Source organism: Pseudomonas sp. JS3066 (assembly GCF_036328175.1).
In the GTDB taxonomy this organism is placed as follows: domain Bacteria; phylum Pseudomonadota; class Gammaproteobacteria; order Pseudomonadales; family Pseudomonadaceae; genus Metapseudomonas.
Genome location: NZ_CP143312.1, coordinates 2,271,091 through 2,728,896, shown reverse-complemented (window position 1 = coordinate 2,728,896; position 457,806 = coordinate 2,271,091). Strand labels below are relative to the sequence as shown.

General features: G+C 62.8%; 414 protein-coding genes, 4 tRNA genes and 10 pseudogenes (2 of these 428 cut by a window edge). 213 read left to right on the top strand and 215 right to left on the bottom strand.

Annotated elements, in window-relative coordinates:
* A protein-coding gene (locus SA496_RS12670; protein ID WP_280359470.1) for a potassium transporter Kup crosses the window boundary here: on the bottom strand, positions 1-1,801 show its 5' portion. Its footprint begins 98 nt before the window's first position; 1,801 of the gene's 1,899 nt are visible here — the first part of the coding sequence; it begins with the start codon at positions 1,799-1,801; its stop codon lies off the left edge, out of view.
* A gap of 235 nt (positions 1,802-2,036) precedes the next feature.
* On the opposite strand from SA496_RS12670, the gene SA496_RS12665 reads away from it, so the two are divergent.
* A complete protein-coding gene (locus tag SA496_RS12665) occupies positions 2,037-2,174 on the top strand; it encodes a hypothetical protein (protein ID WP_153921951.1) in 138 nt (45 codons plus the stop codon).
* Between the two features lie 286 nt (positions 2,175-2,460).
* Here the strand turns inward: SA496_RS12665 and SA496_RS12660 are convergent, their stop codons facing one another.
* From SA496_RS12660 to mltA, 3 genes are all read right to left on the bottom strand, one after another.
* Complete coding sequence (locus SA496_RS12660; protein ID WP_120650904.1) at positions 2,461-3,438, bottom strand: GGDEF domain-containing protein; 978 nt, start codon at positions 3,436-3,438, stop codon at positions 2,461-2,463.
* 75 nt (positions 3,439-3,513) lie between these two features.
* Complete coding sequence (locus SA496_RS12655; RefSeq protein ID WP_120650905.1) at positions 3,514-4,020, bottom strand: GNAT family N-acetyltransferase; 507 nt, start codon at positions 4,018-4,020, stop codon at positions 3,514-3,516.
* Positions 4,017-5,195 (bottom strand): murein transglycosylase A, encoded by a 1,179-nt coding sequence (gene mltA / locus SA496_RS12650; RefSeq protein ID WP_330115514.1) that lies wholly within the window; start codon positions 5,193-5,195, stop codon positions 4,017-4,019. The genes SA496_RS12655 and mltA overlap by 4 nt, the downstream gene beginning before the upstream one ends.
* Positions 5,196-5,351: 156 nt before the next feature.
* On the opposite strand from mltA, the gene SA496_RS12645 reads away from it, so the two are divergent.
* The 4 genes from SA496_RS12645 (at position 5,352) to SA496_RS12630 (ending at position 10,421) form a co-directional block, all read left to right on the top strand.
* Positions 5,352-5,546 (top strand): hypothetical protein, encoded by a 195-nt coding sequence (locus SA496_RS12645; RefSeq protein ID WP_120650907.1) that lies wholly within the window; start codon positions 5,352-5,354, stop codon positions 5,544-5,546.
* 235 nt (positions 5,547-5,781) lie between these two features.
* Positions 5,782-7,362 carry a threonine ammonia-lyase, biosynthetic gene (gene ilvA, locus SA496_RS12640; RefSeq protein ID WP_330115513.1) on the top strand — a complete coding sequence of 527 codons (1,581 nt, stop codon included), beginning with the start codon at positions 5,782-5,784 and terminating at the stop codon, positions 7,360-7,362.
* 239 nt (positions 7,363-7,601) lie between these two features.
* A complete protein-coding gene (locus SA496_RS12635) occupies positions 7,602-9,212 on the top strand; it encodes a 5-guanidino-2-oxopentanoate decarboxylase (RefSeq protein ID WP_120650909.1) in 1,611 nt (536 codons plus the stop codon).
* 183 nt (positions 9,213-9,395) lie between these two features.
* On the top strand, positions 9,396-10,421 hold the full coding sequence (locus SA496_RS12630; protein WP_330115512.1) for a LacI family DNA-binding transcriptional regulator: 1,026 nt from the start codon (positions 9,396-9,398) through the stop codon (positions 10,419-10,421).
* Here SA496_RS12630 and SA496_RS12625 read toward each other — a convergent pair.
* The 3 genes from SA496_RS12625 to SA496_RS12615 are packed head-to-tail and all read right to left on the bottom strand — an operon-like array spanning position 10,418 to position 13,205.
* On the bottom strand, positions 10,418-11,029 hold the full coding sequence (locus SA496_RS12625) for a LutC/YkgG family protein (protein ID WP_330115511.1): 612 nt from the start codon (positions 11,027-11,029) through the stop codon (positions 10,418-10,420). The genes SA496_RS12630 and SA496_RS12625 overlap by 4 nt on opposite strands.
* Positions 11,026-12,438: a lactate utilization protein B gene (locus SA496_RS12620; RefSeq protein WP_330115510.1), complete on the bottom strand. Its 1,413-nt coding sequence runs from the start codon at positions 12,436-12,438 to the stop codon at positions 11,026-11,028. The genes SA496_RS12625 and SA496_RS12620 overlap by 4 nt, the downstream gene beginning before the upstream one ends.
* Positions 12,438-13,205 carry a (Fe-S)-binding protein gene (locus SA496_RS12615; RefSeq protein ID WP_330115509.1) on the bottom strand — a complete coding sequence of 256 codons (768 nt, stop codon included), beginning with the start codon at positions 13,203-13,205 and terminating at the stop codon, positions 12,438-12,440. Before SA496_RS12615 ends, SA496_RS12620 begins: the two co-directional genes overlap by 1 nt.
* A 110-nt stretch (positions 13,206-13,315) precedes the next feature.
* On the opposite strand from SA496_RS12615, the gene SA496_RS12610 reads away from it, so the two are divergent.
* The 3 genes from SA496_RS12610 (at position 13,316) to SA496_RS12600 (ending at position 16,437) form a co-directional block, all read left to right on the top strand.
* The gene (locus tag SA496_RS12610; protein ID WP_120650914.1) at positions 13,316-14,155 is read left to right on the top strand and encodes a helix-turn-helix transcriptional regulator; all 840 of its coding nucleotides are present in this window, start codon (positions 13,316-13,318) and stop codon (positions 14,153-14,155) included.
* A gap of 109 nt (positions 14,156-14,264) precedes the next feature.
* Positions 14,265-15,512, top strand: coding sequence for a Zn-dependent hydrolase (locus SA496_RS12605; RefSeq protein ID WP_330115508.1), 1,248 nt, complete (start codon positions 14,265-14,267; stop codon positions 15,510-15,512).
* Between the two features lie 13 nt (positions 15,513-15,525).
* Positions 15,526-16,437 carry a dimethylarginine dimethylaminohydrolase family protein gene (locus SA496_RS12600; protein ID WP_330115507.1) on the top strand — a complete coding sequence of 304 codons (912 nt, stop codon included), beginning with the start codon at positions 15,526-15,528 and terminating at the stop codon, positions 16,435-16,437.
* A gap of 76 nt (positions 16,438-16,513) precedes the next feature.
* Here SA496_RS12600 and SA496_RS12595 read toward each other — a convergent pair whose 3' ends face one another.
* A complete protein-coding gene (locus SA496_RS12595; RefSeq protein WP_256660949.1) occupies positions 16,514-17,422 on the bottom strand; it encodes a LysR substrate-binding domain-containing protein in 909 nt (302 codons plus the stop codon).
* Positions 17,423-17,602: 180 nt separating this feature from the next.
* On the opposite strand from SA496_RS12595, the gene SA496_RS12590 reads away from it, so the two are divergent.
* The 4 genes from SA496_RS12590 (at position 17,603) to SA496_RS12575 (ending at position 22,652) form a co-directional block, all read left to right on the top strand.
* Positions 17,603-18,343: a class II aldolase/adducin family protein gene (locus tag SA496_RS12590; protein ID WP_120650917.1), complete on the top strand. Its 741-nt coding sequence runs from the start codon at positions 17,603-17,605 to the stop codon at positions 18,341-18,343.
* An 89-nt stretch (positions 18,344-18,432) separates the two neighbouring features.
* Complete coding sequence (locus SA496_RS12585; protein WP_120650918.1) at positions 18,433-19,824, top strand: YjiH family protein; 1,392 nt, start codon at positions 18,433-18,435, stop codon at positions 19,822-19,824.
* A gap of 73 nt (positions 19,825-19,897) precedes the next feature.
* Positions 19,898-21,634, top strand: a complete 1,737-nt coding sequence (locus SA496_RS12580; protein ID WP_330115506.1) for an amidohydrolase — start codon at positions 19,898-19,900, stop codon at positions 21,632-21,634.
* A gap of 46 nt (positions 21,635-21,680) precedes the next feature.
* Entirely contained in the window at positions 21,681-22,652 is a 972-nt protein-coding gene (locus SA496_RS12575) for a CobW family GTP-binding protein (RefSeq protein ID WP_120650920.1), read from the top strand.
* 407 nt (positions 22,653-23,059) lie between these two features.
* On the opposite strand, the gene SA496_RS12570 is transcribed toward SA496_RS12575, so the two are convergent.
* Positions 23,060-23,653 (bottom strand): hypothetical protein, encoded by a 594-nt coding sequence (locus SA496_RS12570; protein ID WP_153921985.1) that lies wholly within the window; start codon positions 23,651-23,653, stop codon positions 23,060-23,062.
* Between the two features lie 429 nt (positions 23,654-24,082).
* On the opposite strand from SA496_RS12570, the gene SA496_RS12565 reads away from it, so the two are divergent.
* From SA496_RS12565 to SA496_RS12495, 15 genes are all read left to right on the top strand, one after another.
* The gene (locus SA496_RS12565; protein ID WP_120650921.1) at positions 24,083-24,577 is read left to right on the top strand and encodes a hydroxyquinol 1,2-dioxygenase; all 495 of its coding nucleotides are present in this window, start codon (positions 24,083-24,085) and stop codon (positions 24,575-24,577) included.
* A gap of 37 nt (positions 24,578-24,614) precedes the next feature.
* Positions 24,615-25,634: a hydroxyquinol 1,2-dioxygenase gene (locus SA496_RS12560; RefSeq protein ID WP_120650922.1), complete on the top strand. Its 1,020-nt coding sequence runs from the start codon at positions 24,615-24,617 to the stop codon at positions 25,632-25,634.
* Positions 25,635-25,756: 122 nt separating this feature from the next.
* Entirely contained in the window at positions 25,757-27,220 is a 1,464-nt protein-coding gene (locus tag SA496_RS12555) for an aldehyde dehydrogenase family protein (protein WP_120650923.1), read from the top strand.
* An 8-nt stretch (positions 27,221-27,228) separates the two neighbouring features.
* Positions 27,229-28,296, top strand: a complete 1,068-nt coding sequence (locus tag SA496_RS12550) for a maleylacetate reductase (protein WP_120650924.1) — start codon at positions 27,229-27,231, stop codon at positions 28,294-28,296.
* A gap of 106 nt (positions 28,297-28,402) precedes the next feature.
* The gene (locus SA496_RS12545; protein ID WP_153921988.1) at positions 28,403-29,272 is read left to right on the top strand and encodes an intradiol ring-cleavage dioxygenase; all 870 of its coding nucleotides are present in this window, start codon (positions 28,403-28,405) and stop codon (positions 29,270-29,272) included.
* Positions 29,269-29,580: a YciI family protein gene (locus SA496_RS12540; RefSeq protein ID WP_120650926.1), complete on the top strand. Its 312-nt coding sequence runs from the start codon at positions 29,269-29,271 to the stop codon at positions 29,578-29,580. The genes SA496_RS12545 and SA496_RS12540 overlap by 4 nt, the downstream gene beginning before the upstream one ends.
* Complete coding sequence (locus SA496_RS12535; protein WP_280359461.1) at positions 29,577-29,903, top strand: Rieske (2Fe-2S) protein; 327 nt, start codon at positions 29,577-29,579, stop codon at positions 29,901-29,903. The genes SA496_RS12540 and SA496_RS12535 overlap by 4 nt, the downstream gene beginning before the upstream one ends.
* Before the next feature lie 255 nt (positions 29,904-30,158).
* Positions 30,159-31,049, top strand: coding sequence for a LysR family transcriptional regulator (locus SA496_RS12530; RefSeq protein WP_153921991.1), 891 nt, complete (start codon positions 30,159-30,161; stop codon positions 31,047-31,049).
* A 383-nt stretch (positions 31,050-31,432) separates the two neighbouring features.
* Positions 31,433-32,782, top strand: coding sequence for an outer membrane beta-barrel protein (locus tag SA496_RS12525; protein ID WP_330115505.1), 1,350 nt, complete (start codon positions 31,433-31,435; stop codon positions 32,780-32,782).
* Positions 32,783-32,862: 80 nt separating this feature from the next.
* Positions 32,863-34,173, top strand: a complete 1,311-nt coding sequence (locus SA496_RS12520) for an ABC transporter substrate-binding protein (RefSeq protein ID WP_120650929.1) — start codon at positions 32,863-32,865, stop codon at positions 34,171-34,173.
* Between the two features lie 89 nt (positions 34,174-34,262).
* The gene (locus tag SA496_RS12515) at positions 34,263-34,985 is read left to right on the top strand and encodes an ABC transporter ATP-binding protein (RefSeq protein ID WP_120650930.1); all 723 of its coding nucleotides are present in this window, start codon (positions 34,263-34,265) and stop codon (positions 34,983-34,985) included.
* Positions 34,986-34,989: 4 nt separating this feature from the next.
* The gene (locus SA496_RS12510; protein ID WP_120650931.1) at positions 34,990-35,691 is read left to right on the top strand and encodes an ABC transporter ATP-binding protein; all 702 of its coding nucleotides are present in this window, start codon (positions 34,990-34,992) and stop codon (positions 35,689-35,691) included.
* Between the two features lie 2 nt (positions 35,692-35,693).
* Positions 35,694-36,557: a branched-chain amino acid ABC transporter permease gene (locus SA496_RS12505; protein WP_280359459.1), complete on the top strand. Its 864-nt coding sequence runs from the start codon at positions 35,694-35,696 to the stop codon at positions 36,555-36,557.
* Complete coding sequence (locus tag SA496_RS12500) at positions 36,557-37,573, top strand: branched-chain amino acid ABC transporter permease (RefSeq protein WP_153921997.1); 1,017 nt, start codon at positions 36,557-36,559, stop codon at positions 37,571-37,573. Before SA496_RS12505 ends, SA496_RS12500 begins: the two co-directional genes overlap by 1 nt.
* Positions 37,574-37,722: 149 nt before the next feature.
* Complete coding sequence (locus SA496_RS12495; protein ID WP_120650934.1) at positions 37,723-38,652, top strand: LysR family transcriptional regulator; 930 nt, start codon at positions 37,723-37,725, stop codon at positions 38,650-38,652.
* 120 nt (positions 38,653-38,772) lie between these two features.
* Here SA496_RS12495 and SA496_RS12490 read toward each other — a convergent pair whose 3' ends face one another.
* From SA496_RS12490 to SA496_RS12445, 10 genes are all read right to left on the bottom strand, one after another.
* The gene (locus tag SA496_RS12490) at positions 38,773-39,120 is read right to left on the bottom strand and encodes a phage infection protein (RefSeq protein ID WP_330115504.1); all 348 of its coding nucleotides are present in this window, start codon (positions 39,118-39,120) and stop codon (positions 38,773-38,775) included.
* 373 nt (positions 39,121-39,493) lie between these two features.
* Positions 39,494-39,676: a hypothetical protein gene (locus SA496_RS12485; RefSeq protein ID WP_120650936.1), complete on the bottom strand. Its 183-nt coding sequence runs from the start codon at positions 39,674-39,676 to the stop codon at positions 39,494-39,496.
* A gap of 98 nt (positions 39,677-39,774) precedes the next feature.
* Positions 39,775-40,413 carry an SCO family protein gene (locus SA496_RS12480; RefSeq protein WP_153922000.1) on the bottom strand — a complete coding sequence of 213 codons (639 nt, stop codon included), beginning with the start codon at positions 40,411-40,413 and terminating at the stop codon, positions 39,775-39,777.
* Positions 40,414-40,433: 20 nt separating this feature from the next.
* Complete coding sequence (locus SA496_RS12475) at positions 40,434-42,212, bottom strand: multicopper oxidase family protein (protein ID WP_120650938.1); 1,779 nt, start codon at positions 42,210-42,212, stop codon at positions 40,434-40,436.
* A 358-nt stretch (positions 42,213-42,570) separates the two neighbouring features.
* Positions 42,571-43,125 (bottom strand): hypothetical protein, encoded by a 555-nt coding sequence (locus SA496_RS12470; RefSeq protein ID WP_120650939.1) that lies wholly within the window; start codon positions 43,123-43,125, stop codon positions 42,571-42,573.
* Positions 43,126-43,353: 228 nt separating this feature from the next.
* Positions 43,354-44,472, bottom strand: coding sequence for a glycine cleavage system aminomethyltransferase GcvT (gcvT, locus tag SA496_RS12465; protein ID WP_330114304.1), 1,119 nt, complete (start codon positions 44,470-44,472; stop codon positions 43,354-43,356).
* Positions 44,473-44,599: 127 nt separating this feature from the next.
* Positions 44,600-45,976, bottom strand: coding sequence for an L-serine ammonia-lyase (locus SA496_RS12460; protein WP_330115503.1), 1,377 nt, complete (start codon positions 45,974-45,976; stop codon positions 44,600-44,602).
* 185 nt (positions 45,977-46,161) lie between these two features.
* A complete protein-coding gene (gcvP, locus tag SA496_RS12455; RefSeq protein ID WP_330115502.1) occupies positions 46,162-49,026 on the bottom strand; it encodes an aminomethyl-transferring glycine dehydrogenase in 2,865 nt (954 codons plus the stop codon).
* 9 nt (positions 49,027-49,035) lie between these two features.
* On the bottom strand, positions 49,036-49,413 hold the full coding sequence (gene gcvH, locus SA496_RS12450; protein WP_120650943.1) for a glycine cleavage system protein GcvH: 378 nt from the start codon (positions 49,411-49,413) through the stop codon (positions 49,036-49,038).
* A 532-nt stretch (positions 49,414-49,945) separates the two neighbouring features.
* Positions 49,946-51,469 (bottom strand): sigma-54-dependent transcriptional regulator, encoded by a 1,524-nt coding sequence (locus tag SA496_RS12445; RefSeq protein WP_120650944.1) that lies wholly within the window; start codon positions 51,467-51,469, stop codon positions 49,946-49,948.
* Between the two features lie 148 nt (positions 51,470-51,617).
* On the opposite strand from SA496_RS12445, the gene gloA reads away from it, so the two are divergent.
* On the top strand, positions 51,618-52,130 hold the full coding sequence (gene gloA, locus SA496_RS12440) for a lactoylglutathione lyase (protein WP_330115501.1): 513 nt from the start codon (positions 51,618-51,620) through the stop codon (positions 52,128-52,130).
* Positions 52,131-52,222: 92 nt separating this feature from the next.
* Here gloA and SA496_RS12435 read toward each other — a convergent pair whose 3' ends face one another.
* Both SA496_RS12435 and SA496_RS12430 read right to left on the bottom strand, forming a co-directional pair.
* Positions 52,223-52,447, bottom strand: a complete 225-nt coding sequence (locus SA496_RS12435; RefSeq protein ID WP_120650946.1) for a hypothetical protein — start codon at positions 52,445-52,447, stop codon at positions 52,223-52,225.
* Between the two features lie 405 nt (positions 52,448-52,852).
* Positions 52,853-53,179 carry a hypothetical protein gene (locus SA496_RS12430; RefSeq protein ID WP_120650947.1) on the bottom strand — a complete coding sequence of 109 codons (327 nt, stop codon included), beginning with the start codon at positions 53,177-53,179 and terminating at the stop codon, positions 52,853-52,855.
* A 124-nt stretch (positions 53,180-53,303) separates the two neighbouring features.
* Here SA496_RS12430 and pqqF point away from each other — a divergent pair, with 124 nt between their 5' ends.
* The 4 genes from pqqF (at position 53,304) to nahK (ending at position 61,259) form a co-directional block, all read left to right on the top strand.
* On the top strand, positions 53,304-55,871 hold the full coding sequence (gene pqqF / locus SA496_RS12425; RefSeq protein ID WP_330115500.1) for a pyrroloquinoline quinone biosynthesis protein PqqF: 2,568 nt from the start codon (positions 53,304-53,306) through the stop codon (positions 55,869-55,871).
* 255 nt (positions 55,872-56,126) lie between these two features.
* Positions 56,127-57,305 (top strand): porin, encoded by a 1,179-nt coding sequence (locus SA496_RS12420; RefSeq protein ID WP_120650949.1) that lies wholly within the window; start codon positions 56,127-56,129, stop codon positions 57,303-57,305.
* Positions 57,306-57,535: 230 nt separating this feature from the next.
* The gene (gene nosP / locus SA496_RS12415; protein WP_120650950.1) at positions 57,536-58,702 is read left to right on the top strand and encodes a nitric oxide-sensing protein NosP; all 1,167 of its coding nucleotides are present in this window, start codon (positions 57,536-57,538) and stop codon (positions 58,700-58,702) included.
* Entirely contained in the window at positions 58,632-61,259 is a 2,628-nt protein-coding gene (nahK, locus tag SA496_RS12410; protein ID WP_178123497.1) for a hybrid sensor histidine kinase/response regulator NahK/ErcS', read from the top strand. The genes nosP and nahK overlap by 71 nt, the downstream gene beginning before the upstream one ends.
* Before the next feature lie 194 nt (positions 61,260-61,453).
* On the opposite strand, the gene SA496_RS12405 is transcribed toward nahK, so the two are convergent.
* From SA496_RS12405 to SA496_RS12375, 7 genes are all read right to left on the bottom strand, one after another.
* A complete protein-coding gene (locus tag SA496_RS12405) occupies positions 61,454-62,311 on the bottom strand; it encodes a DMT family transporter (RefSeq protein ID WP_330115499.1) in 858 nt (285 codons plus the stop codon).
* Positions 62,312-62,338: 27 nt separating this feature from the next.
* Positions 62,339-63,001, bottom strand: coding sequence for a response regulator transcription factor (locus tag SA496_RS12400; RefSeq protein WP_120650953.1), 663 nt, complete (start codon positions 62,999-63,001; stop codon positions 62,339-62,341).
* Positions 63,002-63,054: 53 nt separating this feature from the next.
* On the bottom strand, positions 63,055-63,600 hold the full coding sequence (locus SA496_RS12395) for a PQQ-dependent catabolism-associated CXXCW motif protein (protein WP_120650954.1): 546 nt from the start codon (positions 63,598-63,600) through the stop codon (positions 63,055-63,057).
* Positions 63,601-63,905: 305 nt separating this feature from the next.
* Positions 63,906-64,697 (bottom strand): ABC transporter permease, encoded by a 792-nt coding sequence (locus SA496_RS12390; protein WP_330115637.1) that lies wholly within the window; start codon positions 64,695-64,697, stop codon positions 63,906-63,908.
* Positions 64,698-64,833: 136 nt separating this feature from the next.
* Positions 64,834-65,550, bottom strand: a complete 717-nt coding sequence (locus SA496_RS12385) for an ABC transporter ATP-binding protein (RefSeq protein WP_120650955.1) — start codon at positions 65,548-65,550, stop codon at positions 64,834-64,836.
* Positions 65,547-66,515, bottom strand: a complete 969-nt coding sequence (locus tag SA496_RS12380) for a YVTN family beta-propeller repeat protein (protein WP_330115498.1) — start codon at positions 66,513-66,515, stop codon at positions 65,547-65,549. The genes SA496_RS12385 and SA496_RS12380 overlap by 4 nt, the downstream gene beginning before the upstream one ends.
* Before the next feature lie 23 nt (positions 66,516-66,538).
* Positions 66,539-67,732 (bottom strand): ABC transporter substrate-binding protein, encoded by a 1,194-nt coding sequence (locus tag SA496_RS12375; protein WP_330115497.1) that lies wholly within the window; start codon positions 67,730-67,732, stop codon positions 66,539-66,541.
* A 152-nt stretch (positions 67,733-67,884) separates the two neighbouring features.
* On the opposite strand from SA496_RS12375, the gene SA496_RS12370 reads away from it, so the two are divergent.
* Genes SA496_RS12370 through SA496_RS12360 form a run of 3 tightly spaced genes read left to right on the top strand, consistent with a single transcriptional unit; the run spans position 67,885 to position 69,917 of the window.
* Complete coding sequence (locus SA496_RS12370; protein WP_256660951.1) at positions 67,885-68,019, top strand: hypothetical protein; 135 nt, start codon at positions 67,885-67,887, stop codon at positions 68,017-68,019.
* A 6-nt stretch (positions 68,020-68,025) separates the two neighbouring features.
* Complete coding sequence (locus SA496_RS12365; protein WP_280358432.1) at positions 68,026-69,288, top strand: HAMP domain-containing sensor histidine kinase; 1,263 nt, start codon at positions 68,026-68,028, stop codon at positions 69,286-69,288.
* A complete protein-coding gene (locus SA496_RS12360; RefSeq protein WP_120650959.1) occupies positions 69,285-69,917 on the top strand; it encodes a response regulator transcription factor in 633 nt (210 codons plus the stop codon). Before SA496_RS12365 ends, SA496_RS12360 begins: the two co-directional genes overlap by 4 nt.
* Positions 69,918-70,015: 98 nt before the next feature.
* Here SA496_RS12360 and SA496_RS12355 read toward each other — a convergent pair whose 3' ends face one another.
* Complete coding sequence (locus SA496_RS12355; protein WP_330115496.1) at positions 70,016-70,663, bottom strand: pentapeptide repeat-containing protein; 648 nt, start codon at positions 70,661-70,663, stop codon at positions 70,016-70,018.
* A 58-nt stretch (positions 70,664-70,721) separates the two neighbouring features.
* Positions 70,722-72,590 carry a quinoprotein ethanol dehydrogenase gene (exaA, locus tag SA496_RS12350; protein WP_330115495.1) on the bottom strand — a complete coding sequence of 623 codons (1,869 nt, stop codon included), beginning with the start codon at positions 72,588-72,590 and terminating at the stop codon, positions 70,722-70,724.
* 713 nt (positions 72,591-73,303) lie between these two features.
* Here exaA and pedF point away from each other — a divergent pair.
* Genes pedF through SA496_RS12330 form a run of 4 tightly spaced genes read left to right on the top strand, consistent with a single transcriptional unit; the run spans position 73,304 to position 76,333 of the window.
* Entirely contained in the window at positions 73,304-73,741 is a 438-nt protein-coding gene (pedF, locus tag SA496_RS12345) for a cytochrome c-550 PedF (protein WP_120650962.1), read from the top strand.
* A 5-nt stretch (positions 73,742-73,746) separates the two neighbouring features.
* Positions 73,747-74,625, top strand: a complete 879-nt coding sequence (locus SA496_RS12340) for a substrate-binding periplasmic protein (RefSeq protein ID WP_153919695.1) — start codon at positions 73,747-73,749, stop codon at positions 74,623-74,625.
* Between the two features lie 13 nt (positions 74,626-74,638).
* On the top strand, positions 74,639-75,388 hold the full coding sequence (locus SA496_RS12335) for a quinoprotein dehydrogenase-associated SoxYZ-like carrier (protein WP_280358427.1): 750 nt from the start codon (positions 74,639-74,641) through the stop codon (positions 75,386-75,388).
* 9 nt (positions 75,389-75,397) lie between these two features.
* Positions 75,398-76,333, top strand: a complete 936-nt coding sequence (locus SA496_RS12330) for a quinoprotein relay system zinc metallohydrolase 1 (RefSeq protein ID WP_153919701.1) — start codon at positions 75,398-75,400, stop codon at positions 76,331-76,333.
* 74 nt (positions 76,334-76,407) lie between these two features.
* Here the strand turns inward: SA496_RS12330 and SA496_RS12325 are convergent, their stop codons facing one another.
* The gene (locus SA496_RS12325) at positions 76,408-77,421 is read right to left on the bottom strand and encodes an AI-2E family transporter (protein WP_120650966.1); all 1,014 of its coding nucleotides are present in this window, start codon (positions 77,419-77,421) and stop codon (positions 76,408-76,410) included.
* Positions 77,422-77,648: 227 nt separating this feature from the next.
* On the opposite strand from SA496_RS12325, the gene SA496_RS12320 reads away from it, so the two are divergent.
* The 12 genes from SA496_RS12320 to SA496_RS12265 all read left to right on the top strand — a co-directional run bounded on the left by SA496_RS12320 (position 77,649) and on the right by SA496_RS12265 (position 93,140).
* The gene (locus SA496_RS12320; protein ID WP_120650967.1) at positions 77,649-79,433 is read left to right on the top strand and encodes a methanol/ethanol family PQQ-dependent dehydrogenase; all 1,785 of its coding nucleotides are present in this window, start codon (positions 77,649-77,651) and stop codon (positions 79,431-79,433) included.
* Positions 79,434-79,643: 210 nt separating this feature from the next.
* Entirely contained in the window at positions 79,644-81,215 is a 1,572-nt protein-coding gene (locus SA496_RS12315; protein ID WP_330115494.1) for a methyl-accepting chemotaxis protein, read from the top strand.
* Between the two features lie 131 nt (positions 81,216-81,346).
* Positions 81,347-82,867 (top strand): acetaldehyde dehydrogenase ExaC, encoded by a 1,521-nt coding sequence (gene exaC / locus SA496_RS12310; protein WP_120650969.1) that lies wholly within the window; start codon positions 81,347-81,349, stop codon positions 82,865-82,867.
* Between the two features lie 310 nt (positions 82,868-83,177).
* Positions 83,178-83,249, top strand: coding sequence for a pyrroloquinoline quinone precursor peptide PqqA (pqqA, locus tag SA496_RS12305; protein ID WP_072432761.1), 72 nt, complete (start codon positions 83,178-83,180; stop codon positions 83,247-83,249).
* 46 nt (positions 83,250-83,295) lie between these two features.
* A complete protein-coding gene (gene pqqB, locus SA496_RS12300) occupies positions 83,296-84,210 on the top strand; it encodes a pyrroloquinoline quinone biosynthesis protein PqqB (RefSeq protein ID WP_330115493.1) in 915 nt (304 codons plus the stop codon).
* Between the two features lie 64 nt (positions 84,211-84,274).
* Positions 84,275-85,027 (top strand): pyrroloquinoline-quinone synthase PqqC, encoded by a 753-nt coding sequence (pqqC, locus tag SA496_RS12295; RefSeq protein ID WP_330115492.1) that lies wholly within the window; start codon positions 84,275-84,277, stop codon positions 85,025-85,027.
* Positions 85,024-85,305: a pyrroloquinoline quinone biosynthesis peptide chaperone PqqD gene (pqqD, locus tag SA496_RS12290; RefSeq protein WP_120650972.1), complete on the top strand. Its 282-nt coding sequence runs from the start codon at positions 85,024-85,026 to the stop codon at positions 85,303-85,305. The genes pqqC and pqqD overlap by 4 nt, the downstream gene beginning before the upstream one ends.
* Positions 85,274-86,425: a pyrroloquinoline quinone biosynthesis protein PqqE gene (pqqE, locus tag SA496_RS12285; RefSeq protein WP_120650973.1), complete on the top strand. Its 1,152-nt coding sequence runs from the start codon at positions 85,274-85,276 to the stop codon at positions 86,423-86,425. Before pqqD ends, pqqE begins: the two co-directional genes overlap by 32 nt.
* Complete coding sequence (locus SA496_RS12280; protein WP_120650974.1) at positions 86,391-88,238, top strand: S9 family peptidase; 1,848 nt, start codon at positions 86,391-86,393, stop codon at positions 88,236-88,238. Before pqqE ends, SA496_RS12280 begins: the two co-directional genes overlap by 35 nt.
* A gap of 227 nt (positions 88,239-88,465) precedes the next feature.
* Positions 88,466-89,629 (top strand): alcohol dehydrogenase-like regulatory protein ErcA, encoded by a 1,164-nt coding sequence (gene ercA / locus SA496_RS12275; protein ID WP_120650975.1) that lies wholly within the window; start codon positions 88,466-88,468, stop codon positions 89,627-89,629.
* Positions 89,613-90,950, top strand: coding sequence for an ATP-binding response regulator (locus SA496_RS12270; protein ID WP_120650976.1), 1,338 nt, complete (start codon positions 89,613-89,615; stop codon positions 90,948-90,950). The genes ercA and SA496_RS12270 overlap by 17 nt, the downstream gene beginning before the upstream one ends.
* A gap of 438 nt (positions 90,951-91,388) precedes the next feature.
* Positions 91,389-93,140: an ABC transporter ATP-binding protein/permease gene (locus SA496_RS12265; protein WP_330115491.1), complete on the top strand. Its 1,752-nt coding sequence runs from the start codon at positions 91,389-91,391 to the stop codon at positions 93,138-93,140.
* Here the strand turns inward: SA496_RS12265 and SA496_RS12260 are convergent.
* A complete protein-coding gene (locus SA496_RS12260) occupies positions 93,126-94,253 on the bottom strand; it encodes a glycoside hydrolase family 5 protein (protein ID WP_330115490.1) in 1,128 nt (375 codons plus the stop codon). The genes SA496_RS12265 and SA496_RS12260 overlap by 15 nt on opposite strands.
* A gap of 135 nt (positions 94,254-94,388) precedes the next feature.
* The gene (gene pobA / locus SA496_RS12255) at positions 94,389-95,573 is read right to left on the bottom strand and encodes a 4-hydroxybenzoate 3-monooxygenase (protein ID WP_330115489.1); all 1,185 of its coding nucleotides are present in this window, start codon (positions 95,571-95,573) and stop codon (positions 94,389-94,391) included.
* Between the two features lie 162 nt (positions 95,574-95,735).
* Here pobA and SA496_RS12250 point away from each other — a divergent pair, with 162 nt between their 5' ends.
* A complete protein-coding gene (locus SA496_RS12250; RefSeq protein WP_153920127.1) occupies positions 95,736-96,605 on the top strand; it encodes a helix-turn-helix domain-containing protein in 870 nt (289 codons plus the stop codon).
* Positions 96,606-96,699: 94 nt separating this feature from the next.
* Here the strand turns inward: SA496_RS12250 and SA496_RS12245 are convergent, their stop codons facing one another.
* The 6 genes from SA496_RS12245 to SA496_RS12220 form a co-directional block, all read right to left on the bottom strand.
* A complete protein-coding gene (locus tag SA496_RS12245; RefSeq protein WP_280358760.1) occupies positions 96,700-97,212 on the bottom strand; it encodes a DoxX family protein in 513 nt (170 codons plus the stop codon).
* Positions 97,209-97,985: an HvfC/BufC N-terminal domain-containing protein gene (locus tag SA496_RS12240; RefSeq protein ID WP_330115488.1), complete on the bottom strand. Its 777-nt coding sequence runs from the start codon at positions 97,983-97,985 to the stop codon at positions 97,209-97,211. Before SA496_RS12240 ends, SA496_RS12245 begins: the two co-directional genes overlap by 4 nt.
* The gene (gene bufB, locus SA496_RS12235) at positions 97,982-98,851 is read right to left on the bottom strand and encodes an MNIO family bufferin maturase (protein ID WP_280358765.1); all 870 of its coding nucleotides are present in this window, start codon (positions 98,849-98,851) and stop codon (positions 97,982-97,984) included. The genes SA496_RS12240 and bufB overlap by 4 nt, the downstream gene beginning before the upstream one ends.
* 24 nt (positions 98,852-98,875) lie before the next feature.
* Positions 98,876-99,187: a BufA1 family periplasmic bufferin-type metallophore gene (locus tag SA496_RS12230; protein WP_120650984.1), complete on the bottom strand. Its 312-nt coding sequence runs from the start codon at positions 99,185-99,187 to the stop codon at positions 98,876-98,878.
* Between the two features lie 185 nt (positions 99,188-99,372).
* Positions 99,373-100,008: an SCO family protein gene (locus tag SA496_RS12225; protein ID WP_120650985.1), complete on the bottom strand. Its 636-nt coding sequence runs from the start codon at positions 100,006-100,008 to the stop codon at positions 99,373-99,375.
* Complete coding sequence (locus SA496_RS12220; protein WP_280358768.1) at positions 100,005-101,855, bottom strand: multicopper oxidase family protein; 1,851 nt, start codon at positions 101,853-101,855, stop codon at positions 100,005-100,007. Before SA496_RS12220 ends, SA496_RS12225 begins: the two co-directional genes overlap by 4 nt.
* Before the next feature lie 363 nt (positions 101,856-102,218).
* Between SA496_RS12220 and SA496_RS12215 the strand changes: the two genes are divergently transcribed.
* Positions 102,219-102,668: a hypothetical protein gene (locus SA496_RS12215; RefSeq protein WP_120650987.1), complete on the top strand. Its 450-nt coding sequence runs from the start codon at positions 102,219-102,221 to the stop codon at positions 102,666-102,668.
* Positions 102,669-102,869: 201 nt separating this feature from the next.
* Complete coding sequence (locus SA496_RS12210) at positions 102,870-104,249, top strand: aldehyde dehydrogenase family protein (RefSeq protein WP_120650988.1); 1,380 nt, start codon at positions 102,870-102,872, stop codon at positions 104,247-104,249.
* Between the two features lie 189 nt (positions 104,250-104,438).
* Here SA496_RS12210 and pdxR read toward each other — a convergent pair whose 3' ends face one another.
* Positions 104,439-105,872, bottom strand: a complete 1,434-nt coding sequence (gene pdxR / locus SA496_RS12205) for a MocR-like pyridoxine biosynthesis transcription factor PdxR (protein ID WP_120650989.1) — start codon at positions 105,870-105,872, stop codon at positions 104,439-104,441.
* 115 nt (positions 105,873-105,987) lie between these two features.
* A complete protein-coding gene (locus SA496_RS12200) occupies positions 105,988-106,416 on the bottom strand; it encodes a carboxymuconolactone decarboxylase family protein (protein WP_120650990.1) in 429 nt (142 codons plus the stop codon).
* A 260-nt stretch (positions 106,417-106,676) separates the two neighbouring features.
* Here SA496_RS12200 and SA496_RS12195 point away from each other — a divergent pair, with 260 nt between their 5' ends.
* Positions 106,677-106,937 (top strand): hypothetical protein, encoded by a 261-nt coding sequence (locus tag SA496_RS12195; RefSeq protein ID WP_120650991.1) that lies wholly within the window; start codon positions 106,677-106,679, stop codon positions 106,935-106,937.
* Positions 106,938-106,987: 50 nt separating this feature from the next.
* Here the strand turns inward: SA496_RS12195 and SA496_RS12190 are convergent, their stop codons facing one another.
* A complete protein-coding gene (locus SA496_RS12190) occupies positions 106,988-107,551 on the bottom strand; it encodes a MarR family winged helix-turn-helix transcriptional regulator (RefSeq protein ID WP_120650992.1) in 564 nt (187 codons plus the stop codon).
* A 112-nt stretch (positions 107,552-107,663) separates the two neighbouring features.
* Between SA496_RS12190 and SA496_RS12185 the strand changes: the two genes are divergently transcribed.
* From SA496_RS12185 to SA496_RS12090, 20 genes are all read left to right on the top strand, one after another.
* Positions 107,664-107,894 carry a glutaredoxin domain-containing protein gene (locus SA496_RS12185; RefSeq protein ID WP_120650993.1) on the top strand — a complete coding sequence of 77 codons (231 nt, stop codon included), beginning with the start codon at positions 107,664-107,666 and terminating at the stop codon, positions 107,892-107,894.
* 13 nt (positions 107,895-107,907) lie between these two features.
* Positions 107,908-108,162 carry a DUF2024 family protein gene (locus tag SA496_RS12180; protein ID WP_120650994.1) on the top strand — a complete coding sequence of 85 codons (255 nt, stop codon included), beginning with the start codon at positions 107,908-107,910 and terminating at the stop codon, positions 108,160-108,162.
* A 10-nt stretch (positions 108,163-108,172) separates the two neighbouring features.
* A complete protein-coding gene (locus SA496_RS12175; RefSeq protein ID WP_120650995.1) occupies positions 108,173-108,445 on the top strand; it encodes a Rho-binding antiterminator in 273 nt (90 codons plus the stop codon).
* 130 nt (positions 108,446-108,575) lie between these two features.
* Positions 108,576-109,505: a pca operon transcription factor PcaQ gene (gene pcaQ / locus SA496_RS12170; protein ID WP_120650996.1), complete on the top strand. Its 930-nt coding sequence runs from the start codon at positions 108,576-108,578 to the stop codon at positions 109,503-109,505.
* A 129-nt stretch (positions 109,506-109,634) separates the two neighbouring features.
* Positions 109,635-110,354: a protocatechuate 3,4-dioxygenase subunit beta gene (pcaH, locus tag SA496_RS12165; protein ID WP_153920116.1), complete on the top strand. Its 720-nt coding sequence runs from the start codon at positions 109,635-109,637 to the stop codon at positions 110,352-110,354.
* 12 nt (positions 110,355-110,366) lie between these two features.
* Positions 110,367-110,972, top strand: a complete 606-nt coding sequence (gene pcaG / locus SA496_RS12160) for a protocatechuate 3,4-dioxygenase subunit alpha (RefSeq protein ID WP_120650998.1) — start codon at positions 110,367-110,369, stop codon at positions 110,970-110,972.
* Entirely contained in the window at positions 110,962-112,062 is a 1,101-nt protein-coding gene (gene zapE / locus SA496_RS12155; protein ID WP_330115487.1) for a cell division protein ZapE, read from the top strand. The genes pcaG and zapE overlap by 11 nt, the downstream gene beginning before the upstream one ends.
* 14 nt (positions 112,063-112,076) lie before the next feature.
* Positions 112,077-113,006 (top strand): AEC family transporter, encoded by a 930-nt coding sequence (locus tag SA496_RS12150; RefSeq protein ID WP_330115486.1) that lies wholly within the window; start codon positions 112,077-112,079, stop codon positions 113,004-113,006.
* Positions 113,007-113,121: 115 nt separating this feature from the next.
* A complete protein-coding gene (locus tag SA496_RS12145) occupies positions 113,122-113,754 on the top strand; it encodes a malonic semialdehyde reductase (protein WP_330115485.1) in 633 nt (210 codons plus the stop codon).
* 304 nt (positions 113,755-114,058) lie between these two features.
* Positions 114,059-114,901, top strand: a complete 843-nt coding sequence (locus SA496_RS12140) for an IclR family transcriptional regulator domain-containing protein (RefSeq protein WP_120651002.1) — start codon at positions 114,059-114,061, stop codon at positions 114,899-114,901.
* A gap of 375 nt (positions 114,902-115,276) precedes the next feature.
* Positions 115,277-116,626: an MFS transporter gene (locus tag SA496_RS12135; RefSeq protein WP_120651003.1), complete on the top strand. Its 1,350-nt coding sequence runs from the start codon at positions 115,277-115,279 to the stop codon at positions 116,624-116,626.
* 140 nt (positions 116,627-116,766) lie between these two features.
* Complete coding sequence (locus SA496_RS12130) at positions 116,767-117,729, top strand: AraC family transcriptional regulator (protein ID WP_120651004.1); 963 nt, start codon at positions 116,767-116,769, stop codon at positions 117,727-117,729.
* Positions 117,730-117,955: 226 nt separating this feature from the next.
* Complete coding sequence (gene benA, locus SA496_RS12125) at positions 117,956-119,314, top strand: benzoate 1,2-dioxygenase large subunit (protein ID WP_120651005.1); 1,359 nt, start codon at positions 117,956-117,958, stop codon at positions 119,312-119,314.
* Positions 119,311-119,799, top strand: coding sequence for a benzoate 1,2-dioxygenase small subunit (gene benB / locus SA496_RS12120; protein WP_120651006.1), 489 nt, complete (start codon positions 119,311-119,313; stop codon positions 119,797-119,799). Before benA ends, benB begins: the two co-directional genes overlap by 4 nt.
* A gap of 10 nt (positions 119,800-119,809) precedes the next feature.
* Positions 119,810-120,823, top strand: coding sequence for a benzoate 1,2-dioxygenase electron transfer component BenC (gene benC, locus SA496_RS12115; protein WP_153920106.1), 1,014 nt, complete (start codon positions 119,810-119,812; stop codon positions 120,821-120,823).
* Between the two features lie 157 nt (positions 120,824-120,980).
* Positions 120,981-121,757 (top strand): 1,6-dihydroxycyclohexa-2,4-diene-1-carboxylate dehydrogenase, encoded by a 777-nt coding sequence (locus SA496_RS12110; protein WP_153920104.1) that lies wholly within the window; start codon positions 120,981-120,983, stop codon positions 121,755-121,757.
* A gap of 135 nt (positions 121,758-121,892) precedes the next feature.
* Positions 121,893-123,224: an MFS transporter gene (locus SA496_RS12105; protein WP_120651009.1), complete on the top strand. Its 1,332-nt coding sequence runs from the start codon at positions 121,893-121,895 to the stop codon at positions 123,222-123,224.
* Between the two features lie 37 nt (positions 123,225-123,261).
* The gene (locus SA496_RS12100; protein WP_330115484.1) at positions 123,262-124,476 is read left to right on the top strand and encodes a benzoate/H(+) symporter BenE family transporter; all 1,215 of its coding nucleotides are present in this window, start codon (positions 123,262-123,264) and stop codon (positions 124,474-124,476) included.
* A gap of 159 nt (positions 124,477-124,635) precedes the next feature.
* Positions 124,636-125,865, top strand: coding sequence for an OprD family porin (locus SA496_RS12095; RefSeq protein WP_280358927.1), 1,230 nt, complete (start codon positions 124,636-124,638; stop codon positions 125,863-125,865).
* A 181-nt stretch (positions 125,866-126,046) separates the two neighbouring features.
* Positions 126,047-126,910: a methyl-accepting chemotaxis protein gene (locus SA496_RS12090; RefSeq protein ID WP_153920098.1), complete on the top strand. Its 864-nt coding sequence runs from the start codon at positions 126,047-126,049 to the stop codon at positions 126,908-126,910.
* 15 nt (positions 126,911-126,925) lie between these two features.
* Here the strand turns inward: SA496_RS12090 and acuI are convergent, their stop codons facing one another.
* The 3 genes from acuI to SA496_RS12075 form a co-directional block, all read right to left on the bottom strand.
* Entirely contained in the window at positions 126,926-127,909 is a 984-nt protein-coding gene (gene acuI / locus SA496_RS12085; protein WP_153920096.1) for an acrylyl-CoA reductase (NADPH), read from the bottom strand.
* 63 nt (positions 127,910-127,972) lie between these two features.
* Complete coding sequence (gene acuR, locus SA496_RS12080; RefSeq protein WP_330115483.1) at positions 127,973-128,605, bottom strand: acrylate utilization transcriptional regulator AcuR; 633 nt, start codon at positions 128,603-128,605, stop codon at positions 127,973-127,975.
* Between the two features lie 90 nt (positions 128,606-128,695).
* Positions 128,696-129,229, bottom strand: a complete 534-nt coding sequence (locus SA496_RS12075; RefSeq protein ID WP_120651015.1) for an RrF2 family transcriptional regulator — start codon at positions 129,227-129,229, stop codon at positions 128,696-128,698.
* A gap of 330 nt (positions 129,230-129,559) precedes the next feature.
* Here SA496_RS12075 and SA496_RS12070 point away from each other — a divergent pair, with 330 nt between their 5' ends.
* From SA496_RS12070 to SA496_RS12060, 3 genes are all read left to right on the top strand, one after another.
* Positions 129,560-130,762, top strand: a complete 1,203-nt coding sequence (locus tag SA496_RS12070; protein WP_120651016.1) for an NAD(P)/FAD-dependent oxidoreductase — start codon at positions 129,560-129,562, stop codon at positions 130,760-130,762.
* A gap of 85 nt (positions 130,763-130,847) precedes the next feature.
* Positions 130,848-131,120 carry a hypothetical protein gene (locus tag SA496_RS12065; protein ID WP_120651017.1) on the top strand — a complete coding sequence of 91 codons (273 nt, stop codon included), beginning with the start codon at positions 130,848-130,850 and terminating at the stop codon, positions 131,118-131,120.
* Between the two features lie 194 nt (positions 131,121-131,314).
* On the top strand, positions 131,315-132,844 hold the full coding sequence (locus SA496_RS12060) for a flavin-containing monooxygenase (RefSeq protein ID WP_330115482.1): 1,530 nt from the start codon (positions 131,315-131,317) through the stop codon (positions 132,842-132,844).
* Between the two features lie 51 nt (positions 132,845-132,895).
* Here the strand turns inward: SA496_RS12060 and SA496_RS12055 are convergent, their stop codons facing one another.
* Both SA496_RS12055 and SA496_RS12050 read right to left on the bottom strand, forming a co-directional pair.
* A complete protein-coding gene (locus SA496_RS12055) occupies positions 132,896-133,204 on the bottom strand; it encodes a putative quinol monooxygenase (RefSeq protein WP_153920090.1) in 309 nt (102 codons plus the stop codon).
* 163 nt (positions 133,205-133,367) lie between these two features.
* Entirely contained in the window at positions 133,368-134,270 is a 903-nt protein-coding gene (locus SA496_RS12050) for a LysR family transcriptional regulator (RefSeq protein ID WP_120651020.1), read from the bottom strand.
* Between the two features lie 97 nt (positions 134,271-134,367).
* Here SA496_RS12050 and SA496_RS12045 point away from each other — a divergent pair, with 97 nt between their 5' ends.
* The gene (locus tag SA496_RS12045; RefSeq protein ID WP_330115481.1) at positions 134,368-135,147 is read left to right on the top strand and encodes an SDR family NAD(P)-dependent oxidoreductase; all 780 of its coding nucleotides are present in this window, start codon (positions 134,368-134,370) and stop codon (positions 135,145-135,147) included.
* Positions 135,148-135,161: 14 nt separating this feature from the next.
* Positions 135,162-135,920, top strand: a complete 759-nt coding sequence (locus SA496_RS12040) for an SDR family NAD(P)-dependent oxidoreductase (RefSeq protein ID WP_280358794.1) — start codon at positions 135,162-135,164, stop codon at positions 135,918-135,920.
* A 495-nt stretch (positions 135,921-136,415) separates the two neighbouring features.
* Here SA496_RS12040 and SA496_RS12035 read toward each other — a convergent pair whose 3' ends face one another.
* From SA496_RS12035 to SA496_RS12015, 5 genes are read right to left on the bottom strand one after another with little or no spacing between them, the layout of a single operon-like run.
* The gene (locus tag SA496_RS12035; protein WP_330115636.1) at positions 136,416-138,512 is read right to left on the bottom strand and encodes an HlyD family efflux transporter periplasmic adaptor subunit; all 2,097 of its coding nucleotides are present in this window, start codon (positions 138,510-138,512) and stop codon (positions 136,416-136,418) included.
* Complete coding sequence (locus SA496_RS12030; protein WP_330115480.1) at positions 138,512-139,852, bottom strand: efflux RND transporter periplasmic adaptor subunit; 1,341 nt, start codon at positions 139,850-139,852, stop codon at positions 138,512-138,514. Before SA496_RS12030 ends, SA496_RS12035 begins: the two co-directional genes overlap by 1 nt.
* Positions 139,845-140,624 (bottom strand): efflux RND transporter periplasmic adaptor subunit, encoded by a 780-nt coding sequence (locus tag SA496_RS12025; protein WP_280358796.1) that lies wholly within the window; start codon positions 140,622-140,624, stop codon positions 139,845-139,847. Before SA496_RS12025 ends, SA496_RS12030 begins: the two co-directional genes overlap by 8 nt.
* A gap of 10 nt (positions 140,625-140,634) precedes the next feature.
* Positions 140,635-142,140: a TolC family protein gene (locus SA496_RS12020; RefSeq protein WP_120651024.1), complete on the bottom strand. Its 1,506-nt coding sequence runs from the start codon at positions 142,138-142,140 to the stop codon at positions 140,635-140,637.
* A 20-nt stretch (positions 142,141-142,160) separates the two neighbouring features.
* The gene (locus SA496_RS12015; protein WP_330115479.1) at positions 142,161-153,620 is read right to left on the bottom strand and encodes a VCBS domain-containing protein; all 11,460 of its coding nucleotides are present in this window, start codon (positions 153,618-153,620) and stop codon (positions 142,161-142,163) included.
* Positions 153,621-154,159: 539 nt separating this feature from the next.
* Between SA496_RS12015 and SA496_RS12010 the strand changes: the two genes are divergently transcribed.
* The 3 genes from SA496_RS12010 to SA496_RS12000 all read left to right on the top strand — a co-directional run bounded on the left by SA496_RS12010 (position 154,160) and on the right by SA496_RS12000 (position 158,861).
* The gene (locus tag SA496_RS12010; RefSeq protein ID WP_442965082.1) at positions 154,160-155,791 is read left to right on the top strand and encodes a mechanosensitive ion channel family protein; all 1,632 of its coding nucleotides are present in this window, start codon (positions 154,160-154,162) and stop codon (positions 155,789-155,791) included.
* Positions 155,792-155,869: 78 nt separating this feature from the next.
* Complete coding sequence (locus SA496_RS12005; RefSeq protein ID WP_442965081.1) at positions 155,870-158,194, top strand: cytochrome c3 family protein; 2,325 nt, start codon at positions 155,870-155,872, stop codon at positions 158,192-158,194.
* A gap of 160 nt (positions 158,195-158,354) precedes the next feature.
* On the top strand, positions 158,355-158,861 hold the full coding sequence (locus tag SA496_RS12000) for a DUF3015 domain-containing protein (protein WP_120651027.1): 507 nt from the start codon (positions 158,355-158,357) through the stop codon (positions 158,859-158,861).
* A 300-nt stretch (positions 158,862-159,161) separates the two neighbouring features.
* On the opposite strand, the gene SA496_RS11995 is transcribed toward SA496_RS12000, so the two are convergent.
* Entirely contained in the window at positions 159,162-160,463 is a 1,302-nt protein-coding gene (locus SA496_RS11995) for an OmpP1/FadL family transporter (RefSeq protein ID WP_330115478.1), read from the bottom strand.
* 318 nt (positions 160,464-160,781) lie between these two features.
* Between SA496_RS11995 and SA496_RS11990 the strand changes: the two genes are divergently transcribed.
* The 9 genes from SA496_RS11990 to SA496_RS11950 all read left to right on the top strand — a co-directional run bounded on the left by SA496_RS11990 (position 160,782) and on the right by SA496_RS11950 (position 172,466).
* Complete coding sequence (locus tag SA496_RS11990) at positions 160,782-161,756, top strand: AAA family ATPase (RefSeq protein WP_330115477.1); 975 nt, start codon at positions 160,782-160,784, stop codon at positions 161,754-161,756.
* A 14-nt stretch (positions 161,757-161,770) separates the two neighbouring features.
* Positions 161,771-162,721 carry a DUF58 domain-containing protein gene (locus tag SA496_RS11985; protein WP_330115476.1) on the top strand — a complete coding sequence of 317 codons (951 nt, stop codon included), beginning with the start codon at positions 161,771-161,773 and terminating at the stop codon, positions 162,719-162,721.
* Positions 162,718-163,224, top strand: a complete 507-nt coding sequence (locus SA496_RS11980) for a DUF4381 domain-containing protein (RefSeq protein WP_330115475.1) — start codon at positions 162,718-162,720, stop codon at positions 163,222-163,224. Before SA496_RS11985 ends, SA496_RS11980 begins: the two co-directional genes overlap by 4 nt.
* Complete coding sequence (locus SA496_RS11975; protein ID WP_120651032.1) at positions 163,211-164,212, top strand: vWA domain-containing protein; 1,002 nt, start codon at positions 163,211-163,213, stop codon at positions 164,210-164,212. The genes SA496_RS11980 and SA496_RS11975 overlap by 14 nt, the downstream gene beginning before the upstream one ends.
* Position 164,213: 1 nt before the next feature.
* Positions 164,214-165,815 (top strand): VWA domain-containing protein, encoded by a 1,602-nt coding sequence (locus SA496_RS11970; protein WP_153920064.1) that lies wholly within the window; start codon positions 164,214-164,216, stop codon positions 165,813-165,815.
* Positions 165,812-167,122, top strand: a complete 1,311-nt coding sequence (locus SA496_RS11965) for a hypothetical protein (protein ID WP_330115474.1) — start codon at positions 165,812-165,814, stop codon at positions 167,120-167,122. Before SA496_RS11970 ends, SA496_RS11965 begins: the two co-directional genes overlap by 4 nt.
* 42 nt (positions 167,123-167,164) lie before the next feature.
* Positions 167,165-168,166: an HAD family hydrolase gene (locus SA496_RS11960; protein WP_330115473.1), complete on the top strand. Its 1,002-nt coding sequence runs from the start codon at positions 167,165-167,167 to the stop codon at positions 168,164-168,166.
* Positions 168,167-168,275: 109 nt separating this feature from the next.
* Positions 168,276-169,844 carry an arylsulfatase gene (locus SA496_RS11955; RefSeq protein WP_120651036.1) on the top strand — a complete coding sequence of 523 codons (1,569 nt, stop codon included), beginning with the start codon at positions 168,276-168,278 and terminating at the stop codon, positions 169,842-169,844.
* Between the two features lie 81 nt (positions 169,845-169,925).
* Complete coding sequence (locus SA496_RS11950; RefSeq protein ID WP_330115472.1) at positions 169,926-172,466, top strand: fused MFS/spermidine synthase; 2,541 nt, start codon at positions 169,926-169,928, stop codon at positions 172,464-172,466.
* Positions 172,467-172,683: 217 nt separating this feature from the next.
* Here SA496_RS11950 and SA496_RS11945 read toward each other — a convergent pair.
* From SA496_RS11945 to SA496_RS11910, 8 genes and pseudogenes are all read right to left on the bottom strand, one after another.
* A pseudogene (locus SA496_RS11945) lies at positions 172,684-173,037 on the bottom strand (arsenate reductase ArsC); the annotation flags it as partial.
* 28 nt (positions 173,038-173,065) lie between these two features.
* Positions 173,066-174,349 (bottom strand): arsenic transporter, encoded by a 1,284-nt coding sequence (locus tag SA496_RS11940; RefSeq protein WP_120651038.1) that lies wholly within the window; start codon positions 174,347-174,349, stop codon positions 173,066-173,068.
* Between the two features lie 23 nt (positions 174,350-174,372).
* Positions 174,373-174,729 carry a metalloregulator ArsR/SmtB family transcription factor gene (locus SA496_RS11935; RefSeq protein WP_120651039.1) on the bottom strand — a complete coding sequence of 119 codons (357 nt, stop codon included), beginning with the start codon at positions 174,727-174,729 and terminating at the stop codon, positions 174,373-174,375.
* A 170-nt stretch (positions 174,730-174,899) separates the two neighbouring features.
* Positions 174,900-175,211 carry a copper-binding protein gene (locus tag SA496_RS11930; RefSeq protein WP_330115471.1) on the bottom strand — a complete coding sequence of 104 codons (312 nt, stop codon included), beginning with the start codon at positions 175,209-175,211 and terminating at the stop codon, positions 174,900-174,902.
* Complete coding sequence (locus tag SA496_RS11925; RefSeq protein WP_330115470.1) at positions 175,208-178,369, bottom strand: efflux RND transporter permease subunit; 3,162 nt, start codon at positions 178,367-178,369, stop codon at positions 175,208-175,210. Before SA496_RS11925 ends, SA496_RS11930 begins: the two co-directional genes overlap by 4 nt.
* Positions 178,366-179,853, bottom strand: a complete 1,488-nt coding sequence (locus SA496_RS11920; RefSeq protein WP_280358818.1) for an efflux RND transporter periplasmic adaptor subunit — start codon at positions 179,851-179,853, stop codon at positions 178,366-178,368. Before SA496_RS11920 ends, SA496_RS11925 begins: the two co-directional genes overlap by 4 nt.
* A complete protein-coding gene (locus SA496_RS11915; protein WP_330115469.1) occupies positions 179,850-181,106 on the bottom strand; it encodes a TolC family protein in 1,257 nt (418 codons plus the stop codon). The genes SA496_RS11920 and SA496_RS11915 overlap by 4 nt, the downstream gene beginning before the upstream one ends.
* An 89-nt stretch (positions 181,107-181,195) precedes the next feature.
* Entirely contained in the window at positions 181,196-181,540 is a 345-nt protein-coding gene (locus SA496_RS11910; protein WP_330115633.1) for a hypothetical protein, read from the bottom strand.
* 336 nt (positions 181,541-181,876) lie between these two features.
* Between SA496_RS11910 and SA496_RS11905 the strand changes: the two genes are divergently transcribed.
* Positions 181,877-182,911: a sensor domain-containing diguanylate cyclase gene (locus SA496_RS11905; RefSeq protein WP_120651044.1), complete on the top strand. Its 1,035-nt coding sequence runs from the start codon at positions 181,877-181,879 to the stop codon at positions 182,909-182,911.
* A gap of 476 nt (positions 182,912-183,387) precedes the next feature.
* Here the strand turns inward: SA496_RS11905 and dapF are convergent, their stop codons facing one another.
* The gene (dapF, locus tag SA496_RS11900; RefSeq protein ID WP_330115468.1) at positions 183,388-184,185 is read right to left on the bottom strand and encodes a diaminopimelate epimerase; all 798 of its coding nucleotides are present in this window, start codon (positions 184,183-184,185) and stop codon (positions 183,388-183,390) included.
* 584 nt (positions 184,186-184,769) lie between these two features.
* Between dapF and SA496_RS11895 the strand changes: the two genes are divergently transcribed.
* Together SA496_RS11895 and SA496_RS11890 are read left to right on the top strand one after the other, a co-directional pair.
* Positions 184,770-185,672: an acetoacetate decarboxylase (ADC) gene (locus SA496_RS11895; protein WP_377671524.1), complete on the top strand. Its 903-nt coding sequence runs from the start codon at positions 184,770-184,772 to the stop codon at positions 185,670-185,672.
* A 294-nt stretch (positions 185,673-185,966) separates the two neighbouring features.
* A complete protein-coding gene (locus SA496_RS11890; RefSeq protein WP_120651046.1) occupies positions 185,967-186,797 on the top strand; it encodes an alpha/beta fold hydrolase in 831 nt (276 codons plus the stop codon).
* Between the two features lie 261 nt (positions 186,798-187,058).
* On the opposite strand, the gene SA496_RS11885 is transcribed toward SA496_RS11890, so the two are convergent.
* Entirely contained in the window at positions 187,059-187,637 is a 579-nt protein-coding gene (locus SA496_RS11885) for a CGNR zinc finger domain-containing protein (protein WP_153920040.1), read from the bottom strand.
* 176 nt (positions 187,638-187,813) lie between these two features.
* Here SA496_RS11885 and SA496_RS11880 point away from each other — a divergent pair, with 176 nt between their 5' ends.
* From SA496_RS11880 to SA496_RS11870, 3 genes and pseudogenes are all read left to right on the top strand, one after another.
* Complete coding sequence (locus SA496_RS11880; RefSeq protein ID WP_120651048.1) at positions 187,814-188,701, top strand: alpha/beta fold hydrolase; 888 nt, start codon at positions 187,814-187,816, stop codon at positions 188,699-188,701.
* 100 nt (positions 188,702-188,801) lie between these two features.
* Positions 188,802-189,725: pseudogene (locus SA496_RS11875) on the top strand (pyridoxamine 5'-phosphate oxidase family protein); the annotation flags it as partial.
* A gap of 192 nt (positions 189,726-189,917) precedes the next feature.
* Positions 189,918-190,226: a hypothetical protein gene (locus SA496_RS11870; RefSeq protein WP_120651050.1), complete on the top strand. Its 309-nt coding sequence runs from the start codon at positions 189,918-189,920 to the stop codon at positions 190,224-190,226.
* Positions 190,227-190,370: 144 nt separating this feature from the next.
* Here the strand turns inward: SA496_RS11870 and SA496_RS11865 are convergent, their stop codons facing one another.
* From SA496_RS11865 to SA496_RS11805, 13 genes are all read right to left on the bottom strand, one after another.
* Positions 190,371-191,813 carry a mannose-1-phosphate guanylyltransferase/mannose-6-phosphate isomerase gene (locus SA496_RS11865; protein WP_120651051.1) on the bottom strand — a complete coding sequence of 481 codons (1,443 nt, stop codon included), beginning with the start codon at positions 191,811-191,813 and terminating at the stop codon, positions 190,371-190,373.
* A gap of 49 nt (positions 191,814-191,862) precedes the next feature.
* Positions 191,863-192,462 carry an alginate O-acetyltransferase AlgF gene (locus SA496_RS11860; RefSeq protein ID WP_256661021.1) on the bottom strand — a complete coding sequence of 200 codons (600 nt, stop codon included), beginning with the start codon at positions 192,460-192,462 and terminating at the stop codon, positions 191,863-191,865.
* A 38-nt stretch (positions 192,463-192,500) separates the two neighbouring features.
* Positions 192,501-193,676 (bottom strand): alginate O-acetyltransferase, encoded by a 1,176-nt coding sequence (locus SA496_RS11855; RefSeq protein ID WP_330115466.1) that lies wholly within the window; start codon positions 193,674-193,676, stop codon positions 192,501-192,503.
* A gap of 9 nt (positions 193,677-193,685) precedes the next feature.
* Positions 193,686-195,176, bottom strand: coding sequence for an MBOAT family O-acyltransferase (locus SA496_RS11850; RefSeq protein WP_120651054.1), 1,491 nt, complete (start codon positions 195,174-195,176; stop codon positions 193,686-193,688).
* 156 nt (positions 195,177-195,332) lie between these two features.
* The gene (locus tag SA496_RS11845) at positions 195,333-196,439 is read right to left on the bottom strand and encodes a mannuronate-specific alginate lyase (RefSeq protein ID WP_120655196.1); all 1,107 of its coding nucleotides are present in this window, start codon (positions 196,437-196,439) and stop codon (positions 195,333-195,335) included.
* Positions 196,440-196,449: 10 nt separating this feature from the next.
* The gene (locus SA496_RS11840; RefSeq protein ID WP_120651055.1) at positions 196,450-197,871 is read right to left on the bottom strand and encodes an alginate O-acetyltransferase; all 1,422 of its coding nucleotides are present in this window, start codon (positions 197,869-197,871) and stop codon (positions 196,450-196,452) included.
* A gap of 11 nt (positions 197,872-197,882) precedes the next feature.
* The gene (gene algG, locus SA496_RS11835) at positions 197,883-199,457 is read right to left on the bottom strand and encodes a mannuronan 5-epimerase AlgG (RefSeq protein ID WP_330115465.1); all 1,575 of its coding nucleotides are present in this window, start codon (positions 199,455-199,457) and stop codon (positions 197,883-197,885) included.
* Between the two features lie 14 nt (positions 199,458-199,471).
* Positions 199,472-200,917 (bottom strand): alginate export family protein, encoded by a 1,446-nt coding sequence (locus tag SA496_RS11830; protein ID WP_153920029.1) that lies wholly within the window; start codon positions 200,915-200,917, stop codon positions 199,472-199,474.
* 55 nt (positions 200,918-200,972) lie between these two features.
* A complete protein-coding gene (algK, locus tag SA496_RS11825) occupies positions 200,973-202,340 on the bottom strand; it encodes an alginate biosynthesis TPR repeat lipoprotein AlgK (RefSeq protein WP_280358836.1) in 1,368 nt (455 codons plus the stop codon).
* Positions 202,333-203,517: a PilZ domain-containing protein gene (locus SA496_RS11820; RefSeq protein WP_330115464.1), complete on the bottom strand. Its 1,185-nt coding sequence runs from the start codon at positions 203,515-203,517 to the stop codon at positions 202,333-202,335. Before SA496_RS11820 ends, algK begins: the two co-directional genes overlap by 8 nt.
* Before the next feature lie 27 nt (positions 203,518-203,544).
* Positions 203,545-205,026, bottom strand: a complete 1,482-nt coding sequence (locus tag SA496_RS11815; protein WP_120651060.1) for a glycosyltransferase family 2 protein — start codon at positions 205,024-205,026, stop codon at positions 203,545-203,547.
* Between the two features lie 209 nt (positions 205,027-205,235).
* Positions 205,236-206,546 carry a nucleotide sugar dehydrogenase gene (locus SA496_RS11810; protein ID WP_120651061.1) on the bottom strand — a complete coding sequence of 437 codons (1,311 nt, stop codon included), beginning with the start codon at positions 206,544-206,546 and terminating at the stop codon, positions 205,236-205,238.
* 628 nt (positions 206,547-207,174) lie between these two features.
* A complete protein-coding gene (locus SA496_RS11805; RefSeq protein ID WP_120651062.1) occupies positions 207,175-208,191 on the bottom strand; it encodes an AraC family transcriptional regulator in 1,017 nt (338 codons plus the stop codon).
* Between the two features lie 95 nt (positions 208,192-208,286).
* Between SA496_RS11805 and SA496_RS11800 the strand changes: the two genes are divergently transcribed.
* The 5 genes from SA496_RS11800 to SA496_RS11780 all read left to right on the top strand — a co-directional run bounded on the left by SA496_RS11800 (position 208,287) and on the right by SA496_RS11780 (position 213,497).
* Positions 208,287-209,870: a GMC family oxidoreductase gene (locus SA496_RS11800; RefSeq protein ID WP_330115463.1), complete on the top strand. Its 1,584-nt coding sequence runs from the start codon at positions 208,287-208,289 to the stop codon at positions 209,868-209,870.
* 23 nt (positions 209,871-209,893) lie between these two features.
* Positions 209,894-211,873 carry an alkyl/aryl-sulfatase gene (locus SA496_RS11795; protein WP_330115462.1) on the top strand — a complete coding sequence of 660 codons (1,980 nt, stop codon included), beginning with the start codon at positions 209,894-209,896 and terminating at the stop codon, positions 211,871-211,873.
* Positions 211,870-212,385 carry a hypothetical protein gene (locus SA496_RS11790; RefSeq protein ID WP_120651065.1) on the top strand — a complete coding sequence of 172 codons (516 nt, stop codon included), beginning with the start codon at positions 211,870-211,872 and terminating at the stop codon, positions 212,383-212,385. The genes SA496_RS11795 and SA496_RS11790 overlap by 4 nt, the downstream gene beginning before the upstream one ends.
* A gap of 299 nt (positions 212,386-212,684) precedes the next feature.
* Entirely contained in the window at positions 212,685-212,879 is a 195-nt protein-coding gene (locus SA496_RS11785; RefSeq protein WP_120651066.1) for a DUF2795 domain-containing protein, read from the top strand.
* A gap of 66 nt (positions 212,880-212,945) precedes the next feature.
* Positions 212,946-213,497 (top strand): ATP-dependent Clp protease proteolytic subunit, encoded by a 552-nt coding sequence (locus SA496_RS11780; protein ID WP_330115461.1) that lies wholly within the window; start codon positions 212,946-212,948, stop codon positions 213,495-213,497.
* A gap of 1 nt (position 213,498) precedes the next feature.
* Here the strand turns inward: SA496_RS11780 and ligD are convergent, their stop codons facing one another.
* From ligD to SA496_RS11760, 4 genes are all read right to left on the bottom strand, one after another.
* On the bottom strand, positions 213,499-216,048 hold the full coding sequence (gene ligD / locus SA496_RS11775) for a DNA ligase D (protein ID WP_330115460.1): 2,550 nt from the start codon (positions 216,046-216,048) through the stop codon (positions 213,499-213,501).
* Between the two features lie 70 nt (positions 216,049-216,118).
* Positions 216,119-217,450: a cation:proton antiporter domain-containing protein gene (locus SA496_RS11770; RefSeq protein ID WP_330115459.1), complete on the bottom strand. Its 1,332-nt coding sequence runs from the start codon at positions 217,448-217,450 to the stop codon at positions 216,119-216,121.
* A gap of 30 nt (positions 217,451-217,480) precedes the next feature.
* Positions 217,481-217,972 (bottom strand): DUF4142 domain-containing protein, encoded by a 492-nt coding sequence (locus SA496_RS11765; protein ID WP_120651069.1) that lies wholly within the window; start codon positions 217,970-217,972, stop codon positions 217,481-217,483.
* Between the two features lie 64 nt (positions 217,973-218,036).
* Positions 218,037-219,044: a YbdK family carboxylate-amine ligase gene (locus SA496_RS11760; protein ID WP_330115458.1), complete on the bottom strand. Its 1,008-nt coding sequence runs from the start codon at positions 219,042-219,044 to the stop codon at positions 218,037-218,039.
* Between SA496_RS11760 and SA496_RS11755 the strand changes: the two genes are divergently transcribed.
* On the top strand, positions 219,016-219,984 hold the full coding sequence (locus SA496_RS11755) for a class I SAM-dependent methyltransferase (RefSeq protein WP_330115457.1): 969 nt from the start codon (positions 219,016-219,018) through the stop codon (positions 219,982-219,984). The two genes, SA496_RS11760 and SA496_RS11755, sit on opposite strands and share 29 nt — an antisense overlap.
* Here SA496_RS11755 and SA496_RS11750 read toward each other — a convergent pair whose 3' ends face one another.
* Complete coding sequence (locus tag SA496_RS11750) at positions 219,985-220,872, bottom strand: formate/nitrite transporter family protein (protein ID WP_120655197.1); 888 nt, start codon at positions 220,870-220,872, stop codon at positions 219,985-219,987.
* 197 nt (positions 220,873-221,069) lie between these two features.
* Here SA496_RS11750 and SA496_RS11745 point away from each other — a divergent pair, with 197 nt between their 5' ends.
* From SA496_RS11745 to SA496_RS11735, 3 genes and pseudogenes are all read left to right on the top strand, one after another.
* Positions 221,070-221,534, top strand: coding sequence for a PA2169 family four-helix-bundle protein (locus tag SA496_RS11745; protein WP_120651073.1), 465 nt, complete (start codon positions 221,070-221,072; stop codon positions 221,532-221,534).
* A gap of 160 nt (positions 221,535-221,694) precedes the next feature.
* Positions 221,695-222,082 (top strand): annotated as a pseudogene (locus SA496_RS11740) (phosphotransferase system, HPr-related protein).
* A gap of 278 nt (positions 222,083-222,360) precedes the next feature.
* Positions 222,361-222,603, top strand: coding sequence for a metallothionein (locus SA496_RS11735; protein WP_120651075.1), 243 nt, complete (start codon positions 222,361-222,363; stop codon positions 222,601-222,603).
* 333 nt (positions 222,604-222,936) lie between these two features.
* Here SA496_RS11735 and SA496_RS11730 read toward each other — a convergent pair whose 3' ends face one another.
* Entirely contained in the window at positions 222,937-223,314 is a 378-nt protein-coding gene (locus SA496_RS11730; protein ID WP_153920006.1) for a Rho termination factor N-terminal domain-containing protein, read from the bottom strand.
* 178 nt (positions 223,315-223,492) lie between these two features.
* Between SA496_RS11730 and SA496_RS11725 the strand changes: the two genes are divergently transcribed.
* The 4 genes from SA496_RS11725 (at position 223,493) to glgB (ending at position 231,594) form a co-directional block, all read left to right on the top strand.
* Entirely contained in the window at positions 223,493-223,996 is a 504-nt protein-coding gene (locus SA496_RS11725) for an MgtC/SapB family protein (protein WP_120651077.1), read from the top strand.
* 131 nt (positions 223,997-224,127) lie between these two features.
* Positions 224,128-226,113 (top strand): alpha-1,4-glucan--maltose-1-phosphate maltosyltransferase, encoded by a 1,986-nt coding sequence (locus SA496_RS11720; protein ID WP_280358863.1) that lies wholly within the window; start codon positions 224,128-224,130, stop codon positions 226,111-226,113.
* A gap of 16 nt (positions 226,114-226,129) precedes the next feature.
* Positions 226,130-229,435 carry a maltose alpha-D-glucosyltransferase gene (gene treS, locus SA496_RS11715; RefSeq protein ID WP_330115456.1) on the top strand — a complete coding sequence of 1,102 codons (3,306 nt, stop codon included), beginning with the start codon at positions 226,130-226,132 and terminating at the stop codon, positions 229,433-229,435.
* Positions 229,432-231,594, top strand: a complete 2,163-nt coding sequence (gene glgB, locus SA496_RS11710; protein ID WP_330115455.1) for a 1,4-alpha-glucan branching protein GlgB — start codon at positions 229,432-229,434, stop codon at positions 231,592-231,594. Before treS ends, glgB begins: the two co-directional genes overlap by 4 nt.
* Before the next feature lie 31 nt (positions 231,595-231,625).
* Here glgB and SA496_RS11705 read toward each other — a convergent pair whose 3' ends face one another.
* Complete coding sequence (locus tag SA496_RS11705) at positions 231,626-232,039, bottom strand: CBS domain-containing protein (RefSeq protein ID WP_120651081.1); 414 nt, start codon at positions 232,037-232,039, stop codon at positions 231,626-231,628.
* Positions 232,040-232,234: 195 nt separating this feature from the next.
* Here SA496_RS11705 and SA496_RS11700 point away from each other — a divergent pair, with 195 nt between their 5' ends.
* Positions 232,235-232,684 carry a PA2169 family four-helix-bundle protein gene (locus SA496_RS11700; protein ID WP_120651082.1) on the top strand — a complete coding sequence of 150 codons (450 nt, stop codon included), beginning with the start codon at positions 232,235-232,237 and terminating at the stop codon, positions 232,682-232,684.
* Positions 232,685-232,816: 132 nt separating this feature from the next.
* On the opposite strand, the gene SA496_RS11695 is transcribed toward SA496_RS11700, so the two are convergent.
* The 3 genes from SA496_RS11695 to SA496_RS11685 are packed head-to-tail and all read right to left on the bottom strand — an operon-like array spanning position 232,817 to position 235,081.
* Positions 232,817-233,587, bottom strand: a complete 771-nt coding sequence (locus SA496_RS11695; RefSeq protein ID WP_120651083.1) for an alpha/beta hydrolase family protein — start codon at positions 233,585-233,587, stop codon at positions 232,817-232,819.
* Positions 233,574-234,653: a DUF3182 family protein gene (locus SA496_RS11690; RefSeq protein ID WP_330115454.1), complete on the bottom strand. Its 1,080-nt coding sequence runs from the start codon at positions 234,651-234,653 to the stop codon at positions 233,574-233,576. The genes SA496_RS11695 and SA496_RS11690 overlap by 14 nt, the downstream gene beginning before the upstream one ends.
* A complete protein-coding gene (locus SA496_RS11685; protein ID WP_120651085.1) occupies positions 234,653-235,081 on the bottom strand; it encodes a hypothetical protein in 429 nt (142 codons plus the stop codon). Before SA496_RS11685 ends, SA496_RS11690 begins: the two co-directional genes overlap by 1 nt.
* A gap of 165 nt (positions 235,082-235,246) precedes the next feature.
* Here SA496_RS11685 and SA496_RS11680 point away from each other — a divergent pair, with 165 nt between their 5' ends.
* Both SA496_RS11680 and SA496_RS11675 read left to right on the top strand, forming a co-directional pair.
* On the top strand, positions 235,247-235,576 hold the full coding sequence (locus SA496_RS11680) for a DUF2513 domain-containing protein (protein WP_162945813.1): 330 nt from the start codon (positions 235,247-235,249) through the stop codon (positions 235,574-235,576).
* Positions 235,577-235,604: 28 nt separating this feature from the next.
* A complete protein-coding gene (locus tag SA496_RS11675) occupies positions 235,605-238,073 on the top strand; it encodes a glycogen/starch/alpha-glucan phosphorylase (protein WP_120651086.1) in 2,469 nt (822 codons plus the stop codon).
* A gap of 6 nt (positions 238,074-238,079) precedes the next feature.
* On the opposite strand, the gene SA496_RS11670 is transcribed toward SA496_RS11675, so the two are convergent.
* Together SA496_RS11670 and SA496_RS11665 are read right to left on the bottom strand one after the other, a co-directional pair.
* Positions 238,080-238,715, bottom strand: a complete 636-nt coding sequence (locus tag SA496_RS11670) for an NAD(P)H-binding protein (protein WP_120651087.1) — start codon at positions 238,713-238,715, stop codon at positions 238,080-238,082.
* Positions 238,712-238,936, bottom strand: a complete 225-nt coding sequence (locus SA496_RS11665) for a hypothetical protein (protein WP_120651088.1) — start codon at positions 238,934-238,936, stop codon at positions 238,712-238,714. Before SA496_RS11665 ends, SA496_RS11670 begins: the two co-directional genes overlap by 4 nt.
* Before the next feature lie 171 nt (positions 238,937-239,107).
* On the opposite strand from SA496_RS11665, the gene SA496_RS11660 reads away from it, so the two are divergent.
* Positions 239,108-239,257 carry a PSPA7_2676 family Cys-rich small protein gene (locus SA496_RS11660; RefSeq protein ID WP_305955705.1) on the top strand — a complete coding sequence of 50 codons (150 nt, stop codon included), beginning with the start codon at positions 239,108-239,110 and terminating at the stop codon, positions 239,255-239,257.
* A 75-nt stretch (positions 239,258-239,332) separates the two neighbouring features.
* A complete protein-coding gene (ku, locus tag SA496_RS11655; RefSeq protein WP_120651089.1) occupies positions 239,333-240,190 on the top strand; it encodes a non-homologous end joining protein Ku in 858 nt (285 codons plus the stop codon).
* A 29-nt stretch (positions 240,191-240,219) separates the two neighbouring features.
* Here the strand turns inward: ku and SA496_RS11650 are convergent, their stop codons facing one another.
* The 11 genes and pseudogenes from SA496_RS11650 to glgA form a co-directional block, all read right to left on the bottom strand.
* Entirely contained in the window at positions 240,220-241,182 is a 963-nt protein-coding gene (locus SA496_RS11650) for a lysylphosphatidylglycerol synthase domain-containing protein (protein WP_372240523.1), read from the bottom strand.
* A gap of 26 nt (positions 241,183-241,208) precedes the next feature.
* Entirely contained in the window at positions 241,209-242,411 is a 1,203-nt protein-coding gene (gene clsB / locus SA496_RS11645) for a cardiolipin synthase ClsB (protein WP_330115453.1), read from the bottom strand.
* Positions 242,408-243,196, bottom strand: coding sequence for an endonuclease/exonuclease/phosphatase family protein (locus tag SA496_RS11640; RefSeq protein WP_120651091.1), 789 nt, complete (start codon positions 243,194-243,196; stop codon positions 242,408-242,410). Before SA496_RS11640 ends, clsB begins: the two co-directional genes overlap by 4 nt.
* Positions 243,193-244,110 carry a DUF72 domain-containing protein gene (locus tag SA496_RS11635; RefSeq protein ID WP_280358876.1) on the bottom strand — a complete coding sequence of 306 codons (918 nt, stop codon included), beginning with the start codon at positions 244,108-244,110 and terminating at the stop codon, positions 243,193-243,195. The genes SA496_RS11640 and SA496_RS11635 overlap by 4 nt, the downstream gene beginning before the upstream one ends.
* Positions 244,111-244,262: 152 nt before the next feature.
* Positions 244,263-245,528: pseudogene (locus SA496_RS11630) on the bottom strand (zinc-dependent alcohol dehydrogenase); the annotation flags it as partial.
* Positions 245,529-245,645: 117 nt separating this feature from the next.
* Positions 245,646-247,805, bottom strand: a complete 2,160-nt coding sequence (gene glgX, locus SA496_RS11625) for a glycogen debranching protein GlgX (RefSeq protein WP_330115452.1) — start codon at positions 247,803-247,805, stop codon at positions 245,646-245,648.
* 19 nt (positions 247,806-247,824) lie between these two features.
* On the bottom strand, positions 247,825-248,085 hold the full coding sequence (locus tag SA496_RS29205; RefSeq protein WP_120651095.1) for a DUF2934 domain-containing protein: 261 nt from the start codon (positions 248,083-248,085) through the stop codon (positions 247,825-247,827).
* Positions 248,082-250,880, bottom strand: coding sequence for a malto-oligosyltrehalose synthase (locus SA496_RS11615; protein ID WP_330115451.1), 2,799 nt, complete (start codon positions 250,878-250,880; stop codon positions 248,082-248,084). Before SA496_RS11615 ends, SA496_RS29205 begins: the two co-directional genes overlap by 4 nt.
* A complete protein-coding gene (malQ, locus tag SA496_RS11610) occupies positions 250,873-252,945 on the bottom strand; it encodes a 4-alpha-glucanotransferase (RefSeq protein ID WP_120651097.1) in 2,073 nt (690 codons plus the stop codon). Before malQ ends, SA496_RS11615 begins: the two co-directional genes overlap by 8 nt.
* Positions 252,945-254,705, bottom strand: a complete 1,761-nt coding sequence (gene treZ, locus SA496_RS11605; RefSeq protein ID WP_330115450.1) for a malto-oligosyltrehalose trehalohydrolase — start codon at positions 254,703-254,705, stop codon at positions 252,945-252,947. The genes malQ and treZ overlap by 1 nt, the downstream gene beginning before the upstream one ends.
* A complete protein-coding gene (gene glgA, locus SA496_RS11600; protein WP_153919979.1) occupies positions 254,699-256,240 on the bottom strand; it encodes a glycogen synthase GlgA in 1,542 nt (513 codons plus the stop codon). Before glgA ends, treZ begins: the two co-directional genes overlap by 7 nt.
* A 410-nt stretch (positions 256,241-256,650) precedes the next feature.
* Between glgA and SA496_RS11595 the strand changes: the two genes are divergently transcribed.
* Positions 256,651-256,983, top strand: a complete 333-nt coding sequence (locus tag SA496_RS11595; protein ID WP_120651100.1) for a four-helix bundle copper-binding protein — start codon at positions 256,651-256,653, stop codon at positions 256,981-256,983.
* A 176-nt stretch (positions 256,984-257,159) separates the two neighbouring features.
* Here the strand turns inward: SA496_RS11595 and SA496_RS11590 are convergent, their stop codons facing one another.
* Positions 257,160-257,432: a hypothetical protein gene (locus tag SA496_RS11590; RefSeq protein WP_178123513.1), complete on the bottom strand. Its 273-nt coding sequence runs from the start codon at positions 257,430-257,432 to the stop codon at positions 257,160-257,162.
* A 383-nt stretch (positions 257,433-257,815) separates the two neighbouring features.
* On the opposite strand from SA496_RS11590, the gene SA496_RS11585 reads away from it, so the two are divergent.
* Positions 257,816-258,166, top strand: coding sequence for a DUF3509 domain-containing protein (locus SA496_RS11585; protein ID WP_330115449.1), 351 nt, complete (start codon positions 257,816-257,818; stop codon positions 258,164-258,166).
* 64 nt (positions 258,167-258,230) lie between these two features.
* Here SA496_RS11585 and SA496_RS11580 read toward each other — a convergent pair whose 3' ends face one another.
* The 3 genes from SA496_RS11580 to SA496_RS11570 are packed head-to-tail and all read right to left on the bottom strand — an operon-like array spanning position 258,231 to position 259,344.
* Positions 258,231-258,410 (bottom strand): hypothetical protein, encoded by a 180-nt coding sequence (locus SA496_RS11580; protein WP_120651102.1) that lies wholly within the window; start codon positions 258,408-258,410, stop codon positions 258,231-258,233.
* Between the two features lie 18 nt (positions 258,411-258,428).
* A complete protein-coding gene (locus SA496_RS11575) occupies positions 258,429-258,785 on the bottom strand; it encodes a four-helix bundle copper-binding protein (protein ID WP_120651103.1) in 357 nt (118 codons plus the stop codon).
* 43 nt (positions 258,786-258,828) lie between these two features.
* Positions 258,829-259,344 (bottom strand): DUF4142 domain-containing protein, encoded by a 516-nt coding sequence (locus SA496_RS11570; RefSeq protein ID WP_153919977.1) that lies wholly within the window; start codon positions 259,342-259,344, stop codon positions 258,829-258,831.
* Positions 259,345-259,662: 318 nt separating this feature from the next.
* Between SA496_RS11570 and SA496_RS11565 the strand changes: the two are divergent.
* The 5 genes and pseudogenes from SA496_RS11565 to SA496_RS11545 form a co-directional block, all read left to right on the top strand.
* Positions 259,663-259,773: pseudogene (locus SA496_RS11565) on the top strand (NAD(P)-dependent oxidoreductase); the annotation flags it as partial.
* A gap of 353 nt (positions 259,774-260,126) precedes the next feature.
* Positions 260,127-260,306, top strand: a complete 180-nt coding sequence (locus SA496_RS11560; RefSeq protein WP_120651105.1) for a general stress protein — start codon at positions 260,127-260,129, stop codon at positions 260,304-260,306.
* A gap of 211 nt (positions 260,307-260,517) precedes the next feature.
* On the top strand, positions 260,518-260,985 hold the full coding sequence (locus tag SA496_RS11555; RefSeq protein ID WP_120651106.1) for a hemerythrin domain-containing protein: 468 nt from the start codon (positions 260,518-260,520) through the stop codon (positions 260,983-260,985).
* Between the two features lie 321 nt (positions 260,986-261,306).
* Positions 261,307-261,963: a DsbA family oxidoreductase gene (locus SA496_RS11550; RefSeq protein ID WP_153919975.1), complete on the top strand. Its 657-nt coding sequence runs from the start codon at positions 261,307-261,309 to the stop codon at positions 261,961-261,963.
* A gap of 41 nt (positions 261,964-262,004) precedes the next feature.
* Positions 262,005-262,715 (top strand): SDR family NAD(P)-dependent oxidoreductase, encoded by a 711-nt coding sequence (locus SA496_RS11545; RefSeq protein WP_120651108.1) that lies wholly within the window; start codon positions 262,005-262,007, stop codon positions 262,713-262,715.
* Positions 262,716-262,762: 47 nt separating this feature from the next.
* Here SA496_RS11545 and SA496_RS11540 read toward each other — a convergent pair whose 3' ends face one another.
* Both SA496_RS11540 and rsxC read right to left on the bottom strand, forming a co-directional pair.
* Positions 262,763-263,716 carry an RnfABCDGE type electron transport complex subunit D gene (locus SA496_RS11540; protein ID WP_330115448.1) on the bottom strand — a complete coding sequence of 318 codons (954 nt, stop codon included), beginning with the start codon at positions 263,714-263,716 and terminating at the stop codon, positions 262,763-262,765.
* Positions 263,713-265,113, bottom strand: a complete 1,401-nt coding sequence (gene rsxC, locus SA496_RS11535; RefSeq protein WP_330115447.1) for an electron transport complex subunit RsxC — start codon at positions 265,111-265,113, stop codon at positions 263,713-263,715. Before rsxC ends, SA496_RS11540 begins: the two co-directional genes overlap by 4 nt.
* 486 nt (positions 265,114-265,599) lie before the next feature.
* On the opposite strand from rsxC, the gene SA496_RS11530 reads away from it, so the two are divergent.
* Positions 265,600-266,610 carry an FAD:protein FMN transferase gene (locus SA496_RS11530; RefSeq protein ID WP_120651111.1) on the top strand — a complete coding sequence of 337 codons (1,011 nt, stop codon included), beginning with the start codon at positions 265,600-265,602 and terminating at the stop codon, positions 266,608-266,610.
* Positions 266,611-266,742: 132 nt separating this feature from the next.
* On the opposite strand, the gene SA496_RS11525 is transcribed toward SA496_RS11530, so the two are convergent.
* Together SA496_RS11525 and SA496_RS11520 are read right to left on the bottom strand one after the other, a co-directional pair.
* Positions 266,743-267,996 carry a sensor histidine kinase gene (locus SA496_RS11525; RefSeq protein WP_120651112.1) on the bottom strand — a complete coding sequence of 418 codons (1,254 nt, stop codon included), beginning with the start codon at positions 267,994-267,996 and terminating at the stop codon, positions 266,743-266,745.
* Between the two features lie 229 nt (positions 267,997-268,225).
* Complete coding sequence (locus tag SA496_RS11520; RefSeq protein ID WP_153919970.1) at positions 268,226-270,292, bottom strand: multicopper oxidase family protein; 2,067 nt, start codon at positions 270,290-270,292, stop codon at positions 268,226-268,228.
* A 582-nt stretch (positions 270,293-270,874) separates the two neighbouring features.
* Between SA496_RS11520 and SA496_RS11515 the strand changes: the two genes are divergently transcribed.
* The 3 genes from SA496_RS11515 to SA496_RS11510 all read left to right on the top strand — a co-directional run bounded on the left by SA496_RS11515 (position 270,875) and on the right by SA496_RS11510 (position 272,564).
* Positions 270,875-271,282 carry a hypothetical protein gene (locus tag SA496_RS11515; RefSeq protein ID WP_330115446.1) on the top strand — a complete coding sequence of 136 codons (408 nt, stop codon included), beginning with the start codon at positions 270,875-270,877 and terminating at the stop codon, positions 271,280-271,282.
* Between the two features lie 83 nt (positions 271,283-271,365).
* Complete coding sequence (locus SA496_RS29200) at positions 271,366-271,725, top strand: 4Fe-4S dicluster domain-containing protein (RefSeq protein ID WP_442965080.1); 360 nt, start codon at positions 271,366-271,368, stop codon at positions 271,723-271,725.
* Complete coding sequence (locus SA496_RS11510) at positions 271,722-272,564, top strand: iron-sulfur cluster-binding protein (RefSeq protein ID WP_330115445.1); 843 nt, start codon at positions 271,722-271,724, stop codon at positions 272,562-272,564. The genes SA496_RS29200 and SA496_RS11510 overlap by 4 nt, the downstream gene beginning before the upstream one ends.
* Before the next feature lie 242 nt (positions 272,565-272,806).
* Here the strand turns inward: SA496_RS11510 and fnr are convergent, their stop codons facing one another.
* Positions 272,807-273,559, bottom strand: coding sequence for a fumarate/nitrate reduction transcriptional regulator Fnr (gene fnr / locus SA496_RS11505; RefSeq protein ID WP_330115444.1), 753 nt, complete (start codon positions 273,557-273,559; stop codon positions 272,807-272,809).
* A 333-nt stretch (positions 273,560-273,892) separates the two neighbouring features.
* Here fnr and SA496_RS11500 point away from each other — a divergent pair, with 333 nt between their 5' ends.
* The 4 genes from SA496_RS11500 (at position 273,893) to SA496_RS11485 (ending at position 277,548) form a co-directional block, all read left to right on the top strand.
* Positions 273,893-274,810 carry a universal stress protein gene (locus SA496_RS11500; protein ID WP_330115443.1) on the top strand — a complete coding sequence of 306 codons (918 nt, stop codon included), beginning with the start codon at positions 273,893-273,895 and terminating at the stop codon, positions 274,808-274,810.
* 124 nt (positions 274,811-274,934) lie between these two features.
* The gene (locus tag SA496_RS11495; protein WP_162945814.1) at positions 274,935-275,141 is read left to right on the top strand and encodes a hypothetical protein; all 207 of its coding nucleotides are present in this window, start codon (positions 274,935-274,937) and stop codon (positions 275,139-275,141) included.
* Between the two features lie 34 nt (positions 275,142-275,175).
* Positions 275,176-275,904: a phosphoribosyltransferase gene (locus SA496_RS11490; RefSeq protein ID WP_330115442.1), complete on the top strand. Its 729-nt coding sequence runs from the start codon at positions 275,176-275,178 to the stop codon at positions 275,902-275,904.
* Between the two features lie 279 nt (positions 275,905-276,183).
* The gene (locus tag SA496_RS11485; protein ID WP_330115441.1) at positions 276,184-277,548 is read left to right on the top strand and encodes an MBL fold metallo-hydrolase; all 1,365 of its coding nucleotides are present in this window, start codon (positions 276,184-276,186) and stop codon (positions 277,546-277,548) included.
* Between the two features lie 333 nt (positions 277,549-277,881).
* On the opposite strand, the gene SA496_RS11480 is transcribed toward SA496_RS11485, so the two are convergent.
* The 3 genes from SA496_RS11480 to SA496_RS11470 all read right to left on the bottom strand — a co-directional run bounded on the left by SA496_RS11480 (position 277,882) and on the right by SA496_RS11470 (position 280,683).
* Complete coding sequence (locus tag SA496_RS11480) at positions 277,882-278,307, bottom strand: potassium channel family protein (protein WP_120651121.1); 426 nt, start codon at positions 278,305-278,307, stop codon at positions 277,882-277,884.
* Between the two features lie 514 nt (positions 278,308-278,821).
* Positions 278,822-279,751, bottom strand: coding sequence for a MurR/RpiR family transcriptional regulator (locus SA496_RS11475; protein ID WP_120651122.1), 930 nt, complete (start codon positions 279,749-279,751; stop codon positions 278,822-278,824).
* A 158-nt stretch (positions 279,752-279,909) separates the two neighbouring features.
* A complete protein-coding gene (locus SA496_RS11470; protein WP_120651123.1) occupies positions 279,910-280,683 on the bottom strand; it encodes an ABC transporter substrate-binding protein in 774 nt (257 codons plus the stop codon).
* 382 nt (positions 280,684-281,065) lie between these two features.
* Here SA496_RS11470 and SA496_RS11465 point away from each other — a divergent pair, with 382 nt between their 5' ends.
* The 7 genes from SA496_RS11465 to SA496_RS11435 all read left to right on the top strand — a co-directional run bounded on the left by SA496_RS11465 (position 281,066) and on the right by SA496_RS11435 (position 286,740).
* Complete coding sequence (locus SA496_RS11465) at positions 281,066-282,832, top strand: cyanophycinase (RefSeq protein WP_330115440.1); 1,767 nt, start codon at positions 281,066-281,068, stop codon at positions 282,830-282,832.
* A gap of 82 nt (positions 282,833-282,914) precedes the next feature.
* A complete protein-coding gene (locus tag SA496_RS11460) occupies positions 282,915-283,244 on the top strand; it encodes a hypothetical protein (RefSeq protein WP_162945815.1) in 330 nt (109 codons plus the stop codon).
* A 227-nt stretch (positions 283,245-283,471) separates the two neighbouring features.
* A complete protein-coding gene (locus SA496_RS11455; protein WP_174235601.1) occupies positions 283,472-284,029 on the top strand; it encodes a chalcone isomerase family protein in 558 nt (185 codons plus the stop codon).
* Positions 284,026-284,232, top strand: coding sequence for a DUF3833 family protein (locus tag SA496_RS11450; RefSeq protein WP_120651126.1), 207 nt, complete (start codon positions 284,026-284,028; stop codon positions 284,230-284,232). Before SA496_RS11455 ends, SA496_RS11450 begins: the two co-directional genes overlap by 4 nt.
* Before the next feature lie 3 nt (positions 284,233-284,235).
* Complete coding sequence (locus SA496_RS11445) at positions 284,236-284,937, top strand: SDR family oxidoreductase (protein ID WP_120651127.1); 702 nt, start codon at positions 284,236-284,238, stop codon at positions 284,935-284,937.
* An 85-nt stretch (positions 284,938-285,022) separates the two neighbouring features.
* The gene (locus SA496_RS11440) at positions 285,023-286,564 is read left to right on the top strand and encodes a cryptochrome/photolyase family protein (RefSeq protein WP_120651128.1); all 1,542 of its coding nucleotides are present in this window, start codon (positions 285,023-285,025) and stop codon (positions 286,562-286,564) included.
* A complete protein-coding gene (locus SA496_RS11435) occupies positions 286,561-286,740 on the top strand; it encodes a DUF2256 domain-containing protein (protein WP_120651129.1) in 180 nt (59 codons plus the stop codon). Before SA496_RS11440 ends, SA496_RS11435 begins: the two co-directional genes overlap by 4 nt.
* On the opposite strand, the gene SA496_RS11430 is transcribed toward SA496_RS11435, so the two are convergent.
* The 9 genes from SA496_RS11430 to SA496_RS11390 form a co-directional block, all read right to left on the bottom strand.
* Positions 286,681-287,169, bottom strand: coding sequence for a DUF2878 domain-containing protein (locus tag SA496_RS11430; RefSeq protein WP_280358920.1), 489 nt, complete (start codon positions 287,167-287,169; stop codon positions 286,681-286,683). The genes SA496_RS11435 and SA496_RS11430 overlap by 60 nt on opposite strands.
* Before the next feature lie 8 nt (positions 287,170-287,177).
* On the bottom strand, positions 287,178-288,440 hold the full coding sequence (locus SA496_RS11425) for a cyclopropane-fatty-acyl-phospholipid synthase family protein (protein ID WP_330115439.1): 1,263 nt from the start codon (positions 288,438-288,440) through the stop codon (positions 287,178-287,180).
* Positions 288,415-289,227, bottom strand: a complete 813-nt coding sequence (locus SA496_RS11420; RefSeq protein WP_330115438.1) for a DUF1365 domain-containing protein — start codon at positions 289,225-289,227, stop codon at positions 288,415-288,417. Before SA496_RS11420 ends, SA496_RS11425 begins: the two co-directional genes overlap by 26 nt.
* A complete protein-coding gene (locus SA496_RS11415; protein WP_330115437.1) occupies positions 289,224-290,471 on the bottom strand; it encodes an NAD(P)/FAD-dependent oxidoreductase in 1,248 nt (415 codons plus the stop codon). Before SA496_RS11415 ends, SA496_RS11420 begins: the two co-directional genes overlap by 4 nt.
* Before the next feature lie 3 nt (positions 290,472-290,474).
* Positions 290,475-291,230, bottom strand: a complete 756-nt coding sequence (locus SA496_RS11410; protein ID WP_330115436.1) for an SDR family NAD(P)-dependent oxidoreductase — start codon at positions 291,228-291,230, stop codon at positions 290,475-290,477.
* A complete protein-coding gene (locus tag SA496_RS11405; protein ID WP_153919956.1) occupies positions 291,227-291,649 on the bottom strand; it encodes a nuclear transport factor 2 family protein in 423 nt (140 codons plus the stop codon). The genes SA496_RS11410 and SA496_RS11405 overlap by 4 nt, the downstream gene beginning before the upstream one ends.
* A 738-nt stretch (positions 291,650-292,387) precedes the next feature.
* Positions 292,388-293,305 (bottom strand): alpha/beta hydrolase, encoded by a 918-nt coding sequence (locus tag SA496_RS11400; RefSeq protein ID WP_330115435.1) that lies wholly within the window; start codon positions 293,303-293,305, stop codon positions 292,388-292,390.
* Positions 293,306-293,442: 137 nt separating this feature from the next.
* Positions 293,443-294,162 carry an SDR family NAD(P)-dependent oxidoreductase gene (locus SA496_RS11395; RefSeq protein ID WP_330115434.1) on the bottom strand — a complete coding sequence of 240 codons (720 nt, stop codon included), beginning with the start codon at positions 294,160-294,162 and terminating at the stop codon, positions 293,443-293,445.
* 286 nt (positions 294,163-294,448) lie between these two features.
* Positions 294,449-295,348, bottom strand: a complete 900-nt coding sequence (locus SA496_RS11390) for a LysR substrate-binding domain-containing protein (RefSeq protein WP_330115433.1) — start codon at positions 295,346-295,348, stop codon at positions 294,449-294,451.
* A 163-nt stretch (positions 295,349-295,511) separates the two neighbouring features.
* On the opposite strand from SA496_RS11390, the gene SA496_RS11385 reads away from it, so the two are divergent.
* Complete coding sequence (locus SA496_RS11385; RefSeq protein ID WP_330115432.1) at positions 295,512-296,594, top strand: alkene reductase; 1,083 nt, start codon at positions 295,512-295,514, stop codon at positions 296,592-296,594.
* Positions 296,595-296,639: 45 nt separating this feature from the next.
* Here SA496_RS11385 and SA496_RS11380 read toward each other — a convergent pair whose 3' ends face one another.
* The 5 genes and pseudogenes from SA496_RS11380 to SA496_RS11360 all read right to left on the bottom strand — a co-directional run bounded on the left by SA496_RS11380 (position 296,640) and on the right by SA496_RS11360 (position 304,139).
* Complete coding sequence (locus tag SA496_RS11380; RefSeq protein ID WP_330115431.1) at positions 296,640-299,516, bottom strand: ATP-binding protein; 2,877 nt, start codon at positions 299,514-299,516, stop codon at positions 296,640-296,642.
* Between the two features lie 406 nt (positions 299,517-299,922).
* A complete protein-coding gene (locus SA496_RS11375; protein ID WP_330115430.1) occupies positions 299,923-300,759 on the bottom strand; it encodes an alpha/beta fold hydrolase in 837 nt (278 codons plus the stop codon).
* A gap of 83 nt (positions 300,760-300,842) precedes the next feature.
* A complete protein-coding gene (locus SA496_RS11370) occupies positions 300,843-302,231 on the bottom strand; it encodes an MFS transporter (protein WP_330115429.1) in 1,389 nt (462 codons plus the stop codon).
* 378 nt (positions 302,232-302,609) lie between these two features.
* Positions 302,610-303,515, bottom strand: a pseudogene (locus SA496_RS11365) (LysR substrate-binding domain-containing protein).
* An 87-nt stretch (positions 303,516-303,602) separates the two neighbouring features.
* A complete protein-coding gene (locus SA496_RS11360) occupies positions 303,603-304,139 on the bottom strand; it encodes a 2,4'-dihydroxyacetophenone dioxygenase family protein (protein ID WP_330115428.1) in 537 nt (178 codons plus the stop codon).
* A gap of 283 nt (positions 304,140-304,422) precedes the next feature.
* On the opposite strand from SA496_RS11360, the gene SA496_RS11355 reads away from it, so the two are divergent.
* The 6 genes and pseudogenes from SA496_RS11355 to SA496_RS11330 all read left to right on the top strand — a co-directional run bounded on the left by SA496_RS11355 (position 304,423) and on the right by SA496_RS11330 (position 310,089).
* Positions 304,423-305,274 (top strand): VOC family protein, encoded by an 852-nt coding sequence (locus SA496_RS11355; RefSeq protein WP_330115427.1) that lies wholly within the window; start codon positions 304,423-304,425, stop codon positions 305,272-305,274.
* Positions 305,275-305,319: 45 nt separating this feature from the next.
* The gene (locus SA496_RS11350) at positions 305,320-306,183 is read left to right on the top strand and encodes a glycine betaine ABC transporter substrate-binding protein (protein WP_330115426.1); all 864 of its coding nucleotides are present in this window, start codon (positions 305,320-305,322) and stop codon (positions 306,181-306,183) included.
* A 123-nt stretch (positions 306,184-306,306) separates the two neighbouring features.
* Complete coding sequence (locus SA496_RS11345) at positions 306,307-307,419, top strand: L-dopachrome tautomerase-related protein (RefSeq protein ID WP_330115425.1); 1,113 nt, start codon at positions 306,307-306,309, stop codon at positions 307,417-307,419.
* Positions 307,420-307,524: 105 nt separating this feature from the next.
* The gene (locus SA496_RS11340) at positions 307,525-308,613 is read left to right on the top strand and encodes an oxidoreductase (RefSeq protein WP_330115424.1); all 1,089 of its coding nucleotides are present in this window, start codon (positions 307,525-307,527) and stop codon (positions 308,611-308,613) included.
* A 169-nt stretch (positions 308,614-308,782) separates the two neighbouring features.
* Positions 308,783-308,959, top strand: a pseudogene (locus tag SA496_RS11335) (Tn3 family transposase); the annotation flags it as partial.
* 20 nt (positions 308,960-308,979) lie between these two features.
* Positions 308,980-310,089 (top strand): transposase, encoded by a 1,110-nt coding sequence (locus tag SA496_RS11330; protein ID WP_330115632.1) that lies wholly within the window; start codon positions 308,980-308,982, stop codon positions 310,087-310,089.
* A 457-nt stretch (positions 310,090-310,546) separates the two neighbouring features.
* Here the strand turns inward: SA496_RS11330 and SA496_RS11325 are convergent, their stop codons facing one another.
* Positions 310,547-310,693: a lmo0937 family membrane protein gene (locus tag SA496_RS11325; protein ID WP_330115423.1), complete on the bottom strand. Its 147-nt coding sequence runs from the start codon at positions 310,691-310,693 to the stop codon at positions 310,547-310,549.
* 200 nt (positions 310,694-310,893) lie between these two features.
* On the opposite strand from SA496_RS11325, the gene SA496_RS11320 reads away from it, so the two are divergent.
* On the top strand, positions 310,894-311,235 hold the full coding sequence (locus SA496_RS11320; RefSeq protein WP_120651137.1) for a hypothetical protein: 342 nt from the start codon (positions 310,894-310,896) through the stop codon (positions 311,233-311,235).
* A gap of 139 nt (positions 311,236-311,374) precedes the next feature.
* On the opposite strand, the gene SA496_RS11315 is transcribed toward SA496_RS11320, so the two are convergent.
* Positions 311,375-311,695, bottom strand: a complete 321-nt coding sequence (locus SA496_RS11315; RefSeq protein WP_280358130.1) for a BON domain-containing protein — start codon at positions 311,693-311,695, stop codon at positions 311,375-311,377.
* A 224-nt stretch (positions 311,696-311,919) separates the two neighbouring features.
* On the bottom strand, positions 311,920-312,039 hold the full coding sequence (locus SA496_RS11310; RefSeq protein WP_256660956.1) for a BON domain-containing protein: 120 nt from the start codon (positions 312,037-312,039) through the stop codon (positions 311,920-311,922).
* A gap of 24 nt (positions 312,040-312,063) precedes the next feature.
* Between SA496_RS11310 and SA496_RS11305 the strand changes: the two are divergent.
* A pseudogene (locus SA496_RS11305) lies at positions 312,064-312,390 on the top strand (alkyl sulfatase C-terminal domain-containing protein); the annotation flags it as partial.
* Between the two features lie 84 nt (positions 312,391-312,474).
* Here SA496_RS11305 and SA496_RS11300 read toward each other — a convergent pair.
* Both SA496_RS11300 and SA496_RS11295 read right to left on the bottom strand, forming a co-directional pair.
* Positions 312,475-313,149 (bottom strand): nitroreductase, encoded by a 675-nt coding sequence (locus tag SA496_RS11300; protein WP_153919811.1) that lies wholly within the window; start codon positions 313,147-313,149, stop codon positions 312,475-312,477.
* 50 nt (positions 313,150-313,199) lie between these two features.
* Complete coding sequence (locus SA496_RS11295) at positions 313,200-313,898, bottom strand: ArsR/SmtB family transcription factor (protein WP_120651141.1); 699 nt, start codon at positions 313,896-313,898, stop codon at positions 313,200-313,202.
* Between the two features lie 74 nt (positions 313,899-313,972).
* Between SA496_RS11295 and SA496_RS11290 the strand changes: the two genes are divergently transcribed.
* The 5 genes from SA496_RS11290 (at position 313,973) to SA496_RS11270 (ending at position 320,612) form a co-directional block, all read left to right on the top strand.
* On the top strand, positions 313,973-315,223 hold the full coding sequence (locus SA496_RS11290) for an MFS transporter (RefSeq protein ID WP_330115422.1): 1,251 nt from the start codon (positions 313,973-313,975) through the stop codon (positions 315,221-315,223).
* Positions 315,224-315,982: 759 nt separating this feature from the next.
* Positions 315,983-317,239, top strand: a complete 1,257-nt coding sequence (locus SA496_RS11285) for an OprD family porin (protein WP_330115421.1) — start codon at positions 315,983-315,985, stop codon at positions 317,237-317,239.
* Between the two features lie 225 nt (positions 317,240-317,464).
* The gene (locus tag SA496_RS11280) at positions 317,465-318,028 is read left to right on the top strand and encodes a GNAT family N-acetyltransferase (protein WP_153919808.1); all 564 of its coding nucleotides are present in this window, start codon (positions 317,465-317,467) and stop codon (positions 318,026-318,028) included.
* Positions 318,029-318,203: 175 nt separating this feature from the next.
* Positions 318,204-319,553, top strand: a complete 1,350-nt coding sequence (gene nhaA, locus SA496_RS11275; protein WP_174235575.1) for a Na+/H+ antiporter NhaA — start codon at positions 318,204-318,206, stop codon at positions 319,551-319,553.
* A gap of 213 nt (positions 319,554-319,766) precedes the next feature.
* Positions 319,767-320,612, top strand: a complete 846-nt coding sequence (locus tag SA496_RS11270; RefSeq protein ID WP_330115420.1) for an alpha/beta fold hydrolase — start codon at positions 319,767-319,769, stop codon at positions 320,610-320,612.
* A 19-nt stretch (positions 320,613-320,631) separates the two neighbouring features.
* Here SA496_RS11270 and SA496_RS11265 read toward each other — a convergent pair whose 3' ends face one another.
* Entirely contained in the window at positions 320,632-321,108 is a 477-nt protein-coding gene (locus SA496_RS11265) for an Lrp/AsnC family transcriptional regulator (RefSeq protein ID WP_153919806.1), read from the bottom strand.
* 142 nt (positions 321,109-321,250) lie between these two features.
* On the opposite strand from SA496_RS11265, the gene SA496_RS11260 reads away from it, so the two are divergent.
* Together SA496_RS11260 and SA496_RS11255 are read left to right on the top strand one after the other, a co-directional pair.
* Positions 321,251-322,498 carry a Zn-dependent hydrolase gene (locus SA496_RS11260; RefSeq protein WP_330115419.1) on the top strand — a complete coding sequence of 416 codons (1,248 nt, stop codon included), beginning with the start codon at positions 321,251-321,253 and terminating at the stop codon, positions 322,496-322,498.
* Positions 322,499-322,532: 34 nt separating this feature from the next.
* Positions 322,533-323,753, top strand: a complete 1,221-nt coding sequence (locus SA496_RS11255) for a diaminopropionate ammonia-lyase (RefSeq protein WP_153919802.1) — start codon at positions 322,533-322,535, stop codon at positions 323,751-323,753.
* A gap of 9 nt (positions 323,754-323,762) precedes the next feature.
* On the opposite strand, the gene SA496_RS11250 is transcribed toward SA496_RS11255, so the two are convergent.
* Positions 323,763-324,374: a TetR/AcrR family transcriptional regulator gene (locus SA496_RS11250; protein WP_153919800.1), complete on the bottom strand. Its 612-nt coding sequence runs from the start codon at positions 324,372-324,374 to the stop codon at positions 323,763-323,765.
* 108 nt (positions 324,375-324,482) lie between these two features.
* Here SA496_RS11250 and SA496_RS11245 point away from each other — a divergent pair, with 108 nt between their 5' ends.
* Positions 324,483-325,097, top strand: coding sequence for an NAD(P)H-dependent oxidoreductase (locus tag SA496_RS11245; protein ID WP_120651150.1), 615 nt, complete (start codon positions 324,483-324,485; stop codon positions 325,095-325,097).
* A gap of 13 nt (positions 325,098-325,110) precedes the next feature.
* Here SA496_RS11245 and SA496_RS11240 read toward each other — a convergent pair.
* Positions 325,111-325,891 (bottom strand): annotated as a pseudogene (locus SA496_RS11240) (CHAD domain-containing protein).
* Between the two features lie 152 nt (positions 325,892-326,043).
* On the opposite strand from SA496_RS11240, the gene SA496_RS11230 reads away from it, so the two are divergent.
* Positions 326,044-326,460 carry a PaaI family thioesterase gene (locus tag SA496_RS11230; protein ID WP_153919795.1) on the top strand — a complete coding sequence of 139 codons (417 nt, stop codon included), beginning with the start codon at positions 326,044-326,046 and terminating at the stop codon, positions 326,458-326,460.
* A 172-nt stretch (positions 326,461-326,632) separates the two neighbouring features.
* Complete coding sequence (locus SA496_RS11225) at positions 326,633-328,636, top strand: peptidase U32 family protein (RefSeq protein ID WP_120655202.1); 2,004 nt, start codon at positions 326,633-326,635, stop codon at positions 328,634-328,636.
* A gap of 165 nt (positions 328,637-328,801) precedes the next feature.
* Here the strand turns inward: SA496_RS11225 and SA496_RS11220 are convergent, their stop codons facing one another.
* The 6 genes from SA496_RS11220 to SA496_RS11195 form a co-directional block, all read right to left on the bottom strand.
* Positions 328,802-329,470 carry a TIGR04211 family SH3 domain-containing protein gene (locus SA496_RS11220; protein WP_153919792.1) on the bottom strand — a complete coding sequence of 223 codons (669 nt, stop codon included), beginning with the start codon at positions 329,468-329,470 and terminating at the stop codon, positions 328,802-328,804.
* Between the two features lie 9 nt (positions 329,471-329,479).
* Entirely contained in the window at positions 329,480-329,608 is a 129-nt protein-coding gene (locus SA496_RS11215; protein WP_256673031.1) for a hypothetical protein, read from the bottom strand.
* A 177-nt stretch (positions 329,609-329,785) separates the two neighbouring features.
* Positions 329,786-330,439, bottom strand: coding sequence for an oxygen-insensitive NAD(P)H nitroreductase (gene nfsB, locus SA496_RS11210; RefSeq protein WP_153919790.1), 654 nt, complete (start codon positions 330,437-330,439; stop codon positions 329,786-329,788).
* A gap of 165 nt (positions 330,440-330,604) precedes the next feature.
* Entirely contained in the window at positions 330,605-331,357 is a 753-nt protein-coding gene (locus SA496_RS11205) for a hypothetical protein (RefSeq protein WP_153919788.1), read from the bottom strand.
* Positions 331,358-331,495: 138 nt separating this feature from the next.
* Positions 331,496-332,977 (bottom strand): DUF5666 domain-containing protein, encoded by a 1,482-nt coding sequence (locus tag SA496_RS11200; RefSeq protein ID WP_330115416.1) that lies wholly within the window; start codon positions 332,975-332,977, stop codon positions 331,496-331,498.
* Positions 332,974-333,828, bottom strand: a complete 855-nt coding sequence (locus SA496_RS11195) for a DUF6502 family protein (protein WP_153919785.1) — start codon at positions 333,826-333,828, stop codon at positions 332,974-332,976. Before SA496_RS11195 ends, SA496_RS11200 begins: the two co-directional genes overlap by 4 nt.
* Before the next feature lie 230 nt (positions 333,829-334,058).
* On the opposite strand from SA496_RS11195, the gene SA496_RS29195 reads away from it, so the two are divergent.
* The 4 genes from SA496_RS29195 (at position 334,059) to SA496_RS11180 (ending at position 335,797) form a co-directional block, all read left to right on the top strand.
* Positions 334,059-334,319 carry a hypothetical protein gene (locus SA496_RS29195; RefSeq protein WP_120651157.1) on the top strand — a complete coding sequence of 87 codons (261 nt, stop codon included), beginning with the start codon at positions 334,059-334,061 and terminating at the stop codon, positions 334,317-334,319.
* A gap of 6 nt (positions 334,320-334,325) precedes the next feature.
* A complete protein-coding gene (locus SA496_RS29190; protein WP_442965079.1) occupies positions 334,326-334,604 on the top strand; it encodes a hypothetical protein in 279 nt (92 codons plus the stop codon).
* 485 nt (positions 334,605-335,089) lie between these two features.
* Positions 335,090-335,218, top strand: a complete 129-nt coding sequence (locus SA496_RS11185; protein ID WP_256660960.1) for a hypothetical protein — start codon at positions 335,090-335,092, stop codon at positions 335,216-335,218.
* 135 nt (positions 335,219-335,353) lie between these two features.
* Positions 335,354-335,797, top strand: coding sequence for a hypothetical protein (locus SA496_RS11180; RefSeq protein ID WP_330115414.1), 444 nt, complete (start codon positions 335,354-335,356; stop codon positions 335,795-335,797).
* 99 nt (positions 335,798-335,896) lie between these two features.
* On the opposite strand, the gene katG is transcribed toward SA496_RS11180, so the two are convergent.
* Both katG and SA496_RS11170 read right to left on the bottom strand, forming a co-directional pair.
* On the bottom strand, positions 335,897-338,098 hold the full coding sequence (gene katG, locus SA496_RS11175) for a catalase/peroxidase HPI (protein ID WP_120651159.1): 2,202 nt from the start codon (positions 338,096-338,098) through the stop codon (positions 335,897-335,899).
* A gap of 338 nt (positions 338,099-338,436) precedes the next feature.
* Positions 338,437-339,771: an acetamidase/formamidase family protein gene (locus SA496_RS11170; RefSeq protein ID WP_120651160.1), complete on the bottom strand. Its 1,335-nt coding sequence runs from the start codon at positions 339,769-339,771 to the stop codon at positions 338,437-338,439.
* A gap of 318 nt (positions 339,772-340,089) precedes the next feature.
* Between SA496_RS11170 and SA496_RS11165 the strand changes: the two genes are divergently transcribed.
* The gene (locus SA496_RS11165) at positions 340,090-340,506 is read left to right on the top strand and encodes an organic hydroperoxide resistance protein (RefSeq protein ID WP_120651161.1); all 417 of its coding nucleotides are present in this window, start codon (positions 340,090-340,092) and stop codon (positions 340,504-340,506) included.
* A 39-nt stretch (positions 340,507-340,545) separates the two neighbouring features.
* On the opposite strand, the gene SA496_RS11160 is transcribed toward SA496_RS11165, so the two are convergent.
* Entirely contained in the window at positions 340,546-341,466 is a 921-nt protein-coding gene (locus SA496_RS11160; RefSeq protein WP_120651162.1) for a LysR family transcriptional regulator, read from the bottom strand.
* A 175-nt stretch (positions 341,467-341,641) separates the two neighbouring features.
* Here SA496_RS11160 and SA496_RS11155 point away from each other — a divergent pair, with 175 nt between their 5' ends.
* Positions 341,642-341,848: a tautomerase family protein gene (locus SA496_RS11155; protein ID WP_077521251.1), complete on the top strand. Its 207-nt coding sequence runs from the start codon at positions 341,642-341,644 to the stop codon at positions 341,846-341,848.
* 94 nt (positions 341,849-341,942) lie between these two features.
* Positions 341,943-342,971, top strand: coding sequence for a D-cysteine desulfhydrase family protein (locus SA496_RS11150; RefSeq protein WP_330115413.1), 1,029 nt, complete (start codon positions 341,943-341,945; stop codon positions 342,969-342,971).
* 132 nt (positions 342,972-343,103) lie between these two features.
* Here the strand turns inward: SA496_RS11150 and SA496_RS11145 are convergent, their stop codons facing one another.
* Positions 343,104-343,316: a hypothetical protein gene (locus SA496_RS11145; protein WP_120651164.1), complete on the bottom strand. Its 213-nt coding sequence runs from the start codon at positions 343,314-343,316 to the stop codon at positions 343,104-343,106.
* A gap of 360 nt (positions 343,317-343,676) precedes the next feature.
* On the opposite strand from SA496_RS11145, the gene SA496_RS11140 reads away from it, so the two are divergent.
* Positions 343,677-344,408: an SDR family NAD(P)-dependent oxidoreductase gene (locus SA496_RS11140; RefSeq protein WP_120651165.1), complete on the top strand. Its 732-nt coding sequence runs from the start codon at positions 343,677-343,679 to the stop codon at positions 344,406-344,408.
* Positions 344,409-344,610: 202 nt separating this feature from the next.
* On the opposite strand, the gene ampC is transcribed toward SA496_RS11140, so the two are convergent.
* The 3 genes from ampC to SA496_RS11125 form a co-directional block, all read right to left on the bottom strand.
* Positions 344,611-345,780, bottom strand: coding sequence for a class C beta-lactamase (ampC, locus tag SA496_RS11135; RefSeq protein ID WP_442965078.1), 1,170 nt, complete (start codon positions 345,778-345,780; stop codon positions 344,611-344,613).
* A 121-nt stretch (positions 345,781-345,901) separates the two neighbouring features.
* Positions 345,902-347,125, bottom strand: a complete 1,224-nt coding sequence (locus tag SA496_RS11130) for a cytochrome c biogenesis protein DipZ (RefSeq protein WP_330115412.1) — start codon at positions 347,123-347,125, stop codon at positions 345,902-345,904.
* Between the two features lie 82 nt (positions 347,126-347,207).
* Positions 347,208-347,474 carry a DUF2790 domain-containing protein gene (locus tag SA496_RS11125; RefSeq protein WP_153919767.1) on the bottom strand — a complete coding sequence of 89 codons (267 nt, stop codon included), beginning with the start codon at positions 347,472-347,474 and terminating at the stop codon, positions 347,208-347,210.
* A gap of 277 nt (positions 347,475-347,751) precedes the next feature.
* Between SA496_RS11125 and SA496_RS11120 the strand changes: the two genes are divergently transcribed.
* The 3 genes from SA496_RS11120 (at position 347,752) to SA496_RS11110 (ending at position 350,427) form a co-directional block, all read left to right on the top strand.
* The gene (locus tag SA496_RS11120; RefSeq protein WP_120651170.1) at positions 347,752-348,492 is read left to right on the top strand and encodes a response regulator; all 741 of its coding nucleotides are present in this window, start codon (positions 347,752-347,754) and stop codon (positions 348,490-348,492) included.
* A complete protein-coding gene (locus SA496_RS11115; protein ID WP_280358253.1) occupies positions 348,492-349,799 on the top strand; it encodes a sensor histidine kinase in 1,308 nt (435 codons plus the stop codon). Before SA496_RS11120 ends, SA496_RS11115 begins: the two co-directional genes overlap by 1 nt.
* Before the next feature lie 127 nt (positions 349,800-349,926).
* The gene (locus SA496_RS11110; RefSeq protein WP_120651172.1) at positions 349,927-350,427 is read left to right on the top strand and encodes an HvfX family Cu-binding RiPP maturation protein; all 501 of its coding nucleotides are present in this window, start codon (positions 349,927-349,929) and stop codon (positions 350,425-350,427) included.
* 339 nt (positions 350,428-350,766) lie between these two features.
* Here the strand turns inward: SA496_RS11110 and SA496_RS11105 are convergent, their stop codons facing one another.
* The 5 genes from SA496_RS11105 to SA496_RS11085 form a co-directional block, all read right to left on the bottom strand.
* On the bottom strand, positions 350,767-351,189 hold the full coding sequence (locus tag SA496_RS11105; protein ID WP_120651173.1) for an organic hydroperoxide resistance protein: 423 nt from the start codon (positions 351,187-351,189) through the stop codon (positions 350,767-350,769).
* A 60-nt stretch (positions 351,190-351,249) separates the two neighbouring features.
* On the bottom strand, positions 351,250-351,996 hold the full coding sequence (locus tag SA496_RS11100) for an HvfC family RiPP maturation protein (RefSeq protein ID WP_280358170.1): 747 nt from the start codon (positions 351,994-351,996) through the stop codon (positions 351,250-351,252).
* Positions 351,989-352,837, bottom strand: coding sequence for an HvfB family MNIO-type RiPP peptide maturase (locus SA496_RS11095; RefSeq protein WP_120651175.1), 849 nt, complete (start codon positions 352,835-352,837; stop codon positions 351,989-351,991). Before SA496_RS11095 ends, SA496_RS11100 begins: the two co-directional genes overlap by 8 nt.
* A 68-nt stretch (positions 352,838-352,905) precedes the next feature.
* Entirely contained in the window at positions 352,906-353,427 is a 522-nt protein-coding gene (locus tag SA496_RS11090) for an HvfA family oxazolone/thioamide-modified RiPP metallophore (protein WP_120651176.1), read from the bottom strand.
* A 218-nt stretch (positions 353,428-353,645) separates the two neighbouring features.
* Complete coding sequence (locus SA496_RS11085) at positions 353,646-354,062, bottom strand: MerR family transcriptional regulator (protein ID WP_120651177.1); 417 nt, start codon at positions 354,060-354,062, stop codon at positions 353,646-353,648.
* Between the two features lie 75 nt (positions 354,063-354,137).
* Between SA496_RS11085 and SA496_RS11080 the strand changes: the two genes are divergently transcribed.
* Positions 354,138-355,367: an NADH:flavin oxidoreductase/NADH oxidase family protein gene (locus SA496_RS11080; RefSeq protein ID WP_120651178.1), complete on the top strand. Its 1,230-nt coding sequence runs from the start codon at positions 354,138-354,140 to the stop codon at positions 355,365-355,367.
* A 51-nt stretch (positions 355,368-355,418) separates the two neighbouring features.
* On the opposite strand, the gene SA496_RS11075 is transcribed toward SA496_RS11080, so the two are convergent.
* The 4 genes from SA496_RS11075 to SA496_RS11060 form a co-directional block, all read right to left on the bottom strand.
* Positions 355,419-355,847, bottom strand: a complete 429-nt coding sequence (locus tag SA496_RS11075; RefSeq protein WP_120651179.1) for a nuclear transport factor 2 family protein — start codon at positions 355,845-355,847, stop codon at positions 355,419-355,421.
* A gap of 161 nt (positions 355,848-356,008) precedes the next feature.
* Positions 356,009-356,509 carry a GNAT family N-acetyltransferase gene (locus SA496_RS11070; protein ID WP_120651180.1) on the bottom strand — a complete coding sequence of 167 codons (501 nt, stop codon included), beginning with the start codon at positions 356,507-356,509 and terminating at the stop codon, positions 356,009-356,011.
* A gap of 224 nt (positions 356,510-356,733) precedes the next feature.
* Positions 356,734-357,150, bottom strand: coding sequence for a cupin domain-containing protein (locus SA496_RS11065; protein WP_120651181.1), 417 nt, complete (start codon positions 357,148-357,150; stop codon positions 356,734-356,736).
* Between the two features lie 176 nt (positions 357,151-357,326).
* Positions 357,327-358,148, bottom strand: coding sequence for an AraC family transcriptional regulator (locus SA496_RS11060; protein ID WP_174235576.1), 822 nt, complete (start codon positions 358,146-358,148; stop codon positions 357,327-357,329).
* Between the two features lie 131 nt (positions 358,149-358,279).
* Between SA496_RS11060 and grxC the strand changes: the two genes are divergently transcribed.
* Entirely contained in the window at positions 358,280-358,531 is a 252-nt protein-coding gene (gene grxC / locus SA496_RS11055; RefSeq protein WP_120651183.1) for a glutaredoxin 3, read from the top strand.
* Between the two features lie 54 nt (positions 358,532-358,585).
* Here grxC and SA496_RS11050 read toward each other — a convergent pair whose 3' ends face one another.
* Positions 358,586-358,927: a hypothetical protein gene (locus SA496_RS11050; protein ID WP_120651184.1), complete on the bottom strand. Its 342-nt coding sequence runs from the start codon at positions 358,925-358,927 to the stop codon at positions 358,586-358,588.
* Positions 358,928-359,190: 263 nt separating this feature from the next.
* Between SA496_RS11050 and SA496_RS11045 the strand changes: the two genes are divergently transcribed.
* On the top strand, positions 359,191-359,745 hold the full coding sequence (locus SA496_RS11045) for a magnesium transporter (protein ID WP_120651185.1): 555 nt from the start codon (positions 359,191-359,193) through the stop codon (positions 359,743-359,745).
* 330 nt (positions 359,746-360,075) lie between these two features.
* Here SA496_RS11045 and SA496_RS11040 read toward each other — a convergent pair whose 3' ends face one another.
* The 5 genes from SA496_RS11040 to SA496_RS11020 are packed head-to-tail and all read right to left on the bottom strand — an operon-like array spanning position 360,076 to position 365,042.
* The gene (locus SA496_RS11040; protein ID WP_120651186.1) at positions 360,076-360,393 is read right to left on the bottom strand and encodes a cytochrome C oxidase subunit IV family protein; all 318 of its coding nucleotides are present in this window, start codon (positions 360,391-360,393) and stop codon (positions 360,076-360,078) included.
* A 17-nt stretch (positions 360,394-360,410) separates the two neighbouring features.
* Complete coding sequence (locus SA496_RS11035) at positions 360,411-361,088, bottom strand: heme-copper oxidase subunit III family protein (RefSeq protein ID WP_120651187.1); 678 nt, start codon at positions 361,086-361,088, stop codon at positions 360,411-360,413.
* A 4-nt stretch (positions 361,089-361,092) separates the two neighbouring features.
* The gene (locus SA496_RS11030; RefSeq protein WP_153919750.1) at positions 361,093-361,779 is read right to left on the bottom strand and encodes a cytochrome c oxidase subunit 3; all 687 of its coding nucleotides are present in this window, start codon (positions 361,777-361,779) and stop codon (positions 361,093-361,095) included.
* Positions 361,776-363,551 carry a cytochrome c oxidase subunit I gene (gene ctaD / locus SA496_RS11025; RefSeq protein WP_120651189.1) on the bottom strand — a complete coding sequence of 592 codons (1,776 nt, stop codon included), beginning with the start codon at positions 363,549-363,551 and terminating at the stop codon, positions 361,776-361,778. The genes SA496_RS11030 and ctaD overlap by 4 nt, the downstream gene beginning before the upstream one ends.
* Before the next feature lie 36 nt (positions 363,552-363,587).
* Entirely contained in the window at positions 363,588-365,042 is a 1,455-nt protein-coding gene (locus SA496_RS11020; protein ID WP_280358180.1) for a c-type cytochrome, read from the bottom strand.
* A gap of 322 nt (positions 365,043-365,364) precedes the next feature.
* Here SA496_RS11020 and SA496_RS11015 point away from each other — a divergent pair, with 322 nt between their 5' ends.
* The 3 genes from SA496_RS11015 (at position 365,365) to SA496_RS11005 (ending at position 367,601) form a co-directional block, all read left to right on the top strand.
* Complete coding sequence (locus tag SA496_RS11015) at positions 365,365-365,928, top strand: TetR/AcrR family transcriptional regulator (protein ID WP_153920141.1); 564 nt, start codon at positions 365,365-365,367, stop codon at positions 365,926-365,928.
* A gap of 58 nt (positions 365,929-365,986) precedes the next feature.
* Entirely contained in the window at positions 365,987-366,466 is a 480-nt protein-coding gene (locus SA496_RS11010) for a nuclear transport factor 2 family protein (RefSeq protein ID WP_120651191.1), read from the top strand.
* A gap of 235 nt (positions 366,467-366,701) precedes the next feature.
* Complete coding sequence (locus SA496_RS11005; protein ID WP_330115411.1) at positions 366,702-367,601, top strand: bestrophin family protein; 900 nt, start codon at positions 366,702-366,704, stop codon at positions 367,599-367,601.
* Between the two features lie 6 nt (positions 367,602-367,607).
* On the opposite strand, the gene SA496_RS11000 is transcribed toward SA496_RS11005, so the two are convergent.
* A complete protein-coding gene (locus SA496_RS11000; RefSeq protein ID WP_120651193.1) occupies positions 367,608-368,501 on the bottom strand; it encodes a hypothetical protein in 894 nt (297 codons plus the stop codon).
* A gap of 226 nt (positions 368,502-368,727) precedes the next feature.
* Here SA496_RS11000 and SA496_RS10995 point away from each other — a divergent pair, with 226 nt between their 5' ends.
* A complete protein-coding gene (locus SA496_RS10995) occupies positions 368,728-369,513 on the top strand; it encodes an SDR family oxidoreductase (RefSeq protein ID WP_120651194.1) in 786 nt (261 codons plus the stop codon).
* 78 nt (positions 369,514-369,591) lie between these two features.
* Here the strand turns inward: SA496_RS10995 and SA496_RS10990 are convergent, their stop codons facing one another.
* The 3 genes from SA496_RS10990 to SA496_RS10980 all read right to left on the bottom strand — a co-directional run bounded on the left by SA496_RS10990 (position 369,592) and on the right by SA496_RS10980 (position 372,620).
* A complete protein-coding gene (locus SA496_RS10990) occupies positions 369,592-370,002 on the bottom strand; it encodes an SRPBCC family protein (RefSeq protein ID WP_330115410.1) in 411 nt (136 codons plus the stop codon).
* A gap of 87 nt (positions 370,003-370,089) precedes the next feature.
* Entirely contained in the window at positions 370,090-371,100 is a 1,011-nt protein-coding gene (locus SA496_RS10985) for an aldo/keto reductase (RefSeq protein WP_330115409.1), read from the bottom strand.
* Positions 371,101-371,315: 215 nt separating this feature from the next.
* On the bottom strand, positions 371,316-372,620 hold the full coding sequence (locus SA496_RS10980; protein ID WP_120651197.1) for an MFS transporter: 1,305 nt from the start codon (positions 372,618-372,620) through the stop codon (positions 371,316-371,318).
* 480 nt (positions 372,621-373,100) lie between these two features.
* Between SA496_RS10980 and SA496_RS10975 the strand changes: the two genes are divergently transcribed.
* Both SA496_RS10975 and SA496_RS10970 read left to right on the top strand, forming a co-directional pair.
* Positions 373,101-374,264, top strand: a complete 1,164-nt coding sequence (locus SA496_RS10975) for an iron-containing alcohol dehydrogenase (RefSeq protein WP_330115408.1) — start codon at positions 373,101-373,103, stop codon at positions 374,262-374,264.
* 36 nt (positions 374,265-374,300) lie between these two features.
* Positions 374,301-374,615: an NIPSNAP family protein gene (locus SA496_RS10970; protein ID WP_120651199.1), complete on the top strand. Its 315-nt coding sequence runs from the start codon at positions 374,301-374,303 to the stop codon at positions 374,613-374,615.
* A 42-nt stretch (positions 374,616-374,657) separates the two neighbouring features.
* Here SA496_RS10970 and SA496_RS10965 read toward each other — a convergent pair whose 3' ends face one another.
* Positions 374,658-375,581, bottom strand: coding sequence for a LysR family transcriptional regulator (locus SA496_RS10965; RefSeq protein WP_120651200.1), 924 nt, complete (start codon positions 375,579-375,581; stop codon positions 374,658-374,660).
* A gap of 372 nt (positions 375,582-375,953) precedes the next feature.
* Positions 375,954-376,850 carry a LysR substrate-binding domain-containing protein gene (locus tag SA496_RS10960; RefSeq protein WP_120651201.1) on the bottom strand — a complete coding sequence of 299 codons (897 nt, stop codon included), beginning with the start codon at positions 376,848-376,850 and terminating at the stop codon, positions 375,954-375,956.
* 131 nt (positions 376,851-376,981) lie between these two features.
* Between SA496_RS10960 and SA496_RS10955 the strand changes: the two genes are divergently transcribed.
* Both SA496_RS10955 and SA496_RS10950 read left to right on the top strand, forming a co-directional pair.
* Entirely contained in the window at positions 376,982-377,773 is a 792-nt protein-coding gene (locus SA496_RS10955) for an SDR family NAD(P)-dependent oxidoreductase (protein ID WP_280358188.1), read from the top strand.
* Positions 377,774-377,849: 76 nt separating this feature from the next.
* The gene (locus SA496_RS10950; RefSeq protein WP_120651203.1) at positions 377,850-378,539 is read left to right on the top strand and encodes an alpha/beta hydrolase; all 690 of its coding nucleotides are present in this window, start codon (positions 377,850-377,852) and stop codon (positions 378,537-378,539) included.
* A gap of 7 nt (positions 378,540-378,546) precedes the next feature.
* Here the strand turns inward: SA496_RS10950 and SA496_RS10945 are convergent, their stop codons facing one another.
* On the bottom strand, positions 378,547-379,347 hold the full coding sequence (locus SA496_RS10945; protein ID WP_153919727.1) for a lipase family protein: 801 nt from the start codon (positions 379,345-379,347) through the stop codon (positions 378,547-378,549).
* A 167-nt stretch (positions 379,348-379,514) separates the two neighbouring features.
* Here SA496_RS10945 and SA496_RS10940 point away from each other — a divergent pair, with 167 nt between their 5' ends.
* The gene (locus tag SA496_RS10940) at positions 379,515-380,414 is read left to right on the top strand and encodes a LysR family transcriptional regulator (protein WP_330115407.1); all 900 of its coding nucleotides are present in this window, start codon (positions 379,515-379,517) and stop codon (positions 380,412-380,414) included.
* Between the two features lie 199 nt (positions 380,415-380,613).
* On the opposite strand, the gene SA496_RS10935 is transcribed toward SA496_RS10940, so the two are convergent.
* Positions 380,614-381,960, bottom strand: a complete 1,347-nt coding sequence (locus SA496_RS10935; protein WP_120651206.1) for an MFS transporter — start codon at positions 381,958-381,960, stop codon at positions 380,614-380,616.
* Between the two features lie 318 nt (positions 381,961-382,278).
* Between SA496_RS10935 and SA496_RS10930 the strand changes: the two genes are divergently transcribed.
* Positions 382,279-383,715, top strand: a complete 1,437-nt coding sequence (locus tag SA496_RS10930) for an aldehyde dehydrogenase family protein (protein WP_330115406.1) — start codon at positions 382,279-382,281, stop codon at positions 383,713-383,715.
* Positions 383,716-383,893: 178 nt separating this feature from the next.
* On the opposite strand, the gene SA496_RS10925 is transcribed toward SA496_RS10930, so the two are convergent.
* Entirely contained in the window at positions 383,894-385,174 is a 1,281-nt protein-coding gene (locus SA496_RS10925; RefSeq protein ID WP_330115405.1) for an OprD family porin, read from the bottom strand.
* A gap of 164 nt (positions 385,175-385,338) precedes the next feature.
* On the opposite strand from SA496_RS10925, the gene gcvA reads away from it, so the two are divergent.
* Both gcvA and SA496_RS10915 read left to right on the top strand, forming a co-directional pair.
* Positions 385,339-386,244, top strand: a complete 906-nt coding sequence (gcvA, locus tag SA496_RS10920) for a transcriptional regulator GcvA (RefSeq protein ID WP_120651209.1) — start codon at positions 385,339-385,341, stop codon at positions 386,242-386,244.
* 120 nt (positions 386,245-386,364) lie between these two features.
* Positions 386,365-387,270 (top strand): NAD(P)-dependent oxidoreductase, encoded by a 906-nt coding sequence (locus SA496_RS10915; protein ID WP_153919718.1) that lies wholly within the window; start codon positions 386,365-386,367, stop codon positions 387,268-387,270.
* A 630-nt stretch (positions 387,271-387,900) separates the two neighbouring features.
* Here the strand turns inward: SA496_RS10915 and SA496_RS10910 are convergent.
* The 8 genes from SA496_RS10910 to SA496_RS10875 form a co-directional block, all read right to left on the bottom strand.
* Positions 387,901-389,097, bottom strand: a complete 1,197-nt coding sequence (locus SA496_RS10910; RefSeq protein WP_120651211.1) for a CaiB/BaiF CoA transferase family protein — start codon at positions 389,095-389,097, stop codon at positions 387,901-387,903.
* Positions 389,087-389,482: a PaaI family thioesterase gene (locus SA496_RS10905; protein WP_120651212.1), complete on the bottom strand. Its 396-nt coding sequence runs from the start codon at positions 389,480-389,482 to the stop codon at positions 389,087-389,089. The genes SA496_RS10910 and SA496_RS10905 overlap by 11 nt, the downstream gene beginning before the upstream one ends.
* An 18-nt stretch (positions 389,483-389,500) precedes the next feature.
* Positions 389,501-390,307, bottom strand: coding sequence for an enoyl-CoA hydratase/isomerase family protein (locus SA496_RS10900; protein ID WP_120651213.1), 807 nt, complete (start codon positions 390,305-390,307; stop codon positions 389,501-389,503).
* Positions 390,308-390,317: 10 nt separating this feature from the next.
* Positions 390,318-391,082, bottom strand: a complete 765-nt coding sequence (locus SA496_RS10895) for an SDR family NAD(P)-dependent oxidoreductase (protein WP_330115404.1) — start codon at positions 391,080-391,082, stop codon at positions 390,318-390,320.
* 1 nt (position 391,083) lies between these two features.
* Positions 391,084-392,229: a thiolase family protein gene (locus SA496_RS10890; RefSeq protein ID WP_120651215.1), complete on the bottom strand. Its 1,146-nt coding sequence runs from the start codon at positions 392,227-392,229 to the stop codon at positions 391,084-391,086.
* A complete protein-coding gene (locus SA496_RS10885) occupies positions 392,226-392,582 on the bottom strand; it encodes a Zn-ribbon domain-containing OB-fold protein (RefSeq protein ID WP_120651216.1) in 357 nt (118 codons plus the stop codon). The genes SA496_RS10890 and SA496_RS10885 overlap by 4 nt, the downstream gene beginning before the upstream one ends.
* A gap of 245 nt (positions 392,583-392,827) precedes the next feature.
* Positions 392,828-394,987: a xanthine dehydrogenase family protein molybdopterin-binding subunit gene (locus SA496_RS10880; protein WP_330115403.1), complete on the bottom strand. Its 2,160-nt coding sequence runs from the start codon at positions 394,985-394,987 to the stop codon at positions 392,828-392,830.
* On the bottom strand, positions 394,984-395,466 hold the full coding sequence (locus SA496_RS10875) for a (2Fe-2S)-binding protein (protein ID WP_120651218.1): 483 nt from the start codon (positions 395,464-395,466) through the stop codon (positions 394,984-394,986). The genes SA496_RS10880 and SA496_RS10875 overlap by 4 nt, the downstream gene beginning before the upstream one ends.
* A 401-nt stretch (positions 395,467-395,867) precedes the next feature.
* On the opposite strand from SA496_RS10875, the gene SA496_RS10870 reads away from it, so the two are divergent.
* From SA496_RS10870 to SA496_RS10850, 5 genes are all read left to right on the top strand, one after another.
* Complete coding sequence (locus tag SA496_RS10870) at positions 395,868-397,811, top strand: alkaline phosphatase D family protein (protein WP_330115402.1); 1,944 nt, start codon at positions 395,868-395,870, stop codon at positions 397,809-397,811.
* Between the two features lie 32 nt (positions 397,812-397,843).
* Positions 397,844-398,263: a group II truncated hemoglobin gene (locus SA496_RS10865; protein ID WP_120651220.1), complete on the top strand. Its 420-nt coding sequence runs from the start codon at positions 397,844-397,846 to the stop codon at positions 398,261-398,263.
* Between the two features lie 196 nt (positions 398,264-398,459).
* Complete coding sequence (locus SA496_RS10860; protein WP_120651221.1) at positions 398,460-398,888, top strand: MarR family winged helix-turn-helix transcriptional regulator; 429 nt, start codon at positions 398,460-398,462, stop codon at positions 398,886-398,888.
* Positions 398,889-398,910: 22 nt separating this feature from the next.
* Positions 398,911-399,984 (top strand): HlyD family secretion protein, encoded by a 1,074-nt coding sequence (locus SA496_RS10855; RefSeq protein WP_330115401.1) that lies wholly within the window; start codon positions 398,911-398,913, stop codon positions 399,982-399,984.
* A 5-nt stretch (positions 399,985-399,989) separates the two neighbouring features.
* Positions 399,990-401,531, top strand: a complete 1,542-nt coding sequence (locus tag SA496_RS10850) for a DHA2 family efflux MFS transporter permease subunit (protein WP_330115400.1) — start codon at positions 399,990-399,992, stop codon at positions 401,529-401,531.
* Between the two features lie 4 nt (positions 401,532-401,535).
* On the opposite strand, the gene SA496_RS10845 is transcribed toward SA496_RS10850, so the two are convergent.
* Positions 401,536-402,507 (bottom strand): AraC family transcriptional regulator, encoded by a 972-nt coding sequence (locus SA496_RS10845; RefSeq protein ID WP_120651224.1) that lies wholly within the window; start codon positions 402,505-402,507, stop codon positions 401,536-401,538.
* Positions 402,508-402,731: 224 nt separating this feature from the next.
* Between SA496_RS10845 and SA496_RS10840 the strand changes: the two genes are divergently transcribed.
* Together SA496_RS10840 and SA496_RS10835 are read left to right on the top strand one after the other, a co-directional pair.
* Positions 402,732-403,004: a DUF4242 domain-containing protein gene (locus SA496_RS10840; RefSeq protein ID WP_120651225.1), complete on the top strand. Its 273-nt coding sequence runs from the start codon at positions 402,732-402,734 to the stop codon at positions 403,002-403,004.
* Positions 403,005-403,012: 8 nt separating this feature from the next.
* Positions 403,013-403,825 (top strand): class I SAM-dependent methyltransferase, encoded by an 813-nt coding sequence (locus tag SA496_RS10835; RefSeq protein WP_153922458.1) that lies wholly within the window; start codon positions 403,013-403,015, stop codon positions 403,823-403,825.
* Between the two features lie 374 nt (positions 403,826-404,199).
* Here the strand turns inward: SA496_RS10835 and SA496_RS10830 are convergent, their stop codons facing one another.
* Complete coding sequence (locus SA496_RS10830; RefSeq protein ID WP_330115399.1) at positions 404,200-405,000, bottom strand: aminoglycoside phosphotransferase family protein; 801 nt, start codon at positions 404,998-405,000, stop codon at positions 404,200-404,202.
* Between the two features lie 194 nt (positions 405,001-405,194).
* Between SA496_RS10830 and aroQ the strand changes: the two genes are divergently transcribed.
* Positions 405,195-405,638 carry a type II 3-dehydroquinate dehydratase gene (gene aroQ / locus SA496_RS10825; RefSeq protein ID WP_120651228.1) on the top strand — a complete coding sequence of 148 codons (444 nt, stop codon included), beginning with the start codon at positions 405,195-405,197 and terminating at the stop codon, positions 405,636-405,638.
* A gap of 5 nt (positions 405,639-405,643) precedes the next feature.
* Positions 405,644-406,501, top strand: a complete 858-nt coding sequence (locus SA496_RS10820) for a shikimate dehydrogenase (protein ID WP_120651229.1) — start codon at positions 405,644-405,646, stop codon at positions 406,499-406,501.
* A gap of 152 nt (positions 406,502-406,653) precedes the next feature.
* Here the strand turns inward: SA496_RS10820 and SA496_RS10815 are convergent, their stop codons facing one another.
* Entirely contained in the window at positions 406,654-407,424 is a 771-nt protein-coding gene (locus SA496_RS10815) for an IclR family transcriptional regulator domain-containing protein (protein ID WP_280358218.1), read from the bottom strand.
* Positions 407,425-407,665: 241 nt separating this feature from the next.
* Between SA496_RS10815 and SA496_RS10810 the strand changes: the two genes are divergently transcribed.
* The 4 genes from SA496_RS10810 to SA496_RS10795 are packed head-to-tail and all read left to right on the top strand — an operon-like array spanning position 407,666 to position 412,271.
* Positions 407,666-408,475 carry a shikimate dehydrogenase family protein gene (locus SA496_RS10810; protein ID WP_330115398.1) on the top strand — a complete coding sequence of 270 codons (810 nt, stop codon included), beginning with the start codon at positions 407,666-407,668 and terminating at the stop codon, positions 408,473-408,475.
* Positions 408,476-408,485: 10 nt separating this feature from the next.
* Positions 408,486-410,204 (top strand): FAD-binding protein, encoded by a 1,719-nt coding sequence (locus SA496_RS10805; protein WP_330115397.1) that lies wholly within the window; start codon positions 408,486-408,488, stop codon positions 410,202-410,204.
* Positions 410,205-410,214: 10 nt separating this feature from the next.
* Positions 410,215-410,535 (top strand): NIPSNAP family protein, encoded by a 321-nt coding sequence (locus SA496_RS10800; RefSeq protein ID WP_120651233.1) that lies wholly within the window; start codon positions 410,215-410,217, stop codon positions 410,533-410,535.
* A gap of 5 nt (positions 410,536-410,540) precedes the next feature.
* Positions 410,541-412,271: an FAD-dependent oxidoreductase gene (locus SA496_RS10795; RefSeq protein ID WP_442965077.1), complete on the top strand. Its 1,731-nt coding sequence runs from the start codon at positions 410,541-410,543 to the stop codon at positions 412,269-412,271.
* Here SA496_RS10795 and SA496_RS10790 read toward each other — a convergent pair.
* A complete protein-coding gene (locus SA496_RS10790) occupies positions 412,213-412,881 on the bottom strand; it encodes a TetR/AcrR family transcriptional regulator (RefSeq protein ID WP_120651235.1) in 669 nt (222 codons plus the stop codon). The genes SA496_RS10795 and SA496_RS10790 overlap by 59 nt on opposite strands.
* A gap of 96 nt (positions 412,882-412,977) precedes the next feature.
* The gene (quiC, locus tag SA496_RS10785; protein WP_120651236.1) at positions 412,978-414,888 is read right to left on the bottom strand and encodes a 3-dehydroshikimate dehydratase QuiC; all 1,911 of its coding nucleotides are present in this window, start codon (positions 414,886-414,888) and stop codon (positions 412,978-412,980) included.
* A 641-nt stretch (positions 414,889-415,529) separates the two neighbouring features.
* Here quiC and SA496_RS10780 point away from each other — a divergent pair.
* The 3 genes and pseudogenes from SA496_RS10780 to SA496_RS10770 all read left to right on the top strand — a co-directional run bounded on the left by SA496_RS10780 (position 415,530) and on the right by SA496_RS10770 (position 417,871).
* The gene (locus tag SA496_RS10780) at positions 415,530-416,906 is read left to right on the top strand and encodes an MFS transporter (RefSeq protein WP_120651237.1); all 1,377 of its coding nucleotides are present in this window, start codon (positions 415,530-415,532) and stop codon (positions 416,904-416,906) included.
* 93 nt (positions 416,907-416,999) lie between these two features.
* Positions 417,000-417,596 (top strand): annotated as a pseudogene (locus SA496_RS10775) (HAMP domain-containing protein); the annotation flags it as partial.
* Positions 417,597-417,676: 80 nt separating this feature from the next.
* Positions 417,677-417,871, top strand: coding sequence for a hypothetical protein (locus SA496_RS10770; protein ID WP_330115395.1), 195 nt, complete (start codon positions 417,677-417,679; stop codon positions 417,869-417,871).
* Between the two features lie 100 nt (positions 417,872-417,971).
* Here SA496_RS10770 and SA496_RS10765 read toward each other — a convergent pair whose 3' ends face one another.
* The 3 genes from SA496_RS10765 to SA496_RS10755 all read right to left on the bottom strand — a co-directional run bounded on the left by SA496_RS10765 (position 417,972) and on the right by SA496_RS10755 (position 420,735).
* Positions 417,972-418,850, bottom strand: a complete 879-nt coding sequence (locus SA496_RS10765) for a DMT family transporter (RefSeq protein WP_330115394.1) — start codon at positions 418,848-418,850, stop codon at positions 417,972-417,974.
* A 53-nt stretch (positions 418,851-418,903) separates the two neighbouring features.
* Entirely contained in the window at positions 418,904-419,719 is an 816-nt protein-coding gene (locus SA496_RS10760; RefSeq protein WP_153922470.1) for a sugar phosphate isomerase/epimerase family protein, read from the bottom strand.
* 239 nt (positions 419,720-419,958) lie between these two features.
* Positions 419,959-420,735 (bottom strand): IclR family transcriptional regulator, encoded by a 777-nt coding sequence (locus SA496_RS10755; RefSeq protein WP_330115393.1) that lies wholly within the window; start codon positions 420,733-420,735, stop codon positions 419,959-419,961.
* Between the two features lie 277 nt (positions 420,736-421,012).
* On the opposite strand from SA496_RS10755, the gene SA496_RS10750 reads away from it, so the two are divergent.
* The 4 genes from SA496_RS10750 to SA496_RS10735 all read left to right on the top strand — a co-directional run bounded on the left by SA496_RS10750 (position 421,013) and on the right by SA496_RS10735 (position 425,316).
* Positions 421,013-421,183, top strand: a complete 171-nt coding sequence (locus tag SA496_RS10750; protein ID WP_153922472.1) for a hypothetical protein — start codon at positions 421,013-421,015, stop codon at positions 421,181-421,183.
* Between the two features lie 96 nt (positions 421,184-421,279).
* Complete coding sequence (locus tag SA496_RS10745) at positions 421,280-422,548, top strand: OprD family porin (protein ID WP_442965076.1); 1,269 nt, start codon at positions 421,280-421,282, stop codon at positions 422,546-422,548.
* A 192-nt stretch (positions 422,549-422,740) separates the two neighbouring features.
* On the top strand, positions 422,741-424,459 hold the full coding sequence (locus tag SA496_RS10740) for an FAD-dependent oxidoreductase (protein ID WP_330115392.1): 1,719 nt from the start codon (positions 422,741-422,743) through the stop codon (positions 424,457-424,459).
* A gap of 32 nt (positions 424,460-424,491) precedes the next feature.
* Positions 424,492-425,316: an aldo/keto reductase gene (locus SA496_RS10735; RefSeq protein WP_330115391.1), complete on the top strand. Its 825-nt coding sequence runs from the start codon at positions 424,492-424,494 to the stop codon at positions 425,314-425,316.
* A 238-nt stretch (positions 425,317-425,554) separates the two neighbouring features.
* On the opposite strand, the gene pcaC is transcribed toward SA496_RS10735, so the two are convergent.
* From pcaC to SA496_RS10695, 8 genes are all read right to left on the bottom strand, one after another.
* Positions 425,555-425,950: a 4-carboxymuconolactone decarboxylase gene (gene pcaC / locus SA496_RS10730; RefSeq protein ID WP_120651244.1), complete on the bottom strand. Its 396-nt coding sequence runs from the start codon at positions 425,948-425,950 to the stop codon at positions 425,555-425,557.
* Positions 425,951-426,036: 86 nt separating this feature from the next.
* Complete coding sequence (gene pcaD, locus SA496_RS10725) at positions 426,037-426,825, bottom strand: 3-oxoadipate enol-lactonase (protein WP_330115390.1); 789 nt, start codon at positions 426,823-426,825, stop codon at positions 426,037-426,039.
* A 9-nt stretch (positions 426,826-426,834) separates the two neighbouring features.
* Positions 426,835-428,196 (bottom strand): 3-carboxy-cis,cis-muconate cycloisomerase, encoded by a 1,362-nt coding sequence (locus tag SA496_RS10720; RefSeq protein ID WP_153922476.1) that lies wholly within the window; start codon positions 428,194-428,196, stop codon positions 426,835-426,837.
* A gap of 223 nt (positions 428,197-428,419) precedes the next feature.
* Positions 428,420-429,625 carry a 3-oxoadipyl-CoA thiolase gene (gene pcaF, locus SA496_RS10715; protein WP_120651247.1) on the bottom strand — a complete coding sequence of 402 codons (1,206 nt, stop codon included), beginning with the start codon at positions 429,623-429,625 and terminating at the stop codon, positions 428,420-428,422.
* Positions 429,622-430,404, bottom strand: a complete 783-nt coding sequence (locus SA496_RS10710; protein ID WP_120651248.1) for a CoA-transferase subunit beta — start codon at positions 430,402-430,404, stop codon at positions 429,622-429,624. Before SA496_RS10710 ends, pcaF begins: the two co-directional genes overlap by 4 nt.
* Positions 430,404-431,252, bottom strand: a complete 849-nt coding sequence (locus tag SA496_RS10705; RefSeq protein WP_120651249.1) for a CoA transferase subunit A — start codon at positions 431,250-431,252, stop codon at positions 430,404-430,406. The genes SA496_RS10710 and SA496_RS10705 overlap by 1 nt, the downstream gene beginning before the upstream one ends.
* Before the next feature lie 155 nt (positions 431,253-431,407).
* Positions 431,408-431,908 (bottom strand): VOC family protein, encoded by a 501-nt coding sequence (locus SA496_RS10700; protein WP_120651250.1) that lies wholly within the window; start codon positions 431,906-431,908, stop codon positions 431,408-431,410.
* A 119-nt stretch (positions 431,909-432,027) separates the two neighbouring features.
* A complete protein-coding gene (locus SA496_RS10695; protein ID WP_120651251.1) occupies positions 432,028-433,077 on the bottom strand; it encodes an NAD(P)H-dependent flavin oxidoreductase in 1,050 nt (349 codons plus the stop codon).
* Positions 433,078-433,171: 94 nt separating this feature from the next.
* Here SA496_RS10695 and SA496_RS10690 point away from each other — a divergent pair, with 94 nt between their 5' ends.
* Positions 433,172-434,035, top strand: coding sequence for a LysR substrate-binding domain-containing protein (locus SA496_RS10690; protein WP_330115389.1), 864 nt, complete (start codon positions 433,172-433,174; stop codon positions 434,033-434,035).
* A gap of 24 nt (positions 434,036-434,059) precedes the next feature.
* Here SA496_RS10690 and SA496_RS10685 read toward each other — a convergent pair whose 3' ends face one another.
* The 6 genes from SA496_RS10685 to gorA all read right to left on the bottom strand — a co-directional run bounded on the left by SA496_RS10685 (position 434,060) and on the right by gorA (position 440,307).
* Positions 434,060-434,509, bottom strand: coding sequence for a GFA family protein (locus SA496_RS10685; protein ID WP_120651252.1), 450 nt, complete (start codon positions 434,507-434,509; stop codon positions 434,060-434,062).
* A 172-nt stretch (positions 434,510-434,681) separates the two neighbouring features.
* The gene (locus SA496_RS10680; protein ID WP_120651253.1) at positions 434,682-435,851 is read right to left on the bottom strand and encodes an iron-containing alcohol dehydrogenase; all 1,170 of its coding nucleotides are present in this window, start codon (positions 435,849-435,851) and stop codon (positions 434,682-434,684) included.
* An 8-nt stretch (positions 435,852-435,859) separates the two neighbouring features.
* Positions 435,860-437,251 (bottom strand): aldehyde dehydrogenase family protein, encoded by a 1,392-nt coding sequence (locus SA496_RS10675; protein ID WP_153922482.1) that lies wholly within the window; start codon positions 437,249-437,251, stop codon positions 435,860-435,862.
* A 45-nt stretch (positions 437,252-437,296) separates the two neighbouring features.
* A complete protein-coding gene (locus tag SA496_RS10670; protein ID WP_153922484.1) occupies positions 437,297-438,103 on the bottom strand; it encodes a dienelactone hydrolase family protein in 807 nt (268 codons plus the stop codon).
* A gap of 215 nt (positions 438,104-438,318) precedes the next feature.
* Positions 438,319-438,942 carry a trimeric intracellular cation channel family protein gene (locus SA496_RS10665; protein ID WP_120651256.1) on the bottom strand — a complete coding sequence of 208 codons (624 nt, stop codon included), beginning with the start codon at positions 438,940-438,942 and terminating at the stop codon, positions 438,319-438,321.
* Positions 438,943-438,948: 6 nt separating this feature from the next.
* Positions 438,949-440,307: a glutathione-disulfide reductase gene (gene gorA / locus SA496_RS10660; RefSeq protein WP_120651257.1), complete on the bottom strand. Its 1,359-nt coding sequence runs from the start codon at positions 440,305-440,307 to the stop codon at positions 438,949-438,951.
* Positions 440,308-440,401: 94 nt separating this feature from the next.
* Between gorA and SA496_RS10655 the strand changes: the two genes are divergently transcribed.
* On the top strand, positions 440,402-440,824 hold the full coding sequence (locus SA496_RS10655; protein WP_120651258.1) for a VOC family protein: 423 nt from the start codon (positions 440,402-440,404) through the stop codon (positions 440,822-440,824).
* A 209-nt stretch (positions 440,825-441,033) separates the two neighbouring features.
* Here SA496_RS10655 and galU read toward each other — a convergent pair whose 3' ends face one another.
* The 11 genes from galU to SA496_RS10600 form a co-directional block, all read right to left on the bottom strand.
* Positions 441,034-441,873: a UTP--glucose-1-phosphate uridylyltransferase GalU gene (gene galU, locus SA496_RS10650; RefSeq protein ID WP_028628025.1), complete on the bottom strand. Its 840-nt coding sequence runs from the start codon at positions 441,871-441,873 to the stop codon at positions 441,034-441,036.
* Between the two features lie 47 nt (positions 441,874-441,920).
* Positions 441,921-443,282 (bottom strand): UDP-glucose dehydrogenase family protein, encoded by a 1,362-nt coding sequence (locus tag SA496_RS10645; protein WP_330115388.1) that lies wholly within the window; start codon positions 443,280-443,282, stop codon positions 441,921-441,923.
* 104 nt (positions 443,283-443,386) lie between these two features.
* Positions 443,387-443,671 carry a hypothetical protein gene (locus tag SA496_RS10640; protein WP_120651260.1) on the bottom strand — a complete coding sequence of 95 codons (285 nt, stop codon included), beginning with the start codon at positions 443,669-443,671 and terminating at the stop codon, positions 443,387-443,389.
* Positions 443,672-444,275: 604 nt separating this feature from the next.
* A tRNA-Leu gene (locus SA496_RS10635) sits at positions 444,276-444,361 on the bottom strand.
* Positions 444,362-444,549: 188 nt separating this feature from the next.
* Positions 444,550-444,623 (bottom strand) — tRNA-Cys (locus SA496_RS10630).
* A gap of 41 nt (positions 444,624-444,664) precedes the next feature.
* A tRNA-Gly gene (locus SA496_RS10625) sits at positions 444,665-444,740 on the bottom strand.
* A 70-nt stretch (positions 444,741-444,810) separates the two neighbouring features.
* Positions 444,811-445,371, bottom strand: coding sequence for a CDP-diacylglycerol--glycerol-3-phosphate 3-phosphatidyltransferase (gene pgsA, locus SA496_RS10620; RefSeq protein ID WP_120651261.1), 561 nt, complete (start codon positions 445,369-445,371; stop codon positions 444,811-444,813).
* Positions 445,372-445,403: 32 nt separating this feature from the next.
* Entirely contained in the window at positions 445,404-447,227 is a 1,824-nt protein-coding gene (gene uvrC, locus SA496_RS10615) for an excinuclease ABC subunit UvrC (RefSeq protein ID WP_330115387.1), read from the bottom strand.
* A gap of 1 nt (position 447,228) precedes the next feature.
* Complete coding sequence (gacA, locus tag SA496_RS10610) at positions 447,229-447,873, bottom strand: response regulator transcription factor GacA (RefSeq protein ID WP_120651263.1); 645 nt, start codon at positions 447,871-447,873, stop codon at positions 447,229-447,231.
* Positions 447,874-448,163: 290 nt separating this feature from the next.
* Positions 448,164-448,790, bottom strand: a complete 627-nt coding sequence (locus SA496_RS10605) for an SCO family protein (RefSeq protein ID WP_120651264.1) — start codon at positions 448,788-448,790, stop codon at positions 448,164-448,166.
* A gap of 39 nt (positions 448,791-448,829) precedes the next feature.
* Complete coding sequence (locus tag SA496_RS10600; RefSeq protein WP_372240594.1) at positions 448,830-450,623, bottom strand: multicopper oxidase family protein; 1,794 nt, start codon at positions 450,621-450,623, stop codon at positions 448,830-448,832.
* A 480-nt stretch (positions 450,624-451,103) separates the two neighbouring features.
* Between SA496_RS10600 and SA496_RS10595 the strand changes: the two genes are divergently transcribed.
* Positions 451,104-451,304: a hypothetical protein gene (locus SA496_RS10595; protein WP_153922494.1), complete on the top strand. Its 201-nt coding sequence runs from the start codon at positions 451,104-451,106 to the stop codon at positions 451,302-451,304.
* 172 nt (positions 451,305-451,476) lie between these two features.
* Here SA496_RS10595 and SA496_RS10590 read toward each other — a convergent pair whose 3' ends face one another.
* The 3 genes from SA496_RS10590 to SA496_RS10580 form a co-directional block, all read right to left on the bottom strand.
* Positions 451,477-451,818, bottom strand: a complete 342-nt coding sequence (locus tag SA496_RS10590; protein WP_153922496.1) for a YciI family protein — start codon at positions 451,816-451,818, stop codon at positions 451,477-451,479.
* A 90-nt stretch (positions 451,819-451,908) separates the two neighbouring features.
* Positions 451,909-452,838: a malate dehydrogenase gene (locus SA496_RS10585; protein WP_330115386.1), complete on the bottom strand. Its 930-nt coding sequence runs from the start codon at positions 452,836-452,838 to the stop codon at positions 451,909-451,911.
* A 470-nt stretch (positions 452,839-453,308) separates the two neighbouring features.
* Positions 453,309-453,398, bottom strand: a tRNA-Ser gene (locus tag SA496_RS10580).
* Positions 453,399-453,524: 126 nt separating this feature from the next.
* On the opposite strand from SA496_RS10580, the gene SA496_RS10575 reads away from it, so the two are divergent.
* The 7 genes from SA496_RS10575 to SA496_RS10545 all read left to right on the top strand — a co-directional run bounded on the left by SA496_RS10575 (position 453,525) and on the right by SA496_RS10545 (position 457,771).
* Positions 453,525-454,193: a Bax inhibitor-1/YccA family protein gene (locus SA496_RS10575; protein WP_120651267.1), complete on the top strand. Its 669-nt coding sequence runs from the start codon at positions 453,525-453,527 to the stop codon at positions 454,191-454,193.
* 114 nt (positions 454,194-454,307) lie between these two features.
* On the top strand, positions 454,308-454,700 hold the full coding sequence (tusD, locus tag SA496_RS10570) for a sulfurtransferase complex subunit TusD (RefSeq protein WP_120651268.1): 393 nt from the start codon (positions 454,308-454,310) through the stop codon (positions 454,698-454,700).
* 1 nt (position 454,701) lies between these two features.
* Positions 454,702-455,058, top strand: a complete 357-nt coding sequence (tusC, locus tag SA496_RS10565) for a sulfurtransferase complex subunit TusC (protein WP_120651269.1) — start codon at positions 454,702-454,704, stop codon at positions 455,056-455,058.
* Positions 455,058-455,360, top strand: a complete 303-nt coding sequence (gene tusB / locus SA496_RS10560) for a sulfurtransferase complex subunit TusB (RefSeq protein ID WP_120651270.1) — start codon at positions 455,058-455,060, stop codon at positions 455,358-455,360. Before tusC ends, tusB begins: the two co-directional genes overlap by 1 nt.
* Positions 455,357-455,692, top strand: coding sequence for a TusE/DsrC/DsvC family sulfur relay protein (locus tag SA496_RS10555; protein ID WP_120651271.1), 336 nt, complete (start codon positions 455,357-455,359; stop codon positions 455,690-455,692). Before tusB ends, SA496_RS10555 begins: the two co-directional genes overlap by 4 nt.
* Positions 455,689-456,672 (top strand): glycosyl transferase family protein, encoded by a 984-nt coding sequence (locus SA496_RS10550; RefSeq protein WP_153922504.1) that lies wholly within the window; start codon positions 455,689-455,691, stop codon positions 456,670-456,672. The genes SA496_RS10555 and SA496_RS10550 overlap by 4 nt, the downstream gene beginning before the upstream one ends.
* An 85-nt stretch (positions 456,673-456,757) precedes the next feature.
* Positions 456,758-457,771, top strand: coding sequence for a glutathione S-transferase family protein (locus SA496_RS10545; RefSeq protein ID WP_330115385.1), 1,014 nt, complete (start codon positions 456,758-456,760; stop codon positions 457,769-457,771).
* Here the strand turns inward: SA496_RS10545 and cysG are convergent.
* A protein-coding gene (gene cysG, locus SA496_RS10540; protein WP_330115384.1) for a siroheme synthase CysG crosses the window boundary here: on the bottom strand, positions 457,756-457,806 show its end. 1,344 nt of this gene lie beyond the right edge of the window; the window shows 51 of its 1,395 coding nt (coding positions 1,345-1,395); its start codon lies off the right edge, out of view — the gene reads right to left on this strand; its stop codon occupies positions 457,756-457,758. The genes SA496_RS10545 and cysG overlap by 16 nt on opposite strands.

The following is a 457,806-nucleotide window of genomic DNA, read 5'->3' as shown; positions in this document are numbered from 1 at the left end:
ACCCTTCCCGCCAGAGCGACATGCCCAGGCCCTTGGTGGGAATCACCGTCTCGCGGCTGAGGAAGTAGGTCGTGCGCATGGGCGTGAAATCCAGGCCTTCCAGGCGACAGGTGCTCAGCGCTTCCGGGACGTTGGGCTCTTCCATGAAGCCGAAATGCAGCAGCACCCGGTAGAAGCCGCCGTCGTAGCGGGTGACTTCGAAGCGTTGACCATCCTCGATACGCGGCGTGTCGCGAGTCACGACGGTCAGCAGCACCACTTGCTGATGCAGGACCTGGTTATGCAGCAGGTTGTGCAGCAGTGCATGGGGCACGGCGTCGGGGCTGGCACTGAGGAACACTGCAGTACCTTCGACGCGGTGCGGCGGCTGCAGGCAGATGCTGTCGATGAAGCCACGCAGGGGCAGGGCGGTTTCGTCGAGGCGCTCGATGAGGATGCGCTTGCCGCTTTTCCAGGTGGTCATCAGGAGGAAGAGGATCACCCCGGCGATCACCGGGAAGGCGCCGCCCTGGAAGATCTTCGGCACGTTGGCGCTGAAGAACAGCGAGTCGACGATCAGGAAACCCAGTAGCAAAGGCACTGCCAGCCAGCGTGGCACGCGCCAGAGCAGCAGCATCACCGCCGAAACCAGCAGGGTGTCGATCAGCATGGTAGTGGTCACGGCCACGCCATAGGCTGCCGCGAGGGCGCCGGATGAGCCGAAGCCGATCACCAGCAACACCACGCAGGTCATCAGCGCCCAGTTCACCACGCCGATATAGATCTGTCCCTGCGCTGCGCTCGAGGTGTGCTGGATCTGCATGCGTGGGATGTAGCCGAGCTGGATGGCTTGCTGGCTCAGCGAGAAGGCGCCGGAGATCACGGCCTGAGAAGCGATGACGGTGGCCAGGGTGGCGAGGCCGATCATGGGCAGCAGCGCCCATTCGGGGGCCAGCAGGTAGAAGGGGTTGCGGGCGGCCGCCGGGTTGGCGAGCAACAGGGCGCCCTGGCCGAAGTAATTCAGCACCAGGCCGGGCAGCACCAGGCTGAACCAGGCGCGGGCAATCGGCTTGCGGCCGAAATGCCCCATGTCGGCGTACAGGGCTTCGGCGCCGGTCAGGGCCAGTACCACCGCACCGAGGATGGTCACGCCAATGCCGGGATGGGCCAGGAAGAAGTTCAAGGCCCACCAGGGATTCATCGCCTGGAGCACTTCGGGGTGTTGGACGATGCCGTAGACGCCCAGTACGCCCAGCACTACGAACCAGACCACCATTACCGGGCCGAAGAGAATGCCGATGCGGGCCGTACCGTGCTTCTGGATCAGGAACAGGCCAATCAGCAGTACAACGGTCACCGGCACCACCCAATGGCTCAGGCCCGGCAGGGCGACATCCAGACCTTCGACTGCGGATAACACGGAGATGGCCGGGGTGATCATGCTGTCGCCGTAGAACAGTGCCGTACCGAACAGGCCCAGCAGCACCAGCAATTTGCTCAGTCTCGGGTAGGCCGCCGTGGCGCGGCGGGCCAGTGCGGTCAGGGCCATCACGCCGCCTTCGCCGCCATTGTCGGCGCGCAACATGAACATCACGTACTTCAGCGACACCACCCAGAGCAGCGACCAGAGTACGAGGGACAGGATGCCGTACACCCCCTCGGGATTGACCTGTACGCCGTAATGGCCGGCGAATACTTCTTTCAGGGTGTACAGCGGGCTGGTGCCGATGTCGCCGTAGACCACACCGGCTGCGGCCACGAGCAGGCCGAACGAGGAATGAGGGCGAGCATGGGTGTGCTGCTCCAGGACGTTGGAACTCATGGAATCACTCCTGGGGGCTCGGTGCGGAGGGCGTCGGGGTCACGGCGTTGGTGCGGATCGGGTATGGCGGCGAACTGCCAAAAAGGGGCGGCAAGTATCCGTTGTGGGCGCAGCCGGCGGCGTAAAAAATGCGTAAAAAAGTCAGCGCCCGACCGGCTGGCGCCCGTCACTTGTGAGTGATCCCGGGGCTTATATGCTGAATGCTGTAGTCGGTCGAATGATGCGGAGGTGTGCGATGAGCGTTAATGCACTGGGTCTGATCGTCATCGGTTGCCTGTTCTTCGGCTGCATCGGCATGGTGCTGTGGGGCAACCGTCCTCTGGTCAAGGATTGGTTCGATCACCACCACTGGCACTGGCCACGGTTCCACTGATGCGGCGAATCAGCCCCTCTTTGGAGGGGCTGTGCTTTTGGGGGACGCGTCGCTCAGGGGAAGCTCAAAAAGGACCGCCACGGTGCCAAGGCGCAAACAGGCACTTCATCCCGTGACGGCCAAGCTCAAGAACGATGAGCAGCTTTAAAATGCATCGTTTTTGCATCTGGCGGTGTGCCATTAGCGCCGGCCATTTGACCGTACAGGCCGAAAGCAGCGCCCGGATTCCGATGGTCCGTGTTTGCCGGGCATACGGCGCACCCCAATGTGACGCTCCGGGCGAAGGTCAGTGACCTTCGCCCTGCTCGACGGGTACTGCCGCACTAATCCAGTGGGCTGACTCCAGGCGATTTCGGCCGCGTTGCTTTGCCTTGTAGAGCAACCGGTCGACGGCCTGGATGAAGGGCAGGGGCTGTTCATCGTGGCGGGGCACAACGGTGCCGACCCCCAGGCTGATGGTGAGCAGTGAGGCGATGCTGGATTTCTCGTGGGGTATGCACTGCTCGCGGATCAGCTTGCGGCAGCGCTCGGCCACTTGGCGAGCGGCGGGTTCATCGGTACCCGGGAGGATCAGCACGAACTCTTCTCCGCCGAAGCGGGCGACGAAGTCACGAGGGCGGATGGCGGCGTTCATCAGCGCACGGCCGACGCTCTTCAGGCAGTCATCGCCCTGGATATGGCCATAGTGGTCGTTGTACTGCTTGAAGTAGTCGATATCGAGGAGGATCAGCGACAACGGCTCGCCGGTGCGTTGGGCACTTGCCCACTCCACGTCGAGCATCGAATCGAACATGCGCCGGTTGGCCACGCCGGTAAGGCCATCCTTGTAGGAATACTCTTCGAGCTGCTTCTGCAGGTCGATCAGCTGTTGCTCTGCCTTCTTCCGCTCGCTGATGTCGAACATGAAGCCGATCAGTGCTTCCACTTCACCGTCGGCGTCGCGCATGACATGCACCACGTCGCGAATCCATACGTAGTCGCCAGTGGTCGTCAGCGCGCGGTAGTCCGCCTCGTGATCGGTTCCGGCCTGGGACTGTGAAACGCAGAAGGCGACGACCGCATCACGGTCGTCCGGGTGCATGCGTTCGGCCCAGTCATTGACCGAGACCCAACTCGACTGGCTCCAGCCCAACAGCGCTTCGATCTGCGGGCCGATGTAGGCGAAGGTCATGGTCTTCCAGTCGATCTTCCAGGGGATCGCCCGGGTGGACTCCAGCAAGGCCTTGTAGACCTCCTGGGTGGTGGATTCGATGTCGTCGCTCATGGCTGCCCCCGTACTGGCCGACTCGGTTGGCGCCTTCCCTTGCGCAAAGCCTTCTTATACCGAATCGGACGCCGGTCAGGCAGTGGCTTCGAAAGCCACGTGGTAGCTGACCTCACCTACTGGCCACTCACCACTGAAGGACAGTGCCTGGAAGTACTCCGCCGGCACGCCGGGCAGTACCAGCCCCGGCCGTACGACGAAGCCGAAGCGACCGTAATAGGCAGGGTCGCCCAGCAGCACGCAGCCTTGCGCTCCCAGTTCGCGCAAGGCCGCCAGGGCCGCGCCCATGAGTCGCGAACCAATGCCAGTGCCTTGGCGCGCCGGCGCCACGGAGATCGGGCCCAGGCCGTACCAGTTTGGCGCGCCGGAAGAAATGCCTACCGGCGACAGGGCTACGTGGCCAACGATCTCTCCAGCGTCTTCCGCAACCAGGGAAATCGACAACTGCCCGGCACGACGCAAGGCGTTGACGATGAACTGCTCAGTACCGCTGCTGTGAGGGGCTGTGGCGAAAGCAGCGGCAGTCAGGGCCTCTATGGCCGGGATGTCGGCGGGTACTTCCGCGCGGATGCCGAGGCTCATGATTTGCCTCCCTGGACTTGTGGTGCGGGTGAACCGGGCAGAGGAATGCCCTTGGGCCAGAGCAACCAGATCTGGCCTTGTTGTTTCATGTTACCGGCCAGCTCGCCGGCCTCCATGCCAGTGCCCCAGAACAGGTCTGCGCGCACTTCGCCAGCAATCGCGCCGCCGGTGTCCTGGGCGGCGACCGGACGGATCACCGGGCTGCCGTCGGGCCGGGTGGTGGAGAGCCAGAGCAGGCTGCCGAGCGGGATCACCTTACGGTCGATGGCCACGCTGTAGCCGGCGGTAAGCGGCACGTTGAGCGATCCGCGCGGGCCTTCGTTGCTGTCGGGGTTGAGGCCGAAGAACACGAAGCTCGGGTTACTCGCCAGCAGTTCCGGCACCCGCTGCGGGTTGGCTTTCGCCCAGTCGCGAATCCTGCCCATGCTGACTTCTTCCTGCTTCAACTGGCCTTGTTCCACCAGCCAGCGGCCCACCGGGCGATAGGGATGGCCATTCTGGTCGGCATAACCGATGCGCAGTTGGCGCCCGCTCTCCAGTTGGATGCGTCCGGAGCCCTGGATCTGCAGGAACTGCAGGTCCATCGGGTCGGTCAGCCAGGCCAGCACAGGCGCCTTGACGCCCTGGGTGCGGATGGTCGCGGCATCGTCATAGGGCTTGAGCACGCGGCCTTCCAGGCGGCCGCGCAGGCGCTTGCCCTTGAGTTCCGGGTAGAGGCTGTCGAGGGCGACCACGATCATGTCTTCGGGAATCCCGTAGACGGGAACGGGCGTCTGCTCGCTCTGCTCCAGGCTGCCGGCGTAGACCGGTTCGTAGTAGCCAGTGATCAGACCCTGCGGGCTGTTGCGCGAATTGCGCAGGCTGTAGACCTCCAGCTGCGTCTTCAGCCAGGCGCGAATAGCGGCTGGATCATCCGGCACCTGCGCGGCGCTGCTGCAGGTGGTGGACCAGACCGGGTCCTTGGCCAGACGTGCGCAGGCCGAACGCCAGGCGGTGAAACCGGCGATCACGTCGGCGTCGCTGCTGGCAGGGAGTTCTTCCCAACTGGCCTTGGTGTAGGTATCGACCTTGGGCGGTTCGGGCTTGGTGGGTTCCTTGTCGCAACCAGCGAGCAGGGAGAGCAGGGCGGCGACGCACAGCGCCAGCCGGCCCGGACGGTAGAGAGGGGCGATCACGTCGTGATGTTCCAGATGGGAGAATCGAGGCCGGTAGCTTGGTGAATGACGATGGCAACGTCAAATTGGCGGACCGAAGCATTGATCCAAGCCACTGAAATCAAAGAGAAATATTCATCTAATAGGGTGCATGCAGTTTTTCTGGAGCTCCTTGGCGTGACCCGTACCGTTAGAAACTTCCGCAAAACCCTGGACGCTGTGGCGATGAACAACGAGGACGCTGCCTTGGCCGTAATGCGCGCGGCCGATCGCATAGGTGACGCCGTGTTGAAAGAGCAGCTGTTCAATGTGATCCAGCGAATGAACCAGGACGCGGCGGAGCTGCGGATGGTTCGTGATCAAGTCTCCTGACTGTGCAGTTGTAGGAATCTTCCTTTTGCCCCGAGTGCATTTTCTGCTTGACCTGCAGGACCGCGGGCCTCTAGATTGCCCGCCATGACTCAATTCCCTTGGTTGTCCGGCCCCGCGATTATTACCGCCATTCCAGCAGTGGCGGGTTAGCCGACGACCAAACAAAAAACCCGCCCTCGAGGCGGGTTTTTTCCTTCTGTCTCCTGGGCGCCAAGATCGAAACCAGGAGCCCAGCATGACCACCTTCACCACCCAACCCGCCGAACGTCTCACCGAGCGTCCGCTGGATGCGCGCGAAAGCCTGCTCAAGCACTACGTGCGCAAGATCCTCGCCGCGCCGGTGTACGACGTGGCCATCGAAACGCCCCTGCAGCCCGCACGGCAACTGAGTGAGCGCCTCGGCAACCAGGTGCTGCTCAAGCGCGAAGACCTGCAGCCGGTGTATTCCTTCAAGATCCGTGGCGCCTACAACCGCGTGGTGCAGTTGAGCGATGAAGAGCGCGCGCGTGGTGTGATCGCAGCCTCGGCGGGCAACCATGCACAGGGCCTGGCCCTGGCGGCGCGGGAGCTGGGTGTGAAGGCGACCATTGTGATGCCGCGCACCACGCCCGAGCTGAAAGTGCAGGGTGTGCGCTCCCGTGGCGGCAAGGTCGTGCTGCATGGTGATGCCTTCCCCGACGCCCTTGCCCATGCGCTGAAGCTGGCGGAGGAGCAGGGTCTGACGTTCGTGCCGCCCTATGACGATCCGGACGTGATCGCCGGCCAGGGCACCGTCGCCATGGAAATCCTCCGCCAGCACGCCGGCCGCCTGGACGCCATCTTCGTGCCTGTCGGCGGCGGCAGTTTGATCGCCGGCATCGCCGCCTATGTGAAATACCTGCGACCCGAGGTGAAGGTGATTGGCGTCGAACCGGAGGATTCCAATTGCCTGCAGGCCGCCATGGCTGCCGGGGAGAGGGTCGTGCTCAACCAGGTGGGGCTGTTTGCCGATGGTGTGGCGGTGGCCCAGATCGGCGCGCATAACTTCGAGGTCTGCCGGCACTTCGTCGATGAGGTGCTGACGGTGAGCGCGGACGAGATCTGCGCGGCGATCAAGGACATCTACGATGACACCCGCTCCATCACCGAACCCGCTGGCGCGCTGGCCGTGGCCGGGATCAAGAAGTATGTGGAGCGCGAGGGCGCCAGCGGGCAGACCCTGGTGGCCATCGATTCGGGCGCCAACGTCAACTTCGACCGCCTGCGCCATGTGGCCGAACGCGCCGAGCTGGGGGAAAAGCGCGAAGCCATCATCGCCGTGACCCTGCCGGAGCGACCCGGTGCGTTCAAGGCGTTCTGCGAGGCACTGGGCAGGCGCCAGATCACCGAGTTCAACTATCGCTACAACTCGGGAGACGAGGCACACATCTTCGTCGGCGTGCAGACCCATCCGGTTTCCGATCCTCGCGCGGCACTCGTGGCGAGCCTGCAGGACCAGGGCTTCCCGGTACTCGACCTCACAGAGAACGAAGTGGCAAAGATGCATGTGCGCCACATGGTTGGCGGCCGCGCCGCATACATCGGCGAAGAGCGGCTGTTCCGCTTCGAGTTCCCCGAGCGTCCGGGCGCCCTGTTCAACTTCCTCAATAAGCTGGGCGGGCGCTGGAACATCACGCTGTTCCACTACCGCAACCACGGCGCCGCCGACGGTCGTGTGCTGGCCGGTCTGCAAGTGCCGGAGGATGAGAACCACCTGATCTTCGAGGCGTTGGACGAGATCGGTTATCCGTACTGGGAAGAGAGCGACAACCCGGCCTGCAAGCTGTTCCTGGGCTGAGACCGCGGCTGATCCTGGTGTCTTTGTGGGAGCGATTTCATTCGCGAATGCTGGTCTCAGGCCCGCTGCATAGCTGCACGGCAGCGTCGCTGACCGATCGCGATTGAAATCGCTCCCACATGCGAATCAAACCCTCCCGTTCAACCTCGTCGGACAATTCCGACAAAAGCGATGTTAACGCTAACAATCTGGTGTTAGAGTGCGCCCCATTCGTTGACCGATCCTTTGGAGGACTGCCCATGTTGACCTGCGGAGAACTGCTGGTTGAGCTGCTGGAAGGCTTTGGCGTGGATACCGTGTTCGGTATCCCTGGCGTACACACGGTAGAGCTGTATCGCGGCCTGCCCAATACCGCTATCCGTCACGTGACCCCGCGCCACGAGCAGGGCGCAGGCTTCATGGCCGACGGTTACGCCCGCGTGTCCGGCAAGCCGGGCGTGTGCTTCATCATCACTGGCCCGGGGATGACCAACATCACCACTGCCATGGGCCAGGCCTACGCCGACTCCATCCCGATGCTGGTGATTTCCAGCGTCAACAACACCGAGCAGCTGGGCATGGGCGGCGGCCGTCTGCACGAGCTGCCGTCCCAGCGCAACCTGGTTTCTGGCGTTGCCGCCTTCAGCCACACCCTGATGCGCCCCGACGAGCTGCCGGACGTACTGACTCGCGCCTTCGCCGTATTCAATGGTGCGCGTCCGCGCCCTGTGCACATCGAGATTCCGATCGACGTGATCACGGCCCCAGCCGACCACGTACGCCGCAAGCTGGGCGCTCTGCCGAGCCGCCCCGGTCCTTGCCTGGACGCCATCGCCCGCGCAGCCGAAATGCTCAAGGGCGCCAAGCGTCCGCTGGTACTGCTGGGTGGCGGTTGCGCCGACGCCGGCGCTGAAGCACAGCGCCTGGTCGAAGCACTGGATGCGCCTACCGCCTACACCATCAACGCCAAGGGCGTGCTGCCCAAGAGCCATCCGCTGGCGCTGGGCTGCAACCAGGCCTGGGTGCCGGTGCGCCAGATGGTGCTGGAGTCCGACGTGGTGCTGGCCATCGGCACCGAGCTTGGCGAGACCGACTATGACGTGGTGTTCGACGGTAACTTCCGGATCGAGAGCCAGCTGATTCGCATCGACATCGACGCCGAGCAACTGAACCGTAACTACCCGGCCGACATCGCCATCCTCAGTGACTCTCGCAAGGCAATGGCTGCCCTGGCCGATGCGCTGGGCGCGAAGGCTGCTTTCCATGCCGAGAGTGCCGGTTCGAAGCGTGCAGCTGCCGTGCGCGAGCAACTGGACGCGCAGTGGCCGGAAAGCTGGAACGGCCAGCGCAAGGTTCTGGAAACCCTGCAGCAGACCCTGCCGGACCTCATCGTGGCAGGCGACTCGACCCAGCCGGTCTACTCCGGCAACCACCTGTTCGAGGCGACCCGTCCGCGCAGCTGGTTCAACTCCGCCACTGGCTACGGCACGCTGGGCTACGGCCTGCCGGCGGCTGTCGGTGCCAAGCTGGCCGCTCCCGAGCGTCCGGTTATCGCGCTGATTGGCGACGGCGGCATCCAGTTCACCCTGCCGGAACTGGCCTCGGCCGTGGAGGCGGGCGCGCCGATCATCGTGCTGCTGTGGAACAACAGCGGCTACGGCGAGATCAAGCGCTACATGAAGAACCGCGACATTCCCACCATAGGCGTCGACATCTACACCCCGGACTTCCAGGGTCTGGCCCGTGCCTTCGGCTGCAATGCCGAGAAGGCCGAGAGCCTGGAGCATCTGGCCGAGCTGCTGAAGTCCGCCGCCAAGGCCGATCGCCCGACGGTGATCGAAGTGTGGGAGCACGCGGAGTTCCTGGCCTGATCCAGGACCGTTCCCGCTTTGTAGAGGGGCCGCGTTGTGGGAGCGAATTCATTCGCGAAAAAGGGCGACGTCGTCGCTCCGGATTTGTTGGGCAGGTCTTCGACCTGCTTCGCGATTGAAATCGCTCCCACACGGAATGTTCAGGGATAATGCGCCTCCCTGAACACGGCGCCAGAGGCCAGGATGTCGACCAAGAGCAAACCCACCCTGCACGACGTCGCCCAATTGGCCGGGGTATCCGGCATGACGGTGTCGCGGGCGCTGAGCAAGCCGGATATGGTTTCCGAGCGGACTCGGCAGAAGATCGAGCAGGCAGTACGCGAACTGGGTTACGTCCCCAACCTGGCTGCCAGCCAGTTGGTGACCCGACGCAGCGGCATTATCGGTGCGCTGATCACCACCATCACCAATCCCATCCTCGCTGCCACCATCGAGATCCTCCAGCAAGGGTTGGCACGGGCCGGTTACCACCTGCTGATCGGTGAAACCCGCTTCTCCCAGGAAGAAGAAGGCAAGCTGTTGCGCGCTTTCCTTGGGCGCCAGCTCGACGGGCTGATTCTCGCCTACGGCTACCACGCGCCGGAAACACTGGAGCTGCTCCAGTCCACCGATGTTCCGGTGATCGAACTCTGGGACCTGCCCGAGGGCGAAATGCCGCGCCAGCCCGTGGGCCAGGTGGTGGGCTTCTCCAACTGGGCCGCCGGCGCTGCGGCGGGGCGTCACCTGGTGGAGTGCGGTTACCGCAGGCCGGCCTTTTTCGGGTACGACGATGAGCGCGAAAACTTGCGCTTCGCCGGTTTTCGCCAGGCCGTTCTTGACGGATTGGGCATCGAACCGCAGCGTTTCAAGACTTCGCCTGTGCCGCTTATCGATGACGGCGTGGAGGTGATCCAGCGCGTCGCCCGCAGCGAGATCAACTGCGACAGCGCTTTCTTTACCAACGACATGCCGGCCATTGGTGCGCTCTTCACCTGCCAGCGCCTGGGCATCCGGGTTCCTGACGAACTCGCCATTTGCGGCTTCGGCGACCTGCCCATTGCGCGGGTGGCGATGCCCTCGCTGACGACCGTGCGAATCCCGGCCGAGCGCGTGGCCAACGCCACCGTGGAGTTGCTCTGCCAGCGCATTCGCGGCGAGCAATCCTGGGACGCTCTGGTGGATGTGGGCAGTGAACTGGTGGCGCGGGAATCGACGGCGCTAAGGCGTTAAGGCGTCAACAACACGTGCACCGCGCGCGGCCCATGGGCGCCGTAGAGCAACTGGCCGCCAATGTCCGCCGTGCTGGACGGGCCGGTCACCAGATGCACTGCCTGGGTGTCGTGCGCCTTCAGCAACGGCCAGAGTTGCTCCAGGCGAGCCAGAAGCCGGCTGCGTGACAGCACCACCAGGTGATGCTCCGGCAGGAAGTTGAGCCGAGGCGGGTTGTCGGCATTGGCGAGCATCACCAGGCTACCCGTTGCGGCGATGCCGGCGAAGGCCTCGCCCACGGCGACAGTGTGATGGGGCAGGGCGCTGCCGACGTCCACCGGAAGGTCGCGCCAATCCAGGCTGGCCAGGGATGGGGCGAGGGCGACCGGTCCTTCCAGCCGCCGCCGCGCCAGATAGCCGGCAAGGGCGTTGGGCAGCGCCTGCATGCCTGGCACGCATTCCATGGTCACGCCGGTGACGGCGAGCCGTTCGCGCAGGTGTTGTTCCAGGTCGCCGGCAGCGGCCAGGGCAATTGCGCTGGAGAATGGCCTGGACGCCGGGGCATCACCCGGCTGACGCCCGACTGCTAGACGAACCTTGTCGAGGATCGCTGCGCGTGAGTCGCTCATGGTGCATCCCTCTTCTGTTGCTTTTCCCAGAGTTGCTTGAAGGTCGCGCCCTGTGGCGCCGGCATGTCGCGTTCGGCTGTCCAGGCACCTGCAAGGGGCAGGCGACGCAAGCGTCCTCGGCTGCCAGCAACCCGGCGCAGGATTTGCGCGAGCATCGCGCTGGCGAACCGGTAAAGGGCAGGGCGACGCGCCAGGGCGCCCCACAGGCGCAGGCCCCAGCGACTGCCGGTTGGCGTCAGGTGCCGTTGCCACTGCTGATGACGCAGCTCGCGCAGCATGTCTGGCAGAGGAATCTGCATCGGGCAGACTTCTTTGCAGCGGCCATTCAGGGTGCAGGCGTTGGGCAGGTCGCGGGTATCGTCGAGGCCGGCGAGGTTGGGCGTCCAGACCGATCCCATCGGGCCGGGATAGATCCAGCCGTAGGCATGCCCGCCGACCCAGTTGTACACCGGGCAGTTGTCCATGCACGCGGCGCAACGGATGCAGCGCAGCATGGGACGGAATGCGCCGGCGAGCATCTCGCTGCGGCCATTGTCCAGCAACACCACATGGCATTCCTCCGGACCATCATCGGCTGGGCCGCCGTAAATCGAGGTGTAGCTGGTCAGCGGCTGGCCGGTGGCGCTGAGGGCCAGTAGTTGTAGGTGGGTGCCCGCGTCGGCCAGCGTCGGCAACACCTTCTCGATGCTCGCCAGGACGATGCGCACCCGTGGCAGCAGGCTGGTGAGGTCGCCGTTGCCCTCGTTGGTCACCAGCACGTGCGTGCCGTCCTCGGCTACGAGGAAGTTGGCGCCGGTGATGCCTACGTCCGCGTCGATGAACCGCTGGCGCAGCAGTCGACGGGCTTCCGCCAGCAGGTCAGCCGGGTCGAGCAGGTACTCGTCGCGGCCCAGCTCCTGGTGATGCTCATGGAACAGCGCCTGTACCTGCCTGAGCGTCTTGTGGATCGCCGGGCCGTTGATGTGGCTGGGCGGCTCGTCGGCCAACTGAAGGATGTACTCGCCCAGGTCGGTTTCGAAGCGCTGGATGCCGGCGCGGGCCAGGGCAGCGTTGATGCCCATTTCTTCGCCAATCATGGTCTTGCCTTTGATGACCTGACGCGCTCCGGCCTGCCGGCAGATGGCGAGGACTTGCGCTTGGGCCTCCTCCGGCGTGGCGGCCCAGTGGACCTGTACGCCGCGTTGGGCGGCAGCGGCTTCGTAGCGCTCCAGGTAATGGTCGAGGTGCGCCAGGGTGTGATCCTTGATGGCGCGTGCCTCGTCGCGCAGGGCCTGGAAACTGCCGGTGGCACCTACCTGGCGGCGAACGTGGGCGGCGAAATGGCGGTTGTCGGCCATCGCCTCTTGCAGCTCGGGGTCGAACAGCGCGACACGGGCCGCGGACTTGAAGCGCGCTGAACGCAATTCCATCAGTCGCTTCTCCCTTCGCTGATTGCGAGGCCGTCGGTCATGCCCGCCAGCACTTCGGCGGTGTGAAACACCCGTACTGGACTGCCCAGCCGGGTCAGGCGGCCGCTGATGTTGAGCAGGCAACCGAGGTCGCCGCCGAGCACGATGTCGGCGCCGCTGGCATGGATGTTCGCGACCTTCTGGCTGGCCATGCGGGCGGAGATATCGGGGTACTTCACGCAAAAGGTGCCGCCGAAGCCGCAGCAGGTTTCCGCTTCGTCCATTTCCACCTGTTCCAGCTCGTCGACCTCAGCCAACAGGCGCCGTGGTTGGTGCTTGATGCCCAGCTCACGCAGGCCGGAGCAGCTGTCGTGGTAGGTGGCGATGCCAGGCAGGCGTGCGGCGGGACGGAAGTTCATGACTTCGTCGAGGAAGCTCAACAGCTCATGGCTGCGGCCGGCCAGGTCGAGCGCACGTTGATGCCAGGCCGCGTCGTCTTCGAGCAGGTGCGGGTAGTGCAGCTTGAGAAGACTGACACAAGAGCCGGAGGGGCCCACTACGTAGTCGTAGTCGTCGAACGCCTCGATCAGCTTCTGCGCGAGTTCACGCGCGAGTGCTGTGGCACCGCTGTTGAAGGCCGGCTGGCCGCAGCAGGTCTGGTTCGCGGGCACTTCCACCTGGCAGCCGGCCTGCTCCAACAGGCGAACGGCAGCGAAGCCGACACTGGGGCGGTAGAGGTCCATCAGGCAGGTGTGAAAGAGCGCCACGCGAGGTTTCGAGTTGGACATCGGGCACCGGCTGAGTCGAAGTTGGGTGTGGCGGACTCTATGTTAGCGATAACATTCGTGTCAACGCGATACCGGGCAGGGGGTGACCTGCGGTCCGGCGCTGGTGGAGAATGCAGCATTTTCCATACCCGAGTCGCGATGCCTTGAGTTACTCCGTCTTCGACCTTGCCCAGTGGCTACGACGGGAAGCCAGCCTGATCGATGCCATCGGCCAGCCGGAGTTTCCCGCGCGCCTGTTGCAGGCACTCTTCGCTGCGGTGCCCATCGACACGGCCTTCATCGTCGCCCATGCCCCGGGCCAACCCCCGCTCATGCTGGAGGAAGGGCGAGTGTTGCCCGCGCGGCGCGAGGAGGTTCATCGCTATCTGGCCGGTCCCTACCTGCTGGACCCGGTGCATCTGGCGTGTGTCGAGGGGCGTCGCCAGGGGTTGGTGCGGCTGGCGGATATCGCCCCCGACCAGTTCCAGGAGTCTGAGTACTACCGCAATTTCTACTCCTCCCACGGTCTGGCGGATGAAGTGAACATTCTCATCCGCCTGGAGGGCGCGGGCGGTATTGCCCTGTCGATGGGGCGAATCGCTTCTCACGGCGCCTTCGCGCCCGAGGAACTTTCCGTACTGGCTTCCATCGAGCCCATGGTGGCCGCTGTTGCCCGCAGGCACTGGGCTTCGGAAGCGGTCAGCGGCGATGGCGCAGGGCAGGCCCTGCACGCGCAGTTGGAACGCGCCTTCAACCGCTTCGGTGGTGACTGCCTGACTGATCGGGAGGCTGAAGTCGCGCGGCTGATCCTACGGGGGCACTCGTCGAAATCGGTGGCGCATGAACTGGCTATCAGCGCAGATACGGTGCGGGTCCATCGCAAGAACATCCATGCAAAGCTCGGCATCAGCTCCCAGGGCGAACTGTTCTCGCTGTTCCTGGCCGCCATCGCCACGCCGGGCGCGGCATGACCGGGCACTTACCCTAATCTGGGTATGGTTCCGTCCGATGGCCTTACCTAGGCTGTCCCCCCATCGTCACCACCGGCCGCGCGCCGGTGGCCAACCGGGAGACAGCTGCATGGCCAACACACAAATCCATTCATTGCGTATCAGCGGCGAGCGCCTCTGGGGCCGCCTCATGGACATGGCGCGGATCGGTGCCACCGAGCAGGGCGGTTGCAACCGGCAGGCCCTGACCGACCTGGACAAGGCCGGTCGCGACCTTTTCGTGGGCTGGTGCCGCGAAGCGGGTTGTGAGATCAGCGTGGACCAGATGGGCAACGTCTTCGCCCGCCGCGCCGGCCTCGAAGACGACCTGCCGCCGGTGCTCACCGGCTCGCACCTGGATACCCAGCCTACCGGTGGCCGCTTCGACGGCGTCTATGGCGTGCTGGCGGGGCTGGAGGTGATCCAGACCCTGAATGACGCAGGCATTCGCACGCGTGCCCCGCTGGAGGTGGCGGTGTGGACCAACGAAGAGGGCGCGCGCTTCTCGCCGGCCATGATCGGCTCGGGTGTCTGGGCGGGCGCCTTCGACCTTGCCTATGGCCACGGCCGCACTGACAAGCAGGGCACGAGTATCGCCAGCGAACTGGCCCGCATCGGCTACCTGGGCGAGCGCCCCGCGCGGGCTCGCCCACTGGCGGCCTCCTTCGAAGTGCATATCGAGCAGGGGCCGATCCTCGAAACCGAGGGGCTGCAGGTGGGCGTGGTAACCGGGGTGCAAGGTATCCGTTGGTACGACCTGACCCTGGAAGGGCAGCCGGTGCATGCCGGCCCCACGCCGATGACGGTGCGTCGCGATCCATTCATGGGGCTTGGCGCCATCCTTCCGCGCCTTTACCAACTGGCCGAGGAGCATGGGCCCTGGGCTCGCGTGACCTTTGGCGACATCCGCGCCGAGCCCGGCTCGCGCAACACGGTGCCGGAGCGCCTGGTGCTGGCGGTTGACCTGCGACACCCCGACCAGGCTGTGCTGGCGCGGCTGGACGCTGACTTTCGCCGCATCGTTGCCGAGGAGGCCAGTCGTCATCGGTTGCAGGCTGACATTCGCGAGGAATGGCATTCCCCGGCGGTGACATTCAATGGCGACTGCGTGGCGGCCGTGCAAGGCGCGGTGGATGCGCTCGGCTATACGCATCTGCGGATGTGCAGCGGCGCCGGCCATGATTCGGTGTACCTGTCGCGGGTCGTCCCCACCAGCATGATCTTCGTCCCCTGCGAAGGGGGCATCAGCCACAACGAGGCGGAAAACGCCGCACCTGCCGACCTTGAAGCCGGCGCCAACGTCCTGCTGCACGCCATGCTGCGCATGGCTCAAATTTGACCTGGAGAACCTGATGAGCGCATTCACCCTGAAACACCGCCTCGACGGTGGCGACACCCCTCGCCTGGAAAACTGGGGGGCCGATTCCGAATACGGCGTCCTGCGTGACGTCCTGCTCGGGCCGGTGGATCACTACCACTGGCTGGAAACCAGCTCCATCTCGCGCAAGAGCCTGCGCCGTGGCTATCGCTTCGACGCATCCGTGGCGCGTGCCCAGCATGCGGAGATGGTGGACGCGTATCGGGAGGCGGGCGTGACGGTGCACATGCTGCCGACGGACCCGAGTCTGAAGTATCAGGTGTTCGCCCGAGACTCCAGTGTGATGACGCCCTTCGGCCCCATCGTTACCCAGATGGCCCAGTGGTGGCGTCGTGGCGAGTACGCGCCGGTGATCCAGTTCTACAAGGACAACGACATCCCGATCTACGACATGGTCACCGCCGGGTCTTTCGAAGGCGGCGACTTCATGATGCTGCAGCCGGGCGTGATTCTGTGTGGCTATACCGGCGAGCGCTCCCAGGAGCCGGCGGTGCAGCAGATGAAGGGCTGGTTGGAGGCCGAAGGCTGGGAAGTGAAGCTCTACGGCATGGACCCCTTCTTCGTGCACATGGATGCGCTTTGCGTCATGTTGGCCGAGCGTCTGGCCGCCGTGTGCGTGGACGCCGTGGAGCCGGAACTGGTTGACTGGCTGAAGGCCAAGGGCATCGAGATCGTCGATATCCCCTTCAAGGATGCGATGGAGCTGGGCTGCAATGTGGTGGCACTGGGCGAGGGCAGGGTGCTGTTGCCTTCCACCAGCAAGACGCTCAAGGAGAAATGCCTGGCGCTGGGCCTCAAGGTCTATGACCCGGACATCAGCATGATCGCCAAAGGCGGTGGCGGCGTGCATTGCATGTGCCAGCCACTGCGCCGCGATCCGGTCTGACGGCAGCCTTGTCGGGGGAGGGCCGCGGGGCGAACCTGCGGCTCACTCTGCCCTTTAAATCATCCTCCTTCAGGCGCTATCCGCCGCCTGGACCTTCCGCCCATTGCAGCAGCCAGTCGGCAAAGCGCCTGAGTTTCGGGTCGCGGCTCTGCTTCGGTATCACCACGTAGTATTTGCCTGCCACCAGCGGTTGCTGGCAGGCGATCACCAAGTGGCCATCCTTGACCTCGCGATCGACGAAGAAGCGCGGCAGCACGGTCGCCCCGAGGCCGTGCAGGGCTGCGTCGAGCACGAACTGGAAATGTTCCAGGCGCTGGCCGGGCAGGGCCTCTATTTCCTTGGCGGAAAGGCCGGCACTGTGCAGCCAGAGCTGGGTAGAGGACTTGGTCAGGCTGGTGAGTGAGCTGTGGTGGAGCAGGGGATAGCGCAGGATGTCGCGCCGTTCGACGATGGGGCCGAAGCGCTCCAGCAGGTCCGGCGTGCAGACGGCGACCATCTCACCCTCCATCAGCAATCGCGCATCGAACTCCGGCCAGTCGCCGTCGCCGTACAGAATGCCCACGTCATAACCTTCGTGCCGATCATAGAGGCGGCGCAGGTCGTTCATGATTTCCAGTTCGACTTCGGGATGCTCGCGGGCGTACTCCTTGAGCTTGGGCAGCAGCCAGCGGGTGGTGAATGAGGGCTCGGCGCCGACCCGCAGTCGCCCCGAGTGGCTGCTGCGTACGCGCATGGTGGCGGCTTCCAACTGGTCCAGCAGCAGGCTGACTTCTTGCACGTACTCGCGGCCCTGGTCGGTCAGCAGCAGGCGCTGGCGCACCTTCTCCACCAGCGGACAGCCGAGCATGTCTTCCAGATTCTTTATCTGCCGGCTGACGGCGCTCTGGGTGAGGTTCAGCTCCTCGGCGGCGCGGGTCACGCTCATGTGTCGGGCGAAAGCGGCGAAGCAGCTGAGGGAGATCATACTGGGGAGCTGGCGGCGCATCGGAGTTCATTACATTTTGGAATGATTGTCAGCAAGATATATCGATATTCGCACCTGGGCAAGCGCTCTAATCTCAGCCCCGAGGGACCATTGAAGGGTAGGCGCATCCCCCCGGTGCGTAGGCTCACGGACGCGCCGAGCTGCCCAGCGATGTCGATACTTGACCGGCTGGAATGCTCCATGACAACAAGCAGCAATGAACAGATGCTCCGTACCGACCTCGCTGCCGCTTACCGGCTGCTGGAGGTCAATGGTTGGAGCGACCAGGTCTTCACCCATATCTCGGTCAGGCTGCCGACGGATGAGCCTGCTTTCCTGATCAACCAGTATGGCTTGCGCCCGGACGAGGTCACCGCCTCCAACCTGGTGGCCATCGACGTCAACGGCCGCAAGCTCGACGACCGCGCCCCCGAAGTTAACCCCGCCGGTTTCACCATCCACAGCGCCATTCACTTGCACCGCCATGATGCCGTCTGCGTGATGCATACGCACACCCTGGCCGGCATGGCCTTGGCAGCCCTGGAAGAAGGGCTGTTGCCGCTGAACCAGACCAACATGGCCTTCTACGAGCGGGTTGCCTACTACGACTACGAAGGCATTCCGCTGGACCTGGGAGTGCGCCAGCGCATCGTCGCCGCCCTGGGCGACAAGAAGGCCGCCATCCTGCGCAACCATGGACTGCTGACCGTCGGCCGCAGCGTGGCCGAGGCCTACTTCCTGATGTTCTACCTGAACAAGGCCTGCGAGATTCAGCTGGAGGCCATGAAAACTGGCCGCCCGCTGCGCATTCCGTCCCATGAGGATTGTGATTTCACGGCCCGCCAGTTCGACAACGAACGCTACCACCTGGAAAGCGTCGACCTGGTCTGGCAGGCCGAATTGCGTCGACTGGACCGCCTGGACGCAACCTTCAGGGCCTGATGCCCGTTCCGAACGCTTGAATCTGCCGTGCGAGCCGGGGCCACCAGCGACCGGTGCAACATCCACTACAAATACAAAAAGGTGTGACCATGCAAGAACAACCCGATGCCGGATCGGTACTTCCCCAGTCCGGAGGTCCCTTGAGCCAGTACAGCACCGCACAGCTGCTGCGCTTCCTGATCCCGTCGCTGATCGGCGTGATGCTGTTCCTGGTGCCGTTCGAGATCAACGGCAAGAGCAACATCCTCATTGCCTACGTGATCGACTACATCAACGACGTGGTCAAGCCGATGATGGTGCCGGTTACCGTCGGCGTCGCCACCATCCCCAGCCTGCTCACCCTGCTGGTCACCTTCAGCGCGCTGAAGAAGAACCCCAACCGCTTCATCCAGCTGTTCAACCCGGGGCTGGGGTGGACCGCCGTGCGCGTCATCGGCGCCGTGCTGATGGTGATGACCTATTGGAAGATCGGGCCGGAGTGGATCTGGCACCGCAACACCGGCGGCGTGATGCTCTATGACGTCGGCCCGGTCGTTTTGGCCATCTATTTCCTCTCGGCCATCCTGCTGCCGCTGCTCACCGACTATGGCCTGATGGAGTTCGTCGGCAGCCTGGTCAGCCGCGGCTTCGAGAAGCTGTTCGGCCTGCCCGGCCGCGCCGCGGTGGACTGCATGGCCTCCTGGCTGGCGGCCTCCAGCGTGGGCATCATCCTCACCACCCAGCAGTATCGCCAGGGCTACTACACGAGCCGAGAGGCCTGTGTGATCGCCACCAACTTCTCCATTGTGTCGATCGCCTATTCCTACCTGCTGCTCAAACTGATCGGCATGGAGCACGTCTTCGTGCCCTGGTACATCGCAGTGGCCATCACCGGCCTGCTCTGTGCCCTGATCGTGCCCAAGTTGCCGCCGCTGCGTGGCAAGCCGAATGCCTATAACCCCGTCGTGGGCAAGCAACTGAAAACCGATCGTCGCGAAGGCGAAGGCCTGTTCGCCCTGGGCCTGCGCCGCGCCATCGAGCGTGCCGATACCGCGCCGTCGATCTTCGCCCAGGTGCGCCATGGCGTTCACGTGAGCATGGACATCGCCATCTCCGTCTACCCGGCGATGATGGTGATCGGCTGCCTGGGCCTGGCCCTGGTGGAGTTCACTCCGCTGTTCAAGTACATGGCGATCCCGCTGGTGCCCTACTTGGAGCTGCTGCAGTTGCCAGAAGCCGAGAAGGCCGCCCCCGCGCTGCTGGCCGGCATGGTCGACAGCATCATGCCGTCGATCCTGGGTGCCAGCATCCAGAGCGAGGTCACCCGCTTCGTGATGGTGGGCGTGGCGGTCAACCAGATCATCTTCTTCACCGAAGCGGCCATTCTGCTGATTCGTGCCGACATCGGCCTGAAGCTGCGTGACCTGCTGATGATCTACGTGCTGCGGGTTCTGGTTTCGCTGCCGATCCTGGCGCTGCTGGGCCACCTGATCGTTGGCTGACCGGCGCCCGGGGTGCCGCCAGGTACCCCGGCCCCAAGCCCATAACAAGATTCCCGATTCGGACTTCACTGCCATGGATAAACACACCGACTTCCGCTCGTCGAACCTGCCGGGGCCTTCCGGCGCCGCCGACCTCGTGCTGCTCAACGGCCGCATCTACACCGTGGACGAGTCCAACTCCTGGGCCGAAGCGGTGGCCATTCGCGGCGGGCGATTCGTCGCGGTCGGCTCCAGCGCCGAGATGGATGGCCTGATCGGCGCCCATACCCAGGTCCTCGACTTGAAAGGTCGCTTCGCCATGCCCGGCATCTACGACATGCATACCCATCCGGACCTGAAACTGGCGCCGGGCTACGCGGGGTATCTGGAAGTGGGTGTCGAGGACCCGACACCGGAGCAGGTCAAGCAGGCCATTCTCGACTACGCCGCTGCTCATCCTGGCGATGGCTGGGTCTACGGCCAGTATTTTGTCCGTTACACCTTCAAGCAGGCCGGCCTGGTGCCGGATCGCGAATGGCTGGACAGCGTCCTGCCGGATCGTCCGGTGGCCATCCTCGATCGTTCCTGGGGCTGCATGATGGTCAACTCCAGAGCATTGGAGCTGGCCGGTATCGACGCCAATACCCTGGACCCGCGTCATGGCTACATCGAGCGCGACAGCGTGACGGGTGAGCCCACCGGCATCCTGGTCGACGGCGCCTACGCACTGATTCATGCCGCCATGCCGCCGACTCCCCAGCACGCGCTCAAGCGTGCGTACCGCGAAGGCGTCTGGTTCCAGAGCGGTCATGGCGTGGTCGGCACGAAGTACGTGCACGTCTGCGAACACCGCCTCAATGCGCTGAAATCCATCGACCAGGTCGGCGAGCTTTCAGTCCGCGTGGAAGCCGCCATCAGTTGGCAGGACGATATCTTCCCGGTGAAGCGCCGTTGGGAGCTGCTGGCCGGCGAGCGGCACTTCTATAGAAGTGCGCGGCTCAATGCCAATGCGGTGAAGTTCCACTTCGACGGCACCCACGAGTCGCGCTCGTCCTACCTGTCCAGCGCCTGGCCGGGCGAAAGCAGCTGGCGCGGTCACCTCAATCTGACGCCGGAACACATCACTGACATGGTTGTGGACATGGATCGCAAGGGCATCCGCGTGATCGCCCATTGCACCGGCGACGGCGCCTCCGACCTGTTCCTCGATGCCGTAGCCGAAGCGCGTCGGCGTAACGGCGACACTGGCGTGCGCCATCAGTGCGCCCACAGCACCACGCTGCTGGATGCCAACCTGCCGCGCTTCGCCGAGCTGCAGGTAACGGCGGAGTTCTCGCCGGTGGGCTGGTTCCCGTCGTCCTTCGCCAACGCCCGTGCCGTGTTCGGCGAAGACCGCATGCAGCGCGCCTACAACTTCAAGGGTGTGCTGGAGCACGGCGGGGTGGCCGTGATGGGTACCGACTGGCCAGTCTCCAGCATTAATCCCTGGATCGGCTTCGAGGCCATGGTCACTCGCGAGAATCCCTACGGCGAGGAAGAGGGACAGTTCTATGGCAGCCCCATCAGCCTGGAGCAGGCCATTCGCGTGATGACACTCAATGGTGCCTGGTGCATGGGGATCGAAAACAAGGCCGGCTCCATCGAGGTGGGCAAGTCCGCCGACCTCATCGTACTCGATCGCAACCTGTTCGAGGTAACGCCCAAGGGCAACATCCACAACACCCAGGTGCAGCTGACTCTGCTGGAAGGCGAAGTGACCTGGGACCGACATGGCGAGTTCGACGAAACCAGCTACGCCGCCACCTGGCGTGGCGAGTTGCCGAATTTCTGATGTGCAAGGCCGGGAGAATCCCGGCCGACGGCCAAGAGGCAGGACGATGAGTAAACGCAATCCTATCCCCGTGACCATAGTTTCCGGCTTTCTCGGCGCCGGAAAGACCACCTTGCTGAACCGCATCCTCACCAGTGATCACGGTCTGCGCATGGCTGTGATGGTCAACGACTTCGGTGCCATCAATATCGATAGTCAACTGATCGTCAGTCAGACCCAGACCATGGTCAGCCTCGCCAACGGCTGTATCTGCTGCACCGTGGAAAGCGACTTGATCGAGCAGCTCGGGCGCCTGCTGGACGACCGCGCCAATCGGCCGGAGTACATCGTCATCGAGGCGAGCGGGGTATCCAATCCGAGCAAGATCGCCAATACGCTGCGTTACCCGCAGTTCCGCGAAGCGCTGGCCATCGACAGCATTCTGACGGTGGTCGATGCCGAGCAGTTCGGGCAGCTGGACGGCGCCATGGCCCAACTGGCAATGGAGCAGCTGGATGTGGCGGACATCATCGTGGTGAACAAGGTGGACCGGGTTGGTCGCGAGCAGATTGACGCGCTCAAAGCCCGCTGGTTTTACCCTAATGCCCGGGTGCTGGAGAGTCAGTACGGCGAAGTGCCGCTGGAACTGGTACTGGGGGTTGGGCGCTTCAAGGCAGGGTGGAGCTTCCGTCCAGCTGCCGTAGCTTCGGCCCCGGTGGTAGCGGCCGTGAAAGAAGAGGATCACTCGGTGATCTTCGAGACCTGGAGCTTCGCCAGCGAGCGGCCCATGTCGCTCAAAGCCTTGCGTCAGGCACTCTCGGCCCTGCCGGCGGATATCTACCGCGCCAAGGGGGTTTGTCAGATCGCCGAAGCGCCGGGCAAGCGTTGCATCCTGCATCTGGTGGGAAGCCGCAGCGAAATCCTGCCGGAATCGGGTTGGGAGGGCCGGGAGCCCTACACGCAACTGGTCTTCATCGGTAAGCGCGGGAGCATCGACACGGCGTCGATGCAAGCGGCGTTCGGGAAGTGTGTGGCCTGACTTCATCCGTCATTGGGATGACCGTATGTGGGGTGAATTCATTTGAACTTGCGAGACCACGTCCTGTGGAGGTGGTCATGAGTCGTCGGCTCTTCCTGTGACGATTCGAATCCGCGGACTAGAAGGATGATCCCAATCCGGTGGGGTGCTCCGTGCGCACCGTCGGTTTGACGTGGCGTCGAAGCTGATCCTGAAATCGGTGCGCTAAGCGCACCCTGCGGTCCAGACCGAGCTGAAGAGGTCAGCCTTGCGCGCGGGGTTGGATTCGACCCTACAAGGGCGGCGGCGCTTACCTGAAAACTAGCTTTCCGCCCCCCAGAAAGACTGAAGGCGCCACATGTGGCGCCTTCTGCCTTTCGAGGAACTGCATACATCGTGATTGCCTGCCTCTGAACTGTGCTCCGGGATCAGCTGATGCGGTTGGCACCAGTGCGGTCGGCACCGCCTTCGGCTACGTCGAAGCCTTTGGTGCGGTCGGAGCCGCCTTCGGCAACGTCGAAGCCTTTGGTGCGGTCAGAGCCACCTTCGGCTACGTCGAAGCCCTTGGTGCGGTCGGAGCCGCCTTCGGCTACGTCGAAACCTTTGGTGCGGTCGGAACCGCCTTCAGCTACGTCGAAGCCTTTGGTGCGGTCGGAGCCGCCTTCGGCAACGTCGAAGCCTTTGGTGCGGTCAGAGCCGCCTTCGGCTACGTCGAAGCCCTTGGTGCGGTCGGAGCCGCCTTCGGCAACGTCGAAGCCCTTGGTGCGGTCGGAGCCGCCTTCGGCAACGTCGAAGCCTTTGGTGCGATCAGAGCCACCTTCAGCAACTCGCAGGGACTGGGAACGATCAGAACCGTTCTCCGCGATGCGGTTGGCACCAGTGCGATCAGCACCGCCTTCGGCTACACGGTTGATGGTGGTGCGGTCGGAACCCCCTTCAGCGACAACGGCACCCTGCGGCAGGGCAAAAGCAGTGGCGGACAGGCTGGCGATGAACAGGCTGGCGAGGATTTGCTTTTTCATTTTGGGCACCTTGGTGAGGAGGGGTTGGAATTCGTCTACGGGGCCCATGTTACTGATGTGATTTCGATGAAGAAGTGATCCTGCGTGATGGTTGCCATCGATGCTAATGATAGTTATGTGAGTACCATTAAAAACAATAAGTTAGGTGTTAATTAGGAGCGCAGTTGCGCAAGATGGAAAGGCGTTTTCTATGGAATGGAATAATCGATTAAATCGATTTATCTGCCCGATAGAGTCGCTCCATTGCAACCTCGGTCACGCGTTCTGCCTGATGGATACAGTCGAAGCTACGGCTGAAAGTGCCGCATTAGAGCGCTCGGAGCACTGTTCGCGTTTTGCAAACACTGTTGTCGCCCGGTCTGGAATTGTTGCCTGCGGGTGCCGCTCGTAACGTTCACTCATCCACTACAACAACAAACGGTGAATGAGATGAGCACTGCCGCGTTCCGTACCGTCTTCGGCTCGCTCGACGACCATCGCATGGGGTCGATCGAGATCATCCAGGGCGAAGCCCGCCACTACGCGTTCTCCAACATCTTCGACGTTGCCAGCCGCTCCGCCCCCTATGAAAAGGTGGTGGTCGGCCTGAACCTCGGCTACGTGATCGAAACCCTGCGCGCCGAAGGTGTCTCGCCCTGGTACACCGCCGCCCACGACGAATTTGCCATTTCCGTGGACAGCGAGGTGCGCGTGGACTTCCTCAAGCTCGACGAGCCCCTGGCGGATGGCGAAGGCACGCGTCTGGCCGGTGAGCAGCCCAAGGGTCGCCCGATGGGTTACGTCCTGCTCAAGCGCGGTCACCAGGCCCTGCTGCCGGCGGGCTGCGCCTACCGCTTCGAAAGCGCGCGTCCTGGCGTACTGCTGCTGCAGACAATCAAGGGACCGCTGTCGGTGGAGAAGTGGGCAGACATCTGCCTGAAGTGACCGCCTGACCTACAACCAGAACAAGAGGACATCCACCATGGCCATGCTCGAATCCCTCGACACTTCCGCCAGCTTCGCCGCCGATGAGGTGGAAGCCAGCCTGCCCGATGCAGTTACCGGCTACCGCGCATTCAAACTGGGCGCCTTCACCCTGTCCCGCGACGAGTATTTCGTACGCATCCAATGGCCGGCCAAAGGCCAGGAGCGCTCGCACCTGATTCCTGCCGATGCCTTCCTGCGCGCCACCATGCGCGATGTCGCCTGGGGCTTCTTCTACGGCTGGGTGAACTTCGATGAAGTGATCGGCACCCGCAACCACTACGGCAAAGTCGACCTCTACGCCGGCACCTTCAACGGCGTCCTGCGCGAGGCAGGCGTCGACTACACCGAACAGTTCGAGACGCCGAAGATCATGGCCACCTTCAAGGCCATCCTGCGCGACTGGACCAACGCCGGCTTCGACCCCTTCGCCGCACCGGAAGAAACCGGTAGCGCCTTCGGTCGCAAGAACGGCGACAACATCGAAGCCATCGAGCGTTTCCGTGTCGCCACACGCCGCATGCCGGGCCTGCCGGACGATTCGCCGCTGCGCAATGACCTGCCGGTGAACCGCCAGTTCGTCGACGTACCCCAGGATGAGCCGGAAATCCATGCCGCCGAAGGCTTCGAAGGTGAACTGCATGCCTTCAACCTCTACAAGTACCTGTCCCGCTCCGACGTGACCTGGAACCCGTCGGTCAGTTCGGTGTGCAAGGCGAGTCTGTTCTGCCCGACCACCGAGGAATTCATTCTCCCGGTATTCCACGGCAACGATCGCGTGGAGTGGTTCCTGCAGCTCTCCGACGAGATCATCTGGGACGTGGCCGACAAGGACGATGGCGCTCCGCGTGCGCGCATCACCATGCGCCCTGGCGACATCTGCGCCATGCCCGCGGACATCCGCCATCAGGGCTACTCGACCAAGCGCTCCATGTTGCTGGTTTGGGAGAACGCCACGCCGAACCTGCCGCAGCGCTACGAAAGCGGCGAGCTGCCGCCGTACCCGGTTGAGTTCTGATCCATACAGCTCCCTCTCCCTCCGGGAGAGGGATGGGGTGAGGGTCGCCTCATCTCCTGAGCAAGCCCCGTAATTGTCCAATGCCGCCGCTGAATTCCCGCGGCGCCCGGAGAGCTTTACCCATGCAAAACCAACTCTTCATCGACGGCCGCTTCGTGCCGGCCCAGAAGGGCGGGACCATCGAAGTCCTGTCTCCCCACGACGGCTCGCTGATCACCCATATCGCCGCCGCTGAAGCCGAGGACGTGGACCTGGCGGTCGCAGCCGCCAAACGTGCCTTTCCAGCCTGGGCCGCGCTGTCCGGTGCGGAGCGTGGGCGTCTGCTGCTGAAGCTGGCGGACAAGATCGAGGAACACCACGAGGAGCTGGCGCAGCTGGAGTCCCTGGATACCGGCCACCCAATCCGCGACTCGCGCAGCCTGGATGTGCCCCGTACCGCGGCCTGCTTCCGCTATTTCGGTGGCATGGCGGACAAGATCGAAGGTGCGGTGATCCCGGTCGATACCGGCTTCCTCAACTATGTGCAGCGCAAGCCTGTCGGCGTGGTCGGTCAGATCGTGCCGTGGAACTTCCCGCTGATGTTCACCAGCTGGAAGATGGGCCCGGCGCTCGCCGCCGGCAACACGGTAGTCATCAAGCCGTCCGAGATCACTCCGCTGTCCACCCTGCGCATCGCCGAGCTGATGAAGGAAGTGGGCTTCCCTGATGGCGTGGTCAACGTAGTGCCGGGATACGGCCACACCGCCGGCCAGCGTCTGGCCGAGCACGAGGACGTGGGCAAGATCGCTTTCACCGGCTCCACCGCCACTGGCCGGCGCATAGTCGAAGCCTCCCAGGGCAATCTCAAACGGGTGCAGCTGGAGCTGGGCGGGAAGGGCGCCAATATCGTTTTCGAAGACGCCAACCTGGACGCTGCCGTGAACGGCGCTGCCTGGGCGATCTTCCACAACCAGGGCCAGGCCTGCATCGCCGGCTCGCGGCTGATCCTCCATGAACGCATCGCCGACGAGTTCCTCGAGCGCTTCATCGGCTTGGCGCGTTCCATCCGCCTGGGCAGCCCGCTGGACCCGAACACCGAGATGGGTCCGCTGACCTCTGCCCAGCATCGCGACCGCGTGCTGGACTATGTGGACATCGCCCGCGCCCAGGGCGGGCGCATTCTCACGGGTGGCAAGGTGCCCAGCGATCCGGCGCTCGCCGCCGGCTACTACATCGAGCCGACTGTCGTCGAAGCCCACCCGGACCACCGCGTGGCCCAGGAAGAGGTGTTCGGTCCCTTCGTCACGGTTCTGCGCTTCTCCACGGATGAAGAAGCCTTGGCAATTGCCAACGGCACCCAGTACGGCCTCGGCAGCGGCCTCTGGACCCGCGACCTGCAGCGCGCGCACCGCATGGCGGCGAACATCCATGCTGGCATGTGCTGGATCAACTGCTACAAGCGGGTCAGTCCCGGCAGCCCGTTCGGTGGCGTCGGCCAGTCCGGCTATGGCCGTGAGATGGGCTTCGAGGCCATCCACGACTACACCGAGGCCCGCTCCGTGTGGGTCAACGTGGACGCGAAGATTCCGCCCCATTTCAAGCGTTGAGGTCCTGCATGAATCCCTTCATCTATCAAGGCCTGGCCTCTCGTGTGGTATTCGGTTGGGGCAAGCTGGAAACCCTGGCCGAGGAACTGGACAAGCTCGGCGCCCGCCGCGCACTGATCCTCACCACACCAGAACAGCGGCACCTCGGCGAGCGGGTGGCAGAGATCCTCGGTGAGCGTTCGGCCGGGGTCTATCCGCAGGCGGTGATGCATGTGCCGGTGGAAGTGGCCCGTGCCGCCCGCGACGAGGCGACCCGGCTCGGCGCCGATTGCTGCGTCGCCATCGGCGGTGGTTCCACCATCGGCCTGGGCAAGGCCATTGCGTTGGAGTCCGGCCTGCCGATCCTGGCGGTGCCGACGACCTATGCGGGGTCCGAGATGACCCCCATCTATGGCCTCACCGAAAACCGCCTGAAGAAAACCGGGCGCGATTTTCGCGTGCTGCCCAAGACGGTGGTCTATGACCCGCAACTGACCCTGAGCCTGCCGTCGGCAATCTCTGCCTGCTCGGGCATGAACGCCATGGCCCATGCGGTGGAAGCGCTCTACGCCCAGGATGCCAACCCCATCATCGCCCTGATGGCGGAAGAGTCGATCCGTGCGCTGGCCGAATCCCTGCCGGGCGTGGTTGCCAACCCGGAAGATGCCGACGCCCGCAGCCGCGCGCTCTACGGTGCCTGGCTGGCTGGCATCTGCCTGGGCTCGGTGGGCATGGCCATTCACCACAAGCTCTGCCACACCCTGGGCGGCACCTTCAATCTGCCCCACGCACAGGCCCATGCGGTGGTGCTGCCCCATGCGGCGCACTACAACCGCGAGGCTGCCGCCGAACCCCTGCGCCGTGCCGCGTGTGCGCTAGGGGGCAAGGAGGCGGAGGAGGTGGGGCCGCTGCTGTTCGCCCTCAACCGGAAGCTGGGCATTCCCGCATCGCTGGCCGAGATCGGCCTGCCCGAGGAAGGGCCAGCGGAAGCCGCTGCGATCGCCTGTTCCAGTCCCTACTACAACCCGCGCCCGTTCGAGCAGGACGCCATCGAAACCATGCTGCTGCGCGCCTGGAAGGGCTTGCCGCCGGAATAACTGCTCCGCGTAGGGCGCGCCGTGCGCACCTGAGGCCTGCACAGGCGTCCTGGTGCGCCCGGCGCACCCTGCAGACGACGAGAATTGAGACCCACGGGAACACAAGATGAACAACATCCCGGCCAATGAAGCCCGAATCTCCGCGCAGGCCGTCGCCGCCTTCGCCAACACGCCCAACCCGCGCCTGCGCCAATTGGTGCAGGGCCTGGTGCGCCATCTCCATGCCTTCGCCAGTGAAGTGGAACTGACCGAAGACGAGTGGCTGGAAGGCATCCGCTTCCTCACTGACACGGGCAAGAAGTGCGATGGCACTGTGCGTCAGGAGTTCATCCTGCTCTCGGATGTGATTGGCCTGTCCATGCTGGTGGACGCCATTAACCATCGCGCCAGTGAAGCCGCCACTGAAACCACGGTGTTCGGTCCCTTCTACATCGCCGGCATGCCCGAGCGCGGCCATGGCGAAAACATGGCCTTCACTCCGGGTGAGCCGGCCCTGGTGCTGGGCCGGGTGCTGGATGCAGCCGGCGAGCCCATCGCCAATGCCGTGCTGGATGTCTGGCAGACGGCCGAGAACGGCATGTACTCCGGACAGGACCCGGACCAGCCGCTGGCCAACCTGCGGGGACGCTACCGCACGGACGCCGAAGGCCGCTTCGCGATCCGCACCATCGTCCCTGTGAGCTACCCGATTCCCACCGATGGCCCGGTAGGGCGTCTGCTCCAGGCCAGCGACCGCCACCCCTGGCGCCCGGCGCACCTGCATTTCATGGTCATGGCCGAGGGGCAACGGACCCTGGTCACCCATCTGTTCAATCATGACGATCCCTACCTGGAGTCCGATGTGGTGTTCGGCGTGAAGGATTCGCTCAAGGTGGTCTACCAGCCGTGCCAGGCAGGTCATCCGTTGGCGGCCGAGCATGGCATCGATGGTGCTTTCCGCCTGGCCGGCTACGACTTCGTGCTGGAGCGCGCATGAGCCAGTACTTTGCCGTCTTCGCTACAGACAAGCCTGACCAGTTGGCCCTGCGTAACCAGGTGCGTCCCGCCCATCGCGAACACCTGCGCAATCCCTATCCGCACCGGGTGGTGGTGCGCCTCGGCGGACCTACCCTGGACAGCGGCAACGGCCGCATGAACGGTACCCTGCTGGTGGTGGAAGCCATGAGCCTGGGCGAGGTCCAGGCATTCCTCGGGGACGACCCCTATGTCCGCGCTGGCCTGTTCGAGCACATCGAGATCCGCCCCTGGAACTGGGGCCTGGGCAACCCGGAGCTACGCGGGTGAGCGCACTTTGCACGCTGGACGCCATCATCGACGGCGGCGCCCTGGCCGTAGAGTGCATGCTCGAGGGCAGGGCCCATCCACTGGTGTTGGTCCGTCGTGGCGAAGAGGTGTGGGGGTACCGCAATCGCTGCCCGCATTTCTCAGTGCCGCTGGATTTCCGTCCGGGTGAGTTCAGCACCTATCGCGGCCAGGTCCTGATGTGTGCCCACCACAGCGCACTGTTCCGCTTTGAGGACGGCCACTGCATTGAAGGTCCCTGCGCAGGCAGCCGACTCGAAGCGGTGCCGGTGCGGGTGGTGCAGGGGGCTGTGGTGCTGCTGTAGGGGCGCCGCTCTTGTTGTAGGGGTGATTTCAATCGCCATGCGGACCGAAGGTTCGCCGTCACAGGTGCCAGTCCCGTGTTTTGGGCGTGTGGGCTTCGCTGCGCTCTGCGCCAACCTACGGGGCAGCTGCGCCGCCCTTGGCGAATGAATTCGCCCCTACAAGGATTCGCAAGACTTCCGCGTCTTAACAAATGCCAATGCCCAAATCCGCTAAACCTGTGATAACGGCCCCTCGTTCATCACAGGCGGCAAGCAATGAACCTGTTCGAAGACATGCGGGTATTCGTGGTAGTGGTCGAAACCGGCAGCTTTTCGGCGACTGCGCAGCGGCTGAACATCGTCAAGTCGGTGGTCAGCCGGCGCATGAGCGCGCTGGAGCGGCACTTGGAGTGCCGGTTGTTCAACCGCACCACCCGACGCCTCAGCCTGACCGAAACCGGCCTGGACTATTTCGAGCGCGCACAGCGCATCCTGCGTGACCTGGCCGAAGCCGAGGAGGCGACCCGCAGTCTGCAGAGCGAGCTGCGCGGGCGCTTGCGCCTTGCCGCACCGATGTCTTTCGGGCTGAAACACCTGTCGCCGGCACTCAACGAGTTCATGCGTGTCCACCCCGGCCTGGACGTGGAGCTGGACCTCAACGACCGCTACGTGGACCTCGTCAACGAAGGCTACGACCTCACCTTGCGCATTGGTCGCCTGCCGGATTCCACCCTGGTGGCCCGTGAGCTGGGGCCCTGTCCCCATGCAGTCTGTGCCAGTCCCGAGTACCTCGCGGCCCATGGCGCCCCGGAAGTGCCGGATGATCTGCGCGAACACCAGTGCCTGGGCTACAAGAACCGCGCGAACAGCAGCCAGTGGCAGTTCCTCATGGGGGGCGAGTGGCGTTCGGTGGTGGTGCGGCCGCGTCTGATCGCCAACAACGGCGAGGTGCTGGTGCAGGCGGCGGTGGATGGCCTGGGGCTGGTGTCGCTGCCGCGCTTCCTGCTGGAGGAAAGCCTAGCCAATGGCAGGTTGGTGGAAGTGCTGCGGGACTTCCCGCTGCCCAGTTCGCAGATCTACGCCGTCTGCCCGCCGGGGCGGCGCTTGCCGGCCAAGGTGCGGGCGCTGATCGACTTCCTGGTGCAGCGGTTCGCCACCAATCGGTAGGGTGCGCCATGCACGCCGGTCGGGTTTAGGAGTGGCCTGGTCGACTGGTCATCGTGGGAGCGATTTCAATCGCGAATGAATTCGCTCCCACAGCAGTAGCCTGGACCACGCCTCACGAGCCAATTCGAAGCTCCCGAATTCGAATGGATAGACGTGATTTCCGTCCGATAACCGCCCATCCCGCAATCCCCATTTCCGCGCCGGCCGCTCTAGCGCGGCGTGTGCGGCATTGTTCGTGAAGCACGAACACTCATATCGCGGAAACCGGAATTGTTGGCGGGGAGGGGCGCTTGTAGCTTGCGACCCAACCGAGCAACCAGACCCGCACTGCCAGCGGTGCACGTCTCGGCTTCAGGCTGACTAATAACAACAAGGTAGCTGCCATGATCCCTCGCAAGCCCCTTTCCGCGTCATCGCTGTGCGCTCCGGTCCTGGCGGCCGCCGCGCTGTTTCCCGCATTCACCCAGGCTGCCGAGCCGGGGCCGTCCGGTTCGCTGTTTCGCAGCGCATTCGGCGACGGCCTGGAAAAGGACTACGGCATCAAGGTCCATGGTTGGGCACAGGCCGGCTGGATCTACAACGACAACGGCAGCGACGACGTGAGCAAGCAGGCCTTCTTCAACAATGACGAAGGCTTCAATCTCAACCAGTTCGCCCTGGCTATCGAAAAAACACCCAAGGGCAATGTGGTCGGTCGCGTGGGCCCGTTCCCCGGACCGATGCCGCAGGAAGCCGACTGGGGCTTCAATGTCACCGCCCTTTACGGCAAGGACGCGCGCTTCTTCAAGACCTACGGCTTCGACGAAGACCTGGGCGTCAACCGCAGCGCGGACGCTAACGACGAAAACTTCAACATCGCCCAGGCCTACCTGGATTTCTACTTCCCTGTGCTCGGCGGCTCCAACCTGATGCTCGGTGTGTTTCACACGCCGCTGGAGAACGAGATCGGCTTTGCCCTGCCGAGCCCGGCGCCGACGGACTTCTACAGTCACACCTATTCCTTCATGCACGGCCCGGCCAAGCACACGGGGGCGCTGTACTCGTTCAAGCTGCCGCAGGAGGAGGGCGGCAGCATGCTCGGCTTCGAGCTGGGCGTGGTGCAAGGCTGGAACAACATGCAGGACCCCAATGGCGATCCGGACGTGATCGCCAACCTGCGCTGGCGCTCTGCGGACTTCCGTACCTGGGTCGACTGGGAAAACATCTACGGCAATGGCGCTGGCGACAGCTTCGCCGAATGCGCCTGCGGCTCGCCGCTTCCTGCCGGGACCGATGACCAGGACCTGACCCGCTACGCCTCGTACCTGACCGTGTCCCACGTGCTGGATGAGCGCAACCGGGTCGCCGTGGAGTTCAACTACGGCCAGCAGGAGGACGCAGCTTTCGCCGCCTTTGCCGACAAAGGCAATGCCCACTGGTACGGCACCGACGTCAACTGGTACCACCGCCTGGACGACAACCTGATGTGGAACAGCCGCGCCGAGTGGTTCTACACCGATGCCCCGGTGCATGTGGTGATGGCCAATATCGACCCGCAAACCGGCATCCCCGATCCGAGCTGGGGCAGCTTCTACGGCTTCACCACCAACCTGGCATGGACACCGGTGCCGAACGTCCGCCTGCGCCCCGAGTTGCGCTACGACATCCACAGCGGCAACGGCCGCGACGCGTTCGGCGGCGGTGGCGAAGACAGCCAGCTGATCGGCTCCTTCGACGTCACTGTCTTCTTCTGATCCGGCTCCAAACCACTGCCATCCCGGCCGGGCCCCAACGCGCTCGCGCCGGGTCTCATCCTCCAGTCGAGGTAAGCGTCATGGACAACAACAAGAAACTCCTCGGTGCCGGGCTTTCCCGGCGTGATTTCCTGCGGGCCAGCGGCGTCGTGGCTGGCGGCTCGCTGCTCGCAGGCTTTTCTTCAGGACCGTTGCTGGCGGCGGAGAAGGTCATCCGCATCGGCTATGTCAGCCCGCAGACCGGGCCGCTTGCACCGTTTGCCGCGGCGGATGGTTACATCATCGAAAGCCTCGCTTCGGTGCTGAAGAGCAGCATCACGGTGGGCGGCCAGCGCTGCCGCCTGGAGGTGATCGTCAAGGACAGCCAGTCCAACCCCAACCGCGCCGCCGAAGTGGCCAACGAACTGATCCTCGAAGATGGTATCGACCTGATGCTGGTGTCTTCGACCCCGGAAACCACCAACCCGGTCTCGGACCAGTGTGAGATCAACGAAATTCCCTGCATCTCCACCGTCGCGCCCTGGCAGCCCTGGTTCTTCACCCGTGGCGGCAAGCCGGACGAAGGCTTCCAGTGGACCTACCACTTCTTCTGGGGCCTGGAAGACGTGATCGCCGCCTACACCGCCATGTGGGGTGGCATGGGCAGCAACAAGGTGATCGGCGGACTGTTCCCCAACGACGGCGATGGAAATGCCTGGGGCGACGGCAAGCTGGGCTTCCCGCCGGTGCTCGCGCAGAAGGGCTTCCAACTGGTGGACCCAGGCCGCTTCCAGAGCCTCACCGACGATTTCTCCGCACAGATTTCCGCGTTCAAGAAAGCCGAGGCCGAGATCGTCACGGGGGTGGTCATTCCGCCGGACCTCACCACCTTCTGGACCCAGGCACGCCAGCAGGGCTTCCAGCCCAAGGCCATGTCGGTGGGCAAGGCGCTGCTGTTCCCGTCGGCGGTCGAGGCACTGGGCAAGGCTGGGCACAACCTTTCCACGGAAATCTGGTGGAGCCCGAGCCATCCCTTCAGTTCGTCGCTCAATGGCCTCAGTGCCGGACAGTTGGCCGCGCGCTACACCCAGGCGACCGGCAAGCAGTGGACCCAGCCGCTGGGCTTCGTGCATGCGCTGTTCGAGTTGGCGGTGGACATCCTCCAACGCACCGAAGAGGTGGGTAACCCCGAAGCTACGCGTGACGCGCTGCTGAAGACCGAGCTGAACACCGTAGTCGGTCCCGTGAGTTGGAAAAACGGCCCGGTCAAGAACGTCGCCAAGACCCCGCTGGTATCCGGCCAATGGCGTCTGGGCGGGCCTTTCACCTACGACCTGGTAATCACCAGCAATCAGACCGCGCCGCAGATTCCTCTGGGTGGGGAGATGCAGGCAATCACCTACGGCGGTTGAGTTCGGGCGCGGGCCGGGTTCCCTCACCCCACCCCTCTTCCTTAGGGAGAGGGGGTTCGTCCGTGCTCACTTCGAACAGGTAACGACATATGCAACAACTCCTCGTAGTGGAGCAGGTGCACAAGAGCTACGGCTCGGTGAAAGTGACCGACGATCTCAGTCTGGCGCTGGCTCCGGGCGAAGCGCTGGGCATCATCGGGCCCAACGGCGCCGGCAAGAGCACGCTGTTCAACCTCATTGCAGGTGGTGTGGCCGCAGACAGCGGGCGCATCCACTTCCAGGGTGAAGACGTCACCCGCGAACCGGTGTTCAAGCGGTGCCAGCGGGGCATCGGCCGCTCCCACCAGATTCCCCATCCCTTCGTGAAGATGACGGTGTTCGAGAATCTGCTGGTGGGCGCCACCTTCGGTGCCGGCCAGACGGAGAAGGACAGCCATGCCTGGTGCGCGCACGTCCTTGAACTGACTGGCCTGATCAAGAAGGCCAATGCTCTGGCCGGCTCACTGACCCTGTTGGAGCGCAAACGCCTGGAAATGGCGCGTGCCCTGGCCACCCGGCCGCAACTCCTGCTGCTCGACGAGATCGCCGGCGGCCTCACCGAGCCGGAGTGCCTGGAACTGGTGGGCACCATCCAGGGCATCCACCGCTCCGGTACCGCGATCATCTGGATCGAGCACATCGTCCACGCACTACTGGCTGTGGTCGGCCGCCTGGCGGTGATCAACTTCGGTCGCAAGCTGGACGAAGGCGAGCCCCATGCGGTGATGGCCAACCCGAAGGTGCAGGAAATCTATATGGGTATCGGGAGCTGAAGTCATGCTGACGATCCGCAAACTGCGCGCCGGCTACGGCGACTTCCAGGCGTTGTTCGGCATCGACCTGGATCTGGCCGAAGGGGAAACCCTGGCCATCATCGGCTCCAACGGAGCCGGAAAATCCACCTTCCTGCGTTCGCTGGCCGGGCTGATCCGCAACGATCCCGGTTCCATTCGCTTCAAGGATGAGTACATCGGCAGCCTGCCTGCCAACCAGGTACTGGAGCGGGGCATCGCCCTGGTGCCGGAAGGCCGCAAGCTGTTCCCGTCGCTCAGCGTCGAGGAGAACCTGCTGATTGGCGGCTACAGCAAGCGCCAGGGTGCCTGGAACCTGGAGCGCATCTACAGCCTGTTCCCGGTGCTGGCCGACCTGCGCAAGCGCCCCGGTACCGCGCTCTCCGGTGGCCAGCAGCAGATGGTTGCCATCGGCCGCGCGCTGATGTCGAGCCCGAGCCTGCTGCTCTGCGACGAGATCAGTCTCGGTCTCGCGCCGACCACCATCAAGGACATCTATGCCGCACTGCCGTCGATCAAGGCCGACGGCACGGCGGTAATCCTGGTCGAGCAGGACATCAACCAGGCGCTGGCGGTCGCTGACCGTTTCTACTGCTTCCAGGAAGGTCGGGTGTCTCTCTCCGGCAAGCCGGGCGAGGCGAGCAAGGATCAGATCAAGGCGGCCTATTTCGGCCTGGCGGAGGCATGACGATGGAATGGCTCGATACCCTGGCGCAGGGTGTGCTGCTCGGCGGCCTCTATGCACTGTTCGCGGTTGGCCTGTCGCTGATGTTCGGCATCATGCGTCTGGTCAACATCGCCCATGGCGATTTCATTGTGCTGGCGTCCTACCTGGCCCTGGTGGTGGTGGACATGCTGGGCATTTCACCCCTGGCCAGTCTGGTGCTGGTGGTGCCGGTGATGTTCGTGATCGGTTATGGCCTGCAGCGCCAAGTGCTCAATCGCACCCTCGGCAATGACATCCTGCCGCCGCTGCTGGTGACCTTCGGGATGTCGATCATCCTGCAAAACGTCCTGCTGGAATTCTTCAGCGCCGACAGCCGCAAGCTGTCCCAGGGCGATCTGGAAGTGGCCAGTGTCGCCGTCGGCGGGCTCAGCCTCGGCGTCATGCCGCTGATGGTGTTCGGCAGTGCTCTGCTGGTGATCGGCGGTTTGCAGCTGCTGTTCTACAAGACCAGCCTGGGGCGCGCCTTCCGCGCCACCTCGGATGACCAGCACACTGCCCAGCTGATGGGCATCGACAATCGCCACATCTTCGGCCTGGCCATGGCCCTGGCGATGGCGGTGGTGTCCATCGCCGGCGTGTTCCTCGCGGTGCGCACCAGCTTCGACCCCAGCGTTGGCCCAGCGCGCCTGCTCTACGGTTTCGAGGCCGTGATCATCGGGGGCCTCGGCAGCCTCTGGGGCACCCTGGCCGGCGGCGTGATCCTCGGCGTTGCCCAGGCGATCGGTGCGCGCATCGATCCGGGCTGGCAGATCCTTGCCGGCCACCTGGTGTTCCTGCTGATCCTGGTTTTCCGCCCCCGCGGCCTGTTCCCCCGGAGTGTCGACTGATGAATGCGATGAACAATGCCTACCTCGTCCAGCGCGCTACCCGCAGCAGTCAGGTGGGCCTGGCACTGCTGGGTGTGCTGGTGCTGGTTCTGGCGTCTCTGCCGTTCTGGGCCGATCGCGCGGTGCTGCGCCTGGTGGTGGAATTCTCCTACTACCTGGCCCTGGCACAGATGTGGAACCTGCTGGCGGGGTACGCCGGGATGGTTTCGGTGGGCCAACAGGCCTTCGTCGGCCTCGGCGGCTACCTGCTCTTCGTGCTGGCTTCGCAGCTGGGCGTGCCGCCGCTGGCAGCGGTGTTTCTCTCCGGGCTGGTGGTGGCGCTGCTGGCGGTGCCGACAGCTCTGGTGCTGTTCCGCCTGCGCGGCGCCTATTTCGCCATCGGTACCTGGGTGGTGGCCGAGGTGTTCCGCTTAGGGCTGGCGCAGGTCGGTAGCCTTGGCGGCGGTTCCGGACAGAGCCTGCCTGCCTCCATTGTGCGGCAGATTGGCAGCAGCCGTGACGGCCGCGAGATGCTGATGTACTTCAGTGCCCTGGCCATTGCCATCGGTGCGGTGCTGGTGGTTTACCTGCTGTTGCGCTCGCGACAGGGACTGGCGTTGACCGCCATCCGCGACTCCGAACCGGCGTCCGGAAGTCTGGGTATCAACGTGTTCCGCACGAAGTTGATGGTCTACGTGTTGGCCGCCGGATGTACCGGTGTGGTGGGGGCATTGATCTTCCTGCAGAAACTGCGAATCTCGCCGGATGCCGCCTTCAGCGTGCAGGACTGGACCGCGGCGGTGATCTTCATCGTCATCATCGGCGGCATCGGGACCCTGGAAGGTCCCCTGATCGGCACCCTGATCTACTTCATCCTGCGTAGCTGTTTCGCCGAGTTCGGTGCGCTGTACATGATCATCCTCGGCGGCGTGGCTGTGCTGATGATGCTCAAGGCGCCCCAGGGTGTATGGGGAGTGGTGAGCGAGCGTTTCGGCTGGCAGCTGTTCCCGATGCAGCGCAAGTTGATCGGTGGTTGAGGCATGGGGAGTTGCCCTTCTTGTAGGGGCGAATTCATTCGCCAAGGGCGGCGCAGCTGCCCCGCTCGAATGCGAAGGGAAGACCTTTGGCCTTCTTGGCGATTGAAATCGCCCCTACAGTTAGAGCATCGCTATAACCGGGTACACCTATGGATCGCCTTCTCAGCATCGAAGCCTTCGTTCGCGTCGCGGAAACCGGCAACTTCGCCAAGGCTGCCCAGCAACTGGGCGTGACCCGCTCGGTCATCAGCCACCGCATCCAGCAGTTGGAGGAATACATCAGTGCGCCGCTGTTCCACCGCAGTACGCGCCATGTTCGCCTCTCGGAAGTAGGGGAGACCTACTACAAGGAATGCGCCGACATGGTGGCCAGCTTCAACAGCCTAACGGAGCAGATGCGCGATCTGCGGGCCAAGCCCACCGGCAAGTTGCGCATCCAGATGCTGCCGGGCTTCGCCCTCGGCCACTTCGGCGGCCTGCTGGCTGAGTTCACTGATCTGTACCCGGACATCGAGGTGGATGTAATCGTCAACGACCGCGTGGTGGACCCCATCGAGGAGGGCTTTGACGTGGCCTTCCAGATGTTCCCGCCGCTTGCCGAGTCGCTGATCGAGCGCAAGCTGTTCTCGGTGCGGAGGCTGTTCTGCGCTTCTCCGGATTACCTGGAGCGGCATGGCGCGCCCACCGTCCCGGCGGACCTCCAGGCGCACAAGGTGGCGTTGTACGAGGGCTACCCGTCGCGCAACAAGTGGGTGTTCAACGGTGATGAGCAGGTGGAGCTCAACCTCACGGGTCAGGTGCGCTCCAATTCGGTCCATCTGCTACGGGACTACGCCGTCACCGGCACCTGCGTAGTGTGCCTGCCTACCCTGGTGGCCAGCGATGACTTGCTGGCCGGGCGTCTGGTGCCAGTACTTACCGACTACTCCCTGACGTCCTTCAACTTCTCTGCTGTCTATCCGGCGACCCAGCGCCGAGCACTGAAGGTGCGCACCTTGATCGACTTCCTCGTGGAGCGCATCAGCGATGCACCAGCCTGGGACCGACCGCTGCTGGAGCGTGGCTGGGTGCAGCCCTGATCAAGTGCTGTGCCGTGATCTTCGCCAGCCCCAAAAAGACTGAAGGCGCCACAAGTGGCGCCTTCTGCCTTTGGAGGAATTGCATACATCGTGATTGCCTGCCTCTGAACTGCTCCGGGATCAGCTGATGCGATTGGCACCAGTACGGTCGGCACCACCTTCGGCTACGCGGAAGGCATTGGTACGGTCGGAACCCCCTTCAGCAACATCAAAGGCCTTGGTGCGGTCGGAGCCACCTTCGGCAACACGCAGGGACTGGGAACGCTCGGAACCGTTTTCAGCGATGTCGAAGGCCTTGGTACGGTCGGAGCCACCTTCGGCAACGCGCAGGGATTGCGAACGCTCGGAGCCGCTTTCGGCAACACGGTGAACGTTGGTGCGATCAGCGCCACCCTCGGCAACCGAGAGGGCGAAAGCGGAAGCGGACAGGCTGGCGAAGAACAGGCTGGCAAGAATTTGCTTTTTCATTTTCGGGCACCTCGTGGAGGGTTGGAATTTGTCTACGGGGCCCATGTTACTGATGTGATTTCGATGAAGAAGTGATCCTGTGTAATGGTTACCATCGACGTTAATGATAGTTGTTGATATATCATTAAAAACAATGGCTTAAGAGATTTCTCTGGGAGTAGTTGCGCAAAGTGGAAAGGCTTTTTCCTGAAATTGGTATAATCGATTAATTAGATGTATTTGAGCGGGAAAAGAATCGTTGAGTGGCAACGCGACGATGGAAGTGCCGATTTAGAGCGCTGGATGCTCTAGTGGCATGTGTTCAGCGGGAACTGGCGGCGGATCGAGGAATGGCATCGAAGGCAATGCCCCCATTGCGGGGGCGGCGCCGGGATCAGCGTTTGCCCATGGAGCGGCGCGAGCCGCGCGGTGCGGGACCGGGACGCTGGCCGCGGTCGTGGCCCTTGAGGGTGAGGTAATAGGGGACGTTCTGCTTCTTCGGCTTGGCCGGAGCGGTTTCGGCGGTCGGGGTTTCCACCGGTTGAGTGTCGACCTGGTCGATGTCTTGGCTGGTCATGGTGTTCTGCTGCTATCAGGCTTTGGCCCGTGGCTGGGCTGGAGGCGCGCATCATACACCAGCCGGCCTCCGGGTGCTCCCGAAGGCCTCTGGACGGCTCAGGACGGTTGCTGCATCCCCCAACCGGTCAGTTCGACGCGATGGTCCACATGGTTGATGGCCGAGAGAATGTGCTCCGGGTCGGTCAGCGCCGGCGCCATGGTCCACCGGCCGATGGGCTCATTACCGATCCGCACCATGCCGGTATGGGTCAGCTGGTTGCCATCCACGATTGGATCTACGTCATAGAAGCCCAGGGCGTAGCGCAACTCGAGGATGTCTTGAGGATCGCCGGTGAGGTACTCCCAGCCCGGACCGATGTGGAACTTGTCTACGTATTCCTGCAGGTGGTGCGGTTGGTCCAGCTCGGGTTGCAGGGTGATCGAGTACATGAAAATGTCCCGTCCTACCCGATCGCCCAGCATCTGTTGCACCTTGCGCAGGTTGGCGGTGGCGGTGGGGCAGTTACGGCCACAGCTGGCGTACATCATGTTCAGCACAACCACCTTTCCGCGCAGCAGGTCCCGGTAGAACTCCACCTTCCGACCCTGGTGGGTGAACAGCGTTGGGTTGGGAAAGCGCCCATCGCCCTGACGAGGTTGCGGCTGGCGTTCCGCGGCGATACCCAGTGAGCCCAGGGCAGCCAGCCCCAGCACACCGGCGCCGAGGCCGCCGATCAGATTTCTGCGAGTGTTCATGGAAATTCCTCCCGCGGCCGTTATACGAGGTCGAAGCGCAGCATCATCGCGTGGTCTTCGTGGATCAGGTTGTGGCAATGCATCACGTACTTGCCGACGTAGTCACGGAAGCGGATGAACACGCGAATGGTCTCGTTCTTGTTGATCACGTAAACGTCCTTGCGCCCTAGTTCATGGGCCGGGATGGGTTGTGAAACGCCATTCCTGATGCGCGCGATGATGCGGCCTTCCTCCAGGTGGATGTGGATCGGGTGCGACCAGCCGTTGTCGATGTTGACCAGCTCCCAGATTTCCCCGCGCCCCCTGGGCACGTTGAAGCGTGGCGCGTTGACGTTGACGAACTGGCCATTGATCGCCCACATGTTGTTGGCGCGCTCGAAGACGAACCGGCGCACCGGAGCGGCGGCCACCTCGGCCGGATTCAGCGGCGGCAGTGGCCGCAGGTTGGCCGGTACCTGGCTGAGGTCCTGGGAGGTTGGCCAGCGGTCGACCACTATCTTCAGTACGCGTACCCCAGGCTCCTTGATGTCTTTCGGCCCACGGGTTTCTTCCTGGCGCATGCGGTTGACCAGATAGAGGGTAGTGCCCACCACGTACTTGGAAAAATCGACCACGATGTCGGCGCGCTCGGCCATGCCGAGAGTGACCGATTGCTGGTTGAACAGGGGCTTTGGCAGCAGGTTGCCGTCGTTGGCGATGTAGGTGAAGTTCTGCTTGACGTTGTTCGGGTTCACCAGCGAGAAGGCATAGAACAGGCTCGGGCCGGCATTCAGCAGGCGGAAACGATAACGTCGCGCGGCCACCTTGAGCACCGGCTCGATCATGCCGTTGACCAGCACCTTGTCGCCGAGCACGCCTTCGGGGTTGATCTCGTCGTAGTAGAGCTTGCCGGCGGCGTCGAAGCGGCGGTCGGCGAACTGCAGCGGGTAGTCATAGGCGCCGCTCGGCAGGCGCAGAGCCCCGGGCGTGGGGTCGGCTTCGTTGCCTGAATCCAGCGAGTCATAGAGTAGGTAGAAGCCCGAGAGTCCGCGGTAGAGATTGGGTGATGTGAAATCCAGGGTGTGGTCGTGATAGAAGAGCGTGCCCAAGGCCTCAGTGGGGTCGCCGACGTTGTCCTGGTGATCTTCGAAGCCGGCACAGCAGTTGGGGTAGAAGTGATCCTTGAATTTGCCTTTGGCGGTCAGGGTCGGGCCTGCCTTTGTTGCGCTGTAGTAGTCACCGGGGAATCCGTCACTCTCCGAACCGCAATGCAGATTGTGCAGGTGAGTGGAGATTTCCGGCGTACCGAAGCCAGTGTGATTGGCGGGCAGGTCGTTGTAGATGCGGCAGATCATCGGTGAACCGTAGCGCGAGGCTACGGTGGCGCTGAATTCCTTCGGCGGAGTATTGGCGGCGCGGTAATTCCAGACTTTCTGGATCGGATAGGCCGGGTTGAACTGCCAGTCGCGCTCGACCGCGCGAAGCTCATAGTAGTTAGCGTTGGGGCGGAACTTGTTCCAGAACTGATGTCGCGCCCGTCCGGCTTCGCCGCCGGCGGTGTTGGCCAGTTCGGTAGGACTCGGAGTCAAGTAGGGAACGGAGGCGGCGCGCACGATCTCGGTGGGCAACTCCATGACCCATGGAGTAGTCGGTGGGCTGGGCGGCAGTACCGGAGGGATGCTCGATGCTTCGCTGGCCGGGGCGCGCAGCAGCGCTGGCGCCGCTACCGCGGCGGCTGACAGCTTGAGGAAGTCGCGCCGGGTTTCGTCCACCAACCTGTCTTTTTTGTTTTTCGGTTGTCGCGGGTCTTTGCCTTTCATGGATGCACTCCACCTCCCCACCACGAATTCGCGCGAACGGCCTGCCATGGATGCAGTGCTCCAGGGCTCTTTTTCCCCATCCATTCCCACGAAGGTGCAGGCCGCAAAGGGTGAATCTGTTTGCACGGCCAATGCGCCAATAAGCCGACTAAAGACCTCTCATTTGCGGTGCGCAATCCGCGTTCCGGCAGTATTTTGTCGCTTTTGGTGGCCAGTGGCTTCTGGCTCTAGGTGTGGCGCAGATTGTTTCTAAATGTTTCTGGAAGACGGGCGGCGGGGATTGGAGGGCAGGCGGTAGAGCGGTTGGCGCGGGGTGAAGGCGACCGGAAAAGGAGCGATTCCGGTCGCGTGCGGCGGGTTATTTGTACTTATCGTGGAACAGTGCGATCTGCTTAACCGGCTTGGGCTCTTCCTTGGCCAGTACATAGACCACGCGCTGACCTTCAGGCCCGCCGCCGATGTCGACGTAGCTGAAGGTGGGTTCGCCGATGCGGTACATGTCCATCATGTCGCCGTAGCGGCTGAATACGTAAATGATGCCTTCCTCATCACGCATTTCGCCGTAGAAGGGCTGCGCTGGCGGCAGGCTGATGTCGAGGAAGCGCTTGGCGGAAAGGGTCTTTACGTCCTTGCCCTGATCGGCGGCTTTCAGTACCAGGATGATGTCGCGGCCGAACCCGTCCTGCTTGCCGGCGCTCTGCTTGATCGGAGCAGTGCCGCTCTTCACGAATTCGCGGTAGGTGGCGTAGTCGTCGAAGACGAACAGTTCCTTCTCGGTGCGGATCTGGTACCAGTCCTCGTTGTCCAGGGCTACCGGCTTGGCGGGGGCCGGGGCTTGTACGGCGCAGGCGCCAAGGGTGGCGGCCAGCAGCGCCGCAGCCAAGGGCTTGATCAGGTTCTTCTTGTGGTTCATCGGAGGTCCTCCCCAGGAAAGTTGAGCAGAGAATCTGCCTGCGCTGGATGACCGGTTGATGACGGCTTTGTGTCGCTGTGATGAAAAGGAGAAGGCTTTGTTTTTCAGCGGGTTGGATCGATTTCTTGAGAGCTGATCTGCGCTCGTAGTGTTGGCAAGAAAAAAGGGTGAAGGCCTGCGCCATCACCCTTCAAGGCCCCGCCGTGACGGGGCGTTGGGGACTCTGTATCAGCCGCGGTAGTAACGCTGCGGCACGAAGGGCGTCTTGGCCACTTTCATCGCCACGCGCTTGCCGCGCACCAGGGCCCAGACCTCGCTGTCCACGGCGGCATGGCTGGTGCTCACGTAGCCCATGGCGACCGGGGCGCCCAGGCTGGGGCCGAAGCCACCGCTGGAAACGCGGCCGATCACCGTGCCGTCGGCGTCGACGATCTCGGCGCCTTCGCGCACCGGCACACGTTCCTGCGGCAGCAGACCGACGCGCTTGCTCGGCACGCCATCGCGCTGCTGGGCGAAGACCCGACCGGCGCCAGGGAAATTGCCGGCGCGCAGGCCGTCGGCGCGGCGGGCCTTGGAGATGGCCCAGAGCAGGCTGGCTTCCACCGGGGTGGTGGCGGGGCTCATGTCATGGCCGTAGAGGCACAGGCCGGCTTCCAGGCGCAGCGAGTCGCGCGCGCCAAGGCCGATCGGCTGGACTTCCGGCTGGGCCAGCAGGGTGCGTGCCAGGGCTTCGGCCTGGGCCACGGGCACGGAAATCTCGTAGCCGTCCTCGCCGGTGTAGCCGGAGCGGCTGACGTAGCACTCGACGCCCTCCAGGCGCACGCTGCCGAACTGCATGAAGGTCATCTTCTGCACTTCCGGGGCGAGGCGGCCGAGTACCGCGGCGGCCGCCGGACCTTGCAGGGCGAGCAGGGCGCGGGAGTCGAACAGCGATTCGATTTCGCACTGCTCGGCGAGGTGTTGCTTGAGGTGCGCCAGGTCCTGTTCCTTGCAGGCGGCGTTGACCACCAGGAACAGGGTGTCGTCCGCCAGGCGGGCGACCATCAGGTCGTCGAGGATGCCGCCGTTCTCGTCGGTGAACATCGCGTAGCGCTGGGTGCCCACCGGCAGGTCGAGGATGTCCACCGGCACCAGGCTCTCCAGGGCGCGGGCGGCGTTGTCGCCACGCAGGATGACCTGGCCCATGTGCGAGACGTCGAACAGGCCGGCCTGCTCGCGGGTGTGCAGGTGTTCCTTGAGCACGCCGAGGGGGTATTGCACCGGCATGTCGTAGCCGGCGAAGGGCACCATGCGGGCGCCGAGTTCGAGGTGCAGGGCGTGCAGCGGGGTCTTGGCGAGGTCGGTCATGTAAGGCTCCAAAGCAAAAGTCGGTGCGGGTTGGGGCAGCCCTCTCCCCCGGCCCCTCTCCCTGAAGGGCGGGGGGAGACAAGCTCCCTCTCCCGCGTGCGGGAGAGGGCTGGGGAGAAGGTGCTCTTCAGCATTCGATGATGTTCACGGCGAGGCCGCCGCGGGCGGTTTCCTTGTACTTGCTCTTCATGTCGGCACCGGTCTGGCGCATGGTGCGGATCACCTTGTCGAGCGAAATGAAGTGCTGGCCGTCACCGCGCAAGGCCATGCGCGCGGCGTTGATGGCCTTCACCGAACCCATGGCGTTGCGTTCGATGCAGGGCACCTGGACCAGGCCGCCGACCGGGTCGCAGGTCAGCCCGAGGTTGTGCTCCATGCCGATCTCGGCGGCGTTCTCCACCTGCTGCGGGGTGCCGCCGAGGACTTCGCAGAGGGCGCCGGCGGCCATCGAGCAGGCCACGCCGACCTCGCCCTGGCAGCCGACTTCGGCACCGGAGATGGAGGCGTTCTCCTTGTAGAGGATGCCGATGGCGGCGGCGGTGAGCAGGAAGCGCTCGACGCCGTCGTCGTTGGCGCCGGGCACGAAGCGGCTGTAGTAGTGCAGCACCGCCGGGACGATGCCGGCCGCGCCGTTGGTGGGCGCGGTGACCACGCGGCCGCCGGTGGCGTTTTCCTCGTTCACCGCGAGGGCATAGAGGTTGACCCAGTCGAGCACCGAGAGGCTGTCCTTGAGGCTGGCCTCCGGGTGTTCGCTGAGCTGGCGGTAGAGCGCGGCGGCGCGGCGCTTGACCTTGAGTCCGCCGGGCATGATGCCTTCCTTGCGGCAGCCGGTGGTGACGCAGTCCTGCATCACCTGCCAGATCTTCATCAGCCCGGCGCTGGTTTCCTCGGGGGTGCGCCAGGCCTTCTCGTTCTCGCGCATCAGGCCACTGACGGCGAGCCCGCTGGCGCTGCACTGGGCGAGCATGTCGCGCCCGGTCTTGAACGGATAGGGCAGCGGCGTGCGGTCCTCGACGATGCGATCCAGGCCGGCGGCTTCCTCATCGACGACGAAGCCGCCGCCCACCGAGTAGTACTCGCGGGCGCGGATCTGGATGCCGGCGGCATCGAAGGCGCGGAAGATCATGCCGTTGGGGTGGTAGGGGAGCGGCTTGCGGATCAGCGCCAGGTGTTCCTTTTCCACGAAGTGGATGGGTTTCTCGCCCCCCAGACGCAGTTCGCCGCGCTGGCGGATGGCCGCGAGGCGCTCGTCCACTCGTTCGGTATCGACGGTGTCCGGCTGTTCGCCTTCCAGGCCGAGCAGCACGGCCTTGTCGCTGCCGTGGCCCTTGCCGGTGGCGCCGAGGGAGCCGTACAGCTCGACTTTCAGGCTGTGGGTGTCGACCAGCAGGTTCTCACGGCGCAGGCCATCGACGAATCGCGCGGCGGCGCGCATCGGGCCTACGGTGTGGGAGCTGGAGGGGCCAATGCCAATCTTGAACAGGTCGAAGACGCTGAGGGACATGTGGCACTCCTGAGCGATTGCTCGGCTTTTCTTATTAGTCAGCGTAGACAGCCCGGCGGATCGGACCCGAGGGCCCGACCGCCGTGCTCCTTGTCTTGTGTCCGGTCGCTGTAGGAGCGAGCTTGCTCGCGAATGGCTCCGGCAGAGCGCTTCGCCAGCAAGCTGGCTCCTGCAGAGGAGCGCGGTCAGGCGTCCTGGTAGGCCTCGATGGACGGGCAGGCGCAGACCAGGTTGCGGTCGCCGTAGACGTTGTCCACTCGGCCCACCGGCGGCCAGTACTTGCCGTCCACCAGGCTGGCGCTGGGGTACACGGCGAGTTCGCGGCTGTAGCGGTGGGTCCACTCGCCGACCAGTTCCTGGGCGGTGTGCGGGGCGTTCTTCAGCGGGTTGTCGTCCTTGTCCAGTTCGCCGTTCTCCACCGCGCGGATTTCCTCGCGGATGCGGATCATGGCGTCGCAGAAGCGGTCCAGCTCTTCCTTCGACTCGCTTTCGGTGGGCTCGATCATCAGCGTGCCGGGCACCGGGAAGGACATGGTCGGGGCGTGGAAGCCGTAGTCGATCAGGCGCTTGGCGACGTCGTCGACGCTGATGCCGCTGGTTTCCTTGAGCGGACGCAGGTCGAGGATGCACTCGTGGGCCACCAGGCCGTTGCTGCCGGTGTAGAGCACCGGGTAGTGCTCTTCCAGGCGGCGGGCGATGTAGTTGGCGTTGAGGATCGCCATCTGGGTGGCGCGGCGCAGGCCTTCGCCGCCCATCATGCGGATGTACATCCAGGTGATCGGCAGGATGCTGGCGCTGCCGAACGGCGCGGCGCTGACCGCGCCGTCCTTGCGTGCCATGTGCGCGTGGCCGGGCAGGAAGGGCGCCAGGTGGGCCTTCACGCCGATCGGGCCGACGCCGGGGCCGCCGCCGCCGTGGGGGATGCAGAAGGTCTTGTGCAGGTTCAGGTGCGAGACGTCGCCGCCGAACTGGCCCGGGGCGCAGAGGCCGACCATGGCGTTCATGTTGGCGCCGTCGATGTACACCTGGCCGCCGTTGGCGTGGATGATGTCGCAGATTTCGCGGATGCCTTCCTCGAACACGCCGTGGGTCGACGGGTAGGTGATCATCAGCGCGGCGAGGCGCTCCTGGTGCTCCTCGGCCTTGGCCTTGAGGTCGGCGATATCGACGTTGCCGCGGGCGTCGCAGGCGGTCACCACCACGCGCATGCCGACCATGCTGGCGGTGGCCGGGTTGGTGCCGTGGGCCGACTGCGGGATCAGGCAGATGTCGCGCTGGTCGTCGCCACGGCTGAGGTGGTAGGCGCGGATCGCCAGCAGGCCGGCGTACTCGCCCTGGGAGCCGGCGTTGGGCTGCAGGGACACGGCGTCATAGCCGGTGGCCTGGCAGAGCATGGCTTCCAGCTCGCGGGTCAGTTCCAGGTAGCCCTGGGACTGTTCGGCCGGGGCGAAGGGGTGCAGGGCGCCGAACTCGGCCCAGGTCACCGGGATCATTTCGCTGGCGGCGTTCAGCTTCATGGTGCAGGAGCCCAGCGGGATCATGCTGCGGTCCAGCGCCAGGTCCTTGTCGGCGAGCTTGCGCAGGTAGCGCATCAGCTCGGTTTCCGAGTGGTAGCGGTTGAATACCGGGTGGCTGAGGATCGCGCTCTGGCGCAGCAGGGCGGCCGGCAGGCGGCTGGCGACCGTGGCGGCCAGTTCGGCGAAGACCGGCAGGGCCTGGCCGTCGGCGAAGAGTGCCCAGAGCTGCTCGACGTCGGCCTGGGTGGTGGTCTCGTCAAGGGACAGGCCGAGGCGCACGGCATCCACTTCACGCAGGTTGAGGTGCTGGGCGCGGGCCTGGGCGTGCCGGTCGGCGGTCTTGGCGCCGGTGGCCAGGGTCAGGGTGTCGAAGAAGGCTTCCTGCTCGACGGCAACCCCCAGCTGGGTCAGGCCGGCGGCGAGGATGGCGGTCAGCTGGTGCACGCGCCGGGCGATGCGGGTCAGGCCCTGCGGACCGTGGTAGACGGCGTACATGCTGGCGATGTTGGCCAGCAGCACCTGCGCGGTGCAGATGTTGCTGGTGGCCTTCTCGCGGCGGATGTGCTGTTCGCGGGTCTGCATGGCCAGGCGCAGGGCCGGCTTACCGTGGCGGTCGATGGAGACGCCGACCAGGCGGCCCGGCATGTCGCGCTTGAAGTTGTCGCGGGTGGCGAAGTAGGCCGCGTGCGGGCCGCCGAAGCCCAGCGGCACGCCGAAGCGCTGGGCGCTGCCGAGGGCGACGTCGGCACCGAACTCGCCGGGCGGGGTGAGCAGGGTCAGGGCCAGCAGGTCGGCGGCGACGGCGACCAGGGCGCCGGCGGCGTGGAAGCGCGCCACCAGCTCGCGGTAGTCGAAGAGGTCGCCGTTGGCGGCGGGGTACTGCAGCAGGGCGCCGAAGTAGGCGCTGGCGTCGCTGAGCTCACGCTCGTCGCCGATCACCACTTCGATGCCCAGCGGCTCGGCGCGGGTGCGCAGCACGTCGAGGGTCTGCGGGTGGCAGTGCTGGGAGGCGAAGAAGGCGTTGCTGGCCTTGTTCTTCGCCAGGCGCTTGCAGAAGGTCATGGCTTCGGCGGCGGCGGTGCCTTCGTCGAGCAAGGAGGCGTTGGCCACCGGCAGGCCGGCGAGGTCGCTGACCAGGGTCTGGAAGTTCAGCAGGGCTTCCAGGCGGCCCTGGGAGATTTCCGGCTGGTAGGGGGTGTAGGCGGTGTACCAGGCGGGGTTTTCCAGCAGGTTGCGGAGGATCGGGCTGGGGGTGTGGCAAGGGTAGTAGCCCTGGCCGATGTAGCTCTTGAACAGCTGGTTCTTCGCGGCGATGGCCTTGATCGCGGCGAGCGCTTCGGCCTCGCCCTGGCCGGCTGGCAGGTCGAGCACGCTGGTGCCCTTGATGCTGTCGGGGATGACGCTTGCGGTCAGCCCTTCGATGTCTTCATAACCGAGCAGAGCCAGCATGGCCTTGGTATCGGCGTCGCGCGGGCCGATGTGGCGGGCGATGAATTCGTTGGTGGTGCCGAGGGCAGGGGTTTCGATGGTCATGGTCGCTCCTCAGCCGTTGGCTTTCAGCAGGTTTTCGTAGCCGGCCTGGTCGAGGAGGCCGTCGAGGATGCTGGCGTCGGCCAGCTGCATGCGGAAGAACCAGCCTTTACCGAGGGGTTCTTCGTTGACCAGTTCCGGGCTGTCGGCCAATTGCTGGTTCACTTCGATCACTTCACCGTCGAGAGGCATGACGATGTTGCTGGCGGCTTTCACCGATTCCAGTACGGCGACTTCTTCGCCTTGGGTGTAAGCCTGCAGTTCCGGGAGTTGAACGAAGACCACGTCGCCCAGCGCGTCTTGCGCGTACTCGGTAATGCCGACGGTAACGCTGCCGTCTTCTTCAAGGCGCAGCCATTCGTGGTCGGCGGTGAAACGCAAATCGCTCATTCTTGGTCCTCAACTCGTATGACGCGCCTGTTTCTGATGCCAGGCGCTTAGCCCCGCACGCGGTCATGGCCGCGCGCTGTTGCCCGGCCTTTAGCAAGGGCAATGCCAGAAGGTGTAAAGCCTTTAAAATCAATGCTTTGAATGGTTTTTATGAAGATTTACGCGAATCTGGCTGTAGCGAAATCGCTACGGTGAAGAAAGGGATTTTCATGAGGGCTGAGCCGAAGCCAGAGATGACGGGGGTTGTGATGTCTTGTTGCGGAATCGTTACGCTGTAGCGATATCGCTACAGGTGTGTTTTGATGTGTATGTAACGGCTTATAAATCAATAGGATAGATAGTTTTTATGATGCTTTGGATTAATTTTTTATTCTCTGTAGCAGCGAATTCATTCGCGAATGCCCTTGCAGCGCGCTCTGAGAGCTGCCGGTCAGGCTAATCGGCCTGCGTCGCGAATGAATTCGTCTCTGCATCTTCGCATGAAAAATTTATCTATTAATCAATAAGATAGATTGTCTATCTAGAAAATTTATTAAGATTTTCCGGGAATGCCGTACTTGCGCAGCCGGTGGGCAATGGCGGTGTGGGAGGTTTGTAGCCGGGCAGCCAGTTGGCGCGTAGAGGGGTAAGTGACGAAGAGCTTTTCCAGCAGCGCCCGTTCGAAGTTCTCCACGGCTTCTTCCAGGCTGTTCACCTCGCCATCGCTCGCCCGCGCCACGGCGGTGCCGGCAATATCCAGGTCGCCGATTTCCACCAGGCTGCTTTCGCAGATGGCTGCGGCTCGGAAGATCACGTTCTGCAGCTGGCGCACGTTGCCCGGCCAGCGGTTGCCGAGTAGTGCCTGGAACGTACCCGGTGCCAGGCGGCAAGCCGGGCGTTGGATCTGGGTGCAGGCCTGCTGCATGAAGAAGCGCGCCAGCAGCAGGATGTCCTGCCCGCGTTCCCGCAGCGGAGGCACTTCCAGGTTGAGCACATTGAGGCGGTAGAAGAGGTCTTCGCGGAATGTGCCTTCGCTGACCATCTTTTCCAGGTTCCGGTGAGTGGCGCTGAGAATGCGCACGTCCACCTTGATCTCGCGATCGCCGCCCACCCGGCGGAAGGTGCCGTCGCTGAGGAAGCGCAGCAGCTTGGCCTGCAGGTAAGGCGACATTTCGCCGATCTCGTCGAGGAACACCGTGCCCTGGTGGGCCAGCTCCAGCAGACCGGGCTTGCCGCCGCGCTGGGCGCCGGTGAAGGCGCCTGGGGCATAGCCGAACAGCTCGCTTTCCGCCAGGTTTTCCGGTAGCGCCGCGCAATTCAGTGCCAGGAAGGGTTGGTTTCGACGGGTGCTCGCGGCATGGCAGGCGCGGGCCACCAGTTCCTTGCCGGTACCGGTTTCACCATGGATCAGCAGCGGCGCGTCGAGCGATGCCACGCGCTGGGCGCGAGTCTTGAGGGTGGCCATGGGTGCCGAGTCGCCCAGCAGCGCATCGAAGCCTTCCGCGGCATGGTCGTGGTGCAGCGCCGAGAGGCGCTCGCCGATGCGATTGGGCTGGTAGAGCGTCAGTAGGGCGCCAGTCAGGTGGTCACCCTCGGTAATGGGGACTGCGTCCAGCAGCAGTGCCTGGCCCTTGAGCGTGATTTCCCGCAGGGGGAGCCGGAAGCTGTGCTCCAGCAGTGCACTGTGCAGGCTGTCGTCACCAAACAGCTGCGCCAGTGGCCGGCCCTCCGGTTCGTCACCATAAAGGGCGATCAGTGCCGGGTTGGCCAGTAGGATGCGGCCCGCGCCATCCACGGCAAGTACCGGGTCGGTCATCGCCGCCAGCAGTGCATCGAGCTGCAGGCGCCGGCGCTGACCGGGAAGGATGTCCACCACCGTCACTTCCTGCACACCTTGCACCGCATGCAGGGCCTCGCGCAGCTCGTCGAGCACTTCGGGGCTGAGGGTGGGGGCGTCGATGTAGACGTTGGGCGGAACCATCTCGACCGCATCCAGGTTGAGATTACGGCCGCCGAGCAGGGCCAGGACCTCCTGGGTGATGCCGACGCGGTCGATGAAGGTGACGTGAATTCGCATGGAAACGCTGGGCTGGCGATTTGAAGGGGCGAATTATGCCCGGTCTGTCGTCCTTAGGTAACAGGCCGTCGTGGTTGTAGTAGTCCGGTATTACCCGTCGCGTAGGTGGTTCTGGTCGAATGGCGCCTCGCATTCGAGGAGTAGCGCGATGACCTTCAACACCGAAGTCCAGCCCGGCGTTTGCCTGGAGCCGGACACCGTGACCCAGGACTACGTCTTCAACCACAGCATGCTCAGGGTGAAGGACCCTCAGCGCTCCCTGGACTTCTACACCCGTGTGCTGGGTATGCGCCTGTTGCGTCGACTGGACTTCGAGCAGGGGCGCTTCTCTCTTTATTTTCTGGCCATGACTCGGGGTGACGACGTGCCGGAAGACGTTGCGGATCGCCAGGCCTATGCCTTCAGCCGTTCAGGGGTTCTGGAGCTGACGCACAACTGGGGCACCGAGAGCGATGACAGCGCGTACCACAACGGCAATAGCGAGCCGCGCGGCTTTGGCCACATCTGCTTCGCTGTGCCCGACATCAAGGCCGCCTGTGCGCGCTTCGAGGCGCTGGGCGTGAGCTTCGTCAAGCCGCTGGACAGGGGCATGGCAAACATCGCCTTCATCGGCGACCCGGATGGTTATTGGATCGAGATCGTCCAGCCTGGGTTGGTCTGAGAGCGGCACAGGGGGCAACTACCCACGAAGAGGGCCCCGTTGCCCATGAAAAAGCCCCGCATTTGCGGGGCTTTTCATTTTTGGCTGTTTCATCAGCAGGTCAGGGCTCTCTGTGCCCGGTCGATCACGTTCTTCAAGTGATCGGCGTCGCCATAATGCTCCGGGTACAAACGTTCGCTGTGACGGGCAACACCAAACTCGTTGACGATGGTGAAGCTGAAATTGCCATTGCGAGCGGCAGTGATATGGCAAGTGAACGGCGCAAATGCGTGGGTCAGGGTGCTGATTGCAGCTTGTGCTTGATGATGGATAGTCATCGTGTTGCTTCCTTCGTTTTGCGGCCATGGGCCGCCAGACAATGGCTCCGAATCCGCCGAGCAACAGACTCTGGTCGGATGATCCTTATCGGAGCAAGGGTGCCGGCATGAAGTTCCCCGATCGGGATCAAGCTCTGGCAGCTGGTACTTGGGATGCCAGGTGCTGCGCCGGGCAAGGGTCTGGCTCGGCTGGCAGTCCTGGTCAATCTACCGTGCGTTCATGACAGCTTTGCTGCATCGCTTCAGGGCGGGAGCTGCTGTCTTACAGGCGGCGGGGGTGGCCATGTCCCTTTGGCAAGGCTCGTTCGGAATCGAATGAGCGAGGGATCGGAGGGCCGGATTGACTTACAACTTGGTACTAACGGCGGCGACCGTAATGGATCTCTTCGCAAAAATCAAGCCATTTTAGTGGCTCTGCGGCAATTGGCTGATGTTGATTTCGGTGACGAGGGACGTCCGTGCCGGTGGCGTGCGGGCGAGCAGGGGGCAGAAACGGTCCAGCGACTGGATCAGGTCCCACTGCAGTTCCAGGTCATGGCCAAGGCCGGTTACCTGGTCGAGCAGGCCCACGGAGGCTGCTTGCAGGTTGTTGTCGGTGGAGCCGGCCATGCTGGCGGTGACTTTGGCCAGCAGTGTGGTGATTGCCGTCATGTTACGTGTGGTGAGGGCCAGGATATTGGCCAGCAAGGCAATTTCGCTTTGCGGTATTTGTTGTTCGGGAATCTGGTCCATGAATGCTCCGCTAGGGCCATCAGTCCATATGGCGATGCGCCATTATCGATCTGAGATAGTTGTCACAACGATGGAGTCACGTTGACAACTGATGCTGGGAAATCTCTGAACAGCTTGTAGGAGAATGGCTATCTCTCTCGGGGATATGACGCAGACTCATCGGTCTAGTTCCAAAGCAGCATTGCCACGACTTTGGTCGGGTTCGAATCTAGGATCGTTCCCCTCTGGTATCCGGCCTGTCATGCCCCGTCATATTGAATCCACCGCGCAGCAGCGATCACAGGATGTGCACCTGGCAAACGGCCTTCAGGGGTGCCTGGTGTACCGGCCCGGTACAGCAATGTGTGCTGTTCTGGTGGATATAGAGGGCGGTAGCCACGACGAACCGGCCGAGTACCCCGGACTTGCACACTTTCTCGAACATCTCGTGTTTCTCGGCAGCCGCGATTTTCCGCCGGAGCAGAGCCTGATTCCCTTCGTCCAGCGCCTGGGCGGGCGGGTCAATGCCAGTACCCAGGCGCGCCAGACACGCTTCTTTTGCGAAGTACCGGCAACGCACCTTGACCAGGCACTGGCGCGGCTGATGGACATGCTCGCGCATCCCTTGTTGGCGACGGAGGCCATATGGCGCGAGCGTGACGTGCTGCAAGCCGAGTACAGCGCCCGTACGCAGGACCGACAGACCCTTTGCGAAGCGGCACTGGCATGGGCCCTGGCGCCCGGTCACCCGCTGGCGGACTTCCACGCGGGCCATGCTGCCAGCCTGGACCTGCAATCGCCTGCATTCTTGCCGACGCTCCGGCGATTCCACCGGGAACACTACCTGCCTGGTCACATGCGCCTGACATTAGTGGCGCCGCAGTCGTTGGAGCAGCAACTCGAGCTCGCTCGGCGCCATGGTGAATCGCTGCTGGCGGGAAAGCATCTGCCCGTACCGGGCGCGCCATCCCTGCTGCCCTTGCGTGAGAAACGGCTTCGCCTCGGGCTGCCAGGTGGCTCTGAAAATCTGCTTTTGGCCTTTGCGCTGGAACAGCAGGGGGCCGCTCTGGAAGCCGCCGTTGCCTTTCTCGACAGCCTGATTCAGGACGAGGCGCCTGGTGGATTGCAGGCAAGGCTCGGCTTTCTCGAACTGAGCGACGGCGTGAAGGTGCGCCTTTCTTACGCCCATCGCGGGCAGGGCCTGTTGCTGATGGACTTCGATCGGGTGCCGGGCGCGGATTGTGCTCGACTGGAGTCGGAAGTGCTGGGCTGGCTGGCCTTCCTGCGCGCCGCAGCGCCTTGGCCGGGGGTCTGGGAGGAGCGGCTGGAGATCCTGCAGCGCAGGATCGATCGCCTGGAGCCGCTGGAAGTCGCGATGGCACCAGGGCTTCCAGAGCCGGCGGATGTGCGTTCGCTGCTGGACGAGATGCGGGAAGAGCGTCTGATACGCCTTGAAACCAGTACGTCAATCGGTACGCCAAACGTGGAGTCAGCAGGTTTCCCCTTGCACCTGGAGCGTCTGGACGTCTGCTCTGGAGCGCACTCCATCAATCGATGGCAACTTCCGCCCGCCAATCCCTACCTGAGTCCGACAGCCCCCGCATCAGCGGCGGACCCGCTGCTGACTTTGCTGCCGGAACTACCGGACGCCCCAGGGCAAGGCGCACTGTTCCTGCACTGGAGCCCCGGTGGAGGAGGATTGCCTCATGGGCTAGCCCATGGCTTGCAGCGAGCGCTGCGGCCGCTCCTGAGTGCCGCAGCCCTGGCGGAAGTAGAAGGTGAGCTGCAGGTGGTCCGCGGCGGCTTGACGTTGGCTCTGCAGGGTGAGGCGCGAGCACTGCGCCAGGTTGCCGGCGACGCGCTGCCCATTTTGCAGGCTCCTCCGCTCTGGGCGCTGGCCCAGGGGCCGCGTTTGCAACTAAGCGAGCTGCGCCGCCAGGCTGGCGAGCTTCCCATCCGCCAGTTGCTGCAACGGCTGCCGGGCGTGCTCGACGATGCATCGACGGAAGCACCAGGCGTGCTCGATCCGGAATCACTGGCGCGCTTCTGGTGGCGATCGCGTTGGCAAGGGTTGGGCTTGGGAGATGTGGCCGTGGATGCCGACTTGCCGGGCTTGCCAGCGTTCCCCAGGAGGGCGGCGGGGGGGGGTAGACGCACCTGGCATCGACTGGATGTGGAAGGTGAAGCGGCGTTGCTGCTGTTCTATCCCCTTGAATCCCTCAGTGCGGAGTCCGAGGCCGCCGGACGCCTCCTTGCACGTATATTGGAACCCGCTTTTCACCAGCGCCTGCGCGGTGAACTGCAGCTGGGATATGCGCTGGCCTGTGGCTTCAGGCAGTTCGATGGCTATCGAGGCGTCTTGTTCGCCGTACAGTCGCCATGTGAGACCGTCGCCGGTCTCTACCAGCACATCCAGGAATTCCTTCTGCGACAGCACGAACGCCTGTCACGCCTGGATCAGGCGCAGCTGCACGAGCTGGTCCTGGCCCTTGACCAGCAGTTGGACCGACAAGGCGTGCACTTCGCTACCCATGCCCACCAGTGCTGGCTCGATTACCGGGCCGGCCTGCCGGCCGACCATTCCCAGCAGGTACGCCGCTCTCTGGCGGGACTGCAAACCGCGCGCCTGCTGCAACAGCAGGAGCACCTGATTAAAGGCTTGCGCTGCCAGGCCCTGGCCAACTCCGAAGTCCCTGCATCGAGCTGGTACTGACTCTTCTGATCCACTCCTTTTCCACTCCTGGAGGACGAGCCCGAATGGGCCTCGTCCTTTTGTGCTGTGCCTCGGTCCGTCGGTGTGCGACCTTCGGGGCGCCGGGTCTTAAGTCTTGCCGGTGCGGCTCGCACTACCCGGCCAAAGCAGCGCAGAACCCGTGCCATTGCAGCGTATGGCAGCCCTGATGGGGTTTCGATAATCGCCTCCGACACGACTGGCCTGCCCAGTCGTCAATCCACAGCGGAGAGCGTCATGCACAACAAGAAGATCGCCCAAGCCCGTATGTCCCGCCTCGCCCTCGCGGCAGCGGTAGCCCTGGCCACCCAGCAGGCAGCCGCCGAAATCGTCCTTTATGACCAGGACCAGACCACGTTCTCCACTGACGGCTACGTCAACGCCTTCTATGTGAACAGCGATGTGGACCGTGACGGTGAGCAGTTCGACCGTCGCCAGGCGCGGGTCAAGATGGGGTTCCTGCCCAACTGGATCGGTTTCAACATGGGCAAGCAGGTGGATGACCTCAAGCTCGGCGCCCGTTCATCCTTCTGGGTCACCATCAACGACAGCGAAACCAATGGCACCGCCACTGCCATCGATGTCCGTCAGTTCTACGGCACCGCAGGTGGTGACTGGGGCGAGGTACTGGTGGGCAAGGACTTCGGCCTGTTCGCGCGTTCCAACATCCTGCTCGACGAACTGCTCGCCGGTTACGGCCAGGTCAGCGACACCCTGGGCCTGGTGGATGGCGGCGGCGTGTCCTTCGGCAACATCGGCAGCGGATACCCCTATCCGTTCCCGACTTCACAGATCACCTATCGCAGCCCGAAAACCGACGGCCTGCGTGCCGCCGTGGGCATCATGGACCCGGTGGACACCAATGACGACAGTCCCACCGGCAAGGCCTACCAGGAGAATCCGCGTTTCGAGTCCGAGATCACCTACGAGTTCGACCTGGGTGGCGCGCAGATCTACTCCTGGGTCAACGGCGCCTACCAGACCTCGGAGAATACCGACCCCAACGTCGATAGCGTCACCTCCAAGGGCCTGGGCTATGGCGTACAGGCCAAGATGGGCGCCTTCACCCTGGTGGGTTCAGGTTTCCAGGCCAAGGGCATCAATCCATTCTTCACCAACAACGCCGGCGAACCGACCCTGCGCGAAGTGGACAGCGACGGCTACCTGATGCAGGGCTCCTACCGCTTTGGCAAGAACCGCCTGGCGCTGTCCTACGGCAAGACCAAGGACGATGGTAACGGCGTGGTCAATACCGGCGCCGACTACGAGACCCGTGGCATCGCGCTGTTCCATGACATCAATGACAACCTCAAGCTGGTGGCCGAGTACAACCAGTTCGAAATCGACGGTCATGAAGGTGATGCCCAGAACGAAGACACCGATACCGTCGCCGTGGGTGCCGTGCTGACCTGGTAAACCCTGCTCCAGATTGCTCCGGTTTTGGCGGGAGAGGCTGTGGTCCTCCCGCCTTTTTTATTGAGAGTGTCGGGCACTGACTGCTTTCTCTGGGAGAAGGCCCGGTGCGCACAGCTCTGACCCCCCCTACCTTCGAACTAGTCCGCCCGCTACCCAAGAAGGATGGGGCGCTTCGATGTCTGTCCGTAGAATTTTCCTATCCCGAACAAGCCTATTGAGTGAGACCGAGGATGCTCGAAGTACCGGCAGAGGGCGTCGTCACCGCCATGTCGCTGGCCAGCGAGGCGGAGGCTGTGGCGCAAGACCTGGCACGCCAGCTCATCCACCCGCACCTGGGGGTCGTGCTGTTCTTCTGTTCGGCCGAGTACGACCTGGAAGCCCTGGGCCACGCACTGGAGCAGTATTTCGGCGGCGTACGCCTGGTGGGATGCACCAGCGCGGGGGAAATCACGCCGCAGGGATATGGCCGCAACTGCGTCAGCGCTGTCGGGTTTGATCATCGTACCTTCTCGATCGCCAGCGCTCTGGTGGACGAGATGGATCGATTCGGGCTGATCGACGCCCAGCAACTGGTCGAGCGACTGGTGCAGGACTGCCGGGCCAATTCCCTGGCACCGATCAAGGGCCACAGCTTCGCCCTGACCCTGCTGGACGGCCTGTCCAGCCGCGAAGAGGTGGTGCTGGCGGCGCTCGGTGCCGCGTTCGGCAGCATCCCGCACTTCGGCGGTTCGGCCGCCGATGATCATCACCTCAAGCACACCCACGTCTATTACGAAGGGCGCTTCCATGCGGGCGCAGCGGTGGTGGTGCTAGTCAATACCGCGCTGGATTTCGAGGTGTTCAGCACTCATCACATCCTGCCGGGCACCGAGAAACTCGTGGTCACTCGCGCCGACAACGCCAGCCGCAGGGTTTTCGAGCTCAACGCCGAACCTGCGGCGGAAGTCTATGCGCGGATGACCGGTGTGCCGCTCGAGGCCCTGGACCTGAGAGTGTTTGCTGCGCATCCCCTGGCGGTACGCCTGGGGGATTCGTACTACGTCCGTTCCATACAGCGGGTCAATGCGGATCTCAGTCTGACCTTCTACTGCGCGGTGGAGAACGGCATCGTCCTGACCGCCATGCGCAGGGGGCCAATGCTGCCCAATCTGGAGGCGCTGTTCGAGCGTCTTGGCGAGCGGCTTGGCCCGCCCTTGCTGACCATCGGCTGCGACTGCTTCCTGCGTCGACTGGAAATCGAGAACGACGCAGATGCCGTGGCTCGCACCTCAGAAATCCTGCGTCGGCAGCGGGTCATCGGCTTCAACTCCTATGGAGAGCAGTTCAATGGCATGCACATCAACCAGACCTTCACCGGAGTCGCCATCGGCCGCCGGGGTGGCAATGGATGCCGCTGAGCAGCAGGCGCGCCTGTCTGAGCTCGAGGATGAGAACCGCAAGTTGCGGTGCATCAATGCCGCGTTGATCGAACGGGTGGAGTCCAGCGCTTCGCGCCACGACGACAGCTATGCCGCTTTCCAGCATTCAGTGGTACTGGCCGAGCAGGTGCGCGAGCGAACCGATGCGCTCAATCAGGCCATGGCTGAACTCAAGGCCAGCAACCGGCTGCTGAGCGACGCCCGGTTGCGCGCGGAAACCGCCCACCAGCACCTGATCGACGCCATAGAGAGCATTTCCGACGCCTTCGTGCTATTCGACCGCGATCAGCGCATCGTCCTCTTCAACAGCCGCTTCAAATCCTTCTGGGCCAAGACGCGCGCGCGGATCAGCGCCGGCACCCGGCTTTCGGAAATCCGTCGCCTGGCCGAAAGCACCGGACTCATAGTCGAAGAGCATCGCGGCAGCGATGACAACATCCTCTATCGCTTGCATAACGGCCGCTGGGTGCAGGTCAGCGAACGGCCCACCCGTGAAGGTGGGCTGGTAATCCTCTACACCGATATCACCGAGGTGAAGCAGAGCGAGACCGATCGCCGCGAGCAGGCCCTGGCACAGAAGTCGCGACTGTTGCAGCGCGCCGTGGACAACCTGTCCCAGGGCGTGGCCATGGTCAGCTCCGAGGGCATCCTGGAGCTCTGGAATCATCGCTTCCTTGAACTCTGCGGCCTGGCGCCGGTAGAAGCGCATCGCGCCTTCGCAGGGGTCATGGCCGACAGTGAGCTGCCGTTACTCACACCCGATACCCGCGACGCGAGCGGCCGCCCTGTCCGCGAGATGGAACAACGCTTGTATAACGGCCGGGTGCTGGAGGTCCGCACCCATCCGCTACCCACAGGCGGCTTCGTCAATACCTTCACCGACATCACCGAGCGTTATCGCCATGCTGAGACGCTTGCCGAGAGCGAACGCTGGATTCGCCTGATCACCGACCATGTCCCGGCGCTGATCGCCTACCTCAGCGCCGACCTGGTGTACGAGTTCACCAACAAGGTCTACGAGGAGTGGTACCGCTGGCCGCGCGGCGGGATGCTCGGCCAGACATTGCGCGATGTGCACAGCGATGAGCACTGGCGACGCCTGGAGCCTTATGTGGAGAGGGCGCTGAGTGGCGAAAGCCTGTCCTTCGAGGTCACCGAGACCAACCACAACGGCCAGGAACGTTGCATGCTGCGGTCCTACGTGCCCAATCGATTGGCCAATGGCGAAGTGGTCGGCATCTTTGTGCTGATCCGTGACATCACCGAGCGTCGCCGTACCGCCGAGGCCCTGCACCAGGCCTACCAGAACCTGGAACAGCGGGTCCGCGAGCGCACCACCGAGCTGACCGCGCTGAATAGCCAACTGCGCCGCGAGATCGACGAGCGCACACAGGTCGAGTTGCGCCTGCGGGAGGCGAAGTTCGAAGCCGAAAGGGCCAACCTGTCCAAGACCAAGTTCCTCGCAGCGGTCAGCCACGACCTGCTGCAGCCCCTGAACGCCGCACGGCTGTTCACCAGCGCACTGCTGGAACAGCGCAGCCAGACCTGCAATCTCGCTTTGGTACGCAACGTCAGCAACTCACTGGAGGATGTGGAGAACCTGCTGGGTACCCTGGTGGACATTTCCAAGCTGGATGCCGGGGTGATCAAGCCGGATATCGCGCCGTTCGCGGTGAGCGAGCTGCTCGACAACCTGGCCGTGGAGTATCGCCAGATCGCCGCCAGTGAAGGTTTGCGACTGGACTTCGTGGGCAGCTCAGCCCTGGTGCGAAGCGACCTGCAGCTGCTGGCGCGGATTCTGCGCAACCTGCTCAGCAACGCCATCCGCTACACCCCCTCGGGGCGCATCCTGCTGGGGTGTCGCCGCCGTCGGCAAAGCCTGTGGATCGAGGTGCGTGACACCGGGATCGGCATCGCCCAGGACAAGCTTGGCGAGATCTTCCAGGAGTTCAAGCGTGGTGAAGTGGTGCGCGAGAAGCAGGACCGCGGGCTCGGCCTGGGCCTGGCCATCGTCGAGAAGATCGCCCGCATGCTCGGCCACCGCATTCACGTGTCTTCGGAGCTGGGCAAGGGCTCGTTGTTCGCCGTGGAGGTGCCGCTGGCGCGTCGCGTGCCGCGTCAGAAGCTGCAGCACGACGAACCCCACGCGGTGCTGGAGCGGCTGCAAGGGGCACGGGTCTGGGTGCTGGATAACGACGCAGCCATCTGCGCCGGCATGCGCACACTCCTGGAAGGCTGGGGCTGCCAGGTGACTACCGCGCTGTCAGAGGAAGACCTGGCACGCCAGGTGGAAAACTTCCACGCCGAAGCCGATCTGCTGATCGCCGACTACCACCTGGACAACGACTGCAACGGAGTGGACGCCGTGGCCACCATCAACGCCCGCCGCAGCACGCCGCTTCCGGCCCTGATGATCACCGCCAACTACAGCAACGAACTCAAGCAGCAGATGCGCGAGCTCGGCCACACCCTGATGCACAAGCCGGTGCGGCCCATGAAACTGAAGACAGCCATGAGTCATTTGCTGGAGCGTTGAGGGGATGCGTGTCTATACGATTGCCTTGTATTGACGCGGTTGTGGGTTGTCGCGGGCGGAGTTCAACTTGAGCGAAGCGAAACTCAAAGCCACCGGTCAGGTTCGCTGTTGGGCTTCGCTTCGCTCAGCGCCAACCTACGGCAGGTCTGCGACCTGCTCAGCGAATGAATTCGCCCCCACAGGAACGGTGCACCTCAAGCTCGCTGTGGAACTGGCTGGAATTTCGCCCGCAGCACCAGGGCGATGCCGCCAAGCACGGCGACTGAAACCAGCGCCAAACGCAGGCTGATGTGTTCACCAAGCAGCACTGCGCCGCCCAGGGCGGCGAGGACGGGAACGCTGAGTTGCACGCTGGCGGCCTGAAGGGCGCCCAGGCCCGGGAGGGCGCTGTACCAGATGGCGTAGCCGATGCCGGACGTCAACGCGCCGGAAAGCAGGGCGTAGCTGAGCCCCGGCAGGTCCAGCTTCAGTTGGTCGATGAAGGGCAGCAGGAGTAATCCGGCAAAGGGCAGGGCGCGAATGAAATTGCCGGCCGTAGCGGCCAGGGGCAGGCCAGCCTGGCGGCCGAGCAGCGTGTAGGCGCCCCAGGCAAAGCCGGCGAGCAGCATCAGCAGGCCGCCCAAAAGCGGGGGCGCGCTGGCGCCGGGCAGCAGCAGGACCACCAACCCTCCCGTGGCCAGGGTGAAGCCCAGGGCCTGTTGCGGGTTCAGCCGCTCACCGCGCAGGAGGCCAAAGACCACCATGCACAGTTGCACGGCGCCGAACAACAACAGCGCGCCGGCACCGGCGTCCAGTTGCAAGTAGGCGTAAGAGAAGGCAGCGGCATAGACGAACAACGCCGCCGCTGCGCGCCAATTGCCGGTCGCCGCCAGGGGCTGGCGGCGCAGGCGCAGCAACAGCCAGAGCATCAGGGCACCGGCGGCGATACGGATGGCGGTGAAACTCACCGCATCGATGGCAGTGTGCTTGAGGGCGAGGCGGCAGAGCAGGGAATTTCCGGCAAAGGCCAGCATGGCCATTGCCGTGAGCAAAAGCGTGCGGGGAGCGGGCATGGCTGTCCTTAGGGAAGTACCCGGTGTTCAACGGCGCAGATAGGCAGTGAAATCGATATCGCTGGCCGAGAGAATGGCCTGTACCCGGTTGTGCACGTTGAGCTTGCGCAGGATCGCCGAAACGTGGGCTTTCACGGTGGTCTCGGCGATGTCCAGGTTGTAGGCGATCTGCTTGTTCGACTCGCCCTTGGTCATCCGCTCCAGCACCAGCAATTGCTTGCGAGTCAGGGCTTGCAGCAGTTCGGGCGGGATACTGGCTTCATCGTGGTGGCGGCGGGGAGACGTCTTCTGCGTGCGGATGATGTCCGAAGGCAGGTAGACGTTACCGTTGAGGATCTGCTCGATGGCGTCGGTCATCTGTGTGCGGGGCGAAGACTTTGTGATGAAACCCACCGCGCCATAGGTGATGGCCTGCAGCACCACCTGCTTGTCCTGCTCGGCGGAGACAATCACCACCGGCACGGTCGGTGCCTCGTTACGCAGGTTGATCAGCCCGTTCAGGCCGTGCATGCCCGGCATGTTCAGGTCGAGGAGAATCAGGTCCAGGTCGTCGTGCTCCTGGGTCAGCGCCAGCGCGCTGTCCAGGTCGGCGGTCTCCATCACTTCGCTTTCCGGAAAGCCGTCGCTGATGACGTTATGGATGGCTTCGCGGAAGAGCGGGTGGTCATCGGCAATCAGAATTTTGTACACGGCCTTTCACCTCATTTTTCTCATTATGGTGCGGCATGCCCAACCCTGCCGGGTCAGGGGAATGGAACGGGACGGGCGGGCTGCAGGGGGAGCCCGGCCTGTTCCCAGGCATCGATGCCATCACGGTACCAGTAGAGGTTGGTGTAGCCCAGCGCGGCAGCGCGTTTCACGGCGTTCCAGCTCAGCCAGCAGTCGGAACGGCAGTAGAAAACCAGAGGGTGGTTGCTGCGGCCATGGCTGGCCTGTCGCAGATGGCGGCTGAAATAGCCCAGCCATTCGGCACTGAGTTCGCCATCACCAGTGTTGGCCAGCCAGAGGCTGCCAGGCAGGTTGGCATGGGGTTCGTCTTCGATGAAGCGCCCTTGCAGCCACTGGCGGCGGTAAACGTCCACCAGCAGGGTATCGGGCTGTGCCTTCAACTGAGCCTCAAGCTGGGCGGTATCCAGGGTACGGGCGGATTCAACGTTGGCTGGTGTCGGGCTGCGGTAGCGGGTCAGGCGGTAACCGTCCGCGGAGAACAGCGGAGTGTCGGCGGCTTCACTGGCAAGCGCGGGTAGCGCAAGGGCAACGCAGGCAAGGCAGGTGAGTAGGCGCTTCATGGCGGACGCTCTGTTCTTTTTGTGTAGCCATTACAGGCCAGTGCTGCTGCTTTGGGAATTCGACGTTGAGAGGGGACAACCGGTACCAAAGTAGTAGATCGCCCCGGCCGGCGCCCAATCCGGCAGTGGCAGCCTGCTCACTGGAAGGTCGGTGTGGAAAGGTTGGCCTTCGTCGACAGCAGCGCTACCGGCGCATCTTGCGCTTTCTCAGTTTCTTTATGGCTAAGTGCGTGCATTTCAATCCGCCGGGACACAACGAAAACTCCAGTGTTTCCCGAGCGTTACAGTGCTCCCTGGCAGCGCAGCTAGCCGGCCTTGCGCAGGGCTGCATGCTGGGGGTTGAAGCTCAGCAGCGCGGCCACGGCGAAGACCAGCGTCAGGGTCAGGCAGATGGCGACCGCCAATGTGTTGAAGCGCTCGTAGAGGGCGAAACGCACCATCTCGACGGCGTGGCTGAAGGGGTTGAGTGCGCAGAGCCAGTACAGCCATTCGCTGGCCTCGCGCATCTTCCAAAGCGGATAGAGCGCCGAAGACAGGAAGAACAGCGGGAAGATCACGAAGTTCATCACGCCGGCGAAGTTCTCCAGCTGGCGAATGCCGTTGGAGAGCAGCAGCCCCAGCGCGCTGAGCAGCAACGCCGCCAGCAGCAGCGCCGGCAGCGCCGCGAGCAGACCGAAGGCCGGCGGTTGTACACCGTAGAGCCAGGCGATGGCGAGGAACGCGTAGACCTGCAGCAGCGAGACCAGCGAAGTGGCCAGCAAGCGTGACGCCAGGAGGAAGGGACGGGGCAGGGGGCTGGTGAGCAGCAGACGCATGCTGCCCATCTCGCGGTCGTAGACCATCGACAGCGAACCCTGCATGCCGTTGAACAGCAGGATCATGCAGGCCAGCCCCGGAACTATGTAGGTTTCATAGGTGATGTAGGTGTCGTAGGGATCGATGATGGCGATGCCCAGGGCGGCGCGAAAACCGGCAGCGAACACCAGGAGCCACAGCAGTGGGCGCACCAGGGCGCTGAGGAAACGGGTGCGCTGCAGCACGAAGCGCAGCCACTCGCGCAGCAGGATTCCGCGCAGGCAATTCCAGTAGGCGGTCAGCATGGGAAGGGCTCCGTAATGGTGGCGGGCTTCTGGCGTAGGGTGCGCTGCGCGCACCGAGGTTTCCGCGCGGGTTCTACGGCCAAGTGCTTCGCGTAGGGTACGCCGTGCGCACCGAGCAGGTCCGACAGGGGCCTCATGCCGTCAACCGCTCGTACGTCGCGGCCAGGCCGCCTTCGTGTCCGGCGCTCAGGCTGGCCGCGTTGTCATTGGCTACGATCCGCCCTTGATTGAGCAGGAGCAGACGATCATCGGGCTGGATTTCGTCCAGCAGATGGGTGGTCCAGAGCACGGCGACGCCTTGTTCCCGACAAAGCTGGCGAACATGCTTGTTGAGCCCGTCGCGGCTGGCCGGGTCGAGGCCGGCGCTGGCTTCGTCGAGAAGCAACAGGCGAGGCTCGTGGAGCAGCGCACGGGCGATCTCCACTCGCCGCCGGTGACCTCCATTGAGCAGGCGCACACTGTCGTGCCGACGCGGTCCCAACTGCTGGCGTTCCAGCTCCCGCTCGATACGCTCCGTGGCCAGCTTGCCGGGCAAGCCGTGCAGGGCGGCGTGGTAACGCAGGTTTTGTTCAACGCTGAGGTCCAAGTCCAGCGTGCTCTGCTGGAACACCACCCCGAGTCGTGCAAGGGCTTTGCGCGGCTCCTGCCGCAGCGAGTGGCCGCAGACGCGAATCTCACCCTGGCGCAGGTCGTAGAGTCGAGTGAGCAGTGCGATCAGGGTGGATTTGCCCGCGCCATTGGGACCGAGCAGGGCGGTGAAGCTGCCCGATTCCAGATGGAACCCGACACTGTCCAGGGCTCGGCGCGGGCCGTAGGCAAAGGACACGTCGACCAGATCAAGCGCGTTCACGGTGTCACCACCACGCCCCAGGGGTAACGGCCGACCTTGATCGACCTGGTCACCTTGAGGCTGTCGACATCGATCACCGAGACGTCGCCGCTGATGCCATTGGTGGCCAGCAGGCGCTTCTCGTCCGGAGTGAACGCCAGGTGCCAGACACGGCGCCCCACCAGCAGGTAGTCGAGGATTTCATAGGTGCTGGTATCGACCACTGCGATGTGGTTGGCCGGCCCCAGCGCAACGAAGGCGTACTTGCCGTCGCGGGTCAGCTTCATCCCTACCGGCTGCACCTTGTCCGGATGCACGCCCTTGATCTGGAACTTGAGCACCTTCTGCACCTTGCGGCTGGCGACGTCCACCACCGTGACCGTGCCGCCGATCTCGGCCGAGGCCCAGAGTTGCTTGCCGTCATGGCTGAATTCCACATGGCGCGGACGCTGGTCCACCAGGGTGTTGTCGATCAGCTTCTGGGTGGATGTGTCGATCCAGTGCAGCATATTGGTGGTTTCGCTGGTGTTGATCGCCCATTTGCCATCCGGGCTTACCGCCATGCCTTCGGGCTCTACGCCCACGTCGATCTGCGCCAGTACCTGGTCGCTCTGGGTGTCGACCACGGTGACCAGGGCGTCGTCTTCGTTGGAGATGTACAGCCAGCGGTCATTGGGGTGCAGGGCGAACTGCTCAGGGTCGGCGCCGGAGGGAAGCTCCTTGATGATCTGGCGGGTGGCCAGGTCCATCACCTGCACCGTGTCGGAATCGCTGGCGCAGATGTACAGCAGCTTGTTGTCGCCGGACAGCAGCAGCCCTCGGGGACGCTTGCCGACCGCCAGGCTCCCGGTGACCTCGAGGCTGTCCAGGTCGATCACGCTGATGTTGTTGTCCTTTTCGTTGGAAACGTAGGCGGTGGCGGCCAGGGCCTGGCCGGCGAGCAGCAGTAGTGCTGAGCCTATGGCAGCGGCAAGGGGAGCGGGCATGGCGAGTTTCCTTCTTGTTGTGGTCAGTGCGCTGCGGCGAACTGGCGGCAGGTGCTTTCGGGACGGTCGAAGCCGAGGCTGTCCAGCTCGCTTACCGGGTGCAGGAAACCCTCCTGGGGCGAGGTGCTGACCAGGGAGCGGGGATGCACCAGGGGAATGGGCTGGCGCAACTGGCCGTCCCAGTCGCGGTAGCTCAGCTTGCGGCCCTTGAAGCCGTCCAGCGGCAGGTCGGCGGACAGTGCCAGGGTGCGGATGCCTTGAGCGTCGGCGCTCTTCAGGCGGGTCACGGCGCTGGCGATGCTTCGCACGGCGATCCAGGCAGCGAAATCGCGGTCGTTCATCCAGCGCCCGGCCAGCGCTTCAAAACGCTTCTGCAACTGTGCGGCGCCGTAGGTTTCCACTGTCTTGTGCCAACCGGTGGGCGTCAGCCCCTGAGTGCCGGCCACCGGGCGCGGATACCAGGTGTTGTAGGGCAGGTACTCGCCGAAATCGCCGCGCTCGTCTGCCACCAGTACCACATCGTATTCGCTGGTCTGGGTGAAAAGCGGCATCTCCGCCTGGGCGCTGCGGCGCTGGTCGTTATCGAAGGTCCAGGGTTTCTCTTCGACTATTTTCGCGCCGAAACGCCCAGCGGCGCGGCGGATGGCGGCGGCGTAGGCGAGGTCGTCCGGTTCCTGGCCGGTCACCAGCAGCCAGCGCTGCCAGCGGCGGCTGGCGAGGAACTGGGCCAGGGCGTCGGCCAGCATCGCGCGGTTGGGCAGGCTGTGCAGCAGATTGGCGCGACACTGTTCGCCCCGCAGTTCGTCACTGGTGCTACCTGCGTTGAACAGCAGGCTATCGGGGAAGGCATCGGCCAGTTGCAGCAGCTGCTCCGCCGGGGCGTTGACCACGAACAGCCGCAGACCCTGCTCGTGCAGTTCGTGAGCCTTGGCCAACAACTCATTGGGGGTAGCCGTGCGCACAGTGCTCAGTGAGTAGCGCTGTTCGAGGAAGCGACCGGTGCTGTTGCTGTCGGTTATCGCCAGTTCGGCTCCGCGCAGCCCGGTGTCTTCCGGTTCGGGTATCACGTTGGACAGCAAGGGGCCGCGATCCGGTGTCCAGGCCAGGTAGCCGATGCGAACCTCCAGACCTTCGTCGGCGCGGACTTCGGTGGCGAGAAGGGCGGCGCTGGACAGTGCCAGCAAGTAGGTCAGGCCGTGGAGCAGGTACTGACGCATTTCATGGCTCCTTTGAACGTGGAGCCAGCATAGGAACGAGACGGAGCCTGGGAAATATGAAGAAAGTACCGGTCGTGCGGTACCAAGGTAGTAGAAATCGGCCGGCGATTAGGCCCTAGGATGGCCACACAAAAACCTGAAGGAAGCCGTCCATGCGCATCCTCAAGCACCTGCTGTTGCCGTTGCTGCTGATCCTCAGCCTGCTCGGTTTCGACCGCGAAGGGTCCTCCGATTTCCATTACCAGGGCGGCGCACCGGTGTTGCCGGTCATCTGGTTGGATGAGTGAGCCGCGATGTCCGCGCTCTGGCGCATCAACCTGCTGGTCACTCTGTTCTTCGTGCTGGTGGGGGGGGCCTGCCTGGCGCTGTTGCTGCGCCAGGCCGGGCAGGACGTACGCCGTGAACTGATGGCGGCCGAGGCCGTGGTGGAATACCTGCGTGACTCCGCCCGGCGCGATCCCGCCGCGCTCCAGCCGCACCTCACCGGCAATCTGCGCCACGTGCGCGTGCATCGCCTTGACCAGCCGTCCGCCGAACCCGCGCCCGGGCCACTGCAGCGCTGGCTGGCCCATTGGCTGTATCCGGCGGCTGAAGCCAGCGGCGATGTCCTGAGCCTGGTGGATGGCAGCCGCGTGCGGATCAGTGTCGACCCGCGTGACGAAGTGGACGAGATTCGCGACTCCCTGCAGCAACTGCTGGTGCTGTTCGCCATCGCGCTTTGCTTGAGCCTGTGGGCCATCCGCTGGGCGGTGCGACGTGGCCTGCGGGTGCTGGATGAGCTGCTTGGTGCCCTGCAGCAAGTATCCCGTGGGGACCTGCAAGCACGCCTTCCCGCGCATTCTTCAGCCGAATCCCAGCGGTTGGCCGGCCACTTCAACCAGATGGCAGCCTGCCTGGAACGGGTCAAGGTGGAGAACGCTGAACTCACCCAGGCGCTGCTGGCACTGCAGGAGCGCGAACGCCGCCAGCTCGCCCAGGCATTGCACGACGACCTCGGTCAGTACCTCGCGGGTATCCGTGCGCAGCTCTTCCTGCTGCGTAGCGTCACGGGGCAGTTGCCGGTGGTTAATCGCACCGCGCAGGCCCTGGAGAACAACTGCCAGCATCTGCAGGATGGCTTCCGCGCCCTGGTGCGCGATCTTTATCCCGTGGTGCTGGAGCGCCTGGAACTGGCCGAGGCGATTCGATTGCTTGGCCAGCAATGGCAAGAGGCCCACGGCATTTCCTGCCGCATGCAGCTGGCCGACGACCTGCCGGCACTCTCGGGTGAAGCCAAGGCCCATCTCTATCGCCTGTTGCAGGAGGCCCTGACCAACGTCGTGCGACATGCCGGTGCCAGCGAAGTGCGAATCCGCCTGCGTACCGGACAGCGGCGCCTGCGTCTGGTCGTGCGGGATGACGGTCGTGGTGCCGAGAGCCTCGGCGGCGGCGGTATCGGCTTGCGCTCGATGCGCGAGCGGGCTCGTTGCCTGGGCGGTGAACTCAGGCTATTGACGCGCCCCGGCGCCGGCCTGGTGCTGTGCCTCAACATTCCTCTGGAGGAGTCAGGACCATGAAAATCCTGCTGGTGGACGACCACGCGGTGGTGCGCCAGGGCTATGCGGCGTTGCTCTGCGCGTTATTGCCGGAAGTGAGCGTCAGCGAAGCGGGCAGCGGTGAAGACGCGTTGCAGAAAGTGCAGGAGGAAATTCCCAACCTGGTCATCATCGATGTCGGCCTGCCTGGTATCAGCGGCCTGGAGACCACCCGCCGCCTGCGTCAGCGCCTGCCGCAGTTGCGCGTGCTGTTCTTCAGCATGCATGACGAGCTGCCCCTGGTGCGTCAGGCGCTGGACACTGGCGCGGCGGGTTACATCACCAAGAGCTCGCCGCCGGAAGTGTTGCTGGAAGCCGTGCGCCGCATCGTCGCGGGGTATCCCTACATCGAGCAACCGCTGGCGACTCAACTGGCCTGCCAGCAAACCGACGACCCACGCCTGCGTGGCATCACCCAACGCGAATTCGAGATTTTCGTCATGCTCGCCCGTGGCGTCCCGGCCCGCGAGATCGCCGAGCGCCTGTGCATCAGTGGCAAGACTGTTTCCAACTACCTGACCCTGTTGAAGAGCAAGTTGCAGGTGGAGTCCCAGGCAGAGCTGGTGCACCTGGCGATCGACACCGGGGTGTTGCGGGTGGCGACGGTTTAGCGCAACAGCGCGTCCCATTCGGTATGTCGGAGTAGGGTGCTCATGGCACACCCGCGGCTCAACGCCGCCCTAGTAGGGTGGGCCATGCACACCGATGCTCAGTCCCAGCCGCTCGGGCAACCCTTGCAGCCTTCCATGCTGGTGGCCTGGAACGTCGCGTAGTGCCTGCGTGCACCGGTGAGATCTGCATTTTCCAGGTTGGCTTCGCCTATCTTGGCTTCCTGCAGGTTGGCGTCGCGCAGGTCGGCGCCCTTGAGATCGGCCTTGCTCAGCCAGGCCATTTCCAGGTCGGCGGCCTGGAGTCTCACCTGATGCATCTTCGCTCCGGAGAAACGGGCGAATTCCAGATAGGCGGCGGAAAGGTCGGCACCCCTGAATTCGGCGGCCTGGGCGAACATGCCCCAGCCCTGGACGGCCACCATGCGACTGCCCGAAAGGTCGGCCAGGCGCAGGTTGGTCTGTTGCAGGCTGGCGCGGGTCAGATTGGCGCCAGCCAGGTGGGCTTTTTCCAGGTTGGCCAGGTCCAGCCGGACGTGGCGCAGGTCGGCGCCCTCAAGGTTGGCGCCTGACAGGTCCATCTTGCTCATGTCCTGGTTGGACAGGTTGGCGCCGCGCAGGTCGGCCCCCGGGCAGCGGCTTTCCGGGACGATGCGGCAGCCGTTGATGACCAGGTCGTCGTCGTCGGCCAACGCGACGCTGCCGGCGACCAGCAGGGCAAGAGGGAGGAACAGGTGCAGGTTGTTCATGGCAGTTTTCCGTTCAGGTCGGGAAAGGAAACCGGGGCCCATGGCCCCGGTCCGTCACTCAGCGTTGTGCGGTCTTGTCCCAGCTCGGCAGCTTGAACACCCAGAAGGAGCCGCCCTGGGCCACGGGCTTGGTCAGGTCGGCCATGTCGCCACCCCAAAGCGGAACCGCACCGCCGTAGCCCACGGTCACACCGATGTACTGCTCGCCGTCCTGTTCCCAGGTGATGGGCGGGGAAACGATGCCGCTGCCGGTCTGGAACTTCCACAGCTCATTGCCGTTCTTGGCGTCGAAGGCCTTGAGGAAACCGTCGCCAGTGCCGGTGAACACCAGGTTGCCCTTGGTGGCCAGCACGCCGGCCCAGAGCGGCAAGCGCTCCTTGTGCTCCCACACGATCTTGCCGGTGGAGGGGTTCATCGCACGCAGGATGCCGACATGGTCGTCATACATGCGCTTGATGCGGAAACCCTGGCCGAGATACGCCGAGCCTTTCTTGTAGGCGACCTCTTCGGTCCAGTAGTCCTCCTTCCAGTGGTTGGCCGGTACGTAGAACAGGCCGGTGTCCTGGCTGTAGGCCATGGGGTTCCAGTTCTTGCCACCCAGGAAAGGGGGCGAGACTTCCACCGCCTTGCCGTGCTTCTGGCCGGGCTCCGGCAATGGCGGGCGCTGGCCGGGGTTCTCCACCGGACGGCCGGTTTTCAGGTCGATGTGGCTGGCCCAGGTGATGTTGTCGACGAAGGGGAAGGCGTTCTGCAGCTTGCCGTTGCTGCGGTCGACCACATAGAAGAAGCCATTGCGGTCGGCGTGGGCGGTGGCCTTGACGGTTTTACCGTCCTCGCCCTTGTAGTCGAACAGCACCAGTTCATTGTTGCCGGAGAAGTCCCAGGCATCGTTGGGCGTGTGCTGGTAGAACCATTTCACTTCGCCGGTGCTCGGGTCCACGCCGACCTGGCCGGAGGTGTAGAGGCTGTCGAAGTCCTTCGGGGCGCCGCCGTCGGCGGTGCGTGCCCAGCCGTTCCAGGGCGCCGGGTTGCCGGCACCAACGATGATGGTGTTGGTCTGCGGATCGAAGCTCGCGCTCTGCCAGGGAGCGCCGCCGCCATGGCTCCAGGCTTCCTTCTTGCCGGAGGGATGATTCTTGTCGTCCGGCCAGGACGGTGCCTTGATGTCACCGGTGGGGGTGCTGTCCTTGCCGTTCAAGCGCCCCATGTGGCCTTCGACGAAAGGACGCACCCACACCTCTTCGCCGCTGTCCGGATCGCGTGCGTAGAGTTGGCCGACCACGCCGAACTCGTCGCCTGAGCTGCCGTGGATCAGCAGCACGCGTCCGCTCTTCTGGTCTTTCACGATCGTCGGCGCACCGGTCATGGTGTAGCCGGCCCCGTGCTCGCCGAACTTCTTGTTCCAGACCACCTTGCCGGTCTTCTTGTCGAGTGCGACCACGCGGGCATCCAGGGTGCCGAAGAAGATCTTGTCGCTGTAGATGGCGGCGCCACGGTTGACCACGTCGCAGCAGGGACGAATGTCGTCGGGCAGGCGGTGGTTGTAGGTCCACAGGCGGTGGCCGGTCTTGGCGTCGAGGGCGAAGACGCGGGAATAGGAGGCCGTGACGTAGATCACCCCGTCACTGACGATCGCCTGGGATTCCTGGCCGCGTTGCTTCTCGTCGCCGAAGGAGAAGGACCAGGCGGGCGCCAGCTTGAACACGTTGTCTGCGTTCACCTGGGCCAGAGGGCTCCAGCGTTGGGCGTTGGTGCCCAGGCCGTACTGCAGCACGTCGCTGGTGGTCTGATGGTCGTTGGCGATGTCGTCCCAGGTGACGGCCTTGGCGAGGGCGCCGCCGGCAGCGGCCAGGCCTCCCACCAGCAAGAGGCAGCGGATGGCGGTCGAAAGCCGGCTGGCAGGTAAGGGTAGCGATCTTGTTGTCATGGTTGCGATTCCCATAGTCGATGGATACGGGGCCATCTGCTGGCCCGGCGTCTCGAATGGTGGGATTCGCGTCGTCACCTTGATACGGAAAAGCTCCCGCGCTTGCCGGGAAAACTTCCCGCTGCGGCCATGATTTGGCACTGCTGCCAAAGCCGCTGCCGATACCTGCCAAGGCATTGCGACAAAGGGGCAGGGCGCCTGCGACCACACAAGGTAGTGATCCGGCGCTACCAAGGTAGTAAGGCCGCGCGGGGCTCATGGCCCTAGTCTGACTCGCAGGGGAACCGGCAAGAGGATTCCGTCATGGCTGCTATCAAACATCTTCTTTTACCGCTCCTGGTCGTCTGCTGCCTGCTCGAATTCGAGCTGGCCAGGGCCGCAAGCGTCCCCTCCCGGCACACCCCTCATTCGCTGGACCTGACCCTCTCCATCTCGACCTCTTGCTCCCGGGCCAACTGAAAGGCCGACCTGCTTTCCAATCGCATAAGTACCAGCGAGCTGGCGAATCGCTTTTTGTGGTTCGCCAGCTCGCTGGCGCCTGCGTTATCGACCTTTGCGTGGAAATTTCTTCACCGGCCTCCGCTCGCACTACTACCAAGGGAGGAGTGCCAGGCCACCAAAGCAGGATGGGGAGCTTGCAAGGGGCTTCTTACCATTTCCTCACAGCGCTCCCACCGGGGCGCCGCCTTGCACAGCTAATGAGGATGTACGTGATGAACAAGAACAGCGCACTGCGCGGCCTCGCACTCCTGGCCGGCTTTACCCTCAGCGGAATCGTACTGGCCCATGGCGACGTGGTGCCCCAGGCAGTCAACACCCAAGGTCTGGAGGAACTGGGCAAGGAATGGCGCGAAGAAAACCCCTATCGCGCGCCTTATGCCAATCACGACCTGGCCGTTGAGATCGGTTCGTCTGCCTACAACCAGAACTGCGCCCGCTGCCACGGCCTGGAAGCCAAGTCCGGCGGCATCGCCCCCGACCTGCGCTACCTGGAAACCGACGCCAGCGGCGATGAGTGGTTCAAGGAGCGGGTGATCAACGGCGCCGTGCGCGACGGCGCGGTGTACATGCCGAAGATGGCCGACTTCCTCAGCCAGGAAGCCCTCTGGGCCATCCGCACCTACCTGGAAAGCGTGCACGTGGACGAGTAATCGCCATGCGCCTGCTGGTTCTGTTGTGCTGGCTGCTGTGCTTGCCCCTGGTGCAGGCACAGGTACGCCCCTATGACGACATTGTCGACTCGGGTGTGCTGCGGGTGGCCGTCTACGAGAACTTCGCGCCCTACAGCTTCAAGGATGGCGACCAGGCGCGCGGGGTTGATATCGACCTTGCCAATGCCCTTGCGGAGGGGCTTGGACTGAAGCTGGAACTGCTCTGGGTCACCCCGGGAGAAAGGCTCGACGATGACCTGCGCAATTTTGTCTGGAAGGGGCACTACATGCGTCCAGGTGTGCTCGCCGATGTGATGCTGCGAGTGCCCTACGACCGCGATTACTCGCAAAAGCGCAACGATGTGGGCGAGCTGGCCAACGAGCAGGTAGTAATGTTCGGCCCCTATCAGCGTGAGCGCTGGCAGGTTGCCTATGACAGTCGTCGACTGCCGGAAGTGCCAACTATCGGCGTGTTCCAGTTCCATCCCATCGGCGTCGAGTTGGAAAGCGTGCCGTCCTTCTATCTCACCTCGGTGTTCGCCGGGCGTCTGGCGCGCAACACCCATCACTTCCCGGGAACGGCTGCGGCCTTCGAAGGAATGCGCAAGGGCGAGGTGGATGCCGTGATGGCTCTGCGTGGGGAGCTGGACTGGCTGCAGCACGAGGCCCACGACCCGCAGATCCGCAATGCCGACAACACCTATCCCAACCTCGGCCAACCCGAATGGGACATCGGCATGGCGGTGCACGAAAGCAATCGCCAACTGGCCAATGCCCTGGAGGAAACCCTCGATGGCATGGTGCGCGACGGTCGCATGGACAAGCTCTATGCCTCATACGGCCTGCATTACGAGCTACCGGGGTTCTATCAGGACGTTCAATAGCCGGAGGTGCGGGATGCACAGGCGTTCGTTGCTGTTGTTGGGGTTGCTCGGGACCAGCGCGCCACTCTGGGGGGCTGGTCAGGATCCGGTGGAGTCGGTCATGTGGGACTACTTCCACCAGCGCCTCCTGGGTGGCCAACCATTCGTTCACGACCCGAAGGTGGTGCTTGAAGCGCCACCCTTCGCCGAGGACTCGCGCCAGGTACCGATCCAGGTCGACGCACGTGCCTTTGCCGGACAGGTGGTGAAAATCATGGCCTGGGCCGAACTCAATCCGATTCCGCAGATATTCGTATTCCAGCCCGGTGGGCGGGTGGAACCTGCGCTGGCCATTCGCATCCGCGTCCAGCAGGCCACGCCCATCCGCGCCGCCGTACTCACCCGTGACGGCCTCTGGCACATCGGCTCCACCCATGTCGACGCGGCGGGTGGCGGCTGCACGGCACCCAGCGTAGTGCGTGCCCAGGCCGGCTGGGAGGATCGGCTCGGCCAGGTCCACGCTGGCCGCTTCCTCCTTGGCGACAGCAGTCGCCTGCGCATGCGCATCGACCACCCGATGGACAACGGCCTGGTCGGCGGCATCCCCGAGTTCTTCATCAACCAGGTCGAATTGCGTGACGTCAGGGGCAAGGTGCTGGCCAACCTGGAACTGTTTCCGGCGGTCAGCGAGAACCCGACCATCAGCCTGGAAGTGCAGGAGGATGAGCAAGCACGGCTGTGGCTGCGGGACAACAATGGCAACGAGTTCGAGGCCAGCTTCTAGGGAGAGATCATGCGCTTGATCGTTTTTCTGCTGGCCTGCATCGTCTGCACCGCCCAGGCTGGCCAGGACTATGCCCTCAGTCCCAGGCAGATCGCCGAGGACACCTGGCTGCTGGAAGGCAGCACCGGCAACTTCGACAAGGCCAACGGCGGCAACATCGTCAACACCGGCTTCATCGTTACCGATGCGGGCGTCGTGGTGATCGACACCGGGCCATCGAGGGCCTATGGCGAGGCCATGCGCCGCGTGATCACACAGGTAACGGACCAGCCCGTGGCCCTGGTGCTCCTGACCCATCATCACCCGGATCATGTGCTGGGCAACCAGGCATTCACGGATGTCCCCATCGCCGCGCTGGCCGGTGCCCGCAAGCTGCTGGACGAGCAGGGCAACGCGATGGCGGAGAACATGTACCGCCTGGTCGGCGACTGGATGCGCGGCACTGAAGTTGTCCTGCCGACTGAAACGCTGGAACCCAGTGTGCGTGAAGTCGGCGGCCACAGGCTGAGATTGCTGGCCTTGCGTGGTCACACCGGCGCCGACCTCGCCGTGCTGGATGAACGCACCGGCGTGCTGTTCGCCGGCGACCTGGTGTTCTACCAGCGCGCCCTGACCACACCCAATAGTCCAGGGCTGGATGCCTGGCTTGCGGATATCGCCACACTGCAGTCGCTACCCTGGAAAACCTTGGTGCCCGGCCACGGGCCCGTCAGCCATGACAAGGCGCCATTCGAACAGATGCGTGACTATCTGGGCTGGCTGGATGGCTTGCTGAAGGAGGCGGCAGGGAAGGGGGAGAACATGAACGAAGTGATCCGCTCACCGATTCCCCAGCGTTTCGCCTCGGTGAACCTGAGCCGCTACGAGCTGATCCGCACGGTCAGCCATCTGTACCCGAAGTACGAACTGGCGCGGATGCCGAGGGTGGATAGCGCGACGGAATGAAGGAGGCCGGTGCGCATGGCGCACCAGAGGTCTTGCGCAAGGGGTTCCGTGCGCGCAGCGCAACTTGCGGAGGGTTAAACCAGCTCCGCGTGCTTCAGTTCGCTCTTCAGGTAGGCGTAGTAGATCGGCGCCGCCACCAGTCCCTGCAAGCCGAAGATCGCCTCGAACGCAAGCATCGCCAGCAGCAGTTCCCAAGCCTTGGCACTGATCTGCCCGCCGACGATGCGGGCGTTGAGGAAGTATTCAAGCTTGTGGATGGCGATCAGATAACCCAGCGCGCCGACTGCCACCCAGAGCGACACCGAGAACCCGGCGATGAAGATCAGGGTGTTGGACATCAGGTTGCCGATCACCGGCAGGAGTCCGAGCAGGAAGGTCAGCAGGATCAGGACCTTGGTCAGTGGCATATGGATGTCCATCAGCGGCAGCACCACCGCAAGGAAAATGCCAGTGAGGGTGGTGTTGACCAGGGAAATCTTGATCTGCGCGAAGACGATGTTGCGGAAGGCGGTGACCAGGAGGGCCATGCGCTCCAGCAGCACGCGGCTGAGCGGACGCAAGGTCTCGAAGTTGGGGATGGGCTGCAACGCAATGATGGCGCCGAGGATCATGCCGATCAGCATGGTCACGAAGGTGTGCGCCGCCCCCTTGCCCAGCAACTGCAGCTGCCCGACGTGGGCGCGCAGCCAATCCATCAGTTCGCGGCGCAGGTCATCGGCGCTGGCCGGCAGGTAGTTCTCGACGGACGCCGGCAGCTGTGCGCGTGCCTGTTCGGTGAGGGTGATGAATTTCTCCAGCAGCTGGCCGGGGTTGTGCACCTCCTGCATCACCACGCCGGCGATCCACACGAAGAACAGCGATAACAGACTCACCACCAGCGTGCCGAGCAATGCCACCGCCAGCCAACGGGCGCGGCGACCGCCGGGAATCACCGGTTGCAGGCGGGGCGCGAGGCTGATTACCAGTTCATAGACCAGCAGCCCGGACAGGAGGGACGGCAGGAGCCGGAAAGGCAGTACCAGTAGCAGGCCGAGGAGAACGATGGCCCAGCTGGCCAGGAGCAGTTGACGATCACTGAAGACTTGCATAGGTCCCGGGACGTTGGAGTGCGAAGCAGGGGCGGCAGTCTGCCAGTGGTAGGCGCCGCAGCACAATCGGCAGCTGAAGTATGCGGGGGATTGGCGGTATTGCTACCAACGGAGTAGGAAAATCAGCACTGCGTCCAATTGTTGGTCTGGCGCGGCAAACCAAGAATTTGCGGCAGACCGGGAAATTTTCCCGGATCACAACAACAAGCCCGCAGAGGTAGCCGTCAATGAAGCTCGCCACACTCAAACCGCCTTTTGCCCTGACGCTGCTCGGTGTCGCGCTGGTGCTGTCCAGCAGCCTGGCGTTGGCCGGTGTCACCGACAAGGACATCCTCGATGACGCCAAATCCACCGATCAGGTGGTGACCAACGGTCTGGGCCTGCAAGGTCAGCGCTACAGCACTCTGGAAGCTCTCAACAGCGAAAACGTGCAGCAACTGCGCCCGGTATGGGCACTGTCCTTCGGCGGTGAGAAGCAGCGTGGCCAACAGGCCCAGCCGCTGGTCAAGGATGGCGTGATGTACGTCACCGGTTCCTACTCGCGGGTCTTCGCCGTCGACGCCCGCACCGGCAAGAAACTCTGGCAATACGATGCCCGCCTGCCTGACGGCATCATGCCCTGCTGTGACGTCATCAACCGCGGCGTCGCCCTGTACGACGACCTGGTGATCTTCGGCACGCTCGACGCCAAGTTGGTGGCACTGAACAAGGACACTGGCAAGGTGGTCTGGCGCAAGACCGTGGCCGACTACAAGGCCGGCTACTCCATCTCTGCCGCACCGCTGGTGGTGAAAGGCAAGCTGATCACCGGCGTCGCCGGTGGCGAGTTCGGCGTGGTGGGCAAGATCGAGGCCTACAACCCGAAGAATGGTGAGCTGCTCTGGACCCGTCCGACCGTAGAAGGCCACATGGGTTATGTCTACAAGGATGGCAAGCAGGTGGAGAACGGTATCTCCGGTGGCCAGCCCGGCAAGACCTGGCCCGGCGACCTGTGGAAGACCGGCGGTGCCGCGCCCTGGCTGGGCGGCTACTACGACCCGGACACCGACACCCTGCTGATCGGTACCGGCAACCCCTCGCCCTGGAACTCCCACCTGCGTCCGGGGGACAACCTGTATTCCTCTTCGCGCCTCGCCCTGAATCCGGAAGACGGTTCCATCAAGTGGCACTTCCAGACCACGCCGCACGACGGCTGGGACTTCGACGGCGTCAACGAACTGGTGTCCTTCGACTACAAGGATGGCGGCACGACCGTGAAAGCGGCAGCCACCGCCGACCGCAACGGCTTCTTCTACGTTCTGGATCGCACCAACGGCAAGTTCATCCGTGGCTTCCCGTTCGTTGACACCGTCACCTGGGCCAAGGGCCTGGACAAGGAAGGCCGTCCGATCTACGACGACGCCAAACGCCCCGGCGCGCCGGGCGGTGACGGTAAGCACGGTAGTTCGGTGTTCGTCGCGCCGTCCTTCCTGGGGGGCAAGAACTGGATGCCCATGGCTTACAGCCAGGACACCGGCCTGTTCTACGTGCCGTCCAACGAGTGGGGCATGGACATGTGGAACGAGAACATCTCCTACAAGAAGGGCGCGGCCTACCTGGGCGCCGGTTTCACCATCAAGCCGCTGAACGAGGATTACATCGGCGTGCTGCGTGCCATCGATCCCAAATCCGGCAAGGAAGTCTGGCGCTACAAGAACTATGCGCCGCTCTGGGGCGGTGTGCTGGCGACCAAGGGCAACCTGGTGTTCACCGGCAACCCCGAGGGCTACCTGATGGCCTTCGACGCCAAGACCGGCAAGAAGCTCTATGAGTTCAACACCGGTTCCGGCGTGATCGGTTCGCCCATCACCTGGGAAATGGACGGTGAGCAGTACGTCTCCGTGCTGTCCGGCTGGGGTGGCGCGGTGCCGCTCTGGGGTGGCGAGGTGGCCAAACGCATCAAGGACCTGAACCAGGGCGGCATGCTCTGGACCTTCAAGCTGCCCAAGGCAGATGTCGTAGCCAAGCGCTGATGCGCAACAAGGCCCGCTCCGGCGGGCCTTTTCTTTCCGGGACGACATGAACGGTGCGCGCAGCGCACCCACCTGGACCTGGCCGTAGGGGGCACCATGGGCACCGCGATGCGGTTATGGCCGTTGTTCCCCTTGGTACTACGACCAAGGAACCATGTCGCCAGATAGCAATTCGCCGCTTAATACCCGGAAACAACAAAGGGACAAGCGATGCGCAACTGCCTGATCCACAGTTTCCTGATCCTCTCTATCGCTGGCGTCGTTACCCTGGCTGGCCTGCCGCCCTGGCTGGGCATTCTGGTTCTGGTGCCGCTTCCCTGGCTGTTCCGCCAAAGGCTCCAGGCGCCGACAAAGGTGGAGGAGGGGGCCGACCTTTCCCGGCTGACCCGCGACCTTTCCCGCAGCACCAGCCACAACGCGCTGTCCGCCGCCGGCGTGGCCTGGTCGGTGGATCGTCTGGCCGAACGCCTCAAGTCTCAATTGCAGGCTGCCGAACGTATCGTCGGCAGCGCCGAGGTGATGATCTCCACCGAGGCGGCTACGTCCGAACTCAGCCAGCAGGCGTTCGCTGCTGCCCACGATGTGCGCCAGAGCGGCGATGAGGGGCGCGAAGTGCTGCGGCAGGCGATCGAACTCATGCAGCAACTGAGTCTCAGGGCCGGCGCCAGCCGCGAGTTGATTGCCACGCTCAGCCAGCGCAGCGAGGAGATCCAGCAGGTGGCCCAGGTCATCCAGTCCATCGCCAGCCAGACCAACCTGCTGGCGCTGAACGCTGCCATCGAGGCGGCACGAGCTGGCGAGCATGGTCGTGGCTTCGCCGTGGTGGCAGACGAGGTACGTGGTCTGGCCGGGCGTACGGCCAGTGCTACCGGTGAAGTGGGGCAGATGGTGGCCGACATCCAGCGGCAGACCTCATTGGTGGTCGAGCAGATCCAGCAACTCTCCAGCGACCTGGAGGCCGGTGTCGGCCAGGTCGAGCTGACTGGCCGCCAGTTGGAGAAGATCGCCGGTCTGGCCGCAGCGGTGGAAGGGCAGGTGGACCAGATCGCCCATGGTGCCCGTACCAACCGTGACCAGCTCGCCGGGCTGTTCGAGGCAGTGGGGCAGATGCGCCGTGACCTCGGTGACAGTGATGAACAGACTCGCCGCCTGGCCGGGGCGGCCAGCCAGCTGGAGGGACAGGCCGAGACCATCAGCGAGCGACTGGCGGAAGTGGGACTGGATGACTATCACCAGCGCATCTACGACCTGGCCCGCGAAGGTGCCAGTGCCATCGCTGCGCGCTTCGAGCGGGACGTGCAGGAAGGGCGCATCAGCCTCGACGATCTCTTCGACCGCCGCTTCCAGGTGGTGCCCGGAACCTATCCGCAGAAGTACAGCTCGCGTTTCGACCGCTACACCGACCAGGTCCTGCCGGATATCCAGGAATCGCTGCTCACGCAACATGAGGGGCTGGTCTTCGCCATCGCCTGCACCCAGGAAGGCTACGTGCCGACCCACAACAAAGCCTTCAGCCAGGCACCTTGCGGCGATCCGGAGCAGGACATGGCGTGCAGTCGCAGTAAACGCATGTTCAACGACCGCACCGGCCTGCGCTGTGGGAGCCACCAACAGCCGCTGCTGCTGCAGACCTACACCCGCGATACCGGGGAACTGATGCACGATCTCTCGGTGCCGATCATCGTCCGGGAACGGCACTGGGGTGGGTTGCGCCTGGGGTATAGGCCGGAACAGGCGGCCGCAACTCCGACGGCGATAAGAGAGGCTCTGGCGCGGGCCTGAGCGCCCGCAATCTACTACCAAATGAGGAGGGTCTCTGTCCCATGTGCGCATACCGGGGGGTGGTGTCGGCTGACTAAGATCGGTCCACAACCTGCCCGGCCGGGCGGGTCCCGACCAGAGAGAGCATCGCCATGATCTATGCACAACCAGGCACTCCCGGCGCCGTCATCACCTTCAAGCCTCGCTATGGCAACTACATCGGCGGCGAGTTCGTCGCACCGGTGGGTGGTGAATACTTCACCAACACCTCGCCCGTGAACGGCGAGGTGATTGCCGAATTCCCCCGTTCCACTGCCGCCGACGTCGAGAAAGCACTGGACGCCGCCCATGCCGCCGCCGATGCCTGGGGCCGCACCTCGGTCCAGGATCGCGCCCTGATCCTGCTGAAAATCGCCGACCGTATCGAGCAGAACCTGGAAGTCCTGGCCGTCACCGAAACCTGGGACAATGGCAAGGCCGTGCGTGAAACCCTGAATGCCGACGTGCCGCTGGCCGCCGATCACTTCCGCTACTTCGCTGGCTGCATCCGCGCCCAGGAAGGATCCGCTGCCGAGATCAACGAACACACGGCCGCCTACCACTTCCACGAACCGCTGGGCGTGGTCGGCCAGATCATCCCGTGGAACTTCCCGCTGCTGATGGCCGCCTGGAAGCTGGCCCCGGCCCTGGCCGCCGGCAACTGCGTGGTACTGAAACCCGCCGAGCAGACCCCGCTGTCGATCATGGTGCTGATGGAACTCATCGGCGACCTGCTGCCGGCCGGTGTACTCAACGTGGTGCAAGGCTTCGGCAGGGAAGCGGGCGAAGCGCTGGCCACCAGCAAGCGCATCGCCAAGATCGCCTTCACCGGCTCCACCCCGGTGGGTTCGCACATCCTCAAGTGCGCCGCCGAGAACATCATCCCCTCCACCGTGGAGCTGGGTGGCAAGAGCCCGAACATCTACTTCGAAGACATCATGCAGGCCGAGCCGGCCTTCATCGAAAAGGCCGCCGAAGGCCTGGTCCTGGCCTTCTTCAACCAGGGTGAAGTCTGCACCTGCCCGTCCCGCGCCCTGGTGCAGGAATCCATCTACCCGACGTTCATGGCCGAGGTGATGAAGAAGGTCAAAGCCATCAAGCGTGGCAACCCGCTGGACACCGACACCATGGTCGGCGCCCAGGCTTCGCAACAGCAGTTCGAGAAGATCCTCTCCTACCTCGACATCGCCCAGCAGGAAGGTGCCGAGCTGTTGGCCGGTGGGGCTGCCGAGAAGCTCGAAGGCGGCCTCGCCAGCGGCTACTACATCCAGCCGACCTTGCTGAAAGGCCACAACAAGATGCGCGTGTTCCAGGAGGAAATCTTCGGCCCGGTGGTGGGCGTCACCACCTTCAAAGACGAAGCCGAAGCCCTGGCGATCGCCAACGACACCGAGTTCGGCCTGGGTGCCGGTCTCTGGACCCGCGACATCAACCGCGCCTATCGCATGGGCCGTGGCATCAAAGCGGGCCGCGTGTGGACCAACTGCTACCACCTGTACCCGGCACACGCCGCGTTCGGTGGCTACAAGAAGTCCGGCGTTGGCCGTGAAACCCACAAGATGATGCTCGACCACTACCAGCAGACCAAGAACCTGCTGGTGAGCTACGACATCAATCCGCTGGGCTTCTTCTGAGTCTGATGCACCCTTGTCGAACCCGTGGCGCGCCGGTTTGGGCGCCACAATCCCCTTAGGCGACGCCGTCCTGTCTGCGGGAAAGAGCGCCCCCACATCCAATGCCCGACAGGGCTTTGTCGCAACGCGGTTTCGGCCGCGTTTTCTTTTTTTCAAGGCACATTGGTTGGCGTGATCCTTTGTGGATGCCCAACCGGCCCCTACCAAATCACGAGTAAATCTCCTCCGAAAGTACCATTCGGGCCCCTCTGGGCCGGTGGTTAACTGGCCTTGCCGGAATCCTCCGGCGGCATAACAAGAGGATTACTCCATGTGGACTAAACCCGCCTTCACCGATCTGCGCATTGGTTTCGAAGTGACCCTGTACTTCGCCAACCGCTGATCCGCATCGCCCCGGCCCAGCCGGGGCCCCCGCCAGGGCTAATCCCATGCACATCCAGATTCTCGGCTCGGCCGCCGGTGGCGGTTTCCCCCAGTGGAACTGCAACTGCCACAACTGCGCCGGCGTACGCAGCGGCAAGGTCCGGGCGCAGCCGCGCAGCCAGTCCTCCATCGCCCTCAGCGCCAATGGCGTCGACTGGGTGCTGTGCAACGCCTCGCCGGATATCCGTGCCCAGCTAGAGGCCTTCCCGCCACTGCAACCGGCCCGCCGCGTGCGCGACACCGGCATCGCCGCGATCATCCTGATGGACAGCCAGATCGATCACGTCACTGGCCTGCTCAGCTTGCGCGAGGGCTGTCCGCACCCGGTCTGGTGCACTGAGATGGTCCACCAGGACCTGACCAGCGGCTTCCCGCTGTTCAACATGCTCCAGCACTGGAACGGCGGGCTGGCGTGGCACCCCATCGACCTGGCCAGTCCGGTGTTCGAGATTCCCACCTGCGCCGGCCTGAAGTTCACCGCCATCCCCCTGCGCAGCAGTGCGCCGCCGTACTCGCCGCATCGCGGCAACCCGCATCCGGGCGACAACATCGGCCTGTTCATCGAGGACCTGGCGAGCGGCGGCAGCCTGTTCTACGCCCCGGGCCTGGGCCAGGTGGATGAGACACTGCTCGGCTGGATGCGCCGCGCCGACTGCCTGCTGGTCGACGGCACGCTGTGGCGTGACGACGAAATGCGCCATTGCGAGGTCGGCGACAAGCTCGGCAGCGAGATGGGCCACCTGCCACAGAGCGGCCCGGGCGGGATGATCGAGGTGCTCGACGGCATTTCGGGCCCGCGCAAGGTGCTCATTCACATCAACAACACCAACCCGATCCTCGACGTCGATTCCCGCGAGCGCGCTGAACTGGGCCGCCACGGCATCGAAGTGGCCTGGGACGGCATGGGCATCGAGCTGTAGGGTGCGCCGTGCGCACCACGAACCAATTACGGTGCGCACGGCGCACCCTACGAGGACATCGAGCATGAGCCAGACCGCCATGACTCCCGCCGAATTCGAGCAGGCCCTGCGCGCCAAGGGTGACTGCTACCACATCCACCACCCGTACCACCGCGCCATGTATGAAGGCCGTGCGAGCCGCGAGCAGATCCAGGGCTGGGTGGCCAACCGCTTCTACTACCAGGTGTGCATCCCGCTGAAGGACGCCGCCATCCTGGCCAACTGCCCGGACCGCGATACCCGCCGCGAATGGATCCAGCGCATCCAGGACCACGATGGCGCGCCCGGCGAGGAAGGCGGCATCGAGGCCTGGCTGCGCCTGGCCGAGGCGGTGGGCCTCGACCGCGAGCAGGTGCTGTCCCAGGAGCTGGTGTTGCCGGGAGTGCGTTTCGCGGTGGATGCCTATGTGAATTTCGCCCGTCGCGCGAGCTGGCAGGAAGCGGCCAGCAGTTCGCTGACCGAGCTGTTCGCCCCGCAGATCCACCAGTCGCGGCTGGACAGCTGGCCGCAGCATTATCCGTGGATCGACGCCAGCGGCTACGACTACTTCCGCAAGCGCCTGAAGGAGGCGCGCCGCGACGTCGAGCACGGCCTGCGCATCACCCTCGAGCACTACCGCACCTGGGAGGCTCAGCAACGCATGCTGGAGATCCTGCAATTCAAGCTGGACGTGCTCTGGAGCATGCTCGATGCGATGAGCATGGCCTACGAACTGGACCGTCCGCCTTACCACACGGTGACCCGTGAGCGGGTCTGGCATCGGGGGATTGCCCTATGAGCGACTTCGACCTGAAGCAGGTGCCCAACCTGCGTCGTGGCTTCCGTCTGCAATGGGAGCCGACCCAGGGCTGCCATGTGTTGCTCTATCCCGAAGGGATGGTGCGACTGAATGAGAGCGCGGGGGAAATCCTGCGCCTGGTGGATGGTCAGCGATCGGTGGCGCAGATCATCTTTGATCTGCGTCGCCGTTTCCCTGATGTTCCCGGCCTGAACGAAGACATTCTGGCGTTCATCGAGGTGGCTCATGCCCAGTTCTGGTTGCAACTCGAAGCCTGAAACCCAGCCGGGGCCGCCGTTCTGGCTGCTGGCCGAGCTGACCTACCGCTGCCCCTTGCAGTGCCCGTACTGCTCCAATCCGCTGGACTTCGCCCAGCAGGGCGAAGAGCTGACGACGGCCCAGTGGATCGAGGTGTTCCGCCAGGGCCGTGAGCTGGGCGCGGCGCAACTCGGCTTCTCCGGCGGCGAGCCGCTGGTGCGCCAGGACCTGGAAGAGTTGATCCACGCCGCGCGGGAGCTGGGCTACTACACCAACCTGATCACCTCCGGCATCGGCCTCACTGAGGCGCGCATTGCCGCCTTCAAGGACGCCGGGCTGGACCATATCCAGGTCAGCTTCCAGGCCGCCGACGAGGAGGTGAACAACCTCTTGGCCGGCTCGCGCAAGGCCTTTACGCAGAAGCTGGCGATGGCCCGCGCGGTGAAGGCCCAGGGCTACCCGATGGTGCTGAACTTCGTCACCCACCGGCACAACATCGACAGCATCGAGCGGATCATCGAACTGTGCCTGGAGCTGGAGGCGGACTTCGTCGAACTCGCCACCTGCCAGTTCTACGGCTGGGCCGAGCTGAACCGCGCCGGGTTGCTGCCGACCCGCGCCCAGCTGGAACGGGCCGAGCGCATCACCAATGAGTACCGGGACAAGCTCGCCGCCGAGAAGCACCCGTGCAAGCTGATCTTCGTCACCCCGGACTACTACGAGGAACGCCCCAAGGCCTGCATGAACGGCTGGGGCAGCCTGTTCCTCGACATCACCCCGGACGGCACCGCGCTGCCGTGCCACAGCGCCCGCCAGTTGCCGGTGCAGTTCCCCAACGTGAAGGAGCACGATCTCAGGCATATCTGGTACGAGTCCTTCGGTTTCAACCGTTTCCGTGGCTATGACTGGATGCCCGAGCCGTGCCGCTCCTGCGACGAGAAGGAAAAGGACTTCGGCGGTTGCCGCTGCCAGGCCTTCCTGCTCACCGGCGACGCCAGCAACGCCGACCCGGTCTGCGCCAAGTCGGCACACCACGGCCAGATACTGGCGGCCCGGGAAGAAGCGGAGCATGCTCCTCGCACCCTGGAGCAACTGACCTATCGCAATGAGCGCACCTCCAAGATCATCTGCCGCGGCTGAGATTCGCCCCTTTGGTTTTTGGGACAGCGACTGGAGCGCTGAGAACGCGGTAGCGGCAAGCCGCGATTTCGCCGAACTGCGCTGTGGCGTGGCCGGCCTGTTCTGGAGCCTGTTCGACCCCGCCGATGGCCGCACTACCCTGTGGCGCTGGCAGGGTGGGACAGCACGTTGCCTGACGCCAGACGGCTTCTCCCTGCGTAGCCGGGTTTATGAGTACGGCGGCGGTGCGTTTTGCCTGTTCGACGAGGGCGTTGCATTCGTCAACGAATCCGACCAGCAGCTCTATTTCCAGTCATTGTCTGCTCTGCCGCGCGGCTTGACTGTCGATCCCCGGCGCCGCTACGGCGACCTCCAGCCATCAGGCCATTCAGTGCTGGCGGTGGAGGAAGAGCAGGGGACGCATCGCCTGGTGGAGATCAGCCTGGCAGGCTCGCGTCAGGTATTGGCCGAGGGCGCTGATTTTTACGCTGCCCCGCGCATCAGCCCGGACGGCCAGTCCCTCGCGTGGATCGAGTGGAGTCGCCCAGCGCAACCCTGGACGGAAACGCGGCTTTGCCTGCGCCGCCGCCAGGACAATGGTTGGGGCATGGTTGAAACGCTCGCTGGGGGGGAAGGCGGTGAGTCCCTGCAGCAGCCACGCTTCGATGACGAAGGCCGTCTCTACTGCCTGAGTGACCGTAATGGCTGGTGGCAGCCGTGGCGGCTCGACGCCCACGGCTTCCGGGCAATGCCCGCGGTGTTGGCGGACCATGCGCCGGCACCATGGCAGCTGGGCGCCTGCAGCTATTTGCCAGATGTTGGGTTGCGGAGCTGGCTGGTCGATGGGCAGGGTTATCTGGCCGCCGGCGATGGCCTGCCATTGGTGCCCGACTACAGCCGTTTCCGTCAGTTGGCGGCGGATGACAGGCACTACTACTGCATCGCCGCCGGGTCTCAGAGCGCCAGTGCCGTGTTGGCTATCGACCGCGCAAGTGGTTCGCGGCAGGTCCTGGCTGGCGGAGGTTCGGGATTGCCGGCCGCGGGTATTTCCCGCCCGCAGCCGCTGCGGTTTGCCGCAGCGGCGGGGGAGTGGGCCCATGCATTCTTCTATCCGCCGTGCAACGAGCACTTCCAACCTCCAGGAAGTCAGCTCCCGCCGTTGCTGGTGTTCTGCCACGGCGGGCCCACTTCCGCCTGCCAGCCGGTGCTCGATCCGCGCATCCAGTTCTGGACCCAGCGTGGTTTTGCCGTGGCAGACCTGGATTACCGCGGCAGCAGCGGCTATGGCCGCGCCTACCGGCAGCGCCTGGCAAATGGCTGGGGCGAGCTGGATGTCGATGACGCGAAGGCGCTGCTGGCCCATCTTTCCAGCCAGGGGCTGGTGGATCGCGACAGGGCTTTCATTCGGGGCTCCAGCGCTGGTGGCTTTACCACGCTGCTGGCATTGGTCGGGGAAACACCTTTCCGAGGCGGCGCCAGCTACTACGGTGTGAGCGACCCACTGGTATTGCGCCAGAAGACTCACAAGTTCGAGGCCGATTACCTGGATTGGCTGATCGGCGATCCTGAACAGGACGCTGAGCGCTACCGGCAGCGTACGCCGGTGTTACGGGCGGGCGAGATCGGTGCGCCAGTAATCTTCTTCCAGGGCGGACAGGACGCGGTGGTGGTTCCGGAGCAGACCGCCAGCATGGTCGCGGCGCTGCAAGCGGCCGGACGGCAGGTGGAGTGCCATGTCTATCCCGAAGAGCGTCACGGCTTTCGAAAGGCCGCCAACCTGTCCCACGCGCTGGAGGCGGAGCTGGCGTTCTATCTGCGGCTACTGAATGCTTGAGAGACGGCAACCTTGTGGGCGGGATTTCAATCGCCAAGCAGACCGCAGGTCTGCCCAACGAGCCTCCTGGGGGCACTTCATTGCCCTTGGTGAATGAATTCGCCTACACAACGGTAAGATCCCACCTCCGGCAGTATGGGGAAGCCATCCAAGGTCGGATTGAAATGCGCCGCGATTCCAGTACGCTGAATCCTACTCACCCGATAACTACAAGAAAGAGCCGTTTGATGCGTCACGATATCAGCTCGCTTCGCAAGTTCGTTTCTCCCGAGATCATTTTCGGCGCCGGTTGCCGGCACAATGTCGGCAATTACGCCAGTACCTTCGGCGCGCGCAAGGTGCTGGTGGTGTCCGACCCCGGCGTACAAGCCGCTGGCTGGGTCGCCGATGTGGAGGCCAGCCTCCAGGCGCAGGGCATCGATCATTGCCTCTACACCCAGGTATCGCCCAACCCCCGCGTGGAGGAGGTGATGGAAGGGGCCGACTACTACCGCACCATGGGTTGCAACGTGATTGTCGCCGTGGGCGGGGGCAGCCCCATGGATTGCGCCAAGGGCATTGGCATCGTGGTCGCCCATGGGCGCAGCATCCTCGAGTTCGAAGGGGTGGACACCCTGACCGTGCCCAGTCCCCCGCTTATCCTGATCCCGACCACCGCCGGCACCTCGGCCGACGTTTCGCAGTTCGTGATCATTTCCAACCAGCAGGAACGGATGAAGTTCTCCATCGTCAGCAAGGCGGTAGTGCCCGACGTGTCGCTGATCGACCCGGAAACGACCCTGAGCATGGACCCGTTCCTCTCTGCCTGTACCGGCATCGACGCCCTGGTTCATGCCATCGAGGCCTTCGTTTCCACGGGGCACGGCCCGCTCACCGACCCCCACGCGCTGGAAGCCATGCGCCTGATCAACGGCAACCTGGTGGCGATGATCGCCAATCCCCAGGACATCGCCCTGCGCGAGAAGATCATGCTCGGTAGCATGCAGGCCGGGCTGGCCTTCTCCAACGCGATCCTCGGCGCCGTGCATGCCATGTCCCACAGCCTGGGTGGCTTCCTCGACCTGCCACACGGCTTGTGCAACGCGGTGCTGGTCGAGCACGTGGTGGCCTTCAACTACAGTGCTGCGCCGGAACGCTTCAAGGTGATCGCCGAGACTTTCGGCATCGATTGCCGTGGCCTGACCCACAATCAGGTGCGCCAGCGCCTGGTGGAGCACCTGGTGACCCTGAAGCGCGCGGTGGGCTTCCATGAGACCCTCGGCCTGCAAGGTGTTGGCACTTCGGACATTCCGTTCCTTTCGCGCCACGCCATGCACGACCCTTGCATCCTCACCAACCCGCGCGAATCCAGCCAGCGGGATGTCGAGGTGGTGTATGCCGAGGCCCTCTGACGACCCACGCGAGGCGTTGACCGGGCTGCTAGGCCTGGGCAGTCACTCCGCGCGCAAGAGTCATTACCCAGAACTGCTGGCACGCCTGGAGGAGCTGGAAGCCGAGCGCAACCGCTACCAGACCCTCAATGACGAACTGGAGCAACGCGTGCTGGACCGCACCCGCGAACTCCAGGCGCTGAACGAGCAGTTGCGCGAGGCACGGGACGCGGCCGAGGCGGCCAACCTGAGCAAGGACAAGTACCTGGCCGCTGCCAGCCACGATCTGCTGCAACCGCTGAACGCTGCGCGCTTGCTGGTTTCCACCCTGCGCGAGCGCGACCTGCCGGCGTCCGAGCATCAGCTGGTGGAGCGCACCCACCAGGCGCTGGAAGGGGCTGAGGACCTGCTGACCGACCTGCTGGATATTTCCAAGCTGGACCAGGCCGCGATCAAGCCGGATGTGGATGTCTATCGACTGGACGAGGTGCTGGGCCCGTTGGCCTCGGAGTTCGAGAGCGTCGCCGAAGCCGCCGGGCTGGGGTTGCGCGTGCGCATTCCGCGCCTGTGCATCAGCACGGACTTTCGCCTGCTGACGCGTATCCTGCGCAACTTCCTCAGTAATGCCTGCCGCTACACAGTGCGCGGACGCGTCCTGATGGGCGCCCGTCGCCGTGGTGACCATTTGCGCCTGGAGGTCTGGGACAGTGGTCGCGGCATTCCGGAGGACAAACTGCAGGCGATCTTCCTGGAGTTCAATCAGCTGGACGTCGGTCGTGCAGCGGAACGCAAGGGCGTGGGCCTGGGCCTGGCGATAGTCGATCGGATTGCCAGCATGTTGGCGTATCGGGTTGAGGTGAAGTCGCACTTGGGGCGAGGCTCGGTGTTCAGTATTGAAGTGCCACTGGCCAGGTCGCAACCCGAGGCGAGAGCCCTCGGGGAGCCACGTTCCGTAACCGGCGATCCACTGCCCGGCCAGCGCCTGTTGGTGGTGGATAACGAACCCGACATTCTCGAAAGCATGTCGGCGCTGCTGGGGCAGTGGGGGTGCGAAGTGATGACCGCCACTGACCTGGCCACCGCCCAGCAAGTGCTGGAAGATCAGGCGCCGGACCTGATCCTGGTCGACTATCACCTCGATCACGGCATGGTCGGTTGCGATGTGATCCTGGCCCTTCGCCAGCGTTTCGAGCGGCAGGTCCCGGCGGTGATCATCACCGCTGACCGTAGCGACCAGTGCCGCCGCAAACTGCAGAAGCTCGGTGTGCCGCTGCTGAACAAACCGGTCAAGCCGGGCAAGCTGAGGGCGGTGATCAGCCAACTGATCGGCAATGCGGGCTGACGTGGTGGTGTATCCACCGAGTCCGTTGATCCACCTTTTTCGGCCAGAGGTGCTCGACGGTCTGTAAAAAAGCGGTGGATCAGATTCCGTGTGCTTGAATCAACCTTACCGGCGTAGCCACGCAACGAGTCCGATGAGACGCGATCATGATGATCGATCTTCGTCCGCTCCTGCGTTGAAGCCGCGCCCCGCGACAGCCCCTCGCCGAATGCCAACGATCGGCAGGGCAGACAACGCGCTCCCCGGAGTTCGCTGAGCAACCTGAGGCTACGGCCTCGAGCAGCAGGGGGTCAGATGATGCTTCTTATGCTGGACTGGGCGGCAACACAGGCTCGCCCGCGCTGGGGAAACTGCTGCGACGCCTGTGCGCAGCACAAGGTGGGCCCTGACTCTTCCAGGTTTCCCGCTCGTCCTTTCTCTGAATCGAGCGGCAGCTAGATGACCCGGCCGGCGGCAAGGTCGCGCTGGCAGTTCCTGAGTCTGGTGATGCCGTACTGGAACTCCAACGGGAAATGGAAGGCGCGCGGCTACACCCTGGCGTTGCTTGTGCTCACCCTGGCCCAGGTCGCATTGGTGATCTGCCTGAACTACTGGAACCGGGCGCTGTTCGACGCGCTGGAGGCCAGGTCGCTGAATCGCCTGATGGTCCAGATCGGTACCTTCGTGGTGATCCTGCTGCTGACCGTGGGCGTCACTGCGCTGCACATGCGGGTCAAGCGCTGGCTTCAGCTGGACTGGCGCAAATGGCTGACGGCCAGGGTTCTCGACAAGTGGATGGCGCACGGACATCACTACCAACTGCAATTGACCGAAGGGGAGCATGACAATCCAGACGGTCGCATCGCCGAAGACATTCACGTCTTTACCGAGAGCTCGATTTCCCTGACTCACTCGCTGGTTTACTCGCTGCTGATCTTCGGCAGCTTCGCCGACATCCTGCTGACGGTCACCGGCAGTGCCAACTTTCCCGGAACCGCGTTGATGGTGCCCGGCTACATGGTGATTCTGGCCGTCGCCTACGCCGGCGCCGGTACGATCTTCGGCATGCTCCTCGGCCGCCCGCTGATCAGGGCGACCAACAGGTTGCAGTCCGCGGAGGCTGATTTCCGCTTTGGCTTGGCTCACGCCCGGGAAAGCTCCGAGTCCATCGCGCTGATGCAAGGGGAAGCGGCCGAGCGCCAGCAATCTTCAGTGCATTTCGCCGAACTGGGTCAACGCTGGTATCGCCAGACCCGCGCCTATCTTGGAATCGTGTCGTTTTCCTCGGGCTACGGCGTGCTCTTGCCGGTATTCCCGATCCTGATCATGGCGCCCCAGTACGTCGCCGGAAGCATGACGTTGGGGGTGCTGATGCAGGCGGCGCAGGCATTCCAGCAGCTGACTTCGGCGCTGTCCTGGCCAATCGACAATCTTGCGGAACTGGCTCGATGCCAGGCATCGGCGGATCGCGTGATGAGCCTCTACAGCGACCTGGTGAGCCTGGAAGAGCAGGGCAACGAAGCGCAGGCGCACCGGATCAATCTGGCGCAGTCGCCGAAGACGGAAATGGTGCTGCGTGACCTGTGCATTTCCAACCCTGACGGACAGGTGCTGATCGAGGGGCTCAACGTCGTGATCCAGCGGGGAGAACGGGTGCTGATATCCGGCGATCCGACGATCACCATCGGCCTGTTCAAGGTCATGGCCGGCTTGTGGCCATGGGGGCATGGCGAGGTCTGGCTGCCGGCGGGGCCGGCCATGTGCTTCTTGCCGCAGCGCCCCTTCCTGCCCGTTGGAAGTCTGCGTGCGGCGCTCTGCTATCCGCATCCGGCCGAAACCTACGCCGTCAGCGCAATGCGCGCTGCCCTTGAATGCGCGGGGATCGCCTGGCTGGCAAAGCGCCTCGAAGACGTCGAGAACTGGCAGAGCGTGCTACCACTGCGCGCCCAGCAGCGATTGGGTATCGCCCGGCTGATCCTGCATCAGCCCGCCTGGGTGTTCATCGAGGAGGCCACCAGTGCCTTCGAGCCCCAGGGCGAGGAATACCTGATGGACATGCTGCATCGCGAATTGCCGGATACGACGTTGCTGGCCATCAGCTTCCAGGCCGGCCTGGAGCGCAACTACCAGCGCAAGTTGCTGCTCAATCACCTGCCGAACGACGCGGTGGTCGGCTATGGCACACCGCTGCGTGCACTACGAAAAAACTGACGGTAACCAACCGCGCTGGACGCATTCACGGAAGCACCAGGCCGGTGTGGTTTCCGTCTTGTAGCTCCAGAAGAACCAGCCTAGGTATTTTTCGAAGGTCAGTAGCTGGGCGGCGGCGTAGCCCCGATAGGCTACGTCCTGCTGGAAGCGGTCCATGTGCTCCAGCGCGTGGTTGAACGGCCCTTCGGCCCAGAGCGAAACCACTTTCAAGTCGAGCCCCAGGCTCCACTCGCCGCAGTACGCCGGAATGCCCAGCTGCTGGATGATCGCATCGGCTTCGGATTTCCACTGGCCGCTGGCCTTGTGCACATGGGTGTAGATGTCGCTGTCGATGTCGCCGCGCTCGAAACACTGGTAGCGGTGGATGTCGAAGACCACGTTGGCGAATTCCGGTGCCTGCATGAATCCCAGGTACTGCTCGAAGGGGCGGAAGCCGTCGTGGAAGACCACGCTGACCTTATCCGCGCTGCAATGCCGGCGAATACGCTGGTACGCGTCGACGTTGTAGCCCTTGAGGTAATCGGTCGGCACATCCCAGCGCGGTTCGTTGAGGACTTCGATGGCATGCAGGGCCGGATGGTCGTGATAACGCTCGGCCAGGCGCTCCAGCACGCTCAGCGAATGGGCGCGGTACTCGTCCTGGGTGTGCCATTCGCAGATGTCCTTGATACCGCCATTGTCGAAGCCGTTCTGGCAGCCAGGGGCGGCATGCAGGTCAAGCACGATTCGCAGGCCGAACTCATCAGCCCAGGCGAAGGCCCGGTCAAGCACCTCGATGCCGCCTAAGACGAAGGGGTGGCGGATTTCACCGTACTTGGAGTGGTAGGGGTAATCGGGCCCGAATATCCAGTGGCCGAGGGGGATTCGTACAGCATTGATGCCGTGCTCGTGCAGCCAGGCGAAGTCATCGCGGGTAACGAATGTTTCCCAGTGCCGCTTCAGTCTCTCCGGAGCTCGTGCGCCCATTTCGGCGCACCAGGTCGTTTCGTCGGTAGCCTCCAGCCCTTCGAACAGGCTGGGGGTCATCCATTTCTCCAGAACCAGCCAACCGCCCAGATTCACTCCGCGCAGTTTCTGGTGGGGATTGGCCTGAACGGAATTCTGCTGCGCCATGACTGCACTCCTTTGAACGGCAGGAACCGAGCTTCTGGAATTCTTGCGAATCGCCCTTGCAAGCCTAGGTCATGAGCGGGAGGCCGCCAGGCCCATTGGTGACGACAGCAAGGCGCACCCTGTCGGGAAGGCGCCTTAGCTGATCGTCTCGTAGGGCAGGCCGACGTAGTTTTCCGCGATGGTCTTGCGGCCCGCTTCGGAACCGACGTAGTAGTCCAGTTCGGTCTGCTGCATGCGGCGGCCGAAGGTGTCGGTTTCCGGGAAACGATGCAGCAGGGAAGTCATCCACCAGGAGAAACGCTCAGCCTTCCAGATGCGCCGCAGGCAGATGGCCGAATACTGCTCCAGCAGGTCAGTGCGGCCCTCGCCATAGACCTTCACCAGGATGCGGAACAGGGTGTTCACGTCGCTGGCCGCCAGGTTCAGGCCCTTGGCACCGGTGGGAGGAACGATGTGGGCGGCATCGCCGAGCAGGAACAGGTGGCCGTACTGCATGGGTTCCACCACGAAGCTGCGCAGCGGGGCGATGCTCTTCTCGATGGAAGGCCCGGTGACCAGTTTCGCCGCGGTCTGCTCGGGTAGACGGCTCTTCAACTCGTCCCAGAAGCGCTCGTCGCTCCAGTCTTCGACCTTTTCCTCGGCAGACACCTGCACGTAGTAGCGGGTGCGGGTGGGCGAACGCATGCTGCACAGGGCGAAGCCGCGTTCATGGTTGGCGTAGATCAGCTCGTCATGCACCGGCGGGGTATCGGCCAGCACACCCAGCCAACCGAAGGGATAGACGCGTTCGAACTCCTTGAGCACGCCAGCGGGAATGGATTTGCGCGATACGCCGTGGAAACCGTCGCACCCGGCGATGTAGTCGCAGTCGAGGCGTACGGTTTGGCCGTCCTGCTCGAAGGTGACGTAGGGTGCGGCGGACTTCAGGTCATGGGGCAGGACGTTGGCAGCATTGTAGAAACTGCGCGCACCGCAGGCTTGGCGGGCTTCCATCAGGTCACGGGTGACCTCGGTCTGGCCGTAGATCATCACGCTCTTGCCGCCGGTGAGGCTCTTGAGATCGATGTGTTCGCGACGACCGTCGAAGGCCAGCTCGAAGCCGTCATGCACCAGGCCATCACGGTCCATACGCTCATTGACACCCGCTTCGCGCAGCAGATCGACCATGCCCTGTTCCAGCACACCGGCGCGGATGCGGCCGAGGACATAGTCCGGGCTCTGGCGTTCGATAATGACGTTGTCGATACCGGCGTTGTGCAGCAACTGGCCGAGGAGAAGGCCGGAGGGGCCGGCGCCGATGATGGCGACCTGAGTCTTCATTGTTGTTGTCCTCTCGAAGGGTTCCGGGGGGCCGGCGCAACGCAGTCGCGGCTCACCTCGTGTTGTGGTTGGCCTGTATTTTTTGTGGATGAGCATCCGCTTTGAAGGCAATATCCAACGGCATTCATGGATTTTTCGTGGATTCATGTCGTTGGAGGTTCGATGATCGAACAGACCTATTCCCCCGTACCGGTCTTCAAGCTCTATGGCGAGACGTCCGCCTGGCCGACGCCGGACTTGATCCACTGGGAGTCGATCGAGTCGCGCAGCCGCCTGCACGAATGGGAGATCAAGCCGCACCAGCATGGCGACCTGGTGCAATTGCTCTATGTGCGTTCTGGCCGTGCGGAGTTGGAAGTGGAGGGGCAGGTGAACCGGGTCGACTGCGCTTCGCTGCAGGTGGTGCCGGCCCTCTGCGTACACGGTTTCCGCTTTTCCAATGACGTCGATGGCCACGTGCTGACCCTCGCGCTGCCACTGGTGGAGCAGGTGGCGGGGCTGCTCGACAGCAATGCGTTGCTGACTCCGGCCTGCTTCGCCGCCGGCGACAGCCAGCCCTACCTGGACACCTTGTTCGAAGCCATCAGCCGCGAATACGCCCAACACGCGCCGGGACGGGAGCTGATGCTGCAGTCGTTGATCAGTGTGCTGCTGGTGTGGATCGGCCGCTGCTCATTGGCCCGGTCCCAGTCAGAAGCTCAATATCAGGACCGGGGGCGGCTGCACCTGCAGGAGTTCACCCGGTTGTTGGAGAAACACTTCCGCGAGCATCTGCCCATTGAGCATTACGCGCAGCGCCTGGGGATCAGCGCTGCCCACCTGAATGCCCTGTGCCGGCGCCTGGCCGGACAGTCCGCGCTGCAGATGATCAATCAGCGGCTGTTGCTGGAGGCCAAGCGCTGCCTGGTGTACACGGCGATGACCATCATCCAGGTGTCGGACAGCCTGGGATTCTCCGAGCCGGCTTACTTCTCCCGATTCTTCAAGCGCGGAACGGGGCAGTCGCCGAAGGAATTCCGCATTTCCCGTTGAAGCTTTTTGTAGGAGCGAGCTTGCTCGCGAAAGGCTCTTCTCTGGGCTGTTCGCGAGCAAGCTCGCTCCTACGGATATGGGGCGCCGGGGCATTTCAACCCTGGTACCGCCGCGCTATCAGGTGATCGATGGACAACACCCCCGGCCCCTGGCTGACCAACAACAACAGGCTGGCTGCCCAGACGCCGTGGGTAGGGTAGGCGTCGGGATAGACGAAGGTCTGGATCACCAGGGTCATGCCCAGCAAGGCCAGGGCGGAAAAGCGCGTGGCCAGACCGAGCAAAATCAACAGAGGGAAAAAGTGCTCCGCGAATGCCGCCATATGAGCAGCCAGTTCAGGTGAGAAAAAGGGGAGGTGGTACTCGTCGGTGAACAGTGGCACTGCGGATGCGGAGAGATGCGGGATGCCCAGCTCGAAGGTGCCGTCCACCAGGTCGATAACCAGGCCCTCTATCTTGGTCTGCCCGGATTTCCAGAAGATCGCGGCAATGGAGAAGCGCGCGACGAAGGCCACCAGGCTGTAGGGAATTCGCTTGCACAGTTCGATGGCCTGGACTACCAGCTTGGCCGGCAGGTGGCTGTAGTGGATCTGGATGGTGGCGTTCATGGCATCTGACTCCCGCAGTGGAGGGTGAACCGCGTAATGGCTCCGCCTGCCAGCAGGCAGGCGAGGGTGGAACCGAGGTCGAAATCGGTGTCGACGGTCAGCGCGGCGCCCACGGCCGAACCGAGTGGGCTGCCCGCGCGCAGGGCCTGGATGAAGACCGTTGCACCGGAGCTGATACGGCTGACTTCCACCTCCAGGCCATTGCGCAGTACCAGGGCGCATTCGGGCTGAGCGGGATCGACTGCAGTCAGTTCGAGCAAGCCCTGGTGGGCGGCCCAGAGCGAGGCGATGGCGAAGTCGGAGCCGATTACCGCCACCGACGGGTGCAGCCAGAGTTGCATGCCGGGCAGGAGCTGCGGATCGGCCAGGACGGCGGCAAGGCCGGCGCTGTCCAGCGGTGGCAGGTCAGCGGCGTGGTAGGCATGCACCTGGGCCAATTCCAGCCGTGCCACGTCAGCGAGGTAAGGCAGCCCGGCAGCCGGTGGGAAAGTTGCGATGAAGGCGGGAAAATCCTCGCCGTAGAAAACCAGCAGGGGGGAGCGCGGTGGCGCAGCTTGTACATGCAGGCGCGCCATCCCGGTAAAGAACTCGTCCCCCACCAGTTGCTTCACCACCGGGAATGTGTCCGCCAGCGCGTTGATCAGCGAGGCCAGAACGTTGTTGCGATAAACCGCGAAACGCCTCATCGGATCGGAACCGTTCCATGTCGCAAGGCCGGGCGGACAGTCTGGATCAGGAGCGAGCAGCGCAGTGGCGAAGGCATCGACGTTCATGCCGTCTGCTCCTGTCTCAGCCGCTGCTCGGCACGATCGGCCTCGCGGACCAGAACGTCCAGGGCGGGAATGTCGTTATCCCGCTCGATCAGCGTCGGCAACGGGCCGAGACGTTCCAGGGTTTCGTCATAAAGGGCCCAGACTGCGTCATCTACCGCCGATCCATGATGGTCGATCAACAGGCGCGCACCGGTGGCATCGCAATCCTCGGCGAACCCCGCCAAGTGGATCTCGCCAACCGCATGCAAGGGCAGGGCATTCAGGTAGGTGCGCACATCGCGGTTGTGGTTGATGCACGACACGTAGGCATTGTTCAGGTCCAGCAGCAGGCCGCAGCCCGTGCGTTTCACGACCTCGCTGATGAACTCGGCTTCTTCCAGACTGGAGTCGCTGAACTCCAGGTAGGTAGCCGGGTTCTCCAGCAGCATCGGTCGTTGCAGATGGTCCTGGACCTGGTCGATGTGCGCGCAGACTCTTGCCAGGCTGTCTTGATCGTAGGTCAGTGGCAGCAAGTCGTTGAGAAAGTAGTCGCCATGGGTCGACCAGGCGAGGTGCTCGGAGAATGACGCTGGTTCATAGCGCCGGAGCAGCGTGGCCAGGCGATCGAGATGGGCCGTGTCGAGGGGCTGGCTGGCGCCGATGGACAGGCCGACACCGTGGATGGAGAGCGGGTAATCCTCTCGGATCAACCCCAGGTAATGGTGGAAAGGGCCGCCTTCCACCATGTAGTTCTCTGCGTGGATTTCAACGAAGCCGAGGGCCGGGCGGGCATCGAGCAAGTCCCGGTGGTGCTGGGACTTCAGCCCGATTCCGGCCCGCGCCGGCAATCGACCGGCAAGAGCCAGGAGCAGTGAGCACGGAGTCATGGCGCGAGCTCCTGCCGGTTATGGTCAGCTCTTTTTCTCTTCCTTGAAGGCTTGCAGCTGGCCATGTCCGGTGGGCGAAGTGGGGGACGCGGTCTTCTCGCAGGTGCCTGCCGGGACGTACTTCCAGGCGTTGCCCTGGTAGTCCATCTTCGCGGTACCTGCGCAGGAAGTGCCGGCGCCGGCAGCGCAGTCGTTCTTGCCTTTCATGGAGACGCCGAAGCACTTCTCGTTGTCGGCGGCCTGGGCACTCACAGGCGCCATGGCCAGGCCAAGAGCGGTGCTCAGGGCAAGGGCGAGGCCGGTTGCGGATACGACACTGGCAGTCGGGGTTTTCATGGTTGTTCTCTCCGTTTCTGATGGGTCGATCGGGGCGTAGTGCCCAAGGGGGGCGGGGCATTCCCGGTTGCCCGGGCGCTGGAAGCACCGCCTTCGAAACAGGAGACAGGGAGCGAGAATCGGCGTTACATCCCAGGATAGGTTTTTTCGTCAGTCGTTTCCCAGGCGGCGTAACGCACCCGTCGTCAGGCGGGTGCGGTTGCGCGCTGATAGGCCGTCGCCACCATCGCTGTATCGACATGGTTGATGGTAGCGATGATGCGCTCGGCGTCACATAGGGCCGGTGCCATGGTCCAGCGGTTGGTGCGGTCGTTGCCGATACGGAGCATGCCGATATGGCTGGTGAGATCGTCGTCCACCTCAGGCACGGGATCGTAGAAACCCAGGCCGTAGCGTAGGCGACGGATATCCGCTTCCTTGCCGGTGAGGAACAGCCAGCCGGGGCGTGCACCCTGGCGTTCGGCGTAGTCCTTGAGGACCTCGGTGGTGTCCAGCGCAGGCTGCAGGCTGATGGAGTAGAGGAATACGTCGCGGCCCAGGCGTTCGCCGAGCAGGGACTGGAGCCTGCGCAGGTTGGCGATCATCGCCGGGCAGCTGCCTTCGCATTGGACGTACATCATGTTGATCGCCACCACTTTGCCGCGCACCAGGTCGCTGTAGAAACGAAACTGGCGGCCGTCATGGGCTTGCACGGGAACATCAGGGAAGCGGCTTTCGGCCTGGCGCGTCGTTGATGGTGACTTCGGCGCAAGGCCGTAACCCAGGGTGCCGCCAACGGCGGCCAGACCCAGCCCGCCGATTACCATGCGTCGAGTGTTCATGCGCGGCCTCCCGGAAGCGGCGCTTGATTGCGCGCCATGCCGCTGTTGGGCGACGGCCCGCTGGTGTCCAGTTCGATATCCCAGCGAGCCATCATGGCGTGGTCTTCGTGGATCAGGTTGTGGCAATGAATGGGGTACTTGCCGAGGAAGTCACGAAAGCGCAGGAATACCCGTACCGTCATATCCTCACCAATCACGAAGACATCCTTGCGTCCCTGTTCGTGGAGCGGTACCGGCACGGCACGGCCGAGCACCGTCTTGCTGATGATGCGACCTTCCTCGAAGTGAATGTGGATGGGGTGGTCCCAACCATCCTCGGGGTTGACCAGCTCCCACACTTCGGCGCTGCCCTGGCGTATACGTGCGTTGACCTGGTTGGGGTCGAAGAAGCGCTCGTTGATGGACCACAAGCCCTTGTCGCGGTCGAACACCCAGCGTCGAATCGGTGCCGCGGCGATCTCTTCGGCAGTGAGTGGGCGCAGCTCGCGGAGCCGATCGGGCACCTGGCTGATATCGGCTTCGGGGGGCATGCGGTCGACGATGAGCTTGAGCACCCGCACACCGGGTTCGCGAACGTCCTTGGGCTGTCGGGTGTCTTCAGGCTTGTGCGTGAGGCGGTTGACCAGGTAGAGCTCGGTTCCCAGCGGGTAGACGGAGAAGTCCACCACGATGTCGCCGCGCTCCGCCACACCCAGGCGGACCCGCGTCTGGTTGCGCAGCGGTGCCGGAAGCAGGTTGCCGTCGTTGGCGATGTAGGTGAAGCGCTGGTCGCGGCCACGGCGATCCACCAGATAGAACTCGTAGAAGCGGCTCGGGCCACTGTTGAGCAGACGCAGGCGGTATTTGCGCGCGGCGACCCGGAGGACGGGTTCGATGATGCCGTTGACGGTGATCTTGTCGCCCAGCACGCCTTCCGGGCTGACCTGGTCCCAGAACAGGGTGCCGTCGGGCGCGAAGCGCTTGTCGCCAAAGTCCAGTGGATAGTCATACGGATGACTGGGAAGGCGCAGCGCCGATGGGTTGGGATCGTGCTCGTCGCCGGAATCGACGTCATCGAACAACAGGTAGAAACCGAGCAGGCCCTTGTAGACGTTTGGCGCTGTGAAATCCATGGTGTGGTCGTGATAGAAGAGCGTGCCCAGGGCCTCGCGCGGGTCGCCGATACCATTCTGGAACTCATCGAAGCCGGCGTAGATGTTGCCGTACAGGTGGTCGAGGAACTCCCCCGGAGCGGACAGCGTCGGACCTGCCTTTGTCGCGCTGTAGAAGTCACCGGGGAAACCGTCGCTTTCCGATCCGGTGTGGGCGTTGTGCAGGTGGGTGGCAATTTCCGGTGAACCGAATCCCTGGTGGTCGGGCGGCAAGCCATTGCGGATACGCACGACTATGGGCTCGCCGTAGCGCGCGAAGATCACCGGCCCTGGTGTCATCGGTTCCGCTTCGTTGCCCTGGAAGCCCCATATCGGCTGACGTGGGTAGGCGTCATTGAACAGCCATTCCGGGTTCTCCCGTGCCGACAGTTCGTAGGTGACCCTGAAGGCCAGTTCGGCCCAGCGCTGATGCGCCGCCCGGCCGGCCTCTCCAGCTGCGGCGTTGGCCCGCTCGGTGGGTGCGGGAGTCAGGAGCACGGGGGCCAGCGGGGTGATCCGTTCCGCCAGTTCGAGGGTCCAGGGAATGGTGGGCGGACTGGGCGGGATGACTGGAAGGACCTCTTCCTCTTCGTCGTCCTTGCCGAGGCTTCCCAGCGGGTGCCCGATGAGGGGGGCGGCCACTGCCGCTGAGGCTAACTTGAGGAAGGTTCTGCGGGAATCGGCGGACGTGAGTTGGATGGGGTAGGGCCTGTTCATGAGACGCCTCCTCCCCCAGGGGATTCTTGTTGCTCAGGGGCTGGAAATACCGATGTGCTTCGTGCCGTAAGGGAGTGTTGGGGGTTCCGTCATGCTTCTGGAATTCCAATGACGATATCACTATGAAATTGCTGTCAGTCAAAATAATGACAACTGGCTGGGCAGCCTTCGTGAACTGCGTTTCACTGCGCTTCGTCGCGTCTCTGGCCCTCCTGTCAAAGCCAGTATGGCGGCGTCTTGACTCCTGCCCCCCGGTTACGAAACTCAGGCGGCAGGGGCCGAAAAATATCGATACGCCAACAACCGCCCCTGAACCAGCAATCCTGGCAACGATGACAATTGCTTCGGCTAGGGGAGGCAGTCATGTGTCATTCAGTGGAAGTCAGTGGGCTCTTCACCGTCGAAGGATGTCGGCAACTCATCAATTACCCGGATGCCGATGCCGCATTGCCCATCCATGACCCACAACGTGGCGTGGTGTGGATTCCGTGGGGGCGTCGAAGCCAGGAATACGGAGAACTCCCGGCCACTGGCTGGCTACAGGGGGAGGGCTCGCTGCCGGAAGGCTGGGACCGCTTCAGCCCTGCCACGGTATTGGCGCGGGTGGCGCGCTTCATGGAGATGACCCACGACGGCGAACCCCGATGGTTCGATGTGGAAGACGGCAAATCGCTGCAGTGCTTGCTGCTGCGCCATGGTCACGAGCAGCGGGTGTACGTGGTCACCACTCAATCGCCGGATGAACTACACCGCAGTTGGCCGCTGACGCGTGGCTACAGGGGAAAAGCGCGAGTGGCGCTGCAATCGGCGTGACACCTTGGCCTCTGCTTGAGCTATCGCGAATCACCCGATCGTCATTGGCGCGATTTCAATGACGAAGTGGTCCACCACCCATTCTCTTTTTGTGAATACTTTCTTCTTGATTATTCGTTTTACGTGAATCGGTCGCTGCCTTAACGTCGCCGCATGATTGATCGCGAGCCCTGACCGGCTCTCACGTAGAACGAGGACAACATGACTCAGCCCGTCGCCATCTCCCGCAACCCTGCCACCGGCGAAGAAATTGCCCGTTATCCCTACCAGGATGCCGCCGCCCTGGAAGCCAGCCTGGCGTCTGCCCAGCGCGGGTTCGAGGTCTGGAGCCAGTCCAGCGTGGCAGAGCGCAGCGCGGCGCTGCTGCGCATGGCCAAGGCGCTGCGTGCCAACGCCGAAACCATGGCGCGGATGACCACCACTGAAATGGGCATGCCGATCAGCCAGTCCCGTGGCGAGATCGAGAAGTGCGCCAAGCTTTGCGAGTGGTACGCCGAGCATGGTCCCGCAATGGTGGCCGACGAGCCGACCCTGGTGGAGGACGACAAGGCTGTGGTCGCTTATCTGCCGTTGGGGCCGGTGCTGGCCGTGATGCCCTGGAACTTCCCCGTGTGGCAAGTGATGCGCGGCGCAGTGCCGATCATTTTCGGCGGCAACACGTATGTGCTCAAGCACGCACCCAACGTAATGGGCTGCGCTCGCCTGCTGGGCAACGCCTGGGCCGAGGCTGGCCTGCCGGAAGGTGTGTTCGAGGTGATCAATGTCGAGCCGCCGCTGGTCTCCGTGGCCATCGCCGACCCGCGCATTGCCATGGTGGCGGTGACAGGTAGCGTGGGCGCCGGTGCCGCCATCGCCTCCCAGGCCGGTGCGGCGCTGAAGAAGTGCGTGCTGGAGTTGGGCGGTTCCGATCCCTTCATCGTCCTGGCCGACGCCGACCTGGACCAGGCCGTGAAAGCCGCGGTCTCCAGCCGTTTCAACAATGCCGGGCAGGTGTGCATCGCGGCCAAGCGCATCATCCTCGAAGCGCCTATCGCCGAAGCCTTCACCGAGCGTTTCGTGGCGGCGGTCAAGGCGCTGCAGATCGGTGATCCGCAAGCCGATTCCACCTTCGTCGGCCCCATGGCCCGCTTCGACCTACGCGATGAACTCGATGGCCAGGTGCAGGCGACCCTGGCCGAGGGCGCGACCCTGCTGCTCGGTGGCCACAAGTTGGAAGGCGAAGGCAACTTCTACGCACCGACCATCCTGGCTGACGTGACCCCGGACATGACTGCATTCCGCAAGGAAATCTTCGGCCCTGTGGCGTCCCTGATCGTCGCCCGCGATGCCGAGCATGCGGTCGAGCTGGCCAACGACAGCGAGTTCGGCCTGGGTGGTGCGCTCTGGACTACCGATGCCGCAAAGGCGCAGAAGCTGGCCCGTCGTATCGTCAGCGGCGCCGTATTCATCAACGGCTTCACCGCCTCCGACCCGCGCGTGCCGATCGGTGGCGTGAAGAAAAGCGGTTACGGTCGCGAACTGTCCCACTTCGGCCTGCGCGAGTTCCTCAATGTGCAGACCATCTGGCGCGATCGTCGCTGACAGTTGGCGTTCAATGAGAAAGGGGCTGCCAAGTGCAGCCCCTTTCTCAATTTGTACGTGGGAAACTACATCCTTGGGTCGTGGTTTTCTGTAGGAGCGAGCTTGCTCGCGAAGGATCGTGCTCAAGCTGTTCGCAAGCAAGCTCGCTCCTGCCAGTCCTTAGTCCACAAAGGAGGTTATCCAACCTCCCTATGCAATCTGCTCCAGGATGTCCCGCACCCGATCCAGTGCCGGGTCGATGTCCAGGGTCTCGATGCCTCCGTAGCCGAGCATCAGGCCACTGCGCGGCGGCAGTTGGTAGGAGAAGGCGGCCAGTTGATAGAGGCCGACGTCCACCTTGCGGGCCAGTTCCACCAGCAGCGGCATGTCCACCGGCACCTTCGCCAGCACTGCGAGGTGGAACCCTGCCACCGAAGGCACCAGCTCGAACCAGCGCGCCAGGTCGCCCTTGAAACGCTCGTGGATGCGCTCGCGCCGGCTGGTGTAGAGGATGTGGCTGCGGCGGATATGCTTGAGCAGGCAGCCTTCATCGATGAACTTGGCCAGGGTCCACTGGGTCAAGGTGGAGCAGTGGCAGTCAGCGAGCTGCTTGGCGGCGGTAACGGCAGCGATCAGTGCCGGCGGCAGGATGCAGTAGCCCAGGCGAAGCTCGGGCTGCAAGGATTTGGAGAAGGTGCCGACGTAGGCCACCACGCCTTGGCTGTCCAGGCTCTGCAGGGTTTCTGTGGGGCGGCCTTCGTAGCGGAACTCGCAGTCGTAGTCATCCTCGATGATCACCGCGCCGATACGCAGGGCTTTCTCCAGCAGCGCTTCGCGCCGGGCCTGGCTCATGGGCATGCCGAGGGGGAACTGGTGCGACGGGGTCACGTAGATCAACCGCACATGCTCGGGGATGGCGTCGACGCAGATGCCTTCCGCATCCACCGGAATGCCAATTACCTCGGCGCCCTGGGCAGCGAACAACTGGCGTGCCGGCGGGTAGCCGGGGTCCTCCACGGCCACGCTGCACCCCGGCTCGATCAGCACACGGGCGAGCAGGTCCAACGCTTGCTGCGCGCCATTGCACACCACGACATCTTCGGCGTTGCAGCGCACGCCGCGGGAAAAGGCCACATGGCGCGCAATGGCATCGCGCAGGGCGGGCAAGCCGGCTGTTTCGCTGTAGAGGCCCCGAGATTTCGCCGTCTGGCGCAGGGCATGCTGGGTGCAGCGGCGCCAATCGTCCTGGGGGAACTGGTTGCGGGTGGTCGCGCCACCGATGAAGTCGTAGCGCAACATCGCGTCGGGGGATGGATGGCGCAGGCTGGTAGAGATATTGCGCCACCGGGAAATGATCGCCGCGCTGGCCAGCGATTCGTGCCCCTGCTTGCGTCCCTGTCCGGCGGACTGGGCATTGACGAAGGTGCCCGAGCCAACCTTGCCGGTGAGCAGGTTGTCGTAGGTAAGCAGGGCATAAGTATCGGACACCGTCTTGCGCGAGATGCCGAGCTGCTCGGCCAGCAAGCGGCTGGGTGGCAGCCGGGTTCCCGCCTTCAGGCGGCCGGACTCGATGGCTTCGCGTAACTGGCGATACAGCTGACCGGACAGGTCCTTGCTGCCCTGGATGACGATGTGGAGTTCCATGCATGGCTCCGGCGAGGGACTGTCAGAAAAAATACCGCATTGCCGGTCGTTGTGGATGGCTCGGAAATGCAATGGGCCGCACGCGGCGGCCCATTGGAAAGGTGCGGATATTGCCTCAGGGGACCAGCTCGAAGCCCACGCCGAAGCGGTTCCAGGCGTTGATGGTGGCGATGGCCAGCGTCAGGTTGACGATCTCGACTTCGCTGAAGTGTTCGCGCAGGGCATCGAACTGATGTTGCGGCGCGTGGCGTTCGGGCAGCAATGTCAGACTCTCGACCCAGTCCAGGGCAGCACGCTCTCGCTCGCTGAAAAAGCGGGTTTCCTTCCAGACGCTCAGGGTCTGCAGGCGAGCTTCGGTTTCACCCGCCTTGCGTGCGTCATTGGCATGCTGGTTGACGCAGTAGGCGCAACCGTTGATCTGCGACGCGCGCAGGCGGATCAGCTCAAGCAGGGAATTCTCCAGGCCGGATTTGGCGAGGGCCTGCTCCAGGCCCAGCATGGCCTTGAAGACTTCGGGCGCTTGCTGCTTCCACTCGATTCGCATCTTGCTCTCTCCAGTCGGGACCCGCAGGTTGCGGGGATGGACGTAAGTTATCGTGCGGTCCGGTGCCGTCGAATAGCCAATTTGCGGGAAACCCGGCAGGCCAATGGGATGACCCCCGGTCAGGTGAAACGTCCCGGATTGCTCCCTGTGCTATATCCGGAAGTGAGCAAGGCATGCGCCGACCTTCAGTTGAACTTCATTCACGCCCGCCGGGCTGGCCGACTCCATGGCTCCGGGCATTCAACAAAGAGGTAGACCCCATGAGCACCCTGCAATGCGTTCACCGCAACCACACCGTAGTCGCTGACGTCTTCGAGCATCCGGGCATTCCGACGCCCTGGGCAGCCGGCTGCCACATCATCGCGCCTGACGGCCAGACCACGCGCCGCATTGCGCTTCCGGTCCGCTATTCCTTCCTGGCGGAACTCGGCAAGGCCCAGCAGGCATCATTGGCCCACGGCAGGTGGCTGGTGGATCAGTACCTGGATCAGGGCCGCGAACTTTTCGACACCGCCGCCTGAATTCATGTGGGGCAGGGAGGCCCCAGCCTGCCCATCAGGTACTGGCGCGATCAGGCCGCGCTGTCGAGAGGTTCGTGCTCGCGGCAGATCAGCTCGATGGCGGGGCGGCTCAGGGGTTCCCGGGTCAGTCCGCAGAAGGGCTCGCCGTCCCGCTGCTGGTGGAAGCGGCAGGTCTTGCACAGGCCGAAACCGGGCACGTCGACCTGGCGCTGCACAGTACGCAGCAACTCTCCCAGTAGCCGCTCCAGTTGTGCCGCGTCCGCCCCCATTTCCGCCGCGGCGTCAGCCAGGAATGCCGGCGGCGTCACCGCAGCCAGCAACTCCCGCGCCGCAGGCGTCAACACCAGGTGCACGCTGCGCTTGTCGTTGAGGTCCTGACGCTTCTCGATCAGCCCCTTCGCTTCCAGTGCTTTCAGCGATTGCGACACGGTGCCCTTGGTCAGCCCGAGGTAGTCGGTCACCGCCAGCGGCGTATCCGAGTAGTGGTTGCAGCGCGCCAGGTACTCGAGCGCGCTGAGCTGCACCGGCTGCAGGTCGGCGAGCAGCGGGTGCTCGCGGTGCCAGATGCGCATCAGGCTGGTCAGTCTTTCGAACAGGTCGAATAGGGTGCTCATGTTCACCTCCGTCGATAGATAGTATCGAGTAAAAACTATATTGACAAAGGGGTGCCTCCGGGTAATCTGAATAACGTATCGATTCGATACCAAATCAACCAGGAGACTGAAGATGACTACCGCTCGTTACTACCACGCCGGCTGCCCGGTATGCGTTTCCGCTGAACAGACCCTGCTCAACCTGCTCGCCCCTGAGGTTAAGGTGGAAGTGGTGCACCTGGGCGAGGCCCCGGCCCGCGTCGCCGAAGCTGAAGCCGCCGGCGTGAAATCGGTTCCTGCCCTGGTGGTGGACGACCAGGTACTGCACATTAACTTTGGCGCCGCGATTGCGGACCTGAAGTAAGGAGGGCATCGAAATGCAGGTGAAAGTCTTCGATACCCATGTCCGTACCCGCGATGGCCGTTACCTGCACTTCGACGTGCTCACCGACGGCGGCGACAAGATCCAGGCTGGACGCTTCGCCGCCGAGTGGCTGGCCAGCCGGGGTGTGCAGGACGCCGACATCGCCGCCAGCGAATGCCTGTTCTGCCACAGCGAGATCGCCAGCCCGCAGGTGGCCGAAGCCATCGGCCAGTACGGCTACTCGATCATTCCACTGCAAGGTTGCTGAGGAGCTCGCGATGTATCAGCCCCTGGATTGCGACCTGCACGATTTCCTTGAAATCGCCTGTCTCTATCGCTACCTGGTGAAGGTGGAACTGGTGGACGGCGGCGGGTTCGAGGCCAGGGCGCTGACCACCCACACCAGCGCGGAGAAGGAAGAATTCTTCGTGCTGGAAGTGGAGGACGGACCCTGTTCAGTGCGCATGGACCGACTGCTGGCGATTACGCCGCTAGAGCCCGGAGCACGCTTCGGACGAATGGAACTGGCCGGGAAGGTGTGCGCGGCCTGACCGTCTGACTATTCCTGTGGGAGCGATTTCAATCGCGAATGAATTCGCTCCCACAAATGCCGCCAACGAATGGCTCCACAGCCCGTCCTTGCGCTAGCCTTCGCAGGCCAGCCGCAACAGGACCGCGACGTTGAACATCGATACCCGCATCAAATTCCGCCATCTGCTGTGCTTCCTAGAAGTGGCACGCCAGGGCAGCCTGGCTCGTGCTGCGGACCAGTTGGCGGTGAGTCAGCCGGCCATCTCCAAGACCCTGAAGGAGCTGGAAGAGGTCCTCGACGCCAGCCTGTTCGATCGCAGCAAGAGCGGCGTCAGCCTGACCGAGGCGGGCCTGGCCTTCATGCGCTATGCCGGCCCTTGCGTGCAGGCGCTGCGTGACGGGGTCAACAGCCTGCGCGAAGGCGAATATGCCGCCGGCACCGTGCGTCTTGGCGTGCTCTCCACGGTGGAAGGCCTGCTAGTGCCGGAAGTCGTGCGGCGTCTGCATCACAGTCATCCCTCGCTGGTGGTCAGTGTGCTGACCGGGCCGGGCGCTTACCTGCTGTCGCAGTTGCGGGTAGGCGAGCTGGATCTGGTGGTCGGACGCATGACCGACAACCCGGAAATTCATGGCCTGACCTTCGAACACCTGTACAGCGAATCCATGACCCTGGTTGTGCGCGCCGGCCACCCGTTGCTGGAAGAGGGCGCCGATCGCCGCTCGCTGGACGGATTCCCCCTGGTACTGCCTCTTGCCGGAACCACCATCCGCAAGCATGCCGACGGCTTCTTCGTGCAAAGCGGCATCAGCCCGCCGCGACAACGCCTGGAAACGCTTTCCCTGGCCCTGAGTCGACGCTATGTGTTGAACGGCGATGCGGTATGGATTGCTCCGCTGGATGCCGTGCGCCTGGACCTGGCGAGCGGTGAACTGGTGGAGCTGGACCTGGGGTTCAAGGAGCCCGGAGGCTCGGTCGGCATCTGCAGCAATGCGTCCTTGCCGCTTTCGCTGGCGGCACACTGGGCGGTGGAGACCCTGCGCGAGGTGGCGCTGGACTATCGCGAGGGGCGTCTTCCATAACCAAATGGTTATGGAAGGCCGGCAGGATTTCAATTTTCTGCCAGCCTCTGTTGGATGAGACTGCGCGTCACGGCCCACTGCCCTGTGTATCGATGGGCCGCCCGACAAATCCAATAAGAGGAAACCGTGATGTCCGATGCGGAAAATAGCCGCTTCGTCATTCGTGACCGAAACTGGCACCCGAAAGCCTTCACGCCCGACTACAAGACCTCCATCGCCCGGTCGCCGCGCCAGGCGCTGGTGAGCATTCCGCAGTCCGTTTCCGAGACCAGCGGCCCTGACTTCTCCCACTTGAAGATGGGTCAGCACGACAACGACCTGCTGCTCAACTTCAATAACGGCGGACTGCCAATCGGCGAGCGAATCATCGTTTCCGGACGGGTCGTGGACCAATACGGCAAGCCGGTTCCGCACACCCTGGTAGAAATGTGGCAGGCCAACGCCGGCGGCCGCTATCGCCACAAGAATGACCGCTACCTGGCGCCGCTCGATCCGAACTTCGGTGGTGTCGGCCGTGCGCTGACCGATCGCGACGGCTACTACCAGTTCCGCACCATCAAGCCGGGCCCGTATCCCTGGCGTAATGGCCCGAACGATTGGCGCCCCGCGCACATCCACTTCTCCATCAGCGGGCCGTCCATCTCTACCCGCCTGATTACCCAGCTGTATTTCGAGGGTGATCCGATGATCCCGATGTGCCCCATCGTCAAGAGCATCGCCAACCCCGACGCGGTAGAAACGCTGATCGCCAAGCTCGACATGAGCAACGCCATCCCGATGGATTGCCTGGCGTACCGCTTCGACATCGTCCTGCGCGGCCAGCGCAAGACCCACTTCGAAAACCGCTGAGGAGGCACGCGCATGCCTATCGAACTGCTGCCGGAAACCCCCTCGCAAACCGCCGGCCCCTACGTGCATATCGGCCTGGCCCTGGATGCGGCCGGCAACCCGACCCGCGACCAGGAAATCTGGAACCAGATGGCCAAGGCAGATGCTCCCGGCCAGCACATCCTGCTGCTCGGCAGTGTCTACGACGGCAACGGCCACCTGGTGCGCGACTCCTTCCTGGAGTTCTGGCAGGCCAACCATGAAGGGGTGTATGACACCGCCTTCGACCTGGAAAAGCCGTTTAACAGCTTCGGCCGCACCGCGACCACCTTTGACGCCGGCGAGTGGACCCTGCACACCATCAAGCCAGGCGTGGTGAAGAACGCCGCTGGCGTAGCCATGGCGCCGCACATCAACCTGTCGCTGTTCGCCCGTGGCATCAACATCCACTTGCAGACGCGCATCTACTTCGACGACGAAGCCAGCGCCAATGCCGTCGACCCGGTGCTGAACCTGATCGAGCAGCCACAACGCCGCGAAACCCTGGTGGCGCGTCGCTGCGAAGTGGACGGCAAACTGGCCTATCGCTTCGACATTCGTATCCAGGGAGAAGGGGAAACGGTCTTCTTTGACTTCTAGGGAGCGGGAACCCGCATTCGATGCGCCGGCCGAAGCCGTCGGCCAGCGCATCGGAAGGCATTTCGATGCACTGCTGGAAACCCGTGGTTATCGGGCCGACATGGCGCAACGCACAGCCATTGCCCATCTTGGGCAATGGCTGGAGTCGTTCATGGCCGGAAAAAGGGGCTGGCTGCGACGTCCCGTCGCCGGCCTGTACCTCTGGGGTGGAGTAGGGCGCGGCAAGAGCTTCGTGATGGACGCCTTCTTTGCCGCCGCGCCGCTTTCCGCCAAGCGTCGCGTGCACTTCCACGCCTTCCTCCAGGAGTTGCAGGAGCGCATGCGTGCCTTCGCCGGCCAGGCCGATCCGCTGGCGCTGGCGGCCAGGGCACTTGCCGTGGATACACGGCTGCTCTGCTTCGACGAATTCCACGTCCACGACATCGGCGATGCCGTGCTCCTTGGGCGCCTGCTCAAGGTGCTGGTAGAGGAGGGGGTGGGCATGGTCTGCACCTCCAACTACGACCCCGACGGGCTTTGCCCGAACCCGCTGTACCGTGAACGTTTCCAACCGGCCATTGCGTTGATCGAAAAACGCTTCGAGGTACTCAATCTGGACGGCGGCGAAGACTATCGGCTGCGGCGTGGGCAGCTCGAAGCCTGGGGCACATACTGCTGGCCGCTGTCAGCCACCGATGAGCCCTGGATCGAGCGCCAGCTGGGGTTGAGCTCCGCCGCCGAGCGGGATGCGGTCGTGGTGGTCAACCACCATCCGCTGAGGCTGCGCGCCATGGACGCCGAGCGTGCCTGGCTGGACTTCGACGAGCTGTGCCGGCGCCCCCATTCCAGCGCCGATTTCCTATGGCTGAGCAGGCGCTTCCAGCAGCTCGCCATCAGCGGCGTACCTCGCCTGGGTGAGGAAGCCATCGACGTGCAGCAACGCTTCGTCAATCTGATCGACATCGCCTACGACGCCGGTACCCGGCTCCTGCTGGCCAGCGAAGCCAGTCTGGACGACTTGTGTCGGGGCAAACCCCATATGGACTTTTCCCGTACCCGCAGCCGGTTGCAGCAACTGAAGCCGATCCAGCCCGCGGACGGGACCTGCTGACCGAAGAGCCCCGAATGTTCCAGATACTTGGTATTACCGCGCCCATCTTCATCCTCATCGGCATCGGCTACCTGTCAGCCCGCGGACGGCTGGTCAGCCCGGAGCAGGTGCTGGGCATGGGCAAGTTCGTCATTACCTTCGCCCTGCCGGCCCTGGTCATACGGGCGCTGCTGGAGAAACCCCTGGACGAGGTGTTCGACGCGACCTACCTGCTGGCCTACGGCATCGGGTCCCAGGTGGTGTTCTGGGGTGGCTTCCTGTTTTCCCGGCTAGTGCGCAAGGACAGCCTCAGCGGCAGCGCCCTGGCAGGCCTTGGCATGTCGGTGTCCAACAGTGGCTTCATCGGTTATCCCATCGTGGCCATGGTCCTCGGTTCGCCGGCAGCGGTAGCTCTAGCCCTGGGGATGCTGGTGGAGAACCTGCTGATGATCCCGTTGGCACTGGCCCTGGCTGAACTGGGGCGACAGAACGGCAGCGGCTTGCGCGCAGCGCTGCTGGATACCTTCCTGCGCCTGCTGCGCAATCCGGTGATCATCTCCATCAGCATCGGCCTGGGATTGGCCCTGCTCGGGGTACGCCTGCCAAGCGTGCCGGCGAAAGTGGTGGAGATGCTGGCGATGGCCTCGGCGCCGGTTGCGCTCTTCGTCATCGGCGCCAGCCTCAACGGCCTCCGGACCGGTGGCCTGATCAAGGATGTTGCCCAGCTCAGCATCGGCAAGCTGCTCCTTCACCCGCTGGTGGTCTTGCTCAGCTTTCAGTTGCTGCCACCGGTAGACCCTGTACTACGGATCGCGGGCGTACTTTTCGCGTGTTCGCCGATGATGAGCATTTACCCGATCCTCGGTCAGCGTTACGGGCTTGAAGGTCGCTGCGCCGCGGCATTGGTGGTCTGCACCATCCTCGCCTTTGTCAGCATCAGCAGCTTCATCGGTCTGTTGACTTGAGGTAACGGCTAAAGCCTGGGGGCTGCTTCGCCCCCACAAGTGGAGCTCGGCACTGACTATCCTCACTAGGTCATCCGCACGCGCGTGCGGCCAATCCTGACCAGAGGAGACAGCGATGAGCGAAAAATTGAGCGAGGAAGGCCTGGACCTGCTGTTCCGCAACGCACGAACCCATAGTGCCTGGCTGGAAAAGCCCGTGAGTGACGACACCCTGCGCCAGCTCTACGACCTGATGAAGTGGGGCCCGACCAGCGCCAATTGCTGTCCGGTGCGTATCCTCTTCCTGCGTACTCCCGAGGCCAAACATCGCCTGATGCCGGCCCTGGCACCAGGCAACGTGGACAAGACCATGGCGGCGCCGGTCACCGCCATCATTGCTTATGACCTGAAGTTCTACGAACAGCTGCCCAGGCTATTCCCGCACACCGATGCACGCGCCTGGTTCGCCAACACGCCAGAGCTCGCCGGCCTCACCGCGCGGCGCAACAGCTCTCTGCAAGGCGCCTATTTCATCATCGCGGCGCGGGCCCTGGGCCTGGACTGTGGCCCCATGTCGGGATTCGACAATGCGCTGGTAGACCACGAGTTCTTCCCCGCGGATGGTGCGGGGGATGCCTTCCAGCTGGAACACTTCGCGGACAGCCAGGTGAAGTCCAGTTTCCTGTGCAACCTGGGCTACGGCGATCCGTCGAAGCTGCATGCGCGCGGACCGCGCCTGGAATTCGACGAGGTGTGCAAGCTGTTGTAGGGATGGGACCACGGGAATTGTGGGGGTCGATTTCAATCGCCAGGCAGACCACAGGTCTGCCCTTGGCGAATGAAATCGACCCCACATGGCACGCCGGGGTGTTGACGTTTGCCGCGGTGGGGGAGTCCGGCTGCGCCTCATGAGCGAAGCCGATGCCGGGCGCCGAGGTACCTGATCAAACCGGGGCGCTGGTTGGCGGCGGCAAAAGTAAGAGCCGAAGGCATCAGGGTCAATTGCGATTATCGAACTTTGGTTCGATAATCGGCCGACTTGCCGCGACCGCGATCCACCAAGGACAACAAGAATGACCGAAGAACTGCGTGCCCCTCTGGCGCCCCTGGCCCCGCCGATCATCGCCTCGCCGGCCAAGCGCATCGAAGCCTTCACCGGCGATCCCAACTTCATGACCTCGCTGGCCCGGGGCCTGGCGGTGATCCATGCGTTCCAGGAACGTAAGCGTCACCTGACCATTGCCCAGATCAGTCACCGCACCGAGATTCCCCGCGCCGCCGTGCGCCGCTGCCTGCACACCCTGATGAAGCTGGGCTACGTCACGACCGACGGGCGCACCTACTCGCTACTGCCCAAGGTCCTGACCCTGGGCCATGCCTATCTGTCGTCGACCCCGCTGGCGGTAACCGCCCAGCCGATCCTCGACCGACTCAGCGATCAGCTCCACGAAGCCTGTTCCATGGCCACCCTGGAAGGCGACGAGATCCTCTATATCGCCCGCTCGGCCACGCCCAACCGGCTGATCTCGGTGGACCTGAGCGTTGGCAGCCGGCTGCCAGCCTATTGCACCTCCATGGGTCGTATTCTCCTGGCCGCGCTGGATGACGCCGCCCTGGACGACTACCTCGAGCACGCCGACCTGCAGATCAAGACCAGCCGCACCGTGCATACCGTCGACGGGCTACGCGCCAGCATCGCGGAAATTCGCCGCCAGGGCTGGGTGATCATCGATCAGGAACTGGAAATGGGCTTGCGGTCGGTGGCGGTGCCGGTGCGCGATTCCGCCGGCCAGGTGCTCGCCGCATTGAACGTCGGCACCCACGTCGGCCGCGTCAGCCGCCAGGAACTGGAAACCCGCTTCCTCCCGGCGCTGCTGGAAGCGAGCAAGGACCTGAGCACGCGGTTGTTCCATTGAGTGGTGCGGTGATTTCAACTGTAGGGGCGATTTCAATCGCCAAGGGCTGCGACGCAGCCCCATGTTTCGACGGCAGACCTTCGGCCTGTTTGGCGAATGAGTTCGCCCCTCACAAGGGATTCATCGCTCCAGCCAATCTTTGTTCGACTATCGAACGCTTTGCCGATTATCGAATTGAACCCTCAGTCGTCTATTCGTAAGGTCTGCACAGCCGCGCCACCAGCCAGCGCGGCCAATAACAACAATGAGAGTCTGTTTCGGTCGTAGCCTGTATTACCGGAAACGCCCTCATTCCTGTCCAGTCCGAGTCTTCCCCGTCAGAGGCCGCATAGAACGGCCCGCATGCGGAGGAAGGCCAATCGCAGGAATCCTTGCATGACCAGCCCAGCCCATCTGCCCGCCACGGGCACGCTCGACGTTCAATCCTTCATCAACGCCCAGCCGCTATCCGCCTATCAATGGCGTGTCGTGCTGCTGTGTTTTCTCATCGTTTTCCTCGACGGCCTGGATACCGCCGCCATGGGCTTCATCGCCCCGGCGCTGACCCAGGACTGGGGTATCGACCGCGCCAGCCTCGGCCCTGTGATGAGCGCAGCGCTCATCGGCATGGTCTTCGGGGCCCTCGGTTCCGGTCCCATGGCCGACCGCTTCGGCCGCAAGGTGGTATTGGTGACCGCGGTGTTCCTGTTCGGGCTGTTCAGCCTGATCTCCGCCTTCAGCGCCAACCTCGAGCAACTGCTGATTCTTCGCTTCCTTACCGGCCTCGGCCTTGGCGCCGCCATGCCCAACGCCACGACGCTGTTGTCCGAATACACCCCCGAGCGCCTGAAGTCGCTGCTGGTCACCAGCATGTTCTGCGGCTTCAACCTCGGCATGGCCTCCGGTGGCTTCGTATCCGCCTCGATGATCCCGGCCTTTGGCTGGCACAGCCTGCTGCTGCTCGGCGGCATCCTGCCGCTGGCGCTGGCCGTGGTGCTGCTGATCTGGCTTCCGGAATCGGCGCGCTTCCTGGTCGTGCGCAACAAGGGCACGGACAAGATACGCAAGACACTCGCCCCCATTGCGCCGGCTGAAGTGGCGACGGCCACCGGCTTCAGCGTGCCGGAACAGAAGACCGTGCAGAGCCGCAACGTCTTCAAGGTGATCTTCTCCGGCACCTACAGCGCGGGAACCCTGCTGCTCTGGCTGACCTATTTCATGGGCCTGGTGATCGTTTACCTGCTCACCAGCTGGCTGCCCACCCTGATGCGCGACAGCGGTGCCAGCATGGAGCAGGCCGCGTTCATCGGCGCGTTGTTCCAGTTCGGCGGCGTACTCAGCGCCGTCGGCGTAGGCTGGGCCATGGACCGTTTCAACCCACACAAGGTCATTGGCGTGTTCTACCTGATGGCCGGTGTCTTCGCTTATTTTGTCGGTCAGAGCCTGGGTGAAGTGACCCTGCTGGCCACTCTGGTGCTGCTGGCCGGCATGTGCGTCAACGGCGCGCAATCGGCCATGCCGTCCCTGGCGGCGCGCTTCTACCCGACCCAGGGTCGTGCCACAGGCGTGTCCTGGATGCTCGGCATCGGCCGCTTCGGTGCCATTCTCGGAGCCTGGATCGGCGCGACCCTGCTGGGCCTGGGCTGGAACTTCGAACAAGTGCTGACCGCGCTGGTGGTGCCTGCTGCCATCGCAACCACAGCCGTGGTGATAAAGGGGCTCGTGAGCCACGCCGACGCTACATGACGTCCGGCGATTGATTCGTAACCGTTTATCTCCATTGAGGGCGTGTAGGAAAAGGCTCACATAGAATCGCGTAATGATGATCGCGGGCGCTTGCCAACCGGCATGACGCCCGCGACTTACAACAACTAGAAAGAGTGCCTGTGATGGATAGTCGCCTGCTGAGTGAACGCAGTAAGGTGTTCGAGCGTGCGGACCCCTATGCCGTGTCCGGATATGTGAACCAGCATGTCGGCTCGCACTGCATTCGCCTGCCCGCCGCGGGCCATCCCGAGGCCAGCCTCAACCACCGCAAGTTCGCCAATCTCGATTTGTGCCGCATCAGCTACGGCGGTGCCGTGCGCGTCACCTCACCGGCGCTGGAAACCATCTACCACCTGCAGATACTGCTCAGCGGCCATTGCCTGTGGCGCGGTCACAAGCAGGAGCACTACCTGGCGCCGGGCGAGTTGCTATTGATCAATCCCGACGACCCGGTGGACCTGACCTACTCGGACGATTGCGAGAAGTTCATCCTGAAGATGCCCACCACACTGCTGGAAAGCATCTGCGATGAGCAGCGTTGGCACCGTCCCAGTCTTGGCGTGCGCTTCCTGCAGAACAACTACCGGCTCGAAGAGCTGGAAGGCTTCGTCAACCTGCTGGCGATGGTCTGCCAGGAGGCCGAAGCCAGCGACGCGCTGCCAAGGGTGCAGGAGCATTACGCGCAGATCGTCGCGAGCAAGATGCTCAGCCTGATGAAGACCAACGTCAGCCGCGAGAGCCTGGGCTGCCAGGAGGCTTCCTTCGATCGCATCCTGGCCTATATCGAGCACAACCTGAAACAGGACATCAGCAGCGAATTCCTCGCCCGCCAGGCCAGCATGAGCCTGCGCTCCCTCTACGCGCTGTTCGAGCGCCACCTGGGCACCACGCCCAAGCACTACATCCGCCAGAAGAAGCTGGAGCGCATTCGCGCCTGCCTGGCCGACCCCAGCTGCAACGTACGCAACGTCACCGAGCTGGCGCTGGACTACGGCTTCCTGCACCTGGGGCGCTTCTCCGAGAGCTACAAGAGCCTGTTCGGCGAACTGCCGTCGGATACGCTGAAGCGGCGCGGGCTCTGATCCCACCTGCTTTCCTCCTTGTGGGAGCGAATTCATTCGCGATCGGGCCCTCAGCGGCGACGACAACGGCAATGCTGCACGTTGCCTTCGCGAATGAATTCGCTCCTACAGGCGTTCACCACCGCTTTGCAAAAAACGGATAGCGATCTGCACAAAGCGGATATTGCCGTTTGCCCCGCATCCCTAACCTGACCTGGCCTGAACAATAACAACGGAGGCCCTGGCCATGTCCCTGGGATTCGATTTCCTGCACTCGCTGCTTGAGGATGACAAAGAGAAGGGCGTCTACCGCTGCAAGCGGGAGATGTTCACCGACCCGCGTCTGTTCGAACTGGAAATGAAACATATCTTCGAAGGTAACTGGATCTATCTCGCCCACGAGAGCCAGATTCCCGAGAAGAACGACTACCTCACCCTCAACATGGGGCGCCAGCCGATCTTCATCGCGCGCAACAAGGACGGGGTACTCAACGCTTTCCTCAACGCCTGCAGCCATCGCGGTGCACAGCTGTGCCGGCACAAGAGCGGCAACCGTTCCTCCTATACCTGCCCGTTTCATGGCTGGACGTTCAACAACTCCGGCAAGCTGCTGAAAGTGAAGGACCCGGCCGAAGCCGGCTATCCGTCCAGCTTCAACTGCGAGGGCTCCCACGACCTGACGAAAGTGGCTCGCTTCGAGTCTTATCGCGGCTTCCTCTTCGGCAGCCTGAATGCCGACGTGAAACCCCTGGTCGAGCATCTCGGCGAGTCCGCCAAGATCATCGATATGATCGTCGACCAGTCCCCCGAGGGCCTGGAAGTCCTGCGCGGATCAAGCAGCTACATCTACGAGGGCAACTGGAAGCTGACCGCCGAGAACGGCGCCGACGGCTACCACGTGAGCTCCGTGCACTGGAACTACGCCGCCACCCAGAACCAGCGCAAGCAGCGCGAAGCGGGCGAAGAAATCAAGACCATGAGTGCTGGCAGCTGGGCCAAGAACGGCGGCGGCTTCTACTCCTTCGACCACGGCCACCTGCTGCTCTGGACCCGCTGGGCCAACCCCGAAGATCGTCCGCTCTACGAGCGCCGCGATGAACTCGTCCAGGACTTCGGCAAGGCTCGTGCCGACTGGATGATCGAGAACTCCCGCAACCTCTGCCTGTACCCGAACGTGTACCTGATGGACCAGTTCAGCTCGCAGATCCGTATCGCCCGGCCGATTTCTGTCAACCAGACCGAGATCACCATCTACTGCATCGCGCCGAAAGGCGAGAGTCCGGACGCCCGCGCCAAGCGCATCCGCCAGTACGAAGACTTCTTCAACGTCAGCGGCATGGCCACCCCGGACGACCTCGAGGAATTCCGCTCCTGTCAGCTGGGCTATCAGGGCAGCCGTGGCTGGAACGACATGTCCCGTGGTGCCGAGCACTGGGTCGAAGGCGCCGATGCCGCCGCCCAGGAAATCGACCTGCACCCGTTGCTTTCCGGCGTACGCACCGAAGACGAAGGCCTGTTCGTGCTGCAGCACAAGTACTGGCAGGAGACCATGCTCAAGGCCGCCGCGGCCGAGCAGCAACTGATCCCCGTGGAGGCCGTGCAATGAGCATCTCTTACGACGCCGTGCGCGACTTCCTCTATCGCGAAGCGCGCTACCTGGACGACAAGGACTGGGACAACTGGCTGGAGCTGTACGCCAGCGACGCCAGTTTCTGGATGCCTTCCTGGGACGATCGCGACGAGCTGACCATCGATCCGCAGACTGAAATCTCGCTGATCTGGTACGGCAGCCGCGGCGGCCTGGAAGACCGCGTCTTCCGCATCAAGACCGACCGTTCCAGCGCGACCATGCCGGACACTCGCACCTCCCACAACATCAGCAACATCGAGATCCTCGAAGTGGCCGACGGGCAGTGCAAGGTGCGTTTCAACTGGCACACCCTGAGCTTCCGCTACAAGACCGTGGACAGCTACTTCGGCACCAGCTTCTACACCCTCGACGTGCGCGGCGAGAGCCCGCTGATCAAGGCGAAGAAGGTCGTTCTCAAGAATGACTACGTTCGCCAAGTGATCGACATCTACCACATCTGAGGGCACGGTCATGACTCACAAAATCGCACTGACTTTCGAAGACGGCGTCACCCGTTTCATCGACGCCACCCCGAGCGAAACCGTGGCCGATGCGGCCTATCGCCAGGGCATCAATATCCCGCTGGACTGCCGCGACGGCGCCTGCGGCACCTGCAAGTGCTTCGCTGAAGCCGGCCGCTACGACCTGGGCCAGGACTACATCGAGGACGCCCTTAGCGAGGACGAAGCCGCACAGGGCTACGTGCTCACCTGCCAGATGCGCGCCGAGAGCGACTGCGTGGTGCGCGTACCTGCGTCCTCCGACGTCTGCAAGACCCAGCAGGCCAGCTTCGAGGCCAGCATCAGTGCGGTCCGCCAGCTGTCCGACAGCACCATCGCGTTGTCCATCAAGGGCGAGTCCCTGAGCAAGCTGGCCTTCCTGCCGGGCCAGTACGTCAACCTGCAAGTGCCGGGCAGCGAACAGACCCGCGCCTACTCCTTCAGCTCCTTGCAGAAGGACGGTGAAGTCAGTTTCCTGATCCGCAATGTCCCCGGCGGCCTGATGAGCAGCTTCCTCACCGGCCTGGCCAAGGCTGGCGACAGCATGTCCCTGGCCGGCCCGCTTGGCAGCTTCTACCTGCGTGACATCCGTCGTCCTCTGCTGCTGCTTGCTGGCGGTACCGGCCTTGCGCCCTTCACCGCGATGCTGGAGAAAATTGCGGAAGAGGGCAGCGAGCACCCGCTGCACCTGATCTATGGCGTGACCCACGACCACGACCTGGTCGAGATGGACAAGCTGGAAGCCTTCGCCGCGCGCATCCCCAACTTCACCTTCAGCGCTTGCGTGGCCAGTCCGGACAGCAGCTATCCGCAGAAGGGCTACGTGACCCAGCACATCGCGCCCAAGCACCTCAACGACGGCGACGTGGATGTCTACCTGTGTGGCCCGCCGCCCATGGTCGAGGCGGTCAGCCAGTACATCCGCGAGCAGGGCATTTCGCCGGCGAACTTCTACTACGAGAAGTTCGCCGCCAGCGCGGCTTGAAGCGCCCCTCTCCCGCTTGCGGGAGAGGGGCCGGGGAGAGGGCCGTTCAGCTGACTCGGACGTCACCCTCTCCCCAACCCTCTCCCTGAAGGGAGAGGGGGCTGATCCGTATCCCGGATCCAATCCGCGATACCAGAACCCAATTGCAGGGGCTGCCATGTACAAGAGATTCCAAGACAAAGTCGCGGTCGTTACTGGCGCGGCGCAGGGCATCGGTCGTCGCGTTGTCGAGCGGCTGGTGGAAGAGGGCGCGCACGTCGTTGCCGTGGATCGCTCTGAACTGGTCTTCGAACTGCAGGGCGAACTGAGTGCCGCCGCCTCGATGCTGGCGCTCACCGCCGACCTGGAACAGTTCACCGAGTGCCACCGTGTAGCTGCCGCCGCGGTGGAGCGCTTCGGCCGCCTGGACATCCTGATCAACAACGTGGGCGGGACCATCTGGGCCAAGCCCTACGAGCATTACCAGCAGCACGAGATCGAGGCCGAAGTGCGTCGCTCGCTGTTCCCCACGCTCTGGTGCTGTCACGCCGCGCTGCCTTATATGCTGGAGCAGGGCGCGGGCGCCATCGTCAACGTGTCCTCCATCGCCACCCGTGGGGTGAATCGCGTCCCCTACGGCGCCGCCAAGGGCGGAGTGAACGCCCTGACTGCCTGCCTCGCCTTCGAGAACGCCGAGCGCGGTATCCGCGTCAACGCCACCGCGCCGGGTGGTACCGAAGCGCCGCCGCGTCGCATCCCGCGCAACACGGCCCAGCAGAGCGAACAGGAGAAGGTCTGGTACCAGCAGATCGTCGACCAGACGATCGACAGCAGTCTGATGAAGCGCTACGGCACCATCGACGAGCAGGCCGGCGCCATCCTCTTCCTGGCCTCCGACGACGCCTCCTACATCACCGGCGTGACCCTGCCGGTGGGCGGAGGTGACCTGGGATAACAGCCAGTGGGAGCGAATTCATTCGCGAATGAACTCGCTCCCACAAGAGGTCTCCTGCAGAGCAATACCGGACAGGCAACGTCACGCGCCCGTCCCTGCGGTTTCTACACAACAAAAACAAAAGAGACAGATGCCATGCGAAAACTCGACGTACACGAGATCATCGATAACGCGCGCTTCACGCCCTTCCACTGGATGGTGATGTGCTGGTGCGCACTCCTGCTCATCTTCGACGGCTATGACCTGTTCATCTACGGCGTGGTACTGCCGGTACTGATGAAGGAGTGGGGCCTGACCCCGCTGGAAGCCGGCGCCCTGGGCAGCTACGCGCTGTTCGGGATGATGTTCGGCGCGCTGTTCTTCGGCCCTCTGGCTGACAGGATCGGCCGCAAGAAGGGCATCGCCATCTGCTTCGTGCTTTTCTCCGGTTTCACAGTCCTCAATGGCTTCACCAGCTCCCCGACCGAGTTCGGCATCTGCCGCTTCATGGCGGGTCTGGGCATCGGTGGGCTTATGCCCAACGTGGTGGCGCTGATGAACGAGTATGCGCCGAAGAAACTGCGCAGCACCCTGGTCGCCATCATGTTCAGCGGCTATTCCCTGGGCGGCATGCTGTCCGCCGGCGTGGGCATCTACATGCTCCCGCGTTTCGGCTGGGAAGCCATGTTCTTCGCCGCCGCCGTTCCGCTGCTGATGCTGCCGCTGATCCTCTGGTACCTGCCCGAATCGGTCGGCTTCCTGCTGCGCCAGGGCCGTGTCGAGCAGGCGCGCGCCATCCTCAAGCGCGTCAACCCGCAGCTCGAACTGCGTGATGACGACCTCCTGGAACTCACCGAAGCGAAGAAACAAGGCGCTCCGGTGCTGGAGCTCTTCCGCGAAGGCCGTGCGCTGCGCACCCTGATGATCTGGGTAGCGTTCTTCTGCTGCCTGTTGATGGTCTACGCCCTGAGTTCCTGGCTGCCGAAGTTGATGGCCAACGCCGGCTACAGCCTGGGCTCCAGCCTGTCGTTCCTGCTCGCCCTGAACTTCGGCGGCATGTTCGGCGCCATTGCCGGCGGCTTCCTCGGTGACCGCTTCAACCTGCCGAAGGTGGTTGCCGCCTTCTTCATCGTCGCGGCCGTCTCCATCAGCCTGCTGGGCTTCAAGAGTCCGACTCCGGTGCTCTACCTGCTGATCGGGATCGCCGGTGCCACCACCATCGGCACGCAGATCCTGTTGTACGCCACCGCCGCGCAGTTTTACGGCCTGGCGATCCGTTCGACCGGTCTCGGTTGGGCCTCGGGTATCGGTCGCAACGGTGCCATCGTCGGCCCGCTGCTGGGCGGTGCGCTGCTGGGTATCAACCTGCCGCTGCAACTGAACTTCATGGCCTTCGCCATTCCCGGTGCCATTGCCGCCCTGGCCATGTGCTTCGTCCACCTGCAGCAAACCCGCGTTGCACCGCTGGCGACCGCTGCACAGGGCTGAGTCCAACCACGCGTCGCACCACTGGCCAGGAGGCAGCATGCGCACCTTGTTCAAGGACTGTTCATTGTCCGCTGTGGTGGCGGGTTTCATCGCCACCATGATTTCCTACGCCGGCCCCCTGGTCATCGTGTTCCAGGCGGCCGAGAGCGGCGGCATGCCGGCCGAACTGCTGTCCTCCTGGGTGTGGGCTATCTCCATCGGTAGCGGGGTGCTGGGGATCGTCCTCAGCCTGCGCTACCGGGTGCCGGTGATCATCGCCTGGTCGGCGCCGGGCTCGGCACTGCTGGTGTCGATGCTGCCGGGTATCAGCGCCGCTGAGGCGGTGGGCGCCTATGTGATGGCCAACGCTATCATCCTGCTGGTGGGCCTGTCAGGCGCCTTTGACCGCATCGTCGGCAAGCTGCCAGCGGCCATCTCCGCGGCGATGCTGGCGGGCATCCTGTTCAGCTTTGGCACCCGGCTATTCACCTCCCTCAAGGACGAACCGGCGATGGTGATGGCGATGTTCATCACCTACCTGGTGGTGCGGCGCCTGTCGTCGCGTTACGCGGTAATGGCCGTGCTGCTGGTGGGCTGCACCATCGCCGCTGGCAGTGGCCAGCTCAACACCTCGGCCCTGGTGATCGGCTTCGCCACCCCGGAATGGGTGACGCCGGCTTTCAGCTGGCACGGGTTGTTCAACATCGCGCTGCCGCTGGTAATGGTGGCCCTGACCGGGCAGTTCGTGCCTGGCGTGGCCGTGCTGCGCAATGCCGGTTACCCGACCCCGGCGAGCCCGATCATTTCCGCCAGCGGTCTGGGCAGTCTGTTGCTGGCGCCTTTCGGTTGCCACGGCCTGACCCTGGCGGCCATCACCGCGGCCATCTGCACTGGCCGCGAGGCCCATGAGGACCCAGCCCGGCGTTACGTCTCCGGCGTTGTGGGTGGGGTGTTCTACCTGTTGCTGGGGGTCTTCGGCGCAACCCTGGTATCGATCTTCACCGCGCTGCCCAAGGAGCTGATCGCCGCACTCGCGGGCCTGGCACTGTTCGGCGCCATCGCCGGTGCGCTGGCCGGGTCCATGGCTGTGCCCGAAGACCGCGAGTCCGCCCTGATCACCTTCCTGGTCACAGCGTCGGGGATGTCCTTCCTCGGTCTGTCGGCTGCGTTCTGGGGGCTGATCTTCGGCATCTTCGCCCACCTGCTGCTGACTGCCCGCCGCATACCCAAGGCTTCACCGGAACGGGAGGAGGTGCTCGAACCCAATCCCTGACCTGACCCGGTGATGGAACGACTGCGGGAGCTGTCCGCAGCCATCGCCACACCTTCCCCGACTTGCGTGCATGGCCCCGAAAGAGGGTCGGCGGGGAAGCTTTGTCCCAATAAAAACAAGAGCGACGAAATGACCAACACCACGAGCAAGCTTTCCGTAATGCTTTGCGCCAGCGTCAGCGCCGGCTTCGCCCAGGCCACCGAGTCCGGATTCATCGAGGACTCCACCGCGACCCTGCAGGCGCGCAACTACTACTTCAGCCGTGACTATTCCGACATCGTCGGCGCTAACAAGCAGTCCAAGGCCGAAGAATGGGCCCAGGGCTTCATCCTTAACTTCAAGTCCGGCTACACGCCTGGCGCGGTGGGTTTCGGCCTCGATGCCATCGGCACCCTCGGCATCAAGCTCGACAGCAGCCCTGACCGGGTCAATACCGGCCTGCTGCCGGTGAAGGAAGACGGCAGGGCAGCCGACGATTACAGCCGCCTGGGCGTGGCCGGCAAGATGCGTTTTTCCAAGACCGAGCTGAAAGTCGGCGAGTTGCAACCCAATCTGCCGGTGCTGGTGTTCAGCGATATCCGCCTGCTGCCGCCGAGCTACCAGGGCGCGAGCATCACCTCCAACGAAGTCGCCGGACTGACCTTGCAGGGCGGCCACCTCACCAGCACCAGCCTGCGCAACGAGGCGGGTGACGACAAGATGCAGGCCATGCTCGGACACGTGCCGCAGCGTCAGGTATCCAGCGACGCTTTCAACTACGCTGGCGCCGATTACGCCTTCAATTCCAATCGCACCACGCTCAGCGCCTGGTATGCGCAGCTGGAAGATATCTACGACCAGCGCTTCTTCGGCCTCAAGCACAGCGAGCCGGTGGGCAACTGGGTGCTGGGCGCCAACGTCGGCTACTTCGACTCCAGCGAAGACGGCAAGAAACTGATTGGCGACATCGACAACCAGGCCTTCTTCTCACTGCTGTCGGCCAAGCGTGGCGGCCATACCTTCTATGTCGGCTATCAGGCGATGTATGGCGACAGCTCATTCCCGCGCGTGTTCGCCAACGTCAGCCCGCTAGGTAACGAAGTGCCCACCTACGAGTTCGCCTTCGCCGACGAACGCTCCTGGCAGGTGCGCTATGACTATGACTTCGCCGCCCTCGGCATTCCCGGCCTGGTGGCCAGTACCCGCTACATCACCGGAGACAACGTGGATACCGGCCAGGGCTTCGAAGGCAAGGACCGGGAGCGCGACCTGGACATCAGCTACGCCTTCCAGAGCGGCGCCCTCAAGGGACTCGGCGTGCGTGTGCGCAACGTTATGGCGCGCTCCAACTACCGCACCGATATCGACGAGAACCGGCTGATCCTGTCCTACACCTGGACGCTGTTCTGAGTTCGAGCGCCGCTGCCCGGCATGGGCACGGACTGCTTTACCTGTAGGGGCGATTTCAATCGCCAAGCGGGACATAGGCCCGCCACGTTCAGGCCCAGATGGGGGCAGCCGCGCTGCCCTTGGCGAATGAATTCGCCCCTACAGGATCTTGTATCCCGCGATATGGAAGGAGTTCCTTTCAATGCCCCGCAAACCCCTCGCCGCACTGCTGCTTGGCAGTGGCGGCGTGCTCTCCCTGTTGGCCTTCCTGACGGCTAGCGGATGGCTGATGGCCGGTACTCTCGCCGCCCTCGTTGCCGCTGGCCTGCTGTATCACTTCCAGCCGCCGCTAGTGGTTGAAGTGCGCGTGGAGGTGCCGGTCGAGCGAGTCGCCCGAGTAGTCGCCGCTACCGAGCCGGAGCCGGTCCGCATCCCCTCGAATGCTCACCTGCAAGGTCCACTGGACGAGTTGCTCGATGCCATTCTCCATTGCGAGTCAGACATGCAGTACGCCAACGCCCTGGCTCGCGCCGCAGGCGAGAAGGTCCAGCTGGGCGCGGAAAGCATGCAGGCCACGGCCGGGGCTATCGGCGAGCTGGATGCCTACATGGCCCACATCGGCCAGGTGTTCAACGAGCTGGGCAGCCAGTCCATGCGCATCGGCGCCATCGTCGGCAGCATCCAGGACATCGCAAAGCAGACCAACCTGCTGGCGTTGAATGCCGCCATCGAAGCAGCGCGGGCCGGTTCCCATGGTCGCGGCTTCGCCGTGGTGGCGGATGAAGTGCGCAACCTGTCGCTGCGCGCCAATGAGTCCAGTGGGCAGATTCGCCTGATTGCCGAGGGCCTGCAAAAGGCGGCCGAGGAGGCGAGGGCGGGCATGGAGCATGTCAGCGGATCAACCCGCGCGGGACTGGAAAAGTCCGCCGCGGCCCTCCATGCAATGGGTGAGATGAGGGCCGGTGCGGCGGCACGGGTCGAGATCGTCGAACGGATCGTCCAGCGCCTCGCCGGGCAGCGAGGGCTGGCACAACGGATGGCGGGGTTGTTGGAACAGGGCGCCTGAGGACGCCCTGCGGCGTCAGGCGTTGACGTTAACCACCACCCGGCCGCGCACCTTGCCGGCCAGCAGGTCGTCTGCCACGGCGATGGCATCGCCCAGGCCGATCTCGCGGGTGATGGCGTCCAGCTGGGCGATATCCAGGTCCCGTGCCAGTCGGTCCCAGGCTTCGATGCGCTCGGCGCGTGGGCGGGTGACGCTATTGATGCCCAGCAGGCTCACGCCACGCAGGATGAACGGTGCCACGCTGGCGGGGAAATCCATGCCCTGGGCCAAGCCACAGGCGGCAACAGCACCGTCGGCACGGAGTCCGGCGCAGACGTTGGCGAGGGTATGGCTGCCCACCGAATCAATGGCGGCGACCCAGCGTTCCTTGGCCAGCGGGCGACCTGGTTCGGACAGCTCCGCGCGGTCGATGATTTCGGCAGCACCCAGGCCCTTCAGATAATCCACTTCACTGGTACGGCCGGTGGCCGCGACAACGCGGTAACCGAGGCGAGCAAGCAGTGCGATGGAAAAACTGCCCACGCCGCCGTTGGCGCCGGTGACCAACACATCACCCTGGCCGGGTTTCAGGCCGTGGCGCTCCAGTGCCAACAGGCAGAGCATGGCGGTGTAGCCGGCAGTGCCGATGGCCATGGCCTGGCGCGGGGTGAAGGCGCTGGGCAGTGGGATCAGCCAGTCACCTTTCAGGCGGGCCTTCTGCGCCAGTCCGCCCCAATGGGTTTCGCCCACGCCCCAGCCATTGAGCACGACCGCGTCGCCCACCTGGTAGTCCGGGTGGCTGCTGCTCTCTACCGTGCCGGCCAGGTCGATGCCCGGCACCATGGGGAACTGCCGTACCACCGGGCTCTTGCCGGTAATGGCCAACCCATCCTTGTAGTTCAGGGTGCTGTAGGCCACGCGAACCGTGACGTCGCCTTCCGGCAACTGCGCTTCATCCAGTTGGGTATTGCGGGCGCGGTAACCGGCCTCGTCTTTCTCGATCAGGATTGCGTCGAACATGCTTGCACCTCCAATTAGACCACTCGTCTATAAATAGCCCCGGAAAACCGCGCGCCCGTTGGGCTAGCGCGGCAGTCCGGCTAAAAAACCTTTGAAGAAAACATCCAGCGGAACGTTGTCCCGCGTCAGCCGGGCACGCAACACAGCACCTTCCCAGCCGATCCAGAAGAATGCCGCAAGCCCGTCGCAGTCCGCCTTCGCCGACAACTCACCAGCCGCACGGGCTTCGCGCAGGCATTGGGCCAGGCGGTCCTGCCAATTGCACAGGATGGCCTCCAGTTCCAGGCGGAAACCCTCCGGCAGGATAGCCACTTCCTGGCCAAGGTTGCCCACCAGGCAACCTCGGCAGAACTGGTGGCGGAGCATGCCGGCCTTGGCATCTTCGACGAAGTTGTCGAGGCGTTGCAGCGGGGGCACGTCCTCTTGCAGCAGGTAGCGATCGAGCTTGTGGGCGAAGTAGCCGGCATAGCTCTGCAGCACCGCCTGCCCGAAGGCTTCCTTGCTGTCGAAGTAGTGATAGAACGAGCCCTTCGGCACACCCACGCGTTTGAGCACCGCGTCGATACCAGTGGACATGAATCCCTGCTCGGTCAGGATCTCCATGCCGCAGCGAATCAGCGCGGCACGGGTATCGGCGAAGTCGCGGTCGACCTTGGGCGGCCGGCCGCGGCGGGGTTTGGGTGGAGTGTCGGTCATGGGGATGAGATTTTAGACTGATCGTCTAGAAGGTCAATCACTACGAATGTCTCACAGGGGCACCACAGGGATCATTGCCACTGGGCGTTATCAGAGCGGTCCGATTTCCACCTTGCCGTCGTGACGGTCGTTCATCCAGCGCAGTACCTGTTCGCCGAATTCGGGCGGAGCCTTGCGTGCGACGCGACGCACCAGGTCGAGCACGGTTTGCTGGGCGAGGGCTTCTTCCATGCGTTTCTGCGCCTGCTGCATCACGGCGTGGATGGAGCAGGGGTCGGCAACGGCCCAGTTCGGCGCCGGGCAGTCACTCCCGAAGATGGCGCAACGCTCGCGCACGCCCCGGCATTCGAAGATCTGCTTTTCGCCATCGATGGCGCGGACGATATCCAGCACGCTGATCTGGTCGGCAGGCCGTGCCAGGCGGAAACCGCCGCGCACGCCTTCGGTTGCTGCCACCAGGCCCGCTCGCGCCAGGCGGGTGAATACCTTGGCCAGCAATTCCGGTGGTACGCCCTGCAATTCGGCCAGGGTGCGCACGCTGGCTTCGCGACCGTCGCCTTTTTCGTCCGCCAGGTAGAGGAGGCAATGGATGCCGTACTCCACGCCTGCACTGTACAAAGCCATGGGTAACTCCGACTAATTGTGTCGCCATTGTTGCGACTGTTCTCTATTGCTCTTCCCGTGTTTCGAGCTTCCTTCAGGAAGCCTTCTATCACTTCATACGCCTTAATGCTAAAGGATTGAAGCCTTAACGCCCAGATTTGTCGCGGCGTGAAGCGAATGATGGCGACGAGCGGCACTCCCCGGCAAGAAAAAACGCTTGCCGAAATTAACTACGACTAATACAGTCGTAGTTAGCCGGTGTGGTTAGGGGCGATGACCTCACAGCCCGGCATGTAGATGTCGGGCGCATCCGCCCGGAATAACCTCGCTTTTCGCCTTGTGGAGAAAACTATGAAACAACGCATTCTGATTGTCGGCGCCGGTTTCGGTGGTATGTGGAGCGCCTTGAGCGCGACTCGCTTGCTGGACCAGCATGGCCGCCACGACGTCGAAGTGGTGGTACTTGCACCCCAGGCCGAGCTGCGCGTACGTCCGCGCTTCTACGAACCCGAGGTGCACAAGATGGTGGCACCGCTGGGTGAGCTGTTCGACGCAGTGGGCGTTACCTTTGTCAAAGGCTTCGCCGAACGTATCGATGTCGAGGGCAAGCGCGTCGGTTATCGTGGTGTCGACGGCCAGTTCGCTGAACTGAGCTACGACCGCTTGGTCCTGGCCACTGGAAGCCACGTAGTGCGCCCGGCAATGTCTGGCGTCGAACACGCTTTCGATGTCGACCAACTGGATGAGGCAATTCGACTGGATCGCCACATCCAGTCCCTGGCCGAGCGTCCCCAGTCCATCAGTCGCAACACCGTGGTTGTCGCCGGTGGCGGTTTCACCGGTATCGAGACCGCTGCCGAAATGCCGGCCCGCCTACGTGCAGTGCTTGGCGAGGGCGCTGATGTCCGAGTGATCGTCGTCGACCGTGGCAGCGAAATCGGTGCAGCACTGGGCGAGGGGCCGCGCAGGGCCATCGTCGAGGCGTCCACCGAACTGGGTATCGAGTGGCGCCTGAACAGCGGCGTGGCTTCGGTGGATGCCGCCGGGGTAACCCTCTTCAGTGGTGAGCGCATCGAAGCGGACACCGTGATCTGGACCGTTGGCGTGCGCGCCAGCTCGCTGACCGAGCAGGTTCCGGCGGAGCGTGACGGCCAGGGCCGTCTCCACGTAAACGCCAATCTGCAGGTGCATGGACATGACGACGTGTTCGCTACCGGCGACGTTGCCCGCGCGGCATGCGACGACCAGGGCAACCATGCACTGATGTCCTGCCAGCACGCGATCGCCCTGGGGCGTTCCGCCGGCAACAACGTCGCCGCCAGCCTGCTGGGCGTCGCGTCGATCCCCTACAGCCAGCCCAAGTACGTCACCTGCCTGGATCTCGGCGCCTGGGGGGCCGTGTTCACCGAAGGTTGGGACCGCCAGATCAAGTTCGAACGCCAGGAAGGCAAGTCCATCAAGCAGCAGATCAACTCCGTGTGGATCTATCCGCCGGCGGCTGATCGCGCCACCGCGCTGGCTGCCGCCGATCCGCTGATCCCGGTTGTTGCCTGATACCCGTAGTCGCTAACCAATCGTCTGGGTCGCCCGTCCTGTAACGGGCGATCCCAGGCCCCGATCTACATGCCCGGAGCCTGCCATGAGCCTGACGGTCATGATTCTCACCCGCCCCCTGGCTGCCGCAGCCATCGAACAGATCATCAGCCAGTGCCTGCCCGGCGTCGCCTGGACGCTCCAGTCGATATCGGCCGAAGGTTGCGCCTGGCGTCTGCACCTTTGCATCGATCCGTGCGCCGAGCCGGTGTGCGGCATGTTCTCCTCGATCGTGGCCAACGAATGGCTGACAGGCATTGAGTTCGTGTCACCAGCACCTACCGAGTGTTCGCTGTCGCAGGCAGCTACTTTCCAGTAACGGTCTCGAATGCACTGGCAATCGCATCGGCGACCACAGGCACCCGCGGGCATGGCACACATCCTTGGCGGACGGACCCGCGATTCCATGCTTTTGGATGGTGCCGACCGGTGCTTGTTGGAACCATAGTCCGGCTCTAGCCTCAAGCATGGCTTTGCCACGCGTGGTCCTGACAACAAGCACAAGGAACCGCCATGACCGCCCAATCGAACCCATCGTCCGATCTACTCGATGTGCTGATCGTCGGCGCCGGTCTATCCGGTATCGGCGCCGCCTGTTACCTGAAGCGGGACCAACCCTCCAAACGCTTCCAGGTACTCGAAGCGCGCAACGACCTGGGCGGTACCTGGGACCTGTTCCGCTATCCCGGCATCCGCTCGGATTCCGACCTCTATACCTTCGGCTTCGAGTTCAAGCCCTGGAAGGACGAGAAGGCGATCGCCGATGCCAGCGCGATCATGGGGTACCTGCGCGAAACCGTGGCGGAGCATTGCATCGAGCAGCACATTCGCTACGGCCAGAAGGTGGTGTCGGCGGACTGGCATAGCGAACGTGGCTGCTGGGAAGTGCTGGTGGAGGATGTCGCGACTGGCCAGCGCAGCATCGTACGCAGCCGCTGGCTGTTCTCGGCAGGTGGGTACTACCGCTATGACCAGGGTTTCGCCCCTGCTTTCGAGGGCGTCGAACGATTCCGAGGGCAGGTGATCCATCCGCAGCACTGGCCGGAGGCCCTGGATTACAGCGGCAAGCGCGTCGTGGTGATCGGCAGCGGCGCCACCGCCGTGACTTTGGTGCCGGCGATGGCCGAAAAGGCAGCCCACGTGACCATGCTGCAACGCACGCCGAGCTACGTGATTCCGCTGCCGGCGAAGGATCCGATCGCACTGCTGCTGCGCAAGTTGCTTCCGGAGCAAACCGCCTACGCCCTGGTTCGCTACAAGAACGCCAAGGTGGCGCTGGCCATGTGGCGCTTCTGCCAGCGCTTTCCCAATGCCGCGCGGCGCATCATCCGCTTCGTCAACCAGCGTGCGTTGCCCAGGGACTACCCGGTCGATCAGCACTTCAACCCGCCCTACAACCCTTGGGACCAGCGTCTGTGCGTCGTACCGGACAGCGACTTGTTCCGGGCGCTGGGCAGCGGCAAGGCGTCCATCGTCACCGATCACATCGAGACCTTTACCGAGCAGGGCGTACGCCTGAAGTCCGGCGCGGAACTGGAGGCGGACATCGTCATCACTGCGACGGGCCTCAACGTGCAGGTGTTCGGCGGTGTCCAGCTTTCCCGCGACGGCCAGCCCATCGCCTGGAACGAAACGGTCGCCTACAAGGGCATGATGCTGTCCGGCATTCCCAACTTCGCTTTCGCGGTGGGCTACACCAACGCATCCTGGACGCTCAAGGTGAGCCTGCTCTGCGAGCACTTCTGCCGATTGCTGGGCTACATGGATGACCACGACCACGCCGTATGCCAGCCCCTTGCTCCAGCGGGCATGGAGACCCGGCCGCTGCTGGATTTCGGTGCCGGCTACGTGCAGCGTGTCCTGGCCAACCTGCCGCGCCAGGGGCCGGGCATGCCCTGGGTGATGTCCATGGATTACTTCAAGGATGTGAAGCTGCTGCGCAAAGGCCCGGTCGCCGATGCCTGCCTGCAATTCTCCGCCGTACCGGCTGTTCATTCGCCTGCATCGCCTGAAGCGGCGATGGCGCTGGACGGCGCGTCCTGACGCTTGCCGTGCCGCGAGAGGGGATGCCCACTCGCGGCACGGCATTGCGGCTCAGGCGGCTGCGGTGTTCTTCAGACCCAGTACTTCGATGGGCTCGATGCTCGGCGGGTAGGCGAGCATTTCCGCTGCGTTAGCCATCAGTGCGGCGGCGATGGGACCGTTCAGGTGAGCCTGGCGGCCGGCTTCGTCGATGAAGGCATCGAATACACCGAAGGTCGTTGGCGACAAACGCAGGGCGAACCAGAGCGGCGTGGTGGCTTCCTGGTTGGCCAGGGCCAGTCCGGTCTCCAAAAAGGCGGCCACATCGGCCTCCTTACCGGGCTTGGCTTCCAGTCGGGCGAACAGTGCGAGCTTGATCATTGCGCTTTCTCCTAAAGGCGATCCCACATGGGAACGGCCCAAAGGTACGGCCACGACTGGATGTATCGATATTGGCGAGAATGACATCTTTGGTATCGATATTGCCGGAACCCTCAGCTCAGTAATTTCGGCAACGTCCCGCTGACGCTGTTATCGCATGGCGTCAGGGTCTTGCGGGCTCGCCCCTCAACTGTTCCCGCAAGAGTTCCAGGTAACGGGTGGCACCCAGCCCGCGCGGACGGGCCTTGATCCACACCACGTCTACCCAGAGCCGCAACTGGCTGGCCATGTTGTCGAAGACCACTTCGGTGAGCGTGCCCGATGCCAGCAAGGGCTGGATCAGCGGCTGCGGCAGGTATGCCCAGCCAAGGCCCGCCTGCACCAGGTCGAGGGTTGCCAGGTAGCTGTCGGTCAGCCAGACCCGGTGCGACAGCACGATCTGCGGATCGGACGCGGTGGGTTCGCCAGTGGCGACGATGATCTGGCGGGTGTCGGCCATCTGCGCTTCACCCAGGGGCAACTGCCCACCCGCAGCCGGGAAACCGGGCGCCGCCACGGCGACCAGCAACTGGCTGCCAGCCTCGAGAAAGGCCTCGCGCTCGTCGATTCCTGGTCGCTCGAATACCAGTGCCAGTTGCACGCTACCCTCATGCAGCATGCGCACAGCTTCGGATTGCGAAGCCGAGCGCACCTCGATCTCCAGTGTTGGAAACTCACGGGCCAGGATCGCCAGCGGGCGGCTCCAGGCGCCCGTTTGGAGCTCGGGCGCCATGGCCAGGACCAGGCGTCGCTCCAGGCCCTGATGCAATTGCAGCGCATGGGCGTCCAGCAGGTTGAGCTGGCTGGCGACCTGCCGCGCCTGGGGCTCCAATGCAAGGGCCGCCGCTGTTGGCAGCGCCTTGCGCGTGGCGCGATCGAACAGCGGCATGTCCAGTTCGGCCTCCAGCTGGGCGATGGCCATGCTGACGGCGGATGGCACGCGACCAAGGTTTCGCGCGGCCGCGGAGAAGGAACCGCCGTCCAGCACGGCAAGGAACACTTTCAGGGATTCGCTGGTAAAGGCCATGTTGTTTTCAGTTTTCCTGATGACAGTTGTCTTTTTCTATCAGGAGCGCGCACGTAATTTCTACTCCAGCGATGACAACGAGCATGAGGAGCTTGAAATGACCCAAACGAATTGTCAGGGCCAGGTGGCACTGGTCAGTGGTGCCGGCAGCGAACTGGGAATCGGCATGGCCATTGCCCGCAGGCTCGGGGCTGCCGGGGCGAAGCTGATCGTCACGGCGAGCAGCGCGCGTATTGCCGAACGGGTGGCCGAGCTGCGCGCGGAGGGCTTCGAGGCGGAAGGCCGGGCGGCGGACCTGACCGATGAAACCCAGGTTCGCGCGCTGGCTGACTGGGCCGAAGCACTCTGGGGCCGCATCGACATCCTGGTGAACAATGCCGGCATGGCCATGCAAGGCAGCCCCGAGCCTTTCGCTGAAGTCGCCAGCATGGACCTGGAAACCTGGAACCTCTCCATCTCGCGAAACCTGACCACCGCCTTCCTACTGACCCGCGCCGTGCTGCCGGGCATGCAGGTGAGGGGATATGGGCGTGTCGTGCAGATCAGCTCAACCACCGGCACCCGTGGCAGCAATCCGGGCGAAGCCGCCTACAGTGCTGCCAAGGCCGGCATGGTGGGCCTGAACATGGGATTGGCGCTGGAAGTCGCGCGCCAGGGCATCACTGTCAACTGCGTTGCGCCGGGCTGGATCGGCACTGGCTCCAGCACGGATGAAGAGCGTCATGCGGCCAGCTACGTTCCCGTGGGCCGGGCAGGGCGGCCCGAAGAGGTTGCGGCAGCGGTGGCGTTCCTCGCTTCGCCCGAAGCCAGCTACATCACCGGCGAAACGCTGGTGGTGGATGGTGGCAACTGCCTGATCGAGAACAAAGCGCCTTGAGGGAGGTGGTCACCATGAGCAATCCCGTTGTACTGGTCACGGGCGCGGCAGGCGGTGTTGGCCGGGCGTTGGTCAAACGCTTCATTCAGGGCGGCTGGCAGGTCTTCACCACCGACCTCTCGACCGAGGGGCTGGCACGACTGCAAGCGGAGCATCCTGCCTGCGGCATCTTCGCCGGCGATATCCGTCGGCCGTCGACCTGCACCGCAGTGGTCGCCGCGGCACTGGCGTCCTTCGGCCGGCTGGATGCGCTGGTCAACGCTGCCGGCGTGTGGCGCGAAGGTCCGGTGGAATCCTTCAGCGAAGAGGACTTCGATCTGGTGCTCGATGTGAACCTGAAGGCCACCTTCTTCATGTGCTCGGCCGCGATTCCACCGCTCAAGGCATCCGCTGGCGCCATCGTCAACATCTCCAGCGATGCCGGCCGCCAGGGCAACCGTAATGCGGCGGCCTACTGCGCCAGCAAGGGCGGGGTGACGTTGCTGACCAAGACCCTGGCTCTGGACCTGGCGCCATGCGGCGTGCGCTGCAACGCCGTGTCGCCCGGTGATATCGAGACGCCGATGCTGAAGTTCCAGGCCGAGCATTACGGCCAGGGCGACCCCGAAGGCTACTACCGCGAGCTGTTGGCAAAGTATCCGCAGGGCGACCGGGCCTGCTTCATCCAGCCCGAGGAGGTTGCCGAGCTGGCGTACTTCCTCTGCCAGCCAGGCGCGCGCTCGATCACCGGTGCGGACATGGCGATTGATAGGGGGGTGTCGGCGGGGAATTGAGCCATCATCGATCTGAAAAGCTCTCGTAGGCTGGACCACGCTTCACCGGTCCACCATTGGCGGTTGGCCTCGTCTGGTGGAAATAAAAAACGAGTTCCACCCTACGGGGTACCACGGAGCACTTGTAGGAGCGAGCTTGCTCGCGAACCTTCAGGGCCGGCGTTTCGCGAGCAAGCTCGCTCCTACACAAAGCCTTGGAATCCGATGTCGGCGGTTGGCCTCGTGTGGTGGAGATAGAAAACGATTTCCACCCTACGGGGTACCACGGAGCACTTGTAGGAGCGAGCTTGCTCGCGAACCTTCAGCGCCGGCGTTTCGCGAGCAAGCTCGCTCCTACACAAAGCCTTGGAATCCGATGTCGGCGGTTGGCCTCGTGTGGTGGAGATAGAAAACGAGTTCCACCCTACGGGGTGCCACGGCGCACTTGTAGGAGCGAGCTTGCTCGCGAACCTTCAGGGCAGGCGTTTCGCGAGCAAGCTTGCTCCTACACAAAGCTCAGAACCCGCTTTCCCTCAGCAATACCGCCGCTACATGGGTCAGGCCTTCGGCCAACAGGCTGCGGCGGTTGCCGTCGATCTGCAGATGGCCGCGGGTTTCGCGCAGGGTGTGCGGGGCGGCTTCAAGCTGCACCAGCACATGGAACAGCGGCGGCGTCGGCACCAGTTCCTTGCCCTGGCTGGCCACGGTCAGCGGGCCGCCGTAGCGGGAGGCGAGCATCGGGTGTTCGAGTTTGCTGACGCGGGTGCTGCCAATGGCCACCACCTTGCCGGGGATGGGCGTCGGCTGGCCTTCGGGATAGAAACTCACCGCGCTGCCTTGCACCAGACGCTGCACGTCATCCTGGTCGACGTAGGCATCCACCTGCCAGCGGCTCGGGTCCACCAGCATGCCGATGGGCTCGCGGCTGTGCACCCATTGGCCGGGGCGCCAGTCGGGGTCGAGGTCCAGCCAGCGCCCGGAGAAGGGGGCCTGGAGCTTGAGCCGGGCGATCTCCGAGCGTGCGGCACGGGCCTCCTCGAACTGCACGCGCAGGCGCTGGCGAGTGGCCAGGGCCTGGTCGGCGCCACCCGGGTCGGCGATCAGGCCGCCAAGGCGCGCCTCGTAGCTCTTCACGCTGGCTTCGCTACTGGACAGGCGCGACGAGATGTCCGGTTCCTCAAGGGTGACCAGGGTCGCGCCAGCCTCAACCTCACCGGCCGGGTGAATGGCCTGCAAGCGCGCGGGGTAGGGCGCGAAAACACGCAATTGCTGCTCCGCGCGAGCGACGCCAAGCGCATGGATCTCGCTGCGCCAGGGCACCGCCAGGAGTAGCAGGAGCGCGGCCAGCACGCCCCACCAGAAGTACCTGCGGCTATTGTGGATGGCGGCTCGATTGGCCCACCAGTGTTTCAATTCGCGCGCTATCGGCATGACGATGAACCAGGAGATTTCCACGGCGAACAGCAGTATCCCGAGCAGTTTGAAGAAGAGCAGGTAAACCGCCACGGCAATACCGAGGAACAGCACCAGGCGATAGACCCAGGTGACGATGGCGAACGCCACCAGGGCGCGGCGTTTACCGGGGCTGAAGGCTTCCGGCCAGTCTTCGTCAAGGCCTAGCAGCATGCGCCGCAGGGTGGTCCGGGCCAGGGCCGAAGAGCGCTCATGGAGGTTGGGGAAGTCAAGCAGGTCGGACAGGATGAAGTAGCCGTCAAAACGCATGAACGGACTGGCGTTCAGGGCCAGCGACAGGACCCAACTGGTCGTGGCGAGGTAGAGCAGGGCGTTGCGCAACGGGCCGGGGTCGGACAGGGCCCAACCGAGTGTGGCGAGGCCCGCCAGGGCCAGTTCGGTGAGGATGCCCGCCGAGGCGATGGCCAGGCGTTGCCGGGAGCTGCGCAGCTTCCAGCTCTCACCGGTATCGGTATAGAGCATTGGCCAGAGCACCACGAAGGCGATGCCCATGTGCCCGACGCGAAGGCCGAGGCGTGTCGCCACCAAAGCGTGGCCGAGTTCGTGAAGGGTCTTGGCCAGGGCCAGCGCCAAGGCGAAGCTGACCAGCCCGGACGCGGAGAAGGATTCCACCACCGCCGTGGTGAAGGCGTCCCATTGTTGCAATACCAGTAGCACGCCGATCACGCCCAAGGTCACCACCAGCACCCCGGTCAGTGGCCGGAACAACCAGTCCAGATAGCCCGCCAGGTGTTCCAGATGCCGTTGCGGGCGCAGCAACGGGATACGAAAGAACAGGTAGTGGTGCAGCCACCATTTCCAGTTGAGCCACGCATTGCCTTCACTGCGGGACGCCAAGCGGGCGGCGGCATCCGGCGTCGGGCGCAACAGCTGGTGCTGTTCGAGGAACTGGCGGAGCTCCAGTACCTGCTCCACATCCGGGCGCAGTGGCGTCTGTTGCTGGATGTCCTGGCAGATCCGTTGCGGCGTGTCTTCCCAGCGCAGCAGGCATTCGAACTCCAGCCAGCCAATGCGATAGAAGCGATTGATCACTGTGTCCTGGATCACCCACGCCGGCTCGCCGTCGCTGCCGGGCGCGGTCTCCAGCAGCCGCAGGTCTTCGCGCAAAGGCGGGAGCGGCATCTGCGCCGCGTCGACGATCACAGCCCGGTCCAGGCACGCAGCGCGGCGTATGGCCGGCGCAGCAGGTAGTAGCCCAGCACCACCCGCTCGCCGTAGAGCTTGGCGGTTCCGTGCAGGCCGAGGCGGGCATGTTCCGGCTGGCCTTCGATGCTGGCGAGCAGCCGGTAGGCCACTACACCCTCTTCATTGGCGCGGGCCTGGTAGCTGGTTTCCAGCACCTGGCCTTTTAGCGGCGAGAGTGGGTAGGCGGTGAGAAACAGGGTGACCTCGGCGCCGGGTTCCAGGGCGATGGCGTCGGCCACCGGCAGCTGGATCAGCATGGCTGGTTGCCCAGGGTCGGCCACCTGGAGGATGCGTTCCCCGGTTGCCACCGGTTTGCCCAGCCAATCGTTGGGGTCGCTGAACACCGCCACGCCAGCGCGCGGCGAGCGCACGCGGGTACGTTGCAACTGCGCCTGGACCGCCGCCAGTTCGGCTCGGCGCTGCTGGGCGCGGCCGTTGAGCAAGGTCAGCTCGCTCTTGCTCTGCGGGTTGTCGAATGCGCGCTGGCTGGCCGCCATCAGCTCGGCATCGGCTACCGCCACTTCCTTGCCGAGCACTTCGGCGCGGCTTTTCAGGGTGGTTTCGTCGAGGGTGAAGAGCAGGGTGCCTGCTTCCACGGGTTGATTCGGCCGCACCTGCATGCGCTCGATCACCCCATCGATGGGGGAGCTGATGACCTCCGCCTGGCGCGAGACGATCTCAGTCGGCGCCAGCGCCGTTTGCCGCACCGGCACCAGCATCAGCGCAGCGGCCACCGCCAGTGCGGCCAGGAGCTGGCGCTTGCTGGGGCGCCAGCCGAACAGACGGCGCCGGCCAGCGAAGGCGGCCCAGCAGTGGGCCCAGGTCTGCCAGAGCCCATCGGTCAGCGGCGCCAGGGATTCGGCCGGCGGCGCATCCAGCAGGAACAGCACCAGCCCCAGGCGCGTGCCTTCGCGGTCATGCAGGGGAATGCACCAGAGTCCGGACGGCCACCACTCGGCCCAGCCTTCGGCGATGTCCTCGGGGGGCTCCACGGCCTCGCGGGCCAGCCAGCGTGGCTGGGCGTCGGTCAATTGGGTGTTCAGCCAGCGGCTGGCGCGGCGCAACCAGACCAGGTAGGGCGAATCTTCGCTGGGCCGGGCAAGGCCGGATACGCAGAGCAGTTCCAGGTCCGCGCCGCGCTGCGCGAGCACCAATGCCTGGTGGTAACGCAGCAACGCATAGGGGTCATTGGCAATGGAGAAAGCCAGGGCATTGAGCGAGTCGGCGGCCAGGGCGCGGTCGCGCAGTGCGGCCAGGGCAAGCAGCAATTGCGGGTGCGGCAGGCGGTCATTCATGGGCTTGCGGGAATCGTGCAGTGCCGCTCATGCCGGCGATCAGTTCCGGGTGCTCGGCATCGAGCCGTGCTTCCAGTTCCACGGTCTGGGCCACGGCGTCGACCCGCGAGTTGATGGCGCTGATATGGGCGCCATAGGACTTGCCGGTTTCCAGGATGCTGACCTCCAACGGTATGCCGGGCTTGAGCTGTGGCAACAGGCTCGACGGCACGTTGAGGCGCACCTTGAGGGCGCCGTCGCTGACCAGGTCGAACAGCGGCGTTCCGGCCGCCACCGTCTGGTAGGGCTTCACGTGGACCTTGGCGACCCGTCCGGAGAAGGGCGCTTGTATCCGGCAGTAGCCACTCTGGGCCTGGGCCAGGGAGCGTGCGCCTTCGGCCTTCTGGACTTCGGTGTTGGCCATGGCCACTTCCAGGTCGCCTACCGCATCCAGCTTGCGCAGATTGCGTTTGGCATCGAGGTTCTGCCGGGCCATGGTCAGCTCGGCGGCGGCAACCTTGGCGCGAGCGTGGGCTTCCTCGCAATTGAGCTGGGCCAGCAGGGCGTCCTTTGCTACCGGCTGGCCGAGGGAGGCCTTGAGCTCGCCGAGGGTGCCGTTCATCTGGCTTGAGAGCGTGGTCTCCAGGTCTGCGCTGAGCAGTACGCGGATGGCGCCGGGGTCCTCGGCAGGGTTGGCCGGCGGCAGGTCATCGGCAAAGGCGCCGGGTAATGGAAAAGACAGGACAAGGGACGCAAACAGGGCGAGCAGACTGCGCTCAGCGTTGTACGGCATGCGGTGTTCCTTATTTGCTGACGAGAAGTTTGCTGTGTTCCTGTTCACCCAGGGTGCGCTGGATTTCCCGGGCGAGCGTCTGGATGTCGTGCTTTTCGATCTGCTCCGGGAGGGTATCCAGGCCAATGGAGTTGTACAGCCGACCCCAGGCCGCCTGGGCGTCGGAGTAGGCGGCCTCGCGCTGGTAGCGCGAAAGCAGGTAGCGGCCTTCGGCACGGATCAGCTCCAGTTCCGAACCATAGGAGGTCGTACGTGCGGCCTGGGCGTAGTCCAGCAGGCTCTGGTCCACCCGCAGGCTCTGGTCGGCGAATTCCACTTCCTGGCGCGCCAGCTGATAGCGCAGAGTGCCCACCCGTACCTGAGTGAGGATGGCCATGGACAGTGCGACACGGCGCATGTCGTCGGTCTGCTCCTGGGATTCGGCAGCCGCGTTCAGCGACGGCAGTTGCAGCAGGCGCAGCAGATTCAGCGACACCTGCAGGCCGGTCTCGGTCCAGTGACTGTTGTAGAGGAATTTGTTGGAGTCGTACTTGTAGCCGAAGTCCAGGCTGACGTTAGGCCAGAGCTGGGCCTTGGCGATCTTCAGGTCATTCTCGTTGACCCGCTTGCGGTACCACTCCTCCATGATTTCCGGACGGTTCTCCAGGGAGATCTGTTCCAGCCGGTTGATGTCCTGATTCAGTTCCGGCAGTGGCGGCTCGGCCTGGTCGGCGAGGATCAGCTTCGAGCCTGGCGGCAGCGACATCAGCGCGGACAGTTCGGCTTGAGCGAACTCCAGGTCCTGGCGGCGTACGGTGAGCAGGTAGATCGAGTCGAGCAGGGCGCGCTGGTAGGACAGCACTTCCTGGCGCGGCAGCAGGCCCTTGGTCTCGGCCTCGCGGGCGGAAAGCAGTGCCTGGTGAGTACGTACCAGAAGGCGGTCGACCTGGGGCATCAGGCGCTGGGCACCGACGGCGCGCCAGTAGGCGTTGCGCACGTCCTGCAGGACGTTCTGCGCTACCTTGCGGCGGCGTTCCTCGGCCATGAGGATCTGGTCGCTCTTCTGCTGGGTACGGTAGTAGGCGACGCCGAAGTCCAGCAGGCTCCAGGACAGACCCAGGCCGTAGAGTTCGCGGTAGCGCTCTTCGGAGGTGGAAGCCCGCAAGCTTTCTTCACGGTCCTCGATGCCGATGGAGGTGCCGCCGGAGTCGTTGTTACGCCCGGCATATCCGGCCGAGGCGACCAGGCGCGGCAGCATTTCGTGACTGGAGACGTCGCGCAGGTCACTGGCCAGGGCGCTTTCCATGAGCTTGAGGCGATAGTCCAGGTTGTATTTCAGGGCCCGGGCCGCGGCCTCGTAGAAGGTGATCGGGGCGGTCACCGGCTCCTGATTGGAATACATCTGTGACTGATCGCGAATGATGCGCTGCCGGCTTTCCTCATCCGTGTACTCGTGGGGTTTCATGGCCGAGCAGGCACCTAGCAGCAGGCTGGAGGCGATGGCGGCGCTGAGGAGCGTTTGGGGCGTTCTTGGCATGGTCGATCCTTGTTCCTTGCTTATTCGGTTGACCGGTTGCCCAGCGCGCGCAGGCGCTCGGCGGCCTCGCGCAACTGGGCACGGAAGCCGGGGGCGGTACGGGAGTCGGAAGGCGGCGGCAGCCGGGCATCGCCCTGGGTCAGGTTGTCCGGGGTGGTGGCGAACACCGAGGGGTCGGGCAGCAGGCCGTCGGCGCTCAGGCTGGTTCGGCCGTGGCGACCGAGAATCCAGGCCAGGTCCAGGTCGCTGCTGGCACTGCTATCGCGTACGGCGTGGGAGACGAACTGGCCCTTGACCTGGCCGAAGTGCGCGCTCAGGGTTTCGCTCTCGATTTCCGGCTCCAGCCCCAGCCGCAGATCGCTGCCGTCAGCGTCCCAGCCGGACAACATCAGCTGGCGATCATTCCGTTCCACCACCGGGCCGACGAAGACCACCGGGTCCACGCCGGGCAGAGGCAGACGCCGGAATGGATCGAGATCGCCACGGTCCTCGTGTGGGCCAATGGGGTCATGGTTGGGAGCGGGGATGAAGGGCGCGGCGATATCCAGGTCTATCACCAGTTGCGCCAGGTCGGTTGCACCGGCGCGGTCGCCGAGCGTGTAGGTGAAGACGTCCTGCAGGACGCGGCCGAGGCCGGCGGCCCTGAGCACTTCGGGGTTGGTCAGGTCGATGCTGTAGGTGTAGCTGCCGTCGGCATTGATCACCAGGGTGCCGTAGCGACCGGCGATGGGTTGGCCGACGAGCCCGGTCGTGCCGCTGCCATTCTCCGCACCGCTGCGGATGCCCACCACTTGCAACTGTTCGCCCCCGTCCACGTCCGAGTCATTGGGCAGCACATTGCCCGTAGCCTGGGGCGCCGGGGTCTGGTCGCTGGCGACGTTGCTGTCGTCCCGGGCGACCGGATTGTCGTTGGCACCCTGGATCAGGATGTTCAGGCGGGCTTCCGATTGTGCACCTGTCGTGTCGCGCATGACGTAGGTGAAGGACTCGCGCAGGGATTCACCGGCAGTGCGCAGGGCTTGCACCAGCGGGTTGGTGTTATCCAGCACATAGACATAGCTGCCATCGGCATTGAGGGTCAGCGTGCCGTAGCGACCCACCAGGGCCTGTCCCGCAAGAGCGCCGCTGCCCAGCTCGCTGGTGGCCGAAAGGACCTGCCGGGTCTCGCCATTGGCGACGCTGTCCACGTCCTGGTCGTTGGTCAGGACATTGCCGGTAGGGTCGCTGCCAGGGATGTCGTTGCCCACGCCGCCTGCCTCGACCGCCGTGGTGTCGTCATCCTGGGCGACCGGCGTGTCGTTGCGACCATCGATGGTGATGCGCAGCTCGGCGGTATCGGTGGCCAGATGCGTGTCGGCAAGCGTGTAGGTGAAGGTGTCCACCAGGGTCTGGCCACTGATGCGCAGCGCCTGGACTTCAGCCAGGCTGTTGTCGACCACGTAGGTCCAGCTGCCATCGGCATTCATCGTCAGATCGCCGTAGAGGCCGCGCAGCACCGTGCCGACGGTCCCGCTGGTGCCACTGCCGGCTTCGCTGCCGGTGCGAATGGCCAATACCGACAGCTGCTGCCCTTCGAGATCCGTGTCGTTGCTCAGCACATTGCCGCTGGGATTCACGCCCGGTACGTCGTTGTTCAAGCCGCCGGCCTCGATAGCGGTGGCCTCGTCGTCGAAGCCATCCGGCACGTCGTTGCGGCCGACGACGATGATCGACAGTTGCGCCAGGTCGGTGAGGCCGCCCAGGTCGGTGACCTCATAGGTGAAGTGATCCACCAGGGTGTCCAGCAGGTCGAGGGCGAGCACGTCCGGGTTGGAAATGTCGATGGTGTAGTGGTAGCTGCCGTCGGCATTGATCACCAGGGTGCCGTACTGGCCGACCAGCACGCTGCCGACCGAGCCGGCGGTGCCGCTGCCGTTCTCCGGCCCCGTACGGATACCGGTGACGGTGAGCTGGTCGCCCTGGTCGATATCGGTGTCATTGGGCAGGACGTTGCCGCTGGGGTTGAGCACCAGGCCGTCGCCATTGTCGGTGACGCCGACGTTCAGGTCGTCCTGCGCCACCGGGCTGTCCCACGCGCCTTGGATTGTGATGCTGAACTGAGCGATATCCTCGGCACCTGCGGTATCGCGCATGCGGTAGGAGAAGATTTCCTGCAGGCTGTCTCCCGGTTTGAGGGCCTGGACCGCAGCAAGGTTGTTGTTCACCACATAACTGTATTGGCCGCTGGCCGAGACTGTCAGGATTCCATAGAGACCCGCAATGACCTGGTTGCCGGCAACGTTGGTGAAGGTGCCGCCTTCAGCTTCGCTACCGGTACGAATGCCGTTGATGGCCTTGGTATCGCCAGCATCGACGTCACGGTCATTGTTGAGAAGGTTTCCATTTGGGTTCACTCCCAGCGTGGCGTTGTCGGTTCCGCCGGCTTCCACTGCAATGGCTCCATCGTTGACGGACAGTGGGTTATCGTTGACGCCACGGATGGTGATTGTCAGGTCCGCGATGCTGTTTGAGCCCGCTTCGTCGCGTGTGGCGTAAGTGAAGATTTCGACGAGGGTGTCGCCGTTGACACGCAGGGCCTGAACCTGCGGATCGTTGTTATCGACCACGTAGGTGTAGCTGCCGTCGTCATTGAGCGTCAGGGTGCCGTAGCGACCTGCGAATGGGACACCGATCGTACCCAGGGTGCCTCCCTGGCGGATACCGATGACGGTGACGGTCTCGCCGAACTGATCCACATCAATATCGTTGTCCAGCACATTGCCGCTGGGGTCGAAACCGGGGGTCCCATTGTTCAGCCCGCCGGCTTCGATCGCTGTCGCGAAGTCGTTATTGTCCTCGCGAGCGTCATTGGCGCCTTGGATGGTGATGCTCAGCCAAGCGATGTCGGTGGTGCCAGAGGCATCAATCAGGGTGTAGTTGAATCCGTCCAACAGGGTGTCCGCTGCAGTGCGAAGCGCCTCGACTTCCGGCATGTCATTGTCCAGGCGATAGCTGTAGCTGCCGTCGGCGTTCAGGGTCAGCCATCCATAGGTGCCGCGCAATTCGGTACCGAGGATGCCAGTCGTGCCTGCTCCTTCGACAACACCAGTGCGCACCGACGCCACCGCCCGGGTCTCGCCATAGTCGATGGGGTCGAGGGCGCTGCCGTCGACGTCCGTATCGTTGTCCAGGACATTGCCGGTTGGATCAACGCCGGGAATCTGGTTGTTCCGACCGCCGGCTTCCACTGCCGTAGCGGTGTCGTTGGTCGCCACCGGGTTGTCGTTGCGGCCAAGGATGAGGATCACCAGTTGCGCTGATTCAGGCGCTTCCTGGCCATCGGAAATGGCGTAGGTGAAGCGCTCGATGAGGAAATCCGAGAGCAGGCGCAGGGCCTCCACTTCGGGATTGGTGTTATCCAGGACGTAGCTGTAGGTGCCATCGGCGTTCAGGGTCAGGGTGCCGTACTGGCCCGCGAAGGCCTGGCCGATCACGCCGGTGGTTCCCAGTTCGTCGTTGCTGACGGAGACCACCGTGATCGGGTCGCCGTCAGGGTCGACATCGAACAGCAGAGCGTCGCCCGTGGGGTCGATGCCTGCCTGGCCGTTGGCGACGCCGCCGCGTTCGACGGCGATGTTGAAGTGATTCTGAGCCACCGGCGGGTCGTTTACGCCGCGGACAGTAATGACCAGTTGCGCCAGGTCGGTGAAACCGTTGGTGTCGATGATCTGGTAAGTGAAGGTCTCGGTCAGCGTCTGGCCGGCGAGCAGGGCCTGGACCGTGGGGTTGGCGCTGTCTACGTCATAGGTGAAGGAACCGTCAGCACCCATGCGCAGGAGGCCGAAGTTGCCCAGTAGCAAGGTGGCGCCGGTGGTGCTGGTGGAACCGGTCGCTACTCCAATCAGCACCCCGCCGGCGGTTTCCAGGCCCGAACGCACGCCATTGACCCGGAGCAGGGTATTGGGCCGGTCGGCCGCGTCGACGTCGTTGTCCACGCCGTTGCCACCGGGCTGGGTGACCGGGCCGGGGCGGCTGGGGAAGCGGATGACGTTGCCGCTGGGGTTGCTTTCACCGATGGCAGCGGGGCCGGAGCCGGCCTGGGCCACGGCCTGGTCATCGCTGGCCAGGGGGTTGTCGTAGTTGCCACGAATGGTGATGCGCAATTCCGCGAGGTCGTTCAAGCCAGCCGTATCAGTGACCTGGTAGCTGAAGAACTCGGTCAGCGTGTCGTTGGGCCCCAGCCGTTGCACGGCGGTGGCGTTCTCGTTCAGCACATAGGTGTACGTGCCATCGGACGCAATGGTCAGGGTGCCGTAAGTGCCGATGATGTTTACGCTGCCACCAGTGGGGACGATGGCCAGTACGCCCTGCGCGAGCTCACGCAGGGCGCGCGCGCCGGTGACTGTCTTGGTTTCGCCATAGTCGATCGGGTCCGCCGGGTTTTCGCCGCCGTCCACATCGAAGTCGTTGTCCAGCACATTACCGGTGGCGTTGGCACCGGGAGCGGGGAAGCCGGCCGGCGGGGTATCGCCGGGGTTACCGATATCGGTGTTGTTGACGCCACCTTTCTCGATGGCTGTGCCTACGTCATTGACACCCACCGGGGTGTCGTTGGCGCCCTGGATGACCACCGAGAAGTTGGCTGAGGATTGCAACGGTGGACCGCCCAGGCCGATGTCCGAGATCACGTAGGTGAAACTCTCGTTCAACTGGTCGCCCGCCTGGCGCAGCGCCTGCACCTCGGGATTGGCGTTGTCGACGATGTACTGGTAGGCGCCATTGGACTGCAGCACCAGCTTGCCGTAGCGCCCGAACACCTCCACCGATCCCAGCGCTGGAACCGGAACCACTACGCCGAGTGGGGAGGTGACCGATACGACGAATATCTGGTCGCCGTTGGTACCGATATCGATGTCGGTATCGTTGCTCAGCAGATTGCCGCGCGGATCGATGCCCGGGAGGCGGTTGGCGGTACCGCCAGCTTCCACCGCCGTGGCGTTGTCGTCCACGGCGTTCGGCGCGTCGTTCACCGGATCGAGGCGGATCACCAGGAAGTCGCTGTCGGTGCGGGCGTCCGCCAGTTCGCCGGGAATGCCATTGCCGTTGAAGTCGCCGTAGTTGCCCAGGTCGTTGGTCAGCACCTCGAGGAAATCGACGCCGTTGAAGTCGAGGTTGCCCAGATAGCTGACGCCGGCCAGGGCCGCGTTGATGTCGGCGATCCGGCCCAGCAGGACCAGGTTCGTCGTCCCGGCCCCGGTCACCGTTACGCCAGTGGTCGGACCGGTGAGTGTGAGCGTGCCGTGAAGAACGTTGAGGTTGACCTCGATGGCGCGGCTGGCGACGACCGGATCGCGCTCGGCATCGATGTCGCTGACGCTGATGCCGGAAATCGCCAGGGGCGTGTCTTCTCGTCCCTGCTGGAAGCCGGGCAGGGTATTGACCGGCGCATCGTTGAGCTCGACATAGCCGGAGTTGGCCTGCTGCGTGACACCTTCGCCAAGGGTCACCTGGACCTGGCCGAGGGTTCCGGCATCGGTGTCGATGCGAATCCGCAGTTCGCCGAACTGGGCAATGCTGTTCACAGTGGTCGGTGCATCGATGCGGAACAGGCCGCTGGGTAGCACGCCGAAGGAAAAACGGCCGTTGGCGTTGGTAGTGGTGGTGAAGGTCTTGTCGTCGCCACTACCGAACACGCCGTCGTTACCGGCCCAGATCAGGTTGATGGTCTGGTTGGCGATGGCCAGTTCGTACGCGGGGGTGCCGGGAACCGGGTCCGGATCCGGTGTGGCGTCGTTGGGGGCGGTGGCGGCCGTGCCCGTATCGTTCCACAGGGTGCCGCTGATGATCCCGAGGCCGGCGCCTTCGCGGAGCACGTAGTTGTTCAGGGCATTGGCACCGGGGCCATCTGCGCCGGTCCGCTCGCCCGTGGCCGTGCCGTCCGGGCCCACTGCCGTGCCGCCCCAACCGGTGAAGGATTCCGGCAGGCTGCTCCAGCTCAGCGTGGCATCGGTGCTGGCGATGGTCGCGTTGTTCGGCACCTGGACGCTGTAGACCACGCTGACGCTGGTGCCCGGATCGATGCGCGCGATATCCACGGTCACGCCGCCCGCACCGCTGAAGCTGACACCGGCCGGCAGGTTGCCCGGGCCGAAGGTGTTGCCGCCAATGGTGATGCTGAGCAGCGTGTAACTGCTGCCGGTTGGGAAACCATCGGTCAGGTGCACGTCATAGGCCGGCAGGCTGCCGTTGGCGGTGAAACCGATGGTGACGGTTGCGGTGCCGAGGGTGCCGCCGGGATTTGCGTTGAAGTCGGTGACAGTCTTGTCCAGGTTGGCGAAGCCGGGTTCTACGATGCGCTCGAACAGGGTATCGCTGGTGGTACGGATGATGCCGTTGACGCGATCATGCACCGTGACGCCGAGCAGGACGGCGGACTGGTTGCCCAGGCTGTTATCCACGCGGGCATTGAACTCGAACACAATCCCTTCCAGGTCGTCATCGTTACCATCGTTGCCCCCGGCGAATCCCTCGTTGGTGATGTTGCCCAGGTTGAGGGTCACCACCTGGTTGCCATTGCCGTCGGTGCCGAGCGTGACGTAGATGGGATTCAGCACCCCGGTTGGGGCCGGTCCGGACAGATTCGGGGTGATGAGCTGGGCTTGCGGGCTGTCTTCGTTGCCGATGATCTGCAGGGTGCCGCTGGTGATCAGGTCGCCGAGGCTGGTGACCAGCCCGCCGTCGGAAATGAACCCAATACGCATGGTGCTGAGGTCATCCACCGTCAGCCCGTCGTCGAGGGTGACAACCAGCTGGTAGTTGGGGTTGATGCCCTCGGGAATCAGGACGGCGGTGCGGTAGCGGATGATCTCGCCAACGGCCACGACCTCGATCGGTGCATTGGTGGGGTTGGGGGCGGCCGTATCGTTCAACCCCCCCACGCGGGACAGGCGTATGCCCTGGGCGATGGGAAAAATAAGAATGCTGTCGCGCTGGTAGTCGTTGAGCACGCCGGTGTTGAGCAGGCCGTCCTGGCCGGTGCGTTCGCCGGCCGGATCAGCGGCACCGTTGGTGTTGTTGCCGTTGAGGCTGGTCCAGCGCACATCGGCGAGGTTGTCGAAGCGGGCCACCGAGGCACCGGTGGCATTGACTACGCCACTGATGCGGATGGTGATGGTGCCGCCCTTGGCGATGTCGACGTTGCCGGTGTTGATCAGCGTACGGCCATTCGGGTCGAGGACGAAGCTGCCCCTGATATCCGTGCTGACCCCGCCTACGGTATAGGTCACGCTGACCAATGTGAGCTGGTCCAGTTCGGTGGGCAGCTGGCTCGAGAAGGCGATGTCGAAGGCGTCGTAATCGCTACCGGCGTTGCCATTGGCGATGGTGATGCTGAAGTCGACCGGGTCGCCTTCATCGAAGCCCAGGCCCGGGTTGGTGATCAAATGCTGGCTGAGCTGCAGGGTGGGTTCCTGAATGGTGATCGCGGGCTTGGTGCCGGTCAGGTTCACATCGCGATTCAGCGGCGCGCTGCCGTTCGGGGTGTTCCCATCGGGGTCGCTGTAGCTCAGGCGGGCGTCGTTCTGGCGCACGCCACCGGCCTGGTTGCCGAGCACGTTGCTGGCCACCAGCCGCACGCGGATGACGAAGCTGTTGTTGCCGATGTTGTTGTCGCCCGTGGCGCCGGAGGCGCTGAAAATGAAGCGCGCATCGGCGCCGTCGGCACCCAGGGTGCCGGTGGGGGCGGTGAGACTACCGATGGTGACCGTGCCGGCGAAGTTGGCGGTCAACGCGCCGCCAGCGGTGGTAATCAATTGGTAGCCCTGGTTGGCATTGAAGCTGGTGTCCAGGCGCAGGCCGGGCGGGATCAGGTCGTCGATGCGCAAACTCTGGGTAGTGCCTTCAGGCAGCGTGACGATGATGTCGTAGAGCATGCTTTCGCCGACTACCAGGTTCGCACCGGTGGTGTGAGCGGCACTGGAATCGCCATTGTCCAGGCTGCCGCCGGCGAAGTTCTTGCTGATCACCGGCGCTGCGACCTGCTGGCTGGCGAGGTCGGAGAGCGGCACCGGCACGAAGTTCTGCCCACCCTCGGCGCTGGCGTAGTGGGTCAGCTCGGCAGTGCTTTGCAGGGTGGCGCTGGCGCCGATGGCCGCCGCCACCTGCACGTCATAGGTAATGACCACGACGTTGGCGCCGCTGTTATCCGCCGCGGTCCCGGGGCGGCCGGCCAGCAGGGCGCCAGCTCCGGGTGAGTCGATGAAGGTGATGGTGTTGGTGGCGTTGTCCACGGTGAAGTGGGTGCCGGCTATCAGTCGGGTGCCGTCGCCGCGATAGATCAGCAGGTTTGAACTGGCCAGGTTGCCACCCACGAAGGACAGGCCCGGCGGCAGGCTGATGCGGGTGCTGACGTCATAGGCGTTGCCGCCCCCATGGTTCTCGATGGCGGTGGCCAGGCGCAGGCGGTCGCTGGCATCGATGCCGGTGACATTGCCATTGACCGCGAGGATATCGGTGATGCTGCCGCTGAAGGGAACGCCGGTGGTGCCCGGCGCGTTCCAGGCGCCGGTGGCGCCGGTCACAGTGCCATGGCTGGTGGAAACCACGCCGTGGCTCATGGTGAGCACCGGTTCGGCCACCGAGGCGATCAGGGTCACGTCATCGGTGGTGAGCAGGACGCTCTTGTCCAGGGTACGGGTCTGGCTGGATTCGCCCAGCACGTTGAAGGCGCGCTGGTCGGCGAACGGCTGGTCGCTGACGGTGAGGGTGAAGTCGATGGCGACGCGGCTACCGTTGATATCGGGGTTCACGTAGTCAGCGAAGGTGAATACCAGCGAATTGCCGGCGCCGATGGTGACCGAGATAGGGCTGTTGGGGTTGGTATTGCCCGTGGCCAGGCGCCAGATGGCATTGGGATCGACGCCACTCAGGTCGAACAGCGGCAGCGGCAGGTAGGCGGTGAGCTTGAAGTTCTCGTAATCGCCGGTGACCAGGTCGTAGGTCAGGCGGAAGGTGACGGTATCGCCTGGCCGCAATTCGGTGCCGGGCGCCGGCGCACCTCCACCGTTGAGGCCGGCCAGATCGATCTGCACCTGGCTGGTAGGAATGGTGCTGACGGTGTTGGAGGTGTCGCTTTCGTCGAAACCGCTGAGGTTGTTCGGGTCGAACAGTATGGTGGCGGTCACCGTGGCGTTATTGCCGACCGAGTCGCCTTCGTTGATTTCGCTGTGGGGCGCGCCGGCGGGCGGCGTGTAACTTTGGGCAACCCGAGCCTGATAACCGATTACCGCCAGGGTGGCACCTTGCAGCAGGTCATCGAAGGCCAGGTCACCGTTGAGCCAATCGCGGATACCGAATGCGTTGGCCAGCGACTGGGCAATGTCGAACTGCATCGAGGTGCTGCCGTCGGCATTGACCACGCTGCTGCTGACCAGGGCGATGGTCTGGGTCACTCCGTTCTGGGTGATCGTCAGGGTCGCGGTGCCGGCTATCAGGTTCTGCCCGTCGCCCAGCTGGTCCGATACCAGGAAGCTGCCGTTGCCGAGGAAGGTCTTGCCGAAGGCGAAGTAGTCCGACAGCGCGATGTTCAGCCTGTAGTCCAGGACATCCCCCGGACTGATGCCGGGGCTGCCGACATCGGTGCGTACGCTGACCTGCTTCTGCAGGGTGATGGACTTGGCGACGAAACTGACGTCGTTGCCGGTGCCGTCGAAGGCGATCTGGCCATTGGGAGCATCGCGCGGGTCGAGGGGTATCCAGTTCCCCGCGGCCTCGGGCCTGGCGAACGTGATGGTGACATCGTCGCCGGTGGCGGCGTTGAGCACCGGCACACCATCGGCGTCGTCGTCCGGAACGAAGAACTGTACGTTGGTGGTGGTCGGTGCGGTCAAGGTCGCATAGCTGACAGTGAACTCGCTGATGTACAGGTCGTTGCTGAGGTCACCGTCGCTGTTCTGCGCCAGGATGCGCTGAATGAACGTCGGGTCGGTGACTGTATTGCCGTTGTGAAGGGTGATCGAGGTGATGGTGCCGCCGCCACCGGGTGTGATGGCGGTCACGATGACGTTGTCCGGTACCGGCTGGGTCAGTACCACGTTGGTCAAGGTCTGGGAGTCGGCCGGATTGATGATGACGTCCAGTTCGCGGCCATAGTTCGGTCCGGTCGCGGTTTCGCCTTCGGGCGTGGTGATCACCTGGTCGAAGGTGATTACCGTCGGATGCACCACGAAGCTGTCGGCGTTGGTCGATGGCTCCAGAATGCTGGGGTCGGTGGCCGGGTTGTTCAGCGAGTCATTGCCGTACTGGAAGCCGCTGCGCGCACGGATGGTCAGGTCCGGCGTCGTCCCGGAGAAGGAGAAGTCGGTGTCAGCCAGGTCGCTCAGAGAAGCCGTCACTTGCACGGTGATGGGCGGCTGGCCCAGGGTGACACTGGCGAACGGCAGTTCTACCACCACCATCTGGTCGCCGGCACGCATGCCGAAGTCTGCGGCGTTGATGATCAGCGGCTTGCCGTCGGTTCCTACTGCCAGCGGGTGGCTGGCCTGGCCGTTGGCGTCGAAGGTCAGCACGTGGGCGGTGAGGTTCTGCCCGAGGTAGGTGGCGGAGACGAAGGTGACACCGTCGTCTATTTCCGCGCCAGCACCATCCTTGCCCGTAGCCGGGAAGAACAGGTCGATGAAGGGCGCGTAGCCCGTATCGGTGGTGATATTGGTAAACGTAACGTTGAAGCTGAAGGTTTCTCCCAGCAGCACATCCGCGCCACCGGTGAGGGTGGTGGTCGGTCCGGCCGCCAGCAGCCGGTCGTAGCCAGCGGTGGCCGCGACGGCCAGCGCGATGGGCTTGTCGATGTCGCCGCGGGCGACTTCCAGCTCCCAGTCGCCGCCCGCGCGGGCGCTGCCGGTGTCATCGCTGGAGGCTGCGACGTCGGCGCCGGTCCAGCGCGCCAGCTCGTTGACCAGGGTGCGCCCGGCGCTGCCTTCGCCGACCTTGCAACCATAAAGCTGGATATCGGCGCCTTCGCTGAGCGACTGGCTCCACTGGCTGAGGGGCTGGGCGAACTGGTCGATGTTGTCGGCGGTCAGGGTGGTCTTGCCGAGGGTGAACTCGCCTGAAGCACCGTGGGACAGGATCTGAATGGAATCCACCTGGCCAAGCTGGGTCAGTGCAGCAGAGATGGCGGCGAGGCCATCCTGGTTGGCTTCCACCACCAGTACTTCGACGTTGCCTGGGAGCTGCGCCGTCAGCTTCTCGCGACCGTCTATACGGCTGTCGAGCACCAGCAGGTGGCGGCTTGCGGAAGGTTGCTGGCCGGGCTCGCTGCGGGCGTCGCTGGGCGTGGCGTGATCGGCGACGGGTTTGCCGGCGTCGCCAGTGTCCTGGTGCTGCTGGTCCGCTGCGGTGGCGGCTGCACCGTCGAAGAGAATGCGGGGCTCCAGGGCCAGGGCACGGCGCTGGGGTCTGAATGCGGGCGGCACAAAGGTACCGGGCTTGGTATCAATATCCATATGTTCACCAAGAAACCTGTCACGTATGGGCAGGCCTGCAACGTTTGAGATTCAGTACATCGAGAGCACCTCGCGCCCCGGAGGGTGCAAGATGCGGGTTCAACCTGTACTGGGTACTGCGGCGCAGAAACCCGGCGTCGTCCGGGGCATGTCGATGACCCGTCAAAAGCCAAGGTGGGAAGTTTCGCCTGTCTGCGGCGGAGTCCAGTCCTGAAGTCCGGTTTGCTGAGCAGAAGTCCGTTTTCTGTCAGAAAATTCTCACGATGAGCCTACACAAGTTTTATTGAAACGCCAGCCCATCCGTCCGCCACAAGGCGTGGCAAATCCAGCTGACGCGCTACTTTCGAGGCGAAACCGTGACGGGGTCGGCCATCGCATGTAGAGATCGAGAGTGCGGATGAATCCCCAACTGGCGAGCCGGGGTGAATCAGGCGCGCAGGGAGGCAACCCCGGTTCAACGAACTGAACTAGGCTGCAACTGGCCGGGCCAGGAGTTGGGGGCGCCCGGCGAACAAAAAGAATTGGCTGGAGCGCGCTAAATGGACAAACGGATCAGTTGGTGGGGAGCCACGATCTTCTGGATTTTCTCGATGGTGCTTTCCGCTACCGCACATGGCGCCGATGAAGCGGCGAACGCCGCGGCGGAACCCTCCGAACTGAAAATCGCCAATCGCAGCATCTTCGTCTTCCGCGCCACGCTCCTGGGTGAATCACCCGCCGCTCGTGCTAGCCGCGCCCGCGCCGTGATCCGCGAGATGCTGGACGGCACTGAGGAGACCGACGTCAGGCTCGATAGCATCCAGGACAACTACATGGTGTTGCTGGGTGACCGGCGCGCCTTCATCGTCTCGCCGAACGATCTGGATGCCGGTGAAACCTCGGTGCGGCAGGATGCCGAAGACGCGGCCCAGCGGTTGCGCCTGGTGGTGGCGGAGTCTGCGCAAGCCCGTAGTCTGCGCTTCCTGCTGACCGCAGGCGGGTACTCGGTGGCGGCCACGCTGCTGTATATCGCATTGTTGAAATTGCTCGGCTGGGCGCATCGCAAGGCGTTGTCCTGGTTACCCAGGCACATGCGCAGGCACACCAGTGCGCTGAAGATCGGGGAAACCCAGCTGGTGGATACCAGCAACCTGTTTCCAGTGGTTCGGCGCCTGTTGGCGCTGGTGTTCTGGTCACTGGTGCTGCTGCTCACCTATGAATGGCTGAGCTTCGTACTACAGCGATTCCCCTATACCCGGCCCTGGGGCGAAAGCCTGAACCACTACCTGGTGGACCTGGTGCGTTACGTACTGGACGCCATGGTCAGCGCCATACCGGGACTGGTCATCGCGCTGCTGATCTTCTTCATCGCGCGCGGCATCAGCGCCTTCAGCAAACGTCTGCTGGAGCGCCTTTCCCGTCCTGGCACCATCACCTGGCTCAACGACGAAACACTGCAACCCACCACGCGTCTGACTTCACTGGCCATCTGGCTGTTCGCCCTGGCCATGGCCTATCCCTACCTGCCGGGCGCCGGGACCGAGGCGTTCAAAGGGTTGTCCGTGCTGATCGGTCTGATGATTTCCCTGGGCGCGTCCAGCGTGGTCGGGCAGGCAGCGGCAGGGCTGATTCTGACTTACACCCGCACCCTGAGGCCCGGCGAGTACGTCCGCATTGGCGACAACGAGGGCACAGTCACCGAGCTGGGCATGTTCACCACCAGCATCCGCACTGGCCTGGGTGAGGTGCTGACCATCCCCAACTCGATGATCACCGGCTCGGTGACGCGCAACTACTCCCGCGTCGTGCAGGGCCGGGGCTATGTGGTGGATACCACTGTGACCATCGGCTACGACACGCCCTGGCGCCAGGTCGAGGCCATGCTGCTGGAAGCGGCCCGACGCACCCCCGGCATCCTCCAGAATCCCCTGCCACAGGTGTTCCAGACGGCGCTGTCGGACTTCTACCCCGAGTACCGGCTGGTGGCACAGGCAGTGCCCAGCGAACCACGTCCACGGGCGGAGCTGCTGACGATGCTGCACGCCAGTATCCAGGACGTGTTCAACGAGTACGGCGTGCAGATCATGTCGCCGCACTATCTGGGCGATCCCCCGCAGGAGAAGTGGGTGCCAAAGGAGCGCTGGTACACGGCACCCGCCAGAGAAGTGGATCAGGAAGAAGGCGGGCGGTGATCGAATCCGTCCTGGACTCGCTGCAAACAGGAAATAAGCCCGACCAGGGGCAAGTCGAACTGACCACGGAGCAAGGGCATGAGGGGTCGAAATTCGGAGGGACGACTTTGCGCCGTTCTGCAGTCCGCAGTGTTGACGCTGGCGCTGATGACGGGGCAGGCAGCCTGGGCTGTCGGGGAAGCGCCAGGCAGGTTGCCGGGACCTGCCAGCGAGGTGGAAGGCTATGCCGCCAGCGACAGTTGCCTGGGATGTCACGCCACGGAGGCCGGGCAATGGAAAGACTCCGACCACGGTTGGGCCATGCGCAAGGCAGAGGCAGGCAATGTGCTGGGCGACTTCGATGCGGCCACTTTCGATGAGGCTGGTGTCAAGGCGCGTTTCTTCCGCAAGGGCGATGACTACTTCGTCAACACGGAAGGTGAAGACGGCAAGTCCACTGACTTCCAGATCCTCTACACCTTCGGCTTCTCCCCGTTGCAGCAGTACCTGGTGGCCCTGCCGCGTGGACGCCTGCAGGCTCTGACCATCGCCTGGGACAGTCGTCCCAAGGGGGAGGGTGGCCAACGCTGGTTCTCCCTCTATCCGGGGCAGCGTTTTGCGCCGAGCGACCCGCTGCACTGGACCGGCCGCTACCAGAACTGGAATGCCATGTGCGCCGACTGCCACTCGACGCGCCTGATGAAAAATTACGACGACAAGCAGGACAGCTTCGCCTCCACCTGGCACGAACAAACTGTCGGCTGCCAGGGTTGCCACGGTCCGGGCCAGGCTCACGTCGACTGGGCGAAGCAGGACAAGTCGGCCAACAAGACCTACGCTGCGGCCGCCGACCTGGGACTGAAGGTCGACTTCAAGGCGTTGGGCAGCCAGGGTCTGGTGGAGCAGTGCGCCTACTGCCATAGCCGCCGACAGGGGCTGGGCACGGGGCAGGAACCGGGGCAGCCGCAACTGGACCAGAGCCTGCCGGCCACGCTGCGCGCGGGCCTCTACCACGCTGACGGCCAGATTGACGGCGAAGTCTATGAGTTCGGTTCGTTCACCCAGAGCAAGATGTACGCGGCCGGCGTTGCCTGTACCGACTGCCACAACCCGCATACCACCCAAGTGAAGATCGAAGGCAACGGCCTCTGCCTGCAATGCCACAACAGCAATCCGCCGCTGGCGCGCTTCGCCAGCCTCCCGTCCAAGGACTACGACAGCAAGGCTCACCACCGCCATGAGCCAGGCACGCCTGGTGCGCAGTGCGTCAACTGCCACATGCCGAGCAAGACTTACATGGTCGTGGACCCGCGCCGCGATCACAGCCTGCGCATTCCGCGCCCGGACCTGGCCGACAAGGACGGAAGCCCGGATGCTTGCACCAGCTGCCATCAGGACCAGAAACCCGCATGGGCAGCCAAGGCCATTGAAGGCTGGTTCGGCAAGCCGCAACGGCCACCGCACTATGGCGAGGACCTTCATGCGGTGCGCAGCGGCCAGGGTATCTCGCTGAGCCTGCTCGGCTCGGTGTTGGCGGACAAGGGCAAGCCGGCCATCGTCCGCGCCACCGCCGCCGAGCAGATGGCCGACCTCGGCCCGCCGGCCATCTCCAATTTGCAGTGGGCGCTCAAGGACGACAGCGAGCTGGTGCGTGCCTATGCCGTTTCGGGCTTTACCAGCGTGCCACCGGCCGAGCGGCTGAAGCCGTTGCTGGCGTTGCTGGATGACCCGACGCGTGCAGTGCGGGATGAAACCGTCCGTGCCCTGGCGGATGTCCCGCCTGATCTGTTGCCGGTCGAGCGGCGAGCGCCGTTTCAGGCATTGCTGGCCGACTATGAACGGCGCCTGCGCGGCAATGCCGATCTACCCGGTGGCCGCCTCAACCTGGCAGTACTGTTGTCGCGTCAGGGGCGTGATGGCGAGGCGATGGAGGAGTATCGCCAGGCGCTCAGGCTCGACCCGTACTTCTCGCCGGCACGAGTGAACCTGGTCACCCTGGCCAGTGCGACGCAGCCCGACGAGGCCGAGCGGCTGCTGCGCGAAGGGCTGGCGCTGGAAAAGATGCCGGAAACCGACCACGGCAACCTGGCCTACATGCTGGCCTTGCTGCTCGTGGAACGGGGCAGGGCGGAGGAGGCGTTGAACTGGATGGAAAAGGCCGCAGTCGAACTGCCCGGCAATTCACGTATCCGCTACAACCAGGGGTTGCTGCTGTCACGCATGCACCGTCGCAATGACGCGCTGAGTGCGCTGCGTAGCGGCCTTGAGCAATCCCCGTCGGACCCGGACCTGCTCTATTCGCTGATCTATCTGCACGCTGTGGAGGGCGAGCGAAGCGAGGCGTTCGAATACGTCAAACGCATGCGTGAAGTGGCACCGGATGACCCTCGCCTGCACGCGATCGAGCCCTATTGGCGGCAGTGAGACGCGGCAGGCAGCGCAAACAGGCGAGCTTACTGGCGACATCGCATTTGAAAGTCGTGGTTCTCTCGCCTAAACCTTCAAAACGTTTACGTGTCGTTCAGTGTGGAAGTCGTACGTGCAGTCACGTGACTTGCTGTCTAACAACCAAGGAATGAAAAACATGACGAACAAACTGATTGGCAAGGCCATTATCTTCGGACTTCTCAGCACCGCCGGCGTTGCGGCGTACGCGGGGCAGGCCGGGGGCGGCGGCTGCGGCTGGGGGAACATGGTGTTCGAAGGTCAGCGCGGCCTGGTTCCGCACCTGCTGGCCACCACCACCAACGGCACCTCGGGCAACGCCACCTTTGGCTTGACTTCGGGTACCAACGGTTGCGACTCCAGCGTGAAGCTGGGCTACGGCGGCCGTTCGCTGTTCGCCATGAATGGCATGCTCGACAGCATCGCCGAGGACATGGCGCAGGGGCAGGGCGAAGCGCTGGATGCCTATGCCACCCTGCTGGGCATCGAACAGGCTGACCGCGCCCACTTCGCGAAGGTCACCCAGGCCAACTTCTCGAGCATCTTCGCAAGTCCTGACGCGACCGGCGAAGAGGTACTCGCCGCGACTCTCGACGTGATGAGCCGCGACCAGCAACTGGCTCGCTACGCCAAGCTGCCGAGCTGATACCACTCGCAAACGAAAATGCCCTCTTAGGAGGGCATTTTTGTGGGTGGTGGAATATCTGCAGGAGCGAATTCTGCCCGCGATCAGCTGCCCAGCTTCAGGCCGCTGGTGGATTCAGGATTGTTTGTGCCTCACCCTTTTGGGGAGCGGGTAGTTTCAGGCTGTGTTGTCCGGCATTTGGCGCCTCGAACGTTGGGCCTCGTTCCTCGGACCAACCTACGGCCGGTGAATTCGCCCGCTTCTCGTAGGTTGGCGCAGAGCGAAGCCCAACGGACGGGCTGTCTGCGGGGGCTGGGCCTTTCAAAACCGCCAGGTTGCGCCACCGCCGATAACGTGCAGCGCGGCATTGTCATAGCTGCCGGACAGGCTATTGCCCGAGCGCTGCTTGGTCTGCTCAACGTCCATGTCGCCCAGCCAGATCAGGGTATAGACCATGTGCAGGTCGAGCCCTTCGTCGACCTGATAGTTCACACCCGCAGCCAGGCGCCAGGATTCGGCCATGGGGTTGTCCACGGTGCGGTCTTCGTCGTCCACCGCCGAGCTGTCGTAGCCGACGCCCATGCTCCAGCGCAGTTGATGAGTGGCCTGGTACTGGGCGCCTACCGAGGCGTGCCAGGTGTCCTTGTACTGCCGGTCCACGGTCCGGCTGGTGCCGAAGTTGTCAGCGTCCACTTCGACACCGATGTTCCCGAACTCGCTCCAGTCCTGCCAGCCGAGGCTGGCCAGCAGCTTCCATCGCGGATCCAGGTCGTGGGCGATGCTCAGTACCGCGGTTTGCGGCACTTCCATGTCGATGTCCAGGTTGTCCACGTCCAAGCGCCGCAGCGCCAGGTTCAGCAGCGGGTTGCTGATATCGTCGACGCTGGGGCGGTCGGAGAACTCAAGGTCCACTTTGCTGGTGTAGGCGAGACCGACCTGGGTACGTTCATCGAGTCGGTACAGCAGGCCGATGTTGAAGCCCACGCCGAAGTCGGTGTCCTTGTATTCGAGCTGGCCATCCGGGCGGTCGGCCAGGCCGAGCAGGTTGTTGTTGACCGCCACTTCGGTCCGGTAGTAGGCGTACATCATGCGCGGCCCGAAGCCGATGGAGAGGTCGTCGTTGATCTTGTAGGCATAGGTCGGCTGCAGCGACACACCAATGATGGCGGACTCCTGGGTGAAGTATCGGCCGGCCCAGTCGTCGTCGTAGTCCAGCGCCAGGCCGAAATTCCCGTACATGCCGAAGCCGATGCTTGCCTGGTCGTTGATCTGGTGGCTGACGAACAGGCTGGTGCCCGGCAGGTACTGGAGCGCGTTGCCACCTTCGTTGCCGTCGAACTGGTTGCCGGCATCGCGGGAAAAGGTGATGTCGCCGAAGATCACCTGGCCGTTGGCGCTGATCTGGGTGCCGGGCAGTTCGGTGAGGCCTGCCGGGTTGTTCATCAACACGCTGGGGTCGGTGGCCAGTGCCGCCGCGCCGGCATTGGCCAGGCCGGCGCCTTCCTGTCCGGCCTCGTAGATCAGGATGCCGCCCGCCCAGCTTGCTCCCGGAAGCGTCCAGAGCGCAGTGGTCAGGGCGGAGAGTCTGATGACGCGTGGTGCTAGGGAGCGGGTACTGGACATGGTGCTTCCTCTGCCGGTCAGTCGAACCAGATGGCGCCGTACCCGCCTGACTGCGTGGGGCGTCGACGTTATCCAGCCTAGATGCTCGTCCTCTGCGTGCAACTCGACTTGGCGCCGCACTTCTCAGAGCGAATTCCCTGATCGTCCGGTCAGGTGCTAGCTGGCGCATGGAGCACTTGCGGCTAGAGTTACGAAAGCCGCAGTTCACGAATGCGTCTCGTGTGGTCGATCCAGGCCTGTGTAGTGGAAGCAGTTCGCCACGCTATGCAGGCGTCGATGGTCAACCTTCCGAACCACGTTCAGTCAGGGAATCGATAAGTGACTACACGCGAGCAGATTGCCGAGTTGGAGGCCAGTGTTTCGGAGTTGGTCCTGGGGCAGGCCGAAACCATTCGCCACGTCCTGCTGGGGCTGTTGGCCAATGGTCATGTACTCCTGGAAAGCCTGCCGGGCCTGGCCAAGACCCGTACCGTCAAGGCGCTCGCCACCCATCTGGAAGCGCAAATGCGCCGTATCCAGTTCACCCCTGACCTGTTGCCCTCGGACATCACCGGTGGCGAGATTCTCCAGCAAACCGCCGAGGGCAACCAGATCAAGTTCCAGCCGGGGCCGCTGTTCGGCAATGTGATCCTCGCCGACGAGATCAATCGCGCACCAGCCAAAGTCCAGGCCGCTCTGCTGGAAGCCATGGAAGAGCGGCAGATCACCGTTGCCGGCCATAGCTATGCGATGCCAGGCCTGTTCATGGTGCTGGCGACGCAGAATCCCATCGAGCAGGAAGGCACTTACCCGCTGCCGGAAGCGCAGATGGACCGTTTCCTGATGAAGCTGCAACTGGATTACCCGAAAGTGGAAGACGAGACGCAAGTCCTGCGACTGGTGCGTGGCGAGGAACAGGCCGCGCAGGGCGAGCAGCGGGAACCGGTACGCCTGCCCCAGGAAGTGCTCTTCGCGGCGCGACGTGAAATGGCCAGCGTGCATGTTTCGGAGGCCATCGATCGCTACTTGATCGACCTGATCAATGCGACACGCCACCCGGCCGACTACGACGCCGACCTTGCCCGCTGGATCAATATCGGTGCCAGCCCCCGGGGTGGCATCAGCCTGGATCGCGTTTCGCGGGCGCACGCCTGGCTGTCCGGCAACGAGTTCGTGTCACCCGACGATGTGCGTGCCGTGCTGCACCCGGTATTGCGCCACCGCCTGCAGCTTTCCTACGACGCCATTGCCGACGGCGTAAGTGCGGACCAGGTGCTGGACCGCCTGCTGGACAAGGTGGCGATTCCTGCCTGAGTGGACCCAAGGCCATGCAACTGACCCAATCGGCTCCCGACGGATTCGTTTACGCCACGCTCGCCCAACTGATGGCGCTGGAGCAGCGTGTCCGTGGCCTGAGTTTCCTTTCGCGGCAGCCGCTGTCGAGCATCCTCTCAGGTAGCCACGCTTCCCGCCTGCGAGGACGTGGGCTGAGCTTCGACGAACTGCGCCACTACATTCCCGGTGACGACCTGCGGCATCTCGACTGGCGTGCTTCGATGCGCTTCGGCAAGCCCTTCGTGCGCACCTATACCGAGGAGCGCGACCGGCCGACACTGGTGGTGGTGGATCAGCGCATGAACATGTATTTCGGCTCCCGGCGCAACTTCAAGTCGGTCACGGCGGCGGAGCTGGCAGCTTTGTCGGCCTGGGTGGCTTTCCACGCCGGCGACCGGGTGGGCGGTCTGGTGTTCAACGACCAGCGGCTGGAGCACATCCGCCCGCTGCGCAGCCGAAACCGGGTCCAGGCCCTGTGCGCGGCGGTGGTCCGGGCCAACCAAGGCCTGAACGCTACGATGCCGGACAGCGAGGACAACGACCAACTCAATAACGTGCTGCGCAGCTGTATCGGTGTGGCGGGGCATGACCACCTGATCTGCATCATCAGCGACTTCGCCGGCGTCACTTCGCAGACGGTGCAACTGCTGCGCCAGCTCAGCGCTCACAACGATGTGATCGCCATGCAGGTTTACGACCCGCTTGCGCTGAATGTTCCCGAGAAGGGGCGCGTCACTGTCACACAGGGAGAGCTGCAGGTCGAACTGGAGGTGGAGCGTCGCCAGGTTCATCGCCCCTTGGGTGAGTTCCTCTCCGGACGCCTGCGGGATGTAGCCGAGCTGCTGCGCCGCAGCCAGGTGCCGGTGATGATGATCAGTACCGGTGAGGACAGCCTCGATCAGGTGCGCCGCGAGCTGGGCCGGCTGTCGGGGATGCCGCGATGAGCGCCACGCCGGTGCCGGGTATCGACCAGCTCAAGGAACTGGCCCTGCCGGTGCCCCCCTACAATTATTTCCCGCAGACCTGGGGTTGGCTGGTGTTGCTGCTGGTGGTGTTGTCCATTGCCCTGGTGTGGGGTGCCCTGAAATGGCGACGCTGGCAGCGTGACCGCTACCGGCGGGAAGCCCTGGTACGTCTCGATACCCTGGTAGGGGCACTGGAAGACGCCGGGCAGCGTCTTGCGGCCCTGCGTGAACTGCCCGAGCTGCTCAAGCGGGTTGCCCTGTCCATGCCCGATGCGCCATCAGTGGCGCGCCTGGGGGGCCAGGCATGGCAGGCGTTCCTCGCCGAGCGCGCCCCTGCGCCCTTGCCAGAGGGTTTCGCCAAAGGCCTGTTCACTATCGCCTACGCACCGGATGCCCGAGTCCTGGCGATCCCGGATGCGGAGGTGCGCTCGCTCTTCATCACCAGCCGACACTGGATAGAGGCGCACCGTGTGGCAGTTTGACTACCCCTGGGTGCTCTTCCTGCTGCCGTTGCCGTGGCTGGCGTGGCGTTATCTGGACGAATACCGCGAAGCCCACAGCGCCTTGCGGGTGCCGTTCTTCTCGGCGATGAGCCGGGCCGTGGGTCAGGTACCGGGACACAACGGAAAGCGGGAAGGGCGCTGGCAGCTACTGCTCAATATGCTGGTCTGGGCCCTGCTGCTGGCTGCCTGCGCACGCCCGGTGTTCGTCGAGAAGGCCATCCAGCACGAACAACCGATCCGCGACCTGATGCTCGCCATCGATATTTCCCAGTCCATGGAAACCACCGACTACACCGACGCCAGCGGCAAACAGGTGGACCGCCTGACGGCAGTCAAAGGCGTGGTGCGTGACTTCATCGAGCGGCGCAAGGAGGACCGCATCGGCCTCATCGTGTTCGGCACCGGCGCGTACCCCCAGTCCCCGCTCACCCTCGACCACGCCAGCTTGCGAGTGCTGCTGGATGAGGTCGGCATCGGCATGGCCGGACCGAATACCGCCCTGGGCGATGCCATCGGGCTGACCATCAAGCTGCTGGAGACCGCCAAGGAGCAGGAAAAGGTGCTGATCCTGCTCACCGATGGCAACGATACCGGCAGTGCAATCACTCCGGCTCATGCCGCGAAGATGGCCCGGGAGCGCGGTATCATCGTGCACACCATCGGCATCGGCGACCCCGAGGCCACCGGCGATGCCAAGGTGGACCTGCAAACGCTCCGGGACATCGCCGCGACCACGGGTGGCCGCTTTTTCCGTGCCGATGATCGCGGCGCACTGCTGGACGTCTACGCCACCCTCGACCGGCTTACTCCGCACAAGGTGAAGACCTTCAGCCATCAGCCCAAGCGGGACCTGTTCTGGTGGCCGCTGGGCGCGGCACTCCTGCTCCTGGCGGGCTGTCATCTGCTTGCGGCATCGTTCGGCCGGCTTTCCAAAGGTCCGGCTGCTCGGACGGAAAGGGGACGCTGAGATGGAAATTGACTTCGGCGCCTTCCATTTCCTGCGACCCCTCTGGTTGTTGCTGATCCTTCCTGGCGTGCTGCTGCCGCTCCTCTGGATACGTCGCCATGACCTCAAGCACCAGCTCGAGGGTGTCATCGCGCCGCACCTGATGGAGCGACTGCTCATCACCCCCGAGGACCGCCAGCGCCTGCGCCCGGTGTATCTGCTCGGCGCTTTGCTGGTCCTTGGTGGGCTGGCCGCGGCCGGCCCTACCTGGGAACAGGACAAACCGGCCTTCCTCGATAACCGGGCGCCGCTGATCCTCGCTGTCGACCTTTCGCCGTCCATGGATGCCGACGACGTGCCGCCTACGCGGCTTGCCGCCACCAAGCACAAGCTGCATGACCTGATCCAGCGCCGCGCAGGGGCCCGCACTGCGCTGATCGCCTATGCCGGTGGGGCCCACCTGGTGCTTCCCGCCACCGAAGACCCGCTGCTGTTGGACACCTTCGTCCAGGCCATGGCCACCGATCTGATTGCGCAACCCGGCAAGGACGTGCTCGGTGTGATCGACGAAGCACGCAAGTTGCTGGATGCGGAGAAGGCACCCGGTACCCTGGTGCTGATTACCGACGGCGCCGACGCCAGCCAGTTCGAGTCGATCGGCAAGCGGCTGGCGGGTGGCGACCTGCAGATGCTCGTCCTCGCTGTGGGAAGTCGGGACGGCGGCCTGGTTCGGGATGCTCGCGGCCAGCCGCGCATCGCGGCGGATGGCCGGCCGGTAGCGGCGAGCTTCGACGAGGCTGGACTGAAGCGCCTCGCCGATGCCGCCGATGCCCCGCTGGGCAGCCTGACCCTCAACGACGATGACCTCGATTGGATCGAACTGCACGCCCAGCAGCACTTCCAGGCAGTGCAGGGCGATGGCCGGCAAGTGCACTGGAAAGACGCCGGCTACTGGCTGTGCTGGCCCCTGGCGCTGATTGCCTTGTGCTGCGTGCGGCGCGGTTGGCAGGTTCGCTGGCTGGGTGGGCTGATGCTTGCTGTGTCGCTACTTGGCACATCGGCGCCCACACGGGCCGGCGCCCTGGCGGATGCTTTCTTCACCCCTGACCAGCAGGGGCGCTGGGCCTTCGAACATCAGCATTACCCGGAGGCCGCCGCGCACTTTTCCGACCCTTACTGGAAAGGGCTGGCCGCTTACCAGGCCGCGGATTTCGACCTGGCGCTGGCCAGCTTTGCGCGGCTGGACAGCGCGGTTGCGTACTTCTACCTCGGCAACACCTACGTCCGGCTATTCAAATTCCCTGAAGCCATCGCCGCCTATAAGCAGGCCTTGCAGAAGCAGCCCGATTTTCCCGAGGCCACTGCCAACCTGGCCCTGGCCGAGGCGTTGCTGAAGGATTACGAGGACCAGCAGGAGGAGGGCACTCCCAACGAGAAGCCCGACAAGGTGGTGGAAGACCAGACGCCCTCGCAGGGCGGCAAGTCGGTGCAACAGGACAAGGCCCAGGCCGCTTCCGACCAGGTCTGGCTGAACAACCTGACTACCTCGCCGGCGATGTTCCTCAAGCGCAAGTTCTCGTTGCAGGAAGCCGCCCGCCAGAAAGCTCAGGAGGCAACCCGATGAAGCGCCTGGCATGCCTGCTGCTGCTCTGCCTGTCGTGGCTGGTACAGGCGACTGAGCCCGAGGTAAGGGTACAGCAGCGTCTGGTGCCAGCGGAAGGCGCGGTGGTGGGAGGCATCGTCAATCTGGAGGTGGATCTCCTGGTGGATACCTGGTTCACCGAAGCGCCCATCCTGCCGGGGCTGGACCTGCCCGGTGCGGTGGTTGACCCGCCCAGCGGCGAAGCGCAGCACCTGACCGAACAACTGGATGGCAAAACGTTCTTCGGCCTGCGCTTCACGTACCAGATCACCCCGCAGGCGGCCCAGCGTTTCGATATCCCCGCACTGGCATTCCAGGTCCAGCCGGGACAGGCCAGCGGCCCGGTGAAAATCAGTGGCCAGCCGCTGTCCTTCGTCGCTAGGCCCCTGGCCGGAGCGGGTGACGAGAACCGGCTGGTGGCGCGCAGCGTGAAACTCACCCAGGAGATCCAGCGCTCCCACGATCCGTTGCGCCAGGGAGACAGCATCACGCGCCGCCTGCGCGTAGAGGCCGAGGGCGCCCAGGCCATGCTCATTCCGCCACCGCTGTTCGCCGAGGTGAAAGGGCTCAAACGCTATGTGCAGACGCCCAAGGTGCAACCCCTCAGCGATGGGCGTGGCGGCACCAGCGGTGGCACCCGCGAGGACTCGGCCACGTACGTGATTGGCGATATCGGCACGTACAGTCTGCCGGCCGTCGAACTGAAGTGGTGGGATGCTGCTACCGGCGAGGCGAATAGTGTCTCGGTACCGGCGGTGCCGCTCGAGGCTGCCAAAGGTGCTTACCAGGCTCCGTTCTCCATCAACGAAGACCTGCGTGCCCTCGGGCGGAAGGCGCAGGTGAGGATATCCGGCCACTGGTTGCTATTGGCCGTGCTGCTGTCTTTGCTGGCCGGGCTCGCATACTTCGGTCGGCCCTGGGGGCATGCCACGCTGACTTGGCTGCGGCATTGGCGAGCGGCCCGCCAGCAGGCCTGGTTGGACTCGGCAGAGTATGCCCGGCGACTGGCACAGCAGCAGTTGAAAGCCCGTCCTGTTCAGTTGGGCGGTCTGTATCTTTGGGTTCGCCGCAGTAATGGCAGTAGGACACTGTCGGAATTTTCCCGTGCGTTGCCCGACCGAACTACAAATCATTTGCTAGCCTTCCTCAAAGTTCACTACGGGGCGGCACATGCTGAGAGTCAAGCAGCAACCGACGCGTCGCAGGCATTGCCGGATGTAGGGCGAGCGGTAGCCGCAATGAAGAAGACACCCCGTGCACGGCGCGGACTGAAACCGCTAAATCCCTGAGCCGGTCGTCTCAGGCAAACCGCTACTCAGCAAGGACGTCAAATGCGCCAGTCGCTCGCTTCGCGCAATCTGCGCTGGTTGTTCACGCTCCTCCTGATCCTGCCTCTGCTGGTGCGGGCGCAGGAACCGTTGCCTTCCTGGAAGGACGGCCCCTCGCGCCAGGCCATCGAGGCTTTCGTCAGCGCTGTGACGAAAGAGGGCGGCAAGGATTACGTTCCCCCCGCAGAACGTATCGCGGTGTTCGACAACGATGGCACCCTCTGGAGCGAGCAGCCGATGTACTTCGAAGTGCTGTTCGCCCTGGACGAAGTGAAGCGCCTTGCCCCGCAGCACCCGGAATGGAAGGAGCAGCAACCCTTCAAGGCGGTGCTGGAAGGTGACCAGAAAGCATTGGCCGAGAGCGGTACCGAAGGCTTGATGAAAATCATCGGCGCTACCCACTCGGGCATGAGCACCGAGCAATTCATCGAGCAGAGCCAGGGTTGGCTGGCGAAGGCGGTCCACCCCCGCAGCAAGAAGCCCTACACCGAAATGGTCTACCAGCCGATGCTGGAACTGCTGGCCTACCTGCGGGCCAACGGTTTCAGGACCTATATCGTTTCTGGCGGCGAAGTGGCGTTCATGCGTGCCTTTGCTGAAGAGGTCTACGGAATTCCCCCGGAACAGGTGATCGGCACCACTTTCGAATCCCAGTTCCAGGACAAGGACGGCCAGCTGTCGATCCAGCGCTTGCCGAAGCTGGCGCACAACGACGACGGGCCGGGCAAACCGGTCAGCATCGACACAATCATCGGCCGGCGGCCGATCTTCGCTTTCGGCAACTCCGACGGCGACCTGCAGATGCTCCAGTGGACCATGGCCGGCAATGGCAAGCGCTTCGCCGGTCTGGTCCACCACACCGACGCCACGCGCGAATGGGCCTATGACCGCGAAAGCAAGATCGGCCGGTTGGACAAGGCGCTGGACGCGGCGAAAGCCGGCAACTGGACAGTGGTGGACATGGCAGGGGAGTGGAGCCGTGTCTATCCCTTCGAGAACAACTGACCACCCCTAACGAGGAACCGCAGGAACACAGGGACTCCAGCCAGGCAGTCGGCATCTCTCGTGTACGTAGTCGTGGAGACGACAGCAACGTGAGACGGAGAAAGGCCATATGAAGCGCAGTGGAAGATGGATAACGACATTTGCCCTGGCCGCTACAGCGGCGTTGGGTATCTGTACGGTGAATGCCGCCGACAAGCCGAACATCCTGGTGATCTTCGGCGATGACATCGGACAAACCAACATCAGTGCCTATGGCAAGGGTGTGGTGGGCTACCAAACGCCCAACATCGATCGCATCGCCAAGGAAGGCATGATGTTCACCGACTACTATGCGGAGAACAGTTGCACTGCGGGTCGTTCGACCTTCATTACCGGGCAAGCGTCGTTGCGCACGGGCCTTTCCAAGGTCGGCATGCCGGGGGTGCCAGTTGGCCTGCAGGCGAGAGACGTCACCATCGCCCAGGCACTCAAGGCCCATGGCTATGCCACCGGTCAGTTCGGCAAGAACCACCTTGGCGACCGTGACGAATACCTGCCGACCAACCACGGTTTCGATGAGTTCTTCGGCAATCTCTACCACCTCAACGCTGAAGAGGAACCGGAGCGTCCCTACTGGCCGAAGGACGACCCGGCCTTCGTCAAGGCCGCCTCGCCGCGCGGGGTCATCAAGTCGAGCGCCGACGGCAAGGTCGAAGACACCGGTGCGCTGACCAGAAAGCGGATGGAGACCATCGATGACGAAACCACCCAGGCGGCCATCAATTTCATCGACAAGCAGGTCAAGGCCAACAAGCCCTTCTTCGTCTGGATGAACACCACCCGCATGCACGCCTTCACCCACATTCGCGATTCGATGAAGGGGCAGAGCGGGATGGCGGGCAACGATTACGCCGATGGCATGCTCGAGCACGATGGCGACGTAGGCAAGCTGCTCAAGACCCTCGACGACTTGAAGATCACCGACAACACCATCGTCGTCTACACCACCGACAACGGACCGAACCAGTGGTCCTGGCCGGATGCGGCGACCACGCCATTCCGCAACGAGAAAAACTCGAACTGGGAAGGCGCGTTCCGGGTGCCGGCGATCATCCGTTGGCCGGGCAAGGTCAAACCCGACACCATCTCCACCCAGATGTTCTCCGGTCTCGACTGGTTCCCAACCCTGCTTGCCGCAGTGGGTGACGCGGACATCAAGGAGCGCCTGCTGAAAGGCACCGACCTTGGCGGCAAGACCTTCAAGGTGCATCTGGACGGTTACAACCAACTGGATTACCTGACCGGGAAAACCGACAAGAGCGCACGAAACGAGTTCTACTACTTCAACGATGACGGTGAACTCGTATCGATGCGCTTCGAGAACTGGAAGATCGTCTGGTGCGAACAGCGTGCACCGGGCGGTCTGCAGGTCTGGAGCGAGCCCTTTACCTGCCTGCGGGTGCCCAAGCTGTTCAACCTGCGGATGGATCCCTACGAGCGGGCCGACATCGTCTCCGACCAGTACTACGACTGGCTGACCAAGAACGATTACCTGATCTTCCAGGGGACGCAAAAGGCTGCGGCATTCCTGCAGACCTTCGTCGATTACCCGCCGAGCCAGCGGCCGGCGAGCTTCAGCATCGACCAGATCCGCGAGAACGTGGACAAGAAAATCGAAGAGAAAATGAAACAGCAGTAGCAGGGCCCGGTGCCCGCCCGCTGGCGGGCACCTTCCTTTCAACTACCTTTTGCGGGTTGCCCAATCCGATAAGGCCAGTCGATGTCCTCAGCCGCGAGTTCGTCCCGTGCGCGTTCCCGAGCCACGGCGCGTGAAGATGCCCGCAAACGGCTCCCCTTGCAGATACTGATTCCCGCAGCGCTGCTGTTCATCTCTGGTGGAGCTGCCCTGGTCTACCAGGTGCTTTGGGTCAAGCAGCTTTCCCTGGTGGTGGGGGTGGAGGTCTACGCCGTCACCACCGGTATCAGTGCGTTCTTCGCCGGACTCGCCCTCGGAGGGCTGGTATTCGGTCGCTGGGCCGATCGCCTGCGCCGTCCCGTGCGGCTCTACGCGTTGCTGGAACTCGCCGTGGCCGTGCTTGGGGTCGGCGCCACGCTGGCCCTGGCCAACTCGGCCGGGCTGTTCGCGCGATTGGAAGACCGGATCGGCCTGCTGGCCTGGTTGTTACCCTTCCTGCTGGTCGGGCTGCCAGCCTTTCTCATGGGCGGCACGCTTCCAGTGCTGGTCCGCTCCCTGACGCCTGCGGACGGTCAAATGGGCGAAGCCGGTGGGCGGCTTTACGCGGCCAACACAGCTGGCGCGATTGCCGGAACCTTGCTGGCAGCCTTCGTCCTGTTGCCGCAACTGGGAGTTACCGGCAGCGCGTTCGCGGCAGCTTGCCTCAACCTGGCGGCGGCTGCCGGTGCCTGGCTTTTCCGGCGCAGTGACGATCTCCCGGCGCAGCCGCCCGTATCCGCGCGGATGCCGCGCTCACCAGCGGCGCGCCTCGCTATCGCTCTGTATTGTGTGGCTGGTGGCGTGGCGCTCGGCTACGAAGTGGTCTGGAGCCAGTCCATCGTTCAGTTCATGAGCACACGCACCTTCGCCTTCGCAATGGTGCTTGCTACCTACCTAACCGGTCTCGTGTTGGGTAGCGCCCTGTATGCCCGACGCGCCGACCGGATTCGCGATCCGTGGGGGCTGTTTGGCCTGCTGATCGCCGCTGCCGGCTTGATCGCCTTGCTGCAGGTCGCCGGTTTAGGTCGCTGGTTGGTAATCGCCCAGACCCAGATGGAAATGCTCGTGCTTCAGGTCACCGGCAATGAACTGGCCGGCATGTGCGCGCGCTTTGCCACGGCGGCGTTGAGCATGGTCTTCCTGCCCACCACCTTGCTGGGTGCCGCTTTCCCCTTGGCCCTGCGGCTGGCAGTGGACAGCGGGCACGTCGGTCGCGACGTGGGTGTGGTAGTCGCTCTCAATACACTGGGCGGCATCATCGGCGTCATGCTCACTGGCTTCCTGCTGGTACCCGGCGTGGGCCTGGTGCGTACCTTGGCAGTGCTCGCCGTGCTGGCCGCGCTGGTGGGTTGCATTGCCGCCTGGCGCGGGGCAGAAGTCGGTCCAAGCATGCGTGGGACGATCCTGGCCTTGGCCGTCACGACACTGGCTATCGCCGTGTTAACGCCGCCTCAGCGGCTGGCGGAGCTACTGCCCGGTGCACGCAACGGGCAGATCACGTTCTACGAGGAGGGCAGGGGTGGCACCGTCGCCGTCGTCACCCAGGGACGCCAGGGGCGCGAGTTCAGCCGCCTCTACATCCAGGGTGTGTCCAATACCGGCGACGCCATGCCGTCCTTGCGCTACATGCGTCTGCAAGCGCTGCTTCCACTGCTGATCCACCGTCAGGAACCGCAGTCGGCGTTGGTCATCGGTTTCGGCACTGGCATCACCGCAGGCGCCATGCTGCGTTACCCCGGCCTGCAACGACCGGTAGTAGCGGAGCTACTGCCCGAGGTGCTGGCGGCCGCGCCACTGTTCAAAGGCAATTTCGACGCCGTGAACGACCCACGTCTGGATATCCGCCTGCGCGATGGCCGCCGCGAACTGCTGCGCAGTGCCGAGCGCTACGACCTGGTCACCCTGGAACCGCCGCCACCCTCGGCAGCCGGGGTGGTCAACCTCTATTCGCGCGACTTCTACCAACTGGCGGCTTCGCGACTCCAGGTCGGCGGCCTTGTCGCACAATGGCTGCCGCTGCCGACCCAGAACGACGAGGACAGCCGCTCCCTGGTACGCAGCTTCCTCGATGTCTTCCCCCATGCGTCGCTGTGGACCACCGAGTTCCACGAGATGCTGCTGATCGGCTCGCTGGAGCCTCAGGAGCTGGATGTTGCGCGAATCCGCCAACGCTTCGAGCAACCCGAAGTCGCCGCGGCACTGGGAGCGGTTGGCGTGGATTCGGCAGCGGCCCTGTTGGCCACCTGGGTAACTGACCGTGACGGTCTGGAACGTTATGCCGGTGATGCGCTTGCGGTCACCGATGATCGTCCACGAATCGAATACGCATCCTGGGTACGCAGCAAGGAGATCACGCGTGTACTGCCGGAGCTGCTGGCCCTGCGCACAACGCCGCCACTGGTGAATGCCGACGCCGGTTTCCGGGGCGCGGTGGACGACCAGTGGCGCTCCCTGGCCCGCTTCTACGCCCTGACGCTGCACGCCTACAACGGCAACCGCCAGGCATGGGCCCGTGAAACCCGCGAGCTGGCCCGCAGCGATGGCAACAACCCCTATTACCGCTGGTTCATCGGTAACGGGCTGTAGGTTCGCGACGGTTTCAAGGGATACCGCCTTTCCCATCCACCAACCTGCGTTGCCCAGGCGCTGCAATGTTGGGTCTCGTTCCTCGGACCAACCTACGGCAGGACCGTGTCCTGCTTGGCGAATGAATTCGCCCCTGCAGGAAAAGCGCTGAGGTCGAACGTTGGCTGCGACTGCACCCTCTCCCTCCGGGAGAGGGTTGGGGTGAGGGGGGCCCGACAGCCGTATCCACCTCGCTTTCCTCTCCGCTGACTTGTAAGGGGTCTGCCAGCCTCCAGTGGGCTTTCAGCACCGGGTCGAAGTACACAGGGCAAGCTTCACCCGCAGCCTTGTCGCAGACGGTGATGACGATATCGGGCGGGTTGTCCTCGAAGGTGTCGTTGCCCTTGCTGCGCAAACCATCGATGGCGATTCCGGCCTGTTGCAGCGTGGTGAGACTGCGGGGCAAGACCGCGCCTCTGGGAAAGCTTCCGGCGCTCACGGGTTCGAATCCTTCTGGAGCCAGGTGGTTGAGCATGGCTTCGGAAAGAATGCTGCGGCCGCTGTTGGCTGTGCACATGAACAGGACGCGCATCTTTACCTCTGCCGCCTCCGGACGGACGTCAAAGGCTAAGGCGCAGTGCCAGCGCCGAAAGCGTGATCAAGAGCACCGGCAGGGTCAGCAGAATGCCGACCCTGAAGTAGTAACCCCAGGTGATGCGGATGCCCTTGCGTTCCAGCACATGCAGCCAGAGCAGGGTGGCGAGGCTGCCGATCGGGGTGATCTTGGGACCGAGGTCGCAGCCGATGACATTGGCGTAAACCATGGCATCCCGAACAACGTCCGAGGCGTCGGTCGCCTGAATCGACAAGGCGCCGACCAGCACGGTAGGCATGTTGTTCATCACCGACGACAGTAGTGCCGTCAGCAAGCCGGTACCCAGAGCCGCGCCCCAAACGCCATACCCGGCGAGGGCGTCGAGCGCGGCTGTCAGGTAGTTCGTCAGGCCTGCGTTCTTCAGGCCATAGACCACCAGGTACATGCCCAGGGAGAAGATCACGACCTGCCACGGGGCTTCACGCAGTACGCGTCGGGTGGCGATCACATGGCCGCGCGCGGCCACGGCGAACAACACGGTCGCGCACGCGGCCGCCACGATACTGATCGGAATGCCCAGGGGCTCCAGCGCGAACAGACCGAGCAGCAAGGCCGCCAGAACGCACCAGCCTACCCGGAACGTCGCACGATCACGGATGGCCAGTTGCGGGTCTTTAAGTTGCGCCAGGTCATAGGTAGACGGAATGTCGCGACGGAAGAACAGCAGCAGCGCACACAGTGTGGCGGCGACGCTGACCAGGTTGACCGGAACCATCACCGCGGCGTACTCGCTGAATCCCAGATCGAAGTAGTCGGCGGACACAATGTTCACCAGGTTCGACACCACCAGCGGCAGGCTGGCGGTGTCGGCAATGAAGCCCGCTGCCATGACGAATGCCAGGGTAGAGGCCGCTGAAAAGCGCAGCGCCATCAGCATTGAAATCACGATTGGCGTGAGAATGAGCGCCGCACCGTCGTTGGCGAACAGCGCCGAGACGGCGGCCCCCAGCAGCACGGTGAAGGCGAACAGACGCCGACCACTGCCTTTTGCCCAGCGCGCAACATGCAGGGCCGACCATTGGAAGAAACCGGCCTCATCCAGCAGCAGGCTGATGATGATGACGGCAATGAAGGTTGCAGTGGCATTCCAGACGATGTCCCACACGGTCGGTATATCGCCGACGGATACCACTCCGGTGACCAGGGCGAGAAGCGCGCCGAATGATGCGCTCCAACCGACGCCCAGCCCCTTGGGCTGCCAGATCACCAGTGTGATGGTGATGGCAAAGATGACAAACGCAGAAATCACGGAAACTCCTCGGAAACCCTATGTCAGCAGCAGGCTGCGCTGCGAACTGGGCGGTCGCCCATTTGCTGAAGGCGGAAACTGTCCTGCCGAAGCCATACAGCGTTGGCTTCCAGCGTGGTTTGCAGCACGCCATGTGCCCATTCCGGGAGGTCTGGATTGAGCTTGTAGTACACCCATTGCCCTTGGCGGCGATCCAGCAGCAGGCCACATCCGCGCAGTTGGGCGAGGTGACGGGAAATCTTCGGTTGGCCATCGCCCAATGCGCAGACCAACTCGCACACGCACAGCTCCCCCTCCTGAGCAATCAGGAGCGCCGCGCGGGCACGGGTTTCATCGGATAGGCATTTGAAGAGATCGGATGGGGTCAGGGCGCTGAACATCGTTGGGGACTGAATATACGAAAATTCGAATATACGGAGCGCCATATATAAAGATCAAGCCCTTGCCCGGGTTGGAGGCGCCGTCTCACAGCGATGCGTTCACGCTGAGAACCGGCCCCTCGTATGTCCGGGCCGTTACTCCGCCCCGGTGATGCTCAGGATGGAGGCATTCACGCCTTCACCTTGAACGCGAAGGTGACGTTCTCGCCCGCTTCAACACGTTTGAGTTGCTCCTGGCTGGCAGCGAATGCCATCGTCATCGGCGGCCATTTCAGGGTTGGCACGGCCCCATGGGAAATCGTGATTGTGCCCTTGGCTACATCGACTGGCTTGACCGTGCCATTGGCCTCGGCAGTTTGTGCCTGCGCCCGGGAGGGCTCGGTTGGCATGCTGTCCATGTTCATACCGGGCATATCGTCTGCGAGAGCGGGTAGGGCCGAAGCAAGGACGAGCGCCGCTGCAGCGCCGAGTGCAGTTCTCATGAAGCTTCTCCAAGGGTGGTTTGCGAAGTGGGGTGGGGTTGTGGGCGACGGCGCATCAGCCAATACGCTGCCGGGATGACGAACAGGGATAGCAGCGGGGCGGTGATCATGCCGCCGACCATGGGCACAGCGATGCGGCTCATCACTTCGCTGCCGGTTCCGCCGCTCCAGAGGATTGGCAGCAGGCCGGCGATGATGACGGCGACGGTCATCGCCTTGGGGCGCACGCGTTGTACTGCGCCTTCCCGAATGGCTCCGCGCAGCGCTTCATTCGTGGAATGTCCGGCCGCCTGTTTGTCAATCCAGGCGTTCTTCAGGTAGAGCACCATGATTACGCCGAACTCGGCAGCCACGCCGGCCAGGGCGATGAAGCCCACTCCTGTGGCAACCGACAGGTTGAAGCCCATCAGGTAGAGGAACCAGACGCCTCCGGTCAACGCGAACGGGAGCGTGGCCATGATCAGCAGGGCCTCATCGACGCGACCGAAGGTGAGGTAGAGCAGAACGAATATGATCGCCAACGTGGCCGGTACCACGAGCTTCAGACGGGCATTGGCCCGTTCCAGGAATTCGAACTGTCCGGAGTAGCTGAGGCTCATGCCGGGCATCAGTCTCACCGAGCCTTCGACCGCCTGGCGCAGGTCGGCCACGACCGAGGCCAGGTCTCGCCCGCGAACGTCGATGTACACCCAGCCCGAGGGACGAGCGTTTTCGCTCTTGAGCATGGGCGGCCCATCGGTGATCCGGATCCGCGCTACTGTCCCGAGCGTGATCTGACCACCCTGTGAGGTGTAGATGGGCAGTTGCTCCAGTGCACCGACCGTGTCCCGCCACTCACGCGGGTAGCGCAGGTTGATGGGATAGCGCGCCAGTCCTTCCACAGTCTCGCCGATGTTCTCGCCACCAATGGCGCCGGCGACGATCGCTTGCACGTCGGCGATGTTCATCCCGTAGCGAGCGGCAGCCTGTCGATCGATATCCACGTCTATGTAGCGACCGCCTGTAAGGCGTTCGGCGAGGGCCGAAGTTACGCCCGGCACCGTTCGGGCTGCACGCTCGACGGCTTGGGTCACCTGGTCGATCTCGGCGAGATTGGTCCCGGCGACCTTAACCCCGATAGGGCTCTTGATACCCGTCGCCAGCATGTCGATTCGATTGCGAATCGGTGGAATCCAGATATTGGTCAGGCCCGGTACCTTGACCACGCGATCAAGCTCTTCCACCAGTTTTTCGCTGGTCATTCCCGCACGCCACTGATCCTTGGGCTTGAAGCGCACCGTGGTCTCGAACATCTCCAACGGCGCAGGGTCGGTGGCCGACTCGGCGCGTCCAGCCTTGCCAGACACACCCTCTACCTCCGGGACGGTCTTGATCAGTCGATCAGTCTGCTGCAACAGCTCCGAGGCTTTCTGCACGGAAAGGCCGGGCAACGCCGAAGGCATGTAGAGCAGGTCACCCTCGTCCAGGGGCGGCAGGAACTCCCCGCCAAGTCGGGAAACTGGCCAAAGCGTCGTCAGGAATGTCAGCAAAGCGATCGCAAGGGTCGTTCTGGGATGCCGCAACACGGCATCCAGGACCGGCTGGTACAGCCGAATCAGCCCACGATTGAGCGGATTGCGCTGCTCGGCTGGTAGCTGCCCACGTATCCAGTAGCCCATCAGCACCGGGATCAGCGTCACCGACAAACCGGCAGCGGCCGCCATCGCGTAGGTCTTGGTAAAGGCCAGTGGGCCGAAGAGGCGACCCTCCTGCGCCTCCAGGCTGAACACTGGAATGAACGACAGGGTGATGATCATCAGGCTGAAGAACAACGCCGGGCCAACCTCGACCGCTGCATCGGTCATAACTCGCCAGTGCTGGTCTGCGCGCAAGGTTTCGTGGGGATGGCTGGCGTTCCAGGCTTCTATGCGCTTGTGGGCGTTCTCGATCATCACGACGGCGGCGTCGACCATGGCGCCTATCGCAATGGCGATTCCGCCCAGCGACATGATGTTGGCGTTGATGCCCTGGTAACGCATGACCGCGAACGCGATCAGCACGCCTACCGGTAGCGCGACGATGGCAACCATGGACGAGCGCAGGTGCCAGAGGAACGCGGCGCAGACCAATGCGACCACGATGAACTCTTCGATCAGTTTCTGGCTGAGATTGCGTACCGCCCGTTCGATCAGCTGGCTGCGGTCGTAGGTGATGACCACTTCGACTCCGTCGGGAAGGCTCTTTTCCAACTCGTCGAGCTTGGCCTTCACGGCGGCGATGGTGTCACGCGCGTTCTTCCCGCTGCGCAGGATCACTACGCCGCCGACAGTTTCCCCCTCGCCATCGAGCTCGGCGATGCCCCGGCGCATCTCCGGCCCGAGCTGGATCGTCGCCACATCGCCGAGGGTGACGGGGGTACCCTCGGGCGTCAGCTTCAGGGGTACGGCACGGAAGTCGGCGAGGGTCTTCAGGTAGCCCGAAGCCCTGACCATGAACTCGGCTTCGCCCAGTTCCAGCACGGCGCCACCGGTTTCCTGGTTGGCCTTGCCGATGGCTTCCGTCACCTCGCGCTGGGTGATACCCAGGCCGGCAAGGCGGATCGGGTCTACCTGGACCTGATACTGCCTCACCATGCCGCCCACCGAGGCGACTTCGGCCACATTGGGCAGGGTTTTCAGCTCGAACTTGAGAAACCAGTCCTGTAGCGCTCGAAGTTGTGCCAGATCATGGTTTCCGCTGCGGTCGACCAGCGCGTACTGGAAAATCCAGCCAACCCCCGTGGCGTCTGGGCCCAGTGCCGGTTTAGCGGCCGCCGGCAAGCGCCCTTGCACCTGGTTCAGGTATTCGAGCACTCGCGAGCGCGCCCAGTAAAGGTCGGTACCGTCCTCGAACAGCACGTATACGAAGCTGTCACCGAAGAAGGAGAAGCCCCTGACCGTTTTGGCTCCTGGTACCGATAGCATCGTTGTGGTCAGCGGGTAGGTGACCTGGTTCTCGACGATCTGCGGCGCCTGCCCTGGATAGGGCGTGCGGATGATGACCTGTACGTCAGAGAGGTCGGGCAAGGCGTCGATGGGGGTGCTGCGCAGCGACCAGACTCCCCAGACAACGGCAAACAGGGTGGCCAGCAGCACCAGGAATCGATTGGCGACCGACCAGCGAATCAGTTTCTCGATCATGGCGAGCCCTCCAGTTTCTCCAGTTGCTCGATCAGCAAGCCGGAATCGCTTTCGCGCACATGCAGCCTGATGCGATCACCCGTCTTCAGACCCTGTGCCAGTTCGGGTTTGGCCAGGGGAAAGGTCATGGTCATTCCTGGCATTGCCAAGGTCTTGAAGGGACCGTGGGAAACGGTCAGTTCCTGGGCGCCGACTTCGACGACGCTGCCCTCGGCCTCATGCAGGGTAGGGCGGTCCACGGGCATCGCTGGCTTGCCGAGCGACCTGGCCTCGATACCTCGCAGGCTGGCTTCGGAATCGATCAGGAACTGCCCGGACGCGACGACTCGCTGACCAGCTGCCAATCCGTCGAGCACCGCCACTTGATCTGCGCTCTCCTGACCCAACCGGATTTCAACCGGCCGGAAGCGGCCGCTTTCTTCCGCGAGCATCACCAGCGCGCGTTTGCCCGTGCGGATGACCGCTTCGCTGGGTAGCAGCAACAGGTCGGCCTGGCTTGGCTGGTTCAGCCGAACCTGCGCAGTCATGCCTGGCCGCAAGCGGCCATCGGGATTGGCCAGTTCGATGCGCACGCGCAACGTGCGGCTTTGCGCATCGCTTTCGGGCAACACGGTGGAGAGTGCCCCGTGGATCACCTCCTCGGGGAGGGCCGGCAGTCGCGCTTCGACCGCCTGCCCGATCTGCAATACGCCAGCCTGGGACTCCGGGATGGCGGCCTCCAGCCAGACGTGTTTCAGGCCGTTGATCCGGGCAAGGGTCTGTCCGGCTGCCAGGGTCATGCCAGGGCGCACATCGAGCTCGCGAATCACACCGCTGATGGGGCTGGTCAGCGTCATGACCGGCCTGGCTTTACCACCGCGCTCGACCTGCGCGATCAGTTCCGCGGGCATCCCGATCAGTCGCAGACGCTGGCGGGCCGCAGCTGAAAGGGCCTGGTCGCCGCTGTGGCGCAATGCCAGAAACTCTTCCTGGGCGGCCGCCCATTCCGGTATCAGCAGGTCGGCGAGGGGCGCGCCGGCTTCGATGAGGTCACCAGGCGCGCGGGCGTAGGTGCGTTCGACAAATCCGCCGGCCCGCGCCTGTACCAGTGCCACCTCTCGCGCATTGAAGGCGAGGACGCCGGATACTTGCAGGGTTCGCTCAAGTTTGCCCTTGGTGACCGTGGTCAACCGCACGCCGAGGTTCTGCTGGATGCCCGGTTCGATGCGTACGGACGAACTATCGCCTGCTTCGTCTGCATACTTGGGAACCAGCTGCATCTCCATGAAGGGCGACTTGCCGGGGCTGTCGAACTTCTGCTGCGGGAACATGGGGTCGTACCAGTAGAGCGGTTGGCGGTCGGCTTCGGGAGTGCCGCGATTGCCTTCGGTGACCGTGGATGCCTCCTGCATACGCCCTTGGACCGCATACCAGTAGCCACCTGCCGCGCCTGCGAGCAGGGCCAGGCTCATCATCGCCGGCAACTTCCAGGATGCACGACTCATGGCCGACCCTCCCCGTAGGTGAAGTGCAGGCGGGCAGCGGCCAATGCTTTCAAACCTTGCAGATCAAGCTCCTTGAGCCTGGCCTGGACAAGCTCACGGCGTGCCGCGATGACACTGGCCAACTCGGTGTTCCCGGCGCGGTAACCGGCCAGGGCGAGCGTTACCTTGTCGATGGCCAGGGGCACCAGCGTCGACTGACTGCGCGTCACTGCACGTTCCAGGCGCTGGTAATCCGCCAGATCCGTCTCCAGTTGTTGGGCGTGCTCACGCACCAGGGCTTCGCGCTCTGCCTCCAGCTGATCCATCCGGGCGCGTTGCGCGGCAATCTTTGGGTCTTGGCGAGTGCCGGGAAACAGTGGCAGGTCGAAGGTGAATTGCACCGTCATCATGTCGCCGAACTCGCGCCCACGGCGCTGGTAGTCCACCTCCCAGCTCCAGTCCGATTTTTTCTCCGCTTCGGCCTCCCGCACCTGGGCTTCGGCTTCTCGTGCCATCGGCTCGTAGGCCGCCAGTTCGGGGTGTCGATGGAGGGCGCGCAGATAGCTGGGGGCGTCGATGGGCCAGTGTGGAAAGTCGCCGGCAAGGGGTAGGGCGGCCTCGTGGCCAACCCAGCGCTTGAGTGCCGCACGCGCCTGGGCCGCCTGGAGTGTCAGGTCGTCCTGCTGCTCTGCCAACTGGGCTGCTTCCTGTCGGGGTTCAACTGCATCAAGCGGCTGGCCTCGACCTCCGGCCAGGCGGGCCCGAACGGTTTCCGCCAGCAGGCGATTCTCCCGGAAGAAGTCCTCGAATCGGGCGAGCTTTCGCTGCTCGGTGTAGGTCGCGATCCAGGCCAGGGCAGTTTCCCTGCGGACTTTCACGCGTTCGGCTTCCGCCTCGGCAGCAGCCCGATCCACCGAAGCTTGGGCCGTTTCGACTCGCGCCTTGCGCTTGTCGCGATTGGGCATTTCCTGCATCACGCCGACCATCTGCATGGTCATGAAATCGCGATCCAGGCTCCAACGGTCTTCACCCTCGACGGGGACGTTCTGCACGCCCAGAACGAGCTTCGGATCAGGTAGCTCACCGGCAGGTATCGCGGCATTCTTCGCCGCATCCAGCTTGGCCGCCTGAGCGGACAAGGACGGTGCATTGCGCTCGGCCAACCGCAACGCGTCGTCCAGCGACAGCGAAGCCCCCCGGCTCGGCAAGGTGAAGAGCATCATTGCCAGGGCAGCCACAACAGGCAGCCCGAAGCAAGGATTCAAGGCAGTCATTTGACGACTCCTCTGAATATTCAGCGCGTAAGCGCATGCCCTCCCGCAGTCGCAAGCGACGCAGGTGGGAGTTCAGTCAGGGAGGGGAATCAGGCGCAGGGAGGTCGCCAGAGGTCGGCAGGGGTGCGGTCGGGAGCAGCTTCAGGGTAGGGGGCAGGGACTGCGGGGCCGGCCAGGGAGACCGGTGGCTTGAGGATTGAAACCTGGAGCATGCTGCCGGTCTTGCATTCCTGCCCCGTCTTGCAGGCTTTCTTGCCATGCTCGGCCATCTTGCCGTGGTCTTGGCAGCAATCCATATCCATGTTCGTCATCTGGCTCATACCGGCCGCCTGCATGGGGCAGGGGTCGGTCGGCGCCTCGATGCCCGCCATCCCGTTCAACGGAAGCGCAAGGCTGATCAGAAAGATGAGAAGGAACCGGAGGTGGCGTTTCATCCAGCGGAGTTTAGTCGCCGGCCGAGCGGCCTGGCAATTTCGGGACTCCGGATTTCGCAGTTGCCAGTTAATCGCTCCATTTGAATCCACCCAACCCTCGCCGAACAGGTCCGTTGCAATGGCCCTGCTCGGTTCCATCATGCAATTGCACTTTCGGGGCAATTCGGCCCGGGGGCGATTGCTGGCTACAGTGCCGTCGCACGACTTGAGTACTTGCTAGTTCCGTTGGCATTTGGCTTTGACCCATCGTTGCGGGTTTTGGTGAAGACCACACCTGTTCAGTGAGCCGCCGATTGGCCGACAATCGGTTCTTTCCTTCGCTACCGAAGCACCCAGATGGATCAGATACTTTCTCTTCTTTCCGAAACCGTTCCCAAAGCCCGAACCCTGGAACAGCTCACACGGCCCTTGCTGACCCTGCTCAGCCAGGTAACCGGAATGGAGTCGACCTACCTGACCACTATCGATACCGATGTGGGTGTCCAGCGTGTCGAGTTCGCACGTAACGTCGGTGACATGGTGATTCCTGAAGGGCTGGTCGTGCCCTGGACAGATACTCTCTGCAAGCGTGCGCTGGACGAGAACCGCTTGTACTCGGACAACGTCGCCGAATGCTGGGGGGATTCGGAGGCCGCCGCGGCCCTGGGCATCAGGACCTACGTGAGCGCTCCAATCAGGTCCCAGGACGGGCGAGTGCTGGGTACATTCTGTGCAGCCAGCTCGGATAAGGTGGCGCGCTCTCCGGACGTTGAGCCTTTGCTGATGCTGCTATCAGGGTTGCTGAGCTATTCCCTTGAACGTGAACAGTTGGTGGAGCGACTCCAGATCGCCAACGCCGAGTTGGCAAGGCTGGCCCTTACCGATTCCCTGACCGGCCTGTCCAACCGGCGTGCCATCCTGAGTGATGCTGCGCGCCTGTTCGCCCTGGCCCAGCGTGAGAGCAAATACGTGCTGGTTGGGGTCATCGATCTGGATGGGTTCAAGCTCATCAACGATACCTATGGCCACCTGGCAGGAGATCAGTTTCTGCGCGGCATAGCCGTCCAGTTGCAGAATGGCCTTCGCGCCAGCGACATCATCGGACGTACTGGAGGGGATGAATTCATTGTGATCGCCCTGGGTACGCCGTCCGAACATGTGGACTTGGCAATGGACATGCAACATGCTGCCGCGCTGCTGCAGGACCGCCTGACCAAAGCGACAGTCGGGCAATATGCGTTGGGCCATGGCCTCGACGACATCCGCTATGCGGGTGCGAGTGTTGGGGTTGTGGCAGTGATGCCGGACAGCATGACTGCAGAGGAAGCTATCAAGCTGTCAGACCGCGAAATGTACAAGGTGAAGCAACAGCGAAAGGATAAGCAGCCATAGGGCAAGACGCTTGCCACTTAGTGTGCTCGCCGCGGACTCAACTGGACAACGTCATGGGTTGATCGGTGCGATCCGATGGACGCCCTGATGTCTTGGATGGGCCAGTTCCAGTCCAACCTTGAACCATTCGAATGCCGCTGCGGGCAACCCTTTCGTACATCGATGCATTCTCCGCTCGTGCTCGTTGTGGAGGCCGTCTCGCAGACTGCCACTTCGGTCCTTGCGCGTGCCAGCCGATTCCCAATCCCGACCTAGGCTCATCCCGAGCACCTGCTGATTGTTCGAGCCCCCAGTTCCTCGCTTGGTTCGGCGCATTTCACAGCCTGTGCGCCGATGGGAGCTTCATCGCCGCATTGACTGGCGCGCGCCGAAGCGGGGGAGAACGAAGGGCAGGCAACCGAGGTCGATGCGTGTGAAACGACAGATCGGGAACTTTTCAGCACAGTTCGATCAGCGGCCCTGCCAAGTTGCAAGGATCAGGTCAAACATTCCCTGTCCAGGCAGTATCGACCTACGCGGCACACCGGCCCTCGCATCAGGACTTCGAAGTTCTCATCCAGGACGATCTGGATCAGTCCCCCCGGCATTTGAACGTCCACCTGTGACTCTACCAGCCCCAATCGCCGACAGACCGCCGCCGCCGCGCAGCTGCTGGTGCCCGAGGAGAGGGTATAGCCAACGCCCCGCTCCCAGATGCGGACTTCAAGGTTGTGGCGGTCGATCACTTTCACGAACTGCACGTTGGTGCGATTGGGGAAGGGGGCGAGATGTTCGATGATCGGCCCCAGCGACCGTGCAGTTTGTTCATCGGGTTGATCAACGAAGATCACGCAATGCGGATTACCCATGGAGACCGGATGCAGCCGAAGCTCGCGTCCATCGATCCTCACGTCCATATCACCCGTGTCTGGAAACTGCGCTCGCCCCATGCGAATGGCGACGCTCCGGCCTCCGCAAAGGACCTCGCAGGACACCACGCCACCGGCAGTGTGCACCTGGAACTCGCCTGCTGATACGTAGCCATGATCCCAGAGATAGCGGCAGAAGATCCGCAGCCCGTTGCCGCTTTTCTCAGCCTCTGAGCCGTCGGTGTTGTAGATGATCACCTTGGGTATTTCGCCCTGTGCGAGGACAGGAACAAGAATTCCGTCGGCCCCAAGCCCTCTGTGTCGATCGCAAATCCTTGAGATTTCCTCCGGCGAAAGACCGAAAGGCGACTCGCCTGAATAAACCAGGTAATCGTTGCTGGCGGCGTGGTACTTGATGAAATCCATGATGACTGAGACTTCCATTCGCTAAGTGCAGCGAGGTTAGGCAAGGCAGCGGGTGCGAACAAGTTGCTCGGTCAGGAAGACCGCTTGGAATTGGCGAGGACTGACGCGCCAGAAACCTTCTTCGCAACACCGATATCAAGACTTCTCCGCTCAGTGTCCCGCCAGCAGTCCCCAAGCGCGATGACTTGCCTCGCGCAGCTTTGCCACTCCTTTGCATGAGGTTTCCTCCGCGTCTAGCCGACAGGCTCAAGCCAGCAGGGCAGGGGATTCGCAGGTTTGCGTGTAAGTGCTTGACCTTAAAGTTGAGTTAAACGTTAGGGTTCTGTTGGCGGGCTCCACAGGGCACGACCCAGGAGATGGATATTGGCCCTGGACTGGCTCGAGAAGCATGGCGGTCTAGTTCCGAGCTCCGGCCATAAAGACGGATTTCATTTGACACAAGACATCAGAATTCACGCACTTGGCGGAGGCATTAGCAAATGAAGAGAGGCAGTTTCGCGGTAATGACGGGAGTACTCATGAATGCCGTATCGGCTTTCGCATGGGCGGATAGCCCAGTCGAAACGAAGGAGGCGGAAAGCGTGATGATGACCATTGGCGGTCATGAAGTTCCCGTGGTCGCAGGTGGCCTGTACGACCGCTTCCGCTCCAATCCTCCGCTTTCCACCATAGAGTCCGAAGCCCCAGATGTTGACCTGAGTTGGTTCAGGGGACTCAAGAAAACGAAGGTCGACATGGGATTCGAATCCTACTCACCAAACTTCTATTACAAGAACAACAGGATTACCGCGGTCTTCACGGCGGATCTGGACACGCTGAGAGAGTTGATGCCCGCTGAAGTCCTGGCGAACGTCCAACCTCTTCAGGTCTGGCCGGGCAGGGGCCTGGTCGCCTTTACCGCTTACTCGTACGACTACTGCGATAACGACAGCTACAACGAGATTGCCCTGTCCATCGTTACTAGCAAGCCTGGAACGTCGAATCTGGGGCCTATTTCCCTGATGGGGCAGTCGATGTCGAAGGATTTCTGGGGGTACGTCCTGAAGCTTCCGGTCAATACCGAACTTGCGAGGGTAAGGGGCGTGGTCGGGTACAACCTGCCGAAGTGGTTGACCGGTATCAATCGCCGGGAAGATGGCAAGTCCGTGACCTTCGAGATCCTTGATAGCGAAACCGGAAAGGTCGACGTTGTCTTTGAAGGAGAAAAGCTGAGCGCGCCTTCGGATGAAGTCGAACTGGTGACCAGTAGCTTCACGAACACCGATAGAACTGGCGAGCTGACATACGGCTATGCTGTCTCGCGCCAACTGAGCCACGCCTCCAGCACGAATGAAGAGTCGGTCAACCTCACGCTGAATGAAGGCAGCCTTTCTACGTTCATGAAATCCCTGAAGCTGGGGAAAATGATGAAGTATGAGTACGTGCCCCATTTCCAAAGCGCGCTCTATGCCCCCCAACCCCTGAAATCGATCCTGGACAAGGAGTAGGCGTTTTCGGGAAAGCTAAATGCACCCGTATGCAGCGTCTGGATTCTCCGGGTAGGTCGATGAGGCTACCCGGAGCAAGCCAGTTCGCTACTTCTCGTGCTGCACCTCGGCAGAAAGCAAGACCTTAAAGTTCCCTTTAATCCTAGAGTGCAATAGCGGCAAACCGACTCAATTGCAAAGCCAGCCGCGTCCAGGTATCGCCCATCGAGAAAGGTGTAGTACCCACGTCATGAACGTTATCGATTGGCGAACATCTCCAATTGCAGACCTCCATATCACACAGGAGAAGCGAACATGGGATACGTCACAACGAAAGATGGAGTTGAAATCTTCTATAAAGACTGGGGGCCGCGGGACGCCCAGGTGATCTACTTCCATCACGGCTGGCCGCTCAGTTCGGACGACTGGGATGCGCAGATGCTTTTCTTCCTGGCTCAGGGTTTTCGCGTAGTCGCCCATGATCGCCGTGGCCATGGACGATCCAGCCAGGTCTGGGATGGTCACGACATGGATCATTACGCCGATGACACGGCTGCGGTGGTAAACCACCTCGGAGTCCAGGGAGCCGTCCATGCCGGCCACTCCACGGGCGGCGGCGAGGTCGTCCGCTACATCGCGCGGCATCGTGAAGACCCTGTTTCCAAGGCGGTCCTCATCAGCGCGGTACCGCCGTTGATGGTGAAGACCGCGAGCAATCCTGGCGGTCTCGCCAAGGATGTCTTCGACGATCTGCAAGCCCAGTTGGCCGCCAACCGTGCGCAGTTTTTCCAGGATATTCCGGCGGGACCTTTCTACGGCTATAACCGCCCAGGTGCGAAGCCGTCGGAGGGCATCATCCGGAACTGGTGGCGGCAGGGGATGATGGGCAGTGCCAAGGCTCACTACGACGGCATCGTCGCCTTCTCCCAGACCGATTTCAGCGAAGACCTCAAAAGCATCACGATTCCGGTCCTGGTGATGCATGGCGACGACGACCAGATCGTTCCCTATGAGAACGCTGGCGTGCTGTCGGCGAAGCTGCTCAAGAACAGCACGCTGAAGATCTACCCGGGGTTCTCGCACGGCATGCCTACCATCAACGCCGATACGATCAACGCCGACCTGCTTGCCTTCGTTCGAAGCTGAGTTTTGCGGGAGCCAGGGAGTTCGCTTCCTGGCTCCTCCCTCTACCTGTCGCTCAAGTGGCCAGCCTGCCCCTGACAAACAGAACCACCGAGGCGCGCAACTTGTTACCGCCTAACAGGCTCGTCCGCTGGAACTCCCCGTGGCTTAGTGGCAGATGCTGGCAATCGAGAGCCTGGCGCGGAGGTCTTTCGCTTTTTCAATTGAACGTTCACCCGCTGGTTGGCGGCAGAGCATTGCCCTGCCAGGCCGATAAGACCTGCATCATTGCTGCTTGCGTTTGCGGAACTCGGCCACCTTATGCCGGTTACCGCACAGCGCCATGCTGCACCAACGGCGGCGATGGGACTTGGTGCGGTCGTAGAACCAGAGCACGCAGTCCGGGTGCTCGCATTCGCGCACCAGATTGAAGTCGCCTTCCACCAGCAGCTTGGCGGCTGCTTCGGCCAGAGGCGCCAAATACTGTTCGGCGGTAGCGGTTGCCCACACGTTCTCCAGTCGCGGTTCTCCACTGGCCGGCCAGTCCAGCTGCTGGTAGCTGGGTGTCGCCAGGAAGCGATTGAGTACGTCCGGCGAACCCTGGCCGCCCGCCTTGCGCCGCTCCACAAGCCCACGCACCGTTTCGCGCAAGGTCAACGCCGCCTGCAGCAACTCGCCCTTGGCAAAGCGCACCTTGGGGACGGCCCAGCCGGTGCGGTCCAGCCAGGCCTGGACATCCTCATCGCTGCGCCAGAACTCCACGGGAGCACCGTCCATCGCGGCCAGGGTGTTGAGCATGTCCAGCACAGGGTGGTCGGCCAATACGAAGGGTTCGAGGGACGGCGAGGAGGCGGCGCTGGTCATGATGGCGTTCCAGAAGACGAATGGCGAAATGGTAACCCTGTAAAGCATCAGTGAATAGTTACGAAAGGCGATGCTTGTAACCACTATTAATCCTATTGACAGGTTACGTGATGGGTTCATACTCAGCGCCACAAGTAACCATTAACGGTGTTTATACAAGTTACGGAGTGACCACCATGATTTCGCCCATCGTGCATATCCCGGTTCGCCACCAGTTCGTCGAAGCCGACGGTGTCCGTGTTTTCTACCGGGAAGCCGGTAATCCGGCCGCGCCCACTTTGCTACTGGTGCACGGCTTTCCCAGCTCGTCCCACCAGTTCCGCGACCTGATCCCGCTACTGGCCGACAGGTTCCATATCGTTGCGCCGGACCTGCCGGGGTTCGGTTTCACCGAGGTACCCCCCGAGCGCGAATACCGCTACAGCTTCGATGCCCTGGCTGTAACCCTCGGCGCCTTCGCCGAGAAGCTGGGCCTGCAACGCTACGCCCTCTATGTGTTCGACTACGGCGCACCCACCGGCCTGCGCCTGGCCCTGGCCCATCCGGATCGCGTCACCGGGCTGATTTCGCAAAATGGCAATGCCTACCTGGAAGGCCTGGGTGATGCCTGGGAACCGATCCGCGCCTACTGGGCCGAACCGCACAATCACGAACGCCGCAAGGTGGTGCACGATGCCGTGCTGCACCTGGAAGGCACCCGCTGGCAGTACCTGCATGGCGTGAAGGACCTGGAGCTGGTGGCCCCCGAGTCGTACTACCTGGATGCGCTACTCCTGGAACGCCCGGGCAACAAGGACATCCAGCTCGACCTGTTCCTCGACTACGCCAACAACCTGAAGCTCTACCCGGCGTTCCAGGCCTTCTTCCGCGATACCCGGCTGCCGACCCTGGTGATCTGGGGCAAGCACGATCCCTTCTTCATCCCGCCGGGCGCCGAAGCCTTCAAGCGCGACAATCCCGCTGCGGTGGTGGAATTGCTGGATACCGGGCACTTCGCCCTGGAAACCCATGTCGACCATATCGCCCAGCGCATTCGAGAAGTATTGGGGGATCTTCGGGCCTGACGTCCTCCTCTGACCTCCGTGCGTGCCTGGCTTCGTGCCCTTGGAACGCACCGCAGCCCGCTGCCGGGTAATCCGGCAGCCTTCCCGCGAGGTATTCACGATGGACCATCTACCCGAGCGCCGTCTCTCCCCTTGGCACGCCGGTGAAAAGGTGATGCACGAACGCGTCGGCGTCTCCGAACACATGGAAGCCTACGGTCAGCGGGTGATCCGCGATTACATGCCCGACCAGCACCGCGACTTCTTTCACCAACTGCCATTCATCATCGTCGGCGCGGTGGATACCCAGGGCCGACCCTGGGCGACGCTGCTCGAAGGGCCGGAAGGCTTTGTCAGTTCTCCCGATCCCCAGCGCCTTGTGCTGGTCACTGAACCCGACCCGCAAGACCCGGCTGCCAGCGGATTTGACGCCGGCAGCGCCATCGGCCTGCTGGGCATCGAGCTGCACACGCGGCGGCGCAATCGCATGAACGGCATCCTCCAACGAGTCGAAGCGGGGCGCCTGGAAGTCGCCGTCGAGCAGTCCTTCGGCAACTGCCCGCAGTACATCCAGCAGCGTACCTACACACGCGAGGAGACACGTGGCGGGTGGCAGGGCGAGCGCCAGGACTTCACGGCGCTGAACGAGACCCTGACAGCGATGATCCGCAACGCCGACACCTTCTTCGTCGCCAGTTACGTCGAGCACGAGGATGGCCAACGCTCGGTGGATGTCTCCCATCGCGGCGGACGACCGGGCTTCATCATGGTCACGGGCAATCACTTGACCATTCCGGACTATGCCGGTAACCAGCACTTCAACACCCTGGGCAACTTCCAGCTCAACCCGGTTGCCGGACTGCTTTTCGTCGACTTCTTCAGCGGCAACGTGTTGCAACTGTCCGGAGCGATCGAGCTGGTGTTCGACAGTCCGATGATCGCCGCCTTCGAGGGTGCCCAACGCCTCTGGACCCTCGACGTACAGCAAGCCGTCCTTCGGCCGCGCGCGTTGTCGATCCGATGGGATTTCCAGGATCCTGTACCTCGTCGGTCAGGCCAGTGAGCCGCACTTCGGTATCGCCGAATACCCTGGTGCGGTTAGAAACCTTCATGAGCGACTCGGCGGTCATGTAAACGGTCGGTTCGCCTCGTCGCGCTACCCGGTGAGGCCTGTGGAGCTGGACTACCATCACCATTCCAGTCCCCACTCTCACCGACACCCCTGGAGGCCCCGCGCATGACTGATCGTTACTCCTGGACCCGTGAGATTGCAGACGACCGGGCCGTTGCCGGCGCCGCGTTGATCCCGGTCGAGCTGCGGGAAATGATCGACGGCCTGGATACTGGCGCGATCAAACCCTTCTACGCCGCCGTGGCCAATCTTGCCTTCTCGGCTGCCGACCAGTGCGAAGAGTACGACGGCTATTGCATTGGGCTGATCGATGCCGGCTACCAGCGCGGCGAGTTGGGCATCGTGGAGCGGGATGCACTGCGCAATTTCGTCATTTCCCTGTGCGCGGATCGCAAGGACAAACCGTCGGCGTAGAGAAACTTCTGTAGGAGCGAGCTTGCTCGCGAACAGTCCGAGCCTTCTTTATTCGCGAGCAAGCCCGCTCCTACACATTCGGCCACTCTGCCCCTCGACATATTTCACCCGCGATTGAAATCGCTCCCACAGGTAACCGATGAGTCAGCGATGGGGCGTGATCCCGAGCGTCTCGTGCTCCTCGCGACCATAGACGTCGTCCAGGCGGGTGATGTCATCCTCGCCGAGGTAGCTGCCGGTCTGCACCTCGATCAGCACCAGGGGAATCTTGCCCGGGTTGGAGAGGCGGTGGACCGACGTGATGGGGATGTCGGTGGACTGGTTCTCGGTGAGCAGGAACACCTTGTCGTCACAGGTCACTTCGGCAGTGCCAGATACCACTATCCAATGCTCAGCACGGTGGTGGTGCATCTGCAGCGATAGCCGACCGCCGGGTTTCACCGTGATGTGCTTCACCTGAAAGCGTCCGCCGGTGTCCACGGAGTCGTAGTATCCCCAAGGGCGATAGACCTGGCAGTGGTTCTCGACCTCGCTGCGGCCCTCGGCCTTGAGCTTCTCCACCAGCTGCTTGACCTTCTGCACGTGCTTCTTGCTGGCGACCATGATGGCGTCCTTGGTTTCCACCACCACCACGTCCTCCATGCCGATGATCGAGACCAGCTTGCCGTTGCCGTGCACCAGGCAGTTGTGGCTGTCCTGCACGACCACGTCACCCTTGATGACGTTGCCGTCGGCGTCCTTGTCATGCACGTCCCAGATCGATGCCCAGCAGCCGACATCGCTCCACCCTGCGTCCAGCGGTACCACGCAGGCGCGTCCGGTTTTCTCCATCACCGCGTAGTCGATGGAGTTGTCCGGGCAGCAGGCGAAGGTGGCCTCGTCGACATCGATATGGTCTTCGTGGCACTTGCTGCGTTCCAGAGCCAGCCGGCACGTGTCGTGGATATCGGATTCGTGCTTCTTGAGCTCTTCCAGGTAGCGACTGGCGCGGAACAGGAACATGCCGCTGTTCCAGAAGTAGTTACCGGACTCGACGAACTCCCGCGCGCGATCCGCATCGGGTTTCTCCACGAACTGGGCGACCCGGCTGATCCCCTCGGGCAACACCGGGTCCTGTTCGGAACGGATGTAGCCGTAGCCGGTTTCCGGCCGGGTCGCCGGTACGCCGAACAGCACCAGCTCGCCTAGCTCGGCAGCGCTGGTGGCGAGCACCAGGGCGTCGCGGAAGGCTTCGAGGTCTTCCAGCACATGGTCCGAGGGCAGTACCAGCAGTAGCTCGTCGCGCCCTTCGCTGATCAGTTGCATGGCGGCGATGGCCACTGCCGGTGCGGTATTGCGCCCGAAGGGTTCGAGCAGGACCGCATGGGGCGTGAGCTTCAGCGCGTCGAGTTGCTCCTGCACGATGAACCGGTGGTCCTTGTTGCAGACCAGGATGGGCGCCTGCATGCCGTCGAAAGTGAGGCGCTGGAGGGTCTGCTGAAACAGTGTGTACTCGCCGGTAAGGGCGAGGAACTGCTTGGGAAACTGTCGACGGGATAGCGGCCAGAGTCTCGAGCCGCTGCCACCGGAAAGCACAATGGGAATCATGGTTATCTCCTGCTGGTGAATTGCAAGTGCCTTACTGGGCTATGAGTTTTCAGTTGCTGGACAAGGGCCGCTTGACCCACACCGGAGCAAGCTTTCCGCTGCTACCGGTAACGTATAGGCACACCACTTCGCCGCGATTGAGCGCGACTGGTTTCAGGTCGCTGATCTTCTGGTCGCCGGCGAACAGGGCAAGGTTGACCTTGACCGGGTTGATCTCGCGGTCGCCGGAGCTTTGCGGTGCGACGTTCTCCACCACTGGGGTCTTGCCGTCGGCGGTTTTCACGCTGAGCGGCGTGTCGGAAAGGTTCTGCAGCCTGAGCAGGGCTTTCTGCTTGTTGCGGAACGGTTTTTCCTCCACCAGCCGGGGCTGCCCGTTGGGCAGATTGACCAGGGTGTAGTAGCGGTTCGCGCCAAGCTGGACCGACATGTTCTGGCTGCCGACCCGGGCGCTATAGGTGCCACCGGGAAGGAAGCTGAAGTCGGTGCTCGCCAGTGGACCGACATCTTCGAGGTTGGCCGTGCCGACCAGGGCGCTGACTTCCTGGTTGCTGGCGTTGTACAGGCGCACGAACGTCGAGCCTTTAGGGGCGGCGGGGCCGTAGAGGGCAGCGTCGTCAGCCTGGGCCTGCCAGCAGCACAGACTGGTCATTAGCACGGTGGCGATCAGGCGGGGATGGTGGAGCGGTTTCATGGTTGGTTTCTCCCAGGGAGTACGGAGTCGGCGGTTGCGGTCTGGTGGTACCCGGTCGAACCGGCGGATACCAGCTGGGAGATCCATTCCCTTTCGAACTGGCTCAGGTCGGGGGGCATCGGCAGGTAGCGTTCCGGAAACTCCCAGATCACCCACTGCGGTGGAGCGTTCTTGAGCGCGTCGTTCTGCAGGTACTCGAGCATTGGCGGCAACGGCCCCTGACCGCTCTCGGCGAAGTCGAGGATGTCGCTGCCAAGGGCCTGACGCAGGGCGCCGAGGAAGTTCCAGTCGGGGTTGGCGCTGTAGCTGGTCCCGACCAGGGCCACGGGAACCCGGACATCGGCGAACAGCGCCGCGGAGGCGTCATTCGGGTGCGCGTCGACTGCATGGGTGGAGCGCGACTGGAGCTGGTCGGGAGCCGGCAGCAGGGCGCTGAACAGAGGGTCCAGTGGCAGGAACCGCGCCAGGTCACCCAGGTAGGGCTTGCTCGCCGCCTGTTCGGTGGTGAAGAGCTGGCGATCTCCATCGAGCGGTGCACTGCGTTGCACGGCTCGCGCGACTTCCTGGGCGACCAGTTCGGCCCCGTGGGGCGTCCAGTGGGTATCGGTACGCAGGAACAACAGCCCCGTGTCCTTCGCCGGCAGCAGGCTGGCCAGCAGGTCGGGGGCCAGGATATCGGCGTGCTGGGCGGCCTCGTGGAGGCGGTGATACAGCCCGAGCTGCTGCTGGGCGGGCTGTTCTTCGTCCAGGTATTCCGGGTAGAGGCGGGCCTTGGCCGGCACGATCACCAGCAGCAGTTTCACTCCGCGCTCGCTGAGGCGCTGGTCGATGCCCCGGATCAGCTCCAGGTTGGCCTCAATCTGCTGCTCGCCACGGGGTACGGGATTGAACTCTTCATCGCTGAACAGCCAGTCGTGACGACCCAGTACCACCCCCGGACGACCTTCGCCGAACAGGCTGTAATCGAGCGCTGCCCACAGGTTGGTACCTAGGCGTTTCAGTGGGAATTGCGCCTCGTAGTGGTTCTCCACCGCCTTGGCCATCTTGCCGTCATGCAGGGAGGCGTCGGGGGGCAGACGCAGATCCAGCAGTCCACGCACCGACCAGACGCCCAGGACCAGCAACGGGGCAAGGAAGAGGGCGATGTAGGCATTGCGGGAGAAGCGAATCATGGCGCCGCCTCAGAACTGGAAGTAAAGGAAGGGGGAGTAGCTCTGCGCCGAGAGCTTGAGTACCGAGGCGCAGAACAGCAGGAGCAGGAGCGGGCGCTGTACCGCGCCAACCCAGGCGAGCGCGCGCTCACCCAGGGCGCGTGGCGGTACGAGAGGCACCTGGTCGGCGGCGGTTTGGGCCGCTACCTTCGGCGCGCCATGAGCCAGGGGGCGGGTGTAGAAGTCATGCAGGCCGAACAGCGCCAGGCTGGCGTAGGCGATTAGCAGGGTGACTAGCTGCAGGTCAGTGAAACCGACCCGTCCGAGCTCCGACAACTGCCATCCGCTGAAGCCGAACATCGCCTGGTACATGCGTCCGGCGACATGCAGGTTCTCTGCACGGAACAGAACCCAGCCGAGGATCACCAGGAGGAAAGTGAAGGACCATTTCAGCGGGTTGAAGCGCCGTGGCGCGGCGTCGACGCCCAGGGCTCGTTCGATGGCCAGCCAGGTGCCGTGCCACGCGCCCCAGAGCACGAAGGTGAAATTCGCGCCGTGCCAGAGACCACCCAGCAGCATGGTCAGGACCAGATTGCGATAAGTCTGGAAGGTGGTGCCGCGATTGCCGCCGAGACTGACGTACAGGTAGTCCCGCAGCCAGGTCGACAAACTGATGTGCCAGCGCCGCCAGAATTCGGTGATCGACTGGCTGATATACGGCTGCTTGAAGTTTTCCAGGAAGCGGAAGCCCATCATCAGGCCAAGGCCGATGGCCATGTCGCTGTAGCCGGAGAAGTCGAAGTACAGTTGCGCGGTATAGGCCAGTGCGCCGAGCCAGGCGTCGGCTGCGCTGGGGTTCTCCAGTGCAAAGCAGTGGCTGACCAGCGGCGCCAAGGTATCGGCGATGAACACCTTCTTGATGAAACCCTGCATGAAGCGTGTGCAGCCCTCGGCGAACTTGTCGACGCTGTGGGTGCGGTGATGGAACTGACCGGCCAGGTCGCGGAAGCGCAGCACCGGGCCGGCAATCAGGTGCGGGAAAATCGCCACGAAGGCCGCGAAGTCGATCAGCTTGTGGGTCGCCGGCGTGTCTCCCCGGTAGACGTCGATGATGTAGCTGATGGACTCGAAGATGTAGAAGGAGATACCGATCGGCAAGAGGATGTGGGTGAGCACGAAGGGTGCCATGCCGAGGCTGGTGATGATCACGTTGAGGCTGTCGACGCCGAAGTTGGCGTACTTGAAGTAGCCGAGGACGCACAGGTCCACCATCACGCCCAGGGTCAGCCAGTGCCGGGCGGGTCTGGTGCGCACCCCGGCGGAACCGATACGCAGTCCGATCCAGTAGTTGAATACCGTGACCACCGCGAACAGCGCCAGGAAGTCGACCCGCCACCAGGCGTAGAAGAGGTAGCTGGCGATCAGCAGCAGCAGGTTGTGAAAACGCGGCCCGCTCAGGTAGTACAAGCCGAGAAAGGTCGGCAGGAACAGGAACAGGAATACGTTGGATGAAAACACCATCCGCGTTTCCTCCATTGAAGAACTGTCAGGGCCAAGCGGCCCACCCGTTTCTCCCCTGGTTCAAGGTGTTGCGCCCGTCGCTCCTGTGTTGCGATCGGGTTACTGCTGCCTGTGCCACGTCCTTCGCCGCGCCCGCCGTGCGCAGCCCCGTGACGGTCAACCGTTTTTCGCTTTCTCCGCCGCCTGCGGATCGAACAGCCGCGTCAGGTCTCCGCCAAGGCGGAAGTTCATGAGCGGCTGCATGGAATGCTTCCACTTGAGGGTTTCGTCACTGCAGCGGTAGAGCGTGCAGTAGGGTTCCAACCAGGTGAATTTGCCGTTCTCCTTCAGCTCGCCTACCGATTGGCCTTTGCCGGTCTTGTCTGCGAAGACCTCGGGGTTTTCCACACCCTGCATGACCCGCTCGGCGAGCCGGCGCAACGCGCCGTTGTGGTCCTCGCGCAGATCGACGCCATTGGCCTTGGCGAACGCCGCGACCATTGTTAGCGGTGGCAGGCTGTAGTTGTGGTAGGCGAGGGCGCGCTTCTGCCGCCTGAGTTCGTTGGGCAGGAAGCCGTCGGGGTCGACCTGGCCCGCGGCGACCCGGAACTGCGCCACCGACCAGTCGAACAGGTCACGGCGGTCAGTCGCCACGGCGCTCGCCATGACCGACCAGGCGGCCCAGTAGGAGTGGTTGTTGATCTCCTTGAGTGGCAGGTCGCTCCAGTCCTTGACGGTCTGCTCGGCCAGCCTGGCGAACCAGGCTTCGATTTGCTGGCTCTGCAGGGCATAGGGCGCCAGCGGCCGCGAGCTGGAGAACTTCAGGCGCAGCCAGGCCGAGGCCATGCTGCCCAGGGCCCATTTGCGCATGGATTTGCCCGTGTGATTGAACTCGGTGGAAAGAAGGGCGCCGGCCTTGGACCAGTCGCCGAGCCACTGCAGGGTGCATTGCAGGCTTTCAGGCTTGCCGTCGCGCATGAATCGCATCACCTGCTTGTTGACCCCGCGTTCCAGATCGTTGATGGCACGGGTCTTCTCGCGAAAGTCCTTCTCGGCTTCGGGGTTCAGCGTCGCCCGGGCCTTGTTCGAGCCTTCGTACTTGCTACGGAACACCAGGGCTCCGGTATAGGGAGAGGGCGTTTCCTGGTCGCACTTTCCGGGTTCGCCCTTGCGCTCCTTCTCGATGGCCGCGTAGTAGCCGGGAGGCGGCACCAGTCCTGCTCCCAGAGTCGCACCCGAGGCCAGCAGGAGAGGGAGGAGAAGGAACAGGCCCGTTGCGCGCATCATGACGTCCTCAACGTTCCGCCTGGGCGGTGTGCTGGACCGGGCCGGCGTTGCGGTTTCGCTGACAGACCTTCACTTCCACTTCCTGCGGTGGGCTGCCGGCAGGGGGGCCTTGCAGCTCCAGGGAGAGCAGGATCATGTCGGCCCAGTCCGAGTCGGTGCGCAGCTCGAAGGCGAAGCGTCCATCGGTGTCGACCGTCTTGGGCTTGTCGAGCTTGAGGGTTTCGCGCCGGCCGTTGAGGTGCCAGAGGGTAGCCTGGAGGGTTTTCACCGTGGGATCGGCGTAACGCACGTCGATCTGGTACTGCCCATTGCGCACGTCCTTCAGACCGCCATCGCCATTGACCAGTACCTCGTTGGTGCCCGGCCGCAGTTTGGTCTTCGCTGACATGACCGCCGGTTTGCCAACGCAGCCGTTGTCGAGCATGGCGAACAGCTGCCGGTAGGTGCTTTCCTGGTCTAGGCGATAGAGCGGCGAGAATTCCCAGATGACGATCTTCGGTGGATTCTCGAGGAAGTCCTTGCTGCCCAGCATCTGCAGCATGGCTCCTTCCAGGCCACCGCCAGGAACTGCGGCGTTGTAGATATCGGCCTGCAGGTATTCGGAGAGGAAGCCGCTGAAGTTGTAGTTCTGTGCGCTCTGGCTGGTGCCGATCAGGAATATCTGGGGATGCCCGGCATCGCTGAACATTGCGTCGCCGTCGCTCGAGTCCTTCGGCTCGGTGGCGAACTGGTCCATGTATTCGATGGCATAGCTGCCGCCACAGAGCTGGCTGGCGACGTTGTGGAGGGTGCCTTTCTTGCCCATCCGGCCAACCACCTTGCTCTCGAACTCGCGCTTGGGTATGCCCTTGTAGGCAGGCATCTGCTTGATCGTCTCGGCCACCAGTCTGGCGGTACGTTGCGCACCATAGGGTGTCCAGTGCTGGTCGCCGCGGAAGAAGAAGGCGGGGGTCTGCTGCTCATCGGCCAGCACCGAGAGGTCGGGCACGTGGTAGCCCATGTCGCGGAAGCGACCGAGCATGGCCCGGTAGTTTGTCAGCGCGCGCTGATACTGGAAGCTGGCCAGCTCCGCCGGATTGAGCTTGTTGCGATTGACCAGACCACGGGTCGGTTGATAGACCACCACCAGTTCGATGCCCTTGCGCGCAAAGGCGTCGTGCAGTTGCTTCAGGCGCCGGTAGCCAGCGGATGTGGTCTGGAACTCCGTGCGCAAGTCCTCGCGCGTGCGGAACAGCCAGTCGCCCTGGGCTTCTACCAGGGTGACGAAGTTCTTCTGATAGTTGGTGGTGTAGCGACTGGCATCGTGCGCCGCCGGACAGAGACTGCAGCAGGGCGCGGCATGGTAGACGGGGCCCTGGGCTTGTACCGTGCCGGTCGCGGCAAGGAGCAAGAGAGCCAGCGGCAGGTGCATCGATTGGCTTGCGTTCATGGTGCTCAACCTCAGGGTTGAAGTTTGGTCCCACTGTCCACCAGGTCGATCCGGACGGCTTTGCGCTGGCGTACCAGCAGATCGAGGATTTCTTCCTGGCGTTCGCCGAGGATGCCGCTGAAGGTAATGCCCGAGGCCTTGTCCGGCATCGACATGTCCACCCGATACAGTTCGAGGGACAGCGGTGTATCGACCGCCAGCGGGCCACTGCCGTTGCCGGCAAGCTGGCCGCCGACCACGACCAGCGACACCTTGGTTTCGTAGGGGTCGAGCTTGAGGTCGCGGTGCTGGCCGGTGAGGTCCTTGATATGCCCGTACACGCCGCTCAGGCCATTGCCGAGGACGAGGTTCTCGTACAGGCGGATGTTCGCGCTGTTGCGGAGGCGAACGCCGTGGCGATCGTTGCCGACCACCTTGTTGCCCCACAGGAGATTGTTCGAACTTTCGTAGAGGGTGATGCCGTCGGCGTGGTTCTGGAACACCTCGTTGTAGGCCAGCACGTTGTTGGTGCTGTTGCGGTCGAGGACGATGCCGGAAATCTTGTTGTCGAAGATCTGGTTGTTGAAGATCCAGCTGTCGTTCACCTCGCGGGAGACGATCAGGCCGTGCTTCTTGCGGGTGCCGGAGATGGTGTTGTGGGCGATGATCAGGCGATGTGAACGGTCGTGGGGGTCGATGCCGTAGACCAGGTTGTCGCGGTAGGTGTTGCCCTTGATCACGACGTCGTCGGCCTCGAAGCAATAGAAGCCGAACCACATGTCGCTGAACTCCGAGTCCAGCAGCCAGGCGCTCGGCGCGGTGCGGCCCATGCGCTTGCGCATGGAAGGCGTGTACTGGGAAATGCTCAGCCCATAGGACTTCTCGCCGCTATAGCCAAGGCTGCTGAAGCGGCTCTTGACGATGTAGGTCTCTGTTCCGCCCCAGGACAGAAGGAAGGGGCGGAATTCCTTGTCCTTGCGAAATGCCGATGGGCCGTTGGCTTTTTCATTCCAGCCGATGAGGGTGCTATCAGTCACGAAGAGCTTGCCGTCGTTGACCAGGAACGAGCCGCGGTCCTGGGACAGGCGCAACGTCTTCCCATCGATGTGCAGGGTGGCGCCGCGGGCCACGACTATGGGCAGGCGAGCCAGGTAGGTGTCGTCTCCGATGGCGCGGAAATATTGCTTGGGGAGCTTCTTGGCCAGGGTCGCCAGATCGGCGTAGCCGCCTTCGATGAAGATCGCCTGGGGCATGCCGCCCTGGCGCCTGACCCATTCGGCCAGGCGGTTTTTGCCACCGACGAACTGCTTGAGGACGGGTTGCCGCAGCATACGGCGTACGCCGATGCGGCCGGGCTTGTCTCGCTGGATCTTGTCCTGGACGGCGTTGGCGGTATAGCCGGATAGGTCGGGCAGCGCAGGTGCGCTCAGGTTCAGCCGCTCCACGGGGGAACTGGTGACGGTGTACGTCTTGGCCGCCGGGGCGGCCTTGCCGGAATTTTTACTGGACGGGGAGCTCGGTGACGCGGCCAACACGAGGCTGGTCAGCAGCGAGCCGACCAGCAGGGGTAAGGCCAGGGAGCAGTAAACGCGCCACCGGCTGTTCATTCATTGCCCTCCCGTCAGAAGCGCCAGATCACATCCACGAAGGCCCGGTGCATGCTCGAGTCGACTCCGCTGCCATCGTAGGCATCGCCAGCGAAGAACAAGCCGCCACGGAAACGCACCAGTGCCGAAGGTTCGTCGATTGCCTGGCTCATGGATTCAGGCAACAGGCCTTCCTTGAAGTACTTGGTGAGCACCAGGTCGACCTCCTGGCCGATGTCCTTGTCGTCGGAGGTCAGCGCGGCATTGATGCCACTGTCACCCACCGGCTGGTCGCCATCGGCGCGCCAGAAGCGGTGGTACACCAGGCTCGCGTCGTACTCGTCGCGCAGCTGCCAGGAACCGAACAGGGTCGCGACCTGCAGGTTGCTCAGCTCGCCACGGAACGCCTCGCCGAAGCGGTGCACCCGCGAACGCGTGCCGGTGAAGCTGTTGCGGTTGCTTTCCAGACCGGTCTGCTGGAAGTTCTCGTCGCCATCATCACCGCCGCCACTGCCGCGTGCATAGGCAACGCCGGCCTGCCAGTTGGGATCGAGGCGGAAGCGCACGCCAAGGTCGGTGCCCCAGGCGCTGACGTCGGCACTTTGCTTGCCAGTGGCGATGGGCTGGCCGCCGGGGCCACTGGTGGTCAGCAATTGGTCGCGGTCGCCATCCAGCCAGATCACGCTGGCCCAATAGTTGAACGTCTGCTCGTTGCGCCAGTTGAAGGCATCGCTGTTGGCTTGCAGGCCAATCCAGGTCAGGTCACCCGTGGTGTCCTTGTCCAGCTCGTCGACCTCTTCGCCGGGGCTGCGCAGGTCGCCGTCGTCATGGCTGTAGTGGACGTTAAGGCCTACCCAATGACCGGGTGTCCATTGCGAGGCGATGTCGCCGTAAACGTGCAGCCGGTCCTCATCCTCCGGCGCCAGCTCGTCGATATCGGTGCGGTATTCGGAGAAGCGCTCGGCCAGGCCGAGGTGAGCGCGCAGCAGCGTGGTGTCGAAGGTCCAGTTCAGCGCTTCGATGTTGGTGTCGCGCCACAGGCTGTCGTCATTACGCAGGCGCTGACGGCCAAAGCGCATTTCCTCGCCAGGGTAGGCGGTAAGGCCGGAGTAACCGATCCAGAACTCGCGCATGGCCAGGTAGCTATCGTCGGCCTGGCGGTCATTGTTGCCGCCGCCGCTGTCCTCTTCGAGATCAGCAGTTTGAAGGGTGTCCGTTTCGATCGTGTCGGTGGCCGCGACGGCTTGCGCCATGGCGTAGGCGCTCCAGTCGCCGCGCTGGAAGAAGAGCCAGGGCCGCACGTCGATACCTATGCCACTCACATCACCGCCATTGCGGGTGCCAAGGTCCCGGTCGTCTTCCGACTGGGCAGTGACCTTCACATCGACTCCAAACGGTTTGTCGGGAGCTTCCGCCCACGCAGAAGCGCCGTGTATCAGCGGAAGTGCCAGGCCAACGCGAATCCATTGTTCTAGTTTCATGGTCTATTCCAATTGGGGACGAAGGTCGGTGGAGAGTCCGACGGCCGTCAGGCTGTCAGTAAATCTCCCCATCTGCAGCAGCACGTAGCATAGTGCCACCCCCTCGAAACTGCTGTTCTTCTTCGAGTTTCTTCTGTGCATCAGTTCTCTGGATTGGCGAAAGCTGCTGCTCCAGTTGCACGACCAGTTCTGGCGCCTCGGCCCTTCCGGCCTGCACCGCGAGCTTGCTGAAAACATAGGCGTTGACCAGGTCGGGCTGGACACCACGGCCCTGGCTGAACATCTGCGCCAGTGCGTAATCGGCGCCGGCATGGCCGCTGCGGGCGGCCCTCAGCAGGTGCTCTAGCGCTTTGTCCGGTTCGACCTGGCCCAGGAAGCCGCGTCGGTAGATCTGGCCCAGGTAGTAATCAGCGCTGGGCTCAGTGGCGGCGGCCTTGAGCAGGTGCTGCTCAGCCTTGGCCGGGTCTTGTGGCACCAGCTTGCCCTCGTAATAGAGCTTGCCGAGCAACAGTTCGGCGCGCGGCGATCCGGCCGCGCGGCCGCGCTCCAGGTAGTCCAGCATCTGCTCGACGTCTCCCGCTTCCGGGGACTCGTACATCAGTCGGGCAAGGCTCACCCAGGCCTCCGGGTAACCGGGGGCGATGGGTTCGAGCAGAGCCTTTGCAGATTCCATGTCAGGTGGCCCGAGCGTGGGGTCGGTCATTACGCGCGCAACCGCGTCGAGCCGCTGCGGTGGCACACGGCCACCGCGGTAGGCCTCCTGCAGTTTGGTGATCAGCGCATGCTGTTTTTCCGGCTGCCCGCGTTTCTGGTACACCGTGGCCAGCTCGACGTAGCAGGCATCCTCGACCGCAAGCTGGGCCTCGCAGATGCGTTCGATTTCGTCGAGATGCTGGTCGTAGGTTCCCTGGGCGCGGTACAGCAGTAGTTGCGCCAGCTCTGCCTGTGGCTGGCCGTCGGCGCGCCACTGACTGACCTGCTGCTGCACATTCACCTCGGGGAAGGTCTGCGGATGCTGGACGTAGAGCACCGTCAACGGCAGCACGGTATTGCGCTCGCCTGCGGCCATGGCGTCCTTGAGCAGGGTTTCGGCTTCGCGCTGTTCGGCCAGGGTGGCGCCGGGTTTGCTCGCCAGCAGGCGTCCCAGACGGGCGGCGGCACGAGGCGAGTTGGCGGCCGCCTGACGGTAGGTAGCCTCGGCGGCGCGTAGCTGTTCCGGGTCGCCGGATTGAAGCTGAATATCGGCGAGTCCCACTTGGGCGTCGGTGTAGCCGAGGTCGGCGAGCTGGCGATAGTTCTGCAGGGCGGTTCCAGTATCACCCCGCGCCAGGGCCTCCTGAGCCAGGCGCTGGTCTGGAAGCCCGCTGCAGCCTCCCAGGGCAAGCGCCCCGAGTAGCAGCAAGGTTGTCTGCGCGCTATTCACGACTGATATCTCCAACAAGCCTGGAGGAGCGAACTTCGTCCATCAGCCAGGCAAATGATGGGCCACGGCTGGCGCTGACCTCCACCGGCCTGCCGACGAGGCTGTTGTCCAGCGGCTCGTCGGGCTCGATTCGTACGCGGATATCGGCCGTCAGGTCATTGCTGCGGGTGGGGTTCAGGTTGCTGCTGGTCACGCGGCCGGTGCGTGGCTGACTTTCACCGGCCACCGTGAAGTTGATGCGGCTACCCGGTGCCACCGCATTCAGCTTGGAATAGGGGAAGAGCGCTTCGACGCTGGCGAGGCTGCCGCGTTGGGCCAACTCGAAGACCACATCACCCTTGCTCGCGTACTGTCCGTCGGCCACCAGTTGGCGCACGAGAGTGCAGTTGCAAGGGCTGGTCAGTGTTCCCTTCATTTGCTGGCGCAACAGCTCTTCGATGCGCGCCGGCTGGATGTTGTTGTTCAACTGGCCCTTGAGGAGCTCGAGCATCGAGGTGTTGAAGGTGGCGATGGGGGCACCCTTGGTCACCATTTGGCTCTCGCCGATCAGGCTCTGCACCACGCCTTCGCGCGGCATGGTCACCTGGACGCTGGGGACGCTGACCTTCGCGGACAGCGCATGGGTGATGAAGTAGAGCTCGTAGAGGGACTTGCCGATGAAACCGAACGCCGCGATGCCGATGGCCAGTACTGCCAGACTGAGGATCAGCGCCTTCATCCGACCGAGTACGCCCAGGCCCTTGCGTCCCTTGTCCCTGCGGGCCGGGCTGAAGTTATTGCGCTGCAGAGTGGTCAGCAGCTCGCCGACGCTGACCAGCTCCCCGGACAGGTGTGCCGTAATCAGGTGGCGCAAGGTGGCGATGTCGCGCGGATCGAGGTTGTGGAACTGGCAGCCGACCCGGCCGCTTTCGTCGGCAATCGAGCGAACCTGGAACTCAACTGGCATGGTCAACCCCAGGTTGTCGATGTTGAACACCAGCATGCCCTTCAAGTGATCACCGGTCGCCAGGGTCGGTTTGGTCGCCAGGAAGCTGAATCCGCCGGCTGAAAGCTCCAGCAGGACGTGCTCGACTGCTGGGTGATTCCTGGCAGCGAAGCGAATCCTGGCGGGTATCCGCACACGGGCATGCTGTCGCTGGATTTCCGATTCATGTACGACGTTGAGGGCGGTGTTCATTGAGGTCTTCCTATTCCATTGGATGGCTCATACCACCAGCAGCAGGGTGGCGACGAACAGGCTTGCGGCCGAAAAGGTCATGGAACGCGATGACCAGGTGTTGAACCAGTTCTGGAAGCGGCCCAGCTCGCGATTCAGCGTGGTTTGCTGGCGCGTCCAGGATTGGCGGTCGAGGTGGAAGAACACGTAGATCTTCACGACCGCACCGACCACCTGGTTGTAATAAAGAAGCAGGGGATAGGCGGGGCCGATGTGGTGTCCGGTGACCGAAAGCAGCAGGGTCAGGATGAGCCGTGTCATGCCGATCCACAGCAGGTAGATCAACAGGTAGACGATGCTGTACTTGAGGCTGGCGATGATTGCCACCGTCAGGCCGAGCAGGCAGGTCCACATGGAAATGCGCTGGTCGAGCAGCACGACACTTGCGAACCAGCCGAGTTTTCTCGGACCTAGCATCATCGCCCGTGAGTTCTGCCGCAGATTGTTGCCGTACCAGCGGAACATCAGTTTGCGGGTCGAGTTGAAGAAGCTTTTTTCCGGCGGGTGCTCGACCGTGTTGATCGCCGCATCCGGCACGTAGAAGGTCTCATAGCCCAGGCGCATGAGGCTGAACCAGCTGGACTTGTCGTCGCCGGTGAGGAAGCGGAAACGCCCAAGGCGCCAATGCTCGAGGTGATCGTTCTCCACATCGGCGATGAACTCCGGGTTGGTCACCACCGTGGCGCGAAATGCGGACATCCGCCCGGTCATGGTCAGCACGCGCCGTGAGAGTGCCATCGAGCACATATTGAGGTGGCGCTGGGCGAAGCGCAGCTTGTGCCATTCGCTCATGAGATAGCCGCCGCGGACTTCACAGAACTCGTTCGTGGTGAGCCCGCCGACTTTGGGGAACAACCGGAAGTACGGCACGGTCCTGGCGAATACACCGGGTTCGAGGACGCTGTCGCCGTCTACAACCATCACTACCGCCTCGTCATCCGGCAGGTGTCGCGAGATGGCACGAAAGCCATTGGCCAAGCCATCGCGCTTGCCGGTGCCGGCGATGCGCACGAAGTGCAGGGTGATGCAGCTCGGCGCGGCGTAGCGGGCCCACAGGCTCCTTATGAGCAGTTCATCCGACAACTCGACGATGGAACAGACCAGGGTCACCGGGTGGCCGTAGGCGATGGCTTCTTCGATTACCGAGCGGTAGACCTGGGCGGTGGTCAGGGCGTCGATGCGGAAACTGGTGACCAGGACGCACACGTGGGGCGGGGTGGACTTGGCCATGAGCCGGAGCGCCCGGCGCCGATAGCGGGGAAAGAAGACATAGAGGAAGAGAGTGCCTCGCACGAAATGCACGAAGCCCATGGAGTAACGCCAGATACCGACAGCCCCGAGCAGCAGGACGAAGTCCCTGGACAGGGGGTCGAACAGGGTCTGGGGAACGGCCAGGGCCAGACCCATGAGCAGGCTGAGATAGAACAGCCAGCCTGCGGTATTGATCAAACCCTGCGTGAGCCTCTCCATTGTCCATATCCATGAGCTGGTTCAGACAAGGCGAACTGTCGTGTCGCCTGTTGGTTCCTGGCCGTGCCGCAATGTTCAGCTGGAGGAAAAAAACCTGCAGGCCTGGCGCCGGGCGTTGCGGTCCACCTCGGGCAACCTGCAGATCCCAATGCTTCGACGGCGGCGGTGCACACGCATGGCCAGCTGCGCGCATCGCCAGCGTCGTGACTTCACCAACAGATGCCTTCGCTACAGTCGTTACTGGTGTGCTCCATGAAGCCAACCAGATCGATCACGCGCTTGCCCTCGGGCACCTGCCGGGCAAGCGAGCGGAAACGTTCGTCTCCGTTGCCGAGCACGATGACCTGCGCGTGGGCGATGACCCTGTCCAGATCGCTGTCGAGCAGGGAGGACACATGGGGAATCTTCGATTCGATGTAATCCTTGTTCGCCCCGTGGACCCTGGCGTACTCGACATTGGAGTCATAGATGCGCAGGTCGAAGCCCTTGCCGATGAGCATTTCGGCCAGCTCCACCAGTGGGCTTTCGCGCAGGTCATCGGTACCGGCCTTGAAACTCAGGCCCAGCAGGGCGACTTTGCGCTTGTCGTGGGCAGCGATCAGGTCGAAGGCATGCCGCACCTGAACGTCATTGCTATGCATCAGCGCGCTGATCAACGGCGATTCGACGTCGAGTTGCGCGGCACGGTAGGCAAGGGCGCGTACGTCCTTGGGCAAGCAGGACCCACCGAAGGCGAAGCCCGGACGCATGTAGTACCTGGACAGGTTGAGCCGTTGGTCCAGACAGATCACGTCCATGACTTCGCGGCCATCGACACCCACCGCCTTGGCGATGTTGCCGATCTCGTTGGCGAAGGCGACTTTCGTCGCGTGCCAGACGTTGCAGGTGTATTTGATCAGTTCCGCGACATCGATGCTCTTGCGCACGATGGGGGCGTCGAGCTCTTTATAGAGAGACTCCAGTATGTCGCCGGAGTGACGGTCCAGTTCGCCGATGACCGTCATCGGCGGCAGGTTGTAATCCTGGATCGCCGTGCTTTCACGGAGGAATTCGGGGTTGACCGCGACACCGAAATCGACGCCGGCCTGTTTGCCAGAGCAGTCCTCGATGATTGGAATCACCACGTTCCTGACTGTGCCAGGCAGCACGGTGCTGCGCACGACTATGGTGTGGTAATCGGCCTTGTCGCGCAGGGCGAAACCGATTTCACGGCAGACGGCTTCGATGTAGTTGAGGGAGAGATCGCCATTCTTTTTGCTGGGCGTGCCAACACAGATGAGGGATACGTCGCTTGACGAAATTGCTTCGAGTACGTCGACGGTGCCGCGCAGGTTGCCGCTATGGGTGCCCTGTTGCAGGAGCGCCTGCAGCCCCGGCTCGACGATCGGTGATTTGCCCTGGTTGATCAGTTCCACCTTGGTGGAAGAAACATCTACACCTATAACTTGATGACCCCGCGCCGCCAGGCAGCCTGCACAAACCGCCCCGACATAACCGAGTCCAAAAATGCTCAGTCGCATTTCCTATTCTCCTTGTTTTACTTATCGTGCCATTCAAGTGTCTCGCGCCGTACAAGGTTCAAACAAAAACGGAAAGCCTGCGCAGTTGTCGACAAGTCCGTGCGCACAATATGTTCCTGTTGCTTGGGGGAAGTAATAGGGGGCCGAAATGCGCTGCTGCGACATGACTGCGTGATATTGCACAGTCGACGCGACGCAATGCTTCATTTCATTTACTGAGCCATATTACTTGTTGGTCTTTGCTTCGATCTCTTGGTAAGGCGTAAGGCTATTCCCTCTAGTGGTTCTGTGGGTGGGGTCCAGTTATAGATATGTGAGTGAAGCAGGCGCCGCAAAGTTCAGGCCGTGTGTCGTTGTTCTTAAAACAAATCGCTATGGGGGATAGTACTGGAGGGCAGGGAAGATGGCCGACGTTTCTAGTGCTCGCATACATTCGAGAGTGATTTTAAAGGCTCTCTAAAGTACGTCATTTATTATTTGGCGCCATAATTAGGGCGCCATTTAGTTGCGCCGGTAAAATTCGCTATCGCATATGGCTAGAGCGAACTTGAGTGAAGGCTATAGTGCGGTATGTATCTTTTCTGAAACAACTTGCGGGTGCGAGTTCAATCACAGCAAGTGCCAACAACTAGCCGGTTGTGCGCCTTTGTGCGAGTAGTTCGCGCCGACGAGCACTGGGCGTCATGATGAACCAGCGACGGCAGGCGCGATTGAAGACGCTTTGTTCGCTGTAACCGAGCATGCCGGCAACCTGTGACAGGGGAATATCGCGCTCGGTCAGGTAGAAGTCCGCGCGTTCCCGGCGAATATCCTCCACCAGTTCCTCGAAGCGGCAATCCAGTTCGGCAAGCTGCCGTTGCAGGGTGCGTTCGTGCAGGCCAAGTTGCTCGGCCACCAGGGGCAAGCGGCACTGCTGCGTTGGCAGGAGGCGAAGTATCAGCCGGCGGACCTGTTCCAGCAGATCCGAGGAGCCCAGCAGATGAACCTGGCTGAGGTACTGCACGAGGGCGCGGTGCAGGGCAGGATCGTGCTTTTCGATGCGCTGGGTGAGTTGACGCTCGCTGATCAACAGCGCATTGCAGGGCTGGCCGACGTATGCCTCGCACCCGAAGTAGCGGCGGTAGCGCGACAGCGACAGCGAGCTGCTGCCCGAGAGCTGTACCGCGCGGGCGCTGAAGGTCGGTCCGCAAAGCAGCTTCATGGTGCTGTATGCCACGCCCATGGCCAGTTCCACCATCTGCCGCTGGGGTCCACGCATGCGCAGTTCGATGACCAGTTTCGGCGCGTCCGGTTCACTGCGGTCCAGATCGAGATGGACGCCAGAGCTGTGGTAACCGATGAAGCGAACGATCTCGGCCAGGGCATGGCCAACCGTGACTGCGTTGCGAGCAATCAATGCAATCGGGCCGAGCACTGCCAGGTTCTGGTACTCGGCCATGCGCAGACCGAAATCGGGGCAGTCCAGTTCCTCGGCTGCATATTCCAGCAGGTCGATGAGGGAGCGGAAGGGGACTCGCGCATCCTCGTCATCGAGCAGTTCCGGGCGGATGCGGAAGCGCGAAAGGAGGAGGGCTGGGTCCTGTCCAAGCTGACTGGCCAGCTCGCGGAATCCGCCGAAAGAGGTGGTTCTGATGAAAGGTTCCATGTCGCCAAAGATCAATTATCTGTCATGAAAGATCAATCTTTGCTTTGTCGAACCGTCAAAAAATCCCATGGCTACTCCCCACTTCGGAGCGACCCATGGAATTCGACTACATCATCGTCGGTGCCGGCTCGGCCGGCTGTGTGCTGGCCAATCGTCTGAGTACAGACCCCAGTGTTTCCGTGTGTCTGCTCGAAGCGGGGCCACGCGACTGGTCCCCCTTGATTCATGCGCCAGCCGGCGTCGCCGCCATCCTGCCCACCCGTCACGTCAATTGGGCGTTCGAAACCGTGCCGCAACCGGGCCTGGGCAATCGTCGCGGCTACCAGCCACGGGGCAAGGCGCTCGGTGGCAGCAGCTCGATCAACGGCATGATCTACATCCGTGGCCACCAGAGTGACTACGACGAATGGGCCGCACTGGGAAATACCGGCTGGTCGTTCGACGAAGTGCTGCCGTACTTCCGCAAGAGCCAGATGCATCATCGTGGAGCCAGTCAGTTCCATGGCGGAGAGGGCGAGCTCTATGTGGGACAGGTCGAAGCCCACGCCGCCACTCACGCCTTCATCGAAGCCGGGCAGAAGGCCGGCCACCGTTACAACGCCGATTTCAATGGTGCCGAGCAGGAAGGCATCGGCCAGTACGACGTGACCATTCGTGAAGGCCGTCGCTGGAGCACGGCGACTGCCTTCCTCACGCCCATCCGGGAATCCCGTGGCAACCTCACCGTCCTGACCGGCGCCCATGCCGAACGCATCCTGCTGGAAGGCAAGCGCGCCACCGGCGTGCAGGTGCGGATCAAGGGGCGCTCGCCGATCATCAAGGCGCGCCGGGAGGTGCTGCTCACCGCTGGTGCCTTCGGCAGCCCGCAATTGCTCATGCTCTCCGGTATCGGCCCCGAAGCCGAACTCAAGCCGCAGGGCATCCCGATTCAGCATGAAATGCCCGGCGTCGGCCAGAACCTGCAGGACCACCCCGACGTCGTCCTCGGCTACCAAAGCACCGATAACTCGCTGATGGGCTATTCCCTGGGTGGAAGCCTGAAGATGGGCGCTGCCCTGGCTCAGTACCTCGCGCGCAGACGCGGTCCGTTGGCAAGCAACTTCGCCGAGGGCGGTGGCTTCCTCAAGACGCGCGAGGATCTGATCCGCCCGGACATCCAGCTGCATTCGGTGGTGAGCCTGCTCGATGACCACAACCGCAAGTTGCACTGGGGCCACGGCTTCAGCTGCCACGTCTGCGTCCTGCGCCCGAAGAGTGTCGGTCGCGTCGGACTGCAGTCGGCCGACCCGAGCGTACCGCCGCGCATCGATCCCAACTTCCTCGGCCACGACGATGACGTGCAGACCCTGCTCAAGGGCTACCGCATGGCGCGCGAGATCGTCGCGCAGGCGCCCATGTCGCGGTTCGGCCTCAAGGACAAGTTCAGCGAAGGCCTGCACAGCGACGAGCAGCTGATCGAGTTGCTGCGACGCCGTACCGATTCGATCTATCACCCCGTGGGCACCTGCCGCATGGGCAACGACGAGTCCGCGGTGGTGGACAGCCAGCTGCGCGTGCGCGGCGTCCAGGGCCTGCGGGTCGTGGACGCTTCGATCATGCCGACCCTGGTCGGCGGCAACACCAACGCCCCCACCATCATGATCGCCGAGCGCGCGGCGGAATGGATCGCGCGTCCCTAATAACAACAAAGAGGAAGCATCACATGCACCGTCCCTTGAAACGTCTCACGGCCGCTGGCCTCTGCTTCACGCTGCTGGCCAGCGCAATCGCCCAGGCCGCTCCGGCGCCCGCCAAGCCGGCTACGGAAACGACCCGGACCGCGAATCAGGCCGTGCTGGAGAAACTGCCTTTCGCCAACCGCCAGGACTTCGCTGATGCCGAGCGTGGTTTCATCGCCAAGCCTGATACCCTGACCATCAAGGACGCCAGCGGCAAGGTGGTCTGGGACCTGGAGAGCTACAAGCAATTCATCGCGCTGGACAATCCGGCCCCCGACACCGTCAACCCCAGCCTCTGGCGCAACGCCCAGCTCAATCTGCAATACGGGCTGTTCAAAGTGACCGACCGCATTTACCAGGTGCGTGGCTACGACGTTTCCAACATCACTTTTATCCAGGGTGACACTGGCTGGATCGTCTTCGATCCACTGCTGAGCAAGGAAACCGCGAAGGCCGCCTACGACCTGGTCACTCAGCACCTGGGTAAGAAACCGGTGATCGGCGTGGTTTACAGCCATTCGCACATCGACCATTTCGGCGGCGTACGCGGCGTCGTCGACGAGGCCGACGTGAAGGCCGGCAAGGTACGAATCGTCGCGCCTGAAGAGTTTCCCGAGTACGCAGTCAGCGAGAACGTCATTGCCGGCAACGCCATGGCCCGCCGTGCGGTGTATATGTTCGGCGCGCTGCTGCCACGTAATGCTCAGGGCGGCGTCAGCGCCGGACTCGCACCAACCGTATCCGCTGGCACCACGACGCTGATCCAGCCCACCGAGTTCATTTCGAAAACCGGCCAGGAGGTGACCATCGACGGGGTCAAGATGGTGTTCCAGATGACGCCGGGCACTGAGGCTCCTGTGGAAATGCACACCTGGTTCCCGCAGTTCAAGGCGCTGTGGATGGCCGAGAACACGACCAACACCATGCACAACATCGTGACCCTGCGCGGCGCCCAGGTCCGCGATGCGCTGCAGTGGTCCAAGTACATCGGCGAAGCCATCGATCTCTATGGCGACAAGGCCCAAGTGAAGTTCCAGAGCCACCACTGGCCGGTCTGGGGCAACGCGCAGATCGATGAGTACCTGAAGAAGCAACGCGCCATCTACAAGTACATCCATGACCAGACCGTGCGCATGATGAACCAGGGGCTGACCAGCGAGGAGATTGCCGAGGCGATCAAGCTGCCGCCGGAACTGGAATCCTTCTGGCCGGGTCGTGGCTACTACGGCACCCTCAAGCACAACTCCAAGGCGGTCTATCAGCGCTACATGGGCTGGTACGACGGCAACCCCGTTAATCTCGACAAACTTCCGCCTCAGCCGGCGGCGAAGAAGTACGTGGAGTACATGGGCGGCTCGGCCGAGGTGCTGAAGAAGGCCAAAGCCGACTTCGCCAAGGGTGAGTATCGCTGGGTGGCCGAAGCGGCCAAGCAGGTCGTGTTCGCCGAACCGGACAACACCGAAGCGAAGAACCTGATGGCCGATGCGTTCGAGCAGATGGGCTATCAGGCCGAATCCGGCCCGTGGCGCTCGGTCTATCTACAGGGGGCCTTTGAACTGCGTAATGGCGTGCCGACCCTGGGCAACACCGTCACCGCCAGCCCGGACGTGATCCAGGCCATGACCCCGGAGATGCTCTTCGACTACCTCGCCGTACGCCTCAACGGCGAGCGCGCCGCAGGCAAGAAGCTGGTGCTCAACTTCAACTTCACCGACCTCGGCAAGAGCTACGCCCTGACCGTGGAGAACGGAGTGCTCACCTACGAGCCGAAGGCCAGCGACAAGTCTGACGTCGGCCTGACCATGCGCAAGGGCACCCTGGAAGACATCCAGCTGGGCAAAGCGACTCTGGAGCAGAAGGTGGCGTCCGGCGAGTTGAAGTTCGATGGTCGCCAGCAGGCCTTTGGCGAGTTCATGGGACTGCTCGACAAGTTCGACTTCTGGTTCAACATCGTCACGCCATGAGACTCACGACACTCGGTCTGGCGACGCTGCTTTGCAGCGTCGCTCCGGCCAGCCTGGCCTGCGGCTACGACGGCATGGCAATGGACCTGAGCCTGGCGCACCCGGCTTCACTGGATGTGGCCCTTGCCGTCAACCAGGCCTACCAGGACAAGCTGATTGCCAAACCGCTGCCGCTGCCCGGTGGCTTCGGCATGCGTCGCGCCCTCAAGGCACTGGAGCGCGTTGCCAGCACGCTTCCTCCCCGTGGCGAAGACTTCAGCCTGTTGCTGGTGGAGCCGGGACTATGGACGCGCTTCGAACTGCGCGATGGCCGCTGGCAGTTCACCCCGCACACGTCCGCACCAGCTGCTGGAGAGAATGCAGTGATAGTAGGGGAGGGCGCACTGCTGGCGATAATGGCTGGCAAGTTGGCAGCCCCGCAGGCATTGGAGCGCGGCCTGGTGCATGTGGAGGGTGAACGGCTGAAGGCGATGGATTGGCAGTCGGCTTTCGCAGACACGGGCGCGGACTGACGGCATCGCCCCGGGCGGTCGGTCCGCTGCGGGGCGACGTCAGCGGAAGGAAGAAGAGTAGCCCGGCACGTGTGGTCGGCTCGCCGCTGATTCCAGCCAGGAGGCAAAACACTGGTCACCGTTCGTCCATTACTGGAAAAAACATGAAACCACCAGCGGCGCTTCTCACTCAGTGAGAGTGTCAGTCTTGCGGACATCTTTCCCGATTTGCCAGGACGGGTAGTCAGTTTGGTCGGGCCATGTAAGCGGGCGAGCGCACGACGCGATTTTCGCTTCGCTCGCTACTTGTGGAGGTGCATATGTCCAGGAAGCCCCCGACCAACTTGGCCTCATTCCTCAAGGGAATGCACTTTCCCGCGGGCAGGACACAGATGATCGAGTACGCACGGCAACAGGGGGTTCCCCCGAAAGTGATGGAGGCGCTGGAAAGCCTGCCAGATCAGGAGTACCAGAGCATGGTGGACGTGATGCAGGGTTACTGCGCCGCGGAATAACCGACGTCGCGCCATCGCGCGGTGAGGCTGGGAAAGTCGCGGGAGCGCTCCGCCAAGGAGAGCGACGTGAGAACACATGTTGTGCATTTCACGGCACCGATCAACTCGCACACCTGTGGCCAGTTGATCGACAAATGTACCCAGGCCATCCAGCAGGGCGCCGACGAACTGGTGATCAAGATCGCAACCATGGGCGGCGAGTGCAGCTATGGGTTTTCCATATATAACTTCCTGATCGCACTGCCGGTGCCGGTCAAGACCCATAACCTGGGCACTGTGGAATCCATGGGGAACATCATCTTCCTCGCCGGTGAGCACCGGACTGCCTGTCATTACAGCAAGTTTCTCTTTCATCCCTTCCACTGGACCCTGAACGGTGCGGTAGACCACGCGCGAATGTCCGAGTATGCGATGAGCCTCGACTACGACCTGCAGCTGTACGTCAGCATCGTCGATGAGCGTACGCGTGGCGCCGCTTCGCCACTGAACGTCCTGGAATGCCTGACGGCGTCGCCGAAGATTCTCGATGCCCAGGACGCGCTGGATGCGGGACTGATCCACGCCGTGGGCGGTCTTGGAATGCCTGCGGAATCCGTGAGCTGGTGCGTGCATTCCTGAGTCACGCCAGTCCCAGACGCTTGCGCATGCTGCGGGTAATGGTCTGCCGTTGATTCTCGAAACCTGCCCACGGCGACTCGCCCGCTTCATCGAGACGCTTGCGCAGGTTGCGGATGGTCCAGTCATGGGCACCCTTGAGCGCCGCGATCTCTTCAAACAACACCGGTACGGAAACCGGTAGCCCCTCCCGTGCCCGAACGGAATAGGCGGTCACGGTTGTGGCGCCCAGGCCATTGCGCAGATAGTCGATGAAGATTTTCCCCACGCGGTTCTTCGGACCGGATTTGGCCGAGAAACGCTGCGGCAGGTGTTGGGCCATGTGGGTGGCGATGGCGTGACTGAAGTCCTTCACCTGGTCCCAGTCGTCTTTCGGCTTCAGTGGCACCACCAGGTGCATCCCCTTGCCGCCACTGGTCTTGAGAAATGCAGTCAGCCCCAGTTCGTCCAGCACGGTAAGCACCAGCTGGGTCGCCTCGACCATGGTTTTCCACGGCAGCGCGGGGTCCGGGTCGAGGTCAAGGACGAAACGGTCCGGGTGGTCTAGGTCTGCGCCTGTCGCGTTCCAGGTATGCAGTTCGAGGGTGCCCATCTGAACTGCGCCGATCAGCGCCTCGATACTATTGATGACCATCGCCGGCTGACCGGCGCGGGATTTCTCCAGTAATTCCATGGCGTCTATGCCCAGCTGCTCTCCGCTCTTCTGGAAGAAGAGTTCGCCGGCGATCCCATCGGGAGCCCGCAACAGTGCAAGCGGTCGGTCCCGCAGTTGAGGAAGCAGCCAGGGGGCGATATCCGCGTAGTACTCGACCAGATCGCGTTTGGTGGAACCAAGGCTGGCATCGATGATTCGGTCGGGATGAGTAATGCGAACCTTCCGCGCCGTTGCGCCTGCATACTCGTGCGCAGGCCTGGCATCAGCCCCTTGCTTCGCGCCAGCGGCATGCCTGGGTGTCTCGAAGGTTATGGCGCTGGCTGGCTTGTCGCTGCGCAGCCCATTGAACACGGCATGGCGCACAAGGCCCTCGCGGGTCATCTCGGCGAAGGCCACTTCAGCCAGCAATTCCGGCTTGAGCCAGTGCACGCCCGTGGCCTCGGTTCCGGTGGGTGGATTCGCCAGGGTCGGCTTTGCCACATCCAGCGGTTTCATTCGGGCCTGCACCCGGGTAAGGGTCGCCTGGTCGAAGCCGGTTCCTACCTTGCCGGCGTAGCGCAGTTCACCGCTGTCTTCGTCGTGCAGCGCCAGAAGCAGGGCACCGAAGTGGCTGCGGCTGCCCTTGGGTTCGGTGTAACCAACGATCACGAACTCCTGGCGCTGTTTGCATTTGAGCTTGATCCAGTCCGTACTGCGTCGGGATTGGTAGAGGCTACCCGCGCGCTTGCCGATCAGCCCCTCCAGCTTCATCCGGCAAGCGCTTCCCAACAGGGAATCAGGGTCTCCAATCAGATCGGCTGAGTAGCGCAACAGCGAATCGTCTGTGTCCTTCAGCAACTTTTCCAGCGTTGCGCGCCTTTGTTCGAGCGGTACGCCGCGCAAGTCGTTGCCGTCGAGATAGAGCAGGTCGAAGAGGTAGTAGAGGATGTCCTCGCTACGTCCCGTCTCGAACGCGTTCTGCAGGGCCTGGAAGTCCGGCGTGCCATCGTCGCCGGCGACTATCACTTCGCCATCCAGCCAGGCGCTTTCCAGCCCCAGTCCCGCCAGTGCATTGCGCTGGCCAGGCAACCTGGTGCTCCAGTCCTTGCCGTTGCGAGTGAAAAGCCACACCTCGCCATGCTCGATGCGGGCGAGGATGCGGTAGCCGTCGAACTTCACTTCGTAGCGCCAATCCCCGTCGGGTGTGTCGTCCACCAGCGTTGCCAACTGCGGCTTGATGAACGCTGGCAATGGCGCGGGAAGGCTCCCCTCCAGGCGTTTCCCCCTGGAGCGGCGGCTTACCGGGGTTCGCTGCTGCTCGGGAGTTTGCTTGCCCTTCGCCTTGGGCAGCAGGGTCCGCTCGCTGAGGACGCTGCCTGGAAGGGCTTCGGTGATGTCCAGTTCGCCTTCGGTGCGTGCCGCGTCGTCGCGATGCTTGATTAGGAACCATTGCTCCTGTTTGCCCGGCATGTTGGTTCGCACCAGGTTCCAGATACCGCTGAGCTTTTCGCCGCGAAGCTCGAACTTCAGCTTCCCCATCGCATAGCCGGCAACGGGGTCGAGCTGGGGAATCCAGATACCCCGGTCCCAGACGATGACGTCGCCGGCACCGTAGTGCCCCTCGGGAATGTGGCCCTCGAAGTCGGCGTAATCCAGCGGATGGTCTTCGACCTGGATGGCCAGGCGCTTGACCTGTGGGTCCAGGCTGGGCCCCTTGGGCACAGCCCAGCTCTTGAACGTGCCATCCAGTTCCAGGCGGAAGTCGTAGTGCAGTCGCGTGGCATCGTGTTTCTGGATGCAGAACTGCAACGCCCGCGCGGGCGCCTTGCGCCCACCATGGACACGAGCGGGCCGGCCCGCCGGCTCCGGGCTGGTATCGAAATCACGCTTGCGCTTGTAGTCGTCGAGAGAGTCACTCACGGCAGGGCCTCCTGCTTCAGGAGAGGCGACTGCCGCGATAAGGTTCAGGCTGATTCGCGAACGGCAATGGTCACTCATGGAAATACTTGAGCAGCGGCTGCACGGTGACCCCATGAATGAGGATGCTCATGGCCACCACGCTCAGCACCAGGTCGCTCAGCAGGTGCCGATCCAGTTCGACGGCACCTTGATTGAGGACAAAGCAGAGGTAGAAGAGGCTGCCGACCCCGCGTATGCCAAACCAGCCGATGAGCAGGCGTTGGGGCGTCGGAATCTGTGGCGCGTGGATGAGCAGCAGGACGGCGGCGGGGCGCACCACCAGGAACAGACCGAAGGCGACTATCACCGCCTCCCAGCGCCAGTGAGCGTAGAGCAGCGCGCCGAGCAGGGTGACCAGCAGGACCTCCAGGGCCCGTTCCAGGAGGTTACCGAAGGCCAGGATGTCCACCATCAGCGCGCTGGCGGCGATTTGCGGGTGGAGCTCCTTGTCGTTTCCGAACTCGATGATCGCCTGGCCGTGGCTAGGCTCACGGTCTTCGGCTCCAGGCGTACTGACCTCGGCGGGCACCTCACCACTGGCGCCTACCTCCGCATGACGCATCCCCAGCCCTGCGGCGAAGGTGCCGAGGAATCCCCAGGCGCCGATGCTTTCCGTTGCCGCGTAGGAGAGGGCGATGACCGCCAGGGCAAGGAAGGTATTGGGCGATACCGCCATGTCCGTGTGCCGTGCGCGCAGGTGGATTCCGAGCTGGCCGACGATGCGGCCAAACCAGAAGCCGAACAGAAGGCCCGCCGGAATGGCCCAGACTACGTAGCGCAGCAACCAGGTCGCTGCGTCCTCCAGCGGAACGCTGGACAAGTCGCCGAACCCCAGGAGCAGCAACCCCGCCATCACGAAGGGAAAGGCGATTCCATCGTTCAGCCCTGCCTCCCCGGTCAGGGCGAAGCGCATCGGATCCGTATCAGCGGCATCGTTCACCTGGATCAGATTGGCCAGCACTGGGTCGGTGGGCGAGAGAATCGCGGCCAGCAGCAGCGCCAGGCCGGGGCTGAGGCCTAGTGCGAAGTACAGGAACACTGCCAGGCCAATGATGGTGGCGATCAGCACCGGGCCCGCCAGCAACCAGGCCGGACGCCACTCTGGAGCCCGGAAGGGCAGGCGTAACCTCAGCCCGGAGAGGAACAGCGAGATGAGCACCGTCGCTTCCACCAGGTGTTCAAGCCACGGACCGACCGTCAGCACGTCCTGTTCCCACAGGCCGAAGCCAACGGGCCCTATGAGCAGGCCGAACAGCAGGTAGATGGCGGAGGTGGACAGGGGCAGGAGCCGGACATAGGCAGAGGCGAGCCCGAGTATGAGCAGGATGCTGCCCAGCACAAGCATCCACAGGAAGAAGGTCACGCTGGATGGGCCGCGCCGACCAGATCGCGGCTAGCGTAGCGGGTGGGCAGCGGCCAGAGCGTGGGCCTGCTCCAGACGGTGCACGAATACCGGCAGCGTGGTGCGTGCGAAGTCCTGCAACTCCAGGTCGTCGATGTCGGCGGCCGAGCGTTCAAGCAACGCCACAACCGCTTCGTTGGCGGCGACCTGTCCGGTAGCGAAGGCGGCATCGAAGTGTTCGGGCTCGATGCTTTGCAACTCATCCAGCTCCGCGCCCGCCCCAGAATCGCTTAGGAGCTGCGGGCATTTGCGTCCAGCCAGGGACTGCAACGCCCCATTGACCCGGCAGTGCTCTACCATGGTGATCATGGCAAAGGCGCGAACATCGGCGGAGGGGCTTTTCTGCAGGGCAATTTCGGCGGCCTGCATGCCGACTTCGCCAGTGGCGAGAGCCAGGGCACAAAAGGCTCCGGATTCGCGCTCGACTTCGGAAAAGCTTCGGGGGGAGGGTTCGCCAGTGTCCAGATCAGGTAGGGAAATCATGGTGTTTCACCCTTGAAAATTGAGGTCATCCGTACAATTGGGATGTCTCCGCGCGTTCTCGGGTTCAGGTTATTTTTCGCTCTGTCGGCCACCCTTCGGTGAACTCTGCCAGCAAACCATCGACCACTGTGATCAATGCTCGAGGCTTCGATGAGCCTTGCGCAAGGGCGTGCTGGTACGCGTCGAGCTGGCGGTCGGCGCTGCTGCCTGATTGCAGGATTTGGTGTGCCTGCGCGAACGCGCCTTCTTCACCCAGGGCCCTTGCCGTCGCGCCAAAACGCTCTTCGGCCAGGGTGAGCCAGGTCGAGGTGTCCATTGCGTGACAGCCGGTTTCGTCCAGGTAACGGCCGTGGATGCCTTGCAGGCGCGCCCGCCAGTAATTCTCCGTGACCACCTGCCGCTGGATGGCTGTAACGCTGGGGAGCTCGAGGTGCGCGAGGGCGTGAGTGACCATGCTGCGGAACAGCCCGGCGATGCACAGCGAATCCGCCAGTCGTGGACAGGCATCGGCGATACGCAGCTCCAGGGTGGGGAAGCGGGCGGAAGGGCGGATGAACCACCAGATGTCGTTGTCGTTGCGAATGGAAGCGCTGCTGAGTAACCACCTGACATGCTCCCGGTACTCTGCCTCGCTCGCGAAATCGTCAGGCAATTCCATCCTCGGCCACTGCCCGCAGATTACCCGGCGATAACTCATGCAACCGGTGGCATGGCCGAACCAGAACGGCGAAGACGCACTGAGGGCGAGCAGCAACGGCAGCCAATGCAACAGCTGGCGCACCAGGCGGACGCGGTCATGGCCGGCAGGGATACCCACATGCACGTGAAGACCGCAAAGCAGGCTGCTGCGGGCGATCATCCGGTAATCATCGAATAGGCATTCATAACGCGGCGAAGGATTGCTGCGTGTCGTCAGACCGTCGGCGAAGGGATGGCTACCGGCTGAAACCAGCCCCATGCCGAATCCGGCCACCGCTTGAGCGAGGCGCGCGCGCTGGTCCAGCAGGCAAGCCCTTGCCTCGGTGAAGTCGTGGAGTATCGGTGTGACCAGTTCCAGTTGGCACTCGAACATCTCCTCCGCCAGGCAAGTACCCAGTGCGCTGCTGCAACTGGGCGAGTCGCTGAAGCAAAGCGGCTATCGCTTCACCACCGTCACACCTGCCACCCACCAGCGCATCAACCGCCGTCCTGGAAACGCCATGGCGACGGACCTGGCCGGAGTATTTGGCTGGAGCCGTCCCTTCGTCCGTAATGTGGTTGGTGAATCCCTGTTCCGCCAGATGGAGGCAGCTGATGTGCTGTCCGCTGGGGTCGACGGTTTCCGCTCCGTGGTTCGCTGGTCCGACCTGGGCGATGAGCTCTACGTGCACTCCGCGTTCCCCACCGATGCTGCCGATGCGGTGTTTTTCGGCCCGGATACCTACCGGTTTGTACAAGCCATCGACGCTTTGCTCGACACCCGCGGCCATGAGGTGCGCAAGGCCGTGGACGTGGGCTGCGGTACTGGCGCGGCGGCCATCCGCATCGCCCAACGCTATCCGCGAGCGGATGTCCAGGCGCTGGATATCAATCTGCGGGCACTGGAATTCACCCGGGTCAACGCTCGCCTGGCGGCAACGCCGGGAGTACGCGCGGTTGCCAGCGACCTGTTGCGCGAGGCTGAAGGCACCTTCGACCTGATTGTTGCCAATCCGCCCTACATGCTGGACCCGGCTCAACGCAGCTACCGCCACGGGGGAGGGGAGATGGGCAGCGGGCTGTCCCTTGCCATCCTCGACAGCGGTGTGGCGCGCCTGGCACCTGGCGGCGCCTTGCTGCTCTATACCGGCGTGGCCATGGTGAACGGGCGGGACGGATTCTATGAACGCATTGCGGAATGCCTCGACGCTTGCGATTGCCAATGGCACTACCGGGAGCTGGACCCGGACGTGTTCGGCGAGGAGTTGGACGAGTCCGCCTACCAGCATGCCGAGCGCATCGCGGCCGTGCTGCTGACGGTCCAGCGCACCTAGTTAGTCGTCTTCCGGCTTTGCGACCAGCTCGCGGCGGCGCTCTCGTTCTGCTTGCTGGAGTTCGACGTCGCTGCGGATCTGGGCATGGCTGATCAGCGCGAAGATGAAACTGCCACCGACGATGTTGCCGGCCAGGGTTGGAGCGGCGAACACCAGCCAGAACTCCATCCACGCCAGTTCGCCGGCGAACACCAGGTAAGCGGCCTCCACCGAGCCGACCACGATATGGGTAAAGTCGCCCAGGCCCATCAGTGTGGTGACCATCACGATGATCCAGAACTTGGCGCTTTCCTGGGCCGGGATCATCCAGACCATGGTGGCGATCATCCAGCCGGAGATAACGCCACGGGCGAACATCTGGGTGCTGTCGTTTTCCATCAGCTTGCGACCGATTTCGAGGAAAGCCTCGTCGGTTTGCGTGTCGAAGATCGGTAACTGGAGCATCCCGTAGGCCACCAGAAACGTCCCCGCGAGATTGCCAGCCAGTACCACGCTCCAGAGCTTGCCCAGGCGGCTGAGGTTGCCCAGCGTAGGCTTGTTCATGAACGGCAGCACGGCCGTGAGGGTGTTCTCGGTGAAGAGTTGCTGGCGGGCGAGGATCACCGCGAGAAAGCCTGCCGAATAACCGATGCTGGAAATTGCCACGGCACTCTCGATGCCCTCCAGGCGCGCCCGCAGCAATCCCATGCCCATCATCGAAAGGCCCATGGACAGCCCTGCTGCAAGTGCCGACCACCACAGCGCGGCGACCGTGCGTTGCAGCTCCTGGTCACCCTGCAAACGGATGATCTCGTGCACCACGGCGGCGCGCGGTGGCTTGCTCTTGTGTACTTCGCGCTCTTCGCTGGCGGTGAGGGCCGGGGTCTTGTCGCTGTTGCTCTTGTCCATGGCAATGACCTTCGCAGGATGGCTACTCACATGTGACCGTGCGCCGATCATGTGGACTCCATGTCATCCATCGCGGCGCCAATGACCGCCGGGGAAAAATACCTGAACGATCACTGCGGGTAATACGTCGGAACCTGCGTAGGCCCGGCTCGGGTCACCCACCCACACATTGGCCGTCGAAGGCCAGGAGCTGACACATGGAACTCACAGAAGATCGCAAAGAGATCGTTCACACCCTCAACAACCTCATCGAAACCAGCAAGGACGGCGAAGCAGGCTTCAAGGTCTGTGCCGAGGACGTCAAACGGCCTGACCTTAAGCAAGTGTTCATGGAGCACTCACGGCAATGCGGTACGGCTGCAGCCGAACTGCAGCGAGCGGTGCTGGAACTCGGAGGCAAGCCCGAAGAGAGCACCAGCGTCAGTGGCGACCTGCATCGGCGCTGGGTCGACCTGAAATCCCTGGTGACCGGTAAGGATGAGGAAGTCATCCTCAACGAAGCCGAACGCGGCGAGGACGTGGCCAAGAAGCACTATGCCGAAGCGCTGCGAACGAACCTGCCAACGGACATTCGCGCCATCGTGCAGCGGCAGTATGAAGGGGTGATGCGCAACCATGATCAGATCAAGGCGCTGCGCAACGCAGAGCGTGCCAGGGGCTGATCAGTGGGGCGAGGCATCCGGGTGCTGGATGCGCCAGAAGGCCCGGACATGCTTCGGGCCTTTTCATGCCCGCCAGCTGCTCATCCGTCTGGCAAAAAGTCTGAATCATTGCTGCGGCCGGCCAGTCGACTGAAACAGGTAACCCAATCGGAGAGCCATCATGATCCGCGACAAACCCACCCCCAGGGAAGATACCGAGTACCGCATGAACTCACCTCGCGAGCTGGACTTCAATCAGGAGCGAGATACCCGTGAGGGCAGCATCGAAGACTTGCGCCCGACCGGCGAGGCCGAGCAGGAATATGCGTCGGAGTCTGTGGTGGAACACGGCGACCAGTCACCCTACGCCCCGTATGACCAGACTGGCGCCCGCTCGCCGGACGAACCTGGCGGTGGCCCAGCAGATACCGAACTGCGCACGGTGGGTGAATCCGAGATCGGCGGCGGCATCGGGTCTCGATGAAGGGGAGCTTGGGCGTTCCGCACCCCTCGACGGCAAGCCCTGGACCGACCGGGTGTCTCCGGTGGATGACGACGGAAACGAGTGATTGCTCGCGCCGCAGGCGCGGGGAGGTACTGCCATGAACGATTCCAGGATCAGTTGGGTCCCCGCCAATCGCTTCGGCGTAAAGGTCGTGGTGTCCCTGAGCAAAAAACGCCGGTCGCGTAAACAGCGAGGCAAGGCCACCAGCCAAGCGGCAGAAAGGGTCTGAATCATGCAGCTACCGCATAAGCACCGCTACCCGGAAAACCGCCAGCGGCCACTGATCAGCCATGTGCCCCAGCCCAACACAGCCCTGGGCTTCTTCCTCTGGAGGGTAAGACCATGAATGGTACGCGCTGCGCCTGCCCTGAATGCACTTGTGAGGTGGGCTCCGACGCCGTGATACGTGAAGGGCGCGCCTTTTGCTGCCCGGCGTGCGCCGAAGGCCATCCTACGGACGACGAGCAATGCCGCGATCCGGATTGCCGTTGTGGCGAGGCCAACGCGCGAGATCAGCCACGCGAAACCCAGGTCGATCACGCCCTGGAAGAGACCTTCCCGGCAAGCGATCCGATTTCACCGTGATGACCGATACCTTGCCCAGCCCTCTCCAGCCCCGGCTCTTGTAGCTCGTGGGGAGCTCTGCGGCATAGGCTGGGTGGCGCTACCCATGCGGTCCGGGCTGATGGCTATCGCAAGCTCGCTGGACGCCCTGGGAACTGGACGTAGCCGCAGGGTGGATAGCGCTCTTTTTATCCCCCCTCGGAGCCCCATGGAACATCGCCTGGCGCACCGAAAAAGCGCTGGCTGCTGCGTATGCCCCAAGGCGGATGAATTGGCCACCGGGAAATTCCCCGCCGCGTCCACAAACCAGAAGAACCGTCGCCATACTGCTGCGACGGCCAGGGGAAGAAGGGCTCAGGCGGGTTCGCGCAGCGCCTCGATCAGTTCATCCTTGCGCATCCTGGATCGGCCAGGAATGTTGCGCTTGCGTGCGTGCTCCATTAGTTCGCTCTTGCTCATGGCGTTCATTTTCTGGTCGGGGCGAGGTAGGCCTCTGCGGGTCGCCACTGCGCGACGGGCGGAGGATTTACGGGCTGCCTGCTTTTCCCCGGCGCTGGTGAGCTGACCGGACCCGCCGGCGCGTTCGCCGCCGCCGGACTGCTTGTTGACCGTCGCCCAGGCGCGCGCTTCGGCTTCTTCCTTTGGCACGCCCTTGGCCTCGTAGCTCTCTTCAATGTGCTCGGCCTTGCGCTTCTGTTTCTCGGTGTACTTGGCTTTGCTTCCGCGTGGCATTGAGTGGTTCCTCCTGAGGTCGCCTGCAACTGTTGCGCCGCATGGCCTTACTTCGAAAGAGGCGTCCGCGGGCCAGCGGTTCGCCCTGGCTGATGAACGGTGTCGCCGTTACTCCGATAGCGCGAACTGATTCCAGTGGTTGTTTTCAGAATGTCATGCAGCCCATTCGGAGCGCGCGATGGAACTGGGTGAACGCATCCTCGACACCCTGCTTGCGGATTTTGCCGATCTCGGCGACGTCGAGGGGTTGGTTCGAGCGCTGCTGCGTTTTCTGATGGCGATTCTCCTTGGGGGATTGCTTGGCTACGAACGGGAGGTCAAGGGTAAATCGGCCGGCATGCGCACCCACATGCTGGTCTGTCTCGGCGCGACGCTGTTCGTCATGGCCCTGGAACAGGACGGGGCAGGCCACGACGCTATTAGCCGGGTAATCCAGGGCATTACGGCGGGCATCGGCTTCCTCTGCGCCGGCACCATCCTCAAGGGGCGCAGTCCCGCCGACGTAAAGGGGCTGACCACCGCGGCCGGTATCTGGTCTGCCGCCGCCATTGGTGTTGCCGTCGGCTTGGGTCGGGAGGCCACGGCGGTGCTCGCAACCCTGTTGGCACTGATGGTGCTGCATGTGCTCCCGTTGCTGGTCGACCCTGCGGGGAACGGCAAGAACGATCAGGAGAAGGAGTAGGAAATCCACCTGAACTTTTCCTGACGTCGCACTCTCGGAATCCAGGAGCCCAGCGTGTCGATGCAGGATCGTGCTGGCCGGGCCGACTCAACCGATTGCATCGTCTGCGAGGCGTTCAAGGAGCCAGGAGCATGCTTCCGACGCAAGAAGGAGAATCCACGGCGATTCGCGCGGCACGGGAACCCCGCTTGGCCATCGAGGGAGTGGAACCGGTGGTCGACGGCGGGCGCTTTCCAGCCAAATGCATTTGCGGCCAGACCCTGGAAGTCCGGGCGGTCATCTTCGCCGACGGCCATGACCAGTTGGCGGCGGACCTGCTCTGGAAAATGGCGGGACACTCCGACTGGCGACGCGTGTCGATGGAGCCTCTCGGCAACGATCATTGGGCCGCCCTGTTGATGCCCGAGGCGGAAGGACGCCTGGAGTTCGCCATCGAAGCGTGGCAGGACGTTTATGCGAGCTTTCGTTACGAATTGACGAAGAAGTATGGGGCTGGCGTCCCGGTGTCGCTGGAACTGGCCGAAGGTGCAGCGCTGGTCCGACGGATTGCCGGCGAGGCTCCAGCGCACATGACAAGGGAACTCGGCCAACTCCTCTCACGACTCGATGGCTGCCGGGGAATCCAGGACCAGGTGGCACTGTTCATCGAAACTGAGATAGGCGCGCTGATGCGACGCGCCGAGCACCGTCCTCATCTCCTGCGCAGCCCCACGTACCCCGTGGAAGTGGAACGGCGCCTCGCCCTGTTCGGCAGCTGGTATGAGCTCTTTCCCCGCTCTGAAAGCAATGACCCAACGCGTCACGGTACCTTCGCTGATGTCTGTCGGCGCCTGCCGGACATCGCCGGGATGGGTTTCGACGTGCTCTATTTCCCACCCATCCATCCCATTGGCCGGACCCATCGCAAAGGCCCCAACAACAGCCTGCATGCCGGGCCGGACGATCCCGGCAGCCCCTACGCCATCGGTAGCGAAGAGGGCGGCCATGATGCCGTCCATCCCAAACTGGGCAGCCTCGTGGATTTCCGCATGCTGGTTGATACGGCTCATGCGCACGGCCTGGAGGTGGCCCTGGACTTCGCCATCCAGTGCTCCCCCGACCACCCGTGGCTCAGGCAGCATCCGGGCTGGTTCAGCTGGCGACCGGACGGCACCATTCGCCACGCGGAGAATCCGCCGAAGAAGTACGAGGACATCGTCAATGTCGACTTCTACGCCGAGCCGGCCATCCCCGGCCTGTGGCTGGCGTTGCGGGACGTCGTGCTCGGTTGGGTGGAGCAGGGCGTCAGCCTGTTTCGCGTCGATAACCCGCACACCAAGCCACTGCCATTCTGGGAATGGCTGATCGCCGAAGTGCGGCAGCGGCATCCGCAGGTGATCTTCCTCTCCGAAGCCTTTACCCGGCCGGCCATGATGGCGCGGCTGGGAAAACTCGGCTTCAGCCAGAGCTACACCTATTTCACCTGGCGCAATACCAAGGCCGAATTGCAGAAGTACTTCACTGAGCTGAACCAGCCGCCCTGGCGGGATTGTTACCGTCCCAACTTTTTCGTGAATACGCCGGACATCAACCCGTTCTTCCTGCAGCACGCAGGCCGCGCCGGCTTTCTCATCCGCGCCGCCCTGGCGACCATGGGCTCCGGGCTCTGGGGTATGTACGCGGGCTTCGAGCTGTGCGAATCGGCGCCCGTGCCCGGCAAGGAGGAATACCTGAACTCAGAGAAGTACCAGCTGCGCGCGCGGGACTACGACGCTCCCGGCAACATTCGCGCGGAGATCACGCAACTGAACATGATCCGCCGCGACAATCCCGCCCTGCAGACCCATCTGGGCTTCAAGGCCTACAACGCGTGGAACGACCAGATCCTCTACTTCGGCAAGCGCACCGATGACTTGTCGAACTTCATCCTGATTGCCATCAGCCTCGATCCGCAGCAGCCACAGGAAGCGCATTTCGAGCTCCCCTTGTGGGAGTTCGGACTACCGGACGACGCCGACTTGGAAGGCGAGGACCTCATGAGCGGCCACCGCTGGACATGGCACGGCAAGGTGCAATGGATGCGCATCGACCCCTCGCACCTGCCATTCGGTATCTGGCGTGTCCGTCCGGTCCGTTGAGAACAGGAGTATGCCCATGGCCAAGCGCAGTGGAAGGTTCGTTTTCCTGAATGACCCGCACTGGTACAAGGACGCGATCATCTACCAAGTCCATGTGAAGTCTTTTTACGACGCCAACAACGACGGTGTCGGTGATTTCGCCGGGCTGATCGAGAAGCTGGATTACATCGCCGAACTCGGCGTCAACACCATCTGGTTGCTGCCGTTCTACCCCTCGCCTAGGCGCGACGACGGCTACGACATCGCCATGTACCGGGGGGTGCACGCGGACTACGGCACCCTTGCCGATGCCCGGCGCTTCATCGACGAGGCCCATCGTCGGGGGCTGCGGGTGATTACCGAGCTGGTCATCAACCACACCTCGGACCAGCACCCTTGGTTCCAGCGGGCACGCCACGCCAGGAAGGGCTCCCGGGTACGGGACTATTACGTCTGGTCGGATACGGACGACAAGTACTCCGGCACCCGGATCATCTTCATCGACACCGAGAAATCGAACTGGAGCTGGGACCCGGTGGCCGGCCAATACTTCTGGCATCGTTTCTATTCCCACCAGCCCGATCTGAACTTCGACAATCCGCGCGTGCTGAGCGCGGTGCTGAAGGTCATGCGCTTCTGGCTGGACATGGGGGTGGACGGACTGCGCCTGGACGCGATCCCGTACCTGATCGAGCGCGACGGCACCAGCAGCGAGAACCTGCCGGAGACCCACGCCGTGCTCAAGCGCATCCGTGCCGAGCTGGATGCGCGCTACCAGGATCGGATGCTGCTGGCTGAAGCCAACCAGTGGCCGGAAGACACGCGTCCGTACTTCGGCGAGGACGACGAATGCCACATGGCCTTCCACTTTCCGCTGATGCCGCGCATGTACATGGCCATCGCCCAGGAGGACCGCTTCCCAATCACCGACATCCTGCGCCAGACGCCGGAGATTCCGCCGAACTGCCAGTGGGCGATATTCCTGCGTAATCACGATGAACTCACCCTGGAAATGGTCACCGATGACGAGCGCGACTACCTCTGGGACTACTACGCGGGAGACCGGCGGGCGCGACTTAACCTGGGTATCCGTCGTCGCCTGGCGCCACTGGTGGAGCGCGACCGTCGTCGCGTGGAATTGCTGAACAGTCTGCTGTTGTCCATGCCCGGGACACCGACGCTGTATTACGGCGACGAGATCGGAATGGGCGACAACATCTTCCTCGGAGACAGGGACGGCGTGCGCACGCCGATGCAGTGGTCGATCGACCGCAATGGCGGGTTCTCCCGTGCGAATCCCGCCAGCCTGGTCCTTCCGCCGATCATGGACCCGCTGTATGGCTACCAGACCATCAATGTCGAAGCGCAGGCCCATGATCCTCATTCGCTGCTCAACTGGATGCGCCGCATGCTCAATGTGCGCAAGCAGCAGAAGGCTTTCGGCCGGGGCAGCGTGAAAATGCTCTCGCCGAGCAACCGGCGCATCCTTGCCTACCTGCGCGAATATCGCGATGGCGACGGGCGCGACGAGAGCATCCTCTGCGTGGCCAACCTCTCCAGTGCCGCCCAGGCCGTCGAATTGGAGCTGGCCGACTATGACGGCCGCGTGCCGGTGGAAATGGTCGGCGGCGCCTCATTTCCACCCATCGGCCAGCTCACCTACCTCCTGACACTACCGCCCTACGGCTTCTACTGGTTCTACCTGGCCGATGCCTCGCAGATGCCCAGCTGGCACAAGAAGCCAGTCGAGCGGATGCCGGAACTGCAGACCCTGGTCCTGCTGCGGCAGATCGACGAAATCATCCAGATCAAGGCGCGCCAGACCCTGGAGTTCGAGGCACTTCCGCTTTACCTACCCAAGCGCCGCTGGTTCGGGGGAGGTAAAGTCGCGGCAGGCAGCGTGCACCTGCTCTATGCGATGCCGCTCGACGAGGGGCCGGACGCTCCGGTGATCGCGGAAATCGAGGTCCATGGCGCCCATGGTCCCGAGTGCTACCAGTTGCCGCTCGCCGTGGTACCTGAGCGCGCCAGCGGCAGCGACCTCCCGCAACAGCTCGCCCTGGCGCGGATACGTCGAGGACGCAAGGTCGAGCTGCTGACCGATGCATTCTCGCTGCCGGGCTTCAGCCTCGACATCCTGCGCCACCTGCGTGCTGGCTCGGTGCTGCGCGGTGCGGATGGCGAACTGCAGTTCCTCCCCGAAGACGCGTTGGCCGACTTCGATCCGGGCCCGCACCCCGAGGTGAAACTGATCACCGCGGAACAATCCAACAGTTCCGCGCTGATCGGTGGCCGGTTGTTGCTCAAGCTGCTGCGTCGTGGCTTCCCCGGTGTGCACCCGGAAGTCGAGATGGGACGCTTCCTCACCCATCACGGCTTCAACCACGTCGCGCCTTTCCTGGGCGAGGTGTTGCGCGTGGACGAGGATGGCCAGCCGCATACGCTGATGGTCTTGCAGCGCTATCTGGACAACCAGGGCGATGCCTGGACCTGGACGCTGAACAACCTTGATCGGGCCATACGCGATTGCATGGCTGGTGGGGAGGCGGACAGCGACCAGGGTGCCCTGGCGGAGCTTCGGGTATTCGCCGGTACCCTGGGCAAGCGCATCGGCGAAATGCACGCGGTGTTGGCGCGGCCCACCGAGGATCCCGATTTCGGATACCAGCCGAGCGACGAAGGCGACAGCTCCACGTGGGCCACCCGCATCAGCGCACAGCTGCGCGAGGCGTTGAGCGCCCTGGCCCATGTCGAGGAACGGCTGGGTTCGGACGATGTCGGCTCTTTGCGGTGGCTGCGCGCCGAGGAAGAGCGCCTGCTGATGGTCATCGGCCGCCTGGCGACCCTGGCTGCCGGAGGCATCCGGATTCGCGTGCATGGCGATCTGCACCTGGGTCAGGTGCTGGTGGTGCAGGGTGATGCCTACATCATCGACTTCGAGGGTGAGCCCAGCCGGCCCTTGGCTGAGCGACGCCAACGCCATAGCCCAATGAAGGATGTGGCCGGCATGCTCAGGTCGTTCGACTACGCGGCGGCAGTGGCCCGGCGCAAGGTCTGCGGTGCCGACAGCACCGTCGAAGCGCGGGATGCGTGCACCACGGTCATCGCCCGCTATCGGGCCAATGCGCGCACTGCCTTCCTCGATGCCTATCGGCTCGCTGCCCGGTGCTTGCCCCATGAATGGCACGGCCGGGAAGGCGAGGGCGCTGCCCTGGCGCTGTTCAGCCTGGAAAAGGTCGCCTATGAAATTCTCTACGAACGCGGTCACCGCCCGGACTGGATCGACGTGCCCCTGCACGGGCTGCTGGAACTGGCGCGCCACCTGCTGGGACACCGCACATGATCGATGAAGCGCTGCAACGCCTGCGCCGGGCGGAAGAAGGGGACCCCTTCAGCTATCTCGGCCCTCATATCGAGGCCGACGGCGTAGGGGTACGGGCATGGTTGCCGGGCGCAGAGTCGGTGGAGCTGCTGGATGCCGTCGACCAGAGCCCGCTCGGTACGATGGTCAGGGCCGACCCGGAGGGGCTGTTCGAGGGGTTGATGGCGGAGCCGCGCAAGTACCTGCTACGCATCCAGTGGCCCGATGCCGAGCAGATTACTGAAGACCCGTATGCGTTCGGCCCGCTGCTCGGAGACCTCGATCTCTACCTGTTTGCCCAGGGCAACCACCACGAACTCGGCAGTTGCCTTGGGGCGCAGGTCATGAAACAGGACGGGATACCCGGCGTGCGCTTCGCCGTGTGGGCGCCTAATGCGCGACGGGTTTCGGTGGTAGGTGATTTCAACGCCTGGGATGGTCGCCGGCACCCCATGCGCAGGCGCTATCCGGCCGGAATCTGGGAAATCTTCATTCCGCGCCTGGAGCCTGGTGAGCGCTACAAGTACGAAATCCTCGGTGCCGAAGGGCTTCTGCCCTTGAAGGCCGATCCGGTTGGGTTGGCCGGCGAGCCGCCGCCCGCGACCAGTTCCCGCGTGACTGGAGCGCTGGCATTCGAATGGCAGGACCAGGAATGGATGGACCGGCGCAAGGTCGCCCAGCAGCCAGGCCAGCCGTTGGCCATCTACGAACTGCATGCTGGTTCCTGGCAATGGATCGAAGAGCGTCCACCGAGCTGGGCGGAACTTGCCGATCGCCTGATTCCCTACATCCTGGAAGTGGGCTTCACCCATATCGAGTTGATGCCGATCATGGAGCACCCCTTCGGCGGCTCCTGGGGCTACCAGCCGCTCTCGCTATTCGCGCCCACCGCACGTCTGGGCAGCCCGGAGGATTTCGCCGCTTTCGTCGATGCCTGCCACCGTGCGGGAATAGGGGTGATCCTTGACTGGGTTCCGGCGCACTTTCCCGCCGATGAACATGGGCTGGCCCGGTTCGACGGGACGGCACTGTACGAATACCAGCACCCGTTCGAAGGCTTCCACCAGGATTGGGACACACTGATCTACAACCTCGGCCGCAGCGAGGTGCATGGCTTCATGCTGGCCTCGGCGCTGCACTGGCTACGGGTCTATCACGTCGACGGCCTGCGGGTGGACGCGGTAGCCTCGATGCTCTACCGGGACTACTCGCGCAAGGAAGGCGAGTGGATTCCCAACCGCCACGGAGGGCGTGAGAACCTCGAAGCCATCGAGTTCCTCCGTCATCTCAACGGGGTGGTGCGCAGCGAGGTGCCAGGCGCCCTGGTCATAGCCGAGGAGTCCACCGCCTGGCCGGGCGTCAGTCACCCCGCAGCGGAGGGCGGGCTGGGGTTCTCCTACAAATGGAACATGGGCTGGATGCACGACAGCCTGGCCTACATCCAGAAAGAGCCGGTCCACCGCAAGCACCATCACCATCAGGTGACGTTCGGCCTGCTCTACGCCTTCTCGGAGCACTTCATCCTGCCGATCTCCCACGACGAGGTGGTGCATGGCAAGGGATCGTTGCTGGGGCGGATGCCTGGGGACCGGTGGCAGCAGTTTGCCAACCTGCGCCTGTATCTCGCGTTCATGTGGACCCATCCAGGCAAGAAGTTGCTGTTCATGGGCTGCGAATTCGGCCAATGGCGGGAGTGGAACCATGACCAACAGTTGGACTGGTACCTGCTGCGTTACCCGGAGCATGCCGCCGTCCGCGACCTGGTGCAGACGCTCAACACCCTTTACCGGCAGGAGCCACCGCTCCATCAGCGCGACGGACGCGCCGACGGTTTCCAGTGGTTGATCGGCGACGACTCCCACAACAGCGTCTACGCCTGGTTGCGCCATGGCGAAAACGGTAAACCGCTGCTGGTGGTGCACAATTTCACCCCCGAGCCACGCAACGCCTACCGCGTCGGCGTACCCAGGGCCGGACTCTGGCAATTGCTATTGAACACCGATGAGGAACGCTTCAGCGGCTCGGGCGCGGGTACCTCGGGAGCCCTCGACAGTGAGCCGGTGATTGCCCATGGCGAGGCCCAGTCGCTGTTGCTGGACCTCCCGCCACTGGGTACGTTGATCTTCCGGCCTGCGCGCTGAAAAGAACCGTAGATCGGACTCGAGCGCCCCGTCAGTGAGCGCGAGCGACGCCTTGGAGTACCGTGGCGCTGGCGTGCTCACTGCGACTGGCGACGATATTGCCGAGTGATACCACACCCACAAGGCGCTTTTCGCGATTGAGCACGGGGAGCCGGCGCAGCTGGATCTGCGCCATGTTGGCGGCGACGTGCTGGACGTCTTCGTCTTCGAAGCAGTAGCGCACATCGCCGCTCATGATCTGACGCACCGGCGTTTCCCCGCCAAGCCCCGCTGCTACGCCGCGCAGGGCGATATCCCGATCGGTAACCATGCCGACCAGCCTATCGCCTTCGTGCACCAGGATCGCGCCGCTGTCGATGCTCTCCATGAGTGAAGCGACTTCCCGCAGGCTTCGCTCCGGCGTAGTGGTCTGAACGTTTCGCGTCATGACTTCGCTGATTTTCATCTCGGTTATTCCTATCAATGCGAAGGCCCCGGCTGGGGCCCCTGAAACAGTCGACTGGCCTGGCTCGTGGTCGTTCAGGTTGTTTTATCGGTACCGGCCATCAGTGAACTCGAACGCCGCTTGGAGAGTGCCTGTCACCTGTAAGTGCGACACGAAGCCACGAGCGAGCCGGGACGTCCGGCATGGGAGGCAGTCATGATCGATCGACACGAAACGGCCAAGGTCCTCAACGGACTCGTACAGACCTGCAAGGATGGAGAAGAGGGTTTTCGCACCTGCGCCAAGGCGGTCCTGAGCCCACCGTTGCAGGAACTCTTCGAGGCCCGCGCCGAAGAATGCGCGGCGTCGGCAGAGAAACTGCAGAGTCTGGTTATGGAGCTGGGTGACACGCCCGAGGATGACACCAGCATTGGCGGCGACATGCACCGCCACTGGATCGATTTCAAGGCGCTCGTCACCGGGCAGAACGAGAAGGCCATCCTCGATGAGTGCGAGCGGGGCGAGGACGCCGCGATGGAAGACTATCAGAAGGCCCTGGATCAACCCTTGCCACCCGCGATACGCGAGATCGTCCAGGTGCAGTACGCCGGCGTGATACGCAATCATGGACAGATCCGTGCGTTGCGCGAAAGTGGGCGAATCTGAGCTGATCATCTGGACTCGGGAAACCATGCGGAGCGATACCCATGCGGAGATGCGGATGGGTATCGAAAACTTCACCTATCCTGCGTTGCTGTGGCCAGTTCCGTGGCCTGACTCGACCCTATGCGTCCTGCGCTAGGAGTAGCGCGCCGAATGATGGGGATAGCTACCCACCCGCGCGCCGATGACCATCTCGCTGAACCAGTTGGTGAGGATTCCCGTGTAGGCCTGCTGGTCGCAGTCCTGGCTAAGGGCATGGTCCGCGCCATCCAGAATCCTGTGGGTCAGGGAGTGGGCTCGCTCGAACGCCGCGCGATAGCTCATCAGGGTGGTGTGCGGCACGAAGGTGTCGTGCTCGGACTCCACCAGCAGGACATCTCCGGTAAACCCCGCACAGGCCTTCAGCGCGAGGTTGTCCACCGGATTCCAGGGAATGTTGCGGTACCGCGCCAGACGCCCGGCGTCCAGCATATGCTTCGGTAAATCCCACTCATCGTCCCAGTACAGCGCGGGCACCCGCAGGGCCAACCATTTCACCGGCCGCAACGTGGAGAGAAAGGTCGCGAGGTAGCCGCCGTAGCTGCTGCCTATCACCGCGATGGCCTCGGCGTCGATCGCCGGATGGGTCGCCAGTCGGTCGTAGGCAGCCACGATGTCTTCGAGGTTGTGCCGCCGGGTGACGCTTTCCTTCGCGGCGATGGTCTTCTCGTGGCCGCGAAGGTCGAAGGTCAGGCATACGCAGCCCAGACCAGCAATGCCACGGGCGCGGGCCAGGTCCCGCTGTTGGCTGCCGCCCCAGCCATGCACGAAGAGAACGCCCGGGACTCTGGTCTCGGGCGCCAGGAGCGTTCCGGCTATGGCTTCGTTGTCCACAACGATTTCCACCTGTTCGCTATGTGCTGTCATGAGGTTCCACCTTGACGTACTTGGAGAGTTTGCCGAGGCCCGGCTCCATCCCCTGAAAGAGTGGAATCGAGCCGGAAGGAGCCGTTGCGTCGCCATAGATTTCATGCGTCGAGGCACAGATGCTCGTCAACGTCGGATCAGCGGCAAAAGCTTCCAGGGCGAACACTTCTGCCGCGCTCGCACCGCCTGCGCGCCAGGATTGCTCCAGGACGCCGGAGCGCTGTTGGCCGAGGGCGTCCAGCCCCCTTGCGATGTCGTAGTTGCGGCGTGAGGCGAACATCTCCGGATAGCTGTCGAAAGCAGCCTTCTCGTAGATGCGCGCCTGTTCGATGGCAAGGCGTGTCGTGGCCGGGATATCGAGTTTGATCAGGTCCGCGTAGTCGCCCCTCACCAACGTCAGCTGCGAGCCGCCGTACACGCTGTCACCATCGTTGTCGCGGGTCAGCTGCTGAGTGCCGAAGTAGCTGACGACCAGGCCGACACTGAAAGTCTCCGGCTGGTCCAGATCCTCTTCCAGCACCAGTCCCCAGGTTCCGATCTCTTCCAGGTCCTGTTCGTCCAGCGCTTGGCCGAGGTCGTGCTGGTTCCAGATCACTTGCTGGCCCCGACCGGCTTTGCCCCGTACCGGTTTCAGGCGCAGCGGGCCATGTTCCAGCATGGCTTCACCGGCACGCCGGGCGTCGGCCAGGTCGAATACCGTGTAGCCGTGCAGGACTGCCTTGGCCGCTTGCTCGGCAAAGCGTTCCGACCAGCCTGGCGGTACTCGCGCCGGCAGTTTGAACAGCGGATGGGTGATGGCCTTTGTGGCTGTGAAGGGGTGTGGCACAAGACCGCCGAAGAAATCCTCCGGCCCGTTTATGCCTAGTCCTTTGCCGCTGCCGATCAGGGTTTCATCGGGAATCAGGTAGTAACGTCCACGGTCATGGCGCAGTGGATCGTAACGGCCGAGAAACGGGCATCCCAGCAGTTCCCCAAGTTTCTCTCCAAGCACCCGGTGTACCGCCAGTTCGTGTTCCAGGAAGCGTTCGCCGACCTGCAGCAACAGTACTCCGTCGTGATTCTTCATCACTGCTCCCGCCACGTGCCGCCGCTGTTTTCACAGTCGGCACGGGCCTGACCCAGATTGGCGACGCTGTAAAAGTTGGTGACCACCTTGGCGTCATTGGGAATGGCCGGTCGTGCCTGGCTTTCGGTCTCCGCTGTGGACCGGTAGTTTGCCAGCGATTCCTGGGTGAGGGCCGCCACGCATTGGCCCTGGGTATCGTCGGCGCACCTTTCCACCTTGCGCTTCTGGCTGCTGAGCATTTCCTTGCTTTCATTGCTGCAGGACCAGTCGATCGCCGATTCGGGCATGCCGGTGAACTCGTAGCAGGTTTCCATCTCGACTTCTGGCACTGCGGCACTGGAAGAACGGGTCATGACATGGCAGGCATCGGCCAGGGCCGGACCGGCGCCGAGGAGGCAAAGCAGCGGTATCAGGGGGGCGATGCGCATGGTCGATCTCCGGGGAGCTGTTCACTGGTTCTGAACGGGCGGGCTTGCGGAGAGTTCAGGGCGATTGATCAACGGGCGCCATCGGGGCGAGAAAGTCTGAACTCGTCGGCGCTCCCGTGGACTCATCTTGAAGGGGCCATCACCGGCGACGAGGAGCAACCAGCCATGAAGCGGAACTGGGATCTGATCAGGGAGTTGCTGCTGGAAATCGAGGCCATGGAGCCGGGCCATCTCGCTTCTCTCCACTGCACCGATGGGTGCAGCTTGGAGGAAGCCGACTATCACCTTCATCTCCTCGAACAGGCAGGCCTGGTGGAGTGCAAGGAGCAACACCAATGGAACGGCGAATCCGGGCGCGTAGCCAGTTCGCTGACCCTGCAGGGGCATGACCTGCTCGACAGCATTCGCGACCAGGATACCTGGAACGCGAAGAAAACCATGCTGCTGCAACGACTTGGCGCTATCTCCTACGAATCGCTACGCAAGGTCTTCTGAAACCCATTGCATCTGACGAGAGGCGGTCATGGCCGAGCAGCCTAACTCCGCCGATGCAGTCCAGGCGTTCAAGGACAGCATCCTGGCGAAACTCAAGTACGCGGTTGGCAAGTCCCCGGAAAACGCTTTCGACCATGACTGGTTCGAGGCGCTGGCCCTGGCCACGCGTGACAACTTGATCGACCAGTGGGAAGAGGCCTCCAGCCAGGTCGACCGGCAGGATCAGAAGCGAATCTATTACCTGTCTCTGGAGTTCCTCATCGGCCGTCTGCTGATGGATAACCTGAGCAATCTGGGGCTGCTGGAAGTGGCTCGCCAGGCGATGGCAGAGCTGAACGTCGATCTTGACCGCATCCGTGAAGTGGAACCTGACGCGGCGCTCGGCAATGGTGGCCTGGGCCGCCTTGCGGCGTGTTTCATGGAAAGCATGGCGACCCTGCAGCTGGCCGCGCACGGGTACGGCATTCGCTACGAGCACGGACTTTTTCGTCAAGCGATCATTGACGGCTGGCAGGCGGAACAGACGGAGACCTGGCTGGACTTCGGCAATCCCTGGGAGTTCGAGCGACCGGAGGTGGCCTATAGCATCGGCTTCGGCGGCAGTGTCTTCACCCATCTGGAGGAGGGCGGCAACAGCCGGCAGATCTGGCAACCCCACGAGACCATACGCGCCATTGCCTATGACACCCCGGTGATCGGCTGGCGCCGCTCTGCGGTCAACACCCTGCGCCTGTGGCGGGCGCGCGCCGAGGAAGACCTGCAACTGGAACGGTTCAATGCCGGTGACCATATCGGTGCGGTGGTTGACGTGGTGCGCGCCGAGGCCATCTCCCTCGTACTCTATCCCGCGGATATCACCGAAGCCGGCCAGGAATTGCGGCTGCGCCAGGAGTTCTTCTTCGTTTCGGCGTCGCTCCAGGATCTGCTGCGGCGGCATATGGACCAGTACGGCGATGTGCACAATCTGCCGGAGAAGGTAGCCATCCAGCTCAACGATACCCATCCGGCCATTGCCGTCGCCGAACTCATGCGCCAGTTGGTGGACCTGTACGCAGTGGAGTGGGGCAAGGCGTGGGAACTGACGGTGGCGACCTTGGCCTACACCAACCACACGTTATTGCCCGAGGCACTGGAATCGTGGCCGGTCGCCCTGATGGAGCGCCTGTTGCCCCGTCACCTGCAGATCATCTACCTGATCAATGCCTTGCATATCGACGCGTTGCGGGCGAAGGACATCCATGACTTCGAACTGCTGCGCTCGGTGTCGCTGATCGAAGAGGAACACGGACGGCGGGTACGCATGGGCAATCTGGCCTTCCTTGGCGCCCATAGCGTCAACGGTGTGTCGGCGCTGCACACCGGCCTGATGCAGGAGACTGTTTTCCGCCACCTGCACCGACTGTACCCCGATCGGGTGAACAACAAGACCAACGGGGTAACCTTCCGCCGCTGGCTCTTCCAGATCAATCCGCAGCTGACGCGGTTGCTGGTAGAGACCCTGGGGGAGGGCGTGCTGGATTCGCCGGAAACCATCCTGCAGAAGCTCGAACCCTTTGCCGAAAAGCAGGATTTTCGCAAGCAGTTCTGTCTCCGCCGCCAGCACAACAAGGAAGCACTCGCGCACCTGATCCGCCAGCGGCTGGGTATTGCCGTGGATACCCAGGCCATCTTCGATGTACAGGTCAAACGCATCCACGAGTACAAGCGCCAGCTCCTCAACCTGCTGCATACCGTCGCGCTCTATCAGGCGATCCGCAACGACCCGGCCACCGACTGGGCGCCACGCGTGAAGATTTTTGCGGGCAAGGCGGCCGCCAGTTACCAGCAAGCCAAGATGATCATTAAGCTGGCCAACGACATCAGTCGCACCATCAATGACGATCCCACGGTGCGCGGGCTGCTGAAGGTGGTGTTCATCCCCAACTACAACGTCAGTCTGGCCGAAGCGATCATTCCGGCGGCCGACCTTTCCGAGCAGATTTCCACTGCCGGCCTGGAAGCCTCCGGGACCAGCAACATGAAGTTCGCCCTCAACGGTGCGTTGACCATTGGCACCCTGGATGGTGCCAACGTCGAGATGTGCGAGCGGATCGGCGCGGAAAACATGTTCATCTTCGGGATGACTGCGCAGCAGGTCGAGCAGCGGCGCATGGGCGGCCTGGCCAGTGAACTGGCGGTAGGCCGTTCCGAACGCCTCCGCGCGTCGCTGGACGCCGTACGCTCAGGGGTGTTTTCACCGGAAGACAGAGGGCGTTACCAGGGCATGGTTGACGCGCTGATCCGCGAGGACCGTTTCATGGTCTGCGAGGATTTCGATGCCTACTGGAATGCCCAGAGACAGGTCGACAGATGCTGGCAGAACAGCTCCCGCTGGTGGCGCTCCGCTGTTCTCAACACGGCGCGCACGGGCTGGTTTTCCTCCGACCGCACCATCCGCGAATACGCCACCGATATCTGGGGCATACACGTTCCGTCATCGCGACCCGGTGAGCCCTGAGTCTGTTCAGTCACCGCCATCGACAGAGATGCGTTGATGCAGGTGGTTGCACAGCATCAGCTCGTCCAGCACCGCCATTGCGAAGCGTTGCAGGGCCAGCACCGATTGAGCCTTGTTCTCCGCCGGGACACGTATGAAGTCATCGAACTCGAGGTCGCAGTCGAAACCTTCCGGTGCTTCCACCAGGGTCCACTCCAGCCCGCTGTCCAGCAAGCGGCGTTGCAGGTACTCCGCCGCCGGCGCAGGGCAGGAAGGCGACTGTTCGAGCCATTTGAGCGGATCTATCACGATGAGCCGCTGCACCCCCGCGATACGCAGGCCATCGATCAGGGCGCTGACGGCGGAATAGACCTGCGGGAAATCATGGCCACTGCCGTCCTGCGCCGTGAGCGGCGGACCGGAAGCGCAAGGCATGCCGATCACCGCACTCTTGCCTACTACCGTCCGGCTCACGCTGAGGGCGTCATGGGCATTGCCCGTCAGAGTACGCAGACCAGGGCGTGCGCTAATCGCATTGAGATCGCTGATCACGGCGCCGACTTCATACTGGCGATGCAGTGCCTCCGCCATCAGCGCATAGCCCAGGGCGCTCTGTGCGCCGTAGAGGGCCAGCTTTACCGCCGGGGTTTCGAGGTTTTTCATGGCTGCAGGTTATGGGCAGGTGTAGGCCCACCCATCTTCGGATGGCTGATCCGGGTCACCTGTACGTCTGTGAAGGCCTCGGGCGAAGAGGAAGTATGGATGGAGCCCAGGTAATAACGGGCCTGGTCCGGAGTCATCGCTTCGGCGTCCGACTCAACCTCGACGCTGCGGGGTTGGTTGTCGAGGATGTAGCTGATGAGGAATAGCGTCTTCGTAGACATGTCCGTGGCGCTCTCTTTCGCTTGATGTATTGGAGGTAGACTCCCGGCGCGCCTGCAGGGGTTCCCCCTATCCGTCGGACGGTGACGCACCTGTCGATGACATGAGCCGACAAGCAACCCTGATTGTCCAAAGGTCAAGCACGACTCTCGCGAAATGCGAGGGAGGCTGTGATGACTTTCATCTGCTTCTTCCGAGGGTGTGCATGGATGCGGGAGACGCCGATCCGGCTCGGCAATGAGGACGTGGCACAGCAACGCTGCAGCCGCTGCGGCAGTAACCGCTACGTCAGGGCAACCGTCACCCCGGGGCCTGGCAGGTAGTCCGGCGGATTCCTGCAACTTTCGCGGGGTCGGGTCGGTCGCTCGAGTGTAGGCCACCGCGAAGGGGACACTTCAATGGCACGCGCAATCTGGAAAGGCGCCATCAGTTTCGGACTCGTGCACATCCCGGTTGCCCTGGTTTCCGCGAGCGAATCCAGCGGTATCGACTTCGACTGGCTCGACAAGCGCAGCATGGAGCCGGTCGGCTACAAGCGGGTGAACAAGGTCACTGGCCAGGAGATGAAGAGCCAGGACATCATCAAGGGCGTGGAGTATGGCGATGGCCACTATGTGATCCTGAGCGAGGACGAAATCCGCCAGGCGCATCCGGAGTCGACCCAGACCATCGACATATTCGCCTTCGTCGAGGCCGCGCAGATTCCCTTGCAGAACATCGAAGCGCCGTACTACCTCAGCCCCGACAAACGTGGCGGCAAGGTCTATGCCCTCCTGCGCGAAGCCCTTGAAGCTTCGGGCAAGGTCGCTCTCGCGGAGGTGGTGCTGCGCACACGCCAACATCTGGCAGCGCTGATGCCGGTGGAGAAAGCGCTGGTACTGGTGATGCTCCGTTGGCCCGCTGAAGTACGTGGTTTGGACGTGCTCGACCTGGGCACCGATGTAACCAGCCCGAAATTGTCCAAGGCCGAGATGCAAATGGCCAGCCGCCTTATCCAGGACATGACCGCAGACTGGGAGCCGGATTCCTACGTGGACAGTTTCAGCGCGAAGGTGATGGAGTTGGTGGAGCAGAAGGCCAAGGCGGGCAGGATCGAACGCGTCGAGCAGCCGGGCGAGGAAACCGCCGGCCGTAGCGCAGAGATCATCGACCTCACCGAACTGCTGCGTCGCAGCCTGGGTGGCAAGGCGACCCGGAGTGAAAGAAACGCCAAGGAAAGCGAAGAGGCCCCACGCCCGCGCAAGACCCGAAAATGAGCCGCGCCAGGAATACCGGCAGGGCGCATTCAACCCGTGGAAGATTTTTCTGGCCGGACCTTGTGCTTATGCTGCAGGCGGATGGTCTTGGCGCGCTTTTCCAGGACCAGATAGGTAACTGCCGCCACCAGCAGGGGTACCAGGAAATACAGGGTGCGATAGCCGAGCAGGGCCGCTACCAGCCCGCCCTGGCTGACCTGGTCATGCAGCAGGGCGAGGAAAACCGTTTCCAGTACCCCGAGGCCGGCGGGAATATGGGTGATGACGCCGGCCACGCAGCTGATCAGCAGGATGCCGAGAATGGAGGGGTAATAGGTGCCGTGTCCGTGGGGCAGCAGCCAGAAGATCAGCGAAGCCATCAGTGTCCAGTTGGTCGCGCCAAGCCAGACCTGTATCAGCGCCAGACGCAGCGAGGGCAGGGTGATCTGGTGGTCCCGCCAGGACCAGGTACGTCGCTTGGCATAGCCGCAGGCATACAGATAGAGGCCGACCAGCACCAATAGCAGCAGGCCGATCAATTGCAGGCCCGTCACACCCAGGCTCCAGTTGGCCGGGAGTTTCACCAGGCGCAGGGAGAAGATCACGCCCGCCAGGGCCATGTAGCCGATCCAGTTGGTAACGATGCCGAGGCTGATGATCCGCGTGACGGTGCCGGTATCCAGGCCGATGCGTTTGTAGAGTCGATAGCGCAGTGCCACGCCACCGACCCAGGTCGTGAAGTTGAGGTTGAACGCGTAGCAGACGAACGCTACCGGGAGCACCTGGCGCGCGGGCAGGTGGTGTTCGGTGTAGGCCCGCCCGATGAGGTCGAAAATGCTGAACACCATGTAGCTGGAGAAGGCCAGCGCGCCGCCTACCAGCAGCGTGGTCAAGCTGAAGGCTTGCAGCGATTGTTTCACTTCGTTCCAGTCGACGTTCCGCGCCACGAGGTAAAGCAGGACCGGCATCAACAGTATGAAGAACACGGTCAGCAGCCGCGTACCCCATTTCATCCACGGTTTCCTGGTGGACTCGCTCATCAGGTCTTGCCCTCGTCCAAATGGGGCTCTTCATCCTTGGCCGGATGCTGGGACTCGAGGTTGGGTCGGTGGGCGGGGAACCAGCCGGCGATGGCGGGGAAACGCCGGATGAAGTGGAAGCAGAGGAAAATCAACGGTGCCCGCCACCAGTAGCCACGGACCATGCGTTCCAGGCTGATGCTCTTGCAGTGCTCGGTAGCCAACTGTTCCAGGTGGCGGTGCAGGTACTGGTTGAACGCCCGGTCGCGCACGAACAGATTGGCTTCCAGGTTCAGCGCCAGGCTCAGAGGATCGAGATTGCTGGAGCCCACCGTCGACCATTCCTCGTCCACCAGGGCGACCTTGCCGTGCAATGGTCGCTTGCAGTATTCGTAGATGGTTACGCCTTCGCGCAGCAGGTACTTGTAGAGCAGTCGTGAGAAAACCTGGGCCCAAAGCATGTCCGGTTGCCCCTGCAGGATGAGCTGCACCTTGACGCCACGGCGGGCCGCATTGCGCAGTTCGCGCAGCAGGCGATAGCCGGGAAAGAAGTAGGCGTTGGCCACCACCACACGCGAGCGTGCGCCGCGGAAGGCCGCCAGATACTGCTGCTCGATATCCGTGGTATGGCGATTGTTGTCGCGCTCGACCAACAGGATTCGCGCTTGGCCGGTACTGCGAGCGGTAGGACGGATTTCACTGGGCCCGTCGAGTACCTGCGAGAGCAAGCGCAAGCTGGATCGGCGCAGGTCGGCGACCACCGGGCCGCTGACTTCCACGGCGTAGTCCTGCTTGGCCATGGGGCCGAAGTCCGCCAGGTGGTCGGCGGAGTAATTGATGCCGCCGACGAAGGCCATTTCTCCATCGATCACGACGATCTTGCGATGCAGCCGACGGAACAGGTTGGTGCGCATGCCTAACAGGCGGGGACTGGGGTCGAAGGCATGCACTCGGACGCCAGCGGAGGTCATGCTGGCGATGAACTCTTCGCCCAGGTCCGCCGTGCCGTAGCCGTCGAACGCCAGCTCGACCCTCACGCCACGCTGAGCCGCTTCGATAAGCACTTCCCGAAGCTCGTGGCCGACCTTGTCCTCGAAGATGATGAAGGTCTCGACCAGGACTTCCCGCGTCGCCGCGCGGATGCACTCGAAAACACGAGGGAAATACTCCTCGCCATTGATCAGCAGTTCGATGCGGTTTCCATCACGCCATTGCCGTTTCACAGGTGCACCTCCGTTGCCAGCGGTGCGTGGTCGGATAAGTGCGACCAGGGCCGGGTTGCGAGCACCATGGGCTCATGACACGTGGCATTGCGGACGTAGATTCGGTCCAGGCAGAGCAGCGGGAATCGCGCGGGAAAACTCTTGGCCGGAGCTCCATAGGCCCAACCGAAAGCTTCCACCAGGCCGTGCTCCGCCAACACCGCATCCGCCCGCAGCCGCCAGTCGTTGAAGTCCCCTGCGACTATGGTCGGGGCAGCAGGATTGAGGCTGCTTAAAAGTTCCGCGAGCAGCCTGATCTGTAGCTTGCGGTGGGATTCGCGCAACCCGAGGTGAACGCAGATGGCGTGCACTTCACGGTGTCCCGGCACGTCCAGGATGCAATGGAGCAGGCCGCGCTGCTCATTGCCATGCACCGTCACGTCGAGGTTCTCGCGCTCGATGATGGAGAACTTTGAAAGCAGGGCATTGCCGTGGTGGCCGTGCGGGTAGACCGAATTGCGCCCGTAGGCGAACTGCGGCCAGATGCTGTCGGCGAGGAACTCGTACTGCGACGTCGGCGGCCAGTCATGGTAGCGCCGGGCATGGCGATCATGGCTGCCGAGCACCTCCTGCAGGAACACCAGGTCGGCATCCGTGGCGCGTACGGCATCTCGCAACTCGGGGAGTATGAAGCGCCGATTGAAGGCATTGAACCCCTTGTGCATGTTGATTGTGAGCACCTTGAGGCGATGCACTGCGGTGATCCTGTCGATGACGATCTCAGGCATGGGAATGGTCGTGGTCACGGTGGGATTCCTTGCAATACACCAGGCTGGGTTTCCAGGTCCCTGGTCAGGTCCAGGCGTTCGAGCAGGCGGCGAGCATCGAAAGGCGCGCGCACCTTCTGGTCGTTATCGAAGTAGCAATAGATGTCCCGCGACTTGCGCAGCCGGGTTCCGTGCTCATCCACTACAAAGGCATCACCAGGTTGCAGACCAGCGCTCCAGGTGCGAATACGCGTCTCCCAGCGCGCCAGGGCCTGCTCGGTATAGCCGCTTGCGTAGAGCGCCTTGTCGCCGTGCAGACGCAGGTAGACGAAGTCGCTGGTCAGGTCCTCCAGATAAGGCCACTTGCCGGCGGTGTCTGCGATGACCAGGGCGACCTTGTGATCGCGCAACATTTGCACGAAGGCATCGCAGGCGAAGCTCTCGTTGCGAATCTCAACGGCATGGCGCAGCGTGCCGCGAGCGGATGCCTCCTGATAGCCGACCTTCTTCAGGCGATCACTGCAATGGCTGGCGCAATCCAGCGCGGCATGAGTGGTGCCGGGTAGCAGGTCGAGGAAGCGGCCGAACGTGCCGGCTTCGAACGCCATGCTGGGCGGGAATTGCCAGAGGATGGGCCCCAGTTTTTCTCCCAACTGCAGCAGCCCCGAGGCGAAGAAGTTGGCCAGGGGCTTCTCGACGTCCTTGAGCTTGAGGGTGTGGGTGATGTAGCGCGGCGCTTTGACCGCGAAGATGAAATCCTTCGGTGCGTCATCCCGCCAGTTGGCGTAGCGTGCCGGATTTTGCAGGGCGTAGAAGGACCCGTTGATCTCGAGGCTGTTCACCGCCCGCGAGGCGAAGGCCAGTTCGCGGTCCTGGGGCAGGCCATCGGGATAGAAAATCCCCCGCCAGGGCGCGTAGCGCCATCCGGAGATGCCAATGCGTATCTCGCCCACAGCCTTGTGCCTCAGCTACTGGTTTTCTTTGGCTTGGGACCTGCCGGCAGGGTGGCTGACTCGGTTTTTTCCTGCCGCTGGTCCGAGTCCTCGGCATCGTTGCGCTTGCTGGCCGGCGGCTTTGGCGCGCCGGGCAGGGTCGCCACCTTGTCCGGTTTGCCGGCAGCGCTCAATTCGTGAACGACTTGCTCGGTTCCTTCCCCAGCCTTGCTGACCGCAGCCTTCTGTGGCTGCAGCTCTACCTTGATCCAGCCGCTATCGCGGCGGTCGAACGCCTTGAAGGCTTCGATGGCGTCTCCCATCGGCTTGATCTGGGTAAGCACCTTGGCCGGATCGATACGGCCGGCCTGGATCATTTCGATCAGGATCGGGATATAGCGCCGGTGGTGACAGTTGCCCATGTTGATGGTCAGGTTCTTGTTCATAGCTCCTCCGATGGGAAAACGGCGTGCTTGTTGCGGATACACGCCAATGATGCCGAGGGTTCCGGCCTTGGCCAGGGCCTCCACCGCCCAGCGCAGGGACTGGCTGGGCGCAGTGCCCGGGTGCCAGTTGTCGCCATCGGGGTGTGAATGAGGGGTGACTTCGGCCATTTCCTGGTGGAACTCGGACACGGTCGTGGAATCGCAGTGGGCGGGGCATTCGGCATCCACGCCCACCGCATCGATGGCGCGGTCCACCCCGATGCCGTGGGTGAGGCGGCGCAGCGTCTTGACCGGGTCTTCCAGGTCGAAGTTGATGATCTCCGCGCCTTGCTGGCGCGCCATCCGCAGGCGATCGTCGTGTTTGTCGATGGCGAACACGCGAGAGGCACCGAGTAATTTGGCACTGGCGATGGCGAATTGACCTACCGGGCCGCAACCGAACACGGCCACGGTGTCGCCTGGCGTGACTTCCGCCAGCTCGGCACCGAAATACCCGGTGGGGAAAATGTCGGAAAGGAGGATCGCCTGATCATCGCTGATGCCGGTGGGCAGCTTGACCAGACCGATATTGGCGTGGGGGATGCGTGCCATCTCGGCCTGCAGGCCCTGGAAGGGGCCACTGCTGGCAGGGCCGCCGTAGAAGGCCGTGCCGGCTTCCTTGCCGTTAGGGTTGGCGTCGTCGCATTGGGCGTAGTAGCCCGCGCGGCAATAGGAACAGTTGCCGCAGGCGATGGTTGACGGGACGACAACGCGATCGCCGATTTCCAGGTTGCGGACGTCCGTGCCTAGCGCCTCGATGATCCCGACGCCTTCATGCCCGAGGATGGTGCCCTTGACCATGCCGCTCACGGTCCCACGAACGAAGTGCAGATCGGTACCGCAGATCGCCGAAGCTGTGAGCCGGATGATCGCGTCGGTCGGCTCCAGGAGCACCGGGTCCGGGACTTCGTCGAGGCGGATATCGCCCACGTCGTGAAAAACCACGGCTTTCATTGGTCGGCTCCTCCGGCTGTCGGATCGCTGGCGGATCGCCAGGCCATCCGAATCAGCCCTTTCTGTTCCGACTTGGCCTCACCCCGAGGGTTCAGGCTATTTATGGCGAGGTGCCGGTCAGCCCTGAGGAGTCAGCGGGACCAGCTCGAACAGCGCAAGCGAGCGCCCGGTGACCTCGAATGGCTCATCGAACGGGAGTTCGCCCTGGCTTCGCAGGGCGGGACTGTCGGTGTCCACAAGGCAGTGCCAGCCCGAACCACCGGTTACTTCGGGAAGCTTGAAGCTCACCGATTCGTGATGGGCGTTGACCACCAGCAGCACCGTGGCGTCAGCGCCGCTGCGACGTATGCTGGTCGGCTGGGCCCGACCATCCAGGAGCATGCCCATGCAACGGGTGTTCTCGTCGTGCCAGTGCTCTTCGGCCATTTCTCCACCATCGGGAGCCAACCAGGTGACGTCCTTCACACCTAGCGCCTCGTTGTAATGACCGACCAGGAAACGCCAGCGACGCATGATCGGATAGGCTCGCCGGAGGCTCGCCAGGCGGCGGGTGAACTCCAGCAGGTCGCGGCCTTCCTCATCCAGCGTCCAGTCGACCCAGCCAATCTCGTTGTCCTGGCAGTAGGCATTGTTGTTGCCGTGCTGCGTGCGGCTGAACTCGTCACCGGCGAGCAGCATGGGCGTGCCTTGGGAGAACATCAGGGTGGCGAGCAGGTTGCGCATCTGTCGCGTTCGCAGGGCGCGGATTTGCGGGTCATGGGTCGGGCCTTCGCAGCCGTGGTTCCAGGACAGATTGTGGTCGCTGCCATCCTGGTTGTCTTCGCCGTTGGCCTCGTTGTGCTTGTGGTCGTAGGACACCAGGTCGCGCAGGGTGAAGCCGTCATGGGCGGTGATGAAGTTCACCGAGGCGAAGGGGCGCCGACCACGCTGGTTGAACAGATCGCCGGAGGCCGTGAGACGCTTGGCCAGGGTGGCGGCCTCTCCGCCGTCGCCGCGCCAGAAAGCACGCACCGTGTCGCGGAATCGGTCGTTCCATTCGGCCCAACCGGGTGGGAAGCCGCCGACCTGGTATCCACCGGGGCCGCAATCCCATGGCTCGGCGATGAGTTTCAGGCGGCTCAGCACAGGGTCCTGGCGGCAAGCGACGAGAAAGCCGTGACGCTCCTCATAGCCATGGGAATGGCGGGCGAGGATGGTGGCGAGGTCGAATCGGAAGCCGTCGACGTGCATCTCGGTCGCCCAGTAGCGCAGTGAGTCGGTGACCATCTGCAGTACGCAGGGATGACTGAGGTCGAGGGTGTTCCCGGTTCCGGAATCATTGATGTAGTGACGCCGATCACCGGGCATCAGCCGATAGTAAGTGGCGTTGTCGATGCCGCGCATGGAAAGGGTCGGACCCAGCTCGTTGCCTTCGGCGGTGTGGTTGTAGACGACGTCGAGGATCAACTCCAGGCCGGCATCGTGGAGATGGGCCACCATCTCCTTGAACTCGTTGATCTTGCCGCTGGCGAGGTAGCCGGGATGGGGAGCGAAGAAGCCGATGCTGTTGTAGCCCCAGTAATTGCTCATGCCTTTTTCCAGCAGGTGCTTGTCGTCGAAGAAGGCATGCACCGGGAGGAGCTCCACGGCGGAAACGCCCAGGGAACGGATGTGCTGGATCAGCTCGGCATTCATCAATCCGGCAAAGCTGCCGCGAAGGTGATCGGGTACTGCCGGGTGGCGCATGCTGATTCCCCGCAGGTGCGTTTCGTAGATCAGCGTGCTGTCCCAGGGAATGCGCCGGTGCTGCTGATCGCCCCAGGTGAACGCGCGGTCAATGACTTTGCACTTCGGCACGAAGGCGGCACTGTCGCGGGTGTCGAAGCTGAGATCGGCGTCGGGCGAGCCGATCACATAACCGAACAGCGCCTCGGACCAGCACAGTCGTCCGACCAGCTGTTTGGCATAGGGATCGATCAGCAGTTTGTTCGGGTTGAACCTGTGCCCGACGTCCGGTTCGTAGGGACCGTGCACGCGAAAGCCATAGATCTGGCCGGGATGGGCGTCGGGCAAGTAGCCATGCCAGATTTCGTCCGTGTACTCGGGCAACTCGATGCGTTCCAGCTCGGTTTCGCCCTTGGCATCGAACAGGCAGAGCTCGACTCGCGTTGCGTGGGCCGAGAAAATCGAGAAATTGACGCCCAGTCCGTCCCAGTTCGCGCCCAATGGAAACGGGTGGCCTTCGCTGATACGCGAGCGCTGTTGGACTTCTGGGGCGCGTTGGCGCTGCCGGGTCATGTTGCCTACCTGGACGCTCTCAAGCGTTCGGCTCCGACGGTGTGCTCACTGGACTTGCCTTGGAAACCCTGGCTTTGCCCGGATGGGTCTCATCCAGTGGGACCGGACAGGGCCTGGTAATCCGTCGTGGGCCGGCGGTGGGTGCGGCGGAATGCGCTGCCACCGTTTCGGCCAGGATGCAGGCCAACTCCCAGTGACGCGTCGCCTGGCCTTGAGGGCAACCTTCGGACTCCCAGATCTGGTACGCAAGTTCACGGATACGTGCTTCATTTCTGCTCATGGCTCGGGCTCCCGATTCGATGGCGTGATCAGCAGGAGGTTGACGGGGAAGTCCGCCAACAGCTCGGCAACTTCCAGGCAGCCCTGCCGGGGAACGAGGTCACGGCTGGAGAAAGCGCCGCTCAGCCGCCCGGCACGAAGCACACGGGGCAACCTGACGCGGGTGTCTCCCCAGCGCGGTGGCGGCACCTGTGGCAAGGGACCATCCAGAAGAGGCGCTGCCAGGCGCGGCACCACGACCACCAACCCGTACAGGTCATGCCAGCGCGCAAAGGCCAGAACCCGTGCGGCCTGGGGGCCTTCGACCTGCAATGGCTCGTAGCTGCCCTGGCTGAACAGGCGCGGTTGTTTATGTCGCAGGTTAAGGACGGTCGCTACCAACCGCTGCTTGATGTGGCCGTCCTCCCAGCCGTGCAGCAGCTCTTGCGGAGCCTCCCGGCTGGCGAGAGCAGCCACGCGCGCAGCGAAGTCCACGTCCTGACGGTTGTCCGGGTCCACCAGGCTGAAGTCCCAGAATTCGGTGCCCTGATAGAGATCCGGCACCCCGGGAGTAGTCATCCGCAGCAGGCATTGAACCAGGCTGTTGAGTGCGCCGGCGGGCGCAAGCTCGGCAACCGCGGCGGCCAGTTCTTCGCGCAGTGGCTTTGCTTCGGGACTTTCCAGCACCCGGGCGAGAAAGATACGACAGGCCGCTTCGTAGGCTTGGTTCGGAGCGCTCCAGTTACTGCGCAGCCGGGCCTCGCGCAGGGATTTTTCCTGCCAGCGCTGCAAGCGCTCGAGGTACCTGCCGATACCGCCGACATCGTCCAGGGACAGGTCGGGAGGCCAACTGCCGAGCAGGCACTGATACAGCACCAGTTCGTCGGCCGGCGCGATGGTCTCGTCTAGGTCGGCGATCAGGCGCAGTGGATCGGCCAGACGCCGCCAGCGCTGTATCCCCTCGAGAAACCAGCTGGAACGTTCGCTCAGCACAGCCAAGCGAGAGCGGCAGTCCTCGCCGCGTTTGTGGTCATGGGTGGCGGTGGCCAGCAGGCTGGCAGGAAACAGGGCGGCGCGTTCCAGGCAATCGTCGTGGAACTCTGTCATGGGCGCGCTGAAGCGCTCGGAGTCGAACCCCACATCGTTGCGCGAGAGCAATACCGCGGAGCGGTAGCCGGCGGTGTCTTCCACGGCCTTGGCTGCGGTCGGCGAGGTCAATTGCTGGAAACGCTGCAACACCTGGCGCCGCAAACGACGTGCGGGGCCAGGTGGGAGATCGCGCAGGGGCTCGGCGCCGAGCCAGCGGTCGAGGGAATCGAGCAATGGCCATTCGGCCGCGGCCAGGTTCGCCCGGGCACCTTCCAGGGCTTGCTGGAATAGGGCCTGGTCCTGCTCCGAGCGCCCACAGGGACCGGCGTAGGTGCGGTAGACCGGAAAATGCACTAACAGCTCCAGCAGCGCACGACGAATGGCTCCCAGCGTCAGGTCACGGCTCACCAGGTTGCCTCGCGCTATCTGCACGAGTCCCTGAGCGACCGTCTCCACGTCGCCCGCCAGGGAGCTCGTGAGCAGAAGGCGCCGTGCCTCCTGCGCTTCCGCGAGGAAGTTTCCGCTGCGACCGCTGAGGGAGCTCCAGAGTGCTCCCAGGCGCGCTTCGCCGAGCGGGTCGTGCTGCAGTAGGGAAACCTGGTTCATGAAGTCGTAGCCGGTGGTCCCGTCCACGGCCCAGTCGCGGGGCAGGCGCTCGCCGTGGCCGAGGATCTTCTCCACGTAGATGGGGAACGGGGCGGTTCGGGGGCGGGCATCCAGCAGGCGGTTCACCCGTCGGCGCAGGCGTCGGCAATAGCCACGGGGATTGGCCAGGCCATCCACGTGGTCGATGCGCAGTCCGTCCACCAGTCCGCGTTCGATCAGCTCGAAGAGCTTGGCGTGGGTGGCTTCGAACACCTCGGCACGTTCCACCCGCAGGCCGCCAAGTTCATTGATGTCGAAGAAGCGCCGCCAGTTGATATCGTCGGCTGCGGTTCGCCAGCTTGCCAGTCGATAGGGCTGGCGTTCCAGCAACGCGTGTAGGCGCTGCATGGCGGCATCGTTGTCGCTGCTGTACCCAGTCATCCCGCGGGTCAGTGCTTCCTTGCGGGCAGGCTCGGCGAGCAGCCGCGCGAGTCCTTCTTTCAAAGCCAACGCAGGGGCGCGAGGGGAGGGAAGGTCGGCCAGGCGGTCGAACTCCTGCGCCAGGGCGGAAAGATCAGGGTCCCCGCTGCTGCGCAGCAGCTCGCCCCAGGTGGGCGGCGACAGGGGAAAGCGATGTTCGAAATGCCGGACCGTAAAACCGCCAAGGCTGCTGTCGTAGCCCAGGTGCAACTCGCCAGCGGCCAGCACCTCGCCGTAGTCGTTGGCCAGGAAGGGCGCGAGTAGCTGGCCATCCAGCAGCGGGTCCGTTGAATGCCAGTGGATATCGAAGAAGTTCGCATAGGGGCTCTCCTGACCCCACTCCAGAACATCCAGCCACCAGGGATTGCTGTCGCCGCCCACCGCCATGTGGTTCGGTACGAGATCGAGGATCAGTCCCATGCGTCGATGGCGCAGGGCATCCACCAGCCGCTCCAGGGCGACCTCGCCACCGAGTTCGGGGTTGATGGTCGTCGGGTCCACCACGTCGTAGCCATGACTGGACCCGGAACGGGCCGTGAACAGCGGTGAGCAATACAGATGACTGATGCCCAGTTCGGCAAAGTAGGGCACCAGGGGAACGGCGGCGTCGAGGGTGAAGCCGCGATGGAATTGCAAGCGCAGGGTGGCGCGCAGTTCATTCATCTGGCACCTCCCGCCGCATGTCGCGGCCTTCCGTGAGACAAGCCAGATGGCGGCGCGACGTCGGTAGCTCGATCAGTTCGGCCGCCGTCGTCGGCCAGCGGCGACGCCAGTTCGGATGCGCATCACCCGGTCCCGGCAGGTTGGCCTGTTCGGACTCTCCCAGCAGGTCCTCCAGCGGCAACAGGACTAGCGGCGCGGGCGTTTCGGCGACATAGCCGATGCAACCCTGCACGCAGCGCTCACGGCTGTCTTCATGAGGAGAGAGATGCCCCTCCAGTCGCAACGCCGCCGTCAGCGCCCGGCATTCTCGCTCGCGAATCTCCCGGCTATGGCGGGCCGTTTCGGCATCGCAATGGCCGGCTTTCAGGCGCCAATCGATGTCCTTGCCCTGGAACCAGCCGTTCAAGGTCGGCAGGTCATGGGTGCTGGTGGTCGCCAGGGCATCTTGCGGCCAGTCGCAGGGCGGAATGAACTCACCGTCACGCTGCTCGAACAACAGCACACGCATACCCAGCACGTTGCGGCGGGCGAGTTCTTCCCGCAGCCCGTCGGGAACGGTGCCGAGGTCTTCACCTATCACCAGGCCCTGGCTACGCCAGGCCTCCAGGCTGATGAGGCGCAGGAGGTCATGGAAGGGAAAGCGCAGGTAGGCCCCTTGCTCTGGGCGGGCGCCTTCGGGAATCACCCAGAGACGCTGCAGGCCCATGACATGGTCGATGCGGACACCACCGGAGCAGCCGAGGCTGGCACGGAGCATCTGGATGAACGCCTGGTAACCGTTTTCTTTCAGCCCCAGCGGTGAAAACGCCCAGACTCCCCAGTTCTGGCCGGAACGATTGAGGATGTCCGGCGGTGCGCCCACCCGGATGGTAGCCAGCAGTTGGTCCTGGCAGGCCCAGGCCTGGCTACCCGAGCAATCCGCGCCCACAGCGAGATCGGCGATCAACCCGATGCCCATGCCGGCGCCGACAGCGGCCATCTGTGCTCGTTCAAGACCGCGTACTACCAGCCATTGGGCGAAGGCGTGAAACTCCACTTCGCGGGCATGCTCGAGGGCGAAGCGCTGGACGGCGGCGTGGGCAGGATTGCGCAAATGCTCGGGCCAGCAGCGCCAGTCGCCGGGAGCGCCATTGGCGAGCATGTGTCCGTGCAGTGCTTCGAACCGGCAGTGCAGGAGCAAGGCGTCCCCACTCGTTTCACAGAAGCGCTCGAAGTCCTGGCGCAACACCCCCTGTTCTTCATCGAACTGCCGGTAGAGCTGGCGCAGGACTGCCATCCGTGCGGTGGAAAGCGCAGGCCAGTCAAGCAGGGGCAAGGCTTCCAGGCGGGCGTACTCGGCGCCAAGGCGGGTGGCCGCCAGCGCACGCTGCAGTTCGGCATCGCCAAGTACGTGGGCCGGGGCAGCATGCAACACATTGAAGTGCAGGCGACTAGAGGGAGAGTACGGGCTGTACTGGGCACCGTTCGCGCTGAACATCGCGTGCACGGGGCTGATGGCCAGCGCGTCGGCGCCATGGCGGGCAGCGCTGCGGGCCAGGTCCTCCACAGCGCTGGTATCGCCGAGGCCGCCGTCACCGGGCCGGCGCAGTGCATAAAATTGTGCGGCCAAGCCCCAGGCCTGCGCATGGCCCAGCAGCTCGCGGACGCTTGGGCAAGCTGGTGGAGCGACTGCGAGACAGAGCTCGCTGTCGCCGACGCGCAACTGGTGATATCCGCAGGCATCGGGAGCCAGCAGGCGGCAGTCCGCATCGAGACGTCCCTCGTACAGCCGTCCATCGTCCAGATGCAACTGGTAGGCATGGCCAGGGCGATGAGATCCGGCCAGGGACAGCAGATCGCCCTGGTCCAGCACGATCAGTGGGCCGAGGCGGGTGGCCTGCTCGTGTTCGCGTGCTTCGACCAGGCCGCCGGCGATCTGCTGGGGAGACTGAGCCGCATAACCCATGGCTTCCAGGAGCGCCCGCTGGACCTCAGGGCTGACTCGCTGAGGCTGGCCGTCAGCGTCCATCCAGTCGAGCTGCAAACCTACAGCGCTGGCCAGTGCCGCCAGTTGCACGTCGCTCATCACGCTGGTTCCAGCAACGCCAAGGCGCTGCGCGGCGGCATCCGGCACTCGGCCAGGTCCGCGCCTTCAATACGATGGGCAAAGAGAATCTCCGCGTTGCTGCCGGCAGGCTCCATGGGCGCGGGAGATTCCCCGAGGTTGATCAGGATATCCAGGCGAGCGCCGTCACCCATGCGCCATGCCGCGCTTACCGCGTGCGAGCCCAGGACGCCGGACTCCAGCGCATGGCTGCCAGGCAGGCGCGGAATGATGCGGGCATGTCGCAGGCTGATCAGGCTGCGGTATAACGCCAGGCATTCCCGGTGCCGCAGTTGGTTGACCAGATCGAGGTCCGGCAGGCAGCGGTTGAAGGTCCGTGCGGCATTGGGGTCGGGGATGTTCTCCCGCAATACCGCGTCGCTGAAGTGCGGGAACGTCGCGAACTCGTTGCGCCGGCCCTCGCGCACCGCCGCCCCCAGCGCTGGCGGATGGTCGGTGAAGTAGAGGAATGGTTGCGTCGAACCCCATTCCTCGCCCATGAACAGCAGCGGAATCATCGGTGAAAGCAGCAACAGCACAGTGGCCGCCTTCAGGGCATCCAGGTCTGCCAGCGCGGGCAAACGTTCGCCATAGGCGCGATTACCCACCTGGTCGTGGTTCTGCAGGAACAACACGAAGGCGCCGGGGCGTAGATGGACGCTGGGTTCGCCGCGGGGGAAACCATGGCGGTCTGACTGCCCCTGGTAGGCGAAGCCTTCCGCCAGACAGGTGGCCAACTTGAGGGCAGGGGCTTCGGCGAAGTCCTCGTAGTAGCCGTGATGTTCACCGGTGAGCAGGACGTGCAGCGCGTTGTGGGCATCGTCGTTCCACTGGGCGTCGTAGCCCCGTTCCAGCAGACTGGCCTCATTGGCTTCGTTCTCCAGCACGAGATGCAGGTGACGTTTTCTCGATGCGCTGGCGCGCACACGGTCAGCCAGTTCCAACATGAACGCGATGTCGCGGATGGCATGTACCGCATCGATGCGCAATCCATCCATGCGATAGTCCTGGAGCCACATCAACGCGTTCTCGATGAAGAATTCGCGAACCTCGCGCTTACGGAAGTCAATGGCGTCGCCCCAGGGCGTCTGACGGTCGCGGCGGAAAAAGTCCGCAGCGTAGTGCCCCAGGTAATTACCTTCCGGGCCGAAGTGGTTGTAGACCACGTCCACCAGCACCATCAGTCCCAGCTCGTGCGCCCGGTCCACCAAGCTGCACAGCTCGTCCGGCGTTCCGTAGGAAGAGTCGGGGGCAAAAGGCAGTACGCCGTCGTAGCCCCAGTTGCGCTTTCCCGGAAATTCCCCCAGGGGCATTAGCTCCACCGCCGTGACGCCCAGCGCCAGCAGAGTCGGCAGGTAGGCTTCCACTTCGGCGAAGCCTCCCAGCAGCCCGACATGCAGCTCATAGATCACTGCTTCGTGCCAGGGGCGTCCGGGCCAATCTTTCACGCGCCACGAATAAGTCGCGGGATCAACCACCATGCTGAATCCGTGGACATCCCCGGCCTGGCGACGCGAAGCCGGGTCCGGCACACGGCGTTCACCGTCCACGATGTAGCGGTAGCTGGTTCCCGCAGAACACTCCACTTCGCCACCAAACCAGCCGCCTGGCTCTTCCGCCAGCGGGTGCAGGGCCCCGTCCATCAATTCCACGGCAACGCTGCGGCAATCCGGCGCCCAGAGCGAGAAGCGCGTGGTATGTGGGCCGATCAGCCTGGCGCCATGCAAAGGGGCTGTCAGCACTCTGCTTTCCCCGCGACGGCAGGGCCGTCGACCAGCCGCTGGTATAGCTCGTCATAGGCCCAGATCGTGCGTTCCCAGTAGAGGGGTGAATCCATGGCGTGGGTACGCATGGCATCCAGCAATTCGGGACGTTCGTATACCGCCAGGGCCCGGTCGATGGCATCCAGGTAGCTGTCCACCGAAGCGTCGTCGAAGTGGAACCCAGTGACACCGTCCTCGATGGTGTCCGCCAGCCCACCGGTTCGACGGGCGATGGGCAGGGAACCGAAGCATTGGGCATACATCTGACTCAGGCCGCAGGGCTCGAAGCGCGACGGCATGAGCAGGAAGTCGCTGCCGGCAAACATGCGCCGTGCCACGGTTTCATCGAAGCCGATGCTCACGCCGATGCGGCCGGGATGGCGTTCGCCCAGGTCCACCATCGCCTGTTCCAGCTCCGGTTCGCCCTGGCCGATCACGACAATGCTGCCACCGGCCTCGACTATGTGCCCGGCCACTTCGCGAGTCAGGTCGATGCCTTTCTGCTGCACCAGGCGGGAAATCACGGCGAACAACGGCCCCTCGTGGATGTCCAGGTCGAAGCGTTCCCGGACATGGCGGGCATTGGCCTCCTTTCCTTGCCAGCGACCGGCGCTGAAGCCCTGTACGAGGTGCGGGTCACTGCGCGGCTCCCAGCTTTCATCGATGCCGTTGAGGATTCCGCTCAATCGGCCGTCATTGACCTTGGCCTGCAGCATGCCCTCCAGTCCGCAGCCGAATAGGGGTGTGGTGATTTCCTGGGCGTAGGTTTCGCTGACGGTGGTCACATGGCTCGAGTAGGCGATGCCGGCCTTGAGGAAGGACAGCTTGCCGTAGAACTCGAGAGCCTCGGAGGTGAGCGCCGCGGCCGGGATACCAAGCTCTGCGCTGCTGTGGAGGCCGCAAAGGCCCTGGTAGGCGAGGTTGTGGATGGTGAATACGCAGGGCGTACGCAAGCCGCGCCAGACCATGTAGGCGGGCGCAAGTGCGCCCGGCCAGTCATTGGCATGGACAAGTTCCGGACACCAGTTGATGCCGGCCGTCCCGGCGGCGATCTCTGCTGCCGCGAGGCCTAGGCGGGCGAAGCGGATGTGGTTGTCCGGCCAGTCGTTGCCGTGGCCATCGCCGTACGGCGTGCCCTCTCGCTCGTAGAGTTCGGGACAGATAAGCACATAGACGATGAGCCCGTCGGGCAGGTCCATCCGCCCAATGCCACATGGCGGCAGGGCGGCCAGCCCGTTCACTTGGCCGACGACGCGAATGGGATGGCCGCTTTCCAGCACCTGTCGATATCCCGGCAGCAGCACGCGGATGTCGTGATGGGCCGAAAGTGCTTTCGGCAGCGCTGACGAGACATCTCCCAGACCGCCAACCTTTACCAGGTCGGCCAGTTCCGGCGTAACGAACAGGATGTGTTTCTTGGACGCTTTCAGACTTCCCAGGTGCAGCTCGGCCTTGGGCCTCGGTTCGATGGTAGTGGCTTCACCAACGTGGGCCGTGGCAACGGCAGTTCCCATAATGTGCTCCGAATCGTCATGGTCCATGGTTGGCGATCCCCTGGTTCGACAACTCTTCTGCCGAACCCGGTGGACGCGCACGTCCGCTTCCCTGTGCCCGGGCTTGAACCGTCTGTGGTTCGCGGTGGCCCCGTACTCGGGCCCCACACTTTTTCCTGACTGGCGGGATTCCCTTTAGGTTCGACTTATTTCTCAGCCGGGCTCCGTTCAGGGGAAAACCTGAACTTTTGCCTGCCGGGGGTCTTCCATAGGTCATGGGTAAGCCTTTCAGAGGGAGGACGAAACCATGCGTGCGATTGGCGCGATGCTGCGCTTCGACGGCCAACCCCGCGACGTTCGCGATGCCGCCGTCCGAGAGACGTTGCTCAACCTGCCGTACTACTACGAACGGCTGCGCCGGAGCTGATGCCATGGACTCCCGTCGCGAAGCATGCAGCCGTTGCATCGTCGCCTGTTCCCTGTGCATTACCCGTTTCCTGCTCGTGGAGGACGGGGCCGGACGCGGGGCCATCCGGCGTTGCCGCGAGCTGTGCGGCGAATGCATGGAGACTTGTCGGCAGATGCTCGTGCTGATGGAACAGGAGAGCCGTTACGTGGCCAGTTACGGCACCTTCTGCGCCGCAATGTGCCGGCTCTGCGCGGGGGAGTGCGCGCGTCACGAAATGGCCGAATGCCAGGAATGTCGGAAAGCCTGTGAGGCTTTGGCGCGGATGGTCGACCGGCAATCGGTGGACGTGCATTGATCTCGGAACTCGCCAAGACGCATCCGCTGAGAGCTTTCCTTGAACCAGCAAGTTAAGTGGCAGTCAGCATTCCTGATCCCCCAACCAGGTACGGAGCTGACGTCCATGATCAAGATTCGCCGACGCATCCTCTGCCTTTTCCCGCCGGACATCCGGCGGGTAGAGGAGGGTACGCATCACTTCGGTCGTGGCGCTTGTAACCCGCGCCGTGGACAGGCGAGATTGCCCGCCCTGGCCTCGGCCGCGGTCCGCATGACTGCCTGGGCGACCATGCGTACTTCTTGTTGCAGGGCCAGATCGTTGTCCAGCTCTTCGTGGCTGGTCGCATAGGGTTTGAAGTAGCCAATGTAGGGCTCGAGCCGAGCGTGGATTCCCGCATCCACGAAGCCCATCCAGTCGAGCCAGTCGGAGAGTGCTCGACGCGCCTCCCTGGTAGCTCTTCCGGGCAATGGCTTCGATCCGTTGCAATGCGTCCCGTTCGGCAAAATACGCCAGTCGGCGAAGGATTCCTGGAAGCGCTGGCGGAAGATTTCTCGTGAAGCATTTCCCGTTGCCTGGCCCTTGCGTGGTTGAGTGCCCCGATCACCTCGTGGAATCCGGAGTGGCTCCTAATCCGAATCCCATCCGCAGCCCGGGGTTCAACCTTGCAAATGGCGAGACAGGCGGCTCATGCAGGATGCAAGGAGCTGTGGCGGCGATCATGCAAATCGCAATTGGCGAGAGGTCATCGGTGAGAGCGGGACTGCCGTTCCAGCGCGAATGTTTCCATTTGTGGGCCAGGCACGACTAATGCTGGATGAAGGAACCGCGCCACCAGACAGGGAGCTCCCAAATGATTTTTTTGAATCTATTCACCGAAGCCTTTTCACAGTTCCAGGTGGACCTCAAGTCCCGACCCGACGGAACGCTGCTGCTCGTGCTGACAGAAGAAACCGGGCATCCCTTGCGCAAGGCCATCAGCGGCCGCGCGCTGCATGACGAGGACTGCGCGCGCGGGATAATTCGGGAGCTACAACGCGAGATGAAGCTTGCCAGCGGCGAGGCTATCTGGCACGCGCGCGGCATCGATTGGGTGTCTCGGGAACTGCCGACCTATTACGGCGGTGGGCTACACATGACCGCAGCGAAAACCCTGGTGGCCCGCCGCAAGCTGGAACACTCGCGGCATATCGCTACGAACTGATCGCACTGATCCGCCCGTCTTGCTGCACGGCCAGCCGATCAACCCCACTCCGAATCCGCTGTGCTCAGCCGTGTGCGCGACGCTCCTTGTCGCTGTCCGGGATGCGCGGGTCGGGATCTTCGCGTGGGGGACTATCGGGTATCACCCCTGGAGGTTCTTCCCGCTCGATCTGGGAGCCGGGGTCTTCGTTTCCCGGATCGTCGATAAGGGGCTGTTCGGGAATCGGCCGTTCTTCGGTACCCATGGCGTTTCTCCTCGGGTGTCAGGGAAGCGGTGCGGCGCCGTGCCAGTCTGCCATGAGTTCGCATTCCTCGGCGCAGAGCTGGCAGGCCCTGGCGCACTCCTGGCAATGGTTGTTGCCATGAACCGCGCACTCCTCGCCGCAGTCGATGCAGACGACCAGGCACACGTGGCACATGGCCGATGCGTATTCGCTCTCGCGAATCATCAGTGAGGCACAGGAGTGACAGATATCGGCGCAATCACGGCACAGCTGAATACAGCGGGTGAGGGTGGCCGCACGTTCTTCGCTGAGACAGGCCGCCATGCAGCTTTCACATGCGGTGGCGCAGCTGCTGCAGGCGGCGATGCAACTCTGGAAGCGGTGCTCCTCGTTCATGGCTGGGCCTCCAATGGAAGCGTACTCGGACAAAGCGTCCGACCTACTCACGGGCACCCACGTCGACGGCGAGGCTCTGCGCCATCTTCAGGTGCTCTTCCAGCTTGGGCAGCATCCTGGAGGCAAAGTCGCGGATGGTTTCGTCTTCGGAATTGGCTGCAGTGTGGAAGAGTTCAACGGCGGCCTTGTGCGCTTCGATCTGGTTGTTGGCATAGGCCTTGTCGAAGGATGCGTCACCGCGCATTTGCAGAATTTTCGCCTTGGCCTGTTCAGTCAGGCCGGGAGCTTCGGATATCTTCAGGTCCTGCTTGCTCGCCAGGGCCTGGAGTTGTTCGTTGGCTGCCGAGTGGTCGTCGACCATCATCCGCGCGAATGTCTTGACCTCCTCACTAGTGCCTTTTTGCAGCGCCAGCTTGCCGGACTCGACTTCGGCGAGGCTGGCGGCTGATGCCTGACCAACGAAGTCTTGTGGGCTGATCTCATCCTTGGCCTGCACCGAAGGAGCAAGCGCCAGCACTGCGCACAACACGACTATCAGGTGTTTGAGCGAATGAGTCATGGTGAGATCCTCAATTCGTGAAGGTCACGCTCGGTAGAAGAGGAGGGCACGAGGGAAGTTCAAGAAAGTTTGCGGGCCCTGCGCGCGAAGGCAGTTCGAACCTAAGCGCGCTGCCGTCCTCACAACCCCAGGCCCCCCCGGTGGCCGAGCCCTCCTGGGCGGTAAGCCGGTCCCGCCGAGGGCTCGCCAACCCGCGCTCTACCGGAGGTAACCTGCCTGGCCTTAAAAAACCTTCCGCCGCAGCACCAGGACCGCCAACCGGGACTGGAGTCCGACATGCAGCCAGCCCCGCAGTACTTGTCGGCAGCCAATTGCGCCGGGCAGCCTTCCGCAGTAGCACCGGCCTATGTCTACCTGGCCAGCAGCGACTCCTCTTGCAAGAGCGGACAGGTGCTGCGCGTGAATGGCGGCACGGTAGTCAATGGCTGAACAGGTGGAGGTCGCCCCCGCGCTCAGACCGTTTTCGCATGGCGCAGGGATTCCTTTCATTAGCTCCCGCCATATGCTGGCCAATTGGTCAGAAATAGAAACGACCGTTTTGATTCTCCGGACGCCCTTGCGATGTCAAGGACTTGCGCGGGCTTCGGCACGAGCAAGGAAAGGAAAGCGAACATTCAACCCCGGCATTCTGATGGCGAACTGATGCTGGAATGCCCGGCGGGTCTGCAATGTCCTGCAGGGCCAGGAGCGAAATGAAACTGAACGTTTGAGCGACGGGTCGGTTCGGACTAGGGGAATGCCACGCGCATTCTCTTCACCCCAACCATCCGGAGATAACGACCATGAACGAACAAAAAGGCGGTAAAGGCAGCTTCACCGAGGATCGTGACCGCGCATCCGAAGCAGGAAGAAAAGGCGGCCAGCAAGATGGCGGCAACATCAAGAAAGAGCCGGAACGTACCCCTGCTGATACCGGTCGCAAAGGCGGCCAGCAAGGCGGTGGCGGCGGACGCAACAACTGATCACCGTCGCTTTGATCGAAGCGGCGGCCAATGCCGCCGCTTCAATGTTCCACCCTCGCGTCAATGCTCGTCCGGGATCAATCGTCAGCTCATTCCAAGGCACCCGCCTCAGCACCGCCTTTCGCCCATTAACTCGAACTCCCCGTCGGGGCACCGGTCAGCAACATATCTGCCCACTGGTGGATGACCGTCGAATAGCCAGGAGAAGGACATGAATGCGATCACACTGTTGAAACAGGACCATGCAGTGGTCAGGCAATTGCTGGAGAAGCTCAGCGCCACCACCGAACGCGGTGTGAAGACGCGGATGGAGCTGCTGAACCGGATCAGCGGCGAGCTTGCTGTGCACACCGAAATCGAGGAACGGATCTTCTATCCGGCTTATGTGAAAGCAGGTGGCAAGGAAGAACAGAAGATGTTCTACGAAGCCATGGAAGAACATCGCACCGTGGACAGCCTGGTGCTACCCGACCTGCTGAAAACGCCGGCCGACTCCGTGCAATTCTCCGGCCGGATCAAGGTGCTCAAGGAATTGCTGGAGCACCACCTCCAGGAAGAAGAGCAGGACATGTTTCCCAACGCGGCAAAGTTGCTGAAGAAGTCCGAGCTGGAAGAGCTGGGCAAGCACATGGAAAACCGCAAGCGCGAGCTGAAGCAGTCCCTCGACCACGCGGCATGAGGCCATGGACCTGCTGCCATTGCGGCGGCAGGCTGCGCTGCGCACCGAACGGAAACCGCTGAAGTGCGAGGCACTGAACCGCCTAATCTGTTGGCACTTAGCGAGCTCAAATGAAGTTTCCCTCAGTCGAGAACCACACCGACTCGTTACATCACGTCACTAATGATGTTCAAAACCCCGTCTTTATCCCCCTGAGTCAGCGCCCTAAATTCGCCTCCAACACCTGCCCATCATGCCGATGGGAGGTCGCAGGAGAGCTGTCATGCCGTTTTTCAACGTGACCACCACTGAATACCGCAAAAAAACTGCGGAGGCTCAGTCATGACTCCGTACGTGAACATCGAGTTCGTTTCCGACGTGGTGTGCCCCTGGTGCGCTCTAGGCGCAGCGGCGCTAGACCAGGCCATCGAGAATCTGGCCGGCGAAGTGCTGGTCGAACTGACATTCAAGCCGTTCGAGTTGAATCCGGATATGCCGCCCGAAGGCGAGCCTGCGACCAGGCACATGATGCGCAAGTATGGGCGTAGCGCCGAAGAAGTTGCCGCAAGAAACGAAATGGTGATCGCCCGTGGCCAGGCCATCGGATTCCAGTTCGACCTGGAGAAGCGCAGCCACTTCTACAACACCTTCGATGCCCATCGGCTGTTGTTCTGGGCGTGGCAGGAAGGGCGGCAAATCGATCTCAAGAAAGTCCTGCTTCGCGCCTACTTCACCGACGGCCAGAACCCGAGTGATCAGGAGACATTGGTGCATCTGGCGGCCGAAGCGGGGCTCGATGCGGTGCGTGCGAGAGAGGTGCTGGCAACCGGGGCGTTTGCCAGCGAGGTGCGTGAGCTTGAAGCGTTCTACCAAGTTCGTGGCATCAGTTCGGTACCGGCCTTGATCCTCAACGGCCGCCACCTGGTGTCCGGTTCGCAGTCCGTCGAGTACTACGAGCAAGTCCTGCGGCAAATGGCGCGGACCCCAGCCGAAGCCTGATCAACCGTTCTTCCCAACCCCCATGTACCTGGAGGTTCATCATGAGCAATGCAAGAAAAGTCGTTGTTGTCACAGGCGCATCCCAAGGCATCGGTGCGGCTGTGGTCAAAGCCTTCCGCGATCTCGATTACCGGATTGTCGCCACGTCGCGTTCGATCAAGCCATCCAGCGACCCGGATATCCTCACCGTGGCGGGTGACATCGCCGACCCTGCGACCGCCGAGCGAGTGATCGGTGAAGGTATCGCGCGCTTTGGCCGTATCGACACCCTGGTGAACAACGCCGGAATCTTCGTCGCCAAACCCTTTACCGACTACTCCCGCGAAGACTACGCCGCTGTACTGGGGGTGAACCTCGGTGGTTTCTTCTACATTTCCCAGCTCGCGATCACCGAGATGGAGAAACAGGGCAGCGGCCACGTCGTCAGCATCACCACGAGCCTGGTCGACCACGCCATCGAAGGTGTGCCGTCGGTTCTGGCGTCGTTGACCAAAGGAGGCATCAACGCGGCGACCAGGTCCCTGGCCATCGAATACGCCAAGCGCGGTATCCGTGTGAACGCGGTCTCTCCCGGCATCATCAAGACCCCGATGCACGGCGAGGAAACCCATGAGGCGCTGGGCCGGCTGCACCCGGTCGGACACATGGGCGAGACCAGCGATATCGTCCAGGCCGTCGTCTATCTGGACAACGCCGGTTTCGTCACCGGTGAAATCCTGCACGTCGATGGTGGTCAGAGCGCCGGACACTGATACTTGCGCGCAGCGCCGTCGAACGCTTCCGACGGCGCTGCGCGCATTCAGTTCCAGGTTTTCGCTGTGTACCAGGGGCGCTGTATGCGCAGCACCAACCGGTCGATCTGCGGCACCAGCAGGTTGGCGGCCAGCACAGCGAAGCAGAGACCATCGGCATAGAGCCCAAATTCGCGAATCAATTCAGTCAGGGCGCCAATGGCCAGGCCGAAGAGTATGCGACCACCACGTGTGTCGGGACTGGTGACCGGATCGGTCGCGATGAAAAAGGCGGTGAACAGATAGCCACCGAGGCTGAGGCTGTACAGGCTTTCCAGTGGACTATGACCCGCGGCCAGGCACAGCAATACCGTGCTGGTGAGCATCGCCAATGGAATCTCGATTCGGATCACCCGCAGGACAGCCAGTATCAAACCACCGGCAATATAGCCATAGCCCGACAGGTTGGGGGTGATCGGCGTGAACTGGTTCTTGGCCAACTGGGTGGCGCCGGCGAACGCATCGAGGTCAAGGCGTGGCACCAGCTGCAACTGTTGTAGAAGAACCGCCTTGGCATCCAGGGTGAGGGTCCAGGGGGCATAGTTCGATGGAGCGGGGTACAACTGCTGGTAGAAGCAGATCGCGATGATCCCCAAGCCGACCATGGCGGGGTTGAGTCGGTTGCGACCAAGGCCACCACTGCCGTGTTTACACAATGCGAGAGCGGCAAAACTGGCCAGGGCGATCATCCACAACGGCACCAGCAGCGGCAATGCCCGAGCCAGGATCAGACCTAGCACCAGCCAGCTCAGGTCGCTCAAACCCTCGCGTACACTGCGTCCGCGCAGGCGCAGCAGGCCGGCTTCGAAGACCATGGCGAGCAGTACGCACCAGAAGGTCTGCATCCACACCACGACGCCAAATTGCCAGGCGTACAAGGCGGAGCCCGGCAGGAGACACAAGCTGACCAGCAGCATCACCGTGCGCAGTCGGTACGGGGTGGGACCGCTGATCAGGCTCATGAACGCAGCTCCGTCTTGCTCTGGCGGAAACGTTCGCGCAGCGGCAGGTTGCTCGGACAGGTGCTGCTGCAGCTGCCGCATTCGATGCAGGCATACAAACGCAGTTCTTGCAGGCTGGCCTTGTCATGGCGTTCGGCGGCAGCGTAAAGATCCAGCGGTCTGAGGGACATCGGGCAGACATCCACACAGCGCGTACAGCGAATGCAGCTGCCTGCGGGTTGGGGGGCCGGAAGGTAGCGCTCGGCGCCGAATATCAGGCAGCTACTGGTCTTGCTGATGACGGCAGTAGGGTCCGGTAGCGGCTGTCCCATCATCGGCCCACCAACCTGTGCCAACTGGCCTTCGGGGGACGCACCAGCAATCGCGCGCAATGCGCTGACCGGGTAGCCCACCGGCACCATGACATTCCCGGGTCGCTCGCAGGCGCCGGTCAGCGTCAGCACGCGTGATATCAGTGGTTCGACGTGGAAGACGGCCTGTCCCAGGGCATAGAGCGTCGCGACATTCAGCGCCAGCACTCCGATATCGGCGGGCAGGGTCCCTGGCGCGAGGTTGCGGCCACTGAGGCTCTTGATCATCAACGGCTGCCCCCCGGCCGGATAACGCTCGGGCAGCGGGCATATTTCGATTCGGGTGCGCGCCTGGCGCGAGGCTGCGCGCAACGCGGCCATCGCCTCAGGTTTGTTGGTTTCGATACCGAAACGGGTGAGTGCTATTCCCAGCAGAGCGGCGAGGTAGTCAGCGGCCTCGATCAGTGCCTCGGCACGTTCGCGCATGAGACGGTCATCGCAGGTCAGGAAGGGTTCGCATTCGGCACCGTTGATCAGCAGCAGGTCGGGGTGCTGAGCGCCGGCCAGCTTGAGGGCGGTCGGGAAACCCGCTCCACCAAGGCCAACAATGCCCATCTGCATTGCCCGTTCGACCAACGCCTCGGGGGTTTGTGGCAGCCCCAGCACTGGGCGTTCGATCCACTCATCCAGGCCATCAGCATTCAGAACGACAGCCATGACCGGTTCGGCCGAGTCGGCCGCGTACGCCAAACCAATCCGTTCCACGACGCCGGAGGTGCTGGCATGCACCCAAGGGGTGTTGTCATCGCCGATACCGATAACCTCGCCCTTGCGCACATGCTGTCCCGGCTGGACGCAAGGCTCTACACATCGACGACCCCGTTCAAGCGGGATCGCCAGTTGTATGTTTTCGATTGCGACCGGCGCAATCGGGTGGGCGTTGGATAATTGCTTGTAGCCTTTGAGCTTGATCCCACCATGCCAACTGCGCTGTGAGGGGGAGGCGATGGCCAACAGGCGGCGCCAGAAGGGCTTCTGTTGCGGCTGACGCTGAGCGCGGGCGTGGTTCTGCATGCGCTCGACGCCATGCGACGAAGGGTTAGACATTCACTGTCCTCCAATTTTTATTCGGCAAAAAACTCCCCTGCGCACTAATGCACAAAATGTTTTTTTGCTTCCTGGAAGTTGAGCGAAAAGCGAGGGCGACGCCTGATAACTCTCGGGACTCAGAGCGCCGAAAAAATGCTTTGTTCGGTTTTTGATCAAAATGACTGATGAACGGTAGGCCAATTGCCACACTTCGAGGCATCGCATCCAACGCCTGCGCAGTGCTCCCAGGCCCTGGCACGGGTAATCCGCACTGGTCAGAGCCTACCTTCGACCGTCATGCGCAAGACCCAGCGACTTGACCTAGCGCGGGCGCGTGGAAGCCATGTCGGGTCTTGAGTGAGCCGGATTGAGCCAACTTGTGGGACATGCTGGGGCCATTTCCGGCAATGCAGCTTTACTCTCTGGTAAGCCGTTAGTGCCGGCAGTTTGGGTAGGTTTCCACGCGCCCGCGAAGCGCGGCCGGGGTCGCAGAGGTATCGATAGATGCGCGCTAGCCTGCTGGTGATGCTTTTGACATTGCTGTTTGGCTGCGGTGAACGGATCGAGCGCGTCTCCGGACCGACCATGGGGAGCACCTATTCGATCCAGTACGTGCCCACCGAGCAGACACCCGACTTGCAGCGAATAAAGACCGAAGTCGAGGCGATACTCGGGGCGCTCGATCAGCAGTTCTCCATCTGGCGCGGCGACTCCGTGGTTTCCCGCTTCAACGATCTGCCAGCCGGTGCCTGTCAGGCGTTGCCCGAAGATATGCATCGCTTGCTGACTTACGGCGAGTTTCTGTTCCGCGAGAGTGGCGGGGCTTTTGACCTGACGGTGCTGCCTCTGATGAATCTCTGGGGCTTCGGCCCGCAGTCACGGGGGGTGACGGTACCGGATGCAACCGCGCTGGCACGGGAGCAGGCACGAGTGGGGCTCCAGCACTTGCGCCTGGATGGTGAAAAGCTGTGCAAGGAAGTAGCGGCGCAACTGGATTTCGACAGCATGGTCGCCGGCTATGCGGTGGATCGGGTCGGCGACAAGCTTTCGGCCCTGGGTGTCCAGGCGTACCTGGTCGAGATCACCGGCGAACTCAAGGCGATCGGCCGCAAGCCGAATGGCTCGTCCTGGCTCATCGCCCTGGAGGTGCCCAGCGGCGAGCACGAGCAACAAATGGAGCGCGTCATTGCGCTGGATGGCTACGCCGTTTCCACCTCCGGCGATTACCGCAACTATTTCGAGGAAGGTGGCCAGCGTTATTCGCACACCTTCGATCCACGCGTCGGCAGACCCGTGAAGCATGCGCTGGCGGCAGTGACGGTAGTCGACCCTTCGGCGCTGCATGCCGATGGCTTGTCTACCGTGCTGATGGTGCTCGGCCCGGAGGAGGGCTATGCCTTCGCCGAGCGACATGACCTCGCTGCCTATTTCATCATGCGCAAGGGGCAGGGCTTCGCTGCCCGAGCGACGCCTCGATTCGAGTCGTTGTTTCCAGGGCAAGTCAAGAAACAGTAGTTGAAGGAAAGCCAGCCTCCAGGTCGACCAAGCGCCAGGGTAGGGGTGTCCGGCTCTTCCCTGGACTGGGAGGTCATGGTCGACAGCGGCCCCTTGTGATGGATCAGAGTCGCCGGACGTGTGCCCGAGCTGTCAACCTGCGCACGCCATCGGCAACACTTGGCTGCGCTTAAGGTCGAACGCCAGGAAGTATCGGCTAACTTCCGCCGACGCGGATGTGTAGTGCACCGACCATCCCAGGTGGTCGGCCACGCGCTTGACGATAGACAAGCTCAAACCAGTCGCGTCGAGGTCAGGGGGAAGTCGATCGGCCGTATGTTTCTCAATGGCATCAGGGCCTCCCGTTCCACGGCCCTCAATCACGATGCCACTGGAATTCAGCCGGACCGTTATTACGCCTTTTCTAGTATGCAAGCTGGCATTACGTAGAAGGTGGCTTACCGCGATGGCAACCAGCTCCGGAATGGCGGGGACCATCACGTCTTCACTCGAGATAAACTCGATCGCCAAGGACTTTCCCTGCAGCAGTTGGCAGCGTTGCAGTTCCTGCTCAATCAGCGGACGCAAGGCTACACGGAATGGGTGAGCATTCTCCGGCACCCGCGCCAGCTCCAACAAGGCGCTCATCTGTTGGGAGATGTCCGCAGCGTTATGCCGAATACGCTCGGTCATGGTCAGCAGTTTGGGATAGTCCTTCAAACGCCGCGCCAAAACTTCTGCGGCGCCGAGCAAGATCGTCAGCGGATTGCGCAATTCATGACTGACGTCGGCTGTGAACCAACGCTCGCGCTGGAGGGCTCGGCTAAGTTGGTTAGTACGATCCTCGATTGCACGGGCCAATACGCCGATCTCGTCGGCTGCATCGAGCCCGGGAAGCTTTTCCTCTCGCTGCTCATCCTGAACTGCAGAGGCCAGCTCAGTCAGGGGCAGAATCACCCGGCTTGCGCTGGCCCGTCCAACTAGTAGTGCCAATACGAGGCCGCCAAGAAACGCCAGGCTCAAGGCAATATAGGTACGGTCTTCAATTGCTTCGAAGTCGCTTTGGTCATCCACTACGGCGTAGCGCTGGCCGTCCGCCTCGCCAATCAATACGTGCAACGTCCGACCACTCAGACGCAATTCATGCGTCCCAGGGCCCAATCCCTGCAATGTCTTAGGCAACTGCTGGCCGACGAAGAAACTCAGGTCGCTCGTCTGCAGCTGCGTTGTGCTGCTTAAGCCTGAAGTCCAGAGTTCGGATACACGAACCAGACGCTTATCGATCAGTTGCTTCTCGATCTCCTCGATCACGAAGAAAGCTGAGCCGGCGAACACTCCACCGATGATCGCCGCTAACAGCACAAAGGCGGCGACCATGCGGCCACGTATCGAATTATGGTTCTTCATCGGCTGCCACCAAGCAACGACCCGTTATGGTTGTGTTGGAAATTTTAGGCTGGGCGGCGGAGACACTGAGTGGCGAGCATGCGCCAAGCGACGCAGAGCTACCCCCGCAGGATCAACGGTCGCTGGCGAGACCGCTTGCTTCGATTGCTCCAGGTTCCCTGCGTCCGAAGGTCCATCGACAGTCGCAGGGATGGCTGGGGTCTGCGGGATCGTCCAGCTACCGACTCGTTCAACCCACCTGGAATATCCGCATCATCTCGTGGTCCTCATGCGAGAGGATGTGGCAGTGCCATACATATTGTCCCGACTTGTTGAAGTGGGCTTTTATCCTGACCATCTGGCCCGTGGGATTGCCGGACTCGGGCTCCGGGTTTCCCGGCAACGCCATGACCATGTCCCTGGGGGCCGCCTCGAAGTACTCCGTTCCGACGGGCGCGGGGGAGAAATTCCCGACGAAGGAAATTTCTGGGGCCTCGCCGGTCATGCCGTCGTGCTGATGGGTCATCTGCGAACCTGTGACCTGGTACTCGAATACCTGGCGGTCGAGGATCTCGAAGTTCACCAGATGCAGGTGGACCGGGTGGGCGTCGGCGGTGAAGTTGTAAATCTCCCATATCTCCGTGGTGTCCGCGCCGGGCGTCTCGGTGGTCGGCTGGAACCACGCGTAAGCGGTGGCGACGTTTGTGGTGTTGAGGTTGCCATCCTTGACAGTGCCCAGCAGAGGCTGGAGTCGCCCGAATTGATCCATGCCCTCGAAGAGCGCGACCCTGCGGGTCGAGGCATCGCCGGATACGCCCGCATAGCTGGGAAGGCTTTCGGGGCTGAAGTTGTCGGGCACGGCGGACTTCGGCTTGACCACATCGAAGGCCATGATCCGGTCGGTTTGGCGATCGTCGAACAGGTCTTCCGGGGCAAGGTCTTCACCGAAAGCACCGCCAAACGGCGTATCACCCCCGAGGTTTTTCATGATGACGCGGCTACCGGCGGGGACCTGAGAGAAGTCGATGACGACGTCGTAGCGTCCGCCTGGCTCGAATACCAGGGTGTCAGTCTGGCGCGGCGTGCCAAGTCCCTGGTCGCTGCCGATGACCCAGAAGGGCAGCGGTGCGCCAGCGCTCGAGTGCTTGGGATCCGTGACGAGCGGAGCGACGGCCACGAACTGGAGCACCATGAACCGCGAGTCGCAGGCATTCACCAGGCGCACGCGATAGTGACGCGGCTCGACATTGGCCTTGGGCCAGATCTTGCCGTTGACGACGATGTGATCGCCGAAGAACTCGGCCAGCGCGGTCGGGCCACCGTTGGGGAAGAGGTCGGGAGGAAGGATCGCGCCTTCGCCGGTGATGAAGTCGGCGTAGGCGGGATCGCCAGGAAAGGCCGGATAGAACAACGCGCCCTTCTCGGTGAACATCCGGTCCTGGATGAGATAGGCCAGCTCGTAAGGATAGGCGGGTAAGTTCAGTGGGTTGCCCGCCAGCCCGGTATCGAACTCGTCGCGGACGAAGTACTGACCTGCGAGGCCGGCATAGACGTTGAGCCGGGTAATGCCCAAGGCGTGGTCGTGATACCAGAGGTGGTTGGCTGGCACACCGTTGTTGTAGCGGAAGCGGTCGGTGAAGCCGCCATCAACGAAGTCCCACTGAGGTCCCCTGACCTTGGCATAGGGGCTGTAGAAGAACTCGGGATTTCCGTCGAACTGGAAATCGCTGTTCCCGCCATGGAGGTGAGTGCTGATCGGTACCCCATTCTCCCTGATGCTGAAATTCCGGTAGTCCACGCCGTTGGCCGAGTGCTCACCGTGCAGCGAGTAGCACCAGTGCAAGTTGGTGTCGAGGGGAAGGAGGTGCTGCCTGCTCAACAGTTCGTTCCGCCAGCGCACGATGGTTTCGTCGGCTCCGCCGGCCGAACTGCTGACAACCTGGATGGTCTGGCCCGGCCAGCTCACGGTCTTGTTGCCGTAGCCCCAGACTCGGGTCCACAGCCTCTTCTGGTTCTTCGGGTTGACAAGCCCTGTCTGTTGCTCGGTTTCACTCAGGCGAATGTTGAAATTCGGGAGTTTGCTTGGATGGCCGTCGCTGTTGAGGTCCTTGAACAGGAAAGCCGGGTCCAGCGCGTTGGGTGCAAGCTCGACGAACTTCGGCTGCAGTGCTGGATCACTCAATGAACCGACATTCGAAAGGAGCGCGACCGCCTGGGCCTGGCGTAGAAAGGGATGGCTGGGAAGCAGGTAGGCGCCTGCGGCGAACGCACTGTACTGCAGGAGCTGGCGTCTCGTGAACATGTCGAATTCCCCCATGCAAGGGACGAGAGACTGGTAGGGCCCTTATCCGCAATCAGCTGGAGGAAGGGTTGATCTCTTGTGCGACCTGCACGGATGGTTCGAATTGATCTAAATCAATCGTCGAAGTTGCAGGATGCAATTGCGCGCATGAGCGGTGCTGCCAGGGGAACGACCGGTATCGGGAGACAGATATGTGCAGCGGCAGGGGGAGGCAGGCCAATACGGTGACTCGGACCTGATGGGAGCGGAGTAGCGAGTGCGGCAAGCCCTTGAGTGACGAACGCCAGACTGTTCAGCAGTTCGCTAAGTGGTATGTCAGTCAACTCGACCGGGGCGCTGTGACTGCAGGACCGTCCCAGTCAAGCGGCCGTTCCGAACCCCTTGTTTGATATGGATCAGTACAAGCAATGTTTTACGCGGCAACTTGAAAACGAACGCTTCAGCCAAGGCAACTCCAAGGCTCGGATAGCAACCACTTTCTACCGGTCAGGTCGCTGTTCACTTGAGCGACTAAACGGTAATTGGAGTTTCCAGCTGCCCTGTCCGGTTACGCCCTCACGGCGCGTCCGGGAAGTCCATCGCTATTCGGAGATATCCATGAATACGCATTCCAAGTCGCTGATCGCTGCGCTTCTTATCTGCACCCCACTGATCGTCCTGGCCGCTGAAGAGCCCGCCCCGCAGCAACCGCCTGGCGCACCTGCGCAAGCTGATAGTCCGTCACTGCCCATGCACGATCAGGCCATGGCCGACCAGATGCGAAAAATGCAGGCTGCCCACGACAAGATCGCCATTGCCAAAACCCCGGCCGAACGCCAGGTGGCCATGCAGGAAGGCATGGTGGCGATGAAAGAGGGCATGGCCATGATGCAGATGAACTGCAAAGGCAAGGGCATGCACATGGGTATGAACGGGAATAATGATGCGGGTATGAGAATGATGGACATGATGATGAAGATGATGGATCAGCAGTCGCACATGATGAAAATGTCGATGGGCCAGTGACGCAGGACTTGCAGGGCTCGAAACGCTTCGTGGGTTAGCCTCGGTCGGCGAGGCGCTCACTGACAAGAGCGTAGGGAGGTGAGATGGGTACATTCAGGATGGAACACCCCGAAGTACTGCAATCCCAGTTGGAAGATGGGCGGCAGCAATATGAGGCCAGTCTGGGCGAACTGGGCGAGGTGCGCTGGCAACAACTCGATGCGCAGGATGAACGCGAGCGGGTCTGCGACTCCTGCCTCGCCAGGGGTTTCCCGCTGGAAGCGGGTGGGCAGAGTCCCTGCCCCCCAAGTCGGCGAGTGCAGCACCTTTGGTTGCACAACTCCGGAAGCGACGTCAAAGCTCGATTTGATAGCGATGGGTGCGTCGGCCGCGTTCGCTGCAGTGAGCCAGAAGCGCATGCCGTGGGCGCGCGACAGCTGTTGCGTCGGATCACCAGGCCATGAAAATCCCGGCACCCCGGACGCTGTGGCTATCCGGCTCCCAGTCGGATGGCGAAGGCGCGCGAGTATTCGATTTTGTCATCGAACAGCCAATGGATTGCGACCGGGATGTCATTCCCGGGCAATTTTTCATGCTCAGTGTTCCCGGGCTGGGGGAAGCGCCATTCAGTTACCTCGATTTGCCTGACGTGGCAGGCAATTTTCAAGCGCTGATTCATCGTCGCGGAATTCTGACGTCGGCACTTTTTGCGCAGGCGCCCGGGGCGATACTGGGTTATCGCGGGCCCTATGGGAAAGGCTGGCCACTGCTTATCGGCCGACACAAAGTGCTGGCCGTGGCCGCCGATTGTGGGCTCATTCACCTGACCACGTTCATCAAAGAGGCCCGTGACTGGCATCTTCCAGTCAATCTGAACCTGCTGCATGTCACCGACGGTCACCAATCCCGGACCCTGAGTGCTGCACAGGAAGGCTGGAATGAGTACTTCCAGGTAATGGCAACCTCTGGCGAAGACGTATCGGCATTGCGGCTTCATGGGGCGCCGCTTCTGCAAATGGGGCGAGTGCTCGACAGCGAACGGCCAGACACGGTGCTTTGCTCCGGCCCCGAAGCGTTCATGCGAACACTGGCGCGAATGTGCACGACCAAGGGAATCCAACCAAACAATATCTGGCTGTTTGTCGAGCGTCGCATGCCATGCGGGATTGGCCTGTGCGGACACTGCCATTTCGGCACGTCCCACGTTTGCGTGGATGGCCCGGTCTACCGTTACGACCATTATCGACACCAGATTGAAATCTGCGAGCCACATGCATCCTCGGGGGGGTACTGGTACTCCTGAAGTGCATCCAGTGGCTGGAGCATCCGGTGGCGACGGCCAAAATCACACCACTGGAATGGCGGCTGCTGCGTGCTCGATGCCACTGCACCGGCTCAGCACGGGAGAGCTTCGGCTTCCACGCAAAGTGGCCTCAGTTGTGGATCTGTCGCGAACTGATGCAGGGAGCACTGCCCTGAGCGAACATATCGTTTCAGTCGCCGAGTACGCCCGCCTGTGGCTTGAGTCGGCGATCACTGCCGTCGCTAGAGGTGGCCTGCGTTGGGGGGTTGGTTCTGCTGGCACAGTGCCTGGATATCAAGCAGGCGCAGTTCGCGGCCGGAGGTATCAATCAGGTTCAGGTCACGAAAGCGGGTAAACAGGCGACTGACCGTCTCTGTGGTCATGCCCAGGTAGTTGCCGATTTCGCTGCGGCTCATGGGCAGGACGAAGTTCGATGCAGATAGCCCGCGTTTACTGTAACGGGCCGAGAGATTGAGCAGGAAGGCCGCCAGGCGCTGCTCTGCGCTTTCCCGCGTGTGGCACTGGCGTTCATGATCGGCCTGGATCTCCCGGCTCATGCTGTGAAGCAGCTGTTTGCGCAGCCCTGGAATCAGGCCGGACAGCTCTTCGAGCTGATGCAACGGAATGGCACACACCATCGAGGTGTCCAGGGCAACAGAATAACTGGGGTAACTGTCCTCACCGATGGCGTCGAGGCCAATCAGCTCGCCCGGTAAATGGAAGCCGGTGATCTGATCGACACCGTCCGGACTTAGCAGGTAAGTCTTGATCGCGCCGGAGCGCAAGGCGTACAGGTTCTCTACCGGGTCGCCTGCGCGAATCAAGTACTCGTGCTTACGTAGCGGTCGGCTGCGCTTGATAATTCCCTCAAGGCGGCTGATTTCCGCCTCGTGAAGGCTGTCCGGAAGGCACAAGTGGCTTAGCGAGCAATCATGGCAGGTAACGTGCGCTGGCCGCGGCAATGACACGGGCCTGCTGAGCGGATTGTCTGCCATCGGATATACCTTTCTGGTGCCAGACAATTAAGTCTAGGAGAGCGATTTCCTGTGGGATCGGCAGCTCGTCGGAATAGTTACATGTGGGCCGATGCAAGCATTTGCTCGCAGTAACGCCCTGTCAGCTTTGATTTTTTCTGAATGATTGGCGACTTCGTAAGCTTCGTCGCCAAAGGTTGTCGATGGGGACCTGCCGACGCCGACAAAATTGACGGACATCAATTCGCTCGTTCTTCCCTGTCGCACGATGCACTTAGCCTTGGGTCTCGAGATGGCTGTAGACCAAGCAGGGAATCCAAACCAGATGAAGCATCCGTCAGGCGGAGGTGGGCCATGAGCCAAATGCGAAGAATTCTGCTGGTCGGCCATGCAGAGCAACGTCAATCCGCGGCGTTCCAGAGAGCGGTATCGCTCGCGATGGCTAGCGGTGCTGCGCTCCATATTTCGGTTCTGGTCGAGCCCTTCATGACCTTTCCATTATTGGCAATTGAACTCAGGGAGCAGATACGCCAAAGCGTGCTCAACGAGCAGCGTCGACGCTGGGGAAAGGAAATCGAAATCCTCAGAGATAAAGGCATCCACGCCACTTGCTCTGTGGTCTGGGCCGAGAACCTGCATGAGGAGATCATTCGCCACGTGCAAGAGATCCAGCCGGATATGCTGGTGAAGGACATTCAACGCGAGCCAGTGCTCAAACGTGCATTCGTAACGCCTCTGGACTGGCACCTGTTGCGCGAATGCCCTGTGCCGCTCCATCTGGTGAATGACGCCCGCCATCCGAGGCTACAGGTGGTCGTGGCAGCGGTCGACCCGACCGATCCCGAGGCCCAGTACTCCGGCCTCAACGATCAGATCATCACGGCCGGCGCCGGCCTGGCCACGCAATGCGGCGCCGAGTTCCAACTGTTGTATGTGTACAACAACATTCCGGCCTACATGACAGGTTCCGGCGAAACGGTTGCTGGCTGGGCGGACGTTGTCGAGGAGATGCGTAGCGCGTTGCATCAGTCCTTCGTCGACCTGGCCGAACGGCATGGCGTCCCAGCGGAGCGACGTCACTTCATAGTTGGTCAACCGGTCACGGGAATCACCAAGTTCGCAGAAGAAACACAAGCCGATGTCGTGGTCATGGGGCGCATTCACCGAAAGGTCCTGGACAAGTTTATCGGCAGCACGACCGAAACCGTCCTCTATCGGCTTTCCGGGAGCGTCCTGGCCATCCGGCCCAAAGACAGCGACGCAGAAACCTGATTCGGGAATGCCGAGGCTTTCCCTGGCTGTAATGACTACAAGACAGTTCAGAGTGCGTCCCATCCCGAGAAGGAAGTCCGCACCAATTGAATATGAAGATGGAAACCACGAGGAGCCCAGCATTATGGCAATTTCAAACAAAAGTGCTTCCGCGCCCGATGACAAGCCAAATGAGATAAAGCGCTCTTCGACTGGTCGCTGGTTCAAAGCCCTGGCCGAACGCCTGAATCTGCTCTTCTTCCAACTGATTCGCACGCCTGACACGTCGGGCTCTGCGGCACTGGAAACCCAATCCGGCCGAAAAGCTACGAAGAAGCGCAGATCGATTTAGAACCAGCAACCAGGGACGTTTCGAAGGCAGCCAGATGAAATTCTCCGGTTCGATACATATCCCAATTCACGACCGTCTGGCCGCTGGCCAGGCGCTCGTGCCAATGTTGATCCCATACAGGCATCGATCTGACGCCATTGTTCTCGCCCTTCCACGTGGCGGCGTTCCGGTGGCCTACGAGATCGCGACAGCCTTGGAATTGCGCCTGGATCTAATGCCGGTGCGCAAGCTGGGTCTTCCTTTCCATGACGAACTGGCCATGGGTGCCATCGCCAGCGGAGGTGTGCGCGTTCTCAATCGTGATGTGGTGAAGATACACGGCGTAGATGAAGCCACGTTGGATGAAGTTGCGCAGCGAGAGCTACAAGAGTTGCAACGTCGGGAGCGGATCTATCGCGGCGATCATCCCTTGCCGGACCTGCGTAACCAGCAGGTGATTCTGGTGGATGACGGGCTGGCTACTGGCGCCACCATGCGGGCGGCTGTACGAGCAGTGCGCAGCCAAGGGGCGGCACGAATTGTCATCGCCGTACCCGTGGCGCCAAACGACACGATTGCCGAATTGCGAAACGAGGTGGACGAAGTGGTCTGCCCCTTCACGCCCGACTGGTTCACGGCGATTGGTCGCTGGTATGTGGATTTCGCACAGATCACGGATCGAGAGGTGATCGATCTGCTGCAACGCGCGTGGCAACGCAAGCAGCAAGGGTCAACTGAGCCCTGGGAGGTGACCGAGGCTCCGACCTCAACATCTGGTCATTGACCCGCCGGATGTGCAGCTAGTCGGAGACTTCCTGCTACCGACGCGAGCAAAGGATCTTGTGGTGTTCGTGCATGACCTGTCTGTGCTCGGGCAAAACGCGTTGGCTAGCGAACTACAACTGGAAGTTATTCCCGCGGCTACGCACCTGTTCGAGGCGCACCTGAGTGAACCGATGCAATGGGGCGCCCAGTGCCGGACGTGTGCGCTGAAGCCGCAGGACTGCTAAACCCTTTGATCATGATCCATCGACTTTTGGGCCACGCCCGAGGGGAGAACTCGATGCGACTGACATTCCTGGGAGCTGCCGGCACCGTGACTGGCAGCAAATACCTCGTCGAGGACGAGCATAGGCGTGTGCTGATCGATTGCGGATTGTTTCAGGGGTACAAGCAACTGCGCCTGCGCAACTGGGACCCGTTCCCAGTGTCGTTCGAAGACCTGGGCGCAATTGTTCTCACCCACGCTCATCTCGACCACAGCGGTTACTTGCCGGTACTGGTGCGGGAGGGGTATCGGGGACCTGTTTATGCGACGCCAGCCACGTGCGAGCTCGCTCGTATCCTGCTCCTGGACAGCGGCCGGCTCCAGGAGGAGGAGGCCGAATACGCCAACCGGCGGGGCTATTCCAAACACCATCCGGCGAAACCGCTCTATACCGAGGCGGATGCCGAGCGCGCAATCAAGTTGTTTCACCCCATAGAACTGCACCATCCGCAGAGCATCATGCCCGGAATGCGCTTGTTGCTGCGTTCTGCCGGACACATTCTGGGAGCGGCGACCGTGGAGCTGGAGGTCGACGGCGACAAGCTGGTGTGTTCCGGCGATCTGGGACGGTTACATGACCCGCTCATGCCGGCACCTGAAACCATCGACCAGACTGACTACCTGCTCGTGGAGTCGACCTATGGTGATCGCAAGCACCCGCCAGAGTCTGTCGAGACGCGACTGGCAGATGTCATCAATCGAACCGCGATGCGCCAAGGAATCACGCTGGTCCCGTCCTTTGCAGTGGGTCGAGCACAGCTGCTGATGTACCACCTGTATAGACTCAAGGAGCAGAAGCTCATCCCTGATTTGCCGATCTATCTCAACAGCCCAATGGCGACCGATGCCACCACGCTCTACCACCGATTCCGCAGCGAGCACCGGCTGACCGCTAGGGAGTGCGAGGAAACCTGCAAGGTGGCTCAAACCGTGCGGTCTGTGGAAGACTCCAAGGCGCTGGACGAATTGCGCAAGCCTGCGGTGATCATTGCCGCGAGCGGTATGGCGACCGGTGGGCGTGTGCTGTATCACCTCAAGTCCCTGGCACCCAATCCGCGTAACACTTTGCTGTTCTCAGGGTTCCAGGCCGGTGGCACGCGGGGCTCGCTGATTATCAGTGGTGCCGAGACCGTGCGCATACATGGTCAGGAGGTACCGATTCGGGCCGAAGTCGTGCAAATGGAAAATCTCTCCGCGCATGCTGACGCGGACGAAATCATGCAGTGGCTACGGGGATTCAAAGTTCCGCCCAAGCACACCTATGTGGTGCATGGTGAGCCCATGGCGGCAGACGTTTTACGACGACGGATCAGCGTTGAGCTGGGCTGGTCGGTCTCGGTGCCGGAACATCGGGACCAGGTAGTGCTCAAGAAAGAGTGAGGACCGGGGCTTGCGCCACCTGCATGGCCATCGATACGAGTCTTGCGTGGTATAGACATGCAGTAGTGTAAAGGCGGGAGTGGGCGTCTTTTTGCCAAGGGGAGGGCGCCAGGATCGGCCGCATGTGGGTACCTGACCGGTTTGCTCGCCAGGCTGAGCTTTCAAGACAAACAACAAACCTGGAGCAGCATGTGGAGCCGAGTGTGTAGGACCACCTATCCTCGGTCTATTCGTTCCTGGAGAACGAGGGCCAATCCGTGCAATTTATCAAGAAGCCTATACACGCTGACCCAAGGTATCTCCAGCCAGAAACCCTGCGGGATGATAGATCGCTTAATTGGATTTCCAGTATTTCTGCATTTCAATAAACAGGAAAGATGCTGTCCAAGTAATAAGAACAAGGCCAGTTAGCGCCTCAAGACCTGTCAGGTACCTCAGACTTCCAACAGGTTCGATGTCACCGAATCCTATGGTTGTGAATGTCGTGAACGAGAAATAAACACAATCCAGAAGGCTGCCGTCGAAACGCCCTGTCAAGGTGCCCCAGCCCTCGGCCCGAATCATCAGGAAATAGGAAATTGCGAATATCCATACTTCGACGGCATGCGCAACGAGGGCTCCTAGTACTCCAAATATTATCCTTGACCTATGCCATATCTTGAGTTTTGGCATGAGAAGATTCAGGCGGAGAAGGAACTCGTAATGAATTATCACAGCCATCAATACCACTAGAATATTAACCAATATTGCCAAGGTCATTATTGTTTACCGGCCACCAAGTTTGATGGCTTCTGATGACGTCTGGGGCCGGACGTCCGGCTAGCAAAAACATCAGCAGGTCAAGCCACTTCGCCATTGAAAATAACATTGCGAGGTATGGTCTGTCCCAGAACTGCTGAACTGGAAGTTAAGCGCCATTGCTCGAATAGCGCAGCTCAAATTCCAACGGGCTTAGATATCCCTGCGTCGAGTGGCGACATCGCCCAACCGACGACGGCGCGTGAATTGAGATTGAGGACGACGGCTGTAAACAACCAGCCTTGCCCAGCCTGCACGTAGGCCATGTCAGAAATCCAGTGCCGATTGGCGCGATCCGAGACGAACTGGCGCTCCAAGTGATTCTGGGCAATGGGTAGATCGTGACGACTGCTGGATACCAGTCGCCAGCCTCGTTCGCGATCCCAAAGACTGAGAGTCTGACCATGAACAAGGCCGAGCCGGTAAAGGGCTTCGGCCCAGGCTCTTCATCCGCAACGCATCAGCAACGCCTGAATTAATTCTCCGATTTCCGACGCGCTTTGGAGTTGCGCGTCTGGTCACGTGGAACGTGCAGGTACGACATGACGCTTTCGGTAAGCTCAGCTGCCAACTTCACCGCTTCTTTGTTACGTGTCATCACGGCGGAGACCAGGCTTTCGATTACGGCCAGCGCGGCCGCGTTCGAGCTGATCAGGACGGGGTGCTCGGCGGGCGCGAACAGCACATGCTCGGCGAGTTGCACCAGTGGGGAGGCCGGAGAGTCGGTGATGGCCAACACGCCGGCTCCACGTTCGTTGGCGAAGCGCGCGAGTTGGATGGTATCGAGGGAGTAACGGGGAAGAGAGATCGCCAACAACACATCGTGCTGAGTGATGGCCGCCAGTCTGTAGGCGGCATTCTCGTTGCCGCCCTCCATGCTAATGGCTGTCGCATCGGGGCAATAGGGCATCAGGTTGGCCGCTGCAATACCGGCCATGTAAGCACTGTTGCCAAAACCCAGGATAAAGATGCGGCGGGCCTTGCTTAGTCGCTCGACGAAGGCGTCGAACGCCGCCGGGCTGTTGCTGCTGACGGCCGCACGTAGGTTGCCCTCCGCAGCCTGCATTTGCTCATGCAGGCCGAAGGAACCGTCTGGGCGCTGGGCCATTTCCTGGCGCAGCTTGTCCACCGGCGAAACCAGGTCTTGCAGTGTGCTGACCAGGGCTGTTTTGAGTGCGCTGTAGCCACTGAGCTTCAAGGCGCGAGCCAGCCGATTGACTGCTGCGGCCGAAGTCGACGTCTCCTGTGCGAGCTCTTCAATGGTAAGTGTCGCGGCCTTGAGCGGATGTCGCAGGATGAAGTCAGCGACCTTTCGCAACGAGGGCGGTAAATCGGGGGAGGCCGATGCCAGCTTGCGCATGACAGGTGAGGTATAGACAGACAGGTCTCGCGGCGCTCGGGTCATGACGTTGAGAGGGTCCTTATGGCCAGGAGCGCCAGTTTATGTGATCGCTGTGTGAGTGTGGAAACCGCTTTGACGCAATCGGCAGTGTCCACCGCGCTTCAACCAGAAGTCATGTAGCAGTGAGGTACCCGGGCTGAACGGGTACCCCGGGCCTGCATCTATTGACCGTAAATGTCGTAGCGGAAGTACTTGCTCTGGATTTCCTGATACTTGCCATTGGCGCGCAAGGTTGCGATTGCATTGCTGAATTTCTCGGCGGTAGCCGTATCTCCCTTGCGCACGGCGATGCCTGCGCCATTGCCGAAGTACTTGGGATCGTTGAAATCCGGACCGACCAATGCGAAACCCTTGCCGCTATCGGTCTTGAGGAAGCTCTCGCTAATGTTCACCACGTCCGCCAGGGTTGCGTCAATGCGGCCGGAGACCAGGTCAAGGAATGCCTCGTTCTGCGAGCCGTAACGCACCACCTCAATCCCGGCCGCAGCAAACTTGTCGCTGGCGTAGCGGTCGTAGGTCGATGCGCGCTGCACCCCGACGCGTTTGCCCTTTAAGTCCTTGAGTGGGTCACTTACATTCGCTCCCTCCTTCATCACCAACTTGCCAGGCGTGTGGTAGTACTTCTTGGTGAAATCGACCGACTTCAGGCGGTCTGGGGTGATCGACATCGACGACAGCACGGCATCGACCTTTCGAACCTTGAGAGAGGGAATCAGGCCATCGAAGGACTGCTCGATCCACTCGCATTTCACCTGCATCTCCGCACACAAGGCATTGCCAATGTCGTAATCGAAGCCGCTCAAACGTCCGTCCTCGGTCTTGTAGGCGAAGGGTGGGTACGCGGCTTCGATCCCTATCCGCAGGGAGTCCTGTGCCTGGGAGAGCGTGGCGCAAGCAGAAAGCGCCAAGGCGCCAAGTAGAGCGATCTTGTTCAATTTATTACTCCAGTTCATGTGGTGGTGACCTGGACGGAATCCCTTGTATGCCGGCCAGGAAGTGTTTGCGCGGCGTCCAGTTTTTCCGTCACAGAGATGCTGACGACAGGTCATGAGTGCAACGTGACGCTTCATCAAAGCTACTTGCTGATATTCTGTGTGTCAATTTTGCCGGAGGGTGATTGATCTTTTCTCATCCCTGGCGTGCACGCTGGGATGGCGCTATGCCTCGTCAAAGGTGGCAATACCGGAAGCATGTCGCTCAGCGCATTGACACAGATAATTTCATATGAGTGTTTACACGAAATTGAATGCGTCATAGAGTTTTCGGCGGGATGTGCTCCCAGGGTATCCATCAGAACAAGAGCAAGAAGAGATGAGAATGCGGACCAAACCTGGCGCCTTGATTGCTGCGCTTCTGTTAGCTGGACATTGCGCGTCGCCCCTTGCCGAGGGCCACTTGATAGCTGTGGGGGGCATGCTCAGGGCGAGCAACGTTCAGGTTTACGAGAAGTTCATCGAGCTGGCGGGGGCTCGCGACCAATCTCGGATTGTCATTTTTCCCACCGCCAGCGGCAGCTTGAGCTCAAGTAAGCGCTTTCAAAGCGAGTTGCAGGCGCTTGGCGTGCCAATCGAACGAATCAGCATCATCGGCATCGACAAGCAGAACTACCAGAGCACGATGAATGATCCGGCAGTGCTCGAGCCACTTTCGAAAGCCACTGCCGTCTGGTTCGTTGGCGGTGATCAGGCTCGAATCGCTAGGGCGTTGTACAACAGCGATGGCAGTGAATCGAAGACACTTCAGGCAGTGAGAGCCGTTTTCGACAGGGGAGGTGTGGTGGCTGGCACCAGTGCAGGCGCAAGTGTCCTGGGCGAGACCATGCCGACTGCTTATGGCGTTGTAATGGATACTCTGGATTTTGGCGTCGCGGAGCAGGCCGACCAGCGTGGCACCGCGTTACTGAAGGGTGCAGGGCTGTTCAAGTCCGGGATCATTGACCAGCACTTTGACCAGATTGAAGAGACCAGTTCCGGTCGTGCAGCACGCATGGCCAGCTACCTGATTGGCCAGAAGGTCACTCGAGGCTTTGGCATAGACACCAACACCGCTGTCTGGGTGCAGCCAGGTGGCCGATTGCAAGTGATCGGAGAAGGTTACTTGACGGTCATGGACGCCAGTCAGGCGCGCAAACAGTTCGGGATATACGGCACTCGTCTTTCTGGCGTGCAGTTGGCGATGCTGGGAGCCGGGGACAGCTACGACACCCGCAGCGGCAAAGTGATGCCGGCCGAAGGCAAATCGGAAATCACAGCTGGCCAGGAGTACCTGAACGGCAATCAGCTCATTACTGACCTTTCCGCAGTTTCCGCCATCTCCCGCGCGGTGCTTTACGGGCTCGCGGATAACACCGCAACCCATCAGTTCGGGCTGATGACTCGCTATAACCCATCAGGTGGTTATCACTACGGCTATCGATTCAAATTCAGTGAAGGGGAAGGCTTCAAGGCACACAGCCGCATCCAGGACTCTTTGACCAGTTACACGGTACAGAATGTTGGTTTGGAGATCGAACCGGTAGATGCCAACCTTCGCGACCCGGCCTACAGCAGCCCGCAGGATGCAACGGCGAGTCGCTGGCCGAACGCAGTTCGTGCCGTCAACTTCCGTGGTCTGATGGTCAGCAACTCCGAGAATCGCTTTGAACCCAAGCGAGCCATGTCGCGCTTCGAGCTGGCCAATGCCTTGCAGATGACGCTGGCAGCGGAGCCGGCGCTGGAGAAGCTGCCAACATTTGAAGATGTGCCTTATGGCCATCCTTTGCGAGAGCCCATCGAGGTTGCCGTTTCCAATGGCTGGATGGCCGCCGACAAGCGTTTTGACGGTGAACGCGAAGTGACGCGTGCCGAGTGGGCCGTAGCCTGCAAGGCGCTGGTTGAAGGGTTCTCCAAGTCCCGCCTGCAGCAACGCGCCGATTTGAAGGACCTGGGCGGAATCGAACCTGATGCAGCAGAGGCTGCCTCGTTGCTGGTCGGTGAAGGCTGGATGACATCCAGCAACGGCTTGCTTCAGCCGCAGAAGCCTGTGTCTCGAGAAGAGGTTGCGCTCACCCTTGCCCGCCTGATCGGTCTCGAACAGGTTCTCTAACCCCCAAACTCATTAATCACCTCACCCTGCAGCGGCAGGGTGAGGCAAGTGTCATGCGCCTTTTGGAAAGTGAGTGGAGATCATGGCCATGCAACTGACGCCCCTCGAACTGTTTGCCCTGGACAAGCTTTTGGACGATCAAGAGTCGGTCGTGCTCGCGCTCCAATGTGCCCGGGTCAAGGTCCTGGAACGGGTTGAAACACCGGACGGCTTCTACTCCGTGATCGAGTTGGAGCAGCCACCGAGCGGCTTTGGTCGATTGGTAGAGCGGGAGTGGCGATTCCGCATCAGGAACAAGAGCGCCGGCGGCTACTTCGTTTGCTGGCCCGATGGCGAATCCAATCTGTGTCTGGAGGCCGTTCTCGGCAAGGGAATGCCGGTGGCGATGCTTACGCCGGAGCTTCTGGTCTAGAGCGCCGTGCATGCAGCTCAACGCTCGAATCCCAATGCCACCGTAGCCTGGGCTTCAGCCACGATAAGATCCTTGCGAGCGGTCCTTTCAATGGGCACGGCAATGTCTGGTGGTCCACGAGCTGAAAATCTATTGATTGTGAAGCCGGATAGTGAAATTAGTTGTACAAATCACTTTTATGTATAACTCTTTCGACGTGTCGTAATTTCTGGCAGGGGAGTCGCAAGGTGGCACTCGGCTGGCTGCTCAAACGCGGGGGTCACAAGGTCAGTTCCCTGGCCTTGGTGCTTTTGCTGGACGCGACAGCGGTGCTGGCGGACTGGCGTGAAGACCTGCCTGGTGCGCGCGCTGTCGGCACGGGCCAGTTCAAGTGGTTCGGCTTTTCAATCTACGAAGCGAGACTCTGGAGCCCAAGCGCCAGGCCAACGCTGGACAACTCCTTCGCCCTGGAACTGACCTACCGGCGTGAGATCAAGCGTGGCGACCTGGTGGAGGTCAGTCTGGAAGAAATGCGCAGGTTAGGTGATGGAAGGTTCCATGAGGATCGCTTGGCGCATTGGGCGCGCGAAATGCACGAAGCCTTTGTCGATGTAGCCCCCGGCCAAAGCATCACGGGCCTGTACTTGCCGGGTCGGGGATGCCGCTTCTATGTGGATGGGCAATTGAGACGAGAGGTGGCCGATCCGGATTTCGCCCGTGCTTTTTTTGCAATCTGGCTGGACCCGCGCACTCGCAATCCCGAACTGCGACGCCAACTGCTGGGGCTTGAGGTCGCCGCCGAATGAGTCTCTTGCTCGATGCATGGCGAAGGCATTCCCGTCTGATTCCGCCGATGGACGTGCCGACGTTCGAGTTGAGCGTCGACGACTGGATGTACCTCGTTGACAAGGTCACCCCGATCAACCGCTCAAACGTATGCAGGCTCGGGATGGAACTGGGCCGAGTGACCTTGTTGCTCTGCCGACAGCCAGGCGGGCAGGGGGGATGAGAGATGCTCAGTCTTCAGTCGATGGATGATGGTTACCGGGCCCTCGTCATTGGTTCGAGCGGGGCACTCGGGACTGCCTTCTGTGAGCTGCTGCGAGACGACCCACGATGCAGCGCGGTCCACCAACTGGGGCGCGCAAGCACGCCCAAGCTCGATCTGGAAGACCCACCGAGTATCGCACGAGCTGCCGCCGAGCTTTCAGAAGAGGGACCGTACCAGTTGATCCTGCATTCAGCCGGCCTGCTGCACCGTCCGGGCTTGCGGCCGGAAAAATCCCTGGCCGCTCTTGAGGCCGACGCGTTGCAGGCCGTGTTCCAGGTCAATGCGCTCGGACCGGCGCTGGTGCTGCGCCACTTCCTGCCGTTGCTGCATGCGCGGGGAAAGATGGCGCTGCTTTCGGCGAAGGTGGGGAGCATCGGCGACAATCGCCTGGGCGGCTGGTACGCCTACCGTGCGTCAAAGGCTGCATTGAACATGCTGGTGAAGACTGCCGCCATCGAGTTGGTCCGCATCCAGCCCCAGGCGTGCCTGTTCAGTCTTCATCCGGGTACGGTGATTTCCAGACTGTCCGAGCCCTTTCGAGGCGCGGCGCTGGCACGCCCGGCGCAACAGGCGGCAGCTGATCTGCTCAGCCTTATCGACCGCCTTGGACCTGCCGAGAGCGGCGGGTTCTATGCCTACGACGGCGAGCGTCTGCCTTGGTAACCGTGGAAGACGCATGAATCTTAAAGCGCTAGAGGGGTGTGATGGCCGCCGGCTGAGACCTGGTCCTGCAGCAGGCGATCTGCGCATGCCGCTGTCTGCTCGCCGTATAGGCCTCGTGCTTGGTGACCAGCTGTCATTCGACCTGAGCCTGTTCGACGCCCTGGATCCCCGGCAGGACGCAGTGCTGATGGCCGAGGTAGACACCGAAGCGCGTTACGTAGCTCACCATCCACAGAAGATCGCGCTGATCTTCAGCGCCATGCGGCACTTCGCCGAAACGCTGTTCCAGCGTGGTTGGCGGGTGATTTACGTACGTCTGGACGATGACGGCAACAGCGGCAGCCTGCCCGGGGAACTGCATCGTTGGATGGAGATTCTGGGGGCCAAGGAGGCACATGTCACCGAGTGCGGTGAGTGGCGCCTGGAGCAGGCGCTCAAAGACTGCCGAGTGCCTTTGACTTGGCACCCAGACCGCCGTTTCCTGTGCTCCCGAGAGGCGTTCGCGCGCTGGGCAGGAGACCGTGAGCACTTGCGGATGGAGCATTTCTACCGCGGGATGCGCAAACGCACCGGCCTACTGCTTGAGCCAGACGGCAGTCCGCTGGGAGGAGCCTGGAATCTCGATGCGGAGAATCGCAAGGCGCTGCCGCGTGGCCTCCGTGGCCCGATCCCCATGCGCTTCCAACCCGATGCCATCACCGGAGAAGTGCTGACGCTGGTCCGTGCAAGATTCAGCGACCATTACGGCAGTCTGGAGCCCTTCGACTACCCTGTGACCCACGCCGACGCACATGTTCTGTGGCAGCACTTTCTCGACTTCTCCCTGGCCGCCTTCGGCGATTACCAGGACGCCATGGCCACCGGCGAGCCCTTTCTGTTCCACGCGAGAATCAGCGCTGCGCTGAACATCGGCTTGCTCGATGTACGCCAACTGTGTGCGGATGTGGAAAGCGCCTACCGACGAAAGCAAGTGCCGCTGAATGCCGCCGAGGGGTTCATCCGCCAACTGATTGGCTGGCGCGAGTACGTGCGCGGCATCTATTGGCTGCGCATGCCCGAATACGCCGCACTCAACGCATTCGGCAATCACCGCCCGTTGCCGGAGTTCTACTGGACTGGCGCCACTGAGATGCGCTGCATGGCCCAGACGATTGGCCAAACCCTTGATCTGGGTTACGCCCATCACATCCAGCGGCTCATGGTGACCGGCAACTTTGCGCTGCTCGCTGGCATAGCCCCCAAGGCCATCTGCGAGTGGTACCTGGCGGTCTACCTGGATGCCTTCGACTGGGTTGAGCTACCGAACACCTTGGGCATGGTGATGCACGCCGACAACGGGTACCTTGGCTCCAAGCCATATTGCGCCAGCGGCCGCTACATCCAGCGAATGTCAGACTACTGCAAGGAATGCCGCTATCGGGTTGATGAGGCAACGGGGCCGCAAGCTTGTCCATTTAATGCGCTGTATTGGCATTTCCTGATGCGTCATCGCGATTCCCTGGGGGGAAATCCACGGTTGGCCATGGTTTATCGCAATCTGCTGAACATGACTGAAGCGCGCCGTGAGGCAATCTGGTCGCGCGGCGAGGAACTGCTGGCGCGGTTGGACGCCGGAGACTCCCTGTGAAGAAGACTGAGCTTCCCAGCAAGGTATGCCCGGTCTGCGATCGCCCGTTCTTATGGCGCAAGCGTTGGCGGCGATGTTGGGATGAAGTCCGCTACTGCTCGGAGCGCTGCCGTCGTTTAGCGCGTCCCCGACAGGCGAAATGCCAGAGGCATCCAGATCACCCAGAGCGGCGCTAGCACCAGTACCGTGCCAGCTACGCCCATGGGTAGTGAAACCTCAGCCAATGGCGCGCCTGCGCAGTAGGCCAGCGGACCACCGATCCCTCCGAGGAGCATTCCTCGCCAGGCGGGCCGCGATGCCCAGGCCAGGCTGTGTCTTAGGCCGCAGGCAAAAACCAGCCAGAGCATGACGAGCCAGATCGGAAGAGGGGAGTGGCCGAAGTCGAATACACCCACTACGCCAAGCACCGTGTCCATCGCGCAGCCACCCAGGGCGACCCGCAACAATGCACCGGCCTCCAACTGGGGGTGGGGGCACAGCGCCAAGTGCAAGAGCAGCCCGACGGCGACCGCGAACAGCAACCAGGATACCTGGGCGCCGAGCACGCAGCCCCACCAGCCCAGCTGCAGCCAAAGCGCGTTGCCCATCAGCCAGGCCCGGCCCATGGCTCGGCCTACAGTCGCTCCAGCAGGGGAGCGCTGCGAGAGGCCGGGCCTGCCCAGAGCAACTGGGCAACGCCAATGGCGCGTTCTTCGAAACCACCTTCGCAGTAGCACAGGTAGAACTCCCAGAGGCGCTGGAAGGCCTCGTCATAGCCGAGTTCCAGCAAGGCGTGGCGCGACTGCCGGAGGTTGTCGTGCCAGAGTCTCAGAGTACGTGCGTAATGCGCTCCGAAGTCTTCCATGTGCAACAGGTTGAGCTGAGTTTCGGCGCTGGCCGTCTGCAGCATGCTGGTTAGCGAGGGCAGGGCGCCGCCAGGGAAGATGTAGCGCTGGATGAAGTCCACCGAACGACGGGCCCGTTCGTAGCGCTGGTCACGAATGGTGATGGCTTGCAGCAGCATCAGTCCGTCGTCCTTGAGCAACTCGGCACAACGACGGAAGTATTCAGGTAGGTAGCGGTGGCCGACCGCTTCGATCATCTCGATGGATACCAGTTTGTCATAGCGCCCTTCGATATCGCGGTAGTCCTTGCGCAACACGCAGATACGCTGTTGCAGACCCTGAGCCTCGACGCGCCGCATGGTGTGTGCAAACTGCTCCTCCGACAAGGTGGTGGTGGTCACCCGGCAGCCATGATGGCTGGCCGCATATAGTGCCAGGCTGCCCCAGCCAGTTCCGATCTCCAGCAAGTGGTCGCCTGGGCGCAGGTCGAGCTTGCGGCAAATGCGCTCGAGCTTGTTCAACTGAGCCTTTTCCAGGCTCTGCTCGGGGCTTTCGAACATGGCCGAGGAGTACATCATGGTGGGATCGAGCAAGTGTTCGAACAGCGCGTTGCCCAGGTCATAGTGCGCCATGATGTTGCGGCGTGAACCACTTCGACTGTTGCGATTGAGCCAGTGCATCAGGCGCAGCAACGGCCGGCCCAGCCGCGCCAAGCCACTCTCCATGGCGTCGAGCACGGCCAGGTTGGCGACGAACAGGCGGGTTACTGCTGCTAGATCGGGGCTTCGCCAGTAACCCAGGATGTAAGCCTCGCCGGCGCCGATCGAGCCGTTGCTGGCAACCAGGCCCCAGACCGCCTCATCCAGGACCTCTATCTGGGCTTGCAGCGAACTGGTTGGATCGCCGAAACCCAATTGCCCACCGCGAAACTGTATACGCAGGTGGCCATGGCGCAGGCGGCGCAGTTGGGCGAGGACGGCCTGCTTGAAGAGGCTGCCTGCGAATGGGCGCAGGTTGCCGGCTTTGCTAGCGCTCAGAGTCGGATCGGACATGCGTTAAGTCCTCATTAGCGGATTGGCCGACGCTCAGGTGGCGATCACTCGCTTGATGATCGTGCAAGGGGGTGCCTTTGAGCAGTAGTTGCAGGGCCTGCCAGTAGATGGCGGTCAGGGTGCGCAGAGACATCCAGGGAAAGGCCAGCACATGGCGGCGCAGCCCCTTGGAGTCCAGTGCCTGGCGCTCCAAGTTGAGGCACGCCTCAAACAGTTTTTTCCCATCACGCCAGTTCTCCATGTGCACGCGAATGTGCGGGCCCTCGACCAGGAAACGCATGCGGTAATCCATGTCTCGCGGCAGGAAGGGCGAGACGTGGAAGGCCTTGGCAACCCTGAACTCGTGCGCCCCTTCGGCGTGAACTGGCAGCACGTAGTGGTGGCGTTCGCGCCAGGGCGTATTGCGTACCTCGCAGACGATCACCGCCAGGTGGCCGATGTCGTCGTGGCAGAAGTAGAAGCTCACCGGATTGAACGAAAGGCCCCAGTTGCGCGGCTGCGTCAGTAAATGGATGGCGCCCCGAGGGGCTTCGCCCAGCGCGTCGCGCAGCAATGCCCGCACAGCGTCCGCCAGTGAAAGGCCCGTGCTAGTCCAGGCTGGGAGGTAGTCGCACTCGCGCCAGCAGAGTGGCGCCAGTAGCCGCGGGCGCAGTAGGCGAGACATGCTTAGCACCTGCTCTTGCTCTGCAAGATCCAGGTAGAGCATGCCGATGGGATAGCGAAAGCTGTGCAGGTAGGGCGCGAAGCGCCGATGGCTGACCCAACCATGATAGAGGCCACTGTTCACAACATTTCACCGAAGTGGGCGGCGACCTTGAGTGCGCTTACGACGCCATCTTCGTGGAAGCCACTGCCCCAGTACGCGCCGCAGTAATAGCTGTGCTGATGACCTTGCAGGTTTTGCTGACAGGCTTGAGCGGTGATCGCGGCCTGGGTGTACTGGGGGTGCGCATACTCGAAGCGTGCGAGCACCTGGGACGGGTCGACTGCCGCGCCCTGGTTCAAGCTGACACAGAAGGTCACCGGGGCGTCGAGGCCTTGCAGGATATTCATGTTGTACGTCAGCGTCGCCGGCGAATCCGGTGGGCCACCTAGCCGATAGTTCCAACTGGCCCAAGCTTTGCGTCGCTGCGGCAACAGACTCTCGTCTGTGTGCAGGACCACCTCATTGCAGGCGTACGTCAAGGCGCCAAGCACCTTTCGCTCATACTGGGTTGGGGTCTCCAGTAGGGACAAGGCCTGATCGCTATGACAGGCGAACACCACCTTGTCGAAGCGCTCCCATCCCACCGCACTCAGCAACCGCACACCATCGACGTCCCGGCCGACTCGTTTCACCGGACAGCTGACTCGCAGACGCGTTCGGAAACGGGCGCACAGCGGCTCGATGTAGCTGCGTGAACCGCCCTCGATCACTCGCCATTGCGGGCGTTCGCTAATCGAAAGCAAACCGTGGTTATGGAAGAAACGCACAAAGAACTGCAGCGGGAAATCAAGCATCTGTGTCCGTGACATCGACCAGATGGCCGAGCCCATGGGAATGATGTAGTGCTCGATGAAGCGATGTCCGTAGCCGCGTATGCGCAAGTACTCGCCAAGCGGGGTCTGAGGAGTGACGCGTCTTTCGTGCACACAGCCAGGAGCCTCGCGGTTGAAGCGCAGGATGTCATGAAGCATCTTCCAGAAGGCCGGCGATAACAGATTGCGTCGTTGCACGAACAGGCTGGCCAGATCGCGGCCGTTGTACTCAAGGCCACTGGCCGGATCATGCACCGAGAAACTCATCTCGGTAGGCCGTGAGGCCACTCGCAGTTGCTGTAGCAGACGGATGAAATTCGGGTATGTCCAGTCGTTGAACACAATGAAGCCGGTGTCCACCGAGTAGCTTCGGTCCTGCCATTGGACATCGACGGTATGAGTGTGGCCGCCAATCCAGTCGCTGGCCTCAAACACCGTTACTTCATGGCGGCGCGAAAGCAAGTGCGCGCAAGTGAGGCCGGATATGCCAGTGCCAATGATCGCGATGCGCACGTTTCAGTCCATTCGTTGTGGACGTGCCAGACGTCGGCCCAGAGCCAGGCGCCAGCGCGCTGGAAGGCTGCCAAGCAGGCGAATGGCAAGAATGAAGGGGAGGGGAAAGGCGATCTCGAGGGGGCGTTTCCGCAGGTGAGTAGCAATGTGTCTGGCTGCTCGCTGTGCTGACCAGCACATGGGCATGGGAAAGTCGTTGCGGCGAGTGAGTGGGGTGTCGACGAAGCCAGGGCTGACCAGGGTCACGTCGATGTCTTCTGCGGCAAGGTCGATACGCAACGACTCGATCAGATAGCGCAGGGCCGCCTTGGACGCGCCATAGGCCTCTGCACGCGGAAGCGCCAGCCAGGTTACCGCGCTGCAAACGACAGCGAGATGCGGGCGCTCGCCACGGCGAAGCAGAGGCAACGCCACTTGTACGCAGTGGCTGGTTCCGAACAGGTTGGTGCGAACCACACGCTCCACCAGTTCAGCGTCGAAATACCCGGGCTCCAGATACTCGCAGGTGCCAGCATTGAGGATCACCAGGTCGAGGCCACCCCAGGAGTCCTTGATGTGCTGGCCCATGTCCATAACCTGTTGCCGCTCGTTGATATCGGCCGTTACGAGCAGAACCTGGTTGGGGAAACGTGCAGCCAGTGCCTGCAGGGGCTTAATCTGGCGGGCACTCAAGGCCAACTGATGGCCCTCTTCAAGCAGGATTTCCGCCAGTGCTGCGCCAATACCGCTGCTGGCCCCTGTTAGCCAGACACGACTCATGCCAGCCTCCCTTTGAGCCTGACAATCAGCCGTCCCAGCAATGGCAGATGTTCGTAGATCAGAGCCCCAGCGTCGAAATAATCGTGGTGCAGATAAACCCGCTCGCGCCAATGCAGGTAGCTGCAGCCGTCCAGCTGGATGATTTCACCTCTGGCTAAACGTGGGTGACGAAAACACAGGGTCCAACGAAGGTAGCCTCGACCGGGACCGACTTCATCGAATCCGTGAAAATCGTAATGTAGGTCCTCGACACTGGCGTACATCTGCCCGAAGTAGCGTCGAAGCGCGGGAAGGCCGTTCAAGCGGTGTAGAGGATCACGGAACTGCACATCCGGGGCGTACAACTTATCCAGATTGCCCAGGCTATTGGAATCCAACGAAGAGAACGATTGGGCAAAGCCTCGCAGGAAGTCAGGCATTCTGGCGCCTCGAATATTTGTACAAAGTGATTTTTCGTACAACTTTCCAGGAGCCTAACGCGAAAACTGTACAAGTCAACGTGGCTTGTAGAAGTTTTGTGTTGCCGATTCTTCAGGAGCGAGCTGTGGACCACCAGGTAGCTCGAAGTAAAGCTGAAGGCGCCGAGGGGAAATCTGTCAGAAGCACTACCATCGCCTTCGGTCGCTTGGAGCGGTGCGTGCGTTCTGCAGGCTGGTAACGGTGGGATGATTTAACCGTGTAGCGGAGGTGTTGAATCTGGAGAAGACCAGCAACTCCGGCCAGACGCAGGGGTTGGAATCGTTGCTGGGTTTGAAGTCGCTGCACCGGGCCACGCGGCGCGTAATACCGATCACTAATGCTGCCACCAGCTTGATCTGGGCATAGAGGAAGCACGAGCACGGGTAGAGGCACGGCAGCACCGTCTTGGAAAAGCAGCGGGACTCGCTAGCCGGCGGCGAAACGGCGCTGAAATAGCTTCACGGAGAAGATCTCTTGCAGGGCATCGCCATGAGCAATCTTGGCATGGTCCGTTTGCAGGATTGGAAGCCGAAAGGGGATCTGTCGAATCAGAACCTTAACGCCGTCATGAACACTTATGGGATAAGACGTTATTTACCATAATATAGATTATGCGTACTTATGCACCCTCACAGCTGTGTCGTTCTCGCCAAGATTTCCAGGCATCCACTTACGCATAATCAGAGATTCTGTTCAATTCATGGCCTCCAGGCGTGTTCAAGGAACGCTGCTGCATTCTCCAGCGCACGTTGTCCCTCGGGCAAAATCGCGGCGAACAAGTGCCAGACATGGAACATGCGTGGCCAGACCTCCAACGTCACCCGCACACGATTCTCGGCCAGGTGCGTGGCAAGCCGCATCGCATCACTGAGCATCACCTCACTTTCGCCGATATGAATTGCGATCGGAGGCAGCCCCCGAACATCCGCAAATACCGGAGATGCACCAGGGTCATTGCGCAAGGTGCCCTGCAAGAAAGTCCTGGCCATCAAGTTGAGGCCCGCCAGGTTTACGGTGGGATCGATGCCATCGCGGGTCATCATCGACGAACCCGTGTGCTCCAGGTTGGCCCAAGGCGAGAGTGCCACGCCAGAAGCTGGAAGCGGCAAACCGGCAGCTCGCGCGGCGACCATCACCGTCACCACCATTGAGCCGCCGGCGGAATCGCCCGAGAACACTATCGAGCGTGCGGGAATACCTTGATCCAGAAGCCACTGGTATGAGGCCAGCGCGTCATCGATGGCGGCCGGGAATGGATGTTCTGGTGCCAGGCGATAGTCAGGCATGTAGACCCTGGCCTTTAGCAGTTTTGCGTAGTTTCCCGCGATTCCGTGATAGCCCGCAGGGCTTCCCGCCACATACCCACCACCGTGTATGTAGAGCATTACCCTGCCGTCCTCGACGCTCTCGGGAGTAACCAGGGTGGCCGGCACGCTTCCCATCTGAATCTCATCCACGGTCACGCCCTCTGGCGTGGGATGAACGGTGAGCGCCGTCAGATATTGCGCCCTGGCGTTGGCCCAGGATCCGGGTTCCCCCCGCATGAGGGGGCCAAAATCGATAGTCGCGGCGTTCCAGGCGTCGATCCGCTCCTGGACTATGGGAGTGATGGGCATGTCAGGACCTCCGAAGTAGTGTTCAGATCGCCGATTGGCCGCTGTATACGGGTGAAGGAACGCCGGGAGGACGCGTTGCGTTCGCCGGCTCTGGCGTAGAGCCGGCGAGTGTTGGCAAGGCCCAGGAAGTCGAAACGCTATTGGGCCAGGTAGCCTCCATCGATGACCAGCTCCGTCCCGGTAACGTAGCTCGATTCATCGGATGCCAGGAACAGACAGCCGTATGCGACCTCGATCGGTTGTCCCCCTCGCTTCATTGGCGTGGATGCGATCACCACCTCGTTGAGCTCAGGCGCCTGTGCGTCGGTAAGCGCTGTGTGGATGAAGCCCGGATGCACCGAGTTGACACGGATTCTGTCGGCAACGTACGTCATTGCCGCGTTCTTCGACATGTTGCGAACGGCGCCCTTGGCCGCATGATAAGAGTGCGCGCCAGCAACCGCGGCGCTGCCCCAGATGGATGAAATGTTGATGATCGATCCCCTCCTCTGCTTGCGCATCACCGGAATGACCTCCCGCATGCCGAGGAAGACGCCCGTCTGGTCGACGGCAATCATCTGCAGCCACTCCTTCATTTGCAGTTCGTGCAAGGGCTCGTAGGCAATGATGCCTGCATTGTTGACCAGCACATCGATGCGGTCGTGCTTCTTGACGACCTCGCTAACGACGCTCTTCCATTCGCTCTCGCTGGTCACGTCGAGGTGTATGGACTCGATGCCTGCCGGGTATGGAGATGGCGGTGCTGTAATGTCGGTCGCCACCACGATGGCCCCCTCCCTGGCAAACAGCTCCGACACCGAAAACCCAATGCCTCCGGACGCGCCGGTGACCAGAACGACTTTGTCTTTCAGTCTCATGTCATTCACCTCTCGTCTTGCGCTTGTGATTCTCCGATGAGTCCTGATCCGGCGGCGAACGCCGGTTTTCGCCGATTCATGCCGGATAGGTGCGCGCGGGGTATCGCCAGGCCCACGACATCGGGAAGTAACGAAAGAACTGTCTGCCTTGGTGATTCGAGTCTATGGCTCGTGGTCGGAGCGCCGTGAGTAAATCATTGTGAAGCCTCGTAAAGCCGGTGCCCGAGCTCCTGGCTTGCGCTTCACAACGCGAGCAGAACCTGCAGTGATCGAAGGCGCGTGTGGATTACGACTGACTGAGCACGGCTTCGCGTGCGACCTCACCAACGAGGTCACGCAGCCACTGATGCGCGGGGTCATGGCGGTAGCGAACGTGCCACGCCATCTCCACCGGAAATGTGCCCAGGTCGACGGGCGCAGCCAGCACCTTCAATCGTGGGTCGCGGGCCAGATGCTGGCAGATCAGCCTGGGCAGGGTCGCGCAATAATCCGTTGCGGCGATGAGTTCCGGAATGGCCAGGAAGTGCGTTACCGATACCGCCACCTCGCGCTGCAGTCCCTGGCGCTGGAGCGCCTGAAACAGGCCTGCTCGCAAGCGCCCCGGAGGAAGTACGGTGACGTGCCGAAGCTGTTCGTACTGCTGCCTGGATATCCGTTTGCAGATACGTGGATGGTCGGCGCGAACCACGCAGGCCAGGCCGTCTTCCATCAGGGGCTGCACAACCAGATTGTCGGGCGGGTCAGTGATGCGCCCCAACACCATCGCCGTTGTTCCGGAGATGACTCCGGTCTCTGCCAGATCGGCGCCGAACGGCACCATCCGCAGCCGGATGCCCGGCGCCCGTTCACGCAGACGCGCGACGATGCCCGGCAGTAGCGCGAACTCGACGTAGCTGTTCGGTGCCAAGGTGAACAGACGCTCCGCCTTGGCCGGGTCGAAGCCCTGCTGGCCAAGCACCAGTTCGTCCAGGCTCGATACGGCAGCGGCAATACCGGGAGCCAGCGCTTCGGCCTTCTCGGTCGGCTGCATCCCGTATCGCTCACGAATGAACAGCGGGTCCTGAAGCATGTCGCGCAGTCGCGCCAGGGCGTTGGAAAGCGCTGGCTGCGTCATCCCCAGGCGTTCGGCCGCCCGCGTGACATTGCGCTCTTCCATCAGCGTCAGGAAAACGGGCAGCAGGTTCATGTCGTATCGCATACAGTCATATTGATTATGACATAACTGGAATTCAACAGATAAATTGGCTGAATGGCTTCTTGGCGCGCAATCTGAGCCTCGTTGACGAGTTGCTGGTCCTTCCCGATTGGCACCTCGTGTCCCTTACCCCTGCATTCGAACTGGAGCCGCCATGTCTTCCGAATCGCTCTTCTCCCCTACCCGCCTCGGTGCCATCGAAGTCCGTAACAAGATCGCCATGGCGCCGCTGACCCGCTCCCGCGCCGACATGAACGGTGTTCAGACGCCTCTGGCGATCGATTACTACAGGCAACGTGCCTCGGCAGGCCTGATCATCACTGAGGCCACCAACATCTCCCGCCAGGGTCGAGGCTACGCATACACACCCGGGATCTACACCGACGCGCACGTGGCCGCCTGGGCCCCCGTGACAGAGGCCGTCCACGCCGCCGGCGGCCGCATCGTGGTCCAGCTCTGGCACGTTGGTCGGATGTCCCACATCAGCCTGCAGGAAGGAGGCGCTGCACCTGTGGCACCGTCCGCTATCCAGGCCGGTGGCAACGTCTTCACCGAAGCCGGCTATCTGCCCCCGTCGATGCCGCGCGCGCTGGCGACCGAAGAGATCGCCGGCATCCTGGAGGACTATCGTCACGCCGCGCGCCTCGCCAAGGAAGCGGGATTCGATGGTGTGGAAGTGCATGCGGCCAATGGTTATCTGCTGGAGCAATTCCTGCGCGACAGCACCAACCACCGCGATGACCGCTACGGCGGCTCCCTGGAGAACCGCGCACGTTTCCCTTTGGAAGTCGTGGAAGCTGTCGCGGATATCTGGGGCGCCGACCGCGTGGGACTGCGCCTATCGCCCCTCTCCACGGCAATTGGTGACACGCCGCTGGACAGCGCACCGATGGATACCCACAGCTACCTGGCTCGTCGCCTCGGTGAAATGGGGCTCGCTTATCTGCATGTCGTCGAAGGCCAGCTGCACGGTGGCAATGGCGCCGACTTGTTTGATGTGCAAGCCCTTCGTGGGGCCTTTGGTGGCGCCTACATCGCCAACAACGGCTATGACCGCCAGCGAGCCATCGATGCCACCGCATCCGGTCACGCGGACATGATCGCCTTTGGCAAACCCTTCATTGGCAACCCCGACCTCGTCGAGCGGTTTCAATCCCAGGCGCCCCTCTACGACGCGCCGGTGGAGACCTACTTCGGCGGCGGTGCAGAAGGCTATACCGAGTTTGCCCGCGTATAGGTTGCGTGGAGCTGTGCGTGACCAGGTTGGCCACGCACGGCTCCCCTACCCCATCGCTCGTAGCACCTCAGCCGAAACCTTGAGTTCACTGGTTTCAAAGCCTTCGGTGAAGCGTGAGTAGACCGCCTCCAATTGCTCCCTGGCCTCCCTGCTCTTGCCCTCGCCTACCCGCACGCGCGAAATGAGCAGCGCGACTCTCAGCTCCCAGGACAGCGCGGACTGCTCCCTCGCGCTCGCCAAGGCCCGCGAAAGCAGATCCTCAACCTGCTGTTTCTCGATCGGCGGCAGGCTCAAAATCACCTCGGCCTTGGTTCTCAGCAGGTCCGGAAAGTTGAAGTTGCCGCTAGTGATTTCAGCCAGTTCGATCGCTTCCTCGATAGAAGTCAGGGCTTCTGCGCCCTCTCCGCATTCCCGTTGCGCTTGCGCAAGGGCCTGGAGTGCATCCGTCCTCACGACGCTCATCTTGGGCGGCGGCAGCAGTGCCAGGCACTGCTGAAGTTGGTCGGCGGCGACCTGGTGGTGCCCTCTCTGCAGCATCAGCAAGCCGTTGAGGAAGAAGATGACCTGACGGCGCACTGCCACCTTGTAGTCCACGGCGACGCTCTCGAGCTCATGAATCAGGTCCTGTGCACGGTCCAGTAGGCCATTGCTGAGCAGGATGGGGAAACACAAGGTTGCGCACAGGTAGAACGAATCCGGGTTACGCCTGCTTTCAGCAATGGCGCTGGTTGCGAGCTGGAGCGCCTGCACCGGCATACCTCGAATCCATTTCACGCGTGCCTGGCCAAGGCTGGCAACGACTTGCTCCTTGGTCTCGAAGTACTGGAGGGGACGCAATGGGTGCCCTGCCAGAAGCCCGGCGCCCGCGGAGTAGCTTTCGTCAGCCTCCGCCTGGCGCCCCGAGAAGTGCCAGGACGACCCTTCCATCCAGCGCGCGATGATCGTCTCGCAGGGGCCGCCATGGCTCCCGGCCGCGCTGGCATAGCGCTTGCTGACCGCCAGCGACTCCTGGAACCTGCCGTTCGCCATCATTGCCAGGTGGAGACCGGCGAGGAAATGGAACATGGAGCGGACATCGCCCAGTTGCCGCGAAAGCTCCAATCCACGTTCCACGGCGGGCGTCATCTCGCCGTCGTAGTCACCGGCGGAGTAGTAGGTAACCGCCGCCGACTCCAGTAATTCGAGCTCCGTCTTCGTCGAGCGGAACGCCTCTGGTAGCAGCCTCAGTGCCCGTTCGCAGCAGCGCTTGCACTCCATGAGCAACCCCCGTTCCAGAAACAACGGAGCGGCCAGACAACTGATCTCCACAGCCAGCGGTAACGCCCCCTGCTCGGAAAACGCCCAGTCGATGGCCGCGCGCAAGTTACCGACATCCAGGGGGCCCGACTGCTCGCTCGCAGCGATGAACGCAACGCGAGCCTCTTTCAGCAGTCGAAGCTGGTCTGCGTAATAGAGGGCATGGCGGCGGGCATAATCGTTCCCGCTCTCAAGCCTCGCGAGCCGGGACGCGGCATAGGCACGGGTGGTCTCGAATAACCTGAACTGAAGCGCTCCGCTCACCCGCGCGATGGCCACCAGCGACTTGTCGACTAGATCACTGACGGCCTCCCCCACCTGGATGGCATCGATCTCCCGATCCGCCGCCACGGCCACCGCTGCGTCGAGCGTAAACACCCCCCAGAAGACGGACAGCCGGTAGAGCACCTGCCGATCCCGCTCGACCAGAAGGTTGTGGCTCCAGTCGATCATCGTCTCGACCGTCTGTTGGCGGGGACAGGCATCACGGCGGCCCTGCCAATGCAGGGCGAACCGGTTGGCGAGTAGATCGGCAACGCCCTGCACACCATAAGTTCCGACTCGACTGGCCACCAGGCCGATAGCATGGGGATTCCCATCCAAGCGTCGACAGAGGGCCGCAACGGTAGGCGCATCCTCGTCACGGAGGTCGCGCCTGGCGCCCCCTTCCCGGGCTCGCTCCATGAACAGCTGAACGGCGGGCCAGGCCAGGGCCTGCTTCGCCGTCAGGCGGCCCGTATTGGGCGGGGACGCCAAGGGCCGCAGCAGGTAGATGAACTCGTCATTGACCCTGAACGCCTCCCGGCTGGTATTCAGGAACGACGCGCTCCCGGTCCCCTCGACAATCTGCAGGCACAAGGCTGCAACTGCGGCGATCAGATGCTCGCAATTGTCGAGAACGATCAAGGCCCTTGTCGTCGAGAGAACATCCATAAGTCCCGGCAGGATATCGGCGCCCGAAGCGTGGTAGCCAACTGCTGCGGCCACAGCTTCCGCGACCATCTCGCCACATTCCAGAGCACTCAGGTCGACGAAATGGATCGCGCCATCGAATGCACCGAGCAGATCATGGGCAACCAATACGGCCAGGGTCGTCTTACCTGCACCCGCCGCTCCGACCACGGTGACCAGCCGCCTCTCCAGTACCACCTGCGAGAGTTCCGTCACGCAGTCTTCCCGCCCCACCGCGGACTTCAATGGCATCGGGAGACTCGGTAGCGCTCGTGGGGCTTGATCCGTCCTCAAGGGATGCAGGACCGCAGCGACCGAACTGGCTTCAGGCACTGCCGGCGTGGACGGTTCCGTGGCCTCGATTCGCTCGACCGCAGCGACGAAGCAGTACCCGCGCCCCGCGATGCTGGCGATGTACCGGGTCTTGTTCTGATCACTCGCCAGGGCGCGACGAATGTTCGCGACCTGCACGCGCACATTGGAGTCCTCGACAATCAGGCCAGGCCAGGCGAGCGTTGTCAGCTCCCGATGCGTCAGCACCCTGCCATTGCCTTCCACTAGCGCGGTGAGGATGTCGAATGCACGGCTCCCCAAGGCTACTTCCACGCCGTCCTTATGGAGGACGCGGATACCTGGGTAAAGGCGGAACGGTCCGAAAGCGAACGCATCGCGCATAGTCTGCGCTCCTCAGGGCAGCCAAGGAGAATGTGATCCCTGCCGGACAGCTCCCTCACCTCTGCGGGTTTTACTGCAGCACTTCCTGTTGCGCCAGCCAATAGACGTAACCGCTGATTAGACGTTTGGGGCATCGACCGCCCCACCACCAATGAACAGCTTCAATCCCGAACTCGACAACAGGAAACGATACGCCTGGACGGCCCAGGATTGGTCATTTCCTACAGACTCCAGCAAGGCTGGCCTCAGTCGCGAACAAGCGCGCAGGCAGGAGGCCGCGTCCGCGATTGGCAGGCGCTCCAGTTGGAAAACCGATAATAGCCGGTACTCGTGAACAGCTTTCCGGTTCACGCGGGTTTGGCGTGAACCGGAAAGCGTCCTGGCTAATCAGCCGACGAGCATCCCATCACACGCGTGGTTCCAGAAAAAAGTCGATGATCGCCGGCAGCACCTGCTCGGGCGCCTCCAGGGTCGGACTATGTCCGATCTTGCTGAGGCGAATCAGCTTCGAATTAGGCAGTTCTCGCTTCATCTCATCGGACCACGCGGGCGGGCGCGGCATATCTTCCTCGCCATTGATGATCAGCACCGGGATGGTGATCGATGGCAATAGTGCAACAGAGCTTTCGCGGTGCATGACCCCTTTCATCGCCGGACGCAGCGCTTTCGGCAAGGCCTCGATCCGCTCGCGCCAGTAAGCCACCAATGCCTGTTTCTCCGGGTTGTTGCGAGTCGTCGTGCCGAACATCACCTCCATGGTCATGTCAAGAATGTCTCCGACGAACCCCTGCTCACCCGCGTCGACGACCCATTGCGCGAATCGCGCGCCTTGCTCGGGCGGTTCACCGCAGGCCGAAGAGCCTGCGACTATCAGAGAGCGGAACAGCTCCTGGTGTCGCGCAATGAGCCGGAAGGCAACATCGCCGCCCATGGACTGGGCCATGACATTGATCGACCTGAGGCCCATTTCCTCGATCAGTGCTTCCATATCATCAGCGCACTTATCCATGGTGATGATATCTACATCGTCCAGAGCGCTTTTCCCTTGGCCTCTGAAATCAGGGCGTATTACCCGGAACTTGCCAGCGGCCGCTTCGACCAGTCCGTCGAACATGGTCCCATCGAGAAAACAGGAGTGGAGGCAAAGAATTACCGGCAGGTCAGCCTCGCCTGTATCTTCGACCCAAAGAGTCGTGCCGTTTACCTGGATATTCTTACCTTGGGAGTTGACGACTTGTAACATGATGAATCTCCTGACATTGGATATTCCCGCGTGGGAACTTTTTGTAAGTTTCAGGTGTGGGCTTATTAAACTGGCAGCTAACTTTAGCTGGCCATGTTGCACGACGCTTTGGATACCAGAGCCTTATCGTGCTTGAAGAACCAACCCGTGGTTTCGCGAGTGAAGAACGCCGTTACACATGCAGCGACTATCATCAGCCCGGAAATGAAGTACAGGGCGTAGTTGTAACCCGCCACTTGTTCAAAACCGCCGCCTGCGCCAATGAACAGGCCAATCACGAAAGGACCGAAGCCACCGGCGTAGATACCCACATTGACAATGGAGCCTGCAATTCCGGACGTTCCGGGTTTGGCCGAGTCAAAGGCCATTGCATACAACAGCGTGTAGGGGGCGTTCATCGCACACCCGGCGAACAACTGGACGCCGATGAGCCAAGCCAGACTCAATGACGTGAACTGGAAGAGATACATGCCGAGAGCCAGCCAGGCGAACACGATCATCAGGCAAAGCTTGCGGCCCACGCGATCAGATATCCAACCCCAGGCTATCTGCCCGATACCGCCGGTGATGGTGAACAGAACGGAGTACGCCGCGGCCTCGGCGAAGTTGTAATTGGCCACGAATGCCAGGTACTGGGGCAACCAGAAACTGATGCCGAAATATCCGACGATGGCCAGCATCGAGACGAGTGCAATGATGCTGATGTTCGGATTCCGCACCGCAGACCGAAAAGCGCCCTCGGGTGCCACCACGGCGCCTTGGGCAGCGCTCAACGCCGGAACCGTTTCCCCTACGTCACGCACATGATCGACGAACGACTCATAGCGTTTCCGGGTGCAAAACCACCAATAGACGGAAAATATGATGATCATCGGAACTGGAAACAGCAGGAAGGCCAGGCGCCAGTTCTCGGGGCCGTAAGCGTTCAGCAAGGCACTGATGGCCAGGCCGCCGATCAACGTACCCCAGGGATAACCCGTGTGGTGCAGGCCCAATGCAAATCCGCGTCGTTCCCGTGACCACCATTCGGACAAGGAGGTGACTTCAATCGCCTCACCGGCACCACCAAAGGCGTGGGAAATCACCTGCAAGGCCACGAGCACGCCCAGCGATGCGGTCAGGAAGTTCAAGCCCGTTAGAAAGGTAAACAGCGTATAGGCAATCACGATGGGCAGATGGCGATACTTGCGCATCCAACCCTGCCCGCCCTTGTCAGCCCAGATCATGCAAGGCACTGCGATCAACGACGTGGCAATAGTAATCAACGCCGCAAGAAAACCCGCCATTTCCGCGCTGGTTTTGAACTCGCTTGTAATAGAGGGCAACACCATGAAGAACATCTGCCGCGAGTTCGCATCCATGGCGTAGATCAGCCATAGCAACGCCATGGCTCCCCACGAGGCGGCTCCAGCTCCTTTGGGAACTCGTGTGAATGATGAAGCAACAGCAACTTTATCTTGAGCGAGTCCCATAGGATTATCTCCCGCTAAGTTTTATTTTTATTGTTCTCCGACGTATAACCAGCGCAGCGCACTTGCAATGTCGGGTTTGCAGGTAACTCCATATCACTGGAAGCCACCGTTGGAAGATTAAAAACCCGGCGAGACTTGCTGGATATAGCTAGAGCATCACAGCAGCTTTGAATATTTGGCACAGGTCGATGGCACGGCTGGATCGCGGGTAGTCGTTGACGGATACACTCTGCAGAAACGCAGAAACCCGGATAGAGCCCGGGTTTCTGGATGAGCCGGCTTGCGGCCGCTGGACTGAAAGGCACTGAACAGGCTATTGCTGGATTGGCGCTCGCCGTTCCGACACGCCCAGTATCACTTGCATCGCTCCCTGCCTACTCAGGTCACCTTCCAGGGATTCTTATCCCATTTCTCCTGGAAAAACTCGATGAAGACCCGAATACGCGGACTGAGGTGCTTTCTGTCTGAATACAACAGGTAAATCGGTTCAATGATCCCCGACTTGTACGTCTCCAGCAGAGGCACCAGCGTTCCCGCTTTTACATCGGCCCCTATATGGAAATCGGCGAGTTTGACGACACCCGCGCCCGCCAAGGCCATGTCTCGCAGAAGATCACCTTGAGTGAAGGATGCGCTGGGTGTTACGGGCACCGAAACCCCCTCTCCTTCCTGAACGAATGACCATTTGTTCCATGGGCTTACAAAGCTGAAGTTGAAGCACCGGTGGTTCAGCAGGTCAGACGGAACAGCGGGAGAACCCTGCCCGGCGAGGTACTCGGGCGAGGCACAAATAAGCCACTCACACTCCCCGACTCGCTTGGCAATGCGCGAAGAACTGGGCAGTACGCCGCTGTGGATCGCGATATCGAGCCCCTGTTCAAAATGGTCCACAAACTGCGCCCCTAGCTGGATTTCAACATCCAGGGACGGATACAGATCCTAGAACTCAGGAAGCCAAGGCACAATCTGGTGCTTGGCAAAAGTGGTCATGGTGTGAATTCGGAGCGTTCCACTGACCCTCGAGGGGAGTGCTTCAGCCAGGGAGTCAGCCTCATTCATGGCATCAACGACGGCCTTGGCACTGTGGAGGTAAACCGCCCCCTCCTCGGTCAGGGTGAGAACCCGTGAACCCCGCTGGAAGAGCCGAACCTGCAGCCTGTTCTCCAGTCGCGTGATCAACTTGCTTATGGCCGAAGGCGTAAGGTTATGGACCCGGGCAGCGGCCGAGAAACTTCCACACTCGTTGGCCCAGATAAAGGCAAGTAGCTGTGAGTAATTGTCCATTTCCAGTCCCGACGTTAGCTGAACGATGTCACGCACCCTCAACGACCATAAAAAAACGCGCCGTAGCGCGTCTTTTTACCGTCCGGATTACCGGATGAATTGCTCAACATAATCGCCTGGCAGACCCAGCATCTTGTAATGAGCACGGGCGTTTTCAAGCTTGGTGAAAACATCTTCGTAGCCTACTGCAACGCCCTGAGGATCGACGTAAGTATAGCCACCCTGCACGTGGAACCAGGTGATCATTTCCTCCACGTCTTCAGGCACGTAAAGGGTATGTGTTTCACCTGGGGGCTCATAGGCAAAAGAGCCCTCTTCGGCTATCCAGTCATGTTCCAGGTAATACCAGCGCCCCCTGAGCACGATCGCATGGACGCCCCCCGTGTGGCGGTGACGGGACAGTACACCGGCCTGCCGCACACGCAGAAGGTTGATGTAATACCCGCCACTGGTATTGAGCAGAAGCGGCTTGAATGAAACGGTCTTGGTGACCGGAACCCAAAGCTCATCATCTTCAAGCCAATTGGACATGACACCCGGGTGAACCATATCTGGCGTCATGAACGGAACTTGCGGCAACTGGTAGGGAATCGCTAACTCGTCAGGCTTGGCGGGATTATTCATCGTTGACCTCTCAGCTATTTCAAGGTTTCAGAGCGCGATAACTGCGCCCTGACTTCGGCTGGCTGAAAGGTTATGGGGGCGAACTTTCGATGAAAATAGCTGCAAAATCATACCAGCTGTGACGCCTGGTCATAGGGGCGACATGTGTTCTGCATGGCCCATCGCTGCAGATGTTCCGGAAGACGGCTTCACAAAGATTAACAACGCCTAACACCCCTCCTTCGGACGACAGTCCTAGGATGGAGGCCTGCCCAAAGCGCATCGCCGAACCCTGGGAGCCGCCATGAAAACTCGTGAATGTGAGCGTGCAAGCGAACCTGATGATCCCCAGCGCCGTGATCTGCTGCGGGCCACGGGAATCGTCACTCTCGGAGGCGTCCTGGGCTCTTCTCTTGGGTTGACCCTGGCATCCCGGACCGAGGCCGCCAGCGCCGCAGGTACAACAAGCCTGGGCTCCCGTCTTCGCGGTGTTCAGCACTTCGGCATTACGGTGCAGAACATGGACCGCGCGTACGAGTTCTACACCGAGGTTCTCGGTGGAACTGAGATCATGCGGGACGGTGACTTCTTCGGGGATCGCATCCAGAACACCCTCCTGCTCACGGAGGAGGTGCAAGCGATAGCGGATGGAGTCAACCCACGCACGCTCGGCATTCCCGACCTTCGCGGCGGCGCCCAGCGCCTGGACGTCAGGTTCATCCAGTTCGACAACGTGGTGATCGAGCTCCTCCAGTACCGGGACAAGGAAGAGCCGGCCGGCCAGGGTGACAGCTTCGCCCCGGCGCGGGAACTGACCAGCCCGGCCTTCCCCCGCTCCATGCACGTGTGCTTCTACATCCGCGACGATGTCGACTTCAATCAGTTCGTCCGCGACCTTGAAGCGGAGTCCGCCCGGCGCGGCATGACCCAGGTCAAGGCCAACCGGATCGTCAGGGCAACCACGGAACAGCAGCGGCTCGAGGCGGCCATCGACAGCAACACCAACAGGATCACCGAGGGCCCCTCCTCGGGCTGGTCCCTGATCTACTGCAAGGGACCCGAGGGCGAACAACTGGAGTTCGTCCAGGTTCAGGGAAATGCCAAGCAGACCTTCGACGGGGCCTATGAATCCCGTCGCAAGCAGCTCGGCGGGTAACCCGCCCTCCCCTGTACACGCCTTTGCGACGACGCGGATAGCACCATGAAGACATTCGCAACAACACTGCTGCTGCTCTCGCTCGCCTTCGCTCAACCGAGCCGGGCCGAGCCTCAGGCGTTGGTGGTAGGCCAGATCAATCTGAGCTTCTACACCGCCAGCGCTGCCGTCGTGAAAGAAGTTCTGGGCCAGCTCGGACACCCGGTGCAGGTGGTGGAAGGCAACCATCCCGACATCTACGGTCGACTGGGACGTGGCGAGGCCGATCTGCTCATCGCATCCTGGCTGCCCAATGCCCACGGCCATCTTCAGGCCCCCCTGGCGGACCAGTTGGTGGAGGCCTCGACCCTCTACGAAGACGCTCGCCTGTACTGGGCGGTACCGGACCACGTTCCGCAGGAGGCCGTGCGATCCATCGACGATCTGAAGAAACCCGACGTGCTCGAACGCATGGACCGGGTCATCGTCGGCGTCGGACCAGGGTCGGGCCTGATGAACGGGTCCGAGCGGATCATGCAGCGCTACGGCCTGCAGGCTGCTGGCTACAGCCTCAAGGTTGCGCCCGCCCTGGAGTGGTCCCTTCGGTTGGCCGATGCATCTGAAAGCGGCCGCTGGATGGTGATGCCCCTATGGCAACCGCAGTACCTGAACGCGCTCTACCCCGTGCGAATACTCGACGACCCGCGTGGGATCTTCGGTGTCGATCGCGCGGTGGTCGTGGTGCGCAAGGAGGTCTGGCAGCAACTCCCCGAGCGCACGCGGATGGTCTTGAAACGTGTGCGCCTGGGCATTCCGGTGGCTACCGAACTCGAACGCCAGATGATGGTGGAAGGGAGACCCGCCGAGCAGGTCGCTCGTGACTGGATGGCGGCCAATCGAGACGTGGTCGCCGCCTGGTTCCGGGAGTAGCCGAACCCCCATCGCCCACCTGCCCCCCACCGGGCACGGCGTGGGCGCGACTCATGAAAACCGCCCCGGACCTTGTTCCGCACGCGTTAAACGATGCGAGGTGCCGGTTCAACAGGAGACATCATGATGAAACCGCTCTACTCCCCCTTGCTTGCCACCCTACTGGCGGCCTCCGCCTTCACCCTCACTGCCAACGCCGCACAACCTGAGGTGGGTAAGGTGGAACTGGTGGCCGAACTCGAAATCACCCCCGGCAATGTCACCGCTTCCAAGGATGGGCGGGTGTTCGCCAGTGTCCATGGCATGCGTCGGGGCCCCGTGCAGCTGGTGGAAATCACCGGCAACAAGGCCTATGCGCCGTTCCCGAATGACGCCTGGAATGCCAAGCCAGGCAGCGGGCAGGACGTTCTGAACACCCCCCACGGGGTGGTGATCGATGGCCAGGACCGCTTGTGGGTGATCGACCACGGTAACTGGATGGACAAGCCGCAGCCGCCGAAACTCCTGGCATTCGATATCAACACGCGTGAACTCGCCTACCGCCACGACTTCAATGTCTGGGTGGCACCGGCAGGGCAGATCCTCCAGGACCTGGCGGTGGATGGTGAGCGGGGCTTCGTCTACGTCGCGGACTGCGGCCTGGACCCGGCCATCGTGGTTGTCGATACGAAGAAAGGCACCGCTCGCCGCTTCCGCGGACATCCGTCCCTGGCGGCCGAAGACGTCGAACTGGTCGTGGAAGGCAAGCCACTGCTCTTCCCGGGTGAAGGCGGTCGCATGGCGCCGGCGCGGGTCGGAATCAACCCCATCACGCTGTCGGCCGATGGCGAGACGCTTTACTTTGGTGCGATGAACGGCACCAGCTGGTACGCCGTGCCCGCCCGCCTGTTCCGCGAAGGTGCTGCGGATGCGCAGATTGCCTCGGCCATCACGCGTGTAGGTGCCAAGCCCATTTCCGATGGCGCCGCGACGGATGCCGAAGGCAATCACTTCATCACCAACCTGCCGGACAATGGGGTTGACGTCCTGACCGCCAAGGGCGAGCTGAAACCGCTAGTGCGGGATGAGCGCTTTCTATGGGCTGACAATGCCCACTTCGGACCCGACTCCTGGCTCTACGTGGCAATCAACCAACTGCATCGAAATCCCATCTTCACGGGGGCCGGGGACACCGGCGTGCCACCCTATCTGATCGTTAGGATCTGGACCGGTACCAAAGGCCAGCCGGGACGCTGAAGCTGACCTGACGGCGCACTGCCGCCCTGTCAAATAGGGCGACAGTTTCTCGCACCGGTGCCCATGGGGGTTCCGTCATGCGTTCGAGTGTGAGGAGGAAGCGTCGTGCCGTGTTCCAGGCTTTTCGAGCCGCTGCCTCTCGGACGTCTGCAGCTGGCCAATCGCATAGTGGTCGGCCCCATGTGCCAGTACTCCGCGGAGGACGGGTGCATGAGCGATTGGCATCTGATTCATCTTGGTCATCTTGCGTTGTCAGGAGCGGCCTTGTTGACCATCGAGACGACAGCCGTAACGCCTGAAGGGCGCATCAGTCACGCCGACGTCGGTCTCTGGAATGACAGGACCCAGGCAGCGATCGCCTTGACGCTGGAGAGTATCCGGCGCTGGTCAGACATCCCCATCGCTATTGAACTCAGTCATGCCGGTCGCAAGGCATCGGTAGACGTCCCATGGCGAGGCGGTACCCAGCTCGTTTCTGGTCAGGCCTGGGGCTGGCAGGCCAAGGCACCTTCCGCGGTGCCCTACCGATCAGGCCAGGTTGCCCCCCAGGCACTGGATCGCTTCGACCTGCGACGGATACGCGAAGGGTTCGCCAAAGCCGCCTTGCGTGCCTCGCTCGCAGGTATCGACGCAGTCCAGATCAACATTGCCCAGGGATTTCTGCTTCATCAGTTTCTTTCTCCGCTCACTAACCAGCGTGCCGATGTGTACGGCGGATCGCTGCTCGGTCGGATGCGATTCCCCCTCGAGGTCTTCGACCAGGTGCGCGATGCCTTTCCAGCCAGTCGCCCTATTTCCGCGCACCTTTGCGTGTCGGAGGGTAGTGATGTCGGTTGGACGCTTGAGCAAGCCCTGATCCTCGCCAAGGAACTGGAGGCCAGAGGCTGCAGTGCCATTCAGGTGTCCTCAGATGGAATCAAGCCCCGTGACTCTGCTCCGGTAGTGCGCGAAAACCTGGAGTCGCTTGCTCGAGCATTGAAGACGGCAGTGGCAGTTCCCGTGGCGATGACCAGCGCCCTTACCGGTTACCAACAGGTCGAGGCGCTCGTTTCCGAGGGCACAGCGGACCTTATCGCCATGACGCGCACGCTCCTGAACTCCCCCCGTTGGCCTTGGCTGGCAGCTCACTCATTGGGTGGCCGGGTCAGGATGCCGGTCCAATACACACACGGACGGCCTGGCCTTTCTGGCTAATTTTGCCCAACGCCCGATAATGTTAAATTACGCAGTAACTCATTGAAAATGACACATCCAGGAGTACGCCAACCGGCACATCCAGGTCACCGGACGGGCCGACAAAAAGCGCTGGAAGCTGATCTACCCGAGCGCGGAGGAGCCGACTAACAGCCCGTTCTACAGCCAGTTGCCCGGTATCGGCATCGCCCAACTGCTGTGGTTCGTCGCCCGCCGAACGCAGTTTCTCGGGGCGTTCACCCACGTCCTCGACCGCTACGTCAAACATCCGCCCGACCACCGCGAGATTCTCGCTTGCGTGGTGGCGCTGGGGACCAACATGGGCCTGGGTAAGATGGCGGAGGTGTCGGGCCTGAGTTTCGCTCCCTGCACGGTTGCGCCCGCAACTACCTGCGCCCAGAGACACTGCGCGCTGCCAACGACGCGATCAGCAACGCCACCGCGCAGTTGTCGGCGTTTCACCTGTTCGACATCCGCGACGAACTCCATTCCAGCAGCGACGGGCAGCGCATCGAGACCCAGATCGACACGTTCAATGCCCGGCACTCACCCAAGTATTTCGGTCTGCGCAAGGGCGTCAGCGCCTGCACCCTGGTGGCCAACCACGTGCCGATCAACGCCCGCATCATCGGCACGCACGAGCACGAGAGCCACTACGTGTTCGACCTGCTGTACAACAACACCTCCGACATCAAGCCGGAGCGCCACTCGACCGACACCCACGGCACGAATCAGGTCAACTTCTGGATCCTGCGGGCCTTCGGATACGGTTTCGCACCGCGCTACCGCGACCTGCACAAGAAGACGCAGACACTGGTTGCCTTCGGCCACCCGAGCCGCTACGCCGAGGGCTTGATCCAGCCCTCGCGCAAGGTCTACGACGACCTGATCGTGCAGGAATGGCCCAACATCCTGCGCATCATGGCGTCGCTGGCGCAGAAGGACGTGACGCAGGCCACCATCGTGCGCAAGCTCAGCAGCTATGCGCGCCAGAACCAGACGAAGAAGGCGCTGTGGGAGCTCGACAACATCTGCCGCACCTTGTACATCCTCGACTTCATCGATGACGTAGACCTGCGGCAGGCGGTACAGAAGGTGCTGAATCGTGGTGAGGCTTATCACCGGTTCCGCAAGGCGGTGGCCTACGTCAACAGCGGCAAGCTGCGCGTCCAGAGCGAGGCCGAGCAGCAGCTGTGGAACGAGTGCTCGCGCCTGATCGCCAATGCAATCATCTTCTACAACACAGTGTTGTTGTCGAAGATCTATGACCAAAAACAGGCGCTCCACGAAGAGACCGCGATCGAGATCCTGCGGGGCACCTCGCCGGTGGCCTGGCAGCACGTCAATCTATTTGGCAGTATCGAGTTCAATGATCTGGGCGATCCGGTCGACATTGACGCCTTGGCCGCCCGCTATGCCGATCCGGAATTCTGGAACCAGGCGCGCCGGGAACTTCAGGCGGAGCCGCTAGCGTGAAGCCGCCTCAGCCAAGGTAGAGCGGGGCAGATGAGGAACGAGTTCTGCGGATGGCAGCCGCGTTGGATCAGCACATATGGTCCTGCGGATCGCTTTGGTCAGGGAGGCTTGCCGGCAACGATAGAAAAACCCCGAAAATTCAATAAATTGCAGCATCCTTTAACATTATCCGGCGTTGGGCGAACTTAGCCACGTTGTGGCACTCCTTGCTGAGCGTTGCTGGCTTTTCGGTGAGGACAGTTTTGAACGAGCGCAGCTGGGTTCCAACAGGAATCCTGGCGTTCAGGATCTCTTGCGCCTCGCCTGACAGCACGCTTTCACTTTTCTGACACGAAGCTCACCAACATCCTATCCCTGGGCAGTTGCTAAAGAATGAGTTCAATTGCCATGGCGAACTGCTGGTGCTGATGTGCCGGCCTCAGGTATGTCTAGGCCCCTGGCGGTGGCGGACGCCTCGTCAGAATCGCCGGCCTTGTCGCATCAGGAACACCAGGCCAGCCAGCGCCACAAGCAACAGGATGTGGATGAAACCTCCCAGCGTGTAGGAAGTGATCAGCCCTAGCGCCCACAGGGCTATCAGTAAAATCACAAATGCACCGACCATGAACGCACCTCCATGGGCTACCGGGTAGCCGTAGCGACAAGGTCCAGTCTGGCGGCACTGACCCCGGGTGGTCTGTGCGTCGACGTACGTATGCTGTCGCGATGGCTAAGTTGGCCAGCGCACCGACCCTTCGGGTGATGGCTGCCACCCTACTCTTCCCTGCCAATCCCGGCCGGGTATCAGCCCAAGGGGGCAGAGCCATGAGTACCTTGACCATCGAAGGCTGGTGCAAGACTAGCACTGGACAGCCGTCCACCCCGGTGGAGGACATCCAGTTCTACTTGACTGGAAACGACCATCTACGCCTGGAACAGGCCGAGGAATATCTGCAGAAGAGCCATCTGTCCGAAGTCATGGTCGATGTCGATATGGCGACCCTGGACCTCAGCATGCCGCAGGAATACAGTCCGCTTTCCGATTGCCAGCTGCGCGTCTATCTGGACTCGGACAGCAACCGCGGCCACTTCCATCTGGTCGGCCATCGGGCCAGCGACGGCAGCCTGATCTATACCAACTCCGTCCTGATCGCCCAGATGACCTAGTCGCGAACCCCGAGCGCTTCATTCATCCGCGCCGCCTACTACCAGCCTGCCAGGCCTGCGGGAGCCAACGGCTTGTGAGCTCCACGGAACTTGCCGGCAAAAGGCCCTTCGATGGAAGGGCCTTTTTTTCATTCGGCACTTACTGAGCAGCCTTGTGCTGCAGGTCGTTCTTCACCTGGCGGACACCATCTACGGCCGCGGCGACCTGCACCGCTTTGTCGATCTGCCACTGGGAGTCGACGAAGCCCGTCAATTGCACGGTGCCGTTGAACGTCTTGACCTTGATGTCGAACGAGTTCACGTCGTTTTCCATCAACAACGCGGATTTTACCCTAGTGGTGAGGGCAATGTCGGAGAGGACTTCGCTGCTGCTCTGCTCGTGTTCGGGAAGCGCGCATCCTCCAATGAAGGGGAGACCAGCGGCGACCGTTGCCGCGATCAACAGTGTTTTCAGGTCCATGGTGATTTCCTTGAGGCGGCTCTGCGCGAGGGTGCGTATCGCCAGCTTGATATCGGGGGGTGCGCGGGTCTGTGCGACTTCGCACTGAGCAGCGGGGGTGCCATCGCAACCGGAGCGAACGCACCCTGAGGAGTCGGCAATTGAAAGGACCACCGGCAGGCGCCACCTGCCGGCGAGAGCCGTCAGCGAGCCACTTCCCTGGGGGGCAGGCTGGCGACCGGTCATCAATAGCAAAGGTCGGTGGACTGGAAGCTCTTCACGCCTCGCACGTTCTGCGCCAGTTCGATCGCCAGGTCACGTTCAGCACCATTGTCGACGATGCCGCTCAGGGTAACGATGCCCATCGCCAGACGCCCGGCGATACTCTTGTGCGCCTGACTGCAGGCATTGTCGGCGGCTCGACTAAGTCCGACCTCGGCCGCTCGATGACGCCAAGCCAGTTCTTCGACTATCTCGCGGTTCGCCTGGACAGCGACAAGGCCCGGGGACGCGGCATGGTCCTCAACTGGGTTTTCGAGGACGTCGGGCAGTCCTAGGGACTAATCCAGCGTAATGGAGTGCTGACCCACCGCAACTCCAAACCGAATCCGCAGACCAACCTCACCGTGAAACTGACCAAGTCCACGCTGGACAGGATCAGCATGGGCCAACTGGATTTCCCCACCGCAATCAAGCAGGGGGACATCAAGCTGAAGGGGGACGCACAGCAGGAGTGCGCTTGCTTACAAGCGCACCACTCCCGCGTGACTACTCAGAGCACCTCGAAGCGCCTCCGTGATTCAGTCGAAGCCCCGCAACTGCACGAATTCCTCCACAGGCGCACGATCCGAGCGCAAGCCGTTCACCGCCGCCGAGCGGTCCGCATGACCCAGCGCCATGCCGCAATAGACCAGCTCGTTCTCCGGCAGCTCGAAATGCCGATGCAGGCTCTCGCGCACCATCCCCCAGGCTTCCTGCATGCAGGTCGCCAGGCCGCGCTCTTCGGCCAGCAGTGCCAGTGACTGCATGAACATGCCCAGGTGCGCCCACTGGCCATGGCCCATCGAACGGTCAATGACGAAGAACACACCGACCGGCGCGCCGAAGAACTGGTAATTGCGTGAGAGATTGCGCAGCCGCGCGGCCTTGTCTTCGCGGGGGATGCCGAGCAGCGCATACATGTCTTCGCCTACCTTGTAGCGTCGTGAGCGATACGGCTCGCTGAGTCTTTCCGGGTAGATGGGATGGTCACCCGCCTCGCCCTTCGGATTTTTCAGCAGGGTTTCCACGGCAAGTTTCTCCAGGGCGAGTTTTTCTTCGCCGCTGACAGCTATGACTTTCCATGGCTGCAAATTGCCTCCCGAGGGCGACCAGCGTGCGGCCTCGAGCAAGTCGAGCATCGTTTGCGCGTCGACCGGTTCTGCGGTGAAGGCGCGGACAGATATACGTTTCTTCAGCAACTCGGCAACCAACATGGGCGTACTTCTCCTGCATGGAATGGTGTTCGTTTCATGGAGCTGACGCGTCAGCGGCGGGCAAGCGCCATGCCGAAGCTCTTCGAGAGGCTGGAGACACCTTTGGGCGTTACGCTCAGGGCGCGGGAGTCCAGGTGACGGGTAACCCAGCCGCGCTTGAGCATCAGGTCAAGCAAGGCAGCTCCCAGCGCACCGCCGACATGCGGCGTACGCTCGCTCCAGTCCATGCACGGATAGGCCAGGCGTCTGCGCTGACGCTGCACTTCGGCCAGGTCAATCCCCAGTCGCCCAAGGGCCTGGGTGCCGGCGTCAGTGATGCGGTAATCCTTGTCTTGGCTTTCGATCCAGTTCGCTGCCAGCAAGGCATCGTGCAGTTGCACGGCGACCTCACCTGCGCAGTGGTCGTAGCAGGTACGCGCCTGACGCAGCACGGACGGCGTCGATGGCCGGAAGGCCGCTGCGGGCACTCCCGCCAGCGACAGTAAACTCTCCAGCGTCTGAGCGACCTGACGACTCGCCAGCTGGTAGTAGCGGTGCCGGCCCTGTACGTGAAGCACGACCAGTCCTTGCTCCAGCAGGCGGGTGAAATGGCCGCTGGCAGTGGAGGCACCTATGTCGGCGACAGCGGCCAGTTCGGTCGCCGTCCGCGCATGGCCGTCGAGGAGACTGCAAAGCATCCGTGAGCGGGCGGGGTCAGCGATGGCGCCGGCCAGCGCGGCGAGATGGTTGTCGGCGGTATCTGCATCCATGATTCGGCGCTCCCCGAAGTGTCGGTTGTCGACGTCATCATAATCGGGCTCGAACCCTATGGAGAGAGCTCGCCATGTCCTCACCCTTTTTTGGCAGAAAAGTCGTGTTAGCGGCCTTCATGACGGCCCTGTTCGGCTGGGGCGTAGGCTTTTATGGTCCCCCGGTTTTCCTCTATGCAGTGACCCAGCGCACGGGTTGGCCGGTACCGCTATGCTCCGCCGCCGTCACCCTGCACTTCCTCGCTGGCACCCTCGTAGTGGTCAACCTCCCCCACCTCTATAAACGCTTCGGTATCCCGCGTATCAGCCTGCTTGGGAGTTTCCTGCTCTGTGCCGGCGTCTGTGGCTGGGCTGTTGCCCGCGAGCCGTGGCAGCTGTTCATTGCGGCGACGCTCAGCGGTTTCGGTTGGGTGACCATGGGCGCTGCGGCGATCAACGCCATGATTGCGCCCTGGTTCATCAGCGGCAGGCCTTCGGCACTGTCGATGGCCTACAACGGCGCCAGCATTGGCGGTGTCGTGTTCTCATCCGGCTGGGTATTCCTGATCAATCACCTCGGCTTCCCCCAGGCTGCCCTGGTGGTGAGCGTGCTGACACTTACCCTGGTCGGTTTCCTTGCGTGGAAGGTCTACGGCGTACATCCGGAGCACCTCGGTCAGCATCCGGACGGTGCCAAAGTGGATCCGAGCGAAGCGACGTCAGCGCAAACCGCAGCCGAGCCATTGCTATGGCGCAATCGGCGCTTTCTCACACTGGCCTCAAGCATGGCCCTGGGACTGTTTGCGCAGATCGGCCTGATTGCCCACATGTTCCTGTTGCTGACACCACTGCTAAGCGACACGCAGGCGGGATTCGCCATGGGGCTTGCGACCTTGAGCGCCATCGCCGGGCGCGTTCTGGTGGGACGCCATATGTCGGCCAGCGCTGATCGGCGCATCGTCGCCTGCGCCAGTTACGGCAGTCAGTTGCTGGGGTGCCTGCTGTTGATGGCGATGCATGCCTGGCCGGGCTTCATCTGGATAGGGATCGTCCTGTTCGGGGCCGGCATCGGTAATGCCACTTCTCTGCCCCCTTTGATTGCCCAGGCCGAATTTCCGCGTCACCTTACCCTGCGCGTAGTTTCTCTGATCGTGGCCATATCCCAAGGAGGTTATGCGTTCGCCCCTGCCCTATTCGGCCTGATGAAATCGCTGACCTTGGGGTGGCTGCCCTTCGGCCTAGCCGCCGGGCTGCAGGTTGCGGCAATGCTGCTCCTGATGCTGGGCCGCAGGGCACCTGGTTCGATGCAGGACTCCTCCAGGCCGCCACGGCCAATATGCTGTTGACCTGCAACTTTCAAATATCAGGTGAATAAAAAAAGGCCGCCTGGATAAGGCGGCCATTAAATAAAACCAAAGGATTGATGAAGTGGAGGAGTCGATCGCAATTCCTGAGGGAAGACCGGAAAGTGCCATCGACCAAAATCTTCATCGGGGGCAAGTGTACGCATTTTGCCGTCCATCCCAAATCAAATACGTTGATAGAAACTATTGATATCGATTCATGGGCTTCACTTCCTTCAACTGCTAATCGGCCAGGCAATTATTGCACTTGACATCCTCATAAAATTGCCTTCCGATTCACGCGCAGGCGTCTAGTACGGCACGCGCCTGCCATTGTCAATAATCCATAGGTATCTTCATGAATTGCATGGAGTCATTCATATTCACTTCATGTAATTAAATTTATGCAACAAAAAAAGCCACCTCCGAAGAGGTGGCTGAATCAGAGAGTAAGTTGATGGAACCTCTGTTGATTCACGGGGCGAATCGACAGCTCCATGTTCCGTCCAGCACAGGATACTGACCGGTGAAATTGATAAATATTAATCCCATCAATATTCGAAATTGATGATTACAGTTTTTTGAATGATGCAAGACGTGATAACTCTCTGCGCGCATCGCGTCGGCAAAGCCGGCAATCACAACGATAACCAATGGATTTTCCTATCGGCACCGGCGGGCCTCGCTGCTCCCGGTCATCGGTAGTTTCTTGAATTCCTGCCTTTCCCAAGACCAACAAAACCACCATCAGGAGCACCCGTGATGCAACTCAATCCCCTGAGCGCTCTGGCGCTGGCGGTTTCCGCCGCCCTCGCCGTTCCCGCCATGGCCAGTGAGCAATCCGAATCCAAGGGATTCACCGAAGACGCCAGCGCCACCCTGCTGCTGCGCAACGCGTACTTCAACCGGGACTACAAGGACCACACCAACGACGCCAAGACCTGGGGCCAAGGCTTCATTGGCACCTTCGAATCGGGCTTCACCCAGGGCACCATCGGCTTCGGTGTCGACGCCTACGGTCTGCTCGGCGTGAAACTGGACAGTGGTCGCGGCCGCAACTACAGCGCCTTCTTCGACACCGACAGCGATGGCCATCCGGTGGACGACCTCTCCGAAGCCGGTGCGGCGGTGAAACTGCGCTTCTCCAACACCGTGCTCAAGTACGGCAACCAGTTCCCGTCCCTGCCGGTTCTGGCCTATGACGACAGCCGCCTGCTGCCCCAGGCCTTCACCGGTACCCTGCTCACCAGCAAGGAGATCGAAGGCCTGGAACTGAATGTCGGCCGCTTCACCGGCGACAGCCCCATGGGCGACCCGGCGCGCGACCCCAACCGTCTGAAGAGCATCGACGTGTTTGGCGGCAGCTACACCGTCACCGACGACCTGAGCGTGAGCCTCTACCACTCCGACGTGGAGGACCAGTTCAAGAAGTACTACGCCAACGTGAACTACAACATCCCGTTCAACGAGCAGCAGGCGCTGAACTTCGACTTCAACATCTACCGCACCAAATACGACGACGGCTCCGATGCCGCGCTGGCCTTTGGTGGCGACGGCCAGGACGACAAGAACACCCTGTGGAGCCTCGCAGCCAAGTACAGCATCGGCGCCCATGCTTTCATCCTTGCTCATCAGCGCAACACTGGCGACACCGGCTATGCCTACGACTTCGGCGACGGTGGCAGCACCATCTACGTGGCCAACTCCTACTACTCGGACTTCAACCTGGAAGACGAGCAGTCCTGGCAGGTCAGCTACGAGCTGGACTTCGGCGGCTATGGCATCCCCGGCCTGACCTATAAGTTCGCTTACGTGCGCGGCACCGACATCGTTGCCGGTGGCGAAAACGACGGCACCGAGCGCGAGCTGTTCAACCAGTTCAAGTACGTGGTGCAGGACGGTCCGGCCAAGGACCTGTCGTTCAAGCTGCGCAACTCGATTTACCGCGCCGACAACCAAGTGGGCCCGGACCTCAACGAAGTCCGCGCATTCATCGAATACCCCATCAGCATCCTCTGATGCCCCGGTCGTGCCGGTTAGCCGGCGCGACTCCCCTTCCCGAAAACGCTCCAAACCAGAGACGTCCTCCGCACTTCCCGTGCTCCCTGCAAAGCGCTACGAAGAATCGGAGTGTGCGTCTCGTCGATTGTTTCTTAACCATCCCGATTCGCTTGATCTCAATCAATCGCACACGGCCGATTCGGCGTAGAAAAAAGACAGGTTTTCAATACGGAGTACGTAGCCATGTCTCTGCAATCGTGCGCGCATTCTCACGCAGCCCATGCCGGCGACCTTGTCCAGGATCATTGGATCGAGACGCTGGAGGACGGCAGCCATGTCCTCATCCGCCCGTTGCGCCCGGAAGATCGCGAGCGCGAAGCCGAATTCATCCGCGACCTTTCCCCGGAAACACGCCACTTCCGTTTCCTGTGTGCGATCAGGGAAGCCAGCAGCGACCTGCTCGATAACCTGATGGAGGTCGATTACCAACGCAAGATGGCCTACGTCGCCCTGGTGCATCGGGCCGGCAAACTGATCGAAGTCGGAATCAGCCGTTATGCCGCTTCCAACGACCAAGCCCAATGCGAGTGCGTGGTGACCATCGCCGACGGCTGGCAAGACCTGGGCCTGGACAAGATCCTGATGCGCCACCTGATCGACGCCGCTCGCGACAACGGTTTCAAGCGAATGTATTCAATTGACGCCGCGACGAATGTCCGGATGCAACGTCTTGCCCGTGCAATGGGTTTCGTCTGCAAACGCGACCCGCAGGATGCCGCGCAGCTGATCCATAGCCTGGCGCTTTGAGCGAAGGGCTTCACGCCTTTCGGGATACCCCGAGCCTCATGCTCGGCTAAATGGGTGCTGGTCAAAACAAAAAAGGCACGGTAGTTTACGCGCCGGGTGTCTGGATGCGCTTCTGCGCCAGACAGGTTTCATGTGCTGGTCGGGCCGCCGCACAAGCTGCTGAGTATTAGCGACCATGAACCAAGCCCCTTCCCGAAAGGCGCTGCCGGCTGTGCAGCGTATTGCCGACAAGGCATTCTCCGCGTTCGAAAAATTCCTCCATATCGAAGCCGTCAGTGGCATCGTCCTGCTGATCGCCGCGGCGGCTGCGCTGACCTGGGCCAACTCCCCCTACGCCAGCAGCTACGAACATTTGTGGCACATGCCGCTGTCCATTGGCATCGGTGACTTCGTTATCTCGAACTCGCTGCACTTCTGGATCAACGATGCGTTGATGACGGTCTTCTTCCTCGTCGTGGGCATGGAAATCCGCCGGGAAATCCATGAAGGCGCGCTGGCCAACTTCAAGCTCGCCACCCTGCCCATGGTCGCTGCGTTCGGTGGCGTCCTGGTCCCCGCCCTGGTGTACCTCGCATTCAACAGCGCCGATGGATTGCGCCAGGGCTGGGCAGTACCAACGGCCACGGACATCGCATTCGCAGTCGGCGTCCTGGCGCTTCTGGGACGTTCGGTGCCAGCTTCGGTGCGGGTCTTCCTGCTGGCGCTGGCGATCATCGACGACATCGTCGCCGTGCTGATCATCGCGCTGTTCTATTCGGGCGGACTCGACCCACTCGGCTTCGCCATTGCCGCTGCCGGTATCCTGCTGGTGCTTGGCCTGCAACGCATCGGCATTGGTTCGGCCTACGCTTATCTGCTGCCCGGCGCGCTGCTCTGGTTCGGCCTGCTGAAGACCGGCGCCCACCCGACGCTGGCGGGCGTCGTGCTCGGTCTGATGACCCCGGTTCGCCCGGTCAAGGTCATGGACCCGCCCCTGCAGTTGGCTTCGCGAGCCATCAATGAATTTGCCGCGCGCGAACAAGCGCCCAATGGTGGTGCCGAGCTGATGGAGTTCATCAAGCAGCTTCGTCAGGCGCAGCGGGAGCTCCTGCCTCCGGTAACGCGCGTGCAGATGGCCCTGCATCCCTGGGTCGCCTACCTGGTCATGCCACTGTTCGCCCTCGCCAACGCCGGCGTGAGTCTGGCGGGTGTGAACCTTGACCAGGGCGGTTCGCTGGCAGTGCTCTCAGGAGTCGCGCTGGCACTGGTGCTGGGCAAACCACTCGGCGTTCTGTGCAGCAGCTGGCTGATGGTGCGCATGGGCTGGTGCAGCTTGCCACCGGGTATGACCTGGTCGTGGATGGTGCTGATCGGCTGTCTGGCCGGCATTGGTTTCACCATGTCGATCTTCATTGCCAATCTTGCCTTCAACCAACCCGACCTGCTGAGCGCTGCCAAGCTGGGTGTACTGGTGGCCTCGGTTGTCGCCGGGGTGGTCGGACTGCTCTACGGGCGCTTGCTGGTAAAGCGTGCAAGGCGAGCCTGACTACCCTGCAAACTGCCATGGCCACCAATCCGATTGGCGGCCATGGCCTTGAACCGCCGCATCCATTCGCCTGAACTACCCTGCATGGATGCCATCATTGCTTCGCATGCACGGGGCCATGCCCCTCCTCCTTCGCGCTGCGGTTGCGGACCGCTATGACGGTATCAGTGTGATTCATCATCCTGCCGCCCAACGCCTCGAGGGAGCGACGCCATGCCGAACGTCCAATCCGCCAGCCAGGTACCCAACCAGTTCGTCGAATGCACTGGCCGTCGCCTGGCCTACCGAGTGATCGGCGATGGCATGCCAATGGTGCTGTGCCTGCGTTTTCGCGGTGTGATGGACTCCTGGGACCCGGCATTCCTCGATGAGCTCACGGCACAGGGCTTCAAGGTGTATATCTTCGATTACAGCGGCCTGGGGCTGTCCGACGGTACACCCACCTATGACCCGGCATCGCTGGCACGTGACACCATCGAGCTGATCACCACACTGGGACTGGGCAAGGTCGTGCTGGGCGGCTGGTCGCTCGGCGGAATCGCCGCACAGGTGGCCATGCTGCAAGCACCACAGCTCGTCAGCCACCTCGTGCTGCTCGGCACCACACCGCCCGGTCAACTGGTGAAGACTGGCGAGCCGCTGTTCTATGAGCTGGCGCGCCGGGAGAACGACTTCGAGGATTTTGTTCACCTGTTCTTCGAACCGACCTCGCCTGCCAGTCGCGAAGAAGCCCTGCGCTCCGCCGAACGTATCGCCTCGCGCAAGGAGGGCCGATGCCCCGAGGTACCGCACGAATGGGCTGGCCAGCAACTGGGAGAGGGGCCGCGCAACCCGATGTTTCCGCTACAGCCCGCGCTGGATGCACTGCGTAACACCCGTATTCCGGTGATGCACCTCGGCGGCGACCACGACATCGTATTCCCGGTCGAGAATTGGCATGCACTGAGCCGCACCCTGCCAACCCTACATCTCGTCACCCTGCCGAGTACCGGCCACGGGCCGCACCTGCAGTATCCGAGGGCCAGCGCCAGGCACATTGCCGCCTTCGTTTTCGACTGAACGGCACTGCCAAGGGACGTCAGGAATCCGCGTCGATATCGACGGGAACCTCCAGCCCTACCTTCACATTGCTCATGGACACCAGCGTACGGAAGCGCTTGACGTTGTTGCTCTCGAAGAAGAGCTGCCGGGTCAGGTCGGTGTATTGCTCCATGCTCCTGACCGCGAGGACCAGCACGAAGTCGAACTCGCCTGCCACGTAGTAGCACTGCTGCACCTGCGGACAGGCGAGGAAGCTGCGTTTCATCGCATCCAGCAGGTCGAGCCGTTCGCTCTCGACTTCTACTTCCGTGATTACGGTCAGCTGGTGCCCCAATTGCTGCGGGTCCACCAGGGCCACCGTCCTGCGAATCACGCCTTCCTCGTTGAGGCGCTTGAGCCGACGATTGACAGCGGCAGCCGAGAGATTGACCCGGTCGCCCAGCGCCGCCTGGGACAATCCGGCGTCCTGCTGGACTTCCTTGAGCAGCTTGAGATCGAAGGCATCCAGATTCATGGGCAGGGCTCGATTGAGAGTTGATCGAAACGGGGCTTTCTCGAAATAAAAATGCGCAAAGTACCTGTAATCAGAGAAAACAGTGCGTACCCGAGCAATATTATTACGCCATCGACTGATTTGCTTTCCCGGAGCCTGCCTGATGAGTCTTCCTTCCGATGCGCAACCGTTGCAGCTCGACGGTGAAACCCTGCTCAAGCAGATTCGTAGCCTGGGCGAGATCGGCATCGAGCCTGGCCGGGAGGGCCGCACCCGAATCGCGCTGACCGATGCCGATAAAGCCGGCCGTGACCGGTTGCGGCAATGGATGGACGCGCTGGGCCTGAACGTGCGGACAGACCGCATAGGCAACATCTTCGGTACCCTGGGCGCGGATGGCGATCAGCAAGCGCCGCTGATGATTGGCTCCCACATCGACAGCGTGGCTGACGCCGGCGAACTGGATGGCTGTTACGGCGTGCTCGCCGGGCTGGCCGTGGTGCGGGCGTTTCGCGACGCCGCCACGACACCAACCCGCCCGATCACGGTTGCCGCCTTTACCAATGAAGAAGGTGTGCGCTACCAGCCGGACATGATGGGCTCGCTGGTACACGCAGGCGGTCTGGATATTGAAGTCGCGCTGGATACGCTGGGCACCGACGGCACCCGCCTGGGCAATGAACTGGATCGCATCGGTTACGCCGGCGACCTCGAGCCCGGCGCGCTGGCACCTCACGAGTACCTGGAACTGCATATAGAGCAGGGGCCGATTCTGGAAGCCGAAGGTATCCAGATTGGCGTGGTCGAGAACCTGCAGGGCATTTCCTGGCAGCAGATCACCATCAAGGGCAGCGCCAACCATGCCGGTACGACGCCCATGCACCTGCGCCGGGACGCGGGTTGGGTGGCCAGCAGCGTGATCAGCGAATTACGCGAGATAGCAGTCGACGGCACCCTGGCAACGGCCGGCTGCCTGCGCTTGGAACCGAACCTGATCAACGTCATTCCGCGCAAGGCGGTCTTCACGGTGGATCTGCGTCATCCCGATGAATCGCACCTTCGCGTTGCCGAACAGAAGCTGGCGGCTTTGCTGGCACGCATGGCTGACGAAGAAGGCGTCGAGGTCTGGAGCGAGCAATTAGTGCGATTCCAGCCGGTGACCTTCAATGCGGAGCTGGCCGCTGCCATCGAATCCTCGGCCAACCGTCTGGGACTCAGCCACAGGCGCATGACCTCCGGCGCAGGCCATGATGCGCAGATGATCGCGCGCATCGCGCCGGCGGCGATGATCTTCGTGCCCAGTCAGGGTGGCATCAGCCACAACCCTCGCGAGCACACCAGTGACGATCTGCTGCTGGCCGGAGCGCAGGTCCTGCTCGATGTGGTGCAACAGCGTCTTGCCCAGGCCTGACCACCCTTCCCTGTCTTCGTTTCCGGAGTCCACGATGCTGATCGCCAACCCCAAATGCACTCGCCGCCCCTATCCCGACGACTTGCGCGCCATCATGAGCGTGACCCAGGCCACCGAGAGCCGCACCTTGCTTTCCAGCTGGAGCCGCTTCGAGCGCGCGGTCACGCCCTTGTGGCAACTGCCTGACCTTGCGCGTGATCTGGGTGTCGGCCAGGTGCTGCTCAAGGACGAGGCGGTGCGTTCGGCGTTGGGCAGCTTCAAGGTCCTGGGAGCACCCGTTGCACTCGTGCGTCTCATCCTGCGGCGTTTCCCCGATATGGTTTTGGAGCCCCGGGCCTTGCTCGCGGGAAATTTTGCCGAGTCTCTGGCCGAGTTCACGGTGATCAGCGCCACCGACGGCAACCATGGCCGAGCCCTCGCGGCTGCGGCACAAAGCGTTGGTTGCCGCTGCGTGATCGTCCTCCACGCGCATGTCAGTACTGAACGGGAGCAGGCCATCGCAGCCTACGGCGCACGCATTATCCGCATTGACGGCAACTACGACGATTCGGTGCACGAAGCGGCCAGGCTGGCAGCCACAAATGGCTGGACCGTGGTGTCCGACACCTCCTACGAGGGCTACACAGAAATACCCCGCGATGTGATGCAGGGCTACGCGATCATTGCCGCGGAAGCGCTGGAAGCATTGGCGCCGCAGCAGGCCGGATGCCCGTTCAGCCATGTATTCCTGCAAGGCGGTGTTGGCGGCCTCGCGGCCGGGATTGCCAGCTACCTCTGGGAGCGTTACGGCGCCGCGCGACCAACCATGATCGTCGTCGAGCCAACACAAGCCGATTGCCTCTACCAGAGTGCCCTGACCGGAAAGGCAACCCGGGCCAGCGGCTCGGTGGACTCGGTGATGGCCGGGCTGGCTTGCGGTGAAACATCTCCTTTGGCCTGGCAGTTCCTGGAAGGCTGCATCGACCATTTCATGACCGTGGAAGACGCCGAGGCCGTAGCGGCGATGCGCGTCCTGGCCAAGGGAAGCGAACGTGACCTGCCGCTTGTGGCAGGCGAGTCTGCAGTGGCCGGGCTTGCTGGTCTCAGGCAGCTGATGGGCACTCCCCAGGCTGCTGAACTTGGGCTCGACCGCCAGTCACGCGTCCTGCTGATCAGCACCGAAGGGGCCACCGCGCCGGCGCTCTATGCCGAGCTGGTAGGCGAGCCCGCCAGCGCGGTTCTGGCGCGCCAGGAACAATGGTTGCAGGTGCAGTGACGCACTGTCTCAACTACGCCGGGCGTTGCGCTCGACCATGGCCACGATGGTTGCGCGGAGTTCATCCCGCGCCTCCTGCGGCGTGATCTCTCCGGTTGCAGCGGCATGGGACAGTGCCTCCGCCGCACCCAACATGACACGCAACCCGGCCGGGCTAATGCCCCCCTCGCCCGCGAAGGGCGCCAGCGCAGCCCGACACTTTTCCAGGAACACCGACTCGTACTCGCACTTGATGGACTCAAGCTCGGGTGAAGCAGCCAGGGACGCGATCACCCCCGGAATCTCACGCCCCTGGGACAGTACGCATTCGACATAGGACGAGGCGATCACCGCAGCCCTACCCTCCAGCGTCGTCTCGCTGGCCTCCAGCGCCGCATCCATCAGCGCCGTCTGGCGTGTATCGAACTCCACGTACAACGCCGCAAGCAGCCCTCCCCGAGTCTTGAAGTGGTCATAGACCACGGGCTTGGTGACGCCCGCCTGCTCGGCCAATCGGCCCAGGGAAAGCGCATCGGTGCCCTCCTCCCGGACCATCTGCCAAGCGACATCCAGCAGCTGCCGCTGCCGCTCTTCCCGGGATAAACGACGGCGCGGACGCGCCTCTTCATCGAGTGTTGACATGGCTAACCTACCAAACGTAAGTTACCAACCGTAACTTACCAAAAGTAACTTGGCGCACAGGATATCGGGCGCCAGTCTCAGCCGCAATCCACCCGCAGGAGCCCTGCCATGCACGCCCTGATTGTCGTCGCCCACCATGATCCCCGTTCGCTCACCCACAGCCTCGCTGCACAGGTTGCCGATGGACTGAAGCACTCCGGCCATGACTCGGAGATCGCCAACCTTGCCGCGGAGGGCTTCGATCCGCGGTTCAACTTCGCGGATCACGCCGTCCACCGCCACCAAGTGGCACCCCCAGCCGACGTCGCAGCCGAGCAGGCCCGTATCGACCGTTCAGATGCGCTGGTGCTTGTCTTCCCGGTTTACTGGTGGTCGATGCCCGGCGTGCTCAAGGGTTGGATCGATCGTGTCTTTGCCAACGGATGGGCCTTCGAGTACAGCCTGGATGGCGGGCTGAAGAAGAAGCTGCGCCACCTCAAGGTCCATCTGATCGGTGTGGCGGGTGCCGATGCGGGCACCTTCGAACGCCACGGCTATAGCGAAGCGATGAAAACGCAGATCGATCACGGCATCTTCGATTACTGCGGCGCGACGGTACTGACCTCTGCGGTGTATTTCGAGTCGGAATCCAATGACCCGGCGCCCTACCTGGAAGCGGCTCGATCCATCGGACTGAAACTGTTCGAGACCGCTGCCAGGCCCGAGTTGATTGAAGCAGTCTGAACCGGCGGACACCCTATGCAGCCGAATGGGATTCCTCTTCCAGGCATTCTGCCAGGATGGAAAGCTCAACTTCGGCTGCACTCAACTCGGCAGCTCCGGCGATTTCCCAACGATCCTTGAGTACCAGCAGGTCCGCCTCCTGATCGGCTTTCAGGCACCACTGGAAGTGGTCGTGCCAATCGCCCAAGGCGGACTGCACGGCCTTCAGCGCCGTAACCGCGTCATGCCCGATTGGGGAGAGTTTGGGGTAAGCCTCATGGGCATAACGCATGCGTTTGACCAGGAGGCGCAAGGCGTGGCGATCGAATGCCGGATCGGCAAGGGATTCGCGTAGACGTTGCAACTGCCGTTGCAGGCGAATCTTCACCCGTTCGCGAAGGTTGTCGAGCTCACCATTGAGCTCTGCCTCGCGCATCCGTGCTGGCCAGGCATCCAGCACCGCCATGAAACGCTGCAGCGTGGCGCTGCGTTCGATGATGGCGTAGTGGGACTCCAGCAGGTGCCTGCGGCGCTCCGCCTGATCAACGAAACCCTGCCGCTGGAGTTCAACGATCAGCACTTCGAGGTCGCGCACCGGAGTCGTCAGCCGGCCGACGTCAGCGGCTGCCGGCTGACGACTCCTTGGGCGCTGCCAGACGACGCATGGGGCGCAGCAGGCTGCGCAATTTACGCAGATGGATTCGCAGGTCATGTAGCGCTTCTTCATCCGTCCGGCAGGCAAGTCGCGCATATGCGTGATGAAGCCCGACTTCCAGTCCCAATACATGAGCGATCACCGAATCGATGAATGACATCCTGGCTACTCTTCGAGACAAGGTCCGAGGAGCGTAGCTGTCGAACATGAGAATGATGTTGCACCAGGTCAAATTTCGATTCTGGCCCGGCATGGACAGGGTCGGCGGGGATGTGGCAGCGTCCGGGCGATATGTAGCCAGGAGCGTTCGACATGATCGGCAAGACGGAAGCGATAGCGCGATTCATCCAGCAGGAATTCCCCCAGACCCGCGTCGTGGTCGACGAAGTGTGGGATCGCAGTGCGCGTGTTTCGCAGGAGGTCGATGAGTCCGACCTGCGGCCCGGCGGCACCGTTTCCGGCCCCACCCTGATGGCACTTGCCGATGTGGCGCTCTACGTCGCCCTACTGGGCGAGATCGGCATCGTTCCCCTGGCCGTCACCACCAGCCTCACCATCAACTTCCTGCGCAGGCCCGAAGCGCGCAAACGCATCATTGGCGAGTGCCGGTTGATGAAGGTCGGCAAGACCCTGGCAGTGGGCGAGGTTTCGCTCTTTTCGGAAGGTCTGGAGGAGCCGGTGGCCCATGTCGTGGGTACCTACTCCATCCCGCCAGCCTCGACGCGCTGAAGGCTCCGGCTACGGAACCGCCAGTTACAACCGTTAGCGCCCTTCTCCGGTGGCCCTGGGCATCCTGTTGTGCCGCCGGACGAAGCCGTCCTCCATCCGGCACCCCATGGATGCTCAGGTGGCGCATGCCCGCTACAATGCGCCACCCGCACCCGTGCCGGACGTGATTGCCATGCCCTTACCCAAAAACCAATTAGAACTGCTCAGCCCCGCCCGTGATGTGAACATCGCCCGCGAGGCCATCCTGCATGGCGCCGACGCCGTGTACATCGGCGGCCCAAGCTTCGGCGCCCGCCATAACGCCTGCAACGAAGTGGCGGATATCGCCAAACTGGTGGAGTTCGCCCACCACTTCCATGTGCGCGTATTCGTCACCATCAACACCATCCTCCACGACGACGAGCTGGAGCCGGCGCGCAAGCTGATCCACGAGCTGTACGACGCGGGCGTCGATGCGCTGATCGTGCAGGACATGGGCGTGCTCGAACTGGACATCCCGCCCATCGAGCTGCACGCCAGCACCCAGACCGATATCCGCACCCTGGAGCGAGCGAAGTTCCTCGACCAGGCCGGTTTCTCCCAACTGGTGCTCGCCCGCGAACTGAACCTCAAGCAGATCCGTGCCATCGCCGATGAAACCGATGCCGCTATCGAGTTCTTCATCCATGGCGCGCTCTGCGTCGCCTTCTCCGGTCAGTGCAACATCTCCCACGCCCAGACCGGACGCAGCGCCAACCGGGGCGACTGCTCCCAGGCTTGCCGCCTGCCCTACACCCTGAAGGATGATCAGGGCCGCGTGGTGGCCTTCGAGAAGCACCTCCTGTCGATGAAAGACAATAACCAGAGCGCCAACCTGAGTGCCCTGGTGGACGCCGGAGTGCGCTCCTTCAAGATCGAAGGCCGCTACAAGGATGCGAGCTACGTCAAGAACATCACTGCGTACTACCGCCAGCGCCTCGACGGCATCCTCGCCGAGCGTCCCGATCTGGCCCGTGCCTCCAGCGGCCGTACTGATCACTTCTTCGTACCGGACCCGGACAAGACCTTCCACCGCGGCAGCACCGACTATTTTGTCACCGAGCGCAAGATCGACATCGGCGCCTTCGACACGCCGACCTTCACCGGTTTGCTGGTTGGCCAGGTGGAGAAAGTCGGCAAGCGCGACCTCATTGCCGTGACCCATGAGCCGCTGTCCAACGGCGACGGTCTCAATGTGCTGGTCAAACGTGAGGTCGTGGGCTTCCGGGCTAACATCGCCGAACTGAAGGGGGAGTTCGAGGAAGAAGGCGAAAAGCGCTGGCGCTACCGCGTCGAGCCCAATGAAATGCCGGCCGCCCTGTCCCGGCTGCGCCCCAATCACCCGCTCAGCCGCAACCTGGACCACAACTGGCAACAGGCGCTGCTGAAGACCTCGGCGGAACGCCGGGTTGGCGTCGACTGGAAGGCCAGTCTGCGCGAAGACGGCCTCGAGCTGACCGCCACCAGCGAGGAAGGCGTCAGCGCCCATGTCAGGCTGGACGGTCCGTTCGGGGCGGCTAACAAACCCGAGCAGGCCCTGGAGCAGCTGCATGACCTGCTGGGCCAGTTGGGTACCACCAGCTATCACGCCCAGCGCATCGAACTGGATGCGCCCCAGGCCTATTTCATCCCCGCGTCCCAGCTCAAGGCCCTGCGCCGCGAGGCGATCGAGGCACTGACCGAGGCCCGTGTAGCCGCCCACCCCCACGGCAGCCGCAAGGCCGTCAGCGTGCCGCCGCCGGTGTATCCAGAGGCGCACCTGTCGTTCCTGTACAACGTCTACAACCAGAAGGCGCGCGACTTCTACCATCGCTACGGTGTGCAGTTGATCGATGCGGCCTACGAGGCGCACGAAGAAGCTGGCGAAGTCCCGGTGATGATCACCAAGCACTGCTTGCGCTTCTCGTTCAACCTGTGCCCGAAACAGGCCAAGGGCGTGACCGGTGTACGCACCAAGGTGGCGCCGATGCAACTGGTCCACGGGGATGAAGTGCTGACCCTGAAATTCGACTGCAAGCCCTGCGAAATGCACGTGGTGGGCAAGATGAAGGGCCACATCCTCGACCTGCCGCAACCGGGTAGCGCAGCGAGCAATGTCGTGGGCCAGATCACCCCGGACGACCTGCTCAAGACCATCCGCCATCGCGGGCCGCACTGAGTTCTGGCACCCGCTTTCAGGGAGGGCCGCGCCATGGATAACACCACTGGCCGGCCTTACCGCCGACGTGGGCTAGCCGTGCATCTGCTGCGAAGCTGAATCTGGCGCCGCCCCGCTAGCCCCGACGCATTATGCAGACAGGGCCGCCGAGGCGGTTTCAGCTCATCACACCCACTGATCGTTGCGCTTGCGCCGCACGCGCAGGAAGGTCGGCAGGATCAGCCCGGCCAGGAGACCTGCACCGGCGATGCTGCCGCCGTAGACCATGTAGCGCATCAGCACTTGCTTGTTCTCGTCGCCCAACTGCGCCTGTGCATCACGCAGTTCAGAGCGGGCCTGGGTCAGCTCGGCATCCAGCGCCGAGCGCGCGGCCTGCAACTCGTCGATGAGCTTCTTGCGTGCATCCAGTGTCTCCTGCATGCCCTGTACACGGGACTTCCACGAATCATCGATGCCGGCGAGCTGCGCGCTGAGCTCGCTCACTTTCTGCTCAAGCTGCGGCAGACGCTCGACCTGGCCGGGTACTTCCTGCAGGTCGCGGCTGGGAATCCACACACTGCTGCCATTCTCACCACGAACCTGGCTGTATTCGCCCTGGGTCGTGAGCAGCTCGACCTTCTGCCCGGAGGTCAGCGTACCCACGATGCGATATCCGTCAGTCGGACCACTACGAACATAGGTCGTCAGGCTATCGCTCACCCAGCGCGTGTTGCCAGCGGGCTCCTCGGCCTGGGCCGGTGCCCCGGACATCAGCAGGCCACCCAGCATGAGGGCGCCGAGGGCACGGGACTGGAGCGGGGAAACACGGGCGTGGAAATGACGGGACAGGGTCATGGGCAATCTTCACATGGCGATGGGACAAAACCCGGCAAAACGGGCACGTAAAAAGCCGGCCGGGCAGATTGCTCCAGAGAGGTAAGCGATCAGGATGGAACGGAAGGCAGCGCAGTCGCCCAGGTAGCGAAAGGCCATGCAATCCACCCCGTGGGCCGACAGCAGACAGACAGCGTGCGAACGGATTGAGTTCACTCGTGGGAAGGATGTGGGATGGACGGTCCGTCCATGCGCTCCGGCCCCTTGCCTGAATTGCGGGAACTCACGGAAGGTGCAGCGCCCCGGGAAACGGGGCACTGTGGGATATAAAGGGTTTCAGAGGGTGGTGATGACGCGTTCAGATGGCAGACGCGATTTGGGCAGTGCGGCGTTGAAGTCCTTCTCGCTGCGGTGACCCAGCGCCACCAGCACCACGCTGGTGTAACCCTGCTCGCGAAGGCCCAGCTCGGTATCCAGCGATTGCACATCGAAGCCTTCCATCGGCGTGGCATCCACGCCAACAGCGGCGGCGCCGAGCAGCAGCGTGCCCAGGGCCAGGTAGGCTTGCTTCTCCATCCAGTGCTGCAGGTCCTTGCGCTCGAAACGGTGCAGGTTCACGTAGGTCTGCCGCGTGCGTAGCTGGCCGGCACGAGCTTCGTCGTCACGGAAGCGGCCGTCGTCCTGCTCCTGCTGGAGTACCTGCGCCAGATGGGCATCGGTCATGTCTGTGCGGGCACAGATGAGGATCACGTGTGAAGCATCCAGCACCTTGGGCTGGTTGTACGCATAGGGTCCCTGGGTACCTTTGGCCATGCGGGCCTTGCCTTCCGCGCTGCCGGCGACGATGAAGTGCCAGGGCTGGGAGTTGACCGACGACGGCGCCTGGCGGAGCAGCGCCAGCAGCTCGTCGATGGTCGACTGGGCGATGCGCCGGGCCGGATCGTATGCCTTGGTGGTATAGCGCTGGCTGGCGAGGGAAGCGGGATTCATGGTTGCACTCCGGTTATCGGTGACGGTATGGGCACGGAGTGTGACGAGGATGTACAACCACAAACAGCCGCGGGAGGACGAAGGACTTTCAAAGGAAACACGAAAATGGCCAAATTCAGTGTGGTTATTTTCGCGTCATTAACGACTGCCAAACCGCGCGAGCAATCAGAACCTGTGACTCAACATCACCCCACCGCCGGAGTCCGGACTGGCATCGGAAAAGCCTGCCAGCGCGTACACCTGGACCTTCCATTGGGCGTCGAGTCTCTGGGTCAGGAACAGGGTGAACTCCTGGATTTCATCGCCATCGGAAGTCACTTTCTGTCGCCAGTCATAGGCAGCGCCAATGGAAGTCGCCGGCGCCACGCGCGTGACCAGGCCCAGCGAGGCGAAGATCGGGTCGCGAAAGTCGGTGTCCGACGGATCGCCGAACTTCTTCCAGCCCAGCGTGGCGAAGCCACTGAAACCGCCGAAACCCTGCGTCAGGTCCACCTGTGCCGAATAGTCGGTCTCGCCCGTGCCGAGGCAATGATCCTCATCGGCCGTCGGTAGCTTCACCTTGCCGATCAGGTCCAGCAGCAGGCTGCCCCCGTCACTGCCATCCAGCAACGCATAGTCGGCGCTGGCCACCGTGTCGCCGAGGCCACTTTCTTCGCTGCCGCAGTCGCCTGCCAAGGGTTCTCCATCCGGCCCCACGGCGGGATTGGTGATATGCAGGTAAGGGATGGTCAGCTTGTAGATCATCGGGCCGGTTTCATACTTGCCGACCACCGGGACATACCAGGTTTCACTGACGGTCGGGGTTCCGTACTTTCCTCGTGAGTAATCGAGCCCCGACGTAATCGTGAAATCATCCGCCAGGGCCGGCGCCGCGAGGAAGACCAACAGGATCGGGGAAATCATGCGCGTAGGTGCCATGCTTACCTCGTTGCGCTCAAGACGTCGGAATCCACACTTGGCACCCCAACTGACCGGGGAACACCTTCCCCAGATTAGCTTTCCTTTCGGATTCCGCTCTCGCGCACCGCCCGGCACCAGCAGCGCGGGACGACAGGGCTAGTGGGGACCGGACCGGTCCACTCGCTCCACCTCTTCCGGGCGCTCCACCGTCTCTGGACGTTCGACCTTCTCAACCCTTTCGGGCTTCTCAACGCGCTCCACACGTTCGATCTTTTCCACGCGCTCCGGTTTATCAACCTGCTCGGGGCGCTCGATCTTCTCGATCCGCTCGATTCGCTCGACGCGCACGCCATTCTCGAAAATCTCGATCCGCTCGCGGGTTTCCACGCGGTCAGCAGACTCGCGCGTTTCTATCCGTTCCCGGCGTTCCAGTTCGCCAGATGCCGACTCTACCTCCCGCTCTATCCTTTCTCGCGTCTCGCCTCCACCGTCGCGGCCGCTGGATTCAGTCCTCACCCGCTCCACCGAATCATGGCCGCCGCTTCCGGAGTTCCCGCTCTCGTGTCGTTCCGACTCCGCCGAGCCGGAACCCGACCCGCTGTGATCCGAGCCGCGGCGAATGGAGCCGTCGGGGTTGTCGCGGACGAATTCGACCCGCTCGGCATGGATGCTCCGCCCTGCCCTGATAACCCCGGCAACGCGTACGCGCTGGTCGACCGCCAGCTCATTTGAACGCCCGCCGGCGAATGAAGTGCCATGCCCCAGTTGCACAGTGAATCCGCCCAGCTCGACACGGTCCCCCTGCTGCTTGTGCACCAGCCCTTCCACGAGGACATTGCGTACGCGTCCCTCGAACGGCAGCCCCGGATCGACCCGACTCTGGACGACATCCAGCTGGCGGCCGTTCCAGTTGCCTCGTACAAGCACCTCTGTTTTGGGTGCCAGCCGTTTGTTACTCAGCGCCAGCCCCTGTAGTTCACCTGGCCGCTCGATGGCACCGATCGCGCTTGCCTGGGCGAGCTTCGGTGCCCGATCGATCCGGCTGGCCACGACTTCGCCAACGGAATTACGCAGTCCGCTGACCCGCACCGCATCGCCTACTCGCAGCCCTGCCGTCACACGCGCCCCGTCGGCAATGCGTACCGGCTGCCCCATCACCCGCAAGGGAACGCTGCCCGCGGCGACCTCGGTTACCGGACCCTCGTAGGCATGGAGGATGGCAATACTCCGGGCCACCAGCCCTCTTGCCGATCGGTGGGCTTCCACTGCAACCACCTGACCGATCGCCAGTTGCTTGCTGCTGGCCGGCAGCCCGTTTTCGCTGAGCGACACCTTGGCGTCGTAGTGGACTTCCACGCCATTGACGCAGATGGAGCCAAAGCCGGTGATGGTTCCCACGATGCCGGTCCCGCCGATGCCGCCGTCATCGACGGGGGCCCCTGTGCCACCGATCCCGCCATGCTCCGCGGGTGCGACTGGTGCCCCAGTGCCGCCTATTCCGCCGGTGGCAACAGCGCCTGTGCCGCCCATTCCCCCCGGATCGAGGCACACGGGTGCCGCCACCGCCACGGGAGCAACGAACAGCAGCGTCCCGCCCAGCAATGCCAGGGCGCACAGGAGACGTAAGGCGATTCTCATGATGAGCGGCCTGTTTTCGGCCTGGAGGCGTCCGGTGGATTGCCTTCAGTGTAGAAATAGAGGCCGATGGTGATTCGCTGCCGCGCCTCGGGCTCCGGCACGTCCCTTTCTTCCAGTTCCGAGGCCAGCTGGTTGAACCCGATCAGCACTTGCATGCCTTCAGTGCTGACCGCCTGGCGCAGCTGCTGGACCGCGGCGGACGACAAGCTGTCGTAGTGGACACTCCGCTCGAAGAAGGGCTCCCCCCCTTCGGTAAGGTTGTGCACGGCCGCGCAAGCATGGTCATGCAGGTTGTGACGGAAATAGACGGCCTTCTCATCGAACCCGCGCTGCGGAATGAAGGCCATGGTTTCCAGGTGCACACAGTCCTGCTCGTCTATCCGCACAATGCCCAGGCGCAGCCACTCGTCCAGCACAACGCGGGCGCGGATATCCTTGCTGACTGTCGCGACCAGTCCATCGAACGAGCATTCACCGCCGCTGCTGGCGAGTCGCGCCAAAGGCAATGGTCGGCCGGGCTGCTTGCAGAACGGTGCATTGTTCAGCCAGACGCTGACCAGGTGGGCACCGAGGGAGATATTCTCCGGTAGATGGTTTTTCTCCTCGGCCGCCCCGCTGCGCAAGCGTCTGACATCCTTGCGATGGACGCCGGTGAGCAGGCTGATCCTGCTGTCGCTAGGCGGTTTGTCATCCAGCCGGAATTCACGCTCGGCCACGTTGACGAAAATTTCCTTGAGCATTTCGGCGAAGCAGTTGTAGGTGACCCCTTTCCTCAGCATCAGCCTCACCAGCGGGCGCATCACGTGCTGTAGCGCCGGCAACAGCGAGGGCGGGAAAGCGGGTAATTGCATTCAAGGCGCTCCTGTCGAAATGAATACAAATGAACGCGCGGGCAGACGTCCCGGCAGCCTGCCCTGAACGTCTCCCGCTATTGTCGACGGCGTTGATCGTCGCCCCCGATCCTTCAGGCAATCACATCCGTCACCCTGGTCAGGCCGGCTACACAAGTCCCTGTGCCACTCCGAGTCTTGTATAGCAGTGGCCTGGCCGCTCAGGCACCGCCGCGATCATCGCCGACGTCATGGTCAGGCCCATCGTCTGCGCCTTGGCCCACGCCATGTGCTTCGCCCAGATCGTGATCGGGACCGTCATCCGCCCCCCGTCCCACACCGTGCGCTTCGCCGACATCGTGATCAGCACCATCGTCGGCACCATGGCCTACGCCATGTGCTTCGCCAACATCGTGATTCGCACCATGGTCGTTGCCACGACCGCTGTGCGCACTGCCCGGTCCACTGTTGCCACCCTGACCACCGGCGTCGCCGTCGCCGCTGTGACCTGACCCGCTGTGACCACCGCCATCCCCGCCGTGGCCACTCCCACCACTTCCACCACCGCCGCCATGGCCACCACCGCCGCCGCCATGACCACCACCGCCACCGCCGTGACCACCACCGCCACCGCCATGACCACCACCGCCACCGCCATGACCACCACCGCCACCGCCATGACCACCACCGCCGCCGCCACTGCCACCGCCGCCACTGCCACCGCCACCGCCACCACCGCCACTTCCTCCATCTTTTGCATAAGCGCTGGAGAAGCCGCCGATGTAGTCAGGGACTAGAACGGTCGAAGCCGATAGAACGCCGCCAATGGCGAGCGCCAGCAAACACTTCTTGAGCAGCATGATGAACCTCCGAACGGAGTTGCGTAGTCATCTCCCTATCGAACGCAAGAAATGGAAATTGGGTTACCGCTTCCTTAGAGCCACTGACCAACCAGCTCGACCTCCGCATACGACCTTGTAGTCAATTTCAGAATTCGCATGAGGCGTGTCAGCCGGTTTGTATTTTGTTGTGGGATTTTTTCCCACACCTTGAGGCTAGTCCCGGTCGCCCGAGTGTCAACGACCGATCATCCGGAGTTCTGCTCATTGTCAAGGGCTGCATTTGTAGGAGCGAGCTTGCTCGCGAAACTCCCGAGCCTGCCCATTCGCAAGCAAGCTCGCTCCTACATATTCGGTCTGCGCAGAATCCATGCTTCCAGACTGCGCTAGCGGCCAGGCCCGCCATACTTGGCAGCAACGCCCTCCTCGCCTGGAAGCCGGACATGAAGCCTCGGTCCCTCATCAAGTTCGTTCTGGTCGTTGCCGTGTGCGTCTACGCGGCGGTCTTTTTCGCCTATTGGGCGGCGTTCAAGGGGCTGCCCCTTTCACAGCACCAGGACATCTGGGGGTAATTCGGCGGCTACATCGGCGGTCTGCTGACTCCAGCGCTGTCCTTCCTGGCACTGATCGCCCTGCTCTTCACCATCGTGCAGAACCAGACGGAGCGGGAGGGAACCCGCAAGGAAGCCGCTCGCAGTGCAAGCGCCTTGGCGCAGCAGGTCGAACACTTCGAGCGCAAGGAAAAGGTGGATGAGCTGGTACGGCTGTCAGAGCAGCTGCATGGGGACATTGGCAAAGTGATGTCGATCGAACTCACGGTGACCGTGCCCAAGGCGGGCGCTATAGAGCCTGTCGCAATCACTGAGAGCATCGGTCACCTGCTCTCGGGCCGTTCGACGAATGAGCTGCTGTTCATCCCCATGGCCATGCAGCAGGGCAGCTTCAGCCATTACTTCCATCTGATGGCGGGCTGGATAGATGCGCCGACCGAGTACATGCAGCAGTATACGAGTCTGACCCGCAGCAAAATCCTGCCGCGGTTCTATGCATTGAGATACACACCCTCGGCGCGATTCCTGGAGGGCTTTCATTACGTCCATGGCAGCGTGGTCGAATACCTGGAGAGCACCCTGCCGGAGAACGCCCGCTGAAGTAATGTGCCCCTGAAATGCCACGCCGCCGACAGGGATGCCCTGTCGGCGGCGTGGGTCAGGGAAGTGACGAGGCAGGCCTGTAAGGACCTGCCTTACTCACCCTTGCTTCAGGTCGTAGCGGTCCGCATTCATCACCTTGGTCCAGGCGGCGACGAAGTCGCGCACGAAAGCCTGTGGCGAGTCGGAACTGCCGTAGATTTCCGCGATCGCTCGGAGCTGGGCATTGGAGCCGAAGATGAGGTCCACCACAGTGGCGGTCCACTTGGGTGCGCCGCTGTTGCGGTCACGACCTTCCAGCACAGTCGGATCGGACGCGGACCTTTCCCATTTGGTACGCATGTCCAGCAGGTTCACGAAGAAATCGTTGGTCAACGTTTCCGGACGCTTGGTGAAAACACCGTGCTGGGACTTGCCGAAGTTGGCGCCCAGTACGCGCAGGCCGCCAACCAGCACAGTCATTTCCGGAGCGCTGAGCCTCAGCAGTTGGGCCTTATCCACGAGCATTTCCGCCGTCGAACCTTCGTAGCCTTTCTTGGCGTAATTGCGGAAGCCGTCGGCGAGCGGCTCCAAGGGCGCGAAGGACTCCACATCGGTCTGCTCCTGCGAGGCATCGGTGCGGCCGGGCGCGAAAGGCACGGTCACATCAACACCGGCTTTCTTCGCCGCGGTTTCGATACCCACGCCACCGGCCAGCACGATCAGGTCGGCGAGCGAGACTTTCTTACCGGAGGCATTGAAGTCCTTCTGGATACCTTCCAGGGCAGCAATTACCTTGGCCGCTTCAGCCGGCTGGTTGACCTCCCAGTCCTTCTGCGGAGCCAGGCGCAGGCGAGCACCATTGGCACCGCCGCGCTTGTCGCTGCCGCGGAAGCAGGATGCGGCAGCCCAGGCGGCGCCGACCAGTTCGGAAACCGATAGGCCGGTCCCAGCGATCTTCGCCTTCAGGGTGGCAATGTCCTGTTCATTCACCAGTGGATGGTCGACAGCTGGAACCGGGTCCTGCCAGATCAGCTCCTCCTGCGGCACCAGCGGACCGAGGTAACGGCTGCGTGGCCCCATGTCGCGGTGGGTCAGCTTGAACCAGGCGCGGGCGAAGGCATCTGCCAACTCCTGTGGGTTGTCCTTGTAGCGGCGAGAGATTTTTTCGTAGACAGGGTCCATGCGCATCGCCATGTCAGCGGTGGTCATCATGGGCGCATGGCGCTTGCTGGGATCGTGGGCATCCGGCACGAGGCCGTCTCCCGTTGTCCCTTGGGGTTTCCACTGGTAGGCGCCAGCCGGGCTCTTGGTCAGCTCCCATTCGAAACCGAACAGCGTTTCCAGATAACTGTTGTCCCATTGGGTCGGTGTCGGCGTCCAGGCGCCTTCCAGGCCACTGGTGATGGTGTCGCTACCCATGCCGGTTCCGAGGGCGTTCTTCCAGCCAAAGCCCATGTCGGTGATATCGCCGGCCTCCGGTTCAACACCGACGTTCGCTGCATCGCCAGCGCCGTGGCACTTACCGAATGTGTGACCACCGACGGTGAGGGCCACGGTTTCCTCGTCGTTCATTGCCATGCGGGCAAAGGTCTCACGGACGTCGCGGCCAGAGCCCAGCGGGTCCGGATTTCCGTCCGGACCTTGCGGGTTCACGTAGATCAGGCCCATCTGCACGGCAGCCAGCGGATTTTCGAGTTGCCTGTCCCCGGTGTAGCGACTGTTGGGTTTGTCGCTGGTCGCCAGCCACTCATGCTCGGCACCCCAGTAGACGTCGTCCTCGGGTTCCCAGACATCCACGCGCCCTCCGGCGAAGCCGAAGGTCTTGAATCCCATGGATTCCAGCGCAACGTTGCCGGTCAGGATCAACAGATCGCCCCATGACAGCTTGTTGCCGTACTTCTGCTTGATCGGCCACAACAGGCGGCGCGCCTTGTCGAGGTTGCCGTTGTCCGGCCAGCTGTTGAGCGGTGCGAAACGCTGGTTGCCTGTGCCCGCGCCGCCGCGGCCATCGGCGATGCGATAGGTGCCGGCAGCGTGCCAGGCCATGCGGATGAACAGCGGGCCGTAATGGCCGTAGTCAGCGGGCCACCAGTCCTGCGAGTCGGTCATCAGGGCGTGCAGGTCCTTGATGACGGCATCGAGGTCGAGGGTCTTGAATGCTTCGGCATAGTTGAATTCCGCCCCCAGGGGGTTGGACGCTGCCGAGTGCTGATGAAGGATCTTGAGATTAAGTTGGTTGGGCCACCACTGCGCATTCGATGGCATAACACCCGCGATCACATTTTTCCCTGAGAACGGGCACTTTGCTTCGCTAGACATGCTTATCTCCTCTCATTTTGTCTTCAGCCAACCACTCTATTCAGCTTGGAATCCAGGTACCGACCCAGCCAATAGGTTTTGGAAATGGCATTGATAGTAGACAAGGAATGTGAAACCCATATTGGAGGAGCCCGCTGGCGCAAGGCCCGCGGCGCTGGCGGTGAAGGGATATCCCACGGGATATCAAGGGTTTCCAGGGCTTAGCACGGGGAGTGCTGGGGGCGATCGGCAAGATAATGAAACGATCTTTCAGCCATAGTCGAATTCAATCGTCTGGCCCGTCAAAAGGCTCGCAGGAAAGGGGCAGCCAACCTGCGAGCCGCGACGCGGGTACAGGGTCAGTCGATCTGGTACTTCTCCCGCACCAGATGGCCGATGCCCATCCGGTCGAGCACGTCCATCGGGCACAGCAAGGTCACGCGAACCGTACCGGGCAAGCGACTGATCTCGATGGAGCCGGTAATGGTGGCGCGATTGAGCACCTCGTCGTAGGGCAACCCGGTGGCCGCTGCGGCGCGCTCCAAGCCGTTTTCGGTGGCGGCGTTCAGGTTCTTGCCACTGCCGATGAAGGTAATCGGGCCGTTGCGTTCGACTTCGTGCTGACCCCAACGCGCACCCAGATCCTGGACCTTGCGGCGCTGCTCGGCGGTCATCGGCCGAGCCATGGGTGGCAAGTCATCGAGGTTCTGCAGGAGAATCGGGCCTTCCAGCGTCAGGTTCTTGATCACCTCAACCGTCAGCTCGGTTTCCCCTGATACGTCCGTCGCGTGTCCGGCGATCTCGCCATTACCTTGCTGGGCATGCATGTCGCCCATGTAGACGCCGGCCCCCGGCACCTTTACCGGGCAGATCAGGATGCAGCCCTCGCGCACTGAATTGGTGTCCATGTGGCCATCGGTCTTGGCCGCATGCAGTTCTTCTTCGCTCAGGCCGTAACGATGAGGCGCCCCGACCAGGTACTGGCCGAAATCGGCGCAGTTGTGCGAGTCGGGAATGTCACGGGACGGCGTGGTGCCGATGTTTCCAAGGAACGGCCGCATGTGGGCCGCCACGCCGGGCATGTCAGCGCGGGCCAGCGAGAGGATCGAATGCTGCTCGGCGAGCGCCGGCAAGGCGGACATCTGCGAGGCATCGCCGGCCAGGCCGTTGGCCACCTCCTGGTTGACGGTCAGGCTGACCTGGTTCTCCTGGTCCAACACGATCACGTAGCCGTGGCCGAAGCGGAAGGCGCTGACCTCCGCACCGCAGTTATTGCAGCGGATCGCGTCCTCTCCTATGCCTTCGACATGGCTGGCCGGATGTTCGGTGCCGCACTTCGCGCAGAATTTCGAGACGAAGGGGTCGCCGTGGTAGCGGCCCTCGACGAACTTCATCACCCCGGACGAGGTGGCCAGCGAAGTCACCCGCATCCGGATGATCTTCAGCGCCACTGCATCGCCCACTTCGGCCCCCTCGATCGCAACGGGTTGCGTCACTTCATGGCCGCCCTGGAATGCCGGGGTGATCATAGGTCCCCAACAGCCTGGAGGCGTGCCGGTGATCAGGGTGCCGCCATTCGCCAGTGGCCCCAGCATGGGCAGGCTGGGCCCGACGATGCCGTTGGTGTAGGTGCGGACATTGAGTCGGTCGACGGCCGGCTGGTTGGATTTCGTATCAGGCAGGCTTCTGGTCATTGGGTACCCCATCGATGGTAATCAGCGTAGGTCCGGTGCCTCGTCAATCAGCAAGACGTTGGTGCGCCCGGGAACGATGAGTAGATCGCGCATCTGTGTCGGGGATGTATTGAACGGACCAGGGAATGACATGCGGATGTAACGCCGCGGCATCCATACACAGGCAGATACACAGGCCTGGGGCCACAGGGGAAACGCCACGACCACTAGGCCGGAAGTTCCCGGTCGGAGGTGCTGGCGGACTAGTCTTATCCCCGTCCGACCAGCTCGAACGTGATTGAAAAGCAGTCCCCAGCACACTTCGCGGAGGGCTCCATCATGACCAAGATCGAAAAAGTCCTGTACACGGCCAAGGTCCACACCACCGGTGGGCGCGACGGTGCATCCGTCAGCTCCGACAAGCGCCTGGACATCAAGCACTCTTCCCCTGGCGGCCCCGGAAATGGCACCAACCCGGAGCAATTGTTCGCCGCAGGCTGGTCGGCCTGCTTCATCGGAGCCATTGGCGTGGTGGCCAGCAGAATGAAGGTCGCCGTCCCGAAAGATGTGGCCGTCGATGCAGAAGTCGACCTTGGCACCGCCGGCAATGACTACTTCATCCAGGCGCGACTGAATGTCAGCCTGCCCGGAATGGATCGCGAGACCGCTCAGGCCGTGGTCGACGCCGCTCACCAGACATGCCCCTACTCCAAGGCCACGCGAGGCAACATACACGCCGAGGTCAAACTGGTCTGAACTCGCTTGCGCGCCCCTCCGGGAGGCGGGGCGCCCTCCTCACACCTTCCACTCCCGCTTGCACTCCATCAGGAAATCGACGAAGGCACGCAGACGCAGCGGTACATGCCTCCCATGGGGGTACAACAAGGTGTAGGGGCGGGAGCGTCCACCAAACTCCTGGAGCACCTCTACCAGCGAGCCCTCCTCCAGATCCTGTTCGACGATGAAGCGATAGGTCTGGAACAACCCGGCGCCGTGCCTGGCCAGGGTCACCCCGCCCAGCACGTCATCCGAGCAACAGTAATTGCCGCTGGCGAAGATCTCCCGCTCCTTCCCGTTCTCGGTAAACAGCCAGGAGATACGCCGCCCGCTACTCGGCAGTTCGAACTGAATGCAGTCATGCTGTTGGAGATCATCCAGGCTGGTAGGGGTTCCCACGCGGGCGAGATATTCCGGTGTAGCGATCACGACCAGTCGGGAATCTTCGAGATGTCGGGCGATCAACGTCGAGTCTGGCTGGGCGCGCACGCGGATCGCCAGGTCGTAGCCTTCCGCGACGAAATCGATATTGCGGTTGCTCAAGTGGATGTCGATCGTCACGCCGGGATGACGTTCGCGAAAGCGCGACAACAGCGGAAGGATGCGGTAGTGGCCATAAGTGGTGGGAATGCTGATGCGAAGTTCGCCGGTGGGCTCGAGCTGCTTGCCCATCACCTCGCGCTCGGCCTCAACCAGCTGGGTCAGGGCCTGCCGACACTGCTCGAAGTAGGTTCGACCGCTTTCCGTGAGACGGATGCTGCGCGTGGTGCGCACGAACAGACGCGTCCCCAGGCGCTCTTCGAGACGCGATATCGATCGGCTCACGGCGGCCGGAGTGACTCCCGCCGACAGCGCCGCAGCCGTGAAACTCCCCGCCTCCGCGGCAAGACAAAAGAGCTCGATACTGCCCAGCTGGATGTCATCGAAATGGCGTTTCACGATTCATTACACCGAGTATCAAGTGAAGTATCCGAGCCTACATTTATCCGTCCAAGCGGCACAAATATAGTTCTGTCCATCAACCCCGCCGATGTGGAGCCAGGCCGATGAAAGCCGCTGTCTTCAACGTCCTGCTGCCTTGGTGTCACTGAAGCAAGCCTCAAAGGAGCTCAACATGCCATTCGTAAGCGTTCGTATCACCCGTGACGGCGTTACCCGGGAACAGAAGGCCCAGGTCATCGCCGAGATCACCGACACTCTGCAGCGCGTGCTTGGCAAGCGCCCGGACCTCACCCATATCGTCATTGAGGAAGTGGATACCGATAACTGGGGCTACGCCGGCATCACCACCACCGAGTACCGCAAGAATCAGCCTGGATGACCTTCCCGTTCCATCCCCACCCGGCATCCGCCGGGTGGGCATAAGTACCGTCGCCACACAGGCGGCGACATCCGACACGAAAGGAGCAGCCTGCATGTCGAACGATCTCAGCAATCTGGATGCGGCCCTTGCACGCTATCCCAGGGTGGCGCTGCTGGAAGGCAAGACGCCTATCCAGCGTCTTTCACGCCTTAGCGCCCTTCCAGAGCTGAACGGCTGCAACCTCTATGTGAAGCGCGATGACCTGACCGGCCTGGGCGGCGGCGGCAACAAGCTGCGCAAGCTGGAGTTCCTGCTTGGCGAAGCACTGGCCGAGGGTGCCGACACCCTGGTTACCTGGGGCGGTCTGCAATCCAACCATGCACGCCTCACCGCGGCGGTCGCGGCCCGCCAGGGTCTCGCCTGCGAATTGATCCTGGTCCCGTCCGCCGTGCGTACGGATGACGACTTCCGCCATAGCGGCAACCTCATCCTCGATGGATTGTTCGGTGCGACCATCCACCGTCTGCCAGATGGCGCCAATCCCGACGTTTACGCTGCCGAGCTGCAGGACCGGCTCAGGCAGCAAGGACGTAACCCCTTCTTCATGCCTCTGGGCGGCTCCAGCCCCAGAGGCAGTCTGGGCTATGCAGCCTGTGCGCTCGAGATCCTTCGCCAGGCGATGGACCTTGGGCTTGAGTTTGGGCAAATCATCGTTCCAAACGGCAGCAGCGGCACCCACTCCGGGCTGCTGGCGGGCACCACACTGACGCGTACCTCCACGCTGGTTACCGGCTACACCGTGCTCGGCACTGCGGAACAAGCGCTCGCAGCGACCGTCGACAAGACCCGTCAGGTCCTGCAGCTCCTCGCTCCATCGACAGAACTGGATGAAGGCTCAGTCCGGGTCGATGGCAGCCAGCGCGGCGATGCCTACGGCGCACCTACCGACGCGATGCTGGAAGCCACTCGACTCCTGGCCTCCCACGAAGGATTGCTGGTCGACCCGGTGTATGGCGGCAAGGCATTTGCCGGACTGCTGGCCTCGGTCCGCCGGGGCGATTTCCCGGCGGGCAGCAACCTGCTTTTCGTCATGACCGGCGGCCTGCCGGGAATCTTCGCCTACCGCTCGGCCTACGCGTGATCGATTGCGGCCGGGGAAGCACCCCCGGTTTTCCTCCGGCTGCCCCCTCCCCGAGCGCAATGCTCGATACCATTCAGGCGAATCGGCACTCAGTCGTTTGGTGCTATCGGCGGCTACTCCCCCTGCCTGCCCTCAGCTCTGCGCGTGCAGAGCTGAGACTTCCAGCGGTTCGCTTGTCGAGTCATCCCGGCCCGACTCCGGCAATGCCTTCCGGCTGCCGAGCGGAGTCAGTTGAAAACAGACGCCGCTCGAATTGCGGTGGTTTTCGGTAGCGGCGTTGGTGTGTACGGCTACGCCGGCCAGGGAAAAGGCTATGGAAGTCAGGAAGCTTTTCAGGGTTTTCATCGATTTCATCCCGCAAAGGTCATAGACATCAGGCATGACCACCTGCAAGGCCCTCGCCCGCGATAGTCGGGCCCAGTCTCGATGTTGCCGATGCCCCGCGTGTGTCGCCTGATGGTTGCTTTGCATCCTCATGTAGCCGCAAGGCGTCGGGATACAAGACCGTACAAATCGATCCGCTGATGTCATTCCCCAGGTCGTGCCAAGCGCTCAATCACACCAGATTGATTACATCAGGTATCAACTGAAACAAGGCGAAGCTGATTTATCAACTTAAAACGCATGAATATAGTCCTCCTCACCAGCGGCGAACCTCCCGGATCCGCTGCAACAAGCCCCAACTATTTCTGCGAGGAACACACCATGAGCAAGAAAACAGCAATCATCACCGGCGCATCCAGCGGCATCGGCCTGGGCCTGGCCAAGGCCTTCATCGACAACGGCTACAACGTCGTCGGTACTGCCCGTTCCATCGACCGCCTGCAGGAAGCCGCCGCCAGCCTGGGCAATCCGACCAGCTTCGTTGGTGTTGCCGGTGACGTTGCCGATCCGGCCACCGCCCGCAAGGCCTTCGCCGCGGCAATCGAAGCCTTCGGCAGCGTCGAAGTGCTGATCAACAATGCCGGCTTCTTCCTCCCGAAACCCTTTGTCGACTACACCCCGGAAGACCTGGAAAGCCTGCTGGATACCAACCTCAAGGGTGTGGTCTACACCTCGCAGGTAGCCGCCGCGCACATGCAGCAACAAGGCGGCGGACACATCGTGAATATCTCCGCGGCAGTTGCCCTGCAGCCGAACATCAACGTACCAGCGGCGCTGCCGGTGTTGATCAAGGGTGGCGTCAACCAACTGACCCGTGCCCTGGCCCTGGAACTGTCACCGCACAACATCCAGGTGAACGCCGTGGCCCCCGGCATCATCGATACCCCGATGCATGACCCGGCTGCCCGCGACTTCCTCAATAACCTGGCGCCTTCCGGTCGTGTCGGCACCGTTCAGGAAATCGCCGATGCCGTGCTCTACCTGGCCAAGGCCGATTTCACCACCGGCGTCGTGCTGGCCGTGGACGGCGGCATGAGCACTGGCAAGTGGTAATCGCTTGAAGGCATGAAAAAGGGAGGCTTCGGCCTCCCTTTTTCAATTGTGCGTGCTTGTTTGCTCTGGGGCGAATTGATTCGAAGGCAAAAAGCCATGCCCTTGGGGCGTGATCATGAGTCACCAGGCTATGGCCTGGGACGACCTCGCGAATAGGGTGCGGCACGCATCGATGCCATGCCGACGATGGCAATTCCACGGTCTACGGATTCGCCTCCAGCTCACCGAGAATGCGGTAGGCCAGCTTCACCCGCTCTTCGTTCGGATAATTCTTGTTGGCCAACAGCACGATGCCGAGCTTCTTCTCCGGCACGAAGGCCACATAGGCGCCGAAGCCATTGGTCGAGCCGGTCTTGTTGACCCAGACCGCCTGTTGCGGCGCCAGAGACGGCGTGATGGTCGTGACGGCATGACTTTCAAGGGCCATCCGGCTGGCATTGCCTTCCAGCAGCGTTTGCAAGGCAACCGGGTAGCTGTACTGCTCCCAGATCAGGTCCTGGGTCATGGCGCCCAGTTTGAAATAGCCGGTTCGGGTGGCGTCGATCGCCCGCTGCAAGGACGCATCCAACGCTGTCAGGCCCAGGTTGGCTTCGACGAAATGAAGCAGGTCCTTGCTGCTCGTCTTCACCCCATAGGCTTCCGCCGCCAACATCGCCGGATTCACCCGCACCGGGGCATCTTCCTTGTCGTAGCCCTGGGCGTAGTTCGGCATCGCGCTGGCAGGAACGTCTATCCAGGTGTTGCCCATGCCGAGTTTCGGCAACAGGTCGCGCTCCATCGCCTGGACATAGGTCACACCCAGGCTCCTGGCGGCAACCACCCCCAACAGTCCGATGCTCGGGTTGGCGTAGGTTCGGTAGGTCCCCGGGGCGAACTGCGGCTGCCAGACGTTGTAGTAGTCCATCAACTGGCTTTCATTGCGGACGTCGTCGGGCAGTTGCAGCGGAAAGCCGCCAGCGGTATGGGTGGCGAGATTGAGCAGCGTAACCTGGTCCAGCCGGCTGCCCTTGAGCTCCGGCAGGTAGCGGCTCGGACTGTCGGTGAGCGACAGCTTGCCTTGGGTTGCGGCATAGCTGGCGAGCGTCACGGTCAGGGTCTTGCTGATGGAACCGACCTCAAACAGCGTGTCGCCAGTGACGGCCTGCCGGGAGGCCTTCGATGCCACGCCGTAGTTGTAGAAGCGCCGCTCGCCCTGGGCGATGACGCCGATGGCCAGGCCTGGAATACCGTACTGCTGCATCACCTGGCGGGCGGCTTGCTCCACGTTGGCGGCGATAGCGTCCGGTCCGTCCGTTGCCATCGCCTGGCCGCCGAGCGAGGCCGCAAGGGCTAGCGTGAAAATCTGTGCGCGGCACATTCCTGTCAGGCGCATCGAAGTCGTCCTTCGGTCATGGAGGGGGGAAGAACCTACCATCTCGAGCAGATCCGTCCAAAACACCTTCATCACCGGGTGTTGCGCGGCGCCTCCATGAGCCGCGCACGTCCGGAGGGGATCAGTTCGCGGCCTTGCCCGCTTCCGCCCGCTCCTGCAGGAGCTTCTGGATGATCGCTTCCTGCTCTTCGTAGTCACCCTCCCCGATGTGCAAGTGACGTACCCGTCCGTTGGCGTCGATGAAGTAATGCGCCGGCCAGTACTGGTTGGTGAACGCGTTCCAGATGCGGTACTGGTTGTCGACGGCCACCGGGTGCTTGACGCCCAGGCGCTTGATTGCCTCGCGTACGTTGTCGATTTTTCGCTCGAAGGCGTATTCGGGTGTGTGCACACCAATCACCACCAGTCCTTTGTCGGCGTACCGCGCAGCCCACTGGTTCACATAGGGCAGGCTGTTCCGGCAGTTGATGCAGTCGAAGGTCCAGAAGTCCACCAGCACCACCTTGCCGAGCAGTTGTTCGTTGCCCAGCGGCGGGCCGTTGAGCCACTGGGTCGCGCCTTGCAGTGACGGCATTGCTCCCAGGTCCGGCAGTTGTTCAATGCTGTCGGCGCGGGCGCTGCCCACCAGGCTTTCCAGCAGGACTGGCACGCCATCGATCACCTTGCGCTCGAGCTCGGCCGCGAGCCGGGAGGACCCCGCTCCGGACAGTTGGTCGCTGGTGCCACTGGCAATGCCGACCACTGCCAGCAAAGCCACCGCACCGGCGCCGCGACGCAGCCACTCCACGGTGCCCAGCGACAGCTTCGCCCTTTGGAACACCCCACGCCCGAGGAAGATCAGCGCTCCCATCGCCAGGGCACCGCCGAGGCCGTAGCTGAGCAGCAGCAGGCTGGTGGAGGCACTGGGGCCGTTGAGCATGGCACCGGACAGGATCAGGCCCAGGATAGGCCCGGCGCAGGGTGCCCAGAGCAGGCCTGCGGCAAAGCCCATCAGCCAGGCCGAAAGCGCCGGTGGCAGGCGACGGGCATCGCCTTGCAGCCGGTCGCCCAACCAGAGCCAGGGGCGCGATAGCCAGGTGCCAATTCGCGAGGAAAGCAGGGCTGCCGCCGACGCCGCCAGCAACACCAGGGCGACGTAGCGTCCCCATTGGCTGGCGTCGATGACCCATTCACTGGAAACCACCGCCAGACTGGCCAGTACGGCAAAACCGGAGGCCAGGCCAGCCAGCGTCAGCAAGGGCGACCAGGCGGGACCGCCGGCGCGGGAAAACAGTAACGGCAGGACAGGAAGTACGCAGGGGCTGAACAGGGTCAGCACCCCGCCTAGAAAGGCAATGAGCAGCATAGGCACCTCAGTGGCATTGGCTCCCGGCAGTCACCGGGCTGGCGACCCGCGTCGTCTCCGGCGCAGGATCTGGAGTCATGTGTCAGTTTTCATTGCTGCAGGCATCGGAGTGCTTGCGGTACTCCAGGCTGTGCAGCCGACCCTTGGAGTCCAGGTAATCCATGCGTGCATCGACCACCTGGCAGAGAACGGATGGCGCCTCGCGCAGCGACACTACTTTGTTGATATCCAGATGCGTGCCGTAGCGATAAGGCTCCGGTGTGACACTCTCGGCGGCCTGCGCCGCAAGGCTGACGACGTTGAAAGCGGCTGCCAGAAAAAAGGCGGTGCCCAGGGATGCGAGTTTCATGCTGATCTCCCGACCAATTGAGAAAGGGGCGCAGATGCAAGGGGGCATCCGCTGGGTACCAATTTCATCGGTGGGAGGTATCGCCGATGTGTCTGCTGCGGACCAGGATTGCGCTGTCAGGTATCAGCGAGGGCTGCGGATACACAGTGATACGCAGGGCCATTGTGCAATCACAGGTATCAGCGCGGCGCTGGATACAGTGGAATACAAAGGCTTGCGGGCAATCGCCGGAAGGCCCGATACACTGGGCATCGAATAGCCATAGCGAGGTTTTTTCATGGACCATGTCGATCACATCCTGGTCGTTGACGACGATCGGGAAATCCGCGAGCTCGTCGGCAACTACCTGAAGAAGAACGGCCTGCGTGTCAGTCTGGCGGCAGATGGGCGGCAGATGCGCGCCTTCCTCGAGGCCAATACGGTCGACCTGATCGTCCTCGACATCATGATGCCCGGCGATGACGGCCTGCGCCTGTGCCGTGAGCTGCGCGTGGGCAAGCACAAGGCGACGCCGGTGTTGATGCTGACGGCGCGCAACGAGGAAACCGATCGCATCATCGGCCTGGAAATGGGCGCCGACGATTACCTGACCAAGCCCTTCTCGGCCCGTGAGCTGCTGGCACGGATCAATGCCGTGATCCGCCGCACGCGCATGCTGCCGCCGAACCTGCAGATCAGCGAGAGCAGCCGATTGATCGGCTTCGGCAAATGGCGCCTGGATACCACTGCGCGCCACCTGCTGGATGATGAGGGCACGCTTGTAGCCCTGAGCGGCGCCGAGTATCGGCTGCTGCGCGTCTTCCTCGATCATCCGCAGCGGGTGCTCAGCCGTGAGCAACTGCTCAACCTCACCCAGGGCCGCGAGGCGGACGTGTTCGACCGTTCCATCGACCTGCTGGTAAGCCGCCTGCGCCAACGCCTGCAGGACGACGCTCGCGAATCCGCCTATATCAAGACGGTACGCAGCGAAGGCTATGTCTTCTCGCTGCCCGTGCAACTGATCGAGCCGACGACGTGATGCCCCTGCCCCGCTGGCCAAGCACCCTGGCCGCACGCCTGGCGCTGATTTTCCTCACCGGGCTGGTGCTGGCCTACGGGTTGTCCTTCGCCTCGCAGTTCTACGAGCGCTACCAGACCGGGCGCAACGTGATGCTCGGCAACCTGGAGCATGACGTGAGCACCGCCGTGGCACTGATCGACCGTTTGCCGGCGGAAGAGCGCGCCACCTGGTTGTCGCTTCTGGAGCGACGCAACTACCGCTATCGGCTCGACGAGGGTACGCCGGGCGTGCCCATGGACATGACCCAGGCCCACATGGCCGCAACCTCCATCGAACGGGCTATCGGCCAGCGCTATCGGCTGCGCTTCGAGAACATTCCCGGTCCGGCCCCTCACTTCCAGGCGCACCTGACCTTGAGCGATGGACGCCCACTGACGGTGGATGTCACGCCCAGCCCCATTCCAGTGGCCCAGTGGTTGCCGGTGGTGCTGATCCTGCAACTGGCCGTGTTACTGCTCTGCACCTGGCTGGCGGTGCGCATGGCAATCCGCCCACTGGCTCGCCTCGCCCAGGCCGTCGACCATCTGGACCCGGACGCTCCCGGTCCGGAGCTCGACGAACGCGGTCCGCAGGAAGTGTCCTATGCCGCCCGCGCCTTCAATGCATTGCAGGGGCGCATCGGTGCATACCTGAAAGAACGCATGCAATTGCTAGCGGCCATTTCCCACGATCTGCAGACGCCCATCACTCGGATGAAGCTGCGCGTGGAACAGATGGACCCTTCCCCGGAGCGGGAAAAACTATGGAGCGACCTGAACGAAATGCAGCACCTGGTGCGTGAAGGCGTTGCCTACGCACGCAGCATGGATGGGGCAAGCGAAGCGTTGTGCCGGGTCGACCTCGATGCCTTCCTCGACAGCCTCGTGTGCGACTACCAGGACAGCGGCCAGGCCGTCACCCTCGACGGTTCCAGCGGTCTTCTGCTGGAAACCCGCCCCCATGCCTTCCGCAGGGTGCTCAGCAACCTGATCGACAACGCCCTCAAGTTCGGCGGCAGTGCCCAGCTGGAAGTGCGACGAGATGCGCAAGGCAAGGTTCAGGTGCTGGTGAACGACAACGGACCGGGCATTGCCGAAGAGGAACTGCAAGAGGTCTTCAAACCGTTCTATCGCGTGGAAAGCTCGCGCAACCGCACGACGGGAGGAACTGGCCTCGGGCTAGCCATCGCCCAGCAACTGAGCCAGGCGCTGGGCGCACACCTGAGCCTGGCCAACCGTGACGGCGGTGGCCTCTGCGCCCGACTGGAGCTCGGCGCCGCCGATTGAGTCCACGTACAGAGCGATACACGACGGGCCACGGCTGACACATCCGGGACAATCACCTTCTTCAACATGGGCACACGAGCAGCGCCGGCACTCCCGCCGGCCCCGTACAGGCCAACGGAGCCCACCCATGAGCAGCATTGCAACCTCCCCGTTCAAGTTCGTTTTCAACCAGCTCGACCGGGTCGGCGCCTGGAGCGCCGATCTGCCACTGCGCCTGTTCCTCGCCTGGGAGTTCTTCGAATCCGGCCTGGAAAAATGGAATGGGCAGAACTGGTTCGTGGATATCCAGTCCGCCTTCCCCTTCCCTTTCAACCTGCTGCCGCCCGAGGCGAGCTGGCAGATCTCGATGTGGGCCGAGTTGATCGCCCCTGTGCTCCTGCTGCTCGGTCTGGGCACACGCTTCGCCACCCTGGTGCTGATGGTGCTGACCGTGGTCGCCATTGCCGCGGTGCACTGGCCGGAACATTGGTCGAGCCTCTCGGAGCTCGCCCAGGGCTATTCCATCAGTAACAAGGGCTACGGCAACTACAAGCTGCCGCTTATCTATCTGATAGCGGCCATGCCGCTGCTGCTGAAAGGCTCTGGACGCTTCAGCCTCGATGCTTTGCTGTTCCGCCGACAGGCCTGAACCCCACTCGAAATGAAAAGCCCGCCTTATGTGCGGGCTTTTTCGTGTCTGCAACGCGATGGGATTCGTTGTTTTTGTGGGGAGCGAATTCATTCGCGAGCAGGACGCAGTGCCCGCTCGAACCCGGACCATCCCTCACCCCAGCCCTCTCCCGGAGGGAGAGGGAGCTGTCCGTGCCTTGGTTGAGCCCAACACCAACCCTGTAGGGGCGAATTCATTCGCCAAGCAGGACGCAGTCCTGCCGTAGGTTGGTCCGAGGAACGAGGCCCAACATCGCAACTGCAATAAAAAAGCCCGCGCACCTCTCGGGAACGCGGGCTTTGGCCTGGCCGTAATTGATCAGGGAATATCGAAGGTGACCTCGATATTGTCGCGAGTGGCCTTGGAGTACGGGCAGAGCTGGTGCGCCATCTCGACCAGTCGAGCCTTGTCTTCGCTCGCCAGGCCCGGCAGTTCCACCCGCAGCTTCGCCGCCAGGGCAAAGCCACCGTCAGCGGTATTGCCCAGGGCGATGTCGGCGACCACCGCCACGTCGTCCGGCAGGCGGATTTGCAGGCTCTGGCCGGCTCGGCGCAAGGCACCAATGAAGCAGGCCGACCAGCCAACGCCGAGAAGTTGCTCCGGATTGGTTCCCGGTCGCCCCGAGTTGGGCGCGCTCAGGCGCACGTTCAGTTCGCCGTCGGAGGATTCGCCGCGCCCATCGCGGCCACCGGTGGTGCGTGTCTGGGCGGTATAGAGAGTGCTTTCCAGTATTGCGGTCATCAGAGTGTTTCCTTGATGCAGGGAAGGATGTGCCGGCTGGCGCCGGCATTTGTCTGCGCCTCAGATGCGAGTGCCGGGCACTACGCCCTGGGCGCGCAGGTTTTCCAGCAAGGCAATGCCCTGCGGCAGGATGGCCTCGCTGTCCACGCCTATGGCTTCGGCCAGGGTCTGCAGATGCTCCCGGCCGGAGCAGTCACGCTGCTGCAGGGATACGAGCAGCGCGTGGGCCAGGGGCGCCAGGCGCGAAAAGTGGACTTTCTTGTCGACACCACGCCGCGCCAGCAACAGGGTCGGCTGACCGGGGATGTCTTGCGGCATGAAGTTGGGAGAGATCTCGCTGACGGGCCATTGATAGGCCAGCGGCCAGGCGAGGTTCGACAGCACGGGAACGCCGTCGAGCAGGTTTCCCGCCGGGTCGTGGTCCTGCTCACCGCTGCCGCTGAGGAGCAGCGCGGCCTCTACCCATTCGTAATGGGCCAGTTCCGGCAACCAGGCAGGCAGCTCGAGCTCATCGGCGCCGCCCTCCTCCAGAAAGCTGACGAACTCCCCGGAGATTTCAGTGAACAGGGGCGTCTGGCAGCGGTAATCGGCAAAGAAGGTTTCCACCAGGGTCTGCCAGCGCTGGGGGCCGAGGCTGGCGCGAATGACCGGAAAGCAACCCGCGAGCAGCGACTCCACATTGCCGAAGAACAACCGGCGGTACACAGCTAGGCGGCGCGGTTCGATCCCCGGCGGCGGTGCGTTGTTCTGCGGGTCGCGTACATGGCGCGCCATGCTCATAAGCTGTTCATGCAGGACTTCATGCACGGCGCACCTCCGGCCACGAGATGACTGCCTGTTGGCGCGCCCGAATCTGCCCGACCTCACCCAACAGCTCCGCCAGCGGCGGGAAGTTGAAGTCACGCTCCAGCAAGGTCGGCAGCGCACCAAAGCGCTGGTAGGCCTGCTCCAGCAAGGACCAGACGCCTCTCTTCACGGTCGCGCCATGGGTGTCGATCTTCAGATCCGGCGCTTCGTCGTAGTGACCCGCCACATGCATGTAGACGACCCGCTCTGCCGGCAGAGCGGCCATGTACTCGGTGGCGTCGTAACCGTGGTTTATCGAGTTGACGAAGAGATTGTTGACGTCCAGAAGCAGGTCGCAGTCGGCCTCCTCCAGTACCGCGCGGAGGAAGTCGATCTCCTGCAATGCCTGGTAGGGCGCGGCGTAGTAGGAAATGTTCTCCACGGCGATGCGTCGCTCCAGGGAATCCTGGGCCTGACGGATGCGCGCGGCGACGTGGCGTACCGATTCGTCGGTAAAGGGCAGTGGCAGCAGGTCGTAGAGTTGACCGTCGTCCGAGCAGTAACTCAGGTGCTCACTGAAGAAGGCCACGTTGTGATCGTCGAGGAACTCGCGGATGCCTCGAAGCAGCTCGCGATCCAGTGGTGCCGGGCCGCCCAGGGACAATGAGAGGCCATGGCAGGCCAGCGGGAAGCGCTCGGCCAGCCGGGCCAGGGCGTCGCCATGCTGGCCGCCGACATTGATCCAGTTATCCGGCGTGCACTCGAGGAAATCCACGGCACCGGCATCCATCGCCAGTAGTTCCGGCAACAGGGCACGGCGCAAGCCCAGGCCTGCGCCCTGGGGGAAGGAAGCGATGTTCATGGGCGTTCTCCCGAAGTTGAGGAACCTCCCCGGCGTCAGGCGCCGGGAGGGTTAATCAAGGCAGAGGATCAGCTCTTGGCCTTGCTCATCTTGGTGAACAGTTCGGTGGGGACTTTCTTGCCGTTGGAGAGGTACTGGTTGCTGCGGAACTTGTAGACCTCGCCCTCGGACAGGAAACCGTCCTTGTTGGTGTCCATTGCGGCGAATTCGCCACTGCCGTTCGGTGCTACAGCCAGAAGCTCCTTCAGCGAAACGAGGCCGTCGTCGTCGGTGTCGGTGCGAGCGAAGGAGGCATCGCCACATTTGCCCTCGCCACATTTGCCTTCGGCAGCCTTGGCGGCGCCTGCTTCCGCGCCACCGCATTTGCCTTCACCGCACTTACCCTCGGCGGCCTTGCTTCCAGTGGTTTCAGCACCACCACACTTGCCTTCACCGCATTTACCTTCGGCGGCCTTGTCGGCGGCGGCGAGCATGTAGCCCTGGGGCAGTGCCTCAACGGCAAATGCTGACGAGGCCATGTTCATGCCACCGGCCAGGGCGACAGCGATCAGGCCAATACGGGTCTTGTTCGAGAACTGGGTACGGGACATGGAGTTTCTCCGGATACATTGGCGCGATCAGTCGCGCGGGGCGTGCCACAAGGGCATTGGAACCCTGGAGCGAGGCGCCGCGGCTGACCTCGTTCGGGTTTGGCTATTTCGCCTCAGCCATGTATCCGCGACGTATCCGGAGAAAAAGCATTTGTAAGCGACTCGTCGTGGAAGAGGCCCGGATACATTGAGATACGTCCGGACCCCGCTTCAGGCTTTCACGTCACCCGTTGCGGGTCGTTCCAGCCTTCGATGAACCGTCTGGCGTTGTCGACGCAACTCACGCCTTCGGGCTTTTCCCTGATGTGCCGGATAAGGTCCTGCAAGCTGGCCTTGCTCTGGGCCAGCCTGCGTTCCATCGCTTCGATATCCTCGATTTTCTTGTGCAGCGCTTCCACCAGTTCTCCCTGCTTCCAGTCGCCCAGATCGACCGGGATCAGCCCACGTATTTCATCCAGCGAGAATCCCGCCGCCTGAGCCCCAGTGATGATCTCCAGGATCAGCAACGCCTCGGGCGGGTATTCGCGATAGCCGTTGGCCTTGCGCGCCACAGTCGTGAGCAACCCCTTGGATTCGTAGAAACGAATCCGCGATGCGGCAAGACCGCTGTGCCTGGAAAGATCGCCGATTTTCATGGTTAGCTCCGACCCGCTTGACATTAAAGTTAACTTTAAACTTAGCATCCTGGCTCCGCAAAGGAGGAGCTATCGATGAGCCTGTTCGAACCGCTTGCACTGCCCAACGGCACCCGGATCCCCAACCGTCTGGCCAAGGCGGCCATGGAAGAAAACATGGCCGACGGCGACCATGCCCCCTCCGAAGCGCTGCTGCGCCTCTATCAGCATTGGGCCGATGGCGGCGCCGGGCTGATCATCACCGGCAATGTGATGGTGGATGGCCGCGCCATGACCGGACCGGGCGGCGTGGTGCTGGAAACCGACAACCACCTCGAGCGCTTCCAGCGCTGGGCCGAGGTCGCCCGCTCTCGCGGCGCACAGGTCTGGATGCAGATAAACCATCCGGGTCGACAGACACCGGCTGCCCTGGGCCAGCCGACCCTGGCTCCGTCCGCCGTGCCCCTGGATCTGGGCAAGTTTTCCAACCAGTTCCGTGTGCCTCGGGAAATGTCCGAAGCGGATATCGAGGAGGTGCGCCAGCGCTTCGTCAATGCCGCTCAACTGGCTGAACGCAGCGGCTTCAACGGCGTTCAGATTCACGCCGCGCATGGTTACCTGCTGAGCCAGTTCCTCTCGCCGATCAGCAACAAGCGTCAGGATCGCTGGGGCGGCGCCGTGGAGAATCGCGCGCGCCTGCTGGTCGAGATTGTCCGGGGCGTTCGTAGCGCGGTTTCGCCAGGCTTCGTGGTGTCGGTGAAACTGAATTCGGCGGACTTCCAGCGCGGAGGCTTCAGCCCGGAAGATGCGCGCAGTGTGGTCGCCATGCTCAACGAACTGCAGGTGGACCTTGTCGAGCTATCCGGTGGCAGCTACGAGGCCCCGGCCATGCAGGGGCAGGCCCGCGATGGTCGCACCCTCGCCCGAGAGGCCTACTTCCTGGAATTCGCCGAAAGCATCACCGCGGTTGCGCGAATGCCGCTGATGGTCACCGGCGGTATCCGGCGTCGCGCCGTGGCCGAGAAAGTCATCCAGAGCGGCATCGCACTGGCGGGGATGGCCACCGCACTGTCGATCAATCCGAATCTTCCGCGGGAATGGTCGAACGGTGGCGACGACGCCCCTGCCCTGCGCCCCATCACCTGGAAGAACAAGACCCTCGGCGCCATGGCGAACATGGCCGTGGTCAAGTACCAGTTGCAGCGGCTGAGCAAGGGTCGCGTCACGCGACCTGAGGTTTCTCCGCTACTCGCCTTGCTGGGGCAACAGGTTTCGACCTCGGCGCGGACGCGGCGCTATCGCCGCTGGATCGCCGGGCGGAACTGACCGAACGCGCGGGCCATGGGTATTCCATGGCCCATGCTACGCAGTGCGCTGTCAGGCCTTGGCTGCCGCAAGGTAGCCACCCAGGCGTCGGCCCATCTCTTCGCCAAGCGCTTGCAAGCCGCTCATGGGGCGGACCATCACCTCGAAATCGACGATCTTGCCCTGCTCGTCGAAGCGGATCATGTCGATGCCTTTCAGGTTACGGCCATCGACGTGCGCGCTGAACTCCAGTACCACATTGAGTCCATCGGCGGTGGCCAGTTGACGGTGGTAGGTGAAGTCGTTGAACACCTTGAGCACGGTATTGAGGATGGTCGAGACCACCATCGGCCCCGGATAAGGTGTGTGCGCCATGGGCGAGCGAAATACCACGTTCTCCGCCAGCAACTCCGGCAGCGCGGAGAGATCCTGCCGCTCGACCATCTCATGCCAGCGTTGCAGCGAGGCGGCGGCCTGGGGATGCAGGTTCAATTCGGACATCGTCACTTCCTCTCGATTGTTCTTCTTCTGGAAGCCCGGCAGGCGCGAGGCAATGCGTCTGGCAGGCAGGGCGAAGAAGGACGATACGGCCCGAAAATACCAGGTTCAATGATCGAAAATGACAGGATTATGATCCAGCCGAACAACCTGCAACGCGCGGTTCAGTGAGTCACCCGCGTCACCAGGTAGCTCAACAATTGCGGTTCGTCATCTGGAGCGATCTCGTGCACCGTTCGCGCAAGCTCGCCCAGCACGGTTCGCCAGAACGCCAGGGCGCTTTCGTCCTGCCGGTAGAAGCGCACCAGCCAGTCGTTAGTCCCGCTCGTCAGGACCTGCGTGGCCACGGCGCGGCCTACACCCAGGCGCCGGTACTTCTTGAGGATGAACAGGTCCGCCAATTCGAGGGCATCGATTCCGGGTAGTTCGCTCCGCTCGATCAGCAGGAATCCGGCGATGAATCCGTCAACCAGGATCAGGTGGGCGCTCCACAGGGGCTCCTGCCAGTACCGCGCCAGGTGTTCCTCATGGATGTAGAAGCGGCCGTCGACATCCACGTCTTCCTGTTCCCAGTCCGAGGACTCGTAGGCGTAAAACTGATACAGGTTTCGGATCAGCTCCATGTGCTCAACGGCGGTTTCGACCAGCTCGACGGCGCCGCTCATGGCCACTCACCGTGGCAGGGTTTCAGATGGGATAGAAAGGCTTGAATCGACGGCATGGACAGCTCGGTGCAAGGAAAAAAGCGGCGCGTATTCTTGCAGAAGTCGAGGTGTGTTTGTGTAGGAGCAAGCTTGCTCGCGAACAGTTCCGAGCACGACCCTTCGCGAGCAAGCTCGCTCCTACAAATGCAAGTGTGTTCAGCCATTCTTCCTTCTAGCCGCCCCAGTTACTCCTCCAGCTTCAGGAGCGGTTGGCCTTTCTTCACGATATAGGTCGCCAGTTCCGATGCCTTGTCCTTTCCGACGTTCGTCGCGACATGGGCCGTGCCGGCGGGAATGAACAGGGACTCGCCCGCCTTGAGGATGACATTTGGACGGCCTTCCAGCTGGTACTCGAAGGTGCCGGAAATCACATGGGCAACTTCCGCGCCCGGATGGGAATGTCGAGGTGACGCGACGCCTGGCTCGAAGTCCACGAGAACCTGGATGGCTTCGTATCCGGGAACTTCCAGATCGTGGCGCGTGAGGTCCGTACGGTGGATGCCGTTCTGCCAACTGGCCTGGGGTTTGGCGTCATGTGCCTGGGCAAAACCAGCGATTGCCATCAGTGCCGCAGCGGTGGTGAGGGTTCGAATGTTCAGCATGGCAGTAGCCTCGGGGAGACAGGTTGGGGTGGCTTCACCCTATCCCCGGCATCTGCCGACGATGTGTCAGGACCCGGAGGGTTCTTCAAGCGCATGTATATGGCCGCGCGACTGACACACGCACATACAAAGCACCGACGGCTGCCAGGTCGAGATGGAAAATCGCCTGACTGCGCTCAAGCCAGCCGCTGTACCCACTCCCTCGGGCTGGCACCCACCTTGCGGCGGAAGGCCCTGGCCAGGGCGGATGGGCTCTCGTAGCCCACTTCATCGGCGATCAGCGCAATGGGCCGTCCTTCCCGGAGGCGCTTCTGGGCCAGACTCACACGCCAGCTCACCAGGTAATCCGCCGGGGTCATGCCCACCACCTCGCGGAACTGCGCGGCGAAGCTGGCACGGGACATGTTGGCGGCCAGCGCGAGATCGGCCACCGACCAGGGTTTGGCGGGAGCGTCGTGCATCAGGGTCATCGCCTTGGACAACCGAGGATTCGCCAGGCCCGCCAGCATGCCGCCGGAAAGCTGATTGCTGGCCATCAGGTGGCGCAGGAGCTGGATGACCATCAGTTCGAAGAGGCGGTCGAGCACGGCTTCACGCCCGCAATCGTCGCCAAAGGCCTCGCTGAACAGCCAGTCGATGGCACCAGCGATGCTCGGCACCGCGGACAGGGGCAACAACAGGTACTCCGGAAGCGCCCGCGATAACGGATTGTCGACCCCGCCATCGAACTCGATGGTGGCGCACACCAGTTCGGCGCCGTCTTCGTCGCTGGCGCTCACGCGGTGCGCCAGCGGGCGTCCCATCAGCATCAGGCTCGGCTCGTCGATCACCACACCTTCTCCATGGCTCGAACCCAGCGTCACCCGCCCGGCGCGCAGCAAGTGCACATAGCCGCGCGGCACGTCGCCCGGATAGGCCGCAACACCACAAAAGCCACCGCTGTAGAAGGTCGAGGCATGCAGGCTGAAGTTGCTCAGTAGGGACGACAGTCTGTCCACGTGTTTCACCCTCAGATTTAGACGATCTGCCGCATAAATTGGACTATTTGAACCCACTTTGACAGGCAGCTCCATAGCATTCATTGCAGGCTTGAACGCTGAGCCCTATCCCAATCCGATGGAGAACCACCATGAGCCAGGTGACCATGTACACCACCGGTTACTGCCCCTACTGCAGGAACGCCAAGGCCCTGCTGGCGCGCCGGGGCGTTACCGCGACCGAGATCGATGTCGAGTCCGACCCGCGTTTGCGGGCAGAGATGCTGGAAAGGACCGGGCGTCGAACGGTGCCGCAGATCTTCATTGGCGAGCGCCATGTGGGCGGATTCGATGACCTGGCGGCGCTGGAGCGCCAGGGAGAACTGGCTGCCTTGCTCGCTTGAACGACAACCGCGCAGGTGGCTCGATGCCACCCGCGCGATCGGTCTTGCTGCTTGTCAGCCCAACTGATCGATCATCACCGTGTTGGTGTAAACCAGGCTTCCGTCGCTCTCGCGGTGGCCCACGAGGTGGAACAAACCGCGGTCGTCGTCCTTGCTGAGAAAGACGCGGAACTGCAGATCCGAGAGCGAACCGCACTCGCTGGGCGTGACCAGTTCCATGTGCTCCATTTCAGCATCGATCATCACTTCGGGCTCATGGGTTTTCTGCAGGCGCTCTTCCGCTTCCTCAAGCAGCAGATGGTCAGCGTCGTTGACGTGAAAGTGCAGATCTCCCATCGGAATGGACCTTTCCACGCCCTGGGGTTTGCACCAGCTCTTGATGGTCAATGTATTCATCTAGCAACCCTCCTGACTTGTGCGTTGCCACGCCAGCTGTTCAATCAGCAGTTTAGACAAGCCCGATCGTCGAGAAGCGTCAATCATCGCCCGATGCCGCGCGCCACAAGGGTTACAGGCGTTCGACAGGAAATCCGGATGCTATAATTTTCAAGTGAAAGAACCCTGAATTTTCAACCAGGGCTCATTGATAACCATCGGGAATAAATCCATCGATTGCGGGAGGCGAACGACCACTTCGAACCATAATCCGGAGGTGAGTCATGAACAGGCACTACTACATCAGCAACAACCTCGATGATCTGGAAACCCTCGAGTCCGAGCTCGAGGCCAATGGCATCAATACCGAACAGATCCATGTGCTGAGCGACAAGGATGCCGATGTCGAACAGCATCATCTCCATGATGTGAATTCCTTCATGAAGCAGGATGTCGTCCACTCCGGCGAGATTGGCGCTGCGATTGGCGTGCCTCTGGCAGCGCTGGTGTTGCTAGGTGCCTGGCTTGCGGGCTGGACCGATACGCCGGCGGGCTGGGTCCCCTTCGTATTCCTTGCGGTGGTCGTACTCGGTTTCTGCATCTGGGAAGGCGGTTTCTTCGGTATCCAGGTACCCAACGCTCACTTCCGCAATCTGAAGGAGAAGGTCCGGGAAGGTGAACATATCTTCTTCGTCGACGTGGACCCGGATCAGGAATCCGTACTCGACCGAGTCATCAATCACCATCCGCAGCTGCGCCTGGCCGGCACAGGTTCCGCATCGCCACACTGGATAGTTTCCTGGCTGCATCGCTGGCATCAGTTCAAACGGACCATCTAGGGCGCCCTCTCCCCCTCTCTCTGCGGGGAGAGGGGGGTATGCCGAAGGATTCATTCGCGGAACTGGGCCTCACCGCGAATCGTTGGGTTTCGCTTCGCTCTACCACAACCTACAAAGCAGGTCGTGCCGTTGTAGGGCGAATTCATTCGCCAAGCAGGACGTAGTCCTGCAGTAGGTTGGTACGAGGAACGAGGCCCAGCATTGCAGGGCTGGTGGATAGAAGCAGCGCTATCCAACCTGCGCGCCATAGAAAGGCTCGGCGTCGTAAGTATCCCCTCGGTGCGCATCGCGCACCCTGCTTCTGGGCCAGAGATTTCGGCTCAACGAGCACTACTGCCCCAGGAACGTTCCCCGCGTGAGGAACACGTAATCCGCCTCGGCAGCCATCAACCCCACCAGTACCAGCAGGCACAAGGGTGGCACCAGGATGGCGTAGACCAGCGCCAGGCGTTCCCATGCCATGTGCATGAAGATCGAGACGATCAGCCCCGCCTTCAACAGCATCAGGATGAGGATCATCGACCAACGGAAGACGCCGACGAAGTGGAAGTAGTCCACCAGGTAGGACAGGGTGCTGAGGATGAACAGCAGCCCCCATATCTTTAGGTACAGGCTGATCGGATGTTGTTGACCCTGTGCGTGCGCCATCTCATTTCTCCCCTGCTCTACCACAGGTAGAAGAACGCGAAGATGAAGACCCAGACCAGATCCACGAAGTGCCAGTAGAGGCCGGCGATCTCGACGATCTGGTAGTTCCCGCGTTGCTCGTAGTCCCCACGCAGCACCTTGAATGCCACGGTACAGAGATAGATGACACCCACCGACACGTGCAGCCCGTGGAAGCCGGTGATCATGAAGAAGCTGGCGCCGAACTGCGCCGCACCCATGGGGTTGCCCCAGGGCCGCACCCCTTCGGAAATGAGCTTGCTCCACTCGAACGCCTGCATGCCGACGAAGGTGGCGCCACAGGCAGCGGTGGCCAGCATCAAGGCAGCGCAACGTACCCGCTCGTGGCGATAGGCGAAGTTCACCGCCATTGCCATGGTGCCGCTGCTGCTGATCAGCACAAAGGTCATGATGGCGATAAGGATCAAGGGAATGCTCGCACCACCGATGGTCAGGGCGAAGACTTCGCTCGGATTGGGCCAGGTGGCGGTCGTGCTCATGCGCACCGACATGTAGCCAGTCAGGAAGCAGGTGAAGATGAAGGTGTCGCTGAGCAGGAAGATCCACATCATCGCCTTGCCCCAGGGCACCTGCTTGAAGGCATCGCGATCCGAGGACCAATCGCTGGCTATGGCGCGCCAGGTACTGGGGGCCGGGCTCTCCCTTGAACTGGCCATGGCTTCACCTCAGCCCGCAGAAGGCCGCTATGGCCTGGTAGGTTTCCGGGGAACTGGTGAGCAACGCGAAAAGCACCAGCCACAACCCCAGCAGGTAGTGCCAGTAGAAGGCGCACAACGCCATGCCGGTCCGCAGCCGATCACTCGGACCTGCGCGCATGCGAACGCCAACCATCGCCCAGGCCACCAATCCGCCGGCCAGGTGCACGCCGTGCAGGCCGGTCAGGAGATAGAAGAAGCTGTTGGCCGGGTTGCCCGAGACCAGGTAACCCCAGGCAGTGAACTGCTGCCAGACCCAGAGCTGGCCAACGAGAAAGGCCACGGCAAAGACGCCCCCCAGCAGGAAGGCCAGGGCCGCAGTGCTTGCCTGGCTGCGCTCCCCCGCCACCTTGGCCCATTGCAGGCAACCGCTGCCGAGTGCCAGCAGAGCCGTATTCACCCAGAGCATCCAGGGATGGGCCAACGGCGCCAGTGGATCGGTCAGCGGGCGCCAGTCCGACACTTGGGAACGCGTGATGAAGGCCAACAGGAACAGCAGGAACAGCGCAGTCACCACGCCGAGGAACACCGCCAGGCCAACCTTTGCGGTCCGGTCACGATCCTGGATCGGCGCCTCGGGTCCGGGGCTGTCGCCTGGTCTCCAGCCGCCGGGTTCGCCATCTTCAGCGTGTTTCCAGAGCTGCGTACTCATGGCCGTTTCTCCACTGGTGCCGGATTGCCGTTCGCTTCGCGCATGCGCTGCAGCTCTTCTTCCGAAACGGTTTGCGGGACGAAGTCCTGCTCCACACCTGGAACGCTGTAGTCATAAGCCCAGCGGTGCACCACAGGGAGTTTCTCCCGCCAGTTGCCATGCACGGGCGGCGTATCCGGGGTCTGCCATTCGAGGCTCGCGGCCTTCCATGGATTACCACCCGCCGGCCGTCCCTTGAAGGTGCTCCAAGCCAGGTTGATCAGGAACAGCAACTGCGCCACGCCCACGATCAGCGCCGCCACGGTGATGAAGGCATTCAACTGCTGGGCCGAATGCGGGATGAACTCGTAGTTCGGGTATGCGTAGTAACGGCGCGGCATGCCGAGGAACCCGAGATAGTGCATGGGGAAATAGATGGCATAGGTACCGAGGAAAGTGATCCAGAAATGCAGCTTGCCGAGCGTGTCGTTGAGCATCCGCCCGGTGACTTTCGGAAACCAGTGGTAGATCGAACCAAACACCACAAGTATTGGTGCCACGCCCATGACCATGTGGAAGTGCGCCACCACGAAATAGGTGTCCGAGAGCGGGATGTCGACGATCACGTTGCCGAGGAACAGTCCGGTCAGGCCGCCCACCAGGAAGGTGACGATGAAGGCCAGGGCGAAGAGCATCGGCACCGTCAGGTGGATGTCCCCATGCCAGAGGGTCAGGGTCCAGTTGTAGACCTTGAGGGCGGTAGGCACGGCGATCACCAGGGTGGTGACGGCGAAGAAAAAGCCGAAGTACGGATTCATCCCGCTGACGTACATGTGGTGGGCCCAGACCACGAAGCTCAGCACGCCGATGGCAACGATGGCCCAGACCATCATGCGGTAGCCGAAGATGTTCTTCCGCGCGTGTGTGCTGATCAGGTCCGAAACCAGGCCGAAGGCCGGCAGCGCGACGATGTACACCTCTGGGTGGCCGAAGAACCAGAACAGGTGCTGGAAGAGGATCGGGCTGCCGCCCTGGTGGTCCAGTTGCTGCCCCATGGAAATCAGCGCCGGCATGAAGAAACTGGTACCCAGCAGACGGTCGAAGAGCATCATCACCGCGCTGACGAACAGCGCCGGGAAAGCCAGCAGCGCCAGGATCGACGCCATGAAGATGCCCCACACCGAGAGCGGCATGCGGAACAGTGTCATGCCGTGGGTACGTGCCTGCAGCACGGTGGTGACATAGTTCAGGCCGCCCATGGTGGCGGCAACGATGAAGATCGCCAGGGATACCAGCATCAGCACGATGCCCCACTCCATGCCCGGCGTACCCTGGGTTATGGCCTGGGGTGGATAGAGTGTCCAGCCCGCCCCGGTCGGGCCGCCCGGAACGAAGAAGCTGGCCAGCAGGACCAGTACCGAGAGCAGGTAGAACCAGTAGCTGAGCATGTTGACGTAGGGAAAGACCATGTCCCGCGCGCCCACCATCAGCGGGATGAGGTAATTGCCGAAGCCGCCGAGGAAGAGTGCCGTCAGCAGGTAGATCACCATGATCATCCCGTGCATGGTCATGGCCTGGTAGTAAGTGCTCGGGTCCATGAATTCCAGGCTGCCGGGGAAGCCGATCTGCATGCGCATGAGCCCAGACAGCACCAGGGCGATCAGGCCGACGAAAATCGCGGTCAGGGAATACTGGACGGCAATGACCTTGTGGTCCTGGCTCCAGATGTAGCGCGTGAAGAAGCTCGTCGGCTCGTGTAGCGCCTCGGCTTCGGCATGCTCGACGTGGGCCATTGCAAGCCCTCCGTAACGCAACGGGTCCGTCCGGTTCTACGGCGCCTGTTCCTGCTTCGCGGCGTCGGGATTGGCCCTGGACTTGATGAACGCGATGATCGCTTCCAGTTCAGGGTCGCTCGGGGTGAAGGCCGGCATCACCGGCGGATACCCCTTGACCACGGCCACCGCGGGCTGGAGCACCGACGCCTTGAGGTAGGCCTCATCCACTTTTACCTGGCTACCATCGGCCAGGGTTTCGGTCTTGCCGTAGAGCCCTTGCCATCCGGGTCCCACGCCCTGGCTGCCATCGATGGTATGGCAGGCCAGGCAACCGAGGGACTCGGCCAGTTGCCGGCCCTGCTCTGTTGCATCGCTTGCTGCTCCCGGAGCGTTCTGCTGCTGTTGACCGGCGGCGCTCAGCGACTGGATGAACGCGATCAGGGCGGCCAGCTCATCCTGGTTGAAAGTATAGGGCACCATCACTGGCGGATAGCCTTGCACCAGGCGGGCCTTGGGATCGAGGATGGACTCCTTCAGGTAGGCGTCGTCCACCTTCGCGCTGCTGCCGTCCACCAGTTTTTCGTCGCGGCCGTACAGATCCTTCCAACCCGGTCCGAGACTGGCACTGCCGTCCTGGCTGTGGCAGGCGCGGCAACCGTGGGATTCCGCCAACTGGCGGCCCTTCTCGATCAGGCTGCCTGGGCTTGGCTTGCTGGCAGTGGCCAGGGTCTGGGCGAAGGTGGGCTGGGCGGCCAGCCACTGGTCGAAGGCCGCGACCGGCTCGACGAACATCATCCCGCGCATGTTGAAGTGCCCTACCCCACAGAACTCCGCGCAGAGGATCTCGTACTTGCCGGCCACCGTAGGGGTGAACCAGAAGTGCGACACCATGCCGGGGACCATGTCCATCTTTCCGCGTATCTGCGGGATATAGAAATTGTGCAGCACGTCCTTCGAGCGCAGCAGGACCTTCACCGGACGGTCCAGTGGCAGGCGCACCTCGTTGTTCTTGATCAGCACGTCGTCCTGGCCAAGCGGGTCCTGCGGGTCCAGCCCCAGCGGGTTGCCGGCATTGACCCATTTCACGTCAGCGCGGCCGAGCTGGCCATCCTGGCCGGGAAAACGGAAAGCCCACTGCCATTGCTGGGCGATCACCTCGAGCGGGTAGGCATCCTTGGGCACCTGGACGAAGTCGCTGTACACCACCAGCCCCGGCGCGAGCATGCCCATGATGCCGATGGACGTGACGATGGTGAGCCACCACTCCAGCTTGCGGCTCTCTGGCTCGTACTTCGCACGCCGGCCTTCGCGGTGACGGAAGCGGATGATCGCCACCGCCATGAAGCCGACGATGGCGACGAAGAACACGCCGGTGATGAGCAGCGTGATGAGCAGCGTGGTGTCGATGGAACCCCAGTTGGAGGCAGCCGGGGTCAGGTGCCAGGGCGCCAGGAGGTGGAACAGCACGGACGCGACAACGATGATGATCAGGATGATTGCTATCGCCATGTTCCCGTCGCCTCGTTCCTGATGCTCGTGCGCGGTCGTGCGTGCGACGGTCATCGGCTGTACAGCAGAATCACATTCTGGCTTCCGGCATGACCGGAAGCTCGGCCTCTGTTCCCCCAGTGGCAGATTTCGTGGCAAGTATAGTCGCTGGTTGCAGGCTGCCCTGCTCCCCACAAACGCCGATCCCGCGCGGCACGGAATTACACTTCGGCAGCGATGGATGAAGCCGAGAACTCATGGCTTTCATCCACCGGAAGACCGTTCATACCTTTTTCAGAAAAGAGGCTTGCTCGTGGAGAACGATCGTTCTACCATCTTTCACATGGACAGCAAATCAACTACCGATGTCAGAGATAAACTTCTCGAAACCGCCGAAGACCTGATTTACAGAAACGGTATCAATGCCACTGGTATGGACCTTCTGGTCAAGACTTCCGGGGTTGCGCGCAAGAGTATCTACAAATACTTCGGAACCAAGGACGAATTGGTAGCAGAGGTATTGAGGCAGCGTGACGAGCGCTGGATGAACTGGTTCAGAAACGAGGTCGAAAAGGCCGAGACGCCCGAAGCGCAGCTGCTGCAGATATTCAGCGTGCTCAAGGGCTGGTTCGAGTCGGACGGCTTCAGGGGCTGCGCCTTCATCAATACCGCAGGTGAAACGGGTGACCCTCAAGACCCCGTTCGCCTGGTTGCCAAAGAGCACAAAGAAAAGTTGCTCGGTTTCGTACTCGGGATTTGCCAGCAATATGGAGCCGTCGACGCGGACGCCCTGGCCAGGCAGTTTCTAGTCCTGATCGACGGCGCCATTACCGTTGCCCATGTACTCGGTGATAACAACTCGGCAGACAACGCACGGCAAGTTGCGCAAACGCTTCTGGGTAAATAGGAAGTCATCGTTCGGGCAACTTCAAACTTTGAACCTCTATTTGTATTGGAGACTTTCCATGTCCTCTAACGCTGAAGTTCGTCCGCCGCTTCCCCCTTTCACCCGCGAGTCGGCCATTCTCAAAGTCCGCCTGGCCGAGGATGGCTGGAACAGCCGCGATCCGGAGAAGGTCTCGCTGGCGTACACCCTGGATACCAAGTGGCGCAACCGCGCCGAATTCGCCTTCAACCGCGCCGACGCCAAGGCCTTCCTCACTCGCAAATGGGCCAAGGAACACGAGTACCGCCTGATCAAGGAACTCTGGGCCCACTCCGACACCCGCATTGCCGTGCGCTATGCCTACGAGTGGCATGACGATTCCGGAAACTGGTTCCGTTCCTACGGCAACGAGAACTGGGAGTTCGACGAGAACGGGCTGATGTTCAACCGCTACGCCTGCATCAACGACCTGCCGATCAAGGAGTCCGAGCGTAAGTTCCGCTGGCCCCTGGGCCGTCGCCCTGACGATCACCCGGGACTGTCCGAACTGGGGCTGTGACCGCAATCCCGGACTGGGATTTCCCGTTCGCAAGCCTATGTCCCCAATGCGTGGCGCCGAAGGTGCGCCACGTTCTTTCATCGACCCTATCTATGCAGCCCCCCCACTCAAACAGCCACCCCACAGCAACATCGATAGACCGCACTGATTGATCGGTCATCATCAGCGATTGGACGTAAGGGCTGGCACCGCCTTAGCTTTCGCCACACGTACTTCACTGGTGCCCGGTACTCCGATGATCGTCCGCCCGAAACCCAACCTGCTCGACATCCTCACCACCCTCAAGGGCTCGATCGCGCGCCACATCGCGCTGCGCACAATGATGATCACCCTGCTCGCCTGCCTCATCGTCGTAGTCGAAAACCTGCATCCCGACTGGTTCATCAAGGTCAACGCCATGCCCTTCACCCTGCTGGGGCTGTCGTTGTCGATCTTCATGAGCTTTCGCAACAACGCCTGTTATGACCGCTGGTGGGAGGCGCGCAAGGCATGGGGCCAGGTCATCATCGAAGTTCGCTCGTTCATCCGGCAGAGCGTGACCATTCCCGATGCAGCACTGCGCGAGACGCTGCTGCGCGAGCTTTGTGGTTTCGCCCATGCCCTCAACGCCCGGTTACGGGACGAGGACGAACGGCAGGCGGCACGTCCCTGGCTGAGCGGCCCCTCCGAAGCCTACGGCCTCAATCCAAGCGACGGCATCCTGCGGCATATCGGCAGCGAATGCGCCCGACTGGCCAGTCGCGGCGAGATCAACGAATGGCGCTACACCCTGCTTGAAGCCCGGCTGATTGGTCTTGGCACGGCGCAAGCCACCTGCGAACGGATCAAGGGCACGCCCCTGCCCTTCCCCTACACCCTCTTGCTGCACCGCACGAGCTACATCTTCTGCCTGCTGCTGCCCTTTGCCATGGCTGGGCCCCTGGGCTGGCTGGCACCCATCATCACCATCTTCGTCGCCTACACCTTCTTCGGCCTGGATGCCATCGGCGACCAGCTCGAAGACCCCTTCGGCCGTGACGAAAATGACCTGGCGACCGACGCCATGGTGCGCACCCTGGAGCGGGAGATTCTCGATGCCCTGGGCCAGCGTGAGCTGCCGCCGGCACCGACGCCGCAGGACTACGTCCTCACCTGACGACGGTCAGGGCGCCACATAGGGCTCGATGAACCGGCAACCGAGCAACTCATCCAGGCGCTTGCCATCGCTCAGGCGACGAAACAGCCCCGGCGTCATCCAGGGGGCATATCCATCCACATTGGGCGCACCGAGTCCGGCCTCCAGGTCCGGGATCAGCAGCGTGCGGGTCTCGAAGGAAATCCTCGTGAGTCCGCTGCTGTTGCCCACTCCGGCATGGGCATGGGCACCCGAGAAGGCAATCAGCTCCCCCGGCTCCAGCAAAACCGGCGCACCTTCTTCCGGCAGTTGTTCGAGCAGATGGGGAATCGCCTCATCCGCATCTACCGAATTGCGTCCGTTGCTATGGGAACGCTGAAGAATTGCCTGCATGTCGAACTCCGCACTGGTGTTGGGCAGCGACTGACGCCACAGACGCGGATAGATCGCAAAGGTTCGCTCGGCCGAAATCGGGTAGATCGGCGCCCACCAGTTGGTCTGGCCGTAGAGGTTCGAGCCCCAGGTGTCCCGGTGGAACGCGATCGTTGCCGTGGTTCGTGAGCGCGGAGCGACTTCACCGGGTTGCTGATGTGGCTGGAAGCGCAAATGCAGCCGATCGCAGGCAAGATGCTCGACCTCGAAGCCCAGCCCCTCCAGCAGATCGCGCCAGAGCGTTTGCACCTCCGTCGAACGGATGAACTCCTGCTGGCACTGCGCAAAGCATTGGGTTTGCCGAGCGTGGGAAAGATGCAGATGGATGTGCTCCGGGCGGTGGGGATACAGGCGCGCCTCCAGCAGGTCGCGAGAGAGGGCCACCAACTGCTCCATGGCGGCCTGCCCGCTGAAGCGGAGAATGTCTCCGGCGTAAATGCGCGACTGGAATCCGCGCGGCTCGAAAGGCGTCGCGAGCGAGCTGTACATGATCGAAGGATTTCCTGGGTGGCTGGAACCCGACTCTAGGAGTCAGCCGCGCCCGGCAACAGCGGCAGAAGGCTGCACAAAATACAGATCAGCCCGGCGCGGCTGATTAAACTCCTCACGGCACCTTCACACCTGTAGCGTTGTCGCGGATTTCTGGCGGTACCGATGCCGCCATTGCGTTTACTGAACCTATGACTTCGCTGAATCCACTTCGAGGAGAGATGACATGGACCTGGGAATCACAGGGCGCTGGGCAATCGTCTGCGCCGCCAGCAAGGGGCTCGGCAAGGGTTGCGCGGCAGCCCTGGCTCGCGAAGGCGTCAACCTGGTAATCAACGCCCGTGGCCAGGACGCGCTGGAGGCCGCAGCCAAAGAACTGCGGACTCAAAATCCGGGGATCGAAGTACGCAGCGTAGCTGGCGACGTCGCCCTGCCCGAGGTGCGCCAGGCTCTGCTCGATGCCTGTCCGCAGGTGGACATACTGGTGAACAACGCGGGTGGACCACCCCCTGGCGACTTCCGTGACTGGAGCCGCGAAGACTGGCTGAAGGCGCTTGACGCCAACATGCTCGCCCCCATCGAGTTGATCAAGGCAACCGTGGACGACATGGCGGCGCGCGGCTTCGGTCGCGTGGTCAACATCACGTCCGGGGCGGTGAAGGCCCCAATCGATGTACTCGGCCTGTCCAATGGCGCTCGCAGCGGGCTGACCGGCTTCATCGCCGGCCTGGCGCGCCAACAGAGGTTGGCCGGGTGCAATGTGACGCTGAACAACCTGCTGCCCGGCGCCTTCGATACCGAGCGCCTGCAGAAGACCCTGAAGGCCTCAGCCAATGGCGCCAACAGCCTGGAGGAAGTCGCGGAGAGACGTCGCCGCGCCATTCCAGCCGGACGCTTCGGAAGCCCGGAAGAATTCGGCGCGTTCTGCGCGTTCATTTGCAGCGTTCATGGCGGCTACCTCACCGGCCAGAACCTGCTGCTCGACGGCGGTGCCTATCCGGGCACCTTCTAAGCGTTCCCGACCGACAATCGCCGACGACAAGAAAAGGCACCCTGTAGAGGGTGCCTGATAGCAGAACCTGGAAAGTGATCAACCTTCTAGGGTTTGCTTCAACGCTGCGAGTCCCCCCTTGTAGATCTCTTCGAACATCGCTTCAGCTTCCGCCTCACTGATGCCATCGGGCGTGAAGGAACCGAACCACTCGACTTTGCTGCCATGGCCATTGGCGAGTACACGCAAGGTGGCCTGGTAATCGCGAACCGGAGCTGGGCCCTGGAGGATGGTGTAGGTGTAGCTGCGTTCACTTTCGCTGAAAGCCAGCAGGCGTTCGATGATGGTCTTGCCTTCGATGCTCTGCAGCGTGCGGATGCGACCACCTTCGCTCAGAGCGCTCTTGGGAATGTACGGCAGCCAGTCAGGCAGTGAATCGAAGCCACCAATCAGTTGCCAGACCTGGTCGGCGCTGACGTGAAGGTCTACGGAGGCGTAGGCGTTGCTCATGGACTTATCTCCCGGGGCGCTGGCCCCTGAAATCGATCGAGAATTTTTGGAGCCAGGCCCGGCTGACCGCAGGGCCTGGCGAGGTGCTTAGTTGGCAGGTACCGGTGCCTGGGCCGCGATCAGGCCCTGCTCGCGCAGCGCTTGCCAGAAGGCCGCCGGAATCGAGGCCGACAGGGCGGCATGATCCTGATTGGCGTGCAGCACCCGGGTGGAACCAGGAATCACCGCCACCACAGCAGGGTTTGCCAAGGCAAATTGCAGGGCGGCTGCCTTGATGTCGACACCATGATGCTGCGCCACGTGGCGGATGCGTTCGAGCTTGGCCAGAACCGGAGCCTGCGCCTTCTGGTACTCGAAATGCTCACCACCGGCAGTCACGCCGGAGCTGTAAGGGCCACCGACCACGATCCCGACGCCTTGCGCAGCCGCCGCCGGCATCACCCGTTGCAGTGCACGCTCGTGATCCAGCAACGAATAGCGACCGGCAAGGAGGAAGCCATCGGGTTGCGGCTCTTCGAGGTCGAGAGTGAGTTCGATGGGTTCGACACGGTTAACACCCAGGCCCCAGGCTTTGATCACACCCTCTTCCCGCAATCGGGTCAGGACTCGGAAGGCACCTTTGCGCGCAGTCTCGAAGCGCTCGAGCCACTCATCGCCGTAGAAGTCCTGGGCGATGTCATGGATCCAGACGATATCCAGACGGTCTGTCTGCAGGCGCTTGAGGCTTCCTTCGATGGCACGCAGGGTGCCATCGGCTGTGTAGTCGTTGACGATGCGGTTCTTGTTGCCGTGCTCGAACAGCCCGCTCTTTTCACCCAGTTCGCGGCTGGCCGGGTCCTCCAGTTCGTCGAGGATGATGCGGCCAACCTTGCTGCTCAGCACATATTGATCACGCGGGCGACCGGCCAGGGCGGCGCCCAGGCGGGATTCGGAGAGGCCGGCGCCGTAAAACGGTGCCGTGTCGAAGTAGCGCACACCGTTGTTCCAGGCAGCATCGACGGTGGCCTTGACCTCTTCCTCGGTCACTGCGCGGAACATGTTGCCCAGCGGAGCAGTACCGAAGCCAAGGGGATGAGTGATCAGAGACTTGAGGTTCATGGGGCTTCTCCTGATTCAGTGGTTGAAGGAGTCGGTTCGTTCTCCTGTGGGCTCATCCTATGGGCAGCCACATGAGACCGTCCAAGTCATAATTCGACACAGCTGAGACCTGCGAGGTCTTTCGCCTTCAGAACGCGACTGCGCGGCGCCGTTATCCGGACGGGCCGCGCAGCCAAGGCATGAAACGGAGTCAGGAACCCGGACGCGCGCCCCGTTCAGGTGCGCTCCCGGTAGTCGATCAAGCTGGAGAAGAGCGCCAGCAGCGCCGCCATCACCACGAAGAAGATCAGGGCGAGGAAGTAGGAGCCACTGAACTCCACGATAAGACCGATCAGGATGGGCACTACAACACCGGCCATGTTTCCACAGAAGTTCATGGTGCCGGCCAGCACGCCGGTTTTCGCCGGGCCGCCGATGATCGCGGGCAGGCACCAGTACATGCCGCACCACCGGATGAAGAACATCGCCACACAGAGCAGACCGATCACCAGCGGCGCGCTCGAAACGTAAGCCGCCCCCAGGATGCAGGCAGCTGCCACCAGGGCCGAGCCGCTGAACATGCTGCGCATCACCAGGTTCGGCGAGGCACCAGCGGACTTCCAGCGATCGCCGATCCAGCCGCCGATCAGCTCACCCACGAAGCCGCACATGAAGATCAGGAACGTCGCGCCACCCATCGCCGAGATGTCCAGGCCGTGGGCCTTGTGCAGGTAGCTCGGCATCCAGGTCAGCAGCCCGTAGAAGACGCTGAGAACACAGCTGTATCCCGCGAACATGGCGAGAATGGAGCGATCCTTGAGCAACACGCGCAGGGGTGGGTTGTGTTCACGACGCCCACGCTGGGCATTGGCGTTGGCCGAAGTGATGTGCTCCAGCTCGGCCTCGTTGACGCCAGCATGCTCGCTCGGATGATTGCGGATGTACTTCCACGCCAGGACCCCGGCGAGGACGGTGCCGACGCCTGCCACCACAAAGGCCATCCGCCAGGAGCCCAGCCAGGCGATCAGTCCGGAAATGATGATGGCGCCCAGGGCGCTTCCCAACGGCGCGCCGCCATCCACCAGGACTGCACCTCGACCGCGCTCGTTCGGGGTTAGCCAGGCGCCATTGAGCTTGGCGCCCGCCGGCATGATCGGTGATTCGGCAACGCCCAGTCCGATACGCGTGGCCAGTAGCACCAGCCAGTTATGCGACGCCGCGCCCAGGGCCTGGAACAGCCCCCAGGCAACGGTAGCGACGCCGATGATCCCGCGGGTCTGGTAGCGGTCCAGCAGCAGGCCGCCGGGAATCTGCATCAACGCATAGGACCAGAAGAATGCGCTTAGCAGCAGACCTTCCATGGCCGGCGAGAGATTGAACTCAGGAGCGATCAGCGGCAGGGCCACCGACAACGACGCCCGGTCGATGTAGTTGATGGCAGTGAGCAGCAGCATGATCAGGAAGATGCGCCAGCGCACGTTGGTGGGCCGGAGTGCATCCACCGCTTGCACGGAAATCGCTTCAGGGGACGGTGTTTTCATGGTTCGTCTCATTCTTGTGATTGTCGGGTCGAGAAAGGTCACACCAGCCCACTGGAACGGAGTGGCTAGTCAGCGCGAAAGAGGAATGGAGGAGTGGGCGGAACAACTTTTTAATTCACAAATCTGTCCCTGCCTAATGAGACTTCATGATTGGGAGATAACCGATCCTGATCATCTTCCAGAACAATCTGAATCCCCCGCAAAGCAACGAAGACAACTCATGGCGGATAACTTTCGGTTATCTGCAGATCAGCTCTTTTCATTTGGAAGTGCGGGCACGGATTTGTAGCTTCCATCTCGAAGTTGCCCTTCCCCAACCCACAACACTCAACCAACAAAAAAGGGAAAAACCATGAGTGCAGAGCGCCTTTCACCCGCCCTTCATCTGCTGCCGGTTTCGCTGGCCTGATCCGAACCTTTCGTACCTGACGTCGCCGGCACGGCTCACCCCTGCCCTGGCGGATTGCTCACGAGGCTGCCATGAACCATTTCCAGTTCTACTTCCCCACTATCCTGAAATCCGGCAACGGCCTGGCCCACAAGGCTGGCCAACTGCTCAAGCCCTACCTGCGCGAAAAGCTGCTGGTCATTACCGATGAAGGCCTGATCAAGTCAGGTGTTCTCGAAGGTTTCTTCCAATCCCTGGTCGACGCACAAATCCCCTACGAGGTGTTTTCCGGCGTCGAGCCCAACCCTAGTACCGAGGTGCTCGACCAGGCCGTGGCCTTCCTCCGGGAGAACGGTTGCGACGCAGTGATAGGTGTCGGCGGAGGCAGCAGCATCGACACCGCCAAGGGTGTTGCAGCCATGGCCACCAACAGCGGCAACATCCTGGACTACGAGGGCTATGACCGTCTCCCGAACGTCCCCCTGCCGATCTTCGCTATCCCGACCACGTCCGGTACCGGCAGCGAATGCACGGCATCCACGGTATTTACCAACAAGCAGACGCTGTTCAAGACGGTCATCATCAGCCCACTGCTGTTTCCCAAGCTGGCGATACTCGACGCTGAACTGACCTGGAAGCTGCCGCCGGCCATTACCGCCGCAACCGGCATGGATGCGCTGACCCACGCCATCGAATCCTACGTCTCCAAGCAGGCCAACCCGGTCAGCCAGGCCCTGGCGATCCAGGCAATCCGCATGATCAGCAGCAGCCTGCGCAAGGCCTACTTCGTTGGCAACGACAGCGAGGCCCGGGAAAGCATGCTGCTGGGCTCCTTCCTCGCTGGCGTCGCCTTCGCCCAGTCGAAGCTGGGCAATGTGCATGCGATTTCCCACACCTTCGGCGGCGTCTTCAACATTCCCCATGGCATTGCCAACGCCACGCTGCTGCCCTACGTGATCGGCTTCAACCTGCCGGCCTGTCCGGAGAAGTTCCGCAACATCGCCATCGCCATGGGCCAGGACACCAGCGGCCTCGACGACCTGGCTGCCGCGCGCAAGGTGGTGGATTTCGTGATGGAGATGAATGCCGCCCTGGGTATACCGGACAACATCAAGGACCTGGGCGTGAGCCTGGACTTCTTGCCGCAGATGATCAGCGACTCCATGCGCAGCGGCAACGTACTGGTCAACCCGCGCCTCACCACCGCCGCAGACATCGAATCCATCATCACCCGCGCCTACCACGGCACTCACTGAGTGCCGCGGACCGGCACAACCCGAGGACCCCTGATCATGTTTTATGAAATGCGTACCTACACCATCCAGATCGGCAAGATGAAGGAGTATCTGCAGCACTTCGAGGCCGAAGGCTTGCCGGTGATCTCCCGCTACACCCGGCTGGTGGGCTGGTGGTACACCGAGATCGGCGAGCTGAACCAGGTAGTGCACATCTGGGCCTACGAGAGCCTGGACGACCGCATCAAGAAGCGCGCCGCGCTATACGAAGACCAGGACTGGCTGACCCGATTCGTGCCCAAGGCCTTCCCGATGCTGATAAAGCAGGAGTCCAAGCTGCTGATGCCGGCGGCCTTCTCACCCATCCGCTAGTTTCTGGAGTGCGCCGGGCGCCGCGCGCTACGCGTGGCGCCCTCAGCGACAGGCCAGTAGCTCGTCCACCAGCAAACGCGCAGCCGGCGACAGCTCGGTTCCGGTGCGGCTGACCGCGCCGAAAGGCTCGACCAGTGCGCGCAGGCAAACCGGCAATTGCACGAGCATGCCGAAGCCTTTGGCAAACTCGGCCACCTCCCGCGGAATCACCGCTACGAGGTTCGGGTCTTCTTGCAGCAGCATCATGGTGGCGAAGGTCGACGAGGTTTCCAGCGGGTAACGCGGTACCTCGAGGCCCGCCTCACTGAGCTCACGTTCCAGGGCCTGGCGCATCGGCGTATTTACCGGGTAGACGATCCAGCGGTAGTTGCTGAGCTCCTTGATATCCAGTTGGCCAGCGCCCGCAAGTGGGTGATTGCGGGTGGCGACCACCGACAACGGTTCATCGCTGAGGGCCACGCTCTGGTAAGCACTGGCTCTTTGGCTGACGCCGGTGCGGCAGATGGCGATATCCAGGCGCCCCTCGTCGAGCAGCCCGAGCAGACTGGCACTGGTGTTTTCCACCACCTCCACCGACAGCGTCGGCTGCCTCTGTCGCAGTCGGCTCAGTGCCCGGCTCAGCAGGGGCACCGCCCCCATGATCACGCCCACGGAAAGCCGACCGCCCTCGCCTTGCATAATGCCCATCACCTCTTCCCGCAGATGTGACAGGTCGCTGTAGATCAGCCGCGCATAGCGCGTGATGCAACGCCCGACGTCGTTGGGCACCAGCCCCTTGGGTTGCCGCTCGAACAGCGGCATGCCGAGGATGGATTCGATCTCCCGCAGGACCTTGGTCGCCCCCGGCTGGGAAATCGCCATCTCTTCGGCCGCCTTGTGCAGCGAGCCATGGTTGTCCAGTTCAATTAGCAATCGCAGCTGTTTCAGGCGAAGCCGGGCGGCGATGTTTTCCAGGGACGGGAACATGGTGGATTTCTCGGGGGAAAGGCAATAATTATAACTAACAGAGTCAGGCGATCTTTGCTTTCACTGAAATACATAATTGCCAAAAGATCACGAACCTGACAACTCGCAAGTCAACCTGGCTTGACCGATAACAAAGCATGATCAGGTAATCCAACTTTTTCATTAGGCGGCTGAAAAGCAACTCGCTAGAGTCGACACGCAACAACTCTTTTATGTACCGAAGATGAAGATGCTCCGCACCGAAGTTCCTTCAATGTCTTCTTCGTTTGAAAAGTGCCACCTGACAACTGACCGCTCCCTGATCGCCGATGAATTGGCGAGCCCAGGCCCGACGCACTAGGCTGATTCGGGATGAGGCCGCGCACGTCGGAATCAGGCGCGCGTACCTGCTAGCACCATTTCGCGGAAGTCGCCGACGATCGGCCGCAGATCGACTCGGTGCCAGGCAGCCCAGAGTTCGATGTCCTGGTTCAGCCAGGGCAGTTCACGCAGTACGACGTTCTCGTTGCCTTCACCTTTGATGCTCTGCTGTATCAGCGCCAGTCCCAGGCCCGCGGACACCAGCCCCAGGGCACTGAGTGGTTCGGCCGCTGCCAGCCTGATCTGCGGAGTGAAGCCGGCTTCTACGCAGCTGGCGAGGAAGCTCTCGCGTTTGTGCTGCAGCAGGTTGCTCTCGACCATGATCCAGTCCTGCCCGTGCAGGTCCGCGGGCTCAATGCTGGCCTTTCCCGCCAAGGGGTGCTGGGCCGGGAGTGCGAGATGCAGCGGGTCTCTGAACACCGACGCGGCGAGCAGTTCCGGGTCGTCGGCTGCTGGCGGCTCGCAAACCAGGGCGATATCCAGGCTACGTTGGCGCAGCCCTTCGAACTGCTCCTGCACAGAAAGGTTGTACAGCGCGATGTGGATGCCGGGACGCTGCTCACGCACCGTACGCAGCGCCTCAGGCAACACACCGCCGTGGATGGCATGGCTGACGTAACCAATGCACAGGCCGCCCTCCTCGCCTCGCCCCAGTCGTCGCCCGAGGGATTCCAGGCGCTCGGCGTGCTTGAGCAGCGCCTTGGTTTCATGGAGGAAGGTCCTGCCATCGCGGGTCAGGCGCAACCGCTGCTGGCTGCGTTCGAACAGTTGCAAGCCGAGGCGGTCCTCCAACTGCGCGATCTGGCGGCTCAAGGGGGACTGGGAAATATGCAGGTGTTCTGCCGCGCGGCCGACGTGTTCGACTTCGGCGACCGCGACGAAATAGCGAAGTTGTCTGAGATCCAGCACATGACCTCCGAGGACTTAAGTATGACGAATCAGGACGTGGACGGTCTTATACGCCGATTCTAGGATGCCGCCCAGACCCCATTGATCACCGGTAGCCAACAGCGCTGCCTACCCTTCAGAGGACCCGAAACATGAAAATCGACCTGAGCGGCAAGACTGCCATCATCAGCGGCTCCACCGGCGGCATCGGCCTGGGCATCGCCCGCAGCCTGGCAATGGCGAACGCCGACGTTGTAATCGTCGGCCGTACCGCGGCAGCGGTAGACGAGGCGGTTGCTGGCATCACGGCCAGCGGCGGCAAGGCACGCGGAGTGGTGGCTGACCTGGGAACCGCCGCAGGCGCCGAGGTGCTGTTCGCCGCCGAATCCAGCGCCGACATCCTGGTCAACAACCTGGGGATCTACAACGAAGTGGACTTCTTCGAGACCGATGACGAAGAGTGGACCCGCTTTTACGAGATCAACGTGCTCTCAGGGGTGCGCCTGGCGCGTCACTACATTCCCACGATGGTAGAGCGGAAATGGGGCCGGGTGATTTTCCTGTCGTCCGAGTCCGGAATTGCCATTCCCGCCAACATGATCAATTACGGCGTTACCAAGAGCGCCAACCTGGCCGTTTCCCACGGCCTGGCCAAGCGCCTTTCCGGCACCGGGGTCACGGTCAATGCGATCCTTCCCGGCCCTACCTTCACCGAGGGCGTGGCCACGATGGTCGCCGACGCCATGCGTGAATCCGGACGCAGCGCACGGGAAGAAGTGGACGCTTTCGTCCGCAGGGCGCGTCCCAGCTCCATCATCCAGCGCGCTGCCGAGGTAGAGGAAGTTGCCAACCTGGTGACATACGTGGCGTCACCGCTGTCCTCGGCAACCACCGGCGCCGCCCTGCGTGTGGACGGCGGTGTAGTGGACAGCCTGGCAATCTGACGGCTGGAACAGGTGCCAGGGTGACCAGCGGCTAGGCTTTGCAGGTGCTGCACCCGCTGAGTCGATGGAGAAGGTCATGCCTGCCAAGCCCAATATCCTGCTGGTCCACGGCGCCTGGGGCGATGCCTCGCACTGGCGCTACCTCATTCCCCTGCTGCTGGATGCCGGGTATTCGGTCAGTGCGGTACAGAATCCCCTGACCGCCCTGGCTGACGACGTGGCGCGCACCCGCAAGCTCGCCGAGTCCCTTGGCGGGCCCACCTTGCTGGTCGGGCACTCCTACGGTGGAGCGGTCATCTCCGGCGCCGGCCATGCAGCCAATGTCGTGGGGCTGGTGTTCGTCGCCGCCTTCGCGCCGGATGAGGGCGACAGCCTGGGTGGCATCTTCGCCCGCGCCGAACCACCGCAAGGTGCCGGCGGCATCCGTCCGGATCAGGAAGGTTTTCTCTGGTTGGCGGGCGACAGCTTCCACGCCAATTTCTGCGCCGACCTTCCCGAGCGGGACGCCCAGGTCATGTCGGTCACGCAGAAACCCATTGCCGCGCGCTGCTTCGAAGACAAGGCCGGAGCGCCGGCCTGGCGTGGTAAACCCAGTTGGTATCAGGTGTCATCCGGCGATCAGATGATCCCGCCTGCCACCCAGGCCTGGATGGCCGAGCGCATCCAGGCCCGGAAGACCATCACCCTGGATGCCAGCCACGCATCGCTGGCATCGCGCCCCAGGGAGATATTCGGGTTGATCGAAGAAGCGGTGAAAGCGCTGTAGCCGCCCCTCACCCATTCATCGGCGCATCGGGATTGTTGATCGCATAGAGGTAACAGTCCGCCATGCTGTGGTCACCCGCGAAGCTGCTGTAGCTGGCGGTAAAGGTCACGGCCAGGCCGAGGTGCTGGTAGACCCAGGAGTCGGTCACGCCCGGCGGGACTTCCGGAACCAGATCGCTGTCGTTCACCACACGGTAGGTGGGGATGTTCAGGCCGTTGTAGTAGGCGGCGAAATTCGGGTCGACCACGCGCGGGCTGGCGAAGTTGTAGTGCTGCAGCGGCTGGTCTGGCCATTGGGTATGCAGGTCGAGCACCGCCAGGCTGGACAGCGCGCTTCCCAGGCTGTGGCCGCAAACCCAGAGGTCGCCACCCGGTTTCAGGCCGTCCAATGCTTGCAGGGCCTGATCGCGCAGGGAGGTGTATAGCTTGAGGAAGCCCGCATGCACCTGGCCTATGCCCGACTGCCAGGGGTATTCGCTCTGCGTGACGTCCAGGTCATCCACCCAGTCCTGGGCCGATTCGGTACCACGAAACACCAGGTACACCGCACCGCTGGGGTCACTGACGGCAAAGCCGAAGGGCTCGGACTCGTTGATGTACTTCAGTTCGCTGAGGATGCTCCAGACCGGCGCAGAAAAACTCCAGCCACTCATGCTCGGGGGCTGCCAATTGAAATCGGAAGGTTTGCGCGGCTTGTCCTGCTGCAGCCATTGCTCGTACTGGTCGTAGGCCGCTTCCACCAGGTTGGCGCATTGCAGCGCCTGGGTCAGGGAAAACGCAGCGGGAAAATACATGGGAAGACTGGGCATGGTGGCCTCCTTGCCAATGAGTTGTGGGGTTCCACTCTAGACCAAGGCGGCCTTGCGTACAGCGGTATCCGTCCGTATTTCGATTTCGCGTTGCGTTCACTTGTGGGCGGTTTTACTCCTGTGTGAATCCCAATAAGCTCGCTTGAGTTAATGAGCAGGACTCACCAATGAAACCCGTATCCGCCGCTGATCTGAACATCTTCCTGAGCATCGCCGCCCACCTCAGTTTCAGCCGCGCGGCCGTCGAACTCGGGCTCTCGCCTTCGGCCCTCAGCCATGCCCTGCGCGCCCTGGAAGAACGCCTCGGGGTGCGCCTGTTCAACCGCACTACTCGCAGCGTGGCGCTCACCGAAGCAGGCGAACGCCTGTACGCCCGCATCAAGCCGGCCTTTCGCGATATCGACGACGCCCTGGAAGACCTCAACCAGTTCCGCGACTCGCCTTCCGGCACCCTGCGCATCAATGCCGGCCGCGCCGCCGCACAGTTGGTGCTGCTGCCGCTGGCCAGCCGTTTTCTCGAGGCGTACCCGGATGTGAACCTGGAAATCTCCGCCGACGATGCGCTGGTGGACGTCGTATCCGCGGGGTACGACGCGGGCGTGCGCTTCGGCGAACGCCTGGAGGCCGATATGGTTTCCCTGCCCATCGGGCCCTATATGCGCTCGGTGGTGGTGGCGACACCCAGCTTCTTCGAGCGTCATCCCGTGCCACAGAAACCCCAGGACCTCCACGGGCTACCCTGCATCCGCCATCGCTTTCCCAGCGGCAACTTCTACCGCTGGGAGTTCGAACGCGGGGGCATGCAACTGGAAATCGAAGTGGACGGTCCCCTCACCCTGGGTGACGTGGGCCTTATGGTCGGTCCGGCACTGCAGGGCGTCGGGCTGGCTTACGTATTCGAGGAAATGGTGGCCGACCATGTCGCCGAAGGGCAGCTGGTGCAGGTACTGGAAGACTGGTGCCCCTTCTACCCCGGCCTGCACCTCTACTACCCCAGCCGGCGCCAGGTGCCGGCGGTGCTCAAGGCCTTCATCGAGTTCGCGCGGGCGGCAAGGCAGGAACCTTGACCCCAGGGCCGGTGCGCGTGGCGCACCAGGCTCCCGAAAAGCAAAGGCCGAACCCATTGGGCCCGGCCTTCACCTTTATCCAGTTCGCATCGCTTCCGAAGCAGGTGCGCGTGGCGCACGCTACGTCCAGCACCCAGCCCCTCCGGTAGGGTGCGCCGTGCGAACCACGAACGTACCCACCAGGCTCAGCCTTCTATTATCAGCGCAACGGCTGACCCTTCATCTCCGGCATGCGGATGTAGACCACCAGGCTCACCAGGCTCACCGCTACCAGGTAGATCCAGAACAGGTGGCCGTAACCGGCGCCCGAGATGGCGGTCATGATGTACGGCGAGGTGCCACCGAACAGGGTGACCGACAGTGCGTAGGGCAAGGCGATGCCAGTGACCCGCACCTCAGCCGGGAACTGCTCGGCCATGGTCACGGCGGAAGCCGCGCCGAAACCGGTCATGATCACCATGGAAATGGTCTGCAACAGGGCAACTTCCGCCAGGCTGATGCCCTGGTAGAGCAGGCCGAAGCTCGGCCAGGCCCAGAGGATCGACGCGGCGGCGAAGGCGATCAGCATCGGCCGGCGACCAATGCGGTCTGCCAGCATCCCGGCCAGCGGCAGCAACAGCAGCGACACGCCCACGGCGATCACGCCGGCCAGTAGCGTCTCGCGGATCGGCATGCCGGTCACCAGATGGACCTGCGAGGGGTAGCTCACCATCCACACGTAATTGAGCAGGTTGCCCGCCATGGCCACGCCGATCACCCGCAGCACGTCCTTGCGGTGTTTGGTGAAGATGTCGCGGATCGGACGCTTCTCGACGGCAGCCTTGGCCACGCGGGACTTGAACACTTCGGTTTCCTTCACCGACAACCGAATCCACAGGGTCAGCACACCCATCAGTGCGGCAATGACGAACGCCACGCGCCAGCCCCAGTCTTCCAGGGCCGTGTCGCTACCCACCGAGGCCAGCACGACACCGAGCAGGAAGGAAACCAGCGTGCCGGCGTTGATCGCGAACCACTGCCAGGAGCCCGCAAAGGCGCGGCGATTGGACGGCGCGGATTCGATGAGGAATGCCGAAGCGGAACCGAATTCACCTCCGGCAGAGAAGCCCTGGGTCAGGCGTGCCAGCACCAGGATGATCGGCGCGGCGATGCCGATGCTTTCGTAGTTCGGGCAGACGCCGATTACCAGCGAGGCCACCGACATCAGCAGGATCGACAGGGTCAGGCCCTTCTTGCGGCCGTAGCGGTCGGCGAACACGCCGAGCACCGCGCCGCCAATGGGTCGCATGAGGAAACCTACGGCGAACACCGCCAGCACCGAGAGCAGCGCGGTCAGGCTGTTGCCGGCCGGGAAGAATTGCTTGGCGAGGATGGATGAGAAGGTGGCGTAGATCACCCAGTCGGTGTACTCGACTATGGTGCCCAGGGTTGCCGCCACGATGGCTTTCTTCTCGGTCCGGGTCAGTTTTCGGCCCTCGGAGGCCGTGGCAGTGGCTGGGCCTGTTTCAGGCATGAGACCACCAATCGCACTATTGTCGTTATTCATTGCATCGCTCCCGTGAGCACACTTTTTGTTGTTGATCGCCCGAAGGCGTTCTCTTCTGGTTAGCGAGCAAGATGCAGCGACACGCGGGGCTGGTGAAGCGAGATTTCCGCCCTGTTCGCTTGAGTTTAATTCAACTTAAGGAGTAGGCATGACGGCCAGTGCAGGCCATTGGACGCTTGATATTTTTTCAAGCGACGGCAGCTGAAAATTCCTTTGAAGACACAGCGTCGAATGCCCAACCTGCCCCCAACGCCCGGGTCGACGAACAAGAACTGCACCCACTCATGATCCGGGCCTTGAACTGAGGAGACTCGAAGCATGTTCCTGAAAGTTGAGAGCTACATCGGCGGACGCTGCCTGGCGCCGGCCGGTGGTCGCTACGTCGACAAGTTCGACCCGCGCACCGGCGAGAAGCTGGGCGAGGTCGCCAACAGCGGTCCCGAGGAAGTGGAACTCGCTATCCAATCTGCCCAGGAAGCGCTGCCCGCCTGGCGCGACATGCGCCCCTCCGAGCGCGGTCGCATCCTGGTGGAGCTGGCGCGCATCGTTCGCCACAGCGAAGACCGCCTTGGCAAGCTGGAGAGCGCCGAAACCGGCAAGCCTGGCCGCGAGATGGCCACGCTGATGGACCTCACCGCCCAGTACTTCGAGTTCTATGCCGGCCTGGTCAATGTCATGGACGGCGAAGTGATCAACCAGGGCCCGAACTACCACGTCTATACCCGCCGCGATCCGTTCGGCGTGATCGGCGCCATCCTGCCCTGGAACGCCCCGCTGCATCAGGCCGCACGGGCCATCGCCCCGGCGCTGGCCACCGGCAACACCGTGGTCGCCAAACCCTCCGAGCACACCTCCGCGTCCCTGGTGGAACTGGCGCGCATCGCCGTGGAGGAAGCCGGCCTGCCTGCCGGCGTGTTCAACGTGATCGTCGGCAAGGGCAGCGTCATCGGCCCGGTGATGGCGCGCCATCCACTGATGCGCAAGATCTCCTTCACCGGCGGCATCACCGCAGGCCAGGAACTCGGCCGAATCGCCGCCGAACGCATCCTTCCGCTGACCCTGGAACTGGGTGGCAAGTCGGCCAATATCGTCTTTGATGACGCCGACCTCGACGCCGCCGCCAAGGGCGCCACCACAGCTTTCACCTGGAACAGTGGCCAGTGGTGCTGCGCTGGTACCCGCCTGCTGGTGCAGGAAGACGTCCACGACCGCTTCGTCGAGAAGCTGGTGGCCGAGGTCGCGGCACTGCGTGTCGGCCCGGACTTCGACTCCACCTCCGGCCCCATCACCACCAAGGCGCAGTTCGAGAAGATCCAGAGCTACTTCGAGGTCGCCGCGCGTGATGGCCTGAAGCCAGCCATCGGCGGCAAGGTGGCCAGCGGCGCGAACCTGGGCAAAGGCTGGTACATCGAGCCCACCGTCTACACCGGCGTGACCAACGACATGACCCTGGCCAGGGAAGAAATCTTCGGCCCCATCCTCTGCGTCATTCCCTTCAAGGACGAGGCCGACGCCCTGCGCATCGCCAATGACAGCGAGTTCGGCCTGGGCGCCGGTATCTGGAGTCGCGACATCGGCCGCGTCCACCGCGTCGCCGCGGGTCTTGAGGCTGGCCGTATCGTGGTCAACGAATACAGCGGTGGTTTCGTCCAGACCCCCTGCGGTGGGTTCAAGCAAAGCGGCTATGGCCGCGAGCAAGGCATCGACGCCCTCTCCCACTACACCCAGTTGAAGTCGGTGATCATTCGGCTTTGAAGCCAACCCCACCGCAAAACAAAACCCCGCCTGGTGCGGGGTTTTGTTTGTGCTTGGGAACCGGGGTGCTTCGATGCTTCTCAAGGGGGTGGATAGCGCTCTTCTCATCCACCACCGATGCCCAGCTGAACCGCAAATGGTGGAAGTAAAGAGCGACTTCCACCCTTGCGATCTGTCCTCACCAGAGCGGCAAGGTGTAGGTCACGATCAAGCGGTTCTCATCGATATCCGGCCCGAAGTTGCTGCGTACCGTCGCATTGCGCCACTTGAGGCCGAGGTTCTTCAGCGGTCCGCCCTGCACTACATAGGCGATGTCGGTGTCCCGTTCCCATTCCTTGCCCTCGTCCACGCGGTTGGCAACGTCTACCCCATCGCCGGAAAGGCAGCGCGTCATGAAGGTCAGCCCAGGTACGCCCAGCGAGGTGAAGTCGAAGTCATAGCGGGCCTGCCAGGAGCGTTCGTCCTCGTTGCCGAAGTCGTTGACCTGCACCAGATTCACCAGGTAGCCGTCGGCACCGCTGACGTAGGCAAAGCCGGTGTCACCGGACATGCGCTGATAGCCGAGCCCAAGGGCATGGGGGCCACGCTTGTAGGTGAACATCGCCCCAAGCGCGCGGTTGTCGACGTTGCTGCCGCCGTCGTCCTGGCTCTGCGCCCAACGCAGGTCCGACTTGATGAAGCCGGCCCCGCCCAGGTCCAGCAGATGGCCAAGGGTGAAGTAGTGCTGGCGGTAGATGCCGTCCAGTGCGCCGTAGTGATAGGAAGTGGTCAGGGCTGGCGTCCATTTGTAAGTGGCACCAGCGAAGTCCAGTGCATCGCTGGTCTTGTGGCGGCCCAGGACAATGTTCCGCGCCCCGCCGTTGAACACCTGCATCTCCTCGTTATCGGACGAATTGCGCAGGTTCACCCGGTCGATACGGCCGAGGTCCAGGTTCAGATCCTGGACTTGCGCACTGCTCAACCACGCCCCCCGGAAGGTCTGTGGCAACAGACGGCTGTCATTGGAAAGGGCAATGGGCAGCTTGGGCTGCAGGGTGCCAACCTTCAGCAAGCTGCTGGAAACGCGCACCTTGGCGGTCAGCCCCAGTTCGCCGTACTCGTCCTGGGCACGATTGGGCTTTTCGCGATCGGATTGCAGCAGGCCGGTGCCAGTGCGGTCCGGGCTGGAATCGAGCTTCACCCCCAGCAAGCCGAGCGCATCGACGCCAACACCGACCGGGCCTTCAGTAAAGCCCGATTCATAACGCAGCAGGAATCCCTGAGCCCACTCCTCGGCCTTGCTTTGCGGGGCTCCGTCCTGGCGGAAATCACGGTTGAAGTAGAAGTTGCGCAATTCCAGGCTGGCCTTGGAATCCTTGATGAAATCGGCGCTGGCGGTGCCGTTGGCACCCAGGGTCAGGCCGAAGAGCGCGAACAGGGTCTGCGGACCAATGCGATTGGCCCGGTTGGGAGTGGTCATGGAGCGGCTCTCTTTTGTTGTTGTGGTACGTCCGGGGCCGATGCTAGGAACCTGCCGGAGGCCGCGACAAACGATTAAAACAGGCCTTTCGCTTGAGATTTACTCAATCAGAACTAGAGTAAGATTCCGCGCCTTTTCACCTGTCACACAAGAAGATCCGGAAGATGGACAGACTGCCGCCACTCAATGCCGTACGGGCCTTCGAGGCCGTCGCCCGGCACCTCAGCATTACCCTTGCCGCCGACGAACTGAACGTCACTCCCGGCGCCGTCTCACGGCAGATCCGCGCACTGGAGGAGTACATGGAGCAGCCGTTGTTCCTACGTGGGCATCGGCAGATCACCCTCACCCCGGCTGGCGAGCAGTACTTCAAGGCGGTAGCACGGATCATCGAAGAGCTGCGCAGCGCCACCCGCAAACTCAAGCGCCCGGCCAAGCGCCGGCAGATCAAGGTGCGCGCCTATACCACCTTCGCCATGCAATGGCTGATTCCAAGGCTCGCCAGCTTCCACCAGGAGAACCCCAAGATCGAGGTGCTGCTCACTGCCTCCCTGGACCCGGTGGACTTCCACAAGGAAGACCTGGATGCCGCCATCCGCCTCGGTAACGGCGACTGGCCCAACTGCAACTGCCATGTGCTCAGCGACAACATCCTCGCCCCGGTGTGCAGTCCCGCGCTGCTCGACATCGGCCCCGGCCTGGAGGAACCAGCCGACGTGGCCGAATACACCATGCTCCACTCCATCGCCCGCCCGGACGACTGGAGCCACTGGCTGCAAGCCACCGGCGTGGGCAGCGCGGTGGATGCGCGGGCCGGCATGACCTACCAGAGCTCATCGATGGCCTATGCAGCGGCCGCCGGCGGCCAGGGCATCGCCATCGCCCAGTTGTTCCTGGTGGAGAAGGAACTGCGCGAAGGCACCCTGGTGCGACCGTTCCCGCAGACCGTGGACATGGGCGCGTACACCTATTACCTGCTCACCCCCAGACACCGGCCGGAAAGCGAGGACATGACCACCTTCCGCCTCTGGTTGCTGGAGCAGGCACGCCAGACCCGCCAGGCCGCTTGAGTTTTCCTCAACGCTTCCAGGCTCAAAAGTGCTTTGTCCGCGTCGCTTGCGGCTTCCTAGGATGGTTCCCCTTCACCCGAGCACGGCTGAAGACCCGTCCGTTGAACTGGAGCGACAATAATGAACGAGAGCATCGGTTTCATCGGCCTTGGCGCCATGGGCCAGAGAATGGCGCGACACCTGCTTGACCACGGCTTCGGCCTGGAAATCTGCGACAGCAACCCACAAGCCCTCGAGCCCCTGCTGCAACGCGGCGCACGTAGTCACGCCTCGCCTCGAGCCGTGGCCGATGCCGCGCAAGTGGTGCTGGTCTGCGTGCCGACGCCGGAGATAGTCGAGCAGGTGGTACTGGGTGAGAACGGTGTCATCCATGGCGAGACCGTACGCGTGCTGGTGGACCACTCAACCACCGGCCCGAGTGTCGCCCGCCGCCTCGACCAGGCGCTGAAGGCACGCGGCATAGCGACCCTGGACGCTCCTCTGGCCGGCGGCGTCGCCGGAGCCGAAGCCGGCACCCTGTCGGTGATGGTGGGAGGACCTGCGGAAGCCTACGGGCGTTGCCAACCGGTTTTCGCCGCGTTCGGCCGCAAGGTGGTTCACCTTGGCGACACGCCCGGCCTGGGCCAGAGCCTCAAGCTGGTGAACAACATGATCGTCGGCGCGACCCTGGTGGCTACCAGCGAGGCGCTGCTGTTCGGCATCAAGGCCGGCCTCGAGCCAGTACAGATGCTGGACATCCTCAATGCCAGCACGGCGCGCAGCTACACCAGCGAACAGATCCTCGCCGGTACCGTGCTCAAGCGCGAATTCGACTTCGGCTTCCGCCTCGACCTGATGCGCAAGGACATCCGCCTGTTCCTGGCCGAGGCCGAAGGCACCGGGACGCCGGCACTGACCTGCGCGGTGGTCAAGCAGCTCTTCGACCAGGCCATCAACAGCGGCGAGCCGACCCGTGACATGACCCACGTGGTGCGAGTGCTGGAAGACCTGGCCGGGGCAAGGATTGCATCCACGCCGCCCTTGTAGGAACGAGCTTGCTCGCGAAGCTACTGAGCCAATCTTTCGCGAGCAAGCTCGCTCCTACACAAAGCCCGATGGCGACGAATCCCGGCGCATTGGCTGAGATTCCTTCACTGCACAACGTGGGGCGGGGCGTAGGAGCGAGCTTGCTCGCGAAAAAGAAACCAGCCCCGGAACCATCGCCTTGCGTACTCCATCGATCCACCAACGAGGGGTGGCTGGGGCGCCGGATGGTGGATGCGAAGAGCGGCATCCAGCCCACGCAAATGGAGCCCGGCCTTTCGCGAGCAAGCTCGCTCCTACACAAAGCCCGATGGCGACGAATCCCGGCGCATAGGCTGGAATTCCTTCACTGCACAACGTTGGGCGGGGCGTAGGAGCGAGCTCTGCTCGCGAAAAAGAAACCAGCACCGGAACCATCGCCTTGCGTACTCCATCGATCCACCAACGAGGGGTGGCTGGGGCGCCGGATGGTGGATGCGAAGAGCGGCATCCAGCCCACGCAAATGGAGCCCGGCCTTTCGCGAGTAAGCTCGCTCCTACACAAAGCCCGATTGCGACGAATCCCGGCGGGTTGGCCGGGATTCTTCTTTGCACAGGCTTCGCCCTCTACCATTGCGACTGCATGAAGCTTTCCTACGCCGCGATCACTGCCCCGCTCGCAGTCACCTCCTCTACTTCCAGTTCGCTGAAGCCCATTTCCACCAGCAACTCGCGGGAATGCTCGCCCTTGTCTGGTGCCGGTCTGTATGGCTGCTGCGCCGCCTCGGCGCTGTTCACCGGGAAGCCTGGCACCCGCAGCTCGCCGTGCCTGGGGTGCTCGATGGTGGCGAGCATGCCGTTGCTGGCCAGTTGCGGGTGTTCCAGCAGATCGCTGTAGTCGGCCACCCTGGCGCAGAGGATGTCCGCCTCGCGCAGGCGCTCCAGCCAGTGGGCAGTGCTACGAGTACGGAAGACCCCATTGAGGGCCTCCTGCATCTCGGCCCGATGCACCACACGCTGGGCAGAGGTGACGAAGCGCGGATCACTCGACCATTGCGGGTTGCCGAGCACGGTGCACAGTCGCTCCCAGCGATTGCCGTTGTAGGCCGCCACCATCAGCCAGCCATCCTCGGTCTGGAATGCCTCGTTTGGCGCCGAATAGGGCGCGGCACTGCCAATGGGGGTCGGCAGTTCGCCGTCACGCAGGTAGCTGCTGATGGACGACTGCTGCAACGCCAGCGCCGAATTCATCAGGCTCACGTCCAGGTGGCCGCCCTGCCCGTCCCGATGCCGGGCCTGGAGTTTGGCGAGGATGGCCATGCACGCCATGTAACCAGTCACCACATCGACCACAGGTGCCTGCACCTTGCAGGGCGGCGCGCCGGGGGTGCCGATCAGGCTCATCAGGCCGGAGTCCGCCTGGAGGATGCCATCCACTCCGGCACGGTCCGCATAGGGGCCTTGCTGGCCATAGGCGGAAATGGAGCAGTAGACCAGGGCCGGATTGATCGCTTGCGCCGCTTCGAAACCCAGGCCAAGCCGGGCCATCACGCCGGGGCGCATGCTTTCGATCAGCACATCGGCTTCTTCCAGCAGGCGCTTGGCGACAGCCAAACCCTGTGGGTTCTTCAGGTCCAGGCAGAGCCCCTGCTTGCCCCGATTGAAGCCGTGGTACAGCGCGCTGGAATCACCAACCCAGGCAGGCCCGAGGGTGCGGCCAAGATCGCCTTCGGGCGGCTCGACCTTGATCACCCGTGCTCCCATGTCTGCCAGCAGCATGGTGCAGGTGGGACCGGCAGCGATCTGGGTGAAATCCAGCACCGTCAGCCCTTGCAAGGCATTACGCAACATGGCGGCGCTCTCCCTGCTTGAAGGTTCCCTGGGCAGTGGCCAGCAACTCGCCTTCCAGCGTCTCCAGCGACGCCTCGGCGAAGTAGAGGCTGCGGCCGCTGCGATTGACCTTGCCCCGCGCGATGACGGTTCCACTGCGGGCCGCCTTCAGGTAGGCGATGTTCAGCATCACCGTCACGCCGTGAATCTCTTCCTCGTCCTCGGCGGTGTGCAGCCCGGCGTAGCCGCAGGCGGCATCGAGCAAGGTGGCGACCAGCCCACCGTGCAGCATGCCCTGCCGGTTCAGGTGCCGCGCCTCGATAGGCATACGGAACTCGGCGGCGCCTGCGGCCCAATGGACCAGTTCGACGCCAAGACTCTGCAGGAACGGATTGCGCAATTGCATGGTGATCCTCCCCGGCGCCTAGCGCCCCTTGTACTGCGGCGGACGTTTCTCGGCGAACGCCGCGCGCCCTTCCAGGCGGTCTTCGGTGTCGCGCAAAACGCCCCAGTAGAGTTCGGTCAGGCGCTGGGCGTCGGCATCGGACAGGTGCGCGGTCTGCCGCGCCAGTGACTGCAGGGCCTGGATCGCCAGCGGCGCTGCCACGGCGATCCGCTCACCCAGTTCCAGGGCACGCTGCAACAGTGCCTCAGGTGTTTGAACCAGCTCCGAGACCAGCCCGATATCCAGTGCCTTGGCCGCATCGATGCGCTGGCCGGTCAGGGCCATCTGCATGGCATGGGCCTGGGGGACCGCCTTGAGCAGACGATGCAGGCCGGACACCGCCGGTATGGAGCCCACCACCGCTTCCGGCAGGCCAAAGCTGGCATTGCCCGAAGCGATGCGCAGGTCGCATTGCAGCGCCAGCTCGAGGCCGCCACCGAGGCAGTGGCCGTTGATGGCGGCGATCAGTGGCTTGCGCAGGTCGAGGTCAGACAGATCCATCAGGCGGATGTACAGCCCGTCGTCGGCCGCCAATTCCTTGTCGAGGAACAGGGCCTCGGCATAGGACGCGTGGGATACGCGGGTGCTCTTCAGGTCAGCGCCGACGCAGAAGGCACGATCCCCCGCGCCGGTGATGATCGCGGCGCGGATATCGCGGTTGTCGCGGACGTCCACCAGGTGGCCACGCAGGGCGCGCAGGGAGTCGATGTCCAGGGCGTTGAGGGCTCCCGGGCGATCGAGGCGGATGACCGCGACAGCACCCTGGATTTCCATGTGTACGGGCATGGCGACCTCCTCAGACACTGGCCGACGACAGGCTGCGCCCGCCGCAGACGTAGAGCGTCTGGCCGGTGACGTAGGAACTGGCTGGGTCGAGGAAGAATTCCACCGCATTGGCGATGTCATCCGGCGAACCGATACGCTTCACCGGCACGGTATCTTTCAGGCGCGCCTGCACCTCCGGCTCGAAGGCCTGGAACAGCGGCGTGTCGACGATGCCGGGCGCAATGGTGTTGACGGTGATGCCCTTGGCGGCGAACTCGATGGCCAGGCTGCGGGTCAGGCTCACCACACCGCCCTTGGCGGCGGAATAGTTGGCCTGGCCGAAGCCACCCAGCCATGCCCGCGAAGACAGGTTGACGATGCGCCCGAAGCCCGCGTCCAGCATCAGCGGCAACGCCGCCCGGCAGCAGAGGAACTGCGCCCGCAGGTTGGTATCCATCACCAGGTCCCAGTCGTCCTCGGTCATCTTCAGGAAGCGCTTGTCGCGCACCACGCCGGCGTTGTTCACCAGGAAATCCAGGCGCCCGGATACTTCCCGGATCTGCGCGAAGGCGCCCTCGACGTCCGCTCCCTGGGTGAGGTCCAGCGCGATGCCGTGGGCGTCGCACCCTTCGTCCTGCAGCAGCTTGACGGCGTCCAGCAGGACAGGTGCATCGCGATCCAGCAGGTAGACGGTGACGCCCTGGCGCGCGAGGCGGGTGGCGATGCCGAGGCCAATGCCGCGAGCAGCGCCGGTTACGGCTGCCACCTGCCCTTCATGGAAACGTTGTGCAGTCATCTCACACCCCCAGTACGTGAACGGAGGACGCGGCATGGTCCACGCCAGCGATGCCGCCACCGGTGCACTGGGCAACGCCAATGCGCGGGTTATCGGCCTGGCGGCCGGTGGCACGGCCCTGCAACTGCCACATCAGCTCGACCATCTGCGCCACGCCGGTGGCACCCAACGGGTGCCCCTTGGCGAGCAGGCCGCCACTGGGGTTCACCGGCACCCGGCCGCCGAGCGCGGTAGCACCGGAATGCAGCAGCGCGACCGCTTCGCCGTGGGGCGCGAGCCCCAAGGCTTCGTAGTAGAGGAGCTCGGCGATGGTGAAGGCGTCGTGCAGCTCAACCACGCCCACGTCGCGCGGATCGACGCCAGCCTGCTCGTAGGCCTGGCGAGCAGCGCGAGCAGTGATTTCTGCGTCGAGGATGTCGTCACGAGCACCCTCGCGCAGGCCGGATACGACGATGGAGCCGAGCACGCGCACGTCCCTGGCATGGGGGCCCGGCTTGTTGCCGAGCACCAGGGCGGCGGCGCCGTCCACCTGGGACGGGCAGCACTGCAACAGCGTCAGCGGGTCGGCGATCATGCGCGAGCCCAGCACCTCCTCCAGGGTTACTCCGGTGCGCTGCTGGGCGTACTCATTGAGGGAGCCGTGATGGCGATTCTTCACCGCCACACGGGCGAGGTCGGCTGGGCTGGCGCCGCGCTCGTGGATGAAGCGGGTGGCGCGCATGGCGTAGACCGCCGGCAGCACCATGCCGGCCTTGGCATAGAGGTCGGTCTTCTCGTCGTTGCGCTGCAGCGGAATGGTGCCGCCACCCAACTGGGTCAGTTGTTCGATGCCAAACACCAGCACGCGCTCGTACTGCCCGGCCAGCAGCGCATGACGTGCCAGGTGCACGGCGGTGGCACCGCTGGCGCAGGCGTTCTCGACGTTGTAGACGGGGATGCCGTCCAGGCCGAGATCGCGCAGGATCACCTGGCCGAGGATCATGCCGCCAAGGACGTTGGCGCAGTAGATCGCCTGGATGTCTTTCAGCGCGAGGCCCGAATCAGCGACGGCCTTGATGATCGCCTGCTGGGCCAGCTCTGGCGCCATCACGCCCTGGTGGCGGCCGAAGCGGGTCATGGCACCGCCCATTACATGCATCTGGCTCATTGGCGGGCCTCCACGGATTCGAACACATAGCCATAGGTTTCATCGGGCAGGATGCGGTAGCTGGCACCGATCACCGGACGCTCGCCGCCGGTGATACGGCCGAACAGGCGCATCGGCCCTTCGAGGTCCAGGTAGCCCAGGGCGAATGGCTCCAGGCCGCTCTTGGGGCCCGGATGGATGATGGTGAAGCTGTACAGCTCACCTTCGCCGGCCAGCGTCTCGGTGCGGTACTGGTTGGCCAGCGGCGAATGGCCGGGCAGCGCAGGGAATACCAGTTCGCCAGTGGCGATGTGGCGGGAGCCAAGCAGGCGTGAGGGGCTGGCGTCTCCCCAGAGGGATGGCAGTGGGTTCATGTCGACCTCCTGTTGTTTTCAGCCGCGTGAACGGCTCTGGACTGAGGCTATGGTCGACATCGGGCGGGAGCCCGACAAACGATATAAAGACCGCGACTGGTTGAGTTTTTTGCAAGCCAGGAGACGAACTAACGAGAAGCACAGGCTGAGTGCTACGAAGCCCAACGACCCGATTTGGGGTTGTTGGGCTTCGTTACCTGCCAGATACCTTTACCTCTGCGGTGGGCTGACGCTTACCTGCCCCGTCAGGCCGGTTTCAACTGCGCCGGATCGACCGGCAGGGTGCGCAGGCGCTTACCGGTGGCGGCAAAGATGGCATTGACCACCGCCGGGGCGATGACCACGGTGGACACCTCACCCAGGCCACCCGGCGACTCGCCACTGTTGATGATGTGGGTCTCGATGGGCGGCACCTCGTTGAGGCGCAGCAGGCGGTAGCTGTCGAAGTTGCCTTGCTCCACCCGGCCGTCCTTGAAGGTGATGTTGCCGAACAGCACCGCCGTCAGGCCGAAGACCGTGCCGCCCTGGATCTGCGCGACCACGGTGTCCGGGTTGATGGGAATGCCGCAGTCCACCACGCAGATGACCTTATTCACGGTCACCATTCCGTTGGCATCCACGCTGACTTCCGCAACCTGCGCGGCATAGGTGCCGAAGCAGTAGGTCAGCGCGACGCCACGGCCTTTGCCGGCCGGTAGCGGCGAATCCCAGGCGGATTTCTCCCTCAGGGTTTCCAGCACCTTCACCGCACGCGGATGTTTCTCCAGCAACGGGTAGCGGTACGTGAACGGATCGATATTGCTCATTACCGCCAACTCGTCGAGGAAGCCTTCCACCATGAAGCAGTTCTGGGTGTGGCCAACACCGCGCCAGAAAGCCGGGGTAATGCCCTTGGGTGGTTCGTGGCGCACGTAGTGCACCGCAAGGTTAGGGAAGCCGTAGGGGCCACAGGCATCGCGCGCGGCATCGCCATCTATACCGTTCTTGAATAGGCCCGGCGCCCAGCGCGCGATGATGGACCCGCCGGTGACCTTGTGGCTCCAGGCAATGGGATGCCCCTGCTCATCGAGGCCAGCGGACAGGTGGTTGTAGTGGAAAGGCCGCAGGCTACTGTGGCGAATGTCTTCCTCGCGGGAGTAGATGACCTTCACCGGGTAGTCCACCTGCTTGGCGACTTCCACCGCATGGCCGACGAAGTCCGTTTCCAGTCGCCGACCGAAACCGCCGCCCAGCAGCTGGTTATGTACCTGCACAGACTCTTCGGGCAGGCCGGTAAGCTGCGCCGCCAGCGTCTTGGCCCGCGCCGGCACCTGAATGCCCAGCCAGAGGTCGCAACCATCCTTGCGCACGTGTGCCGTGCAGTTGACCGGCTCCATGCAGGCATGGGCGAGGAACGGTACCTGGTAAACCACCTCGACCTTCTTCGTCGCCTTGGCCATGGCAGCCGGCACGTCTCCTTCGGCGCGCACTTTCACGCCTTCGGCCTTTGAGGCTTCGGCGATGTTCTTAAGCATATCGGCGCTGGAAACCTTGCCATTCTCGCCTTCATTCCACTTGATCTGCAGCGCCGCCAAGCCCTTGCGTGCCGCACCCGTGTGGTCGGCGATCACTGCCACCGCATCCTTTGTACGCACCACTTTGTGCACGCCCTTGACCGCCATGGCAGGGGCGTCGTCCACCTCGGCCAGGGTGCCGCCGATGATCGGGCAGATGGTGATCGCGGCAACCTTCACCCCCTCGGGGCGGGCATCGATGCCGAACATGGCCCTGCCCGTGACTTTGGCGGGACCATCTGTGCGTTTGGCAGGGGTACCAATCAGCTTGAACTGCGCCGGGTCCTTGAGCGGTACCTCACCAGGAACCGGCAGCTTGGCGGCAGCGTCTGCCAATTCCCCGTAGCCGAGCTTGCGACCGCTGTCCGGGTGGACCACGACGCCGTTCTCGACCTTGCAACTCCCTGCCGGCACCGACCACTGCTGCGCGGCTGCTGTCACCAGCAGGGTGCGCGCAGTGGCGCCGGCCTGGCGCAGGGGTATCCAGTTGGCGGGTATCGAAGTCGAGCCGCCGGTAACCTGGAAACCCAGCATGGGGTTGGCGTAGCGCTTGTCGTCGGCCGGAGCGTGTTCGATCACGACCTGATCGAGCGACACCTCCAGCTCCTCGGCAATCAGCGCGGGCATCGAGGTGTAGGTGCCCTGCCCCATTTCCACCGGCTGGATGATGAACGTCACCTTGCCGCTGCGATCGATGCGAATGTAGGCGTTGGGGCTGAAGTCTCCATCGACGGCCTCGGCAAACCCCATCAACCCCGGCAGCGTGAAACTGATCAGCAGGCCACCACCTGCAGCGGCGCTGGCCTTGAGAAATCCCCGGCGGCTGAGGCCAGGCAGGAAGAGATCGTTCATGCTGCGCCCTCCCCTTTGGCAGGTTGTGCCTGGGCCGCAACCTTGATGGCTTCGCGGATGCGCAGATAGGTTCCGCAGCGACAGATGTTCCCGGACATCGCGCCATCGATTTCCGCGTCGCCGGGATTGGGGTTGGTCGCCAGCAGCGCGCTCGCCGACATGATCTGTCCCGACTGGCAGTAGCCGCACTGCACCACTTCCTTGGCCAGCCATGCCTCCTGTATACGCTTGCCGGCGTCGGTTGCGCCGATGCCTTCGATGGTGGTGATTTCCGCACCGACCATACTGCTGACCGGCATCACGCAGGAGCGTACTGCCGCACCATTCATGTGTACGGTGCACGCCCCACACAGGGCCATTCCGCAGCCGAACTTGGTTCCAGTCATGCCCAGCACGTCGCGCAGTACCCAGAGCAGCGGCGTATCGGGATCGACATCGACGCTGTGCTCAGCGCCATTGATCTTCAGGGTGAGGGCCATATCGCCTCCCGTTGGTTTTCATCAGGACAGGTGCCCGTCTGCGCGGGCATGCGCGGTTCGCCAGGGCGATACCGCGGCCCCGGAAGTAAAGGCAGGGAAAAGGGATGGATCAGGGCGCGCCTGAATGGGCTTCGGGGGGCGTGCCTGGGAAGACGAATGTCGTTCGGCCAACAAGCGGTACCTGAAGCATGGTTGCCTCCGTGGGCAGGCCGTTCCATCAGGGCTGGGCGGCTGGCGGCTCCGTGACGCCAGCGGGAATGATTCGAGGATGCTAGAAGTCCTGGCAGCAACTGCCAATTGATTTAAACGCACTACTCGCCTGAGTTTTTTTCAAGCCGTTTCGGAGCCCGCCGTCACTCGCGGTATCCTGTTGCGCCCCCTCGTCCAGGCCCGTCAAACCGATGTCCGCAGTCTCCCTCCAGGCAAATCTCCCCATCGTCCTCGCCGGCCCCATGCTGCGCCGCATCGAAGCCCGTCGGCTGGTGTTCTGGCTGGTCGGTTCGCGCAGGCTCTCGCCGGTGCTGAGATTATCCGTGGACGGTGGCGTCGAGTATCCGCTGGGCGAAGACTGCTGCCGGGTGATTCCTTTCGGCCGTCATGCCTTCCTGCACCTGATCGACCTGCGACTGGAAACCTCCCTGCCCCTCGACCAGCAGATCGACTACGACCTTCTGATCGACGACGACGGCATCGGCCATTGGGCGCCGCACCTGGTCCATGAGCACGCAACAACGCCGAGCTTCGTCCTGCGATCGCGTATCGACCAGTTGCTTCACGGCTCTTGCCGCAAGCCGCACTTCCCGGCCAACGACGGCCTGCTCTGCGCCGACCGCCTGCTGGCAGCCGACCCGAAACCCGAGCAGCGCCCCGCCCTGCTGATGCTCAGCGGGGACCAGGTCTATACCGATGATGTGGCCGGTCCGATGCTGCGCGCCATCCATCAACTGATCGCGCGGCTTGGCCTGTTCGACGAGAGGCTGGAGGGGGCGATCGTCAGCGACAGCGCGGCGTTGTACGGCCATGCCGCCTGCTACTACCACCGGGCGGACCTGTTGCCCGCGCTGGAGAGCAACGAAACCCTGCGCGAACGTTTCTTCGGCGGCGCGCGCAAGCCCATCTTCACCAGCGCTAATGCGGAAAATCATCTGGTGACCCTGGCCGAAGTCATGGCCATGTACCTGCTGGTCTGGTCGCCGGTGCCCTGGGAACTTGTGGAACCGCAGATGCCCCCGCTGGACGCCGGGAAAATCGATCGCTATCGCCTGGAAGAAACCCGACTGGTCGATTTCCGCGCTGGGCTGCCGGGCGTCGCGAGGGTGTTTGCCCACCTGCCGACCCTGATGATCTTCGACGACCATGACATCACCGACGACTGGAACCTGTCTGCACAGTGGGAGCTGACCGCCTACGGCCACCCCTTCTCCAAGCGCATCATCGGCAATGCGCTGGTTGCCTACATGCTGTGTCAAGGCTGGGGCAACGACCCCAGGGCGTTCAGCGAGGTGCTGGACAAGGCCGAGGCACTGGCCGCCACCGCCGCCGACGACAATCATCTCGACAGCACGGCGTTGGACGGGCTGATCGACCGCCTGATCACCTTCAACCACTGGCAGTACGTGATGCCCACGACACCGGCGCTGGTGGTATTGGACACCCGGACCCGCCGCTGGCGCAGCGAGATCGACCTCCAGCGCCCATCCGGCCTGCTGGACTGGGAGGCCCTGTGCGAACTGCAACAGGAACTGCTGGATCATCCATCGGCGATCATCGTCTCCCCGGCGCCGGTCTTCGGGGTCAAGTTGATCGAGACGGTCCAGCGGGTCTTCAGCGCCTTCGGCCAACCATTGCTGGTGGATGCGGAAAACTGGATGGCCCACCGTGGCGCGGCCCAGGTGATCCTGAATATCTTCCGCCACTCGCGCACACCGGGGTCCTACGTGATCCTGTCCGGCGACGTGCATTACTCCTTCGTCTATGAAGTGCTGATCCGCCATCGCCAGCAAGGCCCGAAGATCTGGCAGATCACCAGCAGCGGCATCAAGAACGAGTTTCCAAGGCGCTTGCTGGATGTATTCGACCGCCTCAACCGCTGGCTCTACTCGCCGCGTTCTCCGTTGAACTGGTTCACCAAGCGGCGCCCGATGAAGGTGATGCCGCGCACGCCGGAACACAGCAAGGCCGGCGAACGGCTGTGGAACTCCGCAGGTCTCGGCCAGGTGTTCTTCGATACCGAGGGGCGGCCTTCGCGCATCTTCCAGCTCAACGCCAATGGCACCGAACCCACCGAGTTCCTCGAACAACGAGACGACCAACCGGACGGACTTCCCGTGGCGCGGCGGGTATGATGCCGACCCGGATTTCCTGACGGCTACCCACCATGAGCAACACTCCCCTCTTCGGCAACGGCGATGCTTCCTACCAGGCCGCTGGTGGCATCGACGGCCTGCGACGCCTGGTGGACGACTTCTACCGGCTGATGGACGAGCTGCCGGAAGCCGCCGACCTGCGTCGCCTGCACCCGGATAGTCTGGAGCAATCCCGCGACAAGCTGGCCTGTTTCCTCAGCGGCTGGCTGGGCGGCCCGAAGCTCTTCAGCGAGAAATACGGGTCCATTTCGATACCCTCCTTCCACGCCCAGTGGCCCATCGACGAATCCCTCAGCGGCGCCTGGCTGGGCTGCATGGAGCGGGCCATCGCCCAGCAGCCCTTCTCGCCCGAGTTCGCCGAGTACCTGCTTGCACAGCTGAAGGTGCCGGCCCACCGAGTGGTGCAGGCGAGCCGCGCAAGGCACGGCTGAATCCCGCCTCGAAATCTTCTTGAAAGCGAATTCATTCGCGATGCAGTCCGAAGGGCTGCCAGAGGGACCGGGTTGCTTCGCGTCCATTCGCGAATGAATTCGCTCACACAGTTCACTCGCAGCGCTCATCGCGATTTTGACGGCGCCTGGCTCGCACCCATATAGTAAGCACCGCTTATTATATGGACCCCACATCATGCCCCGCCTCGAAGAGAGCATCGGCTTCCTCCTGGCCGATGCTTCCCGCCTGATGCGCCGCTCCTTCGAGCAGCACATCACTGGCAGCAGCCTCACCCTTGCCCAAGCCCGCGCCCTGGCACATGTCGCGCGCAACGAAGGTTGTCGCCAGGTCGAGCTGGCCGACCAGTTGGAGGTCAAACCCATCACCCTTGCCCGCCTGCTGGATCAACTGGAGCAAGCCGAACTGGTGGAACGACGCCCCGACCCGGACGACCGCCGCGCCTATCGGTTGTATCTGCGCCCGCGGGCCGACAAGGCCCTGGACGACATCCGCACCGCGGGTGCGGCGATGCTCGCCGTGGCGCTGGATGGCTTCAGCGAAGCCGAAACGGCCGCGCTCTCCAGCGCCCTGCGCAAGATGCGCAGCAACCTTTCTTCCCGTTGATTTCCAAAGGAAGCGCAACGCCATGAACACCCACACGGTCATCGTTCCCGAACAGGACGCAGCGGCCGCCACCAACTCCCGCGGCAAACGCCTGTTGCTGATGGGCGTCGCCCCTGTTCTTGCCGTAGGCCTGGGACTGGCCGCCTATCTCCACGGTGGACGCTTTGTCGAAACCGACAACGCCTATGCCAAGGCTGACAAGGTGCCGATCAGCGCCGATGTATCCGGCACCATCACCGAGGTGCTGACCCGCGAGAACGATAGGGTGAATGCCGGGCAGCTGCTATTCCGTATCGACCCGGCAAGCTTCCGCATCGCCGTTGCCCGGGCCGAGGCGCGCCTGGCACAGGTACGTACCGACCTCGCCGCGCTGAAAGCCAGCTACCAGGAAAAATCCTCCGAACTGGCCCTGGCCCGTACCCGTCACGCCTACGCCGAGAAAGACCTGCAGCGCCAGGCGAACCTCGCGCAGAAAGGCTATCTCTCCCCGGCAAGGCTCGACGAATCGCGCCAGGCCACCCAGATCGCCGCGCAAGAAATCGACGCCCGCGAGCACGATCTAAAGCGCATCGCCGAGAACCTCGGCGGCAGCCCGGCACTGCCGGTGGAGCAACACCCGAGCTACCTCAGCGCCCAGGCCGAGCTGGAACAGGCGCGCCTGGACCTGCAACGCTCCGAAGTGCGCGCGTCGCTCGCCGGGAGCATCAGCAAGGTGCCGCAACCTGGCCAGTACATCAGTGCCGGCAATACCGCCATGACCCTGGTGGTGGATGACAATCTCTGGGTGGAAGCCAACTTCCCCGAGAAGGACCTGACCTACGTGCGCCCCGGCCAACCGGTCGATGTGCGCTTCGACATCTACCCGGACGCCACCTGGCACGGCGAAGTGGAAAGCCTGAGTCCGGCCACCGGTTCGGAGTTCTCGGTACTGCCAGCGCAGAACGCCACCGGCAACTGGGTGAAGGTGGCGCAGCGGGTACCCGTGCGCATCCACCTGCGACCCGACGCCCAGCAGCCACCGCTACGCGCCGGCCTCAGTGCGGTGGTGGAGATCGATACCGGCCACCACCGCAGCCTCGCCAGCCTGCTGCCCTGATCACCATGAAGGCGACCCACTCCCGCGACGCCGGTTCGCACCGCTGGCTGATCACTCTCTCAGTGATGCTGGCCACCATCATGCAGGCGCTGGACACCACCATCGCCAACGTCGCCCTACCACATATGCAGGGCAGCATGGGCACGACCCAGGACCAGATCAGCTGGGTGCTGACGTCTTACATCGTTGCTGCTGCCATCTGCATGCCGCTGACCGGTTTCATCGCCGCGCGCTTCGGCCGCAAGCGGCTGTTCATGTGGTCCATCGTCGGTTTCACCATTGCGTCGATGCTCTGTGGCGCGGCCCAGAGCCTGGAGCAGATCGTCCTGTTCCGTCTGCTCCAGGGCGTGTTCGGCGCCAGCCTGGTGCCGCTGTCCCAGGCCGTCCTGCTCGACACCTACCCGACCGAGCAACACGGTTCGGCCATGGCCATCTGGGGCGTGGGGGTGATGGTCGGTCCCATCCTCGGACCCAGCCTCGGCGGCTGGCTCACCGAGTACTACAACTGGCGCTGGGTGTTCTACATCAACCTGCCCTTCGGCCTGCTGGCCTGGTTCGGCCTGACCGCCTTTCTCAAGGAGACCCCGATCGAGCGGGAGCGCCGTTTCGACCTGCTCGGATTCGCGCTGCTCGCCCTGGCCATCGGCGCCCTGCAACTGATGCTGGACCGGGGGGAATCCCAGGACTGGTTCCACAGCCCTGAAATCCTCATCGAGGCGGTGCTGGCGGGACTTGGACTCTATCTATTCGTCGTCCATGTACTGACCCACCGCGAACCATTCATCGACCCGGCGATGTTCCGCGATCGCAACCTCAGCATCGGCCTGATGTTCATCTTCATGGTGGGCATCATGCTGTTCGCCACCATGACCCTCCTGCCGCCATTCATGCAGAACCTCATGGGCTATCCGGTGCTGGATGTCGGCAACCTGATCGCGCCGCGTGGCCTGGGTACCATGGCCGCGATGATGCTGGTGGGTCAGTTGATCAGCCGTTTCGACCCACGAGGAATGATCGGACTGGGCCTGTTGCTCACCGCCCTGTCACTGTGGGAAATGACCCAGTTCACCGCTGAAGTCAGCAGTTTCGCCATCGTCCGAAGCGGCCTGGTCCAGGGCTTCGGGTTGGGCCTGATCTTCGTGCCGCTGTCGACCCTGACCTTCTCCACCCTGGCGCCGCGCTACCGCAACGAGGGCACCTCGCTGTTCAGTCTGATGCGCAATGTCGGCAGCGGTATCGGCATCTCCCTGGTGATCAGCTATCTCGCCCAGCGCACGCAGATCAACCACGCCGCCTTCAGCGACTTCATAACGCCTTTCAACCAGGCCCTGACCCAGGCGACCGAAAGTGGCGCCATCGACCTGTCCAGCCCAGCCGGGTTGGTGGCGCTGAATATGGAAGTGACTCGCCAGGCATCCATCCTCGCGTACCTGCAGGACTTCCGCCTGATGATGTTCATCACCCTCGCCTCCTTGCCCTTGCTCCTGCTTCTGCGCAAGCCGCCGATAACATCCGGCCCGCCGGACACTCACGCGGTCATGGAGTGATCTCCTAACCCGTCGCCACGCCCCTGGCCCGGTTTCGCCGCCAGGCGGCCGGCGGCGCACCGAATTCCCGGCGAAAGGCACGGCTGAAGGCTGTGTCGGTCTGGTAGCCGACATCCTCGGCGATACGCGCCAGCGGGGCGTTGCTGCGGCTGAGGAGATTGGCGGCCAGGAGCATGCGCCACTGGGTCAGGTACTGCATGGGTGAGCTGCCCACCAATAGCTGGAAGCGTTCGGCAAGCACTGAGCGCGACGTGCCGGCGGTACGTGCCAGTTCCTCCAGGGTCCAGGCCTGGGCCGGGCATTGGTGCAAGGCCGTCAGTGCCGATCCGACTATCCGGTCCCCCAGTCCCGCCAGCCAGCCGGTACGTCCAGCGGCCTGCTCGTTCATGTACAGGCGCAGGACTTCGATGAACAGCACTTCGGCCAGCTTGGCCAGCACACCCTCGCCGCCTGGACGGGGCGATTTGGCTTCCGTCAGCGCGTAGCGTACCGACGCTTCCAGCCAGGGCCCGGCGCTGGAATCACGCACGTTGACTCGCACCAACGAGGGCAGCCCGGCCAGCAGGATGTCCGCCAGCCTTGCATCGCAGGCCAGGTAGCCGCAGACCAGTCGCGTGATCGCCCCACCGCCGCCATAAGCCAATTGCCGAGGGCGACGCGCCAGCACTTCGTCCAGCCTTCCCCCCTTGGCCGGCGGCAAGCCGGGTTGGGAGGTCATGCGATGGGCATCGCCCTTGGGAAACAGCACCACGTCACCTGCCGAGAGACGGACAGGCTGTTCCTGGCCGATTTCGACAAAGCACTCACCTTCGGTGATCAGGTGGAAGATCACCACGCGTTCGGCGCCCGGTTCCAAAAGCGGAGCAACCGTATCGGCACGGGGTGACTGGTAGCACCAGGGCGCGCTGAACCGTGCATTGATGAAGATGGCGCCGACCAGATGGACGACGCGCAGCGTTTCCGACAGAGCGTCCATCAGCCCTCACCTCCAGCCGCAGTTCTGAAATTCTGGTCGGTCGCGGGAACACGCAGCGTTTCGTCGGATAAATGGCTCTGTGCGGACGATCAAGCAGACCTTGCCGACGCTCGGACAGGACTGTGTCCCATTTGAGGCGGATAGTTTTGCCAGCACGTCCTTGCTGCCCGTTGTACCCAAGGCGTGTCTGCAACACCCAAAAAACCAAGAAAACAGAGGTCCCCATGCCCAAGTTCCTCATAGAAAGAGAGATACCGGAAGCTGGAAAACTCACGGAACGAGACCTCAAAGCCATATCGCAGAAGTCCTGCCGGGTACTCAAAGAAATCGGACCAGAGGTGCAGTGGGTCCAGAGCTACGTCACCGACGACAAGCTGTACTGCGTCTACATCGCCAACGACGAGGGACTTATCCGCGAACACGCCCAGCGTGGCGGATTCCCCGTCAGCCGCATCTCCCGCATCAGCTCGACCATCGATCCGACCACAGCCGAATGAGCCCCGAAATGACTTCTGCAATTGATCTGAATGCACTGAAGAGCAAGCAAATGGCCTCATGGGCCAGCGGCGACTACGCCGTCATCGGAACCACCCTGCAGCTGGTCGGCGAACTGCTCGCCGAAGCCTGCGACCTGCGCCACGGCGAGACCGTACTGGACGTTGCGGCCGGCAATGGCAATGCCACTCTGGCAGCCGCGCGGCGAGGCGGCCGGGTGACCTCCACCGACTATGTGGCGGCCCTTCTGGAACGCGGCGAGGAGCGTGCCCGCGCCGAGCGGCTGGAGGTGAACTTCCAGGCCGCCGATGCCGAAAACCTGCCCTTCCCTGACGCCAGCTTCGACGTGGTGCTGTCCACCTTCGGGGTGATGTTCACCCCCGACCAGACCAAGGCAGCTTCCGAGTTGGCAAGGGTCTGTCGTCCCGGTGGGCGCATCGGTCTGGCCAACTGGACGCCGGACGGTTTCATCGGCCAGGTGTTCAAGACACTGGGGCGCCACCTGCCGCCTCCACCCGGTGTGCAGCCACCCTCGCTCTGGGGCGTGGAGAGCCACCTGCGTGAGCTGTTCGACCACAGCGCCCGCGAGATTTCGGTAGCGCGGCGGTTGTTCAACTTCCGCTACCAGTCGGCAGCCCATTTCCTGGAAGTCTTCCGGACCTGGTACGGCCCGGTGCACAAGGCCTTCGCCGCCCTCTCCGCCGATGGCGCCGAAGCTCTGGAGCGTGACCTGACCGAGCTGCTCGAGCGCTACAACCGCGCCGGGCCGGATTCGCTGATCGTGCCCAGCGAATACGTGGAGGTGGTGATCACTCGCCGTTGACGTGTAAGCCACTTGTAGCCCGGGTGAAATCCGGGCTACAAGCGTCGGCTTCCAGCTACGCCGCAACCTCAGTCTGAAGTCCGAGCTGACCCAGCTCGACATCCAAAGCCGGCTGTTTTCCACTCTGCCCCCCGGCCCGCTGCGCAAGTTGGACGATGGGTTGGACCGGCAAGCGCTGTTCCAGTCTCGACTGGAGGCCAGCCGGCGGCTCCTGGCCATCAACGCAGCCCCGTCGTACCCGGGGCGCTGCCCAGGAAATCCAGGACATGCTGGAGCGGCGCCAAGGCTAGGGATGCTGCGCATCCTTTCGCAATTGAAATCGCGCCTACAGGAGGGCGTGCTTCTTGTGGGAGATTAATTCGCGAAGTACGCGTTCAACCGCCGAGCGCCTCGACAGCCAGCCGCGCCACACGCATGTCGGACTCTGCAGATTCGGCATCGCCGTCCTCCAGAAACCAGGCTGCTGAGAGCCCCGCATAGGCCAGCACCCAGCGCAACAGCCGCTGCCGGCCCAGGCTTGACGCCTCGGCGATTACCTCGATCTGGCGAGCGAAGCGTGCAGGCTGTACGACGGTGGCCAGCTCGGGGTTGCAGATCAGGTTCGCGTAGTCGTAGCCGCGATCACCGATGACCCGCTTCGGATCGATGGCCAGCCAACCACGCTCACCGAAATCGAGCACGTTCTCGTGATGGATATCGCCGTGCAGCACAACCACATCACGCTGTGAACCCAGCAGTTCACGGGCAACGCCGGCCGCTTCGCCGAACAGCCCGCCCTGTCGCCGCGCTGCCGGCCACAGTGAGCGGAACCACTCTTCCAAAGTGACCAGCTCCGGTGCGGGAGCGGGTCTTGGCGCATGTAGTCGCGCGATGGTCGCGCAAGCAATGCGACTGGCCTCGTCGTCACAACCGCCCAGGGCCATGCGCATCAACGATCCGGGGCCGGTGGCCCGCTCCATCAACAGGGCATCGCTCTCGAGCCGATATACCCGCGCCGCGCCGTCGCCATCCCACCAGCGCATCACCTGTGCGCCGACTTTTTCTTCGCTGTCCCGCGCGACTTTCAGCATCGCCGGCAATCCATCAAAGCGCACGGGTAACAGGTCGCTGCCGGGCGTATGGATGGCCTCGCCGTCGGGAGTCAGGTTCCATTCAGTCAGGTATGGCTCGAACACGGCCTTGTGCTCCTTGCAGGTGGTCGTAAGTTCCAGCGCTTCAGGCTGGGACAAAGAGAGTAGCCGTATTCCCGTCCGATAACCGCACGAAACACGCTACGGAAAATTGACGGAATTAACTGGTTAGTACATTTTCATTTGCATCTTTCCCCGGCTCGCTGCCGGGCCAGAACAACAATGGAGATACCGCTGTAATGACCCGCACTGTCCTGGTCCTCAACGGCCCGAACCTCAACATGCTCGGTACCCGTGAGCCCGCCACCTACGGCCATGAAACCCTCGCCGACATCGCCGCCCAGTGCAGCCGCACGGCAGCCGGGCTGGGTTTCGAGGTGGACTTCCGCCAGACCAACCACGAAGGTGAACTGATCGACTGGATCCACCAGTCTCGGGGCCGTTGCGCCGGCATCGTCATCAATCCCGCTGCCTGGACCCACACCTCGGTCGCCCTGCGCGATGCCCTGGTGGCCAGCGAACTGCCGGTGATCGAGGTACACCTCTCCAACGTGCACAAGCGCGAGGAGTTCCGTCACCACTCCTTCGTTTCCGCCATCGCCGTCGGTGTGATCTGCGGTCTCGGCAGCCAGGGATACTCCCTGGCACTCCAGCACTTCGGCCAACTGTTCTCCAAGGGTTGAGCATCATGTCCCAGCACAATCAATCGGTCCTCGCCGGCCTCATCGGCGCAGGTATCCAGGCCTCCCGCACCCCAGCCATGCACGAGCATGAAGGCGACGCCCAGGGCATCCGCTACCTGTATCGCCTGATCGACCTGGATCAGCTGAAACTGGACATCAGCGCCCTCCCCGACCTGCTCGATGCCGCCCAGCGCATGGGCTACACCGGCCTGAACATTACCTTCCCCTGCAAACAGGCGATCATCCCCCTGCTGGATGAGCTCTCTCCCGAGGCCGCGGGTATCGGCGCGGTGAACACCGTGGTCCTGAAGGATGGCAAGCGTGTCGGCCACAACACCGACTGCCTGGGATTCGGCGAAGGTTTCCGCCGTGGCCTGCCGGATGTGGCGCGCCGCCAAGTGGTGCAGATGGGCGCGGGTGGTGCGGGTTCCGCGGTGGCTCATGCCCTGCTTGCCGAAGGTGTCGAACGCCTGACCCTGTTCGAGGTGGACGTCGTCCGTGGCCAGGCCCTGGTCGACAGCCTCAACCAGCATTTCGGCGCCGGCCGCGCGGCCCTCGGCACGGACCTGGCCAATGCCATGGCCGAGGCAGACGGCCTGGTCAACACCACCCCCATCGGCATGGCCAAGCTGCCGGGCACCCCGGTTCCGGCAGAACTGCTGCGCCCCGAGCTGTGGGTAGCGGAGATCATCTATTTCCCGCTGGAAACCGAATTGCTGCGCGATGCCCGCGCCATCGGTTGCCGCACCCTGGATGGCGGCACCATGGCGGTATTCCAGGCCGTAAAAGCCTTCGAGCTGATTAGCGGCCGTGGCGCGGATGCCGACCGGATGATGGCGCACTTCGCCAGCATGAACGCCTGATCCATCCTCCTGTAGGGTGCGCACGGTGCACCCTACGAACTCAACCCTCCACCGCCCTGGTGGTGGGCGTGAACAGCGATATCCATGTCGTCTGTTCTCTGTGGGAGCGAATTCATTCGCGAATGAACTCGCCCCCACAACGCCCGTAATCTTCAATCCAGCACTGGCTTCAGCAGTGCCTGCGCCTCGTACAGAGGTGTCAGATATCGCTGGCGCATCTCGTCGCCACTCATGCGTGACGCGTGGGTGGTAATGGTGAGGCTGGCCTTCAGCTCACCCTTGCGATTGGTCAGCGGCACCCCCAGCACGCACATACCCGCCTCGTACTCCTGGTCCACCACGGCGTAGCCCTGGGCAGCGACTTTGCTCAGCTCCGCCTTGAGCTCGTCCATACCGGTGCGGGTGAAGGGCGTCAGTTGGCGCAGCGCGACTCGTGCGAAGTACGCCTCCAGTTCCCCTGCAGAAAACGATGCCAGCCAGATACGCCCGCTTGCCGTGCAGTACATGGGCATGCGCGATCCGGGACGAATCGACAGGGAGGCGATGTGGCTGTACCGGCTCCGGACGATATGCACGATATCGTCGCCATCGCGCAGCCCCACGGAAACGTGCTCCTGAGTAGTCCGTGCCACCTGTTCGACGATAGGCCGCAGCATGCGCGGCAGCTGCGCTGAATCCACATAGGCCTGGCCTATGCGCAGGGCCTTGGCGGTCAACCAATAATGGCGACCATCGGTTTCGGCGAAGCCGTCATGCACCAGAGTCAGCAGGAAACGCCGCGCGGCGCTGGAAGTCAGCCCGGACATTGCCGCCGCTTCCGGCACACTGAGACGCGGATGATCGGCACTGAACAGCTGCATCAGCGCCAGGCCCTTCTGCAGCCCGGCGATCAGGTCCCGCTGGTGTATGACCGGCACCTTCATGCCCACTCTCCTGTCCGCTTGATATGCCTTTGCGCAGGGTGCGCCGTGCGCACCGTAACCCCGCTTGGAAGCTGCAGTGCGCGCAGCGCACCCTGCAAGGAAACCAGTCAGCTGATTTCGCCTGTCGGCGCGATTATCGCAGCGTCACTGCGATAAACAACCGAAACGCCCTTCTGTTTCATTGGCCGCTCCCTGGGCGCTGGCAATACTGCCGGCACAACAACAAGCCCAGGAGATCAGCATGATTCGTGGTTCGACCGAACTGGTGGCCATCATCGGCAGCCCCATCGCTCAAGTGAAATCGCCGGAAAACTTCAACGCCTGGTTCACCGAGAACGACCAGGACCTGGCGATGATCGCCGTAGATATGACGGAGCAGAACCTGGCCGCTTTCATCCAGTCCCTGCGTGGCTGGAAGAACCTGCGAGGTTGCGTCGTCACCGTGCCTTATAAACAGGTCCTGGCCAGTCAACTCGACCAGCTCAGCCCTCGTGCGGCTGCCCTGGGCTCGGTAAACGTGATCCGTCGCGAAGCCGATGGGCGCCTGCTGGGCGACAACGTCGATGGCGAAGGCTTTCTCAAGGCCGCTCGCGCCCACGGTTTCCAGCCAGCCGGGCAACGCGTTCTGGTAGTGGGCTCCGGTGGTGTCGGCGCCGCCATCGCCTACTCGTTGTGCGAAGGAAGCGTGCGCCAACTGGTGATCGCCGACCTCGACCAACCCCGCGCTGAGGCGCTGGCAAAGCACTTGCGCGATGCGTTTCCGCAAATCGTGATCGGCAACCGCTACGACAGCCTTGAAGCCTTCGACCTGGTGGCCAATGCCACGCCCGTGGGCATGGGCGGCACCGGCGAAATGCCCCTGCCCGGCATGTTGCTGGAAACCCTATCCCCTACCGCCCTGGTGGCGGATGTGGTGACCAGCCCGGTGGTTACACCGCTGCTGGAGCTGGCCCGCAGGCTCGGCTGCCGAATCCAGACCGGCCCGGAAATGGCGCGCGCGCAAATGGGCAACCTGGGCGCGCACATGGGCGTGATGCCCCAGGACGCCTGAGGAGACCGCCATGAACACTGCCGTGAAAACTCCTCCCGCCGAGAATCTGGCGGGCACCTGGGACCTGGTGGTGCTGGGCAGCGGCGCAGCTGCCTTTGCAGCGGCAACGACTGCAGCCTGCAAGGGACTCAGCGTGCTGATGCTGGAAAAGACGCCCCAGTACGGCGGCACCTCGGCCATTTCCGGTGGCGCCGTATGGATCTTCGACAGCGACCAGGCCCGCGCTGCGGGAGTGCAAGACAGCGCCGCGGCCATTCGGGCCTACCTGAAGCAGACCATCGGAAGCGGCTATCGGCCGGAACTGGTGGACGCCTTCATCAGCCACGGCCGCGAAGCACTGCGTTTTCTTGAGCACAACACCGAACTGGCCTACGTCCTGCGCCCCTTCTCGCCGGACTACTACCCGCTGGAAGATGGCGCTACGGACCGTGGACGCGCCCTGGAAATGGTGGAGTACGACGGCCGCCGCCTGGGAGCGCACTTCAAGGACCTGCGTCGCCCGCCGGAAGGCATGTTGCTGTTCGGTGGCATGATGGTGAACCGCATCGATATCCAGCACTTCCTCAGTTTCCGCCGTTCGCCCCGATCCCTCTGGCATTGCCTGAAGTTGCTGGCCCGCTACGGCCTGGACCGACTCGGTCATGACCGTGGCACCCGCTTGACCGTAGGCAACGCGATGATCGCGCGGCTGGCCACCACGGCCTTCGAAAAGAGCGTGGAGCTCTGGCTGCGAAGCAGCGCCGAGTCGCTGGTGATCGAATCAGGCCGGGTGGTTGGCGTTCGTCTGCTCAAGGATGGCCGTCCGGTCGAAGTACGCTCCCGAGGCGGCGTGGTCTGCGCCATGGGAGGCTTCGCAGCCGGTGAACTGGCCGCCCGCTTTCGCCCGGCAACCGGCACCGAGCACCTGAGCATGTCCCCAGCCGGCAACGACGGCGCGGCGCTTCGTCTGGGAGAACAGGTGAATGCCGCTACCGGCGCGGACATGGCCTCCAGCTTCTTCTGGGCACCGGTATCGCGGTTGCGCCGGCCGCACGGTGAGCTGGAGCGGTTCCCACACCTGGTCACCGACCGCGCCAAGCCCGGGATCATCGCGGTGAACGACAAGGGGCAGCGCTTCACCAACGAAGCGGACTCCTACCACAGCTTCGTCCAGGCCATGCACCAGGAAGGCCTGGCGACCTGCTGGCTGATCTGCGATTCACAGGCCATGAGCCGCTACGGCATGGGCCTGGCCCGACCGAGTCCGGTGAACAACGGCGCCCTGGAAAAAGCCGGCTACCTGTTCCGGGCCGACTCGCCTGAAGCCCTTGCCCGCTCAATCGGCGTCGACCCGCAGGGCTTGGCTGCGACACTCGCGCGGTACAACGAGGACGCCTGCACCGGCCAGGATCGTCAGTTCGGCAAGGGTGCCAGCAGCTACAACCAGTCCCTCGGCGACCCGCACCACGCGCCCAACCCCTGCCTGGCGCCGCTGACCCGCGCGCCCTGGTACGCCGTGCGCGTGCATACCGGCGACCTCGGTTCGGCGCGCGGTCTGGTCACCGACGCCAACGCCAATGTGCTGAACCATCAGGGCAACCCCATCGCGGGCCTCTACGCCGCCGGTAACGACATGAACTCGATCATGGACGGCACCTACCCGGGCCCCGGCATCACCCTCGGCCCGGGCCTGACCTTCGGCTACCTCGCCGCCCGCCATATCGCCGAACACCTGAAATCCACAGTCTGAGGACAACGCCATGTACTACGAACTGCGTACCTACACCATCAAACCCACCAAGCTGGCCGACTGGCTGGCGCTCTACCGCAGCCATTGCCTGGAACTGCAGACCGAGCATCTGGGCAAATTGGTCGGCTTCTTCACCACCGAGTTCGGCGAAGCCAACCAGGTGGTGCACATCTGGGCCTACGAGAGCCTGGACGAGCGTATCGAGCGCCGGGCGAAGATGGCCGCCGACCCGCGCTGGGCCGAGTTCGGCAGACTGAACAAGGAGCTGGATGCCGTGGTGCATCTGGACTCGCGCCTGATGCGCCCCACCGGTTTTTCGCCGCTGCAATGAACGCCATGACCGAACGCCACTGCGATGTGCTGGTGATCGGCTCCGGCGCCTCGGGACTCGCGGCGGCGGTTACCGCCGCCCATCATGGACTGGACGTGCTGGTGGCAGAGAAGACCCACCAGTTTGGGGGCACCAGCGCCTGGTCCGGGGGCTGGTTGTGGATTCCATGCAACCCATTGGCCAAGGCAGAAGGCGCGGACGACAGCGCGCAGGCCGTCGAAAGCTACCTGCGTGCGGAACTGGGCAGCGAAGAACTGGACGAACGCCAGCTGGCATTTCTCCAGCACGGCCCGGAGATGGTCGAGTTCTTCCAACGCAGTACCCAGGTCCAGTTCTATTCCGGCAGCCGCATGCCGGACATGCACGATTCCCCCGGCGCGGTGCGCGGTGGCCGCTCCCTCTGCGCCCTGCCCTATGACGGTCGCCTACTGGGCCCGTGGCTGGATGCACTGCGTCCACCACTGGACCTGATCAGCCCGGGCGGCATGGGCATCGCGGGCGGCGCGGACCTTGCGCACTTCCTCAACGCCGGCCGCTCTCCGCGTTCCGCCCTCTATGTCGCCGGTCGGCTATTCCGGCATTGGCGCGATTGCCTGCTGCACGGCCGGGGGCTGCATCTGGTCAATGGCAACGCCCTGGTGGCGCGCCTGCTACGCAGCGCCCTCGACCTGGGCGTCCACCTGGAAACAGGGGCTGCCGCCATGCGCCTGCTGTGGGCTGGGCAACGGGTCGCTGGAGCGGAGCTGGAACTGGAGGGGCGCCGGGTGAACGTGATGGCGCGTCGAGGCGTGGTACTGGCGTGCGGTGGTTTTCCTCACGACCGCCAGCGTATCGGCCGGCTGTTTGGCCACGAGCACCTGTCCGCCGCACCGGCAACCAATACCGGCGATGGCCTGCGTCTGGGTGAAAGCATGGGTGCCCGGGCCACAGACCAACTGGCCAGCCCGGCTGCCTGGACGCCAGTGTCGCGTGTACCACGCAAGGACGGCAGCATCAGTGGCTTCCCGCACCTGATGGAGCGGGCCAAACCGGGCTTCATCGCCGTTCGCAATGATGGCCGGCGCTTCACCAACGAAGCCGACTCCTACCACGACTTCATGAACACTTTGTTCCGCGCAACGCCAGCCGGAGAAGAACCTGCGGCATGGTTGATTTGCGACCAGCGCGCGCAGCGCCGTTACGGTATCGGCTGCGCTCGGCCTTTCCCCTTCCCCATCGGCCACCATGTGCGCAGCGGCTACCTGAAGAAGGCCGCCAGCCTCATCGAACTGGCGAAGCTCTGCGGCATCGACGGGGAACAACTGCAAGCGACGGTGGCAGCATTCAATGCCAACGCCGCTCACGGGGTGGACCCGGAATTCCAACGCGGCGCCTCCGCCTACAACCAGGCCCAGGGTGAACCGCTGCATGGGCCCAACCCATCATTGGGCGCGCTGGAGAAAGGTCCGTTCCATGCCGTGAAGCTGGTGCCCGGTAGTCTCGGCACCTTCGCCGGCCTGCTCACCGATGCCTCGGCGCGGGCGCTGGACGACCAGGGATCGATCATCCCCGGTCTCTATGCGGTGGGTAACGACATGGCAAGCGTGATGGGCGGGCATTATCCCAGCGGTGGAATCACCCTGGGGCCGGGAATGACCTTCGGCTACCTGGCGGGACTTTCCCTCGCGGGAGAGCCGGTCACGCCTGCAGGTAGCGCAGAACCGACTCGCAGATCATCTCCTTGTGCCGCGCCTTGACCTCGTCGTCCGCCAGCTCGATCTGGAATATCTGGCCGAAGGTGTTGCGGTTGGAGACCCGGTAGAAGCAGAAGGAACTGATCAGCAGATGCAGGTCCAGGGGCTGGATGCCAGGACGGAACAGCCCTTCGGCCTGGCCGCGCTGAAGGATTTCACCCATGGCGTCGAGGATGTTGGTGCTCATGGAGCGAATGGCGTTGGACTGTTTGACGTACTCGCCGTAGTGGATGTTCTCGATGGAAACGATGCGGACGAAATCGACATTGCGGTCGTGGTGGTCGAAGGTGAACTCCACCAGCCGGCGGATAGCCTCGCGCGGTTCGAGCTCGGCCAGGTGAAGCTTGCCTTCAGTGCGACGGATGTCGCCGTAGAGCTTCTCCAGTACCTCGACATAGAGCTGCTCCTTGCTGCCGAAGTAGTAGTAGATCATCCGTTTGGAGGTGTGCATGCGCTCGGCAATGGCGTCGACCCGAGCGCCGGAAAGGCCCTGTTGGACGAACTCGGCGATGGCCGCCTGGAGGATGTTCTCGCGGGTTTTCTCCGGGTTGTTCTTGCGCCCTTTGCGAGGGGCCTCTACGGGCAGTTCTGGGAGTTCGGCAGTTGTTGTCATCTTGGGCTCACGGCCAGCGGAAACTGGGTGGATTATGGGCTTGGCAGCTGCCGTAAGGAAGCCTGGTGCCTAGCTCGCACCAGGCTTGCGTGCGGTCTACAGCTTGGCCTTGGCGATGGCACCGCTGCGCGCCTTGGCCATCGCTGCCAGACGCACCGCAACGTTGGCCGCGCCGTAGCCGGCGTAGCCGTTCTTGCGCTGCAGGATCTCGAAGAAGAAACGCCCCTCGAACGGCTCGGTATAGACGTGGAACAACTCGCCACCCTGGGCATCACGGTCGTAGAGCACGTTGTAGTAGGCCAGTTCGCTGAGGAACTCGTCGTCGAAATCGAAACGCGCCGCCAGGTCGTCGTAGTAGTTCAGCGGGATGTCCAGCAGCGGCACCCCGGCATCCTTGGCACGGCTCACCTCGGCGAAGATGTCCTCGCAAGAGAAGGCGATGTGGTGGGCGCCCGAGCCGCCGTAGCTGGACAACGCGTGGGAGATCGCGGTGTTGCGGTTTTCCGAAATGTTCAGCGGCAGGCGCACACTGCTGCAGCGACTGCGGATGGCGCGGCTTTTCACCAGACCGTAGGGGTCCGGAAGCACCACTTCGTCGTCGGCTTCGAAGTCCAGCACGCTCTTGTAGAACAGTACCCAGCTGTCCAGGCCGTCGGCCGGCAGCGCCAGGGCCATATGGTCGATACGGTCGAGTTGGCCGGTCTGGCTGGCGCCCGCGTCGAGGACGAAGTCGCTGTCATAGATGGTCTGGCCGGCCTGGGCCTGTTCCACCAGGTAGATCAGGCTGCCGTCCGGCGCGCGCACGGCCGGAATCTCGCGCTCGTTCGGCCCTACCAGGCCACGGAATGGCTGCCCCTTGAACTCGCGGGCGCGTTCCAGCGCACTGCCGCTGTCCTTCACTCGCAGGGCAGTGGCGCACAACGATGGGCCGTGGGCCTCGAAGTAGCCGTGGGCAAAGGAATAGGGTTCGGCATTGAGCACGATGTTGATGTCGCCCTGGCGCAACAGGCTCACGGCCTTGGAGCGATGCTTGCCAGCGCGGGCAAAGCCCAGGCGCTCCAGCCAGTTGGCAAGCTTGGCGCCCTGGGACTCGTCAACGGCGAATTCGAGAAACTCCACGCCGTCGTAGCGGCTGGCCGGCGGCGGCGAGAAGAGGACATCCAGATTGGCGGCTGGAGTCGGATCCTTGGCCAGCAGCTTGCGGGTCTTCTCTTCGAGATAAAGCAGGGAGCGCAGGCCATCGGCGGCATTGGCGCGCGGCGGCGCGGCGCGGAAGCCGTCGTTGAAGATTTCCAGCGACAGTGGGCCGGTGTAGCCGCTGCGAATGATGGGGGCGAGGAATCCCGCCAGGTCGAACTCGCCCTGGCCGGGGAAGCAGCGGAAGTGTCGGCTCCACTCCAGCACGTCCATGGCCAGCTGCGGTGCGTCAGCCATCTGCACGAAGAAGATCTTGTCGCCTGGAATTTCGGCGATACCACTCGGGTCGCCCTTGATCGACAGGGTGTGGAAGCTGTCCAGCAGCACGCCGAGGGCCGGATGATCAGCCTGGCGCACCAGGCTCCAGACTTGCTGCCAGCTGTTCACATGGCGGCCCCAGGCCAGTGCCTCGTAGCCGATACGCAGATTGCGTGCGCCGGCACGTTCAGCCAGCAGGCGCAGATCGTCGACGAGGATTTCCTCATCGGGCAGGGAGTCGGCCTGGACGTTGCTGCACACAAGCACCAGGTCAGTACCCAGCTCCTGCATCAGGTCGAACTTGCGTTCGGCACGGTCGAGGTTTTTCTGCAGACGGTCGCGGCGACAACCTTCGAAATCACGGAACGGCTGGAACAGGGTGATGGCGATGCCGAGATCAGCGCACATCTGGCGGATTTCGCGCGGGCTGCCGGCGTAGTACAGGAGGTCGTTTTCGAAGATCTCGACGCCGTCGAAACCGGCGGCGGCAATGGCCTCGAGTTTTTCCGGCAGGGTACCGCTCAGGGAGACGGTGGCAATGGAACGCTGCATGCTTCAGCTCCTTGTGGGTGGGCGCCGCAGTTAGCTGTACGAGCCAATTCATTCGCCAAGCAGGCCGGAGACCTGCCGCCGGTACCTGGGGTCGATTCGCGACCCTTTGGTGAATGAATTCGCCCCTACAAGGAAATGCAAAAACCCTTGTTTTCGTAGCTGGATTGATTATTCGCGCGTAAAGTCAGCCCAGCAATTCAATATGTACGAACCAGTTAGTTTTGTGTTCGATCATCGAACAAAAGGCCGGTTATCGAATTGACGCTTTTTCGATCACTGCGCAACATGAACCCCATGTTGCAGGCAACCCACCGGGTGGCATCACTGCCAGCCCAGCCACCCGGAAGACCCTGCGATTGCAACCAGGCACTACGACATAACAATTTCAAGAAACGGGTAACAGCTCATGCTTACTACCAGCTACCTGATCGAAATCCCCTCCTCCAGCCGGCTTGCCACGGCATCCAGATCGAGTGCGACATCCACGTCGCCACTCTGAACTGACTCCCTGACAGAACTCGGACGGCGATAACCGGCCCGCTCCCGACGAGCACCGAAACGCCTGCGTGCACGCGTTCCAGCCTGGCCCCGAGCCATAGGAACGTGAGTCCGGCTACCTAACAAAAACAACGGAGACATCGATGGCTACCACCTCCAGCTCCCAAGCCAAGAAAGCAACCGCCAGCGGATGGATAGGCTCCGCCCTGGAGTATTACGACTTCTTCATCTATGCCCAGGCGGCGGCACTGATCTTCCCCCAGATATTCTTCCCCAACACCGATCCGAAAATGGCCATCATCGCCTCGCTGGCCACCTACGGCGTCGGCTACCTGGCCCGTCCGGTAGGCGCCTTCGTGCTGGGGCACTGGGGTGACACCCGCGGCCGAAAGAACGTACTGCTGCTGTGCATGTTCCTGATGGGTATTTCCACCATGGCCGTCGGCCTGCTACCGACCTACCACGACATCGGCATGCTCGCGCCGGTGCTGCTGGTGGTGCTGCGCCTGATCCAGGGCTTCGCGGTGGCCGGTGAGATTTCCGGCGCCAGTTCGATGATCCTCGAACATGCGCCATTCGGACGACGCGGCTATTTCGCCAGCTTCACCCTGCAGGGCGTCCAGGCCGGCCAGGTGATGGCTGCCGCCGTATTCCTCCCGCTGGCCTACTTCATGCCGAGCGAAGCCTTCAACGAGTGGGGCTGGCGGATTCCGTTCCTGCTGAGCGCTTTCGTCCTGGTGGCCGGCTTCATCATCCGTCGCGAAGTCCACGAGACCCCGGCCTTCGTCAATGAAGAGAACCAGCAGAAAGTCGCCAAGTCGCCGGTTACCGAAGCCTTCCGCCACAGCTGGAAGTGCATGGTGCTGGTGATGTTCATGGCCCTGATGAACGTGATCCCGGTCGTGGCCACCATCTTCGGTGCGGCCTATGCGGTGCAGCCGGCCTATGGCATCGGCTTCGACAAGAGCGTCTACCTGTGGATTCCGGTGGTGGGCAACATCGTCGCCGTGCTGGTGATTCCCTTCGTTGGCAACCTTTCCGACAAGATCGGCCGTCGCCCGACCATGATCGCCGGCTGCCTGGGCTCGGGTGCGCTTGCCTTCGTCTACCTCTACGCCATCAGCATCCAGAGCGTGCCCCTGGCCTTCGCCACCTCGATCCTGATGTGGGGCATGGTCTACCAGGGCTACAACGCCGTGTTCCCGAGCTTCTTCCCTGAGCTGTTCCAGACCCGCTACCGCGTGTCGGCCATGGCCATCGCCCAGAACATCGGCACCATGCTCACCGCCATGCTCCCGGCCCTGTTCGCCGCCGTCGCCCCGCCCGGCTCGGACAACATTCCGGTAGTGGTTGGCACCCTCGCCTTCCTCATCACCTGCGTGTGCGCCCTGGCCGCCTACGTGGCACCGGAAACCCATCGCCTGGCCATGGAAGACCTCGGCAACCCGGATGCCAAGCCGATGGACAAGCGGCAATACGAGTCCAGCCGCGAAAGCAGCATGCGTGCCGTCAGCCACTGATAGCGCCAATCGCCAACACAATGAAGGCCCCTTTCGGGGCCTTCGTTCTTTCTACCGGCCCGATTCCGAAGGCTCATGACAATGGAGATGAGCATGGCATTCCTTCGCCTCAGCATCGCCCGCCGCGCACTGCTCAGCTTCGGTCTGATCGCCTTGCTGGTGCTTCTGCAGGGCCTGTTCGCCCTGCAGAAGGTCGCGCAGGTTCGCGCCACCGGCCAGCACACCGAGAATGTTTCGCTGCCACAGTGGCCGAGTACCGACAGGTACTGGATCAATACGAGCAACTCTCCGCCGCCAACCGCACCGACGATATAGGGTTGCTGCTCAACGGCCGGATACAGGCACTCACCACCCGTACAGGTGATCAATTCGCAGAACTAGCGCATTGCCGAGGGAGACCTCAGTCGCACGGTGCCGATCCGTAACCAGGACGAAACCCGTCGCCTGTTGGCCGCCCTGGCGGGCATGCAGCAGGGGCTGCGCGACACGCTCGAGCTGATCGCCGGTTAATCGCGCCAGTTGGCCAGCGCCGCAGAGCGGATGAGCCACGGCACCGAGAAAAACACAGGCCGCCAGTTGCAGCAGCACGACGAAATCCAGCTGGCCGCCACCACCGTTACCGAAATGACGACCGCCGTCGAGGAAGTAGCGCGCAACGCGGTATCCACTTCCGACGCCACCCGCGAATCGGCCTCCGATCTCGCGCTACCGGCCCAGCCTGCGCAGCTACCCGAAGCAGTTGCCGGATATCGACTACGACCGGCGACCGAGTGCTCAAGGTTGGACGCGTCGGCCAGGTCTGCTTGCAGGGCCGCAGCCTGTTTGTCGGGGGTGGATTGGCGGGCGAGCGGGTGGCCCTCCGCCCGACGGCGACGGCGACGGCGACGGCGACGGATGGCGTGTTCAAGGTGGTACTCATCCACAAGATCGTGCGCAAGATTGATCTCAGGCAGCGTATGCCATGACCATACAGCCGTTACCCATGTCTCCCGGCTGAACACACGGCACATCCTGCGGCTTGCGCCCCTCTCCCTTTGGGAGAGGGGCTGGGAACTTGCAGCGGACTCAACCCTTGCGCTGCATCCACGCCGCACCCAATCCGCTCAGACAGATGATGGCGATGCCCACCAGGCTGGTCGTATCGGGTGTATGGGAGAAGATCAGGAAGCCCAGCATGCCGGCGAAGACGATCTGGCAGTAACCGAACGGTGCCAGCAAGGCCGGTGCCGCTACGCGGAAAGCCTGGGTCAGCAACAGGTGCGCGGTCATCCCCGCGCCACCCAGCGCGAGCATCAGCAAGCCATGCCCCAGGCTCGGCACCTGCCAGAAGAACGGCACCAGCGCGCTCATTACCAGGTTGTTGCACAGGCCGGCGAAGAAGTTGCTGGTGGTCGGGCTATCGTGGGCGGCCACCTTGCGTGTGAGGACCTGGTAGAAGCAGAACCCCAGCGCCGAACAGAATGGAAACAGGATGGCCGGCGTGAACAGCTCGCCACCGGGATGCACCACCACCAGCACGCCGACGAATCCCATTACCACCGCCCCCCATTGGCCAACGGTAACCTTCTCCTTTAGCAGCGGCACCGACAGCGCGGTGACCAACACCGGTGCAAGGAAGTTGACCGCCGTCGCCTCGGCCAGGGGTATGTATTGCAGCCCGGCAGTGAACAGCAGGCTGGTGCTGAGCAGGCTCAACGCGCGCAATACCTGCAACACCGGGCGCCTGGTCCGCAGCACGCGCAGGCCAGCCTGGGGCAGGAAGATTCCGGCCATCAGCAGCGTGTGCACCAGGTAGCGAGCCCAGACGACCATGACGACCGGATAAAGGCCGCCGAGGAACTTGGACAGGGCGTCGTGCCCGGCAAAGAGGAAAGTGGCCAGCACCACCAGCAGGATGCCCCGCAGCGGTTGGTTGGCTCCGGATAGAGGGGCAATCGTGCTCATGGGTTGCTCAAGAAAAGAACGCGACCCAGCCCGGCCGCGCGAAGGGTTAAATCTCAAAGGTGTTCGTGTAGCGCCCGCGCCTTGTCCAACGCCATCTGTGCACGCGCCTGGGCGCTGACGCCCTGCTCCATCAGCTGGCGCGTGGGGATTTCCAGGCTGAGGGGAATATCCGCCGGCAAGGTCCGCAGCAAGCCGATCAGGTCACTGTCTCCATCGCCAGGGAAACGACGCTCGTTGCGCGCCTGGCGGAGGATCTCGTCCATGTCGTCCGGACGCGGACCCGCTACGTCGCAGAGCTGGGCATAGCGCAAACGTGCGGGCGCCACCCTGGCCAAGTCTTCAAGGCGTGAGGCCGAGCGGTTGAAGTGGAAGGCATCCACCAGCACAGCACCGTTGTCCCGGCCAGCCGCCTCGACGATACGCAGGGCCTGGGCGAGGTCGCGTGCGTCGGTCCAGGGCATGAACTCCAGGCTCGGATGAATCCCAAAGCGCGCAGCCAGGTCACAGAAGGCGGCGAAGTTGTCGGTCAGGCGCGCCTCGTCACCATCGTTCCCGGCAACCAGGACTTCTGTAGCGCCGAACTCAGCCCCCGCGGCGAGTACCGGTTCAAAGTCGGCCACGCGGGTTTCCGCCTTGAGCCGAAGGATCTCGATGTCCATCACTTGCACGCCTGTATCACGCAAGCGATCTCGGGTCTGACGGCGCAACCCCGCATCGGCCATTAGCGGGAAGTGGTACTCCTCGGGTGTGGCCGGCACCAGCCGCAGACCGACATGGCTGTAGCCGGCACGGGCGGCCACTTCCACCATTTCAGGCGGCGACAGTTCGAGGACGGTGAGTGCGGCGAGGGAGAAAACTCGGTCAGTCATGTTCTTCTCGGAATCCAGTTCCACAATTTGACTTGCGTTATTTAGAACCTCGTTCCAAATAATCTCAAGAAGAAAATTCGACCGACTGACGAAAGCAGGATTCGCGAAGATTTTGGGGTGGTGCACGAAACTGGCAGGGGCGATTTCAATCGCCAAGCAGCCCAACGGGCTGCCCTGCTGAACGAGGCAGGGCAGCTGCGCCGCCCCTGGCGAATGAATTCGCCCCTACAGTGATGCGATCAGACGAAAAATTCCGACGCCTGACTTGCTGCGGTGAGCTCTTCCACCGCTGCCAGGAGCAGCGGCGCGACCTCATGCATACGCGCTTCCGGCAGGCGCGCCGTGGGGCCGGCGACACTGAGCACACCGATGGGCCTGGCGCTACGCGGATCGCGCACGACCGCAGCCAGGGCCGACATGCCCACCGAGGAGCTTTCCACCACCCAGGCATAACCATGCTCACGCGCCAGGCGCAGGCGCTCCAGCAACTCGATGTTGGAGCGCGGAGCATTGGGGCCGAAATCCTTTGCATCGGCCACGCCCTGGCTTTCCACCAGTACCAATGCTTCGGCATCGCTCAGGCTGGCCAGCCAGGCATGGCCGGAGGCTGTGTAGAACAGCGGCGCATCGCGGCCCATATCAGGGTCATAACGCAGGCCGGAACGCGCGCCCTGGGACTTGACGATCCAGGTCAGGCGGTCGCCATCGATCACCCCCAGGCGCACCAGCTCACCGGTTTCCTGGGCCAGGCGGTCGAGGATTGGCTGGACGATATCCGCACCGCTGCTGGCCAGGTAACGGAACGCCATGGCCACCAGCCGGGTGGACAGCTGATAGCGACTGTTCTCCTGGTTCTGACGCACATAACCGAGGCGGATCAGCTCGGCCAGCATGCGGTGGGTCGCACTCTTGGGAATCTGCAACTCGTCGGCAAGGGTCTGCATCGGCAGGCCGCGCGGGTCGCTGGTGAGGCGTTCGAGCAGGTTGAAGGCGCGTTCTATCTGGCTACCGGCCATGGGGCGTGGATCCTCAGGAATGTCCGCCGATTCTAGAAGACATCGCCTCATTTACGAAACCTGGAACCGCGGCACGGGATTCCCACATATCGACACCATAAATGTACGGAATGGTTAGTTTTCGTTCGATGATCGAACGAAAGCGCTTTCAGCCGATTGAACGCAAGGCTGGCGGATTTCACTATCGGTCCCATGTGCGAGGCGTTGCCGCAACCAGCCTGCGATCTCAGCGACGCCTCGCCTCTTACCGACATAAATACAAGAAAGGTCGACCACAATGCTCCAGCCGCATACCCAGAATGCCTCGTCGCCCATTTCCGGGCCGTCCTTCGATTGCGCTTCGCCTTTCGCCTCCGTTGCCCTGGTCCAGCTGGCCAGCGGTGAAGGTCTGGGCGATCGACTGCAACGCTGCTTCGCACGCCTGATCGAGCGCCGCAAAGCCCGCTGACGCCGCCGCAATGCCAACCCTGAGCTGTATTCGCGCAAGCGCCGCGAAGGGGCTTTTGCGCACCCGAAAACAACAATCACAGAGGCAAGAACGAGCATGAATTCCACCCGCCGCCGGGCCCAATCCTTTGTCCCATGCATCCTCGCCGCAGCCGTTACCCTGGCCGCGCTGCCCGCCATGGCTGCCGATGAACATGGCTTCGTGGAGGACGCCACGGCCACGCTGAACCTGCGCAACTACTACATCAACCGCAATTTCGTGAACCCGACCTACCCGCAAGGCAAGGCCGAGGAATGGACGCAAAGCTTCATCCTCGATGCCAAGTCCGGGTTCACCGACGGGCCGGTGGGTTTCGGCGTCGACATGCTCGGCCTGCTTTCGGTAAAACTCGACGGCGGCAAGGGTACCCGCGGCACCCAACTGCTGCCGGTGCATGACGATGGTCGCCCCGCCGATGACTTCGGCCGCCTGGCGGTGGCCGGCAAGATGCGCGTGTCGAAGACCGAGCTGAAGGTCGGCGAGTGGATGCCGGTGCTGCCGATCCTGCGTTCCGACGACGGCCGTTCCCTGCCGCAAACTTTCCAGGGTGGCCAGGTGACCTCCCAGGAGATCGACGGCCTGACCCTCTACGGCGGTCAGTTCCGCCAGAACAGCCCGCGCAACGACGCGAGCCTGGAAGACATGTCCATGAACGGCCGCGCCGCCTTCACCTCGGACCGCTTCAACTTCGCCGGCGGCGAATACACCTTCAACGAGAAACGCACCCTGGTCGGTCTGTGGTACGCCGAGCTGGAAGACATCTACCAGCAGCAGTACCTGCAGGTGCTGCACAGCCAGCCGGTGGGCGACTGGACCCTGGGCGCCAACCTCGGCTACTTCAACGGCAAGGAGAACGGCAATGCCCTGGCTGGCGACCTCGACAACCGCACCTGGTCCGCCCTGCTGTCTGCCAAGTACGGCGGCAACACCTTCTACGTCGGCCTGCAGAAAGTGAGCGGCGACGATGCCTGGATGCGCGTCAACGGCACCAGCGGTGGCACCCTCGCCAACGACAGCTACAACTCCAGCTATGACAACGCCAAGGAGAAATCCTGGCAGGTCCGCCACGACTACAACTTCGCCGCCGTCGGTATCCCCGGCCTGACCCTGATGAACCGCTACATCAGCGGCGACAACGTGCATGTCGGCACCGTCACAGACGGTAAGGAATGGGGGCGTGAGACCGAACTGGGCTACACCGTGCAGAGCGGTGCATTCAAGGCGCTCAACGTGCGCTGGCGCAACGCGAGCATCCGACGCGACTTCAGTAACAACGAGTTCGACGAGAACCGTCTGATCATCAGCTATCCGCTGTCGATTCTCTGATCCTTTGGTAAGCGTGCTTTGACTCCCTCAGCCCGCCATCTGGCGGGCTTTTTTATGGATTGCGATTCCCGCTCTAGTGGCACATCCGATTTCCGTTCGCTGACCGGCCACTTGCGTAGCCCCGGGCTTGGTCCCTGAAAAGAGCAATATTAGAATACGGAACACAGTTCCAGTATTTGAGGTTCATTTGAAATGCGTGCCACAAGCCCTGCTCCAAACCGCCTCGATTGCGATCTGCTGGTCATTGGCTCAGGCGCCGCAGGCCTTGCCGCCGCCGTCACCGCCGCCCATCACGGCCAGAAAGTGATTCTCGTGGAGAAGGAACCTGTGTTCGGCGGCGCCACCGCGTGGTCCGGCGGCTGGATGTGGGTACCACGCAATCCGTTGGCCCGGCGCGCGGGAATCGAAGAGGACATCGAGCAGCCACGCACCTACCTGCGCAACGAACTGGGCGAGCACTTCCGACCGGAACTGGTGGACGCCTTCCTCGAAGCCTGCCCGGAAATGGTCGGTTTCTTCGAGCAGCACACCGCGCTGCAATTCGTCGACGGCAACGGGATTCCAGACATGCACGGGGATACTCCCGGAGCCGCCAGCGGAGGCCATCAGGTCATCGCCGCTCCCTATGACGCCCGAGAAGTCGGCAACCTGTTGCCACGCCTGCGCAGGACCATGCGCGAAACATCCTTCCTGGGCATGCCGATCATGGCGGGCACCGACCTGGCCGCATTCCTCGGGATGACCCGCTCGCTGCGCGCTTTCGCTCATGTGACGCGGCGCTTCCTCACTCACCTCTATCACCTGGCCCGTTACGGCCGAGCCATGCACCTGGTGAACGGCGTGGCGCTGGTTGCTCGCCTGGCCAGGTCCGCCAACGGCCTTGGCGTGCAACTGATGGAGTCGGCACCTGCGCGCCGACTGATAGTTGAAGACGGCAGCGTTCGCGGTGCGGTGGTCGAACGCCATGGCCTCGAGGTCTTCATCCGCGCCGGGGCCGTGGTGCTGGCGGCGGGCGGCTTCCCCAACGACCCGGTACGCCGCAAGGCCATGTTCCCCCGCGATACCAGTGGCCATGACAACCTTGCCCTGCCCCCGCAATCCTGCTCCGGCGACGGCCTGCGTCTGGGTGAGTCCGCCGGTGGAGTGGTTGCCGACGACCTGCGCTCCCCCGTGGCCTGGGCGCCGGTATCCAGGGTGCCCTACCCCAACGGCACCTTCGGCCACTTTCCCCACATCATCGATCGCGGCAAACCCGGCATCATCGGCGTGCTCAAAAACGGCAAGCGGTTCGTCAACGAAGCTGGCGGCTACTACGACTATGTCGATGCCATGAACAAGGCTGTTGCGGAGGACGAGGAGAGCTGTTCCTGGCTGATCTGCGACCATCGGTTCCAGCGCCGCTACGGACTGGGCTTCGCCCGCCCCGCGCCACTGCCGCTCTGGCCGCACTTGCGCAATGGCTACCTCAAGCGCGGCAGGACCTTGGTCGAGCTGGCGCAGACCTGTGGCATCGACCCGGCAGGACTGACCACCAGCGTGGCCGCTTTCAACCACCATGCCCGCCGAGGCGAGGACCCGGAGTTCGGGCGCGGCAGCACCGCCTTCAACCGTCGCAGCGGCGACGCCCTGCACCAGGGCCCCAACCCCTGCGTGGCACCGATCGAGCACGGCCCTTTCTATGCAGTGAAGGTCCAGCCCGGCTGCTTTGGCACCTTCGCCGGCCTGCGCACCGATGGCCAGGCTCGGGTGCTGGATGAGAACGGTCAGACGATTCCAGGGCTCTATGCAGCAGGCACCGACATGGCAAGCGTGCTGGGCGGGCATTACCCGTCAGGCGGAATCAACCTGGGCCCGGCCATGACCTTCGGCTACATCGCTGGCCTTCATGCCGCGGGCGCCACCATTCAATGAGAAAGCCTCAACCCACGAACAAGGAGTCATCCATGCGGAACATCACCACCGCTCAAGGACTGAACATGCCCCAACTCGGCCTCGGTACCTGGCCCATGACGGGCGAGGAATGCACCCGTGCCGTGCGCCAGGCTCTGGAGCTGGGCTACCGCCACATCGACACCGCGCCCGCGTATGAGAACGAGGCAGCCGTCGGGGAGGCCCTGCGTCTGAGCGATGTACCCCGCGAGTCCATCCATCTGACCACCAAGGTCTGGTGGGACAAGTTGCAGCCGGCCGCCATGCGTCAGTCGCTGGAGGACAGCCTGCGTGCCCTGGGTACCGAGCAGGTGGACCTGTTCCTGATCCACTGGCCGGCCAGGGACTGGGATTTGCGGCGCAGCATCGAAACCCTGGTGGCCCTGCGCGATGAAGGCAAGGCACGCTGCATCGGCGTTGCCAACTTCCCCCTGGGCCTGCTGCGCCAAGTGGTGGATGACCTTGGCGCACCGCTGTCAGCCATCCAGGTGGAGTACCACGTGATGCTCGACCAGCAGTGCCTGCTGGACTATGCCCGCAGCAAAGGCCTGGCATTGACCGCCTATACCCCGCTCGCGCGCGGCCTGGCGGCGGACCAGGCCTCGATTCGGCAGATCGCCGAAAAACACGGCGTCCTTCCCAGCCAGGTGGCACTGAAGTGGCTGCTGGAACAGGAAGGCGTCGCCGCCATTCCGAAGGCTTCCAGCATTGCGAATCAGCAGTCGAACCTGGATGCCCTCAAGGTGCAGCTCGACGATGAGGACCGCGCCCTGATCGCTGCCCTGCCGAAGGACACGCGCGTCGTAAGCCCTGACTTCGCGCCGGAGTGGGATACCTGATAGCGGGCCGCGTAGGGGCAACTGCGTCGCCCTTGGCAACTGCGTCGCCCTTGGCGAATGAATTCGCCCCTACAACGTAACGACCGGAGCGCTCTATTTGTGGGAGCGGTTTCAACCGCGATGCAGGCAGAATGGCTGCCGTCAGTTCGCGAATGAATTCGCTCCCCAGACGCATTGATGCCCAATAAAAAACGCCGCCCGGATGCGTGGTCCGGGCGGCGTTTTCGTCTCGCGCAGATCAGCCTTGCAGCGATTCCACGCCCAGCTCATCCCACACGGCTTCAGCCAGGTGGAAGGTGGCATTGGCTGCGGGGATGCCGCAGTAGATGGCGCTCTGCATGATCACTTCCTTGATCTCGTCGCGGGTCACGCCATTGTTCTTCGCAGCGCGCAGGTGGAGCTTCAGCTCACCCTCGCGATTCATGCCGATGAGCATGGCGATAGTGACCAGACTGCGGGTGTGGCGCGGCAGGCCGGGGCGGGTCCAGATATCGCCCCAGGCATGGCGGGTGATCATTTCCTGGAACTCTTCGTTGAACGGCGTGAGGCTCTGCAGGCTGCGGTCCACGTGGGCGTCACCCAGCACCGCGCGGCGCACCTTCATGCCAGCTTCGTAACGTTCTTTCTCGTCCATCTTTACGTCCTCGAATGTGGACCGTAGGAGCGAGCTCTGCTCGCGAATAACGCTTTCGCGAGCAGAGCTCGCTCCTACATCAATTGTCAGGCAGCAAGGAAAGCCAGCACGCGCTGGCTGAACGCATCACCAGCCTGCACGTTCGACAGGTGGGCTGCATGGAACTCCACCAGCTCGGCGCCGGTGATGCGCTCTTGCATGAAGCGGCCGTGCTCGGTGGTGGTCACCGGGTCGCCACTGCCACAGACGATCAGAGTCGGCGCACTAATGCTGCCAAGCTGCTCGCGGTAGTCGGCATCACGTACGGCGGCGCAGTTGGCGGCGTAACCCTCAGGCGAGGTTTGCGCCAGCATGCCGACAATGGGTTCGACCTTGGCAGGCTGCGCCTCGGCGAAATCCGGGGTAAACCAGCGGGAAATCGAAGCATCGCGCAGATCACGCATGGCCTGGGCGCCGCCAGAAAGGACTGTGTCGATGCGCGGGTTCCAGACTTCCGGGCTGCCGATCTTGGCGGCCGTGTTGCACAGCACCAGGCGCTCGATGCGCTCGGGAGCATTGATAGCCAGCCACTGGCCGATCAGGCCACCCATGGACAAGCCACAGAAATACGCTTTCTCGATATCCAGGGAATCCAGCAGGTCGAGCACATCACGGCCCAGTTGCTCGATGCTGTAGGGACCTTCGCTGACCAGGGACTTGCCGTGGCCACGGGTGTCATAGCGCAGCACCTGGAAGTGCTTGGTGAAAGCCGGGATCTGGGCATCCCACATGTGCAGGTCGGTGCCCAGGGAGTTGGACAGCACCAGCACCGGCGCACCGGCCGGGCCTTCGAGGAGGTAGTTCAGGTCGCCATCGGCGAGACGTACGGCAGGCATGCAAATCTCCTAGCGCGAAAATGCGTTGTGTTCGGCCAGAGCGCGGTCCACCCAGCGGCGGGCCTGGCCAAGGTAATGGGCCGGGTCGAGCAGGCGGTCCAGCTCGGCGGCAGAAAGCTGTGCGCTGATTTCGGCATTGGCGCCGAGTACAGCACGTAGATGAGCGCCCTCCTTCACAGCCTGGCGGCAGCACTGCTCCACCAGGTGATGAGCCGCGTCGCGACCGATGCGCTGGGCCAGGGCAATGCTCACGGCTTCGGCCAGCACCAGGCCCTGGGTCAGGTCGAGGTTGCGGCGCATGCGTGCGGCATCCACTTCCAGGCCAGGCACCACCAGCAACGCTTGCTGCAGGGCACCGGAAACCAGGCAGCAGAGTTCGGGCAGTGTTTCCCATTCGGCATGCCACAGACCAAGACTGCGCTCGTGCTCCTGGGGCATGGCGGCGAACATCGTGGACACCAGGCCCGGTGCGCGCGTAGCGGCGCCGATCAGCACGGCGGCACTCACTGGATTGCGCTTGTGCGGCATGGTGGACGAACCGCCCTTGCCCGGCGCGGAGGGTTCGAAGACTTCGCCTGCTTCGGTCTGCATCAGCAGGCTGAGGTCACGGCCCAGCTTTCCCAGGCTGCCGGCGATCAGTCCGAGCAGGCTGGCGAACTCCACCAGGCGATCACGCTGGGTGTGCCAAGGCTGGTCGGGCAGGTTCAGGTCCAGCTCGCGGGCCAGGGCCTCGGCAACAGGCCAGGCCTGCTCGCCCAGGGCGGCGAGACTGCCGGACGCACCGCCGAACTGCAGGCAGAACAAACGCGGCTTGAGTTCAGCCAGGCGTTGACGATGACGGGTTACCGCACCCAGCACGCCAGCCAGCTTCATGCCGAGGGTGACGGGAGTGGCCTGCTGCAGCCATGTACGGCCGGCCAGCGGGGTGTCGGCGAAGCGTTCAGCCTGCACGGCCAGGGCCTGGGCCAGGCCGGCAAGGTCCTGCTCCAGCAGCTCGGCGGCGGCGCGCAGTTGCAGCACCAGACCGCTGTCCATGGCGTCCTGGCTGGTAGCCCCCAGGTGCACGAAGCGTTCGGCTTCCGTGCTTTGGGCGGCCACGCGCTTGCCCAGCGCCTTGACCAGAGGGATGGCGGAGTTGCCAGCCGTGGTGATGGCCAGGGCCAGTGCAGAGTAGTCGTAGAGTTTGGCGCTGCAGGCCGCCTCGATGGGCGCCACAGAGTCGCCGGGGATCAGGCCGACGCTCGCCTCGGCGCGCGCCAATGCGGCCTCGAAGTCCAGCATGCCCTGCACACGTCCCCGGTCGGAGAACACCGCACGCATGGCGGGCTGGGTGAAATAGGCGTCGAAGAGTTGGTTGCTCGGGCTGTTCAAGCCAGTGCTCCGGAAATCGGGATGGTGTTTCGTTTTATAGCAGCCGGCCCCGAGAGGCCAGTGATTGCCGTGCAAGGTGGGCTGAAGCCCACCTTACAGGCATTCACAGGCGTAGCGAGCGCAGGCAGGTCGGGGGCGACCAGCGCGCAGCAACCGGAATGTACTTCTGTACATGAGGATTGCGAGCACTGCCCAACCCCGAGATGCCAAGCGCTGTAGCCTGTCAGACCCGCTCGATGGCCAGGGCGAGGCCTTGGCCCACCCCCACGCACATGGTCGCCAGGCCCAGCTTGCCGCCGGATTTCTCCAGCTGGTGCAGGGCGGTCTGGACCAGACGCGCACCGCTGGCACCCAGAGGGTGGCCGAGGGCGATGGCGCCGCCGTTGGGGTTGACCTTCTCGCTGTCGTCGGCGATGCCGAGTTCACGCATGACGGCCAGGCCCTGTGCGGCGAAGGCTTCGTTCAGTTCGATCACATCGAAGTCGCCGATGGCCAGGTTAAGGCGCTCCATCAGCTTGCGCACGGCGGGAACCGGGCCGATGCCCATGACGCGCGGCGCTACGCCAGCGCTGGCCATGCCGAGCACTTTCGCGCGCGGAGTCAGGCCGTGCTTCTTCACCGCCTCAGCGGAAGCCAGGATCAGCGCCACGGCACCGTCGTTCACGCCCGAGGCGTTGCCGGCGGTGACAGTCTTGCCTTCGCCATTGACCGGCTTCAGCTTGGCCAGGGCTTCGAGGGTGGTGTCCGGACGCAGGTGCTCGTCCTGGTCGACTACCGTTTCGCTCTTCTTGCCCTTGATTACCACCGGGACGATCTCTTCGGCGAAGAAGCCTGCAGCCTGGGCGCGACCGGCGCGCTGCTGGCTACGTACAGAGAACAGGTCCTGGTCTTCACGGGAGACCTGGTAGTCATCGGCCACGTTGTCCGCGGTTTGCGGCATGGCATCGACGCCGTACTGGGCCTTCATCAGCGGGTTGATGAAGCGCCAGCCGATGGTGGTGTCTTCGATCTTCTGGGTGCGACCGAAGGCGCTGTCGGCCTTGCCCATCACATAAGGTGCACGGGACATGGATTCCACGCCGCCAGCGATGGCCAGTTCCATCTCACCCGAGGCGATGGCGCGGAAGGCGGTGCCCACGGCGTCCATGCCCGAGGCGCACAGGCGATTCAGGGTCACACCCGGCACGCTGTCCGGCAGGCCGGCCAGCAGAAGCGCCATGCGCGCCACGTTACGGTTGTCTTCGCCGGCCTGGTTGGCGCAGCCGAGGAACACCTCATCCAGCAGATCCCATTTCACTTGGGGGTTGCGCTCCACCAGGGCCTTGATCGGGATGGCAGCCAGATCGTCGGCGCGTACCGGCGCCAGCGAGCCGCCGAAGCGGCCGATGGGCGTGCGAATGGCGTCGCAGATGTAGACCTCGCGACTCATTCCTCACCGCCTTGCTGGCCGTGGGCAGCAGCGGTGCGAGCTTCCAGGGCGCGCAGCGCGGTCAGCTCGGTTTCGTTGGGGGCCAGGGTCTCGGAAACGTCGGCGGCGAAGCGAATGGCCCAGCCGGTGTTCTCGATGACCTGCTCGCGGGTCACGCCCGGGTGCAGCGAGGTGACGATGAATTCGTTGGTACCGGCTTCCGGCTCCATGATGCAGAGGTCGGTAATCAGCGCCACCGGACCTTTGCCGGGCAAGCCCAGCTGCTTGCGGTGGTCACCGCCTTCACCGTGGCCGACGGAGGTGATGAAGGCCAGCTTATCGACGAAAGTGCGGTGGGACTGCTTGAGGATGATCAGCACTTCCTTGGCGGAACCGGCGATTTCCGGAGCACCGCCAGCGCCAGGCAGACGCACTTTCGGGCTGTTGTAGTCGCCGATCACGGTGGTGTTGATGTTGCCGAAGCGGTCGACCTGGGCGGCACCGAGGAAGCCGACGTCGATACGGCCGCCTTGCAGCCAGTAACGGAAGATTTCACCGGTGGGCACTACGGTGTCAGCGGTTTCGGCCAGCTCGCCGTCACCGATGGACAGCGGCAGCACGGTCGGCTTGGCGCCGATGGGGCCGGACTCATAGATCAGCACCACGTCCGGGGACGAGGTCAGGCGCGCCAGGTTGGCGGCCTTGGACGGCAGGCCAATGCCAACAAAGCAGACGGCGCCATTCTTCAGGCGGCGGGCAGCCGCCACGGTCATCATTTCATTGGTGGTATAGGCGCTCATCACTTGGCCTCCGCAATCTTGGCTTGGAACTCGGCGAAATCGGCAGTGCCACGGATGTACTCATCGATCCAGGCAGTGAAGGTTTCGCGGTTGCGGGCGATCGGGTCCCAGGCCTGGTAGAAGCGGTTGTCGCGCTCGTAGTAACCGTGGGCGTAGGACGGATGGGCACCACCAGGCACATGGCAAACAGCGGTCAGGGCCCAGGTGGGCAGGACGCAGGCGTTCATCGGCGCGTTCAGGTCGTCGACAATTTCTTCGACGGTGACGATGCAACGCTTGGCTGCAAGGGCCGCCTCCTTCTGCACGCCGAGGATGCCCCAGAGCAGCACGTTGCCCTTGCGGTCGGCCTTCTGCGCATGGATCACAGTCACGTCCGGACGAACCGACGGGACCGCCGCCAGTTGCTCACCGGTGAACGGGCACTGGATGAACTTGATGTTCGGGTTGACCTTCGGCAGGTCGGAACCGGCATACGCACGCAGCACGGCGAACGGCAGGCCAGAGGCACCGGCCACATAGGAGTTGGCCAGGTCGGCGTGGCTGTGTTCGTCGATCTCCAGGGCATTCGGCCACTGCTTCTCTACGGCGTCACGCAGGCGGTGTAGCGAGCCCACGCCGGGGTTGCCGCCCCAGGAGAAGGTCAGCTTGCGGGTGCAGCCGGCGCCGATCAGCAGGTCATAGACCAGGTCAGGGGTCATGCGCACCACGTGCAGGTCTTTCTTGCCCTGACGGATGATTTCGTGGGAAGCGGCAGTAGGAATCAGGTGGGTGAAGCCCTCGAGGGCTACCTTGTCGCCGTCGTTGATGAAACGCTCGACGGCTTCGCGGAGGGAAATGATTTCAGCCATGGTCGATCTCGTGTTGTTATCCAGGGCGTTTAGGGCGCCGGGTGAGGAAAAAGTACTCCCCGTCCCCACCCTGGACAATCCGATAATCGACTATTCGTGCGGTTATCGAACGGATGTGTATGTTGCTACCGAATCCGTTCCCGGCCGCAGCGACCTCAACCGTCGAAAGCCTTTTTCAATGCCGCGATATCCAGTTTCTTCATCTGCATCATCGCTGCGAAGGCACGCTGCGAAGGCGCCGACAGCGAGTCCTCGAGCATTTCAAGCATGGCGATGGGCACCACCTGCCAGGACAGACCGAAGCGGTCCTTGAGCCAGCCGCACTGCTGGGCATTCGGGTCACCACCGGCGGAAAGCCGGTCCCAGTAGTAGTCCAGTTCTTCCTGGTCATCGCAGTGGATCTGAAAGGACACAGCCTCATTGAAGGTGAATACCGGGCCGCCATTCAGAGCAGTGAAGCGCTGGCCGTCCAGTTCGAAGTCCACGGTGAGTACAGACCCCGGCTCCCTGCCATGGACATCCCTGCCCGCCTCGCCATAACGACTGATGGTCGCGATCTTCGAATTGGGAAAGATGCCGATGTAGAAGTTGGCGGCAGCCTCAGCCTGGTCGTCGAACCACAGGCACGGGACGATGGTGTGAATCCGCTTGCTCATGATGCACCTCCTGCTGGGGTGGGATGACGATAGACGATCATCCCCTGGTCGATCGGCGAGCTGTCGGATAGACAGACCCGCCCCGCAGCCGACCGACGGGTACCAGGACGAAGCCTGCCTCAGCCGTGCATCTCCTCAACCAACACCTTCACCAACTCCGCAGCCGGCATCTCCCGCGCCAGCGGTGCGCCCTGCCCGGCCCACTGAACGGCGAAATCGTTGCAGCCCCTGGTGCTGGCCGCGGCATGCAGGGCCTTGGCGGCATCGTAGGTATTCGGATAGTCCGGCAGGGCCGGAGCATCCGGGGTATCGAGGTCCGTCCAGAGACGATTGACCATGCCACGGGCCGGGCGACCGGAAATGGCGGCGGTAATGCGCGTCTGGCGGGCGCGATCACTCTTCAGCGCAGCGCGATACGCGGCGTTGGCTGCGGACTCGGGACATGGCACGAAGGCAGTGCCCAACTGCGCCCCCTGAGCCCCCAGTGCCATGACGGCGCGGATGCCCTGCCCGTCCATGATGCCGCCGGCGGCGATTACCGGCAGCCGGGAGTGGCGAGCAATGAGCCGCACAAGCGCCAGGGTGCCTATTCCGTCATCACCTTTTTCCGGCTCGAACACACCACGATGGCCGCCCGCCTCCACACCTTGGGCGACTATGGCATCGACCCCGGCCGCCTCTACCAGGCGCGCCTCTTCCAGGCTGGTGGCGCTGGCCAGCAAGCGGATGCCTGCACCCTTCAGCGCGTCGATCCAGTCCTGCGGCGGTAGTCCGAAGTGAAAGCTGACCACGGCCGGGCGCTCGTCGAGCAATAGCTGCGCCATCTCGGGGTCGCCAAGGAAGCTCTTGTAGATCTCGCGAATACCCGCCGGCGGTTCGGCGTCGAACTCGCTGAACAAAGGCCGCAGGTGTTCCAGCCAGGCTGCCTCACGCTGGGCATCGGATACGGCCGGACGGTGGCAGAACAGGTTGACGTTGAAGGGCCTGCTGGTCAGGGCACGGGTTTCCACGAACATGGCGCGGGCCTGGGCCGGGGTGCTGGCACCGATACCGATGGAGCCCAGTGCGCCGGCATTGGAAACGGCGGCGGCCAGGGCCGGGGTGGAAACGCCCACCATGGGGGCCTGGATGATGGGATGCTCGATGCCGAGCAGATGAGCAATGGACATGGCGCAGCGACTCCTTGGCACGTGAAAGCCTGGCCAATCTATCTTAAATGGAGAATAATTTTAAGCATTCATTCTCGTATAGAGATCAATGGCCATGGATCTATCCAGCCTGGAGATATTCCGCGCGGTTGCCCTGGAATGCAGCGTCACCCGTGCCGCGCAGCGATTGCAGCGGGCGCAGTCCAACGTCACCACGCGAATCCGTCAGTTGGAGGAAGAGCTGGGCACCGCGCTGTTCCTCCGCGATGGCAAGCGCATGACCCTGACTGATCGGGGCCAGGCCTTCCTCGATTACAGCGAGCGGCTGCTGGCCCTGGCTGATGAAGCGCGCCAGGCCATGCACCCGCTGCAACCTGCCGGTCGCCTGCGCCTGGGCACCATGGAGAGCACTGCTGCCAGTCGCCTGCCCGAGCCACTCGCGGACTTCCACGGTCAGTGCCCCGAGGTGGAGCTGGAGGTGAGTACTGGCACCAGTCAGGCGCTGGTGGAAGGCGTTCAGGCACGCCGCCTCGATTGCGCCCTGGTGGCCTGGCCCAGGGAAGAGGAGGAAGTTGCCGCGATGGGGCTGGAAGCGCAGCCGGTTTTCCTGGAGGAGTTGCTGCTGGTCTTGCCAGCCGGCCACCCGCCGGTAGAAGGACCATCCGATGTGCGGGTGCGGGGGCTAGCGGGATTCGCCGAGGGCTGCACGTATCGGCAGATCGCCGAGAACTGGTTGTCCGGCGAAAGCCGCCCACTGCCAAAGGTGCAGCAGGTGGGCTCCTACCACGCCATCCTCGCCTGCGTGTCGGCTGGCTCCTGCGTCGGCATCCTGCCGCGCTCGGTGCTGGAGTTGCAGCGCGAACCTCCGCTACTACGACAATTCCCCCTCATGCAGGTAGAAACCCTGCTGGTCTGGCGCCAGGGCTATTCCACGGCCGCCTTCGAGGCATTTCGCCGGGTACTGTCCAGCATCGACTGAACGCGTGCTGCCGTGGCCCGAGAATCAGGACTCCACGGGGGCGCCACTGTCTCCCCAGCCCTGGTGGCGCGGCAGGCCATCGTCCGGCAGGGTCAGGAGCGGATGCTTGGAGCGCACGAACACGTAGCGGTCCGGTTTGCCGCCAGGGTCGGCGTCGCGGTCCAGCGTCGGTATGTGCACCAGTTCGAAGTCGGGAAAGCTGTCCACGTGCAGGTACATGTGGCAACCGCATTCGGAACAGAAGTAACGGTGGCAGGTGGACTTGGAGTGATAGCACTTCAGCTTGTCGGCATTGTCGGTAATCCGGAAGGCGCTGCGGTCCACAACCGCAATGATCGCCATGGCGCCACCGCAGATGTCGGTGCAGTCGGTGCACAGGCAGTAATGCACCTCCGCGGGCCTGGCGGTGTATTCGTAACGCACCGGGTTGTTGTCGCACCGGCAGCCACCGACCGCCCTGAATGACTCGGTCATGTCAGTTCTCCCATCGAGGTTGAATCCACACGGCGCCGCACCGTGCCGGCGTGCACCGGCGAGGGTCTGGTTCGTGAACGTGGGGAGAACGCCGGAAGTGTGTCCCGGAGCGGGCCTGGGCCCGCGTGGGCACGGATCAGGTGGACCTCACCGCTGCATTGATCAGATTAGTTCAGAGCCGACCGTGCAGCGCCTTCTCGAAGATGCGGCTGTACGCCTGGGCGTCGTACTGGACCGGATTGGTGCCAGCGGACGGATCGACCTCGGCCATGCGCCCGACCTGCTCCACTCGCTTATCGTCGATGCCGATTTCACTCAGGCTATGGGGGATATCCAGTTCGCTGCGCAGATCCACCACCCAGTCGAGCACACCGGCAAAACCTGCCTTGGGCAGGCCGAGGTAACGCGCAAGCCTTGCCATGGCCCCTTCGATGTGGGTTCGGTTAGCCTGCAGCACGTAAGGCATCAGTACGGCATTGAGCAAGCCGTGATGGGCGTCGTACAGCGCGCCGAGGGGATGGGCCAGGGCATGCATGGCGCCAAGGCCGCGCTGGAATGCAGTGGCGCCCATGCTTGAAGCCACCAGCATCTGCAGCCGCGCCTCGACATCGCTCCCCCGCGAGGTCGCCCGTGGCAGATAGTCCTTGACCAGGCGCATGCCTTCCAGGGCAATACCGGCGGCCATTGGGTGATAGAGCGGTGAGCAGTAGGCTTCCAGGCTGTGGGACAGGGCATCCATGCCAGTCGCTGCAGTGATATGAGGCGGCAGTCCAACGGTGAGTTCGGGGTCGAGGATGACGATGGCCGGCAGCATCCGGGCATGGAAGATGATCCGCTTGATATGCGCCTGGTCGTCGGTGATGACCGCCGCACGGCCAACTTCGGAGCCGGTACCGGCCGTGGTCGGCACGGCAACCACCGGGGCCATGCCGGCCACGTTGACGCGCGAGGCGTTGTCGCCGATGTCCTCGTAGTCCCAGAGCGGGCGATCCTGCCCCACCATCAGGGCAATGGCCTTGCCCGCATCCAGCGCCGAGCCACCGCCGAACGCGATCACCCCGTCATGGCGCCCAGCCTTGAACGCAGCTACGCCATCCATCACGTTCGGCCCGGTAGGGTTGCCCTTGATCTGATGGAACAGCCCGGCCGTGAGGCCCGCATCGCGACATTGGCGCAAGGCCGAGTCGATCATCGGCAGCGCTGCAAGCCCCGGGTCGGTGACCAGCAGCGGCGCCTGCATACCGAGCTCCCGGCAAGCGGCGCTCAACTCCTTGATGCGACCGACACCGACTCGCACCGACGTCGGGTAGTTCCAGTTCATGCGGAAGTGGCTCGGGTCCATGGCGCGCCTCACAGGCTGTTCTTGAAATGGAAGGACTTCGGCCGGGTCAGGTGTTCGTAGCCCACCCGCGACAGGGTGCAGCCGCGCCCGGATTGCTTGACGCCGGTCCAGGCCAGGGCCGGGTCCAGGTAGTCGCAGCGGTTGAGGAAGACAGTCCCCGCCTCGACCCGATCGGCCAGTTCCAGGGCAGCGGCTTCATCCTTGCTGAAGATTGCGGCGGTCAGGCCATAAGGGCTGTCGTTCATCAGCGCCAGTGCCTCGTCGTCGTCGCGCACTTTCTGGATGCCCACCACCGGACCGAAGGATTCCTCGTTCATCACCCGCATGCCATGGTGGACGTCAGTGAGCACCTGCGGTGCCAGGTAGGCGCTGCCGGGCTGGTCCAGGGCAAACGCGGCTGGATCGAGATGGGCTCTCGCACCCTGCCCCACTGCCTCGCGTATCTGGGCCCGGACGAACTCCGCCGCTTCGCTGCGCACCAGCGGCCCCAGGGTGGTTTCCGGGTCGTCGGAGCGGCCCAGCCGATATTGCCCCACCAGCTCAACGGCCTGCTCGACGAAGGCATCGTAGAGATCGGTATGCACGTAGATGCGCTCGATGCCACAGCAAGACTGCCCGGAATTGAAGAAAGCGCCGTCGATGGCGGTCTCCACGGCGTGGCCGAGATCTGCGTCCGCGCGCACGTAGGCTGGGTCCTTGCCACCCAATTCCAGACCGCAACTGATGAAGCGCCCGGCCGCCGCCCGTTCGACCATGGCACCGCCCTCCACCGAGCCGGTGAAGGCCACGTGGCGAACCGGCTCGGCCTGGATCAGTTGCTCCGTGTCACTGTGAGTCAGGTGAAGGTATTGCAGCACGCCCTCCGGCAGGCCAGCTTCGGCGAATGCCTCGGTCATGCGTTCGGCACAGAGCGGTGTTTGCGCGGAGTGCTTGAGCAGCACGCAATTGCCCGCCAGCAAGGCCGGGACCACTGCGTTCACGGCCGTCAGGTAGGGGTAATTCCAGGGCGCGATGACCAGCGCCAGCCCCAGCGGCTCGCGGCGGATCAACCGGGTGAAGCCAGGTTTGTCCGGCAGGCGGATATCGGCCAAAGCCTCTTCTGCGATATCAGCCATGTAGGAGGCGCGCTCAACGAAGCCACGGATTTCCCCCGGCGCGTAGCGGATTGGCCGCCCCATCATCCAGCAAAGCTCTTCGGCCAGCTGTGCCTCACGGGCAGCGAACGCAGCAATGGCACGGCGAGTGATCGCAACCCGTTCGGCCGCTGGCGTGCCCTTCCAGGTATCACGCGCGAACTCGGCCAGCTCCAGCGCCGCCGCGATCTCTGTCGATGAGGCCCAGGGGCGCTCGACGTAGATCGAACCATCAATGGGTGAGCGGGTCTGCAGCATCTTGCTCATGGGACAGCTCCCTTGGTTGCCTACCTTTCAAGCCTAGCCAACGCACTACTGGCCAAGGGTTTCCTTGAACAACGCCTGCATGTCGGCCCAGGAGTTCTCGTCAGCCACCTCGTTGTAGCCGAGATCCGGACCTTTCTCGCTGCCATGCCCGGCATGGCTCAGGCGGTCGGCATCGGGATTGGTGAAGCTGTGCTTGGCCTTCGGCTGGATCACCACACGGTAGTCCGCCTTGGCGTTATCGAACTCTTCCTTGAACGTCGTGACCGAGGCCATGGGCACCAGGGTGTCATTCTCGCCATGCTCCACCAGCACCTTGGCCTTGACCGCGCCCGGTTTGGCGGCTGACGTGGCGGCCAGTACACCGTGAAAACTGACTACAGCGGCCAGCGGCACGCCTTCGCGTGCCATATCCAGCACCACCTTGCCGCCAAAGCAGTAGCCGATGGCGGCCAGCTTGTCGGGATCGGTCTGCGGCTGGGCCTTGAGCAGGTCGAGGCCTGTCAGGAAGCGTGCCTTGGCCGCCGGCGCACTGGCCAGGGCGGCCTGCATGAAGGCCTGGGCATCGGCCGGATGCTCTGTGTTCTTGCCATCGCCATACATATCAATGGCCAGGGCGCTGTAGCCGAGCGCAGCGAGATCACGGGCGCGGCGCTTGGCATAGTCGTTCAGCCCCCACCATTCGTGGACCACGATCACCCCGGGCCGTTTACCGACGACGGCATCGTCATAGGCGTAGTAGCCAACCAGGGACGTGCCATCCGGGCCCTTGTAGGGAATTTCACTGGTTTTGATTTCGGCCTGGACGAGGCTGGCGCCGAGGAGCAGCGCAAACAGGAGCGCAAATCTGGACATGCAGTTTTCCTCCAACCTGAAGTGGTGAGAAACAACTGCATCCAGTGTCGCGGGTTTGTCGGATTTCGCCAGCGTTCCCTGAAAGGATCCGTGTTGAATGCGAATTGTGGGGGTATCTCGAGTCGTGCCACGGGCTTGCAGGAGCGAGGGCGACGCCAAGTTCTTGCTCGCGAAAACTCCGGCACGATCTTCGCGAGCAAGCTCGCTCCTACACGTCAGTCTCGGTCGAGCAGATGGAAACGCGGCAACCGAAGCTTCCAGTGGATGGCCGCCAGACGAATCAGCAGAACCACCAGCATGGCCGCCGCGGTCACCAGCCACCCCGGCAGCGCCACCTCGCGCAGGCCAAGGAAGACGAGGGAGCCGGCGATGCAGGCGATTGCATAGATCTCCTTCTGGAAGATCAGCGGCACCTCATTGCAGATGATGTCCCGCAGTACGCCACCGCCCACACCGGTAATCACCCCCATGATCACCGCCGTGCCTGGCTGCAGGTTGTGCTGCAGGGCGACCTCGGTGCCATACACGGTGAAAACCGCGAGGCCGAAGGCGTCTGCAATCAGCAATCCGGCTTCGTTGATCGGTTGCGTCAGGCGCACCCAGATAACCGTACCCAGCGCGGCCAGGGACGCCACCAGGATGTAGGTATCGTCACGAATCCAGCTCACCGGGTGGTTGCCGAGGATAACGTCCCGCAAGGTGCCGCCACCCAGAGCAGTGATGATGGCGATAACCAGCACACCGAAAAGGTCCATGGACTTGCGCCCCGCCATCAGGGCACCGGTAATGGCGAAGACCGCTACGCCGAACAGGTCGGACAGATAGAAGAGTTGCTCCATTCGGCGTCAGGCGCCGACCGGTGAACGCATGGTGACGAACTCTTCGGCGGCAGTCGGGTGCACACCGATGGTTTCGTCGAAGATGCGCTTGGTAGCGCCTGCCTTCAGCGCAACGGCCAGGCCTTGGACGATCTCGCCCGCCTCCGGACCGACCATGTGGCAACCGAGAACACGATCGGTCTCGGCATCCACCACCAACTTCATCAGCGTGCGCTCCTGGTTCTCCGTCAGGGTCAGCTTCATGGGCCGGAAGCGGCTCTCGAAGACCTTGACCTTGTGGCCCTTGGTGCGTGCCTGCTGCTCGGTCAGGCCGACAGTGCCGATATTGGGCAGGCTGAACACGGCGGTGGGAATGTGTTCGTAGTCCACCGGGCGGTATTCCTCGGGCCTGAACAGGCGACGGGCCACGGCCATGCCTTCGGCCAGCGCGACCGGAGTGAGCTGCACGCGGCCGATCACATCACCCAGGGCCAGAATGGAGGGCTCGGCGGTCTGGAACTCGTCATCCACCTTGATGAAGCCACGCGAGTCGAGTTCGACGCAGGTGTTCTCCAGGCCCAGGTTGTCGAGCATCGGGCGCCGGCCGGTGGCATAGAAGACACAATCGGTCTCCAGGTGGCGGCCGTCCTTCAGCGTCGCAAGCAGGCTGCCGTCAGGCTGCCGCTCGATGCGGGCGATGTCAGAATTGAATTGCAGGTTCATCCCCTTCCTGCCCAGCTCATCGCGCAGGTGGTTGCGCACGCTATCGTCGAAGCCACGCAGGAAGAGTTCGCCGCGATAGAGCAAGGATGTCTGCGCACCCATGCCGTGAAAAATCGATGCGAACTCGACGGCGATATAGCCACCGCCTACCACCAGTACGCGCTTGGGCAGTCGTTCGAGGAAGAAGGCTTCGTTGGAGCTGATGGCCAGTTCGCGGCCGGGAATGTCCGGGATCTGCGGCCAGCCGCCGGTTGCGACCAGAATGTTCTTTGCTGTGCATCGCTGGCCAGCCACCTCTACGGTGTGTGGGTCCACCAGCTTGGCGTGACCTTCCAGCAAGGTGACACCACTGTTGACCAGCAGGTTTCGATAGATGCCATTGAGGCGGTGGATCTCGCGATTCTTGTTGGTGATCAGGGTCTGCCAGTCGAAGTCGGCCTCATCGAGGTTCCAACCGAATCCCTTGGCCTGCTCGAAGTCCTCGGCGAAATGTGCACCGTAGACCAGCAGCTTCTTCGGCACGCAGCCGACGTTGACGCAAGTGCCGCCGAGATAACGGCTCTCGGCTATGGCAACGCGGGCCCCGAAGCCTGCGGCGAAACGGGCGGCACGCACACCGCCGGAACCGGCACCTATGACGAAGAGGTCGAAGTCGTAAGCCATGGCAAATCTCCAGAAACAAGCCGCCAGCATACCGGAAGATCTGTCTCTGACCAGTTACCGGGCCTATTCTTGAAGCATCAAAAAGGAGGTTCCCATGCGCCCCACTCTCACCCATGTGGCCCTGCATGTACCGGAGCTGGAAGCCTGCATTCGCTTCTATGCGGACTTCTGCGGAATGCGCGTGATCCACGAGCGCGCAGGCAAGGGTTCGAAGATCGTCTGGATGGCCGAACCCGGCAAGGAACACCAGTTCATCTTCGTGATAATGCCCGGCGGCCAGGACCGCCATCTCGCCGCTGACGACTACAGCCACTTCGGTTTCGCGGTAGACAGCCGGGAACGGGTCGACGCCATCGCCGTCCAGGCCGAAGCCGCCGGCTGCTTGATCTGGCCCCCTCGCGACGAGCCCTATCCCGTTGGCTACTACTGCGGCCTGCGCGACCCGGCGGGCAACTATGTGGAGTTCAGCTACGGCCAGCCATTGGGACCGGGATCGGAGGCCTTGCCGATTCCCTAGAGTGCGCTGTGGGCAACGTTCACGACCCTTGTGAGGGCGTTTTCAATCGCCATGCGGACTGCAGGTTCATCCTTCAACTGCCGAGGGGCAGCTGCGCTGCCCTAGGCGAGTGAATTCGCCCCCACAGGAAAACCGATCCCGGTATTGGCGTCCTGCGCCCGAAATGAAAAAGGCCGCCCGAAGGCGGCCTTTTCGTTGGCATGGCCCGATCAGTAGGCCTTGCCAGTCTTGTACAGATTCTCGAAGCAGTAGTTGGTAGCTTCGATGTAGCCTTCCGCACCACCGCAGTCGAAACGCTTGCCCTTGAACTTGTAGGCCAGCACGCAACCGTCCTGGGCCTGTTTCATCAGGGCGTCGGTGATCTGGATTTCACCACCCTTGCCCGGCTCGGTCTGCTCGATGAGATCGAAGATGTCCGGGGTCAGGATGTAGCGGCCAATGATTGCCAGGTTGGACGGGGCGTCTTCCGGCTTGGGCTTCTCCACCATGCTGTTCACACGGAAGATATCGTCACGGATCATCTCGCCGGCGATCACGCCGTACTTGGAGGTTTCCTCGCGCGGCACTTCCTGGATGGCGACGATGGAGCAGCGGAACTGGTTGTACAGCTTGACCATCTGCGTCAGTACGCCGTCACCTTCCAGGTTAAGGCAGAGGTCGTCGGCCAGGACCACGGCGAAGGGTTCGTCACCGATCAGCGGACGACCGCTGAGAATGGCGTGACCCAGGCCTTTCATTTCAACCTGGCGGGTGTAGGAGAAGCTGCATTCGTCGATCAGGCGACGGATGCCGACCAGGTACTTCTCCTTGTCGGTGCCCTTGATCTGGTGTTCCAGCTCATAGCTGATGTCGAAATGGTCTTCGAGGGCGCGCTTGCCACGACCAGTCACGATGGAGATTTCGCTCAGGCCAGCGTCCAGGGCCTCTTCAACGCCGTACTGGATCAGCGGTTTGTTCACCACTGGCAGCATTTCCTTGGGCATCGCCTTGGTGGCCGGCAGGAATCGGGTACCGTAACCGGCGGCGGGGAACAGGCATTTCTTGATCATTTCGATCCTTTGGGGTGGGTGTTATGGCGAATTGCCGCGCAGTCTAATCAGGCGGCACTCGCCTTACAATGCCCGCTTGCGGGCCGTCCTATGCCGCGATAGAGGAACCCCGCTTCGACCAGTTGCGCCGGCTCGTAGAGATTGCGTCCATCAAAGATCACGGGCATGCGCATAAGACCACGAATTCGCTCGAAGTTCGGTTGGCGGAACTGCTTCCACTCGGTGACCAGCACCAACGCATCGGCACCTTCAGCCGCGCTATAGGGCGAGTCCAGCAAGCGCAGCTGCCCCGACTCCACCGCTTTCGGATAGCGCGCAGCGACCCCGGCATTGGCCACCGGATCATGGGCCTGTACCCGCGCACCGGACTGCAGCAGGGCATCCAGCAATACCAGACTGGGCGCTTCGCGCAGGTCGTCTGTACCCGGCTTGAAGGCCAGCCCCCAGAGCGCAACCACCCTGCCCTGCAGGAATCCATTGAAATGCTCACGCACCGTCTGGAACAACAGAGTCTTCTGCAGCGCGTTACGCGCCTCCACGGCGCGCAGGATGCCGGGCTCCATACCTTCCTGTTCAGCAGTACGGATCAGCGCGCGCACATCCTTGGGAAAGCAGGAACCGCCGTAGCCACAACCCGCATAAATGAAGTGGGTGCCGATGCGTCTGTCACTGCCGATCCCGCGGCGCACATCCTCGATGTCCACGCCAAGCCGCGCGCAAATACCCGCCATCTCGTTCATGAAAGAAATCTTGGTGGCGAGAAAGGCATTGGCGGCGTACTTGGTGAACTCTGCCGCACGCACGCCCATGGCGAGCACGCGCTCATGGTTACGCAGGAAAGGCGCATAGAGGCGACGCAGTTGCTCACTGGAACCAGGATGATCGCAGCCAATGATGACCCGGTCCGGGCGCATGAAATCATCAATGGCAGAGCCTTCCTTGAGAAACTCCGGATTGCTCGCCACCTGCACCCGGAATTCGAGGCCACGAGCCGAGAGACCGATATGGATACGCTGCGCAACCCGCTCTGCCGTCCCCACGGGTACAGTGGATTTGTCCACCACGATGCACGGATGCCTGAGAACCAAGCCAAGCTCATCGGCCACGGCGAGCACATGGGACAAGTCAGCCGAACCGTCTTCGCCGCTGGGAGTGCCAACGGCAATAAAAATGATGTCGGCTTGCCGGGCGCCCTCTTCCAGTTGCGCGGTGAAACTCAGCAGGCCGCTGGCGAGATGCGCCTGGAGCATGGACTCCAGACCAGGTTCATAGATCGGCACCTGGCCACTCGCCAGGCGCGCCAGGCGGCACGGGTCTCGCTCCACGCAGATGACCTGGTTGCCCATCTCGGCAAAACAGGTTGCCGTCACCAAGCCCACATAACCCGCACCAATCACGCATAGCCGCATGGATAGCCCTCCACCTGTGATAGGCGGATTCCATCCAAGGCCGATGGCAAGGCCGTGACGACGATGTGACAGAACGGAGAAACGGTCCTTATAGGACCGTCTGTTCAGGATTCCTGGGGAAGTTCGTTCAGTTCAAGTTCCACCAGGGTTTCATTGCCCTCATGGACCATCGGCACGCCACTGTAACTGGCCAGTGCCTCCCAATGCTGATCCAGCCCGGCACCGATGGCAGCAAGATGGTCGATCATGCGCCTTCCTGCGCTCTTTACCGCAGGGTCCTCGCTACGCATCATCTCGAACGACATTTCGCTCATTGCTGCCGTGAGATGGGTGAGGCTGCGGGTAGTCAGGCTGAGCAAACGCACAAGGTGCTGCTCTTTCGATTCCATTCGATTCCTCTCTTGCGCCTGATCCATTCAGGTTCGCCTAAAGCTAGCCGAACTTGCGCCACTGATTCGCCATGAAGGCGTTGCGCAGCTTCAGCCTTAGTCCGCTCGTGGGTTCAAAGGTTCTGCATTGCCGTAGATGAGCCCTCATCCACGGCATGTCAGGCGATCATAAACCAAGGAGTTGCGGTGCAGATATCGCCAGACACGAACAGGCCCGCACGTGGCGGGCCTGGAATTCGTAGTAGGTGGCCGGCGCTGGTTTCCGGCTTGCAAGGTTTATCAGGCATCCCACAGAAGCCAGTAGCTCTTCTGCTTCACACGGCGTAAGGGCTGGATCTCATCGGGGAGATCTTTCTAACCGTGTACCCTTCGGAACGCGCCCCACGTTTCCTCGCTATCCGCTTGCGCATCAGTCTGCGTATCCACCTACTGATATTGAATCTAGCAAAGCCCCTTGCTTCCGGCAGCGCCTTTTTAGACCGATTTCTTTCGGCACAAGAATGGTCTGGAACCGAACGGACTCAACATCCGATTCTCGCTCGCAGGAATATTCAGGCAAGCGCAGATTCCACTTGAATAAGACGGAGAAAGTGACTGATTTTATTGGTGCCCGGAGCGGGACTCGAACCCGCAAGCCCAAAGGGCGAAGCATTTTAAGTGCTCTGCGTATACCGATTTCGCCATCCGGGCAGGAGGGGGATTGGTGCAGGGCGCTGATTTAAGCCCAAATAAAATTTCGAATCAATCACTTAGGCGTCGAACGCCCGTCTTGGGGACGACTAATTCCCCGACCCCGGTGCCTGGCCCCGAAAATACCGCAACTTTTTTAAGCGCATGAAAAAAGCCCCGTAGACTTTTGATCTACGGGGCTTTTTAGATGGAGGCCGAAGTCGGAATCGAACCGGCGTACACGGATTTGCAATCCGCTGCATGACCACTCTGCCATCCGGCCTGAACAATGACGCCGCTAGCGGCGGCGTCATCGCGTGAAACTGGAGCGGGAAACGAGACTCGAACTCGCGACCCCGACCTTGGCAAGGTCGTGCTCTACCAACTGAGCTATTCCCGCTTTGTCGTGTTGACGGGCGCCATTCTATAGATTCATTAACAGCCGTCAACCCCTTGATTCAAAAAAACTTTTATTTTTCCTTCGGGTCGGTGCTGAGGTGCGGCAATGCGGCCAGCAGGTAGTGCAGCATGGACCAAAGCGTGAGTGCCGCAGCAAGGATCAGCAGGAAATACCCAACGCCCACCCAGAAGTTGAGCAGCGGCGGATTGGCCAGCAGGATGACCAGCGCCACCATCTGCGCCGCGGTCTTCCATTTGCCCAGATTGGATACCGCCACATGAGCGCGCGCGCCCAGTTCCGCCATCCATTCACGCAAGGCCGAAACCACGATCTCGCGACCGATAATGGTAGCCGCAGGCAGGGTCAACCAGAGGTTGTGGTGTTCTTCCACCAGCAACACCAGCGCCACTGCCACCATCAGCTTGTCCGCCACAGGATCGAGGAAGGCGCCAAAAGGCGTGCTTTGTTGCCAGCGACGGGCCAGGTAGCCGTCGAACCAGTCGGTGACCGCGGCAATGGCGAAGACTGCACTGGCTGCCAAATAGCTCCAGGAGAACGGCAGATAGAAAAGCAGGATGAAGACGGGGATGAGCAGTACGCGCAGAACGGTGAGGAGGTTAGGAATATTCATCGTTACGGCTGGTTCTGAAGGAAGGCCGCATTCTACTCGCTGTGCAGTGCGGCATAAATCGACTCAGCAAGCTTTTTGCTGATACCTGGCGCCTTGGCGATCTCCTCGATGCTTGCTCGACTGAGTTCCTGCAGCCCACCGAAGTGCTTGAGCAGCTCCCGGCGACGCTTGGGCCCTACCCCGGCCACATCTTCCAGGCTCGAGGTACGTCGCGCCTTGCCTCGCCGGGCGCGGTGACCGGTGATGGCGAAACGGTGCGCCTCGTCGCGAATCTGCTGGATCAGGTGCAATGCGGGAGAGTCCGCCGGCAGGGTGAACTCGTGCGCGGCATCGTTCAGGTAGAGCGTTTCAAACCCGGGCTTGCGGGTGACACCCTTGGCGACGCCAAGCAGGATCAGCTCCGGCACAGCCAGCTCCTTCAACACTTCCTGGGCCATGGCCAACTGCCCCTTGCCGCCATCCACCAGCAGGATATCGGGCAGCTTGCCCTCCCCGTCCTTGAGTTTGCCGAAGCGGCGCGAAAGGGCCTGATGCATAGCTGCGTAGTCGTCGCCAGCGGTGACACCCTCGATGTTGTAGCGTCGGTAGTCCGACTTCAGTGCGCCTTCGGGACCGAATACGACGCACGATGCAACAGTGGCCTCGCCGCTGGAATGGCTGATGTCGTAGCACTCCAGGCGCTGTGGCGCTTCGTCCAGTCCAAGGGCCTCGGCGAGAGCCTCGAAGCGTGCAGCCGTGTGTTGCCGGTTGGCCAGCCGCGCAGACAGTGCCTGCTCCGCATTGGTAACTGCAAGCTGCTGCCAGCGCGCACGCGTGCCACGCACCCGGTGACTGATATCCAGTTCCCGGCCACGCAACTCAGCCAGCGCTGCGACCAGTGTCGGGAAGTCTTCATGGGTCGTATTGACGATGAGCTCGCCTGGTAGATCCCGCTCCTGATTGCCGAGGTAGTACTGGGCGATGAAGGCCACCAGGACATCTGCAGACTCCTCCTCGATGCCCACCTGGGGGAAGAAATTCTTGCTGCCCAGCACACGACCACCTCGAACGCTGATCAAGTGGACACAAGCGCCACCTGGCGTGGCGATCGCGGCAACCACGTCGATGTCGCCCGTACCGCCTTCCATGCTCTGCTGATCTTGCACCCGACGCAGGATGGCTACCTGGTCGCGAAGCTCTGCCGCTCGTTCGAAGTCGAGCCGCTGCGCCGCCTCTTCCATTCCGGTAGATAGCTCCTGGGATAGCGCATTGCTACGTCCTTCCAGGAACATGATCGAGTGCCGCACGTCCTCGGCATACTCCGCCGGGTCCACCAGCACCACGCAAGGCGCCTTGCAGCGTTTGATCTGGTACTGCAGGCAAGGTCGAGTGCGGTTCTTGTAGTAGCTGTCTTCGCATTGGCGAACCAGGAAAGCCTTCTGCAGGAGGTTGAGGCTTTCGCGGATGGCACCGGCGCTGGGATAGGGGCCAAAGTAGCGGCCCTTCTTCTTTTTCGCTCCGCGGTGGATGCTCAGCCTCGGAAAATCGCCATCGCTCAGATGCACATACGGATAGGACTTATCGTCCCGCAGCAGGATGTTGTAGGGCGGCCGCCATTCCTTTATCAGCGTCTGTTCAAGCAACAGCGCCTCTGTCTCGTTGGCGGTAATGGTCGTCTCGACCTGAACGATCCGCGCCACCAAGGCCGCGGTCTTGGGCGCCAGCCCGGTCTTGCGGAAATAGCTGGCAAGGCGCTTCTTCAGGTTCTTCGCCTTGCCCACATAAAGCAGCTCGCCGCCAGCATCGAGCATCCGGTAAACACCCGGACGACCACTACAGGCGGCAAGGAAAGCACTTGCGTCGAAGGAATCGGACATCTTAGCTGACGGCGTCTACCATGCCGTGGCGAACAGCCAGCAACGCCAACTCCACATCGCTGGAAATTGAAAGCTTGTCGAAGATCCGATAACGGTAGGTATTCACCGTCTTCGGCGACAGGCAGAGCTTGTCCGAAATACTCTGCACCTTCTGGCAGTTGGCGATCATGAGAGCGATCTGAATCTCGCGCTCTGATAGCAGATCGAAAGGCGAACCACTGGCCTGGGGCTGGAAGGACTTGAGCGCCAATTGCTGCGCGATCTGCGGGCTGATGAACCGATGCCCTGCGAAGACCTGGCGAATCGCCTGGATCATTTCTTCCAAGGCTGCGCCCTTCGTCAGGTAACCGGCCGCCCCCGCCTGCAGCAAACGGGTCGGAAAGGGGTCTTCCTCACAGGCGGTCACCGCGACCACCTTTATATCCGTATGACTGCGCAGAAGCTTGCGAGTCGCTTCGAGACCGCCGATGCCTGGCATCTTGACGTCCATCAGGACGACATCGGGCTTGAGCTCCCGTGCTTTCTTGAGTGCTTCCTCGCCACTATCGGCCTGTCCTACCACTTGCAGGCCGTCAATATCGGCCAGCATGCGGGTAATCCCCATTCTCACTAGATCGTGGTCATCGACCACCAGCACCCTAATCAAGCGACACCTCGCAGTGCATCGCGCGCTGCCTGGGCAGCAAGCTTGTTCAAATGAGGCTCACATTAGCAAATGACCAGAGAATGACCTAGCGCCAGATGCAACGCACGTCAAAGGAGTAGCGCCAATTTCTCAACCGAGAAGAACCGGACAGAGGTCTAATCAAATACAGAAGGCGAGAAAAAAACGTTTATTTACAATGGATTAGGTAACACTCATGAAGTAGATGACAAGGAAAAGCTTGCAACAAATGCGAGGGCGCCCCTGTAAAGCCAGGGACACCCTCGAACAAGTCAGTAGGTCGCACCCCATGCGCGATCAACGTGGTTCAGCGTGGCAAAGATGTGCTGCGGCCCGGTCAGGGCAGGCGCCATTGTCCAGCGCTCGTAACTGTCATTCCCCATACGGACAAGGCCAGTATGGCTGGTCAGATCGCGATCGACCTCCGGATCCACGTCATAGAAACCCAGACTGAAACGGATGGCCTCGATGTCTTCTGGATCCCCGGTAAGGAACTCCCAACCCTGACCGATGTGGTACTTCTCGACATAAGCCTTGAGCACATCGGGCGTATCCAGCAACGGCTGCAGGGTAATGGAGTGCATGAACACACTCCGCCCTGCGCGGTCGCCCAGCAGTTGCTGGAACTGGCGCAGGTTCGCCGTCATGGTCGGGCATTTGCCCGTGCACTGTGTGTACATCATGTTGAAAGTAACGACCTTCCCACGGATGAGGTCGTCGTAGAACCTCACCTTGCGGCCCTCATGCGTGTAAAGCGTGACATTGGGAAATGCAACGGCCCCGGCTCCCTTTGCGTAAGCGGTTTCGACCAATTCACCGCCTCCGCGAGTGGCAGCCCATCCGGCCAGCAAGGCAGCCGCACCACCCATTCCAGCCAGCATCTTTCTTCGCGTGTTCATGATGATTCCTCCCACCTCGAAGTTGCCCTGCAATCGGCTTCAGACGATGTCCCAGCGCAGCATCATGGCGTGATCTTCGTGGATCAGGTTGTGGCAATGCATCGGGAACTTGCCCTTGTAGTCGCGGAAGCGCAGGAACACGCGCAACGTGGTGAAAGGCTCGACCACGAAGACATCCTTGCGCCCTCGTTCGTGGGCCGGAATGGGCACACTGACGCCCTTGACGATCTTCTGCAGGATTCGTCCTTCTTCGAAGTGAATATGAATGGGATGGCTCCAGCCGTCGTTGACGTTGGAGAGTTCCCAGATCTCATAACCGCCCTTGGGTATCTGTGCCCGCGGACTGTTCACATCGACGAACTTGCCGTTGATTGCCCACATGCCCTTGTCGCGCTCGAAGATCCAGCGCCGCACCGGTGCTGAGCTGATCTCCGCCTGGGTGATCAGAGGCAGGGGTCGCAAGGAAGCTGGAACCCGACTCAAATCCTGGGCCGGCGGGTAACGGTCAACGATGATCTTGAGCACCCGGTCGCCAGGCTCCTTGATGTCCTTCGGTAGCCGGGTTTCTATCTGACGCATGCGGTTAACCAAATACAACTGGGTCCCGATCACGTACTTCGAGAAATCAACCACTATGTCCGCGCGCTCGGCCACGCCCAGGGTCACGTTGGTCTGATTCAGCAACGGAGCCGGGAACAAGTTGCCGTCATTGGAGATGTGAGTGAATTTCTGCATCACATTGGTCGGCGACACCAGGGCGAAGTTGTAGAAGCGACTCGGCCCAGTGTTAAGCAGACGGAAACGATACTTGCGCGCCGCTACTCGCAGTACAGGCTCGATTCGTCCATTCACCGCGACCTTGTCGCCCAGCACCCCTTCGGGGTTCACCTGGTCGTAGAACAGCCTTCCGCTCGCATCGAAACGCCGATCGTTAAAGTTCAGCGGGTAGTCGTACGGATGGCTCGGTAAACGTAGAGCATTGGGATTGGGATCGGCCTCATTTCCAGAATCCAACTCATCGAATATGTAGTAGAACCCCGCCAGCCCGAGGTAGAGGTTGGGAGCTGTGAAGTCCAGCGTGTGGTCGTGATAGAAGAGCGTGCCAAGCGCCTCGGTGGGGTCCCCAACCAGATCCTGTCGTGCCTCGAACCCCGCCTTCACGTTCGAGTACAGGTGATCCTTGAATCTGCCGTTGGCCGAAAGCGTCGGACCATGCTTGGTGGGGCTGTAGTAGTCACCCGGGAAACCATCGCTTTCCGACCCACAATGCAGATTGTGCAAGTGAGTTGAGATTTCCGGCGTACCGAAGCCCACATGATTCTGCGGCAACTTGTTATGGATACGGCAGATCAGGGGGCGCCCATAGCGCGCAAAGAAGGTAGCGCTGGGCATGGTCTTATCTGGATTACTGTTGGCCTGATAACCCCAGATCCGCTGGGGCGGATAGGAAGGGCTGTAGACCCAGTCATTTCGCTCCGTGGCACTGATCTCGTAGAGCAACGCACCCGGCCCGAACTGCGCCCAGCGCTGGTGGGGATTGCGCCCCGCTTCGCCCGCAGCAACGTTGGCAACCTCAGTTGGGGGCGGGCTCAGGGACGATACTGTGCCCACCGGGTTGACCTGCATGGGCAGTTCATGGGCCCAGGGAACGGTGGGCGGGCTTGGCGGGAACACGGGTGGCACGGTTTCAGCCCGCGCTTTCATACCTGTCATTAGCAGTGGCGCCGCCATCGTCGCTGCCGTCAGTTTCAGGAAATTCCTTCTCCCCTCGCCGTCGGGCTGTTCCTCAGACCGACCTGTTGCGTGCTCGCAGTCAGGGCGTTTCATGACCATCTCCAGTTGCTGGCCCTCGACACCGGACGGACGCCTTGTGGCGTCTCTAGAGGAACTGCACCAGTGAAGGTTTGGGCTGTTTGAGCTTTTGCTCGTTTCTGTTTAGCGCCGCAGAACGTCAATAACCTGACTAAAGTGCAAATGTTTCAAAATGTAAATGCTAGCGGTCATCAAATTGACGCGCCTGTCTGTAAGTGGCGAAAAGCCCGAGATAGAGCACCTGAACAGGGATTGAAGACGGAGGGGAATGCTGCCACTCAGGGATGAGCGGTCAAAGGCTTACGCTGAAGTGCTGTGATGTAACGAAATCGAGAAACCTGGCGGTGGGCAATGGGCCAGGAGATCGGCAAATGACGAATGCTTGGCGACATGAAAGCGACCTGGACCTCTGAAATGATCGGTATCGAGATCCAGGTTGCGAGTTCGATAAGGTCCAGCTATCAAAAATGCTCCACTTCTACCTACACAAGGAGTTCCACCATGAGTGCACGCTTCTCGGTGAAAAGGGTTCCAAATGTCCAGGCCAGAGGGATCAGAAATAGTGAAGCGCTCGGAGGAACAGCGCTGGATTGCTGCTGGTACCGGATTATCGACCGGGCCACCGGCGACTATGTCGGTGGCAAGCATCAGGAAGAGGCCATGGCGGTGGGCGAATGCCAGAGGCTGAACAGCAGGACTTGAAGTGCCTGAAACGACACTGGGGGCCCCTCTTTCGAGGCGACCCCCATTACCTTCTGTCTCCAGAATGCTCTCAAAACACTGAATCGCCCCTAGACGGACACTAACGCCTGAGTTGAGCCGCGCCGCGAAGCGACGTCGGCCTGAATGATTTGTTAGGCCGCACCGACCACCGTCAGGACTCCGGGGCGACCCCGAAGACGCGCAACTCCTGATCGCAGCGGCAGGCCCTTGCAATACGCGCGGCCCATGCGACGGCCTCCTCGCGCGAGGGCAGTTCGAGCACGGTGAATCCGCCGTTAAGCGGGGGCGCCCACGGGTAGCCGCCATCGGTGACCGCGCCGTCAGCTGAGACGAGCGCGGGCGGCACGTCTTCGTCGATGCCGCCTCCGAAGACGTAGACGCCGGCAGCCTTCGCCTCGTCGATCACAGCGCGCGCGTGGCGGCCCACCACCTCCAGCTCACTTTTGGGCACGACCATCGCCGCACTGGGGAAGGAGATCAGATATTTGGCCATGGTGTTCTTTCTGTTGGTAATGATGGCGGTCGTGATGCGTATGTGCGGCCTAACTATTAGTAGGCGACACGCCCTCCTCACATACGCTGCTCACAAAGCCTTCATCTCAGCGATATCACGCACCACCTGATCGGCAGAGTGGTCGAACATCGCCTGCTCCTGCGTATCCAGAGGTAACTCGATCACCCGCACAAGCCCCGCCTCTGCCAGCACACAGGGGACCCCCATGGCAATGCCTGTACGCCCGTACTCGCCCTCGAGAATCGCGACCGCCGGCAAAATGCGGTTTCGCCCATTGGCGATAGCATCCACCATCTGTGCAATTGCCACGCCCGGAGCATCGCAGGCGCTCCCCACCTTCTTCAACCCCAGAATCTCGCCGCCGCCCTGACGCGTGCGCACCACAATCCGCTCTATTTGCTGACTGGTCAGGAAGTGAGACAGTGGCACCGAACCGACCGCACAGTATCGCATCAGCGGCACCATGCTATCGCCATGCCCTCCCAGCACCAGCGCCGTGATATCCCGAGCAGAAAACCCTGTCTCCTCGGCAATGAAACACTTCATGCGCGCTGTATCCAGCACCCCAGCCTGGCCAAACACCCTGTCGCGTCCCAGCCCACTGAGACTCCAAGCCCGATAGGTCAGCACATCGACCGGGTTCGACACCACCAACACCGTCGCCGCCGGAGCATGACGATTAATATCCAGCATGATGCCGTCGAGAATTGGCAGATTGATGCTCAATACATCCTGGCGCGACTGACCAGGCTTGCGGGGCACACCCGCCGTAATCACCACTAGGTCAGAGTCCTGCAGCAACTCGGCATTGGACCCGCCGTAAACCCGAGTATCGGAACCTGACTCAACTGCCGCCTGCCAGACGTCGAGCGCCTTGCCCTGTGCCAACTCACCCTGCACATCAATCAACATCAACTCACGACAGAACTCTTCCCGGGCGATGATCTGAGCGGCCGCCTCACCCACCATACCGACACCCACGATTGATAGCTTTTTCACCTCACACCTCCCGGCGGCGCGCTCCATCAGCAACACGCCCAGCCTTGCAGAGAAGTATTGCCCGCAGATGCAAAAAGACCACCCGAAGGTGGCCGAGGCCGTCGCTAATGGGTAGAAGCTGAATCGGGATCCTGGGGTGGGGTTCTACCCCGTCACCCAGTACGCCCTGGAAAAACGCAAGATCGATCAGAAGTACGCCGCCAACTGATCCGCACCAGCCTTGTTGATCGCCACCTCTCTTGCGAGGAATAACCTGGCAGCATCGACGAGGCACTTCAGGAAAGCCTGGAGAACCAAGCGGATTGGCGTAGTTGAAAGCGTGTGAAGCGCGGCCACGGTTCCGCTAGCTACAGATACAAAAAGGGGGCCTCTAGAGGCCCCCTTTTTTTGAGCTATATTCCCATTTTGTTCCCAAAATGTCCCTTTCAGGGATTTTTCAGGAAAAACTCTTTGAAAATCAGCTAATTAGATGGCGGAGGCGGTGAGATTCGAACTCACGGAAGAGTCTCCCCTTCGGCGGTTTTCAAGACCGCTGCCTTAAACCACTCGGCCACACCTCCACTTGCGCGGGGCGCCATACTACCGGAACGCAACACGCTGTCAAACTCTTGCAATCGGCGCCTTCCACGCCTCTGTTAATATCCAGCACTGACCAAGGTCACGGAAAACAAATCGGGAGTGTCGCGATGAACGAACAGAATTATGCCCTCAACCCTGCGCAGGCTGAGCAGCTTGAAGTCAGCCGCGTGCTGCGCAACACGTACGGGCTGCTGGCCCTGACGCTTGCGTTCAGCGGCCTGGTCGCCTACGCGGCGCAACAGATGCGCGTGCCTTACCCCAGCTTCTTTGTGGTACTGATTGGTTTCTACGGTCTTTTCTTCCTTACCGTGAAACTACGTAACTCCGCCTGGGGCCTGGTATCCACTTTCGCCTTGACCGGCTTCATGGGCTACACGCTGGGCCCCATCCTCAACATGTACCTCGGGATGCCCAACGGCGGTGAAGTGGTGAGTTCGGCCTTCGCCATGACCGCGCTGGTGTTCTTCGGTCTGTCCGCCTACGTGCTGACCACTCGCAAGGACATGAGCTTCCTCGGTGGCTTCATCACTGCCGGTTTCTTCGTCCTGATCGGCGCCATGCTGGCAAGCTTCTTCTTCAATATCAGCGGCCTGCAGTTGGCAATCAGCGCCGGCTTCGTGGTTTTCTCGTCGGTCTGCATCCTGTTCCAGACCAGCGCGATCATCCACGGCGGCGAACGCAACTACATCATGGCCACCATCAGCCTGTACGTGTCCATCTACAACCTGTTCATCAGCTTGCTGCAACTGGTTGGCGTACTTAGCAGCAACGATTGATCGCCAGCCATCTCCTCGGACTAGCCCGCTTCGGCGGGCTTTTTTCTGTCCGGGCGGGTAAAAGGGCGCGTCTGGCCGTATCATTCCAGCAGTTTTCCATTCGCCCGAGCGACCATGAAATTCGCCATCGCCCTGTTCGCCCCGCCCCATGCGCCCTCCTCCCGTCGCGCCCTCCGCTTCGCCGAGGCCTGCCTTGCCGGGGGCCATGAAATCGTCCGGTTGTTCTTCTACCAGGAAGGCGTGCACAGTGCCTCCGCCAACGCCATCGCCCCCCAGGATGAGCCGAACCTCGCCGCCGAGTGGAGCGCCTTCGTACACAAGCACCAGTTGGATGGCGTCGTCTGCATTGCTGCAGCGCTCCGTCGAGGCGTGCTGAACTCAGAAGAAGCGCAACGTTATGAACGCCCCGCAGCCAACCTGGCAGAAGGCTGGGAGCTTTCCGGACTGGGGCAGCTGCATGAAGCAGCGCAAATGGCCGATCGACTGGTCAGCTTCGGAGGCAACTGAGATGAAATCCATGCTCATCATCAGCCGCCAAGCCCCGTGGAGTGGTCCCGGAGCGCGCGAAGCCCTGGATATAGCTCTCGCCGGCGGCGCGTTCGACCTGCCACTTGGCCTGCTGTTCCTCGATGATGGGGTGTTCCAGCTTGCTCCTAATCAGCAGCCGACGACACTCCAACAGAAGGACCTTACTGCCAACCTCCAGGCCCTGCCGCTGTTCGGTGTCGAGTCGCTCTTCGTCTCCGCACGCAGCCTGCAGGAGCGCGGCCTGGACGGCACCGACCTGAACCTGGCAGTGGAAATCCTAGACGATAGCGCCCTGACTTCCCTTATCGACCGTTATGACCAGGTGCTCACACTCTGATGGCCACCCTGCACGTTCTCTCCCACTCTCCCTTTTCCGATAGCCGCCTCGGAAGCTGCCTGCACCTGCTGGGTCCCAATGATGGCCTGCTACTAAGTGGCGACGCCGTCTACGCACTGCAACCTGGCAGCCTGACCCGCCAGGCGCTGGATCTGATGCCTGACTCGATTGCCCTGCACGCTCTTGCGGAAGACCTGCAAGCCCGCGCCCTCGCCGCCCTTCCGGCGCGCCTGAACACCGTGGACTATCCGGCATTCGTCGAGCTCTGCTGCCGCTATGACAAGGTGAACAGCTGGCTATGAGCGAATTAGTGATAGACGGGCGCAGCATCCCGCTAGACAAAGACGGCTACCTTCAGGAGCTGAGCGACTGGAGCCCGGCCGTTGCCAATGCGCTGGCCGATCTAGAGGAGCTGGCCCTGCAACCGGAACACTGGGAGATTCTCGATTTGCTTCGCGGTTTCTATGCCGAGTTCCAGCTGTCACCAGCGAACCGCCCGCTGGTCAAGTACGTAGCTCAGAAACTGGGGCCGGAAAAGGGTAACAGCCTGCACCTGAATCGCCTGTTCAAAGGCGCTCCTGCCAAGCTTGCCGCCAAGCTGGCGGGACTTCCAAAGCCGACCAACTGCCTATGAATCTTGTCACCCCAACGGAACACCCATTTGCCCAGTTCGTGCGCATCCTCGGAAAAGGCAAGCGCGGCGCCCGCAACATGACTCGCGAGGAAGCCTGCGAAGCCATGGGTATGCTCCTCGACGGCAACGTGGAAGACACGCAGCTCGGTGCCTTCCTCATGCTCCTGCGGCACAAGGAAGAGAATGCCGAAGAACTGGCCGGCTTCACCGAAGCCTTCCGCCAACGCAATCAGGCACCACGGATCGAGGTGGACCTGGACTGGCCTAGCTACGCCGGCAAGAAACGTCATCTACCCTGGTACCTGCTGGCGGCCAAGGCGCTGGCCGATAGCGGCATACGCATCGTCCTGCACGGCGGTGGTGCTCATACCGCCGGCCGCATGTATAGCGAGCAATTGCTGGATCTTCTGGACATTCCGCTTTGCCGGGATTGGGATCAGGTCGCCGGAGCCCTCGATGAACGCCATCTGGCTTTCATTCCCCTGGGGGCATGGGCGCCGCAGTTGCAGCGAATGATCGATCTGCGCAACACCCTTGGCCTGCGGTCTCCCATCCACTCCCTGGCACGCATCCTCAACCCGCTCAATGCCCGCTGCGGCCTGCAGAGTATCTTCCATCCTGGCTACCAGGCGGAGCACCGCGAAGCGAGCCGTCTACTCAGCGATCACGCCATTGTGATCAAGGGAGAAGGCGGCGAGATCGAGGTCAACCCCGATACCGCTTGCCACCTCTATGGCACGCACGATGGCCAGTCCTGGGATGAGGAGTGGCCGGCGCTATCTCCCTTACGGCACGTGAAGCCAGAAAGCCTGGATCCCGGCCATCTGGTCGCGGTCTGGCACGGCAAGAGCGGTGATGACTACGGCCTTCTGGCAATACGCTCCACCATGGCCCTCGCCCTGCGCGGTATGGGCATGAAACGCGAAGAGGCCTTCGAAGAAGCAGATAGAATCTGGGCCGAGCGCAAGATATCAATTTAGTCGATATCAAATCCCATCATTTTGCGCTTTTCCATCGATCGCTTCTCGATAGACTGGAATCCGAACCCAAATTCGGAGACCAGTCATGGGCCTGTTGATCGATGGAAAATGGCATGACAAGTGGTACGACACCGCCAAGGACGGACGATTTCAGCGCGAAAGCGCACGCAGGCGTAACTGGATCACTGCTGATGGATCGCCAGGTCCGTCAGGCCTAGGCGGGTTCCCTGCCGAATCCGGTCGCTATCACCTCTATGTATCCCTGGCCTGCCCCTGGGCGCATCGCACTCTGATCTTCCGCAAGCTCAAGGGCCTGGAATCGCTGATCGACGTATCAGTGGTCAGTTGGCTGATGCTAGAGCAGGGCTGGACGTTCGACCCGCGTTACGGCTCAACCGGTGACAAGCTGGACGGATTCGACTACCTGCATCAGCGCTACACACAGGACAGCTCCGACTACAGCGGCCGGGTCACAGTGCCGCTACTCTGGGACAAAAAGACCGGGCGCATCGTCAGCAACGAATCCTCCGAGATCATCCGGATGTTCAACAGCGCCTTCGACCATCTCACCGGCAATACTCTGGATTTCTATCCGCAAGCGCTGCGCAACGAGATCGACGCACTCAACGAGCGCATCTACCCGGCGATCAACAACGGTGTGTATCGCGCAGGCTTCGCCACGACACAAGCCGCCTATGAAGAAGCCTTCCACGCACTGTTCGATGAGCTGGACCAGTTGGATGCACTTCTGGAATCGCGACGTTATCTGGCAGGAGAGCGGATCACCGAAGCGGACTGGCGACTCTTCACCACTCTGGTCCGCTTCGACGCCGTTTACCACGGACACTTCAAGTGCAACCTGCGACGCCTTGAAGATTACCCCAACCTCTCAGGATGGCTGCGCGAGCTGTACCAGTGGCCGGCCGTTGCCGATACGGTGAACTTCACGCATATCAAGCACCACTATTACGCCAGCCATCGCACCATCAATCCCACGGGTGTAGTGCCGTTGGGCCCGACACAGGACTTCACGCGCCCACACGGACGGGGGCACCTGAAAGCGCTCCCTGTGGCGCACAAGGCTCAGACTCCGGCCTGAGCCCCTTCGAACCAGGCCAGTTTATCGCGCAGGGT

Bases quoted from the DNA above. Each gene is read 5' to 3' on its own strand.
- SA496_RS12665 (WP_153921951.1), top strand. From the start codon at position 2,037: ATGAGCGTTAATGCACTGGGTCTGATCGTCATCGGTTGCCTGTTCTTC.
- SA496_RS12660 (WP_120650904.1), bottom strand. From the start codon at position 3,438: ATGAGCGACGACATCGAATCCACCACCCAGGAGGTCTACAAGGCCTTG.
- SA496_RS12655 (WP_120650905.1), bottom strand. From the start codon at position 4,020: ATGAGCCTCGGCATCCGCGCGGAAGTACCCGCCGACATCCCGGCCATA.
- ilvA (WP_330115513.1), top strand. From the start codon at position 5,782: ATGACCACCTTCACCACCCAACCCGCCGAACGTCTCACCGAGCGTCCG.
- SA496_RS12635 (WP_120650909.1), top strand. From the start codon at position 7,602: ATGTTGACCTGCGGAGAACTGCTGGTTGAGCTGCTGGAAGGCTTTGGC.
- SA496_RS12630 (WP_330115512.1), top strand. From the start codon at position 9,396: ATGTCGACCAAGAGCAAACCCACCCTGCACGACGTCGCCCAATTGGCC.
- SA496_RS12625 (WP_330115511.1), bottom strand. From the start codon at position 11,029: ATGAGCGACTCACGCGCAGCGATCCTCGACAAGGTTCGTCTAGCAGTC.
- SA496_RS12620 (WP_330115510.1), bottom strand. From the start codon at position 12,438: ATGGAATTGCGTTCAGCGCGCTTCAAGTCCGCGGCCCGTGTCGCGCTG.
- SA496_RS12615 (WP_330115509.1), bottom strand. From the start codon at position 13,205: ATGTCCAACTCGAAACCTCGCGTGGCGCTCTTTCACACCTGCCTGATG.
- SA496_RS12610 (WP_120650914.1), top strand. From the start codon at position 13,316: ATGCAGCATTTTCCATACCCGAGTCGCGATGCCTTGAGTTACTCCGTC.
- SA496_RS12605 (WP_330115508.1), top strand. From the start codon at position 14,265: ATGGCCAACACACAAATCCATTCATTGCGTATCAGCGGCGAGCGCCTC.
- SA496_RS12600 (WP_330115507.1), top strand. From the start codon at position 15,526: ATGAGCGCATTCACCCTGAAACACCGCCTCGACGGTGGCGACACCCCT.
- SA496_RS12595 (WP_256660949.1), bottom strand. From the start codon at position 17,422: ATGCGCCGCCAGCTCCCCAGTATGATCTCCCTCAGCTGCTTCGCCGCT.
- SA496_RS12590 (WP_120650917.1), top strand. From the start codon at position 17,603: ATGACAACAAGCAGCAATGAACAGATGCTCCGTACCGACCTCGCTGCC.
- SA496_RS12585 (WP_120650918.1), top strand. From the start codon at position 18,433: ATGCAAGAACAACCCGATGCCGGATCGGTACTTCCCCAGTCCGGAGGT.
- SA496_RS12580 (WP_330115506.1), top strand. From the start codon at position 19,898: ATGGATAAACACACCGACTTCCGCTCGTCGAACCTGCCGGGGCCTTCC.
- SA496_RS12575 (WP_120650920.1), top strand. From the start codon at position 21,681: ATGAGTAAACGCAATCCTATCCCCGTGACCATAGTTTCCGGCTTTCTC.
- SA496_RS12570 (WP_153921985.1), bottom strand. From the start codon at position 23,653: ATGAAAAAGCAAATCCTCGCCAGCCTGTTCATCGCCAGCCTGTCCGCC.
- SA496_RS12565 (WP_120650921.1), top strand. From the start codon at position 24,083: ATGAGCACTGCCGCGTTCCGTACCGTCTTCGGCTCGCTCGACGACCAT.
- SA496_RS12560 (WP_120650922.1), top strand. From the start codon at position 24,615: ATGGCCATGCTCGAATCCCTCGACACTTCCGCCAGCTTCGCCGCCGAT.
- SA496_RS12555 (WP_120650923.1), top strand. From the start codon at position 25,757: ATGCAAAACCAACTCTTCATCGACGGCCGCTTCGTGCCGGCCCAGAAG.
- SA496_RS12550 (WP_120650924.1), top strand. From the start codon at position 27,229: ATGAATCCCTTCATCTATCAAGGCCTGGCCTCTCGTGTGGTATTCGGT.
- SA496_RS12545 (WP_153921988.1), top strand. From the start codon at position 28,403: ATGAACAACATCCCGGCCAATGAAGCCCGAATCTCCGCGCAGGCCGTC.
- SA496_RS12540 (WP_120650926.1), top strand. From the start codon at position 29,269: ATGAGCCAGTACTTTGCCGTCTTCGCTACAGACAAGCCTGACCAGTTG.
- SA496_RS12530 (WP_153921991.1), top strand. From the start codon at position 30,159: ATGAACCTGTTCGAAGACATGCGGGTATTCGTGGTAGTGGTCGAAACC.
- SA496_RS12525 (WP_330115505.1), top strand. From the start codon at position 31,433: ATGATCCCTCGCAAGCCCCTTTCCGCGTCATCGCTGTGCGCTCCGGTC.
- SA496_RS12520 (WP_120650929.1), top strand. From the start codon at position 32,863: ATGGACAACAACAAGAAACTCCTCGGTGCCGGGCTTTCCCGGCGTGAT.
- SA496_RS12515 (WP_120650930.1), top strand. From the start codon at position 34,263: ATGCAACAACTCCTCGTAGTGGAGCAGGTGCACAAGAGCTACGGCTCG.
- SA496_RS12510 (WP_120650931.1), top strand. From the start codon at position 34,990: ATGCTGACGATCCGCAAACTGCGCGCCGGCTACGGCGACTTCCAGGCG.
- SA496_RS12505 (WP_280359459.1), top strand. From the start codon at position 35,694: ATGGAATGGCTCGATACCCTGGCGCAGGGTGTGCTGCTCGGCGGCCTC.
- SA496_RS12500 (WP_153921997.1), top strand. From the start codon at position 36,557: ATGAATGCGATGAACAATGCCTACCTCGTCCAGCGCGCTACCCGCAGC.
- SA496_RS12495 (WP_120650934.1), top strand. From the start codon at position 37,723: ATGGATCGCCTTCTCAGCATCGAAGCCTTCGTTCGCGTCGCGGAAACC.
- SA496_RS12490 (WP_330115504.1), bottom strand. From the start codon at position 39,120: ATGAAAAAGCAAATTCTTGCCAGCCTGTTCTTCGCCAGCCTGTCCGCT.
- SA496_RS12485 (WP_120650936.1), bottom strand. From the start codon at position 39,676: ATGACCAGCCAAGACATCGACCAGGTCGACACTCAACCGGTGGAAACC.
- SA496_RS12480 (WP_153922000.1), bottom strand. From the start codon at position 40,413: ATGAACACTCGCAGAAATCTGATCGGCGGCCTCGGCGCCGGTGTGCTG.
- SA496_RS12475 (WP_120650938.1), bottom strand. From the start codon at position 42,212: ATGAAAGGCAAAGACCCGCGACAACCGAAAAACAAAAAAGACAGGTTG.
- SA496_RS12470 (WP_120650939.1), bottom strand. From the start codon at position 43,125: ATGAACCACAAGAAGAACCTGATCAAGCCCTTGGCTGCGGCGCTGCTG.
- gcvT (WP_330114304.1), bottom strand. From the start codon at position 44,472: ATGACCGACCTCGCCAAGACCCCGCTGCACGCCCTGCACCTCGAACTC.
- SA496_RS12460 (WP_330115503.1), bottom strand. From the start codon at position 45,976: ATGTCCCTCAGCGTCTTCGACCTGTTCAAGATTGGCATTGGCCCCTCC.
- gcvP (WP_330115502.1), bottom strand. From the start codon at position 49,026: ATGACCATCGAAACCCCTGCCCTCGGCACCACCAACGAATTCATCGCC.
- gcvH (WP_120650943.1), bottom strand. From the start codon at position 49,413: ATGAGCGATTTGCGTTTCACCGCCGACCACGAATGGCTGCGCCTTGAA.
- SA496_RS12445 (WP_120650944.1), bottom strand. From the start codon at position 51,469: ATGCGAATTCACGTCACCTTCATCGACCGCGTCGGCATCACCCAGGAG.
- gloA (WP_330115501.1), top strand. From the start codon at position 51,618: ATGACCTTCAACACCGAAGTCCAGCCCGGCGTTTGCCTGGAGCCGGAC.
- SA496_RS12435 (WP_120650946.1), bottom strand. From the start codon at position 52,447: ATGACTATCCATCATCAAGCACAAGCTGCAATCAGCACCCTGACCCAC.
- SA496_RS12430 (WP_120650947.1), bottom strand. From the start codon at position 53,179: ATGGACCAGATTCCCGAACAACAAATACCGCAAAGCGAAATTGCCTTG.
- pqqF (WP_330115500.1), top strand. From the start codon at position 53,304: ATGGCTATCTCTCTCGGGGATATGACGCAGACTCATCGGTCTAGTTCC.
- SA496_RS12420 (WP_120650949.1), top strand. From the start codon at position 56,127: ATGCACAACAAGAAGATCGCCCAAGCCCGTATGTCCCGCCTCGCCCTC.
- nosP (WP_120650950.1), top strand. From the start codon at position 57,536: ATGCTCGAAGTACCGGCAGAGGGCGTCGTCACCGCCATGTCGCTGGCC.
- nahK (WP_178123497.1), top strand. From the start codon at position 58,632: ATGGCATGCACATCAACCAGACCTTCACCGGAGTCGCCATCGGCCGCC.
- SA496_RS12405 (WP_330115499.1), bottom strand. From the start codon at position 62,311: ATGCCCGCTCCCCGCACGCTTTTGCTCACGGCAATGGCCATGCTGGCC.
- SA496_RS12395 (WP_120650954.1), bottom strand. From the start codon at position 63,600: ATGAAGCGCCTACTCACCTGCCTTGCCTGCGTTGCCCTTGCGCTACCC.
- SA496_RS12380 (WP_330115498.1), bottom strand. From the start codon at position 66,515: ATGCCCGCTCCCCTTGCCGCTGCCATAGGCTCAGCACTACTGCTGCTC.
- SA496_RS12375 (WP_330115497.1), bottom strand. From the start codon at position 67,732: ATGCGTCAGTACCTGCTCCACGGCCTGACCTACTTGCTGGCACTGTCC.
- SA496_RS12370 (WP_256660951.1), top strand. From the start codon at position 67,885: ATGCGCATCCTCAAGCACCTGCTGTTGCCGTTGCTGCTGATCCTCAGC.
- SA496_RS12365 (WP_280358432.1), top strand. From the start codon at position 68,026: ATGTCCGCGCTCTGGCGCATCAACCTGCTGGTCACTCTGTTCTTCGTG.
- SA496_RS12360 (WP_120650959.1), top strand. From the start codon at position 69,285: ATGAAAATCCTGCTGGTGGACGACCACGCGGTGGTGCGCCAGGGCTAT.
- SA496_RS12355 (WP_330115496.1), bottom strand. From the start codon at position 70,663: ATGAACAACCTGCACCTGTTCCTCCCTCTTGCCCTGCTGGTCGCCGGC.
- exaA (WP_330115495.1), bottom strand. From the start codon at position 72,590: ATGACAACAAGATCGCTACCCTTACCTGCCAGCCGGCTTTCGACCGCC.
- pedF (WP_120650962.1), top strand. From the start codon at position 73,304: ATGAACAAGAACAGCGCACTGCGCGGCCTCGCACTCCTGGCCGGCTTT.
- SA496_RS12340 (WP_153919695.1), top strand. From the start codon at position 73,747: ATGCGCCTGCTGGTTCTGTTGTGCTGGCTGCTGTGCTTGCCCCTGGTG.
- SA496_RS12335 (WP_280358427.1), top strand. From the start codon at position 74,639: ATGCACAGGCGTTCGTTGCTGTTGTTGGGGTTGCTCGGGACCAGCGCG.
- SA496_RS12330 (WP_153919701.1), top strand. From the start codon at position 75,398: ATGCGCTTGATCGTTTTTCTGCTGGCCTGCATCGTCTGCACCGCCCAG.
- SA496_RS12325 (WP_120650966.1), bottom strand. From the start codon at position 77,421: ATGCAAGTCTTCAGTGATCGTCAACTGCTCCTGGCCAGCTGGGCCATC.
- SA496_RS12320 (WP_120650967.1), top strand. From the start codon at position 77,649: ATGAAGCTCGCCACACTCAAACCGCCTTTTGCCCTGACGCTGCTCGGT.
- SA496_RS12315 (WP_330115494.1), top strand. From the start codon at position 79,644: ATGCGCAACTGCCTGATCCACAGTTTCCTGATCCTCTCTATCGCTGGC.
- exaC (WP_120650969.1), top strand. From the start codon at position 81,347: ATGATCTATGCACAACCAGGCACTCCCGGCGCCGTCATCACCTTCAAG.
- pqqB (WP_330115493.1), top strand. From the start codon at position 83,296: ATGCACATCCAGATTCTCGGCTCGGCCGCCGGTGGCGGTTTCCCCCAG.
- pqqC (WP_330115492.1), top strand. From the start codon at position 84,275: ATGAGCCAGACCGCCATGACTCCCGCCGAATTCGAGCAGGCCCTGCGC.
- pqqD (WP_120650972.1), top strand. From the start codon at position 85,024: ATGAGCGACTTCGACCTGAAGCAGGTGCCCAACCTGCGTCGTGGCTTC.
- pqqE (WP_120650973.1), top strand. From the start codon at position 85,274: ATGCCCAGTTCTGGTTGCAACTCGAAGCCTGAAACCCAGCCGGGGCCG.
- SA496_RS12280 (WP_120650974.1), top strand. From the start codon at position 86,391: ATGAGCGCACCTCCAAGATCATCTGCCGCGGCTGAGATTCGCCCCTTT.
- ercA (WP_120650975.1), top strand. From the start codon at position 88,466: ATGCGTCACGATATCAGCTCGCTTCGCAAGTTCGTTTCTCCCGAGATC.
- SA496_RS12270 (WP_120650976.1), top strand. From the start codon at position 89,613: ATGCCGAGGCCCTCTGACGACCCACGCGAGGCGTTGACCGGGCTGCTA.
- SA496_RS12265 (WP_330115491.1), top strand. From the start codon at position 91,389: ATGACCCGGCCGGCGGCAAGGTCGCGCTGGCAGTTCCTGAGTCTGGTG.
- SA496_RS12260 (WP_330115490.1), bottom strand. From the start codon at position 94,253: ATGGCGCAGCAGAATTCCGTTCAGGCCAATCCCCACCAGAAACTGCGC.
- pobA (WP_330115489.1), bottom strand. From the start codon at position 95,573: ATGAAGACTCAGGTCGCCATCATCGGCGCCGGCCCCTCCGGCCTTCTC.
- SA496_RS12250 (WP_153920127.1), top strand. From the start codon at position 95,736: ATGATCGAACAGACCTATTCCCCCGTACCGGTCTTCAAGCTCTATGGC.
- SA496_RS12245 (WP_280358760.1), bottom strand. From the start codon at position 97,212: ATGAACGCCACCATCCAGATCCACTACAGCCACCTGCCGGCCAAGCTG.
- SA496_RS12240 (WP_330115488.1), bottom strand. From the start codon at position 97,985: ATGAACGTCGATGCCTTCGCCACTGCGCTGCTCGCTCCTGATCCAGAC.
- bufB (WP_280358765.1), bottom strand. From the start codon at position 98,851: ATGACTCCGTGCTCACTGCTCCTGGCTCTTGCCGGTCGATTGCCGGCG.
- SA496_RS12230 (WP_120650984.1), bottom strand. From the start codon at position 99,187: ATGAAAACCCCGACTGCCAGTGTCGTATCCGCAACCGGCCTCGCCCTT.
- SA496_RS12225 (WP_120650985.1), bottom strand. From the start codon at position 100,008: ATGAACACTCGACGCATGGTAATCGGCGGGCTGGGTCTGGCCGCCGTT.
- SA496_RS12220 (WP_280358768.1), bottom strand. From the start codon at position 101,855: ATGAACAGGCCCTACCCCATCCAACTCACGTCCGCCGATTCCCGCAGA.
- SA496_RS12215 (WP_120650987.1), top strand. From the start codon at position 102,219: ATGTGTCATTCAGTGGAAGTCAGTGGGCTCTTCACCGTCGAAGGATGT.
- SA496_RS12210 (WP_120650988.1), top strand. From the start codon at position 102,870: ATGACTCAGCCCGTCGCCATCTCCCGCAACCCTGCCACCGGCGAAGAA.
- pdxR (WP_120650989.1), bottom strand. From the start codon at position 105,872: ATGGAACTCCACATCGTCATCCAGGGCAGCAAGGACCTGTCCGGTCAG.
- SA496_RS12200 (WP_120650990.1), bottom strand. From the start codon at position 106,416: ATGCGAATCGAGTGGAAGCAGCAAGCGCCCGAAGTCTTCAAGGCCATG.
- SA496_RS12195 (WP_120650991.1), top strand. From the start codon at position 106,677: ATGAGCACCCTGCAATGCGTTCACCGCAACCACACCGTAGTCGCTGAC.
- SA496_RS12190 (WP_120650992.1), bottom strand. From the start codon at position 107,551: ATGAGCACCCTATTCGACCTGTTCGAAAGACTGACCAGCCTGATGCGC.
- SA496_RS12185 (WP_120650993.1), top strand. From the start codon at position 107,664: ATGACTACCGCTCGTTACTACCACGCCGGCTGCCCGGTATGCGTTTCC.
- SA496_RS12180 (WP_120650994.1), top strand. From the start codon at position 107,908: ATGCAGGTGAAAGTCTTCGATACCCATGTCCGTACCCGCGATGGCCGT.
- SA496_RS12175 (WP_120650995.1), top strand. From the start codon at position 108,173: ATGTATCAGCCCCTGGATTGCGACCTGCACGATTTCCTTGAAATCGCC.
- pcaH (WP_153920116.1), top strand. From the start codon at position 109,635: ATGTCCGATGCGGAAAATAGCCGCTTCGTCATTCGTGACCGAAACTGG.
- pcaG (WP_120650998.1), top strand. From the start codon at position 110,367: ATGCCTATCGAACTGCTGCCGGAAACCCCCTCGCAAACCGCCGGCCCC.
- SA496_RS12150 (WP_330115486.1), top strand. From the start codon at position 112,077: ATGTTCCAGATACTTGGTATTACCGCGCCCATCTTCATCCTCATCGGC.
- SA496_RS12145 (WP_330115485.1), top strand. From the start codon at position 113,122: ATGAGCGAAAAATTGAGCGAGGAAGGCCTGGACCTGCTGTTCCGCAAC.
- SA496_RS12140 (WP_120651002.1), top strand. From the start codon at position 114,059: ATGACCGAAGAACTGCGTGCCCCTCTGGCGCCCCTGGCCCCGCCGATC.
- SA496_RS12135 (WP_120651003.1), top strand. From the start codon at position 115,277: ATGACCAGCCCAGCCCATCTGCCCGCCACGGGCACGCTCGACGTTCAA.
- benA (WP_120651005.1), top strand. From the start codon at position 117,956: ATGTCCCTGGGATTCGATTTCCTGCACTCGCTGCTTGAGGATGACAAA.
- benB (WP_120651006.1), top strand. From the start codon at position 119,311: ATGAGCATCTCTTACGACGCCGTGCGCGACTTCCTCTATCGCGAAGCG.
- benC (WP_153920106.1), top strand. From the start codon at position 119,810: ATGACTCACAAAATCGCACTGACTTTCGAAGACGGCGTCACCCGTTTC.
- SA496_RS12110 (WP_153920104.1), top strand. From the start codon at position 120,981: ATGTACAAGAGATTCCAAGACAAAGTCGCGGTCGTTACTGGCGCGGCG.
- SA496_RS12105 (WP_120651009.1), top strand. From the start codon at position 121,893: ATGCGAAAACTCGACGTACACGAGATCATCGATAACGCGCGCTTCACG.
- SA496_RS12100 (WP_330115484.1), top strand. From the start codon at position 123,262: ATGCGCACCTTGTTCAAGGACTGTTCATTGTCCGCTGTGGTGGCGGGT.
- SA496_RS12095 (WP_280358927.1), top strand. From the start codon at position 124,636: ATGCTTTGCGCCAGCGTCAGCGCCGGCTTCGCCCAGGCCACCGAGTCC.
- SA496_RS12090 (WP_153920098.1), top strand. From the start codon at position 126,047: ATGCCCCGCAAACCCCTCGCCGCACTGCTGCTTGGCAGTGGCGGCGTG.
- acuI (WP_153920096.1), bottom strand. From the start codon at position 127,909: ATGTTCGACGCAATCCTGATCGAGAAAGACGAGGCCGGTTACCGCGCC.
- acuR (WP_330115483.1), bottom strand. From the start codon at position 128,605: ATGACCGACACTCCACCCAAACCCCGCCGCGGCCGGCCGCCCAAGGTC.
- SA496_RS12075 (WP_120651015.1), bottom strand. From the start codon at position 129,229: ATGGCTTTGTACAGTGCAGGCGTGGAGTACGGCATCCATTGCCTCCTC.
- SA496_RS12070 (WP_120651016.1), top strand. From the start codon at position 129,560: ATGAAACAACGCATTCTGATTGTCGGCGCCGGTTTCGGTGGTATGTGG.
- SA496_RS12065 (WP_120651017.1), top strand. From the start codon at position 130,848: ATGAGCCTGACGGTCATGATTCTCACCCGCCCCCTGGCTGCCGCAGCC.
- SA496_RS12060 (WP_330115482.1), top strand. From the start codon at position 131,315: ATGACCGCCCAATCGAACCCATCGTCCGATCTACTCGATGTGCTGATC.
- SA496_RS12055 (WP_153920090.1), bottom strand. From the start codon at position 133,204: ATGATCAAGCTCGCACTGTTCGCCCGACTGGAAGCCAAGCCCGGTAAG.
- SA496_RS12050 (WP_120651020.1), bottom strand. From the start codon at position 134,270: ATGGCCTTTACCAGCGAATCCCTGAAAGTGTTCCTTGCCGTGCTGGAC.
- SA496_RS12045 (WP_330115481.1), top strand. From the start codon at position 134,368: ATGACCCAAACGAATTGTCAGGGCCAGGTGGCACTGGTCAGTGGTGCC.
- SA496_RS12040 (WP_280358794.1), top strand. From the start codon at position 135,162: ATGAGCAATCCCGTTGTACTGGTCACGGGCGCGGCAGGCGGTGTTGGC.
- SA496_RS12030 (WP_330115480.1), bottom strand. From the start codon at position 139,852: ATGAATGACCGCCTGCCGCACCCGCAATTGCTGCTTGCCCTGGCCGCA.
- SA496_RS12025 (WP_280358796.1), bottom strand. From the start codon at position 140,624: ATGCCGTACAACGCTGAGCGCAGTCTGCTCGCCCTGTTTGCGTCCCTT.
- SA496_RS12020 (WP_120651024.1), bottom strand. From the start codon at position 142,140: ATGCCAAGAACGCCCCAAACGCTCCTCAGCGCCGCCATCGCCTCCAGC.
- SA496_RS12015 (WP_330115479.1), bottom strand. From the start codon at position 153,620: ATGGATATTGATACCAAGCCCGGTACCTTTGTGCCGCCCGCATTCAGA.
- SA496_RS12010 (WP_442965082.1), top strand. From the start codon at position 154,160: ATGGACAAACGGATCAGTTGGTGGGGAGCCACGATCTTCTGGATTTTC.
- SA496_RS12005 (WP_442965081.1), top strand. From the start codon at position 155,870: ATGAGGGGTCGAAATTCGGAGGGACGACTTTGCGCCGTTCTGCAGTCC.
- SA496_RS12000 (WP_120651027.1), top strand. From the start codon at position 158,355: ATGACGAACAAACTGATTGGCAAGGCCATTATCTTCGGACTTCTCAGC.
- SA496_RS11995 (WP_330115478.1), bottom strand. From the start codon at position 160,463: ATGTCCAGTACCCGCTCCCTAGCACCACGCGTCATCAGACTCTCCGCC.
- SA496_RS11985 (WP_330115476.1), top strand. From the start codon at position 161,771: ATGCAACTGACCCAATCGGCTCCCGACGGATTCGTTTACGCCACGCTC.
- SA496_RS11980 (WP_330115475.1), top strand. From the start codon at position 162,718: ATGAGCGCCACGCCGGTGCCGGGTATCGACCAGCTCAAGGAACTGGCC.
- SA496_RS11970 (WP_153920064.1), top strand. From the start codon at position 164,214: ATGGAAATTGACTTCGGCGCCTTCCATTTCCTGCGACCCCTCTGGTTG.
- SA496_RS11965 (WP_330115474.1), top strand. From the start codon at position 165,812: ATGAAGCGCCTGGCATGCCTGCTGCTGCTCTGCCTGTCGTGGCTGGTA.
- SA496_RS11960 (WP_330115473.1), top strand. From the start codon at position 167,165: ATGCGCCAGTCGCTCGCTTCGCGCAATCTGCGCTGGTTGTTCACGCTC.
- SA496_RS11955 (WP_120651036.1), top strand. From the start codon at position 168,276: ATGAAGCGCAGTGGAAGATGGATAACGACATTTGCCCTGGCCGCTACA.
- SA496_RS11950 (WP_330115472.1), top strand. From the start codon at position 169,926: ATGTCCTCAGCCGCGAGTTCGTCCCGTGCGCGTTCCCGAGCCACGGCG.
- SA496_RS11935 (WP_120651039.1), bottom strand. From the start codon at position 174,729: ATGTTCAGCGCCCTGACCCCATCCGATCTCTTCAAATGCCTATCCGAT.
- SA496_RS11930 (WP_330115471.1), bottom strand. From the start codon at position 175,211: ATGAGAACTGCACTCGGCGCTGCAGCGGCGCTCGTCCTTGCTTCGGCC.
- SA496_RS11925 (WP_330115470.1), bottom strand. From the start codon at position 178,369: ATGATCGAGAAACTGATTCGCTGGTCGGTCGCCAATCGATTCCTGGTG.
- SA496_RS11920 (WP_280358818.1), bottom strand. From the start codon at position 179,853: ATGAGTCGTGCATCCTGGAAGTTGCCGGCGATGATGAGCCTGGCCCTG.
- SA496_RS11915 (WP_330115469.1), bottom strand. From the start codon at position 181,106: ATGACTGCCTTGAATCCTTGCTTCGGGCTGCCTGTTGTGGCTGCCCTG.
- SA496_RS11910 (WP_330115633.1), bottom strand. From the start codon at position 181,540: ATGAAACGCCACCTCCGGTTCCTTCTCATCTTTCTGATCAGCCTTGCG.
- SA496_RS11905 (WP_120651044.1), top strand. From the start codon at position 181,877: ATGGATCAGATACTTTCTCTTCTTTCCGAAACCGTTCCCAAAGCCCGA.
- dapF (WP_330115468.1), bottom strand. From the start codon at position 184,185: ATGGATTTCATCAAGTACCACGCCGCCAGCAACGATTACCTGGTTTAT.
- SA496_RS11895 (WP_377671524.1), top strand. From the start codon at position 184,770: ATGATGACCATTGGCGGTCATGAAGTTCCCGTGGTCGCAGGTGGCCTG.
- SA496_RS11890 (WP_120651046.1), top strand. From the start codon at position 185,967: ATGGGATACGTCACAACGAAAGATGGAGTTGAAATCTTCTATAAAGAC.
- SA496_RS11885 (WP_153920040.1), bottom strand. From the start codon at position 187,637: ATGACCAGCGCCGCCTCCTCGCCGTCCCTCGAACCCTTCGTATTGGCC.
- SA496_RS11880 (WP_120651048.1), top strand. From the start codon at position 187,814: ATGATTTCGCCCATCGTGCATATCCCGGTTCGCCACCAGTTCGTCGAA.
- SA496_RS11870 (WP_120651050.1), top strand. From the start codon at position 189,918: ATGACTGATCGTTACTCCTGGACCCGTGAGATTGCAGACGACCGGGCC.
- SA496_RS11865 (WP_120651051.1), bottom strand. From the start codon at position 191,813: ATGATTCCCATTGTGCTTTCCGGTGGCAGCGGCTCGAGACTCTGGCCG.
- SA496_RS11860 (WP_256661021.1), bottom strand. From the start codon at position 192,462: ATGACCAGTCTGTGCTGCTGGCAGGCCCAGGCTGACGACGCTGCCCTC.
- SA496_RS11855 (WP_330115466.1), bottom strand. From the start codon at position 193,676: ATGATTCGCTTCTCCCGCAATGCCTACATCGCCCTCTTCCTTGCCCCG.
- SA496_RS11850 (WP_120651054.1), bottom strand. From the start codon at position 195,176: ATGGTGTTTTCATCCAACGTATTCCTGTTCCTGTTCCTGCCGACCTTT.
- SA496_RS11845 (WP_120655196.1), bottom strand. From the start codon at position 196,439: ATGCGCGCAACGGGCCTGTTCCTTCTCCTCCCTCTCCTGCTGGCCTCG.
- SA496_RS11840 (WP_120651055.1), bottom strand. From the start codon at position 197,871: ATGAACGCAAGCCAATCGATGCACCTGCCGCTGGCTCTCTTGCTCCTT.
- algG (WP_330115465.1), bottom strand. From the start codon at position 199,457: ATGAACAGCCGGTGGCGCGTTTACTGCTCCCTGGCCTTACCCCTGCTG.
- SA496_RS11830 (WP_153920029.1), bottom strand. From the start codon at position 200,917: ATGAAACTAGAACAATGGATTCGCGTTGGCCTGGCACTTCCGCTGATA.
- SA496_RS11820 (WP_330115464.1), bottom strand. From the start codon at position 203,517: ATGAACACCGCCCTCAACGTCGTACATGAATCGGAAATCCAGCGACAG.
- SA496_RS11815 (WP_120651060.1), bottom strand. From the start codon at position 205,026: ATGGAGAGGCTCACGCAGGGTTTGATCAATACCGCAGGCTGGCTGTTC.
- SA496_RS11810 (WP_120651061.1), bottom strand. From the start codon at position 206,546: ATGCGACTGAGCATTTTTGGACTCGGTTATGTCGGGGCGGTTTGTGCA.
- SA496_RS11805 (WP_120651062.1), bottom strand. From the start codon at position 208,191: ATGGAACCTTTCATCAGAACCACCTCTTTCGGCGGATTCCGCGAGCTG.
- SA496_RS11800 (WP_330115463.1), top strand. From the start codon at position 208,287: ATGGAATTCGACTACATCATCGTCGGTGCCGGCTCGGCCGGCTGTGTG.
- SA496_RS11795 (WP_330115462.1), top strand. From the start codon at position 209,894: ATGCACCGTCCCTTGAAACGTCTCACGGCCGCTGGCCTCTGCTTCACG.
- SA496_RS11790 (WP_120651065.1), top strand. From the start codon at position 211,870: ATGAGACTCACGACACTCGGTCTGGCGACGCTGCTTTGCAGCGTCGCT.
- SA496_RS11785 (WP_120651066.1), top strand. From the start codon at position 212,685: ATGTCCAGGAAGCCCCCGACCAACTTGGCCTCATTCCTCAAGGGAATG.
- SA496_RS11765 (WP_120651069.1), bottom strand. From the start codon at position 217,972: ATGATTTCCCTACCTGATCTGGACACTGGCGAACCCTCCCCCCGAAGC.
- SA496_RS11760 (WP_330115458.1), bottom strand. From the start codon at position 219,044: ATGTTCGAGTGCCAACTGGAACTGGTCACACCGATACTCCACGACTTC.
- SA496_RS11750 (WP_120655197.1), bottom strand. From the start codon at position 220,872: ATGGACAAGAGCAACAGCGACAAGACCCCGGCCCTCACCGCCAGCGAA.
- SA496_RS11745 (WP_120651073.1), top strand. From the start codon at position 221,070: ATGGAACTCACAGAAGATCGCAAAGAGATCGTTCACACCCTCAACAAC.
- SA496_RS11735 (WP_120651075.1), top strand. From the start codon at position 222,361: ATGAATGGTACGCGCTGCGCCTGCCCTGAATGCACTTGTGAGGTGGGC.
- SA496_RS11730 (WP_153920006.1), bottom strand. From the start codon at position 223,314: ATGCCACGCGGAAGCAAAGCCAAGTACACCGAGAAACAGAAGCGCAAG.
- SA496_RS11725 (WP_120651077.1), top strand. From the start codon at position 223,493: ATGGAACTGGGTGAACGCATCCTCGACACCCTGCTTGCGGATTTTGCC.
- SA496_RS11720 (WP_280358863.1), top strand. From the start codon at position 224,128: ATGCTTCCGACGCAAGAAGGAGAATCCACGGCGATTCGCGCGGCACGG.
- treS (WP_330115456.1), top strand. From the start codon at position 226,130: ATGGCCAAGCGCAGTGGAAGGTTCGTTTTCCTGAATGACCCGCACTGG.
- glgB (WP_330115455.1), top strand. From the start codon at position 229,432: ATGATCGATGAAGCGCTGCAACGCCTGCGCCGGGCGGAAGAAGGGGAC.
- SA496_RS11705 (WP_120651081.1), bottom strand. From the start codon at position 232,039: ATGAAAATCAGCGAAGTCATGACGCGAAACGTTCAGACCACTACGCCG.
- SA496_RS11700 (WP_120651082.1), top strand. From the start codon at position 232,235: ATGATCGATCGACACGAAACGGCCAAGGTCCTCAACGGACTCGTACAG.
- SA496_RS11695 (WP_120651083.1), bottom strand. From the start codon at position 233,587: ATGACAGCACATAGCGAACAGGTGGAAATCGTTGTGGACAACGAAGCC.
- SA496_RS11690 (WP_330115454.1), bottom strand. From the start codon at position 234,653: ATGAAGAATCACGACGGAGTACTGTTGCTGCAGGTCGGCGAACGCTTC.
- SA496_RS11685 (WP_120651085.1), bottom strand. From the start codon at position 235,081: ATGCGCATCGCCCCCCTGATACCGCTGCTTTGCCTCCTCGGCGCCGGT.
- SA496_RS11680 (WP_162945813.1), top strand. From the start codon at position 235,247: ATGAAGCGGAACTGGGATCTGATCAGGGAGTTGCTGCTGGAAATCGAG.
- SA496_RS11675 (WP_120651086.1), top strand. From the start codon at position 235,605: ATGGCCGAGCAGCCTAACTCCGCCGATGCAGTCCAGGCGTTCAAGGAC.
- SA496_RS11670 (WP_120651087.1), bottom strand. From the start codon at position 238,715: ATGAAAAACCTCGAAACCCCGGCGGTAAAGCTGGCCCTCTACGGCGCA.
- SA496_RS11665 (WP_120651088.1), bottom strand. From the start codon at position 238,936: ATGTCTACGAAGACGCTATTCCTCATCAGCTACATCCTCGACAACCAA.
- SA496_RS11660 (WP_305955705.1), top strand. From the start codon at position 239,108: ATGACTTTCATCTGCTTCTTCCGAGGGTGTGCATGGATGCGGGAGACG.
- ku (WP_120651089.1), top strand. From the start codon at position 239,333: ATGGCACGCGCAATCTGGAAAGGCGCCATCAGTTTCGGACTCGTGCAC.
- SA496_RS11650 (WP_372240523.1), bottom strand. From the start codon at position 241,182: ATGAAATGGGGTACGCGGCTGCTGACCGTGTTCTTCATACTGTTGATG.
- glgX (WP_330115452.1), bottom strand. From the start codon at position 247,805: ATGACCCGGCAGCGCCAACGCGCCCCAGAAGTCCAACAGCGCTCGCGT.
- SA496_RS29205 (WP_120651095.1), bottom strand. From the start codon at position 248,085: ATGAGCAGAAATGAAGCACGTATCCGTGAACTTGCGTACCAGATCTGG.
- SA496_RS11615 (WP_330115451.1), bottom strand. From the start codon at position 250,880: ATGAATGAACTGCGCGCCACCCTGCGCTTGCAATTCCATCGCGGCTTC.
- malQ (WP_120651097.1), bottom strand. From the start codon at position 252,945: ATGAGCGACGTGCAACTGGCGGCACTGGCCAGCGCTGTAGGTTTGCAG.
- glgA (WP_153919979.1), bottom strand. From the start codon at position 256,240: ATGGGAACTGCCGTTGCCACGGCCCACGTTGGTGAAGCCACTACCATC.
- SA496_RS11595 (WP_120651100.1), top strand. From the start codon at position 256,651: ATGGACTCCCGTCGCGAAGCATGCAGCCGTTGCATCGTCGCCTGTTCC.
- SA496_RS11585 (WP_330115449.1), top strand. From the start codon at position 257,816: ATGATTTTTTTGAATCTATTCACCGAAGCCTTTTCACAGTTCCAGGTG.
- SA496_RS11580 (WP_120651102.1), bottom strand. From the start codon at position 258,410: ATGGGTACCGAAGAACGGCCGATTCCCGAACAGCCCCTTATCGACGAT.
- SA496_RS11575 (WP_120651103.1), bottom strand. From the start codon at position 258,785: ATGAACGAGGAGCACCGCTTCCAGAGTTGCATCGCCGCCTGCAGCAGC.
- SA496_RS11570 (WP_153919977.1), bottom strand. From the start codon at position 259,344: ATGACTCATTCGCTCAAACACCTGATAGTCGTGTTGTGCGCAGTGCTG.
- SA496_RS11560 (WP_120651105.1), top strand. From the start codon at position 260,127: ATGAACGAACAAAAAGGCGGTAAAGGCAGCTTCACCGAGGATCGTGAC.
- SA496_RS11555 (WP_120651106.1), top strand. From the start codon at position 260,518: ATGAATGCGATCACACTGTTGAAACAGGACCATGCAGTGGTCAGGCAA.
- SA496_RS11550 (WP_153919975.1), top strand. From the start codon at position 261,307: ATGACTCCGTACGTGAACATCGAGTTCGTTTCCGACGTGGTGTGCCCC.
- SA496_RS11545 (WP_120651108.1), top strand. From the start codon at position 262,005: ATGAGCAATGCAAGAAAAGTCGTTGTTGTCACAGGCGCATCCCAAGGC.
- SA496_RS11540 (WP_330115448.1), bottom strand. From the start codon at position 263,716: ATGAGCCTGATCAGCGGTCCCACCCCGTACCGACTGCGCACGGTGATG.
- rsxC (WP_330115447.1), bottom strand. From the start codon at position 265,113: ATGTCTAACCCTTCGTCGCATGGCGTCGAGCGCATGCAGAACCACGCC.
- SA496_RS11530 (WP_120651111.1), top strand. From the start codon at position 265,600: ATGCGCGCTAGCCTGCTGGTGATGCTTTTGACATTGCTGTTTGGCTGC.
- SA496_RS11525 (WP_120651112.1), bottom strand. From the start codon at position 267,996: ATGAAGAACCATAATTCGATACGTGGCCGCATGGTCGCCGCCTTTGTG.
- SA496_RS11520 (WP_153919970.1), bottom strand. From the start codon at position 270,292: ATGGGGGAATTCGACATGTTCACGAGACGCCAGCTCCTGCAGTACAGT.
- SA496_RS11515 (WP_330115446.1), top strand. From the start codon at position 270,875: ATGAATACGCATTCCAAGTCGCTGATCGCTGCGCTTCTTATCTGCACC.
- SA496_RS29200 (WP_442965080.1), top strand. From the start codon at position 271,366: ATGGGTACATTCAGGATGGAACACCCCGAAGTACTGCAATCCCAGTTG.
- SA496_RS11510 (WP_330115445.1), top strand. From the start codon at position 271,722: ATGAAAATCCCGGCACCCCGGACGCTGTGGCTATCCGGCTCCCAGTCG.
- fnr (WP_330115444.1), bottom strand. From the start codon at position 273,559: ATGGCAGACAATCCGCTCAGCAGGCCCGTGTCATTGCCGCGGCCAGCG.
- SA496_RS11500 (WP_330115443.1), top strand. From the start codon at position 273,893: ATGAGCCAAATGCGAAGAATTCTGCTGGTCGGCCATGCAGAGCAACGT.
- SA496_RS11495 (WP_162945814.1), top strand. From the start codon at position 274,935: ATGGCAATTTCAAACAAAAGTGCTTCCGCGCCCGATGACAAGCCAAAT.
- SA496_RS11490 (WP_330115442.1), top strand. From the start codon at position 275,176: ATGAAATTCTCCGGTTCGATACATATCCCAATTCACGACCGTCTGGCC.
- SA496_RS11485 (WP_330115441.1), top strand. From the start codon at position 276,184: ATGCGACTGACATTCCTGGGAGCTGCCGGCACCGTGACTGGCAGCAAA.
- SA496_RS11480 (WP_120651121.1), bottom strand. From the start codon at position 278,307: ATGACCTTGGCAATATTGGTTAATATTCTAGTGGTATTGATGGCTGTG.
- SA496_RS11475 (WP_120651122.1), bottom strand. From the start codon at position 279,751: ATGACCCGAGCGCCGCGAGACCTGTCTGTCTATACCTCACCTGTCATG.
- SA496_RS11465 (WP_330115440.1), top strand. From the start codon at position 281,066: ATGCGGACCAAACCTGGCGCCTTGATTGCTGCGCTTCTGTTAGCTGGA.
- SA496_RS11460 (WP_162945815.1), top strand. From the start codon at position 282,915: ATGGCCATGCAACTGACGCCCCTCGAACTGTTTGCCCTGGACAAGCTT.
- SA496_RS11450 (WP_120651126.1), top strand. From the start codon at position 284,026: ATGAGTCTCTTGCTCGATGCATGGCGAAGGCATTCCCGTCTGATTCCG.
- SA496_RS11445 (WP_120651127.1), top strand. From the start codon at position 284,236: ATGCTCAGTCTTCAGTCGATGGATGATGGTTACCGGGCCCTCGTCATT.
- SA496_RS11440 (WP_120651128.1), top strand. From the start codon at position 285,023: ATGCCGCTGTCTGCTCGCCGTATAGGCCTCGTGCTTGGTGACCAGCTG.
- SA496_RS11430 (WP_280358920.1), bottom strand. From the start codon at position 287,169: ATGGGCCGGGCCTGGCTGATGGGCAACGCGCTTTGGCTGCAGCTGGGC.
- SA496_RS11425 (WP_330115439.1), bottom strand. From the start codon at position 288,440: ATGTCCGATCCGACTCTGAGCGCTAGCAAAGCCGGCAACCTGCGCCCA.
- SA496_RS11410 (WP_330115436.1), bottom strand. From the start codon at position 291,230: ATGAGTCGTGTCTGGCTAACAGGGGCCAGCAGCGGTATTGGCGCAGCA.
- SA496_RS11405 (WP_153919956.1), bottom strand. From the start codon at position 291,649: ATGCCTGACTTCCTGCGAGGCTTTGCCCAATCGTTCTCTTCGTTGGAT.
- SA496_RS11400 (WP_330115435.1), bottom strand. From the start codon at position 293,305: ATGCCCATCACTCCCATAGTCCAGGAGCGGATCGACGCCTGGAACGCC.
- SA496_RS11395 (WP_330115434.1), bottom strand. From the start codon at position 294,162: ATGAGACTGAAAGACAAAGTCGTTCTGGTCACCGGCGCGTCCGGAGGC.
- SA496_RS11390 (WP_330115433.1), bottom strand. From the start codon at position 295,348: ATGAACCTGCTGCCCGTTTTCCTGACGCTGATGGAAGAGCGCAATGTC.
- SA496_RS11385 (WP_330115432.1), top strand. From the start codon at position 295,512: ATGTCTTCCGAATCGCTCTTCTCCCCTACCCGCCTCGGTGCCATCGAA.
- SA496_RS11380 (WP_330115431.1), bottom strand. From the start codon at position 299,516: ATGCGCGATGCGTTCGCTTTCGGACCGTTCCGCCTTTACCCAGGTATC.
- SA496_RS11375 (WP_330115430.1), bottom strand. From the start codon at position 300,759: ATGTTACAAGTCGTCAACTCCCAAGGTAAGAATATCCAGGTAAACGGC.
- SA496_RS11370 (WP_330115429.1), bottom strand. From the start codon at position 302,231: ATGGGACTCGCTCAAGATAAAGTTGCTGTTGCTTCATCATTCACACGA.
- SA496_RS11360 (WP_330115428.1), bottom strand. From the start codon at position 304,139: ATGAATAATCCCGCCAAGCCTGACGAGTTAGCGATTCCCTACCAGTTG.
- SA496_RS11355 (WP_330115427.1), top strand. From the start codon at position 304,423: ATGAAAACTCGTGAATGTGAGCGTGCAAGCGAACCTGATGATCCCCAG.
- SA496_RS11350 (WP_330115426.1), top strand. From the start codon at position 305,320: ATGAAGACATTCGCAACAACACTGCTGCTGCTCTCGCTCGCCTTCGCT.
- SA496_RS11345 (WP_330115425.1), top strand. From the start codon at position 306,307: ATGATGAAACCGCTCTACTCCCCCTTGCTTGCCACCCTACTGGCGGCC.
- SA496_RS11325 (WP_330115423.1), bottom strand. From the start codon at position 310,693: ATGGTCGGTGCATTTGTGATTTTACTGATAGCCCTGTGGGCGCTAGGG.
- SA496_RS11320 (WP_120651137.1), top strand. From the start codon at position 310,894: ATGAGTACCTTGACCATCGAAGGCTGGTGCAAGACTAGCACTGGACAG.
- SA496_RS11315 (WP_280358130.1), bottom strand. From the start codon at position 311,695: ATGGACCTGAAAACACTGTTGATCGCGGCAACGGTCGCCGCTGGTCTC.
- SA496_RS11310 (WP_256660956.1), bottom strand. From the start codon at position 312,039: ATGGGCATCGTTACCCTGAGCGGCATCGTCGACAATGGTGCTGAACGT.
- SA496_RS11300 (WP_153919811.1), bottom strand. From the start codon at position 313,149: ATGTTGGTTGCCGAGTTGCTGAAGAAACGTATATCTGTCCGCGCCTTC.
- SA496_RS11295 (WP_120651141.1), bottom strand. From the start codon at position 313,898: ATGGATGCAGATACCGCCGACAACCATCTCGCCGCGCTGGCCGGCGCC.
- SA496_RS11290 (WP_330115422.1), top strand. From the start codon at position 313,973: ATGTCCTCACCCTTTTTTGGCAGAAAAGTCGTGTTAGCGGCCTTCATG.
- SA496_RS11285 (WP_330115421.1), top strand. From the start codon at position 315,983: ATGCAACTCAATCCCCTGAGCGCTCTGGCGCTGGCGGTTTCCGCCGCC.
- SA496_RS11280 (WP_153919808.1), top strand. From the start codon at position 317,465: ATGTCTCTGCAATCGTGCGCGCATTCTCACGCAGCCCATGCCGGCGAC.
- nhaA (WP_174235575.1), top strand. From the start codon at position 318,204: ATGAACCAAGCCCCTTCCCGAAAGGCGCTGCCGGCTGTGCAGCGTATT.
- SA496_RS11270 (WP_330115420.1), top strand. From the start codon at position 319,767: ATGCCGAACGTCCAATCCGCCAGCCAGGTACCCAACCAGTTCGTCGAA.
- SA496_RS11265 (WP_153919806.1), bottom strand. From the start codon at position 321,108: ATGAATCTGGATGCCTTCGATCTCAAGCTGCTCAAGGAAGTCCAGCAG.
- SA496_RS11260 (WP_330115419.1), top strand. From the start codon at position 321,251: ATGAGTCTTCCTTCCGATGCGCAACCGTTGCAGCTCGACGGTGAAACC.
- SA496_RS11255 (WP_153919802.1), top strand. From the start codon at position 322,533: ATGCTGATCGCCAACCCCAAATGCACTCGCCGCCCCTATCCCGACGAC.
- SA496_RS11250 (WP_153919800.1), bottom strand. From the start codon at position 324,374: ATGTCAACACTCGATGAAGAGGCGCGTCCGCGCCGTCGTTTATCCCGG.
- SA496_RS11245 (WP_120651150.1), top strand. From the start codon at position 324,483: ATGCACGCCCTGATTGTCGTCGCCCACCATGATCCCCGTTCGCTCACC.
- SA496_RS11230 (WP_153919795.1), top strand. From the start codon at position 326,044: ATGATCGGCAAGACGGAAGCGATAGCGCGATTCATCCAGCAGGAATTC.
- SA496_RS11225 (WP_120655202.1), top strand. From the start codon at position 326,633: ATGCCCTTACCCAAAAACCAATTAGAACTGCTCAGCCCCGCCCGTGAT.
- SA496_RS11220 (WP_153919792.1), bottom strand. From the start codon at position 329,470: ATGACCCTGTCCCGTCATTTCCACGCCCGTGTTTCCCCGCTCCAGTCC.
- SA496_RS11215 (WP_256673031.1), bottom strand. From the start codon at position 329,608: ATGGCCTTTCGCTACCTGGGCGACTGCGCTGCCTTCCGTTCCATCCTG.
- nfsB (WP_153919790.1), bottom strand. From the start codon at position 330,439: ATGAATCCCGCTTCCCTCGCCAGCCAGCGCTATACCACCAAGGCATAC.
- SA496_RS11205 (WP_153919788.1), bottom strand. From the start codon at position 331,357: ATGGCACCTACGCGCATGATTTCCCCGATCCTGTTGGTCTTCCTCGCG.
- SA496_RS11200 (WP_330115416.1), bottom strand. From the start codon at position 332,977: ATGAGAATCGCCTTACGTCTCCTGTGCGCCCTGGCATTGCTGGGCGGG.
- SA496_RS11195 (WP_153919785.1), bottom strand. From the start codon at position 333,828: ATGCAATTACCCGCTTTCCCGCCCTCGCTGTTGCCGGCGCTACAGCAC.
- SA496_RS29195 (WP_120651157.1), top strand. From the start codon at position 334,059: ATGGTCAGGCCCATCGTCTGCGCCTTGGCCCACGCCATGTGCTTCGCC.
- SA496_RS11185 (WP_256660960.1), top strand. From the start codon at position 335,090: ATGAAGCCTCGGTCCCTCATCAAGTTCGTTCTGGTCGTTGCCGTGTGC.
- katG (WP_120651159.1), bottom strand. From the start codon at position 338,098: ATGTCTAGCGAAGCAAAGTGCCCGTTCTCAGGGAAAAATGTGATCGCG.
- SA496_RS11170 (WP_120651160.1), bottom strand. From the start codon at position 339,771: ATGACCAGAAGCCTGCCTGATACGAAATCCAACCAGCCGGCCGTCGAC.
- SA496_RS11165 (WP_120651161.1), top strand. From the start codon at position 340,090: ATGACCAAGATCGAAAAAGTCCTGTACACGGCCAAGGTCCACACCACC.
- SA496_RS11155 (WP_077521251.1), top strand. From the start codon at position 341,642: ATGCCATTCGTAAGCGTTCGTATCACCCGTGACGGCGTTACCCGGGAA.
- SA496_RS11150 (WP_330115413.1), top strand. From the start codon at position 341,943: ATGTCGAACGATCTCAGCAATCTGGATGCGGCCCTTGCACGCTATCCC.
- SA496_RS11145 (WP_120651164.1), bottom strand. From the start codon at position 343,316: ATGAAAACCCTGAAAAGCTTCCTGACTTCCATAGCCTTTTCCCTGGCC.
- SA496_RS11140 (WP_120651165.1), top strand. From the start codon at position 343,677: ATGAGCAAGAAAACAGCAATCATCACCGGCGCATCCAGCGGCATCGGC.
- ampC (WP_442965078.1), bottom strand. From the start codon at position 345,780: ATGCGCCTGACAGGAATGTGCCGCGCACAGATTTTCACGCTAGCCCTT.
- SA496_RS11130 (WP_330115412.1), bottom strand. From the start codon at position 347,125: ATGCTGCTCATTGCCTTTCTAGGCGGGGTGCTGACCCTGTTCAGCCCC.
- SA496_RS11125 (WP_153919767.1), bottom strand. From the start codon at position 347,474: ATGAAACTCGCATCCCTGGGCACCGCCTTTTTTCTGGCAGCCGCTTTC.
- SA496_RS11120 (WP_120651170.1), top strand. From the start codon at position 347,752: ATGGACCATGTCGATCACATCCTGGTCGTTGACGACGATCGGGAAATC.
- SA496_RS11115 (WP_280358253.1), top strand. From the start codon at position 348,492: ATGCCCCTGCCCCGCTGGCCAAGCACCCTGGCCGCACGCCTGGCGCTG.
- SA496_RS11110 (WP_120651172.1), top strand. From the start codon at position 349,927: ATGAGCAGCATTGCAACCTCCCCGTTCAAGTTCGTTTTCAACCAGCTC.
- SA496_RS11105 (WP_120651173.1), bottom strand. From the start codon at position 351,189: ATGACCGCAATACTGGAAAGCACTCTCTATACCGCCCAGACACGCACC.
- SA496_RS11095 (WP_120651175.1), bottom strand. From the start codon at position 352,837: ATGAACATCGCTTCCTTCCCCCAGGGCGCAGGCCTGGGCTTGCGCCGT.
- SA496_RS11090 (WP_120651176.1), bottom strand. From the start codon at position 353,427: ATGTCCCGTACCCAGTTCTCGAACAAGACCCGTATTGGCCTGATCGCT.
- SA496_RS11085 (WP_120651177.1), bottom strand. From the start codon at position 354,062: ATGAAAATCGGCGATCTTTCCAGGCACAGCGGTCTTGCCGCATCGCGG.
- SA496_RS11080 (WP_120651178.1), top strand. From the start codon at position 354,138: ATGAGCCTGTTCGAACCGCTTGCACTGCCCAACGGCACCCGGATCCCC.
- SA496_RS11075 (WP_120651179.1), bottom strand. From the start codon at position 355,847: ATGTCCGAATTGAACCTGCATCCCCAGGCCGCCGCCTCGCTGCAACGC.
- SA496_RS11070 (WP_120651180.1), bottom strand. From the start codon at position 356,509: ATGAGCGGCGCCGTCGAGCTGGTCGAAACCGCCGTTGAGCACATGGAG.
- SA496_RS11065 (WP_120651181.1), bottom strand. From the start codon at position 357,150: ATGCTGAACATTCGAACCCTCACCACCGCTGCGGCACTGATGGCAATC.
- grxC (WP_120651183.1), top strand. From the start codon at position 358,280: ATGAGCCAGGTGACCATGTACACCACCGGTTACTGCCCCTACTGCAGG.
- SA496_RS11050 (WP_120651184.1), bottom strand. From the start codon at position 358,927: ATGAATACATTGACCATCAAGAGCTGGTGCAAACCCCAGGGCGTGGAA.
- SA496_RS11045 (WP_120651185.1), top strand. From the start codon at position 359,191: ATGAACAGGCACTACTACATCAGCAACAACCTCGATGATCTGGAAACC.
- SA496_RS11040 (WP_120651186.1), bottom strand. From the start codon at position 360,393: ATGGCGCACGCACAGGGTCAACAACATCCGATCAGCCTGTACCTAAAG.
- SA496_RS11035 (WP_120651187.1), bottom strand. From the start codon at position 361,088: ATGGCCAGTTCAAGGGAGAGCCCGGCCCCCAGTACCTGGCGCGCCATA.
- SA496_RS11030 (WP_153919750.1), bottom strand. From the start codon at position 361,779: ATGAGTACGCAGCTCTGGAAACACGCTGAAGATGGCGAACCCGGCGGC.
- ctaD (WP_120651189.1), bottom strand. From the start codon at position 363,551: ATGGCCCACGTCGAGCATGCCGAAGCCGAGGCGCTACACGAGCCGACG.
- SA496_RS11020 (WP_280358180.1), bottom strand. From the start codon at position 365,042: ATGGCGATAGCAATCATCCTGATCATCATCGTTGTCGCGTCCGTGCTG.
- SA496_RS11015 (WP_153920141.1), top strand. From the start codon at position 365,365: ATGGACAGCAAATCAACTACCGATGTCAGAGATAAACTTCTCGAAACC.
- SA496_RS11010 (WP_120651191.1), top strand. From the start codon at position 365,987: ATGTCCTCTAACGCTGAAGTTCGTCCGCCGCTTCCCCCTTTCACCCGC.
- SA496_RS11005 (WP_330115411.1), top strand. From the start codon at position 366,702: ATGATCGTCCGCCCGAAACCCAACCTGCTCGACATCCTCACCACCCTC.
- SA496_RS11000 (WP_120651193.1), bottom strand. From the start codon at position 368,501: ATGTACAGCTCGCTCGCGACGCCTTTCGAGCCGCGCGGATTCCAGTCG.
- SA496_RS10995 (WP_120651194.1), top strand. From the start codon at position 368,728: ATGGACCTGGGAATCACAGGGCGCTGGGCAATCGTCTGCGCCGCCAGC.
- SA496_RS10990 (WP_330115410.1), bottom strand. From the start codon at position 370,002: ATGAGCAACGCCTACGCCTCCGTAGACCTTCACGTCAGCGCCGACCAG.
- SA496_RS10985 (WP_330115409.1), bottom strand. From the start codon at position 371,100: ATGAACCTCAAGTCTCTGATCACTCATCCCCTTGGCTTCGGTACTGCT.
- SA496_RS10980 (WP_120651197.1), bottom strand. From the start codon at position 372,620: ATGAAAACACCGTCCCCTGAAGCGATTTCCGTGCAAGCGGTGGATGCA.
- SA496_RS10975 (WP_330115408.1), top strand. From the start codon at position 373,101: ATGAACCATTTCCAGTTCTACTTCCCCACTATCCTGAAATCCGGCAAC.
- SA496_RS10970 (WP_120651199.1), top strand. From the start codon at position 374,301: ATGTTTTATGAAATGCGTACCTACACCATCCAGATCGGCAAGATGAAG.
- SA496_RS10965 (WP_120651200.1), bottom strand. From the start codon at position 375,581: ATGTTCCCGTCCCTGGAAAACATCGCCGCCCGGCTTCGCCTGAAACAG.
- SA496_RS10955 (WP_280358188.1), top strand. From the start codon at position 376,982: ATGAAAATCGACCTGAGCGGCAAGACTGCCATCATCAGCGGCTCCACC.
- SA496_RS10950 (WP_120651203.1), top strand. From the start codon at position 377,850: ATGCCTGCCAAGCCCAATATCCTGCTGGTCCACGGCGCCTGGGGCGAT.
- SA496_RS10945 (WP_153919727.1), bottom strand. From the start codon at position 379,347: ATGCCCAGTCTTCCCATGTATTTTCCCGCTGCGTTTTCCCTGACCCAG.
- SA496_RS10940 (WP_330115407.1), top strand. From the start codon at position 379,515: ATGAAACCCGTATCCGCCGCTGATCTGAACATCTTCCTGAGCATCGCC.
- SA496_RS10935 (WP_120651206.1), bottom strand. From the start codon at position 381,960: ATGAATAACGACAATAGTGCGATTGGTGGTCTCATGCCTGAAACAGGC.
- SA496_RS10930 (WP_330115406.1), top strand. From the start codon at position 382,279: ATGTTCCTGAAAGTTGAGAGCTACATCGGCGGACGCTGCCTGGCGCCG.
- SA496_RS10925 (WP_330115405.1), bottom strand. From the start codon at position 385,174: ATGACCACTCCCAACCGGGCCAATCGCATTGGTCCGCAGACCCTGTTC.
- gcvA (WP_120651209.1), top strand. From the start codon at position 385,339: ATGGACAGACTGCCGCCACTCAATGCCGTACGGGCCTTCGAGGCCGTC.
- SA496_RS10915 (WP_153919718.1), top strand. From the start codon at position 386,365: ATGAACGAGAGCATCGGTTTCATCGGCCTTGGCGCCATGGGCCAGAGA.
- SA496_RS10910 (WP_120651211.1), bottom strand. From the start codon at position 389,097: ATGTTGCGTAATGCCTTGCAAGGGCTGACGGTGCTGGATTTCACCCAG.
- SA496_RS10905 (WP_120651212.1), bottom strand. From the start codon at position 389,482: ATGCAATTGCGCAATCCGTTCCTGCAGAGTCTTGGCGTCGAACTGGTC.
- SA496_RS10900 (WP_120651213.1), bottom strand. From the start codon at position 390,307: ATGCCCGTACACATGGAAATCCAGGGTGCTGTCGCGGTCATCCGCCTC.
- SA496_RS10895 (WP_330115404.1), bottom strand. From the start codon at position 391,082: ATGACTGCACAACGTTTCCATGAAGGGCAGGTGGCAGCCGTAACCGGC.
- SA496_RS10890 (WP_120651215.1), bottom strand. From the start codon at position 392,229: ATGAGCCAGATGCATGTAATGGGCGGTGCCATGACCCGCTTCGGCCGC.
- SA496_RS10885 (WP_120651216.1), bottom strand. From the start codon at position 392,582: ATGAACCCACTGCCATCCCTCTGGGGAGACGCCAGCCCCTCACGCCTG.
- SA496_RS10880 (WP_330115403.1), bottom strand. From the start codon at position 394,987: ATGAACGATCTCTTCCTGCCTGGCCTCAGCCGCCGGGGATTTCTCAAG.
- SA496_RS10875 (WP_120651218.1), bottom strand. From the start codon at position 395,466: ATGGCCCTCACCCTGAAGATCAATGGCGCTGAGCACAGCGTCGATGTC.
- SA496_RS10870 (WP_330115402.1), top strand. From the start codon at position 395,868: ATGTCCGCAGTCTCCCTCCAGGCAAATCTCCCCATCGTCCTCGCCGGC.
- SA496_RS10865 (WP_120651220.1), top strand. From the start codon at position 397,844: ATGAGCAACACTCCCCTCTTCGGCAACGGCGATGCTTCCTACCAGGCC.
- SA496_RS10860 (WP_120651221.1), top strand. From the start codon at position 398,460: ATGCCCCGCCTCGAAGAGAGCATCGGCTTCCTCCTGGCCGATGCTTCC.
- SA496_RS10855 (WP_330115401.1), top strand. From the start codon at position 398,911: ATGAACACCCACACGGTCATCGTTCCCGAACAGGACGCAGCGGCCGCC.
- SA496_RS10850 (WP_330115400.1), top strand. From the start codon at position 399,990: ATGAAGGCGACCCACTCCCGCGACGCCGGTTCGCACCGCTGGCTGATC.
- SA496_RS10845 (WP_120651224.1), bottom strand. From the start codon at position 402,507: ATGGACGCTCTGTCGGAAACGCTGCGCGTCGTCCATCTGGTCGGCGCC.
- SA496_RS10840 (WP_120651225.1), top strand. From the start codon at position 402,732: ATGCCCAAGTTCCTCATAGAAAGAGAGATACCGGAAGCTGGAAAACTC.
- SA496_RS10835 (WP_153922458.1), top strand. From the start codon at position 403,013: ATGACTTCTGCAATTGATCTGAATGCACTGAAGAGCAAGCAAATGGCC.
- aroQ (WP_120651228.1), top strand. From the start codon at position 405,195: ATGACCCGCACTGTCCTGGTCCTCAACGGCCCGAACCTCAACATGCTC.
- SA496_RS10820 (WP_120651229.1), top strand. From the start codon at position 405,644: ATGTCCCAGCACAATCAATCGGTCCTCGCCGGCCTCATCGGCGCAGGT.
- SA496_RS10815 (WP_280358218.1), bottom strand. From the start codon at position 407,424: ATGAAGGTGCCGGTCATACACCAGCGGGACCTGATCGCCGGGCTGCAG.
- SA496_RS10810 (WP_330115398.1), top strand. From the start codon at position 407,666: ATGATTCGTGGTTCGACCGAACTGGTGGCCATCATCGGCAGCCCCATC.
- SA496_RS10805 (WP_330115397.1), top strand. From the start codon at position 408,486: ATGAACACTGCCGTGAAAACTCCTCCCGCCGAGAATCTGGCGGGCACC.
- SA496_RS10800 (WP_120651233.1), top strand. From the start codon at position 410,215: ATGTACTACGAACTGCGTACCTACACCATCAAACCCACCAAGCTGGCC.
- SA496_RS10795 (WP_442965077.1), top strand. From the start codon at position 410,541: ATGACCGAACGCCACTGCGATGTGCTGGTGATCGGCTCCGGCGCCTCG.
- SA496_RS10790 (WP_120651235.1), bottom strand. From the start codon at position 412,881: ATGACAACAACTGCCGAACTCCCAGAACTGCCCGTAGAGGCCCCTCGC.
- quiC (WP_120651236.1), bottom strand. From the start codon at position 414,888: ATGCAGCGTTCCATTGCCACCGTCTCCCTGAGCGGTACCCTGCCGGAA.
- SA496_RS10780 (WP_120651237.1), top strand. From the start codon at position 415,530: ATGGCTACCACCTCCAGCTCCCAAGCCAAGAAAGCAACCGCCAGCGGA.
- SA496_RS10765 (WP_330115394.1), bottom strand. From the start codon at position 418,850: ATGAGCACGATTGCCCCTCTATCCGGAGCCAACCAACCGCTGCGGGGC.
- SA496_RS10760 (WP_153922470.1), bottom strand. From the start codon at position 419,719: ATGACTGACCGAGTTTTCTCCCTCGCCGCACTCACCGTCCTCGAACTG.
- SA496_RS10755 (WP_330115393.1), bottom strand. From the start codon at position 420,735: ATGGCCGGTAGCCAGATAGAACGCGCCTTCAACCTGCTCGAACGCCTC.
- SA496_RS10750 (WP_153922472.1), top strand. From the start codon at position 421,013: ATGCTCCAGCCGCATACCCAGAATGCCTCGTCGCCCATTTCCGGGCCG.
- SA496_RS10745 (WP_442965076.1), top strand. From the start codon at position 421,280: ATGAATTCCACCCGCCGCCGGGCCCAATCCTTTGTCCCATGCATCCTC.
- SA496_RS10740 (WP_330115392.1), top strand. From the start codon at position 422,741: ATGCGTGCCACAAGCCCTGCTCCAAACCGCCTCGATTGCGATCTGCTG.
- SA496_RS10735 (WP_330115391.1), top strand. From the start codon at position 424,492: ATGCGGAACATCACCACCGCTCAAGGACTGAACATGCCCCAACTCGGC.
- pcaC (WP_120651244.1), bottom strand. From the start codon at position 425,950: ATGGACGAGAAAGAACGTTACGAAGCTGGCATGAAGGTGCGCCGCGCG.
- pcaD (WP_330115390.1), bottom strand. From the start codon at position 426,825: ATGCCTGCCGTACGTCTCGCCGATGGCGACCTGAACTACCTCCTCGAA.
- pcaF (WP_120651247.1), bottom strand. From the start codon at position 429,625: ATGAGTCGCGAGGTCTACATCTGCGACGCCATTCGCACGCCCATCGGC.
- SA496_RS10710 (WP_120651248.1), bottom strand. From the start codon at position 430,404: ATGAGCGCCTATACCACCAATGAAATGATGACCGTGGCGGCTGCCCGC.
- SA496_RS10705 (WP_120651249.1), bottom strand. From the start codon at position 431,252: ATGGCTGAAATCATTTCCCTCCGCGAAGCCGTCGAGCGTTTCATCAAC.
- SA496_RS10700 (WP_120651250.1), bottom strand. From the start codon at position 431,908: ATGAGCAAGCGGATTCACACCATCGTCCCGTGCCTGTGGTTCGACGAC.
- SA496_RS10695 (WP_120651251.1), bottom strand. From the start codon at position 433,077: ATGTCCATTGCTCATCTGCTCGGCATCGAGCATCCCATCATCCAGGCC.
- SA496_RS10690 (WP_330115389.1), top strand. From the start codon at position 433,172: ATGGATCTATCCAGCCTGGAGATATTCCGCGCGGTTGCCCTGGAATGC.
- SA496_RS10685 (WP_120651252.1), bottom strand. From the start codon at position 434,509: ATGACCGAGTCATTCAGGGCGGTCGGTGGCTGCCGGTGCGACAACAAC.
- SA496_RS10680 (WP_120651253.1), bottom strand. From the start codon at position 435,851: ATGGACCCGAGCCACTTCCGCATGAACTGGAACTACCCGACGTCGGTG.
- SA496_RS10675 (WP_153922482.1), bottom strand. From the start codon at position 437,251: ATGAGCAAGATGCTGCAGACCCGCTCACCCATTGATGGTTCGATCTAC.
- SA496_RS10670 (WP_153922484.1), bottom strand. From the start codon at position 438,103: ATGTCCAGATTTGCGCTCCTGTTTGCGCTGCTCCTCGGCGCCAGCCTC.
- SA496_RS10665 (WP_120651256.1), bottom strand. From the start codon at position 438,942: ATGGAGCAACTCTTCTATCTGTCCGACCTGTTCGGCGTAGCGGTCTTC.
- gorA (WP_120651257.1), bottom strand. From the start codon at position 440,307: ATGGCTTACGACTTCGACCTCTTCGTCATAGGTGCCGGTTCCGGCGGT.
- SA496_RS10655 (WP_120651258.1), top strand. From the start codon at position 440,402: ATGCGCCCCACTCTCACCCATGTGGCCCTGCATGTACCGGAGCTGGAA.
- galU (WP_028628025.1), bottom strand. From the start codon at position 441,873: ATGATCAAGAAATGCCTGTTCCCCGCCGCCGGTTACGGTACCCGATTC.
- SA496_RS10645 (WP_330115388.1), bottom strand. From the start codon at position 443,282: ATGCGGCTATGCGTGATTGGTGCGGGTTATGTGGGCTTGGTGACGGCA.
- SA496_RS10640 (WP_120651260.1), bottom strand. From the start codon at position 443,671: ATGGAATCGAAAGAGCAGCACCTTGTGCGTTTGCTCAGCCTGACTACC.
- pgsA (WP_120651261.1), bottom strand. From the start codon at position 445,371: ATGAATATTCCTAACCTCCTCACCGTTCTGCGCGTACTGCTCATCCCC.
- uvrC (WP_330115387.1), bottom strand. From the start codon at position 447,227: ATGTCCGATTCCTTCGACGCAAGTGCTTTCCTTGCCGCCTGTAGTGGT.
- SA496_RS10605 (WP_120651264.1), bottom strand. From the start codon at position 448,790: ATGAACACGCGAAGAAAGATGCTGGCTGGAATGGGTGGTGCGGCTGCC.
- SA496_RS10600 (WP_372240594.1), bottom strand. From the start codon at position 450,623: ATGGTCATGAAACGCCCTGACTGCGAGCACGCAACAGGTCGGTCTGAG.
- SA496_RS10595 (WP_153922494.1), top strand. From the start codon at position 451,104: ATGAGTGCACGCTTCTCGGTGAAAAGGGTTCCAAATGTCCAGGCCAGA.
- SA496_RS10590 (WP_153922496.1), bottom strand. From the start codon at position 451,818: ATGGCCAAATATCTGATCTCCTTCCCCAGTGCGGCGATGGTCGTGCCC.
- SA496_RS10575 (WP_120651267.1), top strand. From the start codon at position 453,525: ATGAACGAACAGAATTATGCCCTCAACCCTGCGCAGGCTGAGCAGCTT.
- tusD (WP_120651268.1), top strand. From the start codon at position 454,308: ATGAAATTCGCCATCGCCCTGTTCGCCCCGCCCCATGCGCCCTCCTCC.
- tusC (WP_120651269.1), top strand. From the start codon at position 454,702: ATGAAATCCATGCTCATCATCAGCCGCCAAGCCCCGTGGAGTGGTCCC.
- tusB (WP_120651270.1), top strand. From the start codon at position 455,058: ATGGCCACCCTGCACGTTCTCTCCCACTCTCCCTTTTCCGATAGCCGC.
- SA496_RS10555 (WP_120651271.1), top strand. From the start codon at position 455,357: ATGAGCGAATTAGTGATAGACGGGCGCAGCATCCCGCTAGACAAAGAC.
- SA496_RS10550 (WP_153922504.1), top strand. From the start codon at position 455,689: ATGAATCTTGTCACCCCAACGGAACACCCATTTGCCCAGTTCGTGCGC.
- SA496_RS10545 (WP_330115385.1), top strand. From the start codon at position 456,758: ATGGGCCTGTTGATCGATGGAAAATGGCATGACAAGTGGTACGACACC.